The sequence below is a fragment of the Asticcacaulis sp. AC466 genome (genome assembly GCF_000495815.1).
Taxonomy (GTDB): domain Bacteria; phylum Pseudomonadota; class Alphaproteobacteria; order Caulobacterales; family Caulobacteraceae; genus Asticcacaulis.
In genome coordinates this window covers 1-402,458 of sequence record NZ_AWGE01000005.1, presented here as the reverse complement: position 1 = coordinate 402,458, position 402,458 = coordinate 1, and the positions used below count along the sequence as shown (strand labels likewise).

Here is a 402,458-nt window from a genome sequence, read left to right as displayed (position 1 = left end):
GTTTGAGCTAATTTTCCAATCAAGGCGACAGGAAAATTAGCTCAAGAGGCGAGTGCCTATTACCAGATTTTGGCGTGCACCCCGACCCGAATGGTACGACCGAACGCGTCATACAACTGCGGGAAGGTATTAAACCACGCGCCGCTGCCAGCATCGGCATAGCCGACCTTCGGAGGCGTTTTATCCATTAGATTCTGCACGTTGAAACGCAGTTCAACGTCTTTTGTAATCGGATAATTAAGCGCCAGATCGAAGTAGCTGGAGGCCGGCAGCTTCGGTATCAGAGGATAGCTATCCGTATTGTTCCACGACGGCGCGCTTGCCAGGGGGGCATTGGGCGCAAGCTTCGAGTTTGTGGTGGATGAGGCATAACGCCAGGCAAGCGTAAGCCTGCCCTTCCAGGGCATTCCCCAGCTGGCGGAGGCGTAGTGACGATATTTTGGCCATGGCGCATCGCAGTAGAAACCGAAATAGCCCAGGCAGGAATATACCGGCGCACCAGGAGCGAAGGCTTGATCATACCCGGTGAGGAAAGAACCGTTATAGGCGAGACCCAAGGATCCTAAGGCATGATCGCCGACCTTGAGCGCGGGGATATAGTAGTTCATGCTCAGGTCGTATCCCTTATTCCGCACGAATCCGGAATTTTGATACATTGCATTGATCTCGGTCACGGCTCCTGTTGTCGGATCCCGCTTGATGAGCCCGCAATAGAAATCTACGTGCTGATTGTAGCATTGATCCGCGACAATACCTGTCCGCACCCAGTTGAACGCGCCTTTGACGTTAATGTCATAATAGTCGAGCGTCAGGTTGAAATTGGGCAGGAATTTCGGCTGAAATGCCAGTCCAATCGTGGTGCTGTCTGAGGTTTCCGGCTGAAGGTTGGGGTTTCCGCCCGGACGGTACAGTACGGGGCAATATCCGTTGTTATCGCAGGCCTTGTAGTTCGACAACGCGTCATACTGCGCCTGCGTCATGCCAGAGCTCGAACATTGAGTGTAGCTGTATCTCTCCAGATTTGAGCCTGGTCCCGGAGGTGCACAATAGTCCCGGAATGTACCGGAATATGGGCTGGCCTGTTGCAGACGCTCAAGAACCCCTTGCCTGATGGCGCGATTGACGCTGGCGTGGAAGCCGAGACCGGGTACAATTATGTAGTTTACCTCCATCTTCCAGGTTTTCAGAGGGTCCTTGATGGACTTATATTTTGACAGTCGATAGCCACCGCTAATCGATAGCTGCTTGACGTAAGGAACATCCTGAATCAGCGGCACATCCAATTCGCCACCCAGTTCGTTCACACTGTCACTATTGTCGTAGCGCGACCACCAGGAATAAGCGCCGCTACCTTCTTCTGCGGCGCGGTTCCACCGGTGTTCAGCGACGACGGCGTAACCAACGGCGTCCGTGGCCCAAGGTGATTTTATACCGTAGGTTTCCAATGTGCCGTTGATAGCGCCCGTCGCTACAAATTGTTCGGTGATGACGCGGCTTCCGCCCGTTAGCGTAACGTATTTCCAAACATCGGGATTTGGACCTTTGGAACTAAAGACGTCGAACGGCACGCAGTTCGGATCGCTGCCGTCAACGACGGAGCGACAGGTCGGCACGCCATTTACATTTACGACGTCCAGAGCCTTCTTGTATAAATCCTTGGTTGCCCACCAATCAAAGATATCGGTGCCGAGATATTTTTCAGTCCGACGCGACCGTTGAACGCTCAGGTCGAAATTAAGTGCGCTGCTCATACGACCGGACAAATGGGCGGCCGCTCGAACATCGTAGGTCTTAATATTGTACTGGTTTGTGTAATCGGGCCTAAAGATCGCTGCATATAGGGTTCCGGTTTTTCCTGCCACGCCGGCGTCCGGTCCGCACAAAATTTGGGCTTGCTGAGCGCCGAGAAGTGGATTGTCGCAGGCCACATCGGCGCCATCAATATAGAAGTTGACGGCTTGCGCGTTTTGGCCACGCTGCTCGTAGCCAGTGGTCAAGAGGCTGGTGTCGAAGGTAATCTTATCGGTCAGGTTATAGGTGAAGAAGCCGCCTGCATTTAGCGTCTTCGTCTCTCGTTGCAGATAGTCGTTTTGCGGCGTCCGAACGATGTCGTTGACGTCATATGGACGCCACGTCCGCGATCCATCCTTGGCATTTGTATAGCCACCATCACCTGCACCGAACCAGTGGTACGGATTGTACTCACTGAACCCGCAAGACCAGGTATCGTTGGTCTGCATGTCAGGCACAGGTTGCACGTTCATGTACAAAGGACAGGCTGTACGATCAAACATGCTGAATTTCATAGGCTCGGAACGGCGGAAGCCAGCGAACAGACTTATGTTGCCCTTACCCCCGGCAATATTGTGGCCGCCGGCAATGGTCGTATAGGTTTGGGTTCCGCCCCACGCAACCTTCTTTGGCTGCGGATAGCCCCCGTCGGCTAATAGCTTTTCATAAAACGGATCGTCATTTGTACTCTCCTGAGTACTCATTTCCGAATCGATGACCAGCCCGTTAAATCGCTTTTTGACAATGAAGTTGATCACCCCGGCAATAGCGTCAGACCCATACACCGCCGAAGCGCCGCCTGTCAGAATGTCCACCCGTTCCACCAGCGTACCGGGGATGATATAGACATCATTGCTCATTCGCTCGCCGTTCAGGAGGGTGAGGGTGCGGCCAGCCCCCAGACGGCGAAGGTTTATACGTGCTGGCCCAAGGCGCGGGTCATTGCTGCCTTTTTCCCCCAACATGGGCGCAACCTGCGGCAGCGCACTCAAGGTGTCGTCAAGCCGTCCGGCCCCACGCGTTGACAGGAGGTCGCTATTGACGACCGTTACGCCGGGACGGCTACGGCGGATACGAGAGCCAGTGACCACGACTTCAGCGATATCTGAGCCCTGCTCCGCAGACGCATCCTCTTTTTTGTCCACCTTTTTCTTGGCTTTTCCCGCCTTGACCTTTTCGGCTGGCGCAGGCTGCCCCTCGGTGGCGTCCTGCGACGCGCCCGGTGAAAGCGGTTCGCTCGCAAAGGCTCCACCCGCGACACAAACACCCAGACACACAGCTATGGCCGTACTGTACTTCAATAATCTTGACATCGATATTGCCCCTTACCTCTCCACACGATTCAACTGGTGGTGCAACCGATGAAATAATATATATCGTATACTGTAAACTAGCGGTCATAGATTCGCCGCATCTGTGTCAATTCAGTCACAATAAATACCGGTGGACGGAAGGGCGTACTAATGTCGTTAATGCGGATCGACGGGGAATGTGAGTCCCCATTCCAAATTTGATTTGGATTAGATAATTCTCTTCATATTGTTGTTTTTAAATAATTTTTATTCCCGTCAACGCACACGCTTTTCGGGAAGCGTTGTTGAAAACGCTTGTGGCGCGGCTGAAACCGATTTGCTCGCGTGCCAAAAATTATTCGACGTCGATCAGCAAATTCTGGGTAATTGCTCACCGACCAGCATGTCAACGATGCGTGTTCCACCAAACGTCGTTCTCATCTCAACACGCGGCGTCTTGCCGGAATGCGCCTGGCCAATGATGACGCTATCGACGCCTTCCGGCACGCTGCGCATGGCCCCAAGGGCGGCTTCGGCTTCCGATGGCGGGACGAACAGGACCAGACGTCCTTCATTGGCAAGGTATAGGGGATCGAAACCCAGTATTTCGCAAAAACCGCGAATGTCTGCCTTTAGAGGCAAGGCCTGTTCGTCGAGCCTTATGATTAGATTGGATGCCGCGGCTATTTCATTGAGGGCGGAAGCTAAGCCCCCTCTCGTCGCGTCCCGGGCGCAGCGCAGGTTGGGCGCTGCCCTCATGGCCGCTTGCATCAGGGCATTAAGCGGTGCGCAGTCACTGATGATGTCGCTTTCCAACTGCATGTCACCGCGCGCCTGCAAGATGGTGGCGCCATGGTGACCCAAAAATCCGTTGACGATGGCGACGTCACCCGGCTGTACCTTGCTGGCCGCAAGCTCAACACCCGGGGCAATGACACCGACCCCAGCTGTCGTAATGAACACCTTGTCGGCAGCGCCACGCGGGACGACCTTTGTGTCGCCGGTGACAATGGCCACGCCCGCCCTATCGGCCGCATCGCGCATGGATTGAGCGATCGCGCGCAGATGTTCGATGTCCATGCCTTCTTCAATAATGAAGGCGGCGGACAACCATTTGGGAACCGCCCCGCCAACCGCGAGGTCGTTGACGGTGCCCCATACCGCCAGTTTACCGATATCGCCACCCGGGAACTCCAACGGATCGACAACAAAGCCATCCGTAGTGAACGCCAGGCGCCCACCTGCCCGGATCAGGTCGCCGGGGTCCAGCCGCGCCTGATCTTCCATATCGCCGGTTTCAGGATTGCGAAAACGGCTGACAAAGACGTCCTCGATCAGGTCTCGCATGGCCTTGCCACCGCCGCCGTGAGCCATGGTTACGGTCTTAGAGGTGATTTTGTGGATATAGGGCTTGTTCATGCGGCCGGTCGTTCGCCTCCGTACTGGAAATAGGCGGCGCACGCGCCTTCCGATGACACCATCAGCGCCCCCAGCGGATGTTCGGGCCGGCATTCAACGCCGTATTTAGGACAGGCCAGCGGTTTGATCTGCCCCTTGATGACGTCACCGCATCGACAGCCCTCCGGTTCTCGGCCCGAGGCCTCACCCAGGGCATATCCGACACAGAACCGGACTTCGGCGTCGAAGTCGCGAAAGGCATCGCGAATTTTGACGCCTGAGTTTTCGATCTCGCCCAGGCCGCGCCAGTCAAAACTGGCCCGCACCTCAAATACGGTGTCGATGGCTTTCAAGGCGGCAGGATTTCCGTTTTCGGGGACGATGCGTGCATACTGGTTTTCGATTTGTGCCCGCCCGTCGACAATCTGCTGCAAGACCATGGCAACCGCCTGTAGCAGATCTAGTGGCTCGAACCCGGCAACGACGAGCGGCTTGCCAAAGACATCGGCAACGAAATTGTAGGGAGCGTTGCCTATCACCATTGAGACATGCCCCGGTCCGACGAAGCCATCGATACGCATGTCAGGATCGGACAAAAGGGCGCGGATCGGGGGCGGGACGAGGACATGATTGCAGAAAAGTGTGAAGTTACGCACGCCTTCGCCATGGGCGCGCAGAAGCGTCACGGCCGTCGCCGGCATTGTGGTCTCGAAGCCGAGGCCAAAGAAGACCACTTCACGATCGGGATGGCGGCGCGCCAGGGCCAGAGCATCCAAGGGCGAATAGACCATGCGGATATCGCAGCCCTCAGCGCGGGCCTGCATCAGGGATTTACGCGTTCCCGGCACCCGCATGGCATCGCCGAAAGTGCAAAAGATCACACCCTCGCGCTCGGCGATATCGACACAGTCGTCGACCCGGCTCATGGGGAGAACGCAGACCGGGCACCCCGGGCCATGAATGAATTCAAGACCTTCGGGCACCATCCGATCCAGACCATAGCGGAAGATGGCATGGGTGTGCCCCCCGCAGATTTCCATGATGTACAGCGGCTTTTCGCGGGTCCCCCCCGCTTCCGTCACAAGTCGCGAAATCCGGTCAAGTAGCGCACCCGCCAGCTCGGGGTCACGAAATTCGTCGAGATATTTCATTGGCTTGCCTCAAGGGACACCTGGCTATCGCGCATCGCGGCCAGTTCGGCCTCGGCGTCCCCCAGGGCAGCCAGGAGCTCCAGCGTCGTCCGCGCCTCGTCTTCATCGATGATACTCATGGCAAACCCGACATGAACCAGCACCCATGCCCCCACCAGGTCGTCAAGATTGTCGCCCGCAACACAGGTTAGGTCCGCTTCGCGGCGCACGCCGGAGATATCGACCATGCCCATGCAATGGTCAGGATCGGAGATAGCCACTATTTGGGCCGGAATACCTAGGCACATTGTCAGACCTCCCGGCCAAGTTGGCGCGTGGGCAGGGCGACCACGCGATCGTCAACTGCGGAAATACGGCCGTCAGAGATGCCATAACGGTCAAGCTTTGCCCGCAGTCCGACGCGCGACAGCCCCAGTTCTTCAGCGGCCCGCGATTTGTTCCAGCGATGGCGGATGAGGGTTTCGCGCAAAATGCGCGCCTCCATGCGCTCGACCCGGTCCTTAAGATCACCGCCACCGCCCAACATGGCTTCGGCGACTTCATCCGGAACCGCTTCGGGGCCTTCGGCGTGAAGGATATGGGTGTCGATAAGTTCCGCCCCCAACGTGGCCGTTCCACTCAGCATCAACATGCGCGCGATCTGATTTTCTAGCTCGCGGATATTGCCGGGCCAGGCATAGCGACGGAGCACGGCCAGTGCTTCACGCGTGAAACCCGCCACCGGTTTACCGTAGCGCAGCGTCGCCCGCTGGAGCAGTTCGGTCGCAATGGCGGCGATATCTTCCCGGCGATCGCGCAACGGCGGCAAGAGTATGGGGCTGACGGCCAGGCGATAATAGAGGTCTTCACGAAACAGGCCCGCCGCGACATCGGCCTTTAGATCTCGCCGCGTCGCCGCAAGGATACGCACATTGACAGTGCGCGGGATGTTCGAGCCGAAGGGCCGGATTTCGCCCTCTTTCAGGAAGCGCATCAGCTTCATCTGAAATGTCGGACTGATATCGGCGATGTCGTGTAAAAGCACCGTCCCGCCGTGTGCCTGTTCAAACAAACCGACCCGGCTTTCCGTTGCGCCGACAAAGGCGCCTTTGCGGTGTCCGAACAATTCGCTTTCGAGCGCCTCATCGCTGAGGCCCGTACAGGTTGCGGCAAAAAACGGAGCGGCCTGGCGCGGACTGCCATAGTGAATGCCGCGGGCGATCAGAGACTTTCCCGTCCCGGTTTCGCCCTGGATAAGAACTGGAATATCGAAGCCTGCCACCTTTTCGGCCAGCGCACACGCCGCGTTCATGGAGGAATGCGCCCCGCGGATCACCGTCTGGAAGCTGAAGGCGTCCTCGGCCTGAGCCTGCCGGGCCTTGAGGCGATCTTCCACCGCCGGCGCCACCATGCGCAGTTCGAGCATCAGACGCTCGTTGTCGTGCTGCAACCGGTTAAGTGCCAACCCGTTTCGCGCCGCCAGTATCAGTTCGTCCGGGTGCCAGGGCTTGGCGATGAACTGATAGATGCCTGACTCATTCACCGATCTGACAATGTCCTCGACATCCGTATAACCCGTGATCAGGATGCGCACGACATCGGGCCAGCGTTCGCGCACCTGGGTCAGAAAATCGACTCCGGACATGCCAGGCATGCGTTGGTCGGAGATGACAACGCCGATCCATTCATTCTCGAGCAATTCGAGCGCCTGCGCGGCACTGGTCGCCGTCAGTACCCGAAATTCGTCCTCGAGATTGAGCTCTATGGCTTCTACGGAGCGGATTTCATCATCCACGACCAGAACGGCGGGCACAATATCCATGATGGGGCTTCCTAAACGTGGCTGCGCGCTGCGCGCAGGTCGGCAAGCCGGGCTTCGGCATCGGAAATCAGGCGTTCGAGCCCAACAACCTGCTGAGCGCGAATCCAATCTATCCATGCGTCCATCCCCTCACCCGTGCGGGCGGACAGACGTATGACGGCGATGTCAGGATTGACACGCCGGGCATTGGCCTCACAGGCCTCAATATCAAAATCCAGGTGAGGCAAAAGGTCGGTCTTGTTCAGGATCATGAGTTTTGCCGCGGCGAACATATCCGGATATTTCAACGGCTTGTCCTCACCCTCCGTGACCGACAAGATCGCCACCTTGGCGGCCTCGCCCAGATCAAAGGCGGCCGGACAGACGAGATTGCCGACGTTTTCGATGAAGAGAACGGATTGCTCGTCCGGCGCTAGGTGATCTATGGCGTGTCCGACCATATGGGCATCGAGATGGCATCCTTTACCCGTGTTGATCTGAAGCGCACGCACGCCCGTCGCTCTGATACGATCGGCATCATTGGTGGTTTGCTGATCGCCTTCGATAACGGCGACGGGAATCCTGCCCTCCAGCTTTCGGATCGTTTCGACCAGCAGCGTGGTCTTGCCTGAACCTGGGCTGGACACCAGATTGAGCGCCAGTATGGACGCGGCCTCGAGCCTGTGCCGGTTTTCCTGCGCGTAGCCATCATTCTTGGCGAGGATATTGGTTTCGATCTCAATCATCCGGGCCTGCGACAGGCCCGGTGCATGGGCATGGGCGGGACCCGAGCCGTAGTCCAGGTCGCCTGACGCGCCGTGTTGGTGATCGTGGTCGTGATGGGCATGATCGTGACCCTCATCATGTCCGTGGTCGTGATCGTGGTGATGCCCATGATCATGTTGATGTCCATGGTGGAGACCATGACCGTGCGCCTTATGGCCGTCTTCCATCTTAGCGCCCTCACCAGAACACCCGCATACTGTACACATCAGATCACCTCCATATCTTTGATACGCAACTCGTCTCCACCGGTTACCCGGATACGGCCGCTGCCGCATACTGGACAATCGCTAACACGACTGTCGGTATCGAACCCGGTGTCGCAACCGAAACACCACGCCTTGCCGGGCAAGCTGAGTATGTCCAGTTCCGCGCCTTCGGCACAGGTCCCACGTGTCACGACGTCGAAACCAAACCTCAAGGCCTCTATCTCGACGCCACCGAAGCAGCCGATTTCCAGGCGCAGCCGCAAAACCTTGGTGAAGTCATCGCTGCGGGCATGGGCTTCGATGGTCTGAACGAGGCTTTCACAGATCGACATCTCATGCACCAGCGCCTCCCTTTGTCGTGCCGGCAGGCGTCGACGAAATCCTGATCGCGACACAGGGGTTTGCGCAAGCCAAGGCCAGGTCGAAAACAGATTTTCGCACGCTCACCGGAGACCGCCAAGCTGAAACCAAAAGGCCTTTCAGTGAACCGTCCCGTATCATACGCTCAGTTGGCGTATCGATGCTATAGGCTGTGATACGTCCATTTGAGATCACCGCACGGTGTACAAGACGGCCGCGTGCCGCCAGTGCCCATCCTTCACCCGTCGCATCGCTACCGTAACATCCGCCGCACTGGTCAAGCCGCAATTGGTCGCACAACATCAGGGCCGCGGCAAGACGATGCTCCATACGCTCCAAAAGGCTCTGATTGTCCCAATAACCCCAGTTTTCATTCCAGTTTGCGACAACGGATATCGCCCGATTTCCAAATACCTGGAGAGCCTGCGCCAATTGCGGTAACTGGTCGGACCTAAGTAACGACAACCCTCGCAGTGAGTCCGCGTCAGGCACTCCGCGCAGGGCGACTGACCAGTCACGCAAGATAACCAGGGCTTGTTCACGCAGGTCGTCGCGCAGGAGATGTCTTGGCCAGTCCATCTCAATCGGCGCTTCCATGGCCATGGCCGCAGCCAGCCGATGGGCAGACGGACACAGGTTGAAAAGAAGCGGCAGTAACGCCATGGCCTGTACGGTCGTCTTGCCTATGACGGTCACAGCCGGGTTTGCCCCGGCTGGTGCACGCAAGGACAATGGATCCCCCGGGTTGTCATCGTCGATATCTATACGCAACTCGGCCGACATCAGCTCAATCTTTCGCCGCGTCGACCGCCGATGGAGAATCCAAACCGGACGGCGTCGCGGACATAGCGCTTCGGTCGGACATTCCCCCCGTAAACAAAGCCCGTCGCGACGGTGTGACGGTCCATTTTGCGTTTGCGGCCCGGCTCGCATCCTCAATCGCCGCGCCTTCTAAGACAGGTTCTGCAACAGACGTAGGCTCGACGGGATCTGGAGTGGTCATAGCACTCAACTCCAGTTCGCGATGCGCCCGGATATCATCGACATCATAGACCTCGTCGCGGTGCGCGGCATCGAACAAAGAGATCAGGATAGCGCGGGCGACGTCCGTCGCATGAAGCTGATTGGGAAACTCGGTCATGGGTGAAAACAGCGAGCACGCCAGGTAAGGTCCGGTTGTGCTTCGATCGTTGAAAACGAACTCATAGTCACCCGACGGAAAGGACAGAATGCGCTTGTCCCCGATGTGCATTGTCCGCCAATCCTCGTCGGGGGCCGGCATGACGATGAGGTTCATGCACCAGGGAGCAACGAGAACCCCAAGCACGCGTTGGCCAAACGGTCGAAAGCCTACGGCTTCGACGCTGAGCGAAGCGTTGGACATCGGCGTGTCGCGCATCTTGTTGAGGTAGACTTCACGGAACGCCGCTGCCAGGGCTTGGCCTCTGGCCGTCGCCTGACGCGCGACGGTATCCGCCCCCGCCGATACAGCTGTATTTGAAGGGGCGTCTTCTTCCGACAAAACGACCATGAACTGGTCGCGCGCCCCATCGCACTGCGGGCAACACCAATCGCTGGGCAATCGTGAGAACGGCGTGCCCGGCTCGATCTGACGGACGTCATCACCTAAGACCGGGTCGTAGGTATACCAGCAAATCTTGCATTCGAGCACCGCGTCATCCGTCAGACGACTGTCGTCCCCGGCAAAAGAGCCTTCGAAACGATGGGCCAGACTCATGTCAAAGCCTCCGAAACGTTCTTCAGACGAGATGCCGTGTCACGGATATCCTCCACCGCAGCACAGGCGACGTCGGGAATATCGGTAATTTCGATCGTGTCCAGAATGAGTATGTCCTGAGAATTATAGTAACGGACACGCCAGACGTGCGGATGGGCGCAGCGGTCAATGCGGCAATTGCCATAGCCGCGGGACAGAATGGTCACGCCCCCGCGTCCCAGAACCAGATCGAGATAGTCGAGATCCTGAGGCGTATGTGGCAAAAGCGTAAGGTTGATGACGTGACTGTCGCCTTGCGGGTTTTCCACATGGTCGAGAATTTCGGTTATAATCGCCGGCGCATTGACGACGCCTGCTCCGGGTTGCGGCAAATCCGACAGACGCACCTGGGGCGCCATAAGGACGGCATCGGGGATCGCCCCGATCTCGATATGTTCCCGGCCCTCACGCATGATGCGCCAAACGCCGGTGAATACCGATTCCTGGATTTCCACACGCTTGGGGTGATCAATGACGATAGAGACCTCGCCCTCGCCCAAGACCTCGCGCAGAACAGCCTGATTGGCGGCATCGAGATGGTCATAGGTCGCCGCCTGGGCGCCACCGCTCGCCGTCCAGGCCAGTGCCTTGTCAGCCAGTTGGGACAAGAACGCAACAGCGCCATGCGCAACGGCGGGGTCTTCGAGGTAGGGAATATGCGGGCTGAAGGTCTGCATACCTGACGGCATGGCGAGGTAGTTTAATTCCTCCCCGTCTTCCGCGCCCGGCTGAGTGCCAGGACCAAAACCTTGAGGGGGAAACATGAAATTGGCCATTGGGATCTCAATGCGTCAAGGAAGGGGATGGGAGATCGAGCATGCGGTGCATTTCGACAAGATATTCATTCCAGTCGCGTACCTTTGGCAGGGCGACGCGCATGCGTCCCGCTTCGACAAAGATCAGGGCTGGCGTCGCCCAGACGTCGAAGCGGTGCCGAACCTCCTTTTCCAGATCGCGGTCAACCACTCCCGTCCGAAAGGCGCCCGGGAAGGTTTTTATGAGCTCTGGAACAATGACGGCCATGTCGTCGGACTCAAGGTTGGTCGCAGGATCACCCGTCACCACCAAGGCGCCGACACCCGGTGCTAAGATAAACGCGTCCAGGCTCGCGGCATCAAGGCGTGCGCAGCCATGGCGCGTAATCAACTGTTCGATAAGCGGGCTGGACATGGGCTGGTCTCCAAAACTCTATACTGTGGTGCGACCCGAGAGGCGGGCGGCTTCCATATGTGGGGGCAGGCTGGGTGCGCTATTGGTCAGGTCGGGGAAAAAGCGATCGAGGTTTGCGCCCTCGGTCGCGGCTTCGAGGGCCGCAAGCGCATCGCAGATTTCCGCCGCCTTCTCATCGCTCAGAACCTGTCGAGACGCGCCGAGGAACACGAGCACCCACTGATTGACCTGGACGTCGGGGGTCAGACTGATATCCACCTGGGTTTTAACGCCGCGGTCTTCGCAACCGGCCAGGTCAAGGCCGTTGGTGACGTAAACCTTCATCGGACGGCCAATGCACATTAGTCGCCCGCCTGAATATCAATGAAGCGAGGGTCGCCTATGCGACAGGCTTCGGCCGCCGAAGGCCGCTCGGTTTCATAAAGGGCGCGGTCTAAGGCGTCGGGTCCAAGCGCTTCGACCGGGGCTTGGCGGCGCCGGACTGTCGCCCCTAGCGCCTCAAGTTCTGCCAGGGCACTCGCGATCGCGGGCTCAATGGCCGCGTCAACGATTGGGCGTAACGAGCCGCCGTAATCGTCAATCTCAGCCGGTTGAACGCCGATCAGCACGCGTCGCCTGGGCTTCCAGCCGAGAAATTCGGCAGTCGCCAGGACTTCCTGAAACCCGGTCTGGTGCAACGACATTTTCTTGGCGCCCATGAAGGCCGGAACCTCTTCGTCACATATGATCTTAAGCGTGCCAGGCGGCAGGCCGTAATCGATCGCATCGAACAGGATCAGAGCGTCACAAGCCTCGACATGCGGCAAAAGATACAGGCCCTGGGTGCCACCATCCATAACTGACACAGTCTCCGGGCAATCATAGAGCGCGTTGAACGTCTCCACGGCCCTGACACCAAAGCCCTCATCGGCCCAAAGCACGTTGCCAATGCCCATTACCAAGATGCTTACTGTATTGTGGGCGGTCATTCGGGATCATCATCCTTGAAGGTGCGCTCGCCAGAAATCATTGTCGAAACAAGGCTCTGGCGTGACATGATGTCTTCGCGGATAGCCACGTAAACATGGATGATGATGAAGGCGATGATGAACCACATACCCAGATGATGCAGGGTATGGACGTCCTGACTTTGACCGGCGAGCGGGATGACCCAGCCGAAGACCCGGCTCGCCCAGCTTCCGGCTTGCTCGCCCTCGCCGTAAAGGGCAAAGCCCGTAAAAATCATCCAGATCGAACCGAGTACGATAAAGACGAACATGGCGATTTGGGCCAGCGGATTATGCCCGACATATTTCTTCGGCCGCTTTTCGAGAAACAGATACCAGCGCAGCTCGAACAGGACCTCTTTCCACCACGCCGCGCTCTTTACGGGCACAATGAACATTTGGCGGGCATGGCTGTTGCCGACAAAGGCCCAATAAATCCGAAACAGGAAGCCAATGGCAAAAACGTAGGCGGCCGTGAAATGGGCGAAGCGGATATAGCCCATCAGAAAGCTTGAGGAGGGATCGCCGGGCTGGGACGGCAAGGGGGAGCCGATCAGAAAACCGGTGATGGCCAGGACAACAATAGCCGCGGCATTTGTCCAGTGCCATAGGCGCAGGGGCGCTTCGTAGACATAGACCGAAGTCACATGTGACGACTGGACGCCATGCGTCGGACCAAACCCCGACGGCGGATCACTTTTGCGGTTGTCAGACATCCCCTTGCGCTCCTAGCTGGCGAGTAAAACAAGACCGGCGACAGCCACCACGCCGCCGACGAGCGGCGCGGCGTGGCGTAGCCGTCCAGCCCAAACGCCCATCAGACCCCCGGCCAGATGGAGCAGGCTTGTCGTCACCGCAAAACCGATGACAAACGGCAAGGCGCTGCCCCCGGCTTCGCGGGCATGGGCATAACCGTGGAAAAGGCCTGCTGCCGCGCAGACGGCCCCAGCGGCAATGACCGGCAATCTGTCCCGGAAGACCAGGCCTGCGCCAATGGTGCATAGGCTAAGCGCAATGGCGGCCTCAAAACCCGGCAGATTGATGCCGGAGAACCCAAGCAGCGCGCCCACCAGCATACCCATCACGAAACCCGCAGGTAGCCAAAGGCCTTTGCGTTGGCTGTATTGAGCGGCCCAGAAACCAACCGCGACCATGGCGAGCAAATGATCGGCGCCGGTTAAGGGGTGGATCAGGCCATCCAGGGCGGCGGCCACCGGCCCCTCCCCGTTCAAATGCCCAGGGTGCGCCAGGGCGGGCGTTGCGGCTAAGGCCGACAGCGCGGCAACCCAATATATAGGCTTCTTCATGTGCTATATGCCTTTCAGCGAACGGTTACAGTGACCAAATCCGCCCCGTCTTCGCTCATCACGTGCGTAGAACAGGCCAGACAAGGGTCAAAGGAATGCAGGGTGCGCAGGATTTCGACAGGTTCTTCCGGCCGCGCCATGGGGGTTCCGAGAAGCGAGGCTTCGAACGCGCCAATATTCCCTTTGGGGTCGCGCGGTGAACCGTTCCAGGTGGTCGGCACGACGCACTGGTAGTTTTCGATCTTGCCGTCCTTGATGCGGATCCAGTGGCCAAGCGCGCCGCGCGGGGCCGCCACTGTGCCATATCCCTTGGCTTCCTTCGGCCAGGTCTTTGGGTCCCACTTTTCGATATTGGCGGTCGAGGAATCGCCATTCTTGATGCTGGCGATGAGGCCAGCGTAGTCGTCGAGTCCCATCTCTGCGGCGTATTGGCACTCCAGCGCCCGCGCCAGGGTACGACCGATGGTGGACGGCAGGGCTTGCTTGGGTGTCAGGCTGGTGCCCGCCAGTTGGTTGAAGGCGGCCAGCGAGGTATCGACCTGATTTTTCACAAAATCGACGCCCTTGGCATAGGCGATAATGTAGCGCGCCAAAGGCCCGACTTCGACGGCGTGGCCGCGCCAACGGGGCGATTTTATCCAGGAATATTTCGCCTCTTCATCAAGCGCCTGAATATTGGTTTTCGTCCCGACGGACTTGGGCCCAAGTTCATAATGGGGCTCAGTGACGCCGTCCCACGGATGAAGGCCCTTGGCCTCGTCCGGGTACTTGTACCATGAATGCTGTACGAATTCCTGGACCTGTTCCGGGTCGGCAGGATCGATCGGGAAGACCTCGTTCCAATTGCCGTTGAGGATCACGCCGCCCGGCAGCTTGTCCGTTGACTTGTCGCCCTTGACCGTGGCGTAGTCACCGTAATCCATGACGTTCTTGGCAGACAGTCCGCCGCCATAGAGCCAGCCCTTGTAGAAGGAGGCGATGGCGATCACGTCGGGAATATAGACATTGACCGTAAAGGCCAGGGCTTCCTGGAGCCGCGCCTGCACGAAATTGAGGCGCTCCATATTCAAAGGCGCCCCGGCCGCCATGTCACCGTCAATATTGATAGCGCAGGGCACGCCGCCGACCATGTAGTTCGGATGCGGGTTCTTACCGCCAAAGATCGTATGGACCTTCACGATATTCTTCTGGAAGTCGAGCGCTTCCAGATAGTGCGTGACCGCCATCAGATCCGCTTCAGGCGAGAGCTGATAGGCTGGGTTGCTCCAATATCCGTTTTTGAAAATCCCCAGTTGGCCCGACTCGACAAACTGCTTCAAACGGGTCTGAACATCGCGGAAATAGCCTGGCGACGAATTGGGATGGCTGGGCGAGACCATCTGTTGCAAGGCCGATGTTGCCTTGGGGTCTGCCTTGAGGGCGTTGACCGGATTGACCCAGTCGAGCGCATGCAAATGATAAAAGTGGACGATGTGATCGTGAATTTGCAGCACCTTGGCCATGATCTCGCGGATCAGGTAGGCGTTATGCGGAATATCGATGCCGAGCGCATTTTCAACGGCGCGCACCGAGGCCAAGGCGTGGCAGCCCGTGCAGACCCCACAGATGCGTTCCACGAAGGCCCAGGCGTCGCGTGGATCACGGCCCTTTAGGATGACCTCTAGACCGCGCCACATGGTCCCGGTCGAGACGGCGTTGCGAATAATATTGTTGCTGTCAACATTGACTTCGCAACGCATGTGACCTTCGATGCGCGTGACCGGATCGACGACGATGCGGCGGCCGCCATTATCAAGCTGGAACCCATCGGGCGTTTGATGCAGTGACATTTAGTGCGTATCCATTTTTTGGACAGACTTGCTGGCCGATTTCGTTTGAGCGCGTTTGAGCGCCGAGATGGCGGCGTGAACGGCAACCGTGGCGCCAATCGCGCCGGCAACGGTGCCTCCGATCTTGTCGGCATTGGCTTCAACGCCGAAGGCATGGATGTCGGTCAGACGGGCGTACCATGATCCCTTGTCCCAGAAGCCTTCTTCGGAACAACCGATACAGCCGTGACCGGCCTTGATGGGGAAGCTGGTGCCCTCGTTCCACTGCACGGTCGAGCAGGCATTGTAGGTCGTAGGCCCTTTGCACCCCATCTTATAGAGGCAATAGCCGCGCCGGGCGCCCTCGTCGTCGAAATGCTCAACGAACTGACCGGCGTCAAAGTGCGGACGGCGATAGCATTTATCGTGGATGCGCTGAGAATAGAACATTTTCGGCCTTCCGGTGCGGTCGAGCTCCGGCAGACGGTCGAACGTCAGCATGTAGGTAATGACCCCGGTCATAACCTCGGCAATGGGCGGGCAGCCGGGCACCTTGATGATCGGCTTGTCAGTAATGACCTTGTGCACCGGAACGGCTCGGGTCGGATTGGGCCGCGCCGCCTGGACGCAGCCATGACTGGCGCAGGACCCCCAGGAGATGATGGCCTTTGCGTTTTGCGCCGCGTGTTTCAACTGCTCGACGAAGGGCTTGCCGCCAATAATACAGAACATCCCGTCTTCGTTGAGCGGCGGATTACCCTCGACCGCCAGGATATATTGCCCCTTGTACTTTTCGATGGTGTCTTCCAGCGCGGCCTCCGCCTGATGTCCGGCTGCGGCCATCAAGGTGTCGTCATAGTCGAGCGAAATCATCGAAAGGACGACGTCCTTTACGAGCGGGTGGGCCGACCGAATGAAGGATTCGGAACAGCACGTGCATTCAAGCCCATGCAACCAGATCACCGGCGTACGCGGCTTGGTCTCCATCGCGTGCGCAATGCGGGCGGTGTAGAGCGGGCCAAGCCCCAGGGCGGTGGCCGTCAAAGAACAGAATTTCAAGAAGGACCGGCGGGAAATTCCCTGCCGGCGCATTACGTCATAAAAGGTTTCCAGTTGAGCCATGGATATTCCCCTGCCACTATTCGAGATAGTTAGCACGGTGACTTGCCAGCTCTCAATCGCTAATTATTTTACACAACAAGTATTTTAAAATGATAAAAAACAATAACTTAAAATTTCGCTATCGCAGCAATTCGAATACAATTCTTCCGATTGACTGGCCATAAATGGAAGATTATCTTCCACTAATAACGCGAATTATTCGCAATAATGGCCGCCGCCACGGCTACTTGGCCAAAAGCGAGTCCGCCGTCATTGCTGGGCACCTGGCGATGAGTCAAAACGGTCAGGCCCCGGCCCTGCAAAGCTTCGATAAGCAGTGACAACAGGAGGCGGTTTTGCATGACGCCTCCCGACAGGGCGATGGTGCCAACTCCATGTTTTTGCGCCAGAACTGAGGCAAGTGTCGCTGACGACTGGGCAAGGCCCGCATGAAAACGCCAGGATATCTCGCCCGCAGTTGCGCCCTGTACCACATCGGCCTGCAGGACCCGCCACATAGGCGCCGGGTCGAGACAGAGATGCCCTTTATGTTCACGGATAGTGAGCGGATAGGCCGACGACCATTCCCCCGCAATAGCCAGGCTTTCCAGTTGCATGGCCGCCTGCCCCTCGAAGCTGACCGCGTCGAAGCTCAGGTGTAAAGCCGCGGCAACGGCATCGAACAGGCGCCCTGTGGAGCTTGTCATCGGGCTGTTCAGCCCGGACCGGATTTGGGCGCACACAGGTGCGACCGGCTTGTCGCGAAGGGCGTCTTCCAGTCCCAACCGGTTGAGTCGCTCGAGCCCCTCCTCTTCGCCAAACGCCGCGACCATCTGCGCCAGGAGGTTGCGCCACGGCGCCCGCGCCGCCGCCTCTCCTCCCGGTAATGCGACAGGCTTCAAGCAGGCCAGACGTTCGACGGTGAGATAGTCGCATAGCAACCATTCGCCACCCCAAACGGTGCCATCGTCGCCATATCCCGCGCCGTCGAAGGCAAGCCCCAGCACTTTCTGGCCGCCCGACGGCCAGCCGTTTTCAGCCATGCAGGACGCGATATGGGCGTGATGATGCTGAACGCGAATAAGCGGCAGACCCGCGGTCGCTGCCAATGCCTCGGCCTTTTCTGTAGACCTGTATTGAGGATGCAGATCGCAGGCTATGGCCTGCGGCAAATGGCCGAACAACTCGGTATAGTCGTCTATGGCTTTTTCGAATTCGTCATAGGTCAGCGCGTCTTCGAGATCGCCCAGATGGTGGGACAAGATCGCCTCGCCGCCGCCATCGCCATCGCCAAACGTGAGACAGATGGCCGCCTTCAGTTCGCCCCCCAGGGCCAGGATTGGCCCCGCCTTGCGCAATCCGTGGGGCATGTCGAGGGGAGCCGGTGCAAACCCGCGGGCCCTGCGGTGAACGCGCAGTTCACCGGCATCTATCGAGGCAACCGAATCGTCCAGGCGCCGGGCGATCTCGCGATTGTGCATCAGGAAGCTGTCCGCAAATAGGGACAATTTTTCCAAGGCTTCGTCGTCGCCGATGGCCTGTGGCTCGCCACTGACATTGCCACTGGTCATAACCAGCGGCCTGCCAACGCCTTGGCAGATCAGGGCATGGAGCGGTGTGTAGGCAAGCATCCAGCCCACACGCTCAAGCGACGGCGCAACCGACGAAGCAAGACCTCTTTTGCCATCCATGAGCACAATTGGTGCAGCCTGATCCGACAGCAACAAGGCTTCAAACTGGGTCGGACTGGAATAAGCACGCAGCATGGCGAGATCGGCCGCCATCACGGCAAAGGGCTTATGAGGCCTTCGCTTACGCGTCCGCAAGGTTGCGACAGCCTGCTCATTGGTCGCATCGCAGGCGAGATGAAATCCCCCCAGCCCCTTTATAGCAACGATCTTGCCTGCCTTAAGCGCACTTACCGCCTCTTCAAGCGGGCGATCAAGGTGCGGGCCACAGTCCGGGCAAGCGATAGGCTGAGCGTGAAACCGCCGATCGGCAGGATTGCTATATTCACCAGAACACGCCGCGCACATGGTGAAAGACCGCATACGGGTCGCGGCACGGTCATAGGGTATGGAATCAATGATTGAGAACCGCGGGCCACAGTGCGTGCAATTGGTGAACGGGTAGGCAAAACGTCGCGCGGCCGGATCGTCAATCTCTGCGGCACAGGCGCTGCACAGGGCCGCATCCGGTGTAATTCCGGTGCGCCGCGTCCCGCCCTGCGTCTCCACGATCGTAAACCCCGTAGGCGAAAAGGGCGCGATCGGCGCGCGTTCAATAGAGGCGATACGCGAAAGCCGGGGCGCCTCGGCGCTCAGGGCGGCAACGAAACCCTCAAGATCATTACCCGTCGCCCTGATGATGACGCCCTCGCCATCGTTGCTGACCTCGCCCCTTATCCCAAACCGCGCAGCCAACTGCCAGACGAATGGCCTAAAGCCAACGCCTTGCACCGTTCCCCTGACTCGGATTCGTTCAGCGCGCGTCAATGGACTGTGCACACCATACACGGGTCGAAGGATCGCACGATATGCTGCACGCTCAGTGGCGTTTGCTCCCCATCGGTAACACGTGCCCCGACCAGGGCCGCCTCCAGGGCTCCGGGAACGCCCTGGCCGTCTCTAGGCGAAAAATTCCATGTCGTGGGCGCAACGATCTGATAGCCGGCAATGCGGCCATCGCGGATGGTCAGCCAATGGCCCAACGATCCACGCGCGGCTTCACATAGGCCTGTAACTTGCGCAAAATCAGGTATTTGTGCCGGAGAGATAAAGTCCGACGCGACCTCGATATCCTTTATCCACCCCTCGCAAGCCACGACGCTCAAAGCGAGTTCGAGCGCGCGACCCACGACACGCGCTCGTACATTGGCGCACCCGTCGTGCAGAAGCGCCGGCGCCAGCGGGTGACCGTCAATGAGCTGACGGGCGAAGGCCCCCACCTCGACCGTCCGTCCATCATAGCGTGGCGCCTTGCACCAGCTATAAGCTTCATCGCGCATGGCTTCGTCAGGTATCGTGGATCCGTCAAAGGGATGGCTGGTTTCACCCAGCATCCAGCTATGCGACAAATCCTCCACGATACGTCGGGTATCGAGTATGCCCGGCATGCCGTCGAAGTTTAGTCCGGCCTTGAACAGATGTGTCCCCGCGACTTCGTACGCGCCGTAGGACATGAACCTAGGGGCGCCCGGGCCAAGACGGCCCAAGTCCAGATCTTCGGAAATCCGCAAGAAGAGCCCGATGTGGCCTCTGCTCCATGCCTCCAGAGCCTCTCGCGAATTCAAGGCAATAAAGGACTCCAGGCTTGCCCCGACCAGATTCGCCTCCAGCCAGTGACGGAACGCACGCATGATGGCCAGGCATCGTACGCGATCGCGCGCATCGGGCGCCTTGGTGACGCCGCCAGGCTGAATCGATAGGGTATGGGGCCATTTGCCGGCCAACAGCCCCATGATGGTGAGAAGCTGCGCCCTTGCATCGACAGCCTGCCGGACAGCAACCCCGGTTTTTGCTTGAAACAGGCGGCTGATCTCGCCGTGCCAAGCCCAGCCAGAATAGGCCTGGCGGGCGAAGTCGGCCATGAAGAACAGATAGAAATGGGTCAGGTGATCCGCCATATTCTCAACGGCGTGCAGCAGCGATGTCACGCGCTCACCGTTGATCGGGGGCGAAATCCCGGCCGCCGCTCCAAGCGCCCGCGCCGCCGCAACGGATTGGGACACCGAGCAGATTCCGCAAATACGCGGAACGATGGTCAAGGCGTCGCGCGGGTCCTTGCCTTCGAGTATGCGCTCAAAGCCTCGGAAAAGGGGCGAATTGACGTAGGCCGCCCGGACGGCATCCCCTTCGATGTCGAGCCGAATTTCCAGGTCGCCTTCAACGCGGTTGAAAGGTCCGGCAAGGATGCGCCGCGGGGCAGTCGATTCAGTCATTTGAGAGGGGAATCTTTGACGGAGGGCGCCTCGATCAGGCGATGCGACGTCGCGTTGACGCGCAAACGCCGGGGCGTAGCCGCTTTGGACAAGGACGCCAGGGCGATGAACCACGCCTTTGGCATATCGGTTGGCAGTCCGATCGGGATGTTTCCGATTTTCGGGGTTTGGGTGAAAACCCGGTTTGGCTCCTCGAATTCTGGCGCCGTGCAATTTATGCAGGGGTAGCCGCCGCGCGTGCACGAACCTTCGCCATTCCAGGCGCGAGTATTGCAGTCGCCGTGCGCCTGGGTGCCGACGCACCCCAGGTTTTCCATCATGCACCCAAGCTCGGACAGGTGCATCGCACTGGCCTTGAATTCATAATACTCGTTGCGCGAACAGCCGTGGTGAACCAGGTGGTCTGCGTAAAAGCGCGGCCGTCTTAAGGGGTCAAGGTCTTCGGCGCGCAAACTCTCATCCGCCAGCATCATGAAGGTCTCCAGCACCCAATTGGGATGGGTGGGGCAGCCTGCGACATTGATGACAGGTAGTCCCGCCCCGGCGCGAAAAGCATCGCCAAGCGCGCCCCCAGGTTGGTAGCCTTCATATTGCAGACCGCAGGCATCGGTAATGTTGGCGCCGGCGGACGTAATACCGCCGAAAGCCGCACATGTGCCCACCGCCACAACATGCTCTGCCAAGGGCGCCAGATCACGTAACCAGTCGATCATCGGTCGCCCCGTCCCCGCCAGCATGTGGAAACGTCCCGTGTTATTCGGGCCACGCATAACCGAACCTTCGAAACACAAAATATCCAGCTTGCGGCGGCCGGCGCAGATATCTTCCAGCAAACCGATAACCTCGTCGCTGCTTTCCTCGCTGAGCGAGGGATGCCAAAGCATTTCAAGGCCAAAGTCATCCAGTACGCTGAACAGGTTCGGTGTCTGCGCGCACAAAAGCGACATCGTGCACCCGCCGCAGCCCCCCGATTGTAGCCACAGAACCGTTTTCTTACGCATCGGTTCCCGCTCCTTCGATCGGCAGGCAAACTTCGAAGAGCGCGCCGCCGCCCTCGGCATTGCTTGCGCTCAATCGCCCCTCATGATCCGCGACGATCCGGTAGCTGATCGACATGCCCAGCCCCGTCCCCTTACCGACCGGCTTAGTGGTGAAAAACGGTTCAAATAGTTTGTCGCGAACATCATCGCTGAGGCCCGGACCATTATCGGAAATGCGCAATACGGCGTTTGCGCCTTCGCTTCCCAACTGGATTGAGATGCGTGGGTTTTGTACGGTTTCGGTTGCATCCACCGCATTTTGGATAACGTTCATTACGACCTGCTGAATATGGCCTGACCGGCCCGTCACCATAAGGGCATTAGGCATGGCCCAGTCGATGACCAGATCCGGTCTTTGCGTACGCGTCACCCACCCCACGGCGGTCTGAACCGTGGCGACGAGGTCGAAAGGCTCGGGTGGCGCGCGGCCCGTGCCTGAAAATCGCCGTAACTGTTCCACGATATCGCGAACGCGCTCTGCGCCTTCCAAAGCGCCAGACGCCGCGTCGCGGAGGCGCGCGACCGTTTTACCAAGTTTTAGGCTGTGACGGAGTGTTACGAGCTCTTCGCGAGTCGCCCCTTGTTCGACGACATTGAAATAGGTTTCCAATCGATCGACATATCGTTCCAGGGCATGGGCATTGCCATAGACGAAACTGATCGGGTTATTCAGTTCGTGTGCCACGCCAGAGACCAGGCGACCCAGCGACGCCATTTTTTCGGAATTGACCAATTGCGCCTGCGCGTCTTTCAATTGATCGTGCGCCAAATTCAATGCAGAATAGGCTGTGCGAAGCTCGCCGACATGCCGGCCAATAAGGACAACCCCTAGCAATCGCCCCCGTGCGTCGCGTCGGGGCGACGCCGAAACCTCAAATGGCGCCTCGCCATCTGTGGTGTGCAGAACGATTTCCTCGGATACGGCGGGCGCTGCCTGAGACGCACGGCCGAGCATGGCCTTGAGCGCCTCATGACTGAAGCTTGCGACAAGATCGAAGACCGTACCGGTTCCTGTGGAGCCGTCTGGAAGACCCGCCAGACGCGCCGCCGTCTTGTTCAACTGAATGACGAGGCCATTTCGATCACAGACGATCAGAATGTCAGTCATGGATTCAAGAACGGAATCCATGAACTGGCGCATCGCTTCCAGATCGGCGTTCTTCTTTTCGAGCTCGACCTGGTAGTCGATCAGGCCCGAATAGGTCTGGTCCATCTGACGGATCACATCAAGCCAAGCGGCTTCCGACACAGGGATCGTGTCTGAACTGGCATCGGCGTGATGAGCGTTTCGGGTCATTGACGACAACCTAACGCAATCGACGCCAGGTCGCCAGTACTGCTTCAAAACTCAGGTCGCTGTAGCCAATACCGACATGCCGGGACGCCCCTCCAAGATGAGGTGTCCCGGCAGCCAGACCAATTAGGTCGCAGGTGAAAACGCTTTTGCGAACAAGCGCGACAGCCGGTCGGCAAAGGCGCGTGGGTTGGCGGGCTTGTCACCCTCCAGAATGCGCGCTTCGTCCAACAAGAGCCAGGCTGCGTCTTCACGGGCGCTGTCGCTGGTGTTCTGAGCTATGCTCTTCACACGTTCATTATGGGGATTGATCTCAAGAATGGGCTTCGAGACGGTTTGCAAACGCCCGGCACCTTGAAGGATTTTTTCAAGCTGGCGGTCTGGGCCGTGCTCTGGCGCGACCAGGCAAACCGCACTTTCTGTCAGGCGCGTAGAGAGACGAACATCGGCAACGTCGGCTTTTAGGGCTTCGCGCGCATAGTCGATGAAGGCGGCCACATCGCCGGAGGCTTCCGGCTTTTCTGGAGCGTCCGGATCGTCCGCAGCTACAGCGTCCAGGTCAGTAAGCCCCTGGGTGACCGACTTGAACGTCTTACCGTCGAACGACTGATTGGCGGGTGCCCAGAAGCTGTCCACCACATCGGTAAGCAGCAGGACTTCTATGTCCTTGGCGCGGAAACCTTCCAGTTGCGGCGATGCCTTGAGTTGCTCAAGATTGGTGCCAGCGATGTAGTAGATGGCCTCCTGGCCTGGCTTCATGTCCTTCACATAGTCCGCCAGGCTGCGGCGACCGTCCGTCGCAACCGTCGTCTTGAACCGCGACAATTTCAGCAATTGCTCCTTGCGTTCAAAATCGTCGTAGATGCCTTCCTTCAGGATGGCGCCAAACAGATCCCAGACCTTGTCAAAGGTCTCCGTCTCACTTTCGGCGAGGCCTTCCAAGGCCGTCAGCACCCGTCCGGTCACGCCCTTGCGTATAGTCGCCAGAACGGGGCTGTCCTGAATCATCTCTCTGGAAATGTTGAGCGGCAGGTCCGACGTATCGACAACGCCGCGAACGAAGCGCAGATACCGCGGCAATAGCTCGGCGTCGTCGGTGATAAAGACGCGTTTGACATACAGTTTCATGCGCCCGCTGCGGTCGGCATCGAACAGGTCGAAGGGTTGCGTGCCGGGTACGAAGGCCAATGTCGTGTATTCGTAACGCCCTTCCGCACGGAAGTGGACGTTCATCAAAGGCTCATCATATTGCCCGGAAACGCCGCGGTAGAAATCGGTGTATTCAGCGGCGGAAATCTCCGCCTTGGGTTTGGTCCAAAGCGCTGCGCCGTCAGTCACCTCGGACGATTCCGCGCCCTCCTTCTCGATGAGATGGATCGGGACGGGCACATGGCCGGACTGCTCACGGATGATCTTTTCTACCGTCCATTTTCCGGTGTAGGTTTTAGCCTCTTCCATCAGGTGCAGAACGACCCGAGTGCCACGTACAGGCGCCCGATCGATCTCAACCGGACTCAGGTCATAGCTTCCCTTGCCGTCAGACGACCACATCCAGGCCTCATCCTGCCCGGCACGGCGCGACACCACGTCTACGCGCTCAGCCACCATGAAAGAGGAATAGAAGCCAACCCCGAACTGTCCGATCAGTTCGGCCTTATCACCCGCCTTCGCGGCTTCGATTCGCTCCATAAACTGGCGCGTGCCGGAGCGTGCGATCGTGCCCAGTGCATCGATCATCTCCTCCCGGCTCATGCCGATGCCGTTGTCCTCGACAACGAGGGTTCGCTTGTCTTCGTTCAATGAGACCAGTATGCGCGGCGGCGCACCATCGGCGTTAAGCGCTGCATTGGACACGGCTTCGTAGCGCAGCTTTTCGCAGGCATCCGCCGCATTGGAGATCAGTTCCCGCAGGAACACGTCCTTATCCGAATAGACGGAATGGACCATCATATGCAGAAGGCGGCTAACATCGGCTTCAAAGACATGTTGTTCCGGTTTTGGCGCGTCCACTGTCGTTGTCATAGCTTTCCTCATTAGTCTGAAAAATCGAGCCTCACATATTTTCTGTATGACAGAATTTCAAGATACTTGGCGCGTGATTGTCACCATTACAGATTTAGGCCGTCGTGACTGCGCGAAAGCGTGGGCGCTACGAACCGGATCGAAGTCAGCTTTAGTACTACAGCCACATCTCGAATGGCCCCAGCCGCTCCGGCGTAAGCGGTTGCCCCAGATATAGCCGCATCAGCTTGTCGCTCAGGCGGTCGGCGGGACCGGCGCCGAACCGGGGACCGCCGAACCGAGCGATGTTGTCACTCAGGTGCCGCAAGGCGTCGGCATCCTGATCGATGACTCGAAACAGGAACAACCGGATAAGGGCCTCCTTGAGCCAAGCCGGTCCTTTGGATTTCGGCGTGGAAAACCGTGCGAACGGTCGGATCATGCTGTCGTTTTCCGGGACGAACCATATGGTGACGCAAAGGGTCAAACCCTTTGGCCCTTCCCAGCGTCCCTGAAACGCTACGGGCGGGAAGTAGCGGCCGCGACTGCGGGTACGCGGGCCTTCCAAAGCGCGCGACATCCAGCCGTGGTCCGTGTCCTGCACGTAGGTGGCTTCGAACCCGTCCTCAGACACCTCGATGCTCTGCTCGACACGCTGACGGCGATGTTTGACGCGAATATAGCCGTCATGGATAAAATTGGTGTGGAAGGGATCAAGGACATTGTCCAGCGCATCGAAGACGCGGGCCGCTTCAGGCTTCATCGCCCACCAGAAATGATCATATTCAGGGCCTTCCGGCATGGGCGGGACAACAAACGGCGTATTGCCCGCCAGGCAGACAAAAACGACACCGAAAGCTTCACGCACGCCGACTGTTTCGGCTTTCAACCGTGAAGACGCCCCGGCGCACCCCGGTATATCCGCACACGCGCCATCGCCGCGAAATGCCCAGCCGTGATAAGGGCAAACCAGGCGCCCCTGCTCTACGCGGCCTTGCGACAGCGGATAGTTGCGGTGCGGACAGCGGTCGCGAAACGCGCTGAGCCCTTCGGCGCCCCGCCATAAAACGATCGGGATGCCGGCGACCTCACGCTTTAGCGGTGTCTTGCCGACCTGCCCGTCCAGCGCCACGGGCAGCCAGGTCGTGTCGATATGGGCCGGCAGCTTCATGACGCACTCCGCAGCAGTTCCGGCGCCATAAGGCGGAGCACCCGCCCGATGACCGAATAGCCAAACCGTCGCCAGGCGGGCAGATGCCCTTCGATAATCATGACATATTCCATATACGGCTTGGCCCCCCTGTGCCGTTTGAAATGCGGCGCGCCGGCCGACAGATTGAGGCGCATCCCCCGCGTTTGTGCTGCCTGTGCCGCCCGCGTCATGGCGGACCGGTAAAGGCCGTCAGACTGCGGCCGCGACTGATTGTAACCCACCATCGGTACGGACAGGGTGTCGCCGCGACTGTGCAGGGCGCAGAAGGCTTCCACCCGCCCCTTGTCTTCCAAGGTGAGGATTTCCAAGTCGCCCGCCTCCATAAGACGGCGCAGATAACCATAGTCATAGTCGGGGTTAAGTCCCGAATAGGTGCCGAGATACAGGTTGCGGTACAGTTCGAGGCACCGCGCCAGCTTGTCGGGGGGTATGGCGCCGTCATAGGCGCAGCTGTCCAGGTTTGATGTCTCAAGTCGGGCGACATCGCGACGGGCATCGCGGCGCGTCGCCCAATCGGCATCGATATCGTCGATGATCCACACCACGCGAAATGGCCAGCAACGCCTATCAATATAGGCAGCATGATCATGCGCATTCAGCGAGCGCAAAACGATCGCCTTCCCAGGATAGTGCCGCATCAGGCTTTCGCGGCACGCCACCAGATGCGCCAGCATGTCATGGGTGTACAAGGAGGTGCTCAGTAGGCGATGCTCGACAAATACCGCCTCGTCGATGCGCAGCCAGCGGCCAAAGGTTTCAAAGATACGGCTTAAAACCTTGGCCGCCAGACTCTCCGGCACGTCCATCTCGCGGTCGATTTCTTCCCGCGCCATGGGCCCGATGGCTGTCGCCAGCGATGTCACCCAGCAGACATTGGGCCGCCCCGGAATGGCGATCCTGATGGTGCGTCCGCCGATATCCAGGTCCTCGAAAGACACCTTGGCATTGTGAAGGCTCATGTCAGCCACCGATTGCATTCGATATCGGTGGTAAGGTAGGCGGCCAGACCCTGACCCGCGCGCGCCGCGCCGATACTGTGGCGCACACTATCTAGGGCAGCCGCACATCTGACACCCGCCAACACGTCACGGGCACACCGGTTGTCGGTCGCCCATTGCGCCATGCGCCCGTGGGTCAGGGCCGCGGGCCAGCCAAACACAGCCATAGCCAGACCGATGCAGGCGGGCTCCGCTCCGGTCATTACGAGCGGGCGGTCATCCCTACCGCCGACAAAGGCGGCCGCCAGGCCTGCCGGATCGTGCGTCAATAGATGCAGGCCGCTGGTGGCGCGGGGGTTGCATTCTATCAGCCACATCTCACCGTCGGCATCCTGACGCAGGTCGCAGGCCAGTTGGCCAGTCAGATTGAGCGCACGCGCCAGGCGGGCGGCCATCTCGACCAGACGCGGCTCATGGACCGGATCAAAATGATAGCTCGCCCCGCCGCGCGTGCGCCACGACGAACGATAGGCGCTAAAGGCGCGTAGCGTCCCTTGGCGCGCTATGGCGTAGAAGCAGACATCTTCTCCCGCGACGAAGGCCTGACGTACCCATGGGTTTTGCGGATCATCGCTGGCTGGCCCTGCCTCTGGACGGATCAGAACCCGCGTGCCGAAGCGCGAAAACTCTGGCTTGAACACGCAGTCTCGCGCCCAGTCCCGCGTCCGTTCGGTGTGCGGCACTTTCAGGCCGAGATCGGCCGCTAGTCGGGAAAATGTGAGTTTTGAATGAAGCCGCATCAGGGTTGGGCAGTCTGGCCCAAACAAAGGTACATCCAGTTTTGCCCAGTGGAAGATGTCTTCGCACAAGGGGATGATTAGGTCCGGCGCGAGACGGTCAACAAGTGACAGGGCATCTGATCGGAAGCCGGACGGGTCGCGGACGGGCGAGCGATAATGGGCGCTGTCGCCAAACGCGGCACTGCGTAAAACATCGGCGCCGAAAACCGTATGGCCCTGATGGCGCAACACCTTTGCCAAATCGACGGCTACTGGGGCACGAATACCGGTTAGCAGGATGCGGCTCATGCCTGCCACCTGACATGCCGACGTTTGGGAAAGTCCATGTCCGCTCTGTATTCGACATGTTCTACCGGCTGGCCAAAGACGAACAAGGCCTCAGCCAATCTGGGGGCATGTTCGTTGCGGCACGCCAGCCGGATGCCGTTCGGGTGCCCGGTGGCAACCCAGGGATGGTCTGCCGGTATCAGCGGCGCTAGGTGGTCTTCTACCTCACGCGGAAAAACCTGGCGGTCGGACCAGCACCAGATGTCCTGTACCCGTCCTTCAACCGGGCGGACGGCGGCCCGAATCGATCCGCACAGACAGGTCGTCGGCTCCAGAATGTCGTCCAGGCGCAACCGCACGACCGCCTGTGTCCGACGCAAAAGGTCGGTGACGATCGGGCGAAAGCGTCCACCCGGCAAGGGCTCACGCTCGACGATCAGGGTATCTTCGTTGAGGTGCAGTGTTCCCTGCCGACACGGTGCTCCCAGAAATCCCTCCGTCGCTTGATAGATGGGATCGGGCCGCACACCCAACCGGTCGGTGATAAAGGCACGTTCAATATCATTCAGCGTCTCGGCGCCATAATAGAGGTGTTTCAAGTCAGGCAATTTATGCGCCGCAGCCAGGGCCAGCAGAACCTGAGACGGCGCGATAAGCAGGTCCGGGTTGAATTCGGCGACGGCGGCGGCGCTGTCCGGTCCGAGGGGAAAAAAGCGCATGTCCAGGCGCCGGCCGGACCGATACAGTTCATCCGACGCCCGCAAGCACAAGGCCACTTTTCGAACGCGCAGAAGCGCGCTTGGCTTGAGAAGTTTCGCCATGATCTGGCCCGTATAGAGGGTCCGTTCCGCAGTTGAGGTGATGAACACGCCCCGCGCGCCGCCGGACGTGCCTGTAGAGTGGCCAACACTAAACCCCATCGGCACAGATAACAGGTCATTCAGTTGTTGATGAGATAAGTTCAATATATTGTAATATTGAAAGTTTTCTCGATATGTCTCAACGCTTACAACGGGCAAGGCCCGAAAATCGTTGTGTCGATAATCACGCAAAGCAGCATAGCGACCGAAATCTGCCCGAAGTCTATGCCACAGCCGGTTTTGATGACGCGCCAGCCCCGCGCGGCTACGGTTACGCCCATGCCACAGGGCGGACATATAGGTCAGACTATTACTCATGCCCCACCCATTTCGCCGCCGTCACAGGGCAATGCGACGGAATGATCTCGACGTCCGCGTTTTTGGCCACAGCGTTGAGGGCCGTCAGGGTCTGACGGTAGGCGCGCGTCTCGCCCAGCAAGGCCGTCGTCAGGGCTGGCGGCGGCACATTGTCGGTGATCGCGGCCAGCGACCATGCCGCATCGCCAATGAAGAAGGCGTTTGGACCGCCTGCCGGCCGGACAAGAAGCCCCCAGTGCCCCGGACAATGGCCGGGTAATTCCACGGCGATGAGGCTGCCGTCACCGAGAAGATCCGCACCCTCGGTGAAGGGACGGAGATCCAGAGGGGTGACCGGCAAGGTCTCCAGATAGGTCGCGCGGGCGTCGATGTTGTCGGGCGTCAGGGCGCTGAGCAGGCCCTGCCTGACGCGGCTGAAACGGCTTCCCTGGCGCGTACGGTCAAGGCCTGCGCAGGCGCAGAATATACGAGCGGCGCCAAAATCTCTCAGACCCGCGACGTGGTCGCCGTGGAAATGCGAGACGAAAACGCCGCGGATATCGCCGGCAGACAGGTTAAAACGCGCCAATTGCGCCTCAAGGCTGTCGGCATCCGCGTATTGAACAGGCGTAGCGAGACGATAGAGCCACTCCGGAAACGGGTCGGTGGCGGCGAAGAACCGCCGATGATACCCTGTATCGAACAGGATCGGGCCAAAATCGGCGTGCAGGATCAAGCCGACCAGGGCGGGAAAATCAACCGGACACATGTGCCCGCCCCGACGCGCCATCATTTCCGGATGGCGACACGATCCAACCTGCAAAAGGTGCCAGCGCGTCACCGTCATGAATGACGCCCCAGCTCACAGGCCGCTTTAATGGCATCATATTGAGGTGTATAATCAATAAGTTCGCACGCTAGGCTCATGTCAAACGTTTGCGAAAATGCGAGCGCTGACAGGCTATAGAGCGTCAGGGCGGGCTCTGGCCGTCCAGGCAGTAGCCCGCAGACGGCTTCATTTACAGACGCAATAAGACGCAATACGGCATAGGGCGTGGGCAGGAACCGGACCTCACGGCCCATGGCGTCGGCAAGCTCACGGATCAGATCATGGACGCTGACGGCCTTGCCGCCAGAGATATTTATGACCGCCCCGCCAATGTCCGGTGCACATGCATCGGCGGCGATGAGGGCGCGCACGACATCGCGGACATCGGTCAGTTCGATCAGGGCGCGGCCACCATGGACGAGCGGAAAGCGGCCTCTTTTTATCAACCGCAAAAAGCGCGGCAACAGCACGTCGTCGTCGGGACCGATAATGGCGCGCGGCCGAAGCGCCACGCAGGCCATGCCGGCATCCGACGCTGCCCGCACGAGACCTTCTGCCTCGCCCTTTGTCCGCGCATAGGCATTGAGAGGGCGCTCGGCTATGGGGTCGCTTTCCCGGAGCTCAAGCTGGTCGCGCTCGCGGGCATAGACCGATGGCGACGAGACGAAGATAAAACGGCGGCATCCCGCGCGCCGCGCCGCCACCAAAAGGTTCCGCGTGACATCAACATTGATTGCCTGAAAATCAGCGTCACGCCCCCATGGACTGGACAATGCGGCCGCATGAAAAACACCGTCTACGCCGTCCACCAAAGGACCGAGTGAGCCTTTCGTCAGGTCTGCCTGGATATAGTCCGCGCCCATGTCTTTCAGCGCCTGGCCATCTCGCCGTCCGGTCGCGCGCACCGCGTAGCCGGCCATGATCAGCCCCGCGACCAGCGCTTTGCCCAACCCACCGGTCGCGCCTGTAACCAACACCTTCACAGGCGCAGCACCATGGCGCCCAGGCTTACGCCCGCCGACGTACCCACCAGAAGCGCGTGCGACCCCGGCGTCAATCGTCCGTCACTATGGGCGACATAGAGCGCATTGGGCAGCGAGGCGGCGATCTGGTTGCCGCAGCTTGAGAAGATATCGACGACGCGTTCCGGCCGGGTTTTGACCAGATGACGCATATATTCCAGCCCTGGCGCACTGGCCTGATGGCAGATGAACGTGTCGATATCCTCCATCGTCACGCCTGCATCATTGACGGTGTCGGCCATGAGTTGCGGCAGATGGCGACCGGCCGCCTTGAAGATACCGAAAGCATCCATATGAAACCTGGCGGCCTGACTTAAAGAGTCAAAACCGTCAGCGATACGCACCCCGGTCCCACCCGCCCGCAGATGGGCCAGGTCCTTGCCCTGGCTTAAGGTCTTGAAGCGCGCGGCCAGGACGGCGGGACCGTCATCGCAGGCCTCAACGCAGACGGCGGCGGCGCCATCTCCGAAAATGGCCGACATTTCCGGATGGTCGTAGTCAAGACCTGCCGACGCGATGTCACTGGAAAAGACCAGGGCCCGGCGGTATCGCCCCGCCTTCATGGCCAGGCTGACCTGGTCGAGCGCCGCGACGAATGACAGGCAGGTCATGTTGACGTCAAGGCAAGGGATGCCGCTTTTGGCCAGGCCGAGCGCGTTGTGCACCAGGACGGAGGTGCCGGGTATGGGTTGCTCCATAACACCGCAGGCGCCGACCAGCACATCGAATGCCTCCTCCTCCCAACCGGCGTCGGCCAGGGCTTCGCGGCAGGCATGGGCAGCCATGACGGAGCTGGTTTCCGCGCGACTGGCGATTGGCCGGGAGGTAATGCCAAAGCGCGCCTCGGTCCAGCCAGGGGGCTGGCCATACAGGCTATCCAGACTTTGAGAGGGCTGTTGAGACGCAGGCAAATAACGGCCGAAACCGCGCAGGGCGAAACCGATAGGGTATGTCATAACCATTTCCAAAGACACGTAAGTCCGCCGGGTTCGCCCTCCGGCGGCGTCTTTGTAAGCATATTGCCTGCAAAAAGATAATTCAACCCAGATTAGGCTCATCGACAATCGACGCGCTACTGGACCGCCAATTCATATTCCTACCACAAATCCATCATGTCACTGTTGCACGCCGTATCTACCCCCCTGCTGACTTGCTCAGTGAGCGCCTGCGCCGCTTTCGCAAGATGTGTTCATACGTCAGATGCCGGCTCCGTGTTGGATGGCCGCGCCGCTGCCAGGAGGGGTTTATCATGTCCTATTACCGTCGTTCCGCCCTATTCATGTCCTGCGCCCTCGTCTCCCTGACGGCGATGGCTGCCGGCGTCGTCCATGCCCAGGCCGTCAACCCGGACGTCAATACACAGCCGACGCCTGCCGACACGGACACCATGGTCATCGTCACCGGCACCCGCGACAAGACACGCACCAAGTTCACCACCCTGACGCCGGTCGATGTCCTGAGCGCCAAAGACCTGCATGATGGTGCGTCCAGCCAGCTGACCGACAATCTGGCGCAAGTCATTCCGTCGTTTAACGTGCAGAAGCTCCCGACCTCGGACGGGCTTCAATTCATCCGTCCGGCTCACCTGCGCGGCCTGTCCTCAGACCAGACGCTCGTGCTGATTAATGGCAAGCGCTTCCACCGCACCGCCTTTCTTGGCCAACGTGGCGCGCAAGGGCCGGATCTGGCGCAGATCCCGAATTTTGCCATAGGACGGGTGGAAGTCCTGCGTGACGGCGCCTCAGCGCAGTATGGCTCCGATGCCATCGCCGGTGTGATCAACATCAAACTCGATGACCGTCCCGGCATTTCCGCCTATACCCAAGGGTCGCAATATTTCGCCGGTGACGGCGCCAATCTTCAGGCCGGGGTGCGCGCCGGCTTCGCCATCGGGGATGGCGGTCATATCGTCGCAACGGCCGAATGGTCCGACGCAGCGGCCACGTCCCGCACCCACCAACGCGCCGACGCCGCCGCGTTCCAGGCCGCCAACCCCAGCCTCACCATCCCCAATCCCGTTCAGCGCTGGGGCAAGCCGGAGCTGACGACCTACCACTACGCTGTCGATGCGATGTTGCCCATTGTTGGTGTCGGAGAGCTGTATGGCTTCGCAACGGCCTCCACCGGCAATGGAGTCAACGATATCAACTGGCGTATTCCCAGCGCGACAAGCAATGCCGCCGTTTACAAGACCGTTCCCTCCATCTTCCCAGGCTGGGACCTGAGGTCAATCTATCCCAACGGTTTCACACCGCATGAAGCGGTCGATTACACGGATTATCAAACCGTCGGTGGTCTGCGTGGTCATTGGGGCGAAGCGTTCGACTGGGACCTGAGCGCCAGCTACGGCCAGAACGAAACCAAGTTCTACCTGTACAATTCGATCAATGCCTCCATGGGGCCGAACAGCCCGACCGATTTTTACCTCGGCACTCAGACGCAGCAAGAATTCAATCTGAACGCCGACGGCGTCTATCACCTGGACGTGGCAAGCCTGCCTGAGCCGATCAATATTGCCTTTGGCGCCGAAAGCCGCAAGGAAACCTATTCTGTCGCTGCCGGCGACGCGGCCTCCTATGCCGTTGGGCCGGGCGCCAATGCGGGCCTGGCCTCGGGCTCGAACGGCTTTCCGGGTTTCAGCGACCAGCAGGCCGGCAAATGGAATCAGACCAGTTACGCCGCCTATATCGACACCGAAGCCAGACTGACCGAAAAATGGACCCTGGGCGGCGCCCTGCGCTACGAACACTATTCGGAATTCGGCGAGACGACGACCGGCAAGCTGGCAAGCCGTTACGAATTCACGCCGGACGTCGCGATACGCGCCTCCTATTCGACCGGCTTCCGCGCGCCAACCCCGGGTCAGGTCAATTCGCTTAGCACCTCGCAAGGACTGGACACAGTGACCTTGCAACTGTTCACATCCGGGCGTCTGTCGCCGCTCAATCCGCTGGCGGCCGCCTTGGGTGCAAAGCCGCTGCAACCGGAAACCTCTAAAAGCTATAGTGCCGGCTTTGTCTGGAAGACCGGTTTTGGCCTGTCGGGCTCGATCGATGCCTATCAGGTCGATGTCAGCAAACGCTTCTCCAGTTCACCATCCATTACCCTGACCGCCGCCCAGAAAGCCAGCCTGGTGGCCCAGGGCATTCCGGGCGCCGCCAACTATACCTCTGTATTCTGGTTCACGAACGATTTCGACACCCGCACCAAGGGCGTCGATATCGTGACCAGCTATAACCGTCCGCTGTTCTCGGGCCGTCTGGACCTGAAGCTTGCCTATAATCACAATGAAACCAAGGTGACGTCGGGCTCCTTGAATGCTAACCCGACTCAAAAGCTCCTGTACGAAGAAAACCTGCCCAAAGACAATGTCACCCTGGCCGCGACCTTTACCCAGGGCGCTTTCGATTACCAGGTTCGTGGTCGCTATTACGGCAGTTGGACGGACTCCACCGGCAATTCCACTGGCGATATCTACCAGACCTTCGGCGCATTGACTCTGTTCGACGCGTCGGTGACCTATAATTTTACCCCGAAACTGTCGGTACGCGTCGGCGGCGAAAACATATTCAATACCTATCCAGACAAGGCCGTCTTCCAGGCCAGTCGCGGCATCGAATATTCGCGTAACGCGCCTTACGATACCGATGGCGGACAATATTACGTGCGCCTGAACGCGCGCTTTTAACCCTTAACACCGGAGCGCCGATCCATGCAACGCCGTAACTTCCTGGGGGCCGCCCTGTTCGGCGCCATAGGCGCCCCCCTGCCGGGTGGATCGGCCGCCGCCACGCCGATCAACAGTGCCGCCCCAACCGACGAGGCCGCGTGGCGGACCATATCCGCCGCATATCCGCCACGTCCAAACACAGGGATCATCAACCTTGAATTCGGTGCCTTCGGGCAGATGCCGTTGTCGGTATCCGAGGCATTCCAAACCTACAGCACCCGTGTGAATACCGAAGGCGCGTATTTTACCCGGCGCGAATTCGCTCCCTATTATCAGGGTTTGCGTCAACGCATCGCCGCGCATCTCAATGCCGACGCCGATGAAATCGCCTTGACGCGCAACGCGACCGAAGCCCTGCAAAGTCTCATCGGCGGCTATAACCGCCTTAAAGCGGGCGATGCGGTATTGATCAGCGATCATGACTACGACAGCATGCAGACCGCCATGCGCTGGTTGAAGGATCGGCGCGGCGTCGATATCGTCACTATCGACCTGCCGCAACCGGCCACCTATCAGGGCCTCATCGACGCCTATGACCAGGCTCTGTCCCGCCACCAAAAGGTGCGTTTGATGCTGCTGACTCATATCAGCCATCGTAACGGTCTGCGCCTGCCGGTCAGGGACATCATCGCCATGGCACGACACAAAGGCGTGGACACGATCGTCGACAGCGCCCACGCTTGGGGCCAGGGCGGCATCGACGTTAAGGCAGATGGCTTCGATTTCGCCGGATTCAACCTGCATAAATGGATCGGCGCCCCCTTGGGCGTTGGAGCCGTCTACATCAAAAGGGATCGTTTAGCGGACATCAGTCCGTTCATGGGCGAAGAGATAAACGCAAAGGATCCAATATCGGCGCGCGTTCATACGGGGACGCCGAACTACGCCGCTCAAATGGCGGCCATCGACGCCCTGGATTTTCACAAAGCCATCGGATCAGACGCCTGCGGCGCGCGGCTGTCCTATTTGCGCGATCTATGGGCGAGACCCGCTCGCGATCTCAAGGCCATCGAGATTCTGACACCGGACGATGCGCGGCTGCACGCCGGTATTACGTCCTTTAGACTAACGACCGATCCGTCTGTTGCCGCGCACGCGGCGCTGGCGCAACACCTCCTGGATAAAAGCGGTCTGTTCACAGTGGTGCGCACGGGACTGTCCGGCGGGGCCTGCGTTCGGGTAACCCCGGGCTTTACCTCGACGCCCGATGATATGGCCGCGCTTCTGGCGGCATTGAAAAAAACATGACCTGACGCCCAGACCAATAATAAAAGCCAGGGCAACTATAAAAAGACGGGCGGACAGAAAAGTTTGGGAAAGTATCTGTCCGCCCAAAGTTTATCGTTGGAAGGGCCGTTTAGTACTTGTAACGCAGGCCGAGGTAGTACTGACGGCCTGACGTGCCATAGTCGTACAGCAGGTTCTGGGCGGTGTTACCCTGAGCCGTGTTGTAGGAGATGTAGCGGTTATCCGGTTCGTTGCTCAGATTAATGCCTTCCAGAATGAAGGTCAGGTTGTTGTTGACCTTGTAGGTGATCTGGGCATCGACATTCATCGTTTCGTGCTTGCCCCAGAAATCGGCCGACGAACCGGGGGCGAGTTGCGACAGATAGCCATCGCGATAGGACACCGCAACGCGACCGGATAAGGCCTTGCCTTCATAATACAGGGTGGCGTTCCACGCGTCTGGCGACAAGCCAAGCAGATCGGCCTGCGTCGTCGTCGTGGCCGTCGCCGACGTGTAATACTGGATCTTCGACTCGACGTGGGTATAGTTGAAGATACCGCCCGTCCGGCTCAGGAAGCCCGGCAGGAAGGTAAACGGCTTTTGAATGTTGAACTCATAGCCCTTTAGGTTCCCGCCCGCCGTATTGACCGGCGTAGTGACGAGATAGGAAACGTCGCTGGTTTCGCCCAGATCCGCCGGCGTGTAGCCCAACTCGCTCAGTTTGAAGGACTGGGCGCGGGTCTGGATATAGCTGTGCAGCTTTTTATTGAAGAGGCCCAGGGTTACGAGCGTATCCTTGTCCGGATACCATTCGACGGAGAAGTCCATTGTGTCGGCACGGGTCGGTTCCAGATAGGGGTTACCCGTGGTGATCGTCTTGGCCGTGGTATTGATCGATCCGCCGCCCGGCGTCAGGCTGAGAAGAGTCGGGCGCGCCATGGTCTTGGCAGCCGCGAAACGCAGGTAGAGGTTTTCCAGCGGCTCGATCATGACATTCATTGCCGGCAGGGAATCCTTGTAACGGCGCTTGACCGTGGTCAGTATTGATCTGGTACTGCCGCCGACATAGCCTGTCGCGGTCAGGTTCGTTTCGACCTCCCGCGTGCCGATATTGCCGCGGTAAGGCATAGAACCGAGGTCGCCCTTGAAATCCAGCTGAACAAAGGCCGCCTTATCGATCTCCTGGGCGATCCGGTTGCCGCTCCGCGACGAGGAGTTGGTGTTATTGACAGTGAAAGTACCGTAGGAATTGGTACAGCGGCAGTCGTAATTGAACGTGTCGCGAATGACATTCAGGTTCGGGATCAGATAGGTATTGCCGCCGACCGTGACCGATTGCGAGAAGCCGGCGATGTTGCCATTGATCGTGCTGGCCAGAAGCGACGAACCCGCCGTCGTCGCATTTTCGTCGCGGGTCAGGGGTGCCGTGGTGTAACGGCCATATTCGGTCGAATTAAAATCATAGCTCTTGGAGGCGTAACCGCCCTTGAAAGTCAGGTGGTCATTGATCTCGTATTTCAAATCGATCTTCGCCGTCGAGAAGGCATTCGTCACGCTTTGCGGCCGAATGCGTATCAACGACTGATCGCCATTTGCCGTGCTGGTCGAATAGGTCCAGTAGCACGCCTGGTCTGTCGTACAGCCGGACTTCGACTTACCGTAATCGAACACAGGATGCGTCATATCGGTATAGTCGTAGCTATAACCGGCCACATTGTAGGATTCAAACGTGAAGGTCGTCTGTTCGGGATTGTCCTGGCGCGACTTGGAAGAGCCGATCAGCACCTTGGTACTCAGACGATCACTCCAGGTCTGATCCCATGTCAGGTTGAGTTGCGTGAATGTCGTAGTCAGTTCGTCATAGCGATGTTCGGCGCGAATATCGACGTCGTTGAAGCTGCCCTTGACGAGGGTACCTTCGCTGTCGATGCTGTAATTGTATACGTCCGTCTTCGGCAGCCCCTGGTTAGAGCGGCTGAAGGAAATGGCCTCGATTTCCCATTCATCCCGGTTTGCACCAAATTCCGCGAACATGCCATCAAGCGTGACCAGGGTATTTTCATTCGGGCGCATCTGGAACGAGCCCGTAACCCCCAGGCGCTTCTGCGCGGTTTCGAAGTGGTTATAACGGGGAATACGCGGATGTTCGGCACGAACGAGCTTTTGTGCTTCTCCGGTCAGGGTCGGGTTCTGCGCATTCACTTCTGTAGTATTACAGACCCCGCCTGACCCGGTGCATTGAGGAATGTTAATGAAGGTGTTGCCGCCATCGATGCTGTATTTCTCGAAACGGCCCACGTTCGATACGGCATAAGCATTTTCCCACCGCGTCGTGTTGGTTGAGTCTTCAATAACCGTGCGCGTGCCGTAAGCGACCGACAAAAGGGCCCCCAGACGACCGCCTGCCCAGCGGTTTGAAATCATGAAAGTGCCGCGCGGCTCTGTCTTACGGGCCGCATCATTGTAACCGGCCTGCAAAGAGCCGGCCATTGTAAATCCTTTGTAATCGAACGGACGGGCGGTTTGCAGGTCCACCGTCGCCCCCAGCGATCCTTCTTCGATTTCGGCCGACAGCGACTTGCGCACCGTCAGCGAGTTGAAGAGGTCAGCAGCAAAGACATTGAAATCAAAGCCCCGCCCGCGGTTGGTGCCGCCGGATGAATCCTTAGACCCGGTTGTCGCCAGCGCTTCCAGGCCATTGAGGCGGGTACGTGAGAACTCGGAATTCAGGCCGCGGACGGTAATTTGCTTACCTTCGCCACCGTCACGATCAATCGATACGCCCGGAATGCGCTGGAGGCTTTCGGCGAGGTTCAAATCGGGAAATTGGCCAATATCTTCCGACTTGATGACGTCAACCATGTCGGTCGACCGCCTTTTCTCGTTGATGGCGGTTTGGAGCGAACCGCGAAACCCTGTGACAACCACAACGGTTTCCTGGTCTTCGACTGCGGGGCCCGGCGCGGCAGTTTCCTGCGCGAATACAGATGTCCCTGCCAGCAAAGCCGTCATTGCGCCAAGAGAAATACTTTGGCACAGGATTTTAGACATAGCTATACCGTGCGGTTTATTGATTTTCATTTTTTCGTCCCTGATTTATGGCTGTGGATCAGCCTTGGTTCTGGTTTTTGGCAGGTTATCTTGATTTTGACACCGGTGTCATATCGAATTAGGTGTACAAACCTGATCGCCTTCCCCGCATGTTAGCGGTCTCTTTGCAAAATTCGCAATGAAAAAATGTCAAAAAGACGTTTTTTTATATCAAATTTGATACAATGTGGCTTGTCTGCCACTATAGTCTATCTTGAGACTTAATGCGCCAATCTATACTGTAAGAGAGCTTGACGCTTTATTTTAAAAGGGATGACAGCGCTATCAACGGACTTGCCAGGCCGGATTAAAGCCAGACGCCAAAAATCGCAGCGAAAGCCCATCCACGGGCGCAGTTTTACGCGAAAAATCAAGTGCAGATCTAAGCTGATACGTGTTATAATCGACAGCAAGCATAATTTATCATTAACAGTCACGCGAGGCCCGATGCTCAACCGCCGTTTCCTGATGACCATTGGCGCGGCTGCTGCCGCCTTGCCCTCCGTAACCGTGGCGCAATCGTCGAGCTCGACCATTACCGTGCATGACCTCTGGCGGCCGGCCAATCCTCCGGGCGGCGAGGCCGTAACGGCGAAGGAAGAAACCGTTTTACGCAGCGCCGATCCCAACGACACGGCATTTTTGCATGTCCGAAAACCTTGGCTTGCCATCCGTCGCCCGGCCAAACCGAATGGCTCGGCCATGCTGATCGTGCCCGGCGGCGGGTATGTACGTGTCGCGGTCAGCAAGGCGGGCGGGGACATCGATGCCTGGCTGGCCGAGCAAGGGGTAACGACCTTTACCCTATGCTATCGCCTGCCGGCAGATGGCTGGGGCGCCGGCCCCGAGGTTGCACTTCAAGACGCCCAACGCGCCATGCGGTTGATTCGTTCACGCAGCGGCGAACTGGGGCTCGATCCCAACCGAGTCGGCGTTATCGGCTTTTCCGCCGGTGGCCACGTCGCCGGCTTGCTGGCGACACGCGCGGCAAAACAGACCTACGCACCCGTCGACGCCGTGGACAACTTCGACGCGAGGCCTACGGTTGCCGCCATGATGTATCCGGTCGTCACCATGACCGAACCATATGCGCACAAAGGGTCACTGAAACAGGCCCTGGGAGAGGCACCGACACAGGCCGCGCGTGACGCGGCCTCGATTGAATTGCATGTTGCTGCTGACACACCGCCCACCTTTGTCGGCGGCACAACCGACGATCCCGTGGTCCCTATGCAGAACGCTATCTTGATGTATCAAGCTCTGAAAGCCCACAAGATCGCCTCTGAACTGCACCTGTGGGAGGGAGCGACCCACGGCTTCCCGGTGCGCAAGGATGGCTTTGTCCTGCCCTGGGTGCCGACCGTCTTCGATTTTCTACAGCGCCATGGCCTAAAAGGCTGACCGCCTCGGCGCAGCGCCCAAGGCGCGTACGGCGCTGGAGTGTCGCAATCGATCAACTTTGAGCGCTTGTGCTAAAAATATCGCTACCGGATCATTTGTGCGTTCGGCGAGACGGATATTGCCTGTCCTGACGTTCGCTCCTGTAGGTTCCTTTTCTCCGAGACATAGCTTTATGCCGTTCCGCCGATCCGCGCTCCTCATGACCGCCGCCCTTCTGTGGATCGGCACGGCTCATGCCCAACAGGCCACCCCGACATCTGGCGCATCGACGCCCGCTGCACCGGTAACACCCGCCGCCGGCAAGGCTCCGGCCAAGACGGCGACAAACCCCGACACCGCAAGCGCCAGCGACGACACGACCGTTGTCACCATCACCGCTGACAAGCCGATCATTCAGCACAAGATAGACCGCGACGTCTATGATGTGAAACAGGATCCTCAGGCAACAACGGGGTCGGCTGCCGACGTCCTGAACAATGTGCCGGCGGTTACCGTGGATAATGATGGCACGGTGTCTTTACGCGGCAATTCCGGCGTGCAGGTCTATGTGAACGGCAAAAAATCGGCGCAGATGCAGGGCGATAACCGCGCCTTTTCGCTGCAAAGCCTGGCGGCGGACGATATCGATTCGATCGAGGTCATCCCCAATCCCGGCGCCGCATATGGTTCGGACAGTGCCGGCGGCATTATCAATATTGTCATGAAGCGTGGCCGCGCCCTTCGCCCGCAAACCTCCGTGAACGCAAGTGTCGGCGACCAGGGGCGGGCCAGTGTCGGCTTCCGCACTGGCAAGACGATCGGCAAGCTCAAGCTTAATGGTAGCCTCAACCTCAACCATGGCGGCGGAGGCAATGGCCGTGGTGGTGGCGGTCAAGCGTCCGGCGGCCAGGCGCCCAAGGTGAAAAGCCTGAGTGACCGCTATCGCCTCGATCCGGCAACCGGCGATGTCACGCGCGAGGACCTGACCAATACCGTCAGCAAGTCCTCAAATAACAACATCTCCGCCAATATGACGGCGGAATACGACTTTACCGATCGCGACGACCTGACGGCCGATCTCAGCTATAGCCGTCGCGACAGTCGCAGCGTCGGCGCCAGCGAGACCTTGTCCTATGACCGCGACCATACCCTTATCAGCGACATTGCCCGGCTGAGCAATTCTGTCGCGCCGAATGAAAATCTCGATTTTCGCCTGACCTACGACCATCGCGGCCAGGTTGGCTCGACCGAGGATTTCAAGATGCAGCTGTGGCACAGCAGCAGCCTCAATGATGGTGTTACCGTGACCCGAAGCGTCCGCAATCAGCCCGCAGCGGACGACATCTATACGACCTATGCGTCAAAGACTAAAAAAGTCGTCGACGGCTTCAGCGGCGACTGGTCTCATCCGCTTGGCAATTATGACGAGACACAACGGCAGATCCAGCTCGGCTGGGACATAGAACATACGGTCAGCGACTCATACAATTACCGGTCGCTGTCTTTGGCAGAACCGGTTTCGTCACCGGCGTCCCCCTCGCCGTCCGGCGTGCGCCAATTCGACGACGATGAGGTCTTGAGCGCCGCCTATGCCACCTATCAGCAGCAGTTTGGCAAGCTAGGCTTTCAAGCGGGGCTGCGGGTCGAAGACCTTCATCAGAAGCTTTTGTCTGCCAACCCCCTGTTGCCGGCAACGGCAGTAACCGCGACTCGCGATATGATGAACTACAGTCCCAGTGTGTTCTTCACCTACAAGGCAACGGACAAGGACAACCTGAAACTGGCCTATAGTCGCAAAATCCAACGACCGACAGGCTCGCAGCTCGATCCGCTGGTGGTCATCAGCGCAGATGGACTGACCGCACGGTCGGGCAATTCAAACCTGAAGCCATCACAGACTGATAAGTACGACCTGGCTTATACGCACGACGGCAAGACGACAAACCTAAATCTCCAGGCCTTCTATAACGCCACGACGGGCAGTATCGAAACCGTCTCCAGCTTCCTGCCCGGCCAGCCAGACGTGCTATTGACGAGCTATCAGAACAGCGGTTCAAGCCACAATCAGGGCCTCACGGCCTCGCTGTCGTCGCGCCTTTTCGATCGAAAGCTGAACATCAATCTGAACGGCACCTACACCTATACAGATACCCGATACACCGATGTCTTCACCCACCAACCGGTCGAATCCAAGGGGCCGTTTTCAAATCTCAGCCTCAATACAAATTATCGCCCGGATCGTGTAAATACCTACAGCTTCCGTGTTCTTTACCGCGGCGAAACAAATACCGTCGAACGCCGCGTCACGCCCCAAACGACCCTTGGCCTGTCGTGGCAGCACCAGATTGTCCCCAGCAAGCTGATCTTGACGTTCAATGCGTCCAATATCATCGTAGGCCCGGCCAGCAAGACCTACAGTTTCAACAGCGTACAGCGTAGCTACACCGAACGTTACGACCAAGCCGCAACCTTTATGGTCAATCTGCGCTATACGTTCGGCAAGGTCATTAACCGCCAGCGCGGAGACGGGCCGCGCGGACCGCGGCCGCAAGGCGATGATGGCGATCGTGGCGGCGGACGCTGGCGTCAATAGCTGGCGTACTGGCCTATCCGATCTTGTACACCAAACCAACATAGACCCGCCGCGCGACAAAGTGGTTGTAGCCCCGCTGGGTGAAGGTTGAGGTGTCCGTAGTGTAGCTTTGCTTCGATCCGTCGAGGACGTCGCTGGCGCTAAAGGTAAAAGTCAGGCGCGGCGTCAGACGTCTTTTCCAGGTCGCATTGATCGTGTTGGTGGCAGACTCCGTGCCCTGGGGCGTAAGGCTTGGTCCCGTAATATGGGCGTCGAAGGCAAATTGGTTTGCCCCTGAGCTATAGTCCATGGCCAGGTTGGCGTAATAGGAGAGCCCGGATTGGTGTACCGGCACCGTCAGGTCAATCGTGTCTAGTTCGAGGTAATAGATGCTGGCATCGGTGCTTATATGAAGGCCCTTGGGCAGGCGCCAATCGACGGACCCGGTAAGACCCGTCGACAGTCCTTTGCCGGCATTTTGCTTGCTGTTGAGGAGGATATTGTCGTTGGTAAAGGTGCGAACATCGACCACCGTATCTGTGCTTCTGCGGTAAAAAACACCTAAGCTACGGCTCAAATCTTCACGGCTGGCATCATAGGTCAGTTCCAATGACTTGACCGGTTGCGGCTTCAGATTGGGATTGCCGACAAAAAGGTTTTGCGCATCCCAATAGGTCGTATATGGACTGAGATCGCGAGGATCTGGCCTTTGCAAGCTTTGCCGATAGCTGAGCGACAGGCTTTTGTCGCCATCGAGGCTGTATTTCAGATGCAGGCTGGGATTGAGGCTTTGGTATGAGGCAACCCGAATGGCTACGCGCGCCTCGCCTTCCAGACGAGTCGTCACGGCTTCGAGGCGCGCACCGATCAGGGCCTCCCATCGGCTCGCCCAGGTCACCTGGGCAGTGACATAGGCCGATTTCTGGATATCGATTACCTGGTAGCGGTGTGTGGCGTCGAAATCCACAGTTTCCGCGTCGGTTAGGGGATCGACGCTGGCAAAATAATTGCCGATCCGGTTGGCGTCCCTGCGATATTCTATCCCCATGCTCACCTGCCCAATGCCCGTGACCGGACGGGCATAGTCGAACGTGGCCTGATCGAGATTATGACCCGCCTTGTTCAATATGCGTTCGTAACCGGGCGGCGTCTGAGGGTAGACAAATAGGTTCCGAAACGACTTGTCGACCAGATTGACCGTGCCGCTGTGCTGTATCGCCGCCTTTACGATCGTATCGTCATCCTGATGGTTGTACCCTAGGGTGAGGCTGCTGTCGGATTGCTGGTTAGGTCCCTTTGATATGCGGTGATAAGCGTCAGTCAGCGCGCCACCCTCGTAATCCTGGTGGAATTCATCGAAATACGGTCTTGATCGGCGAAAATTATAGGTTCCGGACGCGCTCAAACTGTCCGTTTCGCTCAGGTCATAGTCCAGTCCAACACTGGCGTTTTGCACCCATCTGCGCACAAACACCTTGGAGGATTGCTGATTTTCTCCCGCTTTGCCGGTTAGGGGATCGCGCCAGTTCACGTCGGATTGGCGGTATTTGAGGTTTCCATCCCGTCGCACCCCCAGGCTGCCATGGAGGGAAAGCTTGTTTTTTGTATAGTCGCCCGACAGGTTCACGTTCCACAGGCCTTGATCGGTTGCACTGGTGCGAACGGAGCCGTGGGCACCCGCCTTGCGGTTCTTTTTAAGGACGATATTGATAATCGAACCGCCATTGGCAGCATAGGCGGCGGACGGATTTGTAATCACTTCGACGCTGGCAATGTCCGAGCCCGATAGGGTTTGCAAGGCTACGGCGCGGGTCTCGCCTGACATGACAGCTGAGGGTTTGCCGTTGATGAACACCGTGACATTGGGATTGCCCTTGACCGCTATATTCCCCTCAGCAGACACCGAAACCGTCGGCGTGGATTGCAGAACATCCTGCGCTGTCCCGTTTTCAGCCTTTGGATTATCGGCAGTGCTGTAGACGGTCTTGTCGATTTTCCGTTTGACCGCTTTTTTGCGTCCGGTCACGACCACCTGGGTGTGCGCGTCATCGACGGTCGCCTGGGCAGGTGGTGGACTGGTTTCCTGGGCGGACACCCGGCCCGCCGAAAGGACCGTGACCGCGGTGGTCATCAGAAGCATTTTTAAAAGCACAGCATATCCTCCGCTGTTCGCCACACGACAACGATATTAACTTTTTATTAGGAATTGAAATCTGCCGGCCGATGGTCACGATTGGCAAGGACAGATTGTTCGTTTGAAATAGCAGGCCTTTTTACCGCGCACAAACCATGATAATTGGGTGGAGGTATTAGAAAAATTTGGATCTTACATGCCTAGGCCTCATCTGCCTTTGACCGCACTGCGTGCATTTGAAGCGTCCGCGCGGCACCTGAGCTTCACGCGTGCCGCCATCGAACTGCATGTGACCCAGGCGGCTGTCAGTCATCAGGTCAAGCTGCTGGAAGAGCAACTGAACCTGACCCTGTTCAAACGCTTGCCGAGAGGTCTGCGAGTTACGGCGGAAGGCGAAGCCTTGCTGCCGGTCCTGACGGAGTCCTTCGACCGCATGGCCGATCTACTTGACCGGTTTACCGAAGGTTATGTGCGTGAAATTCTCACCCTGGGCGCAGTCGGCACCTTTGCCGTCGGATGGCTTTTGCCAAGGCTGACCGGTTTACGCGAACGGCACCCGCACATTGACCTACGCCTGTCCACCAACAACAATCGCGTCGATATCGCCTCGGAAGGGCTGGACTACGCTATCCGGTTCGGAAATGGTGCGTGGCACGACACGCACGCCATACGCTTGTTCGAAGCGCCTCTGTCGGTTTTATGCCTCCCCCAGATCGCCGCCGGGCTGCGCAGCCCAAAGGATTTGTTTTCTCAGACCCTTCTACGCTCATACCGCCTGGATGAATGGTCGGGCTGGTTCGAAGCTGCCGGGCTAGGCAGCGGCCCCCCACTGACACGTGCCCTTATGTTCGACTCGTCCCTGGCCATGATGGAGGCGGCGATTCAAGGCGTGGGCGTCGCCCTGGCGCCGCCCCTCATGTTTGAGCGCCTATTGTCATCGGGCCAAATCGTCCAGCCCTTCGATATCTATGTCTCGCGCGGCAGCTACTGGCTGACCCGCCTTCAGTCGAAGTCTGAAACCTCGGCGATGGTACAGTTCCGCGACTGGCTGATGGAGAGCCTGCCGGCGGCCGATGGCCGCTGAGGCGGGCCACGATGTCGTCGGGTTTTGTTATGCCGCTTGCCTCATGATTTCCGTCCTCGGGCGGGCTTGACGGCGGAGGTTGCGAACTGATGCAATAATTTTGTGCAGAATTGAGAAAAACGCGCAAAAACAACACAGGCTTCGCGTATTTCGTCGAAAAATCGACAGCACATCCCGTCCTGCCTATCATAGCCTGATCTTACCGCTCCCCCGGAACTTTGATCATGCTTGCCAATGCCAAATCATGCGCCCTCGCCTTGGGGATGGGCGGCGTTCTTACCATCGACCTGGCCGCCATTGCGGCCAATTACCGACGCATTCAGGCGCAGGCGCCAACCGCAAAAGTCGCCGCCGTGGTTAAGGCCGATGCCTATGGTCTGGGCGTCGAGCCGGTAAGCCATATCCTTTACGATGTGGGCTGCCGGCTGTTTTTTGTCGCTCACGCCAGCGAAGCCCTGGCGCTGCGACCACACCTTCCGCCCGCCGCCGATATTTTCGTTCTGAACGGCCTGCTGCCGGGGGCCGAAGCGGCTTGCGCCGATGCCGATATTATTCCGGTCCTGAACGCGCCAGACCAGATCGAGCGGTGGGCGGCCGAAGGCGTCGCCCGTGGCCGAAAATTGCCCGCCGTACTGCAATTCGACACCGGCATGTCGCGCCTGGGCTTATCGCCTGCTGAAGCCGGCGGCCTGGACCCTGACGACCTCAAGGCGCGCTTCGACGTGCGCTTCCTCATGAGCCACCTCGCCTGTGCCGATGAGCCTGCCAATCCGGCCAATGATCGGCAACGGGACATCATGCACGACATTGCCGTCCGCTTCGGAAATATCCCGGTCAGCTTCGCCAATTCCGGCGGGGCCTTTATGGGTCCGGCATACCAGACCTCCATCATTCGACCAGGCATAGCGCTTTACGGCGGCGCACCCCACGTCGGATTGGCCAATCCCATGGCACCTGTCGTCCGCCTCGACGTCGCGGTTATACAGACGCGCTCCGTGCCTGCGGGGACGCAAATCGGCTACGGCGGCACCTTCACAGCTACGCAGGAGATGCGTCTGGCGACCATTGCGGCGGGCTATGCCGACGGCCTGCCGCGCGGATTGAGCAACCGTGGCGCGGCTTGGCTGGATGGCGTCCGTCTGCCGATCGTCGGCCGCGTCTCTATGGACAGCATCATCATCGACATCAGCGCCCTGCCCGCCGACGCGCTGGCGCCGGGCGATCTGGTCGAACTTATTGGGCCGCACCAATCCATCGACGCTATCGCCGCCGATGCCGGAACCATATCCTATGAAATCCTGACGGCACTCGGCCGCCGGTATTATCGCGACTATCTGAGGGCCTCATGAATATCGTCATTCTCGGCGCCGGCGTCATCGGCGTCACCTCCGCCTGGTATCTTGCCAAGGCCGGTCATGACGTCACCGTCATTGATCGTCAGTCGGGCGCGGCGCTGGAAACCAGCTTTGCCAACGCCGGAGAGATATCCCCGGGCTATTCGTCGCCCTGGGCCGCGCCGGGTATTCCCCAAAAGGCGCTCAAGTGGCTGTTCATGGAACATGCGCCTCTTATCGTTCGGCCAACCCTCGATCCCGCCACGATAGGCTGGATGCTGGCCATGTTACGCAATTGCACCCGTGAGCGCTATGCCCTGAATAAGGGCCGCATGGTCCGCATCGCGGAATATTCGCGCGACTGCCTGATGGACCTGCGCGCAGAGACCGGTATCCAGTACGACCAGCGCATGCAGGGCACGCTGGAAGTCTTCCGCACGCAAAAGCAGATCGACAATATTGGTAAAGATGTCGAGGTTCTAAGAGCCGGGGGCGTACCCTTCGAACTGCTTGATTCCGCCGCTTGCAAGGCCGTCGAGCCGGGTATTGATGCCTCGAAGATCGTCGGTGGCCTGCGGTTGCCCAATGATGAAACAGGGGACTGCCACAAATTCACGACGGAACTGGCCCACCTCGCTGAAGCCCTGGGCGTCAAGTTTTTGTACAATGTCGACATTCGGTCTCTGCGCCATGATGGCGACAGGATAGCGGCGGTTGAAACCGCAACCGGCGACATAAAGGCTGATCTCTTCGTCGGCGCGCTTGGCAGCTATACGCCGAAACTGGTCCGCCCCCTGGGCCTGGATCTACCGGTCTATCCGGTCAAGGGCTATTCGATCACCCTCCCCATTATCAATGAAGCGCGCGCACCGGTATCCACCGTGATGGACGAGACGTACAAGGTCGCCACCACACGTCTGGGCGACCGCATCCGCGTCGGCGGCATGGCGGAAATCGCCCGATTCAACCTCGACCTGCCCGCCGCCCGTCGTGCCACCTTGACCCACTCCGTCGAAGACCTGTTCGGCGGGGCCGGCGATCAGACCGAGGCCAAGTTCTGGTGCGGCCTGCGTCCCATGACACCCGACGGCACGCCAGTGATCGGACGGACGCGATATCGCAACTTTTATCTCAATACCGGCCACGGAACACTGGGCTGGACCATGTCGTGTGGTTCGGCGCGCGTCCTGTCGGATTTGATTTCCGGCATTCGTCCCGCCATAGCCACAGACGATCTGGCGATCAGCCGATACAGATCCGCATAACCTTCAGGAGATCTAAATGACCATTACCCGCATCGATCCCGGCGCCCGCATGAGCCAGGCCGTCATCCACAACGGCACCGTCTATCTGGCCGGTCAGGTCGGAGAACCCGCCACCTCCGTCGCCGAACAGACGGCCTTTGCCCTGAAAGAGGTCGATGACCTGCTCGCCCAGGCTGGCACAAACAAAAGCCGTATATTAAGCGCCACCATATGGCTGGCCGATATGGGCGATTTCGGCACGATGAACGGCGTCTGGGAGGCCTGGATCGACCCGGCCAATCCACCGGCCCGCGCTACAGGTGAGGTCAAGCTGGCCTCACCCGACTATTTGGTGGAAGTCATCGTGGTCGCCGCACTGCCCTGAGCCCTAAGCCGTCCTTTAAGCGTTCAAAGGCGCGGACACGCTTGAGCGATAAAGGGTTTCACCGCGATAATTGCGGAAGGCGAAGGTCAAGGCGTCCTCAGATACGGTGACCGTGGTGAAACCCGACTGCGCCGCGCAGAATTTCGTGCCTTCGACGGCCTTGACCGGACGGACTTCCGAACCCGCTCCGGAACAGATGATGTCGATACCAGAGCGACGGATGTGTTGCAGGTCATGGTCATGGCCATTGATGTAAACCGGCACCTTGTGCGCCTGCAAAATGGGCAAAACCCTTTCGATCATTTCCGGCGTGTCACCGTGTCCGCTGCCGCCGGAATAGAGGGTGTGATGCCCAAAGACGATCTTCCAGCGGGCAGTGGAGGCTCCCAGTTCGCGATCCAGCCACGCCAGTTGCGCGGCGCTGTCCTGACTCTTGACGTTCTCCCCGATCTTGCCCGGCTTGTTGGCGTAGGCATGAACCAAGGGTGACGTATCGATCACGAAGACATCGGCGGCGCCAAAACCGTGGTCCTGGCCGGAGACCTTGTAATAGCGCGACGGCATCTTCCAGCGTGGACTGGTACGGGCGTAATCCAGTTGCGCCTGCGGCACGCCGCGATAATCGTGATTGCCAAGGGCAACATACCACGGAGTTTGCAGATTGGGGCCGGTATAGATGTCTTCGAATGAGGTTTTCCATAGCGGGTCATCAACCGACTGCACCCCGTTGTCGTAGAAATTATCTCCGACGGATACCGTGAAACGGCTGTTTGTTTCACTTGCCGCCCTGTCCATTTGACGCGCGACATCGGCCTGGTGCTCTGTCCCGTTACGCCCCCAGTCGCCAACGACCAGGAAAGACAGGTCGTTGTCTTTCGCCAGGGCCCGACCTGACAGGGTCAAGCCAGCGGCTGCGGTCAAGCCAGCCAGTACATCGCGGCGGTCGGTTTTCATGTCTGTCATTGGAAAGCTCCTTGATAGGTAAGGCATGGCAGAGGAATATGACGGTTTAATATCAGGCGCTTCAGTTTCCCTTCAGGTCGCCCCTTTATCCCAAGGCTCGGAAGTGAGAAAGCGCATGCGCCACTCAACGCCATGCGCTATGACTCAACTAAGATGTCGCGAGAGTCGCGCCGGGATTTAACCGGAAGTCTGGAATGAAAAATCTGAGTCTGACCTGGCCCTTCTGGGCTCTTCTGTCAGCGGCTTTCGCTGCCCTGACCGCCATCTTTGCCAAGATTGGTGTTGAGGCGGTCAATCCGAACCTGGCGACCTTCATTCGCACCATCATAATCGTCGTGGCGGCGGGTATCGTCGTCCTGGCCACCAATAGCTGGCAAGCGCCATCGGCGATATCAGGCCGCAGCTGGCTGTTTCTTGTCTTGTCGGGGCTCGCGACCGGCGCGTCGTGGTTCTGCTATTTTCGGGCGCTTAAGCTCGGACAGGCATCGCGCGTCGCCCCTATCGACAAACTCAGCGTCGTCTTTGTCGCCATCTTCGCCGTCCTGTTCCTGGGTGAAAAGCTCAGTGTGCCGAACTGGCTGGGCGTCGCCATGATCGCCGGTGGCGCTATTCTGGTCGCGTGGCGGACGGCCTGATGCGTGTTCTGCTCGTCGAAGATGATGCAATGCTGGGCAAGGCCCTGTCTACGGGTCTCGTTCAGGCCGGTTATACGCCTGACTGGCTCACAGATGGCGAAAGCGCCGACGACGCGATCAAGGCCAATAGCTATGCGGCGGTCATCCTCGATATAAACCTGCCGGGCATGTCGGGGCTTGAGCTTCTCAAGGCCTTGCGCCGGACCTCCGACCTGCCTGTGATCATAATGACCGCCCGCGACGGGCTGGACGCCCGCATCGAAGGCCTGGACCTCGGCGCCGATGACTATATCGTCAAGCCCTTCGCCCTGTCCGAGCTGCTGGCGCGGCTGCGCGCAGTACACCGGCGCAGTCAGGGGCGCTCCCAGTCTATTATCGTTCTGGGCGACATCGAAATAGACACGGGCGCACGAACGGTGCGCAAGGCGGGCGAATGGTTAAAACTGACCGCGCGTGAATTCCAGATTCTCGAGCTATTGACGGCGCGGACAGGGCGCATTCTGAGTAAAAGCGATATAGAGGCGCAAATTTATAGCTGGGACGGCGACTACGAAAGCAACACCATAGAGGCCGCCATCTACACCTTGCGCAAGAAGATCGGACGCGACCTGATCACCACTATCCGTGGCGTTGGCTACGTGGTCAATCCGTGATGCCGAACACGCGACGCCCCTCCCTCACCCTCCAATTGCTGGTCGGCATCGCCGCACCGTTCCTGATGGTCATCGGACTGATCGGGATCATCGCCTATCTCAGCGCCCAGGACGAAATTTCGGAAGTTTACGACTCGCAACTGATCAGCGCCGCCCAGCAATTGGCAATCATTGCCCGAAATGACGGTTCCGCCGGCGATATGCGCATCCGGCGCTATGATCCCCATCTGGCGACCGGCGACCAGGCAGCGTTGGACGACTATGCGCGTTGGCGTACCTACCGCGTCTGGCGCAAGGGGCAATTGCTGCTGGCCTCGGAAGGCGGTCCTTCGGGACTGACGCCTCATCTGCCGACAGGTTTCAGCCAGTTGAAAACCGCGGCCGGTGGCTGGCGCATCTTTACATTCCGGGCGCCGGAAAGCGATCTTACCGTTGCGGTGACGGAAAGCCTTGCGGCGCGACGCGAAGTCAGCATCCGGGTCGTGTGGGGCCTTTGTCTGCCTTTGCTGCTGGTATTGCCGATCATTCTCCTGATGGTCTGGCTGGGCATTCGCTTCGGACTTAAGGACCTGACGCGCTTTGCTGCTGATGTGCGCCGCCGATCGCCCGACGATTTGTCGCGAGTCGACCACGATACGCTTCCGGCTGAAATCGCGCCCGTCGCCGAATCCGTCAACCAGGTGCTGGACAAGCTGGAACGCTCCCTTGCCCAGGAACGCCTGTTTACCGACAACGCCGCGCATGAATTGCGTACACCGCTGGCTGCCTTGGTCGTGCAGATGGACGTCCTGCGCAACGCCACCAACGACGCTGAACGTGAGCCTATGCTCGATGACCTGAGCCAAGGGGTGAACCGGGCGGCACGCCTTCTTGATCAACTGTTGATTTTAGCCCGGGTGCGGCACACGCCAGTCCAGCCTGTGCCCGTCAATCTCTACCAGGCCGCCGGTGATGTCATCAGGGACCATTACGCCAAAGCCAAGGCCAAAACGATCGAACTGTCATTGAACGGCGACGAAGAGGCAAGCCCGCTATCGAACCGGCCGCTGCTGGCCATCCTGATCGGCAATCTGGTCGACAATGCCATAAAGTACGCGCCCAACGGCAGCAGTATCGAGCTGACCGTGGCCGCCACGCCGGAAGGCGCATCACTCGTCGTATGCGACCAGGGACCGGGCATACCCGAAAACGAACGCACCCAGGTTTTCACCCGCTTCTATCGGCTGAAGGGGCGCACCGAAAGCGGCAGCGGACTGGGACTGGCCATCGTCAAGACGCTGGGGGACTTGCTAGGGGCGAATATAGTCCTGTTTACACCTGCCGGTGGCGTAGGACTCGGTGTAAAGGTCGAGTTTACAATATGAACGGTGCCACCCAAAGGCATTTCAGTTTCGCTTCAGCTTAGCCCGGTAAAGCTTTTTGGCGTTTGAAAGGCCCCTGCATGTTCCCGACTGTTCGTTTCCAGCCGCTTGCTCTGGGTCTTTATCTGGCTATTTCAGGCTCGATCCTGGCGGGATGCGCTTCGTATCAGCCGGCCCCGCTGAACATAAAAACGCTTGGTCAACCGCGCACGGGCCTCAGCGATTTCCCCACCGATGCCGACAGACCTACCCTTTTGCGCTTTGCCTTAAGCCATGATCCGACCCTAGCCGCCGAGCGCGCGGCTTTACATGCGGCGGAACAGGCTCAAAAATCGGCACACAACCTGCCCGCCCTGTCGCTGACCCTCACAGCGGAATATTCCAGGGACGCAGACCCGCAAAAGCCCTGGCTCTATGGCGGTGCCCTCGGCATTCCACTGGACATAGGCGCCCGTCGCCAGACGCGCCTGACCACCGCCGACCTGGCGGTCGTCAAGGCGCGCTATGCCCTTGCCGAGGCGGCGTGGCGCGTCCGGCAGCAGTTCCAAACAGCGGTCGTCAATGTGGACATGGCGGGCCGTGAGGCCGGAATTGCACACTCTTTGCTCGATCAGCGCGCTGCCTATCTGGCCGTGCTTCAGGCACGCGTCAATGCAGGCGAAGACGCTCGCGGCCTGGCCGCCCAGGCGGCCCTGGATGTTTCGGGCGCGCGACAGGCCCTGGCGCAGGCGCAGGCCCGCCACAGTCAGGCGATCGCCGCATTGGCTCACCTTCTCGATACGGACCCGGCAACCGCCGCAAGCTTGCCGGCGATTGCGCCGTCACCGCTGGCTGAGGTCAACGCGTCCGAGGTGACGACGCGGATCGATGCCGCCTTATATGCCCGCGCCGACGTCCTGACCGCCGTCATCGACTACGACCTTGCCGAAAACGATCTGCGTCAGGCGATCGCCGCCCAATATCCCGACATTAACATCCAACCCGGCTATACCTGGGAACGCGGACAGGTCAAATTGCCTCTGGCGCTCAGCCTGACCTTGCCACCCCTAGACGGAAATCGAGCCGCCATAAACGCCGCGCAATCGACTCGGCTGGCGGCGGGAAAAACGTTGGAAGCCGTCGTCCGCAGCACGCGATCAACCGCACGTCAGGCCGCCACGGCCTTTGGCGCAAGCCTCGCCACGGCGCGTACGGTCGCCGACAGCGACCTGCCCGCCGCGCGCGAGATGGCGGCCAGGACTGAACGGATGCGCACAGCCGGGGAATCCGATACGACCGAGGTAAGGCTGGCGCAAATCAACGCTACCCAAGCGCAGTTGAACGCCTTGCAGGCCGAGCGTAGCGCCCGCATGGATCGCCTGGCACTCGAAGACGCCCTGCATCAATCCCTAGACGCCACCGATACCCTTATATTGGCCGATATCCTGGCCGAGACCGCGACGACCGAGGTACACAAGTGAAATTGCTGACCACCGCTGCCCTTACCCTGATGCTCGCCGCCGGCGCCGTCCAGGCGCAAGACACGCCCCTACAATTGGACGGCAAGACCCAGACGCGGCTACAGATCCGTGTCGCCCCCATTCAGCCCGCCCATAGTTCCGATGCGACCAGCGCCTTTGCGTCCGTTGCCGACCCAACCCCGCTTCTGACCCTACTGAGCGATCTGGCAACCACGCAATCGGCCTATACCGCGTCTCAGGCGGAGGCGAGCCGCAGTCAGGCCCTGGCCCGCGACGCCAGCGTGTCAGCGAAGGCGGCCGAAGCCGCCCAGGCCCAGGCACGCGCCGACCAGGCAAAGGTGACCTTGCTCAGACAACGTGTCGGACTGGAATGGGGCACCTATTTCGCGGGCCTGTCGGACACGGCCCTGCGGCAATTAGGTAGCGACCTGTCGAGCGGCAAGGCGGCGCTGGTGCGGATCGACACGCCCTCCGGGCAAGGATTGAAAGGGGCCCGGTCGGCGACGCTTGATCTCGGCGCCATCGGGTCGGTAGAAGCCCGCGTGCTCGGCATTGCCCGGACCGCCGACGCGCGCTTGCAATCGCCGGGCGTGATGACATTGGTCAGCGGCGCGGATGCCGCCTACCTGAGCACGGGCCTGACCATGAAGGCGTCGTTATACGGCGGCGGGGGCACGACTGGCCTTTTGATCCCGAACACAGCGCTGTTGCGCAGCGGCGGCAAGGTCTATGCCTATGTTAAAACAGGTCCGAAAACCTTTGTTCGGCGTATCGTCACCCCGGCACGCGTCACGCCCGAAGGCCTGATCGTCAGCGCGGGCTTCAGCGCCAACGAATCCCTGGTCGTGCAAGGCGCCTCCGCCCTGCTGACCGCTGCCACCTCCCGTCCTGCAGACGAGTAGACCCATGCTGAGTTCGCTTGTCCGGTTGAGCCTCGCCCATGCCCGCCTCGTCGCCCTGGCCGCTTGTTTGCTGCTGGTGGCCGGTGGCTTCACCCTCACCCGTGCCAATTACGACGTCTTTCCCGACTTTGTGCCTGCCCAGGCCGAGGTGCAGACGGAAGCCCCGGGCTTGGCCGCCGATCAGGTCGAACAGCTTGTCACCCGTCCGGTCGAGCAGGCGATCAACGGCGCGGCAGGCGTGCAGAGCGTCCGATCGCAGTCCATCCAGGGACTTAGTCTGGTCAACGTCACCTTCAAGGCGGGCGCAGATCCGTATCGCGCCCGCCAAATCGTCGCCGAGGCATTGAACGAAGCCGCCGCGAGCCTTCCCGCCGGGGCCAATGCGCCAAAGGTGGCGCCTCTGACCTCGTCCACCATGGACCTGCTCAAGGTCGGTTTCGTTAGTGAAAAGCTGGACCCGCAGGCGTTGCGTGATTTCGTGCAGTGGCAATTGCGGCCACGCCTGATGGCCGTGCCGGGCGTTGCCCGCGCCACAGTCTATGGCGGCAGCGTCCGGCGCATCGAGGTGCGCGTCAATCCGGAAGCTTTGTCTGCGCGCGGCCTCAGCCTGGACGATGTGTTCAAGGCTACGCAAACATCGACCGCGCTGAGTGGTGGAGGTTTCATCGACACGTCCGAGCAACGCATACTGGTCGAGCCCAAGGCACAGGCCGCTACCATCGCCGACATCGCGGCAACGCCACTGGCCGCCGCTTCGGGGGCCGCAAACGGTCCGGCTGCCATCGTCCACATAGGTGACGTGGCAGAGGTCGTCGAAGCGCCGGCCCCGGACTTCGGTGACGCTGTCATCGTGGGGCAACCGGGCGTACTGATTTCCCTGTCCAGCCAGTACGGCGCCAATACCCTTAAAGTCACCCGCGACGTCGAGGCCGCCCTGGCCGAAATGGCGCCAGCCCTGAAATCGCAGGGCATCACCATGTCCGCCAACCTCCATCGCCCGGCCAACTTCATCGAGACCGCCCTGTCGGGTATCCTGGACGACCTGCTGATCGGTGCAGTGCTGATTGCGGTCATCCTGTTTGTCTTCATGCGTAACCTGAAGACCGTTCTGATTTCCTTCGTCAGCATCCCCCTGTCGCTTCTGGCGACCGTGATGGTGATGGACCGCATGGGGCTCAGCATCAATACCATGACCCTGGGCGGATTGGCGGTGGCGCTGGGCGTCGTGGTCGATGACGCGGTTATCGATGTCGAAAACATTGTCCATCGCCTGCGGGAACGGCCGGAAGGCGCCAGCGTCAGTGACACCATCCTGCGGGCGTCACTGGAAGTGCGCTCACCGGTTATCTATGCGACCCTCGTCGTCGCCCTGATCCTGGTGCCGGTGTTGATGATGCACGGCTTGCAGGGCGCCTTTTTCGCGCCGCTTGCCCTGGCTTTCATCCTGTCGACCCTGATTTCTCTGGCCGTCGCCATTATCGTGACGCCCGCGCTCAGCCTGCTTTTCCTGCAAAAGACCAAGCTTCCGAAAGAACCGCGCGCACTGGTCCGGCTAAAGGCCTGGCATGCGAGTGTTCTGTATCGTCTTTGTGACCGACCGCGCGTCCTGTTCGCGGCCGCCGGCCTGGTCAGCGCCGCCGCGATTGCCGGCATGTTCTTCTTTTCCGGCGAACTGTTGCCCGCCTTCAAGGAAGGTCATTTCGTGCTGGGCGTATCTGCGCATCCCGGCACCTCATTGTCGGTCATGCGACGCTACGGCGAGTCCATTTCGCAGGATCTATTGGCCATCGACGGCATCGCGTCGGTCGAACAGCAGATCGGCCGTTCAGAAGGCGGCGAAGATACCTGGGGGCCGGAAAAAAGCGAGTTCCACGTCGAATTGAAGCCGCACCTGTCCGGTCGGAAGCAGGATGAGATCGAAGCCAAGATACATACCGTGCTTGACGGCTATCCCGGTCTGGAAACCGAAGTCCTCACCTTTCTGGGTGACCGTATCGGTGAATCCCTGACGGGTGAAACCGCAGCCCTGGCCGTCAATCTATATGGCGGCGACGCCGACACGCTGGCCGCGACCGCCACACAGGTATCCAGCGAATTGTCCAAACTCAAGGCAGCCGGCGACGTCAAGGTCCAGACCCCGCCGTCAACACCCAGCGTGCATATCGATATCGACCGCGCTGCGGCGGCGCAACGCGGTCTGACGCCGGTGGATATCCTGGGGGCGGTGCAAAGCGCCTACGAAGGCGCAACCGCCGCTCAGATTTACCGCAATGACCGGGTGCTCGATGTCGCCGTCACCCTGCCCAACGAATTGCGCCAGAGCCCGGAAGGCGTCGCCCAGTTGCTGGTGCGCGGGCCTGATGGATCGGTCGCCCACCTGGGTGATATTGCCCAGGTCACGCTGGGGGAAAGCCGGACTATCATCTCACACAACGGCGGCCGGCTGGTTGAGACGGTCACGGCCAATCCGGCCCCGGCGGACGTCGCCGCCGTTACCCAGGCTGCTCAGCGCGCGATAGAGGCGCATGTCAAACTACCGCCAGGCGTCTATGTCGAATATGTCAGCGTCGCGGACGACGCAAATGCCGCCCGCAACGAATTGCTGTTGAACACCGCCGTGGCGATCGTAGGGATCATCGCCCTTCTCACCCTGGCGTTCGGCAGCACCCGCGCGGTCGCCCTTATCGTCGCTTCGGCGCCATTCGCCCTGGTCGGCGGCGTGGCCGCCGTCGCCTTGACCGGTGCCAGTCTGTCGCTGGGTTCTCTGGTCGGATTCGTGACCCTCATCGGTGTAGCCGCCCGCAATGCCATCCTGCTTCTGGCCCATGTCCAGCAACTGATTGAGGAGGGTCATGACTGGTCGTTGCAAACGGTCGTGCGTGCGACCCAGGAACGGGTCACGCCCATCTTGATGACCGCACTGGTTACGGCCTTGGGTCTGCTGCCCTTGGCGTTCGGCACCGGTCAGGCAGGCCGGGAAATCCAAGGGCCTATGGCCATTGTGATCCTGGGCGGCCTGATTACCTCGACCCTTATGAGCCTTCTGGTGCTGCCGGCCATGATCTGGAAATTTCGTCAACCACGCAGCGCCACATCCACGCCGAACACATAGCTGCGGGTTCACACCGGCATTGCGGCAAATTACAGCGTCGTGCCGAAGATATGACCGACTCCAGCCGTAACCGCCATCGCTATACCTCCCCAGAAGACAACGCGCACCACGGCCTTTGTCACCTTGGACCCACCGGTTGTCGCCCCTAGAGCGCCAAGTAGACCCAAGAACACAAGCGCAGATGCCGTCACCGTCCATACGGCAAGCGGACGAGGACTTAAAAGCAAGGCGCCCAGCGGCAATATAGCGCCTGAGGCGAACGTCGCAGCCGATGTCAGCGCGGCCTGGACCGGGCGGGCCTGCATATGTTCGGAAATGCCAAGTTCATCGCGCGCGTGGGCCTCCAGCGCATTACTGGCCATTAACTGGGTCGCAACGACTTCGGCCAGTTCCCGCGTCAATCCGCGCCCGACATAGATCTGGGTCAGCTCCTCCAGCTCGGCAGCCGGGAAATCCACCAGTTCCTGACGCTCTCGCTCCAGGTCCGCCCGTTCGGTATCAGCCTGGGAACTGACGGAGACATATTCTCCCGCTGCCATGGACAAGGCGCCGGCCACCAATGCCGCCAGGCCGGTCAGAACGACGGTCCCCTTATCCGACTGCGTTGCCGCAACACCGACAATCAGGCTAGCGACGGAAATAATGCCGTCGTTTGCGCCCAGCACGGCGGCGCGAAGCCAGCCGACCCTGGAAATGAAATGCCGTTCGTGAACGGCATGCTTCGCGGCCATGATCACCTCCAAAATGTGGAGGTCAACTTAGAATGTCTATGACGGCCTGGCAAGCCTCTCTGGCCCTGCGATCGCAAAAAATGTCAATTTGATCAATAAGTTGAGAATGCCTCTGCGTTCAGTTCTCACAAGTGAGTGCCGCGCTTCACATCTCACCTCAGGACGAATATTCGGAGCTATCCAGCAGGGCCAGACGTTTGTCGCTCAATCCGCTCAATGCGTTTGCGATCATGATCACGCACAGGACTGCCGACAGGGCGGTGGCAACGCCAAAGCCATACCACGGGCTGTGAAAAGCATCGCTGACTGCCCCCATGACAAAGGGGGCCACCGCCGCGCTAAGGCAGGTGAAGAACAGGATCACACCGCTGACGGCGCCGTGCTGCTGCTTCGGAAAGCAGCTTATCCCCTTCGAGTTCAAGGTGGGATAGATGACCGACATGAACAGGCCCGATACCGGCAGGCTGACAATGGCCACCGACGCGCCGCCTATCATCGCGGCGCAGAAACAGACGAAGATGGCGGCGGAACAGATGACCAGGACGCTGGTCCATCTGAGTTTGGCGAGCATGGCCGCGCCTAAGAAACGCCCGGCTGCCCGCAGGATGAAGAAGATCGACAAGGCATAGGTCGCCAAAAACAGCCACGATCCGCTATAGGCTTTCAGCAGGGTCGGCATCCAGACATAGATGGCCGCCTCCACGCCGACATAGAGCATGGCGCCGGCGCTGAACGCCAAGGCGAAGGGATCGGACAGCACCTTGAGGGTTACTGCCAGGCTCGGCAGCGCATCCGCATGACGGACGCTGTGCGGATATTTTACAACCTGGGCCACGACGATGAGGAGCAAACACAGGACGCCCGCGATCACGTATAGCCATTTCCATGACAGGCCGGCATGCAGCAGTTGCGTGACAAGGGCGGGTCCGATAATGGCGCCCACGCCGAAAAAACCTTCGACCATATTCATGGTCCGCGTATGACTGGCCGTCGATGAGGATATATCGCCGATCAGGGCCAGGGCGCCGGTTTTGAAAATCCCGATCGCCGCCCCGGAAACAAAGAGGAGCACGAGGAAAAAGCCGAACCGGTCGCCGACCGCGAACAAGAAGGCGTTCAGGGCAAACAAAACCAGGCCCAGCATGATGGTGCCCTTGCGCCCCAGCCGGTCGGCCAGGAAGCCCAAGCCCAGTCCGGCCAAGGCTATGCCGCCCATGGTCGCATACTGAAAGGCGCCGCCCTCGGCCATGGTCAGGTTGAAAGCCTTGATCACTTCGGGGATGATGACGCCGACGCTGTCGGTGGTCATGGCGAACATCATGAACATCAGATAGGTCAATATTCGGATGGCGCGCAATGATGCCTGTTCCGGCCGGGTGTGAGAGGTGGACATGGTAATCGCCTTTGTCTCTTTAAGTATGAAGCCGGATCATGACGGCGCTCTGGGCCGGGACTGTCACCCTGTACTGGCCGGTAAACGCACCCATTTCCTTATGCAGCCACAGATCGCGGACCTGCAAGCTGGCCTGTGATGGATAGCCGATATCGGTCCAGGCGGCGGTGATCGTCTGCGCCGTCTTGCTACGGTTCAAGAGCACGAACGCCCGACCGCCGTCGGCCAGCGGCCTGGCCCAGACCTCCTGGTCGCCGTTCTGGTAGACGCGGCGTCCCTGGACACCCAACACGTCCTGATCGACGGCGATGACATCACGGTTAGTCAGGATATCAAGCGTCGCTGCGTCCATATGCGCCAAATCGTTGCCGGCGATCAGCGGGGCAGCCAGAATGGCCCACAGGCTGAAATGTGCGCGGTACTGTGCGGGTGTCATGCCACCATTGCCAACTTCCAGCATGTCGGGATCGTTCCAGCCGCCGGGTCCGGCATGGCTGTACAAATTGGCCTGGCGGTCGAGAATGTCCAGCACGCCAAACCAATCGCCATGGTTGCCTTGCCCTTCCCAGTTGTCCCAGATATCGCCTGTGGTGCGCCACATATTGCCGCCAACCGCACGCCCCCATTCCCAGGGGTCATGCTTGCCCCACTCACATATACTGAACAGGATCGGCCGACCGGATTTGGCCAGGGCATCCCCCATCAGCATATAGGACGACCGCGCATCCTGCGTCGCCGTGTTGCACCAGTCGTATTTGAGATAATCGACACCCCATCCGGCATAGGTGCGCGCGTCCTGATATTCGTACCCCCGGCTGCCGGGGCGGCCCTGGCAGGTCGCAATTCCGGTATCCGAATAGAGGCCAAACTTCAAACCTTTCGAATGAATATAATCTCCCAGAGCTTTGATTCCGGACGGGAATTTAGCGACATCCGCAACAATATTGCCGTTGGCGTCACGCCCGGTTTGCCAACAATCATCGATGACCACATAGGTGTATCCCGCTGCCTTCATGCCCGACGCCACAAGAGCGTCGGCAACAGCGCGAATCTTGCCTTCGTCGATGTCGCACCCGAACTTGTTCCAGGAATTCCACCCCATAGGCGGCGTGCGGGCCAGGCCGTTATCGGGGACATGGAGCTGGACGCCGTCTTCGGCGCAGGCGGGACCTATGGCCCCCGCGAAAAGGCACGCCACGAACAGCGCCTTCATCAAGAGTTTCAACATGAGAGAGGGTCCTGTTCAGCCTTGCAATAGCGATCAATATAGGCGCCGTGAGTTGGCAGGCCGGCGGCAGCCGCGGCCATGGCCTCGCGCAACTTATCGAGCCAGGGCGCTGCATCCAGCGTCCGATAGGCCATGAGCGGGTCGGTCTTCTGGGGGGTGTTCAATTGCCCGATCTGCACGGCCAGCCATGACGCCGGTCCGAAGAGTTCGAAATCGCGCTGAATCAATCGGCCGTGTTGGCGGAAATGCTCAATTTTTTCCGCCAGCGTGTCGGGGATGCCCATGGCGGCGCAATAACGCCACAGCGCGCTGTCGGTCCTTTGCGTCAAGCGATAGTGGAGAATGATGAAATCGCGGATACGCTCGATCTCGTTAGTCGCCACGCGGTTATACTCATCCCTCGTCATAGGATCGAAACCCAGGTCCGGAAAAAAGGCCAGCAATTTGGCGATGCCTGCCTGTATGAGGTGCAGGCTGGTTGATTCCAGAGGCTCTATGAAACCGCTCGATAAGCCGATAGCGATGACATTGCGATTCCAGAACAACCGACGGCGACCGGTAACAAACCGCAGATAGCGAGGCGCCGCCAAGGTGGGCGCATCCAGATTGGCCATGAGCTCGTCCGCCGCCGCCTCATCGCTGATGTGATCGGCGGCATAGACATAGCCATTGCCGGTCCGGTGCTGGAGCGGGATGCGCCATTGCCAGCCGGCGTCGCGGGCAGTGGCGCGAGTATAGGGGATGGGCTCGGGCGTGGCGGCGCACGGTACGGCCACGGCGCGGTTGCAGGGTAGCCAATCCGTCCACTCGCAATAACCGGTTTTCAGTGCACCTTCGATGAGCAGGCCGCGAAATCCCGAGCAATCGATAAACAACTCGCCCTCAATACAGCGGCCATCTTCCATCTGAACGGAGGTAACATGACCGGACATGGCGTCCATGGCGACGTCCGAGACCTTGCCTTCCATACGTTGAACGCCGCGAGCTTCGGCATATTCGCGCAAGAAGCGCGCATATAGCCCGGCATCGAAATGATAGGCATAATCATAGGTCGACAAGACATTGCGCTGATCGGTGGAGGGCGGCGCGAACCGTCCCCGTGAGGCGGCGGCCCAGGCCATGCAATAGTCATCCAGGCTGGATGCCCTGCCCGCTTCGAACGCCCGTTGCCAAAAGTGGTGGGCGTTGACCGTATCGAACGGCCGGCCATAGGTGCCGAAGGGGTGAAAATAGCTATGGCCGCGGCGGCCCCAATCGACAAACTGTATGCCCAGCTTGAAGGTGCCCTGGGTCCGCTTGAGAAACGCATTCTCGTCCAGCCCCAGGGTCTGATTGAACATCTTGATAGCTGGAATGGTCGCTTCGCCCACACCGACCGTGCCTATCTCTTCGGATTCGATCAGCGTGATGTGGCAGCCGGTCTGTAACGCGTTGCTGAGCGCCGCCGCCGTCATCCAGCCAGCAGAACCACCGCCGACAATAACGATCTTGCGAATGCTGCGGTCTGTCGCGGTCATGGGCGGGCGCCTGGAGAAAAGGAGATACCTGAAAAAGAGGAAAGAACGGACACTGCCTTAGCGGACAGTGTCCGTTCAACCGGAACCCGGCGGGTGAGTGCCGGGATCAGGGTTTGTTAGAACGTGTAGCGTAGCGACGCCGTAACCGTACGCCCCAGCACGGCCGAGTTCGAGAAGATTCCCGACGTTGTGCTGGTTTGCAGGAGATTGCCGCTCCCGCGATAGCCAAGCGTATCGAACAGGTTGTTGGCGTTTAGAGCCAGTTCCAATCCATCGGTTGGGCGGAACTTCACTACGCCGTTGACGAAGGTCTGGCCATCGACATGCTGACCGCTGGAGGCATAGCTTTTGCCCTGACCGTTGACGCTGACACCAACCGATATCTTGCCGACCGAGTAGGACGGGGACAGCAGGAAGGTATAGTCCGGCAAGGCTCCCGGCGCGAGACCGGTGGATTTGACCTTGGCGTCGATGATCGTTCCGTCGCCGTACAGGCTGAAGTGACCATAGTGCATGTTTCCGGACAATTCGAAACCATGGGCGGAATAGTGCTCGCTGATGACCGGGTCCAGACCCAGGGTGATACGGGTAAAGTCGTAATTGTTGTCAGTCAGGTCGGCCGTGAAGTAGGTGGCTTCAAAATCGTAGGCCACATCATGGAACCGCGCCTGACGCTTTACGCCGATTTCCTTTTGTTCGACGAAATTGACCGCAGTGGTCTCGCCCTGTGCGTTTAGACTTCCGTCCGCGTTGAAGTTACCTCCCAAAATCCGCCGATCGGCGTTGAAGCGGCCGCCGCGACTGGCGCGGGCAAACAGGTTGGTGTTCGGCGTCAGCTTATAGAGGGCGCCGATCGACCAGGACGTATATTTCTTGGTGTAGTCCAAAACCTCGGGCGTTCCGCCGGCGATCAGGGATGGCAGGACAGCGCTGCCCAATGCATCGGTCACCGTCGTGTTCGGGCCGGTAACCCCGCCTAAGGCGCTGCCGCTTGCCTTGATCGAATCCTGACGGATGCTGGCGTCAATGTCGAAGGGCCCGGTGACCAAGTCAAGCGACAGATACGGCGCGTCGTCGACATAGGTCAGATCGTAGGCCCGTGAACAGCAGCTGCCCCAGTTATCGTTAAATCCGGCCTGGCCTGCAGCGGTCAATTGTGTACCGGTGCCGTTCGGTCCGGTAAACAGATCGAGTTGGGCCGGATTGTCGCCGCTCAGTTCGGCATAGGACCGGTTGACATGCCAGTCCTCGGCGATGGTTTGGCGCATATAGAACCAGCCAGCCTTGGCCGTCAGGGTACCAAAGCTCAATTCGTGCTTTCCGGTCAGGGTAAGGTCGTTCACGAATGACCCCATATCGCTCATATTGGTATCGATATTGGGATTGTTGTTCAGGTAGGTGCCGGTATAGGCCTTGCCCTGATTGGGACCGTTGGCGTACAGGATGGACCCGACGGTGCGGCCATTCACGGTGGAGCCGATGACACTGGCGGTGGTGGCCACGTTCAGAAACTGCGTGCGGAACGTGCCACTTTGTTCGGTCCAGCGCAGAGCGTCGTGAACGGACAGATTTTCGCTGAAATCGTATTGATATTCACCGCCGATAGCGGTCGACTTGACGTGAATACCTTCCATCGGCACGGTTTCGAGCTGGCCTGAATTGTTCAGGACCTGGAAGGTTTGGTTATAGATCGATTGATTGCCGTCCGTGCGGGCGTCGAAATTGGGCATGGGCTTGAAGCCGGTGATCGTATTGCCCGAAAGCGTCGCAATCGAGGGCATGGTGGTGTAGGTCGGCTCCTTGTCGTCCAGGCGCTTGAACGTCAGGCGGATATAGCCCTTTCCACCGTCCAACTCCTTGGTGATGTTGCCCTTGATCTGATATCCCTGCTCGGCGTTGTAGCCAATATGGGTCGGGCCGCTGCCGTTCTTGACGAATCCGCCGACATGGAAGCGCAGGCTATCGCTGATGTGGCCGCCGTAAGCAAAATCGATCTTGGTTTCATCGAAGCCCAGGCCGCGCGACAGGGCCACCATGCCGCCGTCACGCGTCCCAGTGTCGCTGATATAGTTGATAATGGCGCCGGGTGCCTGAGAGGCGAAGGTAGACGCGCCACCGCCGCGAACCGCTTCGACGCGCTGAACCGTCGCATCATAACGCGTCCAGTAGTCGTTATTGCCAAAATTCATGTCGCCAAACAAAACGGTGGGCAGGCCATCTTCCTGCAATTGTACGAATTCCGACCCGCCGGTGACCACCGGCAAACCACGCACGCCGATATTTGAATTGCCGCCGGGTCCAGCCGTATCCTGAGCCTGGATGCCCGGGATCAGGCGAAAGACTTCGGCTTCCGATCTGGGCGTAAAGTCTTGAATCTGTTGGGCGGAAATTGCCGAGATGGACATCGAGGTCTGCATCTTGGTCTTATTGTTGCGCCCACCCGTAACGATCACGGTGGTGGCGGTATCGTCGACGGGAGCGACCGCCTTGGCAGGCGCCGCAACATCCTGGGCCAGCGCGTGACCACAGGCCAGAGCCGCGCCCAGCACGGCCAGAGAGACGCCCTTAACCAGACGCGCATGGGTATTTTTCGAACTGTTCATCCTGGTGCTTCCTATATGCAGAAACGGATCGCCTTCTATAGGGACATTTTCCGGTGCTGCGTGATGAGCCTGTTGAGAACGGCGATACGCCTTTATGCAATCGTTTGCAATAAAAATGCGGCAACACACACGCATTCACCCCGCAAAGTGGCTAAAATGTCGCGAATAATCCCTCATACGGCGCATTTAAGGGTAAGTACATCGCCAAAATCACATAAATCTTGCAAACGTTTGTACAGGTTGATATAGACGTAACGGGCGGTGAATTTTACGTCGCCGCCCCATAAACAGCCTGTCTTCGCCGTCTCTTCCGCCTCCTTGACGCGTGAGAGACGGTCTTTTTCCGGCCCATTCCACACCAGGAGATTTTGATGGTTGCCGACGTGGCCCACCTTTCTTCGGCACATATCGCCTCCGAAACGCCGCGAGAACACGACCTGCTGAGTCTTGCCAGAACCTGCCTTCGCAATTTGTACGGCGAGCGCGCCGATTTCGCTGCGATCGTCACCGAAATAGAATCCCGGGTCCGCATGGCACAGGCCGAACGCCCGAACGATCTGAAGGCGCTCGATTCGGCGCGACTCAATACGCCAAAATGGTTCGCGCGACCGGGCCGCCCCGGCTATTCCTGCTACATCGACCGTTTTTCAGACACGCTTACCGGCTGCATCGACACAATTCCCTACCTAAATAGCTTGGGCGTAGGTCTTTTTCACCCCTTGCCGCTGCTGAAACCGCGTGAAGGCGACAGCGACGGAGGGTTCGCGGTCGCCGACTACCATGAAGTCGATCCGCGACTGGGGACCTTCGACGATCTGGTCGCCCTGGCTGACAGCTTGCGCGCCAATGACATCTCGCTTGTTCTGGATGTCGTATGCAACCACACCGCCCGCGAACACGCCTGGGCCAAGGCCTGGCTAGCCGGCGACCCAGCCTATGCCGATTTTTACATCAAGGTGGAAACAGACGCGGAGATGCAAGAATGGAATCGGCATTTGTCGGATGTGTTTCCCGATACTGCGCCGGGCAGCTTTAGCTGGGATGACGATGCAAAAGGATTTGTGTGGACAACCTTCTACCCCTTCCAATGGGATCTGAACTACGCCAACCCTAAGGTCTTTTTGGCCATGCTGGACGTGCTGTTGGATCTGGCCAATTCGGGCGTGGAAGGCTTTCGTCTCGATTCAGCGGCCTATCTGTGGAAAATCAAGGGCACCATATGCCGCAACCTACCGCAGGCGCATGACATATTGAAGGCCTTCCGCAGCTATCTGTCTGTCGCCGCGCCCGGCGTTTTCCTGCTGGCCGAAGCCATCGAAGGGCTGGACGAAGTGCTCGGCTATTTCGGGACGGACGAATCGCAAAGCGAATGCGATCTGGCATATGACAATACGCCTATGACCGCGCTTTGGGGCGCCCTGGCGGAAGGAAAAGCCGACGCTATGAGCGAAGCCCTGCGCCTGACCCAACAAAAACCACCTCATGGCACCTGGCTCAACTATGTCAGATGCCATGACGATATCATATGGCAGGCCCTGAAGGGGTGGGTCGATCAGGACCGGCTTTGGCGGTGGTCCAATCTCTATGCGGGAGAAGGCGACAGCTTTGCGGATGGGCTGGCCTTTCAGGCGCCCGCCGGGCAGGCGCCGTCGACATGTGGCATGGCCGCCAGCCTCTGTGGCGTCGGTACAGACGATTTCGGCCTGGATCGGTTGAAGCTGGTCTACGGTATAACCTATGCGCTGGATGGTGTCCCCATGATCTACATGGGCGACGAACTGGCGATGCGAAACGATACGCTTTTCCGCGACGATCCGCAAAAGGCACAGGAACTGCGCTGGCTGCATCGCCCCCAAATGGAATGGACATTGGCGGAAGCGCGCCACAGGTCCGATACGGACGCGGGCGAGATGTTTACTTATCTCTTGAAGCTCAACCATATCGTCGCCAACATAGCGAACTGGTCGTCTAGCGCACCGGCGAAAAGCCGCAGCGTTGGGGATGACCGAATTCTATGCATCGATCGCGCCCTCCCTGAGGGCACATTTTGCTGCCTTGCCAATATGAGCGATATGCCCCTATTTTTGCCTGCCAGCCTGCACGGTCACGACCTGATTACTCAAGCCGCCGTTCAGACATTGCCCCCTTACGGTCTGGTGTGGATGATGAGACCATGAAGACATTTATCGGCATAGAGATGGGCGGCACCAAGGTCGTACTGGCGCACGGCTCCGGCCCTGAGGACCTGAGCGCCCCGGTACGCGTGCCGACGGGACATCCGGATGAAACGCTCTCTGCTGTTATCGACGGCGTGCACGCACTGATCGCTCAGCACGGCCCCGTCGCCGGCATAGGCATAGCCAGCTTCGGCCCCATCCGTGTCAATAAGGCAGATTCGCGCTACGGCTCTTTCGGCCTGACACCGAAAGCCGGTTACAGTCACTACAACCTCCTGGCCCCGATTGCTGCCGCCTTTCCCGATTTACCTATTTCCTTCGATACCGATGTGAATGGCGCTGCCCTTGGCGAAGGCGTCTTTGGTGGCGCGCAGGGGCTGGACAGCTTTGCCTATGTGACGGTTGGCACGGGCATTGGCCTGGGCCTGGTCATGAATGGCCGCCCTGCACACGGCCTGCTCCATCCCGAAGCAGGCCATATCCTGGTCCGGCGCGATCCTATACGAGACCCCTTTACCGGCTGCTGTCCGTTTCATGCCGACTGCCTCGAAGGTCTGGCCTCCGGACCGGCGGTTGAACAGCGTACCGGCAAACGCGGTGAACATTTGGCGGATACTGACCCGGTCTGGGGGCTTGTTGGCGACTACCTGGCCCAGATGTTCCATTCCGTCACCTTGGTGGCTTCCCCTCAGCGCCTCATAATTGGCGGAAGCATTGGGCTCAAGCCCGCCGTTCTCGCCCAAGCACGCACGTCGCTTCATGCCAGCCTCGCCGGCTATATCGAAGCGTTAACCACAGTCGAAGCAATTGATAGCTACGTCATTCCGGCCGCCTTGGGCGATCGTGCGGGCGTTCTCGGCGCCATCGCGCTGGCGGCAGCGCCTAAAGCGCGCCGCTGGAGCCGCGAACAACCAGGCTCGCGGGAATCTGCGCCGACGACGTCATTTCGCCGCCCATGCGCTTGAATAACAGGTCGACCATAAGGCTGGCGGCCAAGGGCAGGTCCTGACGAATCGTCGTCAGCGGCGGGTTCAGCGAACGCGCCATGGCCACGTCATCGAACCCGACAACCGCTATATCGGCGGGAACGGACAGACCGGCTTCAGCGATGGCGGTCATCGCACCATGGGCAATGACGTCGGAGGCCGCGAACAGGGCATCGAACCTGACGCGGCCACGCAGCAGTTTACGCGTGGCTTCATAGGCTGAGTCATAGGTAAAGCGGGCCTCGATGAGGTCGGTCGCGCCGCGCAGAGGCGAGGCGTCCATCGCATCGAGATAGCCGCGATAACGGCTATCGACCTCCGGGACGCGAGGCGGCCCCATGAACCGGATAGTCTTACGCCCCAGACCGATCAAATGCTCGGTCGCCATGCGCCCGGCCGACACATTGTCGACGCCTACGGAACAGTAAAGCTGGTCTGGTAGTCGCTCCCCCCACACCACCATCTCATGATACCGTTGGGCTACATCATTGATTGCGGCGTGCTGATCGCTTTGCCCCAGCATCAGCATACCATCGAACCTATGGGACTGTATGAGAGCTTTCAACCACCCCTCCCCCGGAGCTTTTACCCGGGTCAGGTGGATATCATAATCGCGCTTTATGACTTCTTCGGATAGGAAGCCGATGATTTCCAGCAAAAACGGGTCGGTGAGTTGCTGGCCCGTTTCGTGGCCCATCGGCAGGACCAGACCAATCGTCTGCGTCCGCTGAAGGCGGAGATTACTGGCGGCACGATTGACAACATAGCCGTGCGATTCGGCTATGGCTTCGATCTTCTTGCGCAGGGCGTCAGGGACCCTTGGGCTGCCGGCAAGCGCCCGCGATACCGTCGAAACGGATACGTCTGCCAGCCTGGCAATATCAGCCATTTTCAGTCGGGACATACTACGCAAAGCTTTGAGTTCGCACGGTTTGACCGTACGCGTAGTCACGCGGCCGTGGCAAGTGGTTTTGACACAGGCATCACCCGGCCGCGCCATGACGCAGCAAGTCTGCCGCCGACGCCATGCTTGATACCCTTAATGACATTGGCTCATGAGACTGACACCGTGCCCCCGTCAGCGTCGTAAATCGCCATTTTGACAACACCTTAATGTGACAGCAGGCACCCGGCTAATATATTGATATTTAAATATATTATTAAGCATGCGCGCGCAGAATTTTTCCGTGGGCTGTGCCCAAACGCATCCCGCCGGGACCAGACGAACGGCCCCGATTCAGCGTCGCTATTCCTTATCAGAAAGCCAAGGTCATGACTTCTATCAGCGCCATAAGCGCCTATTCGCCGCCCTCATCGGTACAAAGCGTACCCAAGGTATCAGACCCGGATCACGATGGTGACAATCATGCCGGTGGTTCCGGCGCAGCCCAGGCTTCGCAAGGCGGTCGTGGACCGGCCACACTCGTGACACTGTCGGCCGCCGCCCAAGCGTCTATGAAGTCTTAGCTGCTTCACCCCGGCGAAAGGTCCGGCCTGCCTTACCCGGCCGGAACCTTTCGTCATGAGTCGCCTTTAACGGCATTTGGCGCAAGGGTTTTGACCAAGGCCTCAGCATTTAGCACCTGTGGCAAAATGACGGGCGCGCGGCCCGGCGCATAGTAGACATAGAGCGGCACCCCCGAACGTCCGAATGTATGTAGGTAAGCCGTGATACCGGAATCCTGGCGCGTCCAGTCCCCTACCATATAGACAGTCCTCGACGCTTTAAGCGCCGTTGCGACCTTCCCATCGGACAGAGCCGTACGTTCGTTGACCTTGCAGGTGACACACCAAGCCGCCGTCAGATCAACGAGAACCGGCCGGCCTTGCGCCCGTAAGGCCGTCAGGCGCGAGGCCGAAAAAGACTCATACGGAATGGTAGCGAGCGTTGCCGACACCGTTCCGGCAGCCGGCGCTTGCAGCGCGCCGAAGATTCCCGCCAGGACGCCCAAGCCCATCCCCGCCCCCTTGATCCAGGGAGACGACCGAGAAAATATCAGGCTTGCGCCGACGCTGGTCAGCGCCAAGACCAGCAACCAGACACCGGTCAGGCTGACCTGCTGGGCGAACACCCAGACCATCCACGCCGCTGCGGCATACATGGGTACGGCCAGGGCGTGACGCAGACGGCTCATCCAGGGTCCAGGCTTGGGCAGATATTTCGTCACGGCCGGGATACGGGTCAACAGGTGCGCCATGATAACGAACGGCGCGGCGAATCCCAGGCCGAGCGCGGTAAAAATGGCAAGCGACACGCCTCCTCCCTGCGCCAGGGCCACGCCAACAGCCGTCGCCATGAAAGGAGCGGTGCAAGGGGCCGCAACGACGACCGCCAATACACCTGTCAAAAACGCGTTGGCGGATGGCGATAAGCGCGTCATGCGGCCGGCCGTATTGCCGGCAACGGATTGCAGGCCTTGTCCAATTTCAAACAGGCCTGACATATTCAGCGCGACCAGGAGCAGGATGAGGCTTAAGGTCGCCGTGACCGCCGGGGATTGCATCTGGAACCCCCAGCCCAGCGAATGCCCCAGCTCTCGGGCGATTTCCAGCATGGCAGCCAGCGATAGAAAGCTCAGCATGACGCCCACGCCATACAGAAGCGCCTCGGTTCGCGCGGCGGAGGTTTCGTGACCGGTCCGCGTCAGCGCCAGAAGCTTCATCGACAGGATGGGGAAAACGCATGGCATAAGGTTCAAGACGAGACCACCTAGGAACGCCAGCCCTATGGCCAGGGCGAGCGCGGCCCATGACAGACCTGCCGACCTCGGAGGCGCGGGCGCTGCCGAAGCCTGGATGCGAAAACTTTGCCCATCGCCGAGCACCAACACGCCACTCACGACGGGAGCGGCAACGGCGGGTCCGGACGCGGCCACCGTCACCCTAAATCCTGTGGGCAAGGCGGTAATCGACTGTGTCGCAGCGGGCGCAATCACATCGCTGGATTCGTTGAAGAAATAGGCGCCGCGAATTTGACGGTCGGACGGGTGCAGAGATGAGGTGCCTTCGGGCGCCGTAAAATCAAAAACGGTACGTCCACTCTGCTGTGCCGCCGACACATTAAGCGCCAGAGTCTTCGGCAATTGCGCCATCGCCACCGCCAGCCGGTCATCCTTCGCTACCGTCCGCATAACCGGTACGATGATAGACACATCCCGGCTGACGGGCTCGCATACGTCGCGGCAGACCAGCGTTTCTATATGCGCCTTGATCGTCAAGCGCGTCCCCGGAGCAAGGGTACTGGCCGCGTGCAATCGGGTAATGAGCGTCGACGGTTCATCGTAGCCGTAGGTCACCATGCCGCTGAACTCGAGCCAGCGCGGTGTCGGCCACTGAATCGGTTCGACCGTCACGCCTGCCGGCAATTGCCAGGATATTTCCGCAGGCGCGCCTGTTTCGCCGGGATTGCGCCAATAGGTATGCCAGCCCGGCGCAGGCCTCTGGACCACACCCAGACCCAGTTCACCGCCCGGCGCGATACCGTCATGTGCTGTCACCAGCGTGATCGCAACAGCGTCACCGTCTGCCGCTGCATGTGCCGCCATCGGAAGCATAAGACTTAGTGCGAGGGTGTAAATCACCCCTTTCAGAACAGAACCCATGCTTTTACACCTTCAGATTTCAGGAAAGACCACGCATCCCGCCCATGCAGCATGGCAAGCGTGGACAAAATGCCTGCTTCCACGCAGGTCGGTGCGGCAACAGTCACCGACCGAGGCGCGTCACGAACTGGCCATCCTGTCCGTGGGTCGAGGATATGCCCGTAACGCACCCCATCCTTGAAAAGGTAACGGCGGGCATCGCCGCTGGTCGTGATGGCGCCATCGGACAATTCGATAACCCCTTCCGTGCCGCTGTCGTCTTCGACGGACTCGATGGCCACGCGCCACCGCCCCCCTTTGGCGCGAGGACCGCTGACACGCAGGTCGCCACCGAAATTGACGAGGACAGGTGTATCGCTGATCGCCTGCAACCGCTGAACCGCCAGATCGACGGCATATTCCTTGGCCAGCCCCCCCAGGTCGATTTCCATGTCGAGCGGCAGTGAAATTTCAGGCGGATGCCATCCAACCTTAGACCAGCCCACACGATCACGTAAGCCGTCCACCTCTTCCGGCGAGGGAATATTGGCGGAGCCGTCGAAACGCCAGACCCGACGCAAAACGCCGGAGGTAATGTCAAACTGTCCCGCGCTGAGGGTATAGCATTGGTCGGCGTAAGCGATCAGACCGACCGTTTCGGCGTCCAAGGCGACAGCTTTGCCACCGCTTTGATTGATATGGGATACGCAACTGTCTTTGAGATAGCGACTATATTTATGTTCTATGCGCAGAGCCTCAGCCTCGGCAATCTCGCCGAGGCTGAGCGCAAGACTCGCATCGTGGGTTTCCATGCGGATTTCGCACGGAGACCCCATGGCGCCGAACTGGTAGACGAAACCATTTTCCGCTGCGGCGAGCAGGCCCTGAGGCTGTAAGGTAGCGGTGTAAGACACGCGTCCGCCTATTGGAAGGCGAAAGTGTAGCCGACGATGACGCTGGTGGCCTTTATCCCCGAAAACAGGTTTTCGGTTTTCAGGTCGCCGATGGCCGTCGCCGGATGTGCCGCGCCCGTTTGATTGTAGGAGTCGGCACGCACATAGAGTTCGCCGTTTGTCGTTACTTTCAGCCCTACCTTAAGTCCCACGGTTGTTGCCGTGAACTTGCCAAGGCGGCTGTCCGAAGACGCGTAATCCGGCAGTGTCTGACCGTCGATGAGATAGTCATGGAAGAAATTCGCCTTGGACTGGCTGTAGTACCGCAGGTGTGGCTCGACATACAAAGCGCTGGTAATGGCGACCCGCTCGGCGATTTCTGCCGTTACAGAGTTTATCCCCCAACTGTCATGATACAACCGGCCTGAAATATCCGTGACCGTAGGCCCCAAAGCTATTTTGTTGCCCATATATAGGCTCTGGCGAATACGGGACTTGGGGCGACTTTCATATAGGTATCTTACCGGCGCGCCGGTGGTGCCATCGACGACCGAGATAAGGCGATACGGATCGGTTTGATACCCGTTGGCGCTACCCACGCTGTAATTCACCTGGGCCAGCCAGTTGCGGTTCATAACCTGGGTCACCCCCAGTACGGCATTGACGACCGTTTTCGACTGGTTGGGGCCTTTTTCGAGCGCGCTCATCTCCGTCAGAGGCTGGGGCGTACCGAAATAGGGGTTGGATGTGTCATATTCCAGGTTGACTGCCGCTGATACGGTCGTGTTCTTGTCGAACAGGTCACGCGCCAGGCCGAACGATCCCGACAACGATTTGAAATCCCGCTCGGTCGATAGTCCGCCGCCGAAGGACAGTCGTGTAACAGCGTCTATCGGCGTGGTATATCCAAGATCGACTGCATATCGTGTGTCCCTGAACCCATAGTCCAGCGGCAAGGCGTGCGGATCGGCCGTGTACTGGCTGGCGACAATATCGGTGCCGGGCAGGGTCACCGTCTGGCTATGTCCGGATGCGCTGGTCGTGGTCGTCTGAACGCCCTTACTTTTGCTGGGCGAGATGAAGGTCTGGGTGGCTTTCCAGGGGGCTGCACCGTTAGGCGTAGCACCCGTGAGCGAGTCGGCGGTGAGCTTGACGCTCAGGATTTCGCCGTCAGAGCCATTAAATGTAATGGAAGTGACGGGCTCGGTGGCCTTAACCCGGCCGCCGGCTTCCTGATAAAACAAGATGGCGGTATCGACTCGTGTCAGGCCCAAATCGCTGCTGGTGTCGCTGGTCGGTGTTCGTGCATCAGGCGATGGGCCATAGGCGCTGTGACTGGCTGCTGGCGACACGTCCTGGGCATGAAGGCCGGTGGCGGCGAACAGCGAAGCGGTAAGCAGGCCAAGTGTGCGCGTAAGCGCGGCGGGCGTGGGGCTGATCAATTGCATCCGCAACCTCCCCCTTCAAACCCGCGGCCGCCGGTCGAGCCTTCCTTGCTGAAATAGATGTGATCATCCGCGGCAGTGATATGGGGATGCGTGTTCAGGGCCATGCCCCGGGTGGCGAGCAGGTCACGGTCCCACGGCTTGACACCAAGGGATGAGCAGCCTGTCAGCCCATTCAGACACAACAAGGCGAATACGGCACCGGCGGCGACGGCGCGGCGCGTCGAATGATATCTATTTTTCACGAAGCAGGCTTTCAATTTGAGCGCGGTATTCGGCCGTCTGGGCCGGGAAGAAGCCGTTGTGCACGTAGCGCACCCGACCATCGCGCCCAATAAGCAGCGAGGTGGGCATGTCCTTTATGCGATAGGTGCTGGCGAGCGACCCCTTGGGGTCGTAAACTACGTTCAGATCACTGTTGAGCGACTTGAGAAAGGCATCTGCCTTTTGACGAGAGTGGTCGAGATTGACGGTAATAATGACCAGATCGTCACCGGCATGCGCAGCCTTCAGATTTTCCATGTACGGAAACGAGTTCTTGCACGGGCCGCACCAGGAGGCCCAGAAATCAAGATAGACGACCTTGCCCTTATAGGCGCTGAGATCGATCTGTCCGTCGGCGGCGTGCGACGGGTTGAAACCCAGCATCAGGCTGCCGGCAAACGCCAGGCAGGCCGCCGCAAGGCCGCGTATCTGTTTCACCGTCGGACGTGTTCGCGTCTTCGGCGCCAATGAAATATCCATCCGGGGCATCGTCCATCCTGTGCTGGCCACTTGCCGGATAGACACCGTCCATGGAACGGACTCGTAATGGAATGCGACGATTGTGGGCGGTAGTTAAGCCATGCCTCTATCCGTAGTTTTGAAGCGCCACGTCGTAAAACGTCTTCGCCGACTCGAACGGCGCGGGACGCCCGAACAGATAGCCTTGAAGGCTGTCACATTTTTCCGTCTTCAAAATCTGATATTGATCGTCGGTTTCAACCCCTTCGGCGACGGAACATATACCCAGACTGGTGCAGATACCCGACACAGCCCTTATGATCGCCAGGCTGTCATCAGAATGCCCCAGATCGCGGACGAAGGATTGATCGATCTTGATCTTATCAAACGGGAAGGTGCGAATGTAGTTCAGGCTGGAATAGCCGGTACCAAAATCGTCGAGGGAAATCTTAACCCCTAGCGCCTTCAGCGCGCGTAGGATTTGCAAGGCTTCCTGGGGATCGGCAATCATGATGCCTTCGGTAATTTCCAGTTCGAGGCGATGCGGCGCCAAGCCGGTCTCCCTCAGGATTGATTTTACGGTGTCGATAATGCCGCGGGACCGGAACTGCACCGGCGACAGGTTTACTGCGATGGAGAGATGTTCCGGCATCGTCGCGGCGTCGGCGCAGGCGCGGCGCAGGACCCACGCGCCCAATTCATCGATTAGGCCCGTTTCCTCGCTCAGGCTGATGAATTCCAGCGGAGACACCAGACCCCGTCGGGGTGACTGCCAGCGAACCAGGGCTTCAAAGCCGCTGATAATCCCTTTTTTTACGCACAACTGCGGCTGATACCAGACAACGAATTCATTGCGCTTGAGCGCATTACGCAATTCGAGCTCCAATTGACGGCGCCGGTCCAGGGTTTCGTGCATATGATCTTTGAAGACGCAAGCGCAGCCCCGCCCCTCCGTCTTGGCCTGGCTTAGCGCCAGGTCGGCATTACGCAGGTAATCGTCCGACGAAAGCCTGGCGTCGTCGCTAAATTCGATGCCGATGCTAACGCCGATCACAACCTGGTGCCCATTAATGTGATAAGGCGCACTTAAGCGGCTGATGATGCGATCGGCGAGCCTGTGGACGTCGCCTGAGCGCTTGACATTGGTCACCAGCAAGCTGAACTCATCACCGCCCAGTCGAGAGACCAGATCATCAACGCGCAGGAGCGAGCGCAGACGTCCGGCGACCTGGATCAACAGGGCGTCACCGACCGGGTGGCCAAGCGTATCATTCACCGCCTTGAATCGGTCCAGATCCATGCATAGCAGAGCAAATCGCCTATTGCGGTTCCGCGCATATCTATCAACGGCGGCGTCCAGCCGGTCATGAAACAAGGTTCGGTTCGGCAAGTCGGTCAAGGCGTCGTAGTGGGCCATATGCGCGATGCGGGCCGAGGCTGAATGGCTTTCGGTGATATCGGCCGTTAAATCAATAAATCCACCGTCATCCACGGGGCTACGCGAAATACGAACCACCTGACCCGACGGCCAGGTCTGCTCAATCGTGTCCGAAAGGGTGACTGATATAGCCATATGCGCCGTTATCGCCAGTTGCCATTGCAGCCGCGTAGCGGCGTCGATTGCGCCCGCGTCACCGCTTAGCACGCTGCGCGCCAAAATGTCCCCCAGCCGGCGGCCTTCTGGTTCGAAATCGGCCGGTAGCGCATAGAGTTGCCTGAACATCTTGTTGCACACCACCAGGCAGCCATCCCGGTCAAACAGGCTCAAGGCCTGAGGCATGGCATCGAGGGCGGCTTCAAACCGGATCTTGTGGACATCCGACTTGAGCAGAGCCGCGCGCAAGCTATCTGTCTGAAGTTCGATTTCTTCGGCCATCAGGCGGTTGGCTCGGCTTGTCCGAACGCGCTGGCGATCCGTTTCGGCGTAGGCATCATTTATGGACTGAAGAAACTGTTCCAGGTTTAGACTGCCAGACTCGCTGGCATCAGCGAGTTGTTGGCCAAGGAGACTGTGCAGAGGCTTGTCCATTACGCCACCTCCGCCAGCAAGGTCAGGGTCATGGTTTGATTGTGCAGTCCGCTCACAATGGAATTGGGATAGGGCGCGATTTCGCCGTAAGAATAGAAGCCGATCTGGCTGTCTTGCTTGCCGAGCAAACGGGCTACGGCCCGCACCTCGTCACCGGTCCGTTGTCCCATAAGCAGCCGTCGCCCGACGCAGGAGATCAACACGCTTAACGACGGATGAATGCTATCGTCGCCGCTTTGCAGGTCACAAAGCGCCTGGGCGGCGGCGTCTTCAGCACCGGCCACCAGATGGCTAAGCTCACCCTGCATGAGCCGCGCGTTCCACCCTTGCGGAATATCGCCGGCGAAGGTCAGGCTTCTGGCCTCGCGGTCAACAGCCAGTGTCGTACGTACCAGCTTTTCATCCGGACGCGCCGGATCGCTGATTTCCAGTGGGTAGAACAGGCCCGACGCCGGCAGGTCTGCGGCTTCGTCGCCAAGGTAGGTTTCATAGAGATCCAGGGCGGGCTTGCCGTCTAGTTCGTATAAAACGGTGCCTTCGGATCGGGTTATTTGCCGCCTCGGCCCAAACACGTCCCAGCCACCAGCGGTACCGTAGCCAAGACGAAGCGCGCCGCCGTAAAATCCCAGGGCCGTCACCGCCCCCCCGCTGGGGACGCCGTCATCCAGCACCAGGGTTTGAGCAAACCGTGCGCCGTCCCCGGCCAAACCACCGCTGATACGCACCCGTGGCCCGACGACTTCGGTTAGACCGTGAACGACCGCGCTGCCATTGATATTCAAACCGTTACTCAGGAGAAAGATAGCGCGCAGGTCGCCATCAGCCAGTATTTTGCCGAGCTCTCGTCCTGCGGCCTTACAGTCTTCGGCGTCGTCAAGGCGCACGCTGGTCGAACGCAGACGCGTATGATCGAATCCCACGGCCATAGCGACCATCCCATCGTCACACAACTGGTTACCGACAATGGTTGTGCCCGTGCTGCATCCCATGATGTGGGCGTTCGGATATGCCATTTTGAGAGTCCGAGACGCTGCTTGAGCACTCAAATTGTCTGTCTGGCCGAATATCAGCACCAGGTCAGGTGACCGGCTTAACTGCCTATCTACAAGAAGGTGGCTGGCGTCGGTCGTCAGGTCCAGTTTTTGGGTCCACATATCGCACCTTACTTTCTCGACGTAAGAAGCGGCCCGATGATGCACAGGTACACATGTTACGCGACAATACCGAATATTCATCGATTGAGACAATCGATTGGATAACACTATTACGCGAATAATTTAAAGGCGCATGAATCGACATGCTTAACCGGTCGGCACGTTATGCGTCCGACTGCCGCAGGCAGGTTAGTCTGTAAGGCCTTGGGTTAAACCGGTTTGGCAGCGATGACGGCGCCATGGTAGGTGGCCGCTATAAAATCGCGGACCTTCTGCGACGTGAGCGCATCAGCCAGGGCCCTAACGCGGACGTCGTCCTTATTGTCGGGCCGGGCAACCAGATAGTTGAGATAGGGACTATCGGCCCCTTCGATAATCAAAGCGTCCTTCTGCGGATCGAGCTTCGCATCCAGCGCGTAATTGGTATTGATCAGCGCCAGGTCAACCTCGCCCAAGACACGTGGCAAGGAGGGCGACTCCAGTTCCTTGAACACGAAGCCTTTCGGATTGCCGACGATATCCTTCGGCGTGGCCGCGATATTGGCGGGGTCCTTCAGGGTGATCAGGCCGTTTTTGTGCAAAAGGATCAGCGCGCGACCGGTGTTGGTCGGATCATTGGGCAAGGCGATCACGGCGCCGGGTTTCAGATCGGCGATCGATTTCACCTTGCGCGAATAGGCGCCGAACGGCTCGACATGCACACCGACGACGGGCACGAGATGTGTGCCATGTTCGGCGTTGAAGGCGTTAAGGTAGGGCAAGGTCTGGAAGTAATTGGCGTCGATCAGCTTCTGGTCGACCTGTAGGTTGGGCTGAACATAGTCGTTGAACACCTTTATCTGTAGATCGATGCCCTTGGCCGCGAGGTCCGGCACGACCGCCTTCAGGATTTCGGCGTGCGGCACGGCGGTCGCCGCTACCGTCAGCACATTGGCCTTCGCGGCCGGTTTGGCGCAGGCGGTGACGGCCAGCGCCGACAGGACGAACAAACGACGAGAGATCATGACCGTATTCCTATCTTTTGTGAAAACGCGAAACCAGCGCGTCGCCAAGCATTTGCAGGCCCTGCACCAGCAAGACAATGAGCGCAACCGTGACCACCATGACATCGGTCTGGAAGCGTTGATAGCCGTAGCGCACGGCCAGGTCGCCTAGTCCGCCGGCGCCGACAACGCCGGCCATGGCGGTATATGAGACCAGTGCGATGGCGGTCATGGTCACCGCAGCGATCAGGCCCGGCATGGCTTCCGGCAGGAGGGTGTGGAGGATAATCTGGCGTTTGCTAGCGCCCAAGGCCTGCGTCGCTTCGACTACGCCGTGCTCGACCTCGCGCAGGGCGGTTTCAACGAGGCGCGCGAAAAACGGCGCGGCCCCCAGGACCAGCGGCGGGATCGCGCCCTTGACACCCAGTGAGGTGCCGACCAGGGCCAGGGTCACAGGAATGAGGAGGATGAAGAGGATAACGAACGGGATCGAGCGCATCACATTGACGATCAGGCTAAGCAGCCCGTAGCTGACCTTGTTCGGCGCCAGACCGGTGGGCGACGTCACGGACAACCAGATACCCACCGGCAGCCCGAGTATGACACTAAATATCAGCGCACCGACCAGCATAGCCACGGTTTGCCAACTGGCGAGGGCGACTTCCGTGCCGTCTATATGACTGAAAAACTGACTCAATTCGGTCATGACAGCGCCTCCACGCGAACGCCACTGGCAGTAAGCCGCTCAATCACCCGCTCGCGGTCCGGTCCCGAAATATCGACGATCAGGTGGCCGTAGGGCCCGGTCTTGAGTTCGGACACCTGCCCCGCCAGGATGCTGAAGCGGACATTGACGCCCTGCGTGGCCGCGCTAAGGGCATCGCCGGTCACCACCTCGCCGAAATAGGTTAGACGCAGACGCGTCTCTGTGGCACCGGCCACGACCGGCGCATGTGGCAATAGATGGCGCCCCAGGGCCTTGGCGGCCTCGCTTTGCGGATCGAACAGGACCTGTGCTACCGATCCGACCTCGGCGATCCGGCCGGCGTCCAAAACCGCGACACGATCACAGATTTGCCGCACCACATCCATTTCGTGCGTAACAACAACGATCGTCAGGCCCAGATCGCGATTCAATTCCGCCAGTAAGGTCAACACACCCTGCGTCGATTCGGGATCGAGTGCGCTGGTGGCTTCGTCGCACAGCAGGATATCGGGCGCATTGGCCAATGCGCGGGCGATGGCGACGCGCTGTTTCTGGCCGCCCGACAACTGGGCCGGATATTTATCGGCATGTTCGCTGAGCCCGACCCGCGCCAGCAGGTCGTCGACCCGGCGCTGATCGTCGGCGGTGATGGTCTTTTTGGCCAGTTGCAGGGCGAACAAGACGTTCTGCCGCGCGGTCTTCGAAGACAGCAGACCAAACGACTGAAAGATCATTCCGAGCTTGTGACGCAATACCGACAGTTGCGCCTGGGTCAGCTTGCCAATATCTGCGCCATCGATTTCGACGGTGCCGCGTGTCGGCGTCTCCAGACGGTTGATTAGCCGGATAAGGGTCGATTTGCCAGAGCCTGACGGGCCGATAACGCCGAAAATTTCACCGCGCGCAATGCCGAGGCTGACACCTGCCAAGGCATCCTGGCTACGGCCCTTCAAGGCAAACCGCTTGGCCACATCGCTTAATTGTATCAGGGACACGATCTGATCCTAAGAAGACAAGGGCGGTTTGTAGCGGATGCAGGCGCGCAAGGTAAAGACTGTTCTATAAATCTACACTCTTTTTGTCTTCATTAGTGAAAATGGATTAGCCTCCGTTGGGACTTTTTTCACACACGACAAGCCGCCTAGCCGGGACGAGATGTCTACCGGAGCAGATCCGCCGGTTGCGCCTTATTAAGCACGCCCAGGGAGAAAAAGCCGGACACGGCCGCGATCAGCAGCAGCCCCACGCCGACCGGAAGCGTGACATAGGACGGAAAGGACATGGGGACATTAATCCATCCGGCCAAACACCAGACCAATCCCGTAAACACACCCGCCAGCCCCAACCCCAGAATGCCGACCCACAGGCTCAACTCCATCACGATAAGACGTAGACTCGACATCGGTACGCCCAGCGCGCGCAGGCCGGCAAATTCCTTGATACTCGCCGTAATAGCGCCCTGGAGAATTTGCCAGGTAATCACCACGCCTATGAAGGTCGAAACAACGACGCTGAAGCCCAGAATTATGGAAATGCCCCCTTCCTTGAGCAGGGCAATCTGACTGCGCTCCGATAGTGTTTCACGTGTCCACGCGCGGTATTGTCCGCCCCCCATGGCATTGATTTCCGCCGCCACCTGTCGGGCAAGTTGCGGATCCCTGATCTTGACCATAATGGCGCCGACACGATTACCTTCACGGAAGACCTGGAGCAGTTCAGCCGTGCGCCGTGACATGTATATCGTGCAGTTGAACAGGGCTGGATAGCCTTCGATAATTTCGCTGACCTGAACACGCCGTCCGTTAATCTTCGCTGCGTCCCCTTTCTTGACGCCCAGGCGGGCAAGGGCGGATTTGTCTACCAGAACAGAATAGGGCGCCTTCAACGCGTCGACCGCCTCGGCGCTGAAGTCCGTCGGCAAGGTTACGGATCCTTCGACGAGGTCCACTATCGCAATCAGGACGCCTTCGCTTTTCGAGTGTTGCCCCGCCTTGGGGAAGTTGGCCCAGGACGCCCAGCCCGTATCAAAGGATTGCGCTTCGAGCACCTGGGGGTGGTTATACACCATCGGTATGAGCCGGCGGGGCTGACTGAACCCATTATTATAAAGGCTTTCAGATTGCGGCGACAGGATCATGACCTCAGCCGGCGAATGGTCCACTGTCGCGGTATTGGATTTTCCCATGCCGACAAACATGCCGACCATCGACAAGACAAGCAGACCGGAAACAGCCAGGGCAACAATGGCGGTGACGTAGCGCCGCCATTCATAGAGCAAGGTTAGCAAAGCAAGTGACATATACGGCTTATGACCTTCGAAGGAGAGACAGCAGGTACGTCGACAGCGGTTGACCCTTGCGGCGCCGACCGACAGCATGCTTAAAAAGACGGATAAACACAGGCGCCGCGGTCTCGTTAATTGCGATGACGCAGACGGTTGCAGACAAGGGACGAACGGTTATGAAGATGGCATCGAGACTGTCCGGCGGGTGGCTGGCGGATACTCACGGGCTGCGTCTGACACCATTATTGATCATGGTTGGCGCTGTGACATCGGTTGTCGTCGCGACCAGTATCACCTCGGAATGGATCGACGGCCTGTTGAGAACTGGGGATGTATCACTGTGGCCGGCCGTGAACGGGATCAGCAGCGCCGCCGCTATTGTTGTCCTCTGCCCTCTGATCTTCCGGTTCTATCGGCGCAGCGCACGGAGCGCCTTGCCATGGAACCGGCTGGTAGCCCTGCACGTTTTGGCAGCCTGCGTTTTCTGCCTGCTGCACGTCGGGATCATGGTAGCGCTTCGCAAATTGATCTACTCGGCCGGCGGAACGGCTTACGATTTTTCGACCGGCAACCTGCCGCTGCAACTCATCTACGAGGCGCGTAAGGATGTCCTGACCTATGCCGTGATTGTCGGTATGGTCTGGATTTCCGATCGCTTGATCGCCGCCAACCGAAAGGACACGCCATCAGACCCGACCGGACATATCAGCATCAAGATTGACAACCGTGTGCACTACGTCGCGCAAAACCAGATTCTATGGATTTCCGCCGCTGGCAATTATATCGAACTGTTCGTCAGCGGCCGCGAAACGCCCTGGCTCGTTCGCGACAGTCTCGGTGCCTTTCAGTCGCGATTGCCCGCCGGCACTTTTACACGCATCCACAGGTCCCATACGATCAACCGCCTGTTTCTGAGTGATGTCGCCCTGGCACCATCGGGTGACTTCACCGTGACGCTCAAGACCGGTCACCAGATTCGGGGCAGCCGCCGGTTCAGAAAAAACCTGAACGTCTAGACTTGCTGACCGGCGGTCATTTAAGGCCTGCCCTGCGTCAAACCTTTTGAACACCGGATCAATGCAGGGCGACGACGTTGTTCAGTTGCGTGATCTCCTTGCCTTCGGCCAGCCGCACCCGAACGCTTAGGCCCGACAGGGATGGACGCCCCCCCAACTTGAGTTCGACCTTAGCGGTGTGAGGCTTGAGGTCCGCACACCCCGGCAGGGGCGGCGTCTTCGCCTGCGCCAGCACGCGCCCTTCCGCATCGATTACTTCGACCCAGCCGGCCGGCGCCGCCTGAATGCCGAGACTATGAACCGTAACACTGATGCGTCCGCGCTTCACGTCTATATCGTCCACGCCTATGCCGAGATCGGGCCGGCCTTCCACCGCGTCCGTGGGTGTCATGAGCTTGAACTCATATACCGTGGTCTGGCCAGGCCGGAACGACACATCCACGCCCACGGTTTTTTCGAACGCGATCGTCGCCGTGTCCGTTATGCCGGTCAAGTTGTCGCTGGCATCGCCTGAGCCTGACGTCACCTGCCACTGGCCGGCGGCGACATTCCATCCCGTCAAAGTGGCCCGGACCGGGCGGTCACTGGTATTGTAGGCGATGACCTTGAAATGATCGCGCGCTGCATTGGGCATCAGAATGGCCACCTTCACCGCGTCCTCCGGGTCCGCGAAGGCCCAGCTTACCGTATTGCCAGGGTATATGTTGCCGCGCACCGTAGCGACGCCGCCCAGCCGCGAGCGTTGCAGATACTGGCTGTCTGCCTCGACGCGGTCTGTCCACCAATGCCCCTCGGTCTGCGTATACAGGGTGGTCCCCTGCTTTTTCAGTTCAGCAGCGTACAGGTCTTCCAGGTAAGTCTTGTCACCTGTCATTTCCCAGGCAACGAATTTTTCCAGGTTGCCGCCGCCGGCCTTTGCCTTGCGCACCGCGGCCGCGCCCCAGCTATCCTGCATGTGGAGCACATTGACCAGGTCTTCGTTCAGGCTGGCGATCGGTCGTATGTTGTCAGCCTCAGCCACGATCCGCGCGCCGCCAACAGTGAAGGAATCGGATTTATTGGCTTTTTCGACGGATGACATGATCGGTGCGAGATACGCCTTGTCGCCGCTCCAGCGATAGGCGGTCCAGAATATCTGCATCGGCGCAGACCCCGCCGGCAAGTCACCGCGCGTAGCATCCGTCCGCCAATTGATTTCATCCGGAAACGTCATGATGCCCTTGGCGTCCGGTTTGCCATGGGCCAATATGCCGTCGGCTAAGCCAGTCACAACGGTCTTGCTGGTTGGATCACCGTTGAATTCGCCCATCAATATGCCGGGATGAAGCACCAGATACGAATAGTATTTGCCCCACTCCCACGGCCCTTCGCGGTAACTATCCGTTCCGCTGTACCAATTGGTGTTGAAGTGGCGATGCCCGGCGCCGTTGACTGAAATGATACGGTCATAGGCAGCAACCGTGGTCATCAGGCGTTCGACTACCTTGGGGTTGCCATAGTTCAGGTACATGGCGCCGCTATTGGTGTTGATGCCTTCTTCGTAGACGTGCAATTCGTCCGTCATGATGGTCGACAGTCCGTTTGTCATCATACCGTTACGGTATATAGCCTCGGCCACGCGCATCTGGGAGACGCGGATTTTCTCCCTATCAACGCCCATGAGCGCAAGGCCAGGCCATTGTCCGACCAGGTCGGAATCGTCGGACAATCCGCCACCGAAATCGCCGTAATCTGACTGGCGGTTATCGATCCACCAGTTGACGAAATGGCGCACGCCCTTCAAGTCTTCCAGTTGCCGGAAGGCCCACAAAGGTACACCCGCCGGTGGCGTCGGTTGGGTGAAGGGCAAGGTGCCCTGGCTGCCGAAGGTGATATCGGCCCAATATTCCCGCGCCAACAGATTATCTGGGTCAACGCGCAATAGGTCAGTCGCGTCGGCAACCACCCGTTCATAAAGCCGTTCACGCTTGCTGGCCGTATGTTCCTCGACGAGGAAGCCCCAGTTGTCCTTCACCTGGTTGAAGCGATCGGCAATGTGTTCGGTCAACGCCGCCTTCCGGTCCTTGAACACAAGCCGTATCTTCGTACCGTTCAGCGCGGCGGCGTCGAAGTCCTGATCGAAGCCAGCAAAGGTCAGGTACAGGCTTTTATTGGGCAGGATGCGGTCGCGCAGGTCGAGCCACAGGGTACGCGCCTCGTTTGGCTTAACCGAGACGGTGATATCCAACATATTGCGGTCCGGCCAGATCGGGTCCTTGACTTGGATATTGAGCGGATAGAGACCATCCGGCCCCGGCTTGACGTTCAGCGCCGGCAAATCGATGGCGATACCGTCCAAGCCGTCATGCATGTTCTCCCAACCATATCCCCACGACCGATACAGCATCAGGTTGGCAGGAGACGCGCCGTATTCATAAGGAATGAGAACATGCACCAGTGGAAGCCGGTGGCCTTCGGCCGCTGGCGCGGGCCTTGAAGGGGCCGCATCCGGCAGAGCGACCACCGTCGTTCGCGCGTCCGGCGCGTAACGGCCCGCTATAAAGGCGTTCAGCTCCGTCAAATTGGGAGAATCAGCCAAAGCATTGCTTCGCACGGTATAGGTTTGGGTGACCGTACCCTTTGGCACCGCACCCGGTGTGACATTATAGGCGGCGATCTCCTGAATCGGCGTTTCCTGGGCGATGTTGGTAAAGCGCAGGACGCCACCCGTCATCGGCTCGGCGAACTGGTTGAAAGTCCTCTCTTGATCCTTCGCCCGCGTTGCAATCTGGCGGGGCTTACCGTCCGCGTCGGTAGCATAGGTCAGGCTGCCATAGGCGGCCCCCTGAATCTCAAGGTGGTTCCAGGGCTCGTTCGGCAGGGTGAGCGTCAGCGTCTTGCCTCCCTCGACATAGGTGTTCCAGTCCGGCAATGTAAAATAATCATTGCGGCCCGGCAGACGCGACCGGTTGTAAACGCCGGGCCATGTCGTTTCGCTGATGCCGTCGGTCGCCTTATACATAAAGGCCTTTATGTCCTTCGTGTCGGCAAATTCGACCTTGCGGATGGTTGTCACCGGCGCGCTCAGGGCAACCGGCGTATCACCTGGCCTATTCCAGCCGTACCGCAGGTTCCATTCCGCCCGGGCCGCCGCGTCGCTCAGATTGGTCGCGGGCTGGGCCGGAACCTCAGGCGCCTCATTGCGCGCCAGCGCTGCGATTTGCTGGTCGTCTAGCCCGTGATCGTAGATGCGCAGTTCATCATAGTCGCTGCCGCGCATGAAGTTATAGCGGCTCATGACCTGGTGCGGCGACACCGCGCGCGCCGCCATGCCAAATTGGTCGAGGCCGCTGTCGAGTACGGCCACCTGAGATTTGGCCGCCACGGCCTTGCCGTTGACATACAGTTTTACGCCGGTGTTTTCATCCCATGTGAAGGCCAGATGCGTCCAGGCATCTGGCGCGGGCAACTGGTCGAGCTTGAACGACACACGAATACGCGCCAGATTGTTGTCGGTCACGAACGCATCATAGCCATGACCGTTCCAGTCGATACGCAACCAGACCATGTCCCAACTGGTATGGTCGGCATAACCGACGCGATAGAGGACAAAGGGCGCGCGGCCCACGGGGGTGCGTGAGCGCCAGAAAAAGGACACCGTACCTCGCTGGGCGTAGATATTCCCCGGCGCCTTCCAACTGAGGACATTGTCATCATTGGTTTGGAGCGCGCCGCCGGACAGGCCGGTCGGCACGATCGCCACCTTGTCGGCAAAGTTCGGCACGCCGTCGCCACGGGCAAAATCGGCGATCAGGCTTTTGTCGGCAGACAGATGGAATAACAGGCCACTGGTGTCTGCTCCCGTTCCCGCGGCATCCCCCTGCCCCGCCCAAGCCAAACCGAAAAGGCAAAGTACAATCCGTCCTGTCCGGTGCTGAAACGCCCGCGCGCGCTGTTTCGATGTCATAGCGTTCCCATCCCTTGCCTGCCGGTGGCCCGGCTTTTTTTCAAGTCTGAGCTGATGGGTAATCCCTATTATATAAGGATGTCAACCGGTGTCATTTTTGTCTTTACTCTCACCTTTGCGTGACCTCATAACGCGAACAATAACATCTGATCGAAATAAATCAGAAACGACGGCGTCAATTGCGCATCGCTCCCGGTGAAATAGCCGATGGGAACCGCGCCAGCGTCGTAAAAAATTCACGTGGCGGGGTCTGGGCCGGACTGCGTTTATCCATTAGCGCCATAAAAATTGTGTTCAGAGTTGAAGTCTGCCCGAATGCCGGAACCGGAAAACGTTATTCACCTGCCTGGCCGTCTCGCCGAGGGGCGCGCCAATGCTGCGACCACGCGGGCTCTGGCGGCGGTGATCGAGGCCTATGACAGACGGCTCTGGCGATATCTGGCCCGCCGGCTGGCGCAGGACGATATCGCCGATGCCCGACAAGACGTCTATGGCCGCCTGACCCGCATCCTCAGCGCCGATCCAACCGCGCAGCTTTCGGCCGCCTACATCTTCAAGACTGCCGATTCCATTGTCCGCGACCACTTCCGCCGGCGCCGTGTGCGCCATCACGATTCGCATATTGAACTGGAAGACCATGTCGCCGCCGAAGCCCCTTCGGCTTTTGACACCTTGCACTGGCGGCAAAACCTGAACCGAGTCCGGCAGGCGCTCGACAAACTTCCTCAGGTGCAACGCCGAGTCCTTCTATTGCATCGCCTCGACGGCATGAGCCTGCCGGAGGTCGCCCAGGAACTGGGCGTGCCCCTGCGCACTGTCGAACGTCACCTTAGCCGCGCCCTCGTCGCGTGCCGCATTACCCTGGAGGAGGCCGGATGGCCGAAAAGAACATGAGGGACAAGGACACGCAAAAGCGTCTGAACGCCGCCGCGCTACGCCTTATCTCGTCTAAAGATATGACAGCTTCGGCCAACGAAGACGAAGCGGCGATCGCCGAGACGTGGGAAGCGCTCGAGATGCTGCGCGCCGACGCGGACATCATGGCTGAGTTGCGCACCCCTTATCGCGCGCCCTTCTGGCAGCGCACCGAGGGCATAAAAACCCTGGGTGCGGGCGTGGCCGCCTGCGCGACGATCGCTGCGGTCGCATTGGCCCTCGTCTTGTCACCCCAAACCTATGTCACTCGCGTGGGCGAACAGCGCCTGGTGTCCCTGGCTGATGGTAGCCAGGTCACACTGAACACGGACAGCCGGATGTCGGTCCGCATAGATGGCGGGCAGCGGCGCGTAACGCTGGAACGCGGCGAGGCCTATTTCGACGTCGCCAAGCTGGGCGGTGCCCCTTTCGTCGTCGTCAGCGGCGCGAGTGAAGTCCGCGTCACCGGCACGCATTTCAACGTCAGGCGCGAGGCAAGTTCCGTAAGGGTCGATGTCGAAGAAGGCCGCGTCCTGGCCGGTGCTCATGCCGCAACCAACCCGGCCGGTGCCGCCATACTCACCGCTAACCAGGCTGTGACACTCGATGAGCGCGGCCTGGTGCGCCAACGCAGCGTGGCCGATATCGACCGGGTCAGCAACTGGCGGCGCGGACGTGTCTATTTCAATGAAACCCCCTTGCGTGACGCGGTCGCCGACATGAACCGCTATACCCGCACGCGCCTGGTCATCGCCACGCCCGGCATTGCCGACATGCCGGTCAGCGGCATCTACCGCGTTGGCGCGTCAGACAGCTTTGCCAAGGCGCTCGGTCTTGCCTACCCCGTACAGGTCCAAACCCACGACGATGTCATAGAAATTTCGCAAAAAGGTCACGCCGCCTTCAAGTTTTGACAGCCTGTACCCTGTGTAGCGTGAAGAGTTTGTGACAACTGGCGGCCCCGTCATCAGACCGCGTTACTGAGGGCTTAGAGTGTTGTTACGAACACGGCACGGGCGGACTTAAGTGGCGCAAAGTGGGTTCAGGCGGAACAGACTAAAAGGTGGACCGGGGACGATATCCCTGGTCCTGTATCTGCTGTTTGCCGCTGCGACCTTGCCGGTACAGACGGTCCATGCCGAAGCGATCCAGCCGTTCAACGTGCCTGCCCGTCCATTGGCGGCCGCCCTCGCGCAGCTTGCCGATCAGGCCGGCATCCAGATCATCTTTGTCGGCGCCGAGGTCAGAGGGCGTAACAGCCACCCGGTTTCAGGCGCAATGGCCATTAACGTGGCCCTCCAGCGCGCCGCGGGCAAGGATTATGAAGTCGTTCAGTCCGGCGATACCTACGTGATCCGACGCCGGGCCAAGACCGTTTCACAGCAATCACCCGCTCAACCCGCCCCTAGCCAAACCGACGAGGCGCCCCAAGAGGTCATCGTCACAGCCCGCATGAGTCCGCTGTCGCGTACACCACTTGAGTCCAGCTATGCCGTCACACGCCTCACGGCCAACACGATCCAGATGTCAGGCGCCTTGAGCGCCGCCGATCTGCTGAAGGCCGTGCCCGGCTTGTGGGTGGAATCCTCGGGTGGCGAGGCCTCTAACAATATCCGCGCCCGCGGCATTCCCCGTGATGGCTTTTCATCTCTTGCCGTCCAGGAGGACGGTCTGCCGGTCCAGCATGACCCGGGGCTTGGCTATCTCAATGCCGACCAGTCGTTTCGGATCGACGACACCCTCCGGGCGGTCGAGGTCGTGCGCGGCGGCCCGGCCTCTGTCTTCGCCTCAAATGCTTTGGGCGGCCTGATCAATCTCATTCCGCGCGAGGCGCCGATGCAGCCGGAAATGCGTCTGCGCCTGCAAGCCGGTGACGGCAATTACCACCGCGTCGATCTGTGGACCGGCGGGCCTGTGGGGGAATGGCGCGTCGCCACAGGCGGCTTTTATCGGGCCGACGACGGCCTGCGGCCGACGGGCTATACCGCCGACAAAGGCGGACAATGGCGGATGACGGCTCAACGGCAATGGGAGCACCTGAAACTCTCCCTGGATTACAAACATCTCGACGACCGCGTTGCCTTCTACCTGCCCGTGCCGCTGCAAGTGACGGCCGATGGTCAGATCAAACCCGTGCCCGGCTTTAATGCGCTCTACGGCACGCTGGCCGGTCCGGATACCGCTGCGGCGAAAATGCTTGATGCAAAAGGGCAGCCCTACCCGTTCGATCTTAGTCGCGGCACCGAGGTCAGGCTGGATCAATATACGGTCAAGCTACGTTATGAACTGAGCGATGCCCTGACCTTTAATGAAAGCCTGCGCTGGCGCCGCTCATCGACCTGGCGCAACGGCCTCTTCCCTGGCTATCCCAATACGGCCAGCGAAAAACTGAAGACCTACCTACAGGCGGCGCAGGCCATCTACCCGCAGGCCACACAGCTCGGCCTGAGCTATGCCGACGGTAGGCGTTTCGCCGGAAGCGGACTGGCCATTGACGCTACCCTGTCCTCGGTGCGTATCCCGCTCAGCGAACTGATCAGTGAAACAAAGCTGGAGGGTCAAGCCGGCGGGCATCATTTCACAGCCGGTCTTTATGTGGCCCAAGTCAACATGTCGATGAAGCGCCTGACCGCCACCACTTTACTGGAAGCGCGCAATCAAGCGCGGCGCCTCGACATCGTGGCCTATGACGCCGCCGGAAATGCCTTGGGCGCCATCACCCAGGATGGCTTTACCCGCTACGGCGCCCAGTTTGACACCTATTCCGGCACTGAGCGATCGATCGCGGTATATGGCACCGACGAATGGACCTTCGGCACATGGCGCGCCGACATCGGCATCCGGCTGGAACAACTGAGACTAGCCGCCAATGTCGAACAAAGCCAGGCCTTTCAGGGACCGGATACCCTGCATATCGGTGACGATGCGGTTCTTGGCGGCACCGGGCAATTCAGTCTTATGGCCCGTGAGTTCGACGGCCATACACTATCGCTTGGCCTGACCCGACCCATAGATGACCAAACCCAGATCTATGGCCGCGTCACACGCACCCAGTACCTGCCCAACCTGACCGACCTGACCTCACCGCCCGCCGGTGATATCCACAGCGAGCCCGTGACCTTGTCCGAGTTCGGCTTCAAGCATGCGACCCCGAGTAGCTATCTGCAAATTGTCGCCTTCTCGACCGCCTTTTCCGCTTATCGTGTCACCGATAATGTCTTTGATGCCAAGACCAACGCTTATTCGCAACGCGCCGCCTATGGCGATACTCTGACTGTTGGCCTTGAGGTCGAGGCGCTTTGGCGCGCGCACCGAGACCGCACGGGACCGGATCTGGCCCTCAGCGCGACCTGGCAAAAGCCGCGCTTCGAAAACCTGCGCTATACCGAACTGGTCAATGGCGCGGCGATAATCCGCGACTTTAGCGGCAACCGCCTGCTGCGTGTCCCAGAGATTATGGTGCGCCTGACGCCCGGTTATGGCTTTGCCAAGGGACGTGGCCGCATCGAGATCCCGATTGAATATTATGGTGATCGTTTCGCCGATGCGGCTAACACCGCACGCCTGCCCGCCTATGCCACACTCGGCGTTGCCTTGCGCTATGATCTCGCGCCGCGCCTGACCTTCATCCTTACCGGCGACAATCTCGGTCAGACCCTCGGCCTGACAGAAGGCAATCCACGCGCCGGCCAGATCGTCAGCGGTGACGCCAATGCGACCTATTTCGCCGCCCGGCCGATATTCGGCCGCAGCTTTCGCGCGACCCTGTCCTTTAGACTTTAATTGGAGAGCCATATGTCCCTGAAAATCCTCGGCCTCACCGCCCTCGTCGCCGTGTGCGCCTTAACATCCGCGAAGGCGGCCCTTGCGACCCCCGATGTCGTTTTAAAAGGCCGCCTGAATGGTACTGCGCATCAGACCTATATCGACCTACCGTTCACGGTCCCCGACGGCGTCACCCGCCTTAGCGTCAAGTTCCGATACACCGGCCGTGAACAGAAAAGCACTATCGATCTGGGCCTCAATGACCCCAACGGTTTCCGCGGCTGGAGCGGCGGCAACAAGTCAGAATTCACCCTGTCGGCCACTGACGCCACCCCCTCCTATCTACCCGGCCCGATTATCGCCGGCACCTGGAACCTGGTCATGGGCGTACCCAACATGCGGCCAGATGCCACCTCAGACTACCAGGCCGAGATTACCTTTGGCCATGTCGATGACAAGGCGACAGTTTCGGCTTTCACCGACAAGCCGCTGAACGACAAGGCCGGATGGTATCGCGGTGACTTCCATTCACACAGCGCCCATTCCGACGGCAATTGTCTGTCACTCGGCGGCCAGACCGTGCCCTGCCCTGTGTTTTTGACGCTTGAGGCCGCCAAGGCGCGCGGCCTCGACTTCATTGCGCTCAGCGATCACAATTCGATATCGCAATATGATGCCGAGCGTGAACTACAGCCGTATTTCGATACCTTGCTGCTGATACCGGCGCGTGAAATCACCACCTTCCACGGCCACGCCAATATCTTTGGCACGACCGAATTCGTCCCCTTCCGCCTTGGCACGAAGGACCTGCCCGACGTCAAGACCCTGGCGGGGATCGTCCACGCCAAGGGCGCGCTGATTTCAATCAACCACCCGATGGCGCCGACCGGTGAAGCCTGTATGGGGTGTGGTTGGGACGCCCCAACGGACTATGCCGATATCGACGCCGTGGAAGTGGTCAATGGCGGTTCGGTTTTCGCCCAGCATGGCGTTGAAGGCCCGACAGATGGCATTCCCTTCTGGCAGGCCCGTCTGAATGAAGGCCATCACCTCACAGCCATCGGCGGCAGCGACAATCATGATGCGCCGGATACGCCCGAACACCGCAGTCCAGTCGGCCTGCCAACCACCGTCATCTACGCCGAAAATCTCTCCCAGACCGCCCTGCTCATCGGTCTGAAAAAAGGACGCGCCTTCGTCGATATGGGGGTGGGCGTCGACCGTATTTTGGACCTCAAAGCGAGTGTTGAAGGCCGAGCCGAAAAAAAAGTGGCGGTGATGGGCGAAACCTTGGCGGTCCATGCCAACAGCAACGTTTTAGTAGAGGTCGAAGTTAAAGGCGAAGCCGGAAGTCGCGCCGAGTTAATTTTGAATGGTCAAACCCAGCCGCAGGTTCTGCCTGTGGATTCCGGCCGCGCCAGCATCAGTTTTCACGTCACCCTAAAGGGCCAGTGCGCCCAATGGGTGCGCGTAAATATTCGCGACAAGGATGGGAAAATTAAAATGATATCCAATCCAATCTATTTCAATATTTTTGAAAGATAAGTCAACAATCACAATACTGAAATATAATTGATATATGCTGCCTGCGCAGCCTTTGCGTTAAGCAATGGCGAAGCTTTTACTTAGCACGCAAGGGGATAATCATGTCTTTTCCGTTCAAATTTACTCTACTCACCTCGGCCGCAATGGTCGCGCTGACCTATGGCGGCGCGACCTTCGCCCAGGACGCCCATACACAAGTCGCAGCCGCGGCCACCGACCCTGCCGTTGAAGTCATTGTTACCGGCCGCGCCGGCACCGGCAAACGCACCAAGGCGGAAACCAGCTATTCCGTTACCAATATCAACGAAGAAGCCCTGCGCCTGCAAGCGCCGACCAGTGTCACCGAAGCACTGAAATCGGTCCCCGGCTTCTGGGTTGAGGCTTCCGGCGGTGAGGCTTCAGGTAATGTCCGCGCCCGCGGCGTTCCAGTCGACGGCTACGGGTCCATCACCCTGCTGGAAGACGGCATCGCCGTTGCCCACGACCCGGCCCTGGGCTACCTCAATGTCGATCAGGTTTTCCGCGTCGATGAAACCATAGATCGGATCGAAGTGGTGCGCGGCGGTCCTTCGGCCGTCTTCTACTCGAACGCTCCAGCCGGTGCCGTCAACTTCATCCCGCGCAAGGTCGGTGCCGAAGCCTCGGGCCTCGTCAAGGCCACGGTCGGCCAGGACGGCCTCTTCCGTACCGACTTCTGGTATGGCGCCCCTATTGGCGACTGGAAGGCTTCGATCGGCGACTTTTATCGTAACGAAACCGGCGTCCGCGATCCGGGCTTCACCGGCAACAAGGGCGGCCAGCTCCGCGCCACGCTCAGCCGGGATTTTGACCGCGGCAGCATCTCCTTCGACGTGAAGCGCCTGGACGACACCGTCGTCTTCTATACCGGCATTCCGATGCGTACCTATGCAAACGGTGATATCAAGGCCGTTCCCGGCTTCGACGGCAATTACGGCACCCTGACCGGTCCCGAAACCTCGATGGCCGACATGAAGATGGGCGACGGCTCCACCTACCATTATGACAATACGGTCGGCACCCAGGTAAAGCGCACGCAACTCACCGGCCATTTTGATTTCGAAGTCGCCGACGGCTGGAAGCTGAAATCGACGATGCGCTACAATGACACAGCCACACAACGCAACGGCTTGTACCCCAACACCCTGCTCAGCGCGGCCAAATTCCTGGACCAGAACAAGGCTTTGATCGCCACGGTGCCGGGGGCTGCGGCTCTGCAACTGCGCTACAACTCAACGCCAACCCAAACCTATGACACGCTGATGCAGAACGGCAACGGCCTTGTCACCGTCGCTGGCCTGCGCGGCATTACCATGCCGGTCAAGGAGATCATGAGCGACAACCAGATCTCGCACCGCTTCGATCTCGGCTCACAAACCCATGACGTGACCTTCGGCGCCTATTTTGCCCACATCGATGAAAGCTTCAGCCGTTATTCGTCAAGCTATATCACCGACGTGCAAGACAATGCCCGTCTGCTCAACCTGGTGGCGGTCGATGGCAGCGGCAACCTGATCAAGACGCTTACCGAAAACGGTGTCTGGCGCTATGGCTATGAATGGGAAAACGCGTCCGGCGAACAAACCACCTATGCCGCCTATCTGGCGGACGAGTGGCAGATCACGCCGGACCTGCGCATCGACGGCGGCCTGCGCTGGGAGACCATGACGGCGCGCGGCCGTGTCGAACAAAAGAAGACGGTCAATCTCGGCACCCTGACCACCTCGCAGATCCTGATGGGCAATGGCACCTTCGCCACCTATGACCAGACCTTCAGCCACACCACCTGGACCCTGGGGGCCAACTACCAGTTCGACACGCGCTCTGGCCTTTTCGCCCGCTATACATCGGCGGCGCGTATGCCAAGCCTCGGCAACTACATCACCAGTGCCACGGCCAAGCCGATCATCCAGACCATGGACCTCGGCGAAGCCGGCTACAAGTTCCGCAGCAGCGCATTCGATCTCTACGCCACCCTGTTCTGGACGCAGTACCACAACGTCGCCTTCAGCAATTACAAGTTTGACGTGATCACCGGCGTCTCGACCTCGGAGGCGGCCTTTGCCAATACCGAGACCCTCGGCCTGGAACTGGAAGCCGCCTGGCGCCCCCTCGCGTGGTTCGACGTGACCGCCACGGCGACCCTCGAAGACCCGCAGTACAAGGGCCTGACCTATACGGACAGTTCCAATCACCTGCAGGACTATGACGGCAACCAGCTCATCCGCGTCCCGAAAACATCCTTACGCGTCGTGCCTGGCTTCAACCTGCTGAACGATCATCTGCGCCTGCAGGCCGCTGTTGAGTATGAGGGCGAGCGCTTTGTCGATACCGCCAACTCGGTCAAGCTGCCTGACTACACCGCCATCAACCTGTCGGCACGTTACAAGGTGACGGACGACCTGTCGCTATATGCCTATATCGATAACGCCACCAACTCACTGGGCCTGACCGAAGGCAACCCGCGTGCCGGTGAACTGGCTTCGGCCGATGCCGGCGCCAATACCTTCATCGCGCGTCCGCTCCTCGGCCGCAACTATCGCCTCGCCCTGATGTACAAGTTCTAACCTGATGGGAAACAGCTTCGCAGGCCGTAAGACCTGCGAAGCTGTTTTTTCCGCACAATCTTTGCCAAATGTGCCGAGTTGTTCAATGCGCAAGAAGGCTAACGGTATAGCCGGCATTGCAATCACATGGCCTGGGCTATGGCTGTTTCGGACACCCAAAGCGGGGCAAAACTATGATGGCTGGCCTCGGCTTGAGGACGGGCAAAATAATAGCCCTGAAACTTATCTACGCCAAGCTCATACAGGATCTGCGCCTGCTCAATGGTCTCAACGCCCTCGGCAATGACCTCAAAACCAAACCTTCGCGCGATCATGACAGCGCTTTCAACGATCACACGTCCATCGGCATCGATGTCGTTTATAAAATGCCGATCGACCTTGATCGCCGTTACCGGAAATTTGTGCAGGCGCGACAGCGACGAATACCCCGTGCCAAAATCATCGATGTGGACTTCAACGCCAAGCTCACGGAGGTTTTTGACACAACGAAGGACTTGCTCGAGATGTTCGTCATCGAACAAGGATTCCGTAACCTCAATTTCAAGGCGCGCTGGACTAAGGCCGGTCTGATTTAGAATTTGAACGACCTTCAAATCAAATTGGCTATGAACGAGTTGTTTGATCGACGCATTAACGGCGACCTTGATCTGCGCTCCATCCTTCCCCCAGCCTGTCGCGTCTTTACACGCCTGGTACAAAGCCCATTCGCCCAGCGCCACAATCTTATCGGTGTCCTCAGCGAGTTTTATGAATTCTTCGGGACTTATGGCGCCAAGAGAGGGATGGTTCCACCGGGCCAGGGCTTCATGCGCAACCACTCGGCCGGTGACGGCACTAACGATCGGCTGATAGACTAAAGTCAACTCATCCGTCCCAATCGCCTGAGCAAGAGATCGGCTAAGGTCATATCGGCGACGCTGAACTTCCGCATAGGTCTCGCTGTAGGCGAGCGCACGCCCCCGTTCGGTCCGCTTTACCTCGGTTACGGCAAGATCCGCCGCATGAATAACGTCTGTAAAAGACTTGTCGTCGTCGGGATAAAACGCAAGACCGATGCTCACCCCCAAACGGATGGTTTCACCGTTGAGCACAAACGGATGATTCACGGCGCCAATAATCCTATCGCACAGATATTGTACAATATTCGGCTCAGCCGCAGTCAAGGGCATGGCTACAACAAACTCATCTCCGCCCCAGCGAGCCAGAATTGCCCCAGGCGGCAATTGTTTGTTGATCTGCCCCGATACATTGACGAGAACGCGATCGCCAATATCATGCCCAAGGGCATCATTGATCTGCTTGAAGCGGTCAAGATCCAGAAACATCACCGCCACGGCGAGGTTGCTATGATCTTTCAGCAGGGCCTTGGCCCACTCCATCAGCCCGCGCCGGTTCGGCAGATTGGTCAGCAAGTCATTGTGCGCAATCTCTTTTAGGGCACGGGTCCGATCAAGAATCTTCGACTCCAATGTCCCGTTGAGATCTTTAAGGTCTGCGATGAGGCTTATATTGTCATGCTCAAGATCCAGGCTTTGACGCAAGACATTATGGTTGTTGGCATGGCTCACCAGCATAACGACCAGGAAAATAAGACCCAGCGCCGCGATTATGACGTCGACCGAGCTAAATATTGCCAAGGCCAACGAGGCTGGCAACAACAAGATAGTAATATAGAGACGTCCCTGAGACTTCAACGCCGCGGTAACGCCCGTAGCTCCCCCCGCCAGAGCGGAGATAATGATAACGAGGGTGTATCTGGCAACGCTACCCGAATGCGACGCCTCGCTATCGATGACACTGCACGCTAAAACCGCCCACAGGATGGCCGATGCACACAGTCCAACGCCGTAATTTTGCTGCCAATACGCCAGTCGAGAAGGCCCGATAGCCGCCCTTGACTTGGTACTTGATCTGTATCGCGCCCAGTCGAATAGCCGGATAGCGCTCAAAACGCACATAAGGCAGAGCCAAGTCCAGGCCCATACATGCCCCCCACTCGCAACCGTCCAGGCGGCGCCAAAAGCAGCCGCGACATTGACGAATACCATTGGCGGTAGATTTTTGTAGGCGATATCAATCAATTTTGACTGAAATAGAGCATTGCCCTTAAAAGTGTAATTCATACTTTTTCTCGCCTCCATTGGCGGCGAGAACCTTTCCGGCTCCGATGTGAATTATGCTGTCCATTTGCCGTCTGTCCAACCGTCACACAACTGCTCAAGGTTAGCGCGCTGAAGGGGTTTGCGAGTGTAATCGTCAAGGTGCGGCAGAAGAACCAATTAGAAGAGCGCCATTATATTTTAGGGCGCTTAATTCGGGATTTATCAACTGCTACGTTGCGGTAACAATTCGAGATGTACACGTTAATCCGTTGATTAACATCATTAAATTTATCTCAGATTTGTGCATTCAACATGAAGTGTTTTGCGCAATACGTTCGCTTGGGGCCAAAACTAAATGGGGCGCATTTGCGCCCGAAGCGGAAGATACATTAGCGCTTTCCGAAAAGTGTGCTGCACTTTTCGGATAAAAAAGCGCGTAAAAGCAAGGAAGTAGAGCGCCGATCTGCTTCAATCAGATCGGAGTACGCTAAAACACTGAATGCCACGCATTTCGTTGTTTGATTGACGATTATCACAGCCGAAACTCGCTACCATTTCCACGCGACTCCGTTGTCGAGATGGGCAGTTGCTTGCGCCCCCCCCCTGGCCTTCGAATTAACGCCCGGCCAGTTGGGTGAGGTCCGTGCGGCTCTACCATTGATTGCACCTTTGCCACCGACACGGACCTATGCTGCCGACGCAACTTACGGCGGCGACGGGTTACGCCGCTTCCTGATCGAACGCGGAATCACCAGAAACTTCGCTGCAGCCGTCGCTATCGCTATCTCTATAATCTAGTGGGCTGATTGAGTCTCGAACCTAAGGTGACGGACATGGTGTCTCGGTGTCCGTCGCCCTGGGGACAGTCAGGCCTTAGAACTCAGAGCCCATGCGAATGCCAAGCATACGTGGCGCGTCGTAGCTGGCGCGCAGGTGGCCCTGGTCGAGGAACTGGAAGTTTTTGGTGGCGACATTGCCCAGGTTTTGGCCGTAGAGCTCAACGAAGAATTTTTGGGTTGGCGGCGTAACACGCAGGTTGACGTCCACCTTGCTATAGGCGGCCTGCGATTGCGCCAGGTGCGCACCATCATAGTTGCGCACGTCGAGCCACATCTTGCTTTGCCAGTGGACCAAAACGTAAGGCTGGATCAGATAGCCATTGTTCAGCCGGATATCGTGGCTGTAATTGACCGAGAACGAGAATTCCGGCGCGAACGGCAAACGGTTGCCCTTGATGCTGATCGGCTGATCCGACGGGCCGCATTGCGCCTGGTTGAATATCTGGCGCTCGCCGCAGGCATATTCATCGATCAGTGTACCCTTGACCACCGTCGCATCCAGCCATGAGACATAACCATTCAGGTGACCATTTTTCCATGGCTTGGATTCGAACTCGACTTCCACGCCGTCGATGCGCGCCTTAGGCAGGTTGTCGGTGGTCCAGGCGGTGACCGGGCGTCCAAAGAGCGGGCTGGACGGATCGGTGTTGGTGCCGATCACCTTGTCGCCGGTGTTCTGCATATCATGATAGTCTTCGAAGAAGAGCGCCGTGGACAGTTGCAGCCGGTTATCGAACAGCTTGCCCTTATAGCCAACTTCGTAATTGGTCACATGCTCGGGACGATAGGTCAGAAGCTGGATGCAGCCATTGTTGCAGAAGTCCGCCGTCTCATACATCCCACCCATCTTATAGCCGCTGGCGATCGCGCCATAGAACATATGGTTGGCCGATGGATTATATTGCAGGCCCAGGCGATAGGTGCCGACGTTCCATTTCATGTCGGAATCGGTAACGTCGAACAGTGGCAGCGCCGTCCCGGGAACCGCCCCTGTTCCCATGGTTGGGGTCAGGTTGTTGGATTGGTGAGCGCGCGGGAAACCCGGCGTATATTGGCCATTGTACCAGGACGGATCGCCGCTGAAGAAGCCATATTCCAGGCCGCCGTGGTCCCCCTTGTGGTCCCACGAATAGCGCCCGCCGACGGTCGCCGTCAGAGTGTCGGTGATCTTGTAGTCAAACTGCCCGAATAAGGCCTTCGATTCGGTCGTCCGGTTGCGCTGGTCGTAATAGACTCCCCAGGGCAGGCCGTCCGGCGTCCCGCTGGCGGCGTCATAGGTTTTGTTCTCGTAAGAGTTCTGCTGGTAGTTGATCTGCTTGTGCTCGTAGAGATAGAAGGCCCCCAGCACATAGTTGAGACGGTGATCACCGTTCGACTTCAACTGGATTTCGTGCGTCATCGAGCGGTAGTTGCTGCTGGCGGTGAGGCTGTCGGTATCTTCGACGGGGTAGTATTGAGTCGCCTGCTGCTCCGGCGTGATGGCTTCGCCGATCGACGACCAGGCGGCCGGGGCATAGGCGCCGCCGTCATTGTCGGTCAGCTGATGCCGGCGCTCGTCCTCGAAGCCGCCGCGGTATTCCAGAACCATGTTGTCGTTGACGTTATAGGTCGCCTTGAACTGGTAATCATCCAGCGTCATGCGGACATAACCCGGGACGTTGATCAGCAGATAGCGCAGTTGATGGTCACAAGCCGCTGCCGTGCCGACCGCCGACTTGCAATCGACATAGTCGTGATCGCCAGCCCCGTTGTCGGCAAAACGCGACAAAGTCAGCGACAGCTCCAGCCGGTCATTGACCTGCCAGCGTGTCATGATCCGGGCCGCCCATTCGTTTTGGTTGTTATAATAGTTCTTGGGAGAGACGGCGTGGTTATAGCCCTGATAAACGTCGGGAATGCCGTCCTTGACGATACCGTTGGCCGGTGACGCCAAGTCGGTGAAGTCTTCGACCTGCTGGCCATAGCCGTCGCGCTTGGCCGCCATGTAGTTGACGCGGATGGCGAAATTGTCCGCCAGGCCGAAATTGTAGGTTAGGTGCAGGTCGCGGCCGTTATACGAGCTCAACGAGGCATCCGCTTTACCAAAGTAGCGGCCGAAGACCGGCTTGGCCGGAATGACGTTGATGACTCCGCCGGGCGAATTCATGCCGAACAGCGTGCCCTGCGGCCCACGCAGCACTTCGACCCGTTCGACGTCATACATCAACGCCAGGGCACCTTGCGGGCGAGGTGAATAGAAGCCGTCCTGGTGCATCGAAACGGCGGCTTCGGCAACTTCCGTGGTATCGGTCGATGATACGCCGCGCATGGTGATGGCCGTGCTTGAATCGCCGTTCGACCCCATCTGCAGGTTCGGTACAGACGTCGCCAATCCCTTGATGTCGACAACCCCTTGCTTGGTCAGGGCATCCTGTGTCAGGGCCGACACCGCCAGCGGCGTCTTCAATAGCTTGGTGCTACGCTTAGACGCGGTGATGATCACTTCGGGAATGGCATCTCCCGAGCCGTCAGAAGGAGCGACCGCGGCCGGTGGCGTCGCCTGCGCCCAGGCTATGGCAGGCGCAGATCCAGCAAAGACGCCACCCAGGCCCAAGGCCGTCGTAAGCATCAAAAGGGAACGCTTTTGGCGTGAAATCGCACGTCTCATGAATTGCTCCTACCAGCCCGACTTGGCTTCCGGACAGAAGAGTTGCGACAGGAAACGGCCCTGGTCAATATATACTTCTAGTGGATGTAATTAATCGGAAATGAGTGTGACAATTTGGCGTCAGTTTGTCGCGCCATTGTAAAAAGGTCGGTTCAGTTCAACCCGACGCGACGGGCTTTTTTCTGTTGCACGACGTCGTCGCCATCCGGCCGGCCTTGGACAAGCACATCCATGCGAGGGGTAAGCTTTTCATATATCGGCAGCACTGCCGCGCCGAGAAGCGCACTGTCGCCGGCCTGGCGGGACAACACCACGCGATCGCGATCGTGAACACTCAGGCCGCTTCGGACGGAGTGCAGCCACGGCACCGCGACATCGATCAACATCTCCCAGAGCGCGGGAGGCGCCGATCCGCCCAGCACAATCACTTCGGGATCGAACATGTTCTCGATGGCGCAGATCGCCTGGCGCAGATAAGGCGCGGCATCGCGACACCATTGTATAGTGGCCTCATCGCAATCCTGTAGTCTTCGCGTAACCTGATCAGCGGTGATGATCTCGTCGCAGCCAAGGGCCTCCGACAAGGCGTGAAGCGACAGATAAGTTTCCAGGCACCCCTGGTTGCCACACGAACACAACCGGCCGCCCCGTTCGACGGGAATATGGCCGATTTCGGTGGCGTTTCCGTTGGCGCCCTGGTAGGCCGCGCGGTTCAGCATCAAGGCGCCGCCGAGGCCCGCGCCCATATACAGATAAAAGAAGCGGTTTGCGTCGCGCGCCGCGCCGAACAACGATTCCCCCACCGCCCCCGCCACGCTGTCAACATTGTAGAAGACCGGAAGCCCGACGGCCTCTTCCAGCGCGGTAAAAATCTCCAGCCCACGCCACTTTTCAAAGACAGTTGGCCCTTTGAAGCTTAGGTCCGGGGCATCGAACGGCCCCGGCATGGCGACTCCTACTCCCCAAATGCGGTCGGCGCTTCCGGCCGCGTCACGCAAGGCGTTGACCTGCTTGATCATCGCTACCAGCGCCGTGGTCGGATCGCGCAGATCAATCTCCAGGTCGCGGCGGGCACGCATTTCGCCAACCAGATTGACCCGCGCCGCCGACATCTGGTTCAGTGACAGACTGATACCTATCGCGTCGCCGCCATCTGGATTGAGCTGGAACGCCATCGGCGGCTGACCCCTGCCCTTCTCGCCCGTCAAGCGCTTGGAAACGATCAGGTTCAGGTCTTCGAGGTCTTGGGTAATATTGACAATCGTCTGAGGGCTAAGGCCAACGATGTCCATGATATCCTTGCGCGATGCCTCGCCCTGGCGGCGGATAACGTCCAGCACAATGCGCCGGTTGAACGGCGCGGAGGATTGTTGTGTAGTGCCTCGGCTCACCATCGGCCTTGTCTGCTCCAGATCAATCTAAAGGGGCTGAACGGATAGTACTGTTCCCATAACCGGTACATATACGCAACTCATCATAAGACGCAATTAAACACATCCAGTAGATTTATTAATTGACATTCGCTGTACGCTCGCGCAGTTTCGACACGGGGCGGTTAGGGCGGACCGCGACCACGGGGCAACGCACCCCGCTCCTGGCCCGGGTCTATCACTATGAATATCCTTTCCCCGTCGGCTGCGGCTGATCGCTCCGTACCGGCCGTCACCGTCATCGGCGACATCAATATAGATCTCGTCATGGGGCCGCTCGCCAAGTGGCCGGCTGTGGGCACGGAAACCATACTGCCACGCAGCGAAATGCGCCCTGGTGGCTCCGCCGGTAACGTGGCATTGGCGCTGAAGGCGCTCGGCGCCAGGGTTGACCTGTTTACCTCGGTCGGTAACGATTCTCTGGGGCTGTGGCTACGGGACCAGTTCGACGACTGTACCGCGACCATCGATCTATGCGAAGCGGCGACGTCGGTCACGGTTGCCGTGCTCGATCCCTCCAGCGAGCGTACATTTCTAACAACCATCGGTCATTTGGACCAGCAGGAATGGGAGCCGCTAGCCCGGGCTATTGCGCCGGCTTCCGGCCCCGGCGCCATCGCGCTGCTCACCGGCGTTTTCCTGCTGCCGCGGCTGCGTCGCCGGTATATGGAAATCCTGCGCACCTTACGGAGCACGGGTTACGCCGTCGCGCTGGACACCGGCTGGCCACCAGAAGGCTGGACGCCGGCCGTCGTGGCAGAGGTAAAGGGTTGGCTGGGCTTGGTTGACCATCTTTTGCTGAACGAGGTCGAAATCACGAGCCTGGCTGGCACAAACAATCTAGATGACGCCATGCGGTTGTTGGTGCCGTGCCTCCCGTCGTCGGCAACGCTGGTGGCAAAGCTGGGCGCGCGAGGCGCGGTCGGTATGGAAGCGGACGGATCCGGCCACTATGCACCGGCGGGGCGCCCCGACATTTTCGATACGGTCGGCGCCGGCGATTCCTTCAACGCCGGCTATCTGTCCGCGCGTAATCGCGGCCTGGGCTTGACGGACGCGCTCAAGGCCGGGTGCGACACGGCGACCGAAATCATCGCCCGGTTCCCACGCAACCTGTCGGCGGCAAGCCTGAAGCAAGGCATTTCAAATGGGGAAACAGCATGGCCAACCGGGGTCTGACGGTCGTCTACATCTTGTGCGTATGGTTCGTCATTTCCTTCGTGACGAACATCATCGGCCCACTGATGCCGGTCCTGATCGGCGATTTTCACCTGAACCTCGCCCTGGCGGGCTTCCTCCCCTTTTCCTTCTTTCTCGCCTACGGTCTTGTCTCGATACCGGCCGGTGCCCTGATCGAGACACGCGGCCCATCCTTTTCCCTGCTGACCGCGTTGTCGGTGAACCTGACCGGCGCTCTGCTCTTCGCACTTCACCCCACATACCTGGCTGGCGTGGCGGCGTTATTCATCATCGGTGCGGGGATGGCCATGCTGCAAGTCATCATCAATCCGTTGATGCGGATGGCCGGTGGTGAAACGCATTTTGCCTTCTACTCCGTACTGGGACAACTGGTGTTCGGCCTGGCCTCCTATCTCAGCCCCGCGGTTTTCTCTGTGATCATGACGCGCAATTCATCCTTGCCGGGCGTGCTCACGGCGCTCACCACGATGTTTCATGCGCCACACTGGGCCTTGCTATACTGGCTGTTCGCGCTGTTGTTCTTGCTGACGATCGGCCTGACCTTCGCCATCAACCTCAAATCCTTCAGCCTCAACGCCGACGAACGTGCTGAACCCATTGGCGTCTATCTGAGCCTGATGCGCAACCGCACGGCCCTGCTCTACTTCTTTGGCATTGCCTGTTACGTCGCCATGGAGCAGTCGATCGCCAACTGGATGTCTGCGTTCCTTCAGACCTATCATGGGATCGATCCGACGACCGTCGGCGCGCAAGAGGTCGGCGACTTCTGGGGATTGATGTCCGTAGGCTGCCTCATCGGCCTTGGGCTACTCAAGCTGCTTGATTCGAAGGTAGTGCTATGTGGCGCCGTTATTTGTGCCGCCCTATCGCTGGCAGCCGCCCTGTTCGGGGCCACACAATTCAGCCTGGTCGCGTTTCCGCTGTGCGGCCTATTCCTGTCGGTGATGTTCTCAATCGTCTTTTCGCTGGGCCTGAATTCGCTTCCCAATAACCACGGCGCCTTGTCCGGCATTCTCTGTTCGGGCATCGTCGGAGGCGCGTTCGGCCCCCTGCTCGTCGGCGCTGTTGGCGAACATCTGGGCCTGAGGCTCGCCTATTTGCTGGTCTTCGCGTTCATGGCCTTTTTGTTCGTTATCGGCATTTGCGCCAAACCCCTCGTCAAGAATCAGACCGTCTTTCAGACGTCGCAACACACCTGAGGAAAAGCAGCCTTGACAATCAAAGCCGCTACGCCACCGCTACGCCTTATCTCTCTCGACGTCTTGAGAGGCCTTGCCGTTATCGGCATGATCCTGGCCAATGCCACCGACGGCGTAAAGGAAGGCTTCCATGCCCAGGTCTTCCCCCAGCTTCTGCACGAGCGCTGGGAAGGCCTGCATCTCGCCGATACGGTCTTTCCGGCCTTTCTGATGATGGTCGGCGTTTCGGTGCCGTTGGCGCTAGGCAAGATCAAAGACTCAGGGGCTGTCGATGCAGGCGCGCTGTCCAAGGTCATCTGGCGGGCCCTCAGGCTGATCGCCCTGGGCTTCATCCTGGTCAATATCGACTATTTCGCCCATTTTGCCACGAACACCTGGCGCCTATTCGGTGTGCTGCAACGGACTGGTCTGGTCTACGGCGTCTGCGGCCTTCTCTTCCTGACCTGCGGGCCGAAGACACGCCTGGCGATTGCGGCGGGCCTGCTGGTCCTCTACTGGCCCTTGACCTTGTTGCCACAACTCGATGCCGGCCCGAGCGATATCTGGGTGCGCGGGCATAATTTCGTAGGCTCCATCGACCGGGTGTGGCTGGGTGCCGGCCATCACAACTATGTCAAGGGGCCGGAAGGCTATGACCCAGAAGGGCTACTCGGTACCTTGCCCGCGATTGCCCAGGGGCTCATCGGCATGGCTATCGGCGAATTCATCAGCCGCAACCGCGGGCCGTCTGCCGCCGGCAAGCTCGCTATCGCCGGACTGGCCATGCTATTGGCCGGTATCGGCTGGGGCTTCATCTTTCCGGTCATCAAGGATATTTGGTCGAGCAGTTTCGTGCTGGTGACCTGCGGTCTGACGACCCTGGTGCTGGCGGGCCTGCACTTCGTCCTCGACCGCGGCAAAGCACCCCATTGGGCCGCACTTTTCCCGATGGCGTTCGGTATAAACGCCATCGTCGCCTATGTGCTGGACGAATTATGGTACCAGCTTCCGACCTGGTCTCTGTTCGGCCTGCCCTATTTTGGTCTGCGCGCCTGGGTTTATGAACCGGTCGCCGCCCTGATGCCGGTGATCCTGTTCATTCTGCTTATATGGCTGTGCGTCGAATATCTTCGCAGGCAGAACTGGGTTGTAAAAATATAGCCGTGCTTTGGTCGCCTCTCTTCGGGCGCGTCGTGCCATAGGATTAAGTTGACACTTATAGGCCCATTGACCTCGTCGCTGCCAATCGCTGCTTGTGGAACGGTGAACCTGGAAAAGACACGCCGAAATAGCGGTGAAAATAAAATTCGCCGGAGTCCACGGAAATGCTTGGCTTAATCGTTTATGCTGTGACTAGCGCCTAGTTTTAATCAGGATAAGCCTATTTCACAGAGCCGAAGCGAGATCGTTGCATGGGTGGGGAGTCATATTGTCCCCCACGAGGCACGGCTGCGCCTGTGGCTCCAGGGAATGAGGATACCGGACGACGAGGTCAGCGACATTATACAAGACGCGTATGTAAAGATTGCGCGTTTGCGAAGCGTCGCCCACATCTATGATGGGAAGTCCTATTTTTTCCAGACGGCCAAGTCGGTGCTCATTCAGAAAATCAGACGGTCACGCATCGTGCCCATTGGGCAACTCACCGAAATTGACGCCGCAAGCCTGAGCGATAACGATCCCAACCCCGAACAACGCTTAAGCGCACGCCAGGAATTGGACAATGTAAAGGCGCTTATCGCCGGATTGCCTGACAAGTGTCGCGTTATTTTCGAAATGCGGCGCATCCAAGGACTGCCTCAAAAGGAGATAGCCAGGCAACTCGGGGTCAGCGAAAACGTGGTGGAGATGCAAGCCGTGCGTGGCTTGAAACTCATCATGAAGGGGCTCGAAACCAACGGCAAAGGCGACGGGGGCGCCAGGAGAGCCAAAGCAGCGACCCGATTTGAGGTGAAAAAAAATGGGAAATGAGCGACTCGATAATTCTGCGGAATATTGGGCCATTCGGCTTGAAGGCGAGCCCCTCAGCCCAGCCGAACAGGAGGCGCTTGACACATGGCTAGAAGAAGATGAGCGGCGCGAAGGCGCCTTGCTGCGCGCCCAGGCAATATTATCCTATCTTGATCGCGGGCGGGCCTTATCCCCGTCGGAGGACATAGCTACCAATAAAAGTACCAGGCGCGGCTTCGTAAGTTATGTGGCAGGTGCCGCAGTGGCCGCTGCCGCAGCTGGCCTGATCGTGTTGCTTCCGCGAACGAAAGAGATCGTCACTCAGATAGGCGAAGTTAGACAGGTCCCCCTGACGGACGGCTCCGTCGCTACCGTAAACACGGCGTCCAAGGTTGAGGTCGACTTCGAAAAAGCCGCACGCATTGTAAAACTGGCCGACGGCGAGGCCTGGTTTCGCGTCGCTCACGATAAGACGCGCCCCTTCATCGTCAAGGCAGGAGATGTGCGGGTACGGGCCGTTGGAACCGCGTTTTCGGTACGCCGGCGCAACAGCAGCGCCGATGTCCTCGTAACCGAGGGTGTCGTCGAAACCTGGGTCGTTGGCAAGGAAGCCCAGTCCGTCCGGATTGAGGCCGGCTCCAAGGCCTTTGTTTCCGGTGATGCGGGTAACATCGCTCCCACCCGGGCTTCGCAAGAAATCGACCGTTCACTGGCCTGGCGCACAGGCGAACTGGCACTCGACGGCGAAACGCTTGATTTCGCAGTTGAGGAGATCAATCGCTACAATACAAAGAAATTGGTCATAGATACACCCGACCTCGGACGAGAGCCACTGGTTGGATACTTCCGGACCAATGAGCCGGCGAACTTTAGCCACGCCGTGTCTTTGCTCCTCGGCGCAAAGGTGATCGATGACGGTAACGTCATACGCATAATAAGACCAATTAAGGACCTGCACGAGTCCAATTTATAAAATTTTTATACCAATAATGACGGAACGGTGAAACCAAGCCGTCTACAGTCCTAGAGCCGCAAGGGCTCACATAAAGGAGATAGTTAAATGGGGGCGTGGGGTATGCTGGGTTCAAAGCCATGGCTGTTCGGGTCGACAGCTGCAATCGTTTGCATGATAGGGAATTCACCTGTCTATGCTCAGACAAAAATGTTTGATGTCGCGGCACAACCGGCCGCTCAGAGCATTCCGCTCTTTGGAAAGCAAGCGGGCGTGCAGATCCTGGCTAGCGCCAAGACCTTGGCGGGCAAACGTACCAATGAGGTGAAAGGCGATTATACCGTCACAACCGGCCTGGCAAAATTGCTAAATAACACCGGCCTCGAGGCGGTTGTTGATGCCGCTTCAGGGATCACGACTATTCGTGACACGGCTGCAAGCGCTTCTGCGGAATACAGCACAAGTTCTGATGCCATCACGACGCCCCTACTCATTGAGGAGGCGGCACAAACCGAAACCGGCGCCGACGGCCAAGCCCCCACGACTGAAGTTGTCGTACGGGGCATTAAGCGTAGTCTGCAAAAATCAGCGACCGCCAAGAAGAATGCCGACCAGATCGTCGAGGTGGTTTCGGCCGAGGATGTCGGCAAGCTGCCGGGAACAAGCATAGCCGAATCGCTTGCCCGTCTGCCCGGTGTGGCGGCTCAACGTGTTGATGGCCGAGCTGAATATCTTTCGATCCGTGGCATGGACCCACAGTTCGGCGTCACCCTTCTCAATGGCATGGAAATGGTCAGTACGGGTGATGACCGATCGTTTGAATACGATCAATTTCCCGCAGAATTAGTAAGTTCAGCGACCCTGTACAAAACGCCGGATGCGTCTTTGGGCACAATGGGTTTGTCGGGGACCATCGACATCCGTACTCTAAACCCTCTGGACTTCCACGGGCGAAAAATCGCGCTTAACGGCAGCGTGGAAATGAATTCCTTCGGCAAGCTGGTGCCTGGCACCCAGGGCAATGGCGGACGTTACAGCCTGTCCTACATCGATCAGTTTGACGGCGGAAAGCTGGGAATTGCCATAGGCTATGCACACCTGGACAGTCCAACCCAGCGCAAATATTTCAATCCGTGGGACTACGGTATTGGAAAGGATCTTGGGGTTGAAGGCGCAGGGGACGCTTACACCTTCGACGGGTTTGAAACCGGCGTTCAAACAACACAAAGCGTGCGAGACGGTCTTTTGAGTGTCGTGCAGTACAAGCCCAATGAGGTGTACTCGACAAAGGTAGATATCTTCCATTCGCAATTTGACGAACGCATGAACGGCGTCGAGCTGGACGGCGTGACGGCCAACTGGGCGAGCGGTACTATCGCCTCGACCACGGTGAACGGCAACACCAATAGCGTTTCCAATGCCAGTCCGATCATCACGACGCGCCAGGATGTTCGTCGAGATACGATCAATGCCATCAACTGGACCAATACCCTCTCCCTGGGACAATGGACGGTGCGCGGTGATCTCGGTCTGTCACACGCCCGCCGCAACGAGTGGGTGGGCGAAGGCTATATGATGTCTGAAACGCCTATAGATATGGACTATAGCGTACCGACCAGCCTGACAGGCTTCAGCCACGTAACAACCAATACTGATTTTGCCGATACCTCCCGTGTAATGCTTGCTACGGCTTGGGGAGCAGGCTCCGGTGCGGCCTACGCCTCTCAGGCCTATGTCACGGACAGGATGACCACGGCGCGCCTGTCGGCGAAGCGCTTCATCAATCTCGGTATCTTCAACGGGCTGGAAGCTGGTGTGTTGTATAGTGAACGCGGCAAGGATCTGGAATACAGCGGCGTAATCTATGATCTGTCAGACGGTTCGCAGTGTCTAAACGGTCTGCTATGTCAGCCGATCCAGTCGTCCACCGCCTTCTACACGGTGGATATGGGATTTGTAGGCTTGTCCAACCTTATAGGCTTCGCGGTGCGTGGCGCGCTGGACAGTGGGGCCTATATCGCCAATCCGAATACGGGTAAGGACCCGGCATGGAACTGGGGCGTGACTGAAAAGGTCACGACCGCTTTCGCCAAGCTAAACATCAGCTCCGAACGTGTGCTGCCGATCCACGGAAATCTTGGCTTGCAGTTCATAAATACCGACCAGTCTGCAACCGGTCTTTATATCGACTCCAACGGGGATGCCAGTCCCGTCAGCGGTGGCACCCACTATTCAGACGTGCTGCCCAGCCTCAATCTGACGGGTGATCTAGGCAACACGACATATCTGCGGTTCGGCGCGGCCAAGGCCCTGTCGCGCGCCAATATGACTGACATGCGCGCTGGTATCACCGCGGCGGTTAGTTCAAGCGACCACAAATGGTATGGAAGTGGTGGCAATCCCGCGCTGAAGCCTTGGCAGTCCTACGACTACGACCTGTCACTTGAAAAGTACTTCGGAAAGACGTCTTACGTAGCGCTGGCGGCTTTCTACAAGGACATTACCCGAGGGATTGTCTCAAAGAGCATTGCGTATGATTTCTCCAGCTATACCAATACATCTGGCGTAATTCCGGTCAGTAATACAGGTACCTTGACCACACTGGTCGATACGACGGGCGGTAGGGTCCAGGGCTGGGAATTGAGCTGGACTCTCGATGGAAGCCTGCTTACGCCGAAGCTTGACGGTTTCGGGATCACCGGCTCCTTTGCCAATACACATGTCAAGGCCAATACCGATCCGGATGGTGCGGTCGTTGGCACTCTGATGGAAGGGCTTTCCAAGATTGTGTGGAACGGCAGTGTCTATTATGAAAAGAATGGCTATCAGGTACGCATCGCTGAGCGCTACAGATCCGGTTATTCGGCTAGTCGCCATGATGCCTTCAGATATGTCACCGAGACCATCCGTCCAGAGACCATTATCGACGCTCAACTCGGCTATACATTTCAGAGCGGCCAATTAAAAAATCTAACCATCCTGTTACAAGGGTCCAACCTTACCAACGAACCCTATGTGACGACACAAACGGTCAACGGCCAGACCGCGCTTAACCAGTATCACGAGTTCGGCCGTCAGTTGCTGTTGGGCTTCTCCTATTCGTTCTGAATGAGAAGATCGCGGCCGCGAACGCCTAAGCGTTTGCGGCCCATTTTTTACGCACTCATATTCGAAGGATTGGCTACCGGTGACAAAAATGGGCATCAGGGGGGTTTTCGCTGTCATGGCGATGTCAGCGTTGGCTATGACGGCTGCGTCCCAAACTCAGTCTCAGCCAGCGCTTCAGTCTGTGGCCAATGTTCGGCTCGAATGGAAGCCGCGCGATATCGAAAACGGACATACGCATGTGGATTTGCGCCTGGTTAACACTGGCCAGACGCCGCTAGAAATGCGTGGCTGGTCTCTTTATCTGACGTCGATCTCTGGGACAGAACCTTCCCGACTTGAAGACAGCGCCGCCATTACTGAAGTGATCGGACCATTGTTTCGCCTGCGCCCGCAAAGCGGCTTGCCTCTGTTGGCGCCCGGAGCCAGCACCACCTTCAAACTGGATTATGGCGAGGCCATGATATTGACCGACAAGGCCCCCACCGGCCCCTACATCGTCTATGACGATGCGCCGAGCAAAGCGGTGCCGGTTGCTGACTATCAGGTATATAGTCTCAATGAAACCCTTACTCCGCAAGACATCTACGCTCAAAACGAGGCCATCACCGTCGTAGGCAGCGCCGACTTTCCGCCGGTTTTCCCTTCACCCCTTAGCTATACCTATGCCTCAGGCGCGCTGAGCCTGAGGCACGGCGTACATGTCGAAGCCACTTCCAACCTGGCTCCGGAAGCCGCATTCGCGCGTCATATGTTCGGCACACACGTCTCCCCCCATGGCGTGCCGGTCCGATTAAGCGTCGGCGCAGTAAGAGGACAGACGTCAGCTGAAGCCTACCATTTGGATATAACGCCGAAGGGCGTGCGTATCACTGGCGCGTCGGCGGCAGGGGTTTACTACGGCTTGCAATCGCTACGCGACATTTTGAGCTTGGGCGGCGATACGCTCAAAGCCGTCCAAATCACTGACGCGCCCCGTTTTGGCTATCGTGGTCTAATGATGGACGTGGCTCGCAATTTTCAGACCCGTGAGAAGGTGTTTGAGGTCATTGACCTGATGGCGCGCTACAAGCTCAACACCTTGCATTTGCACCTGACCGATGACGAGGGTTGGCGGCTAGAGATTCCGCAACTGCCGGAGTTGACCTCGGTTGGCGCCCGGCGCGGCGTATGTGAGCCCGGCACCTGCCTACCGCCTGCCTATGGCTCCGGTCCTGATGTAAACAACCCGCACGGTTCGGGCTATTTCACTGTCAGTGACTATATCGAAATATTGAAATATGCTCACGCGCGCCATATCGAGGTCATTCCTGAAATCGAGATGCCTGGGCACGCCCGCGCCGCCATCATGGCCATGGCTGAGCGATCACGCCGCCTGCGTGCCTTAGGCGACCCGCATGCCGACGATTACAGGCTTGACGATCCCGGCGATGCCTCGGTCTATCATTCCGCTCAAGGCTTTTCCGACAACGTAATCAATCCCGCACTGCCCTCGACCTATCGCTTCGTAGACGCGGTGATTGCCGAACTGGTGGCCCTGCATAGGCAGGCTGGCGTACCTTTACAGACACTCCATATCGGTGGCGATGAATTGGCCGATGGCGCATGGGAAGGCTCTCCCCTGGCAAAAGCAGCGATGGCATCTCTGCCACATGCGGACACGGGAGCGCTTTGGGATCACTATTACAGCCAAGTTATCGCAAAGCTCGCCAGCTATGGCGTTAAGGCAGCTGGTTGGGAAGAACTGGGGGAGCGAAAGGCGCGCGGCGCTAATGGTGGGACCCAAATGGCCATTAATCCTCGGTTTAAGGGACAGGTCGGCAATCTGTTCGTCTGGAACAATCTGGGCGGTTCGGAGGATCTAGCCTACCGCCTCGCCAATGCCGGTTACGACATCGTCCTATCGCCGGCCACCAACCTTTATTTCGACATGGCCTATGCGCGTGATTCTCATGAATACGGCCACAACTGGGCGGCCTACACTGATTTGGATGCCGTTTTTGGTTTCAACCCCCTGCACATGGTGGGTACACAATCGGAAGGCATGACCCAACTCGACACGGCCGGAAAGACGCATCTGTCAGGTCTTGAGGCCACCCTTTTCTCCGAAACCGTGCGCGATCCACAGCGTATCGATTACATGCTTATGCCCAGGCTGTTGGCGTTGGCTGAGCGCGCCTGGGCACCAGAACCCGCTTGGGCCCGCACGACAGATCCGGCGAGCGCTGACATCTTAAAAGCAGCTGACTGGTCTTCGTTCGCCAATCGCGTCGGCAAGCAGATCCTGCCAAGCCTGGACGCCGACATGCCCGACCTGGCCTACCGCCTGCCGCCCCCCGGGCTACACCGCGACGGTGACCGGATTCTCGTCAATAGCCAGTTGCCCGGTCTGACGCTGCGCTACACGACAGACGGGCACCTGCCCGATGCGACAAGCCCGCAAGTGACGGGCCCGATCATCGAAAAAGGCCTGATTACGGTGGCGGCCTTCTCCCGCACCGGTCGCAGCGGTAGAGCCTCCAGCCTCACCAACCCCTAGGATGGTATTCATGTTAAAATCGCATCGCTTCGTTCTGGCGCTCGTCCTTGGCCTTATTGCCGCGCCGACGGCTTGGGCCGGAAATGACGACACCGATTGGGCCAACCTGCACGCTTTTCGTCAAAGGGACGCCGATTTGGTCGCCCACGGTCCTGTCCCTCACAGAGTGGTTTTCATGGGGGATTCGATTACCGAATTCTGGGACCAGGACCACCAAAACCAGTTTGCCGAGCCGACGCATATCAATCGTGGCATCAGTGGACAGACAACGCAACAAATGCTGCTCCGCTTCCGTCAGGACGTGATCGCCCTGCAACCTGAAACCGTGATCATACTGGCCGGAACCAATGACATCGCCGGCAATACCGGCACCACGACCAATGCCATGATCGAGGACAATATTGCCTCCATGGCCGAATTGGCGCGGCCCCACGGAATCCGGGTGATACTGGCATCTGTCCTCCCCGCAGACCACTACTGGTGGGCGCCGGACATCAAGCCGGTGGCACGCATTGCCGATCTAAACCAATGGCTGAAAGCCTTCGCCGTGAAACAGGGGGCGGGCTATATCAACTTTTTCACGCCCATGGCCGACCAAGCGGGCGGCTTAAGGCCCGAATATGGCGCCGACGGTGTCCATCCCAATGCTGCCGGCTATGCCGTCATGAACCGGCTGGTCAAAGAAGCCCTGTCAACGCCCTCCTCCGTATCCGAGAGATAGGGTCCCATGGCGCTGCCGAGCAACCGCTTCCTGGCCGTCGATGTATTGCGGGGCTTGACCCTGGCACTCATGATCGTGGTCAATATGTCGATAAGTGACAGCCTGTCCTTTTCCCAACTGCTGCATTCGACCTGGAACGGGTTTACCTTGACGGATGCCGTATTCCCGACCTTCCTTTTCGTTGTCGGCAACGCGCTCGGCTTTACCCTGGAGCGATATGAAACCCAGGGGCGCGGCGTACTCCTTCGTAAGGTTGCCGTACGCACAGGGATCATTTTTCTCTGCGGTGTCGTGGTTTCGAACTTTCCCTTCTTTTCTCTACATGGGGGCGTGGTTCACTGGGAAAGCGTGTCTCAACTCCGGATCATGGGTGTTTTGCAACGTATAGCGCTCACCTACGCCCTCGCCACTCTGATCGTTCATTTCGCGGGCGCCCGCGGGGCGGTCATCTATATCCTCGCAGCCTTGATCGGCAACGTCTGGGTGAACGCAGCCTTCGGTGACAACACCCTGACCGGTAACGCCGCTTTGAAGTTGGACACCTTTCTCCTTGGCGCCTCCCATCTTTACCATGGGGAAGGCGTTCCTTACGATCCCGAAGGACTGCTAGGCACCTTCCCGTCAGTGATCAACGTGCTGGCCGGCTATCTGGTGGTACGCTATGTGCGGGAGCACTCCCAAGGCCGCATGGCACTCCCCCTTCTCTTCGGCGCAGGCCTGTTGCTTCTCGGGCTTTCGCTCGCGCTTAACGGATGGATCCCGATCAACAAGAAGCTATGGACCAGCACCTATGTTCTGTGCACGACGGGTCTCGATCTTATCGTCTTCGCCGCCCTGATCCAGCTTGTCGATGTCTGGAAGGTCGGCTGGCTATCCTCCTATTTTGAAATCTTTGGCAAGAACGCACTGGCTATCTACATCCTTGCCGAATTGTCAATGTCGATTGCCTGGACCCTACAGGTCGGGCCTCACCCCTTGTTCATGTGGATATTTGAGGCCGGGTTTCGTTGGGTCGGCGGCAAATGGGCATCCCTACTGTTCGCCCTAGCCTTTGCGCAGGTCTGCTGGTTGCTGGCGTTTGTCATGGACAGGAAGCGAATCTATGTCCGAATTTGACACGTCAGTTACTCAGGCTTCGATCACTCGCCGAGGTATGCTGGCGATTACGGGCGCGTCGGCGTCGCTGATGGCAGCGCCGGCAGCGGCCGAAGAACGCGCCCGTATTCAATTTGCCCATGGCGTGGCCTCCGGCGATCCTCTCACCGACCGCGTCATCATCTGGACGCGGATTTCCGGAACAAGCGCTGTCGTCGAGGGTGTCTGGGAGGTGGCGGAGGACGACAGTTTTAAAAAATGCGTGCGCCAAGGCGCATTTATTACCGAAAGTGCCCGCGACCATACTGTGAAGATAGACGTGCCCGGCCTTAGACCGGGCAAGCAATATTTTTACCGGTTCCGCGCGGAATCAGCTGTGTCGCCGACGGGCCGGACAAAAACCTTGCCGTCCGAGACCGATCGGCTCGTCCTTGTTGCGGCGTCCTGTGCCATGTATCCCAACGGCTACTTCAACGCGTACCGCGCCATAGCCGATTTGACTGACTTGGATGTTGTCGTTTTTCTTGGCGACTACATCTACGAATATGGCGCCGATCCAGATGCCTTTGGTATGGACAACGGCCTCAGGCTCGGGCGCATACCCGATCCTCCTCACGAAATCATCTCACTAGATGACTACAGGCGCCGTCACGCCCAGTGTCGGGCGGAAAGCGAACTTCAGGCGGCCCATGCGCGAGCGGCCTGGATATGTGTATTTGACGATCATGAAATCGCTAACAACCCCTGGACTGATGGGGCTGAGAACCACAACCCCGACCAGGGCGAAGGGGATTGGATGACACGCAAAACATGCGCGATCCAGGCGTGGCGCGAATGGATGCCGATACGTGACCCCGCACCTGGTCAGCTTCGCGAAGCCATATATCGTAGCTTTCGCTTCGGTCATCTGGCGGAACTGACCATGCTCGAAACCCGGCTACTGGCGCGCTCTCGACAACTCGACTACGCAAGCGATATACCGAAGAAAGACGATGACCGCGATATAGACGCCTTCTGCTCTCGGCTAAATGATCCCCGCCGTGAACTCTTAGGCGCTGAGCAGCGCGGCTGGCTCGATGCCTGCTTGGCCTCGTCTGTGCAGGCCGGTGTGCACTGGCAACTTCTTGGCAGTCAGGTGATCATGGCGCGGATCAATAGTCCCAACTACTATACCGTTTTGGGTGATGATCGCGTAAACGCGACCCTGGCGGCTTTACCTGCCAATGATAGGGCGGGGCTCACCTCACAACTCGATCTGTTCACAAATTCCAGGCGCCTGCCCTACAATCTTGACGCCTGGGATGGATATCCGGCCGAGCGCGAGCGACTCTATGAAATTGCCCACAGGGCGAAGGCCAGGTTGATCGTCGTGTCAGGCGACAGTCACTGTGCCTGGGCCAATAATCTGTCTGACCAAAATGGCCAACCTGTCGGGGTTGAAATCGGCGTCACCGCCATTACCTCCCCCACCCATTGGCCTGATCCCTGGTTCCCGGACTTTGAATTGACGGACGCGTTGGTCGCCCAAAGCGATGAGGTTGTCGCGGCCGATGACCGTCACAATGGCTTCGCACGCCTGACGATAACTCGGAACGAGGTGCGCGCCGAATGGATGGCTGTCAGCACGATTGACTCGCGAGACTTTTCGCTGTCTGTCCGGCGAACGTTCCGCGTCACGGACCTCCCCTATCCCAAACTCACTAAGCACAATGCCGTCTGAACGACGCTCCTGTCCTTGGATTTTTTGCTTATGGATGCACAATCGGAGAGTTCAGGTTTAGACCCTTGGGCGTGGTAACGCGCCTCACCAAAATCCACCCCCGCCTGGACAACCGCCTGAAAGCTCACGGCCGGCCAGGAAAGCTCGGTGAAAACGCGGGCGCTAAACATTCCGGCCGCCGGACGGTTGATCCGGTTTTGCTTTCACGATCCGTTTCGCCACCGGAATTGTCCAGGTTTTGGGTTCGAGAAAGCCGAGGATATGGGCGGGTCCGATGACGAACACGCCCTTTTCGCGCTGCGCATCTAGGATGGTGTCCCGCAACGCCTTCATCCGCGTCCAGTGCTGCTTCGGCCGGAAATGATGTTCGGCGTGATAGCCGTTATTCATGAAGATGAAGTTGTAGACGGGTGCGTAGGTCGATACGCCCCACGCAATCGGTTCATCTGGATTGCCACCCAAATGTTCGTAGTAGCCGGACAGGTTAGACAGGCACTGGCCCAGATAGCTGGCAAAAATACCAAGGAGGGCAAACGGCCAAGCTATAATCAAGAAGAGCATCCAGACAACGACGGTTGACCAAAACTCGCGCATGGCCTGGTCGGCGTCGCGTGACCGTCGGCTGCGTATCTTTTTCGCCAGCGTGAAGGGATCGTCGTCGCGGAAATATTGCAGAAAGACATAGGATAACAAAGGCTCAGCTTTGCGGTCCGCCCCGAACTGATAAATGGACAGAGGATCCACGGTGTGACCCGTCTCATCAGGATAGTCGCCATTGCCGGCATGATGCCACAGATGGACGTAGTGGTACATGGTTTGCGGTGTGACAAGGCTCCAGGAGATCAGGTAGGACACAACACGGTTTGCGGTTTTTGATACGAAAAACGGGTTATGAATAAAGTTGTGCGCGACAGAGTTCAGGTTCCAACCGACACTAAAGGCGTAGACGCATAGGCCCAACACTCGTTCAAGCCAGGTCATGTGCCACCAGCAGAGCGCAAAGGCGACGATCAGCAAGAACTGAACGACGACGAGTGCGCAAGGCACGGCATCCCAGGCGCTGGTCGCGAAAATACGGCGTGTGTTTGATTTTTTGGTCATGATGGCCAATCCTCGCGCGGCGCGCCGAAATGGCGCGTCATTCCCAAGCTGAAGATGAAAATGTTACGTGACTTGAGGATGGGGCTGCGCCATTCTTCCCCATAAATTCGGTCTGCACTAACCTGCGCGAAAACAGTCATTCTATCATCCAGTTTATGACCGAGGGTCAGTTCAGTGCCCGCACTGAAATAATTGTTCTTGAGAACCCGGGGCAGGTTGAACTCATGGGAGTGACGCCCCCTCAAGCCAAAAAACTGGTCGGAGAAGTTGGAATCCGCCCACGAACCCCGCAGCTCTATACCCAATGCCGTCTTTGGGCTTAAACGGACCCCGGCGTCATAGGCGACATCGCCCGACCATCCCTGATAGCTGTTGATGGCGCGCCTTAACCGCATTTCGATGTCACCGACGCCACTACTGTAGACGGCAAAGCCACCCAACTCGAATGCATCCGGCATCCGGTGTGCCCCGCGCGGCAGCTTGTCGGAGAAAGACTGCCGGTATTCCAGAACAGGCCCCAAGCTCCATTTCTTTTGCTTTATGGCCGTCCATTTGATGCCGTCATCCAGGCTCACCTGCAGACGCTCGCCGACCTTAAGCTCAATGACGGGATAGATCTCATCCGTTGTCTTGCCGTCACCGATATGTTGCGGGCGTTTGCGCAGGATCACACCCAAGTCTCCACTGATTCCGGAGGAGACAAGGGTATCGATATTCGCCCAGTTCAGCGTCGGCATGGCCATGCTGGCACCTACGGCGTCGGGCGGCTCTGCGGTGACGAGCGTGATCATGCCGTCTCCTTTTCCGTAGCAAGCAAGGCAATGCCACACAGGATAAGCACCGATCCACCGATGGCGAAGGGGTTGACCGCCTCATGAAAGACGAAGACGCTGATGGCCATGATCAGGCAATAGCTTATGGCGGTCAGCGGAAAGGCTTTGCCCAGGTCAATGCGGCTGAGGATCGACAACCAGAGTATCAGATTGACGATTTCAACGGCGACCATGCCCCAGAAAACCGGCGCGGTGATGACCTGGTCCAATACCGCCCATATTTCGGTGCCGGGCGGTGTCAATTGATCGCCAAGCGATTTGGCGAGATATTGATAGAGAACCAGACACGGCGGCTGGACCACCAGCAAAGCGCCGAGGCTCAATCGGCTGCGCGGTATGGCCGGTTGGGTCATGCGGCTTCGACGACCGGATCAGCCGCAAACAGAGGCGACAGAACCTTAAGTCCGGCCGAAATCGCTGGGTTCCGGTGTCTGAACGCCATATCCGTACGCAATAGCTGTGCCCCCAAGCGGAGTTTATTGGCATAGGCCGCCTGCCCAACCTGAAACAGGCTCAAGCCCTGGTCCAGGCAATAGGCGATATTGTCGAACCAGGAGGTGAAATACAGGTTGTTCGCCCGCCCTTCCGCTCCCATGACAAAGAACTTGTCGATCAATGTCGCGTCGTCGCGCAACAGCAGATTAGCCGCCAGTAGCCTGTCATCCTTGATATAAAGCGCGCAGAAGGCAGCGCCCGGTTTGCGCGCCAGAACGCCCTTGAAATAGTCGAGCGTCAATTCCTCGAGCACCATTTCCGCTCGCGCCCGGGTGTCGTGATAGAGCGCCATAATAGCGTCTTCATACCCATCAATCCGACTGACACGCTCAAGCCGCACTCCCGTGCGGGCCTTCAACTTGCGGCGCATGTCCTTGCGCGTGGCGTGAGACAGACGCGCCAGGTATGCGTCGATCGTTGCAAAATCGATGGGCAACTGGGCCACCGGCAGTCCGGAAACCAACCCGCAACCATGCGCCTCCATCAGCGGCTGCCATAACGCACGATCGTGCTCGGCCAAGTCCTTTACGGCGAGGAGTGCTCCTCCTCTCGCCTTTGCGGTGCAAAAAAAGGTATCGAGCATAAGATTGGCTACCTCGTTCGCCCGACTCCGGTCGCGAATACCGAGCATCGCCACCTCGGTACACGGCGAACCCAGCGCGGCCAGGGAGACCCGCAGAAACCCAGGCGCCCGCTTTTTCCAGCCGGTAATCATCTTACGCAGCCGGGCGTTGTCCAATGTCGTTTCCAGGTCGTAGGGCGTGGTAAAGGCTGGCGCTGCGCCGACCATGTGCTCGCCGTCAAAAATGGTGACATAGAAAAAGCCAAAGCCCGGCAATCCGCTGGCTTCTATAGCCAGATGGTAGGCGTGATCTTCGACAGGCCGTGTAAAGCAAGCGTTCCACTCGGATGCGTCAATCGAGCCTATGCTGTCGAAGATACGGGCTTCAAGCATGACGCGCGGCCTCTTCGCTATAGCCTATCGCCTCAAGGGTCGCCGCCACGACCTTGCTTCTTTCCTGATCGACATGCACCATGTGGTAACTGTCTTCGAGAACGACCAGCCGAACGTCTCCGCCGGCCCGCTTCATCAGCCGTTCGGCGTTGCCGACCGAGCAGATGTCATCTTCAAGCGCGTGGACAAGCGTCAGCGGCGTCCGGTTTGCGGGCGCGGCCTTCAGCACCGCCTGTCCCAGAAGGTAGGTATCGGCGAGGCATTTATATGGCATGCCATCAAGCGCCCCTTCGATCAGCGACTCCTGTGACCCTGCAACCAAAGCCCGCAAGCGCTCATCCTTCAAACCGAAGGGATGGGCTTCTAGCACGACATGGCTTCGCAGGCCCGGCAGATACATGAGCGGGAAGGCAAACGGCAAGAGGTTGTAATGGCGCTTCATCGCCCAACCGTCAAAAGCGAAAAGCGGCGCGTAGACGGTACAACTGGCAAGGGTCCGGCGCTGGGCCAACATGAAACCGAGAAGGCCGCCGACGCAGATGCCTGCTACATGCACGCGCTGATAGTGCGATGCGCGATCGTCATATAGCGCTGTCAGGCTTGCCAGCCAGTTTCGCCAGCCGGTGGCCAGCAGTTCTGGATACCCCTGGCCGTGCCCGGCCAGCAAAGGCGTCGCAACATCATACCCTCTGTCCCTAAGTTTTTTGGCGACAAAGCGCATTTCATCGGGCGCGCCTGTCAAGCCATGGACCAGAATGACCAGCTCGCGGCCAGGCGGAACCGCACGAGCAGCCTCAATAGATACCGCATTCATGCCTGCCTCCCCGCGATCAGCGCCACGCCCATGGCAATCAAGGCCGACGCCCACAGTTTGCGCGCCGACAACCCCTCACGCAGAAGAAGGCGGCAGGCAAGCGGAATGGTCAGGTAGGTCAGACACATGACCGGATAGGCCTGGCTAAGGGGGAGTGTGCGCAAAGCCAGAACCCAGGCGATGCTTTCGACCGCCCAGAGCGCGATGCCGAGCCAAGCCATAGGCTGACGCAAAGCACCTACAACGCCGCCACCGCCGGCGGCCGCGCGATTGCTTGCCACCTTGTAGCACAGTTCAAGGCAGGTTTCGGCCATTACACATACCAGAAGAAGAACCCAAGCCGTCACGAAATCTGGCTCCCCAGATGCGGTGCCAGGCAAGCGTGAAGAGCGCGATTGGCCATGGCATTGATCCACATTGCCTCGGTGTCCAGATCACCTTGACGGGGTTGATCCAGGCAGGATTCAATCCACTTGAGTGTCGTGGCCCACGGTCCTGGACCATAGACCATGTCACTGGCGTCACCGACGATGTCGGCGCCACGCAACCGGCGGCCATCGATCAGGTGGTTCAGCCAGCCGATAAGCCGCGACAAACGCAATTCGCCCTGGTCCCAATTGGTCGCCGCATCGAGCGGAGACAAAACATCCTTGTCTATGGTGACATACAGGTCGTCGGTCCCGATCAGCTGATCGAGTTGCTCAAGGAAGAGTGCGTCGCCCAACGTCTCAATTGTGGGAATGCGACGGCCAGCGACGATGCACTCTTCCTTGGCTTGCGTACGCAAGGGGAACGGAATCAGAAGCCCCTCGCGCACAACACTGAGATCGGCCCCCTTTCGGGCGCTGTCCTGCATGTCCGGACTGCACATGCCGATCGATATGATTTGGCGCACGCCGCTAAACCGCGCGACCCGCGCGGCCCAGCTGCCACAATGCATGCCAGGCGAAAACTTGACCCAGTCGGGATGATTGTCGACATGAAGGACCGTCATCGGACGCTCCGGCGCCTGATCCACTGCCCGACGGATCAACAGGGCGGCGACGTGGTGAAAATCTCCCGAACCCGCATAGACCAGGATTGGCCCCAACCCCTTCGTCGCCTCACGCGTGCGCAAATCCAACGCATCAAGAGATGGCGGGCGTGACCATAGCCGCAGCGCCGGTCCGAGATCGCGCGCAGGCACGCGTGTGGCCTCACCCACTATCTCTTCAAGCATGTGCGCCTGGGCGTCCAACGCCGCATCCAGGTCCAGGATCACGGTGGCCATGGTGTCTATCGATTGACGCAGCGACGCAGGAGGGCGTCGATCAGCTTGATAGCCAAGTCTATTTCGGACTCGGTGATCTCCAAGGATGGCGCGAGCGTGATGACATTCTTGTAGTAGCCGCCGACATCGAGAATAAGGCCGTAGGTTTGCCCGTCGATCTCGATACCGCCCTTCAGGCCCTCCGCCTCCATGTCGTCAAGCAACTCTTTGTTCGGGGTAAACCCGTCCTCCTGACAAATCTCGCAGCGAAGCGCCAGACCCAGACCATCGACATCGCCAATTTGTGGCCAGCGCTTCTGCAGGTCTTTGAGCGCTTCCAGGAAATAGGCCCCCTTACGGGCAACCTTGGCACCGTAATCTTCTTCTGACACCATGCGCAGGGTTTCCAGCGCGACTGACGTGCCCATTGGATTGGCATTGAACGTGGAGTGGGTCGATCCCGGCGGGAAAATTCCCGGATTGATGAGCGCCTCCTTGGCCCACAGGCCCGACAACGGGTTTAGGCCGTTAGTTATCGCCTTACCGAACACCAAGATATCGGGGGTAACGCCGAAATGTTCGATGGCCCACAGTTTGCCGGTGCGGTAGACACCCATCTGAATTTCATCGACGACCATGAGGACGCCGTGCTGGTCCAGTACGTCTTTCAGTTCGGTGAAGAAATTCATGGGCGGAACGACATAGCCGCCGGTCCCCTGGATGGGCTCGATATAAAAGGCGGCATATTCGCACTGGCCGGTCTTGACGTCTAGGACACCGTTATATTCGGTTTCAAATAGGCGTTTGAATTTCTTGACGCATTCATGACCGTATTCTTCCTTGCTCACGCCCTTGGGGCCGCGGAAATGATACGGGAATTCGATAAACTGGGCACGGTCGCCGAAATGGCCGAAACGCCGACGATAGCGATAGGATGAGGTGATCGCAGAGGCGCCCAGGGTACGGCCATGGTATCCGCCTTCAAAGGCGAACATCAAACTCTTGCCATTGCTGGCATTGCGCACCAGTTTGAGCGAATCTTCTACGGCCTGGGCACCGCCAACATTGAAATGCACGCGCCCCTTTTCACCGAACTTCGCTTCCATATCGCGGGCGATCAGCGCGGCTAATTCGATTTTTTCGCGGTGCAGGTACTGGGAGGCGACTTGAGGCAAGGTATCGAGCTGACGATGCGCCGCGGCGTTCAGGCGGGGGTTACGGTAGCCGAAATTGACCGCTGAGTACCACATTTGCAGGTCAAGATAGGCCTGACCGGCTGCGTCGTACATGTAGGAGCCTTCGCATCCCGTAAAGATGCGGGGCTTGTCCATATAGTGAACTGTATCGCCGTGCGAACAATATTGCGCTTCCAGCGCCAAAAGATCGGCTTCGGACAAGGTATGAGGATCGTACATAAATAACTCCCTGAATTCAGGCTATTTGCCGCTGCGCATGGAGGCTGGCCAGGGCAAGGCGTATGTCGTCGAACGTGTCGAACGGCGTAAAAAATTGTTTGCGTTCCCGCGCGTAGCCGGCCAGTCGATCGCGAGCGAACAGGATGTCGGCGCGCCCACTCACGCAGAAGTCAGACCGGCCATCACCGATAAAGACCATGGGGCCGTCGCCAGCCGCTTCCCCCACTACGGCGCACTTGCAGACCCCTGACCCTGCGGCACACCCTGCCCGGGCGAAGGGTTGCTCCAGGCGATAGGCCGCACCTTCCAGCGCGAGGCGGTTCGATATAACCGGCAAATGGGCCAGACCATTGCGAGTAAGGATACGGCGGATGAAACGATCAACGCCGTCGCTGACAATGGTCAGCGTGATCGCTTCGCTGTCACACCAGTTGGCGAATTCAACAAAGCCCGGGCGCAGTTCGCAGGCATCAAGCACGGCATCCAATGCCGCTTCGTCTGTGTCTATGAGGGCAATCTGGCGGCGCATGCACTCGGCGGCCGTGATTTCATCTCTCGACCATTGGGCTTCAATGTCCATCCATTGCGGCGCCGCACGCTGGGTCAGTACCTGATCGGTGGTATCCTGACAGGTTATGGTGCCGTCAAAATCGCAGTAAACGCGCATTCCCATTCATCCTCGTTAGGCCGAAGCGGACGGCTTATGCTGTAGATGAGAAGGCTGACGCGAAACTGATCGAAGGGATCAAAAATTTCAGTTTGGAAATCTTAGGGGTAAGGTTAGTACCGCCACTAGGCCAACAAGACCGTCCTCACGATCGCGCAGGTTGATCCGCCCGCCCAATCGCTGGGCCGCGTCGCGCGCGATGGCCAGCCCCAGACCCGAGCCGTTCGATTTGTTCGTAGGCGCGCGCCAGAAACGGTTAAAAGCTTGCGCCCTGTCCGCAGGCGACATCCCCGGTCCGCGATCGCGCACCTCCACAGTGCCCGCCTGGGTCACGGGATCAACAGCCAGATGGATGACGACCTCCGAACCCGCATCGGTGTAAAATAAGGCGTTTTCGATCAAATTTGACAGCGTCAGACGCAAGGCAGTCTCAGCGGCCTTCACAGTGAAGTTTTCCCCTTCGAGCGCCACGTCTATGCGCCTTTGAGCGATCACGGGGGCGACCTCTGCCAGCAACTGTCCGATCAGACCATGTAGACTGATATCGACATCCCTGTCTTCGACGGCACCCAATCGGGCAAGGACCAGCAACTGATCGGCCAGTTTGGCGATACGCGTAGTCGCGGCATTTAGTGCAGTAAGTCGCGTTTTCAGCTCAGCCGGATCGTCGATGCGCGCACACAACTGCGCTTCGAGGCTCAGCGCCGCCAGCGGCGTGCGCAATTGGTGCGCCGCCATCTCCGTGAAGGTGCGTTCGTGCTGCAAGCTGTCTTCGATTCGGCGGAAGAGGCTATTGATGACGCTGGTCAATTGGTCCAGTTCCGCCGGCCAATCCTCCGAGCGCACCGAGGTGAATGGCGGCCGGCCCCGCTGTTCGGCCAGTCGCGCGCTAAAACCGTCGAGGTCGCGCAGGCCACTTCTGAGGCTGACCCAGATCAGGACAAGGAGGACGATGGCAATGCCGACGAAAGGCGCGGCCAGTTCCAGCGCGATATTGCGCACCAGTTCGCCACGGACCGCCAGCCGCTCTCCGACCTGGACCGTGACATCGCCGCCGATGGCCGCCAGCGTATATATCCGCCACGCCTGACCGTCCCGTTTAACGACATGGAATGTCGATGCGTCTTCCGCTTTTGGCACGGCCAGGCTTGGGCCGGTATCGGACTTCAAGCGCAACTCTCCACGATACCATATCCGGAACATCCGCCAGTCGGCATAGGCATCGAACGCCTGCCGGTCCTCGCTCGACAACACGGGCATGTCATCAACCTCCATTACCGGATTGCCGCCTTCCTTGCGGATATCGGTCAGTTCCTCCCCCATAAGATTGACGAGTAAATTTGCGCCCAGCACCAACTGTTGGTCGAATATCTGGTCGACTTCGGCGCGAACGGCTGTCCTGGCTATACCCAGGATCGCGAGGACGGCGACGAACATGACAAGGGTCATGCGTGCGAACAGGCCGCGAGACAGGGATTTCGGCGTCAGAAGCAGACGCAGAATATTGGAAAAACGCCGGTTCAACGCACCACCATGTAGCCCAGACCGCGGGCGCTGACGATTGATTCCACGCCCAATTTTTTCCTCAAGCCATAGATGGCCGCTTCGACCGTATTGCTCTCAACGCCGGTGTCGTCATCATAGATGCTGCCTTCGATATCCGACTTCGACACCCACCTGCCAGAGCGGGTCACAAGCACCGACAAAACCTTGAATTCGCGCGCCGTGAGGTGAACAGGTTTGCCTTCGCATCGAACAACACGGCCAGCCATATCCAATTCGTAGATCCCGAATCGCAAGGCTCCGTTTACCTCGCCCGTGCTTCGCCGTATCACAGCTTTCACGCGGGCCAGCAATTCATCAAGGTCATAAGGCTTGACTATATAGTCGTCGGCGCCGCCATTGAGCGCCAGTAGCCGGGTCTCGCGCTGGCTTTTAGCCGTGATGACCAGAATAGGCAGGCCATTGCCGCGCTTGCGGACGGTGCGCAAGAAGTTAAGTCCGTCGCCATCCGGCAAACCTAGATCCAGCAAAGCGATGGAAAAATTCGTGTAGTCAAGGACCTGCAAGGCCTCTTCGAGCGTTACCGCCCACACGACACTATATCCCAGGCGCTCCAACGCTGCCTTTAGCCCGGCGCCAAGTCCCAGATCATCTTCGACAAGCAGAAGCTGCATGCAATCATCTTACCCGATTCGAGACAGAATCAGGCTCGCATTGCTCCCGCCGAATCCGAAGGCGTTGCACAGGCTGTGGCGGATATCGACGCCGTCGCGCGCCACGTTCGGCACATAGTCAAGATCCAGTTCAGGATCGGGTGTGCCGAAATTGACCGTCGGCGCCACGAACCCGGTCCGCACCGCCAGTAGGCTCGCCAGCAGGCTGACACCGCCGGCGGCACCCAGGAGATGACCGTGAAAACTCTTGGTCGCCGAAATGGGCAAGGCGGGGGCGTGACTGCCGAATATCGCCTTTATGGCCCGCGTCTCCGAGACATCCCCGGCCAGGGTTGCCGTACCGTGCGCACTGACGTGACCTACCTCCTGCGGCGTCAACTCGGCCCCGGCCAGAGCCTGGCCGATGGTCTGCGCCTGCAGATCCGCGTTGGGGGCGGTCATGTGACTGGCATCGGAACGGGCACCGTAGCCTGCCAACTCCGCCAGCGGTTCAGCCCCGCGCGCCAAAGCTGCCGCTTCGCTTTCCAAGACAAAGAACACGCTTCCTTCGCCCAGCAACAGGCCACCGCGCTCAAAGCAGAACGGCCGCACCCGCGCATCGGCCCCGGACGCCAACAACCGCATCGCGGCCCAGACGCGAAGCATCGTCAAGGTCAAGGGCGCCTCCACCCCTCCGGCAATAACCCGCTCGCAACGGCCCGACCTAATCAAGGTCATGGCTTCGCCAACGGCGTGGCTGGCGGAGGAACAGGCCATGGCATAGGTCAGGGTCGGCCCCTGACACCCGTAGGCTATGGATATCTGGGCGCAAGGCGCATTGGTCATCGACTTGACCAGAGTCTGGCTCTTGACCTCGTTCTTGATATGCAGGTCAAGCACGCTGTCTTCGATCGACGATAGCCCGCCGCCCCCGCACCCGACATAGACACCTGCCGTCTGCAAGGCCGCCCCCGGTTGCAGACCGGCCATGGCGATGGCGTCGCCCGCCGCGGCGAGCGCAAAGACGGAACAGGGATCTCGCTGCTTGTCGCGCAACGCGTCCAAGGACGGATCATCGATCCGACCACCGGCCCAGGCGGATAGGGAAGCTTCCAGAGGAACTGTCGCCGCCTGACCGCTCCGGTAAAGCGAAACCAAGTCCGGCAGAGTGCTCGCGCCCGGAACTCTCAGACCATATCCCGTGATAACCACGCGCGGCGAGCGCATCTCAACCGGCCTTCTTTGGCGACGTCTCGATGAGCGCCAGCAATTGCGGAAGGGATCTCACCTCGCGCAACTGGCGATCGTCAATCGTGATGCCCAGCCTGTCTTCGAGCGTCATCACAATCTCGATCATTTCAAGGGAATCAATGTTGAGTTCTTCCAAGGACTGAGCCTGGCGAACAGTCGCCTCCGGCATGTTCATTTCCTTGGCGACCACCTCGTAGAGGACGTCTTCTGGAGATTGTATGGGCGTCATGAGTATGCTTCCGATCTGGACACGGGGCATTATCGCCGCATCCGCAGTCTTAAAAAAAGCTATCGCATTCCCACGAGAATGGTGTGACGCAAACACGCGAATGAGGCAAGGTGAATTGCCCAATTTTGTACAAATTTATGGTGTCTGAAGGCAAATGGGTCGTGATTGGAGGCGGGTATGTTAAGCTTGGTAGTGCTTATGGCGGAGATCGGTAGCGCATCGCCCGTCGGCAAGTGGATGAATGCGGACAAGGACGCCATCATTCAGATACATCCCTGCCCCGACCGTCCGGCGAACCTGTGCGGTCGAATTACGACGATTCTCGATCCGTCCGAGGCCCGGGCCCGGGATGATCACAATCCAAACCCCTCTCTGCGCGCACGCGCGGTGCTTGGCCTTGAAATTCTCAATGGCTTTGTGCCGACAGCTACGGGATGGTCTAATGGCAGCATCTACGATCCTGAGGAAGGTCGGTTGTATAGCGGCCTGAACCTGCGGATGGATGGCCACAATCGCCTTGTCATCTCCAAGCCGGCGAACCTTCTGCTGTTCAATGGCGAGCTGGGTCGGCAGACCTGGACGCGGGCTGATCCATAAAAACGTAAAATCTATTGAATTTTAAAAATAAAACCAGACCTTCTTCAAGTTAAGGATACACTAGGTTCGTGTCTCACTCTGGTAATGGCTCGGCGGAACACCCAGCCAGCGTTTGAACATGGTGGCAAAGGCCGCCGGGCTGTCATAGCCAAGGTCAAGGGCTACCCCCGTCACCGTCTCGCCACCGGCAAGCCGGGGCAAGGCCGTCAGGACGCAGGCCTGCTGCCGCCAGGCCACGAAGCTCATACCTGTCTGACGTCTGAACAGGCGCGTAAAGGTCCGGCGCTCCAGATTCAGGTCACGGCACCAGTCCTCAATCGTCACGCGCGCATCTGGTCTTGCCAAAAAGGCATGACACTTGGCAGCGAGCCCCGGCGATTTGGGAAACGGCACGGCCAGCAGGATAGTTGGAGCCAGATTCACCTCAGCCATCAGGAGGGCCATGACCAGTCCATCCCGACCGTCGATGTCATATTCGGGTGGGCTTTCCGCCGCCTCTACCAGCAGACTGCGCAAAAGGGCGGAGACCACGATCACTTCGCATTGAGCCGCGCGCGCAAGGCAATAGGCGGGCTCAATCAAAACGCTGCGGGTTTTGACGGCGCCGACCATGCGAACCGAATGCGACACCTCGGCGGGGATCCAGACCGCCCGTTCCGGCGGCACGACCCACGCCCCGTGCTCTGTATCGACCGTGATCACACCTTCGGCGGCATATAGAAGTTGCGCGCGCCGATGACTGTGACGCGCCAGTTCAAATTGCGGCGGATAATCATTGCCGATGGCTACCGCCGGTCGAGGCGTCGCTTCCACGTCGTCCGGATTGACATTGCGCATGATTGTCCCACTCGCAAAACTGAATACCCCATACGCGAATGCAGGACAGGCAGCAATGGCGTATCAGGCAAATCGAAAGGATATTGCCATGACCAGTATCGCAGCCACGCCGAAACCAAAGTCCCAGTCTCCCGACCCCGCCAGGACGATTTTCAGCGTCATCCTGGCTATCAGCTTTTGCCACATGCTCAATGACATGATGCAGTCGCTTCTGCCCGCCATTTATCCCGATCTGAAAACGAAATTCGGTCTGACCTTCGGAGAGGTGGGCGTTATCACCCTGGCATATCAGATCACCGCCTCCCTGCTTCAGCCCCTGATCGGGCTCTATGCCGACAAACGGCCAACACCCCTGGCCCTGCCAGGCGGCACCCTGTTCACCCTGGCGGGCCTGGTGGTCCTGTCCGTCGCCCACGCCTATCCCCTTCTTCTGTTGGGCGCCTGCCTGCTCGGCGTAGGATCGTCGGTGTTTCACCCGGAATCGTCGCGCGTCGCACGTATGGCGGCCGGGCCGCGCCCCGGCTTGGCGCAATCTCTGTTTCAAGTGGGCGGCAACGCCGGTTCAGCGCTCGGCCCTCTGATTGCGGCGCTGGTCGTCATGCGCTGGGGCCAGGGCAGTCTGGCGGCACTCGCCCTGCTGGCCCTGGTATCGTGCGCCATTTTGTGGAACGTCAGCGTGTGGTATAAGCACCATGGCCTAAATCGCCTGATCACGGGCGCCCGGAAAATTTCCAAAGTTCAGTTACCACCGCAAAAAGCGCTCACCGGGATCGTCATCCTGCTTGTGCTGATCTTTTCCAAGTACGTCTATCTGGCCAGCATCACCAACTACTTCACCTTCTACCTGATCGAGCATTTCGGTGTTTCGGTCCAACAGGCCCAGTTGCGCCTGTTCGTTTTCCTGGCCGCTGTCGCGGTTGGCACCATCGCCGGCGGACCACTTGGCGACCGGTTCGGGCGCAAGTACGTGATCTGGTTCTCCATTCTCGGTACGCTGCCGTTCACGCTTCTCCTGCCCCACGTCGATCTGTTCTGGACTGGCCCGCTAACGGTCATCATCGGCCTGACTCTGGCCTCTGCCTTCCCAGCGATCGTGGTATTCGCCCAGGAGCTGGTCCCCGGCAAGATCGGTATGATCTCGGGTCTGTTCTTCGGGTTTTCCTTTGGCATGGGCGGTCTCGGCGCTGCGGCGCTCGGATTTCTGGCCGACCGTACCAGTCTGGAAACCGTTTACGGGTTGTGCGCATTCCTGCCTGCCATCGCCATTGTCGCCGCGTTTCTGCCCAGAACCGTCGACTGACGATATCTTGATGCTGACTAGGCGCGCGCCTTCACGCCCGTATCGGGAAAGTCGGTAAATACGCCGTCCACGCCCATGGCGAAGAGTTGACGGTACTCCGCCACGGCATCGCCGTGATAGAAAGGATCCAGGCGATCATTGCGCATCGTCCAGGTGTGGACCTGAAGACCCAATGCGTGCGCGTCTTCGACCAGTTTATGGTTGAGACGCGGCTTGCCGTCGGAAAAGCTTATCAAATATCGTTTCCATGGCGCGACGATATCAGCATAAGCGGCAATGTCGGCCAGGCCACGCGGCGTTAGCTGGTCCAGGTTATTGCCTGCCCGGCCGGCCATTACCCAGTCATACGGTTTGTCGGACGGCGGCGTCAGCACCATATCGCCTTTGGCGTCGGTATCGGAACCATCGACCAATTGCATCAATCGCACCTGGGTCTTGGTTCGGAGATATTTCAGGTTGGCGGTTTCGAACGACTGGATGATAACCGGCGATGACTTGGCCTCCATGCCGGCCTGTCTCAGCATATCCAGAAGCTTATCCTCTACCGGCAGGCCCAGCTCGCGATGAAAGGTCGAATGCTTGACCTCCGGATAGATGCCGATCACGCGGCCGGTCTGGCGCGTTTTCGCCTGGGCCAGGTCGATCACCTCCTGAAGGGTGACGATGCCATATTGACCGTTGTGGCTCTGATCGCGATCGGCAAACGCCTGTTTGGCGCGCAAGGTTTTGATTTCCGCCAAGGTGAAATCGCAGGTGAAGAAATCGGTCGTCTCGATGCCATCCAGCGTTCGGGTGCGTTTGCGGTCGGCGAATTCGGACCGTTCCGCGACGTCGGTCGTTACGGACAGAAGGGGTTCGTGGCGCACAATCAGATGACCGTCCGAGGTCGCGACCACGTCCGGCTCGATAAAGTCGGCCCCCATCTTTATGGCCAGTTCATAGCCGGGGATCGTATGTTCAGGCAGATAGCCGGCCGCACCCCGATGGCCTACGATCAGGGGCTTTCGTGGCGTAGCGGCGTAGGCAAGTGTGGCGGAAGCCATGGTGGCTGCTGCGGCTCCAATAAGGCGGCGGCGTGTCAGGTGCATGGTAACGGCCTCAGGAAAAAAAGAAAGGCCAGCCGCGTGTGCGGCTGGCCGAAGGTGAGCTTGAGAACTTAAAACGCCTTCTTGACGCTGACGAAGACCTGGCGGGGTGCGCCGGGCAGGATGGTCTGGCTGGTGCCTGAAGCGTCGGAATTTACGAAGCCGTTCGACCCGATGGTCGAGATATAACGTTCGTCAGTCAGGTTGGTGACATTCAGTTGCAGGGTTGTACCGATCGTCTCGAAACGATAGCCAACCGTCAGATCCGTCAAGGTGTTCGAAGGCACTTCACCGCCGACGTTTTCATAGGTGTAGTAGCGCTTGTCGGTGTAGTTGACACCCAAGGTGCCAAACAGCTTGCCGTTGTCGTAGCCGAGTTCGGTCTTCAGCAGGTTTTTCGGCGTATTGACGACCGTCTTGCCCTTGGTATGGGCACGGATCGTATTGTCGGCGGCCACAACGTCGTTTTCATAGGTCGAGTCGTTGTAGCTATAGGCGGCGTACAGGCGCCATTGCGGCGTAAACCGGTAGGTGCCTGCCAGTTCCAGACCGTTGGTTTTCACGCCACCCACGTTAGACAGAACGGGCGCATTGCCCTGGATGCCCGCCCCCTGGGTGACGGCCAGGATGCGGTTATCGAACTTGACGCTATAAATCGCCGCTACGCCCTGGAATTGCGGAAAGCGGAAGCGCAAACCCCCTTCCAGTGTCTTGGAGCTTTCAGGCTTCAGGTTGTTCTTTACATAGTCGACATTCGATTGCGACAAGGAGCTGAACGGCCCGGAGGTCGCCGCCGAGACGTAGGCATTCATATTTTCGGCGTAGGAGCCGAAGAGTTCGTAATGCGAATTCAGCTTGTAGACGGCACCAATCTGCGGCAGGAAGCCGTCATCCGACTTCAGCTTGGCGTTGAGTGCACCAGCGGCGCTGACCAGATAGGCGTTCGCGGCGGGCACGTAACCGTACTTGGCCAACGGATCATGCGTGTTCCTGACCGAGTTTTCGACAGAAAGCGACTTGAACCCGAAATTGACCTTAAGGGCATCCGTTACCTGCCAAGTATCCTCAATATAAGCCTGGCGTGTCTTGGTCGTGAAGGCATAAGACCATTGCGTGAAGAACGGGTCGCTTTGGAAGCCCAGGGAGTCGCGATGCGGCGCGTTGAGGGATTCGCCATAATAGCGGCGTGCCTGCTGGAAGTCGTTGTCTTCTATCCAGAAACCCGCGGCAATTTGATGGGCGCCCAGATCGAGTGTCACGCCCGCCGTGGCGCCGGTCCGATCAATATCATATTCGGTGGTCCGGACCGACACATTGGCATTGTCGGTGCTGGTTGCGCTGTAGGACGGCGACCCAAGACCGGCCAGGATGAGACTGCCCGGCGACGGTGTGTAGGGCGTGACCCACAGGCCCTGCCCCTTGTTGGTATGGTGGTAAACCTGTCCGCTAAACTTGATCTTGTCCGAAACGGGGGTATCGAACTTGATCCCCGAAATGGTGTCGTCACGCACGCCGCCGCCATAATAGTAAGCGTCATCCACCGACGTGATCTTGCCGGGGAAGGCCTTACCCGTCCAATAATCCATCGATACATCGTTGGCCAGCTTCCAATCTGGCTGGAAGTTGTCCCAGTTGTAACCCAGGCGATCGATCATTTCGAACGACATGTCCTGATAGTCCTGCTCGCGGCGCTGCGAATGATTGACGAAGGCCGACAACTCGCCTTCACCGATCGGCAGGACCGCCTTGGCGTCGACCTGCTGAGCGCGTTGTTCGCCAGCGCCCTTCCACTTGTCGGTCTTCTGATCGACCGCCGACACATAAGCACGCAGACCGCCCAGGGCGGTAATGGCGCCAGTTTCAAACCGGCCATACACCCGATGCATCGAATCGGAGCCCACGGTTGCGGCCAGTTCGCCGCCCATGGCTTCAGACGGATTGCGCGAGGTGAATTTCAAGGTGCCGCCCATGTTCGACGAAGTCGCCGAATCGAGTGAACCGGCGCCCTGGGCCATATCGACGCGGGCGATGTCTTCATTGATGATGGCGCGGGAAATGTGCAACCCGTTATAGTTGCCATAGCTCATGTCGCCGAGCGTAATGCCATCAAGCGTGAACCCCATCTGGTTTTGATTGAAACCGCGGACCGAAATGCGGGCTGACCATTCATACGCACCGAACGGGTCGGAGGATTGGAACGAGACGCCCGGCAACTTATCGAGCACTTTCAAAGGGCTGGTGCCGGGCGCGACCTTGGTAATGTCGTCGGCCTTGACGGCCTGCGTCTGGCGGCTTTGGCCCTGACCGTAAACCACCACTTCGGTGACCGTATCGGCCGACGGCGTGGCCGCAGACGCGGTGGTGACGTCTTGCGCGTGGACCAGGCCTGCGCTCAGCAGCGAAACAGCCGCAACGGACGTAAACAGCGTGATTTTCATAATCTATCCCCTTGCGCACCTCGGCCCAGGGAGTGGCCGGCGGCCGGTGCGCGACATGACATGCGGCCGGAATGACCTCATGGGTAAGCGCACCTAGCGGGCTTGGGTGACAGTTTGAAAACCGTTTTTCGTCGGTTGCGTGTCGGCTCGGAAAAGCTTTTAAGACAATAGGCAAGCAACTGTTTATTATAGTTTTTTTATCGACCATCTAGTGTGCTTTGGGAGCAACGCTGAGGCGGGAAGCATATGATATTCATGTTTGCTGGGCGAACCTGTCAATCAGCCATTGGGCTGCCGGTCCCGGCGGCGTGTCCGTACGCCAGATGGCATGCATGTCGTAGAGGTTGACATGCCAGTCCGGCAGATCAAGCGCGACCAAACGGCCACCTTCAAGATCGCCGCGCACCATGAATTCCGGCATAGAGCCCCACCCTACCCCCGCCAGCAATAGGGCGTGTTTAGAACCCAGATCCGCTAAACGCCACGTTTTGAGGCCTATCACACCAAAGTCCTGGCCCGCCGTAATCGGAGATCTATCAGTGAGGACGAGCTGAATATGATTACGGGCATCCCCCGGCGATTTCCGGCCGGTTCGCCCCAAGGGATGAAACGGCGCGGCTACGGGTATCAATCGCACAGTCCCAATATGGCGCCGATCAATGCCTTCGATCCCGGTATTCAACGGTCCGCTGATTCCTATGACCGCGCTTTTTGCCACAACCAACTGGGCGATGGCGCCCAGTGCCTCGACGTGCAGGCGTAAGGGTATAGTCGGAAATGAGGCCTGAAAGGCCTGAAGGGCATCGACCAGACGAGCGGTTGGCAGCATGACATCCACCGCGATAGAGACTTCGGCTTCCAGCCCCTCGCGCAAGCTCTTGACCCGGGCACGCAGGATATCGACACCGTGGGTCACGGTCCGCGCTTCAGACAACACGGCCTTGCCCGCCGCAGTCAATTCGGGCTTTCGCGTACCGATCCGCTCAAACAATGAGACACCGAGTTGTCCCTCAAGATTGTCTATGGCGTAGGTAATGGCGGACGTGGCCCTGTTCAGCCGCCGCGCCGCCGCTGCAAAGCTGCCCGTCTCGACAACGCAAAGCAGGACCTGGAGTTGGTCGAAGGTCGGGATACCTGGGTTTGACATTTCAAATTATCCGAAAAGTTTTTTCAATATTATACGGATTTTCTGAACAATATACTTCGATTAATGTTGCCACATCGTTCAGGAGTTTCCGATGACAACAGTGATCGCTGAAAAAACCGCTCTGACCCGCCGCACCATCACCAGTCGACACGCGGCGTTCCGCACACTGGAAGGCGACGGGTTCGAGGTGCGCCGCGCCATTCCGTCAAAGGCCTACGAGGCCGTCGGCCCGTTCATATTTCTCGACCATTTCGGCCCCATCGAATTTCTGCCCGGAGACGCAAAGGGCGCGTCCGCACATCCGCACGCCGGCATAGAAACCCTGACGCTTCTTCTAGAAGGCCGTAGTGTACATAAAGACAGCCTGGGCAATACCAGCGTCATGCAGCCCGGCGAAGTTCAGTGGATGCGCGCCGGGCGCGGCATCATCCATGATGAAGGTCCCGATGAAGATATTCAACGCACGGGCGGCCGCAATCACGGCATTCAACTGTGGCTCAACATGCCCAAGGGCCATAAGCATGACGAGCCGCTATATCGTCATTTCATAGCCGCAGACATTCCCGTGGTTTATGGCGATAAGGCATCGGCCCGGATCGTTGCCGGTACCGTCAACGCCGTGACAGGGCCATTGAATAGCACTGGCGCTCCGGTCGTCGTTCATGTCTCGGTGAAGGCCGGCGGTTCAATCACGCTTGACATCCCCCCCCGTGAGCTAGCCGCCTACACCATGACCGGCGTAGCTTTTATCGATGACCAAGGTATCGTGCCGGGTGAACTGGTCCGCTTGGCCCCCGGAGACACGCTAACCCTGACGAGCGATCAGGACAGTGAAATCCTGCTGGTCGGTGGCGACCCCCTCGACGCCCCCATCGTCCGCCATGGCCCCTTCGTCATGAACACCATCGATGAACTGGAACAGACAGTCCGCGACTACTATGCGGGCCGGATGGGCCGGATCTGACAGACTTCCCTTTTTCCTCCCCAACCACAAGCGCAACAAAGGATTATGCAAATGGCTAAGGTTCTCGTACTCTACTATTCGTCCTACGGTCACATCGAAACCATGGCGAAAGCCGTCGCCGAAGGTGCGCGCGAAGCCGGCGCTCAGGTTGACATCAAGCGCGTGCCCGAGACCGCGCCGCTTGAGGTTGCCAAGGCGGCCCACTTCAAGCTAGATCAAGAGGCGCCGGTCGCCACCATCGCCGACCTGGAAAACTATGACGCCGTGGTCATCGGTGTCGGTACCCGCTTCGGCCGCCTGGCGTCACAAATGGCAGCCTTCCTCGACCAGGCCGGCGGCCTGTGGGCGCGTGGCGCGCTCCACGGCAAGGTTGGCGGCGCCTTCACCTCGACGGCAACCCAACATGGCGGTCAGGAAACGACGCTGTTTTCCATCATCACCTCTTTGCTGCACTTCGGCATGACGGTTGTCGGTCTCGATTACGGACATGCCGGCCAAATGACGCTGGACGAAGTTACCGGCGGTTCGCCTTATGGCGCCACCACCATCACGGGCGGCGACGGATCGCGTCAGCCGAGCGAGAACGAGCTGATGGGCGCCCGCTACCAGGGCCGCAAGATCGCGGAAACGGCGATCAAGCTGCACGGCTAAAGACCTGACGGGCCACCTGCAAAGGCGGCCCATTTTCTTATTTTCTGGGAGACTGACATGGCCCGCGCAACCGCTCATATCGGCACCGATACATACGCCACCACCCTTCACGTCGCCGGTCGCACCCTCATGTCCGACGAGCCAGTCGCCAATGGCGGCCAGAACGCCGGTTTGGCACCGTACGATTTTTTGTTGTCGGCGCTGGCCTCCTGCACAGCCATCACCCTGCGCATGTATGCCAACCACAAGGGCTGGCCCGTCACATCCATTGACGTGGCCCTGCATTTTTATCGCGATGGCGAAAAAGAAGTTATCGACCGGGTGGTGACCATTGAGGGTGACCTCAGCGCGGATCAGCACGAACGCCTGCTTCAGGTCACAGAACGCACGCCGGTCACAAAAACACTGAAGCAAGGACTTACGATAACAACGACGTTAGAGTCCGCCACTAGGTAAAACACCGCATTGCGACGGGCGCCTTATCGCGATGCAACAATTGTTAATCAATTTTAGCCACCATTTGAAACTATATTTTCAGCACGCGGCATCAGACCGCGATGGGGCTATAGATTCTCATGAGCACACAGGTCTTATTCGTCGATTTCAGTAGCGACAACAGCGTTAGAATAACCATGGCTAGGCCGGGCAATCGTCCACCGCCCGCCAACCTCTATCATTGCGCCTCCTTAGGCGAACTCGATACCGCGCTTCAGGATTTCCTGGGGCGCGCAGAAGCCCCGGACCTGATGGCCGCCGCCTTATCGGTGTGCGGGTGGGAACGTGACGGCGCCTTTGAAATGCCCAATCACAGTTATCGCATCGAACGCTCCTGGCTCAAGGATCGGCTCAATATCAGCCGCCTGCACCTGGTCAATGACTGCGTGGCGACGGCGCTGGCAATTGAACGCCTGGAAGGTCCGGAGCGTCATGTTATCTGTGACGGCAAGGACGATCCGACCCAGATGAAAGCCATGATCGCCATCGGTCGTGGCTTGGGGACCACCTGCATATTCACCGACGAAATGGGCAATCCGGTCGCCATGCCCTGCGCGGGCGGCCACAGCGACTTACCCGCAACCACGGAACGGGAATTCGCCATCGTCAGCCGCATGGCCCAAACATTCGGCCATGTGTCGCGCGTGCGCGCTGTCTCGACCGCAGGCCTGGTCGAAGTGTACAATCTCCTGAACACCATTGACGGTCAGTCGCATCGAGCTTCGGAGGCGACGGATATCGTCGAACGGGCGCGCAATGCCGACGCCCTGGCGCAGGAAGCCATCGCCTTGGTGACAGGCTGGCTGGCCGCCACGGCGTCCGATACGGCCTTGTGTACCGGTGCGCGCGGCGGCGTATTCCTGGCCGGGTCCTTTTTCGACCTGTTGGGCGATATGTTCGATCCGGCCTATTTTGCCAGACGATTCTGCGCCAAAGGTCGCCTGACGAGTTATCTCGAAGACATCCCCGTCTATCTGGTACAGACCCAGGAGCCGGAGATGGTCGGCCTGAGCACCTTGTTCGCCTAGGCCGCGCTCTTGATCAGATGTCCGTCTCGGCCAGAGACAACAGGCCGGCATTGCCACCGGCCGAGGTCGTGTCGATACTGACCGTGCGTTCGGTTACGAAGCGCATCAGGAAGTGCGGACCGCCGGCTTTTGGCCCTGTCCCCGACAGCCCCTCGCCACCGAACGGCTGAGACCCCACCACGGCACCGATCATCGAGCGATTGACGTAAAGGTTGCCGACGCGGGCCGATGCCGCCACGATATCGGCTGTCGCCTTTATGCGGCTGTGCAGGCCCATGGTCAGGCCGTAGCCCTTGGCATTGATGCGCGCCACGACGTCTGGCAGTTCACCCGCCTTCCACGTCGCGACATGCAAAAGCGGCCCAAACCATTCCTGCCCCAGATCATCGAGGCTGCGTAACCGGATCAAGGTAGGCGCGACGAAGGTACCGGCACTGTCGGGCACATTCAGGGTGTGAATCCAATCCGCTCGAACCGACTGGCGGTAAGCTTCCAGCCGGTCGCGCGCCGCGGCATCGATTACGGGACCTACATCTGTACGGACATTCGATGGATCCCCCATGACCAGCGCGTCCACGGCGCCTGCCAACATGGTCAGCACGGTTTCGGCGATGTCTTCCTGAAGCAGCAACAGGCGAAGCGCCGAACACCGTTGTCCGGCACTGCGGAAGGCTGAGGTCACGACGTCGGCGACGACCTGCTCGGGCAAGGCTGAAGAATCCACGATCATCGCGTTCAGACCGCCGGTTTCGGCGATCAGGGGCACGATAGGGCGATTGTCATCCTTGAGCAGGTTGCGCGCAATCGTCCGCGCGGTCGGCATGGACCCGGTAAAGGCCACCCCATTGACCTGAAGGTTTGAAACGAGCGCGTCGCCCACCTCTACGCCCCCCGGGAGGAAGTGCAGGATGTCGGACGGAATGCCGGCTTGATGCGCCAGTTCGACAGCCCGGAACGCGATCAGCGGGGTCTGCGGTGCTGGCTTGGCCACCACGGCGTTGCCCGCGACCAAGGCCGCCGTCACTTGGCCCAGGAAGATGGCCAGCGGGAAGTTCCACGGCGAGATGCAGGCAAAGACGCCACGGCCCACCAGGCGCAGTTCATTGCTTTCACCTGTCGGGCCTGGCAGAAATTCGGACCGGAGGGTAGCGCGCGCCTGCACGGCATAGTACCGGCAAAAATCGACGGCTTCGCGGACTTCAGCCACGGCATCGCCGACCGTCTTGCCCGCTTCGAGCACGGCCAGCCGCATCAGTTCCAGCCGGTGAGTTTCAAGCAAATCCCCCAGCCTGTCGAGGCAGTCGGCGCGCTCAGACACAGGACGGGCGTTCCAGGCCGGGGCTGCCGCCGCAGCCGAGGCGATGGCCCGGCGTACGTCATAAGGCACGGCTTCAATCACAGAGCCCACAACCACATCCGGATCGGCCGGACTGCGCACCGCAACCGCGTCACCGGTCACGCGCTGCCCGGTGACAATGGCCGCCGCCTGGACCGGCAGGCCGTCAATCGAGCGCATCGCGTTCATAACGACGGACAAGGTTTCGGCGTCATTCAGGTCGAGACCCGACGAATTGCACCGACCGGGAAAGAGGTCAGCAGGCGCCGAAATAGCCGGGTGGGAACGGCCCCCGACGTTACGAATATGGGTGGCGGGATCGGCCAAGAGCGTATCCTCCGAAAGGCTGGTGTCGGCAAGTTGATGTACGAATGAGCTATTGGCGCCGTTTTCCAACAGACGCCGCACAAGATAGGCCAGAAGTTCGCGGTGACCGCCGACCGGCGCATAGGTCCGGCAATGGAACCCCTCCTGACGGACCAGACGTTCATGCAGACCTTCGCCCATGCCATGAAGGCGTTGGAATTCGAAATCGCGACGTGGGCCCACCCAATCAATCAAGGTGGCGACGGTCAAAGCGTTGTGACCGGCAAAGGCGGGGAAGATGTGCGAGGCGTCAAGCATATCGCGCGCACAGGCGAGGTAGGAAACGTCGGTCGCGGCCTTGCGGGTAAACACAGGATAGCCGCTCAGGCCTTCGACCTGGGCGCGCTTGATTTCGCTGTCCCAGTAGGCCCCCTTGACTAGCCGGACCATGAGGCGATTGCCGGTGGCCGCCCCTAAAGCTTGAGCCCATGAGATCACGGGCCGCGCCCGTTTGCCATAGGCCTGGACCGCCATGCCGAACCCATCCCATCCGGCCAGTTCCGGATCGCGGGCAACGCCTTCGATGATATCGAGGGACATGATCAGCCGCTCGGTTTCTTCGGCATCGATGGTCAGGCCAACGCCGAGACCTGCCGCCTGGCGGGCCAGTTGGCGGACGATTTCGGTGAGTTCGGGCACGCAAGTCCTGGCATGGGCGACTTCATAGCGCGGGTGGAGCGCCGACAGCTTGACCGAAATATTGTGGCCTTTTCCGCCATCGCCCTTGCCCACGGCGGCGACCGCATTGGCGTAGGACTGGTAGTAGCGGTCGGCGTCGGCGAAGGTGCGGGCCGATTCCCCCAGCATATCGAAGCTGGCGTTGAAGCCTTCGTTTTCCGGGCGAGCGGCGCGGCCCAGCGCCTCTTCTATTGTCCGCCCCATGACGAAGACGGAGCCCATCATGCGCATCGCGGTGGCCACCCCGGCACGAACAAAAGGCTCCCCTGCCCGCGCCAGCAGGCGTTTCAGGACGCCGCCGTCCGTATCGGCCACAAGAGCCCGGGTGAGCACCAGGCCAAAGGTCGCAGCATTGACCAGCGTCGATGACGATTGCCCCGCATGTGCGCGCCAGTCGGCGTCACCCAACTTGTCGCGGATCAGCTGATCGGCGGTGCCGGTGTCCGGCACACGCAGATAGGCTTCGGCGAGGGACAAAAGCGCTATCCCCTCCTGGGTATTGAGGCGGTATTCATGCAGAAAGCGGTTGATCCAGCCGGTGTCCTGCGCCGCGCGCAAATCATTCAGGATCAGGCGCGCCTGGGTCAGGACGCGGTCGCGTCCGTCGGCGTCGAGGGTCGCCGCCGGCAACAGGCCGTCCAGGACCTCGGCCTCATCGGCCCGAAACAGCGCCGCCATCTGCGAGCGGGCGAAGGTGAGCGTGCCTTCCATCTTCATTGACAGTCTCTCCCATAGTTATTTATCCTGTATATGCGCAGATTAACCGAATGTGCTTGGTATTTGCGACGTATTATCCGAATAATATTCGCCAAAAGGCGAAAATTTTTGAGGAATATTTTCATGTTGGACGACACGGACCGGCGCCTGTTGCGCCTGCTTCAGGCCGATGGGCGCATTACCAATCAAGCCTTGGCGGAAGCCTGCCACATCTCCGCTGCTGCCTGCTTCGACCGGGTAAAACGCCTGAGACACAAAGGCTATATACTCGGGACCATGGCGGTTCTGGACCCGGTCAAGCTGGACAGGGCCCTGCTGATTTTCGTCGAGGTACTGCTTGACCGGACGACCGGCGACCTGTTTGAAGAGTTTGCCCGCGCGGTGAACCGGCATCCGGAAATCATGGAGTGCCATATGGTTGCCGGCGGCTTCGACTATCTGATCAAGGCCCGCGTCAAGGACATGGCGGCCTATCGCAACTTCCTAGGCGATACCCTCGTCAGCCTGCCCGGCGTGCGCGAGACGCGGACCTATGCCGTCTTGGAAGAAGTCAAGAATACCTTGTCATTGCCGGTATAGACTATTGCGGCACGGTTGGGCGACGCTTGGCCCGAAAACGGGAGTGTTCGGCCTAATTTCCGGCTGTGCCCGGCAAACTGTAGCGCTAGAACGGGGCATGGACCCGAAACCCGCGAAATATACCCCGAAATCCGAAGACGACGTCATCGACCTCGTCACCCGCTTTCCATTCGCCTGGATCGTTTCCAGCGACGGCGCATTCAACGCCACCCCCTTGCCGATACGGCCGCACCTCGCCGACGGCCGCCTGGTCGCTCTCATCGGGCATTTTGGCCGCAACAACCCGCAAGTCGAACGGCTACGCGCCCATCCCCGCGCCCACCTGCTGTTCACGGGCCCGCACGGTTATATATCGCCCTCTTGGCTAAGCGACCGCACGCAGGCACCGACCTGGAACTATGCCAGCGCGACCTTCGCCTGCGACATTCACCTGATCGAGGATGCCTCCGGCATCGAAACCCTGCTGCGTGATCTCATCGACACTCAGGAAGCCGGGCGCGAGCAGGCCTGGTCGCTGGACGATATGGGCGAGCGCGCAGCGCGCCTGGCGCGCGGCGTTATCGGTTTCCGGGCGGATATTGTCGATAGCCAGGCGTCGTTCAAGCTCGGGCAGGACGAAGTCGACCGCGAATATCGCGAAATCCTGACAGCCCTGGATCGTGACGGCGAAACCGACCTTGCCGACGCCATGCGGCGGCAAAATCCACATCGGTAAGACTCAAGCCGCCGTAATTTTTGCCAAATGGCTGAAATACTGGCTGGGCGGTGTGCCAAAAGCGCGCTGGAACATGGTGCCGAAGGCGCTGGGGCTATTATAGCCCACTTCGTACGCAACCGCGGTCACTGATTTACCTGACGCCAGCATGGATACGGCTTCGGCCAGTCGCACCTGCTGACGCCACTCCGAAAAACTGATGCCGGTTTCCCGCCGGAAGGCGCGCGTAAAGGTGCGACGCCCCATACAGGCCACGTCTGCCCAATGGTCCAGATCATCTTCGCTGGCCGGATCGGCCATAATGGCACGGCAGATCCGCACCAGACGCGGGTCCATGGGCATGGGAATGTTGAGCGCCGATGCGGGATGCTCAACCGCCTCGGCGATCTCATCCAAAATCAACGCCATGATGCGCGCTTCGCGGCCATTGAGGCTGTATTCTATGGGCAGGTTGCCCGCTTCGATAATCAGCTCGCGCAGCAGCGGCGATATTTTCAGACTTTGGCACTGTTTGGGCAAGCGTGCGTCGGCGTCCGGTTCGACATAGAGCGTCCGCAACGAGACATGGCCCCGGCAATGGGCTTCATGGCGCACACCCGCCGGCATCCACACGCCACGTTGCGGCGGAATGGTGAAGCTGACCTCGTCGGTTATGACCGACATCACGCCCGCCGTGGCATACAGCAACTGTGCCCGCTCGTGACTGTGCGGCGGATCAACGTAGTCCGGGGCATACTCGTCGATCAGCACCCCGATGGGGCGGTTGACCCGTTGATAGTCCTCACCATGCGTGCTGCGTATCACCATGTGGCCCGTTATAGAGGATTTAGGCTCCATTCGCTGTAGCGCGCCAGTCACAGCGTCGATAAAAATGATCGAGAAGGTGGTCCGAGAAGACTGGGCCGGGGAAGACGGGGGACCGGGAAGATGGAGCAACGTTCCATCGGATCCTTGTAGCGGTGCAGCATTACAGTCCCTGCGGATCGTTTCGTGACCTTTCGCCCCGTCCGGCCTTCGCTGAATATCACCAGGAGCCACCCGATGCGCGCCAGACTGTTTGCCAGAAAATCGATCGAATCCCTTCAGGCGGAAGAGCATCCATTGCACAAGACCCTAGGCGGGTTTCAGCTGATGCTTCTGGGCATCGGCTGCATCGTCGGCGCCGGCGTCTATGTCATGACGGGCACGGCGGCAGCGCATTTCGCGGGACCCGCCGTCATGCTGTCCTTTTTACTGGCTGCTGCGGCCTGCGGCTTGACGGGACTGTGCTATGCGGAGTTGGCCTCGACCATTCCCGTATCCGGATCGTCCTACACCTATGCCTATGCTACCTTGGGCCAGGTCGCGGCCTGGGCGCTGAGCTGGCTTCTCATGCTCGAATATGGCTTGGCCGGCTCTGCCCTGGCCGTCGGCTTTTCCAGCTATCTGGTAAGTCTGCTCAATGACTTTGGCGTGCACGTGCCGATGTGGCTATCGACACCGTCTGTGCTATCCAGCGTGGTGGCCGGACGCACCCGCTTTTTCTTGAGCGGCGGCGTCAACGCCATCGCGGTCGTAGCCCTTCTCGTCAGCGCGGTCATTCTGTCGTTGGGGGTGTCGAAATCAACGCTTGCCACGGCGGTGCTGGTCTTCATCAAGGTCTCCGTTCTCGTCGCCTTTGTCGTGGTAGGCTGCGGCGCGGTAAATCCCGCCAACTGGCACCCATTCATTCCGGCCAATGAAGGCGGCTTCGCCTTCGGTTGGCCCGGTATTCTTCGCGGCGCCTCGATCCTGTTTTTCGCCTATCTCGGCTTTGAAACCGTCTCCACCGCCGCCAGCGAAACCCGCAACCCGCAAAAAAACATGCCCATAGGTATATTGGGGGCTCTTGTGGTCTGCACGGGCCTGTATATCAGCGTAGCCGCAGTCCTGACCGGTATCGTGCCCTACAAAGCTTTGGGCGTGGCCGATCCCATCGCCGTGGCCGTCGACCGTATAGGCCAGCCCGCCTTTGCGTTGATTATCAAGATCGGCGCCCTGACCGGCCTCGCCTCGGTTCTGCTCGTCAACGGTTATGGCCACTCGCGCATATGCTATGCCATGGGCCGCGACGGCCTTATTCCCCCGATGTTCGCCAAGGTGCACCCGGGCCTCAAGACCCCCATCTGGGGCACAGTGACCGTAAGTGTGATTTCCGCCATCATCGCCGCGTTCCTGCCCATATCGGTTCTGGGCGACATGGTGAGCTTCGGCACCGCCCTCGCCTTTTCGATTGTCGCCTTCAGTCTGATCTGGCTGCGCAATCATCGGCCCGACCTGCCGCGTCCGTTCCGCGTGCCGTTCGGTGGCTTCTGGGTTGGCAAGACCTGGATTGGCTACGTACCCTTGCTGGCCATCATACTTTGTCTCGGCATGGTCGTGCCCGTAGGCATGGACATCATAGCCCAGGCATCGCGCGGTGACGTTCTGCCTGCCATCTTCATTGGCTTGTATCTATTGGCCGGCGTTCTGATCTACGCCGTCTATGGCTATCACCATGCGCACCAGACAGATGCCTGAAAATGCGCGTTCCGTCTATGGCAAGGATTTCTCAATGAGCTTAGCGAAACCGATCCTGCTTGTTGGCGCCGGAGCGCTGGGATCATCGATTCTGAAGGGGTTCCGCATCGCCGGTCATGTGGCGCCATCCGATATGATGATCCTTGACCTCAAGCCGGGTGACGAAGCGCAGGCCTATGCGGCCGATGGTGCGCGGCTCAATCCGCAGCCGGACGTATGGATCGAGGCGAAAACCATCATCCTGGCGGTCAAGCCGCAAGGGTGGCATGCGGTGGCCCAGATCCTCAACGGAAATATCGCCGATGACGCGGCCCTGATTTCGGTCATGGCCGGGGTGACGACGGCGCAACTGGGCCAGGCCTTTGCCGGTCATCCGATCGCACGGGTCATGCCGACGACCGGCGTAGCAACAGGCAAGGGCGTAGCCAGCCTGTATGGTGCCTCCGATGCGGCCCTGGAAGCGGCGCGCGGTGTTTTCGCCCCCATGGCCCAGACGGTGGAATTCAGCGACGAAGGCCAGATCAATTCGGCAACCGCAGTGTCCGGATCGGGCCCGGCCTATGTCTACGCCTTTGTGCGGGCGCTGGAAAAGGCGGGCAAGGCGGCGGGGCTGTCGACCAGCCACGCCCGCGACCTGGCGCGCGGCACCCTGATTTCGGCGGCGCGACTGCTTGATGAAACCGGCGAGGAACCGGATGCCCTGATCAAAAAGGTCGCCTCACCCGGCGGCACGACCGAGGCGGCGCTCAATGTCCTGTGCAAACCCGGCGAAGGGCTGGATGAACTCATCGTCGCCTCCGTCGAAGCGGCGAGATCGCGGTCAGAAAGTCTGGGTTAGCCCCTTGATGCCAGATGTCCCTGGACAAGCGCTAGTTGACCCGAAAAAGACAGACGCCCTTGCATTATCGTCGCACAGTGGATGACATGCAGATCAAGATCATTCACCGCTATATAAGCCTTATATTCGCAGCCCTGTGGGCCTTTCAGGCCCTCACCGGATGCCTGATCGTGTTTCGCTGGGAGCTGGATGACGCCGGTGTCCCGGGTAAACACGTGACATTCGACCGCCACGCATTGGGCGTGCGCTTGGACGCACTGGTCTCAGAACCGGACCCTCAGGTATCATCCGTCTGGGCGGCGACAGGCCGGGCCGACCGCTTCGACATCTTTTATTCACGGGCGAAACAGGACCGGACGTTACGCGTTGATGGCCATGGCAACACCTTGCGTGACCGGGACAACGCCACCTTGTCGGACGGCAATATCTACGATCGGCTGAGCGGTCTGCATATGGCGCTTATGCTGGGCGATGCCGGCCGCGCTTTTCTGGGTCTCAGCGGACTACTGCTCTTAAGTAATCTGGCGCTTGGCCTGAAACTGGCCTGGCCGCGCGCCGGCCAGTGGCTGAAGGCGCTTCGCGCGCCGAAGGGCAAAACCGCCATGCCATTCCTGTATGGCTGGCACCGTACCCTAGGCCTGTCGCTATGTGTGCCGGCTATCTTTACGGTGACGGCGGGCGTTCTTCTGGCCTTCGATGATAGTCTTACTGACCTGTTGAAAGCGGACCTACCGCAACCGCAAACACCAAAGACAGCGTCAGAACATAGGCTCGTGCAGGCAATTGCGCCGTCCCAAGCCTTGAACACCGCCCTCGATACCTATCCGGGTGCAACACTTTCTGGATTTTCCACGCCCAAGGATGACGCGCCCTGGTACCGCGTGCGTTTACGGGCCGCCGGGGAAATGCCGCGCATTTGGGGCATGACAACCGTATATATAAGCGCTCGGAACGGCCACGTCCTCACTGCCTATGACGCCCGTCAGGCCCACAAACCGGCCAGAAAGATGCTGGACACCCTATACCCCTTGCATACGGGCCAAATCGGCGGTGTCGCGGGCCGGATTGTGCAATTGCTCATTGGGTTATGGCTTATCGCCATGATCGGTTTGGGTGTCAGCCTGTGGTGGACGCGCAAACGCCTTATGAAAAAACCGATTGCGCGATAGTTACCCACACCGGGAACAAAATGCTGCGCCGCACAAAAACATTTTACGTCCCGACCCGATTTGACACGGCTAACGGGGTAAACTGCAGCACTTTGGCCACATGCGCATAGCCATCCACTTTACGCGGCCTGATCGCAATACAAACTGTCCTCCGCAAAACATCGGGCGGAAAAAAAAGAGAGTTACAGTTTCATTACGTTAACGCGACAGTTTCTTTTCATGGGCAATTCAATAAGGAGCGGAATTGAAATGCTGACCCAACGGACTTCACTGAAGACAACTCTCACCCGGGCCATGCTGCTGGCCAGCGCGGCCTCATGTCTGGCGGGCATTGCCGTCGCCCAGGAGGACAGCGGCGTCCAGACGACCCGCGAAACCGTCGGCGGTTCCACGCTCGTCATCGTCAAATCCAAGCGCTTTGTGCCACAAGGCGCCATCTCGGCCAGCAAGACGGCTATACCCCTGATTCAGACGCCGCAATCGGTCTCGGTCATTACTCGCGACCAGATCGATCTGCTCGGCTTCACGGACCTGCAGCAGGCGGTCAGGTACACGTCCGGTGCGTTCGGTGAAAACTACGGCCCCGACCTGCGCTTTGACTTTGTCACCGTACGCGGCTTTACGCCCAAACAATATATAGACGGCTTGGCGGCGCCAATTACGACAACCATTTCCAGCGTCGGCGTCGATCTTTACGCCTTCGAGTCCGCCGATATTCTTAAAGGGCCGTCTTCGGTCCTCTACGGCAACACACCGCCGGGCGGCCTCTATAATGAAACCAGCCGACGCGCTTCCAGCAACTTTGGCGGAGAAATTCAGGCCAAGCTTGGGTCGTACGACTACAAATCGCTGGCGGGTACGGTGACGGGGGCGCTCAGCGATTCCGTTTCGGGTCGCCTGACGGCCCTCTATCTGGATCGCGGTGCCGAACGCAATGGCGTCTCGGCCAAGCGGTCGCTTTTAGCGCCGACCGCGACCTGGAAAATCAGCAGCGACACCCACCTGACCGGGCTGGCCTACTACCAATATGACGAGGTGCTGGGCGACACCAACGGCTTCCTTCCGGTCAAGGGCACGCTGGAAAGCAACCCGAACGGCGAAGTGCCGGAAAACGCCAATCTGGGCGAACCCGGATATAACAGCTACAAGCGCCGCCAGTTCGGCGTCGGCTACGACTATTCTCACAAGATCGCGGACGGATTAACCTTCTCGTCCAACGCCAAGATCAGCGATTACTACGAACACAGCCTGGTCATCTACGGCGGCTGGCTTGACGGGGATAACCGCACGGTTCACCGCTATAACTTCCCCTACGAGGAAAAAGTGGAAAGCCTGGCCATCGATAACCGGCTGGAATGGAACGCCAATATCGGCGCGGTCACGCACAAGGTTCTGGCCGGCGTCGACTATCGCAATGTCAAGAATTTCGCCCAGTACGGCTTCGCCTCGGCCAGCGATATCGACCTGTTCGCGCCGGTCTACAGCACCAACCCTTCGGCCATCGTAACCCCAGCCTGGGTGCCCTACGCCAATCAACGCCTGAAGCAGACCGGACTTTACGTCCAGGACCATATCGGTTTCGGCAAGCTGTTCCTCACAGCCGCCGGGCGCTACGATACCGATGAGATCGAACAACTGTCGAGCGGCAGCAAAACCAAGGATGATGCCTTTACCTATCGTCTCGGCGCCAACTATGTGATGGATTCAGGCTTTGCGCCTTACGTGTCCTATTCGACATCGTTCGAGCCCGTAGTGGGCACCGACACGGCGACCGGAAATGCCTTCAAGCCCTCTGAAGGCAAGCAATGGGAAGGCGGCGTGAAATACGACGGCCGCACCCTGGACAATGGCGTAAAGATCTTCGCCACGGCGGCGGTCTACGATATCAAACAGACCAATATCGTCTCCACGGTCTATTCACCGGCTTTTGCCAGCACCCAGGTCGGCGAAGCCGAGGTTAAGGGTTTCGAAGCCGAGTTCGTGGCCCGTATCAACGAACAGCTGTCGATCAACGGGTCCTATACCTACACCGACAGCAAGGTCCTCAAGAGCAACAGCCCGGCTGAAGTGGGCGGTCCTTTGCCGACCACCCCAAAGGACAAGGCATCGATCTTCGCCGACTACACGCTGAAATCCGGCAGTCTTGGCGGTCTGGGCTTCGGCCTGGGGGTCCGTTATACGTCTAAGAGCGCCGGCTCTTTTGGCGGCGGCTATTATGGCCAGCAATCCCTGCTGGTGGATACGGCCGTTCACTACGACACACCGGACTGGCGCCTGGCGCTGAATGGCAGCAATATAACCGACGTCAAATATGTGGCCCGCTGCTCCGGCGCGGTTGGCTGCACCTACGGCGCGGGCCAGAGCTGGACAGCTACGCTGACGCGTAAATTCTAACCCCATCGCCGGCGCCTCCTCCCCGAGGCGCCGGCACTTTCAAGTGCAGGACCGGCGAATGAAGAGCCTTCAAATCGTGATGTGCGGCCTCCTACTCGCAGCCTGTATGGTGCTGCCCGTGTCGACGGGCGCCCAGCCGCAAGCAGCCGGCCGCCACGGCCCACCGGGCCGCAAACCTGCCCCCTCGGCAAACACGGCCCCCATCATCCCGGACGATGGGCCGCCACCTACCGTTTCCTTCATGACGGACCGCGACCCCAGCACATATAAACCTTTGCCGCGGCAGGACTTTCTAATTGTTCACGCCACGGTTCTGGACGGCGCCGGGCATCGCTTCGACGATGCGGACGTCCTGGTACGAGACGGCAAGATTGTCGCGGTTGGATCCGGGCTTGACGGCGGCAGTGCTCGCGTCATCGACGCCCGCAACCGTTGGGTCACGCCTGGCATTGTCGATCCGCACAGTCACAACGGCACCTATTCGATGCCTTTGACGTCGATCGACAACGAATCGTCGGACGTCTCTGAGATGAGCAGCCCGATCGCCGCCGATACCTGGATCGAACACGCCATAAACAGCCAGGATGCGAGCTTCCTCTATGCCCTCAAAGGTGGCGTGACCACGCTTCAGGTCCTGCCCGGTTCGACACCCCAGATCGGCGGACGGGCGGTAACGTTACATACCATTCCCGCCCCGACCGTCGCCGCGATGAAATTTCCCGGCGCGCCTCAGGGGCTAAAAATGTCCTGCGGTGAGAACGCCAAAGGCTATTTTGGCGGCAAGGGCCAAAAGCCAACCAGCCGCCAGGGTGAAATGTCCAATCTGCGCGACATATTCTACCAGGCCGACGCCTACCGTCAGCGCTGGCGGCACTATCAGCGCGATCCGAAGGGCCCGCCGCCTGCGCGCGACCTAAAACTGGAGACCCTGGCGGCGGTTCTGGACGGTGACCTTCTCGTCAACATCCACTGCTACCGCGCCGATGACATGGCCGAGATGCAGGCGCTGGCATCCGAGTTCAAATTCAAGATTACCGCCTTTCACCATGCCGTCGAAGGGTACAAGGACCCGGACCTGTTTCGCAAAACGGGAACCTGCGCTGTTGTCTGGCCCGACTGGTGGGGCTTCAAGATGGAAGCCAATGACGGCATCCGCGAAAACGCCGCTATCCTGGATGCCGCCGGGGTCTGCGTTACCCTACACTCGGACTCGCCGGTTATCGGCCAGCACCTCAATATCGAAGCGGCCAAGGCGGCCGGGGCAGGTCGCCACATGGGGCTGGCAGAGCCGCCCGAGCATGTGATTACCTGGATCACCAGCAATCCGGCCCGGGTATTGGGCCTGCAGGACCGCATCGGCACCCTGGCGCCGGGTTACGATGCCGACATCGTCATCTGGTCAGGCAATCCGTTCAGCGTCTACGCCCAGGCCGATCTGGTCACCATCGACGGGGCCGTCGCCTATGATCGCGCCGACCCCGCCCACCAGCCCGTAAGCGACTTCCAGTTAGGCCGCAAGGCCGGAGGGACCGGCCAATGATACGCGCGTTCATATTCTGCCTGTGCCTTCTACCCGTCACCGCGTCGGCACAGGACTTCGCCATCCAACATGCCGACGCCTGGCCAATGACCGGCGTGGGCAAGGTCGCCGACGCCACCATCGTGGTAAAGGATGGACGGATCGTTTCGCTCACGGCCGGCGGTCCTGTGCCGGCGGGGCTCGCCGTTATCGACGCGCAGGGCCGAACCGTCACACCCGGCCTGATGAACGCCGCCACCCAGCTAGGGCTGGTCGAAACGGGTGCCGCATCGGAAACCAACGACCAATCGGTAAGCAATACCTCCCTTGGCGCTTCGTTCGACATTCAGTACGCCCTCAACCGCAATAGCGTCCTGTTGCCGGTGGCGCGCGCCGACGGCCTGACGCGGGCGGTCAGCTATCCGAGCTCGGCCGGTACGGCCCCCTTCATGGGCCAGGCCGCGGTGATCCACCTGAAGGAAAACGATGACATCCTGGAACGCGCCGGAGCGGCGCTCTATGTCCAGATCGGCAGCGCCTCATTGGCGGCGGCGGGCGGTTCGCGCAGCGCCCAATGGCAATTGCTGCGCAACGCGCTGACCGACGCGAGGCTCTATCGTCCCGGCAAGCCGGATCAGCCCCTGAACCGGGGCGATGCCGAAGCCTTGCAAAAGGTGTTAAACGGGCAGCGGCTAGTCATTCTCACCCAGAGGGAATCCGATATTCGTCAGGCGATCGCCCTGGCCAAGGACTTCCATCTGCGCATCGCCATAATGGGCGGGGACGAGGCTTGGCGCTGCGCGCCGGAACTGGCCGCCGCGCGTATTCCCGTGATTCTGGACCCCATGGACAACCTGCCCGTCAGCTTCGATCAAATCGGGGCGCGCCTCGACAATGCCGCGATCCTGGCCCGCGCCGGTGTGGAAATCGCGATCTATGCCTCAGGCAATACCATCTATCTCAGCTATGATGCGGGCGAGTCTATGCGGCAAGCGGCAGGCATGGCGGTCGGCAACGGCCTGCCCTACGAAGCTGCCCTGCGGGCGATTACAGCCGGTCCTGCGCGTATATTTGGCATAGATGACCACTACGGCACGCTAAGCGCCACCCAGGACGCCGACATCGTGATCTGGGATGGCGACCCGCTGGAACCGGCGACCTATCCCTGGAAGGTCTTCGTCCAAGGCCGCGAAGCCTCGCTGGAAACACGCCAGACCCTGTTGCGTGACCGGTATGCCAAACCATCGCCACTACCGAAGGTCTACACCAAATGAAGACCTTGCCGCTTTTAGCCCTCATGACGCTGTGCCTGGCCCCAGTCGCCCGTGCCCACGACGACGATCTGCCCTTACCGATGGGCAATGCGGTGGGCTGGATCGCCGACGGCAAGGGTGCGGTCGACACGGTTCGCCCCCGGCAGGCGCCGGGACAGACGCTGCCGATGAAAGCGGCCCGCCAAATTGCCTTCACGACCGACGAAGGCACATGGATGTCGCTGTCGGTCGCCCCAGATGGCCGCCATCTGGTCTTCGACATTCTGGGCGATATCTACCAACTCGACACCTCGGGCGGGACGGCCAAGCCCCTGCGCACCGGTCTGCCGTTCGAGTCGCAGCCGGTCTATTCGCCAGACGGCCAGATGATCGCCTTTATCAGCGATGCGTCGGGCGCGGACAATCTGTGGGTGATGAAGGCCGACGGCACCGCGGCCCGTCAGGTGAGCCTGGGCGAGGACGACACTGTCCTGCTGTCGCCGGAGTGGTCCCACGACGGGCAAAGCCTATATCTGGAGCGCTACCGGCCTAGCTACAATGCCTATGAACTGTGGCAATATGGGCTGGATGGCAAGGAAACGCTGATCATTCCGGTCAAGGCAAGCGCCGATCAAAGCCGTGACGCCTGGCTCAGTACGCTGGGGGCGGTGCCATCGCCGGACGGCAAATATCTCTATCTGGCGCGTCATGTCGGCAGCACCGATCCAGATCAGCGCGATGAATGGACCATTGTCAGGCGCGAGGTTGCGACGGGGGCGGAAACGACGCTGGTCGCCGAGCCCGCGGGATCCGGTCATGCGCGCAATCCGGGCGCCTCCTTCCGTCCCGTGATTTCACCGGACGGCCGATACCTCGCCTACGCAACACGGTATGATAATCAGACGGGCCTGCGCCTACGCGACCTGAGCACCGGTGTGGACCGATGGCTGGCGTTTGCGGTCACCCATGACCAAATCCAGGCCAATAGCTGGCTTGACCTTCTGCCGCGCTACGCGTTTGCGCCGGACAGCCAGTCGATCTTTATCACCGTCGGCGGCAAGATCGAGCGGATCGCGCTCGATGGCAAGGTCACACCCATTCCCTTCAGTGCCCACGTACAACTAGCCCTGGGCGCCCTGAGCCGGCAGGTTATTACCGAAGACACCGGCCCTGTTCGTGCCCATATTCTCCAGGCACCGATGGTATCGCCCGACGGGTCGCGCCTCGCGTTTTCAGCACTCGGCAAGATCTACGTCATGCCGATGTCCGGCGGCAAGCCATGCGCCCTGGCCGATGGCTGGCAGCCGTCTTGGTCGCCGGACGGTAAGACGCTGACCTTCGTAACCTGGTCGGCGCGCGCGAGCGGTGACGTCTGGACCATTCCCGCCGCCGGAGGCGCCGCAACGAAGATAAGCCCGACGACGGACTACTATACCTATCCGGTGTTCACGCCGGACGGCGCGCACATCCTTGCCCAGAGGTCGCCGCAGCGCGACCGGCTGCATCTTTATATGGAATATGGCACCCTCAGGGCGTCCACCTTGGTCAGTTTCGCCGCGACGGGCGGCGACGGTCACGATATCGCCAGCTTGGCCATGGGTCAGCGACCGACGTTTACGTCCGAAGATGGCGTCGCCTATCTGCAAACCGGCGGGGGCGTGTCCCGCATCGACCTGGCCAATGGCGCGCAAACCGATATTTTGTCGGTCACCGGTCCCGGCTGGTATTTTCAAGACGGCCCCGTCCCCGTCGATGTCGTGCGCCTCAGCCCCGATGGCAAATGGGTTGCGGCCCTTGTCGGGCAGCAGTTGCATATCGCCGCCGTGCCAACGGATGGTCGCAAGCACATAGACCTGTCCGACCCGGGAGTAAAACATCGCCGCATCACCGACGTCGGCGCAGACTTCGTCGAATGGTCGGCCGACGGCCAGTCCGTCTTTTACGCCCTGGGCAGCACCGTATATCACCGCCGCCTGAAGGATATCGCCTTCACTGAGGCCCCCGACTGGTCCGCCGATCCAGGCCATCCGGCGGCTGTGACCGCGGTCGTAACGGTTCCACGGGATGAACCCTCAAGTAAGATACTGCTGCGTGGTGGGCTGGCCCTACCCATGGATGCGCCCGCGATCCCCAATTCGGACATTCTCATTGCCGGCAATCGGATCGCCCGGATCGGACCGAGCGGCAGCTTCGACGTGCCCGCCGGAACGACCATCCGTGACGTGACCGGCAAGACGATCATGCCGGGCTTCATCGACACCCACGACCATATCGGTACGGTGCGGCGCGAGGTTCTGGATCTAGAAGACTGGGCATTGCGCGAACGCCTGGCCTATGGCGTCACGACCAGTTTCGATCCTTCGACCCTCACCATAGATGAAATCGCATATAAGGACATGCTCGATGCCGGCCTGATGACCGGACCGCGCCTGCCATCGACCGGGACGGCTATCTTTTCCTTCAACCGCTTTGCCTCCCTGGCAGAGACACGCAAGGTGCTAAGCCGCTATCGCGACGCCTATGGCCTGCACAACATCAAATCCTATCGTGCCGGCGACCGTAAGGTCCGCCAATGGATAAACATGGCGGCGATCGATCTGGGCCTCCAGCCGACCACCGAAGGAGCCCTGTCGTTCAAGCTGGATATGACCCAGGTCATGGACGGCTATTCCGGACACGAACATGCCCTGGTCACCCTGCCCGTCTACAACGATGTCATTCAGCTGATGGCGAGAAGTGGGACAAGCTATACCTCGACGCTTCAGATAACCAATGGCGGTGCGACCGGGCAAAACTACTTCATCGCGCGGGACAACCCGGCCGCTGACGGCAAGTATCGCCACTTCACGCCGCATTTCGCCCTGGCACAGATGACCACGCGGCTGGATCAATGGTTGCCCCTATCCGAATACGCCTTCCCCATCGTTGCCAGTGGTTCGGCGGCGATCCAGCGCGCGGGTGGGCTTATCGGGATTGGCGCCCATGGCAATACGCCCGGCCTCGGCTTCCACTGGGAACTGGAGGCCCATGTCATGGGCGGCATGACACCCGAAGAAGCGCTTCACGCCGGCACCTTGGGATCTGCGGAAACCATCGGGCGGCGCGGAGAGTTGGGTAGCCTGACGCCCGGCAAGTTCGCCGATCTGCTTATCCTCAACGCCGATCCGCGCACCGACATCACTCATGCGCTGGACATCAATCAGGTGATGAAGAACGGCCATCTATACGATGCGGCTGACCTTAGTCAGACCTGGCCGAACGCCGAAAAGGCCGCCACACCCTGGTTCAACGACGATATTCCACCCACGGGAGACACAAAATGAAAGCCATCCTGATCGCCGCAGGCCTGCTTATGTCCGCCACCTCGGTTATGGCGGCACCAAAGTCCGTCACCGCGCCCGCCCCGGTAAGCTCACCCGCACCAGTGCCCCGTACCCAGGTGGAAATTTACCGCATCGCGCCTGGGCAACATCAGGCGTTTCTGGAATTCATCGCCAAATGCGACAAAGCAAACGAGATGGCCGGTTTGCCCCCACGCCAGCTCTATGTCCACAGCGACGGTGCGGATTGGGATTTCATGCTGATACAACCGGCCAATGTGCCGGAAGACAAGACGGCCGCGCTCGACAAGGCCTGGGACGAACTCGGGCTGCCTTCGGGATCCAACTTCTTCTTTGAAATCCGAAAATACATTACCGAACATACCGACACGGTGACGAAAGGACCGACGACGGCGGCGGCCTATCTGGCGACGGCGGCGAAGTAGACGGATGTTTTGGCCCGTTCAAGACACTATTCGATCCGCGTGTCGTAGTCCGGCACCGGGCCTTGCCGCTAAAACCCCAACCTAAATGCGTTACAGGATAGCCATCGGTGCTTAACCCCACTTCGACACAAGCCGGCGCGGACCTCGATCCAGGTGTGCGCGACTTTATCCGCATCACCGGCGAAGCCTATGTCACGCACGGCAACGGGCTTGAGCGCACCACGGTCAACGCGCGCCACATCGCCGAAAAGGTGCGGGCCCCCTGGATCGCCGGCGGCCCGGTCATGCATGCCATAACCGAACACACAGTACCGACGCCGCATGGCGGGGTCCGTATCCGGGTATATGATCCCGACGGTACCGCCGTCAAACCCGCCCTGATCTATATCCATGGCGGCGGTTGGGTCATGTTCAGTCTGGATACCCACGACCGTATCATGCGGGAATATGCAAGCCGCGCCGGCGTCTGCGTCGTAGGCGTCGACTATGCCCTGTCTCCGGAAGCCCGCTTTCCGGTTGCCCTTGAACAAATCATCGCGGTCGTTCAGCACCTGCGAACCCACGCCGGCGAAATGAACATCGATGCCGAACGGCTTGTGATCGGGGGCGATTCCGCCGGGGCGAATCTATCGCTCAGCACGGCGATCGCCTTGCGCGATGCCGGCGAAGGGAGCGTATTGAGCGGCCTGATCCTCAATTACGGCGCCTTCGGAATCGATCTTTCGGTAGACAATGTCCGCGACTTTGGCGGTCCTGACTATATGCTGACGGCGGACGAAATGGCCTATTTCTGGTCGCAATATCTCGCCCGGCCCGAAGACCAGTCCGACCCCAGGGCGGTGCCCCTGCTGGCTGATCTGCGCGATCTGCCGCCTGTGTTCCTGTGTGTGCCCCAATGCGATGTCCTGACCGGACAAAGTATGGCTCTGGACGCGCGCCTGCAAGCCGCTGGCGTCGAGACACGCGCTATCGTCTACGCCGGGGCTTCGCACAGCTTCCTCGAAGCTGTGTCAATCTCCCGGATTGCTGAGACCGCGTTCAACGATGCGGCAAGCTGGATACGCAGCCGGCTGTCGGCGGGATAGCCTCCTGCCCTCTTGCTTTCGACCCGCCCTGCCCCATCTTCCATCCAAAGACCGCGGCAGATGGGAGATGCACGAAATGGCCGTATTCATCGATGACATGTATCGGCACGCCATCGGCCATTTTCGCGGCATGCAGATGTCTCATCTTATCGCCGATACGGAGGTCGAACTCCATGCCCTGGCGCAGGTTATAGGCATGAAACGGGAATGGCATCAGGGCGATCACTACGACATTCCCCTTCACAAACGCACGCTAGCGATAGAGGCCGGCGCCATTGCGATCACCTACCGTCAATGCGGCATGATGCGGCGACGCCATCGCATCGAAGGGCGTTGCGGCCTCCCCGAGGAGGCGCTCGACTGGTACCGCGCCTGGCGCAGCCAAAGCCGTCGCGCCCCACAACCCTAAAAATCGCGGCTGACGGTTAACCACGCGGTGCGGGGCCGCAGCGGGGTGACCTGGTTGCCAGCCGCTATCTTGAAGGGATTCCCGTACGCAAAACTGTTGCCGCGCGCCGCCGTCAGGTTGGTGATGCGCAACCCGTACGTCATTGCCCCCACGTGATAGGCCGCGTCTAGATCCATCAAGCCATAGCCACCCATCCTGACGGTTTGCAAAGACCCGAAATTCAAATGCGACTCTCCCCGGTAAGCAAAAGTCGTCATGATATCAAGCGGGTGGGCATAAACTTGTGCTTGCCAGTTCGCGGATATACTATAGATCTGCCGAGGAATATACGGCATGCCACGATCATCATCGATGCTATATAACGGGTTTGCGTGTTTGAGTTCCGGCGCGGCGAACAAGGCGGCCGCATGAAAGTCGAGGGCGTCAAGCGGGCGCCAGTCCGCTTCGAACTCCAGGCCATGGACAAGGCCGTCGCCGATATTGACCGTCACCGGCAGACCTGTGGCCTGCAACTGATCGCTTTGAAGCTTATTCCACCTTATGGCATACCCGTCGACGGTCAGCCTGAGCCTGTGGTCCAGCAAGGTCAGTTTGGCGCCCAGTTCATAGCTATCCAGGCGATCGCCGTCGTAACGCGCGACAGGCGCCGGCCCTTCGAAAAGCGCCGTCGTGTTGAAACCACCGCTGCGGTATCCGTTCGAGGCCTGGAGATAAAACAGCACTCTCGAGTCTGGCACGTAGGTCAAAACCAGCTTGTGCGCTACGTGCATGTCATGTTTTCGGCCACGAAACGACGAAAGGCTGTCTTGCGGATTACCTGTTTCACGGCTGTCACTGACAACCGTATGTTCGCTCTGGGCCAGTCGCAGACCGGCGGTTAATATCCATTTTGCCGACAGGTCAAAAGAGAGCTCGCCAAATGCCGCCAGGTTGGTGATGTGATCCTTACGGTCTTCCTGAAAGATTGCGGCCCTCGTCTTGTAATCAATGAGGCGAGGGTTGAAATTTTCGGTCCCGTCGGAGGCAAAAACACCTGCCAGCCAGCGCAGAGGCCGCTCGGTCGGCGAGGTCACAAGGCCTTCCATCGTGGTCAATTCAACATTCTGAATCTCGTCGTAGACAAGCTGTCCGGAATTGGGTGCCGCAACCACGGCGCTCAACGGATCGGCGTCGTACCGGCTCGATATATCGTGATGCAGATGATTGAGCGTTAGCTTCACAGCGCCTACAGCGGTTTCCCCGGTGAGACGCACAGCCGTTTCGCTGAAATCATTGTCGTGGGGCTCGGCTATGCCCGGCGCCCGAATGTAGTCCTTTTGCCCGCCGTATATATACTGGCTGTCCTTGGTTTCGATGTCCTGTCGCGCCAAATTGCCCGTCAGGCTCCAGTTATCATTAATTTTCCAGGAGATGGCGACACGCGCACCGTCGCGAACCGTACCGTTGCCCTTGTATTCCGGGTCATTCGTATAGTGGAGGTAGCCGCCGCTCTGGTCGCGGTAGGCGACAAGACGCAAGCCCACCTTGTCCGTAATGATGGGCAGGTTGACCACGGCGGATATACGCGAGGACGACTCTCCGCCTTCGGTAAGAGCAAGTCCGGCGCTCAGATTACCGTTCGCACGCGACAGGTCAGGCAGGTTGGTGATCAGGTGGACGACGCCGGAAATTGACCCTTCGCCATAAAGCGCTCCCTGCGGCCCTTTGAGCACCTCCACACGCGCCATATCTAGAAGCAGCAGATCAGGATCGGGGGCGTTGTAGGTGATCGGTGCATCGTCCAGGTAGAGACCGACCGTTGACTGCGTACGGCCGGTAAATACACCATCCGATACACCGCGCAGCAAAATCTTGTCCCGTCCCGGCCCCAGATTGGTCATCATCATGCCAGGCACGCCTGCCGCCACATCCGTCAGGCTTCCATCGCTAGCCCCCAGCCTGCCTGCCGAAATCACGCTGACGGATGTGGGTGCCCGGCCAAGCAATTGCGGGCGCCGGTTCGCCGTGACGACGACCTCCATGGGCGCCGAGACATCAACGACGGACGAAGAGAAGGCGCGCGGCGCGATACGGCGGATCTGAAGCCGATAACTGGCCGTATCGACCCGTACGGCTTCGCACGCGCTATTCTTGAGAAGCGCCTTCAATCCGGCGTCAACCGTATAGACGCCATGAAGCGCTCGCGCCTGAACGCCGCAGGACTTGGGATTTACTCCGCCAACCGATATATTGGTGGCCACCGCGAACTGAATAAGCGCGTTGCCCATCGGCTGGGCGGGTATATCGACCGCATAGCGGCTTTCCGCCGCTATGGCCGCGCCCGCAGCAAGACTAAGGACGGCGATGCAGATAGACAGCGGTAGACGTCGTGGTGGCTTGCACGGGAAGAAATTCTTCCAGCCGTTTAACAACCGAAGCCTCCGAATCAACAACAATGACCGCCGTCACCCTTAGTTGCCCTGTCGCGGCGTCCGTCACAAGGGGTGTCCTCATATAACGGTTGAGATCCTTTATGACAAACGCCAAGGTCTGGTCCTGATAAATGACGCGGCCTTGCTGCCAGGCAAACGCCACCGAAGGATCCGCCTTGAAAACCCTGACCTGCGGACTACCTTCTACCTGCACGGCTTCGTCGCCCGATTTGAGGACCGCCCTTACGTCAGCGGGCCGGCCGGTGGGGGCCACCGCCACCTCGCCTTCCCGCACATTGATCCGGATGACGCCGTCCAGGCGGGCGACATTGAATTCGGTTCCGACATCGCTGACTGTCTGCTCACCCATCTGGATAGAAAACGGCCTTGACGCGTTGTGAACGACTGTCACCGCCAATTCACCCTTGTCGAGCTGAATCTGGCGGGCGTTTCGGGTCAGGCGGACAGACAGGTGCGTATCGGTATTCAAGTGCAGCCGGGTCCCGTCTTCGAGGACAACCTCTTTCGTTTCAGCCTTGCGTGTTTCGTAGATTACCGGTTTGGCGGCCTGAACCATGATCATCGACGAAACAACCGCCGCCGCCAGGCCCGCAGCGATCCCCGCAGTAACACCCCAGGTCAATAGAGCGCCGGCAGGGCGCCGCGATTTGCGCGCATAAAACGGGATGACGACCGGTTCGACCTGCGGATCTTCCGTCGCCGGCTCAGGCGGGGTGCTCCCGGCCATGGGCGGGTCACAAGGCGCAGCTTCTTGACCGAACTGTTCGAACCACGCCCGTTCCGCCTCGTCGAATGCCGAAAGATGCTGTTCTGATTGGTTTAACCAGTCCGTCAGCCCCTCAATGTCCGCATCGGTAACATCAGGCGCGTGGACGCGCACAAGCCAGTCTCTGGCTTGTTGCGCGATCATCGCTATATCCTGATTTCCAGTCGGCATCTCGTGCATTTGTCCTTTGATAGGGTGACACCACACGGGCGTCAGAGTCGCAAATCTTGTTTTCTTTGTGTCTGGGTGTCTGACCTCACGGGCCGCCTGCCCCTTTGAGGCGATCTGACAGATGCCGCAGCGCGGTGTATTGATGCTTTTCAACCGAACTTTTCGAGATATGAAGATGCGCGGCCACCTGGGCCTGGGTCATGCCCTCGAACTTGCCAAGACGGAAGATTTCCTGCGTCTTTTCAGGAAGCTCTTGTAGGGCCGCCGTGATGAGCGCCAACTGCTCACGCGCCATGACTTCGTTTTCGGCAGAGGGGATGTCGGCAATCATTTCGCCGGCCAGGTCCATGTGGTTGGCGGACAGCCACTGACCGTCACGACTGCGTTGGCGCCCCTGCCCCCGTATCCGATTTAGCCAGATATGGCTGCCGGTCGTAAACAGGAAGGCGGTCGGATTTTCGACGCTATAATGGGGGCCCAAAGCCGCAATCTTGAGATAGATTTCCTGCACGACATCTTCCGCCGTCGCGGCGTCACGCGCACGCGCCGTAAAATAGCGCACGAGCATCGCGCGCTTTTCCAGATAGGCTTGCAGCAAGGCGTCTGGCACGGTCGGGGGACTAGCTAGGATAGGTGTGATTGGGGCGATATCCGTGCCGCCAAAAAAAGTTCAAATTGAGGCATGACCTATCCACTGGAAAGACTATGAATAAAGGGCTTGCGAGTTTATATCGCTGGCGGTGTCATTATGTTGAGCGTCGTATACGCGCCACGGACTGTTTAGCCAGACAAGTGATATGCCGCCCCATTCAATGCGCGTTTTGAACATAATGCTGGCCAAGGCCAGGGGCGGCGTCGAATCGATGGCGGCCTACTATCACGAGGCCCTCTCGGCTGAAGGCATCGAGGTCTTAAGTCTCGGCCATCCGCGCGGCGTCCTGGCGCGCGAGGTGCCCGCCAAAGGCTTTTCACCCCTGGCGGCACGAACCGATTTCGATCCCTTCGCCGCCGTCCGACTGAAGATGCATTGCCGCCGTTTTTGTCCAGACCTTATTCTCGCCCACGGCAACAGGGCCGCACGACTGTGCACATCGCCTTACATGGGCCTGCGCGACAAAACAGTTCAAGTGATGCACAATGCCTTTTCAAAACCACATCTGAAGCAGGTGCGCGCCGCCCTGTGCGTTAGCGAAAGCGTGTTGTCGCATGTCCGGAGCGCCTATCCGGAAACGTTGGCGCTCGAGGTCGGCAATTTTGCGCCGCTTGAGGTCTACCCCGTCAAGACATCACGCAGCACTGTTCCGGTTATAGGCGCCCTGGGTCGCCTGCATGACCAGAAAGGATTCGATATTCTGCTGGAGGCCGCCAGCCAATTGCGTGACGCAGGTGTAGCGTTTCACCTGCGTATCGCGGGGGATGGCCCGGAAGCGGTTTCCCTCGCCAATCAGGCGCGCCAGCTCAACCTGCATTCCCAGGTGATCTTCTGTGGCTGGCAGGCGCCGGCCGCCCATTTCCTGAAGGAACTCGACCTGTTCGTCGTGCCGTCTCGCTACGAACCGTTCGGATTGGTGGTCATAGAGGCCATGGCGGCAGGCGTACCTGTTTTGGCGGCCGATTTAGAGGGACCGCAGCAGATTCTGGCCAAAGGCCGATTCGGCCGCCTGTTCGAGCCACAAAACGCCAAAGCCTTAGCCGACGCCCTGCGACAGGCCCTCGCCGAACCCCACGCTATGCGGCGAACGGCGGACGCAGCGCAGACGCAGGCCGTGGACACCTATGGTTTCGACACCGGTCGCGCCCGCCTGGTACAAGCCCTGCAGACCGTCATCAAGACAACTGGCTAGCGCCCCCGACCCGCCACATCTTGATAAGACGGCTAAATCGCGACTCCGCGGCGAGGTGAGAACTGACGATACCATCCCAGCCACCCGTGAAATGGCGTCGCGCCAGATAGTAGCGTAGGAAGACAAACATATATTCGAAAGGCAACCGCACAGCTATGACCCAACGCCGCTTGTGAAGCGTACGCGATTGCAGGTCCGTGTAGGCGGCCAGTTTTTGCCGGATATGTTCATAGGACCGCGCTGAAAAATGCAGGACCTGGCCGGTGAGTTGCCCTACCGGATAGGGACCGGTATCTACCGTGTCATGGACGGGACTATTGGCGAACCTAACGCGACGCCGGTCATACAGGCGAACATAGTTGTTAAAATCCGCCCACAGCCGCGGCCGCTCCTTGCCTGGGTAGATGGTCATTATCTTGACGCGATAGGCCGGAAGCGCGGGATCCGACTGCATCAGCGCCCTGATTTCATCGCGTAGGCTTGGAGTGATTACTTCATCGGCATCGAGATTCAAAATCCAGTCATAACGCGCCTGATCCTCGCTAAAGCGTTTTTGCGGGCCGTATCCGGACCACGGATTGAAAAAAACGCGCCCCCCCCAGGCCTCCGCCTTTTGCACCGTGTCGTCCGTCGAGCCACTGTCCACCACCACCACGTCGTCAGACAGTCCTGCGACGGCATTCAGGCAGGCGACAATACGGTCCGCTTCATTCTTGCAAATAATGCAAATACTTAAACTTGTGTGGTTCGTCATGGGCATCTCAGTCGCATATGGCGAATTGCCAGTATTTAGTCATGACACCTCCAACGCATCATGATCGCATAGCTACCGGAACTTTTTTTCACAAAAGCGCACTTTTTTGGTTGGAGAGGTACGACTTCGCCCCACGCGTGGGGTCTCACATTTGGGATTTTGCGGAAAGCGGGAAGATCTATGTGCGGCATAGCAGGCATCATGATGCGGGACAACCAAGCCGTCGACCCGACGGTGCTTGCAAAACTAGCCCACGCCCTAAACCATCGCGGGCCCGACGAAACGGGTATCGAGATCAGGCGGTCCGTCGGCCTTGTCAATACCCGCCTGGCCATAGTGGACATTGAAGGCGGGCAGCAGCCCTTTCGCGCTCTGGACGGCAGCCTTCTGGTTGGCAATGGCGAGATCTATAATGACCTCGACCTGCGTAACACCCTGACGCACATCGATTTTCAATCCGGTTCCGATTGCGAAACCCCACTACATATGTATGGCCGACACGGCCTCAGGTTCACGCACCATTTGCGCGGCATGTATGGGCTGGCAATCTACGATGCGTCAGGCGAGTGCCTGGTTCTGAGCCGCGATCCCTATGGCATCAAACAGCTCTATTATGTCATCACGCCGGCCTATTTCGCTTTTGCCTCCGAGGCACAGGCCCTTATCGCCGCAGGACTGGCAGACAACACCGTAACGCCACGCGTGCGCGCTGAAATGCTTCAGTTGCAGTTCACGACCGGCGCAGACACCATTTTCAGCGACATTAAACGCGTACTGCCCGGGCAAACCCTGGTCGTCAAAAACGCTGAGATTGCCGAAAGCGCGCGTCAACGACCCCATGATACGGTGCGCCCCCGCGCCCCTGTCGCGAACTACGAAGCCGCTTCGCGTGAACTGGCCAGGCGTTTGCGCGATAGTGTCGAAGCCCATTTGCGCTCGGACGCGCCGACCGGCCTGTTCCTGTCTGGCGGCATCGATTCGTCTGCTCTGCTAACCCTCATGTCCGAGCGTTCGACACAGCCGGTTGTCGCGCTCACCGCGGCCTTTCCGGGCGCCGCCAAGGATGAAAGCGGCAAGGCAAAAGCCGTCGCACGCGCTGCGAACGCCGATCACCAGCTTGTAAATATCACGGCGCCAGACTTTTTCCGCTGCGCCCCGAAGCTGGCCGCCGCCCTGGACGATCCGTCGGCCGACAGCTCGGCCCTGCCGTTATTCATGCTGGCCGAAGCCGCCAAAGCCCGCGGCCTCAAGGTCGTGCTGAGCGGCGAAGGCGCCGATGAGCTGTTCGGTGGCTACAAGCGATATCGGCGCGCCGCCTGGTTCTTCGGTCTCTGGCGTCAGAAGACCCGCACGCGAGGCGTCTTCTCTTCTCTGCTTCCCGCCTCAGCCTTGCAGGCATGGCGAGAAGGACTGGCACGGACGGAGCAACTGGAGTCCCTCCCCCGGATTTCCGCCATGCAGACGCTCCAGGCGATAGATTGCGCCGAATGGCTGCCGAATAATCTCTTGCTAAAGTTGGATCGCTGCCTGATGGCCCATGGCGTTGAAGGACGCACGCCCTTCCTGGACCCCGTCCTGTCGCCGTTCGCCTACGACCTGCCGGAGGCCTTCAAGGTCCGCAATGGGCTCGGCAAATGGCTTTTGCGCGACTGGGTATCGCGTAACACGCCCGGCGTCGACGCCTGGTCGAAAAAGCAGGGGTTCGTGCCACCCGTCGGGCAATGGATCGAACCTTACAAGCACCGCATAAAACCGCTTCTGCTGGCGCATCCGGCCATGCGCGAACTCTCGCTCCAGCCAACGATCGAACGTGTCTATGAGGATCCTGCGCGGCACCCGCAGGCCGCCTGGAGCCTCTTGTTCTATGCGCTTTGGCATACGCGCCATGTCTTGGGGCTTGATGCCGAAGGCCGGGTCGATGACGTACTAGACCTCGGACGCCGGGCCGCCTGATCTCCGGCTATACCTCACCCAACAGGCTGCGGCGCAAGGCGGGTTGAGTGGTCTTCGGGCTTAAGCAGATGGCGAAGAAGCTGGCGCTGAAAGCCGGTTCGGCGATCTGGCCGATGAACCGGTTCCGGTGGTAAAATGCCGTAGCCCCGCTCGCCGTGCGGACCAAGGTACTGGTATCGCCCGTTTTTATGTCAGGCAAGATCGCCATCAACTGGTGTTGCCAGGCGGCGAGCCGCGCCTTGTCGTGAACCCCCAGGGCGCGTATTTCGCTAATTATGCGCCGCGATGTCCCCTGGCTGTCAAGATGGCGCAGGTGTTCAACATGCAAGGCAAACGGCCGCTCATCGGACCATGTGCCGCCTGGCCCGTAAAGAGTGAGGTCCAGAACCGGTACCATAAGCACGGACAAACGGCCGGCTCCCACCTTGCCAATATTGGGCACCAGCCGCGGCAAATCTTGCGGCTCAGCCTTGGCGAGACGGGGAATCAGGGTGATGGCAAGGCTGGAAAGCAGAATATGTCGGCGCAGCATGATCAGTCTCCCCGGATCGCGAGCTGGTAAAAAGTGCTGTCCCGCTTGGCTGTCTGCGGGAGTCTCATCTAAGACACCGCACGCCGGTCATTGTCGCATGATCGGGAGCACCGGCTATGAGGAATTAACCATAGCCGGTGCCCCTTTTCAGTCTCGACGATGGATCACTTCATCTTGGCCGCTTTGAGGATAACCTGCATGATCGCGGGCAGAACCAGAAGGGTCAGACAGGTCGCTCCGACCAAGCCACCTATCACCACAATGGCGAGCGGCTTTTGGACCTCCGCCCCCGTGCCGTGCGCCAGGGCCATGGGAATGAAGCCGATGGCCGGGACCAGCCCGGTCATTATAACCGGGCGAATCCGCATCAAGGTGCCTTCGATAATCGCCTTGGATACGGCCATGCCGGCATCCAGACGCTCGCGGATGCTTGTCATCAGGATCAGACCGTTCAGAACGGCGACACCGGACAGGCAGATGAAGCCTACCGCCGCAGACACCGAAAAGGCGATGCCGGTCATCCACAGGGTGAAGACACCCCCTGCCACACCCAACGGAATGGCGGCGAAAACCGCCAGTGCCCGGCGAAAGCCACCGAGCGCTAGATAAAGCAGGCCAAAAATAGCGGCGAAACAGATGGGAACGACGATCGCCAAACGGTCGGACGCCGCCTTTAAATTTTGAAACTGACCGCCCCATTGAAGATGCGCGCCCGCCGGCAAGGGTACGGCGTCTATTTTCGGCAAGGCTTCGCGAACGAAGGAACCGACGTCGCGGCCCCGCACATTGGCTTGGATGACCACGCGGCGGCTGCCGTTTTCCCGGCTGATCTGGTTCAGCCCCTCACCGAACTGGAAAGAGGCGACCTGCGACAGGGGGACGGACCGGCGGGTGTGCCCACCCTCCTCGGGCAACATGACGGGCAAGGCGCCGAGGGCATCCAGGTCTTCGCGCGCGCCGGCTGCGGTACGGACCATGATCGGGAAACGCCGATCACCATCGAACACCAGACCCGCTTCCCGCCCGCCCATAGCGACGGCGACTGTATCGGCCACCTCTTCGACGGTCAGGCCGTAACGCGCGATGGCCAGGCGGTCGAACTGGATATCGAGCGTGGGGGAGCCATCGGTCTGTTCGGCCTTGACGTCGGCCGCCCCGGGGATGGCCTGCAAAACGCTGACCATTCGCGCCGCCGTCGCGCCGAGCTTATTGAGATCGTCGCCGTAAAGCTTGATCGCGACATCCCCGCGCACGCCGGCGATTAGTTCGTTGAACCTGAGTTCGATAGGCTGGCTGAGCTCGTAGGCCTGACCCAGTTCCTTGGCGGACGCGGCTTCTACACGTCCAACGACATCGGCTTTCTTCGTTACATCCTTCGGCCAGTCCGCCTTGTCCTTCAAGATGATAAAGCCATCCGAAATGCTGGGCGGCATTGGGTCGGTCGCCACCTCGGCGGTGCCGGTCTTAGAGTACATGAAGGCGACTTCCGGCAAGGCGGACACCGCCTTTTCGACCCCCTTCTGCATGATCAGGGACTGTTCAAGCGATACCGACGGAACCCGTGATGAGGCCATGGCCAGGTTTTTTTCGTCGAGTTGCGGGATGAACTCCTGCCCGAGCAGGCTGAATACCAATCCGGACACGGCGACAATACCCACACCAGCGGCAATGAACGGCCACGGCCGCGCCACCAGTCGGTGGAGCAGCGGTTCATAGGCGGTGCGAATTCGCGCTATGAGCCAGACCTCCTTTTCCACCACCTTCCCCCGGACCAGGAGCGCGACCATGGCGGGTACGAAGGTCAAGGACAGCACGAAGGCTGCCGCCAGCGCTAGCATAAGCGTCGTTGCCATGGGTGCGAATGTCTTGCCTTCGACGCCGCTGAAGGTGAACAAAGGCACGAAGACCAGGAAGATGATCGCCTGACCGAATACGGTTGGCTTGATCATTTCCCGTGCCGCCAGTCCGGTTTCAGCCAAACGTTCCGACAGGGTCAGAAGCCGCCCTTCGGCCTGTTGACGATGGCCCAGCCGCCGAAGACTGTTCTCGATGATGATGACGCTGCCATCGACAACAAGGCCGAAGTCGAGCGCACCCAGGCTCATCAGATTTCCCGGCACCTTCAGACCATTCATGCCGATCGCCATCATGAGGAAGGAAACGGGAATGACCAGGACGGCAATGATGGCCGCGCGGACATTACCCAAAAGCAGAAACAGCGTCGCGGCAACCAAAAGTGCGCCCTCGGCAAGGTTGCGTTCCACGGTCGCGACCGTGGCATTGACCAGTTGCGAACGATCCAGCAACGGGGTCACGACAATGCCAGGCGGCAGGGATTTACGTATCCCCTCCAGCCGCGCGCCGGCGGCCTTGGCGACCGTGCGGCTGTTTTCGCCTATGAGCATGAGGGCCGTGCCGATGACGACCTCATGGCCGTTCAGGCTGGCCGCACCGGTGCGCAGGTCGCCGCCGACACGGACCTGGGCCAGATCACGGACCGAAACGCCGATCCCGCCCCGTGTGGCGACCACGGTTTCGCCGATCTCTCCGATACCGCGTATGCGTGCATCCGCGCGTATCAGAAAGGCTTCGCCGCCCCGGTTGAGGTAGTTGGCGCCTGCCGACAGATTGGCTTTTTCCAGCGCCTGCGCCAGTTCGGCGTAGGAAACGCCATAAGCGGCCATGCGCGCGGGATCGGGCTCGACGACATACTGTTTCTGGTAGCCGCCGATGGAATCGACGCCAGCGACACCTTTGACCGGCAGCAGTTGCGGTTTGATCATCCAGTCCTGCACAGTGCGCAGATAAGCGGCTCGGGCGACGTCGGTATCCAACCGTTCACCGTCCGGCGTCAGGTAGCTGCCGTCAGATTGCCAGCCGGGCTGGCCCGATGTGACCGGCCGTTTTGGACCATAGTCAACCGCATACATATAGACTTCGCCCAGTCCTGTGGTAACGGGACCGATCTGCGGCCGCACGCCTTCCGGCAGGGCGTCGCGGGTCTGGGCGATGCGTTCATTGACCTGCTGGCGCGCGAAATAAAGGTCCGTCTTTTCGGAAAAGATCGCGGTGACTTGTGAAAAGCCATTGCGTGACAATGACCTCGTCGTCTCCAGCCCAGGTATTCCCGACAGGGCCGTTTCGAGCGGGAAGGTGACGCGCTTTTCCATTTCCAGCGGCGACAGGCCCGGATCAACGGTGTTGATTTGCACCTGATTGTTGGTGATGTCCGGCACGGCATCGATGGGCAGACGCGTCAATTGCCACAGCCCGACGGCCGAAATGAGCACAACCAGTGTGACGACGATCCAGCGCAGCCGGATCGATTGCGTAATAAGATGGGCGATCATCAATGCTCTCCGTGTTCGCTCTTGGCCATTTCGGCCTTGAGAAGGAAAGCATTGTGGACGGCCACGACCTCGCCGGCCTTGAGCCCCGAGACGATTTCAACCCGTCCGGCGCTGCGTTGTCCCAAGGTGACAGGTGCGGGCGTAAAGCCCGACGGCGTTTTGACAAACACGACCGCCTTGCCCGCCAAGGTCTGCACCGCCTGATCCGCCACGACGATGACGGTGGATGACGATGTGGCTTGCGGGAACAGTCTGACGCGGACGGACTGCCCGGGTTGCAAGCCATTACCCGCTAAGTCGAGTATCGCCGTCGCTGAGCGGGTTTCCCCGTCCAGAGCAGGCGTAATCGAGCGGACACGTCCCTCAATCGTGCGTCCGTCGCCAGCCAGTAGTGTGGCGCGATCTCCGGCCTTCACACGACCGCTATCGACGGCCGCGACCGCCACCTCGGCCTGGAGACGGTCCGAATTGGTCACGCGGAACACTTCGTTTTCCGGAGTGACGAAGGCCCCCAGACTCGCCGCCGAGGCGCTGATGCGACCCGCAATGGGACTGGTGACGATAACGCTGCGCCCGTCCCCACTGACCTGGGTATTGGTGGCGACCGTGCGCGATCGCCGGGCCTCGGCTTCCGCGGCAGCCGCTTCGGTTTCCGCCCGTTCGTAATCGACGCGGGGAGAAATGCCCTGGTCGAACAGACGGCGTTCGCGTTGAACGGTCTTTCGTGCCAGATCAGCCCGCGCCTCGGCCGACTGACGGTCGGCCAGAATCTGCGCCGCTTCCCGGCTCTCGACCAGTGCAACCGTCTCTCCGGCCTTAACCGGATCCCCCAGACGTTTGTACAGGCGCGTCACCGTACCGCCGGCACGTGCCGTGAGGACGGCCTCTCCTTGCGGACCAGCGGTTATGGTGCCTTGGGCCAGAATTTCACCGGCCAGGCCGCCGGGCTGAACGGTTTCCAGACCAATGCCTGCCTTTTGGGCATCGGCATCGCTCAGGGCTATCGTTTCGGGGGCGTGATCGTCGTCCGGCTGGACCACCGGTGACACGGCAGATTTGGGCGCCGTCCACTTGGCGACGCCATAACCCAGACCGCCAGCGGCCAGAACAGCGGCGGAGACATAAAGTATAGTGCGGTTCATAATTATTCTCCGTGATCAGCGAAAGGCACTGCACCGGTCAGGCGGGCGATGAGGGCTTCGGCCATCAGGCGGTCAATACGGGCGTCCAGACTCTGACGTCGGGCTTCGATCAGGTCGCGACGGGCGCTGACCAGTTCGGACAAGGGCAGTTTTCCACCTTCGTAGCCCAACCGGGTCAGTCTGTAGGTTTCCTCGGCGGTCCGTTCTGTGTCGCGCGCCGCCAGCAAACGGCTTGATGCCGCCCGCGCCTGATATACGGCGGCTATGGACTGCGCCTCAGCATCGCGGCGCGCGGCCGTCAAACGCGCCTGTGAGGCCGTTAAATCGGCCTCTGCCGCTGAAATGTTGCCGCGGCTTTTGTCGAATAACGGCAAGGACAGCGATACGCCACCAATAAAGGCCGTGCGATCATCGCCATTCAACCGGCGCACGCCCAGGGACAGCGCGACATCTGGCGCGGCACGGGTGCGTTCAACACGCACCTGCTTTGATAGTGTTTCCCGCTCCGCCTCGGCACTCAGATAGGCCGGGCTTTGCAGAGGATCCGGCGCTATGACCGCCTCCCCCAGATCGGCATGGGGGAGCAGGTCGGCAGGTATGGCGGTATAGGGTATTTCTTCGCCGACTATGGCGCTTAGAGTGGTCAAGGCGGTGATCCGGGCGGCGCGCGCCTCATCAAGCCCGGCGCGGGCGGCCTGTACGCCGCTTTGCGCCTGAAGGCGGCGCAGATCGGCTTCCTTGCCGGCGTCAACCAGCGCCCGGGCGACGCGTTCATCGTCCAGAGCCAGGCTCAACGCCTCCTCGGCCAGCCGCAGGCGTCGGTCCGCCGCTTCGGCATCGACATAGGCACGGGCGAGATCGAAGGTGAAGTCACCACGCGTTTGTGTCGCACGCACCGTGCTGGATTGCAGGGCGGCGTCGCCGGCCGCGATGCGCGCCTGACGCTTGCCGCCCAGTTCAAGCGGTTGTTCGACGCTAAGCGTTGTTTCCGCAGCGCCAAAACCGTTGAACGGTGCGCGGCCACCGAAATTTTCGCTTTCAAGGGACACGGTGGGATTGGACCAGGCACGCGATTGCGTCGCGAGGCCGCGCGCCTGATCGACACGGGCGCGGGCTTCGGCCAATCGCGGGGCCTGGGTTTGCGCCCGGGCCAGCACGCCGGCGAAGGGCGGTGCCAGGTTTTCGTCCTGGGTGGAGACGGGCTGTGCGAATGCGGGTACGGCGCCAAGACACAGCGCCGCTATGAGCGCCGATATAGCGGGCGCGGAAGATCGTATATGTAAATGGGGCATGAGCCGTCCAAAATGACATGAGGATAGACATGGCCAGGCAGACCATGTGCTCACGCATCACGGACGCCGGGCCGTTAAACGGTACGGATGTCTATGAACGGTTTTGGGGGCTGGTCGGGCGATGCGCCGGGGTCGTCGCGTCGCCGGGCGTCGATCAAGGCAAAGCGCGTGGCCGTCAACGTCAAGAGGGGCGTCGCGGCCGGTCCACCGTCCGGCGATGCCGTCGCGGAACTGTGGGTATGGCAGGCGCAATTGTGCAGGACGTGATAAATATCCAGAAGACCGCCGCCATCACGGCCATTATCGACCCGCGCCGTGTCATCATGACTATAGGCCGCGCCGTCCTGGCCTTGCAGTTCGTGGACGCAAAATCCGGCTGACTGGCTGCTCAATACACCGACGACAAGAAGCGTACAGAGCAATACACGCCCCCCCGCCGCCAGCCGTTCGAAAAGCATCGCCATCAGAGTCATAGGCATCTTATATCGGTTTCGTTCGACAAAAACAAACACCGACTTGCGCCGTATTCCAATCCCTCAACGCCCGCGTCAGGTTATGCCGTCTGAATAGACCGTGCCGGTCGACGTGAACGCCGCCGTCAGGGTCTGCATACGCAGGCGCGGATCGAACGAGATGTGGACCCAGCTCCCCTCATATATCAGTTGATCGTACTGGATATCGCTGGCGATGATTTTCTTGCAGATGTCGCGCGGCGTGCCGAAGGCCGATGACACGAAATCCACCGCATAGCCGAGGCAGTGCGCGCTGTTTGGCGACCCGCCGATCGCCTTGTTCAGCGCCGGCGACCGATAACCGCTATTGACCCGTATCGGCTTGCCCAGACATAGGCGCACACGATCCATCTGGGCGGCTGTCTGTTTGAGCGCGGCGACAATATTGGCTGGCGGCGTATTGTCGATGGTCCGGTTATCGGTATGGGTCAGTTCGTCCAGGGTGAAATACTGGCTGAAGCCATCCGCAGCGGTCGCTGCGGGCGCCGGCGGTAACGGCGGGAAGGTCGCCTTGGCGCGATCAAGCCACGCTTGACGGTCCGCTAGGCCGATGGTGCCACCATTGACCAGTCGCGTCACCCCTTCGATATCGTCGAGATCGGCCTTGGCGTTGATGTTGTTGACCTTCCAGAAGGCCGCAGCAGCCTGGGCGGCGTAAACCGGGTTTTCCAGCAATTCGGGCTGTTCTATCAGGGGCTGGCCAATCATGGCGGCATAGCGTTCGTAGTTGGCCCGCCCGGTAATCATCATAAAGCCCCGGCCAATATATTTATAACCGTCGCCCGGATTGACGTTCCCAAGGCTCGGCCGGTCGCCATAGACGAAATTGGCGATCGCTTCCTTACCCGCAGCCACCAGTTCCTTGGCCTTATCCAGCGTCTGGACACGGCTGCGGAAGACCGTCAGCAGGCCTTGGGCGCTGTAGTTCAGGTTTTCAACCAGCGCTTTAAACCCACCGCTTTCATGCCCCATCTGCGCCATAAAATGAACCAGCCGCAGGCGGGTCGTAATATCACCCAACGGCAGGGCGGCTTCAAGCGCGGGCGCATAGGCCATGGCACGGTCGTCCCGGATGGTGGGCGCCAAGGTCTTTAGTCGCTCTGGAGTAATGATTGCCACGACCGCCCCCCGTCCGTCGTCAGTTGTCGCGCGGACGCATGGTCGGGTCCAAACCGGCCAGAAAGGCCATGTCCGCATCATCATGAGGCGTGGCGCCCGCGGCCGAAGAGGCCACCAGACTGGGTTGATAGGTCAATTGTGGTGTCTTTTCCGTCACCTGAGGCGCGGTGAAGGCCGTAGCGATTGCACCCAACCCATCGAAGCCGCTGACACCGCCGCCACCGTCCTTGGGCTTGAGCGTGGAGCGCACAGTCATCAGCTTCGACAGAACGTCAAACCAGAAGGGCGCACCCAGCGTGACGGCGAATGCCGTCATCAACCAGCCCATGATCAGGGAGATGAGCGGCAAGATGTTGAACAGGGTATGATCGCCAAGCGATGGGTTACCCTGGTAGAGGCTGGTTGCGTGTTCCGAAATATTTTTCACGCTTTGACCAAGATATGCCATCCATTGGTCCGGGCGGGCGTGAGCCCAATCCGGCATAGGCGTTTCGACAGGTGTGACAGGTGGGCATTTTTTGGTATTTTTCTCACCACAAAACTGGAAGAGGTGATTCATCGTGTTCAGCGTGGTGTCGTTCCAACCGAGCGGCAGGTCCAACGCCGCCAGTGGATTGGTGCCGTTTGCCGGCATCAGGTTCGACGGATCGGCATTGACGTGCTGGCTGTAATATTCCTGCGACGACGCTTCGACAGCCTTGCGCAAGGACGGGCTGAGATAAAGGCTTTGAGCGATGACGACGGTATTGACGTTCAAGATGACGCAGATAATCAGGGACAACCAGAAAATGATGGTCTGGGTTTCGCGGCGATACCAGCCGGACACCCGGTCCATGGTGGCATTATACCAAGTTTCCATGAACAGCCGCGCCTTGTCGAGGTCGCCCCCGGAGTTGTTGATGGCAAAGGAAACCATCTTGGCCAGCCGGGTATTGGGCAGGTTTGTGGTCGCCGCAAGAATGGCACTGGTGTCAAGGCTGCCATTCTCCGACTGGCCACCGCGCTCGGCCAGCATGTCGAACACGACGAAGGCGAAATGGCCGCTGGGGATATAGGACGGTAAATTCCCTGCGCTCATAAAGCTCCGCTTGTCCGGCGTCTGATAGCGGCCGCGGTATAGGGTCATAGTTAGAGGGTGATCGTAAAATGTCTTCAGCATGTCGTAGCCGGAGGCCTTCGCCGATCCCTTGGTTGATGTACTGGCGGCTGCGGTCTTGACGGCGTGTTCCGGCGGATGATCACACAGAAGCTCGATCAAACCCTTTTCCAGGTTCGTGGCGCGGCTTTTACAAAAGCCTTCGATGGCTTCGCGCACAACCGTGGTGAGCAGGCTCATCAGTAGATAGACGAAGACAATCCCCGCCGCCACATCGACTGAGTCAGGTAACAGCGAGCCCAAGACCTACCCCCGTAGAAGCGAACCGCCGGTTTGGCGTTCGACGGCTTAGAGTTAACAAATATTAACCAAAGCGCAACGCCAAATCCATCCGGCACGTAGTAGGGATAACGTCGGTACGTATTTTTGCCACAGTGGCTTTTTTGCCTACCGAAGGCATTTTTCGCCCCTAGTAGCCGCTGGGTCGCCCGCCTGGTCCACCAGGGCCACCCTGCCCCGTCATTCGCGACTGCCCTTGTTGGGCACTGGACGCGCCACCGAAATTATATGTCAGGCCCAGATAGATGACCTGACCTTGCTGCCCGCGTGTCGACACCGAATGAACCAAGTCCGTGTCGGTTACCATTTTGACTTTGCTGGAACGGAACGGATCGTTCAGCACAAATACTGAGGCAAGCTTTGGTGTGAAATTATGCTTCCAAGAGAAATTACCCATCGAGAAAGGCGTTACATAGCCTTGCCCCGTCAGTTGCTTACCCGACGTGAAATAGGTGAACTGCATCCCATCCTTCGGCGTCGCCTTGTACATCAACATGACGCGGCCGCTAAGAGTGGTTGCCGACTGCGTGCCGCCAAGGGTCGAGGTGTCCAGCTCCTTATAGGCCAGATTACCATTGGCACTCAGGATCAGCTTTTTACTCAGCGGCCCCTGATAATTGAACTCCAGCCCCCCCGCCTTGCCGCTGCCGAAATTACGTTTGGTCGTCAGAATAACGGCCTGACCACCCGGCGTGCTGACAGGTAAGAAGGTGCTGTAGCTTGTAATGGTGTGGGCATCTTGTTGGTAATACCCACGCAGGACATAGCTGATGTACCCGGCTGTGACCTCATATCCCAGATCCATCTTGTCGGTCTCCTGCGGCTTCAGGTTCGGATTACCGGCAATGACGTTCTGGGCGTCCTGATATGTCACGAAGGGGTTGAGGTCGCTCGGCTGGGGACGCTGCAATCTATGTGAATAGCTGAAACGCAGTTTGGATTTTGCATCTATGGCGTAGGTTGCAAAGAAGCTGGGCGACAGCTTGGTGTAGTCAACCTGACCAACGGTGCCTGAACTGATCAAGTCCGTGCTGAGGTTGAGGTATTCGGCTCGCAAGCCTCCCAGAACGGTCCACTTTTCACCAATCTGGTGCTGAAGCGTCGCATAGGCCGCGCTGATGGTCTGGACGTAAGCAAAATCAGACGTCAGTTGCGGATTAACGGCGCCATTGACGATCGAGTTGTTTATGGTTTGGCTGTCGTCACGCGTGATCTGTAGGCCGGTCGATAACTGGTCGCTGCCCAATTGACGGTTATAATCGACGCTTAGGACTTGGTTATGCAGATCGGTGCTTTTATGCTGCATGTCAGTAAGCGTCAGCGCCGCAGGAAAGCTATAGGTCGTCGTATTTTCAGTCACGCCTGTGCCGGTAGAACGGCTGATGCGATAATCGACCTTCAGAGTCTCGCCGGCCGTATCGCCGGTATGGCTCCAGGTAAACGCGCCAGAGCTGTTTTCATTCGGCTGCTGAACATAGGTATGACGGCCATACAATGCCGTCGGGGCGTTGGCCGCATTGTAAGCTGCGTTGTTAGAGTCGCCGCGAATGTTGAACTGGCGGCTGGCATAAGCGAGACTCGCCGTCACGGTATCGGTAGCGGTCGCATTATAATCGACCGAAAAATTGCTGGATAGGTTGCGAACCGTGCCAATGCCGGTGCCGTCCGTATCTGTGGTGCTTGTGACGTTCCCATTGCTGTCGAGACGTTGCAGACGCGTGCCCACGCTGCCGCCCCGGATGTCGTTACGATAGCTTAAACCGCCATTCACCGTCAGCTTGTTCTTATGATAGGAGCCCGACAGGTTGGTGTTGTAGCGACCGTCCGTTCCAACCGACGTGGTAATCGACCCATAGCCCCCCGGTTTGCGGTTCTTGTTCATGACAAGATTTATGATACCACCGCTGCCTTCCGAGCTGTACTGAGCGCCCGGGTTGGTCATGACCTCCACTGACGAAATATCGCCGGACGACATGGCCTGAAGGGCGGCCGCGCGGTTGTCGGCGCTCATCATTGTCGACGGCTTGCCATCAACATAGATTTGCACGTTCGAATTGCCGCGCAAGGTGACATTGCCCTGGGGATCAACATTGACAGAAGGCACCTTGTTCAGCGCATCTGCGGCATTGCCTGTCGCGGCATCTATATTTTTCGTATTGTCGTAAGTTTGCCGGTCGATGCGATTGACCGGCTTTTGCCCGGTGACAGTGACCGTTGTTGTTTGGCCGTCCTTCGCGTCAGTTTGTTGTGCGGGGGGCTGACTGGTCTCCGCTTGAGCGGCTGGCGCCGTAGCCGTCTGCCCGTGAGCGGTGCCGGCGACGGCGCCCAACAGGACTAGGCTGGAGAGGCCGGTCATAAGCCGGTTGTTCGTAGTGCGCATGGTAATACCCCCGTCAAATTATTGCACCGCAATACATCTGATACAGATATGCCACCATACTTTATTGTGTAAAGTACTTTTAGGTTAAATTTATTTAATCCACTTCAATGGCATCCAACTTAGCCGGATGGGAAACTTCTTCGGCGATAAACCCAAGCATCTGCAATGGCCCACAGTTCGAACCCAATAGCTGGAGCATCAAGGCGCCTTACGGAAATATCGACAGTAGCGCCGATACAGGCGGCCTCCATGAGACCAATTCGCTGGGCAATAGCTTTTTTGACGGCGGCACCGACGTGCCCGCGACGTCGCTGAACGCACCTTGCGCGCGCCAAAGGTCGCGTTGATCACCATCTATTGCGGCTTCTATCTATTGGGCCAGTTACAGTTCCCGCGTGCCGGAAGTCCTGACGCTCGCCGAGAAATAAATACGTCACCCCACATTGACAGCGCTGTCCGATTTATTTAGTTATCTAACTAATTAAATGGACCCTGCCCCATGTTGTCGCCGCATACGCTCAATCAACGCTCCCTTACGGCCTTGTTGCCGCCGTTGACGCGCGCCTACCGCAAACAGATCGACCGGGCCTTTCTCAGCCTCGGCGTGTCGCATACGCTGGGCCTGCCGGTCATGCTGCTCGGACGACTAGGGGACGGCGTACGCCAGGGCGCGCTTGTCGAGGCGCTAGGCATTGAGCCGCCCTCCCTCGTGCCGCTGCTCGATCAGCTTGAACGCGCCGGCCTGGTTGAACGCCACGCCTGCGCCGAGGACAAGCGCGCGAAGACCCTGCACTTGACGCTCACAGGCCGCGACCTGGCGGCGCGTGCCGAAGCCGCCGCTGAGCGCGTGCGCTCAGCCCTTCTCGAAGGCATCAGTCCGCAAGACCTGGATATCGCCGTGCGCGTGCTCGGCCGGTTTCGGGACAGTATGGAAAGCGCGAGTTAGGCCCATGATGCGCCTGCGAGAATGGGTGTTTTCCGTCAACAGCTTCGTGGCGGCGATGCTGGCCCTCTATATCTCCCTGGTCATCGGTCTTGAACGGCCGTTCTGGGCCATGGCGACCGTCTACATCGTCAGTCAGCCTATTACCGGCACGGTTCGTTCCAAGGCGGCCTATCGTTTCGGCGGTACGCTTATCGGCGCGGCCGCTTCGGTCTGGCTGGTGCCGTCATTATCCAACGCACCTGTTCTATTATCGATCGCGCTGGCGCTCTGGGTTTGCGCCTGCCAATTCCTGTCCTTGCTCGACCGCACACCACGCAGCTATCTCTTCATGCTGGCCGGGTACACCGCCGCCTTAATCGGCTTCCCCAGCGTCGATCATCCGGACCAGATTTTTTCGGTGGCGCTGTTGCGAACACAGGAAATAGGCCTCGGCGTATTGTGCGCGTCCTTGGTCCATACCGTCTTCTTTCCGCGCAGTGTCGCCACCGTGCTGACGGCCAAGCTTGAGGCCATATCCGCCGACGCCCAGGCCTGGATCATCAACGCGCTGTCAGGTCAGGTTCTGCCCATTACCGCGCCACAACGGCGCACCATCGCCGCCGATATAACCGAATTGCACATGCTGGCCACCCATGTGCCCTACGACACGGACGCCCAGCGTCCGACGCGAGCGGCCCTGGCCGCTATGCAGGATCGCCTCATGCTGCTGGTGCCCCTGATTTCGGCGCTGGAGGACCGCATCCAAAGCCTGAAGCAGGTAGAGGGCCTGACACCGGCGCTGACTGCCCTGCTGGATGGCCTGCGCGCCTGGGTGGCCGCTGACAGACGCGAGGATCCAGCAGCATTGCGCGCCGTGATCGACCAGCTGAGCGAGCAAACACCGCCGCAAGGCTGGTCGAACCTGCTGACCCATAATTTGCTCGCCCGGCTGACCGAGCTGATCAACCTGTTGCGACTGTCTCGCGAACTGAGCGACGCGCTAAGCAAGCCCGCCGTTGCGCTTAGCCCGGAAGCCCAGGCGCTTGTGGGGCAGCGCATCGCCCGGCCGCTGCACGTTGATTACGGCATGGCTCTGTTGTCGACCTTGGCGACCTTCGCCGCCATTATCGGTTGCTGCCTGTTATGGATCAAGACCGGCTGGCCCGAAGGGGCCATTGCCCCGATGATCGCCGCCGTCATGTGCTGTTTTTTCGCCACCATGGACGACCCAACGACCGCCCAGCGCGGCTTCCTGACCTGGACGGTCGCCTCCCTGCCGCTGATCGCCCTCTATCAGTTCGCGCTGCTGCCCGCCGTGCATGGCTTTGTCATGCTGACTGTCGTGCTGGCACCGCCCTTGCTGATCATGGGCGCCTTGTTGCCCTCGCCCAAATGGTACATGCGCATGATGCCGATGGTCATGGGCTTCACCACGGGTCTGGCGCTGACCAATACCTTCTCCGCCGATTTCGCGGCCTTTCTTAACGCCAACTTCGCTCAGGTCACCGGCGTCGCCGCGGCGATATTTGCCACACGCCTGTTGCGCGTGGTCGGGCCGCGCACCGTGGCCCGGCGCGTTTTGCGGGCGGGTTGGCGTGAGCTGGCGGCCATCGCCGCCGCACGTTATCAGATAAGTGCCGGGGAATGGACCGGCTTGATGCTGGATCGTATTCAGCTTCTGGCGCCCCGTCTCTCCGGCGCCTCGGCCGACGACCGGCTGGCTGCAGCGGACGCGTTGCGTGATCTGCGGATTGGATTGAACCTGCTGGTCCTCAAAGATATGCATGGCTCGGAAGATAGCCCTATCAACGCGGTTCTGGCCGACGTTTCCCGTCATTTCGCCGCCCTTGAGCGTGACGAAGGCGTGAAACCGGACAGCGACCTGCGTCTGCGGATCGACCGCGCATTGACCGAGCCGCGCCCCCTGTCCGCCCTCGTTGCGCTGACCGGCCTGCGCCGCAATCTGTTTCCCAATGCCACACCGCCCGTGCCCGAGATGACCGCATGACCGAAGAACTGCATATCGCCGGTGTCTATATTCACCCTCTGCTTGCCGCAGCCATCATGGCCTTTATCGCGGCCCGTCTGCTGGAATGGGGCCTACAGGTGCTTGGCGTCTACCGCTGGGTCTGGCACCGCGGCCTGTTCGATATCGCCCTGACTGTCATTCTGTGGGGCGGCTTTGCCTATCTTTTGACCTTGACCTGATGTGTGTGTGCTATGCCAAACGTCGATAAATCCCTGCTGATCCGCCTGGTTCCGACCGTCATCGCGGTTGTCGCGGCCTGCTTCGCGGCGCGCGCCCTGTGGCATCATTTTGAAGATGAACCCTGGACACGCGACGGCCGTGTCCGCGCCGATATCGTGCGTATCGCGCCGGATGTCTCCGGTCTGGTAACCGCTATCGCCGTACGCGACAACCAGCCGGTCAAGACGGGCGACCTGCTGTTCACCATTGACCGTCCACGCTACCAGCTGGCTGTCGATCAGGCCCAGGCCGCCCTGACCGCCCAGATGCCGGCGATTGCGGAGGCCCGCCGCGAGGCCGCACGCAACCATGCACTGGGCGACCTAGTTGCCACGGAGGTCACTCAGGCGGGTGACGCCAAGGTCGCCCAGTTGACGGCCGTCCTGGCGCAATCGCGTGTCGGCCTTGAGACGGCGCAGCTCAACCTGGCCCGGACGGAGGTCCGCGCACCCATAGACGGCGTCGTCACCAATCTGACCCTGCGTGCCGGCAACTATGTTACGGCGGGACATCCCGAATTCGCGATTATCGACAGCCGATCCCTCTATGTCGTTGGTTACTTCGAAGAAACCAAGCTGAAACATATCGCGCTTGGCGATCCAGTGTGCGTCCGGCTGATGGGCGATCACGCCGTGATCCGGGGCCATGTCGACAGCATTGCGGGCGGGATCGATGAACGGGACGGCGGCGCGGGGCAAACCCTGCTGGCCAATGTCAATCCGACCTTTTCCTGGGTACGGCTGGCCCAGCGCATCCCGGTCCGCGTGCATATAGACACCTTGCCTCCCTCCGTCACCCTCGTTGCCGGTCGCACGGCCACGGTAGAGGTTCTGCGCAAGGGAGGCCACTGATGCGCCGCCTTGCCCTCAGCCTGTTGAGCCTGACGCTCGCCGGTTGTGCCAGTGCGCCGGTGTATAGGCGCGCGGATGACGCCGCCATCAACCGGCCGTCCGCCAGCGCCGCCTTCGTCAACGGCGAAAATCCGGCCTTCGCCGCCCATGCCGTTCCGGGGGAGTGGTGGAAGCTGTATGATGATGCCCGCCTGAACGGCCTTATCCAGGATGCGCTCAAGGCCAATACCGATCTGCGCGCCGCCGGGACGCATATCGAGCGTGCGCGTATCGGCCTCGATGTCGCCAAGGATGACGCTGGGGTGAAGACGGAACTGTCGGCCGGCCTTGAATACGGTCAACCCGCGGCGCAGGAATATCTGCTGCTGGGCGAACATTTGCCAAGCGATTTTCTCTATACGGCATCTGCCGGTGTGTCCTATCAGGTCGATCTGGCCGGACAGGTCAAATCGGCGATGGACGCCGCGCGGTCCCACGTCTTTGCTGCCCAGGCCGCCTATGACGCCGTGCGCATCAGCATCGTCGCCGACACGACGCGCGCCTGGCTGGACGCCTGCGCTACCGGCCACCAGATCGACATCGCCCATCAAGCCCTGGCCCTGCAACAGGATAGCAGTGCACTGGCCCGTCGTCTGGTGGCGGCCGGCCGGGGCGGCGCCAGCGATGTCACCCGATCCAGCGGCCAGGAGGCGCAGGTGCGTGCCGCCCTGCCCGTCCTAATGGCAGCGCATCAGGCGGCCCTCTACCGCTTGGCCGCCCTGACGGGCCGGACCCCGGCAGAGTTGCCAGCCGATATCGGTAATTGCAACACCCTGCCCCATCTTTCCCAACCCATACCCGTCGGCGATGGCGCCGCCTTGCTTCAGCGCCGCCCCGACGTCCGCGCCCGGGAAGCCGAGCTGAAAGCGGCGACCTCGCGCGCCGGTATCGCCAATGCGGCGCTTTATCCGCATGTCGCGTTGGGTGCCTCGGTCGGATCGGTCGGTCTGGCTAGCGATTTCCTGCGCTACGACACGATGAAATACGGCCTGGGCCCGTTGATCAGCTGGGAATTCCCCAATCGTAAACGGGCCAAGGCCGCCGTTGCCACGGCCGATACCCATATCGAGGAGGCATCCGCCCGCTTTGACGGCGCGGTGCTGGCGGCCCTACGCGAAACCGAAACCGCGCTCAATACCTATGCCCGCGACCTTGATCAGCGCGCCGAACTACAGGCAGCACATGACCACGCCGTGGAAAACCTGAATGAAACGCAACGCCTGCAAAACGCCGGGCGCGTTAGTGTCGTACCCGTCCTCGACGCGCGCCGGGCGGTAGTTCAGGCCGACCAGACCTTGGCCGGCGCCGACGCCCGGCTGGCCGCCGATCAGGTCCAGCTCTTTCTGGCGCTGGGCGGCGGCTGGCAACGCTAGAGACGCTCAGCTGTCCCCGTAAAGCAGGGCATAGAGATCGTTATGGCCACTTAAGAGGTCGGCGCAGGGAACCTGCTCGTGACCGACGCCGACGCCCAGCGATTGAGTCCACGCATCGACCAGATTGTCGCGCAGATCGGACGCGCCGCGCGCTAGCAGGCCGGTCAGATAGGCCGGACCGCGCGGGTCCGCGCCTTTGAACCCGCCCGCCTTTTCGAGCCGATACAGTGGCTGCAACTGCGCGAAATTACGCATCAGGCGTCGGGCGAGACAGATTGTTTGGGCGGCGTCGCACGGAGCGTAGGCCGACATCTGCGACTGAACGGCCTGTGCCGTAACATGATCGCGGGTATAGACGCCTTCGATCGGCCAATGGATAGGCGCGGTCGTGAAGCCTGCCGGGTTGGGGTAGTCGCCCCACCCATTGCTGTGAAGCGACAGATGCATGGGCTGAGCGGCATCCCCGACATAATGCGACAGGAGGCCGATATCGCGCAGCATCAGGTTTTCCCGGCGCAGACGCATGGCCGTCAGCCAGGCCCGTCGGGCCGCATCGGTTTCTCGGCTTTCCGCCAAGGAGATAACGCGCCAATAGGCCATGTCTTTGGCGATCTGCTGCCAGGCGTCAAGCGTACTATAGGGCAAGTAGCCCGCCTTGGCCGGAACAATGCCACGGGCGCGCAGGGCCCCTTCATAGTCCGACCGCGTCGCCGGTAAATTTTCAAGCGTAACGCCCGCCAGGGTCAGACCGTCATCCGTCAGCGTGATGAAATGGGCTGGATCGCGTTCGGCGTCATGGACGACGCCAGACCCGCGCCACAGATCTGGTTCACGCGAATATTCACCGACATCCAAAATAGCCGCCGGCGAGCGCAAAAAGGCCGGCAGGTTAGCCGGCAAGGCACGCATCGCCGCCTCACCGACTATCCGGTGACCGCTATCGCCCCAGGCGAAGACAGAGGCAGGCGTGCCGATCAATGCCAGAACCGCGAGTCCGGCAGCCGTCAGGGTTTTGCGCATAGACATCGGATCATCCTTTTTGAAAAAATGCCGCCGCAGGGTCTCCCCGCGGCGGCCAGTTGGGCACAGGCAACGCTATCGCCTGCTGCCGACGCTCTAGAACTCGTAGGTCGCCCCCACGGTGAAGGTGCGGCCGCTTTTGGTGTAAGATGTCGAACGCTGCGAATACCGATCGGTATACTGGTCGATCGGCTCGTTGGTGAGGTTCAGGCCTTCGACAACGATCTTCAGCGCCGGGGTGACGTTGTAATGGGCGGCAAAATCGACATTGTTGGTGGCCTGGAAGCCGGAACCGATATTGCCGTTACCGCCGATACCGTCGAGGTAGCCACTGCGGTACGCGCTGGAAATACGCGCCCCCCATGTCGCCGTTTCATAATAGATCGTGGCGTTCGACGACCATTTCGACAGGTTGGACAAGTCGAAGGTATAGGTCACACCGTCGACCTTCGCATCGGTCTCGCCCGTGGCATAGGTGACATTGCCGGTGAAGCCCAGCTTGTCGAATGGTGCAGGCAGGAAGTCGAAATCGCGCTGGATGGCCAGTTCCGCGCCCTGGATGGTCGCGCCCGCACCGTTTACCGGCCGCGAGAAGCTATAGATGGTGTTGGCATCCTGGCCCGGACCGACCAACGACAGCGGATAACCGGTAGAACCATAAGGCACCGACGCGGTTTCCGACGTGATGAAGGAATCCATCTTCTTGTGGAAGACGCCCAGCGAGACATAGCCCTTGCGGCCCATGTAATATTCCCACGAGGCTTCGATCGAATCCGCCAGGAAGGGGTGCAGGTTGGGATTGCCTGCGCTGACCGAGCCACCGAACGGGGTGAAGCTGACCGAACCGGCGGCCTTCAGGTCGCCCAGGGACGGACGGCTGATGTTGCGATTGGCCCCCAGACGCACGATCATGTCGGGCGTGAGGCTGAGCGCTATATTCAGCGCCGGCAAGATGCCGTCATAATGGCTTTTGATGACGGCGGGCACCAGACCATTATTGGTCGCCAGCGTGCCGGCCGATGTCAGGTCGGTCGAATAGTAACGGACACCGGCATTGGCGCGCAGCGCCATGCCTGACACGGTGGTGTCGAGATCATACTGAGCATAGGCAGACGTCGTCTTTTCGCTGAGCTGGAAGTTGGTGCCGGCCTGATCATTGGCACCGGTGAGATCGCGCAATTGACCGGTGACGGCGAAGGTGGCGTCCACATCGGCAACCACGTAAGGCGCCAGGGTTTTGTAATCGAATACCTTTGTGACCGCATTCGGCACAACCGGCTTGTTGTACCAATCGACGCGTTGGTAACGCTGCCAGCCTTCATTTCCGAAGTCTTTGTATTCAATGCCGAATTTCACAGTATGGGCAGGACTGAAATCATAGCGGCCGTCGATCTTGGCGGTCTTATACTCGCTCATGATGTAGTCTTCACGGGCGTCGGCGCGCATCAAACCCCAATTGGCGGCGTTGGTGATGTCGAAGTCATAGGTATTCTTGCCCGGATTGCCGCTGCGGAAATCGTAGGACACACCGCGATTGACCGATTGCAGGAAGACCTTGTCAAAGATCGGCTCGACGAACTCGGACTTGGAATAGCCCAGCAAGCCCTTGAAGCTCAGCGCATCCGTCACCTGATAACTGGCCGTATAGACCGCTTGGGTGAAGGCGGTTTCATCGTAAGAATGCTTGGCTTCCGACCGCGTATCGACGCCGGTCCATTTCGCGTAGACCAGGGTGTCACCCTGAATCACGGCTTCCTGTAGCTTCTGCGTACCCTTGACATCGCCGGTCAAGGCGTTGACGCCGGCATTGGTCATCGAATATTCGTTACGATCGTTGCTGAGCTTGCCATACAGGAGGTCAAGGCTCATTTCGACGCGGTCGTTGGGGCGATATTGCAAGGCGCCGGTGATGCCCAGGCGCTTACGGTGGTCGTACCAGGTTGAATAGGTAGCGGCTTGCGGTGCGGAAATGCGGTCCATGCCGGTGGCCGTGGACAGGCGCAGGGCATCCGCCGCAGAAACCCCTGGACCGATATTGGCGGCGTTGACGTTGATCTTGGTCCAGTTCCAGTTGCGATAGCCGTATTCGTTGACGTCGTTTTCAGAGCTGGCGACCGACAACAGCGCGCCGAGCTCCCCCGCCGAGGTAGACCAGCGGTTGGAAATCAGCCCGACGATACGCGGGGTGACGGTGTCGGTATTCGAATTGGATTGCGCCTTGGCGCTGACAACGGCCTTGAAGCCCTTGTAATCGAAGGGACGTGCGGTGCGCAGGCCGATGGTGCCACCGATGCCGCCCTCGTCCTGTTCTGCGGCATAGGACTTCTCAACAGTCACGCGATTGAACAGTTCAGAGGCGAATAGGCTATAGTCGAAGCTACGGGTCCGGCTGACGGAGCCGCGATTGTCAAAGCCGGAAGACGTATTGCCCAGCACTTCCATGCCGTTCAGTTGGGTGCGGGTAAAGTCAGGCCCGAGACCGCGCAAGGAAATCTGGCGGCCTTCGCCGGCATCGCGGGTAATGGCCACGCCAGCCACGCGTTGCAGCGACTCCGCCAGGTTCAGGTCGGGAAAGGCCGCGATATCGTCGGCAACGATGCTGTCTTGCGTACCAACGGCACGGCGCTTGATGTCTTGAGCGCGCCCCAGAGAGGATCGGAACCCGGTGACCACGACTTCCGTCGCCACGTCATCAACCGGGTCGGCTGCCGGTACGGACGCGGGCGCCACCTTGGCAGGCGCCGGGGCGACGTCACCGACCTTCAGGACGACGGTATGGCCGTCATCGGACGCCACGACCAGGCGGGTTCCCTTCAGGAGTTGTTTTAGTGCCTGCTGGCGTTCCAGACTGCCTTTCAAGGCCGGCGTGCGGATACCCGCCAGCGCGTCCGCCGGAGCCATGATCTGGATGCCGGCCTGCTGAGCAAATTGCGGAATGGACTTCACCGCCGATTGGGCGGGCAGATCGAAGGTCCGGTTTTGCGCGAAAGCGGGCGCAGCGAGGCCAAGGCCCGCGACGGCAACACCGCACATGAGTAGACGTCGTAACAGCTTGGTTGTCATCATAATATCCCCATATGATCTCTAAGCGAAAGTCTTTCGGCCGCGCTACGAATATCGCCGCCTGCATGTGTTAGAGAAGAATGGGATGCGTGCTCCCCCATATGTCAAAAAAATTTCATATAAACTGAATTTGCAGCGTCAATTTTTCAAAATTACTCATCTATACAGAATAAGTTCGTCACCATTTGTTTTTATATTAGCGCCGAGACTGACCGCGGCAGCGCGGGCAAAACCTTCGACATCCTTGACCGCAAACAGTCCAGAAATGCGTTCGCGTTCCAACGCCTTGTCTCGAATGACAATCCGCCGGGGTGAATACCGGGCGAATTCGGCAACCGCATCTGCCAGACGGTCGCCTGCGAATGACAATTGACCTTCCCGCCACAGCAGGGCCTGTTGAATGGCCTCCGACGGCAGGGTGCTGATATTGATTAGTACCTGGCCGCCATCGCCTTTGGCATCCGCCAGCCGGATGATCGCCTCCTGGTCGGGATCGACAAACACGCCGCTTTTCTCGCTGGCCCTGGATTCGGACGCGCCAAAACCGCCCCAGGCATCGGTCAAGGCCATGAGTGACTGCGCCAGCCGGGACGGCGGGCTTTCGAGCGCGACCCGCCCTGACGTGACGCGAACCTTCATTTCGGCGGGATCGACCAAACGAACGGTATAGGCCGTGCCGACGGTTCGCACCTGCGCCATTGGCCCCGTGACGACGAAAGGCCGATCCGGCGCCTTGGCGACTTCGAAATAGGCCTCACCCCGCATCAGGTGAATGCGCCGGGCTGTCTTGCTGTATTCGACCGTCAAGGCGGTGTCGGTATTGAGCGTGATGCGTGACCCGTCTTCAAGGGGGATGACCCGGACCTCACCAAGAACGGAGTCGTATAGTCGTACCGGCGCGGGTTTAGCGCGCGGCCACAAAAAGAACAGCCCCCCGATCACACTTGCGGCAATGGCGGCCATGGCACTTCGCCGGGTCAGTTCGCCTGCTTGTGGCAGACGCTGCGCCTGCAAGGCGTCGCCGACCTGCGGGCTGAGATAGATGGCGCGCGCACGGGCATAGGCGCCAAAACAGCGCGGATCGCTGGCCAGCCAGGCCTGGAATGCGTCCGTATCGTCCGGATTGGCGTCCAGCCGCGCCACCCACTCGGCCGCCTGGTCATCAATGGCGTTAGCGATGGGGTGTGGTGGCGTCACGCGCATCCGTTTCCTTGTCCTGGCTGGTGGTGCGGCTGATTGACACTGTCTTTCGGGCCAGGCTTTGCGGCGGTCCGCCGCGCCCAAACTGCGCGAGCAAGAGCTTGATGCCCCGCGAGATATGTTTTTCGACCGTGTGTTCGGACAGCTTCATCCGGCGGGCAATGTCCTGCTGCGACAAGCCCTCGACGCGACGCAGGATAAAGGCCTGGCGGGTCTGGCGCGGCAAGGCGTCTATGGCGGTGCGGATCATCGCCAATTCATCACGCGCCAGCACCGTATCTTCAGGTGACGGATCGTCATGCGCGGCTTCCAGCATGCCGACATCGGCGACGGCCGTTATGGGAACAACCCGCGACTGGCGTAATTGCTGAAGAACGACCGAATAGGCCACCTGGAAACTATAGGTCTTGGGGTTTCGTACGGCGTCCACACTGTCCTTTGCCGCAAGGATCGCATAGGTTTCCTGTACAATATCGTCGATGTCGACGCCCAGGGATTTACCCCTCAGCCACGACCGCAGGGCCGGCTCATGCGGCACCACATGGCGTGCCAGCCACAGGGCGCGTCCGTCGCTGAGCGGCTGCATGGGATTACACTTCGCAATGACTTCAAAATTGGGCATCTAAAGGTTAGATGCGACGTGCGCGTGACACCCCCACCTGTCATAAAAATTTGATATAACCCGATCCTGGACTGAGGCGTTGGGCGACGTGTGTCAGTTCGCATACCTTACTCTTGGCAGCTGCCTTAGGCGTCAGATTATCGAGATTGGACCATTTAAGCCGACTCACGTAAGTTCATGCGGATCGCGCCGCCCGGCGTGCTGAACCATAGGATATTTTCATGAACACTACCGATCTCGTTGAAAAGCTCGCCGCCGCGCACAGCCTCACCAAGGCAAACGCGAAAACCATCGTTGACGACGTTTTGAAGGCCATCACCGACGCCGCCGTCGCAGGCGAAGAAGTCAACTTCCCCGGCTTCGGCAAATTCAAGACAAAGGACGTGCCGGCGCGCGAAGCCCGTAACCCGGCGACCGGCGCCACCATTCAGGTCGCCGCCTCCAAGAAGGTGAGCTTCCAGGCTGCCAAGGCGTTGAAAGACAAGCTTAACGGCTAATCGACGCGACGGTTCGCGCATCCCATGAGGATGCTGCCTCCAGGCATTCAAAGCAGTCGGCGCCCGTTGCGCCGGCTGCTTTTTTGTACGCCGGCGCACACGTCGAAGGCCGGCTTTCCGGCGTAGGGGCCAGCACGCAGTAAGCCGCACCGGGCGACCAATAAAGCCGTATGTCCTGCGGCGCCGTTGGCGCATCGTTTTCCATACCCTTCGCCGCGCAAAAGCGGTAAGACCCCCTCCAATCGGTATATGAACGGGAAGATTTGGCATGGCGACACGTGTATATGGCTGGCTGCAAGGCGTCTTGCGTGCGTTGGTGCGCGACAAATTGCTTCTGGCCTTGCTGGTTGTCCTTGGCGTTTTGCGGTGCGTGCTCCCCTCAGGTTTGCCGCAGATTCCATCCCTCATCGACTGGCCAACAATGGCGGCCCTTTGCGGCCTGCTTATGCTCACCAAGGCATTGGATATGTCGGGCGCGCTGCATTGGCTTGCCGAAATCGTCGCCACGCGGATGCCTGATCAGCGACGGCTGGCTCTGGCCCTTGTCCTCATGGCAGCTCTTCTGTCGATGGTGCTGACGAATGACGTGGCCCTTTTCGTCGTTGTTCCTGTAACCCTGGCGTTGGCACGGTCGACCGGAATGCCCGCGACGCGCCTTATTGTGTTCGAAGCCCTTGCCGTCAATGCGGGCTCAGCGCTAACCCCGATCGGCAATCCGCAGAACCTCTACCTGTGGCAAATCTCCAAAGTCTCCTTTGCGGACTTCATGATACATATGCTGCCGCTCGTTCTAGTCCTGAGCATCGTTTTGCTGGGTCTGACGGCGTTGACGTACTCAGGCCAAGCGATCACAATCAAAACGTCACCGGACGCACCTTCGGCAGGCATTGACCGCCCATTGTGCGGTCTGGCGCTGGCCCTGTTTCTGCCCTTCCTGGTGGCCACCAATTTCGGCGAAGCCATGTGGGCTTTGGCGATAATGGCCGCTCTGTTCCTATGGTTTCGACGATCCGTCCTCATCCGGTTGGATTGGGGCCTGCTGGTAACCTTCCTGTTGATGTTCGTCGATCTCGGCCTGGTGTCAAAGCTTCCTGCGGTGGAGAGCATTTTGCAGGCCTGGCACCTGGAGGTCGCAACGCACCTGTATTGGGCCGGGATAGGCGCTTCGCAGGTTATCAGCAATGTGCCGGCAACGATTGCGCTTATGGGCTACGCCAAGGACTGGCGCGCGCTTGCCTACGGAGTCAATATCGGAGGCTTCGGTATATTAATCGGGTCGCTGGCGAACCTGATCGCGCTCAGGATGGCGAATGATCGTAAGGCATACGTGGTGTTTCACCTCTACAGCCTGCCCTTTTTAGCCGCGGGCGCGGGCGTCGGATATCTGATCCTGTTCGCATAAACGGAGGGCTTCGACGCAGCCGCCTAGAAAAAAATTGTTGGATGCATAAGATAGGTTACGCTTAAGGTGGCCGTGTCTATAAACGTCAAGCGGAGAGACGCAATGTCGACGGAAAAGGTCAAAGGGCCTGCATCCTATTTTCCTTCCATTGAGCAAAAATACGGCAAGCCGATCAGTGAATGGCTCGAGGTTCTGGCCGGCCTGAAAGATATGAAGCATGGCGAAATGGTCACCTTCCTGAAAGAGGCGCATGCCATGGGTCACGGCCACGCCAATGCGCTGGTGGCCTATCATCGCGCCAGCATGGGACAAGGTTGATAGAGATTTCAGACCTCGATTAAAGATCGCACGAAAGAGTGATTTGCTACCGCTTGAACGCCGCTCTGGCTTTAGCCGCCGACTCTCGAATTATGCACCCGTCGGCATGATCATTGATAAGCCCCGTCGCCTGCATGAAGGCGTAAACCGTCGTCGGGCCGACAAACGACCAGCCTCGCTTTTTCAAGTCTTTCGACAGGGCAATAGACACGGCCAATATGGACGCGGTTTGCGGTTCGGTCCGTTCGTGCGCCTTCGGTTCAAAGCGCCACACATAGGTGGAGAGCGATCCTTCCTGTCTCACCAAATCCTGCGCCCGCTTGGCATTGTTGATGACGGCAGAGATCTTGCCGCGATGACGAACAATGCCTTTGTCCATCAGCAACCGCTCGACATCCGTATCGGTAAACGTGGCGATCCGATCAAAATCGAACCCGTGAAATGCCGCGCGAAAGTTGTCCCGCTTGGCCAGGATTGTCCGCCAGCTCAGCCCCGACTGAAAGCCTTCGAGACAGAGCTTCTCAAATAGGCGACGATCATCATCGACCGGAAACCCCCATTCGGTGTCGTGATAGACGAGAAACTCTGGCGCCGCCGCGCACCAGCGGCAACGGGCGCGACCGTCAGGGCCAGGCAGTGTCGCATTCATGGCTCAGACCTTGAGAAAGGCGAAGCGCTCGTCTGTGCGCCCTGGGGTTATGCTAAGAACTTCAGCACTCACAACACCTTCGACTACGAACGGATCGGCCTGAACGCGCGCTTCGATCTCGGCGAGCTCAGCATTGTGGGCCAAAATTACACCGCCCGCATTCGGCTGTAGGCTGCCAACCAACAAGAACACCCCGTCGTCGAAGCCCTTTTTGATCCAGGCATTGTGCCCATCCATCCGTTGCGGAGCTTTGGTCTTGTCGGCAAACCGAAGAGTAATAACGAACATAGCTGCTCCTCAAACAGGCTGGTGATCGACGCTGGAGACGGCGGGGTGTTGGGAAAGCAACCATGCCTCCATTTCCGCCACTTCGCGGCGGATGAAATCTTCGTCACGAAAAGCGGTGGCAAGGGTCGCCACGCCTTGGCTGCGCATCAGTATGTGCAGAGCCAGCGCGTCGGCCTCAGCCGCCCGGCCAAGGGCGACGAATTGTCGTGCCAACCAATGGCGGAACAAGACGAACAGGCCGGCGGCATCGCCCTTGGCAGCGTGATCTAGCTTTGCCAATTCGTTACAGAGCGTGCCCACAGGGCAGCCATGCGCCATGATCTTCGACCGGTTTGCAATAAGGATATGGATAAAGCGGCGAATGCGTTCCGTCGGCGACTGCCCGTCCGCCTCCCAGGCATCCAGCATCGCCACCGTATCCCTCACACGCTGCGCGATGACCGCATCCAGAATTTCGTCCTTGGTTTTGAAATGGTAGTAGAAATTGCCGCGCGAGAGACCGACATCGCTTGCGATATCGGCAAAGGAGGTCGCCTCGAAGCCGCGTTCATAAAAAAGCCTGTTAGCCGCATTGACAATCTGCTGTCGCGTTGCGCTCGCACCCATCTCCACCCCCCAAGGTCATAGCAACGCCCCAAGTTTCTCTTCAAGATTTAGGACGATTGTCCTAGAAGGTCAAGAGCGATAGAGCCCCCGCCGCCTGCTTGGTACTCAAGCATTTCGGTAGGCGGGGATGCTCAGCATTACGACATGCTTCCGTCGGCGGCCGAGCGTCTGAAAAACCGGCTCACCGCCAAGAGGCCCTTTTAAAATATAAAACACCCGACAGATGCAAATCTGCCGGGTGTTACACTTTGTCTGGAGACGTCTAGTTTTTATAGCTCAAACGGATATATCCGAACTGACCTTGCAGATCGTAAGCCGCATCGTAACCACCACAGGCCAGACAGATAGGCGCCGTCTTGCCGAAGAGGTTGTTGACGCCGATGGCGAACTCGTACTTGCCACCCAGCTTTTCCGGCGTCCAGCCGAACTGTATATCGGTATAGGTGGTGGCCTTCATAGTGTTGTTGTAGTTTGGCTCGTCCAGTTCGCTGATATAGCGACCCGTCAGGGAGCCGAACATATTGCCCTTCTGCCAGGTCAAGGTCACGTTCGAGCGGTTCTCCGGATAGGCCTGGCCGTTGTTTTCGACGCCTTTGTAGTCCAGGACGGTCACGCCCGTCGCCGATGGAAGCGACGTTTGATACTTGTCGAGGAAGGTCGCCTGCCAGATCAGGCCGAAGCGGCCAAGCGCCGTTTGCGGCGCCCGGTAATTCAGCGTCAGGTCGACGCCGGCACTTTCCAGCGTACCGACATTTTGCAGTATACCGCGGATCTGGGTAATTGATCCGGTCGCACTGCGGGTAATAGCGGCACAACTCGTGGCATCGAGTGAGGTGACACAATTGTTAAGCAGGACGTCAGCGCTGATCGACGTGATAGAGTTGTCGACCTTAATGTCGTAGTAGTCGGCTTCCAGCGACAGGGCATCCGCAAACGGCAGGCTCTTGGCCCAGCTTGGGCTGTAGGCAAAGCCCACAACCGTGCTTTCCGAGGTTTCCGGCTTCAGAGCTTTGTTGCCGCCGGTGATGATCGGCAACTGACCGTTAAGCTGAACATAGCTGCCATCGGCGGGAACACCGAGCGTGATACAGTTGGCCTTGATGGTCGCCGAAACGCCCGAGGTGTTGAAGCCAGAGCACGGATCGGCGACACCGCCGTCAAAGCGCGAAGGGGCGCCATAGAGTTCGCCTATGCTGGGCGCGCGGAAACCTTCGGACCATGTGGCGCGCAGACGCAGGTCATTGACCGGCTTCCAGCTCAAGCCGGCCTTGGTGGTCGAATCCGAGCCACTGGTGCTGTAATCAAAATAGCGAATGGCGAAGGTTGCCTCCAGCAAACGCACACCGGGCAGGTCTTTGAGGAGCGGTACGTCGGCTTCGGCATAGATTTCCTTGACATTGTAGCTGCCGCGCGTCGGCAGGGCGGGAATGTCAGAGCCAAGGCCAGCCGCCACGACCGGGTCCGGATCGAACGAGCCCGCCAGACGACGGAACTCTACGCCAGCGGCGACACCCAATGGACCGGCCGGCAGTTCAAACAACGATCCCGTAATATTCGCCGAGAAATCGACCATGCTTTGCTGCGATGCATCGTTTTGCTGGAACAGGACGTAATTGAGCATATCCTTCGTCACGGCGCCTTCACCGCCGAAGATGTTGAACGGCACACATTCGCCCGTGCAATCCGCCAATGGACCCAGGGCCTTGGCGAGTTTGGCGGCATTAATATTGCCGGACATGGTTTGTGTGGCCTTGTTCGTCGCGTAGATCCCGCTGACGTCCCAGTACCAGGTCTTGCCAAAACTGTCGAAATTGCCATCGAAGCCGGCATTGAAGTAAGCAGTATTGACTTTCTGTTCGAAGTGACGCGGCCCCGCTTCGACAAGGCGCTTGCCTATGAACGCATAGTTCGCGCCAGCCCCGCCCACGCCGCCGGCGCTTAAGCTGAATCCAAACGGATTATAGGGATTAGTCTTATCAATCGAGATCGTGTCGAGCAGATTGCCATTGCCGGCGTCCGGACCGACGAATAACGGCAGGGGCGCCGCCTGGTTAGCCGATGAGCGCTCGTTATAGGTCGCTTTGAACTTGAAATTTGCCCGATCGCCCAAAGGCTGCACATAGCTGACAAAGGTGCCGACACGCTTGTTGGGCGTCAGAATGTAATTGTAGGGGCTGAAGTTGAAGCGGTCAGCGACGGTGAAAGCTTTGTAATCGCTATTGGGACCGGTCGGGTCGGTCAGATCGATGAAGGGCTTTCCGGTCAGTACGGGCGCCTTCAAGGTGATGTTCATGCTTTCGCCGGTCAGCGGATTGGTGACGATGACACGGGCGTTGGGCGTGCCGGAAGAACAGTTGGAATCGCATTGGGTCGCACCGGGCGTCGGGAACCTGTAGAGCGCGCGGTCGCCCTTGAAGATTGATCCCTGACGGGCATAGTTGCCGCCTATGATCAGGCTTCCGCCAGTTGAGTCAAAGGTGTGGCCGTAGCTGTAATTGTAAAGCTCGGTGACACCATCACCTTTGTCATAGGCGCCGGTCTGGCCGCTGAAGGCCCAACCCTCCTGCTTCGTCTTGGTAATGATATTCACGACGCCGGAAATGGCGTCAGACCCATAAACCGCCGAGGCTCCGTCACGCAGTATTTCGACGCGCTCGATCAGGCTTTCGGGGATAGCGTTAAGGTCGACGGCGGCTGGCACGCCACTGGCAGCCGTACCATTGATGAAGCGTTGGCCATCGACGAGAACAAGCGCGCGCCTCGAACCTAAATAGCGGATATCGACTTCGGCGGAGCCGGCGCCAACGCCGCCGCCATCGGGTGGATTGCCATTGTTGCCGGAAGAGTTAGAGCGCGAATTGATGCCGCCGGTCGTACCCGGGAGACGCTGGAGGATGTCGGTCAGGGAGGTCAGGCCCGTTCGTTTTATATCTGCCTGATCAAGGTGGGTGATGGGAGCTGCCTGGCGGACGGGGTCACGACGGATGCGCGAACCGGTGACAACGATTTCGACCGCATTATCGTCCGCAGCCGGCGCCGGATCGGCAGTTTGAGCATAGGTAGCAGCCGGCATAACACTCGCGATAACGAGTAGACTCGCTGCCAGTTTCAGACTCGAATTTCCGTATCGATACTTCATTCCGCACCTCCAAAAATGAACTCAGACGGAAAACGTATACGAAATACGGTTGCGGACAACGTCAACTTTCACAAATCCGACACATATGTTGCAATGCGACAATTGTGTCACAATTTTACCGTTTTTTTGCCTACTTTTGAGAATTTTAGAGAAAAAAATGGTGCGGCGCACAAATTAATCAGGCCGTTCTCTCTATGGATTTCTCGAGGGGGAGAATCCAGTTTGAGAGTTCATTTTTGCGTCGCAACACAAAAAGGGGCGCGCTTTTACACACCCCTTTTCCAGTACGCAAAATGTTGGCGCCGCAAATTGTCTAGTAGGTTCCGAGTGTTACACGGAGCAGCTTTTGCTCTTTGCGAAAGTTAATGCCGTAATCGGTTTCATCGCCATTGAGCCAGCGCGTCGGTTTCCATACGCCATTATCGTAAGCCCCCTCCTCCACGCGTGCCAACCGGCCATAAAGACCATCCTTCGCCACGCGCTTGAATTCGAAGCGTACATCGACACCGCTGATCAAATAGGTGGTGGCGTCAAGCTGGATGACAAGCGCGCGACCAAGTCCATCTTTGGAATTGGGCACGATGGCAGGCAACTCTCCCCAAGGCGGCGGACCATAGGACAGATCGACCCGCCAATCCCCGAAATCGAGTGCCTGGCGGCCGCGACCGGGTTCTTCCACCGATGCTTTCACGCGCTTGTCCAGCAAGGCCTGCCCGAGCAAATCCTGAATCGGCGCCAATAGTTTATAGTTGTCGCCGTGCGCTTTCGCTGCCGCCAGATGAGCCTCTGACGCGGGATCATTGTCGACGCCAAAGGTCGAGAACCCGACACCGCCGCGATCGAGCACATAATAGAGAAACGAAGCTGTATTGGCGTCGAAGCCGGTCTCCGATACCCACGATGGATTATCAGGACGCGCGTACTGATCGAGGACTTTACGATATTCGCCGGCATCGCTGGTATAGATATCGGTGCCGATAAAATCGACCGCCGGACTGACTGAACGCCAGATATCGAAAACATTAAACGTCGCACCGCCGCTGGGATAGTCGATACCAGGATACTTCTTGTCCTTGTAACGCAGCCAGGTGTTGACATAGAGCGGCAAGGGATAGACCGCCTTGCCGGCCGCCGCCACCTCATTGATATAGTGCGCCGTCGACCAGGCGCCGAAGGCTTCGTCGGCGTCCGGGCCAAAAACCTCACGCCAGGTGCCGGGTTTCAGGGAAAGTTTATCGAGGACAGCCTGTGGTACGGCACCGTTGAATTGGCTTTGCGCCTCCGCTCCGAAATCGCGTACCGAACCGATAGCGCCCGGTTCATTCTCGACCTGCACCACAATGACGGTGTGCTGGTCGCCATCCACCTTTTTGAGGTGGCGCATCAGGGCGGTAAAAGCGCGCTTGTCGGCCTCGACATTGGTGCGCACATTCGGAGACAAGACGCTGACCGGCTCGCCGCGCTCATTCAACATACGCGGATACGTCTTGCGATCGGACTGCATCCATTCCGGTACATAGTGCATCTCGCCGTTCTTCCAGGTGCCGAACCAGAGAAGAGTCAAGCGGACATGGGTGGCGCGCGCCTTGGCTATAAGCGCGTCGACATTGGTCGTGTCGTAAACGCCAGACCTGGGCTCAAACTGCTCCCAGTAGACGGGCGCCTGAACGACATTGGGCGACAAGGCCAGCGCCGCCGGCCACGCCTTGTCGAGCTGTGCCGGCCAGGCGCTGGAATTATGCAACTGGGCCGCCATCATAAAGAAGGGCTTGCCATCGACCATCAGGGCGAAACGATCGCCTTGCTTGACAAAGGTCGGCATATCTTCGGCAAACGCCGGAGAGACCAGGGCGAAAACGGCGGCAACGGCAAGCCACAGACGCCGCATCATTGTGCAGACGCCTTGGTCTCGACGCGCAAGGGCGTTCTGATCATATCGGCCTCAATAAGCGGGAACGGAATAACCCCCGACGCGTTCATTTTCGTAAAAAAGTCCGGGAGACTGAACGGTTTGCCCTGCTTTTCCATCTCGAAGCTATATTCGCTGATCAGGCGATCGAGTTCGAGTTTGCCGGTAACATAGCTGGTGCCATAACCGGGCTGACGCAGATATAACAACTGCTCGAAGCCAACCAGATCGCTATCCGGATCGGACCATTTACGCGGCGTCCAGCGGGCATGAAATTCGCCGGCCTCTCTCAAGGTCATATCGTTCGATTGGACATAGAGTGAGGCCAGCCCACGCGCGGCGCGATTGGCCAGCATGATCCAGACGATTTCACGGCCACGCGGCGTGTCATCGTAAAGTCCGGCATGAAGCAAAAGCTCTTCAACCGCCGTAGCCATACCTTCGGAACGGCTGTCGTACATGTCGTAGAGCGGCACATTGGCGCGAATCTGACTGGCATTCGGTTCATGTTTGCGGCGTGCCAGTTCGATCCAGTGATAGTCGTGCGAAAACAGGCCAGACGGATCGAGCGCCATGCCGTGCGAGAAGAAGTTGCGCTTTTCCGGCGGCGTGTATGCCCCGACCTGGTTCGCCATGGCCTCTCGATAATAGGGCCGGTCATCGACCAGACCGCCCTTGATCAGGAAGTCGGTCAAGGTCTGCATCTTGGCCTTAGCCATGGCCATATAGGAGTCCGGATCATTGACCGGATCAAGCTGCGGCAGGTTACGGTTACGATATTCTTCCAGCGCAAGCGAGGCGCGCGACCGCTCCAGTTCGCGCTTTAACAGGGTTTCCTGCTCGGCCCAGGTGTAGGGCACGAGGTGGACGTTTTTCATATACCAGTCGTAATTGTCCTTACCGACACCGGAAGGGCCCGTCTTCGATGGCGCTTCTGCATCGAGCCACTGCTGGAAAGCGTCGGTAGCGGCCTTTGCTTTCGCCACGGCGGTAATCAGGGCCTTGTCGGCCCCCTTAAGCGAGCCGTGTACCCGGCCTTCGAGCGTTCGCATATCCAGCGTACCCGCCTGCAGCGCCGCCAGGGTGGCGCTTTGCTCTCGGAAAGCCCGCGTGCCGTAAACCCACAGGTCGCGGGCATTGGAATCCTTCAGATTGATCTTCGCCTGCTCCAGGAGCGCCGGAATGGCGCCAATCTGACAGGTCAGGGTTTTCTGATCAGCTTTGGAAAGGGGATAAGTATAAGATTGCAGATCGATGATCGGAAAGATTGATGGCCCTTCATGTTCGGGCACATCGCTGTCCTCACCCCAAACGCTCGCGTAAAAGCTTGGATCACGCGCCCACGGCTTGAGGACGCGCAAATCGAAATCCATGCCATTCATTTCGGCGGCGACGAGCTTTGCGTCACCGATCTGCGCGGTCGTCCAGCCTGTAGTATCGATGGCGGTAAGCCTTCGCTGGAAGTCGGCTAAACCCTTGGCCTTTTCCGCCGTGGCGCTTGCGCTGTAATCCGGGGCGCACGCCTTGACCGCAGGCGGCTCAAATGTGCGCCACTTCGCGGACAGTTCCGTCAGTTGCCGGTAATCCGAGGCAGCGAAGGTTACCGTCGCAGCACCGCTCAGCAGCAGGCTGGATATGATCAACGGCAAGCGCCAGGTTCGTCCACAAAAAGCCATAGCCATCTCCGAACCAAATTATGCGAATAATTTATACGATATTTTGGAAGCCGGAATCTGTCAAGTCGGGAGCACAGCATCGCGAATAGAGTGAGCGATCGGCGTACACGCGACGCGGTCATTTGCGATCGGGCAGCGCGTCCAGATCAACGCTGCGAATGCGCAGGCTGTTGCCGATAACGGATACGGAGCTGAACGCCATCGCAGCAGAGGCCAATATCGGAGACAGAAGCAAACCAAACGCCGGATAGAGGACGCCTGCGGCGATCGGTACACCGATGAGGTTGTAGGCGAAGGCAAAGATGAGGTTCTGTTTGATATTGCGCATGACGGCGCGGCTTAAAACGCGCGCCCGAACAATGCCGCCAAGATCGCCCTTGACCAAGGTGATGCCGGCACTTTCCATGGCGATATCGGTCCCGTTTCCCATGGCGATGCCCACTGTAGCGGAGGCAAGTGCCGGGGCATCATTCACGCCGTCGCCGGCCATCGCCACCTTGCGCCCGGCCGTGATCAGGCGCTCGATGACGTCGGCCTTGCCCTCCGGCAAAACATCCGCCTCTACCTCATCAATGCCCAAATCTTTCGCGACCGCCTTCGCGGTGATCCCATTGTCTCCGGTCAGCATAACCAGGCGCAGGTGCTCGCCCTTCAACGCCGTCAGGGCGGCCAGGGTCGATGACTTAATAGGATCGGCCACGACGATGATACCGACGGGCTTGCCATTGACCGACGCATAGATGGCGGTCTGCCCGTTATCGCGATAGGGCTGGGCAAGTGCAGCCAGCCGGCCGTCCTCACTTATAAGCGCGGCATTGCCAAGGGCGATGTCAGCACCATCGACCTGTCCGGTCACCCCCTTGCCAGATGGGGCCGTGAAGCCGGAAACCGAAAAAAGTCTAGCCTCCTTCTCCTTGGCGCCCTTGACGATAGCGTCGGCGATCGGATGCTCGCTGACGGCTTCGAGGGATGCCGCCAAGGACAGCAGCCTGCCGGCATCGAAACCGTCGATAGTTTTGACGTCTATCAGCTTTGGCCGCCCCTCCGTCAGTGTGCCGGTCTTGTCGAAGACGAGCGTGTCAATACTCTCAAACGCTTCAAGGACAGCCGCATCGCGGACAAGAATGCCGGCCTTCGCGGCGCGACCGGTACCAGCCATAATGGACATGGGGGTAGCGAGCCCGAGCGCACAGGGACAGGCAATGATCAAGACCGCGATAGCGTTCAGAATGGCGTAGCCAAGTTTAGGTTCCGGCCCGAAAACCATCCAGACAAAAAACGTGGCTAAGGACACAGCGATGACAGCCGGCACAAAATAGCCGGATACGATATCGGCGATGCGCTGAATGGGGGCGCGCGAGCGTTGGGCCTGACCGACCCGGGCGACGATCTGCGCCAACAGGGTATCGCGGCCAACCCGCGTGGCCTTCATGACGAATCCGCCCGATTGGTTGAGCGTGGCGCCCGTAACCTTATCGCCGGGACCTTTGCTTGCGGGCATGGCCTCGCCGGTAAGCATGGATTCATCAACGTGACTTGTCCCTTCGGTGACCTCACCGTCCGTCGGGATTTTTTCGCCGGGGCGCACGCGCAGGAGATCGCCGACCACCACCTGGTCAAGGTCGACGGTTTCTTCGTCTTCGCCCGTCAGGCGGTGCGCCGTGGCAGGCGCCAGCTTGAGCAGGGCTCGTATTGCGTTGCCGGTTTGAGCACGCGCCTTTAATTCTAACACCTGACCGACAAGGACCAGTGTCGTGATAACCGCCGTAGCCTCGAAATAAACCTCCGGCCCCATACCCATGGGATGAGGAAAGGCACCCGGCACCAGAACCGCCACGACCGAGTAGACCCAGGCGACCAGCACACCCAAGGCGATAAGGGTAAACATGTTGAAATGCCGTGTTTTCAGCGACTCCCAGCCGCGAACCAGAAACGGCCAGCCGCAGCCGATGGCGACCGGCGTCGCCAGGATCATCTGGGTCCACACCGATATCCCGTCGGGTATGTATTTCGACAAGCCAAAGTGCGCGCCCATGGCGAGAACAGCAACCGGTAGGCTCAAGGCCGTCGCAACCCACAGGCGGCGCGACATATCTTTCAGCTCATGATTTTCCGGCGTCTCAAGCGTAATGAGCTCAGGCTCCAACGCCATGCCGCAGATGGGGCAGGAACCGGGACCGGCTTGACGGACCTGGGGGTGCATGGGGCATGTGTAAACGACGGTGTCACCTCCCCCGCGTACGGACGGTATGTTTGGCTTAATCGACTTATCGTCGCCATTCTGGCCGGAATGACAACAGGATGCGGCACGAACCGCCTCCATCTCGCGTCCGTTCGCCTCACGCTCTGCCGGCATGAGGGTCATATGGCAAATCGGGCATGAGCCCGAACCGTCCTGGCTTATCTGTGGGTGCATAGGACAGGTGTAAAGGCCGGTGACTTCGGTCGCATCGTCACTCTGAGACTTTAGCTCCACCTCCGAAGCACCATCGTGACAAGAGGAACTTTTGTGGGCGTCAGCCTCAGAGCCGGTCGAGCGTTCGTGCGACATTGTCGCCTCCTATTCGTACTTCTTGAGAAGCCCCATTATCTCGGCAAGCTGCTTGTCGCGACTAGAGTCATCGCCGCATTGGCAGGACCTGACGAGGCAGGATTTCATGTGGGTTTCCAGAACGCTCAGCTCTATCGTCTTGATGGCGCTGCGCACGGCGCGAAGCTGGGTAAGGATATCGACGCAGTACTGACCTTCCCTCACCATACGCTTGATGCCCTCAATCTGACCCGCTGCGCGATTTAGGCGCGGTATTTGTTCAAGGTGGGAAGGATGTTGCGACATGATGACACCTATGGATATAGACCGCGACCTATATACCCCCATGGGGTATGTGGCAAGTTACTAAACTAGGATTCCCTTGCGACGGTCCAGCGGCATGCGGTAACTTTGTAAATGACGCGCCATCACGGTGTGTCCGGTGACGGCGTATCGCTAATGTGCCATGCAGATGCGGAAATGGTTGTCATCCGCCGGTTGCGAGCGTTAGGGATAGATCAACGCAAGGAATCACCTCGCTTCGGCGCCGGTTTTGACTTTCCCGCACGCGGCGTCCGCCATGGCTGATGTGGCCGAGTCTTTCATCGCACTGATCCGTCATCCTCGGCACGCGTTCAGTCGTTTCAAATCTATGTCTATACACAAAAGGGGTTCTTCTCTTTGGAGACCATTTCCATAATCCTGATCCTGCTGTTCGCGGTTGTCGTCAGCGGACTCATCAATCGCGTACTGCCGTTCAACCTGCCCCTTCCGCTTGTTCAGATAGGGCTTGGCGCGTTGATGGCAACCGTTCTGACGGTGGGCGTGGAACTGGATCCGGAAATTTTCTTTCTGCTTTTTCTCCCGCCGCTTCTCTTTCTCGATGGATGGCGCATACCGAAGGAAGGTGTCTTCAGAGACATCAGCACCATTCTAGAACTGGCGCTCGGACTGGTGATCTTTACCGTTATCGGGATCGGCGTTTTCATCTTCTGGCTGATACCGGACATGCCGTTGCCCGTTGCGTTCGCCCTAGCTGCCGTGCTCGCACCAACCGACCCCATTGCCGTGTCAGCTATCGCCGCGCGCGTTCCCATCCCTAAGCGGCTGATGCATATACTGGAAGGTGAAGCGCTTTTGAACGACGCTTCAGGCCTTGTCTGCCTTCGCCTAGCGATCGCCGCCGCCTTGACGGGCACCTTCTCCTTCGTCGGCGCGGTGACGACGTTTGCCTGGCTGGCGATCGGCGGGCTCAGCATCGGTTTTGCCGTGTCGTGGTGCGCCGGGCGCGGCAAGCGTTGGATTTCGAAGCGATTTGGCAGCGATCCGGGCTCGTTCATCCTTATCAGCCTGCTCATTCCTTTTGCCGCCTACCTGCTGGCCGAGCATTTTCATTGTTCGGGCATCCTGGCGGCAGTTGCGGCCGGGTTCACTATGAGCTTTGTTGAAAACCCCGCCAGTTCGCCGGCAATCGGTCGCATTCGGCGCGACGTTGTCTGGGACATGGTGCAATTCGTCGCAAATGGCGTCATCTTCATTCTCCTTGGGGAGCAACTTCCCAAGATCCTCGCCGGCGCGATGGTTACGGCGCGCCAAATCGGACATCCTGAGCCTTGGTGGCTGCCGCTCGACGTCGTCATTATCACGACGGTGCTCATATCCGCGCGTTTCCTGTGGGTGTGGATATCCCTGCGTTTTACAATGTTTCGCGCCAGAAAACGGGGTGAAACACCACAGAGGCCGCATCTGCGCCTTGTCGCGGCCACGTCGCTGGCCGGCGTCAAGGGGGCGATCACTCTTGCGGGCATACTGACACTGCCACTGGCGCTGACGGACGGAACAGCCTTTCCCACCCGAGACCTGGCGATCTTCCTCGCAGCAGGCGTCATCGTCCTATCACTGATCATTGCCAGCATCGGCTTGCCTTTGGTGCTGAAAAACCTGTCCGTGCCGGCGGAGACCTCCGAATCCGAAGAGGATATCGCCCGGGTCGCAGCCGCCGAAGCCGCGATCAAGGCTATCGAAGAAGCCCAACATACATTGGCGGTCGGTCGAGCCGACGCGGACATCTATGCTCAGGCGGGCTTACGTGTAATGGCACGTTATCGTCACCGGATAGATGCGGTCATCGTTACCCTCGACAACCCTGAGAGTTCGCGTCATCTGCGTCAAGTCGAGCGCGAACTCCTGAAGGTCGGTTTGGTCGCGGAGCGCCGCGAAATCATGCGCCTGGGTAACGAAGGTCATGTCGGTTCTGAAGCCGTCAAAACGCTCATTCGCGAGGCGGATCTGTCGGAAGCCCGCATGATAAGTTGACTGGCAATATCAGTTGACCGGAGATCGGCCTCGGTCGTTACCCATCGATGACCTTGGCAACCAGCTCCCCGGTCAAAGGCTTGGCGATATCCATGTGGTCTTCGATAAAGGTATCGGCCAACACGTTCTGAATCTTGCCATTGCTCGGCGCGAATGTCTCGACGGTGATCGCCACGGCACCTGAATGTTGCGCGCCGTTGGCGCCCATGGCACCAAACGGGCTGGTGGCACCGCCGCCGAATATATTGTCCGGCGCCCCGACGGCGGCAGCCTGGACACCACTGACCATTGAGGCGTAAAAATAGGCGTAATAGTTCGCCTTGTCCTTATGCGTGTGGGTGATCACAAAGGGCCCGTCGACATTGTTCGGCGCCTTAACATAAACACCGCCCCTTTCCTTGGAAAGGCCGTGCTGTGAATAAGCCGCCTGCAAAAGGGTGACGCTCTTAAGCGGCAGTTTCGTATTACCCGTGTAGCTGTTGGCGAACGACGTCACTAGCCGTCCACCGAAGCTGTGACCTATCAGGTGGAGATCATATGTTTTGGGCCATGTCGCTGCGGCGAAGGTCGCAGCCAGTTGGGCGCCAACAATGCCCGCCCGCTTCTTCATCTCAAAATAGGTCGCCTGGTTCAATACCCAGGCCACCGCCATACGCGGCCCCTTCACAATGGCCTTGACCACATCGTCGACGCTGGCGGCCTGAGCGTCGTCGGGGACCGGGGGCGGCTCCTGCAACGCCAGAAAGGCCGCGTCGAAATCGCCGTCGACCAGATCAGTATCAGGCAGGCCTGCGACGACTTCCGCGTCGGCGCCGGGCGCCACCTTGTCCCTGAGGATCAGGAACAGGTCCTGGGCCGCGCCCTCCTCAATCGCCTTGTTGACCGCGTCGGCCAGCTTTTTGCTGCTGACACCTAAAAGGGTGGCCGTTTCCGTCCGTAGGTCGTTAAGCCGCTTTTGGGGGAGATCGCCCGCCTCTTCAGGCGCATCCGCGCTGAGGGCGTTTATCTGCGCCTGGTCGAGGTGGTCGACAAAATAGGGATCATAGGTTTTTGATGGCCAGTTCAGGCAAACAAGCAAGGTATCCGTCTGGGTCTGTGGCCGATGAGCCAGGACCTGTTGCCACAGAGGGCCGTACTGATGGCTTGCGTCATCTATATTGGTCTTCCATCCGTGCGACAGGACCACGATCCGTGTGATGGCGTCAGTAAAGGCGGCGGTGACCATATCCAGACTATCTCCGTCCGTGAACAGGCCCTTTTCATCAACGCGCAGCCAGACATGGGGTGTGTTCAGTTCGTTGAGTGACGTCATCGCTGAGGTTTCCTTTTAAACCTGAAGGAAGGCACGCATGAGATCGATCATGCCCTTGCCCTGAAAGGCCGGTACGCGTTTCAGATCGGTGGCGGTGTCCATGAACAGGGACTTCACCGCATCCGGATTGTTACGATATTCGCTGCGCCACGACATCAAGGCCGCCGCAGCACCCGACACATGCGCCGTGGCCTGGCTGGTGCCCGACTGTTCACAAAACCAGGCCGTCCCATCGGTAGCGCCGGCCTGCTGTTTGGCGTCACAAGAAATGATCCGCTCACCTGGCGCGACGAGGTCGGGTTTCATGCGGCCGTCAAGCGTGGGCCCCTTGCTGGAAAAAAACGAAATGCCGTACTGATAGGGCTTTTCGCGATGGGTCGAGCCAACGGTTATAGCGCGGTCCGCATTGCCGGGATCGGCGATCGAGCAGATATAGGCCACCGTGCTGGATTTCGACCGGACCGCCACGGTTCCACCGCCGCTATTGCCCGCGGCCGCCACCACGCAGACACCCGCCTGGACCAGGCTATTGACTTCACGGCACAATGGACTTTGCCCTGCGCCATACCAGTCCAGGTCGAATATGTACCCCAGGCTCATATTGACGCCATGAATTCGGTTTTCCTGGCTATTGGTGTTCAGCTTGCGGATGTAGGCAATGGCGGCGATGAGGAAGGACGCGCGGCCCTTTCCCGCATCATTCAGCACCTTGAGGCTGAGCAGCTTTGTCTTTGGCGCAATACCTGTCACGGACTCAAATCTTTGCGTTTCCTGGATCACCGTAGGCATACGGCTATCGCCGCCGCCTACGGCGTCGTCCTTCGCAAGGGCGTCCTCATCGATAGCGCGACTGGAAACCCGGATATCGCCGACACCGTGATCTACCGCACCGAAAAGCGTTTCGCCGGCAATGATACCGGCGATGTGCGTGCCATGGCCGAATTTGTCCTCCAGCGCTCGCGCCGCCGAATCGTCGTCGGCGGCTGCCACATCGGGAAGGGTGAAGTCGCGATGGGTCATACCGGCGGTGAGACCCAGAGTGTCGTGCGTCACAAAATGCGGATGGCGCCCATATATGCCGGAATCGGCCACAGCCCAGACAATGCCCGCGCCGGTCGTTGAAAAGGTCAGCCGGGCCGCATCTGCCTTTATAGTGCAGGCGGATTGATAGACCTGGCTGTCAAGCGGATGGTCTGGCCAAATACGGTATAGCGGTGCGCGCTTGAGCGACGAAACCGTCCGTTTTTCGCCTCTTGGCCTGTAGGCCTCTCCCCCGCTGCTTTGCTGGTTGTCCAGAGCGATACGCTGTAAGGTGGCTTGGGTGAGGATGGCGAATGCGTACTTTTTCGTCGCCAGTGAATTGCGCAGGTACACCTCGTCTGCCGACGTGGTCTCGAAATAGAAGGGTTGAGCGACCCTATCCCCCGCCGTTTCTGGAGTCTCGATTCTGTAGCCGTATTCCTCGTAGCAGCGATTGAGCAGGTCCCACCCTATGGAGACGAAACGCTCGAAGAAACGTCGCCGCGCGGTGTTTACGCCATCCTCGTAATTTTCGTTGAATTCGATGATCACGGGATAGCGTTCCTGGGCCGCCGTCTCGCCGCCCGACCGACGCGCTTGAACACGAAACGCCCTGACCAGATCCTTGGAGAACAGCCCCCCAGCCAGAATGGTGTCCAGATTTGAAGTTCTGCCCTCCGTCATAGCCACCTCCATGAATGCAGAAGGGTTAACGCAAAAGCCGCAATCGTCAATCCTATGGTTGATTTTTTTCAATCAAAAGTAGGTTTTTCTTTATTGTCTCAATAAGGCCGCGACGAACGGTTATGCCACGGATACGAATGCGGCCTCATATTTTCGAAATAGAGATGGTCCTCGTCGGCGTCGGGATCGGGTCGGTAAAACGTTCATAGGGCTTCATCAGTCAGATCTCCCAAATAGCTTTCCACACGGCGCCGAGATTTCGTCGATCCTTTCCGACTGAGAGTCTGGGCAATATACGTTCGCCAATGCCTCCTTCAGACGCGACCAGGCTATCTTGAAAAGAAGGCGGAAAATCAAATTGAAAACGCTAGGACACCGCCGCTTGCAATATCAGAAAACGGCGGCGTAGTATCACCCAAGACTGAGGCCAAATCCTCCGCTATTTTGCGAAGCCAATCGTCCCAATTTCCTTGGCGACGGACACTCCGAAGCCGGCACTGGAATACTCATGACCCTAATGCCCAAGTTTTGCGCGGCCATCACCATATGCATCATGGCCCTGTCCGTTCCCGCCGATGCGCAGCCGGGACGCATGCCGCTCAATGTCACAGATAGCGATGTGGTGCCTACGGGCAATGAGTGGATTGCCCTGCCGGAAATCAAGGCTGACGACGGCGGGATTGGCAGCTTCAACGTGCTGTCGATGCGCTATCGCGGTCTCCTCCAGGTTTCAGATCCCACAAGCGGGTCCGTCGTGCGGCCCACCCTGGCGATTGACGGTAAAGCCATTCCCATCCAGCAACTGCACTGGTCGGTTATCGCCTACTGGATACCGGTTGCACGTATGACCGTCGACGGCGTCGAATTCGAACTGACCTATTGTGCGCCGAAAGATACCCGCGCCGCCTTCATTCATATGCGCGCCCGTAATGCCGGCGCGAAACCGGTCGACGTGCAACTCGGCGCCGATATCGGTTGGGGGGCTTTCGAAAGGGTAACCTATCAGCCGGTCGCTCTGACGGGGAGGCGCACGATGCAGCCCGCCCCCTGGGTAGACGACGCCGAGGTGTTTTCATATCTGACGGACGACACACAATTCAGTTGGGCAGCCCTGCACCCCCAGATGAAACCCGCTGCATCGACGCATCGGTCAGTATCGGTGCGGTCATCAGTAACGACAGTGGCTCCCGGACAGGCGTTCGAGCGGGATATCATATTGGCCCCAGGGCTGGAGGAGTTCAGCGCACCGCATAATGCTAAGGCCTTACGCGAACGTATAGACCGCGCGGGCGCGGAAGCGGTTATCGCTGAAACGGCGAACTGGTTGGAGTCCAAGGCGCGCCAGACGGGTCGCGCCGACCTCGATCTTCTGATGAACCGCAATGCTTTCTTCACGCGCTTCTATGCCTGGGGGCGGACGATTGATACCGAAACGCTTGTGGGCGTAACGTCCCGCAGCCCGCGCTACTACGTGTCGGCGGCTTACTGGGACCGGGATGCGATGCTGTGGAGCTTTCCGGCCCTGCTGCGATTTGACCCCGCCATGGCGCGACAAGCCCTGGAATACGCTTTGACGGTCCAGTTGAAGAACACCGGCACTCACAGCCGCTTTATCGATGGTACCGTCCTTGAAGATGGCTTCCAACTCGATGAGGCCGCAGCGCCATTGAATGCCTTGGCGGATTACGTCGCCACAACGGGCGATATGGCCTTTCTACGGGCACACCGAACCGAACTCAAAAACCTCGCGGCAGCGCTCTTGAGTCATCGGGATGAAAACGGCCTTTTCAACTCCTGGCAGGATTCTCAAGACGAGTATCGCAGGCAGGCCTACCTCACCTATGATAACGTACTGACCTGGAAAGTTTTGACACAACTTTCCGCCCTTTACGCGCGTCTTGGCGAGCGCAGTGAAGCCGCCCGTTGGCGCAAGTCGGCGGACGGGCTCCGGTTGGCCATTATGCAGCGATTGGTTGTGGAAAAGGAGGGTAGTCGTATGTTCGTGGCTGGCTCGGACGGCAAAACCGACACCCTCATGGAAGATATCCCGCCTGGCTCATTAGTCAAGATCGCGGCTTTAGGCTTCGTATCAACCTCCGATCCGACTTTCCAGGCGACGATGCGCTGGCTGCATTCGCCGGCATATAAGTTCAGTTTTTCGGACAAGACCTATGGCCTGCCAGGCTCATATCGCCTGCCCTTCACCACGTCTTGGGCGCTAGCGGACCACTTGCGTCTCCCGGCCGAAAATGCCAAGGCGCTGAAAATTTTGCTCAGCACGAGCTGGGATGGCGGCATCATTACAGAGGGTGTGGACCCCGAGACGGGACAGATGGATCGCGCCGGTCGAGCTTTCGCAACTGCGGCCGGATATGTCAGCGCGACGATTTGCGACCTTTACTGTTTGCCGACCAAATAGACTCTTGTCGGTAGATGGCGGACGCCTGTCGGCAACGTCCGATGAACAGTCTACCTGCTTCACGCTCACCCTGCCCGACCGGAAAATTCAGAGCGTCGCGCCCAAGGGCCGGTGACGGATGTGACGCCTGCCCAGGGACCTATGGCGCCGAAGCGTCCAGAGTATGGGCGTTGGCGAACCCCTCCATCACACGATTGGCCTCTACAGACAGATTTATCTTGTACATGGCAAATATTGTTACGGCCAACATCACCAAGGCGGCGACGGAAATTAGGCGCGTCTGGACGGTAAATGCGGTTTGCGGCTGGGTTTTGGAGAGGTCATTTTTCATTGCCGCCAATTTAGCGCACTAGATGTAAGAAAGCACCGCTTAACATCCGCCCGACCTCCGCATTGCAACTTTATACCTTCCTGCGCAAAACCAGACAGGTCAGCTGTTCGTTGCCCGACAGACCTGACCAGCCATTATTTTTCATATGGGCACGCTTCTAGGAGACAGACATGGTAGACGCCGCAGATATCAAAGAACACGCTGAAGTCATCGGCGCAGATGGTGTCCATGTGGGCACAGTCGATCGCGTGGAAGGCAACCGCATCAAGCTCAAGAAGCTCGACAGCGGCATGGGGTCGCATAAAACCCACCATCATTTTATCAGCCTGGGTCTGGTTGCCGATATTGAAGGCGATAAAGTGCGCCTGTCGGCCAATGCCGATGTCGCCGTAACGCTCGAAGAAGAAAGCAGCGGCACCAGCGTCTGAACGTCTGGCGTCTGAACATAAAGGGGCGACGGGGTCGCGATTCCCTGCGACTGGCGTTGATATGATGCTATATCAATGCTGGTCGGGCGCGCATCATGCCCCGCCACCTCCCCTCACAGATCGCCGGAGTCCGCCAATGCTGACCGTTTTACCGCCTTGCCTGTAGTCGACCAAGCGATTTCATATTCTGAACAATTGGCACATCTGGGGTGGACCGCATTTTTTGCGAACCAAGTCGCGGACGACGAAACGGCGCTGGCGGCGCATCGTATCATAGAGGTTCACCGTACCCGCCTTGTCTCTATGTCGGTGACCGGCACCCAGCCTCTCGTCTTGCCGCACGAGCTTAAAACCGCCGATTACGCCGTCGGGGACTGGGTTTTGGTGGAAGCGGCCTCGGATCGCCTAATCCGGCGCCTTGACCGCAACACGCTGTTACAACGGCGCATTGAAGGCCGCTCGGACCCGCAACTCGCCGCGGCAAATGTCGATACCTTGTTCATTGTCACCTCCTGCAATGCCGATTTCAATCCGGCCCGGCTGGAACGCTACCTGGCGATGGCCAATGAAGCGGGCACGACGCCCGTCATTATCCTGACCAAGGCCGATATAGCCGAGGCACCGGATGCTTTTGTCGATGAAGCGCAAACCTTGCAGCGGAACCTACCGGTTATAGCCCTCAACGCCCTGGCGCAGGACGCGCCCGCCATTCTGGCGCCGTGGTGCGTCGACGGAAAGACAATTGCGTTGACCGGATCCTCAGGTGTCGGCAAATCGACCCTGGTCAACGCCCTGGGCGGACCGTCCAGGCAGACGTCGCAGGAAACAGGCGATATTCGCGAAAACGACGCCAAGGGGCGTCACACCACTACCTCGCGTTCGATGCACCTGATTCAGGGCGGTGGCTGGATCATCGATAATCCCGGCATGCGCAATCTGCATGTCAGCGGGGTCTCGGACGGCATCGACACCCTGTTCGCGGAGATTGTCGAACTGGCGGGCGCATGCAAGTTCCGCGACTGCACCCACGCCCATGAACCCGGATGCGCGGTGCGCAGCGCGATCGCTACGGGCAGCGTTTCGGCTGCCCGAGTCGAACGGTGGCGCAAACTGTTCGATGAAAACCGCGAGAGCACGCCGCAACAGACCGGACCGCGCGGCAATCGAACCATCCAGAAAAAATTCCGCTAGCCCGTGCGGCCTTTCAGTCCGGCGGCAAGATAAGCCCTTGCCGCCGGATTATTTAGGCAATCACTCAGGCAGGTGCGCGCAACCTTTCGGCAGCCGCCACCATGTTCTCCAGCGCCGGCCGGACCTCATCCCATTTACGGGTTTTCAGACCGCAATCGGGGTTGATCCAAAGCTGGGCATCGTCCAGGCGCTGACGGGCCAGCGACATCAGCTCGACCATTTCCCCGACGTCGGGAACGCGCGGACTATGGATGTCGTAAACGCCCGGCCCGATCTCATTCGGATACTTGCTCGATTTGAAGACGTCGAGAAGTTCCATTTTCGAGCGCGAGGTCTCGATGGAAATGACATCGGCGTCCATGGCGGCAATGGCGTCCATAATGTCGTTGAATTCGGAGTAGCACATATGAGTGTGGATCTGGGTTTCGTCGGCGACACCCGACGAACATAACCGGAAACTATCAACCGCCCAGTCGAGATAGGTCTGCCAGTCCCGTTTGCGCAGAGGCAGGCCTTCGCGCAGGGCGGCCTCATCAATCTGAATCATCTGAGCGCCGGCCGCTTCCAGATCACTGACTTCGTCACGGATGGCGAGCGCGATTTGCTTGCAGGCCAGTGAGCGCGGTACATCGTCACGAACAAACGACCAGTTGAGAATGGTGACGGGGCCGGTCAGCATGCCCTTCATCGGCTTGGCGGTGAGCGACTGGGCATATTGCCACCAGGCGACGGTCATCGCGTTCGGACGCGAGACATCGCCGAACAGGACCGGTGGGCGGACGTAGCGCGAACCATAGGATTGCACCCAGCCGTGCTTGGTGAAGGCGAAGCCCGACAGTTGCTCACCGAAGTACTGCACCATATCGTTGCGTTCGAACTCGCCGTGGACCAGAACGTCGAGGCCGACCTCTTCCTGCCATTTGATGGCCTGCGCCGTTTCTGCCTGAAGGAAGGTTTCGTATTGCGCATCGGAGAGATTACCCTTGGCGTGGGCCGAACGGGCCTGGCGGACGTCCGAAGTCTGTGGGAACGAACCGATGGTGGTCGTCGGGAAGGCCGGCAGGTTGAAGCGTGCGCGTTGCAGGGCGGCGCGCGAGCTGAACGCGCTCTTGCGGCGGCTGTCGGCGGCGGTCACACCTTCGATGCGTTGGCCCACGGCGAAGCTGTGCACCTTGCCGGAATTCTTGCGCGTCGCGGCGGCGGAGCTTGCCTGGTCCAGGGCGGTCTTGACCGAGCCGCGGCCATCCCGCAAGGCGCCGGCGATAGCCGAGAGCTCACTCATTTTCTGGACCGAAAAGGCCAACCACGACTTGACGTCGCCATCGAGCGCGTCTTCCAGATCAAGGTCGATCGGGGTGTGCAGCAACGAGCAGGATGGAGCGATCTGGATGAGGTCCTTGCCGCGGGCGGCAATAGCGGGTTCCAACCGGTCGACAATGCGAGCGAGGTCAGCGCGCCAGATGTTACGCCCATCAATCACACCGAGTGACAGGACCAAACCTTTGGGGGCTTCAGCCAGAACGGCTTCGAGTTGTTCAGGCGCGCGGACCAGGTCGATGTGCAGGCCGGCGACCGGCAGCGAGGTCGCGACATCGAGGTTTTCTTCCAGACCGCCGAAATAGCTGGCAACAAGGATTTTAAGGCCCGGGACCTGCGCATTGAAGGCAGCATAGGCGGTTTTTAGCGCCTTGCGGGTTTCGGCGTTGCCATCGAGGACGAGGGCGGGCTCGTCGATCTGAACCCAATCGGCGCCCGCATCGCGCAGACGAACCAGAATGTCGACATAGACCGGGATCAGCCGATCGATCAGCGACAGCGGATTAACGCCGTCGTCGCGGCTCTTGCCGAGGCGCAGGAAAGTCACAGGTCCAACCAGAACCGGACGGGTGTGATAGCCAAGCGCCTGAGCTTCAAGGAATTCATCCACAGGCTTTGTCGAGGTCAGTTTAAACGCCTGATCCTTTGCAAATTCGGGCACCATATAATGGTAGTTGGTGTCGAACCATTTGGTCATCTCCTGAGCGGGAACGCCGTGGACATGGTGGGCATGACCATGTTCACACACATCGAGTTCGACGTAGGTCTGGGAACCACGGGCCATGGCAAAATAGGTATCGAGATCGGCCTGCTCGCCATAGACCGCGGGGATGGCGCCAACCATGAAACTGGCGTCAAGCACCTGATCATAAAGCGAGAAGTCGTTGGACGGGATGATATCGACGCCCCGCGCTTCCTGACGCGCCCAATTGACGGCGCGCAGGTGCCTGGCCGTCTGCAATAGGTCGGCCTGACTGGACTTACCCGACCAGTAGCTTTCAAGGGCAAATTTCAGCTCGCGTTTCAAGCCGATGCGCGGCGTGCCTAGGGTGGCTATGGGAATTTGAGCGTTTGACATGATTTCCTCTTGGATGTGAGCCGGAAAACCAGGTGCACGCCACCGTCCCCGCAGACAGTCGTCGGCAAGGCGGCAACGCATCACCGAGGCACCCCGCCCGAGATGGATATGAGGTCTATGGCAGGTCTCCTGGCTCACGGGTCACGACCCTTGTCCGCCTTCTCGGAGTTACCCCCAATGGCAAATGGACAAAAGCTCACCGTTTACAGTTGCGGGGGCAGCTCCGGCATTGCCTTAACGGCGCACCGGCTTCCCTCTTAGCCATACGCCCAAAAGCGCATGGAACCACGACAAGATGACCATAGGTCACCAGCATTCCACAGTCAATAATGATATAAAGATATCTTTATGTCTTTATATTTAACCTAAGCATACACTCACGCCGTGTCAGGGAGATCAGAACGAGTGGTCCTCACGCAGTGGGAAAATGCTGCATCGCCTCAAGCGGAAACGGCCGCCCCAACAGCCGGGCAGCATAGAGGACCGCACCGATACTGGGCGCATAGCGGGGGCTTACAAACCGGTAGCGAGGGTGGGCCGCCTCGAGATGACGTTGCAGGGGATCGAGTATAAGACTTCCACAGCGAAAAACACCGCCGGAATAGGACAGGTCGACCGGCGCATCGGGCGCATAGTTCAATTTGAGGCGAATGGCATCGACGATCATCGCCAGTTCAAAGCCCGCGGACTCGAAAATGCGCAAGGCCGCCCGGTCGCCCTGCCCGGCCGCCTCGGCGACCCATTTCGACAGAGCCGCTATACGATCGCGCGACGGCGCTTCGCGGCCGAAGACGTAGCCGCAAATATCCAGATCGGTTTTGAGCGCCATTTCCTGCATGAATATGTCGTAGAGCGGCCCCTTGGCCAGGCGTCCGTCTGCCATGCGGGAAAAGGCATTCAGGCCGGAAATGGCGATCCAGTAGGCGGAGCCTTCGTCGGAAAACACCTCACCCCACCCACCGCCGCGGGCCGACGCCCCTTGGTGCTCACCATAACCGATCGAGCCCGTCCCAGCCACGATATTGATGCCATCCTCGCCGCCCAGCGAGCCGGCCCAGCCGCAAATCATATCGTTCCCGCACGCATATCGCCTATGGCCAAGCACCGCCTCAGGCAGAACGTCGAGCATGGCTTCGGCGGCGGAGTCTTCGCCATAGGCCGGCAGCCCGAAAAAGGCATAGGCAATGTCGGCGGGGGTTGCGCCGACTTGATCAAGCACGGAGTGAACACCAAACGACAGACAGTCGCGCAACCCGTCAAAGCCAATCTGGATATGGTAGCTCGTACCCGACTGACAGGTCGCACACACCTGGCCTGCCTCATCGACCAGCACAAACTCGGTTTTGGTTCCGCCACCGTCGACGCCGAGCAGATAGCCCATCGCAGTCTTCTCCGTCCAAGCCTATCCCAGTTCGTGAATCCGTACACCCTGCACCACACGGTTGACCGTGCCCGACGTGTTAGGCTTATCCGGCGTCAGGTTGTGGTTCAAGGCTTCCTGGAAGGCGAAGATTTGCGGACCGACTATGTATGGGAACAAAAGGTCGGTATCGTCGGCTGTTTCCAGCCCGCGAATACGCACGGTATCCTTAGGCTCGACACCCACCCCGTCCTGGGCGGTGATGGCTATCACGCGCGCCGCGTCATTATCCCGGCGCAATTCATCGAGCAGGTCTGAGTCGTAACAGCGTGTGTAGGCGTTGTTGGAGAAAAAGACGACCACCAGGGTCTTGGCATTGACGATGGTCTTCGGCCCATGGCGAAATCCCAGCGGGGAGTCAAACAGGGTGACGCGGGCACCATTTGTGAGTTCGAGCAGCTTGAGCCCAGATTCGCGCGCCAGACCCTGGAAAATATGGCTACCGAGATAGACGATACGCTCATAGCCTTCGGAGGCCAGCGCCGTCATCATGGCCGAATAGTCTTCAAGCGCACTCTGCGTGGCGTCGGCTATGGCACCAATGCGGGCCTGCATGGCGGGGATGCCCGAAAACACGGCCAGGGCTGCATACATCATGCATGAAAAACTCGACGTCATGGCAAAGCTTCGGTCATGCGTCGCTTCGGGCAACAACAGTGTCAGACCCTTTGGCGCCTTGCCGTAAGCGGCCAAGGCACCATCGGCGTTGCAGGTGACCACCAGATGATGCAAGTCCGTGACGAAACGGTCAGCCAGTTCGACTGCCGCGACGCTTTCCGGGCTGTTGCCCGACCGACCGAAGGACACCAGAAGCGTCGGCGTGTCGCTCTCGAAATAGAGCTGCGGCGCGCATGACAGATCGGTTGTCGGAATGGATTCGACGCGCTGCTTCAACCGGGCCGACAGCGCGGGCGCCAAACATTCACCGATAAAGGCCGAAGTGCCCGCACCGGTCAGAATGATACGGACCTTGCGCGCCAGAAGGGGCTGAAGAAAGGCGTCAATTGCGTCCGTCATGCCCATCAACAGAGCTTGCGTCTCGCGCAGCATCCGCGGCTGTTGTTCGATTTCACGCGCGGTCCATAACCCGCCCAGCTTTTCCAGGGTGGTCTCGTCTAGGCCCAAACGGGCTACGGTCTCAGGCATCAATCAACTCCAGGGCGGGGGTACAGGCAGCGTGGTAGGCGTCGAGGGTCGCGCCAACATGGGCAATGACCAGATTTTCAGGTGTCAGCTCAAGCCCGCCGTCGCGTATGATAGCATAGGCGTCAGGCAGATATTGGCTGATCAAAGCCAGTGGCGGAACCTGTTCCGCCAGATTGTCGAACAAGGCGCGCTGGGCAAGCGTGATTTCGCCGTCCGGCCAATAGTAGCGTATGCGATCGGACAGGCTGTATTGCAGATCGAATTTCAAATCGGCGCCGGTGGCGTGGTAGTATTTGGCCCAGTTTCTGGGGTCGGCGGTCATGCGTTCGACCACGACATCGCGAAAATGCGACTGACGATCCGGCGCTATCCATTCTCGCTCGATGGCATCAAGCGCCCAAAGGGCCTCACGTAAGGCGAAGGTCACGCCCGGCCCCACCTTCAGAATAGCGAAGTGGTCTTCAACCAGTTCCTTAAGCGCTCTGGGTGTCTGGTAATCGGTCGAATGCGCCTCAAAAACAAGGGTCGCCTGCCCGTCCAGCGCGCGGCTGAGCCTGGCGGCCTTGGCGCGATCATAGTCAATGACCTTGTGATGGTCGAATTCCACACCCGGCTGGACGACAGTAGCGATGACGCGCGGCCAGGCCGTACTCAGACCCAGTTCGCTGAAGATGGCTTTGTGCGTGCCAATCGTCGCCAAAGCCGCGGCGGGCGTCGTGACTTCCAGTTCGGGCAAATCCTCGTGCGCCCCCCCGGGCACGGGCACCTCCGTGCCAATCACATAGACCGGCGCCTCCCCGCCCACCTCCCGATGGGTGTTTTCGGCGATGGCGATTAATTGGGCTGCGCGACGCGCAATCACCGCCTCGGGTAACGGCACCGGATCATCTGCGCAGGACATCGAGCAGTCGGCATGAATTTTGCGAAAACCGGCGGCAACATACTGGGCGACTAAAACCTCGGCCTTTGCCATGGCCGCGTCAGCCGCCAAATGTGTCCAGGGATTGGGTCCGAGATGATCGCCTCCCAGCACGATGCGATCGCGTGCCAGTCCGACCTTATCGGCAATGGCATAGACAAACGCAACGAAATCGGCCGGCGTCATGCCCGTGTAGCCGCCATCCTGATTGACCTGATTGCAGGTCGCCTCGATCAGCGTGATCTCAGATCCCACCTTGAGCGCATGCGCAAAGGTCGCTTCGACGACCAAGGGATGAGCCGAGCATACCGACGTGATGCCGACGGCCCCGCCCGCCTTATGGCGGGCAACCAGATCGAGCATGGCCTTCATGAGATTTCCTTCCATAGGGATGGTGTTCATCCAACCCTAGCGCTTCATCGCCAAGAACGCAATCAAAACAATGAAAACGAAACATATAAAACGGTACTTTTAACAATTCTCGTCGAAAGAAGTGCATTGCGAACATAAAACCGCTGCCGAAACGTTATAAAAAGAAATTCGATAGGCAATATGCGATCCGGCAAGGCGGCCGCAACGTTCAGAAATTCAGCCTGTGATATCCCCATTGCCTGTGAAATAGTCTCCCGTGATTCCACAGCCATAGACGTCGCCGCTGTTGGCCCCGCAGGTCGTGATTATATCCATTCTCCTTATTGGCACCTTTTCTGGGAGACGACGCCTTGTCTGTGAATGTGACGATTAAGGAGATCGCCAAACACGCCGGTGTGTCGGTGGGCTCGGTCTCTCATGTCATAAATGGCAGCGCCGGCGTCGGCCCGGATATTAAGGCGCGCGTCGAACGCGCCATTGCCGATCTTGGCTATACGCCAAACCCGGTGGCTCGCGGTTTACGGCAACAGCGGACGCGCATGATCGCAATGATCATTCCGGACATCACGAACCCCTATTTTCCGTCGGTTGTGCGCGGCGCGGAAGATCTCGCCTTCGAACACGGCCTCCAGATCGTGCTTTGCAACACAGATAATGACCCCGTCAAAGAAGCCGCTTACCTTCGCACCATGGTGTCGTATTCGCTGAGCGGGCTCCTGATTATCCCATCGGTCGGTGACGAACAGAACCACCCTTTGCATGACGGGCGGCCAAGCGGTATTCCGACCCTGTGCCTCGACCGCAAGCCTATGCACTGGGGCGGCGATGTCATCGTGTCCGACAATGCGGAAGGCGGACGGCTGGTCGCCAGGCATTTCCTACAATCGCGCCACACCCGAATTGCCATCATCAGAGGACCCGACCAATTCAGCAATGCCTTTGACCGGCAACAGGGCTTCTTGTCCGAACTGACATCCAGCGGCCTTCACACGCCTGACGACTATATAGAGCAAGGCGCCTTTGACATTGACGGCGGGCGAAGGGCGGCGCAACGCCTGCTGTCGTTATCCACGCCGCCAACCGCGATATTTGCCAGCAACGATCTTATGGCGCTGGACGTGCTTACCGCGCTAGAGGCACGCGGCCTGTCGTGTCCCAACGACGTTTCGGTCGTAGGCTTTGACAACCTGGATGTTGCCGCCATCACGCGGCCGGGACTCACGACCGTGGACCAGTCGGGTTATACGCTCGGAAGAGCGGGATTGAGCCGCCTGCTCGCCCGCATGGATGCCCCGGACCTGGCGCCGGAGACCCTGCAACTGCCTGTGCGCCTGGTGCATCGCGGATCGGTCTGTCCCCCACAGCCTTGACAGCTCAGTTGGAAAATGTAAGCAGTTACCCAATTTGAAACGTTTCAAAGAGGCAAACGGGGGTTAAGTTAAATCTATTGAGGTGCAATGCATTTATCGAAGCTGATCTTGAGCTGAGGCAATAAGGCCAACCATGACGAGGGCATAAGCGTCGCGGCAGACCCCAAAACGCGTAAATGCCGCAAGGCGCATCCAACTAAGAAAATCCGGTAGCCTTGCGTCTTAGGTGCGGTGCGGACCGGATAATGAACAAAAAATATCAGGGAATAGACATGAAATTTCGCGCACTTATCGGTTTGAGTCTGCTTGGCATCTGGAGCGCGCCTACGCACGCTCAGGATGTGGCCGCAAAAATCTGGCCGCAGCAGATATCCGGTCCGGCGTGTAATACGCCGCCTGCCTGGAATGAGGATCGCCGATACGCCTGCTCCGAAGCCGAGCGGGCGGCATGGCTCGCCGACATCCGCCACTGGCGGGACGAGCGCCGGGCGCGGACCGGCCTGTCTTCGGCGGAATACTTGCGACCGGAACTGGCCTGGACACAGTCGAGTTTCGTCCAGACCCAAACCATGGTCCACGACAGATTTTTTTACGACCCGGTGTCGCGCACATATACGGTTGGAAAATACCTCGCCGATCTGAAAACCCGTTACGGCGGCGTCGATAGCGTCCTTCTGTGGCATACCTATCCTAACCTGGGCGTGGACAGCCGCAACGCCTATGACCTGTTCAACGACCTGCCGGGCGGCCGGGAGGCGGTGAAGGCTATGATTGCCGATTTTCATAAGGCCGGCGTCAAGGTCCTGTTCCCCGTTATGGTCTGGGACCGCGGTACACGCGATCAGGGCGCACCTGATACCGAAGCCTTGACGCGCGACCTGGCGGCGGTCGGGGCGGACGGGATCAATGGCGACACCCTCGACGGATTGCCCTATGCCTATCGCAAGGCCTCCGACACGGTGGGCCACCCCTTGGCCCTGGAGCCCGAAATCGGTTTGGGCTCGGACGAGATGATCAATTACAACCACATGACCTGGGGATACTGGCGGTTCGACTTCGTGCCCTCGGTCAGCCGGTATAAATGGCTCGAACCCCGTCATATGGTTCACGTCAATGACCGCTGGGCCCACACCCATGGCGATCTCCTACAATCGGCTTTTTTCAACGGTACGGGCTATGAAAGCTGGGAAAACGTCTGGGGCATCTGGAACCAGCTGCCCGATCGCGACGCCGAGGCCCTGCGCCGGATTTCGCTCATAGAGCGGCAATATGCCCATCTTCTGGTCAGCCGCGACTGGGAGCCTCACGCGCCGATGGAGACGTTCGGCGTCTTTGCCAGCAAATGGCCGTCCGACACCGCTACCGAAACGCTTTGGACTATCGTCAACCGCAACGCCTATGCCGTCTCCGGCCGTCAGATGGTTGTGCCAACCAAACCGGGCATGCGCTATTACAATCTTTGGACAGGCGACGCGCTTACTGCGCGCACAGACGGCAAGCAGACCGTCTTGACCTTCGATATGGAACCCAAGGGCTACGCCGCCATCCTTGAAACCGCTCAGTCCGCTTCCGAGCTGGCGCCCTTTCTGTCGGTTATGAAAACCGCCAGCAGCCGCCCACTGGCCAGCTACTCCGACCAATGGGTCACCGCGACCCAGTCGCTGGTGGAGATACCCAAGACAGCTCCGGCAAAAGCCGCCCCCACCGGCATGGTCCTCATTCCGGCCGGTGATTACACCTTCAAGGTCGGCGGCATCATGATCGAGGGTGTCAATGACGAAGGTGTCGACGTCCAGTACCCGTGGGAAGCGTCCGCGCGGCGCTACCACACGCAAGACATGCGCATCGATGCCTTCTACATGGATCGCTATCCGGTCAGCAATGCCCAGTTCAAGCAGTTCATGGACGCCACGCACTATACGCCCGCCGATGCGCATAACTTCCTCAAGGACTGGGTAAACGGCACCTACCCTTCCGGATGGGCCAATAAGCCCGTGACCTGGGTCTCCATTGAAGACGCGCGCGCCTATGCGGCCTGGGCCGGCAAGCGGCTGCCTCACGAATGGGAATGGCAATATGCCGGCCAGGGTCAGGATGACAGAACCTATCCGTGGGGGAACGACTGGATCGCCGGGCATGTGCCTACGCCGGATACGGGTCGCGACATGGCCGCCGCCGCGGATGTGACCGCCCATCCCACGGGCGAAAGTCCGTTCGGTGTCCGCGACATGGTCGGCAATGTCTGGCAATGGACCGACGAATATCGCGACGCGCATACCCGCGCCGCCATCGTCAAGGGCGGCAGCCATTACAAGCCGCAAGGCTCGCGCTGGTATTTTCCTCAGGCTTACAAATTGACCGAACACGGCAAGTACCTGTTGATGGCGCCCAGCATCGACCGGTCAGGCGCCATTGGCTTCCGCTGCGTGAAAGACAAAATGTGAGGTTTCGAACCGTCGCCTCAGGCGGTTAGCGCCAGCAGCGCTGAGGCGATGACCGCCAATATCAGGCCGACGATTTTCAGTTCGCCGGGAATAACATTGGCGACAACAAGCGAGATCACGGCCGTAACCAGCGGACCGCCGGCATTGGTTAGCGGCGCGACGACAATGGCCTTGCCATATCGAAAGGCGAAAACGAGGCAGAGCGCGCCGATGGCGTTGAGAATCTGAATACCAGCGGCCAACCACGGACCCTCCAGGCCCAGATTGATTGGCTTGGAAAAGTCCGTCATGGTCAGCGCGACAGGCACCAGCATAAGCCCCGTCACCATCATGTAGAAGAAGATGCTTTCGCCTGTCATCGTATGGTTGGCAAGCTTCATGAAATAGGCCTGAATGCCCCAGCAGGCCATGATCACGAGCGCCAGCGGAAACCACACGCCGCCATTCATGAAGGAAAAGCCTTTTTCCGGTGAGAAGTCGAACAACGGCAAGGCAATCAAGGCCAGAACGACGCCTAACAGCCCCAGCCGCGTGGTCCGCTCCTTCAGGAAGATCGCTGACATCAGAATCGTCACCAATGGCGACAAGGAGATGATGGGGAAGATGAGATAGGCCGGGCCGGTGTTCACCGCGTAGAACAGCACCATCTGACCGCCCGCGCCCAGGAGGCCAATAATCAGGCCATACAGGATGGCGCGTGGACTATGATCTAGCGTCCATCCGGCCTTTGCCAACACATATATGGCTGGCAAGATCATGGTGACCGCCCAGACGCAATAGGTCAGGGTTTCCGGAAACCCCTTCTGGGCAGAGATGCCGGTAAAGGCGCCCCACACGCCCCACAGACCTACGACGCCCAAGGCATAGACAAGCCAACGTTTGCCCGCCACAGCGGTATGTACGGACGGTTCAGGCACGGATTCGTTCATAGCGCGGCCCTAAACAGGTATGGCTTCGATAAGAAGAAAACGGTCGAACCTGACCGCCAGACGGTTCTTAGCGGGGGTGACCTCGCCCAGCCCGATATCGTTATAGTAATCGACCAACCTATAGCGCCCCTTGGTCAGGCCACGCAGTTCCACCGGACCTTCCCATTTCGGCGCGTAGAAGGCGTAATAGAGTTTACCGTCCTTTTCGACGGCATGGGCTTCGGGTTTGTCGAAGCCGATATCGTAGAGTTCGCCGCGATATTGGCCCTGAGCGAGTTGCTTGGTGTTATAAATGGCTATCCACTTGCGCCATAAAGCCTCGCGTTCCGGCGTGAGTTGGTAGTTTTCTCCCTTTTCGTGACCGGGTCCCGGCCAGGCGAACTTTGTCGACACGATGCCGCCGATCCCTACGGTGGAGGCGAAATCATCCCCGCCGTCGGACAGCTCAACATGGTCGCCGGCATAGGCGGCGGCCCCGCCCATCAGCGCCTTCAATGATTTGCCCTTCAGCCGCACCTGCCACGAGCTTAGCGGATCAGAGGCCGGAACATGGTTGGTATAGGGCAGGTTATGGAAGGCGTACGACGTGCCACACGGACAGAATTCTACGACCGCGTCAGGATTGACTTCGCGGGCCGCGTCGTAAATCAGCTTCCAGAAGGTCTGGAGTTGCTCAACCGACTCCTCCGGATGCGCATGGTTGTGCGCCGGATTATAGCACGGGGCGACGCCATTCATGTGCTGGCCGTCAAGCTTGAGCCCTTCGAAGCCCCACTCGCCAATGATTTTACGAACAAGCTGGCGGTAATAGTCCTGGGTCGGCCGATAGGCGGGACATAGGTAAAAGGCGTTCCACCAGGTGACGTTCTGCACCGCGCCGTTTTGATCGAGCAAGAGCATATCGGTATGATCATGCAGGAGATCCGTGCCTGGATCGACCGCCAGCGGCGCCAGCCACAGACGCGGCTTCAGTCCCGCCTTCTTGATCGATTGCACGAAGGCCACCATGTCGGCATCCTTGCGCGGAAACTTCTTTGTATCGAGATACCAGTCGCCTTCCGAGGTCTGCCAGCCATCGTCGAGCACGGCCCAACTCAGGCCGACCGCCTTGGCCTTGGCCAGAGTGCCCTCGATTTCCTCAACCGTGAAATTGCGCTGATAGCCCCAGGCGCACCATACCGGCTCATAGGACGCAGCCGGCGGCTTTGGCGCGGCCAGCCCACGATCGGCCATGACCCGGCGATAGGTGTCGAGTGTCGCAAAATGATCGCGCCTGTGAACCGATATGAAGGTATCGAGCGTCGCCAGTTCGTCACCTTGCGCTAAGGTCACGGGGCAATCCCGGCAGATGGCAACGCCCGCCCCGGCCGGCGTTGCGACCAGCGGCAGGGAAATCAGTTTGGGTGTCAACTCTATGTGGCCCACTGCCAGCCCGGCGTCGGGCCGCCACACATCGACAATCGGCGTGCCGCCGCCATAATCGGACGCATTCATACCCATGAAATTCGGTTGGTCGAATCCGGCCTTTACCGGTTGGACCCAATCTCTTCGATCATCGTGGGAAGAGCCGGAAAAGGACCAGAAGGCAGCACCTTTCAGGGTATGGGCGTGACTGGTCCAGCGCGTGATCGCCACAGGGGTCGCTTGTGTGTTACGATAAGTCACGCGCGTGAGGGCAAAACCCGGAAAACGGTCGTACAGCCTGATCTTCACGACCTTTTCCAGACCCTCCGCCGACGTTCCCCGTATAACGAAGACGGTCCCATCCCCATGTTCGTCCCGGATTTTCCTTTGCGTTTTTTCCGAGAAGGAAAAACGATCAATAACCCGGCCGTCGGAGCGTGTAACGGTTTCGGACGGCGCGAACTCGGTTAATCCTAACCGATTGCCAGTCGGATCGATGCTTACGCGGCTATTGAGACCCAGGTCGAAATCTATCGAGAGTACATCGTCGCTGACGGTGGCGATGGATGCGGACTGGGCAAAGACGGGTAATGGCATCAAACCGGAGGCGATCATTGTGCCCGAGAACAGTTTAAGCAAACCCCGGCGATGCAGGGCCGTTGCCGGTTTCAAGGAGGTTGATGATTGGCTTGTCATGGTCCGGCCCTCCGCACTTGCCGCCGCTAGCGACATGTTCGTTTTAATCTTGCAGAAGTCAAATTAAAAAGGCAAACAAAAAGACGCAAAAACGAAACTTTAAATTTCGTTTTCGTTGCATTTTTGGAATGGCACTCTGTCAGAGACCGAATCCGCCATGAAACTGCTGATCGCTACCGCGCGCATTTCAACCGTTATTTTCACCGCGACTGACACTCTGCATAATCGAGGTCAGAGACAAAATGAGCACCGGTAATGGATCGGGATGCGTATCGGCGCCTAGCGGTTAAATCCATTGGAAACAGGTACGGCTCAATATAGGCTTGTCCACGGTTGGGAGGGCAAATGCCAAAGCGAGTAATTAAAGTGGCCGTCGGAGCAGCTGTAGCCGTTTCGTTGGCAATGGCTTTTTGGTTCGAGCCCGAAAACCTTACTGTGACACGGCTAGACGTGCAGACACCGGACTGGCCTTCAACCACGGCACCAATTCGGGTGGTCCTGCTTTCGGACTTCCATATCGGCGGACTTCATATGCCAATTGGGCGCGTTCGCAAAATTGCCGACCAGGTCAAACGGCTACATCCCGATTTAGTTCTGCTCGGTGGCGACTACATCGGAGCCGACGCCCTGCGGCGCGGCGACGAGAGGCTTCGTCGGAATCGATCCGACGATGCCCTCGAGCTAGACGGTATAAAAGCTCTGGGCGCGCTTGAAGCGCCCCTTGGCGTGGTGGCAGTAATGGGCAATCACGACTGTTATTGGGACTGTCAGGGCGTCAAAGATGCGCTTTCAAAGACGCACATCCGATTACTGCAAAATGACAGTTTGCAACTGAAACGAAAAGGTGGCGACATATGGATCGAGGGTATTGAAGACGGTCAGACCCAACACCCTGACTTTCCACGCGCTGCAGCCAAGGTGCCTGCCAACGTGGCGGCACTCACTTTGGTTCATAATCCTGGATTATTTGATTGGTCATCCAATACATCTGACCTGCAGCTGTCAGGACATACCCACGCGGGACAAGTGCGCTTACCATTAATTGGCGCGCCTGTCCGCATGTCTCGCCACACTGAAGACACCGCCAAAGGATGGACCATTATCAATCAGCGGATTTTGATAGTTACACGAGGGCTCGGAGAAAGCGGCTTACCGGTTCGACTGAACGCTCCGCCTCAGATCATGGTCCTGACCATTCATCCGGGTTCCGTGGCGGCAGTTGCAGGCCGCCCCGACGAATGGATCCATTGAGAAAGGCTCACCAAAGTTCTAGCTTTTTGAATGAGCATTTTGGCCCCCCAGCTTCGCCTGGCGCCTGCCGAAAACGGATATAAGCGATCTGCAGCGCTCGACCATACCGAAATTCGTAGCAAAAGTTAGATCAAATGCGTTTCCAGCAAGGTGATATCTAAGCTATTTCAGCAAGGTTAGTGGGCGGGTTTCCAGGAGCTATAGCTTTGACGCCGCCCACATCCTTATTGCGCCAGATCACCATCCTTGTTGATTTTTTTGCCTGGTAGCCACAATTCGGGTGTCCGCGGCTTCAGCTCGATACGCGTCTTTTTACCAGCGGCATCCTTTTGTAAGGCAAACGCATCGTAAAGCACACCGTTGGCCGTATAGGCCTTGTACTCCAACCTGTCGCCCTCGACTGTGAGGACCTGGAACAGCTGAGTTTGTGATGCCTTGCGGTCGGCCCAGGCCAGATCGGAAACCGCGTACATTTTCGGTCCCGCGACCGAAACGATATAAATGGTCGCATTGTCATCAGGACGGCTTTCCCCAATAGGTGTCGGGGCGGCGCCACGGGCATAGCCGTGGTCGTGACCTTGTAAAAGCAGATCGACCTTGTACTTGTCGATGAGAGGCTTGAGCGCTTCGCGCACATCCGGATTGTCGCGATCGGGCTCTGACGAGTAGAGCGGGAAGTGCAGACTGATCACTGTCCAACGGTTAGGATTATTGGCCAGAATATCGTCCAACCATTTCACCTGTGCAGCACGTTCTTCCGGATCGCCATGCAGAAGGAGGGCGTTGACGGAAATAATACGCACGCCTTGATAATCGACATAAAATGCCGTTTCCTTCAGCTTTTCACGACCGGCGGGGCCGTTTTCCGGTAGGGTATATTGCGCACGCCATTGCGGCGATAGGCGTGCACCCGTCTCGTCAATGGGGCGACCATATTCGTGATTGCCCGGCGTCATGATCGACGGTGTCTGCGCGTGTATGAAGCCGCCGGCAGAGAACCATTCTGCCCACTCGTGATCGGCATTGTGGCGATTGATCAAGTCGCCGGCATGCAGCATGAAGGCCGCCTTACCGTCCTCGCGCTGGGCTTCGCGCAGAACACGCGACCAGTGTGAAAGAATATCGTTCTGAGCATCGCCGAGGTAGATGAAGCTAAAACGCTCACCCGGCTTTCCGGCGGTTGAAAACTGGAACCATTCCGACCACAGGGCCCCATCGCCAACACGGTAGACATAGCGTGTCGAAGGCTCCAGTCCGGTCAGGACAGCGGAATTATAGGTCGCCTGAAACCCCGCTTTCTCTTCGACATCCAGGGTCAGCAACTCTGATTTTGCAGTGATTTCCGCAGCATGTCTGACGAAATTCGGCCCGGCTTCGGCAATGGCAAACTGCACCCGGCCCTGCGGCGCACCAATTCCGCTACGCCAGGTCACAGCCATCTCATGCTGAGTGTCATTGGTCAGGTTAAGAATGATGCGTTCAGGCTGAGCTGTCGCTGGCGCTAGAACCGAAGTGGCGACAGCAGACAGCTTGGCGGGGGCAGCGACTGGCGACACAGCCGGCGCAGCGCCTTCAGCCGACAGGGCTGCAAATAACAGGGCGGTGCCAGCGGCGGCACACATAAGAGACTTGTACAAAGGGGAACTCCAAAGAAGACGGCGGAGCCCCGACAAGGAGGCTCCGCCTGTTTTGCGCAGGTAGACACTTAGTAGATGTAGTTGAAGCTCAACGAGATCGTGCGGCCATTCTTAGTATATGCACGGCTGGACGCGGTTGTCGGACCATAGGACAACCAATAGGTATGGCTATCGAACATATTCTGGACGTTGAAGCTCACCGTAGCTTTCGGCGTCAGCTTCTTGCGCAGATTCAGGTCGACGAACGTGTAATCCTGCTCATACGGATTATTGCCGAAATCCTGAATGCTCGAGAGCATTTCCGACTGGTAGTTCGCGGCCAGATAGGCTTCCCAACCGTATTTTTCGTAGAACAATTCGAGGTTCAGAACCTTTTCCGGCGTTTCCATCAGTGGCAACTCGTAGCCTTCCGGATGCCAGCTCATGCCCGTCACAGCGCTGGAGGTCTGGAACGTGCCATTGAAGGACATGCCGAAACCATTATATGGCGACGGCAGCCAGTCGAAAATCTGCCGAGCGCTAATTTCCATGCCCTGGACATGGGCTTTCTTGCCGTTATTGGCCATGGTGATGAGTACGCCATTCGGGTCCTCGTTTTCACTGGCCGTGCCGTTGCGGATGTTCGACGACGACGAACGGAACAGGAAGTTCTTGATATTCTTGTCGTATAACGCGATCGAATAGGCGCCGGTCTTGCCGCGATACCATTCCAGCGACAGGTCCATGTTGACAGCCCGCATGGGCTTCAGGTTCGGGTTGCCTTTTTCGATAGCCAGCAGCAGCCAGTCGGCGGTGGGATTTTCTTTGCCGTCGCCGTCCGGGTCGGTGTTGTAGGTATATTCGTTGGCCGAACTCATACGCGCGATGTCCGGGCGGGCAAAGCTGGTCCAGACCGCGCCGCGCAGGTAGAGATCGGGACGGAACTTGTAAGTGGCATGTATCGACGGCAGGACGTTGGTGAATTCGCTCTTGCTGACGCTGTATTCGTTGCCGACCTTGCGATCCATCGTCCAGGCAGTGATGGTGTTTTCAGTTTTTTCGACACGGGCGCCGGCGATGAGATTCACCTTGCCGAAAACCGCCTCACCCATGGCATAGGCCGCGGTCACTTTTTCGCTGAACTTGAACGTATCTTCGTCCGAAATAATCGGGTCATCCGCATTCATAGCCGTACCGGTGAAAAACGTGCTTTTCCCGGCGTTCGCCAGATTCAGTTCGGCAAGCATCTTGTCGTCATCCAGAACGATGCCCAGGCGGTGGTCTCCTGTATATTGACCATCAAACAGGCTGGTCACCGGCGTGCCATAGAATTGCGAAAAATCGGCCAGAGTTCCGGAACGCGACAGGTTCAGGAAGCTGCCTTCAAACTTGCGCCGGTCCGATTTGTAAAACTTGGCACCCGCCTTAATGTTGCGCAGCCAGTCGTGATCGAACTCATAATTGGCGTTGAACTGAACCTGCTTCAGCTTTTCAGTCGAAGACGAAACTTCGGCTTCCATGCTGGCAAACTTGAAGTTCTTCGGGTCTTGTGCGCCTTCGAGCCCCGCCTGATTTAGCACCCACTGCGGGTAGCGGCTATCGCCGGATGAATCGACTCCGACACCTTTGTTGCCCAGCCAGTGGTACATGTCGGTGCGGAATTCCATCTTGTAATCGCCGTCCGACTCGTCCCGCGATTCCGAAACCGATACGTCGTAGTCGATGGTCAGCTTACCGAAATGACTTACGCCACCGCCATTGAGTGAGCTGAGAAGCCCTGTTGAATAGCTGCCTTCCCAGAACCGGCGCATACGGAAGCCCTGCGGGTCCCAGACGCCAGAACCACCGTCCAGAGAATAGAGCGACTTGGTCGACTTGTCCTTGTCAGTGATCACCCCATCCTTGTCGCGATCAACGATCTGGCTCGTAGTATAGCCATAGATATTGCCGCGCCTATCATTACCGATGATCATCTGGTCAGGTGTTTTCAAGGACTTGTCAGTCTTGTCGACCTGCGACAGCCGCGTAGAGAACTGGCCTGTATCATTGCGGAAGTTCAAGCGTGTGGAGAACTCTTTCTTATTGTACTCGTTATAGGTGCCGCGCAGGTGGAACTGATGGTCTTCACCATGCCAGTCAAGCGACGAATTCAGCCCCTTTCGCTCAACCTCGGCATGACCGGTCGCCAGTTGCATGCCGCGAAAGACGAAGTCGTTCAGATCCGCGTCCAGAGTTTCTGAATTGGAATACCAAGTCCGCGGCTGACTATCGCCGTCGCCACCATTTTCCTCGAACTGCGTCTGGCGCTTGGCATAGGAAGCCGTAACAAACACACCGAGGCGGTCACCGAACTTCTTGGCGAAGGAGAGAGCGGCTTTAGAAGAGGTTGGATTTTCGAACTTATCCATCACGCTGCCCTGAACAGACAGGCCAAGATGGGTTTTCTTGTAGTTGAAAGCAGTAGGCGTATCGATTTCGACCGTACCGCCCAGCGCGTCGCCATCCATGTTCGGCATGATCGTCTTGTGAACCGTGATGCCGGCAATCCCTTCCGGTGGCAGGAAACTCAGCCTCACGCCACGATAAAACTGTTCATCACGAGACCCGGCGCCCGACATCTTTACGCCGTTCATCGTGTAGTTGTTCAATTCGGTAGACAGGCCGCGAATGGTGATGCGGTCGCCTTCACCGGTGCGGGAATCACGGACCGCATTGACGCCTGGCACCTTGGCCAGGGCTTCAGCAACGTTTTCAACCGGCAGCTTGCCCATGTCGTCGGCGTTGACGCGATCTGATATGTTCTTCTGGCGGCGCTTGTCTTCGACCGAATCCGTCATAGCCTTGGCGTACCCGGTAACGATAACCTGAATGGGTTCACCTTCGGTGATCGTAGCTGCCTGTTGCGCTACGGGCGTCGAGTTGACGCGAACGATGACCGAACCATCGACGATATCGGCGCTAAGGCCAGTGCCGGCCAGCAGTTGTGTCAGCGCGGCGCGCGCTGTCATAGTGCCCGAAACGGCGGTCGAACGTTTACCACGCACCAGGTTCGGCGCGGCAATGATCTGCAGGTCGGTCGCCCGTGAGAAATCCTTCAGGGCGGCAGACACATCTTTTTGCGCCAGATGAAAAGGCATCGTCTGGGTTGCGGGCGCTTGCGCATTTGCAACGACGGGCGCCGTCATTCCGGCCGCCATCAGCGCCAGTACCGACAAGCCACGCGCAAGTTTTAATCTGGTATTCACGTTCAACACTCCGATAAACGCGGCCCCCTTGGCCTCGCCTATGGGAGATGCTGAAAAACATCTCTTCCCGACAAAAATTAATATGAATTATTTATGAAATACAACTATTTAGTCAGAACAAGGACGTTATTTCTAACACTTGAACGCAGTCCGTAACCCGTTTTGAGGCTTCGGATCACACGCTCTGGATCGGAAATCTTAAAGCGCCCGGAAATGGTTATATGGCTGAGGGCCGCACCTTCCAGGCGGATCGGCCGCGTCGCGTAACGATTTAGTTCATCGACCAGACGCGTCAGGCTTGTCTCTTCGGCATCGAACCATCCCGACCGCCAATCCGGCCCCTCACCGGCTTCAAAAGAGACTGGGGTCAGACCGCTCTCGCCGGTCATGACCTTTTGCCCGACGGTGAGGTCACGCTTCTTACCATCCGCCGCCACGCGGACACGGCCGCGATAGACAGAAACCTCGCTTTGGTCGCCCGACAACAGGTCGATATTGAAAGCCGTACCCAGGACACGCACCTCCGTCTTGTGTACCGTTACAACGAAAGGACGGTGCTCATCATGCGCCACGTCGAAATATGCTTCGCCACGCGTCAGATCGACATGGCGCGCACCTGACGTATAGCTGACGCGCATAGCTGAGGCACCACTCAAAGCAATGCGCGTGCCGTCGGGCAGAGGAATATCGAGCGTTTCTCCCGGTCCTGTCGTCAAGGTCGCGGTATGTTGTGGCACCGGCGACTGAGCGGGCAATCCACGCGACACAACAAGTCCCAGAACCAGACAGGCAGCCACTGCAGCGCCAAGGCCGTACCACGGCGCCAGGGTCTGGCCGGATTTGCGCGGGCCCTCCGCGGCGATTTCCCCGGCAATGTCATAGGTTGCCAGTATATCGGCATAGGCCATTGCATGTCGTTCATCTGCCGAAATCCACAGTTCGAACTGACGCTCGACATGCGCTTCGATGATAGGCCCCTGCATGCGGATGAGCCAACCGGCGGCTTGCTCTTCAGGTGTTTCCAGTCGTTGCTGGTCAATGGCTCGGATCATCGTCTTGCCTCCCCGACCTCTTCTTTAATTGTATCTGATACCTGTGCCTCGTCGCTCATGTGCCAACGTCGGCGGGCGGCATTTAAATCCAGCAGTGCCCGGGTTATATGCTTTTCGATGGCTTTGACGTTGAGCCCAAGCGCGCGGCCGATATCCTGGCAACTCTCGCCGTCCAGACGGCGCCGCATAAACACATTCCGGCGTAAAGGCGGCATGCTCGCCAGCGCAGCAAGCACCGCCTGTGTCTCGGCGCGATCTTCGGCCACACGATCGGGCAAGGGCTGCGCGCAGGCAAAATCATCCGCAGCGTCCAGCGCATCGGTTGGTTTGAGTTTGCGGAAATATTCGCGGATCTGGTTATCGGCTATGCGAAAAGACAAGGCGTAGAGACTGACAACAATATTGTCCTGCTGATACTCAATGATCCGCAAGACCGTATTTTGCGCAATATCATCCGCCAAATCAGGCTGACGCAAGCGATTCAGGACGTAACGCCGAACAACCGCAAGCAAGGTTGCCCAATCCTGATCCTGTCGCTCCGTCATTACGCTTACTCGTCTTCGGGAAAAGTCCACATCATCTCCCTGCCCATATCGGGCAAATATGACAGCGGCATGTAGATCGCCTTGATGAAGATGCATGAGGGGTCTAGAACCCGACAGTGGAGGCGCAATTTTTTAAGTAAGACTGGTTGAGAGTTCGGGGCCGAGCAACCAGACGACCGTCATCCGTAGCGCGCACGTACTTACTGCAACCCCGTCAATCAAACTTCTATGGCTTCGATAGATGCAGGTGTCTTGACAGCTAAGGCCAACTCAGGCTGATTTTACCTCTCAGTATAGGGGCACCGCATGAAAGAGCACGACACACCGGAAAAGAATTACGATCTCGAACGCCTACTATTCTTTTCCGACGGCGTATTCGCTATCGCCATTACGCTGCTTGTCATCGAGATGCGTCCACCCGAACACTGGGATGGAACATGGAATGGACTTTTGACCCCCATCCTCGCCAAGCTGATCTTTTATATTATCAGCTTCTTCTCGCTGGGCCTCTTCTGGATGGCGCACCGTTTCATCTTCCGTTACACGCAGAAATTCGACGAGGTTACAGCCTTTCTGAATTTGATCTTCCTGTGCCTCATCGGCCTGATGCCCTTCGTCAACGCCATGGCCAGCGAACATGGCATGCCGTCGGTCGTGTTGCAGATGTATCTGGGCGAAATGGCCGCAGTCTCGCTGACCGGCGGCTTGATATGGTTTTACATCGCCTTCGTCGGCAGACTGGCCGATCCGCGCCTAACCAACGGCTTCAAATGGTATGCGACCGCGCGGCTTACCCTGACTCCCCTGCTGATCGCCGGCGGTTCGCTATGGATCGGCTTACAATCTGGCATTTTACCGTCTATCGCCTTCCTGATTGTCGCCTTCTTCGTCACCAACCGACTGCACTTGCAACCGTTTAAACCCGAAAAAGCCAACCCGGCGGTATAAGGATTGCTTTGCTTTTGGCCAGAGTAACATCTAGGGGCGCCGTCGTCCCTTCAAGCCGTTGCAGAACATCCGGAATTACAGCCGACTGCTGTCCACCATGTCTTGCTGGAGGTCAGGATACGGACGAGGCGAATGCCCAAAGGGGGCTCGGCCTGGCGTTCGTGCTCAACGCTTAGATCGGCCTTTGCTGTTACGTGCTCCAAAGGCATACAGTTCGTTTTATGTTTCGGATATATTTTCTGTCAGACAGAAATCTATGGCATTACAACAATGTCAGACGCCACAAACTCGCGTAATGGAAGGATTGGCGTTCACGCTCCAATTTGGTGGGTTTAATGGTTGCTAGGTGAGGTTACAATGAAGAATGAAGACATAGGGCTGATAAGCCGTTGGAGCGCCGCGATGGGCTACGTATGCATCATTGCCGCTGTAACATTTATAGGTGGTTCGATCTGGCAGTGGCACGCCATGTCCCCGTCAGAACTGGCTTCATGGCTGAACGTACCGTCGATACGTCTCGATCATGGGCGAGACCTGGCGGTACTACTGCTGATGGGCCTGCCAGCGCTCATCAACGCATATGGTCTGATGCAAATCAGATCTTCATTTTTGTCTTTCGCGTCCGGCGAGATGTTTTCTTCGAAAGTCATCCTTGGCTTGCAGCGATTTGGAAGTGCGGGGATGAGTGCCGTTCTGCTATCGGCGATCTTGACGCCTTTGGTCGGCTTCTTTCTGACCTACGACAGTGCAGCGGGCGCCGACTTCCCAATTAGGATAGGAACAGGTAGCCTGACGATCCTTGTCATTTCCGGTTTTACCTGGACGTTCGCCCGCATACTTAGCGTCGTTGCCGCCATAGAACGCAGAAATAAGGAATTGGCCGAAGAAAATGCAGCGTTCGTTTAATGGGTAATCCTGATAACCGCCCTCTTAGAATCGTCGTGACACTTGACGTCATGATGGCGCGTCGCAAGGTTAAAGGGAAAGACTTGGCCGAATATGTCGGCATCACAGAAGCCAACCTCTCCCTGTTGAAGCAAGGACACGTCAAGGGCATACGTTTTGAGACACTCGCCAAGATTTGCGAATTTTTGAATTGTTCGCCGGGCGACATACTGATTTCTGAACAGGTTCCCCGGCCGTGATCAGTACGATGCCCGGCGGCACATCGGCCAATATTTGATCGTTAGCACCAACAAAACATGCGCACTCACACGACCATCACGAAGGTCGCTTGTCCCGTTCCTTGCTGCCTAATTATTTCTGTTTTACAATAATATATTTCTGCTATAAGGTCATATAATCGTCGCGCAGCCCAACATGTTGCCAACCGAACAGTCTTTGTCGTTCTCTCTTCTGCCGTATCTCTTCGAGGTATTAAGCCTCCATGTCAGCAACAAGTAAGACCATGAAATTCGTAAGCTGGATTGGCATTGCACTGATAGCGTGCGCGCCTGGCGCTCAGGCGGCGGCTCCGCCGGCCCCGGCCGTGGCGCCCGTCGGCCAGCCGGTTATCCAGGCCGGCGATATCGATCGGTTCTGGGTGGCTTATGACGCGGTGCGATCGCAGACGGACCGCCAGGCCAAACTCGCCCAGTTCCAACATCTATATCTCGATCCGGCCACGCCCGGCCTGCGCGCCTTGATGGCGGCGCGGGGCTATACGCCGGACCAATATATTGATGCCATTGAAAACTGGCCCAAATTCTGGGCCTCGATCCGGCCGTTGACGGGCCGTGCCCGCGAAGCCGCAGCGCCACTCGCCAAAGATCTTGCGACCTTTCGGGCGATCTATCCGGACATTAAGCCTGCGAGTATAACCTATGCGATCGGCGTCCTGCGCACCGGCGGTACGACCCAGGGCAATATGGTCCTGATAGGGGCCGAGATCGCGCTTGCCGACGAGACGGTCGACGTCTCCGAATTACCCGAACGGATGCGCACCCGCCTTGGCACGTTCTTCGCCACTCGCCCTTTTACAAATAACGGCCAAAACAACATTCACGAATATGTCCATACTCAGCAGGAAGAGTCGGGGGAAAGCCTTGCCGCACGCGTCGTCTATGAGGGCGTCGCGGAGTTTGTAGCCGAACAGGTGACAGGCCATCGCCCGCCGCTGCAACTCTACGTCTATGGGCCTGCTCACCGCGATGCGGTGCGCGACCAATTCCGCGCCGATATGGCGAAGACGGATTGGAATGACTGGCTTTACAACAACGATCACAACATTTTCGGGGTGCCGGATATGGGTTATTTCGTTGGTTATGAAATCGCCCGGAACTTCTATGAGCGCGCGCCTGACAAACGTGCCGCCATCCGCACGATGATCCAGTTGCACTATGGCGACGACGAAGCGGTGCGCGCCTATATCGCGCAATCCGGCTATCTAACCGACGATCATGTCCCGGCAGCTAAATGAACCGCCACCTGGCACGCCGGATTATCCGTCCCAACGCGCTTTCGGGCGGTTCTGAGGTTTTGCCATGATATCTAGATTCGCTCTTTTCGGTCTCATCGTTCTGCCTGCCGGGCTTGTGCTGGCAATTGTCGTATCGGTCATCGCCGTAGTTGGCATATCCTTTCTGGTGAACGCCCCTGCCGTCTTTCTGTTCGCCGGACTGGTTGCCTTTGCTCTTACCGTGTGGGGCAGTGCAGGCTTGGGCTTAAGGTGGCTAACCGGCAACCCCCGTCCCCTCGGCAGTCTCGCGTTCAGCGCTGTCGCATCGATGGGGCTTGTCGCGATAAGTATCCCTGTCCTTCAGCCATTCCCAGTCCAGCCCGAAAGACCAATCCCAGCCGACGTCGCCTACTGGGATATCGGCAATACCGAGCGTCTGGCCTATGTGCATGCGCCCAGTAGAGTTGTGGGCGCGCATCATCGCCCGGTGGTCGTCCTGCATGGAGGCCCCGGCACGCCCAATGAAGGCTTGCCTGATCTGACGAACGCCCTCAACGCACTCGGCTACGATGTATATTCATACGATCAGATCGGTGCAGGCCGCTCAACCCGTCTGGCCGATGTTACGCGATACACGGTTGCCCGCAACGTCGAAGACCTTGAAAAAGTGCGGCTGGCGATAGGTGCGGACCGCATGGTTTTGCTGGGTACATCGTGGGGTGCGACGCTTGCCGCCCATTATACCCTCGCCCATCCAGACCACGTTGCAAAGGTGGTGTTCGCCTCGCCTGGCCCCCTTTGGCCGCCCGCCCGCGCGGGTGACGGCGCGTCTCCGTTCGAGAGCCTCACAGGCGCCGCTGGCCAGCGTTATCGCGAATTGACTGAAGCCCCGCGGGTAGTGGCCCAAGCCCTTCTAGCGGCCGCCAATCCAAACGCCGCGCACAGGCTTGTCGGCGACGCTGAGGCCGATTCATGGATGCATGAAGTCGCCGTTGCCGGCGTTAGCGTGGGCGCGTGTCCGGGAACCAAGGTCGAATCGCACATTCATCACAACCTGCAAGGCTTCTATACCAACCTCATGACCAACCGCGATCTGAAGCGGGTGCCTGATCCCCGCCCGGGACTTCGGGCCATCAAGGTACCCGTGCTCGTGGTACGCGGCGCCTGCGACTTCATAGCCCCCGCTTACGCCAACGACTATGCGGAGACGTTTGGCACCGCAGTTCATACCATCTCCGGTGTTGGCCATGCCATCGATGTCGGAAAATCCACCGAATTCGATAGCTTGGTTCTCGGGCTCCTCCGCTAGGCTTATTAGGAGCCATCAACGTTGTTGCGCCTTACACCGTGTGTGGACGGCCCTTAGAGTTCAAGGGGTCAAGCACGTTTTGGCTATGGTTCGGGTGCGCTCATGTGTCCCGCATTTGACGCGGAGTGTTTCCGCTGGCCCAGATGGGTTCCGCAAGCGAGATCCAAACAACCTGGCGAGATGAGTGCTTTGCTTTTGCTGAGCGAGGCACAGATGGTTCACCCTGTTAATAGACCGGGGTGCCGTAATCATAGGGGCAACCAGCAGCGCCCTCCATCTCTGCGGCTGCCTCCACGCCCTACCTAGCCTAGCTTTTTTGCCAGCGTGCTGATCAGTCTCTTGTCATGATCAATTATCAATCCATGACGAAAGCGGTCTTCGCAGAGTCTTGCGTGCCGTTTCGCAGAAGACTCAAACCGTCCCTCATGGATCTGGCTCAAGGAGAGGAATGCCTTTTGCAGGCGCACGCCTACCTCAACCGCCGTCGCGCCGTCGCGGGCGATCGGCCTGAATATATCCGTGAAAAGGTCATCATCCTCTATCGGCGCCATGTAAACGTCTGGAAAAATGATCTCGTCGGCGGACTGTGCCTCAGCTTCCCCCCAAAGGGCAAGGAGCCGCACCGCCCGCCCAATGACATCGATCGCTGTGCCCACGTCGTTCATCGCAGGCGACAGGGCGCGCGAAGCAATTTCCGCGAGTACGGTCATGCCAAAGCGCGGGTCTTGGTCGAACGATCGCGTCTCTCCTATCGTGAAGCAGCGACACACGGCGTCGTCATCCGGCGCGCCTTCAGAAAGGGCCACCCAGGCAATCGGCATGGATGGATCAACGAAACAACCGGGTTGCGCCGTTATGAAGACCGAGGTTGATGCGGCTTTTGCCGTCTTGGCAATGGCCGCCAGATCGATATGCCTGACATACCCTATCTGGTTGGCATACAGAGGCTTTTGGTGGACATCTGCCGTCGAGGGCGTTACCTGATGGCAGCCTCTGTTCGTGTGCTTTTTATACGCGCGTATGGCCTCTGCCGTCACCTCCTCGACCTTTTGCGTGGTCTCGGTGACATGGCCCAAGTGCGAGAGATGATCTATCCACCGCAAAAGGGTCACAACGACAAGCGTGATGACCACCAAGGTGACGCCGAACAGGATCACGCGTCCCCGAATGCCATAAGCCCCGGTACTCAGGGCTACAATACTGACCAGACTGAACAGAAACGATCCGACAAATGTCGACAGGACGGTCTGGGTGGTCGTGTCCTCTGAAATAAGTCTCGACGCTCTGGGCGTCACATTATTGGCGGCAGCAGCATAGGCCGCCACCATGGTGCCCAGGGAAAAGGTTGTCACGGACAGCATACTGGCGGCCATGATGCCGAGAATATGGTCCACCGCGTCTGCCCCGATGCGCCCCGGTAGGTCGCGCGGAATGTAGGGACCGAAGATCACACCCGTCAGGGCCGTAACGACCGCAAGCAACGAGAACAGACTGGCCCTCACCCAAATGCGTCTCGTCACCTGGATGACCAGCCACACCCATCTCGATGTTATCATAACCGCTCCTGGGTTGGCGCTGTGCAGTGGGTGCACAGCGGAGGGGGGGCCAAGCCCAATAGACGGCCATGACGCGCGGTTTATGCACCTTTTTCGCGGCAGTCACCTAGGCCATGGCACGGCTTAAACCAGGGCACCGCGCAGGTATATCAGGTTTATGGAACAGGCTCCAGGTCCGGATATTTGGCCAGGAGAGCCCGTGTGACGCCGTTGGTCCAGCCGAACCCGTCCTGAAGGGGATACTCCCCGCCACCCCCCGGTCGGCGGGCCTCCACGTCATATTTTTCCAGCATTTTACCGGTCTCCCGATAGGTTTTGTCCACGGTCAATATAAATCGCCGCGCCAGTTCGTGTGCCTGCGCGCGATAGCCATAGCGTGCGAGGCCCTCAACCGTGATCCACTGTAGAGGTGGCCAGCCGTTAGGGCTGTCCCACTGCTGGCCTGTCGGGATTTGCGTTGTTCGGACGCCTCCCTGTGCTGTTAGTTGCAGGCGCGTCAGTCTGGCGACGGCGGCCGCTTGTTTTTCATCCGCCAGACCAACGAAGAGCGGGTAAACCATCGCCGTCGACGTCACGAGGGTCGGACGGCCGGTCACGGTGTCGTAGTCGGCATACCTGTCCTGGGTGGCCCGCCACAGATAACGGTTGATCGACTGCTTCCGGTCTCGCGCCAACCGGCCGTAGCGATCAGCGCAAACCAGATCCTGAAGCGCCTCGCATCGTGCAGCAATGATGGTCTCCTGCTTCCACAGCAGGCTGTTCAAATCGATCGGCACGATATCAATCGTGCGGATTGTCGAGAGGTCTGATGGCGATTTCAGCCATCGAGAACTAAAATCCCAACCGCTTTCGGCAGCGGCGCGTAGATTGCGATAAACGATTTCAGGCGGCCTTTTGCTCTTCGCTGCCGTGGCCACATCCTCAGCATAGGATTCCTCGCGTGGCGTGTCACGATCGTCCCAGTATCGGTTCAGCCGGCTGCCGTCAGGCATGACCACAACGCGTTGGCAGGGCTTGTATTTCACGGCGCAGGTCGTCCCAGCCATCCAGTAGTCGTGCTCCCGCCGCAAAGCCGCGACCTCACGCGACAATTCAGACGGCTTCGTGGACGGCTTCAGGTCGAGCATAAGGGCAAACACCGGAGGCTGAGACCGACTTAAATAATAGGTCCGCGTCCCATTGGGCACATGGCCATAGCGTTCGATCAGACTTTCAAAATCGACGAGCATGGATTTAGCGAGATCATCATAGCCATCTTCGTAGAGGCCCAGCATGGTGAAATAGCTGTCCCAATAGTACATTTCCCGAAATCGGCCACCGGGGACGACGTAAGAGGCCGGAAGAGACAGAGCCGAAGATCCCGTTGCACTCGTCGCCGCAGGCCGCTGTAATTGAGGCCAAAGCGTCATGATATGCGCCTTGAGGGAAAGCCGCGACGCTTCAGGCAGCGGCGGTGGCCCCGGCACCGGCACGTCAAAATTGGCATCCACGAAAGCGCGCAGGTCGTCTGGCCTCGCCGGCGCTGAGGCCTCGAAGTCCCTGAGGATTGCGGCCGCCGGACGTTTAGCGACCGCATCTACAAAAGTTTTGCTGTCGGGAAAAATCTGTTTCGACTGCACCTCAACGAAAAGACGACCGTACAGATCAGCCGGTGTAGCTGTTTGCGCAGCAACGGGGGGCGACGCCAGAAGAACCAGCGCGCTGATTAAGCCGTAATCTGTCATTGTTGCCTTCCCGTTCCCCGACTAGACCCGCCTGATGCGCACAGCTTCACGGTCTCCGGCGGCTGCTTTATAAGGTGCATTTATCAGACGTTTTCCCGTCGATGGCCGTCACAATGGTAACACCGTCCGACACGATCGTGCTTTTCCCTTCCACGGCTCGGTCCCCTCGCGAAAAGGTCCATTGCCCCTGGCCTTTTGCGGCATCGCAATCAACCGACCAACTCAGAACGTCACGCTCGCGGGTGAAGGTCTGATCGGGACACTGCGCGCCTGTAAGGACGGCAGGCGGATTAGCCCACCCTGAATCTGCCATGCAGCGCCAGTTGTCTGAAACCACAGGTTCGCTCTCACCAGCCGTTTTGCTGACTTTAATCTCCCACAGATGCGCATCCTCCTTAGCTGACGCACTATATGTGGAAACCGCCATGCTTACTGCCGCCACCATCGCCATACGCGATGCAAAAATACGAATATTCATTTGCCATCTCCTGAATCATTTTTTAACGCCCCCGCTTCTGTCGCACCACACTAGAGTAATAATAAGACAACTCGGCCCAAAATGCAAATTAACGAGAATTTGAATTACAGCAAAAAAGACTTTATGAACATCTCTCTATGTAGTATTTTCAAATACATATGTATAATATTCAATATATTAAACATTACAATTGGCATTAAAACTTGCGTATACATATTGTTCAGCCAATCAAATAGGATCACAAACCAAACACATTTTTATGATGACTTAAATGTACAATCTCAATTGCTTTCTACCACACCTAAATGAATGGCAGAAGGCTGCTCAATGACCGCCCTTCGCCTTGGCAGCGATTGCGGGTAATGGGCGTCAATGAAGGCCGGGATATTTTTACGGACATAGCGGCGCAAATCGAAAACGGTCTGCGAGTCGAACGCACTTACGAAAATGCGAACCTGCATGCCCGAGTCGCTGTCGGTCACCTGAACCACCTGGGCTTCACCAGCCAGAGCCTTATTCCCATCAATAATCGCTCGCGCTCGTTACGGGCGGCCGCCCCTCGCAAGGTCGCTTTTGTTGAGCGATTTGTTATGAGGAAACCGTTTCAACCTTGGCGCTTACTTCAGGCGCAATGTCGAGTTTGATAGCGCGCAGGCAATTGACGAAATTGTCCCGCCATCGGTCCACATCATTCGTCTTCACATTATCAAATAGGGCTTCCCACCGAGCTTTGCGCTCCTTGAGGGGCATGGCCAAGCCTCGGCGGATCGCTTCCGATACGTCTTCGCGACTCAGGGGATTAACGATCAAGGCTTCCGTCATGGTTTCCGCCGCGCCGGCAAATTGCGACAGAATGAGGACGCCGGGATTTGATGGATCCTGCGCGGCGACATACTCCTTGGCGACCAGGTTCATCCCGTCCCGTAGCGGGGTTACGAGGCCAATATGCGCCGCGCGATAAATGCCCGCAAGTTCATCACGGCGGTAGGGCCGGTTCACATAGCGTAACGGCACCCAATCAACCGTGGCGTAGGCGCCATTGATCTGGCCAGATACCGCGTCGAGGCGCCCGCGCAGATGTTGGTAACTATCAACATCATCCCTGGAGCGTGTGGCAATCTGAAGCATGAAGACTTTTGCCAACTGGTCGGGATTATCGGCAAGGAAGGTTTCATAAGCCGCGAAACGCTCTTCGATTCCCTTGGAATAATCGAGGCGATCGACGCCCAGTATCATTTTTCGACCAGCCTCGCTCTTGACCATCAGCTTGCGGTAGGTCTCGGCGGTGTCGCTCTTCACGGCGCCGGAGAAATCGACGGCGTCAATACCGATAGGAAAGGCTTTGACCCGAACGGATTTCCCAAAGGCTTTCAGTACGCCGGTCCTTAACACCTCTGCCCGACTGTCTTCAGCCGCAGAATCGATAAACGCAGCACAGTCGTCTTCGGTTTGAAAGCCCAGCAAATCGTAACTGAACAGAGCCTCTACAAGCTCATTTTGGCGCGGCAGTGTTGCCAGCAAGCGTCGAGCCGGCCATGGAATATGCAGGAAGAAACCGATACGATTCTTGACGCCGCGCGCTCTCAACTCCCTGGCCAGGGGTATCAGATGATAGTCCTGCACCCAGATGATATCATCTGGGTCGATCAGGGGGACAAGCGTTTCGGCAAAACGCATGTTCACACGGGTATACCCCTCATCGAAACTGCGTTCGTAGGCCACCAGATCCGGCCGATAATGAAACAACGGCCATAGGGTCCTGTTGGCGTATCCGTTATAGTATTCGCTTTCGTCCTGGGCTTCCAAATCCATCAGGGCCACGGTGACGCCGTTGACTTTTTGCATGGACATCTGGCCGGTATACTGCTCGACGGTGTTGCCACTCCATCCGAACCAAAGGCCCTTGTCCTCGCGCAATGCCGCGGCCAGCGCCATCGCGAGGCCGCCGGCGGTGCCGACACCGGAATCGGCAGGCGGGTTGACGCGATTAGATACGACTATAAGACGGCTCAACTTCGGCCTCCAAACTGAAATAGTTATTTTGCAAGCCTTGCCGGAGCCATGCATGAACCGCAGAAACACTTTCAAGTTGAAACTGTGCATGGGTATCACGTACGGCCCCGACGCATACACCGAAACCGCCCAAGGCCTGAACCGCCTGAAAGCCATTTTCGTCTGTGAGATCATCACCGACAAAGATCGGCGTGGTGCCCAAAAATGGCGGTTCAACCATAAAGGCGCGTACTGCCCTGCCCTTGTCCATGCCCGGTGTCAGAAACTCCTCGACCATGGCGCCGCGTTGCCATTTCAGACCGGTACGTTGCGCCAGATCTTCGCAGAATACGCGCGCCACTGTCTCCACCGATGGGTTTTGGCGATAATGAAACGCGACACTGAGCGGCTTTTCCTCAATCACGACATCCGGAAACTTCAGGGCAAAATTCTTGATTTCCCGTATGGCGTCTGCCAGGCCCGAGTGCGGCGAGGCGGTGACCAGATCGAGCCGGGCGTCACGCCTTTGTAGTCCGTGGCTTCCGGCCATCGCGACAATCGTACCTTCAAGTATCCGATCTAAGTCAGCGATGGATCGTCCGCTGACGACCGCCATTCGCCCGTTCAGCCGCATGCCCATCTCGCGTAGCAGAGCATTGCGCTTTACATCGGGCCCCACAACATCGGGAGTGAGTTGAAACGGCGCAAGTGTACCATCCAAATCTATGAATAGGGAAATCTGATCGAGGTGAAAGTGGCGGGCTTTTTGAGTCATTGTCATGCCAATGCCTCCTCTTTCGAGTGCCGATCCGTTTTTGGCATGACGACGCGCATGTGAGGATAAGGAATGTCAATGCCGGCGGCATCGAAGGCTAATTTGATACGACGATTGAACTCTCTTCCGATGCGCCATTGCTGGATAGGCAGGGTTTTAATACGTGCCTTTAGGACCACTCCGCTGTCACCGAGGTTATCGACCCCGACGACTTCGAGGGGCTCGAGAATGGCGTCCCCGAACTCGGCTTCTCGTTGCAGCGCGGCACCGGTTTCACGCATGACGTCCATGGCGCGGTCGAGGTTGGATTCGTAAGAGACCTGCAAATCGAAAACGTAGTAAGAAAAGGTCTTTGTCAGATTGTGAATGATCTGGGCTTCACTATAGGGAAAGACGTGCAGGGTTCCGTCAAAGTCGCGCAAACGGATGGTCCTCAGCGTCATTTCTTCGACCTGACCGCCACTATCGCCGACTCTGACGATGTCACCGACCGCGACAATGTCCTCGATTATAAGGAAAAAACCGGTCAGGAAATCCTTGACCAGGGTCTGTGCGCCAAACCCTATGGCCACACCAGCGACACCCGCGCCCGCAATAAGCGGGCCGATCTGTACACCGAGTTGCCCGAACATCGTCAGAAACACGACTATGCCAATGGCAATTTGGACGCCGCTTCGCACGATAGGCCCAAGTGTGTCGAGTTGTTTGGCGCGGCGTGGCGCGGCTTGCGCTCTTAGTCTGCCCATGGCGTGGTTAATCAGCAGGGCGGAGATTTCAAGCGCGACGACGGCGCCAATCAGAAGCAGGGAAAGACCGGCGATCACTTGTACAGCCTGCTGACCTAACCCGCCCGCAAACCACGGCGTCAAATCCAAACCCCAAATGCCTGGCAGCAAGAACAGAAGGCCGGCGCCGAGAACGACCTTAAGCACCTGGTTACTGAAGCGCATCGCGCGGCTAGTTCTGACTTTTTTCTCTGCCGATGGCGGTCCGGGAACCCGATGGACCGCAAACCGTAAACCGGCGGTAATCAGACGCGTCCCCACCCAGAACAAGAGAGGCAAGGCGACCGTCAAACAGATATTCATTGCGAACGCCAACGGACTAAGGCCGGCGAGATAGATCCAGACCGAATGGCCAAATGTCAGCAGTTTTTCACTGGCTGTCATGGTTTCGTCTCCAATTTTAGTAGTTTGCCCCAAGTAAATCTGCGCAGCACACAGACAATAAAACTGATTGCACAGTTTATTATTTCGAGATTTCACGAGCAGCAAGAACAGCGCTCAAAGTAATGATTTGCAGTCACATAATCATTCCCAGAACACACGCTCTAAACGTTCGCAGGCGACCTGTCCACCCCCGAAGACACAATTCGGCCACACCTCTCGCTTCTGTGATATGTTGTGATCGCTCCACAGATCACTCTATGTGAAGACAGGTCGACTATTTGATTGCTCAATAGACCATGGGCGGTGGCTTAAATATATTGAACGGACCAGACTCACACCAATCCAGCTCTCGCGGTGCAAAACACGGGATTTCGCGCGAGATCACCGGTCGAGTTAGCCGTGGGACGGTGTGTCTGCCCGCGTCCATTTCAGAATAAGCTTACCGATGGTGCCCCCCTGGAAGATGACGGCGAACAGCACGACCACATAGGTGGCTGCCAGAATGACAGTCCTGTGGCCTGGAAGTGAAAGCGCCAGCGCAATCGAGATGCCGCCACGCAGCCCGCCCCAGACCAGGGTAGGCATGGCAATTTTTCCTAGGAATTGGAACGGGCGCAAGACAGTCAGGGGCACCGCAACCGAGATGCCGCGAGCCAATAGCACCAGCGGTATCGCCGCCAATCCCACGACCATCAAACGCCAGTCCGCGGCAATGGCGATAACTTCCAGGCCAATGAGCAAGAACAATACGGCGTTTAGTATTTCGTCGATGAGTGCCCAAAATTTGAGCAGATAGTCGCGCGTCGTGTCACTCATAGCGTCGGCGACTGCGGCATTGCCGATGATCAGACCGGCGACGGCCATGGCAACGGGTCCGCTGACGCCCAACCCGTTCGCCAGACTGTATCCGCCCATGACTACAGCCAAGCTGATCATAACTTCGACATTATATTCATCGATGCTGCGCATTGCGAAGTAGGCCACGCCGCCGGTCAGCAGACCTAGCGCGATCCCACCTCCGGCTTCTTTCAGGAACTCTACGCTGGCGTGCGGCAGGGAAAAATCACCCCCACCTGTCGCAGCCACCAGCAATATCCCAAACACAACGACGCCTACGCCATCGTTAAAGAGACTCTCCCCGGCAACCGTAGCCTGGAGTGTGGGCGGCACGCAGGCGTGCTTCATGACCGCCATTACGGCAACCGGGTCCGTGGGGCTGATCAGAGCTCCGAATACCAGACACCACAACAAGGGCACGGATAGTCCCAGGAGCGAGGTTATGGCAAAAAAGCCCGCGCCGACGATGGCTGTTGAAACGAGGACGCCAATCGTCGATAGGAGCAGTATGGGCCAAAAGCCCGCCTTCATATATGTCCAGTTAACATGGAGCGCGCCAGCAAACAGCAGGAATGAAATCATGCCGTTCATAAGGGTTTGGTGGAAATCGATATCATCCAGGAAGCCAAGCACTAAAGGTGTCAGATGACTTCCCGGCAATATTTTATCGACCGCAAGCACGCACAGAGACGCTACGGCCCCCATGAACGTCAAGCCCACAGACGCGGGCAGCTTGAAGAGACGGTGATTGACGTACCCCAGGCAAGCGGCCAACACTATGAGAATGGCTGCGGCATCGAATGGGCTCAAGGCATAGGGCATGATACGGTCTCCAGAGGCTTTTATTGCCGCAGTCACGCCCCCGGGTCCAGCTTTATCGGTCGTCTTTGATACGCCAGTCGCCGACCCAATGTCGTTCAATGGGTTACAAAGACCCGCAATATCTGTCCGGAGCTTCGCCCGACTGGGACTTTTAATTTGGGTCTGACCTGTTAGGGATCGATCCGAAGTGATAATTCGGAGAGGGCCACGGCCAAACCGACACCACCCCATCGCAAAATGCCGTCGCCTTACTCTGGCATAGTTTGCTCGGCCGGTTCAGCCTGCTAGATGACAAGGGCGACGACACTATCATCGATGAAAACCTCCACAATGGCATCGACTTACGCGGTGCCACGAATTGGCGTTCTGATATTCGCCACTGTCATCGCGTCAGTCGGGCTGAACGTGAATTCGACGGCGGTTATTGTCGGCGCCCCAGTCTATCAGCGTTTGAACCAATACATCTCCAGCGGTCGCGCTCATGGCGACGCTCCTTCAGACCTGTGGGGGATGGCCAAGCCATAGATGTGAAGGTGTAAAATTTCGACAGGCAGTTGACGGACTTACTAAATCCTTATGACCCGGGGCGTGAAGGAGGCCTCATCATTACACGCACTGTTTTAGAAGGACCTTTCGTATACCGGCGCTTACCCAGCAGGAACGTCAGCTCAGATACGTAAGGAAAACCCCATGGCCGAGACAACAAGTCCGCAAAAGGCTCCGATAACGCCTGATACCCCCTCAACCCGAGCCAAGCGACGTGAAACAACAAACAAGGTGACGGAGAAACCCAACCAAACTCCGGAATTGACGCCGGAATTGCAGGAATGCTGTGACAGGGCAACGGATTAGCGGGCGGGTAGGTCAGCCTGAGGTCAAGTCCGCCTGAGAAGGGCCCGGCTCAATCGCCTATCCTCAAGCGAGTAATAGAGCCATATCTGGCCGTCATCGACGATGACCGAGGCGGCAAAGGCGATGTCAGTATCGGTACGGTCGGCGACGGGCGGCGGTGTCAGCAGCGGCTGCACGCAGCGGTCAGCCACGCTCAGGCAGTCTCTTTGGAAAGCCACCCAGCCGATCCGCCACCGGGCATCCACCGTCGCGCCATTATAAAACATGACGGGACAGTCCGGATCATCCATCAGCATCGGACCGGTTGAAAGATGCCAGTTGTCCCAACCGTCTTCACGCGGCATGAACGGTGTCGGTTGTTCTGTCCAGGGTCCATCGATATTCGTGCCGATCGCCAGCCCGATACGCGAGGCGCCATCGGCGGCATATTCGTAGAACAGCCGCCAATGACCGTCCGCCGTTTGGCCAATCGTCGCTTCCTTGGTATTGCCCATAGATTTCGTCGAAGCCAGAGCCACACCTGTCTTTTGCAACCGGTCGAGCGAAGCCCCAACAGCGTAGAACATCTCACCATGGGTCATATCCGATGATACTCCGGTGAAATAGACGACGTAGGACCCGTCCTCACGTTGGACGACCGTCGGATCTTCCACGCCTCCGGCATCCTGCGCGTCCGGCCCGGCTACGATCGCGGGTCGGTCAAGCATCTTGAATGACACGCCGTCATCGCTCCAGCCGGCCCAGATTTCTCCCGTATCCGTTTTCTCCTGATCGTGGCTCGGCACGGCACGCACCATGATGCCGTAACGTTTTCCCGCCTTCCACACGAAGGGACTCATCAGGTCGCGGCTCGTAAACCGGGGCGGTCCGTCCAGCACAATGTCTTGAAGCTCTTCCACATTAAAATCGACGATCTGGCGGGTCGGCTCGACTCGTTCCTTTTCATCGCCCGTGACAGAATCCGGCGAGATTGATTTGCCTTCCGACAAGTTCATGCCCCAACCCCCAGCAAGAGTGACAGGCCGCCATCGATTGTAATTGTGGCCCCGGTAATGTAGCTGGCCTCGTCGGAGCTTAGCCATACCGCGAGGTCGGCGACCTCCTCCGGCTTACCTGCCCGCTGCATCGGAATATTCTTTTCGAGCGCTTTTCGGTAGTCGTCGTCATCGAGCGCTCTCTGATTCATTGGCGTCAGTATCATTCCAGGCTCGATGGCATTGACTCGAATGCCTTGCCCCGCCTCCTCCACCGCGAGTGTCTGTACGAGTTTCGTAAGTCCGCCTTTCGCGGCACAATAGGCCGCACCTCCGGCACGCACGACTTCGGCATGGATAGACGAGATATGGACAAGTGAGGCTGAATCCGTGGAATCTCTACGTCCCGAAAGGAACCGGCGCGACATTAGAAACGCCCCGGTCAAATCCGTTGCAATGCGGTCGTTCCATGTCTCGATACGCATGTCCCGGACATTGACATTCGCCATGTTGATGCCCGCGGAATTGACAAGAACGTTCACCGATCCAAATTGCGCCTCCGCCTCGCTGTAGGCCGCTTCCACCGACTCTGCTTCATCGACGGAGCATTGCAGGACCAGCGCCTTACCGCCCGCATTCTTCACGTCTGCCGCGGTCGTTTCCGCGCCGTCGACATCCGTGTGATAAAGAACAACGACCTTGTCACCCTTTCTGCCGAAAGCTCTCGCACATGCGGCGCCAATACCGGAGTCCGCACCGGAAATCATCACTACTCTGTCTGCCATCGCCTTCTCCTTTGCCGCACCTAAAGCCCTCCCGTGCTTTATTTTCGATAGGCTTCTGAGCTGGAAAAATAAGACAATGATGAAAGTGTGACGACGTATATTCGGCCGCACCCTTATAGGATTCGAATCGAACAAATTTGCCGAGCGGTCAGTGCGTCGCCAGCTTGCTCAGGCGAGATGCAAGGTGAAGCCAAGGCGATCGGCGGCATCGCGGATATAGTCCGGCGCATCTGAATCGGTAATCAACGCGTTTATCTCACTGATATCGATGATCCGGTGCAGACAGACCTTGCCGAACTTAGACGAGTCGGTGATCGCGATGACCTGACGCGCCGTCTCAACCATTTTGCGGTTCAACTGCGCTTCAGGCTCATGATGCGTCGTGATGCCGCGTTCGACATCGAACCCATCGACGCCAAGAAACAGCTTGTCGAGCAACAGTTCATCTAGCGCCGCCACCGTCTGGGCACCATAGAAGGCCATGTTCTTGCGGCGAAGCTCGCCTCCAAGCATAATGATCTTTATCTTTCGTTTTTGCGTCAACGCGGACAGCACGCCGAAGTCATTTGTAACGACGGTAATGTCTTCTTCATCCGGTAAAAAGCGTGCGATCTGCAGGGCCGTCGTGCCTGAATCCAACATGATGGAATCACCTGGTTCGACCATAGCCGCCGCCAATTGACCGATACGTTCTTTCTCTTCGGTGTGAATGACACGTTTGGTTTCAATGGGAGGCTCGGCATTTACCGTCACCACGTCGGACGAAATTGCGCCCCCATAGGCCCGGGTGGCGATACCGTGCTCTTCGAGATAATGCAGGTCCTTGCGGATAGTCTGCATCGAAACGCCGAACTGTTCGGACAACGCCACGACCTGCACGCTGCCGCGCGACTTGAGCATGGATGTAATCTCGCGGCGACGCTCGGAGGTGTCGCGCGTCAGTTTTACGGTGTCTTCCGCCATAGTCTTAGCCCTAGCCGCAGGCATCCCGCCCGCCTTAGGTTTCGCTTATCCCCCAAACGGGGCACAAATTCAACCTTGCAGCCTCAACGGCGGAAAGGGAAACCAGATGAGAAAGGGAATTGCGCCAAATTCGTCGTCTTTTGTTTCGCTTCAGACACAATGCAAAGCGAGTGCGGAAAACCGGAAACAGATATGCCTATCGAAACACAACCCAAGCGTTTCGTATCCGCGCACAGGCCCGTTTCACACAGCGGCGGCGGTCTTGACGTCCATGCCGGTGGCAACGACCGAGACACGGATCAGGTCGCCCATGTCGCGATCGAGCGCCGCGCCGAAGATGATATTCGCTTCAGGATCCACCCATTGCGAAATGGCATTCGCCGCTTCATCTATTTCGTGCAGGCTGAGATTGAGCCCGCCGGTCACATTGACCAGGATGGCCTTGGCACCGTGCAGGGAGGCTTCGTCCAGCAGGGGATTCTGAATAGCATTCTGCGCCGCCTGCAACGCCCTGCCCTCACCCGTCGCTTCGCCGGTTCCCATCATCGCCATGCCCATATTGGCCATCACGGCCCGCACATCGGCAAAGTCGAGATTGATCAATCCGGGCAGGACGATCAGGTCGGTGATGGATTGCACGCCGGCGCGCAGAACATCATCGGCCATGCCGAACGCCTGTGCGAAGGTTGTTTTCTCCGTGGCAACGCGAAACAGATTCTGGTTCGGAATAACGATCAGAGTGTCGACATAGCGCGCCAGTTCGCCGATGGCGGCATCCGCCAGACGCATCCGGTGCCGACCTTCGAATGTGAAAGGCTTTGTGACGACGCCCACGGTCAGAATACCGCGCTCACGCGCGATCCTGGCGATGACAGGCGCCGCACCACTGCCCGTGCCGCCCCCCATGCCCGCGGTGATAAAGACCATGTGCGCGCCGGTAAGGAATTCGGCGACTTCGGCTTCCGAAAGTTCGGCCGCTCTCTGGCCGACTTCGGGATTGGCGCCTGCACCAAGGCCCTGTGTGACCGTCGCACCCAACTGGATCCGGTTTTTCGTCCCAGACCGTTCCAGGTGCTGGGCGTCGGTATTCGCTACGACAAATTCAACCCCAACAAGCCCGCACTCGATCATATTGTTCACGGCATTGCCACCGGCGCCTCCGACACCGAAAACGACGATACGCGGAGACAGGTCGGAAAAAGGTACTGACGTGGCGTGAGTAGACATTCGGATTGGCCTTAGCAGGTTCGAAATATGGGCGACAAGATGTGACCGGGCGCAGAGCCCTGATAATTGGCGCTCATGGCATGATTCTGTCCACCGTGTCGGTTTGGCTGCAATTTGCTTTTTCAGAGTCCACGCCGCAAGCGCAGTAAATCCGGCGAAACTGAACGGCGCGGCCATAGACCGAGAGCGGGATATAGGAGCGCATCCGAAAAATGTGTCAAATTTACTACCTTTTTCTTTCGTTTTGCATATATAACGAAAGTTTATGTAGACATGAAAATGAAGATGTACATAAATCGCAAGATAAGGGAACCGACACCTCATTCATTCGCGATTTAAGGAGACAGACTCATGCCGACGACATCCCGATATCAAAAATGGCTCACCTCGGGCGTCGCGCTCGTGACGCTCAGTTTCGCCGCGTCGTTGGCCTATGCCCAAGAGACACCGCCGACACCGGATGTGAACGACCAACCCACGCAGGAAGTCGTCGTCGTGGGCGTACGCGGCAGTGTCGCACGTGCAGTCAAGCTGAAACGGGATGCCACAACTGTCCAGGACTCGATAAGCGCCCTCGAACTGGGCATGTTCCCTGATGACAATGTCGCCGATTCTTTGAGCCACATCACCGGCGTGTCGATATCCCGCACGGCCGGCGGCGAAGGGCAAAAGGTCAGTGTGCGCGGGCTTGGCCCCGAATACACCCTGTCTACCTTCAACGGGCGCATCCTTGCCACCGATGGCGCGGGCCGCGATTTTGCCTATGATGTTTTGCCGTCCGATGTCATCAGCGGTGCGGATGTGATCAAGGGGGCTGAGGCGTCGCTGACGGAAGGCGCCATTGGCGGACTGATCAATCTGCGCTCGGCCAGTCCGTTCGACAAACGGGGGCAGCATGGGATTGTACGCCTGGAGGGCGACAAAAATCTGATGTCCAAGCTGGACGGCAAGAAGTTTTCGGGCGTCTACAGCAATACATTTGCCGACGATAAGCTGGGCGTTCTTTTCGGTATTGTGCTGGAAAACCGCAATGATCGTACGGATGAGGCTGGAAACGATGGCGGCTGGACGCGCAATCCGGACCCGAATGACCCAAGCTGGCTCTATGGCAATGCGTGGGGCGGCAATATCGACCCGAATAACAATGGCGTACTTGACCCGGACGAATATGGCTTGATAGCCCCGGGCCAGTTCCGCGTGGGCTCTATCCTGGAAAAGAAAAAACGGTCTGCCTTTACGGCCAAGGTCGAATGGCGCCCGACCGATAACTTCCGCCTGGTTATCGATGGATTGACGACGAAGCTCGATTCTCCCCAAGTCGGTTACCAGCAGTCCTTTTATCCGCTCTATGCACCGGGACGCTGGTCCAACATGGTGATCCAAAACGGCATCGTCACCAGTTTCGACATGACTAATCCCGATCCGGAACTGCGCCTCAATCCGGAACTGCTCAATCAAACCACATATCGCGTCGTTGAGACGAAGCTCTATGGCGCCAATGCCGAGTGGCGCGTGTCGGATACGCTTACCCTGACCGGTGATATATATCGCTCGACGTCGTCCCGGCATTCTGGCGGGCAGGACAGCTATGTTGTGCTTCGCATGAACCAGCCCAACTCGGCCCACATCTCCCTCACCGGCGCGGCCGTGCCGAACGTGACCGTCAACTTCGACGATGGGCGCGAATTGGCCAGCGGCCTGGCGAACGGGCAGTTTACAGACGCCGATTTTAATACGCACTACTTCTCACTTTCCGGCGACAATATTGACGACGCCATCAACGGGGCAACGGTTTCGGGTAAGTGGGCGGTTGGCCGGTTTTGGGTCGATAACCTGCAGTTTGGCGTCAGTTACACCGACCGCAGCAAGTCACGCGATCTGATCAATAACTCACTGACGGGCGGCGCCGACTACTACTCGGGCGACCACGCTATCAATGTCGGCGATTTGGCGGGCAACGTTGTTTCGCACAGCTTTACGCTGCCTAACTTCATGAGCGGCGTGAACGCTGACTTCCCGCACACCTTCCTGGCCTTCGATGTCGCAAATTATCAGAAAGCTCTCGCGGCCTATGACGGACATCCCCGGGCGGGTGGAGACCCGGGCGAGGTCTACACATATGCCTCTGCCGCTCCCGTATGGAACCCGCTTCAGAGCTATCGCGTCACTGAAAAGACCTGGGCCGGCTATGTGCAAGCCAATCTCGCCGGCGAACGCTGGACCGGCAATGCCGGCCTGCGTGTGGTTCGGACGAACACCACCGCCCAGGCCTGGGATGCGAAGATTCTGAACATCATCGAAAATGGCGCGTTCAACTATACGGCCGTCTACGCCGCCCCCACACCGGTCAGTCAGGACAATGAATATACCTACGTCCTGCCGTCCGCGAACTTCAACTACCGCATTACGGAAGAACTGCGCCTGCGCCTGGGCGCGGCCAGGACCATGGCCCGACCTTCGGTAGAAACGCTGGCCCCCACAAGCACCACCGAGAGCGTGTCATGGGGTGATTTTACGCAAGTCTACGGCGGCAACGCTACGCTTAAGCCCTATTCTGCCGATCAGTTCGATGCGTCGCTTGAGTGGTATTTCGGCAAGAATTCGATATTCAACTTCGCGGTGTTCGATAAGCAGATCAAGGACCAGATCACAACCAGCTGGGAGCCGGGTCAGGACATCGGCGTGCCCGGTCATTTGTTCAATATCAGCCGCCCTATCAACGGGGATCATGCGAAGGTCAGAGGTATCGAAATCGGCCTGCAACATTTCCTCGAAAATGGCCTTGGCATGCGCGCGCAATATACGCGCAACTGGGCCAAAAGCTGGGTCGGAGATGAGGAGCGTCCGCTCGAAGGCATTGCGCCATCGGTCTACTCACTCGGCCTATTCTATGAGCACGGCCGCGTCTCGCTCAGTCTTACCGGCGACCATACCGATGGCTTCGTGACGGCGATCAACGTATTGGGCGAAGGCTACAACGAGCAAGCCGATCCGATCACCTGGGTAACGGCGCACGCGTCCTACAAGATCAATGACCGGACCGACATCACGCTTGAAGGCCAAAACCTGCTCAATGAAGCCAATACCTATAGCATAAACGGCAATCGCATGCTGCCTCAGGGGTACTATCGCTACGGCGCCTCGGTCAAACTGGGGGTCAGCTACAGATTTTAGCTTAGCGAATCCGCGCCCATACACCAATAAGGTTTGAGAAAATCGCCAAGCCAGAATAGGTCAAATCATGACTCTTGCGACAACGAATATGCGGCGTTCTCTACGCGGTTCAGCTCCTCTGACCGCCCTTTTGATCCTCTTGACGAGCGGTCCTTTTCACGCCCGGGCGGAAACGTCGGATCGCGACCGAACCGCCATCGCCCAGGTGACTTTCACAGCCACAGATGCCGAGTTGGCAAATCCGGAGCGCGGTTTCTACCGGGCTGCCTCTACCGATCTTGACGCACTGAGCGCCGTTGAGGTGGCAAACGCCTACACCGACGGCTATCGGCTGATCTATGCCAGGATTAATCTTGCCGCCTATCGTAACGCAGACCTTCCCCAGTCCTATCTCAAAAAAATTGAGACGGGATTTGCGACGGCCCGTCGCGGCGGCATCAAGCTGATTGTCCGCGCGACCTACAACTACCCAAACGGCGAAACCGAATATCATGACGCGCAGGACGCGCCCATCGCGCGCGTGAAGGACCATCTGGCCCAACTCAAGCCCGTTCTGCGCCGAAATGCAGACGTCATAGCCTTCGTACAAGCCGGTTTTATTGGCGCATGGGGCGAGTGGCATACCTCGTCTAACGATCTCACATCGCCGGAAAACCGTGACCAGATCAAGGCGGCATTGCTCGACGCGGTTCCTGACACACGGTTCATTCAGTTTCGTTATCCTCCCTATATCCGCGACTGGTCGCCACGCCTGCCCCCCTTGACCGCAGCCCTAAATGGCACGTTTCGGTTCGGCTTCCACAACGATTGCTTCCTGGCGAGCCAGACGGACGTCGGCACATATGACGAAGCGCCCGCCTCGCGCGCGGAGCAGCAGACATTCACCGACGAACTTGGCGATCTGGGCCCGTTTGGTGGCGAGACCTGTAACCCCGCGGATGACCCAAACGCCAAGCCGCGCACAACATGCAACGATATCTTAAGCGAGGGCGCACGATACAATCTCACCTATCTTAACGACGGTTACTATCGCCGGCTATTCCACGACAATTGGATCAAGGAAGGCTGCATGACCGATGTCCGCCGTCGTATGGGCTACCGGATCGCCTTGGTCAGTGCGACGCATCCGACAACCGCCTCACGGGGGGGAGCGTTTTCGATATCGATTGTCGTGCGAAATTCCGGCTGGGCGCGGATCTACAATCCCCGGGCCGTGGAGATTGTGCTAAGAGATCCGATATCCGGCGCTGTACACCGGATCACGTCACACAGCGTGGACCCACGCCAATGGCTGCCGAATGTCGATAGCGCCGCAACGCTGGATATCACGCTTCCAGACGACTTGCCGACGGGTGCACAAGAAATCTGGCTGGCGCTGCCCGACGCCGATACCAGTCTTGCGAAAGATGCGCGCTTTGCGATCCGTTTCGCCAATGCTGACGACGCGGTGAAGAAGCAACAGTGGAACTCCTCGCTGGGCGCCTTCAGCTTGGGAACAAAGGTTGAAATTCGGTGAGCAAATAGGAAGGAACCCTCAGCCAACCCTCCGGTCTTGGCTTTGATCAGCGAAACGACTGCACCTGGCGGACAAGGCCCTGGACGAATGTCTTGAAGGCATTTTCATGCCCCGTTTTAGTCAATCTTGCCATCATGCCCAGATCATCCGGCTGTAGATGGGCGCCCGGTTCACCGTGGGTGCCGAAAACAAAGTGATCGAACATTGTTTTCCAGACATCGCGTTGGCGCTCAGGCATGTCGCGCACCATCAACATCGCATGTAACAAAGCACCGTAAGGCGCCTGTAGGTGCGACGGGCTGTCGGTCCACCAGTAGTTCACCAGGACATTGAAAGTGGATAGACTCCGAACATGATGCCTCCAGCCATAGGGAATGAAGAGAGCATCGCCCGGCCCAAGCTCAGCCAGCTGCCCGGTGTCAAGTGCATCTCGCAAACGCGGGAACCTGACAAAGTCGGGGTTTTCAATGTCGGCCAGACTGACGGGCGAGCCGGCGAGCGTCTGTTCGAAAGGCCCCATATACAGGTTCGGCAACTGATTGGGAGGAAATAGGGTGAACCGCCTTTTCCCCGCCACGACCACGGCGATATTGTCCGACAGGTCATAATGGGTCTGAATACGAACGGCATTGCCGATCCAGATGCGCGGACTTACGGAATCGGGCAGCAGGGGCATCCGGTTCCCGGTCCTGAAGGCGGGCAGGCAGTCATCTACGGGCGTTGACTGAATGTAGATGGCAGGTGGCGTGGCCTCTGCCGCCAAGGCCAGCAACCGGTCGAGCACGTCGCCAAATGCGGCGCGCGACTTTTGGAAATTGCGCGTTTGCAGCGTATCTCCGTAAAAGAATTCGCCCTTGATAGTCGGTGGCGCCGTCAGGAATTCAATGGATCCGCCCCCCGCCCTGGCTTTAAGATAAGCGGCGATCTGGCAATCCGCCTCACGCGCCGCCTTTACAGATGGCCAGTCGGCACACAGCCCGCGCAACACCACCGGCTCATTAACCGGTGCAATGTCGCGCGTGAAAGCCGCAACGGTTACGTCGCAAACGCTTTTACAGGGCTGCATTGTCTATTTCAGCAGCCTGGCTGAGCCCCAGGTCACGACGACAGGCTGTTCGTTTACCGCTGTTGCACTGCTTGAAACCAGTTCGATGACGTGGCGGCCGGTGATGTCGGCGGTAATCTCGCGAGCCTTGTCACCGAATTTCATGGGCGGCGTCTGGGTGATGAGCTTGCCATCTGCATAGACGTAAAAGGTCACGGCCCGGCCTGGGTTCGGCGTTGAATCATCCACACCGACCTGTGTGCGCAATGTCCGGTAAGCGCCGTCGGTCTTGACCTGCAGCAGTGAGTTGCTCAGCACGCCAATGCCGCTGTGAAAGCCCTCCCCGGCGATTTGCAAGCCCTGGCCGTAAGGGGTCGCGTCGGCTTGGGCCCCGCCCCACCCCGCATATTGTGGATGGACGCTGCCGGATGTGGTGCCGGCCCAAGGATCGATCATGCGGTGAATGGTTGGGTCCGGGACAGGTGTTTTCACGCCGTCATCCGCCACATTGATCGCGCCTGGAATTTCGGACAGATAGACGCCATCGGCCAATTCACGTTCGCCGCTCACTGAAAAGACCTGGGTTTCGTGGGGCGCCAGAGTGATGCTCAATTGTCCCTTGAATTCGCTCTTCGTCTTCGACCAAAGATCCACAAGTTCGACCGACACATCATCGCGCAACTTCAATTGGCTGGCCAGAAGGGCGACCGTCAGCGGCGACGCTGTGCGGTTGAACACGGCCACGGTCTTTTTATGATCCGCCATGGTCTTCACCAACACCTGGACGTCATCAGAATCGTAGGCAATGATTGCCTGATTGCCGGCGGGGTCCTGGTCGACCTTGATGAGGTCGGCATTGCTCCAGATATTTAAAAGCGATGGCGGGGCCCGCCTGAGATCATAGCTGATCAATAGCGGGGCGCTCATCATGGCCCAAAGCGTAAAGTGCGTCCTGGCCTCGGTCAGATGATCCGCGTCAAAATCCCCCTGGCCGATGTAAAGAATATCAGGATCGTTCCAGTGGCCGGGACCTGCGTAGAGCGCGCGCTTGGCCACGGCGTCATAGTTGTGGAGCATGCTGCTCCAGTTGGGCGTAATGTCGCTGCTGGCGCGCCACATGCTGCCGACGTCCTTGCCCCAGGACCGGACATCGGCCATGCCCCAGTCACAGATGGAGAAGACATAGTCCTGGTCCGGGTTTGCCGCTTTCAAAGCCGCCGCGACCCGCGCATAGCGCTTTTTTACCGCCGCATCATCGGTCCTGTTGATAGCATCGCGGTAGATTTCCGGCGTCAACCCGACATAGCCATTGTCCTTGACCAGAGCCGATCCTGGCGCATAGTCCGCCAATCCACACGCATCGACCTTAATGTAGTCGAAGCCCCATTCACCAAAATAGAGGCCGATATCCTGCTCGACATGCCCGTCAAGCCCGACCTCGCGCTCAGCGGCAGACCCTTCCGGCAAATTCGGTGAATGCAGATCAAAGGCCTGGGAGCAGGCATTGCGCCCTATGTCCGTATAAATGCCGGCCTTCAGGCCCATGGCGTGCAGACGGTCCGTAAACGGACGAAAACTGGTATTGCCGTCAGGCGTCGTCGCAGAGGGGAAGATACTGGTCCTCACGATCATGCGGCCGTCGGACAGACGCCGCTTGCGCCACCAGCCGTCGTCGAGATTTACATAGACATATCCGAGCTTTGACAGTCCCTCATCCACCAGGGCCTTCGCCGCACCCATGACCTTGTCTTCGTCAACCTCGGTACGAAACGCATTCCAGCTATTCCATCCCATCGGCGGCGTTTTTGCTGCGCCCACGGGTGCGCCAAGCAACTGGCCGTGGCCCACCAGAGACGGAGAAGGTGTCGGTGCGCGATGCCTGGGCGGCTTGGCCTGGGCCAGGCCCGGCATCGCCGTGGCGAAGGCCATCACGGCAACCAGTGGTAAGAAACATGTCCTCATCTGTAATGCTTTCTTTGAGTGGCGAAGGTGCTCATTGCGTCCCCTTGATTTGCGCTATGTATTGAGCGTGGGGCGGCAGAGTGGGCAGTCGCTTCAGAACCATCGATCGCACCTGCGTCATACGACGTAAAAACGCGTCGCGCGGCAAGGCGTCGGCCAATGGATGATATGACTTTGGGAAAAGGCCCTGCCCTACCAGGACGGCAAACCAGCTGGTTTCCTTGAATAGGTCGAAGGGATATTCGAGAAGTATTCCTTCCTTTTCGAAGGCGTCCAGCCGTGCCGTCAAGCTGTCTGGCACGTCCATCGTGCGGCACTGATTCCAGAACGGGCTGTCGTCGCGTTTGGTCAACTTGTAATGGGCGATCAGGAAGTCGCGGATGCGCTCATATTCGCTATTCATGTCGTCATTGAACTTGGCGCGGATATTCGGATTGACATCGCCGGCCGGGAACAGCGCCATAAGGCGGGCAAGCGCACTCTGGACCAGGTAGATAGACGTCGATTCCAACGGCTCCAGAAATCCGGATGCGAGTCCTAAGGAGACGACATTCTTTTCCCACATGCGCGACCGGTGACCGGTGGTAAATTTAAGCAGGCGCGGTTCGGCGATGGGCGCCCCGTCCAGATGCGAAAGCAGATGTTCCGCCGCCCTGTCTTCCTGCAGAAAGGCGTCGCAGAAGACGTAGCCATTGCCCGTACGGTGTTGTAACGGGATTCGCCATTGCCACCCCGCTTCCCGCGCGGTCGAACGGGTATAGGGCACAGGCGGCTCAACGGCTTCACAGGCTACAGCCACCGCACGGTTGCATGGCAGCCAATGGCTCCAGTCCACGTAGGGTACGCCGAGGGCCTTGCCAATGAGCAAACCCGAAAAGCCGGAGCAGTCGATAAACAGATCGCCCGTTATGACGCAATTGTCTTCGAGCACGAGATGACGCACGTGCCCGTATTCGGAATCCAGTTCAACTTGGCAAACCTTGCCTTCGATACGATGGACGCCGCGGGCTTCGCTATATTTTCGTAAGAACAACGCATAGAGCCGGGCATCGAAATGATAAGCCTTGTTGAGTTTCAGCTGTGGCGTGTCGTCGGCGGTTGCCCCGCATCGCCCCTGACTGGCCGCCAGGGTTTCCAGATTGAATTGCCCATACTCGCGCGCGCCCTCGTGCTTGGCCAGGCGCAACCAGTAATGAAAGAAATTGATGCCCTCCATATTGACCCCGTAATTACCGAACGGGTGAAAATAACGTTGGCCGAGCTGCGCCCAGTCGACAAATTCGATGCCGAGTTTGAACGTCGCCTCAGTTTCCTTAACCAGATCAATCTCATCGATACCGAGGATCATGTTGAACATATTGATCATTGGTATCGTGGCTTCGCCGACGCCGACGGTCCCGATTTCCGCCGACTCAACGAGAGTCACGGTCAGGTTTTGAGGTCCGAACACTTTCGACAAGCAGGCAGCGGCCATCCATCCGGCTGTCCCGCCACCGACGATAATGACCCGTCTTGATGTCTTGTCAGACTCGCTCATCGGCAGTGTCCCTGGAGCGTTGTGAAGAAAAGGGGCGCGCAGCACATTCGCTGCGCGCCTTGAGTTAGGTCATGCCGTGAAAAGGGAGGCGGCATAGACCAGGAGAAGGTTTCCCCCACCGACGCAGGTGGGAGCTAGTACTTGAGGCGTATGCTGACCTGGATGCGACGGTCGAACGCAAACGTCCCCGCCGGCAGGAACAGAGGCGCCTGGTTTGGGTTTGCGGCCGTTGGTCCCAGAACCTCCTGATAAATTTTCGGCCGGGTATCGAGAAGGTTGGTGCCCTGCAGATCAATTTCTGTATGGGTGTTGAGGGCATAGCGCAGTGACCCGTCCAGGAACCCTTCAGCTGCATTCCAAACCGGGAAACCGATGCAGCAGTCATTGACCGAATTGACATATTTCGACCGCCAGTTATAGGCGAGCCGGGCGCCGAACGGTCCCTTATCGTACATCAGGATCAGATTGTAGGAATCATCTGAAAGCTGCTCCAGGCGCCCGGGATTGATCATGCCTTCCTGGGCTGAACGCGTAATGGTGGAACCATCCGCCGTGTCGAGCGTCAGGTTGGCGTTCTTGACGCCTTCATTGTGCAGGTGCGTGTAGTTGGCCTGGATGCCTAGGCCGTCGAACGGCTTGGGCAGGAAGGTGAAGTAGCGCTGATAAGCCACTTCAAAGCCCTTTACACTCGCACCATCGCCGTTCACCGGACCATTGACAGCCACGTTGCGCGTGACGCCATTATTGGTCATGGGGACCACAAACGTACCGTTTTGAATGTAATCGTAGAACTTTTTGCTAAAGATATCGAAGCTGAACGACCCGACTTCAGCGAAGTAGCGTTCGACCGACAGATCGAACTGATCCGCCTGGATTGCCCGCAAGCGCGGATTACCCGTGCTTCCGGAGTAGCCATAAATATAGCTCACTGGCTGGCCGGCACTATTGAGAACAAGGCTGGGATTGCCGACGGCGATGGCCGACTGCGGCACGTAGCTACGCTGCAATGTCGTATAGTTCTTGAGCAGACCTATGTCTGGCATATACATGCCGCGCGAAGCGGCGAACCGTACAATCCAGCCATCCGGCAGCGAGAACCTCAGATTGAGGCTTGGAAGGGTATAGGTGTGCTTGGTCTTGACCGTCGAACTGGTATAACCACCGTTCGAGAAAGACTGATCCGCCAGGGAGTTTTGTGCCAGGCACCCCGGCGAGACTGCGTATTGATTGGGGCCAAGGGCCGCGATCTGTTCGGGGCTCAGCGGCAGGCAGGTCAATTCCTCGCCGGTGAACGGAACAGCGAAATTGACAGCCCCGACACTGGTCAGGTTCGTCTCAACCAGGCGAACACCTACATTCCCCGACAGGGTAATGTCTCCGAATACGACGGCGTCCGGACCGCCGAACTTGGCCATGACATAGGCTGAATCCTGCTTCAGCTTTACATTCAGGATTTCACCCGGCTGGAAACAGGTGCCGGAGATATTGGCGGCGCGCATGCAGATCGGATCCCAGTTGGACGATGGGGTCTTTCCGTTCGCCGATTGGGCCGTCATCCCGAAGGTCGATTCCATCAAGTTGATGTCCTTGAGGTAATCCGGCTTGATGGTCACAAACGTGTTCTGCCCGATCAGGCCTTTCAGCAGGCCGTCTGTGCCGAACGCGGTCGTCTGCCAGTACGTGCCGGGGTAGCCGGCGAAGTTCGCCGTCGCCGGGGCGTCAAGGTGGAAGGAATCGGCTGGATTGGCCCCCCAGTTGCTGGAGATTGATTGCCAATTATAGGCCGACCATTTGTTGAGCTGGTCACGTTCGGACATACGAACACCGGCTCTGATTTCGCTGAACCAGGGATTGTCGAAGGCATAGGCGGCATCGATCCGAACGGCATTCATGGAGGCCTTGCTGTCTTCAAGGTGATCCATGATCGATTCATTGAAATAGTTGCGATAGTCGGACAAGGGATTCGTGCCGACCACATTGTACCCGGACGGCAGTTCAAAGTTCAGCCTTGGCAAATCACCCGTCAGATCGACCGCCAGATTGGCGTAGGTGCCGTTACGATAGGTGATGTCGTAATGGGTATTGACCGACAGGACATGCTGGGCGTCGAAGGTCAGTTTTAGCCGGTCGGTGGGTGTCCAGATAAAATTAAGCGCGGTGTCTTCGACCGTCCGGGTTTCCGTGCTGTAGCGCGTGGCCAGATTGACAGACGGCGCCAATCGGCACGGCTGGTTGGCGTGCGTAACCCCTGAGTTTAGGCACGGTTGATAGACCGGTTTGTCGATACCATACTGGCTATAGGTGCCGTACTGGTCGGTCGATCCCGCCGCATAGGACACCGGGTCCGCACCCCAGTCAGCGATTGCGCCATACCCCCAGCCCCCTGCGGAAGCGGTTATAACGCCCTTCTGGAATAAGCCATCGGCGCCGAAAGTGAACGGCGTGCCGCCGCCCGCCTGATTGATGCCAAGGCCGGGTGCATCGGGTGGTGCGATCAGCGATCCGTCCGTCCAGACCGTCGACTCGTTCGTCGTAGCGGGATCAACCCAAGCCCAGTAGCTAAGCAACTGATTTTCATTCCAGGTGTTTTCATAAGTCGACTTGTTGTATTGAAGCGTCGCCTTGAAATGGTTGTCCGTGCTGGCCCATTGGCCCGCCAGCGAGACGCCTTTGCGCGTACGGTCATAGACCGTGTCGTTGTAACTGATCCCCGATGGGATAAAGTTCATGTTACTGGTATAGGTGCCAGCCGCAAACGGCATCATCCGCGGCAGTATCGCGCCCTGGCTGGTGGTTTCGATTTTTGAATAGGCGATATCTGCCAGGAAGCCGAAGTCCCCCAACTCCGTATGCCAGCGGTTGGAATATAGCGCAGACCCGTTCGGCGTCCATTTCTTGCTAAGATCACCATAGTCGGCCTCCAAAGTCGCCGAGATCAACTGGCCTTTCTGATCGAAGGGGAGCCGCGTTTTCAGATTGACCGTCCCCGCAACCCCACCTTCCAGCATATCCGCGGTGAGGTTCTTATACGTGTCGACTCCCGACAGCATTTCAGGTGAGATATCCTCCCAGCTCAGACCCGAGGCCGACCCCGCGCTGAAGATGTCGCGACCATTGAATTCCGATTTAACCTGCTGAAGACCGCGAATAATGACACCCGTCGGTTCGGCCGGAAAGTGCATCACGTCACCGCCCGCGACCGACCGCATGACGGTCACACCCGGCACCCGTTGCAGCGCCTCGGCAACCGATTTGTCTGGAAAGGCGCCAATATCTGTAGCGGTGATCGAGTCGACGACCGTGTCAGCTGACTTCTTGGTTTGTTGGGCCGTTTTGAGGGCTTGTCGTGAGCCGACAACGACGACGGTCGTGTCTAGCGTCTTATCGGCCTCGTCTGCCTTGGCATCTGCGGTAACTTTGGAATCCTGAGGACCGGCAAGCGCCTGCCCCGCCGTCCCTGAAAATCCGCAAAGCAGCGCGAACGCAAGTGCAGCTCGCGATATACCGCATTGTTTCTTAGAGATATTCATCCTTTTTCACCCCTTCTTCTTGTTGTTGCCATGGCTACATAGACTACATTAATAATGCTACATTCACTACAGATGTCAAACCCCTGTTAAATTTTGGTTATAATTATATTACAATTTGACCAGGTGTGTTGCAGATCGGCAACTTGGGGCGGGGCGGTATGCAGAACGCCGACTCGACGACCAACCGGCACGGACCAAGCTGCGATATGCCGCATTTAGGAATTGACATTACCCGAAAACTGTAGCGCATATTATGTAGCAACGCTACATATACGGAGACTTGCATGTCAGTGCGAAACGTCTGTGCCTCTGTCTTGGCAATCCTTTCGGCGGCCACCTTAATAAGAGCCGCCGCTGCTGAAGAACCTGTACAATCCCTTGGCAATGCCACCAGCGGCCTGACATGGGCGATCCGTGACAATCGCGTCTCAGATGTTCGGTTTATCGACAAGCTGACCGGGAGAACCTTAAGCGTCGCCTCCCCATTTTCGCTCTCGCTAAGCGACGGTTCGACGGTGACATTATCCGATCTTCAGTTGGACGGCCCTCTGCGGGCGGTAACCGTACCGGGCAATTCAAAAGCGTCGCGGCTGTCAGAGACGCGGCCTCAGCAACAGGTCCAGGGGACATTCACCACTCAGGGCGGCCGGTTGCGTATCGATTGGCGATTGGTGCAGCCTGAAAATGCCAAATATCTGCGTGAAGTCGTAACCATCACCGCCCTGACCCAGGACGAGCTGATTCCCAAGGTGAGTCTGCTGGAAACAATTGCGCCAGGTGCCGAGGTTTCGGGCAAGGTGGCGGGCTCCCCGATCGTTGCCGGCAATGACTATATCATGTTCGAAAACCCGCTGGCCAACAGTCGGGCCATAGTCGAAGAAGATAAGGTTTCCGTCTGGCTCGATAGCGCTCTGCCATTGCGTAAGGGCCAGAGCCTGACAATTTCCGCGGTGATGGGTGTAAGTGCGCCCGGCCAATTGCGCCGGGACTTTCTCGGCTATATCGAAGCCGAACGCGCCCATCCCTATCGCACCTTCCTGCATTATAATTCCTGGTACGATATCGGGTATGATTCTGCCTACACCGAGTCCGACGCGCTGGACCGTATCCATGCCTTCGGAAACGAACTGGCCGTCAAACGCGGCGTGAAACTGGACTCCTTCCTGTTTGATGATGGATGGGACGACCTGTCGGGCAGTTGGAACTTCAGCAAAGCCTTCCCGGGTGGCTTCATCCCCTTGCGCGATGCCGCCGCCAAGTATGGCGCAGCACCCGGTGTGTGGCTATCGCCGTGGGGCGGCTATAATACGGGCAAGGCGGCGCGTGTCGCTCAGGGCAAAACCACCGGCTACGAGATCGTCGAGGGCGGCTTTGCCCTTTCAGGACCGAAATACTACGACAATTTCCGCAAAGCGACCTTAGACCTGGTGACGCGGCAAGGTGTCAACCAGTTCAAATTGGACGGTACCGGCAATGCAGACAAGGTGTTTCCCGGCAGCCGGTTCAATAGTGATTTCGACGCCGCGATTCACCTGATCGATGATTTGCGTGCCGCGCAACCGGATCTTTTCATCAATGTCACGACCGGTACATACCCCTCGCCAGCCTGGTTGCGCTATGCCGATTCGATCTGGCGCGGCGGTCAGGATCACGCCTTTACCGGCGTTGGCACGCCACGTCAGCGCTGGATGACCTATCGCGATCGCGAAGAATACGAAAATATTGTAATCGGCGGTCCCCTGTTTCCATTGAACTCCGTCATGCTGCACGGCATTATTTACGCGCAGCACGCGTCGGGCCTGGATACGGACCCAAAACACGAATTTGGCGACGAGGTGCGTTCCTATTTCGGCAGCGGTACGGCCTTGCAGGAAATGTATATTACACCGTCTTTACTATCCGCGTCTGACTGGGATGTTCTTGCGGAAGGTGCGAAATGGTCCCGGGCGAATGCCGAGGTTCTAAAGGACACCCACTGGATTGGCGGCGACCCGGGTCGCCTAGAGGTCTATGGTTGGGCCGCCTGGGCACCGCACAAGGGCATCATCACCCTGCGCAATCCTTCTGACAAGAGCCAGGACTTTGCTCTCGACATCGGCCTTGCGCTGGAATTGCCTGCGGATGCGGCCAAGGTCTACACCGCTCACGCACCGTGGCAAGGCGCCAAGGCGCCGAATATAACCCTATCTGCAGGACAGCCCGTCACGCTTCATCTTAAGCCATTTGAGGTGAAAACGCTCGAACTGACGCCGGTTAATCACCCGTAGGCAGATAGTGTTGCTGAAGCGAGACGGCAGAAGAGACGCGCCGGAGCGTCTCACTTGCCGGCTTGCCGATCATGAGCGCTACACGGTCGGCGATGCAGTCGAGCATAAACAATTGTGCAAACCTGACCGGATTGGGTTGGTGGTACGGAATATCGGTCGCCAGTTCTATGGGGATGAGGATATCGACGACGCCAGCCAACGGACTGTTCAGCGGCGCCATGGCAATGCAGGTTGCACCATAGCTGCGGGCAATTCGGGCGCTTTCCGCAAGGGTTTCAGGTTGCCCTGTTGACGATATAATAAGAACGCAGTCCCCTTTTTTGAGGGTCGCGGCGGTCATCCGCTGCATATAGCTGTCCACGTGGGCGACCGCGCGAAGTCCCAATCGGAAAAAGCGATTTTGCGCTTCCATTGCCAGGACGGCCGAACTGCCGCCGACGCCAAAGGCGGCGATCATGGATGAGGCCATCACCACTTTCGCGGCAGCGTCGATTTGCTCAAAATGCTCGGTTTCACTTACCGATCTTAAGGCGATCGCGACACTGGTGCTGAGGCGGTCAAACCGCTCATCGCCGCCTTGCGATCCCGCGTCGCCGCCCGCTTCTGCCGCCGTCGCCTTGGAGAATTTTTGTTCCAGAACGAGAGATTGAGCGAGATACTTTTTAAACTCCTTGAAGCCCTCGCAGCCTATTGACCGGCAATAGCGTATGACCGACGGCTCACTGACCCCAATGCGGTTCGCAAAGCTTTTTATACTGACATCAACGACCGCCGCCGGATCGCGCAGGATCTCTTCGCCTATTTTCAGATTTACGCCATCTTCATGCGGGGCGCGATCACGAATGGTCGTGAGGATGTCATTCAATACGGTCATGCTGTTTGTTGTAGCAAAATTACATTCTTTTACAACAGACTGTTAGCCCCGCTTGGCCAGCCGTGCCGCAAACAAACCGAAGAGGAAAATGTATAGGTAGGCCGGGACCATCAGACAAAGAAAGACGAGCTGGAAACCGTACTGGTCCTTGAAATGGGCAAACAGTTGCGGAATCACGGCGCCGCCAATGATACCCATCACGAGAAAGGCCGCCCCGAACTCGGTCAGCTTGCCCAGACCGCGGATACCCAGCGGGAAAATAGCCGGCCACATCATGGCATTGGCAAAGCCAAGCGCCCAGACAAAGGCCACCGAGGTATAGCCCTTGGTGAGAAAAGCGCCGACACTAAACAGAATACCGAGCACGGCCGAGAAGGTGAGATATTTTTCCTGGCTGGTAAACCGCGGAATGGCCACCAGGCCGCAGAGGTATCCGATCAGCATCGTCACCATGGTGAAGCTGGTGAAGAACTTGGTCTGGTCAAGCGGCAGATTGAAGCCATTGCCATAGGTGCCGACGGCGTCACCGGCCATGACCTCGACGCCCACATAGAAAAAGATGGCCAGGAAGCCGAAAAACATCTGCGGAATGGCGGCGACAAAGCTCTTGCCCGATCCGGGGTTGGCGTCATCACTGATATTGGGCAAGGGCGATTTATAGACCAAGACAGCAATGACGGCCAGGAACGCGCCCATCAAAAGGTACGGCAGATGGATACGAGCGGCAAAAGCGTCGAGCAAGAGATCGCGCGCGGCTGTGGTCGGGGCAGCATCGACCTGGGCCTGCATATGACCGATACCATTGAGAATAAATGTGCCGATAAGTACCGGGGCGGCCGCTCCTGCCAGCTTGTTGAAGATGCCGAGCAGGGCGATGCGTTGCGCCCCGGATTCGATCGGCCCCAGGACGGAAATATAGGGGTTGGAAGCTGTTTGCAGCAGGGACAGGCCGGCACCAATAACAAACAGCGAAACGAGCGTCGGCGGGAATAGACGCATGGAAGCGAACTGGCCAAAGCCGGCGGCGCCGATGGCCATGGCCAATAGGCCTAGCGCCATGCCGGTCTTCATGCCGGTTTTCCGCAGGATAAAGGCCGAAGGCAGGGCGAGGAAGAAATAGGAGAGATAAAAAACAGACGGCACCAGGAAGGCTTCGACGTCACTTAACGAAAAGGCCAGTTTGGAGAAGGTGATCAGCGGCCCGTTGAGCCAGGTCACAAAGCCAAAGATGGCGAAAAGACCGCAAAACATGAAAACAGAGCCCCAGGGCGTGGTCTCAAGCGCCGTCCCTGCGGAAGATTGTCCAGACGATTGTCCCGGTGTCGGCATGCTCTGCTTCCCTGTATTTTGTTGTTATTCACCAGCGACGGCGGCAGCCTCGGCCGGAATTGTCCTGTGCGACAGGAAACCGCCGGCACGCGCCAGCCCCTCCCCGTGCGACCAACTGTGCACGCCGTTGACGAAGACCTCGTCGATACCGGCTGAAATCTGGATCGGTTTTTCAAAAGTCGCGCGATCAGCCACGGTATCCATGTCAAAGACAGTGATATCGGCGGCCATGCCTACGGCCAGACGGCCCCGGTCATGAAAACCGAAGCGGCGGGCGGGCAGCGCCGTCATCTTGGCGACGGCTTCGGCCAGCGAAAACAATTTTTGGTCGCGGGCATAGTGCCCAAGCACGCGCGGGAAGGTGCCCCACAGTCGCGGGTGCGGATTCTGGTCATTGGGAAGACCATCCGAGCCCACCATGCACAACGGGTGCGCCAGGATGCGGCGCATATCGTCTTCATGGATCTGGAAATAACAGGCATAGCCGGGGAGCAGGCGTTTCGCCGCTTCACGCTCATCTATGCCCCAATCGGCAGCAATGTCACTCAGGTAACGCCCCGCCTGATCCGGGTGGCTTTCGGACGAATTGATCAGAACCTTGATCTCCCCATCACACAGATCAGGATTAAGCACCGAAGAGCCTGCCGTATAAGGGTAGGTGTCCATGGCCACCGGCTGCCTTTTGGCCGCGGCGTCGATCAAGCCCAGGGTTTCGGCCGAACGTCCCCAATTGCGGACGCCTGCGCATTTGTGGTGCGATATGATCAACGGCGTCTGCGCCGGGCTTGAGGTCGTAAACGCCTCCTGCAACGCCTCGGCAATGCCGTCATATTCGCTGCGAATGTGGGTCGCGTAGACACCGCCATGGTCGCTGACTGTACGTGCCAGGGCGGTAAGCTCATCGAGATCGGCAGCCGCAGCCGGGGCGTAATAGACGCCGGAGCTCAGGCCCGTGGCCCCTGCTTGCAAGGCTTCGGCCAACAGGATTTGCATATGTCTGCGCTCATCTGGCCCGGCGGCCTTGCCCAGGTCGGCCAGGCAGATCTTGCGCAGGGTTGTATGGCCGACCAATGCCGCCACATTCACCGCCGGACGGGCCTCATCGATAGCCGCCGCGTAGTCGGCAAAGCTGGCATACGAGAAGGCTTTGTCATCCCCCAGCAGGTTGAAGGGTTCTTCAGGTGCGCCCGGAAAGCGCAAGGGAGCAATCGACAGACCGCAGTTGCCGACCACGACCGTTGTCACGCCCTGACTGATCTTGGCCGTCATTTCCGGCTGGCGGATGCAGGCATAATCGTCGTGAGAATGCACGTCGATAAATCCGGGCACCACCGCCTTACCGGCAAGATCAAAATGCTGGCGCGAGGGTAACTCGCCCAGTTGGCCTATGGCCGCGACGACACCGTCGCGGATTGCGATGTCCGCAACGTAAGGGGCATCACCGCCGCCGTCGAAGACGAGGCCATTCAGCAGGAGAATATCGGCGGGAACTGGAGACATGGAATAACGACTCTTTAGAAAAATGTCTTGAGGGCGCCGGTCACGGCGTAGGCGTCGTCAACTTCAAGGAGGACGGGCCAACGGTCGAACGTGGTGCAGGGGTGAGAGATACCGAGGCCGACATAGTCGCCAATGCACGCCGAGGCGCCGGTAGGCAGCCGGATATAGCCGTGTTGATCGTTCATACGGAAAAACGCCCAGCCTTCGACAGGCTGTGCAGACGCGCGCGGGCCAGGGGTTGCGTGATATTCGACCTTTGGCAATCCCGCGTCGTCGGACAGATCGCGACGCCCGGCATTGACGATGATTAGATCCGGTTCGGGATGGGAGACAATCTGTGCCCATACTTCGAGCGCAGGCTTCAGAGCTGGCGCCGGGCCCAGTACGCCGCGTTCGCCGACATGGGCAAGCAGTCGATTGTAAAAGCCGGTATCGTGGGTCAGGTAGCAGCCACTGCGCAACAGAGGCGTGAGACCATCGGTCTTCAAGCCGCGCGCGACCAGGTCGAAATAGGCCGATCCGCCCGCACTCAGAATGGGCTCACCAGTGAAGAGGCCTTCCCCCCGGCAGATGTTGAAGACACCCAACAGATCATCGAGGAAGGCATTGACCTTTTTGGCATCCTCCACCGCATCGCCGGTAACGATGAGGCCCTCATACCCCTCCACGCCGCGCAGGGCGAGCACAGGCGACGACGCCACCCGGCGCGCAACGGCCAGAGCAATGTCGCGCGTACGCGCACCCGTCCGGCCGCCGGGAATACCCAGTTCAACCAGCACCTCGAACGGCCTGGTGGCCCCGGCGGACGCTAAAATGGCTTCAAGCCGGTCGACACCGGCCAGACTATCGACCAGGCTTATTATCAAGCTATCTGGGGCAGCGTCCTGACGAGCCGCAAGCGCCCGGATCTCCGCCTCCCCCACCAGCTCATTGGCGATCAGCAGCCGTTTGACACCATACGTCAACGCAGTCATTGCCTGGGAAAAGGTCGCCACCGTCATCCCCCAGGCACCAGCGGCCAGTTGCCGATCAAACAATTGCGGACACATGCTTGTCTTGCCGTGCGGCGCCAGTTTGGCGCCCGCCTGATCGATATAGGCCTGAAAGGCATGGAGATTGGCCGCCAGTACACTGCTGCGCACGATCGCCGCCGGTAGCGGAATCGAACCATCAAGGAGGTTCCACCCCTGCGCCCCGACCTCTCCCAGCCTCAGTCCGTCCGCTGATGCCGGCAGCCCCTTTATCCCTGCGCTGAGACGTAAATCGAGGATTGGCTCAAGATCAATTGCCATCAGAACCGCTCCAAGGTGAGCTCGGCAGCCAATACGGGATTGCCAGCTGTTAGCCCCGCATCGACCGGCAGAACCACGCCCGTAATCATGCGGGCGAGGTCACTCGACAAGAAGGCAACAGCATTTGCGATGTCCTTCGGATCGGCGAAATCACGCAGCGGATACCATTTTTTGAGATCGTCGAAGACTTCCGGCTTTTTCGCCGCGCGATCCGCCCAGGCCTGGGTCTTGACCGTGCCCGGGGCCACGAGATTGGCGCGTATGCCCAGCGGGCCGTATTCCACCGCCAAGGCCTTGGTATAGCTTATCAAGCCGGCCTTGGCCGCGCTATAGGCAGGGTGACCTATGGCAAGCCCCGCATTGACCGTGCCGATATTGATAATCACGCCGGCCTTGCGCGCGAACATCGCCGCCTTCACGGCCTCGACGCAGTGATAGGCGGCGCTCAGATTGATGGCCAGATCGTGCGTCCAGTCTTCCGGCTTCAGCGTCGCCAGCGCCGTTGCTGCGGCGGCGCCGGCATTGTTGACCAGAATGTCCACCGGACCGCTGCGGGCTACCAAGCCGTCTATCGCCGCCTTCGTCGCCGCCAAATCGGTCAGATCGACCGCCGCCGTCTTAAGGCGCGCATCCATATGGGCCAGGGCGTCGCCGTCCCGGTCGAGCGCGAGCACAGTGGCGTTCCAGCCCAGGAAGGCTTCGCACAAACCCTGGCCAATCCCGCCGGCCGCGCCGGTGATCAGGACGACTTTTCCGCTGAAATCAAACATAATGGACCTTTTTTGTCAGTGCGCGTTTGAGCCAATCCAGGTTCATCTCACGCAACATGCCGAAGTTGTAGAAGGCAAAATCTGACAACCCCAGACCTTCCAGGCCGTGAAGCGTTTCAGTCAGATCGCTTTCCTGCATCATATCCGGATAGCCCGGCCGCAGGATGACGCTGGTGCGGGAGGGCGGCACGAGCCCCAGAACATAACGCCCGTCCGCCAACACAGCCTCAGGCGAAGACTGGTATAGCGGCAGCTCAAGACCATCGCTCACCGCATCGAGTGAAGCCAGGTCGTGACCTTCGAGATAGGCCGTGGCGTGCGGGCGCTGGCACGTGGCGATCACCTTGACGCGCACGGCCGGAGTAACCGCAGCACGAATGTCGGCCACCAAAGAGGTGACAACCTGACAACGGAAGCGATGATAGGCCGCCAGATCCGGATCGATTTCGTTCCAGTGGTCAAGCGACGGGGACTCTGCCCCCGCCAGCCAGCCGTCCACCGCCACGCATACACGATGGGCGAGGCCAGAGGCATCAATCCCGGCCCGCTCGGCACCAGCACGGCATGACTCGCAAAAGCACAGGCCGAGCATGGCGTCGAGCCAGGCATTGGGTTCGACCTGCGCGAACTCGTGATGAAAACCGTGACCATATGTCAGGAAACCGGGCGTTTCCAACAGCAGGCTTTTCAACCGATAATTTTCGGCCATGTCGCTGCACAGGCTCACCGCATAGGCGCGCACCTCGGCTTGCGACGGGCACAGACTATAGGGATAAGCATCGCCAAAGGCATTGCGCACCGTAAGCTCCGGATGGAGCGTGCCCAGCCGCGTGTTGTGGTTGAGGACAACCCAGGCATTTACGGCAATATCGTCGCACGCACACAGGTCTGCCAATATATCGCGCTCTGTCGTCAGGACAGAAACCTTCGGCTGGACCACTCCATAGGCCTTGCGCGGGCGAAAATAGATCGTTCCGTCTTCGGGAAAATAGACCCGAGCCTTGACATCCCTCGGCTGCAAAAACTTGCCAGCGTGATAGCTGGCCGCCAGCGTTATTTCATCGGCGCCGATCGCCCGGATACGGGAAACCGCACCATCGAGATCGTGAAAATTCCAAGGATAGGCATAGACAGCCGCCGCCATTTACTTGGCCTTGTAGGCGATAACGTCGATCTCGACCTTGGCATCGATCATGATCTGCGACCGGACACAAGAGCGTGCAGGCAACTGCTGGCCATCGAAATAGCTGGCATAGACGCGGTTGAAAGCCTGGAAATCGCGCGTGTCATCAAGCCACACATTGGCCTTCACGACGTCGGCCAAGGTGCAGCCTGCCTTTGCCAGAATAGCGACAATATTGTCCATGGTCTGCTTTGTCTGCGCGACAATGCCACCCTGTACGATCTCACCGCTGGCGTCAAAACCGACCTGACCGGAGACAAAGACAAAGCCACCCGCTTCTGTCGCCTGCGAAAAGGGAAGCATTTGCCCCCCGCTGCCGGATCTTGGATCGCCAATGCGGGTGATGGTCATAGTGTCTCCAATTCCAGGCGGCACCAAAGTACCTGCCCATTTATGCAAAAGTAGTTATACTACACAATATAAACTACAAACAAAATCGGTGTCAATAGTCCGACATTCCAATTGGCCAGTTTGGGTAGTCTGTCACCGGCCCGGACAGAATCGTCTGTGCGTTGGAAACGACAATCCTGGAGTCTATGAAAAAATGATGCGCCAGCAGCACTGGCGCATCACACGCAAGTATAAAAAGGCCGCCGCCCTCCGGGATCAAGCCCGAAGGGCTTTCGTTTGCATTACTGGAATTTATAACGCACGCCGAAATTAATACGCCGGCCATCCTGTTCCAGCAGAAGGAAATGCGTCGTATCCACTTCATACTCTTTAACAAGACTATCGGTCAGATTGACCCCATCGAGATAGAGTTGAATACGATCATTGATATTGTAGCGAAGGCTAGCGTCCACCTGGCCGTAGGCCGCGCGATTTCGTGGCAGGACGCCAGAGCCAAAACAGTTCACGAGAAACGCGGATCGCCAATTATAGGCGATACGAGTCTGAAGAGTTCCGTTGTCGTAGAAACCGGCCAAATTATAGGAATCGGGAGACAGGCCGTCATAGCCGCATTTGTCTGCCGCATCGGATCGAACCGCCGTCGCGTCAACGTGGGTATAGTTGGCCGACACGCCAAAACCCGAAGCCCAACCGGCGGTCTCATTAAGCGCGTACTGAGCGGAGACTTCATACCCGTTGATGGTTCCCTTGGCGCCATTGCGCGGACGCGTATCATAAACCTTCTCCGGAATGACAGGTTCCGTTTGCAGAACCGTTGTTGTCTCGATGAAGTCGGTCACGTCCTTATGGAACGCGGCTACCGCTAGATAGTTGATCTTCGACAGATACCATTCCCAAGACACATCGTAATTGTTCGAGTGCATGGACAACAGGTCGGGATTGCCGCCGGATGAGGTCGGGGCGCCATAGTAGCCGCCATAGGTATTGCTGATACCCAGATCCGTAAGCGTGGGCCGCGTCAGTGTGCGAGACGCACCAAACCGGAGAAGCATATCCTCGGTCAGACTGATCTTCAGGTTGGCGGATGGCAACAGGTCCGAATAGCTATTGGAACTCGTCAGGCGGGTGGGTGTGCCGTAGGTATATTGGTAATTTGAATCAGCCGGATAGTTGGTTATGGCTGTGAGCAAGGGCGTGCCGTACCCTATCGATTGCGATTTTACACTGACATAGCGCAGGCCGACATTGCCCGACCAGTTGTCACCCGACCAGTTGCTATCGACATAGGCCGATGTCACCTTTTCAGTGACGTCGATGGTGCCGGAGGGCTGGGGCACGGGGGTAAGCGGGCCGCCCGCGAACGACAGGGCTGTCGCCGGATCATTGGAGTGCGCCAGATTGGACGGATCCTGCAGCCAGGCTACGACCGCATTGGGATCGTAGGTGAAGTGGGCCGCCACGGGCACCTGGACACCGCTTATGAAGTTGTTGAACGACTGTACCTGCAGTAAGGCCGGATTGGCGGGGTAATGGTAGCCGCAGTAGGCGCATCCATAGGGCGAAGACGAATAGGCGTCGGTTTTTTCGCGGTCGGAGTAGTCGATGCCGACGGTCAACCCGTTGAAAAATCCTTTGTGATGGGTCCATTTGGCCTCAAGACGCCCATCCAGGATGTTATCATTGACACTGCTGCCACTGATACCCGACCAGTGCGAGCGCATCAGGCTGGGGTCGGTGACCGTATCAGGGATAGTCAGGATTGGCGTTTTGCCGCCCGCGTTCAGAGCGAAGGTCTGGCCGTTAACCGATTGCTCGCCGATGACGATATAGGGATTCACCCCGGTCCCCGTCGCCCGTGAAAAAGACAGATCCCCCTCGACCTTTAGCGTATCGGATACCGTCCACTTTGAATTGACACCAAAGACATAGGTGTTGGCCAGGCGATTATTGGTCGTGACAATGTTGTCGTTTTGAGACGCGCCCACTTGCGACGCCAGGGCCGGGTTATTGGCAACAAAGGTCGTTCCTGGACGTGTAAAGCTCTGGACGGTGCCGTCCGACGCGATCACAGGATTTATGAAGGCGGGGTTGAAGTAGGCGCTGTAAATCGAATCCGTCATCTTCTGATCAAGGCGCGAATACAGGCTGTCGATCGTGATCAGCCAGTCGTCGTTCGGCTTGAACTGGAGGGTAAGATTACCCACGACTCGCTTTCGCGAAGCGTCCTGCTGGTGAAAGCCCAGATTGCTCGGCATAAGGAAGGTTTGCGTCGTTGCGGCGCTGGCTGGCAGACCGACCGAAGATTCCGAACCGGTAATGACCGTAGCTGGACGGGACACCCAGACGTCTGTCTGAACGGAATTTTGCTTGGATTCCCGGTCGGTGTAGGACAAGGACGCGACGACGCCGAAATTGTGGCTCGGATTGGCGTAGGAGAAGATGCCGCTCATGTTCGGCGAATAGTCTTTAGTCAGCGAGTCATATGAGCCAAAGACATTCACGCTTGCATGAGTGCCGCGTGTATCCAGCGGCCTGGCGGTCTGGATGTTAATGGTTGCCCCGATGCCGCCTTCTGGTAACTCCGGCAACGACGTCTTATAGACGTCAGCGCGCGAGATAAGATCAGCAGACAAGACATCGAAGGAAAACTCGCGGCCCTGGTTGTCGGTCGGGATGGTGCGACCATTGACGAGGACATTATTAAATTCAGGCCCCAAACCGCGTACGGAGACGAATTGCCCTTCCCCGGCATTCCGCTGTATGGCTACGCCGGGTACGCGTTGCAGAGATTCAGAAATATTTGTGTCCGGGAATTTGCCGGCGTCTTCCGCGGTGACGGAATCGACGACCGCCTCAGCCGTGCGCTTAGCTTGAAGAGAATTACGTAAACTGGCGCGAATCCCGGTTACAATGACTTCTGTCGCCGGCTCGGCTGCATCTGTTGATGTCGCATCGGGTGCGGCCGTTTGGGCCATCGCGGCCATAGGTGTCAGCGCAGCCATTGCTGCCCCAGCTAGCAAAATCCTCTTCATCGCATTTATCTTCCTATGAGTGAGCTTACGTCATGTAGCGCAACTACATTAGTAGAGTTACGCAAACTACAAACTGTCAATGACCTCGGCGTCCAATTCGGTTACGATCTCAAGGAATTTCATAAATGTTGTAAAAATACACCGCAAAAACTACACAATTCAATCTCGAGGCGCGTCCAGGCGCGCGCCGATACAATTAGGGATTTAAACGGCTCTTATCGTCACCTTTCGATCCGCAATTTTATAAAAACTGTCGATGTCGCCGACCCGTTAGGCATTGTATGCCGGCAAAAACGGAACTCTATGCCGACCTCGACACAAAGGGTGGGACCGCGTAATTTTATTTACCGGCGTCGGATATTCCCAGGCCGTTCACTTCAAACCCTTTCAGGAAACATGACATGTCAGACCGGGTAGCTCTAGACGACGCCGATGTTCGCATTCTGAGCGCCTTGCAGGAGGATGGCACACTGTCGGTCGCAGCCGTGTCCGAGATCGTCAACCTGTCTCAGAATGCCTGCTGGCGCCGCATGAAGCGCCTGGAAGAAGACGGGGTCATAAGCCGCCGGGTGACGCTTCTGAACCCGGCGCGGCTCGGGATCGATCTGATTGTCTTCGTCAGCATCAAGACCAGCGAGCACAGCGAGGAATGGCTCAGCCACTTTGCCGAGGTCGTACACAATATGCCGGAAGTCGTCGAGTTTTATCGCATGACCGGTGAAGTGGATTATCTGCTCAAGCTTAAGGTGGAGAACATGGCGGCCTACGACCGGGCCTATAAGCGCCTCATCTCCCAGGTTCGGATTACTGACGTAAGCTCCGCATTCGCCATGGAAGAGATAAAGCATACGACCGCCCTGCCCCTTAAGGCGACGCCCTGATCGCAAAAATGTACCAAATGGAACAGAGATAAAAATGCACTATAGTCATTTATTTTTGCAATTTTGACTAATTTTTAGATTATTTGTCCCACATTTTTGGTAAAATTAGCTGAAAAATGGTGGAGATTTTTTTCAACAGTCCGTGTTAGGGTTCTCTCACACCCACCTAAAACCCGGTCCTGCGTATGTCGTCCTCACCTAACCTGTCACTTAGCACTCGTCTGATCACCAGTCATGGCGACAGCCGCAAGGCACGCCAGACAGCCGCGCCCATGATTCAACGGGGCTCGACCCTCCTGCTGTCTTCCGCCAGCGAGATTTATGACAAATCGCAACAGACCTACGGACGTGGCGGCCTGACGACGCATACCCTGTTGCGAGACATGTTGGCGAAGCTGGAAAATGCCGAGGACGTTACCCTTTATCCCTCCGGCCTGGCCGCTATCACGGGCGCTTTGCTGGCCCTGACCTGTGCCGGTGACGAGGTTCTGGCCGTTGACACGGTATATGGCCCGACGCGCCGGTTTCTCGATGGCATGTTGACGCGTCTGGGCGTTACGACACGGTATTACGCACCCACCGCCAGCATCAATGATCTCGCCGGGCTGGTCACGCCGAAGACCCGCCTGATATTCATGGAGTCGCCCGGTTCACTGACCTTTGAAATACAGGATGTCGCCGCCATTGCCGCGCTGGCACGTGAGGCGGGCGTGTTTACGGTCATAGACAACAGCTATGCCGCCGGTCTTCTGTTCAAACCCCTGGATCACGGCGTCGACGTCAGCGTGCAGGCCCTCACCAAATATGTCTGCGGTCATTCCGATACTTTCATGGGGTGCGCGGCCGCGACCGGCCTTGCGGCGGCCCGCCTCAAGACCGCTTATCGCGAAGTCGGATGGATGGTGTCACCGGATGACGCCTATACGGCGATCCGCGGTCTGCGCACCCTGCACACACGGATGACACATCATGCCGCCTCTGCCTTGGCCGTCGCCAAATGGCTTAAAGAGCAGCCACAGGTGCGTAGCGTTTTGTGCCCTGCCCTGCCGGACGATACGAACCATGCCCTTTGGGCACGCGATTTCAGCGGCATAAACGGGCTGATAGGCGTAGAACTCCAGCCCCGGTTCGCTCCGCAGGTCGAGGCCTTCCTCGATCGGCTGTCGGTGTTTGGGCTGGGCTACTCATGGGGCGGTTTCGAAAGCCTGGCCATCAATGCCAACCCGCAATTGGTCCAGCGTGTTTGCCGCTCAAAATCGGAGCCCGGACCGCTGATACGACTACATATTGGTCTGGAAAATGTTGACGACCTTATTGCCGATCTTGACCAGGCCCTGGGAAGCCTGAACTTGGGAAGCCTGGCTACAGACCGGGATGCTACCGCCGCCTAACGCCTAAACCCTCATGTCAATAAATCTAAATTGATATGGTAGGGATTTGCTATATGGTCAGTGTACCATTTGGAACACTGACGCTACTGAATAATAAAAATGTGTCTGCACGTAACACAAAAATGGCCATAGGGTGCGCTCCCACGCCCCTGTGTTCATTACATCTTCGGTTAAATCTAAGGGGATAACATGTCTTTACGCACCACCTTGCTGACCGCGTCAGCCCTCACCGCCCTTATCGCCGCACCGGTCATGGCCCAATCGGCGGCCACTTCCGACACCACGACCGAGGTCATTGTCACCGGTTCGCGCGGCAAGCCCCGCACGGTCACCTCCAGCCCGGCGCCCATCGACATTATCGGCGCAGATCAGATCGGCAAACTGGCCGGCAGCATGCCGCTGCGTGACGTGCTGACCCAACTGGTGCCGTCTTATCAAGCCATGGCGGTCGGTAGTTCGTCGCAGGACAGCATTGTCCGCCCGGCCGGTTTGCGTGGCATGTCCGGCGTGCACGTCCTCGTTCTGGTCAACGGGCAACGCCGCCACAACAGCTCGTTGATCAATCTGAATTCCGGCAATGTGTCCGCCGGCGCCAATCCGGTCGATATCGACCTGATCCCGGCCAGCGCCATCGACCACATTGAAATCCTGCGCGATGGCGCCGCCGCTCAGTACGGTTCGGACGCCATCGCCGGCGTCATCAACATTATCCTCAAGTCAAACAAGTCTGGCAGTTCCGGCAGCGTCGAAGCCGGCCAGCGCTTCGAAGGCGACGGCACCACGGTTTCCGTGCAGGCCTCGCAAGGGTTCGCCTTGCCGCACGATGGCTCGACAACCGTGTCCCTGGCACTCAAGTCGGCCGACAAGGTGGTGCGCAATTCAGACGCCACCGGCACATTCTATGACACGATCGGCGGCAAGCCCGACCCACGCGAAGCCTCTGCCAATCGCCGCACGTACCAGGGCGGTCTGCCCGAGGTGCACAGCCTGGATCTGGTCACCAACACCGTTCTTCCGCTGAACGAAAATGCGCAGCTCTACGCTGTCACCACGTTTACGACGCGCGACGGCCGCGCGGGCCAGGCCGGGCGCAAGCCGAACGCCAACAGCAATATCACCGCCATCTATCCCAACGGCTTCACGCCCTACTATACGATGAAGGAATACGACTTCCAGCTCTCGACCGGCGTCAAGGGCACATTCAAGGGCTGGGATAGCAATCTGGGGACCACGTTCGGCCGCGACCACGTCATCAACGGCGCCGACAGTTCGATCAATGCGTCCCTGGGCGCAGCCAGTCCCACCCGCTTTGAGACCTACAGCTCCCAGTTCGATCAGTGGACGACCAATCTCGACCTGACGCGGCATTTTGACGTGTTCGGCGGCAAGGCGCTCCAGGTGTCGACCGGCGCGGAATTCCGTCACGAGAACTACCAGACCCATGCGCTTGACAAGGCGGCCTATGTCAACGGCGGTTACTATTACACCAGCGGCACCAATGCCGGAAAGCCGGCCCTGACGGGCGCCCAGGGCGCCATCATCGTCCTGCCCAGCGACGAAGCCGACATTTCGCGCAACGTCACAGGCGCCTATGTCGATTTGGCGCTCGATGTAACGCCGAAATGGCTGGTCACCGCCGCCACCCGTTTCGAAACCTATGACGACAGCGCAGGCGATGTCGTCAGCGGCAAGATCTCGACCCGCTACAAGGTCACCGACTGGCTGACGGTCCGTGGCGCTGCCAGCACCGGGTTCCGCGCGCCGTCCCTGGCCCAGATGGGGTATGCGCAGACCGGCACCCAGTTCAACCTGATCGGCACGACCTACCAGTTAATCGAGTCCAAGATCGTCAAAACCGACTCCCCCGTCGGCGTTGCGCTCGGCGCTCAGCCACTCAAGCCTGAAAAATCGCGCAACTACAGCGGCGGCTTCGCGTTGACGCCCGGCCATGGCTTTACCCTGACCCTCGATGCCTATCAGATAGAGCTCGATGACCGCATACAGCTCACCGGCCTTCTGTCCAGCGCCGGCGTAAAGAACATATTGATCGCCAACGGCTTCTCCGGCAATCAATATGTCCGATACTTCGCTAACGCCATCGATACGACGACAAAGGGCGTCGATCTCGTCGCCACCTACACGCTCGCCACCGCGCGCTTTGGCACCCTTCGCACAACCCTTGGCTATAACCACAACGAAACCGAAATCCGCCATATCGCGGATACGCCGGCCGCCTTGGCCGGCCTGGGCCTGACCCTGTTCGATCGCCAGACCCAAGGCTATATCACCGAACTGCAACCCAAGGACAAGGTCATCCTCGGTGCGGATTGGACCGCCGGACCTTACGCCGTCAGTGTCAAGGAAACCCGGTATGGTGAGTTCAACCTGCTGGGGGCGACCAGCGCCACCGACCAGAAGTTCGGCGCCAAGTACATCACCGACCTGGAACTGTCCCGCAAGTTCGGCGACGGCTACCGCTTTGCTGTCGGCGCCTACAATCTGTTCGACGTCTATCCGGACAAGAACACGATCGCCAATACCATCGGCAGTTCACCCTATGCGGCCTACTCCCCCTTCGGCGGCTATGGCGGCTACTACTATGCCCGCCTGTCGTGGAAGAGGTAGCCTTCGGCTACGCGTGTAAAGCCTACCTGTAAAGCGTATAGGACAGTGATCAACCGGGGTCACTGTCCCCCTTCCTCCCAAGAGGCCTAGCCATGTCCCTGTCCGACTTCGTAAACCCGTCACGCCGCTTGGCATTAGGCATTGCAGCCACCAGCCTTTTGGTGCTGACGGCCCTGAGCACCACGGCCCAGGCGCAGGTCACGCTCCAGGACCGCAGGCCTGTTCTGAAAGGGATCGAAACGGTAGATGATCCGCGCCGGATTCCCAAAAAGCCCGCCGCCGAAAAGGGCCGGATCACCGTTTTGCGGGGCGGCCGGGTTTTTGACGCGGTCAGTGCGTCAGCACGTTCCGCGACCGTCGTGATCGAAGACACCCATATTCGCGCCATTCTGCCGGCCGGCGCGACGGATTGGCCGGCCGACGCCCGGATCATCGACGTGACCGGCGAAACGGTCATGCCCGGCCTGATCGACATGCATGTCCACCTGACCTATCCCGACTCTGACGCCAATATCGACCAACAGGGCAGCGCCGTCGATGGCGCCCTGCGCGGCAGCCGCAACCTGCGCTGGATGATCGAATCCGGCTTTACCGCCGTGCGCGATCTCAACGGCATCGGTGAGGCGCCCTATGTACTGGCGCAATGGAGTGCCAAGGACGCCATACCCGCCCCGCGCGTCTTCACCGCCGGCCATATCATCACCGGGACAGGCGGCCACGCCACTGAACGCCCCCTTACCCCGACGCACGGCCACGATTATGCGATTGAGGTTGACGGCGCCGATGCCTGGCGTGGGGCGGTCCGCCGGGTTTTCAAGGACGGCGCCAGCGTCATAAAGATCGCCAGCCATTTCGCACCCGACGAAGTTCAGGCCGCGGTCGATGAAGCCCATCGGCTGGGCCTGAAAGTCACCTGCGACTGCGAGGGCATCTATACCGAAATGGCAGTCAAGGCCGGCATCGACATGATCGAGCACCCCCTGCCACGAACAGACGCCACCATTGCCCTCATGGCCAAGAACCATACGGCCTCGGTGCCGACCCTTCAGGTCTATCAAAACGTCATCGACCGCAATGGCGGGTTCTATGGCTCGACGTCGCGCCGCTTCGCCATGACCAGCCAGGATGATTTCGACCTGTTCAAGAAGATGAAGGCGGCGGGCATTGTTATGGGCGTCGGCACGGATACCATCGGCGACGCCAACAAGATGATCCCGAACGTCTATCTCGCCGAATTGAAATGGTTCGTCAAAGGCGGCTACAGCCTGGCCGATACCCTGAAGGCCGCCACCATCGTCAATGCGCGCCTGCTAGACATGGACGACAAGATCGGCAGCCTGGAAGCGGGCAAGCTGGCGGATATCCTCGTCGTGCGTGGCAACCCGGACCAGTCGCTGGAGGATCTGCAAAAGGTCGACCTGGTATTTAAGGATGGCATCCTGTTTGTCGAAAACGGCCAGGTGGTGACGCCCAGACATGTCGTCCAACCCTTGCTTAAGCCGTCACCGCCCGAATCCACCAAGTAATCTTTTTCTCATGCCGACCGGAGTTGCGTTGTGACATCTGCTGTGCCGACCTCTGAAAGTCCGTCCATCGACAAGCCCCCCCCTTCTAAGGCGGCCGTGGCAAAGGCCCTCGGGTCGGCGATGATCGGCAACTGGTTCGAGCTGTTCGATTTCATCATCTACGGATACTTTGCCGCCCAGATTGGCCGGGCCATGTTTCCGGCGGCCGATGCCCTGACCTCGATCCTCTCCAGCTTCGCCACCTATGGCGTCGGCTTCGTCATGCGCCCGGTCGGCTCCATCGTTCTGGGTAGCCTGGGCGATCGCCTCGGCCGTAAGGTCTCGCTCATCATCACCATGTTCCTGATGGCCGTATCGACCGGCGTCACGGGACTGATCCCGTCCTACGCCCATATCGGCTATGCCGCCCCGATCATCCTGGTGATCTGCCGGCTCTTGCAAGGCTTCGCGGCGGGCGGTGAATGGGGTGGTGCGACCACCTTCATCGTCGAATATGCCCCACCCAACCGTCGCGGTCTGTTCGGCGCATTGCAACAGCTCAGCACCTCGCTGGCCGTCGTTTCGGCGGTATTGACGGCTCTCCTGCTCAATCTGATCCTGCCGGCGGCGTCGGTCGATGCATGGGGCTGGCGTATCCCCTTCCTGCTTGGCTTCCTCGTCGCGCCGGTAGGCTTTTATCTGCGCGCCCACGTCGAGGACACCCCGCACTACACGGCCGAAGGCGGCGATGCGCCAGTCCGGCCGCTGCGCGAAGCCCTGAGGCATCACGGCGCGGCGGTCGCCACCATCTTCGGCAGCGTGATCATCTGGACCGTGGCCGGCTACACGTTCGGCGCCTTTCTGGTCAGCTTCGCCATCCGCATCCTCAAGGTGGCGCCGAGCATCGCCTATACCGGCACACTTGTCGGCGCACTGGCCAACATCCTCGTCATTCCGCTGGCCGGTTTTCTGTCAGACAAGATCGGCCGCAAGCCCTTCCTGATGACGAGCGCGGGCGGCTTTCTGATCCTGGCCTATCCTCTCTTCGCCTATATGGACCATACCCGCACCGGCGCGTCGGTCATACTGACCACTGCGGTGGCGGGCGTTTTCAGCGGCCTGTTCAGCGGTGTCGGCCCGACCTTCCTGTGTGAGCAACTGCCCACCCGCGTACGCTACACGGCCCTGTCGATCGGCTATAACGGCGCAGTCATGCTCTTTGGCGGTTTCGCGCCCTTCATCGCCACCCTGCTTGTGCAACAGACAGGCTCCAATATCGCGCCGGCCCTCTACGTCATGGCGGCAGCCCTTACCTCCTTCATCGTCATCGCCTTCACGCCCGATCGTTTCCGGAACCCGTCCCTATGACCCCCATCCCCGCCGTAACCGCTGCGTTTGTCGCCCTGCTCATGGCCACTACGGCGCTTGGCGCCCCGGTGAGCCCCCCCGAGGCGGTTCTGGGTCACGTCATGGGCGAAAACCGCTACGTGCCCAATTATAGCGACACGATAAAATACTGGCAGGTCCTGGCGTCCCAGAGCGACCGAATCCGGCTGGTCGATATCGGCCCGACTACGGAAAAACGGCGCCAGATCATGGCCATTGTCTCTTCGCCGGAAAACCTGGCCCTGCTTGACCAGTACAAGGATATTTCCGTCCGTCTCGGCCGAGCCGAAGGCCTGAGCGACGATGCGGCCCGCGATCTGGCCGCCATGGGCAAATCGATCGTCTGGGTCGATGGTGGCATCCACGCCAGCGAGGTCGAGACCGATCATGCCCTCATTCAGGAGGTTTACGATATTGTATCGAGCGACGACGCCGAAGCGCGGAACATCCGCGACAACGTCATCGTCCTCTTTGCCGCCGACAATCCCGACGGCCAGGAATATGTCGCCGACTGGTACATGCGTTTCAAGAACCCGGCCGACCGCGAGACCAATTTCGACAGTCTGCCCAAGCTCTACCACCCCTATATCGGCCACGATAACAACCGCGACTTCTACATGGCGGAAATGGCCGAGACGCAGAACATCACGCGTGTCCTGTATCATGACTGGCGGCCACAGATCATCCTGAACCAGCATCAGGTCGGCCCAGCCGGCACGGTGGTCTTCATCCCGCCGTTCCGCGATCCGTTCAACTATAACTACCACCCATTGGCCATCACCAGCCTGGAGGAGGTCGGCGCAGCGCTCAACAGCCGCCTGCTCTCCGAAGGCAAGGTCGGCGCCGTCACGCGCTCGGACGCCCACTACGACACCTGGACCAACGGCAATCTGCGCACCTCAACCTATTTCCACAACGCCATCGGCCTGCTCGTCGAAATCATCGGCGGTGTAACGCCCGAACCCATCCAGCTGGTGCCCGAACGGCAGTTGCCGAAAAACGACCAGCCCGCCCCTGTCGCGCCGCAAATGTGGACCATGGCGCAATCGGTGGCCTATAGCGTGGCGATCAACCGCGCCACCTTGACCTATGCGGCTACCAATCGCGAAAAGGTGCTCTACAACATCTACCGCATGGGCAAGGACAGCATCGACGCCGGCAATCGCGACAGCTGGACCGTCACGCCCGACCGGATCGCCGCCATGCATGCCGCTTCACTGGCTGCCGGGCAGAAACCCGTCCCGACGCGGACCACCGGGTCGAGTTCCATCGACTCGCGTTTCTACAACGACGTCCTGCACGACCCGGCTTACCGCGACGCGCGCGCCTATATCATTAGCCCCGACCAGCACGATTTTCCGACAGCCGTGCGTTTCCTCAACGCCCTGATCAAGATGGGCGTCACGGTCGAACGCGCCCGCACCGCCTTCACGCAAGAGAGCAAGGCATACCCGGCCGGCAGTTATATCGTCAAGGCGGCGCAGGCCTATCGTCCGCATCTGCGCGACATGTTCGAACCCCAGGACTATGCCGAGAATTTCGAATATCCCGGTGGCCCGCCCATCCCCCCGGCCGATGCTTCCGGCTATACCCTCGCCTATCAGATGGGTGTCCATTACGACAGGGCGCTCGAGGCCGTAAGCGTGGCCACAGAAACGGTCGACGGCGTACTGAAGCCCTATCCGGGTCGGGTCGTGGGCACGGGCAAGGCCGGCTTCCTGATCAGCCACGCCACCAATAACAGCTTTATCCTGACCAACCGGCTTATGAAGGCGCGGCAGCAGGCCTTCTGGTTGAGCGCCCCCACGGCGGTGGGCGACGGCGAACCGGAATCGGGCGCCATCTGGGTGCCCAATACGCCCCAGGCCAGCGCCATCGTCCGGTCGGCCAGTGCCGAACTGGGCATTGACACCTATGCACTCGACACTATTCCAAAATCGCCCAAGACGGCGCTGAAAGCACCACGTATCGCCCTGGTCGATGTCTATGGCGGCGTCATGCCGTCGGGCTGGACTCGCTGGATCTTCGAGCAGTTCGAATTTCCCTATACGGTGGTTCATCCCCAGGCGCTTGATCGCGGCCATCTGAATGCGAAATACGATATCGTCCTGATGTCCGACAGTCTCCTGCCGAACCGTTTCACCAGCAAGGGCGGCGGCATGTTCCGCGGCCGTTTCGAGAACAAACAACCTGATCCGTCACGAATTCCCGCCGAATATCGCGACTGGCTGGGTACGATCACGACGGAAAAAACCATTCCCGCCCTCCAGGATTTTGTGAAAAAGGGCGGCGCGCTCGTAGCGATCGGCAGCACCTCGCAAGGCATTATCGATGCCTTCGGCCTGCCGGTACAGAACGGTACGACCCGGATCGTGGACGGTCAGGAACAGGTCTTGCCGCGCACCCAATTCTACGTGCCCGGTGCGCTTTTGACTGCCACGACCGACCCGACCACCCCGCTTGGCTATGGCCTGGAGCCCAAGGTCGATCTCTTCTTTGATTCCAGCCCGGTCTTTCGCTTGAAGCCCGAAGCGACGGACGCGCACACGCCGATCCGCTTCGAAGGCAAGGATATCGTCCATAGCGGCTGGGCGCTCGGCACCGACTATCTTCAGGGCACGGCTGCCGTGGTTGACCTGTCCTATGGCAACGGGCGCGTCTTCCTGTTTGGGCCGGAAGTGGCCCTGCGCGCCCAGACCCAGGGCGCTTTCAAACTGATGTTCAATGCGCTCTACGATGGCGCGCTTTCGCGTAAGAAGTAACAGATATGCTTAAAACCAGCGTCATTCAGATGAACAGCCGTAACGACAAGGCGGCCAATCTGCGGCAAATCCGCGATCTGGTCACCGCCGCCGTCGAGGCCGATCAGCCTGATTGGATATTGTTGCCCGAACACTGTGAATGGCTGGGCGGCGCTTCGGGTGCGGCCGCCGTGGCGGAACCTTCGAGTGGCGGCGAAACCTATCGTCTGCTACAGGATCTGGCCCGTACCCATAAGGTCTGGATCCACGGCGGCTCCTTCTACGAACAGTCCGATATTCCCGGCAAGGCCTACAACACCACGGTCGTTTTCGACCGCACCGGCAGCGAAGTGGCGCGCTATCGCAAGATCCACCTATTCGACGTCACCACCGCCGACGGCGTGCAATATCATGAATCCGCCACCGTACTGCGTGGCGACGATATCGTCACCTACGTTTGCGAAGGCGTGCGGGTCGGATGCGCCATCTGCTACGATCTAAGGTTCCCGGAACTGTTCCAGGCGCTGATGAAACGTGGCGCCGATCTGATTGCCCTGCCCGCCGCATTCACGCAGTTGACCGGCCAGGACCATTGGGAGCCGCTGATCCGCGCCCGCGCTATCGAGACCGAAACCTGGTTCCTAGCGGCGGCGCAATGGGGTGGCTATGACACGCCGGCAGGTCCGCGCCAATCGTTCGGCCAATCGATGATTGTCGATCCGTGGGGTCGTGTCGTCGCCCGCGCCGCCGAAGGCACCGGTTTTGTCAGCGCGCCGATCGACATGGCTCTGTCCGACCGCGTGCGCCAACAGATCCCGGTGGGGCAAAACAAGATATTGCATACGGCGGACACCCTATGACCAAACGCCGCCATGCCCTGCAAGACTTGACCTGGGTCGAGTTCGCCGAGCGCCTTAAAACCGACCGCCCGGTTATCCTTCTTCCCCTTGGCTCACAGGAAGAACAGGGGCCGCACGCCCCCATGGGCGACTATGTCGTCGCCGAGCACATCGCCCTGGCCGCTGCCGAACGGGCGGATGCCATCTGCGCGCCGGTCTTGCCCTTCGGCTACGCCGAATTCTTCCGCGGCATGGCGGGAGGCATTCAGTTGAGAGCCGACACGTTCAGCCGCGTGCTAGAAGACATGCTGACCGCCTTTCTGGATCATGATATCGTCCATATCGTCATCTGTAACGGCCACTCGACCAATGCGCCGCTGATCGCCGACGTGACGCACAAAATCCGCCGGCAATGGGGCGTTGTCGTGCCCAACCTCAACCTTTGGCGGCTGATGCCGGATGCCGTCTGGCAGGATATTCACGGCGCTAACGCCGCCAAGGCGCGTGGCCATGGCGCCGATCCGCTGACTTCGGTCGCCATGCACCTGACGCCCGACCTGATGCGTCCGGACCTGTTGGGCACCGCCGACCGTAAGACCGCATTCGGTCTTCCAATCACCGGCCAGTTCAGCAACCTGCTGTTTCAGGGCAGTCAGATCGATGTGCCGCTCGACGTCACGCAGGTGGCGCCGGATGGCGTCGGCGGCGGCGATGCCCGGCTCAGCACAGCCGCCGCCGGTGCCGCCATGACCGAGTGGCTGACCGCCTACGTGGCGGAGTTCCTGACGCATTTCAAAAGCTGCGATCCGAAGACGCCCAATGGATAGATATCAGATCCACCCGATGCCGACACAGGCGCCTGCCGATCTGGTGACGCGCCTGTCGCGTCTGCACACCTCGACCTTCGGTCACACGCACCTGTGGGGGTTTTGCCGGCGTGATATCCGTCCCCTGGCCGCTGCAAGTACCGCTGCCGGTACGGCAGTCACCCTGGCCCTGCCCGGCCCCGACTCCACTCTGCTGCATCAGGTGCTGGCACAGGTGCGACCCGGCGACGTGGTAATGATCGACCGTCTGCACGACGACCTTTACGCCTGCATTGGCGGAATCGTCGCTCTGGCCATGAAGCGGGCCGGTGCCGCCGCTGTCGTTGTCGACGGTCCCATCACGGACACAGCCGAGATCCTGGCCGTCGGGCTGCCGGTATGGAGCCGGGGCGTCAGTGCGATTACGACGCGCCGCCTGGACCTCGGTGGCCGCCTTAACACGGCCGTCAGCATTGGCGGTGCCGTTGTTACACCGGGCGACCTCGTCCTGTGCGACGATGACGGGGTTTTCGTGCTGCCCGCCGCCGACGCCAAAGCGGCCATAGATCAGGCCGAGGCGCGCGAAGCCTGGGAATCACGGATCGTCGCCGAAGTGGCCAGTGGCCACGATCTGGCCGACGCCCTTAAGGCCTGCCCGCCACGCTGACCTTTTTTTGTCTTCCATGTACAGGACACACCCATGGACAAGTCTTATCCCGACATTACCCGCAATCTCTCCGCCAACCTTAAGCACCTGCGTAAGGAAATACCCGAGGTCACGCAGGCCTTTTCAGGCCTTGCGGGTGCCGCCCTGCGTGACGGGGCGCTTGACAAGAAGACGAAGGAGCTGATTGCACTCGGTATCGGCATCAGCACGCGCTGCGACGGCTGCATCGGTTTCCACACCGAGGCCCTGATCAAGCTGGGCGTCACGCGCGATGAGTTTCGCGACGTGGTCGGCATGGCCATCTATATGGGCGGCGGGCCGTCCTTGATGTATGCGGCCGATGCCATGGCGGCATTCGAACAATATTCCGCCATCCCCGATTGATCGGGCGTACGCTTTTTTGTTGACCGCAGGCCCGGCGCAATGACAGCCTGATACCGCTTCGAATACAGGATTCCTGAAACGCGCCGATGAAAACGCCTGCCGTAACCCCCCGCAAAAAGTCCACAACGGCCAGCAATGCGCGGATCAATGATCCGGAACGCACAAAAGAAGACATTCTGGAGATTGCGACCCACGCCTTCGCCCGCGATGGCCTGAGCGGCAGCCGTATCAACGACATCGGCGGACTGACGGCAGCCAGCAAACGCATGATCTACTACTACTTCGAGAACAAGGAAGGCCTTTACCGGGCCGTTCTCGAGCGATGCTACGCCGATATCCGCTCGCGCGAAGAAGCCATCGGTGTCGAGGACTTGCCGCCGGAGGAGGCATTGGCCCAGTTGGTGCGCCTGAAGTTCACCTACCATATGGACCATCCGGAATTCGTTCGCCTGGTCATGGTCGAAAACATTCACCAGGGCGAGCACATGGGGTATCTGAAAGAAGCCAAGACCCGGGGTCTGTTTGCCCTTCAGCAGCTCACCCGCATTTTGCAACGCGGGGCGGACGCCGGCGTGTTTCGCAACGACGTGCGTCCCATCGACGTGCATACCTCGATCAGCGCTCTGTGTTTCTATAACGTGTCGAACCGGTGGACCGTCGCACACCTACTTGAGCACGACATGGGAGATATCCATCACGCCGCCAGCCGCCGAGAAGCGGTGGTCGACGAAATCCTGCGTTTGTGCCGCCTCTAACCGCCAGTAAGGTCGGATTGTGTGCCGGTTCCAATGGGCAACCTGTAGACACGGTGTAATTAGGCTTAGGTCGCGTCACCCGTTGCGAACCGTTAGCCGGCGGCTAAAGATGGGCGGTCAATATCGGAGGCCACATCTGAATTCAGAGCATCGCTTGCCCGGCGCATAGGGCCGGCATAGGCCTCGTACGCCCGTCTGCGCCGATCAGGCCCCGTATAGGTCGCGACATCTATCCATTGCCGCTTGCTTCTCATTACGGTTTTAAGGTGGTCGATCAGAACCTGCGCCGTGAAGGGCTTGGCAATGATCTCGTTTATGCCGGCGTCGCGCGCCTTGACGACATTGCTGCGAACCGTGTGGCCCGTAATCATTATGATGGGCAAGGTTTTATTGGGGCTGTCAGAGCCGCGACGCAGAAGTTTTGCCGTCTCGATACCGTCGAGTTGGTCCATCACCAGATCCAGGATCATGAGGTCAATGGACGCGACCTTAAGAACTTCAAAGGCCTCTATTCCGCTCGCCGCTTCCTTTATAGTCTTGAACCCGTTGCTGCGCAGGATCTCGCAGACGATTTTACGGATATTGTGACTGTCATCGACGATCAAAACCGCGAGTCTGGACAGGTCTGCGCTGTCTTGCAGCGTCATATCTGTGACTTTCATGGTAAGGCTCCAGATCACCGAAAAGCAGAGACGGACTTAAGACCGCAGCCTGTCGACCAGCTTAAAAGCGACGTAAGGCCTAAACTGAAAGACTTCGAATTCGACAGGTCTAAATGACAATGGGCACCGATGACGATCAACAAGGATCGTCATCGGCCGGAGACATTTACGCTTACCAACTGAGACACTACTGGAACGCTACTAAAACTCTGCAATCACGCTACTGAGATGCTACGCTTACTGTTTACACTACGCGTCGGACGGGCTGCCCATACCGCCCTCCTCTCCGTTTCCTGCAATCGCTGCATCGATACGCTCAGCAAGTTTCAGGAAATTCTCCGTGAATATCTTAAGCCCCTCCATCATCATCTGGACATCCTCGGGCTGCGTGACCTCCATGACACGACCCAGGTCGAGACATTCCTGACGCAACTCTTCAAACTTAAGTTGTGTCACTTTTACCAAGGTCAATCGCTCGTCTCGCAGGCGTTCCGCTGAGAGATGTGAGGCCAGGCGGGTGATGCCCGCCTTAGTCAGGGCAGACGGATGAACCGTAATCTGCCCCAACGTAATGGCCCGCTCCATCAGGCCGCCCTCACGTTCGCCAGGAACTTGTCCATCTCATGATGCAGACGCTCGGCCTGTTGCGCCAGTTCGCTGGATGAGCTGAGGACCTGGGCGGCCGCACTGCCGGTCTGTTCTGCCGCATCGGCGACACCGCCGATGTTAGAGCTCACTTCGGTCGTGCCCATGGCGGCCTGGTTGACGGCGTGCACGATCTCCTGGGTCGCCGAATTTTGCTGCTCAACAGCCGACGCGATAGCCGTCGAGGCGGTATTGATGTGGTTGATCGTGCCGCCGATGTTTTGCATGGCCTTGAAGGCACGGCTCGTCGATTCCTGAATTTGAGCGATTTTTTCGGAAATCTCGGTCGTCGCCTTGGCCGTTTGGCCGGCCAGCGCCTTGACTTCGGAGGCCACCACGGCGAAGCCCTTACCGGCATCTCCAGCTCTCGCCGATTCTATGGTGGCATTCAGAGCCAGAAGATTAGTCTGACTGGCCAGTCCCGAAATCATATCGACAAACCCACCGATGCTGGCTGCCGCTTCGTTGAGTTCTTCGACGATCCGCCCGGCTTCGGTGGCTTCCGTCATGGCGGTTGCCGAAATCTGAGCCGAGTTTTCCACCTGACGGCCGATTTCCGACACCGACGCACCCAGTTCTTCAGTGGCAGCCGCAACCGACGCCACATTTGAACCCGCCTCTTCCGCCGCCGAGGAGACCGCCAGCGACTGCGCCGAGGCTTCGTGAGCCGTGGCGCTCAGTTGTTGGGCGGCGGCTTGAAGCTCCGTGGCGGCACCTGACACGGTCGTGACAATCCCACCGACTGATTTTTCGAACTCATTGGCCAAATCCAGCATGCCCTGGCGACGTTCAGCCTCGGCCTTTTGTTTAAGCTCAGCCGCAGAGGCTTCCAGTTCGCGGGTCTTCAGCGCATTCTCCTTGAAGATGGCCAACCCCTTGGCGATGTCACCGCATTCATCGTGTCGTTCCGCACCCGTCACAACCGTCTCCAGCCGGCCATCGGCCAGACCGCGCAGTTGCTCAACTGAACGCGCAATCGGCTTGGCAATACCGAAGGTCGCCATCAGCCAGCCGACCAAGAGACCCGACAGTACACCGCCTACGGCTACGACGACCATTATCATGCTTATCTTCTGGCTATCGGCCACCGCTTTCTCAGCCGTTGCCGTGCCGCGTTTATCGATCGCTTGGCCGTAGGTCTTCACAGCCTCAGTCAGTTTGTTTGCCAATACGCGGTTTTGAGTTACGGCTTGGTAGAGACGCTGTTGTTCAGCGTCAAGGTGGGCTTTTGCCTTGACGTCATGGGCGACAGCATAAACGTTTTCCAAACCGTCTGAATAGTCTTTATAGGCCTGCTTCGCCGTCGCCAGCATGGCCTTTTCATCGTCATTGGCCACCTTGGAGGTTTGCTCAATGCGCTCAAGAAAGCGATTTCTGGCGTCGTCATTGACGGCCTTGGCTTCTCTGATGTTTTCTTCTGTTGGACTGGCGGCAATCCGGTATTCTGAACGGTTAGCCGTAATCACGTCCTGCGTCATGCGCGCGCCGATCGTCGCGGCGGTATCCACACGGTCAACTTCCGTCAGCGTTGCCGCCAGATGATTAAAATTGGTGACGCCGAAATAGGCTATAAATGCCGTGATCGCGCTGATGGCTCCCACAAGCATCAGCAACTTCATCTGAATCTTAATGTTGTTGAAGTTCATAAACACTCTCCAGAATTCGAACAGACCGAACCCGGCCGCCGTGCCGGTGCACGACCCCCAGGCCCCGCCCGATCATGGTGAATGAACTTGGTGAGATGAAATTTAATTATACGGGCTCATACTACCAGCAGACGCCCCGCAAATTGACACTTTTAGAGCCAATTTCGGCTCGAATTCGCGATTATCGCACAAAAGTGTGCCCAATGTTCCAATTTCTATAATGGCCCCCATTTAAGAGAAATTTAAATCTGTCGCCCAACTTGACAAGTTGAATGCGTCGAAATCACATCTGCAAACATCCTTCATTAGTTTATAGATGTATTTTGATGCATCATTTTCGATCTTTTCTATGTGAGAAGGCAAGCACACCTTCCGGATCCACGAAAAATCGAATTCCGTGCTGCGTAAATATTTGAATGACCGCTTCAACTGTCTTATATTTGAATTGACCGGACAGCGGTTCATCAGACGAGAACATGCGATGAATAGTTGTGCGCGAAATGCCCGTGTGGCGCGCCAGTTCGTCGTGTGTATAACCGACAACGCCGCACAGCGCTCTCAGGGTCGCTCCCGTGGCAAGCTTGACGGCGCGGTCCAGTTCCGCAGGTAGCAAGGCCGACAGGGCTCGGTCTTCAATTATGACGCCCCACCATTCCAGTGGGCGCCCCTCTTCACGGATGACCATACCCCTCTTGTGGTATTTTCGAGGCACGCCGTCCGCACCGAATATCCGCATGCTGACCGAAAAACCCTCCCCGGCCGACATGGCGCGAGCTATGGCCGACAGCGCTATCTCACGGTCACCTGGATGAATGGCGTCGGCCGTCAGAGGATCGAAGTTCGGCACCACCCCTTCGAGATTGCCTGCCGTAAAATGTTCAAATAAACGACCGCCAGCGTCTGCGCTCCAGATGCATTCAACGCCGAAATATGCCATCAGGGCGTCAACGCGACGGGCGTTGTGGGTTTTCGAACGCAGCAGCGTTTCTTCGGCACTTACATCCTGGGCGAGCGCCACAATCTTCTGAACGCACCCATCCCCGCCGAGCAAAGCCTGGTACTTCAGAGATATATAGCGTGCCTGCGCGATTGCCCCGCCCAGGCGATATGTTCTTGGCGGCGGCTCATGCCCCCGACGAATGACCGTCATGTCCTCAATAAACGAGGCTCGATCCGACGCGTGAATGGCACGCGACACCATATCAAGCGTTATCGGGGCCTCAACACTTAACCCTAAAAGGCGATTCAGTCCGTTTGAAAAAACAATCGGCTCTTCTGGACAGGCGATTGAAATTTCAATCCGCCCCAGCCTTGCCACCTGCTCCATGATCGAAATGACATGCAGTGAGGTCAGTTTGCGGCTATAGGGCATGTCACATCTCCGCGAGAGGTTCAAGGGCATAGCCTTCAAGGCGAAGAGGCCGCCAGCCACCCATGCCGAGAATAAAAAAGACAGCTTCAGTCAAGGTCGTCAGGACTCAACCATGCCAAGGCCTCGTCGATGGCGGAAAAGGTTCTCATGGTATTGGCGGGGTACAGTTCCGCCAGGATACCCCCGAGGGCTCGGGCATCGACGGCGGGGCTGATCACCGCTAACTTGCGGGCAGGTGACGTCTGGGTGAGCAGATGTGAACATCTACGCGCCAGAAACCGGTAGCCCCGGTAGTCGGCGGCTGTATCGAGCCTGCGCGTATCGACGAGCATATTGTATAGTCCCGACCCATTCAGTTTCTGTGACGCTTCGAGAAAATGACGGGCAAACGCCCAGCCGGGGACCTTTCCCATAAGGCGGAAACGCACGAGTCTATCGGCATCGCTAATATCTATTTTTACGCGATAAGGCGCAGGTGCTCTATCGCCGGCAGCTATCCGAGGAATGACCATAAGATTGCTAAACGCCCCCCGAGGCTTGGAAGTTAAACCTCACCACGCAAAGGCGTTAAGCACACGGAAGGCCGTGCGGAACCGCGTGCGCCCAAAATGCGCTTTGGTGAGAGATGTGGCCTGACCGCTCGGCGGTAGCGTCAGGTCGGCCAAGGACACAATCGTCACGCGAAAAAGACGTATGGCCTACCGCCTAATTCGATAATCGAATTAAAGCGGGCGCCGGTTAACGCTAGGTTAACGGCCGGTATTTTACAGTTGAAAGATATGTTGGGTGATTTACGAGATCGAATTTGGCCTCCCCTCCGATGGCACGGATGTGGGGACTGACGCATGTACCGATTATCTCAATCAACGACTCGGCAAAGATATGTGGGCCGCATTCGAAGCCGTTCTGGTGAGCGAAGCGATTGAAAATCGCTCGATGACGTTCAGGTTCATTTGCAGGGCTCCGGCCCTGCTGACGCTGAAGTGGGCCGATATTCGCGACGGCAAACGCCGCGTCATCGCAGAGAGGCCACTTACGGGGGCAGAACGGCGGCGCTACCGCGCTATTTTAGGTGGACGTTTCCCTTGGGAGTAGCCGTAGCCGCCGGCAAAACCGACTGGTCAAGCTTAATCTGCTTATGAATCTGGGCGACCAAAGGCACCGGATCTATATCCAGAAGGGTACATAGATTGAGGAATTCGATCAGTTCCAGGTTGCGTTGATAGGTTTCAACCTTGGCGACTATACTCTGATGGCGTCTCCATACCTTCGCCAGGTCGTACTGACTCCATGACTTGGCTATGCGCGCTTCAATCAATCGATCAACCGCAATCTTGTAGAACGGACTTGTGGGATGTCTTGGTGCGCTGCTCACTGGAATCGCCTAAAGAGAGAGGTTTTCCCTCTATAGGGTTTTTTTTGGATATACAATATCAATGTGTTAACCAAAAACGATGCCTCGATGACCTCCCAAAGGTCAAGTTATCCGTTCGCTTCGGGGCAAATCCATAAAATATCCTGTTACCGCAGACATATTATGTCGCCACGCGCCGCTTACCGCCCGCTAGGCCCGCACCTCCTTCGACTGCTTCGACAGATTTCGGCTGTCTCACCACGAACGCAGATTATCTATGGTGGTGCTGGGGCGGTGGCGCTGTCGGAGCCAGATTTGCAGACAATCGTTTTTATAATCGGCGGGAGGCAATTATTTTTCCTCGTCCGGGTAGGGCCCGACACCGCCATTGGCGATAAAGGCATCGATATGTGCCGCCAGAACAGGCAAGGGGACCGAGCCGAGTTCCAGGACAGCATCGTGAAAGGCGCGAATATTGAACCGGTCGCCCAGGGCCTGTTCTGCCTTTGCGCGGGCGTCCCGGATCGCCATTTCGCCGAGATAGTAGCTTAGGGCCTGGCCCGGCCAGGAAATATAGCGGTCGACCTCGGTTTCGATCTCATGCTCGGACAAGGCGGTATTTTCGCGCAGATAGGCCTGGGCCTGGGCGCGCGTCCACCCCTGGGCATGGATGCCAGTATCAACGACCAGTCGGGCCGCCCGCCAGGCCTGGTAGCTGAGATAACCGAACCGGTCATAGGGTGTTTCATACATACCCATCTCAACGCCCAGATATTCGGAATAAAGCGCCCATCCTTCGCCATAGGCCGAGATGTAGGTTTTCTGACGGAATTCCGGCAGGGTTTTGTTTTCGAGCGCCAACGGCATCTGGAAAGCATGACCCGGCGCCGATTCATGCAAGGTCAGGGCGGTCAGCTGGAACAGGGGCCGCGATTTCAGATCATAGGTATTGACGTAGTAGGTGCCCGGCCCGCCGCGCCCGGAGGTGTAAAAAGGGGCGATTTCCGGGGCAACGGGCACAATGCCGAACCGTTGGCGCGGTAGGCGGCCGAACCACTTGCCGGCGACACCGTCGAACCGTTTAGCCGTCCAGGCGGCGCGATCGAGCAGATCCTGAGGCGTCTTGGCATAGAATTGCGGATCGGTGCGTAAGAAGGCCAGAAACGCCGGCAGGTCGCCATCGAAATGCACGGCCTTCATCACGTCCAGCATCTGCGCACGGATAAGCGCCATCTGCTCAAGGCCGATCTGGTGTATTTGCGCGGGCGGCAGATCGAGCGTGGTGTATTCACGAATCTTGGACTGATAATAGGCCGCACCGTCCGGCAATTGGCTGGCGCCGAGCGCCGTTTGCGCGTGCGGGATATAGTCGGTGGTCAGAAAGGCGTAGAGGGTCTTATGCGCCGGCACGACCGACGCGGTGATGGCCTTGACCGCCTGGGCGCGCAGGTCGGCCTGAATGTCAGCCGGAATGGTCGCCGGCATGGTGAGGAACGGTTTGTAGAAGACGCCGTCTTGCGGTTTAGCCTCGATGACGGTCCGCACGGAGACCTCGCGGCCAGTCAAGGTGACTTGCGGAGGAGTGAAATGGCGCTTAAGCCCGGCCCGCATATTGACGATCTGCTGGTCGAAATACCGCGGCATGTCGTTCAACTGGCTCAGATAGTTCCTGTAATCCTGAACCGTATGAAAATTGGCCTCGGTGACATAGGCCAGATCGCTCCAGAAGCTGCTGTCGGAATTGACGGGTTTCTCATACTCGCGAAACCGCCCTTCGGCGACATATGCGTCGATCTGGCCCTTATAGATCTGGAAATTGATCCGGTTTTCGCGCGACAACGCGGTCTGGTCGATGGCGGCCAGCTTGCTCTCTATACCCTGCCAATAGGCCAGCCGTTCGCCTTGCGACTTGGCGCTGACATCCGGCAGATGGGGCGCAATCCCAGTATCGACATTGTCTTCGCCACTAGCGAGCAGGGATTGGCGCCAGGTCCATTCCGCCGTGTAGATAGCCTTGAACTGGTCGTCGGGCGTTTGCGCGGTGACCTGAGCCGCCACCGGTAACGCCAGCACAAGTGCCAGGGGCGTGGTCAGGAGGTACAGGGCAAGACGGGGTGCAGGGTTAAGCATGGCGGCCTCATTTCATATGAAACGGCACCATGGCACGGCACTAAAGCCCGATCAATCGGGTGGGAACAGACCGAAATGATCGAGAATGGCGCCGTGGTCCTCGAAGAAGTGGCCGCGCAAGCCCGACAGTTCGACGAGCGGTAACCATTTCGCGATTTCAGCATCATCCGCGCCCGCAATAACGGGTAGATCACCGTCCAAACGGAAGACGAACGCATGGGTGATCACGCGTCCACGGGAGGACCTTTTTGGGTCATCGAACACTTCACGCGCCACCAGTTCGAACGCAACCTCCGTCAGGTCCAGGCCTGTTTCTTCCTGAAGCTCGCGCATGGCCGATTCGATGAGGGTTTCGTCAACGTCGATGAAGCCGCCAGGCAAGGCCCATTGCCCCCTACCCGGCATCGCACCGCGTTTGACCAGCAATAGCCGGTCGGAGGCTATGATGATGACATCCACGGTGACGAGCGTAGCCGGATAGGGCGCAGCTTCCCAGCTCTCGCGATAGGCCTCGACATAGACCTGTTCCTCGTAGAGCGCGAGGTAGGCAGGCGTAGCATCAAAAGACATCAGTATGTCCGCCATGGCGTCGGGCACTTCGCCTTCGAAGGCTTCAGGGCCTTCATTGAAAAAAGCCCCGCGCATGTCTTCCGCATCGGCGGAGAAGTCGGGCGCCTCACTATAATCCCAATCTTCGATGTCGACACCACCGACCTTGAGGATCCGGCTTTGCGGCCCGGCAATCGCCTCGACCGCCGACCGCAAGGCGGCGGCGGCCAGGTCCGGGCGATAGCGATGATCACGAACCGAGGTAATCAAGACGCCGCTACCCGCCTCCCCCAGGCCGGCGCGCAGCAGGCTTTCACGCTCCTCTGCCGTCCATGGCATCTGCACCGACGGTGCAATATCCGCCCCTTCGATAACCAGTATGATTGCACCAGCTCGTGTCCCGACAGTTTCGATCAGGGTCAGCTCGCCCGGTGTCACCGGTGCGAACGGGCTGGCGATCACGGCAAAATCATACTTGGACATGGGGCCTCCTACCGGGGTGTCACACACCGCGCACGGTGTCGGCCAGATCCTGCCAGGCCTGTTGATTCCAGAAGATACGGGCCTGACCTGACGGCGAAGGCAAGACATAAATGCGGGTATCCCCGACTTTTTCCGGTTGAAAGCCGAGTGTGATGTCACCGGTCGCTCGCCCGAGGTACACACTGGCGCCCGTCTTGCTGGTAAAGGCCAGGATGGCCGGCCGATAGCGCAGAATTTTCTGGCGGAGAGCTTCGGCATCGAGCGCACCGGCGGGCAATTGGTTGTCATTGCCATAGTGCGCCTTGCACAGGTCGGTCAGGCCGATGCCGTAATCGAGTACCTGCGCATAGTCCTGAGGCCTGACTTGGCCCGGCGTCAGTCCGGTATTGTGCAGGGTTCGCCAGAAGAAGTTGCCGGGATTGGCGTAATAGGCGCAACGCTCTGCCGAAACGCGCCCCAGAGCCGTGCCACAGAAAACAAGCTTCAACCCTGGCGCCAGCAGGTCGGGCACGTGTTCGTCTGGCAAGGCGCCAAATTTATCGAGTTTGGACATGGTGTGCATGTGGGAGGTCAGATGGCCGATGCAAGGCGGCTTGCACCCCGCGCGAAATCCGATACCCTGAAAAAAAGACGGGGAACACGCCGACATGCCTTTGATCCAAAACCTGAGCTGGCTCGATCTGGGAGTGTTCGGTCTTTACGTCGGCGGCCTGATCCTGATGGGCCTGTTGGATCGTCGGCGCCAGATGAAGGCGCGCGAACACTTCCTTGGCGGCAATTCGGCATCCTGGCCGCGCATCGGTTTTGCGCTCTACGCCTCGACCATTTCGGCGACGTCCCTGGTCGGCCTGACCGGGGCCGCCTATTCGCACGGCATTTCGGTCTATAATTACGAATGGATGGCGGCGGTCGTGCTGACCATCTTCTGCGCCTTCGTGCTCCCGACCTATATCAAATCCCAGGTCTTCACCGTGCCGGAGTTCCTGGAGCTGCGTTACGGCAAGTTCGTGCGCACCTATGTTTCGGCCCTGTCTGTCGTTCTGGGTATTTTCCTCGATGCCGCAGGTGGATTGTTCGCCGGGGCCGTCCTGTTCCAAATCCTTTTCCCCGACTGGGTGCTGTGGCAGGTCTGCGCCCTGCTCGCCCTACTGGCCGGCGCCTTCCTCATCTCCGGGGGCTTGCGTGCGGTCATCATGGTCGAAAGTGTTCAGGGACTGGTCATGGTCGTTGCCGCGTCCGGTATCGCCTTCTTCACCTTTCAGGCCGCCGGGGGCTGGACACACGTTATGTCGCAACTGGACCCCGCGCATCTGAAGCTGGTCATGCCGGCCTCAGACAAGGACATGCCCTGGACGGGTCTTCTGACGGGCGTGCCCCTCATCGGCTTTTATTTCTGGTGCACAAACCAGATCATGGTCCAGCGCGTTCTGGCCGCTAAGTCTCTGGACCACGGTCGCTGGGGCTCTTTGATGGGCGGTGCGCTGAAACTGACCAACCTGTTCCTGGTCATCCTGCCGGGCGCCGCAGCGGTCTTGCTCTTTCCTCACCTCGCCCAGCCCGATCAGGTGTTTTCGCACATCGTTTTCGAAGTCATGCCGCACGGCCTCATCGGACTAATCCTGGCGGCGTGCCTGATTTCAATCCTGGCGAACCTGTCTGCCGTCTACAATTCGACCTCTACCCTGCTGACCATGGACTTCATCCGCAAACTGCGGCCCGGCATGACAGACGTGCAACTGGTGCGCACCGGCAAGATCGTCATTGTAGCGCTGATGGTCATTTCCGTTCTATGGACGCCTCAGATTATCCATTTCCAAGACACGCTCTGGAAATATCTCCAGGCGGTCCTGTGCTACTTCGTCCCCCCAATCGCCGCCGTCTTCCTGGCGGGCCTGTTCATTAAGCGCGTCAATACGACCGGCGCGGCCGCCGGCCTAATCGTAGGGACCACCGCCAGCCTCGTTCTCTTCGTTGACGCCTTTCAGTTTCACGTCTTTCCGTTGCATTTCCTGGTCGCCGCCGTGGTCATTTTCGTCATCGCCGGCGCCGCCCTGCTGATAGGTAGCCTGTTCCGCCCCGCTCCGGACCCCGCGACCGTCAGCCAACTGATGTTCGCCAAAGATGTCTGGAAAACCGAAACCGCCCATCTCAGGACAGTGAAATGGTATCAGAACTACCGCATCCTGTCTGTCGCCCTGCTTATCTTAACCGGCGCCATCGTTGTCTGGTTTGCCTAGGCCGGACCAGTCTGCTAGCCTCACACCATAAGCCGCAAAGGCGCCCGCGAAACGATTGGAAACGCTTTTTAAGGAGCCCGCCCCGTGCTGTCCCATGCCCGTATATCCTGTCTGGCCGTCACGGCTCTTATCCTGCCTCTGACCGCGAGCGCAGACCCATCCGCGGCGCCCGCGAAGGATTCCCTAGCCATAGATGAACCCGGCGGCGTGCCGGCCGGCTACACACTGAAATGGTCCGATGAGTTCGATACCCCGGGCCTGCCCAATCCCGCCCTGTGGCGATACGACACCAAGGCCAACAAGACCGGCTGGGCGAACCACGAACGGCAATATTACGCCAATGCCCGCCTGGAAAATTCACGCGTCGAGGATGGCGCCCTCATCATCGAGGCGCGTAAGGAAGACCTTAAGAACAGATCAGATTGGGGCGGCCAGCACTATACGTCTGCGCGCCTGCTATCGAAAAAGACCTACAAATACGGCTATGTCGAGGTGCGTGCCCAGTTACCGTGCGGTTTGGGTGTCTGGCCGGCAATCTGGCAACTGCCGGCAACCGATCGGTTGAAATGGCCCGACGACGGCGAAATCGACATCATGGAATATGTCGGCTGGGACAAGGATGTTATCTACCACACCATCCATACCGGACAGTACAACCACGTAAAGGGTACCCAAAAAGGGGTTCTGAAGGCTATGCCCGCCGTATGCGGTCAGTGGCATACCTACAGCCTTTTGTGGACACCCGATGAGATCAAGGAAGGCATCGACGGTCGGTACTATTTCCATTTCCGCAATGACGGCAAGGGCAACACCGGCACCTGGCCCTTCGACCGCGCGCACAACCTTATCCTGAACCTGGCGGTGGGCGGCGATTTCGGTGGCAAGACAGGCGTGGACGATTCAAGCCTGCCCTGGCAGTTCAAGATCGACTATGTGAGAGTTTATCAGAAATAACAAAATGGCCCTCCAAGTCTCGGGAACCGGGAGGGCCGTAATTGTCCTGCGAGAACTGATTGCAACAGGGAGACGTTACATTCACAGCCGTTCGTCGCCGGATGCGTGACGCTGTCTTCGTACGCGCAAGCCAACCGCATGTAAACACAAACTGACAAGGTTGTCAGATTGTCAATCCGCAACCATTGCAATATAACTTGTTGATATAAAATATATTTTTCTTAAAATTATCGCGGAAAAAATTTTTATCCGTCGATAAATCAGTCTCACACCCTGTCTCGAAATACTGACAACGGGCGCAAGGCCTGGGCCTTCACTCGCCCCGGATATTACACAAATACAAAAATATCAATAAAATCATATCCCTGCGTCCTGCCCTCCCGCCCAAGGCAGGCTTGCCGTGTTGCCACCCGCGTGTTAGCGTTCCCCAAAGCCTCCCGTCACGAGACCCGTCTGCATGCCCACACCGCCGCGCCCCTACAACTTTGCCATGCCGCACGCCGATAGATTCACGCCGGTAAAGCACTGATGCCGCCAAGCGATATACGTAAGCCGACCATTATAGACGTGGCCAGCCGCGCCGGCGTTTCGATCAAGACGGTCTCCCGCGTCATCAATAATGAACGCCACGTCTCCAACGAAATGCGTGCCAAGGTTCGCGCCGCCGTCGCCGAACTCGGCTTCGAGGTCAACGAATCGGCACGCGGGATGAGATCCCAAACACCTGACAAATCGTATGTTGTGGCCCAGCTCTACGGCGATCCCGGTGGCGCTTACACCAGCGACATCCAGATCGGCCTGCTCAGCCGCTGCCACTATTTCGGCTATCACCTGGTCGTCGAGGAGTTGGACTACCAAAGCCCGGACATCGAACGGCGTACCAAGGATCTGGTGCGCCGCCTGAAGCTTGACGGTGCGGTTCTGACCGCGCCCCTGACCGACAATGAGATAGTCCTGGGCGTACTCGACGAGGCAGGCGTCCCCTATGTCCGGATTGCCCCGGTAACCGAGGCCCGCCACCTGCCGTCGGTACGCATCGACGAAAAACGCGCGGCCTATCAGTTGACTCAGCACCTCATCGCATTCGGGCATAAGCGGATTGGCTTCATTCGGGGCCTGCCCGGGCATTCCGCCACGCTGTTGCGGTGGGAAGGATTCGCGCAGGCCATGAGCGAAGCGGGCCTGTCGATCGACGATAGCCTGATCGAAGAGGGCGGCTTCCGATATTTTTCGGCCATACCTTGCGCGCATAACCTGCTTGAACGAGCAGACCGACCGACCGCCATCTTTGCGTCGAATGACGAAATGGCCGCGGCGGTGATCAGCGTGGCCCATGAATTGGGCCTCACCCTGCCGGACGACTGCTCGGTTGTGGGCTTCGACGACATTCCGACCTCGGAAATGCTGTGGCCGTCACTCACCACTGTGCGCCAGCCAGTCACGCGTCTGGGGGCAGCGGCGGGCGATCTGCTGTTTACCCGCCTGTCGCCACTCACCAGCGGCCCTGACAGTGTCGAATGGCCAACCCCGGCGCCCCATGTCGTTCTGCAGCACGATGTTGTCCTGCGGGCCTCTACAGCACCATTGCGCAAGACAAAATAGGTCTTGGCAGAACCCATATACGGTCATAGGCTAAACCGACACGCTAAAACAGGATCGCCATGCCCTTCTCTTTCGGTTCGGCCTACAGCCGTTTCTTCCGGTTGATCAGCGACAATTTCGCCCTATTTCTCATCCTGGGGTTGATTTTGACCGTGCTACCGACGCTGGCGATCAATTACGGCCTGTATGCGGGCCTAGAGGTGCAACCCGGCAGTTGGTGGGAAAAATGGGACCGCGTGTCCGGATCGCCCCAGATCTGGTTGGTAGGAAGCGGTCTGGTCAGTCTCTTACTTTATATGATCAATCTGTCAGCCATCACCGAAATCGCTATCCTGCGCGCCGTGGGCAAATCCGTATCGCTGCCTACGGTGTTGGGGCACGCAGCTTTTAACGCCCTTCCGCTGGTCTTGATTCTGCTTATGACCGGTGTTGTCGCCGGATTCGCCTTTCTGCTGCTGGTCTTTCCCTGCTTCATGTTCCTGATGGCGGCATACGTCGCTATACCTGCCTATGTCAGCGAACAGGGACTGGGTCTGTGGGGAAGCGTCAAACGCTCGTTCGTCCTGACGCGCGGCCATCGCTGGACACTGTTCGGCCTGACTCTCGTCAACGGCATCGCCTCAAACCTGTTCGACAAGCTGCTTGAGGTGCTGGGCGCAAACCTTGGCAGCGCTTTGCCGATGCCCGGCGGCCTCACCGACACCTTGATCACGAGCCTTGGCGATAGCCTGTCGTCCCTGACCGGAATGATCTTTACGGCTGCCGTCTATGTTGGCCTGCGTATCAGCCGCGACAAGATGCGCCCCGACGATGCCGCGCAGGTCTTCGACTGACGACAGATTTGGAAGCGGCTTAAAGTCGGCAAGAGGAAGTCGAAGGCGCCGAAAAAAAATAGAACGGCGGCTACAGGCTCAAGACAGGAGCTTATTCGGCGAAGCCCTTTTTTGAAAAAAGGATTACAGGTCGACCCAGTCTTTTCAATGTTGTGGCATTCAATAGGGCACCTTGCCCATATATCGTGTCGTGCTCAGGGGCTGCTGGTGCAATTCCGCCAAATGCGCGGCGATGCGTTCGACCGCAATGCCCACAACATAGGGCGCCACCATTGGGCGGATGACCGGATCGATACCCGGCATGGCCAGATCACGCGAATCGTATACGATCGTTCGAGGCGTGTATCTCTGGCAAAATGCCAGTGCCCGTTCGATGATCGGCCGGCTTACGTCCTCTCCCAGCATGAGAACAACCGGAACGGTTTCATCTATGGCCTCGAAAGGTCCGTGGAATAGTTCAGCGGCTTCCACTGGAATACAGTGCATCCACTGACTTTCCTGAAGGATGCAGACCCCGACATAATAGGTCATTGTAAACACGGGACCTGCCCCCAGAAGGTACAAAAGCCTGTCATCCTTATAGGCTTCCGCCTCCTTGGCGGCGCGGGCGTCTTGCTGGGCGACCGTATCGGCAAGCACGGTCGGCAACGCTTTCAAGGACCTGAGCAGCGCAGGCAAGTGTGGCCAGGCGTCCTTGCCGGCCAAGATGCCCCCGATAAGCGCCTGCAAGATCATGAACACGCCATAGAAGGGTTCATGCGTCTCACCGAGCAGAAATTGCGTGTCGATATATTGCGCGATGGGGCGGTCGGCGGCCTGGGTAATCACCAGCTTGCGACACGGCCTGTCTTGCAAAAATTTGGCCGCCGCTACGGATTCCATCGTCTTTCCAGACTTCGAAGCCATAATGACAAGCGTGCGTTCGTCCAGGCGCGGCGGGTTCATCGCCATAAACTCCGCTGGGTAGTAGCAGCGGACCTCAATGTTCGCACTCAGGCTTTCGATCCAATAGCGCAGGCCTTGCATGATGCGGTTCGGGGCGCCCGGCGCCACAAAGTAAATGCGGTCGATCTCTGTAGCGACAGCCAAACCGTAGGCGGCAGCGCGGTCCAGTTCAGCAACGGCGCCGTTCAGCGATTGGGCGAACCGTGCGGCATCAAAGGGGATAGTCAACTCTAATTTCCTTTATCAGACGATTTCAAATGCGAGCGCGGCGCCTTGGAAGTCCCCTCTCAAGGGGATGCGAACACCGTGGTTCATCCAATAAGATCCGCTCGCCACCTTGGGCGTATCAGCCTCCGCCGTACCGACGATGCTGCGCACGGCATAGCGGCCCTGGGGATCCAGGCCTTGCAACTGGATCAGAGGCGTCGCGTCGAAGGTTGAACTGGAATGCAGGAACGAAAACAGGACGGCCTGGCGTTTCGTTTCGGCGACGGACAGGGTCGCTGAGCGTTCGGAGCCGCCCTGCGGAGAAATGAGACGATACAGATCGCCCCGCTGCACGGTTTGGCGAATGGACTTATATTCCGCGACCAGACGTTTCGCCGTTGCAAAGTCATCCGCCGTCCAGTGATTGAGATTGTCGCCAATACCCAGGCACCCCTGCATGGCCGACAGGAACCTGTACTCAAGGGAGGTCGAACGCTTGTTGACCCAGTTCGGCGACGCCGTCACCCACGCCATCATCACCCCCGGCATATAGGCGTGCGAGAAGCCGTCCTGGATTTTCAAGCGGTCAAACGGATCGGTGTTGTCCGTCGGCCAGATCTGGTCGGTCAAATGCATGATCCCCAGATCGACCCGACCGCCCCCACCGGCGCACGACTCGATTTCCAGCTTCGGATGACGGCTGCGCAGTTCAGCCAGTATCCAATAGAGGTTTTTGGTATAGTCGACGTAAAGCTTTTGCTGATCCTCGGGCGCGCGTTCCGGCCAGCCGGGCTCCGACCAGCTTCGATTATGATCCCATTTCAAAAATGCGATATCATTGTCTCGCAAAAGCAGATCAAGCGATTTCAGCACATAGTCCCGCACGTCGCTGCGCGCCAGGTTGAGAACCAGTTGATTGCGGCCTTCTGTACGCGGACGCCCTTTGAAATTGATCACCCAGTCCGGATGAGCGCGGTATAGCTGGCTGTCCGGATTGACCATTTCGGGTTCCACCCAAAGGCCGAACTCCATACCCAATGCGCGAACACGGCTGATCAGGGGCGACAAACCATTGGGAAATTTGTCCCGGTTGACGGTCCAGTCGCCGAGACCCGCATGATCATTATTTCGCTGGCCGAACCAGCCGTCATCCATGACGAAACGTTCGACCCCCAGGGTCGCGGCCTTCTCGGCCAAGGCGATTTGACCCGCCTCATTGACGGCAAATTCCGTTGCCTCCCAGGAATTATAAAGTACAGGGCGCAATTTGGGTTCGGGCGCGCCCGGCAGGATAACCGTCCGTTGAAAGCGGTGCATGCGGCGCGACGCCCCCCCCATGCCGCCATTGCTGAAGCCGGCGTAGAAGACAGGTGTTTCGAGGCGTTCGCCGGGTTTCAGGCGGTAGGCAAAATCGAACGGATTGTACCCCGCCGTAATTCGGGGATGCCCGACAATGTCCTTTTCGACCGTGATGCGCCATGAACCGCTCCAGGCCAGCGCACCAAACCATACGGGCCCGCTGTCTTCATCCGTCAGCCCCTGACGGGTGACGGCCAGCCAGGGGTTATTCTGTGAGCCGGTCATGCCCAACCGGCTTTCCAGCACAGTCGTGCCAGCTTCGAGCGGGCGCTTTTGCAAGCTCCATTCCGCCGCCCAGCGACCCGTGAGGTAATTGAGTTCGTAGTCTTCGCCGAACGGCAGGTTGAGCGTGGCGGCCGCCATCTGGTCAACCCGTATCCAATCCTTGGTCTTGTTTTCCACGACAGCGGATCGCGACAAAATACCCGTGGCCTTATCCATACCGTATCTAAGCTGGACATAGACCTCAGCCGTTATGTCCTTCATCCGCAGCGTGATCCCGTCGGACGTTATGCTATGATCCAGGTATTTCAGGACCAGATCGCGCACCCCGTTGGGGAACGCGACCTTAAGCGACGGCTCGACCACCAGACCGCCGCCGAAAGCGACGAACTCAAGAGGCGTGATGGAGTTGGCACGATCAAATCCCGAATAGTCCGAAGGCTTGGGCGCAGCGCCGATCTGGTCGTCCAGAGCCAGCGCCCCACCCCAGTGCAGGGATTGCACCTGACCGGCGCTATCGATTCCGAACGCATAGGTTACGCCATCGCCATCCAGGCGGAACACCCGGCTGACGGAGTCAAAGCCGGCGCTGGCCGTTGAACGCATAGGCAAGGTCGCAACCGCCAGCCCTCCCATGAGCCCGAGGCATGTGGCTCGCCTGCTTATAACCGAAACACCCATAGCATCCTCCCATTTATATTACATATACCTATTGCAGAGGTGAAATGACGGGTCAATAGCTGTCGGCGCGGAAAATGAAGGTCTTTCATTCACAATGGAAATCACAATAGATTGTGATCCGGTTTCGCAGCCTTGCCTTAAACGGCGCGCGCGGCAACAGCTATATATGTATTATATATTGACGTTACAGCGCATCGACCCTAAGGTGGATGGCGCAGGCCGCATCATACCACTGACGGCGGCCACTTATAAATAACTTCTGCAGGGATTACAGCGCATATGCACATAGTGTCCAAGGACGATCGCGCCGTTGGCGCAACATCGCCTTATAAGTTCAATCTGGGCTACGTCTGGATGATCTCTTCGATTGCAGCACTCGGCGGCCTCTTGTTTGGTTACGACTGGGTAGTTATCGGCGGCGCTAAGCCCTTTTATGAACCCTATTTCGGCCTGACGTCCGAGGCGCAAATTGGATGGGCCAACAGCTGCGCTCTGTTGGGCTGCCTGATCGGCTCCATCTGCTCTGGCATCTTTAGCGACGGCCTGGGCCGCAAGAAGCTTCTGATCGCTGCGGCCTCCCTGTTCGGCGTGTCATCCGTGGCGACAGGCTGGGCGCATTCATTTGATACTTTCATTCTCTGGCGCATTCTGGGGGGCGTCGCCATCGGCATCGCATCCAATGTGTCTCCCACCTACATCGCCGAGATCGCGCCTGCGCAGTGGCGCGGACGGCTGGTCACGCTCAATCAGCTCACCGTGGTCGTGGGCATACTGGCCGCCCAGGTCGTCAATCTGTTGATTGCCGGTCATATTGCCGATGGCGCGACAGCGGATACGATCCGCGACTCCTGGCAAGGACAATACGGCTGGCGCTGGATGTTCACGGCGGTTGCCGTCCCCTCCCTGACCTTTTTCTTTTGCGCCTTCCTGGTGCCGGAAAGCCCGCGCTGGCTGGTAAAAAAGGGCCAGACTGAGAAAGCCAAGGCTGTTCTGACGCGTATCGGCGGTGCGGCCTATGCCGAGGACGAAATACGCGATGTGGACAACATGCTTGCGCGTGAGCGATCGGAAAAAGGCGCCTGGCGAGACCTTTTCAAGCCACTGGTCTTCGGTCTGGTTTTGATGGGGATTGGCCTGGCGGTGTTACAGCAGTGGAGCGGCACCAATGTCATCTTCAACTATGCTGAAGAGATTTATCGCGGTGCCGGCTACGACCTCAGCGGCGTGATGTTCAACATCGTGATTACCGGCGCTATCAATCTGCTGTTCACCCTGGTCGCGACCTTTACGGTGGACCGGCTCGGACGCCGGGCGCTCATGCTATGGGGCACGGCAATCATTACCGTGATACACGGCCTGCTCGGTGTCGCCTTCTTCCTGGGGATAAAGGGGCCGCTCATCCTGGGGCTCACCCTTGCGGTGATCGCCGCCTATGCGACCTCTCTCGCCCCCATCACTTGGGTGCTGCTGTCGGAAATTTTCCCCAACCGCATCCGGGGTCTGGCGATGTCGATTGCCGTATCCGCGCTTTGGATTGCCTGCTTTGCGGTCACCTACACCTTCCCCATCCTGAACAAGCTGCTCGGTGCGGCGGGAACCTTCTGGTGTTACGGTGCCTTCTGTCTGCTGGGCGTGATCTTTATCGCCCTGTTCGTTCCGGAAACCAAGGGCAGGACCCTGGAAGAGATTGAAGCCAGTCTCACCGGAAAGCGGTAGCTCACAAAAGCGGACGCCCTCCAACACCAAATGTGGAGGGCGGTCCGCCGACGTGTTCAGTGCCCGTCAAGCCTAAGCGCGATGTTGAAATCTATATTGGCTGGTGCGGTGATAGATTTGGCCGGGTGCGAGCCAGGAGCTCGGAAATGCCGGCTGGTTTACCGCATCGATAAAGCCTTGTGGTTCGAGCGCGATCGCCCCGTGCGCAGCGACATCGCGCGGCAGTCCCGTATAGGCTTGCAGACAGGGCTGGTCGGTGTGAAGTGCCAGTTCGAGATCCGTTTTCGGCCCGTACAGGGTGGCGGCGGGCGCGCCGCCCCCTTTCAAAACCCAGCTCTGGTTCAGGCCGATATGTGTCAATTGCGGGTGCTGCTGCGCCAGCACAGCCGATAGGGCTGTCGGTTGACGAAGATCAAAGAGCGTGTCCCCGACCGGCAACCGCAAGCCGGTCGCCAGACACGCGTCATCGACCTCAAGAACCTCATCACCCCCGATACCCAGAAGGTGGTTCGAAATGTCGCCACCCTTGGCCTGGTCGAGATTAAAATAGAGATGATGGGTCAAATCGATGGGACATGGCGCATCGACCACGGCCCTGTAGTCGATCTGCAAGGTCATTGGCGATGGCAGAGATAAGGTCACCTCGACAGCCAGGTTGCCCGGATACCCCTCTTCCCCCGCCGGCGACACGTATCGCAATACCACGGGTGCCTCTTCTGAAGACCGGGCGTCTGCCTGCCAGATTCGGCGGCTAAGACCACACGCGCCACCATGCAGATGGTTCGGCCCTTCGTTGGGCGTGACCTGCCACACCCGGCCCTCTTGCCTGAAGGCAGCATTTCGCAGGCGGTTCACCGTCCGTCCGACGATGCAGGCCTGGTAGGTCTTGTCAGACTCGTAATCCGCCAGGTCTTCAAAGCCGATTAGGGTCTCGACGGCCCCCATGGGCGAAGGGGTTTTAAGGCTGCGTATCGTCGCACCATAGGTCATGACGTCCAGATGCAATCCGCCGGGCGCCGCCAAGGTCAGACTGTGGACTGCCTGACCATCGGCCAGACGCCCGAAAAGGACAGAGGGTGTCACAGCTTCGCCAATCGACCGCCGTCTACATTCAGGCTGGCCCCGGTGATAAAGGCCGCCTCGTCGCTCGCCAGAAAGGCGGCGGCATGAGCAATATCGTGAGGGTTGCCGACATCGCCCTCCTCCAACACTTCCGCGCCGGATTTGAGATTTGGACTCGCCCACAACATAGGCGTATCGATGGCCCCCGGTAGTATGGCATTGACGCGGAGGCCCAGCGATGCGCCTTCAATGGAACTGGATCGCGTCAAAGACGCAAGCGCCGCCTTCGCTGCCGCATAGGGCGCCACGAGCGGCGAGGTCTGGACGGCGTGGATGCTCGACACATTCACAATAGCCCCACCCGGCGACATCAGGCGGAACGCCTCGCGCGTGAAAAGGGCGGCACCCACCAGGTTTACACCCAATAGCTCATGCCAATCCGCCGCTGTCAGTTCCGCGATCGACTTATAGATCATCATGCCGGCGACATTGATCAGGACGTCAAGACGCCCGGTCTGGTCAACGGCCAGTTTGCATGCCGCCACCACATCGTCCTCCACCGCAACATCGCAGCGCGTGAAAACGACTTTGGGCGCCCCCAGGGTGCGCAATTCCTCAGCGATGGTCTCCGCGCCCTCACCCAGCCTGTCGACCAGAATTAGGCTGGCGCCTTCGGCCGATAAACGCTGCGCGCACGCCAGTCCGATGCCGCCAAGCGCACCCGTCACAATGGCCGTCTTATCTGCAAATCGCATAATCTTCACCATTCCCGCACATAGCCATCGGGGCCTCGCCAGGCAGGATTGCGCCAGGGCGGACAGTCTCGGCTAAGCTCACGGACCTTCTCTTCATCAACAACAACGCCAAGCCCTGGGCCCGAAATCGCTTCGACCATACCGTCCTTGATATCGAAAATCTCAGGATTTTTCAGATACGCCAAAAGGTCGTGGCCATCGGTATTGTAGTGAATACCAAGCGACATTTCCTGGATGGCGAAATTGGGCGTCGCCAGGCCAATTTGCATGCAGGCCGCCAACGCGATTGGCCCCAGCGGGCAGTGAGGGGCCAGAGCCACATCATAGGCCTCAGCCATGGCGGCCATGCGCCTGACCTCGGAAATACCTCCGGCATGGCTGACATCGGGTTGAAGAATATCGATGCTTGCCGCTTCCAAAAAGGGTTTGATATCCCAGCGCGAATAGAGCCGTTCGCCCATGGCGATGGGGATACGCGTCAGGGCCGACAATTGCCGAATCGCCTCCGGATGCTCGCTCAACAGCGGCTCTTCGATGAACAGGGGGCGCAGGGGCTCCAGGATCATCGCCAATTGCTTGGCCATGGGCTTATGGAGCCGTCCGTGGAAATCCAGACCCGCGTCCAGACCCAAGGACTGGACGTCAGCGAGTCGTTTCGCAACCCCGTCAAGAGAGCGCGGACTGTCGAGCCACGCGGCATCTTCGGTTGCATTCATCTTGACCGATTTAAATCCCTGCTCCATGCGCACGCGTGCCGCATCAAGGACGTCTGACGGACGGTCACCACCGACCCAGGCGTAGACCGCGACCCGGTCGCGCACCTGCCCACCAAGGAGCTGATGCACGGGCACGCCCAGCCGCTTTCCCTTTATATCCCAAAGGGCCTGATCCAGGCCCGACAGGGCCGACATCAACACCGGACCCCCGCGATAAAAGCCGAGACGGTAGGCCGTCTGCCACACATCCTCAATACGGTCGGCATCGAAGCCCAGAAAGCGGTCCTGCAAGGCCGCATAGGCCCCGACGACGGCCTCGGTATGCCCCTCCAGGCTGGCCTCTCCCCATCCGACGAGACCGTCATCCGTTTCAACCCGCACAAACATCCAGCGCGGGGGCACCGGAAAGGTTTCGATCCGGAAGATTTTTGTCCGGTGTGTGGCCTGTAATCGCTCCATGTCAGCCTCCGCCGCAACAGCACTTCGCTTATAGTTCAGCATAAAAAACTCGCATTTTATTCCACCCGTTGTTCACGGTCCGGCCCATCAACAAATATTATGCGGCGGGTCAAACGTCAATATATGTATTATAAATGAAGCCTTGCGTTCATAAGGCCACGGCAATTTTTAAAATCCGAAACGATATAGTAAAATTTAAAAAAGTAACTGAAAATAAATATGAAATCGCACTAATGACAAAAAATCACGGTTCAATTTCAAATATATAAATCATAAATATATTAATCCACAAGACACTTACAGCATTAAGAGCTCCTATAAATTATAGGATTTCACCTTCTGGAAACTATGAACCGCAAATTTATATAATTTCAGACGCTCGCTCGGTAAATAATTTAAAATATATACTATATTACATTGTCCGCTTTTTCCGCCCAATACGCCCCGCACCGACATTATTTATATTATTTATGGCCACAACTAGCCTACTTCGCCTATGGCGAATAGACTTTCTCCACATGCCCTTTAAGCTCATCCGCATAAAAATAGATCGGACGCAGGTTACCCGCCACATACCGCTCAACCTGATCGGAGAAATGAACAGAGTCGGGATGCCCGCTTTCACCGCCGATGCTGATCGCGTAGGCGCGGATATGGGGCCCAAATTCCACGACTGCGACAAAGCTATTCCCCGACGTGCCGTAGTAACGGCGGGTACCGGGATAAGCCTTGGCGCCGAAGGAGGCGAGCGCCCCCCACTGGTTAGAGGTAAACGGCACCGGATAGCTCGGCTTGGTATCATCAAAAGTTTGTTCGATCTCACCGTCATTGCGCTGGAAGCGGTTGATATCGCCCCAAGCGACACGCCACGTGCCAAAATCCGTTTCCAGCTTGGCAACAGCGTCCGATAGGGCGTCCAGCCGGTCTTCGGGTGAACTGCGCTGCTCCATGTAATCCCAAACGCTGATGCGGGACGTAGCCGCCGGCGCGGCTGCCCGGCGCCATAGCGCCTCGCCCCAAAAAACAGCCAGGGAGGTGGCCTGCGAGCCGCTACTCCACCGCCGTTCCCAATCGGAGAGCAACTTTATGGGCGCCGCCAGCCGGGCACGGCGCGGGTCGGTCGTCGCCAAAGCGTCAAAAGCGCTATCGAGACTGGGCAACAGCCTGTCAAAGGTTGGCAACCACGAATCGTAGGCCATATCCCGTAACCCCTCAAGTGGCACCTTATCCGCGTTTTGAAGCAATTTCACCACATGTAGACCTCGAGGATTTTCGCCCGCCTGGTCCATATATCGCGGATAGTCTTTGGCGCGCGGGCTGTCGCTACCGGCCGCCGTCCACGGCCAGTTATTCGTGTTGAACACGTAGCCACTTTTCGGGCTATAGACATGCGGCAGGGTCTCAATGGCATGAAGGCCTTTCCAGTGCGTCGCCGCGTCGCTCCCGTCAACGGGCCTCGTGTAATCAAAGCGATCGTCTCGGACGGGTACAAACTGAGGGTGTAGGTAGGCGATTTCGCCCTTCCGGTCAGCAAAGATGGTGTCGTTGGACGAGTTGGCTCGAAGTTTGGCGACGTCTAAAAAGCCGTCAAGATCGGTTGCCTTGGTACGCAAAAAGGACTGCTGGAGCGCTTCAAGGGGACGATTCATGAGCCCCACCGCTATCCACTTGCCGTCCATGGCCCCCATAATGGGACCATTCACGGTCTTATAGACGGTAAAGGCGCGATCCGCCTGCTTGCCGGACGCAAGACGGTATTTGATCGTAATCTGGCACCGCTCCATGGGACGCCAGCGCTTTCCATCCAGATACGCCCAGCGCCCACTCGGCAAAGCCTTGACGGTTTCGGCAAACTCATCAATCGCATCAACACCACTTGAGGTGTGCATCCATCCCGCCGATGCATTGAACCCCTGATAGATAAAAAACTGCCCCCAGGTCGCCGCGCCATAGACGTTCAGCCCCTCATCGCTGGTCACCTGCTGTTCCGCGCGGAAGAAGAAGCTTGTATGAGGGTTTATCAGCAAAAGCGCATGACCGTCGCGTGTCCGCGATGGGGCCAGCGCGATACCATTCGATCCGGTAGGCTCATGATAGGCAATGCCGCGCTCCATATCCGATAAGGCCAGTTGCGTTCCCTCGTAGAAGCTTTGCAGCCGGCTCAGCGGAATCTGTTCGATATCGCCGCCAATGCTGCCCTCGGAGAAACTGAGGGCCATCCAGGGCTCGAAATGCGTCAGGACTTTCGGGTGGACCTCCGGATGCTTAGCCAGATAGGTGTTTAGGCCATCGGCCCAGGCCTCCATAAGCGCGCGCAGCCAGGCGGGGCTGCGCTTATATTCAGCCTGTAGCGCCACCGGGTCTATGAACATGCGCTGACGTAGATCGGTCCAGATTCCGGCCTCTCCGTCCACTTCGGCGGTGCGCCCCAGCGCCTGAAGGTAATTTCGCTCGATGCGTCCGAAATCGTCCTCGGCCTGCGCGTACATCATGCCAAAGACAGCATCGGCATCGGTCTTGCCATGGATGTGCGCAATACCCCAGTCATCCCGGGTAATTGTCACATCGCGGGTGGCGGCCTGGCTAACCTCCGGCAGCCAGAGCCAGGTCAAGACCGAGCACAGCAGACCGACGACAAGGTCTTTCGGTTGAATACGCGCGCCCACAGCCCCTCCCCTATGCATTCACCAGCAGATGTCCGGATTTTAGCCAGAACGGCGGCAGGCATCCGGGCGTCGAGCCAAGGGGGAGAATAGCCGGGCTTAAGTCTATGCCGAGAGCCTGGGCCATGAAGGCCCGCCGGGCATCTATACGGCTCATAACCTCGGGATGGCGGGCGCCGATGTCGGCCCGAAGGCCAGCATCTGCCAGAACGACCGGATCTTCACAGTTCAAAGCCCACCCCAACGGCATTGGTGTCGGGATGATATCGACCTGAAAAACCATTCCAGACCTCAGACGGTAATCCCCCGTCGGTCGAATAGGGGTATTGATCCATTCCTCGTGACCACACAGGTGGCCCGGATTAAGCATGGAGGCCAAGCCCCCCTGCGCCAGGGTGTCGCTGACCTTTGAAAATACGTCGCGTCCGGCGACGCCGACATCCACCGCCGCATACCATGCGACCAATCCCTTGAAATAGGCTGAGGCTGTCTTCAGGAACGCATCGTCCCCCTCGCTGATCAAGCCGGCGCGGGCAGACAAGCCGCCCCAATAGCCGACGGCCGTGGTCACCCCATCCCCTCGCGATAGCCGACGCGCCGTGGGACTACGCAACCCAACCACCGGCCCGGACGCGTTGTTCGAAGCCAGCATGACATGGGCGCTGAGCGGCTCACCCGCATAGGCCATGCGTGCGGCGGCCTCTAATTCGCTATCGCCCTCCCTGACATTCGTCACTATTCGCCAAACCGCCGCCGTCGCCCGGGAGGCCGCCCACTCGAAGGCGGCGATCTGGTCGGCGTCTACGGTCGCCCGCAGCCCCCGTTCCGGATGCATCAGGACATCGGTTCGGTCAATAACAGCCGAGGCGTCCCCCGCTATGTGGCGCAAGGCATCGACATAGACGGACGGGAAGAAAAAGCCCGCATCTTCCCCGGCCTCAGTGGCAGGCGGCTTCCACCCGACAAGCCCTATACTGTGTCCGGGCCGGACACCGATGTCTTGCAACACGGCCGTCAGACTTGGCGCTTGGCTTCGGTCCTGGCCCGGCAGGCTCATCGCCTGGCAAAGCTTCACGTCAAAAGTCGAAAGGCGCGTAACGGCTTGCGCGAACGAAACACATTCGTTGCCGGTGATGATCACGCGACAATCATTTGGCCCCAAGATTAGAAGCGCTTCTTCAAACCGCGGTTCGAAATCGCACAGATAGGCAATATTGGAAAAGTGTTCGCGGTCCGCGTAGACCGCGACCCAGTCGCACGCCGCCCGAGCATAGGCATCCCGACACCGAGAATCGTACGTCTCTACCGGAACGGACGGTCTAGCGAGCGGCAGCCCGAAATCAGGAACAGACACGGGAGCAAGTTCAACGGTCATTTTTTACGCCTTGTAGAGACGGGTTTGGTGGAATTGGACGCATGGCACCACGCGGCTTAAGCGGGCCGCCATCGCGACACATATCGAACATAATTGGTCATAGGGCGGCAATCAAATACTAATACTTATATTACATATATATGTGCCGACGTCTCCACGCCTTGTCAATCACAAATGCGACACGGGCGTCAGAGAAGGACCGGATCGGGACGGATAAGATGAAGGCATGACGGTATAATCGGTGCCGGTCTGCGCGTGGCGCGCACCTGAACTGAAGGCACAGTTAAGCACCGCTCGATGCGGGCGTTATCGGCTTAGTGAAAGCGATTTAGCCTGGCCATGGCTCGTATCGGGCGCGCGGCTTTATGAGGCAATGTTACCTAGCGCTGAGGATTTTGATCGGCTTGGACCTTATTCATCAAGTCCAGGGCGCCTTGAATTAGATCCCGCATCCGGGTTTCGGCCTCGGCGCTGTCGCCGGCCAGGATGGCGTCGGCGACGCGTTTGTGGTCGACGACACTGGCAAGGCGCACGCCTTTAAAATCATTGGTTTTTCTGATGCTGAAACGCAAAGCGGTTTCGATCATTTCGCGCATCTGACGGTAGAAGCGATTGCCGCTGGCCTGGAGGACGGCGACATGGAAGTCGATATCCGACGTCAGGGCATCATCTTCGCCCCGCTCCGCCGCGAACATTCGGCCGATGGCGCTATTGATCGCCGCCCGTTGCTCGCCCGTTGCCACCTTGGCCGCCAGGGCCGCAGCACCGGGTTCGACGCTTAACCGAATCTGCGTAAACTCTATCAGCAGGCCCAAAGAAAAATTCCGTTCGAGAAGCCAGCGCAAAACTTCCGGGTCGAGAAGATTCCAGTGGTCTTCTGGTTCGACACGGGTGCCCTGACGCGGGCGCGCCGATAGGAGCCCTTTCGACGTCAGCATCTTGACCGCTTCGCGCGTTACCGTCCGTGCCGCGTTATATCGCTGCGAAAGTTCAACCTCTTTCGGGAAGACCTGGTCGCGGTATTTCCCGGTGACAATCTCCACACCCAGGTCTTGAACAATAGACTGTGTCAGATTTGTTGGGGTCAGCCTTGCTCGCATATGTCGTGCCTATAAATCCTGCAATCTCCAGCATACAGCCGGACCGTGACTCGTAACAGACCTAGCTTATGATAGAAATGCCAAACTCAGAAATTTCGCGAAATCAAGCGGCTTAGATGGCCTTCCCTCAAAAAAAGCGCGGCACCCTTTGGAGGGGCACCGCGCGTACAGTCGTCACTGGGAGGAGAAGTAGATGAACGACATTAGAAGGTCATGCGGACACCAACATTGTAGAAGGCGCCATCCAGGTTGTCGCCCAGAAGCTCCGCATCATAATATCCCTTCTGGATAAGGTGCTCTTTGGTCAGGTTCGTGCCTTCGACAAAGACGTCGACGCGGTCGTTGATCTGGTAGGAAGCGCGCATGTCAAATTGCTCGTACCCCTGGGTGAAGACCGGCCCGCCCGAGCCATCGCCGCTCAGGCTGGACAGGAAGCGATCCCGTTTGTTATAGGCCAGCCGCACCGAGATCGGGCCTTTCTCGTAGAAACCGATCAGGTTATACGAATTACCCAGGCCCGGCAGGGCAAAGGTACGCCCGGCGACTTGTGACGCGCTCGATACCTTGGCGTTGCTGTCAACCAAGGTCGCGTTCGCGGTCACACCAAAGCCGCTCCACCAACCTGGCAAGAAGTCGAACGTGTAGGTCCCCGCCAATTCCACACCTTCGGCGCGAGTATTGGCCAGGTTACGCGGCCGGCGTGTCAGGAAGCTGGCGGTCGTTGCCGTAAAGGCCGGGTCGGCGAGGTGGGTATTGCCATTAATGACGCTCGTCGTATCCAGGCGCTGGGCATTGGTGATGGTGAAGGCTTCCAACGCGACGCCGTAATCGATAAAGTCGGTGACATCCTTGCTGAAGAGTGCCACGGCCATATTGAAGTTTTTCTTCGGGTACCATTCAAGCGACAAATCCAGATTCTTGGACAGGTATGGCTTCAGCGCCGGATTGCCACCGCTGGCGAGCATGTTTCCCTGACGGGCATCGTCGATCGAGGTGTTCGGACGCATGTCGCTGGGGCTTGGGCGCGTGAGGGTTTCCGAAGCGCCGAAACGGGCCAGCAGATGCGACGTTATGTTGAGTTTGAAATTGAGGCTCGGCAGGAATTTGCTGTAATTGGCCTCAACCGTGCGCTCAACGGGCGTAGCACTGGCGTAGACAGGTGTCTGGTTGCCTAATGATATCCAATTGATATCGACAAGCTGCCGATCCGATCCCGCCGCGCGCACCTTCGTGCTGATATAGCGACCACCCACATTGAGGGACCAGGGCATATCCGCTGCCTCACCGGCAAAGTTGGCCTCGATATAGGCTGAAGAGGTATTCTCCTCGACCCAGTAGGAACTGGGCTGACGCTTAAGCGTGTAGCCACCGTTCGCCTGAAGCTGAGCCGCCACCGAGCCCGGCGCGCGACCGTAGTAGGTGTCCAGCTGCGCCAAGGCTTCCGGCGAACCCAGATAGTCCAGCAACTTCAAACCATCGAAGGAGAAGAATTTCAAAGGCGCATTGGCGCCAAGGCCACCGCCGAGGAAATCGCTGCCTAGGTCGAGAGGGGTGAGGAAACGTCCCGGCAAGACAACCGGATAGCCACAATAGGTACAATAGGCGTCACCGATGCCGTAGGACTCGTTGTCCTTGCGCGTATTGTTGAACGCCACGCCAAACAGGACGGAACTGAACACACCGCGGTCAACGACGTAGGTTGCATCAAGCCGCCCTTCGTCAACTGAGGTCGAGGTGTTGCTGCCGCCGCGCGTGGCGTAGTGCGCACGGGCATTGCTTGGGTCCGAGATGCTGGCGCCCAGAACCTCAAGTTGCGGCAGGCTGCCGTCCGCCGGCTGCTTCCAGCTAACATTGGTCGGGATGCCGACGACAACATAGTAGGAGCCGGACCCGCCCGTGTTGCTCGCCTTGGAGGTCGATAGATCACCAACAACAGTCAACTTGTCGTTGGGTCGCCAATCCAGGTTTACACCAAAGGCCGTTGTGTCGGATTTACGGGGGTAGGCCTGCATGACCATGTCCCACTGGCCGTTCTCGGTCTGCTCGACCACATCACGATTAGCGTCAATAGCGGCTGTGCGAACCTGGTCTTCAAGGAAGAAGAAGGCGCCCGTGGCAACCGTCCGCTTGATGTTGTAGCGGCTGAAAAGGGCATCTGCGGTGAAGGTGAGATCCTCACTGGGGCGGTACTGATAGGTGGCCGTAAAACCCGTCCGCTCTTGGCGCTGTTCACTCAGATTGAGGTTATAGTTGCGGGGAAAGCGAACATTGGTGAATAGGCGAACGTTCGGATCGAGGTTGGGACCATAACCGTTGGTTTGCCCCGCCTGGGTTCCGATCGAGTCATTGGGAACATATCCGCTGACATTGAACGAATCTTCGCGTGCGTCGCGCAACTGGTAGGAGGCGGACACCATCAAGCCCATCTTGCCGTCATCAAAGGTGGTGCTGTAGAGCGCAAAGGCGCTGGGCGTCGTCTTGCCGCTGAGGCTTTCGTTGTGCGCCTTAAGACTGACGACACCCTTCGTAACGCCGATATCGAGCGGGCGCGGCGTCTTCAGATTGATGGTTGAACCGATACCGCCTTCAGGGATAGACGCCCGCGAGGTCTTGTAAACATCGGCGCCGCTGATCAATTCGGCGGCTATATTGTCAAAGCCAAAGCCGCGACCACCGCCGTCGTTTGCAATGCTGCGACCGTTCAGGAGGACATTATTAAATTGCGGACCGAAACCGCGGACAGTTACACTCGAGCCCTCGCCCAGGCTGCGGTCGATGGACACGCCCGGGATACGCTGCAAGGATTCCGCTACGTTACCGTCCGGAAACTTGCCCAAATCTTCAGATGTAATAGAATCAAGACTGACCACGGCCTGGCGCTTGTTACGGGCGGCAGCGGAGAGACTTCCGCGAATACCTGTAACGACGACCTCTACCGGTTGATCGTCTCCGGCCGGCGCCTGCGACTGTGCCTGTGCCTGTGCCTGCGCCTGCGCCTGTGCCTGTGCCTGTGCCTGCGCCTGCGCCTGCGCCTGCGCCTGCGCCTGCGCCTGCGCGCTGGCAATGCCTGGAAAAACCACCGATGACAACGCACCGGCAACCGCCAGGATGCTCGTCCCCTTTAGAAATTTATTCCGCATATCTCTCCCTCTCTCTGATTTACAATTATTGGTTTGAAGTTGACAAAGCGGCGCCAGACCTCGAACACCCGCCGTACATATGTAATATATATATCATCTTTTGGTGTCAAGTTCGACACGATCGGAATTTAAGGGTTTCGAAGAGCTCGGTTGCCACAATATCGATTTTCATCTGAATACCCTGCTGCGACGCAGGCGACGCACATCGCGAACCGGTACTGGCGCGCATTGCGAGATTGCGCGTATCAGGCCTTGGATTCAGGTGGTAATCGCCCAGGGTTCAGGGGAGCTGTCGCCGGCGCCTGGCCTTCCAACACTTTGATATAGAGGTCAAATAAGATACTGCTGCGTGACGCGAAACCGCGTGCTTAACCGTCTGAGTCTGACAGAGACGGCTTGTAAAATTCACCTACAATCATAATTGCCATATATGGAATGAGCGTCTACAAATGTCCGACTAATACTGATGGCGGCGTTTGGCGCTAAATGCGCCTTGGCAGTTCTCAAAAAATTGACCAAATATGGCAGGGACGTGATGATCACCAGACGGAATTTTGCAGCCGTTGCAGCCGGCGTCGGCGGGGCACTGCTCTCCAGCGGACCTACAGAGGCCGCCGAGTCCTTTTCAGCCATCGCTGCCGGGCCGTTTCAGCCGACCTGGGAGTCACTGAAGGCCCGATATCAGGCGCCAGACTGGTTCAGGGACGCAAAATTCGGTCTATGGGCGCATTGGTCGGCGCAATGCGTGCCGGAGGCGGGGGATTGGTACGCCCGCAACATGTACATGCAAGGTGACCGGCAATATAAGCACCATCAAGCGACCTACGGTCATCCGGCCGATACAGGGTTCATGGAGATCGAGAACCTCTGGAAAGCTGAGAACTGGAACCCAGAGGACTTACTCGACCTCTATAAATCGGCTGGCGCCCGTTACTTCGTCGCGCTGGCCAACCACCACGACAATTTCGATACCTACGCCTCGAAGTTCCACGATTGGAATTCACTAAAGGTTGGTCCGAAAAAAGATATCATCGGCATCTGGGCAAAAGCCGCGCGAGCACGTGGTTTAAAGTTTGGCGTATCCAACCATTCCGCGCATGCCTGGCATTGGTTCCAGACCGCTTACGGCTATGACCCGGAAGGACCGCGCGCCGGCGAACGATACGACGCCTGGAAACTGACCAAGTACGACGGTCGCGGCACCTGGTGGGAGGGGCTCGACCCGCAGGAGTTATATGCCGGCGCAGTGATGCCCATGCCTGACGGCATAAAATCGACCGCCGAGGCGGTGGCCTGGCACGAAGCCCACGATCGCGTGTGGACCGAAGACCCGCCCCTGGCAAACCCAGCATTCGTCCGCCAATGGTATCTACGCTGCAAGGATCTCATCGATTCTTACAAACCCGACCTGCTTTACTTCGATAATTTTGACCTGCCGCTAGGACAGGCGGGGTTGGATATCGCGGCCCACTACTACAATGCATCCTTGGCCTGGCACGGCAAGTTAGACGTTGTCATCAATACAAAAAATCTGCCTGAAGACCGTCGCGCCGCGGTAATCGAAGACGTCGAGCGCGGGTTCCGGGCGGACATTGAGCCTCACCCATGGCAGACGGATACCTGTATCGGCGATTGGCACTACAACCGCGACAGATTTGAAAACAAGTCGTACATGAATGCGCAGGCGGTGATCCACCGACTGTGCGATGTCGTCGCCAAAAACGGAAACCTGCTTTTAAGCATCCCCGTTCGCGGCGACGGCACAATCGACGCGGAAGAACGGCGTATTGTCGAAGACATTGCCTCCTGGACTAGTCGCTTCGGGGAAGCCATCTTCGGGACTCGACCCTGGCGAATTGCCGGGGAAGGCCCCACTCAGGTCGCGTCAGGTCAGTTTGGTGAGGGAAACGCCAAACCCTTCACCGCCGACGATATTCGCTTCACCACGCGCAAAGACGCGCTTTACGCCATGACGCTCGGCAAACCCACAGATCCAGACCTCAGCATCATGACCCTTGCCAAGGCGAAAGTTGAGCGTGTTGAGGTTGTCGGCAGCAACGCCCCACTGAAATTCAGGCAAGACCAGCGCGGCCTGCATGTCACTGTGCCTGAAAACGCAAGCCATGCCTTCGGCATAGCCCTGAAAATTCGCGGGCGCGGGATAACCTAAGGGCCAGTCCTTATGCCCAAAATTTGTCCATCACCCTTGTACTATTTGGATAATTTGGCGGCCAATTTCAGACCGGACGAATAGTTCAGCGCGGAAGAAAACATACATATATTCAATATGTAATTGTTTTCTTCCGCGCTGAAGCGTTTGACGCTGGACATATCTACACGGCAGACGCGCTTCTACAGGCATCGTTTTTATATTGCCTGCCGCTTAATTGTCTTACAATATGCTCTGGAAAGCCGCACGCCGTCCTCGTGATCGCCGGGCAGCGCCTACCCTATTATGGAATATATAAATGGACAGCCGACGCTCGTTTTTGAAATCTTCAGCCACTCTTATCACCGCCGGCATCCTGACGCCCTTGGCACCGGCCCTTGCCGCCACGGCGCGGTTCGAAGCGGACGAGTCCCAGTTCCTGCTCGATGGCAAACCATTTCAGATCCTGGCGGGAGAAATGCACTACCCCCGGATTCCACGCGCGTGCTGGCGCGACCGGATGCGGAAGCTGAAGGCCATGGGGCTCAATACCCTGACGACCTATGTCTTCTGGAATGCGCACGAACCGACCCCTGGTCATTATAATTTTTCAGATAATCTCGACATCGCCGCCTATATCCGCATGGCGCAGGAAGAAGGCTTGTGGGTCAATCTGCGCCCTGGTCCCTATGTCTGCGCCGAATGGGATGGCGGCGGTTTCCCCGCGTGGCTGCTCCCGACGCCCGATATTCAGCCGCGCTCCACCGACCCCCGCTATTTCAAACCCGTCCAGACCTGGCTGAAGCGGCTTGGCCAGGAACTCACCCCTCTATTGATCGACAAGGGCGGTCCCATCATCCTGACGCAGGTCGAAAATGAGTATGGCGCCTTCGGCAAGGACCAAAACTATCTGGCCCAGCAGATGAAGGCACTCCGCGCGGCAGGCTTTACCGGTATGCTCTATACGGCCGATCCCGCGGAATATTTTGCCAATGGCTCAATCCCTGGCCTGGTGGGCGGCATCAATTTCGGCACCATGGCCAAGGCGGAAAAAGAATTCGCCGATCGCGCCAAGGTCCGGCCGACCGGCCCCTATTTCTGTTCGGAGCTGTGGGGCGGGTGGTTTGACTCCTTCGGCCGTATCCATGAAACCATGCCCACTCAGCCCCTGATCGACAGCCTGAAATGGATGCTGGAACATAAGTACTCTATCAGCTTCTACATGCTGCATGGGGGCACGTCATTTGGGTTTACGGCCGGCGCCAATTGGAACAAGGACGGATATCAGCCGCAGATTTCCAGTTATGATTATGACGCGCTTCTGGACGAGGCGGGCCGGCCGACACCCAAATATCTGGCGGTCCAGGCCCTGTTCAAAGCCTATCTGCCTGCCGACACGTTCGCGCCTATGCCGGAGCCCGAGAAGGCCATCAGCCTGCCCCGGTTCCGCCTGACGCAGAGCGCCGCTCTGGATCAGCTTTTGCCCGCCCCCGAAACGTCGGAGTCACCGAAGACGCTGGAGGCCCTCGGACAAAACAACGGCATGGTTCTATATCGCCATACGCCCAAAGCCGCCGCGGAAGGCAAGCTACGCTTTGGCGATGTGCGTGATTACGCCATCGTTGGGGTAAACGGCCGGGCGCTGGGAGCGCTTGACCGCCGCTACGGGGAAACCGGCCTGGAGGTTTCGGTCAAGGCGGGCGATCGGCTCGACATTCTTGTCGATACGATGGGCCATTGCAATTACGGCGCCAATATCGGCAAGGACCAAAAGGGGTTGATTGGCGACGCGAAGCTCGGTGACGCAACGCTCACGGGGTGGGACCATTTTTCTCTGCCGCTCGACAATATCTCGAAGCTGGCCTTTTCGACCGGCCCCAGCACCGGCCCCGCCTTTTATCGCGCTACCTTCAGCCTGGCAGAAACCGGCTACACCTTCCTTGACATGCGCGGTTGGGGTAAGGGCCACGTTTGGATAAACGGCCACAATCTGGGGCGCTATTGGTCGGTCGGGCCGCAGCAGGCTCTGTTCGTGCCCGCAAGCTGGCTCAAGATTGGCGAGAATGAAGTGATTGTTCTCGATCTGCACCCGGGCGCGGACCGCAGCCTGGCTGCCAGCCCCAAGCAGATCTGGGACTTGCCTGGATCAGGCCTTTAGGTGCCTGCCGGCCAGCCTATTGGCCTAGCCAATGCCCTGGTCGCACACCAAGTGTCAGGTCCAACCGGCCGCCCCTCATGATATCCGCCTGCGATATCCAGGGGGCGGATACGGGTCTGCCATTCAACAGCGCCGCCTGAATATAGATCGCTTCCGGTCCTGCATTGCGCGCGATAATCGTAAAGGTTTTGCCGTTTTCCAGATGAATAACCGTCTGCGGCTGGTGAGGACCGTGCAGATAGAACAGGTCGGTTCCCAGTTTCGGGAACAAACCGATGCGGTTGAAGACGTAGTGTGAGCTCATGGCGCCGTTATCCTCGTCTCCGGGATAGGCATCGGCTGTGAATGTCTTGAAAACCTGATCGGCCCAATAGGCGCTCAAATCCGGCCGCCCCACATTGCTAAAGAGCCAGGGCGTGGCGAACGAGGGTTCATTGGTAATATCGATCAAGCCGGACGACAGGGCATGGTCCAGGCGCTTGACGAACATCTCGCGACCGCCCATAGCGGCAACCATTCCCGAAATATCGTGCAGCATGTCGTAAGAATAGATCCACGATGTGCCTTCGTAAAACCCGACATTATTATAGGTTTTGCCATCCCAGCCCAGCTTCGGGTCATTCGGCTGGAAGCTGCCATCCGGATATTTGGGTTGGATGAAGCCTTGAAATCCGTCACTTTCCGCCTTTGGGTTCCAGACCTGACGCCACGCTTTAGACCGCGATAGCAGCACATCCGCCTCGGTTTTATGTCCGGTGGCCGCGGCCAGCTTGGCGGCATAGTAATCATTCAAGGCAAATCCGATGGTGGATGAACCGGAGCGTGCGCGCTGGTTATCCGGTTCCGGACTTCTGTCGCCAACCGCGAAATATTGCTGGCTTTGATAGCGCGGGCTGCGACGTTGGAAGGCATTGAAATGCGTAACGCGGTAGGCCTCACGCCAATTGACGCCCGGCACACCGCGGATCAGGCCTTCGCCAATGATATTGTCGACCTCGTCACCGCCTTGGCCGACGTGATAGGGATGACCAGCGATAAAAGCCGTGTCGAACGCACCGTATTGATCAAATGCCCGCACGATAGAGGCGATATTGCCGGCATAGTCACGGGGCCGGATCAACGACATCAATGGAAACTCAGTGCGATATGTATCCCATAGCGTATAATAGTCATCCCAGTGTGGGATGCCGAGATTGGCGCTTGACTGGTCACGCGAGCGGTCACGCGGTTGGATGGCGGTATGATAAAGCGCGGTATAGAATCGCGTAAGGTCAGGGTCTGGCACGCCCGAAATTTCGATTTGGCCAAGCGTTTTATCCCATGCCTTTTGCGCATCCTCGCGCACCGTCTCAAAATCCCATCCCGGAATGTCCTCGTCCAACAAGGCCTGGGCCTTGGCGGCCGAGGTAAAGGAGACGGCAATCTTCATCAGGACGGGTGTCTCCCCCTGTGTGTCAAACGTCCACCATGCGCCCAGTCGCTGGTCTGCGGTCGATTGGGCTGTCGTCTGCCCAGCCACACTCTGACCGTTTTGGAAGATACCCCATGCCTTGGGTGGCTGGTTCACCTTGGCGCAGAACCAAATGTCGACCAGGGCCGGATTCCAATACCCTTTCGCCTTCACGTGGCCAATGATCTTGCCTTCGGACGGATAGAGGATGATGTCGGCTATATCAGAGGCGGTAAGCCCCTTAATCTTGCGGGTGATATCGAACACGAGTTGCGCCTGGTCGCTCTGCGGAAAGGAGAAACGATAGATGGCGGCATAGTGGGCTGGGGTTACCGCCACATGTGTCCGATAGCGCGTGAGCGTGACTTCGTACATATCGGCGGCCGCGCGCTCGTCCTGCTTATCGGATAGGTGATCGGCTTCATCGAACGCCGGCATACCGATCTGCGGCGAAACCAGAAATGTGCCATAAGTCGTCACCCCGCCCGCCCCTTGAGTATGCAACTGGGCAAAGCCACTGATCGGGGCTGTCGGATCGTAACCGGCATTGCTGCCGGTCAGGGTTTCGGGGCTCGGATGTATGGAGCCTGAGGGCAAGGCCGGACCGGGCACGGTGTCGCCCTGATTGTCGTTACCCACACCCACCATCGGATTCACGTATTTATAAAGCGGCTGCCCGGCCCCGGCAGACGGAGGCGCCAGCAGCAAAAGGCACACCAGGAGGCGACATCCCAAGATCTTCATTTCCATCTCCTGATATGGCCCCGTCTTGAGGTCATGGTAATCGCCCCAGGCGACGAAGGGTCTAAGGCGTAGGCGAGCCAGGGGATTTCGCCGGATAAACCTGGTTGATGGTCCCGTCCGGATTATAGGTCATAGGTTCTATGGCGATGGAACGCTTGAAATCCCCGCCACCGGGCAGCAGGTTGTCATGATAGAAGAGCCAGGACTTGCCCTCGCGCTCGATAATCGCCTGATGGTTGGTTGAGATCGGCAGGTAGTCGAGGATCACGCCACGGTAGGTATAAGGTCCCATCGGCGATCGTGACGTCGCATAGACGATCTGGCCGGGCCAACCTGTCGAAAAGCTGAAATAATAGAGCCCGTTGTGTTTATGCAGGAACGGCGCCTCACCATATTTTTTCTTGGCATCCTCGGCCGGGAAGCCCGTAATGACGAGGTCTTCGATTGGCCCCTCAGTGTGGACCATGTCCTTTTTCAGCCGAACGATTTTCGGCACGCGCGTCCCGAAAAGAAGGTAGGCCTGCCCGTCATCATCAATCAGCACGGCCGGATCAATGGGTTCGGCGCCGGCATTAGCATCCCTGGCCTTATCAATCAGTGCGTCGCCGCGGGCATCGACAAATGGCCCCTCGGGGTTCTGACTCACCGCGACGCCGATCTTGTCCCCACCGACGGGGGCGTAATAGTAGTATTTACCATTACGCTTGGCCGCCTCTGGCGCCCAGGCCTTGGCATCGGGACGCGCCCATTTGAACGCGGACACAGACAAAAAGGAGCCGTCATCTTTCCAGTGCGCCAGGTCCGTCGAGCTGAAAACACGCCAATCCGTGGAATCCCAGTATTTTCCGGAGTTGTCCTGGTCATTGGTGGCATACAGATAATACCGGCCATTGAAATAGTGTGGCGACGGATCGGCTGTGAAACGTTGCGATATCGGCGTACCTGCAGAGCCGGGGACGGAGACAGCGGCCCCGACAGCGACCATTGCAAAAGCGAAGAGCGTCTTCCCTATCCGTTGACTGACCAATCCCACATCATCCTCCACGACATTAATTGTATGATTTAATTTATATTCGAAATAGAAATTGGCAAACGAATTTTTATCAATGTGACGAGTCTACAGTGAATATTGGCCTGCCAATATCGTGTTTTTTGTCCGCCAAGGCGGCTGCTTTAACTGCAAAGTGCGCCGTCATCACCGTTTCTGCAACCCTTCATGCGTTTTTTCGCTATTCATTCGCAAAAAGCCATGTAGTCTAACCCACATTGGCAAACCAATTATCCGCCAGCCTCACGAGCGCGCCTGCCTGAGCACAAGGATCCGAAAATGGAAACGTCTATGAAAAATCCAGACCGGCGGGCGGTCATATCCGCTGCCACCGCATTGACCGCTCTGCCTCTTCCCGTCTTCGCGACACAAAGCAAAGCCGGCAGCCGCCCAGTCATTCAGACGCCAACCCAGCTGGCGCCGCGGGAGCGGATCCTCTTCGACTTCGACTGGCGCTTCGCCCTTGGGCACGCCGCCGACGTCAACAGGGATTTCGGTTTCGGTCGCGACCAGAAGACGTACGCCAAGCAGGGCAAAGATGATGTCGCCGAGCCCGCAAGCGCCGACTTTGATGCGCACCTCTGGCAAGCCGTGGACCTGCCGCACGACTGGGCCGTGGCTCTGCCCTTCGCACGCAACGACTATTTCATACCGCCGGAAAACCCGGAAGACGGCGACCCTGGCGCGGGTCATGGCTATAAGGCGATTGGCCGAAGGTTTCCCGAAAACAGTATCGGCTGGTACCGCAAGGTCTTCGACCTGACGGCAGCAGACGCCGATAAAACCCTGACGCTTGAATTTGACGGCGTCTTCCGGGACGCCCTGGTTATTCTCAACGGCTATATCCTGACCCGCCATGAGAGCGGCTACACGCCGTTCAATGTCGATATCACCAACTACATCAATACGAACGGGCCGAATATCCTGCTGGTCCGGGCCGACGCCAGCCTGGGCGAAGGCTGGTTCTACGAGGGCGCGGGCATCTATCGCCACGTCTGGCTCGTCAAGACACATAAGGTCCATATTCCCCAATGGGGAGTCTGCGTCCGGGGGGAAACATCCGGCGCCATCGCTTTGGAGACGGCGATCAAAAATGCCTCCGGAACCGCCCGCACCCTGGACATTGTCAGCCAGATATATGATGGCGCCGGACGCACTGTGGCCGAGGTCAGTTCGTCGCTGGAGGTGCCGGCATTCGGCGAAAGACAGGTCTCCCAATCCAGTAAGGTGCCCGATCCGAAGCTGTGGACTTTAGAGGATCCGCACCTGTACACAGCGCGCTGCGAGGTCCGGGAAAAGGGCGAATGTCTGGATGTCTATACCGCTCGCTTCGGCCTTCGCGATATTCGCTTCGACGCCAGGGAGGGCTTCTTCCTCAATGGTCAAGGCTTGAAAATTTGCGGCACGAATAACCATGAGGATCATGCCGGATTGGGTACGGGCCTGCCCGATGCTCTGCATTTCTGGCGTGTCAAACAACTGAAGGACATGGGCGCCAATGCGTGGCGTTGCGCACACAACATGCCTTCCGAAGCCATTTTGAACGCCTGCGATGAACTGGGTGTGCTGGTCATTGACGAAACCCGGCTTATGACGGCGACGCCGGAAGGCCTGAGCCAACTGGAAGCGCTCATTCGCCGCGACCGCAATCATCCCAGCGTCATACTCTGGTCGATCGGCAACGAGGAAACCGCTCAGCAGGGCACCGAACGCGGGCTAAAGATCGCCATGGACATGCGCCGGCTTATCAAATCACTCGACCCTACCAGGCCGATTACCGCCGCCATGAATCATTACCAGGGTCAAGGGATTACGCCGGCCCTGGATGTCATGGGCTTCAACTATCATGAATCGAGTATCGAACCCTTCCGGAAGCTCTATCCGGACATGCCTATCATCGGGACGGAAACCGCCAGTGCCGTATCCACGCGCGGAGAATATGTCCGCGATGAGGTGAAAGGCTATGTCAGGGCGTATGACCTGGACGCGCCGTCCTACGCCCTGACCGCCAGTGCGTGGTGGTCGCTCTACAACGCCAAACCTTACTTATCCGGCGGACTCGTATGGACCGGATTCGACTATCGCGGCGAGCCGACGCCTTTTAATCGCTGGCCGGAAATATCGTCGCATTTTGGTATCCTCGATACCTGCGGCTTCCCGAAAGATATCTACTACTACTATAAGGCCTGGTGGCAGTCCGCACCCGTGCTCCATCTTCTGCCTCATTGGACCTGGTCAGGCCGCGAGGGTCAGCCAATCGACGTCTGGGCTTACAGCAACCTCGACCGTGTCGAACTCTTCCTCAATAAACGCTCACTTGGCGTCCAGACCGTGCCTAAGGACGGGCACGTGCAATGGACGGTGCCTTATGCACCGGGCGAGCTGGTGGCTTACGGTTTCAAGGGCGACAAGGTGGTCATGAAGGCGTCACGCCGGACGGCGGGCCCGGCGACCCGACTGTCGATCACATCGGACAGGACAGAGTTGCGAGCCGATGGACAGGACGTCGTGTTGATACGTGCAGAGCTTTTCGACCAACAGGGTACGCCGCTGCCCACCGCTGACAACCTTATACAGTTCGGTGTGTCCGGCCCGGCACGGATCGCCGGTGTTGGCAATGGCAACCCGACCAGTCTGGAAGCCGACCAGGCATCGTCCCGCCACCTCTTCAACGGTCTTGCCCAAGCTGTTGTGCGTGCTCGACGTGCTGCCTCTCCAATGCCTGTCATCGTAACAGCTTATACGGACGGTCTGGCCACCGCCCGCCTGACCTTGACGTCGCACGCCGACTGACCGCGTTAATTATCATACTTTTTTGGAGAATGTCATGCAGGTTTCAAGGCGTTCGGTAATCGCGGCGGCAACCGCCAGCAGCGTCATCGCCCCCCATGCCCGCTCGAAAAGCCGGCGGTTTACGGGCGCCTGGCCGTCGCTGGCGGCCGGGTATCAGACGCCGGATTGGTTTCGCGACGCCAAGCTTGGCTTTTGGGCGCACTGGGGACCGCAATGCATTCCGGAATTCGGCGACTGGTATGCGCGAAACATGTACCAGCAGGGTGACAAAGCCTACGATCATCACGTCAGGACATACGGTCATCCGGCGCAGTTCGGTTTCATGGAATTCCTCAAAGACTGGAAGATCAACGCCTGGGACCCTGACCGACTGGTTGGTCTCTATAAAAAGGCCGGCGCCAAATATTTCGTCGCCATGGCCGGTCACCACGACAACTTCGATATGTTCGATTCAAAGTATCAGGCCTGGAACATCGCCAAGGTCGGCCCCAAGCGCGACACGATGGCGGGATGGGCAAAGGCCGCCCGGGACCACGGCCTGCGCTTTGGCATGTCCAACCATCTCTCTCATGCCTGGCACTGGTTGCAGACCGCCTATGGCTACGATCCCGAAGGGCCGGTTCGCGGATTACGTTATGACGCCTACCGTCTGAAAAAGGCTGACGGCAAGGGACTGTGGTGGGATGGGCTGGATCCGCAGGAACTCTATACCGGTCCTCAAGGCGATATGGTGCCGCCGGAAGGCATAGACACAATCAAGGCGATGAGCGCCTATCATGAGGCCCATTCCGGCCAGTGGCTTGAAACCGTCCCGCCCCACGACCCCTATTTTGTCAAAAAGTGGCTGGCGCGGACCCAGGACATGATCGACACCTACAAGCCGGACCTTGTGTATTTTGACGACTATGGCCTGCCACTGGAACAAGCGGGCCTGGACGCTGCGGCCTATTTCTATAATCGCAGCCTCGACTGGCACGGTAAGGTGGATGTCGTCATCAACGGCAAGAAGCTCGACGACCTGCAACGCCGCGCCATTGTCGAGGATGTCGAGCGCGGCTTTTCAGACCACTTACGCCCCTTGCCCTGGCAAACCGACACCTGCATCGGCAATTGGCACTATGATCGCCCTTTGTATGAACGGAACGGCTATAAGACCTCCAAAGAAGTGATACAGCGCCTGTGCGATGTCGTCGCCAAAAATGGCAATCTCCTGCTGAATATTCCGGTTCGCGCCGACGGCTCCATCGATGAAAAGGAGGAGAAGATCGTCGCGGGTGTCGGAGAGTGGTTGGCCGTCAACGGAGACGCGATCTTCGCCACCCGTCCGTGGGACATCTATGGCGAAGGCCCTTTTCTGCCGGTCGAAGGCATGATGAATGAAGGCGACGCCAAACCGTTTACCTACGAAGATATCCGCTATACCACCAAGGCTGGCGCGCTTTACGCCATCGCCCAGGAATGGCCCGACAGCGGCTTCCTCGTCCTGACCTGCATGGCGGCGGGCAGGCCGCAGCGCAAGGGCCGGATCGACCGGGTCGAACTTCTGGGTCATGGGCAGGCGCTCGACTTCGAGCTCGGCATAGGCGGCCTGACGATAAAGCTGCCGGGCGCCCGCCCCTCTTTCACACCGGCGTTGAAGATTATGGGAGAGGGCTTGACGGCGTAGAGCATTCGTCGGCTCAGTTGAGCCGCCTCATGGCTCTCATTTTTTGTAACGCCTCATGTTTTTCCGAAAAGTGGGGTCCACTTTTCCGCATGAGGCTCTAACCGCACCGCAAAAAAATGGGCGCTCACCTAGCGACGATGTGAGCGCCCAAGGTCTGTCTTCCAAAGTTCGGGGAGGAACTCAACGCTTAATTGGGAAGACCGACTGAGTAATTTGCCACGAGTTCAGGCCGCGCGTAGCGAACCCTCCGACACGTATCTGGATCCGTTTCGCCAAACCCCACGGACGGAAAACTCACGATCCAGCCAGACCATATCCGCCCGCAGTCCTGGCTTCAGACAGCCCGTCATATCCGACACGCCCATGAAGGCCGCCGGCGCCGACGCCGCCATGAAGACGGCATCCTCAAGCCCAATGTGAAGATCGCGCATCGCATTGCGAACGGCCGAGATCATGTCCAGGGCCGAGCCAGCCAAGGTTCCATTATTGTCCACGCACTTGCCGTCCACGGCGGTAATGAGCTTGTCGCCAAGGAGAAACCGATCCGTATCCGCACCGACCGTCGGCATGGCATCCGTCACGAGCATGAGGCGCTGAGGCCCCTTGCAGCGCAAAGCGACGCGTGCCGCCGCGGGATGCAGGTGATATCCGTCCAGGATGAGCCCGCAATAGCTGGCCTCATCTTCCAAGGCCGCTCCCACCGCGCCGGGGCTGCGATGCTGAAGCGGGGACATGGCGTTATAGAGATGCGTAAATCCGGTTAGCCCGGCACCGAGGGCGGCGCGGACTTGCTCATAGCTGGCGTCCGTGTGACCGGCGGCCACGGTGACCCCCATGGCCGCGAGGTCCGCAATATCTTCAGGGGTGCAGGTCTCCGGCGCCAGCGTAACCAAGGTGCGCCCGGACTTCAGGCTGCCAAGCAGGGCTTTTGTCTCGGCATCCAGTTTTCTAAACATGGCCGGATCGTGAATCCCTTTGCGCGCCTCGGCAATAAACGGCCCTTCGATATGAATACCCAGCACACCCGCAACACCTGCCGCAATGGCGGCCTCAACGGCGCGCATGGCCCGGTCGATAACCTCAGGCCGGTCGCTGATAAGAGTCGGTAGAAAACCGGTCGTACCGTACCGCGCATGCGCTTCCCCGATCGCCGCGATTGTCTGCACGTCGGGCGAGTCGTTGAACAGAACCCCGCCGCCGCCATTGACCTGCGTGTCCAGAAAACCGGGCACCAGAAAGCCATCCTCCAAATCAATGGTTTCGGTGGCCGGCGCCGGGACGTAGGACGTAATATACCCGTCGGCGACATAGAGGGAGTGCTCACGACCGTGCGGCGTAAGAATGTGTCCGTTGGTAAAGCAAAGGCTTTTTGTCATGGCTGTTTTGGAACTCACAGGGTCTCGGTGACCTTTAGCGGGTGGGATGGCGCGTCTGTAGAGATCGGTTTGGGCATAAATCGATCCTGGAAACGGGCTTATCGGCCGGCGATCTGGTTAATTTCCGCAACGACGTCATAGGCGTCGCAGCGATAGTAGGAGTGATTGATTTCGCAGGTCCGCCCATCGGCCAAAAAGCCGCGACGCTCGATAAACAAGCCCGGATCCCCCGGAGCGACACCCAGTTTTTCCGCCTGGCGAGCATCAAGCGCCAGGGCGCGCAGTCTTTGCAGAGCGCGCGCTGGGCGATGCCCTGTGCTTTCCAACGCAGCGTAAAGTGACTCCCGCACCAGGCTCAAAGACGGCAGGCAAAAGCTCGGGACCGTCGTGTACTCAAGGGCCATCACCGCGCCATCTGCGAAGCGCAGACGCTGAAACCGAAACACCTGGGCGCCAGGGGACAAGCCCAGGGCCAGCGCCTCTTCAGGGTTGACCACGCCTTCGCTTTTGCTGAGCCAGCGCGATTCCGGCCGACGTCCCCTCGAAATCATGTCCTCGGAAAAGGACGACAAGGCCGAAAAGCTCTTTTCCAGGCGATGGGCAACGAATGTTCCGGACCCGCGCCGCCGCGTTACCAGCCCCTCCAGCATCAGACCCTCCAGAGCTTTTCTGACGGTAATGCGCGAGACGTCGAAGCCTTCAGCCAGGTGCCTTTCGGTTGGCAGGGCCATATCCGGCAAAACCGCCTTGCTGGTAATTGCCTCGCGCAGTCTGGCCTGAATCTGCATATATAACGGCGTTGTGTCCGTCGAGCTCAGCGTGCCGATCATGGCCATAAAACCGGCCTTATGTTCCGCCGGGGTCTCTGTAGACAGCGGTTTCATACAGATTCGCTCATAGAGTTGAAGCCACTTCCCAACCCCTGCGCCAACAGAATAGCGCCTTCCACCGCGTCCTGTTCGGGCGCTGTCAAAAGACACCGCACAGCCGGGTTGAGCCACGGCAGTATGGGATCAGCCAGACCGCCGACCAGCGCAATGCGCACAGCACCGATGTCACGCAACCTGGCGATATAACGGCCCACTTCGTCCGCTACATTCTGTACCAGTTGTAAAGCCACCGCATCTCGATTCATGGCGTGACGCATGATCATGGGCGCTATGGCGCCAAAATCACTCGGGGTCGCCGTCGTGACAAAGGCGATGACATCGGCCGTCTGACCGCCGAGCTCCGCGATTATCTCCCGCGTCATATCGGAGACAGGCGCAATCTGGTCGTGACTGCGCAAGGCTGCCCGCAAGGCTGATCGCCCCAGACCCGCCGCAGACCCATCGTCACCGACTTCGAAACCCCATCCGCCGATGGATTGGCCCACGCCGTCGGCAAAAATATAGCCTGCGCTGCCGGTTCCCGTAATGAGGATGGCGCCGTCGTCTCCTGAAAAGGCACCAAGGCATGCCGCATGCGCATCGCTGGATGCGTAAATGGCGCCAAATCCCGGACCGGAATCAATGGTCACCTGGGCGCTGGTCGAGGACGTGATTCCCGCCAGGCCTAAGCCCAGATGAATATCTTCCAGGTCCGCATGGGTGAGACCGGCGACGGATAAGGCTTCGTCAACCGACATCATGATGTTGTGCCAAACTTCGCCCAACCCAAGCCGGATATTGGATGGACCACCGAGGCCTTCTCCCAGAAGCTGGCCGGCGCGGTTTCTCAGGCGGGCGCGGCACTTGGTGCCACCACCGTCGATACCGATATAATAGAGGGGCTTATTGGCCTGTAACATGGATATGAACTCTGAAGATTAGGCGGCAGGCTTGGTCTGGCGACCGGCGAAAAGGGCGAAGAGAAGAATATACAGGTAGGCGGGCGCCATAATGAGCAGAAAGACAAGCTGGAAATCGTAATGCGCCTTGAAATAGGCGAACAACTGGGGCAGCACCGCACCGCCGGCGATCCCCATCACCAGGATCGCGGCGCCGGTTTCTGTAAATCGTCCCAGCCCGCGGATACCGAGAGGAAAAATGGCCGGCCACATCATGGCATTGGCAAAACCAAGGGCGGCGACACAGCCGACTGACACATAGCCCTTTGTCAGATAGGCGCAGGCGGTGAGGATCACGCCGAGTATGGCCGAGAGAGCCAGATAGCGCTCCTGAGACATCACGCGCGGAATGACAATGAAGCCCAGAATATAGCCCACAAGCATGGCAACCATGGTGGCGGTGCCCAGGAACTTGGTTTCGTCGAGCGGAAGGCCGAAGGCGTGTCCATAGGTGCCGATAGCGTCACCGGCCATGACTTCAACCCCGACATAGAAGAAAATGCAGACAAAACCGAGCCACAGATTGGGAAAGCTGAACAGGCTGCGCTTGTCCGCCTCGCCGGTCATGGGAACGTTGACGGTGTCGCTGATTTCCGGCAGGGGCGACTTCAGGAGACCGTAGGCCAGCACCGCCAGAAGGACGGCCATGGCCATATAGGGTCCATAAACCTTGTGCGCGAACGCATCCAGAAGCGCTTCGCGCGCCGCCGGATCGGTCAGGGCCTGAACCTTGGCGTCCAACTCGCCGACCCCTTGCATGACCAGAAGTCCGAAGACGACCGGCGCAAGCGCGCCAGCGATCTTATTGCAGATGCCGAGAATGGCGATGCGCTGCGCGGCGCGTTCGATGGGCCCGGCAATGGAAATGTAGGGGTTGGAGGCGGTTTGTAGCAGCGATAGCCCGGCCCCGATGATGAACAGGCCGGTCAGCGCGCCGGGAAAGATCCGCAAGGTGGTGAACTGACCGAAAACGGCCGCCCCAATCGCCATCACAAACAAGCCGATCGCCATGCCCTTTTTCATGCCGGTTTTCCTCAGTATGGCCGCAGACGGCAAGGCGAGGAAGAAATAGGACATGTAGAACGCCATCGGCACGAGGAAGGCGGAGACGTCGTCGAGCGTGAAGGCGAGCTTGACGAAGGTGATCAGCGGGCTGTTCAGCCAGGTGACAAAGCCGAAGATGAAGAACAGGCCGCTTATGATCGTCACCGCCAGGCGCGACGACTGAGCATCGAGTGGGGTGTATTGAGACGGAATGGGCGAACTGGCCATGAGACGCTTTCAGATCTTGATGATGATGTTCTTGCGGTCGAGCCCGTAACCCACGAGCCAGCAGACGAGCATGTAGGCGATGGCGCAAGCGAGCGAGCCTATGGCGCCGGGAATGACCTGCTGGAAGACATGGATACCCACCCAGTCATAAAGCCCCTCCCCATTTACCTTTATGAGTTGCAGAACTGTGACGAACAGTTCTGAGAACAGGTAGATGGCCAGCGGATTGCGACCGAAGACCTCAAGGAACCGAGTGCCACGCGTCTGGCCGGCGATCTCAATATAGGTGATGAGCCCGGCCAGAATGACCAGATCGATGCCGATGGTCAGCAGGACAAAGGAACTGGTCCAGAGACGCTTAGCAAGCGGGAAGTCGAGGCTCCACAGCAGGCCGGCGACCATAAGGATCGCGCCGCCAATCAGCAGGTGGCGCATCAGGACTGGCTTGCTGTCACTGCGGGCGATATAGCGGCCTGTCAGGAAGCCGGCGATGACATTGACAATAGCTGGCAGCGTGCTGAGCAGACCTTCCGGGTCGTAGCCGTGTCCCTTCTTGTACATGTGTTGGATGCCAAGAACTGCTTGGTCGAGCAAGGCGCCGGCATTACCCATCGGCGTCAGTTGCTGACCGGGCACGCCAAACGCTATCAGGATGGCCCAGTAGCCCGCCAATAGCCCCACGCACAAGGCGATCAGATACTTGACCGACAGATAGCGACACGCGATAGCGGCCACCCCAAAGCACAGAGCGATCCGTTGCAGTACCCCCATGATGCGGGTGTCCCCGATCGGGTTTGGCGCCCAGCTGCCGTCAGCCGTCTGATGTACGAAGGGAAACCAGTACATGAGGTAGCCGAGCAGGAAGATGATAGCGGTGCGCTTAAGCACTTTCAGCAGATAGTCCTTGTGGCTCACGCCCGGCTTCATGGCGAAGCTCATGGCGTTACCGACCGCGAACAGGAAGGCCGGAAACACGGCATCGGCGAGGGTAAAGCCAAACCACTTGGCGTGTTGCAGCGTCGCGAAGGGCTCGGCCCCGGCGCCGGCCGTATTGACAACGATCATGACGCAAACGGTCAGACCGCGAAAGACATCCAGGGACTTGTAACGCGCGGGCTTCATTGGCAGGCCTCCAGCAGAGCTTTAGCGTCCGCCAACGGATCAGCGGGTACGTGGCGGGTAAACGCCTGGTCCGCCCTCACCCACTCATGTTCCCAGTCGGTTATGGTCATCGTAAAGCGGGCTTGATCGAAGGGAGTCTTATCAATTATCGATTGACGCAGGGCTGCGAAGAAACGCGTCCAGCGCGGCAGGTAGAAGCTGGCATAGAGGCCCTGCCACGCCTTGGAGGCATAGTCGTTGAGGTTGCCCTTGCCGCCCCAGACCGTGACCTGCGCCTTGGCGTTTTCGACATAGTAGGCCTGCTCCGCGGCCGTATCGCCATAGGCGCGCGCGTCGTCAATCCAACTCGACAGGGTTTCCTGTTGCGCACCCAGAAGCGAATCCAGGCGCAAAACCAGGTCGGTCAGGCGTTTGACATAAGCGTCGCCCTTGGCCAGATCGCCAGACTGATAGGCGGTGATTGCTGCCTGAATGCAGGCATCGAGTTCAAAGGCGACATATTGACGGGTCGCGTCTACAACATCGTTGCGGAACAGCTTTGATGCGCCATAGGTTGGCGCCAGCGCCAACAAGGCGCCCACGGCCGTTTTTAAACCGTCCCGATCTCCCGGCAGGGCGGGAAATTCGGTCGCATCGAGCGTGGGGCGCTTAAAGAGAAGATAGGCCCCGGCCCGGCTTTTCCACCAGCGCGGCGTCCAATAACGCGTCCGGTACACCGCCTCTTGCAGATCGCTCCACGCCGATAACAACGCTGGGGACGTCTGGCCATATCGCGCACGGGTATAGGTTTTAAGCCAATCGGAAACCGGCACGTCGCCCCAGGCGAGGTCATAGGCATATTCATAGACGACGCTGTTGCTGTGCAGACCTTCGGGGAACAGCCCGAAGCCCTTGAGATTGCGCTTCGCGTCGCTTTGCGTGATCGCCTTGAGGTCGCTGCGATAAAAGTCGAGATCACCATAAACCGGGTTGGAGCCGCCGTAATTATGGACATAGCCATAGATCCACGCCTTGCCCTTGAAAGCGTCGGACCGCGTCCAGACATCGGGATACCGGTCATTGCCGATATCGAGCACCATCAGCTTCTCGTCGGGCACCTTGCTTAGGAATGCACCGATGGCGTCGCTGGACCAAAAGGCCTTGTCAGCGCCAAATAGCCATCCTTGCATGACCCAAACAGCGTCCGGGCGCGTTTGGCGGATCGAGTCGTATATTGCCTGGCCGTAAGCCGCCAGACGCGCCGCCTTCACGGCCGGATCGACCTCGACCGCCGCCTTGGTATTGGCGGTGGCATCGCCATAGGTCGCCTTGGCCGCATCTGAGCCGTCGGGGGCGATCGGCGGCAGCATCTCATTGAATGAATCGGCGAGATAATACTGCCCTTCGCCATAGGTCTCAGTATAGAGCGCGATAAATCGGCCGGCCAATTTGGCGAACAATGGATCGGCCGGGTCAAGCCAGTAGGTTTCGTGGAACCCTTCCCAGGCGCGCATCTTGTAAATACGGGCTTCCGGGTGCTTCTCGGCGAAGGCCTTGGGGACGTAGCCACCGAAGGCCGGCAGGATCGGCGTCATGCCCAGCGCGCGCAATCGGCCCAGAATGCGCCGTTGTAGGTCGCGCTTCTTGACAATCCAGGCCTGAGGCAAGGGCGCGTCATAGCCCTCTATATTGCCCATGCGCTGCCAGGGCGTGAAGGCCGGCCCGGAGAAATAGGCCTGGAGTTCGCTCTCGTTCAGGCCGTTTTCGCGCCATAAGGCCTGCCAGACAAATTCCTGGCCCTCCATGGCAAGCGGCATGTCGATGCCGTGCAGAGCCATCCAGTCGATCTCGCGCTCCCAGCGCGCCCAGTTCCACCATGGCGTCGTGTAGCCGAAGGTGCAGGTGTTCATATAAACGCGATGCCTGAACGGGCTTTCGACACGCGCACCGGCGGCACTGGGCCAGTGGCGCGGAGAAGCTACGCGATCGCCTTCCCAACTGACATCGGCCAGTCCGTTGTCTTTCAGATAGCTATAGAGGCCGCGCGTCAAGGCGACCGGGCTATTTGCCGTCACCTTCAACCGGCCCCGCTCCGCTTTAACGGCGTACCAAGGCGCGTCATCCGGCGATGACATCAGGTGAAAGGCAACCGAATTCGCGCGCTTACCCAGAAGCCGGGCGGCGACGGCGTGTGCACCGCCAGACGGATCAGACTGAACGACTGTCGACCGGGCCGAAGCGGGCCCAAGGCCAAGGGCAGCGACGGAGAGGCTCGTTGAAAGGAAATGGCGGCGGCTCAGGTGCGGCAACATGTGACTCCAGAGTAAATATAAGGCGCCCAACCCAACAGGGGGCAACCTCAGATTCAAGGCGTAAACTCTTTTGCAAATCCACATCCGCACTATGTGGATATCATATAAGGCGATAGAACCAATTTTACATTGGTGTACCAATTGCCTTGATATGGACTATAACAGCTAAAATTGGCCTGTCAATTTCGTATCAGACCTATCTGCGCCTACTAAACCGGACCGCCCAGATCGCACCTATAAGATTGGTGTGCCAAAAATTGGCGCGCTTACCCCTGACCCGAGTCGGGCTCGTCCCCACTCTGTTCGACCACCTCCGGCGTAGCGGCATTGGCATGCGTCAGGAAGGTCCCGATCTCTTCTATATACTGCCACATCGCCACAAACGCGGCGTCCCCATCGCGGCGGCGGAACGCCGCGACCAGTTTGTCACGCGCGGCCGTCCACTTATCCCCCTTCAACTCCGTCGCTGGACCATTGAAGTTATGCCATAAAGGACTGTTGTCACGTCTTTGCCAGAGATGGTGCGCGAGGCTGATCAATTCCGGATTCTGCGTCGCGCGGGCAATTCGCAAGTGGAAACGCATTTCCGTATAGGCGCGAGACCCCGCGTGGGGCGCCGTTCGACACTCTTCGCTCAGGCGCTCCAACTCAAGCAGGTCATCCTCGCTTGCCGAAAGCGCCGCGAGACGAGACAAATGGCTTTCAAACCATTGCTGAGCCTGCAGGAATTCGGCCGGGCCGGAAGGCGCCAGGCTCTCCCAGGGGCGCGCCTTCACTGCCTCGCCGGCGTCTGCGGTTTCAAGTTCGTACGCGCGTCGCGTAATATATATGCCCGACCCCTGGCGCGATTGCACCAGGCCCTTGACTTCCAGCATGACCAAGGCGTCACGGATGACCGCACGCCCGACATTGTACATTTCAGCCAATTCACGTTCCGTCGGCAACTTCCCCAGCATCCGGAACTCACCCTTACGTATACGCTCAAGCAGAGAGTCTCCCACAGTGCGATAGGCGCGAACATCTTTGTCTGAATCGGTCCGGTTACCCAGGGCTGGCGAAGATGATGCCATGCGGTTGATTTTCCTATCTGGAGCCACGCGTCAGTTGGCCACTATCATTTCGAGATGAAGATTAAAATTGACATTCACATGAACGCAAGCGGTCCCCGCGCCGCCGACGGGTTAAGACTAACGACTCCGCGCGCCGCACGCAAGCAACCACGCCAAGCGGACCTGTATGCACGATTAGGTAGACCTGCGCGAGGCTCCAGATTCGCCGTCAACGCGCGGCCAAAAAACGACTTTCGCCGAAAAACAATTCGCCTATGGCCGTTGGCGAGGGGAAGGAGGCTGCCTGGGGTGTGATTCAATTGTCACAGCCGCACTCAGAACTGGTCCACCACTTCGCCGACGCATTCTTGATTTGTCTACTAATTATACCTTTGAAATAGCTCATGTTTTATATACGGCTGTAACTTTCCAGGCGGTAAAATCAATGCACCGCAAAATAAAATCGCAATCGAAATGAAACGGAAACATCATCAAATCGTCGAATTGTCGTTGACTTCTGGCTTCATCGTTTCATAGTACGGACACAGTTGAGACACCTTTAGACGTAATCCGCCACATTATATCTAAAGAAAATTCAACTATAACGGGGTATCTGCTAGGATTATGTCGGGGACTTAAAGAATTCATCAGATATATCCCTCCTGAATACGATTGACCTAAACTATTGTTGTGAGGAAAATCAGAATTCTGCGAGGGGTTAACCACACCGGTTGATGGTGTTATTTTTTTGAGATAATTGGTTGGCCAATCAAACTCTCAAACCCTAATAGGTCAAGCGCTCAATAGCTAGATCCACGTTGATAAGTGGGAAAGACAATGACCCCGGCGGCACAGCCTACTGGAGGTCTCAGAGGAGAAACTATATGACGATGCCTACAACCGGGCGACGCGGGCTGAAAAAGGCTTTGCTTTGCGCCACCATATTAATGAGCGGTGCAACCGGAGCCGCATGGGCTCAGGACGCAGCTACAGCAGCGCCGGCGGCCAGCCCAGACGGCGCCGCCACCGAAGTCATCGTTACCGGCTTCAAGAAAAGCTATGCGGACGCGGTGCGTTCGAAACGAACCAATATCGAAATCACCGACGGCATCTCCTCCGATGGTCTGGGGCGCTTCCCCGACCTCAATGTGGGGGAAGCACTTCAGCGCGTTCCCGGCGTACAGATCAATCGGGAAGCCGAGGGACGTAACGCCACCATCAATTTGCGCGGCATGCCCGGGTCCTATGCCCGCACGACCCTGAACGGTCAGGCTTTCGCCGACCCTCCCTCGCTGTCCGACGATTCGTCCGGGCCGCTGGGCGCCTTCAACTCCGATATCTTCAGCGCCTTCATGATCGAAAAGTCGCCGATGGCCAACGCCCAGTCGGGCGGCCTGTCGGGCAATATCGACATGCAGATCGCGCCGGCCCTCTCCCGCAAGGATGGCGGCTTCGCCAAGGCGTCATACGAATATAATACCCTGGGCGATCTGTCGTCTCCCGCCTTTACGCTCGGCTACAATAAGCACATAAGCCCCACCCTCGCGGTTTTCGGCACCATCGCCTACAAACACGAAAACTTCCGCCGCGATACGCTGCGCTTCAATACCTACAGCGTTCTCGACGCCACAAATACCGGTATGTCGGCAGCCAACTTTGCGTCTAAGTACGGCGCATTCTACTCGCCAACAGCCTGCACGAGCTCCGGAACCGCCTTCTGTCAGTCTCTGTCGAGCGCGCTGGGCTTGACTGATGCCCAAGCGGCCCCCTACATCAACAGTGCGACGGGCTCGAAAGGCACTGCCGGCGCCTGGTACGACAGTGCCCTGCGCCAATATACACGCATGAACGTCGGCAACCTCTGGACAGGGTCGGCGGGCGTTGAGTGGAAGCCCAATGACAATACCAAACTGGGCGTTGTCGGCTTCTACACCGATCGTAACCTGCCCAAGACGACTCAGTACTTCCTTATCAACTCCATGTGGGATGGTGCAGGCACGGTTGCGACAAATGGCGATCCCGTCGCGACCTCTGACGGTCGCTATCTGTATCCCAATATTTCGATGACCAACTTCCCGGCAAAGTCGTCGACGCGCCTGTATTCGCAGCACCAGCAGTCCAAAGGCCTTGTCGCCAACGCCGACTGGCATAACGACAAGTGGCGCGCCGCCGCCGTCCTATCGATCTCGAACGGCATGAGTTCGTCGCTTGAAACCGAAATCGACTTGCAGACCAATCCAGCATCGACTGGCACGAATGGGATTACGGCCAATTTCAACACTGGCCTCGGCAAGCTTGGCGATTTTGCCTACAATGTCACACCGTCTCCCCAGAACGCGATCTTCAACTATCCGTTTTATGACGCGTCCGCTTCGACGGGTGGCTGTCAGACCTCGCCAACCTACGTGACGAATTCCTGGAACTGGACGTCTTGCGATCCGGAAAACCTATACACGGCTGATGGCGTTTACAACCTGAACGCCTCCGGCTCGGAAAGCTATGCTTACAATCAGGTCAACTCAGCCCAATTCGACCTTGAACGCTATATTGACTTCGGCCCAATCACCAGCATTCAAGGTGGCGTTCGACTGGAGCAAAATCGCTTCAAGTCAAGAGGCTTCCGCAACATGGCCTATGGCCTGAATACGACCAAGATCACGCAGGACATGCTGATCGCGGCGCCGTCCATCAACGATTTCATGGGTGGTAACGCGGCCATTTCCAAGAACTGGCAGGTTATTGACGTCGAAAAGTTCCTGGGTGCTGTGACACCGGTCAATCTGTACAATAACGGCGGGTTGTCGAGCGTCGGCCTGAACATCCTTTACGCTGACGGGGCTTTTGCCAACTATAACTACACCAACAGCAACGACCTGACCGAAGCCTACATCCAGGCCAAGTACGACACCCAGTTAATCGGACACCGCGTACGGGGTAATTTCGGGGTGCGGTATGAGTCGACCGACAACAAGATCCAGACGCTCGACCAAACCAGTGCCTTCGCGGACGGCGTTGGCGCGCTCTCAAACTATTCGCAACATGAGATAGACAACAAGTATCATTACTGGCTGCCGTCTGCCATCTTCGCAGCCGACATCCGTGATGACCTGGTTCTGCGTGGCGCTTACTACAAGACCTACGTACGGCCGCAGGCGCGTCAGTACTCACCGGTGTCGATCTTCGGCCAGCCTATGCTGGACGGAAGCACCTCAACCCCGTCAATGCAAGTCTACAATGCATCGGTCACAATCGGGAACAACAAGCTCCATCCGTATCTGGCGGATTCGTATGACCTGTCCTTGGAATGGTACAACCGCCCCAACAGCCTTATGTCGATTGCCTACTTCGACAAGAAGATCACGGGACGCATCGCCGGCACCAGCGACCCGGCCATCCTGTGTCCATCTGATGGCTCTAACTGGGGCTATGGCGCTCTGACCTGGAATGGCACGAACTGTATCGCCACCAGCTTGGGATCCAGCACGAAAACCGTGTACGTCAATGCGTCCGGCAGCTACAATCTCGACAAACCGACCTATGTGCATGGCCTGGAGTTCAACATCCAACAGAATCTGGACTTCCTGCCCGGCTTCTGGAAGAACTTTGGCGGTAACTTCAACTACGCCTTCACTCAGGCCAAGAGCCCATCCCTTGCGCCGTTCCCCGGCATCTCAAAGTATACCTATAACTATATCGGATACTATGAGACTACAAAGTGGGGTATCCGCGCCACCTATAACTGGCGTTCGGATTATCCGCTCAACGCGAACGGCACCTATAGCGGCGGCGCCCGTTCGGTTCAGGCGCGCGGTCAGCTGGATATGTCTGCGTCGTATAATATCAACGACCAGGTCACTATCGCTTTCGATGCCTACAATATGACCAACTCCAAGCGTTTCGAATATGAAAACGATACGAAGCTGGTCCGCTGGATCGACTACGACGGCAGCACCTATACGGTCACTGTCAAGGCGACCTTCTAACACGGTCGAACCCTCAGAGGCGCGTCCTGTCCCCTTCGGGCCGCGCCTCCCTTTTTTCGGCAGACGGATCTTCATCCGTCACAAAGTTCCCTGTGCGCGAGTCCTGGCCTGGCGGTTGAACCGCCAGGCTTTTTTTTGGCGCAAACCCACCACCCCTCCATCAACGACGGAGGCAGGCAACCCTGTAACGGTGAAACTACGCTATTTTGAACTCTGCGGCCTCAGGCCACCTCAAGCCCTTCGGCCTGACAATACCGGGCAATAAAGTCCTGGTGCATGGGCATACGACTGAGGCAGTTGCCAATGACGCTGCGAAGATCGGACAGCCAGGTCTCAACGCGATCTGACGGTATACTCAGGCTAAGCGGATCGGGCGCCGCCGGACACAGGCCCTGCCCCACCATGACCGCCAGCCAACTGGGCGTGCGGAACTGCTCGCCACGTTCTTCGGGGATGCGGCCCCGACTCGAAAACAGATCGATGCGGTGTTGGAGGCCGTCAGGTATATCCATCTGCTGACAATAACGCCAAAATTCCGAATCCTGGCGCACGCCAACCTTGTAGTGCAGTATGAGGAAATCGCGGATATCCTCGTACTCGCGCACCATCGCGGCGTTATAGGCCGCCGTATCCGCCGCGGCAAATCCCTTATCCGGAAACAGATATTGCAGGCGCAGAATCGCGTTCTGAATGAGCATGATCGAGGTGGATTCCAACGGCTCAAGGAAGCCTGCGGATAAGCCGACCGCTATGCAGTTCTTTTTCCAGAATGTTTCCCGGCGTCCCGTCGTAAACCGGATAGGCCGTGGGTCACCGATAGGGGCTGAACCCAGATTGGCAAACAAATCATCCATGGCCTTGGTTTCGTCCATAAAGGCGCTTGAGAAGACATGACCATTCCCGTCCCTGTGCTGCAACGGAATGCGCCATTGCCAGCCGGCGCTCAACGCCGTGGATCGTGTGAAAGGCGCCGGTGCGCCTTCGCGTCGCGTCGGTACAGCTATGGCGCGGTCACAAGGCAGGTATTTGGACCAGTCGATATAGCCCACTCCCAAGGCCTCGCCGAGCAGAAGCGCCCTAAAGCCCGTACAGTCGATAAAGAGGTCGCCGTCCACAATACGGCCGTCCGTCAGGCATAGACTTTCGATTGCGCCTTCGGCGTCAAGCTTAACCGTCTGGATCTTCCCTTCGATGCGCCGGGCGCCCGCCGCTTCTGAAATCGAACGCAGAAAGCGCGCGTACAGGGAAGCATCGAACTGATAGGCGTAGGCGATCTCCGCCAAAGGCGAATTGGCGCCCGTTGGCCGCATAAACCGGCCGTTTAAGGAGGCGACGGATTGTAAGCTGTAATTTTCCAGTCGGTCCTGAGGATTTTCGAGATAATGCCGCAGCCAGATCGCATGAAACGGCAAGGCGCCGTATTCACGGCCATAGGGGCCGAAGGAATGGTGATAGGCGTGACCCTGGCGGCCCCAGTTCACAAACTCAATCCCGAGCTTGAAGGTGCCCTTGGTAAACCTGACAAAGGCGTCTTCGTCTATGCCGAGGCAACGATTGAAGACGTGGATATAGGGCGTTGTCGCTTCGCCTACGCCGACCGTGCCGATTTCCTCGCTTTCAACCAGGACAATCTCGTCAAAGTCATCGCGCAATATCTTGGAAAACCAGGCGGCCGTCATCCACCCTGCCGTGCCCCCGCCCGCGATGACAACTTTCTTGATGGCCTCTTGCGACATTGGTGTACTCCCCGGTCCTCACGCGACGCCATTTTGCTATGTTCAGCAGTGTCGCGAAGTCACATCAAAGATACAAGACTGTAGAAATTTGTCTATAAATTTCAACATGATCCGAAATATAATCAACCATTAGACGCAGCATAATTTGATCCGTTAACCGATCGTTCCAAGTGTCAGCTGTGTAACCTATTGAGATTTATTGTTGTATTTGTCCGCAACATCGCATTTAAATCCACAAATGGTTGACCAAATTTGATCGGCATGGAAACCGTGGTTTTGAGCCCGGCGGATATTTTTTCTACAGACAAGGATAACGAACCGTGGCGTCCTTAGGAAGTCGGCTTTTAGCGGCCGCCCTGTCATTAACCAGCTTTGTGTACGCGTGGCACGCCCGCGCCGACGTCTCCATCTTCGACGGCAAGACGATCGCTGAAATCCATCGCGACGACACGGGTGCAGGCAAGACGTTGGAGCTTGCCTCCGCGATGCTGGCCAATGATTTAAAGGATCTGTCGGGCCAGACGCCGATCGTCGCGGTAAAGTCCGAAGCGTGTCGGACAACCTGTATCCTGCTGGGCCTGGCAAGCGCGCCGAAGATCCGAAATTTGGCCGCACAGGCTGGCGTCAAACTGGACGATCTGTCGGGACAATGGGAAGTCTATCGTCGCTTTGTCGCACATGAGGGAAAAGCGACCTATATTGTTATTGCCGGGTCGGATGTCCGCGGGACCGTCTACGGCGTCGTAGACCTCACTCGGAGCCTAGGCGTCTCCCCCTGGTCTTGGTGGGCGGATGTCTCCCCCAGACGTCAACCGCGATTGGCGGTGTCAGAGGACCTGTTCACGTCGACGACGCCATCCGTCAAATATCGCGGCATATTTCTCAATGATGAGGACTGGGGCCTGGAGCCCTGGGCGGCGAAGACACTCGATGCGTCCAAGGGCAATATAGGCCCCAAAACCTATACCCGCGTGTTCGAACTCATGTGGCGCCTGAAAGCCAACACGCTTTGGCCCGCCATGCATGCGGTGTCGGCCCCCTTTTACAGTGATCCGGCCAGCCCCGCCCTGGCGCATGATTATGCGATCGTCATCGGCACCTCTCATGCCGAGCCGATGATGCGCAACAACCTGCGTGAATGGGATGAGAGCCGGCGGGGGCCGTTTGATTTCACGCGGAACAGTGATGAAATCGCCCGCTACTGGACTGAGCGTATCCAACAAAGCCGGCGCTATGAAAGCATATACACCGTCGGTCTGCGCGGCATCCATGACGGGCCGATGCAGGGTGCCGATACGACCCAGGCTCGCCGCCAGGTGCTGGAAAACGTCATTAGCCTGCAACAGCGCCTGCTGACAAAAAGCCTGAAGCGCCCCGTAACCACGATACCCCAGGTCTATGTCGCCTATCACGAGCTCCAAGAAGCTTATGATGCCGGCCTTTCGGTCCCCGACGATGTGACACTCATGTGGGCCGACGACAATTATGGATATCTCAGGCATCTTTCAGGGCCGGCGGAGCAAAAGAGAGCTGGCGGGGCGGGCATCTACTACCATCTGTCCTATTGGGGACGCCCTCATGACTATCTCTGGCTTGGCACGACGCACCCGGGCCTGATCCGCGAAGAAATGGGACGCGCGTACGACGCCAATGCGCGCCAGATGTGGATCGTCAATGTCGGCGACATAAAGCCTATAGAATATCTGACCGAGTATTTCCTCGATCTGGCCTTTGACGCCAATCGCCTTCATCAGCCGGCTGACGACCATCTGCAAGCGTTCATGAGCGAACAATTCGGCTCAGACTACGCTCTGCCGCTGACGACTCTGATGCGGCGTTATTATGACCTGTCATTCGAGCGCAAGCCTGAGTTCATGGGATTTGGGCAAACGGAATGGGTAACGCCAAACCGCCCGACGCGCTACGTCACGTCGAATGACCAGGAAGCGCTCGACCGTATAGCGGCCTATCGGGAGATAACGGCACAGGCCGAGGCCATTGGAGCAAAATTGCCCGAAGACCGACAGGCCGCCTTTTATGAGCTTGTCCTCTACCCCGTCCGCGCAAGTGCCGAACTTAACATCCGGATACTCAGCCTCGATCTGGCAGAGTTTTATGCCCGCGAACAAAGGGCGAGCGCGAACAGCTATGTCGGTCAGGCCAAGGCCGCCCATATAGCGCTGGTGGAAGACACCAAGCGCTATGACGCGCTTCTTAACGGCAAATGGCAGGGCATGATGGATATGGCGCCCCGACGCCTGCCGGTGTTTGATGAGCCGGCCTGGCCTCAGTGGTCGACCTCTCAAAAAAGTGGATGCGACCTGTCGGTGTCCGGACAATGGATCAATGATCACAACACGCTTACCTTCGTAGCCGGGCGCGCCCAAACACGACCGGTGACCCTCTTCGCTCATCAACCGGCCACACAGGACTGGTCCACTCAAAGCCAAAACCCAGAGTCAGGCCTTACTTTAAGCCAAACGGCAGGCACCCTGGATGCAAGTAACAACTACGAGGCCAAGCTCACCTTGCGCTATGACGGCCTGTCGCCCCCTGCGGACAAGTACATTGTTCTGAGATGTGGTAACGCCGAACATCATCTCTATGTCCGCATTCTTCCGCCCTTGCCCTCATCGCTTACGGGCGAAGACAACAAGCGTCTAACGCTTCGGCCGGACCTGGCTGATATGGGGAAGGATTGGGACACCGTCAGTGGACTGGGCAGTTTCGGAAGCGTTTTGCGGTCCCGCCTCACGCTTTCGTCCGTCTCGACACAAGAGGCAATGCAGCGCACGCCTCTCACCTACCGTTTCGCGACATCCTCCACTTCCGGCGGCAAGGTGAAGATAGTGGCCCTGCCAACCCATCCAGCGACCCCCGCCCAAGGCCTGTCCGGCGTGGCGAGTCTCGATGGCGGCCCTGTTCAGCCCCTTGACTTTTCGACCACCGGTCGCAGCGACCAGTGGCGTGACAACGTCTTGTCCAATACCTCAATACAGGGCTTCAGCTTCAAAACCCTGCCCGCCGGGGAGCATATCCTGAGGCTCTATCCCGCCGATCCGGGTCTGGTGATCGATCGGATAGAGATAGACCTGGACGGTGCTCAACCCCATTACGGGGCCATTCGAACCGATCCATCAGGCCCCTGATCTATGGGACGCACCAAAGCCTGATATCGTCCCTTCATCATATTCGAATAGAAACTAAAATGGATAAACTTGTCCCGAGCGCAAATGAGCCGGCACCGGAAGCCGGGCCAGCCCTTAAGGAGCGCCGCGCTTACCAGGATATTGGAAACGATCTGGTTCACAGAATAAGAGCTGGAGAATTTCACTCGACCGGCAGATTGCCGCCGGAGCGAGATCTAGCCGCGTGGTACGACGTGGGTCGAACCGTCATTCGCGATGCTCTGGTCATGCTGGATGTGAAGGGGCTCATCGACCCGCGACAAGGCTCCGGGATCTACATTACCCGAACGGCCTACCAATCCGTCGCACCAGACGACGGACTATATGAGACCTCAAGCGCTCTGGAGAGCAAGCCTCCGGCAGCCCCGTTCGAGCTCCTCGAAGCTCGCCAAATGTTTGAAAGTCACATTGCCAAACTGGCGGCCGAAAACGCTACCGACCGCGACCTCGCCGTCATTGAACAGGCCTGGGCCAACCATCGTAGCGCTCCCTATGGGGAGCCGAAGGAAGCCCTGGACATACAATTCCACATGGCCATCGCCCAAGCCACGCAGAACAAGGAACTCGCTCTTCTCGTCAACCAGTTGTGGCATAGACGCGATGATAGCCCTATGTGGCGTAGTCTTCATGAACGCGTGAAGGACGCAAATTACCGCGACAACTGGGGCGCAGACCACGAGGCGATTCTCAAAGCTTTACGCCGCCGTGATGGCGACGCAGCCTACGTGGCGATGTGGCAGCACATTGAGAACGTCAAAACCTTCCTTGCTGAAGGCGGCGCCTTCGCCGACACCTGAGAGCAAGAGCTGGCAATAGGATTGAACGATCCGATACCACTACAAAGGTGCGGTCAGCCTCTAATAGGCTCACTACATGTGATAAGCACGTACCATGAAAGCTATCTGACACCCGGTATAGACAAGAGCATGCGGTCAATAGTCCGGGCGATTGTAAAAACCGGCTTTGCAGCCACCGTGTTTTGAAGCGGGATGCATCCGATTATTGCAAGCCCAAAATATTTCACTTCGACTTTTGCAAAGTACTTACGCATTATTCGAAAGTCTTTTGGCATCAAGGGATGCTCGTCCTGGGTGCGGGCATTGGGTGTGAGGGCTCGCCGAAAATAAGAATCACACGCACAATATGTATGATTTATAAAAGCGTGACCTATTTGCGGTTTTGAAAAGAGGGTGAGACGCTGCGCCCGACTTAACGGTCCGCGCCCTATCCGTTGCCGCGACACCTGGGGCATGAGTAAGATCAACCACGCTTATTTCTTACACGCATATTTTTGGAGAGATGCGTCACGCGATGGTGGGCCAATCCGAGCAACGGCTCGCCCAGCCCGCTCATTTAATCGCATTAGAAAGTTCCCCACGGGCACCCACAGCACATCCCAGACCGATAATCCGCGTTAATGCCCGGCAAGATAGCCAACCATGGCAACGGACGATTATCAGGCGAAAGGAAGGCCCAAAGCCGGAACCGTGCCCCAACCGGAGAAGGCGACCACTGCGCGTCCCGCAGCCGCACACATCCACGTCACGCGCTTCGTGAAATTCATTTATGTGTGATTATAAATTCTCAAATCAATATCCACCCCTTGTCAGACGCAACGCAATAGGTCGTCACATTTCACAAACCTTCCAAGCCGCCGCCACTCGCGCACCCTTACGGGAATGTGTGCAATCGGCAACACTCAGACAAAATGACGGCGAGTTTGAATTATAATACATTTGGCGTGTTGCCAAAATAATAAGTGCGATTTATACGGACTGCCAGGCTCTACTACCACCGCTCAAGCGGACGGGCCAATAAGTGGGAAAAAAGCCCACGCCACAACAGGAGGACAATTTATGCCTAAATTCAGAGCCTACAGGACACTCTTAATGGGGACTGCCGGGGCCGCTGCGCTGCTGCTGCCGGTCATCGCTCAGGCGCAAAGCGCCGAGCCGCAACCCTCTCCAGACAAAGCCGATGCGACGGTCGTGGTCGTTACCGGTGTGAAAGCTTCGCTTAGGTCAGCCACCGCAATCAAGAAGAACTCGAACCAAATCGTCGATTCGGTTCAGGCGACGGATATCGGCAAACTGCCCGACGCCAACACTACCGAGGCCTTGCAGCGTATCACAGGCATACAGATCCAACGCCGCTACGGCGAAGGCGCCACGGATTTCGACCATCGCACGCAGCCGGCCGTTACGATCCGAGGATTGACCCAGACTCTAAACCTTCTCGATGGCCGCGCGGTGTTCTCCGCTGCCGGCAGTCGTGCGCTGGACCTTGAGGGCATTCCGCCCGAATTGCTCGCCGGCATCGATGTTTATAAGAACCCCCCTGCCAACATCGTCGAAGGCGGCGTCGGCGGTGCGATCAACCTGCGCACCCGTCTGCCCTTCGATGCTCCGGGCCAAGTCATCAGCACCACGGTGAAGGGCAATTATTACGACCGCGCGGATAAATACGGCGGCGCGATATCTGGCTTGTACAGCAACCGGTTCAACACGAACCTGGGCGAAATGGGCGTGCTCATTAACGCCGTTTACGGAAAAAGCGATTACCGCCAGGATGCTATCCTCGTTGGCCAGCAGGTCGCCCCAACGGCGGGCACGGTTTCCGGTCTTCCTGCTAACGGCAAAATTCCGCTCGGCTTCCAGATTTACGATGACAATGGCGACCGTCGCAGACTGGGCCTTGCCGCTGCCTTCCAATGGCGGCCGTCGGACACGCTGCTTATTACGGCTCAAGCGCAGTATACCGACTACAAGTTCGACCGGACCGGCGCTTACTTCTACCCCATCGACAACTACCTGATGGATCCGACAACGAATGAGGCCATTCCCACGCCTCAGGCGGGGGCAACTTGGACCTTTAACAACGAGGGCTATGCAACAAGCGGCGCGATTGCCAAGCAAACGTATGAATCGGGCCGGTTTGACCAAGAGCTGAGAACCCACACCGGCAACTATACATTGAATGCCAAGTGGCAGGTCAGTTCTCGCCTGAAAATGCAGTTCGATCTTCAATACCTGCAGTCGGTCTATGATGCTGATCGCAACGGTCTTGTCTTATCGCAGCACAAGGTGGCCGGCGAGAACCCCAACACGGCAACCAACCAAGAGGTCGTTACTTTCGATCTGCGCGGAAAGAACCCGGTGTGGAACGTCAGCGATCCGGCGGCGTTTACGGATGTCTCGAAATATACTGTGACGTACATCGCCGACTCGCTGACGAGAAATACGGCCGATCAGACCGCCGTCGCTTACGATGTCGAATACGAAATGGAAGGCAGCTTCCTGAAAAAGCTCCACGGCGGCCTTCGCGCGACCGATAGCGATATCGATCTGCGCGGCACCTGGCATGGCGTCTGTCTCTACGCGAACGGGGCGGACCCGAGTTGCTCTCAGCCCAACGGCACGGCGCTGCCTGCGCTTAGCCAGTGGCCGCAACTCTACAAGTTCGGGCCGTCGCCCGACTTCTTCGACAAGAAAACCCTGCCAGGCGGTGTCCTTTATCCGGAGTTCGTCGCTGGCTCCGGCCTGTGGAATAGCCTGGGTGCGACCTACGCGCTCGTCGGCGCTCAACGCCAAATTTCCTTCAACCCGGCAGATATAACGACCCTTAACGAAAAGACTTTTGGTGGCTTTGCTTCGGCCGACTACGGTTTCCAGGTCGGAGAGTTCCCGGTCGACGGCAATATGGGTGTCCGTGTTGTCCAAACCAAGCTGGCCTCGGTCGGCACTCAGTTTAACGCTGACGGCACCACAGAGCAGATTCAGACAACCAACAAATACACCTCCGTCCTGCCATCCTTCAACGTTCGTGTGAAGGCAAGCGATACCCTGCAATTCCGTGGCGCCTATTCGCGCGCTATCAGCCGGCCGAATTTCGATCAGCTCTCGACCAATTTGTCGCTCGGCGCCGCCAACCAGATCAACCCCAAAACAGGTCATGCCAGCGCAAGCCAAGGCAACCCCTATCTCAAGCCGATCACCTCCGATAATTACGACCTGACGGCGGAATGGTATTTCGCGCAGAATGGCTCTCTAACCGGTGGCGTCTTCCTGAAAAAGACCGACGGCTTCATCTATGGCGATAACGTGCCCCGGACATTCGGTGGACGGACTTATGATACGGCGACGTCTACCAACGCCGGCAATGGCACCATCAAAGGCTTTGAGGTTGCGTACCAGCAGTTCTTCGATTTCCTACCCTCACCGTTTAACGGTCTCGGTGTCCAGGCGAACTACACCTACGCCAACAGCGATACGTCCTTCACAACGACGGTCAATGGCGCTCCGGTTACGACGTCTTTGCCGCTCGAAAAGCTGTCCCGCGACAGCTATAACCTCGTAGCCCTATATGAAAAGGGACCGGTTTCAGGTCGTTTGGCGTGGAACTGGCGCGGCAAGTATTTCGATACAACGACGGGTAGCGGCGCCAATGGAACCATGCAATATCAGGCCCCCTATGCGACCCTGGACGCCTCGATCTCCGTCAATATCAACTCGCACATCTCCGTGTCGGTTGACGGCGTCAATCTGCTGAACCGATTGGGCGTGACCTATATCGACACACCGGGCCAACCTCTCCAATACACGATGAACGATCGTCGGTTCGGCATATCTGTACGGGCGACCTACTAACTCCCTTTGGTTGTTCCTCACCTGCCGGCGCCGCCTTTTAGACGGCGCCGGCTTTTTTCTTCGACTTGACACGGCGATGACAACGCCGAAATCTGGTCACCGCGACGCATTCTTTGTTTTGAACGGAATCGAAATGACCACGACGGGTCCCCTGAGAAAAATCGTCATAGTGGGCGGGGGAACGGCCGGATGGATGGTGGCAAATGCACTTTCCAAGGTCTTGGGAAAGTCCGGGCCCGCCATCACCCTTATTGAATCCGAGGAAATCGGCACGGTCGGGGTCGGCGAAGCGACAATACCGCCCATTCTGGCTTTCAACGCCTTGCTCGGCATCAATGAAGTCGAGTTCATGAAAGAGACGCAGGCGACCTTCAAACTTGGCATTGAGTTTGTCGATTGGTTGCGCATTGGACATCGGTATTTTCACCCGTTCGGAATTTATGGTGTCGATGCCGGAGCCGTACCTTTTGAAGCTCTGTGGCAGCGCAGCCGCCACTTGGGTACGCCGCGTCCGTTAAACGACTTCTCCGTCTGCGCCAGAGCCGCCGCTATGGGGCGTTTCATGCGACCGGCCGGGGCCGGCGGTCCCTTAGCGCACCTGGCCTATGCCTATCACTTCGACGCCACGCTCTATGCCCGGTTCTTGCGTAAATACGCTGAGGCGGCCGGCGTGACGCGGATAGAAGGTCGTATTGCCCATACCTCACAACGACCAGACGACGGGTTCATTGAAGCGGTTACCACCCAGGATGGCCGTCGCATCGAAGCGGATTTCTTCATCGACTGTTCCGGGTTTCACGCCCTGCTCATTGGCGGGGTTATGGGCGCGAAATTTGAGGACTGGAACCATTGGCTACCCAATGATCGGGCGGTTGCGGCCCCTTCAGCAAACATGGCGCCGCCGACGCCCTTTACCACATCGACATCGCGTACGGCCGGTTGGCAATGGCGCATACCGCTGCAACATCGCACGGGAAATGGATATGTCTATTCCAGCGCACACAGCTCCGACCAGGCCGCCCAGGATCTTCTCACCACAAATATAGCCGGCGATCTTCTTGCGGAGCCCCGCGTGATCAAATTTCGCACCGGCCGTCAACGTGCATTTTGGATTAAAAACTGCCTGGCGCTCGGCCTGGCGAGCGGCTTTATGGAACCGTTGGAATCCACCAGCATCCATCTTGTGCAAGCCGGTATTGCGCGCCTGTTGGAGATGCTACCCAATCGAAGCTGCGACCCCGCGGACATTCGGCGCTACAACCGCCTGATGACCACCGAATATGACAGCATTCGCGACTTCATCATTCTGCATTTTCACGCCACGGAAAGACGTGACACCCAGTACTGGCGATCCCTTGCGAATATGTCGATTCCGGATACGCTCGCTGAACGGATAGACATTTACCGCCATTCCGGACGTGTCTTTCGCGAATCCGATGACCTGTTCTCCAAAACCAGTTGGCTTGCGGTCATGGACGGGCAAGGTTTGGTGCCGCAGGCTTACGACCCGCTCGCTGAGGGTGTATCCCCAGAACAAGCGCAAAAGCACATGGAGCACATCGCATCGGTGCAAGCCGCGGCCGTTAAGACGATGCCGAGTCACCATAACTATATCGCGAAATATTGCTCCACGGCCCAATAGGTCTCCTACTCTTCTTACCAACGCGCGTGCCAACGGCTAGCCTCAATAGATCTCGACCACAGCTCAGTACTTTTGCGAAACCGTTAGGAAAAGACTGTCGCCATACTTGTCGCCAAGCGCGCCACGATCCGTGTTTGTGAAGGTCAGCGATACACTTTGTTTGTGCTTGGTCGTGTAGGTCGCACCGAACAGGACGGTGCTGTAATCGACGCTGCCCGAATTATGCCGAAAGCCCGTGCCGGCTTGCAAACTAAAGTTGGGCAAAACCTTTTGCTCAAGCGCAACTTCGGCGTAAGTGGCTTCCTTGGCCTTACCGTAATTGTCGGGGCTATAAGCCAGGTTTAGGCGCGCCGTCGTGTTGGGCGCCAATTTTCGCGCTATATTGACGTCATATTCCATGAAGGCGTTGTCGATGCCGGGCTTGGTACCATTATATTGCTTGTACATGGCACGCGCCGTAACGTCATATCCCTTGAAAGCGGTCTTGTAGCCGATCAGGGCCTGGGTCTGGTTGTCGACGCCGGTCGTGCGATCGCGCATGGATTTAAACAGGGTGCCGACGAAGATCTTGCCGTAGGCGAGCTGCAAACCGGCAATATATTGCGGCTGTCCGTCCGTCTGGCTGACACCGCGATAAATGCCGTCGGACAGAAGGGTGATTTGGCCGGACAGCTTAGGTTCGACCGCTTCGGCATAGGCCGGAGCCGACGCTGCGCAGAGGGTGACGGCCAGAATTCCGGCCAAGCGAAGGGGTTCGGTGTACGACATGTCGTCTCCGTGGGCTGTGTGTTTTGTTTTCAGGTAAGAAAGCCCCGCCGAGTTATGTGGCGAAATCGGCGGGGCTTGGTCGTCAGAGGCTTGCCGGTCTAGTCGGCGCTCTGCTCACCGGCCTGGAGGCCGGGCGTGAGAGTGGTGACCTGGGTAACCGGCTGAATGGTGCGCGGCTTGCCATTGAGCGCGGCTTTGAAGACATCCATGTCGATGGCCTTTTCCCAGCGGCTGACGACGACGGTCGCCACGGCATTACCGATGAAGTTGGTGATCGATCGGCATTCCGACATGAAGCGATCGACGCCGAGGATGATCGCCATGCCCGCCACCGGAACGGTGGGCACCACCGACAAAGTGGCGGCCAGGGTGATGAAGCCGGCGCCGGTAACACCGGCCGCGCCCTTAGAGGACAACATGGCGACAGACAGAAGCAGAAGCTGTTGTTCAAGGGTCAGGTGGATATTGGTGGCCTGAGCGATGAACAGGGCCGCCAATGTCATGTAGATATTGGTGCCATCGAGGTTGAAGGAATAGCCGGTCGGCACGACCAGGCCGACGACCGGCCGGGCGCAGCCCGCTTTTTCCATCTTCTCCATCAGGCTGGGCAGGGCCGATTCCGACGACGACGTGCCCAGCACCAGCAGCAGTTCGGCCTTGAGATAGGCGATCAGCTTGAAGATCGAAAAGCCGTTGAAGGCGGCGACGGCGCCTAGCACCACGATGATGAACAGAGCCGAGGTAAAATAAAACGTGCCGACCAGCGCCGCCAGGTTCACGACCGAGGCAATACCATATTTGCCGATGGTGAAGGCGAAGGCGCCAAAGGCACCAATGGGGGCCGCCTTCATCAGGATGTTCACCATGCGAAAGATTGCGTGGCTGACCGATTCCAGAAGGCTAACCACCGGCTTGGCCGTATCGCCGATCAGGATCAGTGAGATGCCGAAGAGAATGGCGACGAAGAGCACCTGCAGGATATTGCCCTGGGTGAACGCCGACACGAAAGTGTCCGGAATGATCCCCATCAGAAAGCCCGTAATCGTGCTCTCATGCGCCTTGGCAGCATATTCGGCCACCTTCTCGTTGTGCAGAGTGTTGGGGTCGATATTCATGCCGTGGCCCGGCTGGACCACATTGGCGACAATCAGGCCGACAATCAGGGCCAGGGTCGAAAAAGTGAAGAAATAGGTGAACGCTTTCCAGGTCACATTGCCCACGCCCTTGAGGCTGCCCATGCCGGCTATGCCCGTTACTATGGTCAGGAAGATCACCGGGGAGATGATCATTTTGACGAGCTTGATGAAGCCGTCCCCCAGCGGCTTCAGCGCCTCACCGGTCTGCGGATAAAAATGGCCAATCAGGGCGCCGGCTGTGATGGCTACGATGACCTGTAGATAAAGATGGCTGTACCACTTGCCCTTCTTGGCCGCCTCACCGGGCGCCGATACGGATGAACTATAGGCCATGCCTGTCTCCTGTTGCTGAGCTGTAAGTCCCGATGGGGTGTTACCGCGTTTCCTCGCCTGGCGCCTTTTTGACTGCGCCTCTGAAATGAGTATTTGCGGCAAAGGAATATAAACACAAAGGAATTTTTGAAAGACATAATATGTTGATTTTATATAGATAATTTCGACGCCCTTAAAAGGGTCGCGCATATTTGTATTGATATCCACACAGCCACATGCCTTAATTGTGCGGATTTTCACACAGGCCGAGTTGCTGGCATGATCGAGTCTCCATTTGTCTTCGCAGCGTTCGCGCGTCTGTCGCGACGGGCCATGATGCTTTCGGCGCTCGCTGTTGTGGTGGGCTTAAGCCTTGTCGTCGCCACCTTCTATCTCGTTTATAATCAGGCGCTGGATGGTCTGAAGCAGGACGTACATACATCGGCGCAGCTCAGAGCGTCAGCGTTGCAAAGTGAGATTGACAAACAGCGGGCCGTCCCCGCCGTCCTTGCCGCCGACAGTGACGTTCAGGCGGCCCTTGTGTCCTCGGATCCGACGCGGCTTAACAACATCTCAGCCAAGCTTGAAAACCTGCGTCACGAAACGCATGGCGCCGTCATCTATCTGCTCGACAAGAACGGAGTGGCGGTCGCCGCCAGCAACTGGACCCAGCCCGAAAGTTTTGTCGGCTCATCCTACGGCTTTCGTCGCTATTTCACCGACGCCATCCGGCAGACAGAAGCGGCCGAATTTGCGTTGGGTACGGTCAGCCATCGTCCGGGTCTGTTCCTGTCGCACAGCGTTGTGGCGGACCGCCGTGTCATCGGTGTCGTTGTGGTCAAGCTTGAGTTTGATCCTCTTGAGGCTGACTGGAGCCGTCTGAAAGATACGGCCTTCGTGACCGATAGCGACCACAAGGTCATCGTCACGGCGCATGACGTTTGGCGTTTCAAAAGCCCGCCGGTCGCGGGGCGTGACCAAGTCAGTCAAGCCCTGGACATCAAAGGTATGGGCGGGTGGCAACTTCATGTGTACCGATCTGCAGAGGCGGCCCGCACGGCCGGTCTGGCGGCATCGGCCATTCTGCTGCTTCTGGAAGTTTTACTCGCCGGTGCGATCCTGTGGACCCTGCGGCGGCGTGAGAACCTGCGGCTAAAGGCACAGTCGGATCAGGCCTATCTCACACGCCTGGAGCGCGATGTCGGCGAGCGCACCCATGCCCTGCGCTACGCCAATGACAAACTGTCCGAGGAGATAGAGGAGCGGCGCAACGCCCAGGCGCGGCTCAACGCCTTGCAGGCCGATCTGGTCCAGGCCAACAAGCTGGCGCAACTCGGCCAGATCACCGCCGGCGTGGCGCATGAAATCAATCAGCCACTGGCGACGATTCGTGTTCTTGCCGATAACGCCCTGAGCGGTCTGAAACCCGCCGGGATCAAGGCGAACCTTGAAACCATCGTGCGCATGAGCGATCGCATCGGTCATATCACCGGTGAGTTACGCGCCTTCTCCCGGAAGGCGACGGGCGAAAGCCAGCCGACCTCGCTCAGTGAGGCGGTCGAGGGCTCGATCCTTCTGACGCACAGCCGCCTTAAGTCTCACAAGGTTCGTTTTCAGCGGCCGAGGATCGATGCGGGCCTTAGAGTATGGGGGGAGCGCGTCCGGCTCGAGCAGGTCCTCGTCAACCTGTTGCAAAACGCCTTTGAAGCGGTCGAGACCGCCGCTAACCCCACCGTGACCCTGCGTCTGGAGGATGAGGCGGATGTCGTGCGCCTTATCGTCGAAGATAATGGTCAGGGGCTGCCGGACGCCATAAAAACGGCGCTGTTCATTCCTTTTAAGACCACCAAGCCCAAGGGATTGGGGCTGGGCCTCGTCATTGCACGTGACATCGTGTCCGATTTCGGTGGGGAACTGATGGCGGATATCGATGTCGCGAACGGCGCGCGCTTTATCGTCTCGCTGCGGAAGGCGGCCATATGAACGCCCCCTCGCCCGCAACCATCGTATTCATCGACGACGACGACGATCTGCGCGCCGCCCATGTGCAGGGTCTCGAACTGGCCGGGTTTGCCACGCGCGCCTTTGCGGGGGGACACGACGCCCTGAAGATGCTCACCCCGGAGTTCACTGGCGTCGTCGTTACGGATGTGCGCATGCCCGGCATGGACGGGTTTGAGGTCTTCAAACGTATCAAGGCGATAGACGAGGCCATTCCCGTCCTTCTCATGACCGGTCATGGCGATGTGCCCATGGCGGTCAAGGCGTTGAAGGACGGCGCCTACGACTTTCTCACCAAACCCTTCGCGATGGATACCCTGACCGCCGCCCTGCGCCGGGCGCTTGACGCGCGTCGCCTCACCCTTGAAAATCGGCAGCTCCGCGCGCTTTACGCCGCCGCCCAAGACGACGAAGACCGGCTCCTGGGCGAAAGCCCCGCCATGCAGCACCTGCGCCAGACGATCGCGCAAATAGCGGAGGCCGATGTCGATATCCTGATTGCCGGCGAAACCGGTGTCGGCAAGGAACGGGTGGCGCGCACCATCCATCGCCAAAGCGACCGAAGAGGCAAGCCGTTCGTACATGTCAATTGCGCGGTGCTTCCCGATGCGATCTTCGCCGCCGAACTGTTTGGCGTCGAATCCGGCGCGCGGCTGGACGCCGGGGCGGCGCTGTCACGAAAAAGCATGGGCAAAATCGAAAAGGCCCAGAAGGGCACCCTGTTCCTGGATGATATCGAAGGTCTGAGCCTGCCACTTCAGGCCAAGCTTTTGCGTGTGGTCGAAGCACGCGAACTATGGGTTCTGGGCTCCGATGAGCCGCGCCCCATCGAGCTACGCATCATCGCCTCCAGCCGAAGTGATCTCAGCCAGGCGGTAGACACCGGCACATTCCGGGCGGACCTGTATTATCGCCTGAGCGGTGTGACGCTCAAAGTGCCGCCGCTCAGAAACCGAAAAGAAGATATCCTCTTATTATTCCAGCATTTTCTCGTTGCCGCCGCCTCTCGCCTTAAGCGCCCTGTCCCCTCGCTTACCGCGCACGTGGCGCGGTACCTGCAAGCGCACGATTGGTACGGCAATGTGCGCGAACTGGAACAATATGCCGAACGATACGCCTTGGGTCTTGATGTGGCGACAGCCTCAGAACCCGGTTTGGTCGATGCAGATCAGGGCCTGCCCGAGCGCGTTGCCGCCTTCGAAGCGGCCCTGCTTCGTGAAACCTTGTCGAGTTGCCGGGGCAGCGCAGCGGAGGCGATGAAGCGCCTCAAGCTTCCGCGCAAAACGTTTTACGACAAGGTCAACCGCTACAAGATTAATATTCGTGATTTTCGCTTGAAATAGTCAGGGTTCGATGGCTGCGCTCTATGCAAAAACATCCGAGATATATCGGCCTCTCTCGTGCTCAATCCTGTCGGCCCACTTGCGCGCCCCTTCTTCGTCCGCATGTGTGGCGTCTCGATAGATATCGATCAGTGTTTCGCGAACAGCGGGCGCCATGCGTCGTCCGTCTCCACAGACATAGACAATGGCGCCCTGACGAAACAAATCGGCAACCTCAGCCCGGTCGGACCATAGGCGATGTTGCACATATTGCGCCTCAGGTCGCGTCTTTGGCCCCGTCTCTGGCATGTCCGAGCAGGCCAGACGCACACTGACGACACCGGCCTGTTGCCAGGCCTCCAGTTGGTCGCGGTAGAGGTAATCAACATCGGGCGAACCGATGCCAAAGAAGAGAAGAGCGGGTCCGACAGCTTGACCGGCCGCCTTCTGCAGGGCCCGTTCCTGAAGAAAGCCGCGGAAAGGGGCAAGGCCCGAACCGGCACAAATCATAATAATGGGCGTCGCGGGGTTTTCAGGCGGATGGAAGCGCGTATTCGATGGACGAACAGCGACGGACACGCGATCGCCGGGCTTGAGTTTGGCCAGATAGGTCGACGCGATACCCAGATGACGCCCCTGACCTGACAAGGACGGCCTATCGACGACGGCGAGCGTAAGCGTGACATGGTCGGGTTTCCAAAGCGGCGAAGAGGAAATGGAATATTGCCGCGCCCGCATGGGCGGACACATGGCGAGATATTCGGCAAACTCCAAACCCGCGGACTGAAACCGTTCAAGCAGATCAAGCATGGTGACGCGCCGATCCAGGACCTCGACGCCGTAGGCGTCGCCGCACAGACGTAGCAACTCGGCCTTTTCCGGCGGACAGGCCGTGACGGCGGCCAACCGAGCGACTTGAGTTTGCGTCGCGGGACTGCTCAGTTCAACATAATGCGCCAACAGGTCACCACAGCTTACCGGTATGTCCGTAGGCAGGGTGTTCGATGCCGAGCCACCATTGCGGACGACCAGATGTGTGTCCGCCGCCAGACCAAACCGGCGTAAGGCGCGCTCGACATTTGATTGGGGATTTCGTGCCAGAACCGCCAGATAGTCGCCGCTGCGATATGACATCCCATCAGGCAGGCGAATTTCAATATGGCGTTTTGACCTGGCACCGGCCGCCGTCATATCGACCAGTTCGCTATTATCCACGATCACGCCGGGCTTAAGGTCGCCCAGACGCAGGATGTTTTCACGGCCTGACGTGACGAACTCGATCGCCAGAGGCACAAGGCCGCCCGTTTCGATGGCGGGCTTGCCAAGCGCCTTGGACATATCTTGCCACAGTGTCGCGTACCAGGCGTCAAAGGCGCCAAAAAAGTCACCACCGGAGTCGGCTTCCCCTCTTTCCTTGATAGGTTCGGCACCCGCCGCCGCCAATGCCGTGTCCACCCGCTTGGGTATGGCCTGGTAGGTGCGCGCCCATTGGCGATTGCCACATCCAAACACAGCGAAGCGCAAACCTGTCAGAGCACCGGGCGAGAGGCTTTCGGCGTAGGCGACAAACTGGCGGGCATTGTCGGGCGGCTGGCCTTCGTATGAGGCGGTGACAACGATTACGACGCCCTGGTCTGGCAGTCGGCCGGCATAGTCATCCATGGCCGCCACCTGTGGCACATAGCCTTGGGCGGGAGCATCGCCTGCGATGCGACGAGCGAAAGCCTCTGACGAGCCCGTATTGCTGCCATACAGGATCAGCAGCGGCGTGGCCTTTTCGCCCGGAGCCACCTGGGCCGTTGGCCGCGTAAGCGGTTTTTGCGGCGCACGCGGAATGTTCGTACGAACAGGGGGGCTACGATCACCGCGGGCGCGGGCACGGATGGTCAGTCCCTGCGGCTTCAGGGTCAGGGTTTCATGGACCTCCAGCGCATATGCAGGATTGTCGAGCACAAAATCGAAGCGTTGCAGCATCATCGACAGAACGAGCAGAGCCTCCTGCATGGCGAAGGGACGCCCGATGCAGGCGCGCATGCCATTGCCGAACGGCTTCCAGGCATTGGGGGGCAGCTTTTCGGCATTCTCCGGAGAGAAGCGTTCAGGGCGGAAAGCGTCAGGCGCCTCCCACACGGCCGGGTCGCGATGCAGGATCGGCGCCAGGATCATGACAGTATCCCGCTTTGAAAGGGCATATTGCCCGGCCAAAAGGGTGTCTTCGCGGGGACGCACACCAAAGGCAGGCGCCGTCGGCCACAGGCGCAGCGTTTCCATCAGTATCTGCTCGATATAGCGCAACTGCCCCAGATGATCGACGCGCGGCGTGTCGGTGCCGAGCACATCGTCCACGACCGCTCGCGCCTTTTGCAACACGTGCGGGTTTTTAAGCAGCAGATAGGTGGCAAAGGACAGGAGGCCGCTGGTCGTCTCATGCCCGGCGACCAGGAAGGTGACCATCTGATAGCCGATATTTTCATCACTGAGCGTCTCGCCGGATACCGGATCAACCCCGTTCAGCATTATGTTCAGAAGGTCGTCTTTTTCAGCCCCGAGCGGGTCTTTGCGACGTTCCGCGATCAATTGCCGGGAGACGTCCCGCAATATGGCTTGATCCGCTTCATATTGGCGATTTTTCGACCAGAGCAGGGAGTTGATCATGTCTGGACGACGGGCGCGGCGACCGCCTTCCGACAGCGTGCCGACCATGGCCGCAACGAAGGGATGCATCTCGTTTTGATAGAAGCTGTTAAATCTATAGTCGAAACCGCACAGAGCGATGGTGTCGAGGGTCAGGCGCGTCATATTGTCTGCGACGTCGATAGCGGCGTTGGGGCCAAAACGCTCCCAGCGCACGAACATCTGTTCGGCGATATCCAGCATCTTATCGAACATGCCCCGCACGCCGATCGGGCCAAAGGCCGGCATGAGCAGGCGGTGCGCCTTCCCCCAATTCGGCTCATCGTCGTGAGCAGTGAAAAGGGCGTCTCCGCCGGCTGAGCGTAATTCCGCCAGCGGCGGATGAATGGCTTTGTGGAAACGGCCTTCGTCGCACAGCTCATTCACGATCGCCTGTGAACCGGCCACATAGATATCCTGGCCGAAGATCGTCAATTTAAAGAACGGCCCATAGGTTTTGGCCAACGCCATCAGGCTTTGGACAGGGGCATCGACGTCGAGTTCGGTCAGGTTGCCGATAATCGGCTTTAAAGGGGGACGGGGGACGACGGATGATATTGCCATGACAAACACCTTACTTGCGCGCGCCCTTGCGACAGGCCAAAGCTATGTTAACGATAAAACATCTATTTAACAAACGTAAAATAAATAAGCGATGCGAGTTGAGAGGCAAGCCATTGGCAGAAAATACAGACGACCCCCGCTTTTTGCGCTCGTTTGAGGCTTTGATCGGGGCCATTTCGGACTTGCTGGATGAACGGGCACTAAGCGAGATTTCAATCACGGATGTGGTCAGACGCGCCGGCGTAAGCCGCCCCACCTTCTACCAGCACTTCCCGGACTTGCAGACTGCGGCAAAGGCGGCGGCCCTCAAGCGCCTGAGTACAGCCTTTCCACCCGTCGAACCGATGGCCCTCGCAGCCCTCGGATCAGAGGGGATAAGAGATGACATAATCGCCCGGGCGTTGCCGATCTTTGAGCATCTGAAGGCGCACAAAGACTTTTATCTTCGCGTGCGTGCCGGGGTGGGTTCACTGGACGTCTTTGAAGATCTGTTACCGTTCGTCGCCCACCGAACCCTCCGTGCATCCGACGGCGACGCGGAAGAAACCGACGCCACCGTTTTTCTGATAAGCGGCATTGTCGGCATGGTGGTTCACTGGATGACCTCCGATTTTCAGGGACGAAACCGCCCGGATCAAATGGCCACGCGTCTTGCCAACGTTATCGACTGGAGCCGTCGTGTACCGGTATAGCGAGCCTTAAATCTGACGCGAAAGAGGCGGAAGCCCTATGTCGACCAGCTGACAATATCGGGCGCCTTGCGCGAGGTCTCAGACCGGGCGCCTGCGGCTACGCCGACAATAATCGGTGCAACCGCAAACAGATGCGGCGGCACCTTCATTCGCCGCCGCCATTCCGGCGAATTCAACGCCTCAATCGCTTCAACGACAATACGCGTGCCATAGCCCATGCCGCAGGCGGCCAGAATGAGATTACCCGCTGCCAGCCAGACATCGGGCAAGCTCAGCGTGCTGGCACACGATCCATAGAAGATGATCAGCGTGCTGGCATTGAAGAAAATGTTGCGATCATCCGCCGCCAAGTATCCCAGACCCGGCGGTGAAGGCGTTTCAAGTGTCTGATCCTCAAGCGCGCTAAACGATCGCGCCGACCAGTCCGACAGCTCCGCCAAGGCCTTCCGGCCCTGGACAATCGCAAAAGAATACTGTTCGCAGGACTGGACCATCGGCGCCTGAATAGCCGCATAGAGGAGCGCATGTATCGACGCAGCGGGAACCGGTTGCGGCTGGAAATCATGCACCGTCTGTTGATTGTAGATGGCGTCCGTAACGCTTAGACGCGGTTTTGGGCGCAGATTTTCGTCGCCCAGGCACACGGACACATGTAATCCCAATTCGTCTGAGCGAAGACCCGTCATAACCAAGGGGCCTCAGTGGGCTAAGAACAGCGGCAGTCGTGAATGCTTCAGGAGGTGGTTGCTCACCCCGCCTAAGATCATCTCGCCAATGTGACCGCGACCATAAGCCCCCATGACCAGAAGGTCCGCTTTCAGATCATATGCCTTTTCAAGGAGGATATGCCCAATGCCGTGCGCGACGCGTTCACAGTGGATGAACTGGGCAGAAATGCCGTGAACTGCCAGGTAGCTCATAATGTCGCGGTTACCGACCGTATCGACCGGGTCATTCATGCCTTCGACGCTGACCAGGTATACGGTTTCTGCCCGCACAAGATAAGGCATGGCCGCTCGAAGCGCGCGGGATGCCGTCAGGCTGCCATCCCAGGCAACCGCAACCGTACGGGCATACCCCGTCTCAGACAGAACAACATCCGACAGTCTGGGAATGGCTAATACAGGGCTGCCGGTCTTGAACAGCGTCGTCAATATCGTCTCGAAATTGCCACCATAACTATTGTCATAGCCTGCGACGACGAGATCGACGGAACGCCCTTCGGCCGGCAGGCACTCGCTTACGGTTCCAATCAAGGCGCGGAAGCTTGCCTGTGCTCGGCCGGCTGTTGCCTGAACACCCTCTTCGACCAAGGTCACCATGCGACTATTTGAGAGGCGGATGACGGCCTTAAGCGCCGTCTCGGTCAATTCACGGGCATCTTTTTCCAGAATGTCCGCCAGGTCGCCGTTCGGGTACGGCCCGGACGCATAGGCCGCTCCGATCGCGGCGCCATAAAGGATGGGCGGCGCAGCTATATGCAGAACCCGCAGACTGCCCTTTGCCGTGTACGCCAGATTGAAGGCTGTACTCAGCGCCGTCTCTTCATCGGCATTGCCGCTAAAGACGCACATAATGGACTTTATACACATCATCTTCATCCCATTTGACCCATTGCAGCATAGGCCAACGGGGCAGGCTGGGTTTGTCTATGATCAAATCCAGCCAAATAAAGCGCCTCGGGGGAAAGGGATGCACATTGCATACAGGGCCGCTTGGAGGCCCTGAGGCTTAACTCAGGCCGATAGCCACCTGCGCCACAGCGGCTTCAACACTTCCAATACGATGAGGGCTGCAATGCCCGCTCCCAGACTCAAGCAAAGGTCGTCCCAATGCAATGGACCGAAGCGAAACAGGTCACGTGCAAAGGGCCATAACAGGGTAAGCGCGAGCATGGCAGCCACCGCGACGAGCACATAGGCCAATACGGGATTGGGCCGTTTCAGAGCCGTCATGAGTGAGGCGCTATAAGACCGATTGACGAAGATCAGCGCAACAATCGTCAAGATCAGTGAGAAGAAGGCCAGGGCTCGCACTTCGTTTTCAACCATTCCGAGGCTCAAGCCGATCACGAAGATCGTCGCCACGAGCGTGAGTGCAAGGGCACCCTGCAAGACGCTCCAGACGATGAGTTCTTTGGAGAATAAGGGCTCGTCAGGCGCGCGCGGTGGCCTCTGCATGACGTTGTCTTCTTCACTTTCTGCTTCGAAGACCAGTGAGCACACCGGATCGATCACCATTTCCAGAAACGCGATATGCATGGGACCGAACAGTATGGGAAGGCCAAAGATCAGAGGAAGTAGCGCCAATCCGGCAATGGGGACGTGCACGGCAAAAATGAATGCCATGGCCTTGCGTAGATTGTCATAGATGCGTCGCCCCAACCGAATGGCGATCACAATCGAACCAAAGTCGTCGTCGAGGAGGATCAAAGACGAGGCTTCGCGGGCAACGTCCGTGCCTCGTCCTCCCATCGCAATGCCGATATGCGCCGCCTTGAGAGAGGGCGCATCGTTGACACCGTCCCCCGTCATGGCGACAATCTCGCCATTGGCTTTCAGCGCCTGAACGAGGCGCAATTTCTGATCGGGTTGAATGCGGGCGAAAACCGTCGCCACCTTGATCCGTTGCGCAAGGTCCTTATCGCTCATCTTGGCAAGCTCGTCGCCGGCGATGACCTCTTCGAAACCGTCCCCTTCGAACAGGCCCGCCTCTCGGGCAATGACCTGTGCGGTCAGTGGATAGTCGCCGGTAATCATGACGACGCGGATGCCCGCCGCCCGGCAGTCCTTTATCGCGGCAGGGACGCCCGCACGCAGCGGGTCGGCAAGGCCAACCAGTCCCAGGCATTCAAACATGAACTCGCGCTGAGTCGCAGGCAGGTTCGCGCCGTTATGTAGCGCCCGCGCAATGCCCAGAACCCTCAGCCCATGAGCGGCCATTGCGCTTGCCGAAGCTTCCAGCGCCGACACCTCATCAAGCGTCAGGCGGCAAAGCTCGGCTATGGCTTCCGGTGCCCCTTTTGCCGCAATAACCACCTGTGCTCCAGAGACACCTGTGCCCCAAACCTGCGACATGGCGAGAAAATCCGGTCGCAATCCATAAGACTTCAAAAGTGTATGTTCGCCCGAAAGCCGGGTATGACTTTCCGCCCTGAACGCATGAAAAGCTTTTTCCATGGGATCAAAGGGCTCGGGATCACTAGCCAGCCGACCGTATTCGGCAAGTTCGAGGAAAGCGGCCGGTAACTCATCTTTGGCGGTAAGACTCTGACCGTCCTTCAGATGAAACTCAGCCAGCGACATCTTGTTTTCAGTCAAGGTGCCAGTCTTGTCGGTGCACAGTACGGTGGCAGATCCAAGGGTTTCAATGGCAGAGGCCCGTCGGGTCAAAACATGTGCCTTGGAAATCCGCCATGCCCCCATGGCCATGAACACCGTAAGCACCACCGGGAACTCCTCCGGCAGCATTGACATGCCCAGGGCGATACCTGCCAAAATGGCCTGAAGCCATCCGCCGCGAAGCAGGCCGTAGAGCACAACAACCAGCCCGCAGACAACCGCCGCGACCATGGCAAAAATCATCACCAGCTTGCGGGTCTCTGTCTGGAGTCGCGGCACCTCCGTTTTGAGGCTGTTTAGCGAGTGTCCAATTTGACCGATCTTGCTTTTGATTCCCGTGGCGACGACCTCGGCGATCGCCGTCCCGCGGACGATGAGCGCGCCGGAAAAGACAAGGTTAGCGCCATCTTCTTTTCCGTCCGGGGATTTTGAAACCGGTAAAGATTCACCCGTCAACAATGATTCATCGACCTGGAGATCGTGGCTTTCCACCAGTCTGGCATCGGCGGGAACCCTGTCCCCTTCGGCCAGCACAATCAGATCGCCACGCACAACGTCGCGCCCGGGGATTTTGAGGCGCGCGCCGTCGCGGATAACCAGCGCCTGAGGACTGGTCAGGTCGCGCAGCGCCTCAAGCACACGCTCCGTGCGCGCCTCCTGAAAGACCGTGATCATCACGGACAAGATGGCGAAGATCAAAAGGATCAAGGCTTCCTTCAGGTCCCCGATCAGAAGGTAGATAAGCCCACCGACCAGAAGCAAGGCGAGCATGGGCTCACGCATAACTTCCAAAATGATCCGAAGGGGCGTCCGCTTGTCCGGTGACGGCAGTTCATTGAAACCTTCGGCTTGCAAACGCGCCTGTGCCTCAACTCCGGTTAGGCCCGAAGATGTCCGTTTATTGTCCATTCACGTGCCAATCCTTAATCGCCCTCGCGGGCATGGAGGTGATAGCTTTGAGTCCCATCCGCGAGAGGTCCGCCCGCAGCGAGCGAGAGTGGCTCATCCTTGGATGACAATATCGGTGACAGACCGGCGCAGAGACTTCGGCAAGCCTTGGTTCAGTTTGGCGTAGCCAAATCGCAGCACGAAATCCGGACGCGCCTTGCCCATGCCCAACCACCCGGCGAAGGCGCTGCGCACAGACGGTACCTCTATTGGCTGATTGACGACAGCATATGTCATACCCAGCGCCGCGATTTGCAAAGCGAACCTCTGGACAGAACGCCCGACCTTGATCCAATGCGCATGGTCGGCTCTATCCCCGACAAATACGGCCACACCCGACGAGGACGCCATCTGCCTGGCATATGTGTCGTTTTCAGATTTTTCCGTAAAGACAAACGGGAAGATCGCATCGCCCGCCCAGGTGGGAAGCTGAGGGTTGCCGGATGCGGCCGTGAACAAGCCGTCCCGCTTTGCGATAGCATCCGTGTCGTTAAAGCGTATCCATCGCTTCAACTCGGCGCGAAACGCCGCGTCTTCCATCTGCCGGCTATTCCCTTGAACAACAAAATCCCTGACGGTGTCTATCTTCGAGCGGTCCGTCAGAATGAATACCGAAACGCCATCAGCCGCCGCGGCGGTTTCCAGGCGTTTGATATCGGCCAGCGGTACCGATGAGCCGGAATATTCCGACCGCGTACATTGGCGCAGCGGGATGGCCTGAAACAGATTGGCAGGACGCAATCGCGACGATCCAAGATCGATATCGAGCCTTCCCTCCCCTTCCCCGACAAAGACGACTTTCGCCGGGCGACCTGTGCCTTCGGCAGCCTGGACAAAATTTTCGGCGGCGCAGCCGAGGCTGACATACAGGTGGTGGTCGTCTGGGTCCACAACCGGCGTCCGCCGGCTGAAATCAGGCAGGATGCTGACCCGTGACGGGGCGACGGCAAAGCGCCAGGCCTGGGTATTGTGACCATTGCCAGCCAGAGCCGCAAAGCGGACCAGCTCAAGCACATCGGGCTGAGGGCCTAACGGCTTACGGATGCTTTCCGCCAATCGCTCATAGGCAGATGGACGCCTTTGAGAGGGGGCACAGGCCGACAAGGCCGTTGCCGCCCCCAAAGCCATCAGTTCGCGACGATTAGACATCTTGTCTCTTTCTGGCTGGGCATTAGCAATAGCGACGCCAGTGAGGCCAATCGCGCCGAAGCCGAGTCATGGCTGTCCCGCTAATTTCGGCCTCGTTTCCGCACACCCGATACTAAATGCGATATCCGCCCATCCCTTTGACCTCGGTCAAATTTCTGAAAAGATGATGGATATTACGGATGAGGCGCATGACCATGCCGAACTGTGGTATGCATCACCGCGATAGGCACCGCCGTAAATTGATTCACAGATAGGGTGCTGAGTACTTTCCGAGCCTTGGCGTAGGCGATTTTGCCACTTACAGGTCTCAGGCGCATGCCTTGGCTACTTCGGTTGTCTTATCTCCAAAGGACTCGGCCTGACGTTAGGAAACGGCAATATGCTCATCGACCCGATGGCGACCCTGCCTCTCTTCGGCGACATAGGCGCAGTTGAAAGCCGACTGTTGTCCGCCAACAGTCGCGTCAGAGCCTACTCGAAAGGCGCCTATATTTTCAGGCAAGGCGATCATATCCAGAATTTTTACGTCGTCTGCAAGGGCACGGCTCAAGTCTATCGCGGCACACCCGATGGTCATGAGATAACCAGCGACATCCTGATTGCTGGAGATTGCGTCAATGCCGAGGAAATCGTATCCGCAGATACCGCGCACGCGGCGAATGCCCGCATCGTCGAAGAGTCCACTATCCTGGAATTACCCATCCACTGGATGCGCGATCATATGGGCGACTTTGCCAGACTGGCCCCGCGTCTTTTGGTCAGTCTTGCAGATCGTTTGCGTGGCGCGCGCAAAGACGCCGAACACCTCTCCACTCTATCGGCACCACAGATGATCGCCTGCTACCTGCAAAGTCTATGCGTGCCCTATGGCTTCGACCCGCGAAGCTTCGACCTGCCCTACTCCAAAACCCTGATTGCCTCCCGTCTGCATATGGAGTTGGCAACCTTTTCTCGCTCACTCAAAAAACTCAAACCCTTCGGCATCATCGTTACGGGCAATCATGTGGCGATTACCAACTTGAAAAAGGCCGAACACTTTGTGTGCGACCGCTGCACCATCACGGAGACATGCCGAACGCGCGCACTGTTGGATCAACCGCCAATCGTCGGCCCGCGCGTATCGGGTGCGAATGGCGAGCGTCATATAGGTTTACGAGTCCCGCAGGCGGCCGGTGTCTAGCTAACAACTGCCGGACGCGGCGGGACGCTGACGGCACAACTTAAAAACAGGTGCCGTCCAGGGCCATTCAAGCGCATCGAATTCGCGCGGCCCGTGCCTGTTCCTACATACGACCCTATCCCTGGATTCTTCATGCCTGTTTCAAATTCCGCCTATACGGGCGGAGTAAGGGAAGACTTTTCCCTGGTCGCACACCTGCGCCCCGTTCCGTTCCTAAGAGCGCTGTCACGCGGCGAGACCATTGTCTGGGTGTTGGTTCTGTCCTTCGCCATACGCCTCATTCTGGCTAATCTAATGCCGTTGACGGCAGACGAGGCCTATGCGGTTGTTGTCTCGCGTAGCCACGCCCTGTCCTATTACGATCACCCGCCGCTGGCCTTCGCTTTGGCCCGTTTCATGGCCGATCTGTTCGGCTCCGAAAGCCCTGGACTATTGCGCCTGCCCTTTGTGCTTATGGGTGTGGGATCGACCATCTTTCTCTATGACATCACGCGCCGCGCCTATGGTGGCGATGCCGCGCTTTGGGCGGGCACGGCCTTCAGTTGCTCACCCTTTTTCTTCACCTTTGCCGGCGGTCTGATCGTTCCCGATGGCCCCCTCGATTTTTTCCTGCTTGTCTGCTTCTGGTCTATTCAGCCCGTACTGATGGGCGCAAGAAACACCTGGTCTAGCTGGATTTTAACCGGCGGCGCGCTGGGTCTGGCCGTGCTTAGCAAATACCATGCGGTTCTGTTTGGGGTCGACGCCCTTATCGCCCTCGCGTTAAATCCGAACTGGCGTCCTCTTTTGAAAACACCGAAAGCGTGGACGGCGTTTGCGATTGCCGCACTTGGCGGCATTCCGATTTTGATCTGGAACGCCACGCATGGATGGGCGTCGTTCGCCTTTCAGGCCGGTCGAGCCTATGAAGACAATGGCTTTGGCGGGCACGCGGCCAATTTTATGACCGTTGTCGCCGGACAGGCCCTATATCTGATGCCTGTAACCTGGTTCGTCGCCCAGCGCGAAATATGGCGGGCGATCACAAGGCCAGATGCCGGAATGTCGCGCCTCCTCGCCGGTGTAGCCGTGGCCCCGATCTTGATTTTCGATGCGATCGCCACGGTCGGTCATCACTCGTTACCGCATTGGGCGATGAGCGGATTTTTGTTCGCCCTCCCTTTGGTCGGCAAAGCGCGCGCCGTCGCATCTCCCGAAGCCGGCAAGCGGATACGCACCCTTATTGCGGGCGGACTCGTTATGCTTGTCTGTGTCTTGATCGCCTTGCAAGCCCAGTTCGGTCTTTTGACGCGATGGGCGCCTGAGCCCTTTCGTCATTTCGACCTGAGTTGGCACGACCTCGACTGGACCGCCATTGAGGGTAATCTGGGTGAACCCGGTGCATACATCATTGCATCGGACTGGGTCTCCGCCGGACATATTGGCCTGGTCGCCGGGCGGGCGCACCCGATAGATATTCTCGATGATCCGCACCAGTTTCAGTTCATCGACCGTTGTAAGTTGGATGCACAAACGGCCGGTCTGTACATCACCCATCTGCCCGCAGACTACGTCGCAGGACAAGACATTCCAGGCGCAGACCATCTCGCTCCACGATTTCAAGTCGTCGGCCAACCCACGATCCTGACCCAGACACGCATGGGCGCGCCCGCCTTTGATATTGCCGTGGTGCCTATCCAACGCGTAGACCGGTTGAAGACAAGGCAAGACTGCGCGGCCTAAACAGGTGAGAGGTCAGCCGATCAAAATCTCGATATTGGCCATGGCGCGCAGCAGGTCCAGTCCGGGTTGCGCGTCGGTGACAAACCAGTCGATCTGGTCGAAATCGAGTGTTTTTACTATGCCCTGACGCTCGAATTTAGACGAGTCCGCCATGACGACCACCTTAGAGGCCAGGGGCGCGAGCTTGGCCTTCAGGGTCGCTTCCGGATAGTGAACGTCAAGCAGGCCGCGCTGGGAATCGACGGCGGAAATCGAGAAAAACGCGATCTCCGGCGTAAAGCCGCTCATAAAGGCTTCGGTTTCCTGGCCGAAACACGATTGGTAATCGTGGTTGATCTCACCACCGCCAAAGAAGACGCGGCAATTGTTCTTGCCGGCCAGTTCGCGCGCGACTTCCAATGCATTGGTGATGATGGTCAGGTTTCGCCGTTTGGCCAATGACCGGCTCAGCCAGTAGGCGGTCGAGCCGGAATCGATGAGCACCGTCATACCGTCTTCAACCAGGGTCGCTGCCTTGAGCGCAATGGCACGCTTTTGTGAGGCGTTCTCGTTACGACGCACCATGTACGGCGCCTCAAACGCCGTCTCCTTCAGCTTTACGCCCCCGCGCACACGGTGGGCATGCCCCTCGTCTTCGAGATGCCGGACGTCCCGACGAACCGTCTCTTCCGATACGTCGAAATGCTTTGCCAGTTCAGATATCTGGCGGCTGCGGTGCACTTGCAAAAGGTTGAGAATTTCCGCCTGTCGCGTTTCTTGTAGCATGCGTATAAAAAACCTATTGGGTAGACCGCCCGAGCCGAGTGCGGCGGCCATGCTTCACTTAGTCAGTCGAGAAGTCAATATGCCCGCACGCGTAGGTCCGGACAGCGAATGTGTTCAAGCGCGCGACAGGATCATGGTCTTTGTTTCGCGGTTCAGCAGAGCCGGACCGAAAGCGGCGGGGTCGCTGAGCCCCTCCCCGCCCGTCTCGACATACCCTGCCAGTCGGACGACCTGACCGTCACACAGCACTTCCAGGTCGTACCAGTTGTGGCTTTGGGACAGGTCTAGCGGAAGCGTAACGGCCGTGCTGTCCAGTGCGACGGAGCGGCCCGGCTGGCCGTAGCTGAGGTCGAGAACCTGGACGGTAAGTGGCGCCGACGCTAGATTCGTCAGGTGCAAATAAATCCCGCCCGCGTCGCGCAAGACGGACGCCGTAAAGCGGAGGGCGGTCGCTGTGAAGCGGCGATGAAATCCGCCCGGCCCCAGAATGAACAGGTCGGCGGCCGATTTCAGATCGGGCAAATCTGCGTCCAACGACCGGCCCGCACCGACGGTATAGCGTCGCGGGTCAGCGCTTAGGTTGTCGAGGTCATAGACGTGGAAAACGGCGGCACGATCGTGACTATCATTGCGCAGCGTCAGGTGCCCATTTTCGACCGTCATGTCGAGACGGTAGGGTGTGGCCCGCCGGCGCCGCGGACCGGCTTCCTGGACCGGCGCTGTCAGGGTTTCCGGGGGGAACGGACGGGTGCGTGGGAGGGCGCCGGCGCGATCGGACAGGGCGCGTGTTTCGGGAAGCCGGTCGCGGAAGGCCGTATCGTTCGGCGTCCGGAAATTGAAGCAGCTTGTCAGATCGCCGCAAACCGCGCGGCGCCATTGGCTGATATTGGGTTCGGCAACGCCAAACCGTAGCTCCAGGAAGCGCAGGATGCTGGTATGGTCGAACACTTCCGAGGAGACATAGCCGCCCCGGCTCCACGGCGAGACGACGTACATCGGCACGCGCGGCCCCAGGCCATAAGGCCGGTTGAGGTACACCGCGTCTGCGGCATTCTGGCTTTTGACATGGTATTCGCCATCGACAGGTACGGTTGACCCGCCGATATAGCGCTCCGGTGCCTTCGGATCACGCGCCGGCGGTGCCGGTGGCGGCACATGGTCGAACAGGCCATCATTTTCGTCAAAATTGACGATCAGCGCTGTTTTGGCCCAGACGGCCGGATTGGCGGTCAGCGCGTCCAGGACCTGCGCGGTATATTCCGCTCCCTGAAAGGGCGATGACGGATCGGGATGTTCGGAATAGGCGGCCGGGGCGACGATCCACGACACCTGCGGCAGGTGGCCGTCCATGACATCCGACTTCAATCGGTCAAGGCCGCGCGTGGTCAGCGTGCGGTCTACCAGGGCCGTTTGAGCGGGCGACGGAGAGCGGCTTGCCACGGCATCACGGAAAACCTTGAAGCCTACGAGCGGGTTGTCGGTGAAATTGTCTTCCATCAGCTGATAGATCTGGAAGCTGATCCCGGCGGCCAGAAGGCGTTCGGGATAGGTGGTCCAGGTGTAGCCGCCGTGGCCATAACCGTCGGCGCCCAGGCTGTCGTAAGCATTGTCGATCGCCGGGCCATGGTGCTGGCCCAAGGGGTCGTGCGTCCCCGTCCAGATGTACAGCCGGTTGGGATTGGTGCATAGGTGCATGGCGCTGTGATAGGCGTCGCACAGGGTAAAGGCCTCGGCCAGGGCGTACTGGAACGGAATGTCCTCACGCGTAAAATGGCCCATGGCATGGTTATGCTTGCTGCGCGTCCACTGACCCATCCGGCCGTTGTCCCAGGCGGCCTGACCGTCGGTGAAGCCGTGCGGCGTACCGTCGTGACGACCGACGGCGAAATTTTGTCGCGTGTTCAGCCGGAACGGCGCGATCAGGTGAGGTTCGGTATCGTGTTCGTTGGGTTGGACAAAGACAGTCCGGCCGACCTGATGGCCAGCGTCAGGCGCGGGGATGACGAACCGATCGCCAAAGCCGCGTACGCCGTTCAGCGCACCGAAATAGTGGTCGAAAGCGCGGTTTTCCTGGGTCAGAATAACGACATGTTCCACGTCCCGGAGAGTGCCGGTGGCCGTATGAGCGGGAATTTCAAACGCACGGGCCAATGAGGGGTACAGCGCGGCGGCGCCACCACCACTCAGCAGGGCCTTTATAAAATCTCGGCGGTCACGTCCTGGCATTGCTGTATCCTCATTCAGTCGCTTAATACTTGCGCCATTGGCTCTGTCGGACAGTCAGATTGACCGGACAAGATCACAGAGGCGCTTCGAAATATGAATTGAGAGGCCTTATGATTGCCACAGGAAGTGCCAAAGACGCCCAGTCCACTCGACGGACGGTTAACCTCAGCCTGTGACAAATTTGTGTAAAATTGGGCAGTCGATGTGGCATTTTCTGCGTTTTTTTCATGTAGGCGTTGGATTTTGTGGAATTTTCGCAACAACTGGCCTTAAGCCTCACAGTCAACGGAGGGCGCGCAGCCTGTGCCATGTCGCATCCAGGCCTGGCAAGACGCGTAAAATGGCGTCCTCGTTGCGACGCCATTTGTCGGGCGCCGGCGGCGTATGGGTGTGACGCGATGCTGGCAATTGTCCCGCCGTGCGCGCCTGAAGCGCCGCATCAAACGGTATCCCGGCAAACCGGCACAGGCGACGCACCTCTGCGGCCGGATCGGCAAGGAAATCGTGATAATTGACACTGGTCCAGTCTTCGGGCGGGAGTTGCCGCAGATCATCGAGCGCGGTGTCATTGGCGCACCGCCATTGCCACGCCGCGACGGCTTCCAAAGGCGCCTGTCGCAGGAACTGCCAGCCAGGCGGCAACAACAGCGACCACGGACCTTCCCAGCCGGGCAAGGCGCGGTAAGTGACCCATCCGCCGGCGCGCCAGGCCTCCATAATGCTGCTCAGGTTCTCGCGCGGGTCGCGCCACAGGAAGATGAACCGGGCGTCCGGGAACACCTGCTTGATCAAAGGTATGCGCAGGGAATTCTTGGGTGTCTTCTCAAGCAGAGGCGCGCCCTCTGCCGGCGGACACCCCTGCGGCCCTTGGAGCCTGGACATGGCGGACTGGCGGATCGCAGCACATATCTCGACCGTCGCGTCCGAGGCGGTCAAACGGTTGGAATCCACGCCGGGCGCGCCGGGGCGCAAGGCGGGGTGGTCTTCGATCAGCCAGTGCGCTTCGCCACCGAAAGTGTTAAAGCCGGGTGTGCAGGCCAATGTTTCATATAGCAGCGTGCTGCCCGATCGCGGCGCCGCGATGATGAAGACCGGCTTTTCCAGTGCGCGGGCAACGCCACTCGATACGCGCGCGCGCGGCGGTGGCGCCACGTCATCTGCCACCAGGTACTGCAAGATGCGTTTTTCGAGGACAAGCAAAGCGCTGGCATTATTGGTCCGCATGACCAGACCCTCGGCGAGAGGCGCGGCCGCTTCGCGCACAGCGCCGGCCAGACGCAGAAAGTCCGGTCGCGCCCGCCCATCCGTCCCATGCAGCGCACACAATTGGCGCCAGTCCTGCACGAAGCTTTCCATCAACAGTTTGAACCGTGCGATGCGGTGCTGACCGTCTGCGCTCCGGGCGCCGCCAGCCGCCTCCGCAACCACCAATTCCGCGCGCAGATCATCGACAAGCAGTTGCACTTCGGCCGGTGGCATCACCGGCGTGCGCTGGTCACCTTCGGTGAGCAGTTGCGAACGCGCCTCTGGCTCCCACCCGACCGTACGCCAATGCGCGCGCGGCGGGGCTTCACCGCAGGCGAACTGCCAGAACGACGCGGTGCCCGACGTATCCGCGACCAGATGGATGCGCTCGACATCGGACCCGTTCTCCACATGATGGCGCCGCCAGTTGTCGAAGATCCAGGCTTCACCGGCAGCCATGTGCACGGATTGCCCATCGCAGTGGAAGCGCACCTCTGGTCGCGTGATTATCGGTATGTGCAGCCGCACCCGGTTATGCCAATGGTAATTGATATCCGCATGCTCAGGAACGCCTGTGCCCGGGGCCAGGCGCATCAGCCGTGAACGGCTCCAGACGACGCCGAAGCCGGCGAGAACCTGGCGCAGGTAAGGCATGGCCGCAAGCCAGCGCGTCGGCAACATCTGTCCTTGGTGCGCATCCGTCTCTTCACCACCGGCGCTAATCAGCCGCGCGGCGCTGTTGCCGGGCACCTGGTCCGGGTGCGCCACCCATGCCTCGGCCGGCAAGGCGGCGACCTCAGCCTGCAAACGGGCTATGTCGAAAAGGACGGGGAGTTGAAAAAAGGGACGCGACAGCCGCATGGATCAGTACCTGTAACCCGTCAATGAATCGCCCAGCGCCTCTTGCAAGGGGCCAAGCCAAGAGGCGTAGTTTTGCCAGTGTAACAACCCTTCCCGGCCTATCGGCTGACGCACCTGCTCGGAACTTGGGGTGCGGATGCTGCGCCGGGTTTCGTGGAAACGCAGGCATGCCGGCTCGAATGCCAATCCGCAGTGCGCCAAAAGCCGCCTGACGCCGCCTTCGAGATCCTCAACCATGTCCTCGTAGGACACACGTAGCACCCGGCCAGGAAGCACATCGTCCCAATGCCGCATGAGACCCAGATAGGTTCGGTAATAGCGCGCGATATCATCGACACCGTAAGAAAATTCCTGATTTGTCGTCCCGAACAGTTGCTTGAAGTTGCTGAAACCGCAGGCCATCGGCTCGCGGCGCACATCGATAAGCTTCGCATGCGGCAAAATCAGATGGATGAGGCCGATGTGCCAGAAATTATTCGGCATCTTATCGATGAAGAACGGCCGACCCAGACGACGATAAATACGGGTTTCAGCCAGAAAACGCTCGCCCAGTTGGCGCGCGTCACGGGCGGTCAGCCGTGTCACAGCCCGGGGGTCTAGCGGCAGGCCGCAGTCTGGGTCTCGGCCACAGAGTTCAGCGGCATAGCGGCTAATTTCGGTCAGCTCCTGGGTGCCCTCGACGCTGGAATGGGAGGCCAGTATCTGCTCGATCAATGTCGAGCCCGAACGCGGCAGACCAAGGATAAAGATAGGCGCGGGATCGGCTGCACCCCAGCCTTCGCGCGCAGCGAAGAATTCTTCGGTGAAGGCCTGCTGTATGCGATCTGCACAGGCGTCGGCGACGTCCGGACGATAACGGCCGGTGACACGACGAACCGAATTCCCCCGCGCGTAATATTGCCATGAGGCAGCATAATCGCCGCGGTCTTCAAAGGCCTTGCCAAGCGCGAAGCACAGATAGACGCGGTCAATGTCCTGAATATCCGGCCGGGCTTCGGCAGCGCCCATGCGTGCGATGTCATCATCGCTGAACCGATAGGTCTTGAGGTTGGCGAGACCGAACCAGGCCACGCCATAGTCCGGACGCGCCGCCAGGGCGATCCGGTAGTCGGCAATCGCTTCGGGTTGTCGGCCCGTAATCTTCAGGGCGTTCGCGCGCCATACGCGCAGGTCGGCGATCTCCGACGCGGCCTCCCCTCCCCCCGGCCGACCCTCGCTGCCCAAGAGGCGCTCGTAGAGATCGATCACCGGCTCATGGTCACCCAAGGCCACACAAGCGGCTCCATATTGCTTGAGGTAGTCCCGGCTATCAGGATCATGCGCAAGCAGGCGTTCGGCCTCCTGCCGCGCTTGCAGGGGCTTCTGCTGCTGCAATAGCGCCATGGCGTAGTCAAGGCGTGCCGCATGGTAGTCTGGCGCGCGGTCGAGTACCGACTTCAGCAGCGCTTCTGCCTGCTCTGGCGCGCCTGTGTCCGTGCCTATGCGCGCCAACAGGCGCAGCGCGCCGACATTACCGCCATCTTTTTTGAGATAGTCCCTCAAGCCCGCCTCCGCCGGCAAAAGGTCGCCATCGGCGTACAGACTGTTCGCTACCACCACCTCAGGGGGCAACTGTCTCAGAACCGCCAGGGTCTGCGCCGCCACAGCCGCTTGGTCGAGATCGCCCAGCATACGGTAAAGCTGCTCAAGCATATCCCAGCTCGCCGGCAAGGTCGGGTTTAGGCGGACCGCCTCCCGCAACGCGTCGATCGCAGCCGGTGCATCCCCCAGATGGACATAACAATGACCCCGCTCCTGGTACAGCCGGCTGAATTGGGGATAGTGCGCCTGCAACCGGTCAAGTACGCTCAAGGCCTCCCGCACGCGCTGAGCCAAACGCAGGTCTCGGGCGGACTGCAACCGGGCGTCTCGATCCTTGGAATCGGCGCCTGCCGTCATTTTGCCGCTCCAGCAAGCATGAACGGTTCCAGCCAGCTCGGGTCCGGCTGGTCGGCGTCATAATATTCGAAGATCAGATGCACGCGATCGCTGTCGCCGTCATTGCGCACCCAATGCGGACCCAGATTGTTGACCTCAACCGCCTCGCCCGCCGGGAAGTGGTGTTCACTGCCGCCGAAAAAGGACACCACGCCGGGATTGGTCGATACAGGCACATGAATCTTGTGCGGCCACTTCGCCGCCGGGTTGGCGTCGATATGCGGGTGGATGACCCCACCCGCCGGCAGCCTGGCCAGCATCACCCGGGGGAACACCCCGCGGGCATAGCCGTAATCACGGACAGCCTGGGCCAAAACCGGCTCCAGCACACTGCGCCACTGGGGCCATGCCGCGCGGTCGTGCGACCGGCGCCAATCGCGGGGGCTGTCGATGAAGCGGAAGACGATGTGGCGAGTGCCGCCCAGCACTTCGAACTTGTTCGGTTTGCTGGCGTTCTCCGTATTCCAGATGTCCTCCGGTATCGCCAGAACGGCCGCGCGCAACGCGGTGACATCGACGGGGCCAAGCTGGCGAACGGTCGAGGTCTTGCGCGGATTGGCGGCGGGCGCAGGTGAGATGGGGGTCATCGCAGGCCTTCAAAGGTGTAGCCGAACACCTCCATATCCTGGGCGTAGCGGGCACTCACGCCATCGATCAGAGGCTGGTCGTAATAGTGACGATAGTCGCCGTGCCGGCTGCCGTTCACGCGGTCCAGGGGACGAGACGGAATACCGATACGGGCGCAGATCGCATCATAGGAGGCCTGCATATCCTCGACCCGGCCGACCGTGTCCGTCAAGAGGGTCTTGCCATCGTCGCTGGCCAGCAATGATGCCTGGGGCTGAAACAAAATATGGTGCTCTGGCGGCGCCTCGAAAAGAAAATGGTGCATGACCTCGCGCGGTCGCTGCTGGAAGGTGTCGCTGTCACGCAGCATGAAGGCGCAGTAGGACACGAAGCGATCGAAGGGATTGCGCACGAAGGCGAACTTGAAATAGCCGTTGAAGGCTTCGTCGCCCAAGTATGGGCGCAGTTGTAGCAAAGACAGGTGGCCGTGGCGGATAGCCGCAAGCCCCTCCCACGGGAAGCGTTTGTTGACGAACAGCCCGACCTGCTCCGCATCCTCATCGCCCAGGTGTTCGCGCAGGGCCTGCCTGACGGAATGGGTGCCCGTCTTGGGGACGGCGGCGAAGATGAACCGGTGGCGATGGGAAACGATCACGGCTGTGGCGCGGCTTTCGGCATTGTCGTGAATAGACGGGAAAAGCGCTCCCCTGCCCTTTCGGGAGTGGGAGCGCTCAGTCGGTTACGGGTCGCTATCAGAACTTGTAGCTTAGCCCAACCATATAGGTCGTGCCGCTCTGGTTCTGGTTATAGAGGTACTCGCTCTGCCCCCAGAACTGCGTATCCTTCTGGTTGGTCAGGTTGATGGCGTCCAGGGTAAGCTGGAGGCGGGGTGTGATGTTGTAGAAAGCCGCGGCATCCACATAGGTGGAGCCCTGGAAACCGCGGGTATCGGCACTCATGACAGAGCTGTTGTGGCCCGTGTACCAAATGCTGCGGTGGCTCATGGACGCGCGGGCGCCCCAGGTTTTGGTTTCATAGTAGACCGTGGCGTTATAGCTGGTCTTTGATATGCCAGTAAGCGCTGGGGGAGTGTCAACATAGGTGTAGTTCGCCACCACGCCCAGCTTGTCGAACGGCGCCGGCAGGAATGACAGCTGGCTTTGCGCCGCCAGTTCCACACCCGTCAGGGTCCGGGTGCCCGAAACGTTGATCGGCATCGAGAAGTCTGTGACGAGCGTGTTCGCGTCCGCGCCTGGAATAGTTCCGGCCGGAACCCCTGTCTGGCTGAAGGGGATATCGTGGAGCGTCAGGCTATCGATGAAGTTGGTGATTTTCTTCTGGAACACGCCGGCCGACACCAAGCCCACCTTGCCGAAGTAATACTCCACGGCGAGATCGAGTGTGTCGTCCTTATAGGGCTTAAGGTCCGCGTTGCCGCGAGAAGCCGAGATATTGCAGTTATCCTTGCTGCCTGGTTGAGTGAAATCACACTTTTCATTGTTCTGGAAAGCGCTGCCCTGGGCCGCCATAGAGCTCAGCCCCGGACGGTTCAGGTTCTGGGTCGCCGAGAAGCGCACCAGCACCTCCGGGGTCATTTCCAGCACGGTGTTCAGGGCAGGCAGGACACCGGAATAGCTGCCCTTCACGTCGCTCGTGCCCAGATAGGCGTAGCTGTCGCCCTGGATCCAGCCGGTGCTGCGGGTGTCGGTGCTGTAGCTGCGCAGGCCGACATTCCCGCGGAAGCGTTTGCCGAACAGTTCACTGTCCCAATCCGCCTGAACATAGGCTGAGGTCGTCGCTTCCGTGACTTCGTAGACGTTCTCGATATCTTTAATGACCCCGCCCGTCCCGTCGGTGTTGGGCACCAGGCGGTGATATTCCTTGTACTTGGCAAATGCCTTATCGTAGTCGCCGATCAGCCATGACCCGAAGCTGTTGCTGAACACGGAGGTGATATCGGCAACAGACGTGCCGCGCGTTTTGCCCGTCGTCCCGTTATCGCCGCCATCATAGTAATAGCTGGCGCCATCTTGCGAAAACTTATGGTAGGCGGCGCCGGCGCGCAGGGTCCAAACATCGTTAGCCTTATAGGACAGGTTCAGCACGGCCTCTTGCAGTGTCGAGCCGTTATGGAAGGAACGATAGTAGAAGTTATCCATCGCGTAATTGGCTGGGTTCGTCAGATCGGTGTTCGGATACTGGAACGATGCCGACTGGCCGTCGGTGCCGTAGTCAGCGATCAGGTTGCCCTTGGCGCGCATATAGAGCTTGTCGTCGTAGGGGGTCTTGTAGGTCGACTTCTCGTAACCGACATGGCCATCGATAAGCAGGCGATCGGAAACGTCCCACTTCATGCTCAGCGCCGCCTGGTTGAAGCGGTTTTCGTTCAATTCGCGGCGATGCTCACTGCCAAAGGTCGCATTGCTGACATTGGTCATCGTGACGTAGTTGTTGCTGTCTACCCGGAAGTCGTTAAGGACAGAGCCCGTCTGGAACTGAGCAGGCCAAACCCCGCCCGCCTTGGTATCGAGCGTCGTAGAGCCTAGGCCGCCGATCGGTCGCGTGGCCAGGTGTAACTCGTCGCGATGGGTGGTGACCTCACCGTGCAACACATCCAGCGTCAACAGGAGATTTTCCGTTGGTCGCCACTGCAACGCGCCCGTCAACCCAAGACGCTCCAGCTTCGCGTCCCACGAGGAAATACGGTTGCCATCAGCGAAATATAGATCACCAGCCAGGAACCTGGTCTGCTGGGCAGCACTCAGATGGGAGATATCCAGCCCGGCGGCCACCAGATCATAGGCCTTACCCTTTGGACGGGTTGGATCGGTAGTAAAATCGGTCTTGCCTATCTGGCTATAGTTATAGGTATTGTGGCCCTGTTCGGTTGTCTCGCGCTTGGTATAGGCAATGGAGAAGGTCGCGCCGAACTTGTTATCCCAGTTATAGCTGTACAGAGCAGCGATACGCGGCTGCGCGTCCTTGGTATATTGGTTAGTGCCAAGCTTTACCACCACGGCGGCTTTCGGGCCGGGGCCGTAGTCGAAGGGTTTGCCCGTGAAGAGCCCGACCGTACCGGCCATGCCGCCCTCGTTCTGGGCCGCCTGGAAGGTTTTTTCGACTTCTACCTTCGAGAACAGTTCCGACGCGAAGATGTTGAAGTCGAAGGCCCGGTCGCGTGAGCGCTGACCGCGGCTGTCCTGAGCGGAGTCGACATTGCCCAGCACTTCCATACCGTTGAGTTGCACCCGGGCGAAATCCGGACCGAGGCCGCGCAGCGAGATACGCCGGCCCTCGCCCGCTTCACGCGTGATCTGCACGCCCGGCAGACGCTGCAAGGATTCAGCCAGGTTCAGTTCCGGGAACTTCGCCATATCTTCGGCGACGATCACGTCTTTCTGGATTACGGAGCGCTTCTTTATATCGCGTGCGGCGCTAAGCGATTTGCGGAACCCAGTGACGACAACCTCAGTCGCTTGATCCTCTTTAGCGACCTGGCCGTCTTGGGCCTCTGTCGAGGTGGCAGTCTGCGCGTAAGATGACGCGGCGAGAAAGAAAAGCGCGCCTGCGGCCGCGCCCGTCATGAGCATTTTCTTCATAAAAACTCTCCGTGGAAAAAGATCGTTGGGGCGATCGCGATGCACGGAAGATGCCCCCCGCGGCCGGCCACAGAGGGGTGTTTACTGGTGGTTTGTGACAGATGTGTATTTTTGAGGCGGAAATGTGAGATTATGTGAGATGTTTTTGTTTTGGTGTGGCAAATTTGTGGTTCTTGGCCTTGGACATGGCTAAAACAAGCCCCCATTAGGATTGTCTGCGCCTTAAAAAGCCTCATTACGGCCGGCGCGAAAAGCAGGAATACAGGTGAGAATTGAGGCTTTACCTAGTTTTATCAATTACTTAGCATATATTTCCTACGTCGGGATCACAGACAGTCGCTTATCGTCAAGACAAACCCCGCATAGAAGGCGCTTTCGGCATAGGCTGTTGTGTTGCCGCTGATCGCTGACGACTTTGAAAAGTCCTATTCCTGCCTTCGCGTTAGAGGCTGTCATCGTTGTTATTTACGGAAGGTGCATCCACCACGTTTCAGCTTATGGGGTTCCAAGGCAGAGGTGATATATTGAGTCATCGGATAAGCGTCTCCTTCGACTCTAGCACCGTGCATAGAACTTTAGTGTAAATCGCCCGTCTGCGAATTTTGCGGGCGTCGTGCGGTGAACCCAGCAAGCGTTTCTTTCAGGTGGGCCGACTTTATGGTCCTTGTGCCTAAGGGGCGATCCGGGTGGAACGTGCCTAAACCTGTCCTTCAAAAAAAATCTTTAAATATCAAAACCCTGTTTAGAGGGTTAAATAAGACTCTTTAGAAGGTTAAGCAGGGCCAGACCCTCAAATTTCCCTTTGCTACAAAGGGTTTGCGAGGCCACGCTGTTCTTGATGTATCAGGGGATTGTTCCCGATGGATCAATTGGCCCGTTCCTGATGTATCAGGGGATTGTCCCTGATGGATCAAAGCTCGTTCCTGATGTGTCGAAGCCTTGTGGATAAGGTGGAACTATTGAATCTATTTCGGGGCATTCCGCTGGAAACTCGTTCAAAACGATTCATCTTTCCTCAGTAATTCACGAATCACAGCTTTGCGCCGATTCAGTGCTGTCATTTCGGGAACGCTTCGGCCGGTCAGGCTCTCAGCTGATGTCGGTTCTTTTCGTGATAGCGTTTCACAAAACCGATAAAAGCACTTTGATACCGTTCCGGGCTACGGTCGGCACTTTCGGCCAACCATCCCCGGAACTCGGCATGAAGGGCATGGAAGTCCCAGCCGTGGTAGTGCTTGCGCAGGTATGACAAGGTGTCGTCTGTCAGGTAGTTCCTTGGCTCGCCGGTATGGCTGGCTGGAGCTGTCTTTGAAACAGGGGCCGTTGACTTGGCCGTATCGAAGCTCACCGGCGCGGTAGTGTGCGCCCCCTCCCCGTCGCTCATCGCTACGTCTTGACGGCGGGTCATGACCAACAGAGGTTCACGGGTCGTGACTGCATCGGCCAGGCGTAGCTCAAACCCGGGCAAATCATTACGGCGGACGATCGCAGCGATTTCAAATTTGAAGCGACGATACTGCCCTTCCGCGCCAGACTTGTCGAACAGGGTTGGCAGGGCGATAGCAAAGCCTTCGGGGCCGGCGCCGCCGGCGTGTTTGCGGGCCACCTTGTAGAGCCAGCGTTCCCGGCCCCCGGTGATGTCGAAGTAGGCGCGGTCGATGGACAGCACTCCGCCATTCATCAGAACGCCGTCGTAAAACCAGCTGGAGAGCGAGATGCTAAGCCCCCGCGACCTTTCGGTCTTGGCGTCAACGAGCTGGCTCCAGTTATCCAGCCAGGAAAAGGTCGCTTCAAACCGTTTCTCGGCGCGTATGTTGGTCTTGACGGTGGTCGACTGCAGCCGGTCAAGGGCGGCGCCCAGCAGGTCGTATGATCGTCCGGATATGGGCCTGCCAATGGAACGGAGCAGATCATAGGGCATGATCTTGAGCGTGCGCGGAATGTCATTCACGCGGCGCTGTTTGAGGTCGTTCAAGACGCTGGCACAGTAGATGAGGATATCGGCGTCCCATATGGTGGCCATACCATAGTCCGGGTTTGCCGAGACATGGACAAAGGTCTTGCCGTCCGGAGAGGTATAATCGATGGGCTTGAGACGCTTGGACTTGGCCAGGCTGAAAAACGGGCGTTCCATTACCTCCCGCTGATCTCGCAGATTGAGGTCAGCAAGATACGGCAAGAACAGGTCGATCTGGTCGTTTTTCTCTGAGGGCTCCATTAAACCGTCTTTCTTCTACACGGTGAAATTAACCAGTTTCCCCGGGGAAAGATGACCGTACAACGATTCTGGCTAAAGCGAAGTCGAGCGTCCCTTGGCCATACGGACTAACCGGGTCATCCATAGCTTGTTAACCAGTTTCCCCAGGGAAAGATGACTGGTGTTGCTTGCGATACCAACCCATGAATCTCAGGCTTGGTATCGCTTGGGCGTAAAGGAACCAAAAGCTTAAGCCGCGTTAACCAGTTTCCCCGGGGAAAGATCAACCACGTTGACCCCTGCCCTGCTTTTCCACCGCGTGAAGCGCCGAGCGAAACATAGCGACAAGCTCGGCCTCAGTAGCGCCAGAACCTGCATGCACCCGAACCGACACACCATTCCGGTTGGACGACAAAACGCTGAGAGCCGTTCTGCCGCTCGGCGCATCGAACTTGATAAACGGCTCAGTCGTGTCGACGTCCACACCCGCATCCATCAACTGCTTGACAACGTCGATCGCCAGAACCGCGGTCTTCCCGTTTGCGCGCGCCTGGGTCTGATCACCGGACAACTTGGCTGCAACGGCTTTCATGGCTTTCACTAATTCAGGTTCGGCGATCAGGGCCGTCTGTACCTTCTTTGCCAGCGGATAAACGGTCTTCAACTGGATGTCGGCCGGGCTGGCAAACGCATTGACACACCAGTCGGGCAGGGCGCCGACGCTCAGCATTTTGGATAGCCAGCCTTCAGACAGCTTCAGGCGTTCCGCCATGCGGACCTGCTTGCCGTTATAGTGCATCCGTAGAGCCTCGACATAGGTCTTGGCCCGCTCGAAGTCGGATACGTCCTTACGGGCCCGGTTCTCGATATCCGACAACCGGAACGCAGCCTCATCATCGAGGCTGTGAACCTGGGCGAGGAACATCATGTCGGGATAATTGTTAGCGCGAAGCCAGCTTATTGCCCAGTGACGGCGTGAGCCGGCAATGACTTCGTAGTCGTATTTCGGGTCATCCTGAACGCGCCGGATAATGGCTGGGACCTTCTGTCCGCCTTCCGAGAGGATGGCGTCTATAAGATCGCGAACCGTGTCCTCGGTCAGCGAGGCCTGATGCCGCGCATTTCCGTGCCAGATGCGCACGCGCGACGGGTCAAGAAGCAGCTGTGTAACCTGACGGACTTCGCCACTCGCCACGCGGGACAGGGCCGAGTCCCGCGCCAAAAGATTCATGGCCGCCGGGCGCGCGCCGGCTTCCGCGGGCGCGGAAGGTCGGGGTGCCGAAGGCATAGGTGCCGGGGCCGGGGCCGGAGTAGGGGAGGGGGGCGTCGCGTCTGAGCCGAGCAACGAGGACAGATAATCAGACTGCTTTTTTGACATCGTGCGCTCCTCAGCCCGCCGCCATCATCAGAGCGGACGGTTCGCTCTCAACCCGGCCCCACCGGCGGCGGATCAGTTGTTCGATCTGCCCCATAGCTTCGTCGATATTGTTTCGGCAACGCTTGTGGGTCTTCGGCGTACCAACCGGCTTTTCGAGCTCGTAAATGGTCATCATGCGCAGGGCGGCATGGCTGATTTCTGCGGACTCCAGCATAGGCACCGGCAGCAGCGCGCCGCCGAACGTCTTTTCCATCAGGCTCTGGATCAAGGCATGGGAGGGATCGTTGGTGGCGAATTTCGAGCAGATCAGGCGGCAGAAGTCATACTCGACGCGAATGCCGGCCTCTTTCAGCTGACTGATTACCTGGTTCAGCATCGACAGGAACTGCACAGTCGAACAGAAGTCCGGCGTCGTGGCGGCCAGCGGCACCAAAAGCGCATTGGCAGCCTGCATAACCGCGAGCGAAATCGTGCCCAGGGCGGGCGGTGGATCAAGGAGGACAACATCGTAGTTCTGCGCGAGTTCGGCGAGGCCCTGACGCAGTTTGCGGAACCGAGAGGCCAGAACATTGCCGCCGCCTGTGCCTGTGGCCGCCAATTCGTACTCGACATCGAACATTTGCAGGTTCGACGGAATAAGATCGACATTGGGCCATGCCGTGTGCTTAACCGCATAGCTCAGATCGTCCTGGGTCGGCTCGATCGACAGGTATGGGTAAAGGGTCTCTTCGCGTGTAATCGCGAAATGCGGGTTGAAGCCGAAAAGCGTCGTGGTGGTGGCCTGACTGTCGCAGTCCACCACCAGCACCCGATAGCCCTGAACGGCGAGATAGTGCGCGAGGTGCGTGGTGACGGTTGATTTGCCGACGCCGCCCTTGAAGTTCTGAACTGTAATGATCGCGGGGGGATCTTCCGGCGCGCGCTGCGGAGAGGCGCCCAGAACTTTTCGCATATTCAGAAGGGCAGGGATATCGTAGCCTAGTCTGCGGCCGGTTTCGCTTTCGGGCGGCGCAGGCAAACGTCCATCATCTTCCGCCATGCGAATGCGGTTTGTTGAGCACCCGAGCAACTGCGCGGCTTCCGCGACGCCGAGACGGACATTTAGTCCTTTGATCTCGCCGGGAAGGAAGGCTGTTTTGCGTAGCCGTTCGACCATAAGTTCGCCGGCTTCGGCGAGTTGACCTATGCGTTCCGCCTCGGCAAATTGCGTTGCACCAATTTCACCATCGTTCCGTTGATTTGAACTCAATTTCGCCTCCGGCACTGATATTGAAGCTTTTGTCATTAAAAGCCGCATATAATCGTTCAATCGAACAATAAGGTTAATTCATCGTTAACGTGGTTAAAGTCAATGATTCGGGCAGGCATCAGCAAATAGGTTACGAGATGGTGTGATTGTGGCACCATGAAATGTATTAACACACTGAATATAAACACATATTTTTAAAATCTAGCAAGTTGTTCGACGATTGTAAGGCCAAGTCGGACGCCCGCGACTGCCTGTTCGGCGATTTTGGCGGGCATGTGAAAAATAGCTGTCGCCAAGCAAGCCCCACCATTGTTCGGTTTCAAACAATGTATGGCCGGTCTCGATTAGTGGTCTTCCGCTAACCGGCTATTTATCTCACTTAGGACAGAAGCGGCCCATTGTTCTCGTCCGTGACGACCAGCACTGCGCTTGGCTACAACTCCGCCAGCCTTGCCATCATCTCGACTATGTGAAGAGTCTGACGAACCGAGTCACTATTTGTCAGGCGCTTTGGCAGGAAACCTGCGCGCAGTCAGTGACGGTTCGCCGCATCCGAAGCGATTGTTTCCAGCATACGCTCAGCCCGTTGACGATCATCTTCCCCCTCGGTCGGCAGGATGGGCAGGTCAGGACTTATCCCCGCTACCTCATCGCGCCCGTCGGCTCGTATGCGCATGCAGTTGGGTATGCGCAGGCGCAGGCGCGAATGTGTGAGTGTCACAGGCTCTGCTTCGACCATGAAGCCGCAACCATCACCGCCTGTTTTTTGGCCGACCGTCTTGCCGATATGGTTATCCTGTACGACCGCAGTAAACATTTCGGCGGACGAATAGGATTTTCCGTCGGTCAGGACATATACAGGACCCGTCCACGCCCCCCAGCGATCCTCGATTTCCGACGGGAGAGACAGCCACGCCGATTTGTCACCGTAAATGCCTTTCGGCAAACCCGCAGAATAGCCACCGGCATAGCCCGCCGCGACGGTCCGGGTACAGGCTATGGCCGGATAATGGCGGCGTTCGCGCCACACCCACGACATGTCGCACGCACTGGCCGCGACCTGGTCTTCGGCATGTGCATAATAGGCGCGCGCTTCGACAAACGCATCGTGTGCAGCCGGCGAAAGCTTGTCGGCCAGCGCTTCGTCGATATCGCGGATCGACTCGTTGAGATATTGGACACCGGTAGGGGAGGCGACCACCCGCAGCGATGCCGATTTCACGGCCTTATCCGTCAACATACGCGGAAAGTAATCGCCGGTATCGTCGCCACCGCTATTATTGCCGACATCGACCAGGATCACCGATGCGCCATCCGCACGCAAGACGTCCATTTCGTCGCGGAAGGCGTCAAACCAGAGCTTATAGGCCGCATCGCGTACGCTTTCGGAGGTGATCGGCTTTTGATCGCGCGCCAGATTGGCCCAGGCCAGTGTGCAGGCGCCAGGAAAAGCGCGCATTCGGAAATTCTGGATGCGGATCACCCCGATTTTGACGCCTGCCGTGGTCGTGGCGATGCCGGCGCGATAGACGGAGGTCATGCCATCAAAGCGCAATTTGAAGCCAGGCAAGCCTTCCAACGGCATGGAGAAGGCGATGGCACTGGAGGGGAGGAAACCCAGGCCCGCGCAGGTACTCACCGGGTCATTTGGATTGAAAGCTTGTCGGCTCACCGTCAACGGCGGGGTTGTGGCGGGGGTCAGGGTCGGCAGGACCGAAAAGTGACCGTCATGAAATCCGCTCACAAACTGTGTGAGCGCCAGGCGCGCCTCGTCATCTGTGCGCGCGGTTGCAAGTGCTGCCTGGGTGCGTCGGTCGAGCCCAGGCAAGTCAGAGCCGCCTTCGACAGAGCCGAACCAGGCCAGGTTGGCATATTCCTTTTCGAGGACGCTTTTAAGCTGCGCGTAGTCGGCTTTCCAGGCTGCGGGATCGTAGGTCGTTGTCGTGGCGGCCTGCCCTGAGCCCGATGCGAGCAGAACCATTCCCAGGCCGGAAACCAAAATCTGCTTTAAAAAATGGCGCGTGCGCATGCCTGATCCCTCTCGCGGCGAATAGGGTGCCTATTAAGCTCACGATCTGTGGGCTGTCTTGAACAGATTGCGGATTTTGAACATATTAGGACTGGCTGCGCCGATAGGCCGCCGGTGAGGTTCCGATCTGAGCCTTGAAGGCTCGGCTCAAATGCGGCTGATCGCTGAAACCACACATCAACGCAATTTCGCTGATCGGCAAACGCCCGGTCGCCAAAAGAACGGCCGCCCGTTCGATGCGCATGCGCCGTTGATATTCCCCCAGTGTACAACCCACGTGACGCCGAAAGGTATCCGACAGCTTGGTTGCGTCACAACCGACGGCCAGCGCCACATCTGCCAGTCTAAGCGACGCGGTGTCCGTATCGCGCATATAGTCCATTGCTGCCTTAAGGTATCTGGGGGCGGCGCCACCGCCTGCGGCATGACCGCGTGCGAAGTGACCGATGAGTTCAAGCGATAGCCCCTCAATCACCAGGGGGGAAAATGTATCGTCGCGCTGCAATTCGCTGAGGATGCGACGTCCGACGTCGGCCACGGCCAACGAGCGCAGGATGGGTGCATTGGCCAGTCTGGTCATATCGTCCACGCGCCCGATGGTTTCGGGCGTCGGATCAAAGACAAGCTTATAAAGCCCGGCGCGTCCAAACCGCTGTCCATGCGGTTCGTCATTGGGGCAAACCAACAGTGTTCCCGCTACATGGCTTTCGCTGCGGCCACGTATCGTTTCCTCGTAACTACCTGCCAGAACAAGTGAAAAGCTAACCTCGTCATGGACGTGCGTATCCATGATCACGTTTGGCCCATACCGTCCAATCCGTATAGAGGAGAAAACTGTGTTCACCCTTTCATGCTTATCCCTTGTCGCGAATACCGTCTACACTCTTCGCCGGGAAAGCACGGCGGTCAAAGCCGGACAGTAAAGACCCATAGGAAGGAAGGGAAGGTTCGAATATGCATCGGATTCGTGATCTCGTATCGGGCCGTTTGGTATCGCGCGCCAATACTCTTAACCTGCCTCAGCATGGTCACTGTATAACACCCAATCTAAGGCCGTCAGCTACCGCCTGGCTGCGATTTTTCGACCCCAGTTTCCGAATGGCGAGTTTGATATAGGTGTTTATAGTTTCTGTCGGAAATCCCATCTCCAGGCCAATTTCCTCACTCGTCATACCATGGGACGCTAATTGCAGACATCGGGTTTCATTTGCGTTCAGGCCGACCTGAGCGTTGAAGGCTTTGAGTATCGGTTTTGACATGTCGTCATGAAGGCGTTTGCCCACCCATTGCAGGAGGCCGCGCTCGCTTTCGTCAAATCGGGAGGATCGCGTGAAAATGGCGCATCCATACAGCTGGTTCTTGTCATTCCACAATGACACGACTGTGCGCGGCGCAATGGCGTGCAGGTCGAGCAGGGTCGTCAGGGGGATTACTGTGGCGGCTTCGGTGGCAGCCTTTGGAATATCGAACCAGGACAGGGTGGGGCGGTCCGCTGACAGGCCTGTCATCAATGGATCTATATCGAACAGCCGCTGCTGGCGATAACTGTCGGTAATCGCCGCCGGCATATCCGTTTCCAAAACAAACCCTTTTCCAGCTTCGCAGCCCTGAAGGTCTATGCCGGCGAAAAGATAGTGTTGAAATTTCATAACACTGCGCAGGTCTTCGATCACGGTAGACCTGAAAACCGGTTCGTTCTGTTTCAGATGGAACAGTTCAGCTCGTGTAAAATCACGCGCATTGAGCAAACGAGAGCGGACGTAGGAAGGCATATTGATGAGTCTGTGATAAAAAAACATAGCGTAGACAAGTTAATGATCATGATCCAATACTATTTGTGAGTATTTTTTCAATACTTACTAACCAGATACCGTAAAATTTGTCCGAAGATCGCTTTTTGTATTATATGACTGCGGAATTATAACATTAATCAAATTTTCTAGTGCTGCTACTGTATCTATATTCTGTCAGACTGGTGTCTTGAGGTATTAAAGGTCTCTGTAATGGAGGTCCAGCAAGGGCCTGCGAACGGTTCAGACAGCTTGATGCAAATTTGCACACTATTTCGCATTCGCGACGTCAGGCGCGGCGTAGACAGGAATGGAGAACGACAGGCGCGTGCCTATGTTGAGTTCGCTTTCGACGTCAATCGTTCCGCCCATGAGGTCAATCAGTTGTTTGCTTATAAGAAGGCCCAACCCTGTGCCGCCGCGCGGCCGACCGGCGGCGCTGTCAACCTGCGAAAACCTTTGGAAAAGTTGCGACTTGCCTTCAGGGCTGATGCCTTGCCCTGTATCCTCGACGGAGACGTTCAGGTGCTCGCCGTCCAGTTTGCGGACTGAGCTTGCAATGATCTGCACATATCCCTTGTCGGTAAATTTAATCGCGTTCCCGATCAGATTGTGAAGAACCTGCCTGAAGCGGGTATCATCAAGCATCATAGACCTGGGTGGAGGGCCGATAAACTCGACACTCAGGTTAATGTGTTTTGCCTCAGCCTGGATAGCCAGAAGATCTTTGACATCGTAGATTATGGCGGCCGGGTCACAAGGGGCGAGATCCAGGCGTAAGCGGCTTTCCTCCAGTTTGGCATGGTCCAAAATATCATCAACCAGGGCCAGGAGGTGCTGGCCGGCCGTTTGAATCTTGCGGCTGAAGCGTCCATCTTCGCTGTTAGACGGATTGTTCTCGGACAAAAGCCCGGAGAAACCGATGATACTGGTCAGCGGGGTGCGAATTTCATGGCTCATCGTGGCCAGAAAGCGTGCTTTGGCGTCGGCGGCAACCTCAGCTCTCTCACGTGCGGCGACGAGTTCGGTGTTCAGCGTTTCCAGCGCAAATTCTTTAAGCTTCAGGGGAGTTACATCTGTCACCAGCACATAGAAGCCTCGGACAGCGCCGGCGGCAGTAACGTCAGGCAGATACTGGGCCCAAGTGTAGCGGGTCTCGCCGTAGGATGTGGTAAGGGTTCGCTCAAAAGCCTGCTTTTCTCCCTTTAAGGCCCCCGCAATGAATGGCTCGTTGCGCGCAAACAACTCAGGTCCCATAAGGTCTTGAATAGTCAGGCCAATCATCTCGTCGTTGGAGCGGCCGAACCATTCTTCATAGGCTTTGTTGGCAAATCGACAGATAAGGTCGGCATCCCAGTATGCGACCAAACCGGGCATGTTATTGGCCAGAAGGCGTATGCGGGCTTCATTCGCCGCCAAATTTTCGTAAGCCTCGACCGTTTCCGTGACGTCACGGAATACCCCGAAGAGTGCGACCGGGTTTCCCGACGCGTCAAATTCACCGACACCAACGGCATCGACTATGCGGATATCCCCTTGTTTCCGGCGGATCAATCGTTTGCGATACCCAAAAGGTTCGCCGGTTTGGAGCGCTTCGGTAATTTCCAAAACCACAGAGTCTCGGTCGTCGGGATGGTAAAAGTTGATCGCCTCGTCAAGTTGGGGTTTGCCTGTAGCTGGGTCGCACCCATGTATGGCATATACCTCCGGCGACCAATGGGTTTCTCTAGTTTTGAGATCAACATGCCAATGGCCGACGTGCGCGAGTTTTTCGACCAGAGCCAGATAGCCCTCTGAGCGCTCCCGGCGTTCGCGCCTGATAACATCGTCTGCAGACGGTGGAGTGCGAATAGGGGCCGCAACTACGGAAAATAAGTCTCTGGCTTCGCCGTCGGATGTTTGCCTTCGTCTGGCGCTCAAAATGACGGGGATCACGACTTCATCTGCGCCGCACAGGTCGAGCCAAAACCCGCTGGCTTGGTCTTGCGCCGCCAAGGCCGGCCACAGGGCACATTCCAGTTGAACGGCTGAGCCTGGGGTTAGCAAAGCTTTGAAGGTACGGCCGGCGATCTGCTCGGCTGAGTATCCGATCAAGGTTCTAAAAGCGGCATTACCGCGTAGCATATGTCCGGAAGTGTCGCAGGCGACGAGTCCGCAAGGGGCGAATTCGAAGTCGTCCCCATCCGAATTGGCTGTCGAACTGCGCGCTAAGGTCTCCATGCCTGCCTTTGAAGCGCCTTGCGAAAGGAGAGACGCACGTTTCGGACTATCATTTGGCGATGGTACTTTCAGGCCTGAACATATAGCCCTTCCCATAGACTGTGTGGATCAGGTCTTCGCAATCGTCCCCATCCGGATAAGCGTTTCTCAGTTTGCGGCGCAATCGCGAGATCAGCGTATCTATGGCCTGTTCCGTGGTGCTTTCATGAAGCTCAGACATCTTGGTTACGAGTTGCTCTCGTTGTAAGGCGCGGTCAGGATATCTCAGAAATACGGACATCAGAGCGTATTCAGCTTCCGAGAGGACCAGATCACTGCCAGACGGGCTTTTCAACCGCCGAGACAGGTTGTCCAGGGACCAGCCAAAGAAATGTAATGTTGCCGTATTTGTGTAAGGGGTGCCAAAAACAGCCTGTCGGCCCAGTACAATCCGGATGCGCGCTGCCAGTTCATCGGCGTTGAAGGGCTTGGCGACGTAATCCTGGGCGCCTAATTCGAGCCCCTCCAACCGGTCCACATCCTGCCCGCGCGCGCTCAGCATGATTATCGGCGGGCCCTTGGCCTGGGTCAGTCGTTTACATATCGACAACCCGTCCTCGCCCGGCATCATGGAGTCGAGGATAATCAGGTCAATTCTGCGATTATGCAGGATTGTGTCCATCTGGGCGGCGCTATCGGCGGTCAGCACACGAAATCCGCGTCGCGACAGGGCGGCGTCCAGCAAATCGCGAATATCTTGCGTATCGTCAACAGCGAGGAGGGTGACTTTGTCCAGTGGTTGAACGGGGGTGATCATTCGGAATGCCGATCTTCAGTTGCAGATACACCTAAAACCAAATTTATCACCGTCGATAAGATCTATTAAGGAATAGGCTGCGCAAACCGTCGACAGCTATGCCGTACAGATCATCCAAGACGCGGAAAAACGATACTGACGTGCCAAACAAACTGTGAGCCTAGGTTCCAATTGTTACGATTCTGTAACGTTCTTTAAACGTCGAGTTAAAGCCATTGTAATAGAGTTTCGTAAAGAAACGGTGAGCTGTCGGCCCTGACGTTGGAAAGACGATCTTTGGGCTTGAGGGTGACCGCAGGCGTAAGGTCGGGCGGCAAGAGATGAAGGTAAGACGATGCTTTGCAGGCTGATATATACAAGTCGCTACGTACCCGGAAATCGAGGGCCGCTCAGTGATTTTCGTGGGATTGTCGAGAGCTCACGTGCCAACAATTATGTCCATCACGTCACCGGCTTTCTGTTCTTCGACAAGCACAATTTTCTTCAAGTCCTTGAAGGAAACGGTCTGGCCATCGATACAATCTTCGAACGCCTCCAGCGCGATATCCGCCATACGGACATTGCGGTTATAGCGCGTTCGAGAATTGCCAAACGTCGCTTTTCCGTGTGGGCCATGGGGGGCGCGGTCCGCTCGCCCAAGCAGGATCGTGTCTTTGCCGAATACGGGATCTTTGATGATTTTCCGGACATTTTGCCTGAGGAGGCAATCGTCGATTTCTGCGAGGACATTCTGAAACTGGAAGAAGTGCGGTCGCGGTCCCGCGTCATCAACCTCATGGGCGATGCCGAAATAATGGGTTTAAGAACAATGGCTTATCGTCAAAATGTGGAACTGAGTAAATGAATTATAGGAATTGGCCGATACTGGCAAAATCGCTATCCCTATTGGCGGCCTTGGGCCTGGTTTGCATCGCGGCAACCGTGTTTGCGACAAACACCATGCGCGACATAGACGCCCGCTACAGAGGCGTGCTGACCGGGCCTGAAATAGCCGTCTTGAATGCCGCCAGAGCCAATCGGGGCGTAGTCTCCATCTCCCGGGACATTTTCCGTCTGGCCCTGCTGACGGACTCACGGGCCATTGCCGAAGCGGACAAGACCTTTGCCGCGTCTCGTGACCTGACGCTAGCTAAGCTGGACGTGGCTGCCAAGGCGGCGCCGGAGCAAGCTGGGCAGGTTGCAGCCATAAAGCATGATTTTGAAACGACGTTGTCCGGCTCTTGCGCGAAAACGCTGCGTCTCGCGCATTCGACCGACCCGAATGATTCCGCAATCGCGGCAAAGGACATGCTAGATACCTGCGAGCCTGCGTTAGCGAGTATCTCTGCCAAAATTACGGCCTTTAATGATCGGCTTACAGCCGATCTGGGCAAGCTGGCCGCCGACACAACGGCAAAGACCCATTCCACGATTCTGGTGACCTATGCCTCCGTCATAGGTGGTTTGTTTGTCGTCATGGGCATAGCCTTCTGGTTGACGCTTTCAGGCATTGTTCGGCCTGTACGTGGGTTGACGGATATGATGACCGGCATGTCGCGGGGACAGCTTTCGGTGGCTATTCCGGGACAAGATCGCAAGGACGAGCTGGGCGAAATGTCGCGTACAGTGGAAATATTCCGCAAGGGCCTTACAGAAGCCGAGACTCTGCGTGGGCAGGCGGCTGAACAAAAGGAGCGGGCCGAGTCTGAGCGAAAAGCTGCCACGCTGAAGCTGGCTGATGATTTTGAGAAGTCGGTCGGCGGGATTGTCACCCTGGTGTCGTCTGCGGCGACGGAGATGCAGGCGGCGGCGGCGCAGCTTACCGCGACGGCGCAAGAATCGTCGGCTCAGTCGGTTGCCGTGTCCGCCGCCGCTGAAGAAGCGGGCGCTAATGTGACGTCGGTGGCTTCGTCAGCCGAGGAGCTAGGCGCTTCGGTGGCCGAAATTGGACGGCAGGTCGAAACCTCGGCGTCCATCTCCTCGGAAGCCGTGCGCGAAGCCGATGAGGCCGTGCGCATCGTCGCTGAGCTCGACGAGGTTGCCTCGTCTATCGGTGGTGTCGTTGACCTGATTGCCGGCCTGGCGGGGCAAACCAATCTGCTGGCCCTCAATGCCACTATTGAATCGGCGCGCGCCGGCGAGGCCGGAAAGGGCTTTGCGGTCGTCGCTTCCGAGGTCAAGGCTCTTGCAGCGCAAACCGCCAAGGCGACGACGGACATATCGGACAAGATCACCCAAATACAGACTGCGACCTCCAAGGCATCGTCCGCAATTCAAAACATCACAGGCACGATCCAGAATATCAGCCGTACATCCTCCATGATTGCCTCTGCGGTCGAGCAGCAATCCGCGGCCACGCGGGAAATCGTCCAGGCCGTCAATCAGGCCTCGATCGGTACTCAGGAGGTGACCTCCAATATCACAGGTGTAGCCCAGTCGTCTGAGCAGACCGGGGAGGCGGCCTCTCAGGTTTTGAGCTCTTCCGCCGAATTGGCCACCCAAGCGGAGCGATTACACGTCGAGATGGACAAGTTTCTGGCAACCGTTAGGGCGGCGTAAAGAGCGACCGTTGTACACTGGTGGCGCGAGCATGCGGTTTACAGCGTATTTTTTTAGTGAGTAGTGACATGACAAAGAA

General features: G+C 58.6%; 293 protein-coding genes, 1 pseudogene and 1 riboswitch. Of the genes and pseudogenes, 111 read left to right on the top strand and 183 right to left on the bottom strand.

The features are described 5' to 3' along the window. Window positions 1–59: 59 nt before the first annotated feature. The 29 genes from AEAC466_RS28890 to AEAC466_RS28755 all read right to left on the bottom strand — a co-directional run bounded on the left by AEAC466_RS28890 (window position 60) and on the right by AEAC466_RS28755 (window position 32,370). On the bottom strand, window positions 60–3,104 hold the full coding sequence (locus AEAC466_RS28890) for a TonB-dependent receptor domain-containing protein (RefSeq protein WP_081714563.1): 3,045 nt from the start codon (window positions 3,102–3,104) through the stop codon (window positions 60–62). A 348-nt stretch (window positions 3,105–3,452) separates the two neighbouring features. Next, the gene (gene hypE / locus AEAC466_RS28885; protein ID WP_023457262.1) at window positions 3,453–4,502 is read right to left on the bottom strand and encodes a hydrogenase expression/formation protein HypE; all 1,050 of its coding nucleotides are present in this window, start codon (window positions 4,500–4,502) and stop codon (window positions 3,453–3,455) included. Continuing rightward, entirely contained in the window at window positions 4,499–5,632 is a 1,134-nt protein-coding gene (gene hypD, locus AEAC466_RS28880) for a hydrogenase formation protein HypD (RefSeq protein WP_023457261.1), read from the bottom strand. The genes hypE and hypD overlap by 4 nt, the downstream gene beginning before the upstream one ends. Further along, window positions 5,629–5,919 carry a HypC/HybG/HupF family hydrogenase formation chaperone gene (locus tag AEAC466_RS28875; protein ID WP_031238390.1) on the bottom strand — a complete coding sequence of 97 codons (291 nt, stop codon included), beginning with the start codon at window positions 5,917–5,919 and terminating at the stop codon, window positions 5,629–5,631. Before AEAC466_RS28875 ends, hypD begins: the two co-directional genes overlap by 4 nt. 2 nt (window positions 5,920–5,921) lie before the next feature. After that, a complete protein-coding gene (locus AEAC466_RS28870) occupies window positions 5,922–7,433 on the bottom strand; it encodes a sigma-54-dependent transcriptional regulator (RefSeq protein WP_023457259.1) in 1,512 nt (503 codons plus the stop codon). Window positions 7,434–7,444: 11 nt separating this feature from the next. Beyond that, entirely contained in the window at window positions 7,445–8,404 is a 960-nt protein-coding gene (gene hypB, locus AEAC466_RS28865) for a hydrogenase nickel incorporation protein HypB (RefSeq protein WP_031238388.1), read from the bottom strand. After that, window positions 8,404–8,736, bottom strand: coding sequence for a hydrogenase maturation nickel metallochaperone HypA (hypA, locus tag AEAC466_RS28860; protein WP_035429283.1), 333 nt, complete (start codon window positions 8,734–8,736; stop codon window positions 8,404–8,406). Before hypA ends, hypB begins: the two co-directional genes overlap by 1 nt. Before the next feature lies 1 nt (window position 8,737). Beyond that, complete coding sequence (locus tag AEAC466_RS28855; RefSeq protein WP_023457256.1) at window positions 8,738–9,547, bottom strand: hypothetical protein; 810 nt, start codon at window positions 9,545–9,547, stop codon at window positions 8,738–8,740. A gap of 4 nt (window positions 9,548–9,551) precedes the next feature. Continuing rightward, window positions 9,552–10,502, bottom strand: a complete 951-nt coding sequence (locus AEAC466_RS28850; protein WP_023457255.1) for a [NiFe]-hydrogenase assembly chaperone HybE — start codon at window positions 10,500–10,502, stop codon at window positions 9,552–9,554. Continuing rightward, a complete protein-coding gene (locus tag AEAC466_RS28845) occupies window positions 10,499–11,317 on the bottom strand; it encodes a hydrogenase expression/formation protein (protein ID WP_023457254.1) in 819 nt (272 codons plus the stop codon). The genes AEAC466_RS28850 and AEAC466_RS28845 overlap by 4 nt, the downstream gene beginning before the upstream one ends. A 7-nt stretch (window positions 11,318–11,324) precedes the next feature. After that, complete coding sequence (locus tag AEAC466_RS28840) at window positions 11,325–11,711, bottom strand: hypothetical protein (protein WP_023457253.1); 387 nt, start codon at window positions 11,709–11,711, stop codon at window positions 11,325–11,327. Window positions 11,712–11,729: 18 nt separating this feature from the next. Continuing rightward, window positions 11,730–12,053: a HypC/HybG/HupF family hydrogenase formation chaperone gene (locus tag AEAC466_RS28835; protein ID WP_023457252.1), complete on the bottom strand. Its 324-nt coding sequence runs from the start codon at window positions 12,051–12,053 to the stop codon at window positions 11,730–11,732. Continuing rightward, on the bottom strand, window positions 12,053–12,679 hold the full coding sequence (locus AEAC466_RS28830; RefSeq protein WP_023457251.1) for a HyaD/HybD family hydrogenase maturation endopeptidase: 627 nt from the start codon (window positions 12,677–12,679) through the stop codon (window positions 12,053–12,055). Before AEAC466_RS28830 ends, AEAC466_RS28835 begins: the two co-directional genes overlap by 1 nt. Then, window positions 12,676–13,413 carry a Ni/Fe-hydrogenase, b-type cytochrome subunit gene (cybH, locus tag AEAC466_RS28825; RefSeq protein WP_023457250.1) on the bottom strand — a complete coding sequence of 246 codons (738 nt, stop codon included), beginning with the start codon at window positions 13,411–13,413 and terminating at the stop codon, window positions 12,676–12,678. Before cybH ends, AEAC466_RS28830 begins: the two co-directional genes overlap by 4 nt. Before the next feature lie 12 nt (window positions 13,414–13,425). Next, entirely contained in the window at window positions 13,426–14,004 is a 579-nt protein-coding gene (locus AEAC466_RS28820) for a HupE/UreJ family protein (RefSeq protein WP_023457249.1), read from the bottom strand. 14 nt (window positions 14,005–14,018) lie between these two features. Continuing rightward, entirely contained in the window at window positions 14,019–15,833 is a 1,815-nt protein-coding gene (locus tag AEAC466_RS28815; protein ID WP_023457248.1) for a nickel-dependent hydrogenase large subunit, read from the bottom strand. Then, complete coding sequence (locus AEAC466_RS28810; RefSeq protein ID WP_023457247.1) at window positions 15,834–16,934, bottom strand: hydrogenase small subunit; 1,101 nt, start codon at window positions 16,932–16,934, stop codon at window positions 15,834–15,836. 182 nt (window positions 16,935–17,116) lie between these two features. Beyond that, a complete protein-coding gene (hypF, locus tag AEAC466_RS28805) occupies window positions 17,117–19,420 on the bottom strand; it encodes a carbamoyltransferase HypF (RefSeq protein ID WP_052025070.1) in 2,304 nt (767 codons plus the stop codon). Then, window positions 19,405–20,853 carry a nickel-dependent hydrogenase large subunit gene (locus tag AEAC466_RS28800; RefSeq protein WP_023457245.1) on the bottom strand — a complete coding sequence of 483 codons (1,449 nt, stop codon included), beginning with the start codon at window positions 20,851–20,853 and terminating at the stop codon, window positions 19,405–19,407. The genes hypF and AEAC466_RS28800 overlap by 16 nt, the downstream gene beginning before the upstream one ends. Continuing rightward, the gene (locus tag AEAC466_RS28795) at window positions 20,850–21,854 is read right to left on the bottom strand and encodes a HupU protein (protein WP_031238383.1); all 1,005 of its coding nucleotides are present in this window, start codon (window positions 21,852–21,854) and stop codon (window positions 20,850–20,852) included. The genes AEAC466_RS28800 and AEAC466_RS28795 overlap by 4 nt, the downstream gene beginning before the upstream one ends. Then, on the bottom strand, window positions 21,847–23,190 hold the full coding sequence (locus AEAC466_RS28790) for a sensor histidine kinase (RefSeq protein ID WP_031238382.1): 1,344 nt from the start codon (window positions 23,188–23,190) through the stop codon (window positions 21,847–21,849). Before AEAC466_RS28790 ends, AEAC466_RS28795 begins: the two co-directional genes overlap by 8 nt. A 123-nt stretch (window positions 23,191–23,313) precedes the next feature. After that, window positions 23,314–25,209, bottom strand: coding sequence for a molecular chaperone HtpG (gene htpG / locus AEAC466_RS28785; protein ID WP_023457242.1), 1,896 nt, complete (start codon window positions 25,207–25,209; stop codon window positions 23,314–23,316). Window positions 25,210–25,366: 157 nt separating this feature from the next. Further along, window positions 25,367–26,359, bottom strand: coding sequence for a Rieske 2Fe-2S domain-containing protein (locus tag AEAC466_RS28780; protein WP_023457241.1), 993 nt, complete (start codon window positions 26,357–26,359; stop codon window positions 25,367–25,369). Beyond that, a complete protein-coding gene (locus AEAC466_RS28775) occupies window positions 26,356–27,360 on the bottom strand; it encodes a GNAT family N-acetyltransferase (protein WP_023457240.1) in 1,005 nt (334 codons plus the stop codon). The genes AEAC466_RS28780 and AEAC466_RS28775 overlap by 4 nt, the downstream gene beginning before the upstream one ends. Next, complete coding sequence (locus AEAC466_RS28770) at window positions 27,357–28,427, bottom strand: ATP-grasp domain-containing protein (protein ID WP_023457239.1); 1,071 nt, start codon at window positions 28,425–28,427, stop codon at window positions 27,357–27,359. The genes AEAC466_RS28775 and AEAC466_RS28770 overlap by 4 nt, the downstream gene beginning before the upstream one ends. Next, window positions 28,424–29,584 carry a cell division protein FtsA gene (locus AEAC466_RS0122210; protein ID WP_031238379.1) on the bottom strand — a complete coding sequence of 387 codons (1,161 nt, stop codon included), beginning with the start codon at window positions 29,582–29,584 and terminating at the stop codon, window positions 28,424–28,426. Before AEAC466_RS0122210 ends, AEAC466_RS28770 begins: the two co-directional genes overlap by 4 nt. Further along, entirely contained in the window at window positions 29,577–30,410 is an 834-nt protein-coding gene (locus AEAC466_RS28765; protein ID WP_023457237.1) for an MBL fold metallo-hydrolase, read from the bottom strand. Before AEAC466_RS28765 ends, AEAC466_RS0122210 begins: the two co-directional genes overlap by 8 nt. Further along, the gene (locus tag AEAC466_RS28760; protein WP_035429277.1) at window positions 30,407–31,375 is read right to left on the bottom strand and encodes an NAD-dependent epimerase/dehydratase family protein; all 969 of its coding nucleotides are present in this window, start codon (window positions 31,373–31,375) and stop codon (window positions 30,407–30,409) included. Before AEAC466_RS28760 ends, AEAC466_RS28765 begins: the two co-directional genes overlap by 4 nt. Next, window positions 31,372–32,370 carry a 3-oxoacyl-[acyl-carrier-protein] synthase III C-terminal domain-containing protein gene (locus AEAC466_RS28755; protein WP_031238375.1) on the bottom strand — a complete coding sequence of 333 codons (999 nt, stop codon included), beginning with the start codon at window positions 32,368–32,370 and terminating at the stop codon, window positions 31,372–31,374. The genes AEAC466_RS28760 and AEAC466_RS28755 overlap by 4 nt, the downstream gene beginning before the upstream one ends. Window positions 32,371–32,663: 293 nt before the next feature. On the opposite strand from AEAC466_RS28755, the gene AEAC466_RS28750 reads away from it, so the two are divergent. Next, window positions 32,664–35,102: a TonB-dependent receptor plug domain-containing protein gene (locus AEAC466_RS28750; RefSeq protein WP_023457234.1), complete on the top strand. Its 2,439-nt coding sequence runs from the start codon at window positions 32,664–32,666 to the stop codon at window positions 35,100–35,102. A gap of 24 nt (window positions 35,103–35,126) precedes the next feature. After that, window positions 35,127–36,392, top strand: coding sequence for an aminotransferase class V-fold PLP-dependent enzyme (locus AEAC466_RS28745; protein WP_023457233.1), 1,266 nt, complete (start codon window positions 35,127–35,129; stop codon window positions 36,390–36,392). A 109-nt stretch (window positions 36,393–36,501) separates the two neighbouring features. On the opposite strand, the gene AEAC466_RS28740 is transcribed toward AEAC466_RS28745, so the two are convergent. Beyond that, window positions 36,502–39,453: a TonB-dependent receptor gene (locus tag AEAC466_RS28740; protein WP_023457232.1), complete on the bottom strand. Its 2,952-nt coding sequence runs from the start codon at window positions 39,451–39,453 to the stop codon at window positions 36,502–36,504. Window positions 39,454–39,909: 456 nt separating this feature from the next. Here AEAC466_RS28740 and AEAC466_RS28735 point away from each other — a divergent pair, with 456 nt between their 5' ends. Then, window positions 39,910–40,863 (top strand): alpha/beta hydrolase, encoded by a 954-nt coding sequence (locus AEAC466_RS28735; RefSeq protein WP_023457231.1) that lies wholly within the window; start codon window positions 39,910–39,912, stop codon window positions 40,861–40,863. 172 nt (window positions 40,864–41,035) lie between these two features. Next, on the top strand, window positions 41,036–43,435 hold the full coding sequence (locus AEAC466_RS28730; RefSeq protein ID WP_023457230.1) for a TonB-dependent receptor: 2,400 nt from the start codon (window positions 41,036–41,038) through the stop codon (window positions 43,433–43,435). Between the two features lie 13 nt (window positions 43,436–43,448). On the opposite strand, the gene AEAC466_RS28725 is transcribed toward AEAC466_RS28730, so the two are convergent. Beyond that, on the bottom strand, window positions 43,449–45,545 hold the full coding sequence (locus AEAC466_RS28725; RefSeq protein ID WP_023457229.1) for a TonB-dependent receptor: 2,097 nt from the start codon (window positions 45,543–45,545) through the stop codon (window positions 43,449–43,451). 199 nt (window positions 45,546–45,744) lie between these two features. On the opposite strand from AEAC466_RS28725, the gene AEAC466_RS28720 reads away from it, so the two are divergent. From AEAC466_RS28720 to AEAC466_RS28705, 4 genes are all read left to right on the top strand, one after another. Further along, window positions 45,745–46,632: a LysR family transcriptional regulator gene (locus AEAC466_RS28720; RefSeq protein ID WP_031238371.1), complete on the top strand. Its 888-nt coding sequence runs from the start codon at window positions 45,745–45,747 to the stop codon at window positions 46,630–46,632. Between the two features lie 224 nt (window positions 46,633–46,856). Further along, window positions 46,857–47,981, top strand: a complete 1,125-nt coding sequence (alr, locus tag AEAC466_RS28715; RefSeq protein WP_023457227.1) for an alanine racemase — start codon at window positions 46,857–46,859, stop codon at window positions 47,979–47,981. Next, window positions 47,978–49,231, top strand: a complete 1,254-nt coding sequence (locus tag AEAC466_RS28710; RefSeq protein ID WP_023457226.1) for a D-amino acid dehydrogenase — start codon at window positions 47,978–47,980, stop codon at window positions 49,229–49,231. Before alr ends, AEAC466_RS28710 begins: the two co-directional genes overlap by 4 nt. Window positions 49,232–49,247: 16 nt before the next feature. Beyond that, complete coding sequence (locus AEAC466_RS28705) at window positions 49,248–49,595, top strand: RidA family protein (RefSeq protein ID WP_023457225.1); 348 nt, start codon at window positions 49,248–49,250, stop codon at window positions 49,593–49,595. 15 nt (window positions 49,596–49,610) lie between these two features. On the opposite strand, the gene AEAC466_RS28700 is transcribed toward AEAC466_RS28705, so the two are convergent. Beyond that, window positions 49,611–50,558: a purple acid phosphatase family protein gene (locus AEAC466_RS28700; RefSeq protein WP_023457224.1), complete on the bottom strand. Its 948-nt coding sequence runs from the start codon at window positions 50,556–50,558 to the stop codon at window positions 49,611–49,613. Window positions 50,559–50,752: 194 nt separating this feature from the next. On the opposite strand from AEAC466_RS28700, the gene AEAC466_RS28695 reads away from it, so the two are divergent. From AEAC466_RS28695 to AEAC466_RS28670, 6 genes are all read left to right on the top strand, one after another. Continuing rightward, window positions 50,753–51,193, top strand: a complete 441-nt coding sequence (locus tag AEAC466_RS28695; protein WP_023457223.1) for an EamA family transporter — start codon at window positions 50,753–50,755, stop codon at window positions 51,191–51,193. Continuing rightward, complete coding sequence (locus AEAC466_RS28690) at window positions 51,193–51,846, top strand: response regulator transcription factor (RefSeq protein WP_023457222.1); 654 nt, start codon at window positions 51,193–51,195, stop codon at window positions 51,844–51,846. The genes AEAC466_RS28695 and AEAC466_RS28690 overlap by 1 nt, the downstream gene beginning before the upstream one ends. Then, window positions 51,846–53,210: an ATP-binding protein gene (locus AEAC466_RS28685; RefSeq protein ID WP_081714558.1), complete on the top strand. Its 1,365-nt coding sequence runs from the start codon at window positions 51,846–51,848 to the stop codon at window positions 53,208–53,210. The genes AEAC466_RS28690 and AEAC466_RS28685 overlap by 1 nt, the downstream gene beginning before the upstream one ends. Before the next feature lie 77 nt (window positions 53,211–53,287). Further along, window positions 53,288–54,667, top strand: coding sequence for a TolC family protein (locus AEAC466_RS28680; protein WP_023457220.1), 1,380 nt, complete (start codon window positions 53,288–53,290; stop codon window positions 54,665–54,667). Further along, window positions 54,664–55,569, top strand: a complete 906-nt coding sequence (locus AEAC466_RS28675) for a hypothetical protein (protein ID WP_023457219.1) — start codon at window positions 54,664–54,666, stop codon at window positions 55,567–55,569. The genes AEAC466_RS28680 and AEAC466_RS28675 overlap by 4 nt, the downstream gene beginning before the upstream one ends. Window positions 55,570–55,573: 4 nt before the next feature. Further along, entirely contained in the window at window positions 55,574–58,681 is a 3,108-nt protein-coding gene (locus tag AEAC466_RS28670) for an efflux RND transporter permease subunit (protein WP_023457218.1), read from the top strand. A 29-nt stretch (window positions 58,682–58,710) separates the two neighbouring features. Here the strand turns inward: AEAC466_RS28670 and AEAC466_RS28665 are convergent, their stop codons facing one another. The 5 genes from AEAC466_RS28665 to AEAC466_RS28645 form a co-directional block, all read right to left on the bottom strand. Beyond that, window positions 58,711–59,412, bottom strand: a complete 702-nt coding sequence (locus AEAC466_RS28665) for a VIT1/CCC1 transporter family protein (RefSeq protein WP_023457217.1) — start codon at window positions 59,410–59,412, stop codon at window positions 58,711–58,713. Between the two features lie 157 nt (window positions 59,413–59,569). After that, window positions 59,570–60,805, bottom strand: coding sequence for an MFS transporter (locus AEAC466_RS28660; protein ID WP_023457216.1), 1,236 nt, complete (start codon window positions 60,803–60,805; stop codon window positions 59,570–59,572). Window positions 60,806–60,824: 19 nt separating this feature from the next. Further along, on the bottom strand, window positions 60,825–62,033 hold the full coding sequence (locus AEAC466_RS28655) for an alpha-galactosidase (RefSeq protein WP_023457215.1): 1,209 nt from the start codon (window positions 62,031–62,033) through the stop codon (window positions 60,825–60,827). Further along, window positions 62,027–63,550, bottom strand: coding sequence for a tryptophan halogenase family protein (locus AEAC466_RS28650; protein WP_023457214.1), 1,524 nt, complete (start codon window positions 63,548–63,550; stop codon window positions 62,027–62,029). The genes AEAC466_RS28655 and AEAC466_RS28650 overlap by 7 nt, the downstream gene beginning before the upstream one ends. A 116-nt stretch (window positions 63,551–63,666) precedes the next feature. Continuing rightward, on the bottom strand, window positions 63,667–66,153 hold the full coding sequence (locus tag AEAC466_RS28645; protein ID WP_023457213.1) for a TonB-dependent receptor domain-containing protein: 2,487 nt from the start codon (window positions 66,151–66,153) through the stop codon (window positions 63,667–63,669). Window positions 66,154–66,524: 371 nt separating this feature from the next. Here AEAC466_RS28645 and AEAC466_RS28635 point away from each other — a divergent pair, with 371 nt between their 5' ends. Further along, window positions 66,525–68,330, top strand: coding sequence for an alpha-amylase family glycosyl hydrolase (locus AEAC466_RS28635; RefSeq protein WP_023457211.1), 1,806 nt, complete (start codon window positions 66,525–66,527; stop codon window positions 68,328–68,330). Further along, window positions 68,327–69,295 carry an ROK family protein gene (locus tag AEAC466_RS28630; RefSeq protein ID WP_023457210.1) on the top strand — a complete coding sequence of 323 codons (969 nt, stop codon included), beginning with the start codon at window positions 68,327–68,329 and terminating at the stop codon, window positions 69,293–69,295. The genes AEAC466_RS28635 and AEAC466_RS28630 overlap by 4 nt, the downstream gene beginning before the upstream one ends. On the opposite strand, the gene AEAC466_RS28625 is transcribed toward AEAC466_RS28630, so the two are convergent. Further along, window positions 69,213–70,220, bottom strand: coding sequence for a LacI family DNA-binding transcriptional regulator (locus tag AEAC466_RS28625; RefSeq protein ID WP_235074177.1), 1,008 nt, complete (start codon window positions 70,218–70,220; stop codon window positions 69,213–69,215). The genes AEAC466_RS28630 and AEAC466_RS28625 overlap by 83 nt on opposite strands. Window positions 70,221–70,588: 368 nt before the next feature. Between AEAC466_RS28625 and AEAC466_RS28620 the strand changes: the two genes are divergently transcribed. Next, window positions 70,589–70,783, top strand: coding sequence for a hypothetical protein (locus AEAC466_RS28620; protein WP_023457208.1), 195 nt, complete (start codon window positions 70,589–70,591; stop codon window positions 70,781–70,783). Window positions 70,784–70,836: 53 nt separating this feature from the next. On the opposite strand, the gene AEAC466_RS28615 is transcribed toward AEAC466_RS28620, so the two are convergent. The 11 genes from AEAC466_RS28615 to AEAC466_RS28570 form a co-directional block, all read right to left on the bottom strand. Beyond that, window positions 70,837–72,918 carry a protein-disulfide reductase DsbD family protein gene (locus tag AEAC466_RS28615; protein WP_035429273.1) on the bottom strand — a complete coding sequence of 694 codons (2,082 nt, stop codon included), beginning with the start codon at window positions 72,916–72,918 and terminating at the stop codon, window positions 70,837–70,839. Beyond that, entirely contained in the window at window positions 72,903–73,811 is a 909-nt protein-coding gene (locus AEAC466_RS28610; protein ID WP_023457206.1) for an FAD:protein FMN transferase, read from the bottom strand. Before AEAC466_RS28610 ends, AEAC466_RS28615 begins: the two co-directional genes overlap by 16 nt. Before the next feature lie 8 nt (window positions 73,812–73,819). Then, on the bottom strand, window positions 73,820–75,238 hold the full coding sequence (locus AEAC466_RS28605; protein WP_023457205.1) for a DUF3570 domain-containing protein: 1,419 nt from the start codon (window positions 75,236–75,238) through the stop codon (window positions 73,820–73,822). After that, window positions 75,229–75,480: a DUF4266 domain-containing protein gene (locus AEAC466_RS44400; RefSeq protein WP_023457204.1), complete on the bottom strand. Its 252-nt coding sequence runs from the start codon at window positions 75,478–75,480 to the stop codon at window positions 75,229–75,231. The genes AEAC466_RS28605 and AEAC466_RS44400 overlap by 10 nt, the downstream gene beginning before the upstream one ends. Next, window positions 75,470–75,979, bottom strand: coding sequence for a TlpA disulfide reductase family protein (locus AEAC466_RS28600; protein WP_023457203.1), 510 nt, complete (start codon window positions 75,977–75,979; stop codon window positions 75,470–75,472). The genes AEAC466_RS44400 and AEAC466_RS28600 overlap by 11 nt, the downstream gene beginning before the upstream one ends. Before the next feature lie 106 nt (window positions 75,980–76,085). Further along, the gene (locus tag AEAC466_RS28595; protein ID WP_023457202.1) at window positions 76,086–77,987 is read right to left on the bottom strand and encodes a putative bifunctional diguanylate cyclase/phosphodiesterase; all 1,902 of its coding nucleotides are present in this window, start codon (window positions 77,985–77,987) and stop codon (window positions 76,086–76,088) included. Continuing rightward, window positions 77,987–79,141 carry an FIST signal transduction protein gene (locus AEAC466_RS28590; RefSeq protein ID WP_023457201.1) on the bottom strand — a complete coding sequence of 385 codons (1,155 nt, stop codon included), beginning with the start codon at window positions 79,139–79,141 and terminating at the stop codon, window positions 77,987–77,989. Before AEAC466_RS28590 ends, AEAC466_RS28595 begins: the two co-directional genes overlap by 1 nt. Before the next feature lie 209 nt (window positions 79,142–79,350). Beyond that, the gene (locus AEAC466_RS28585) at window positions 79,351–80,145 is read right to left on the bottom strand and encodes a MetQ/NlpA family ABC transporter substrate-binding protein (RefSeq protein ID WP_023457200.1); all 795 of its coding nucleotides are present in this window, start codon (window positions 80,143–80,145) and stop codon (window positions 79,351–79,353) included. 10 nt (window positions 80,146–80,155) lie between these two features. Next, window positions 80,156–80,830, bottom strand: coding sequence for a methionine ABC transporter permease (locus AEAC466_RS28580; protein WP_023457199.1), 675 nt, complete (start codon window positions 80,828–80,830; stop codon window positions 80,156–80,158). After that, window positions 80,827–81,819 carry a methionine ABC transporter ATP-binding protein gene (locus tag AEAC466_RS28575; RefSeq protein WP_031238354.1) on the bottom strand — a complete coding sequence of 331 codons (993 nt, stop codon included), beginning with the start codon at window positions 81,817–81,819 and terminating at the stop codon, window positions 80,827–80,829. Before AEAC466_RS28575 ends, AEAC466_RS28580 begins: the two co-directional genes overlap by 4 nt. 170 nt (window positions 81,820–81,989) lie before the next feature. Then, on the bottom strand, window positions 81,990–83,129 hold the full coding sequence (locus AEAC466_RS28570; protein ID WP_023457197.1) for an ABC transporter permease: 1,140 nt from the start codon (window positions 83,127–83,129) through the stop codon (window positions 81,990–81,992). Between the two features lie 167 nt (window positions 83,130–83,296). Here AEAC466_RS28570 and AEAC466_RS28565 point away from each other — a divergent pair, with 167 nt between their 5' ends. After that, window positions 83,297–84,130: a LytR/AlgR family response regulator transcription factor gene (locus tag AEAC466_RS28565; protein ID WP_162148931.1), complete on the top strand. Its 834-nt coding sequence runs from the start codon at window positions 83,297–83,299 to the stop codon at window positions 84,128–84,130. 58 nt (window positions 84,131–84,188) lie between these two features. On the opposite strand, the gene AEAC466_RS28560 is transcribed toward AEAC466_RS28565, so the two are convergent. Continuing rightward, window positions 84,189–88,076: a LamG-like jellyroll fold domain-containing protein gene (locus AEAC466_RS28560; protein ID WP_081714554.1), complete on the bottom strand. Its 3,888-nt coding sequence runs from the start codon at window positions 88,074–88,076 to the stop codon at window positions 84,189–84,191. 315 nt (window positions 88,077–88,391) lie between these two features. Here AEAC466_RS28560 and AEAC466_RS28555 point away from each other — a divergent pair, with 315 nt between their 5' ends. The 5 genes from AEAC466_RS28555 to AEAC466_RS28535 all read left to right on the top strand — a co-directional run bounded on the left by AEAC466_RS28555 (window position 88,392) and on the right by AEAC466_RS28535 (window position 96,886). Beyond that, on the top strand, window positions 88,392–88,970 hold the full coding sequence (locus tag AEAC466_RS28555) for an RNA polymerase sigma factor (protein WP_023457194.1): 579 nt from the start codon (window positions 88,392–88,394) through the stop codon (window positions 88,968–88,970). After that, window positions 88,952–89,905, top strand: coding sequence for a FecR family protein (locus AEAC466_RS0122200; protein ID WP_023457193.1), 954 nt, complete (start codon window positions 88,952–88,954; stop codon window positions 89,903–89,905). Before AEAC466_RS28555 ends, AEAC466_RS0122200 begins: the two co-directional genes overlap by 19 nt. 112 nt (window positions 89,906–90,017) lie before the next feature. Further along, the gene (locus AEAC466_RS28545; protein ID WP_155913521.1) at window positions 90,018–92,774 is read left to right on the top strand and encodes a TonB-dependent receptor domain-containing protein; all 2,757 of its coding nucleotides are present in this window, start codon (window positions 90,018–90,020) and stop codon (window positions 92,772–92,774) included. Between the two features lie 12 nt (window positions 92,775–92,786). Further along, the gene (locus AEAC466_RS28540) at window positions 92,787–94,301 is read left to right on the top strand and encodes a CehA/McbA family metallohydrolase (protein WP_023457190.1); all 1,515 of its coding nucleotides are present in this window, start codon (window positions 92,787–92,789) and stop codon (window positions 94,299–94,301) included. Between the two features lie 101 nt (window positions 94,302–94,402). After that, the gene (locus AEAC466_RS28535; RefSeq protein ID WP_031238347.1) at window positions 94,403–96,886 is read left to right on the top strand and encodes a TonB-dependent receptor; all 2,484 of its coding nucleotides are present in this window, start codon (window positions 94,403–94,405) and stop codon (window positions 96,884–96,886) included. A gap of 122 nt (window positions 96,887–97,008) precedes the next feature. Here AEAC466_RS28535 and AEAC466_RS28530 read toward each other — a convergent pair whose 3' ends face one another. The 3 genes from AEAC466_RS28530 to AEAC466_RS28520 form a co-directional block, all read right to left on the bottom strand. Continuing rightward, the gene (locus tag AEAC466_RS28530) at window positions 97,009–99,009 is read right to left on the bottom strand and encodes a putative bifunctional diguanylate cyclase/phosphodiesterase (protein WP_162148930.1); all 2,001 of its coding nucleotides are present in this window, start codon (window positions 99,007–99,009) and stop codon (window positions 97,009–97,011) included. An 852-nt stretch (window positions 99,010–99,861) separates the two neighbouring features. After that, window positions 99,862–102,474 carry a TonB-dependent receptor gene (locus tag AEAC466_RS28525; RefSeq protein ID WP_235074174.1) on the bottom strand — a complete coding sequence of 871 codons (2,613 nt, stop codon included), beginning with the start codon at window positions 102,472–102,474 and terminating at the stop codon, window positions 99,862–99,864. 152 nt (window positions 102,475–102,626) lie between these two features. Then, entirely contained in the window at window positions 102,627–103,868 is a 1,242-nt protein-coding gene (locus tag AEAC466_RS28520) for an ROK family transcriptional regulator (protein WP_023457186.1), read from the bottom strand. Between the two features lie 219 nt (window positions 103,869–104,087). On the opposite strand from AEAC466_RS28520, the gene AEAC466_RS28515 reads away from it, so the two are divergent. From AEAC466_RS28515 to AEAC466_RS28470, 10 genes are all read left to right on the top strand, one after another. Beyond that, window positions 104,088–105,083 carry a carbohydrate kinase family protein gene (locus tag AEAC466_RS28515; protein WP_023457185.1) on the top strand — a complete coding sequence of 332 codons (996 nt, stop codon included), beginning with the start codon at window positions 104,088–104,090 and terminating at the stop codon, window positions 105,081–105,083. Beyond that, the gene (locus AEAC466_RS28510; protein WP_023457184.1) at window positions 105,065–106,303 is read left to right on the top strand and encodes an MFS transporter; all 1,239 of its coding nucleotides are present in this window, start codon (window positions 105,065–105,067) and stop codon (window positions 106,301–106,303) included. The genes AEAC466_RS28515 and AEAC466_RS28510 overlap by 19 nt, the downstream gene beginning before the upstream one ends. A gap of 12 nt (window positions 106,304–106,315) precedes the next feature. After that, window positions 106,316–107,443, top strand: coding sequence for an acyltransferase family protein (locus AEAC466_RS28505; protein ID WP_235074172.1), 1,128 nt, complete (start codon window positions 106,316–106,318; stop codon window positions 107,441–107,443). Window positions 107,444–107,752: 309 nt separating this feature from the next. Beyond that, window positions 107,753–108,253 carry an RNA polymerase sigma factor gene (locus AEAC466_RS28500; RefSeq protein WP_023457182.1) on the top strand — a complete coding sequence of 167 codons (501 nt, stop codon included), beginning with the start codon at window positions 107,753–107,755 and terminating at the stop codon, window positions 108,251–108,253. Then, window positions 108,243–109,205: a FecR family protein gene (locus AEAC466_RS28495; RefSeq protein ID WP_023457181.1), complete on the top strand. Its 963-nt coding sequence runs from the start codon at window positions 108,243–108,245 to the stop codon at window positions 109,203–109,205. The genes AEAC466_RS28500 and AEAC466_RS28495 overlap by 11 nt, the downstream gene beginning before the upstream one ends. A gap of 252 nt (window positions 109,206–109,457) precedes the next feature. Beyond that, window positions 109,458–112,292, top strand: coding sequence for a TonB-dependent receptor (locus tag AEAC466_RS28490; RefSeq protein WP_162148929.1), 2,835 nt, complete (start codon window positions 109,458–109,460; stop codon window positions 112,290–112,292). 136 nt (window positions 112,293–112,428) lie between these two features. Continuing rightward, complete coding sequence (locus tag AEAC466_RS28485; protein ID WP_162148928.1) at window positions 112,429–114,828, top strand: family 20 glycosylhydrolase; 2,400 nt, start codon at window positions 112,429–112,431, stop codon at window positions 114,826–114,828. Between the two features lie 10 nt (window positions 114,829–114,838). Beyond that, a complete protein-coding gene (locus tag AEAC466_RS28480) occupies window positions 114,839–115,549 on the top strand; it encodes an SGNH/GDSL hydrolase family protein (protein ID WP_155913519.1) in 711 nt (236 codons plus the stop codon). Window positions 115,550–115,555: 6 nt separating this feature from the next. After that, window positions 115,556–116,665, top strand: a complete 1,110-nt coding sequence (locus AEAC466_RS28475) for an acyltransferase family protein (protein WP_023457177.1) — start codon at window positions 115,556–115,558, stop codon at window positions 116,663–116,665. Continuing rightward, window positions 116,652–118,364 (top strand): alkaline phosphatase D family protein, encoded by a 1,713-nt coding sequence (locus AEAC466_RS28470; RefSeq protein WP_052025068.1) that lies wholly within the window; start codon window positions 116,652–116,654, stop codon window positions 118,362–118,364. Before AEAC466_RS28475 ends, AEAC466_RS28470 begins: the two co-directional genes overlap by 14 nt. A 162-nt stretch (window positions 118,365–118,526) precedes the next feature. On the opposite strand, the gene AEAC466_RS28465 is transcribed toward AEAC466_RS28470, so the two are convergent. The 13 genes from AEAC466_RS28465 to AEAC466_RS28405 all read right to left on the bottom strand — a co-directional run bounded on the left by AEAC466_RS28465 (window position 118,527) and on the right by AEAC466_RS28405 (window position 129,529). After that, window positions 118,527–119,465, bottom strand: a complete 939-nt coding sequence (locus tag AEAC466_RS28465) for a fatty acid desaturase family protein (RefSeq protein ID WP_023457175.1) — start codon at window positions 119,463–119,465, stop codon at window positions 118,527–118,529. Next, the gene (locus AEAC466_RS28460) at window positions 119,462–120,256 is read right to left on the bottom strand and encodes a MipA/OmpV family protein (protein ID WP_023457174.1); all 795 of its coding nucleotides are present in this window, start codon (window positions 120,254–120,256) and stop codon (window positions 119,462–119,464) included. The genes AEAC466_RS28465 and AEAC466_RS28460 overlap by 4 nt, the downstream gene beginning before the upstream one ends. Beyond that, window positions 120,253–120,651, bottom strand: a complete 399-nt coding sequence (locus tag AEAC466_RS43665; RefSeq protein WP_023457173.1) for a hypothetical protein — start codon at window positions 120,649–120,651, stop codon at window positions 120,253–120,255. Before AEAC466_RS43665 ends, AEAC466_RS28460 begins: the two co-directional genes overlap by 4 nt. Next, window positions 120,648–121,748, bottom strand: coding sequence for a peptidogalycan biosysnthesis protein (locus AEAC466_RS28450; RefSeq protein WP_023457172.1), 1,101 nt, complete (start codon window positions 121,746–121,748; stop codon window positions 120,648–120,650). The genes AEAC466_RS43665 and AEAC466_RS28450 overlap by 4 nt, the downstream gene beginning before the upstream one ends. Next, complete coding sequence (locus AEAC466_RS28445; RefSeq protein ID WP_023457171.1) at window positions 121,741–122,562, bottom strand: alpha/beta hydrolase; 822 nt, start codon at window positions 122,560–122,562, stop codon at window positions 121,741–121,743. Before AEAC466_RS28445 ends, AEAC466_RS28450 begins: the two co-directional genes overlap by 8 nt. Beyond that, on the bottom strand, window positions 122,559–122,876 hold the full coding sequence (locus tag AEAC466_RS28440) for a hypothetical protein (protein ID WP_023457170.1): 318 nt from the start codon (window positions 122,874–122,876) through the stop codon (window positions 122,559–122,561). The genes AEAC466_RS28445 and AEAC466_RS28440 overlap by 4 nt, the downstream gene beginning before the upstream one ends. Before the next feature lie 29 nt (window positions 122,877–122,905). Continuing rightward, window positions 122,906–123,832, bottom strand: coding sequence for an arginase family protein (locus AEAC466_RS28435; protein WP_023457169.1), 927 nt, complete (start codon window positions 123,830–123,832; stop codon window positions 122,906–122,908). 5 nt (window positions 123,833–123,837) lie between these two features. After that, a complete protein-coding gene (locus AEAC466_RS28430) occupies window positions 123,838–125,226 on the bottom strand; it encodes an aspartate aminotransferase family protein (RefSeq protein ID WP_023457168.1) in 1,389 nt (462 codons plus the stop codon). A 16-nt stretch (window positions 125,227–125,242) separates the two neighbouring features. Next, window positions 125,243–125,893 carry an MtnX-like HAD-IB family phosphatase gene (locus AEAC466_RS28425; RefSeq protein ID WP_023457167.1) on the bottom strand — a complete coding sequence of 217 codons (651 nt, stop codon included), beginning with the start codon at window positions 125,891–125,893 and terminating at the stop codon, window positions 125,243–125,245. A gap of 87 nt (window positions 125,894–125,980) precedes the next feature. After that, complete coding sequence (locus tag AEAC466_RS28420; protein WP_023457166.1) at window positions 125,981–127,417, bottom strand: sensor histidine kinase; 1,437 nt, start codon at window positions 127,415–127,417, stop codon at window positions 125,981–125,983. Continuing rightward, window positions 127,414–128,070 (bottom strand): response regulator transcription factor, encoded by a 657-nt coding sequence (locus AEAC466_RS28415; protein ID WP_023457165.1) that lies wholly within the window; start codon window positions 128,068–128,070, stop codon window positions 127,414–127,416. The genes AEAC466_RS28420 and AEAC466_RS28415 overlap by 4 nt, the downstream gene beginning before the upstream one ends. Window positions 128,071–128,079: 9 nt before the next feature. Further along, the gene (locus AEAC466_RS28410; RefSeq protein ID WP_023457164.1) at window positions 128,080–129,276 is read right to left on the bottom strand and encodes a beta-ketoacyl-[acyl-carrier-protein] synthase family protein; all 1,197 of its coding nucleotides are present in this window, start codon (window positions 129,274–129,276) and stop codon (window positions 128,080–128,082) included. Between the two features lies 1 nt (window position 129,277). Then, window positions 129,278–129,529: an acyl carrier protein gene (locus AEAC466_RS28405; protein WP_162148927.1), complete on the bottom strand. Its 252-nt coding sequence runs from the start codon at window positions 129,527–129,529 to the stop codon at window positions 129,278–129,280. Between the two features lie 177 nt (window positions 129,530–129,706). Here AEAC466_RS28405 and AEAC466_RS28400 point away from each other — a divergent pair, with 177 nt between their 5' ends. Further along, window positions 129,707–130,126, top strand: a complete 420-nt coding sequence (locus AEAC466_RS28400) for a DUF2147 domain-containing protein (RefSeq protein WP_081714551.1) — start codon at window positions 129,707–129,709, stop codon at window positions 130,124–130,126. Between the two features lie 60 nt (window positions 130,127–130,186). Here the strand turns inward: AEAC466_RS28400 and AEAC466_RS28395 are convergent, their stop codons facing one another. After that, complete coding sequence (locus AEAC466_RS28395) at window positions 130,187–130,963, bottom strand: AraC family transcriptional regulator (RefSeq protein WP_023457161.1); 777 nt, start codon at window positions 130,961–130,963, stop codon at window positions 130,187–130,189. 88 nt (window positions 130,964–131,051) lie between these two features. On the opposite strand from AEAC466_RS28395, the gene AEAC466_RS28390 reads away from it, so the two are divergent. Further along, on the top strand, window positions 131,052–132,263 hold the full coding sequence (locus AEAC466_RS28390; RefSeq protein ID WP_031238328.1) for an MFS transporter: 1,212 nt from the start codon (window positions 131,052–131,054) through the stop codon (window positions 132,261–132,263). A 17-nt stretch (window positions 132,264–132,280) separates the two neighbouring features. Here AEAC466_RS28390 and AEAC466_RS28385 read toward each other — a convergent pair whose 3' ends face one another. The 3 genes from AEAC466_RS28385 to AEAC466_RS28375 form a co-directional block, all read right to left on the bottom strand. After that, on the bottom strand, window positions 132,281–133,351 hold the full coding sequence (locus AEAC466_RS28385) for a glycerophosphodiester phosphodiesterase (protein ID WP_023457159.1): 1,071 nt from the start codon (window positions 133,349–133,351) through the stop codon (window positions 132,281–132,283). A 68-nt stretch (window positions 133,352–133,419) separates the two neighbouring features. After that, on the bottom strand, window positions 133,420–135,786 hold the full coding sequence (locus tag AEAC466_RS28380) for a TonB-dependent receptor (RefSeq protein WP_023457158.1): 2,367 nt from the start codon (window positions 135,784–135,786) through the stop codon (window positions 133,420–133,422). 253 nt (window positions 135,787–136,039) lie between these two features. Beyond that, complete coding sequence (locus AEAC466_RS28375) at window positions 136,040–136,933, bottom strand: LysR family transcriptional regulator (RefSeq protein ID WP_023457157.1); 894 nt, start codon at window positions 136,931–136,933, stop codon at window positions 136,040–136,042. Window positions 136,934–137,024: 91 nt separating this feature from the next. Between AEAC466_RS28375 and AEAC466_RS28370 the strand changes: the two genes are divergently transcribed. The 4 genes from AEAC466_RS28370 (at window position 137,025) to AEAC466_RS28355 (ending at window position 140,071) form a co-directional block, all read left to right on the top strand. Further along, on the top strand, window positions 137,025–137,897 hold the full coding sequence (locus AEAC466_RS28370; RefSeq protein WP_023457156.1) for a pirin family protein: 873 nt from the start codon (window positions 137,025–137,027) through the stop codon (window positions 137,895–137,897). A gap of 51 nt (window positions 137,898–137,948) precedes the next feature. Continuing rightward, window positions 137,949–138,548, top strand: a complete 600-nt coding sequence (gene wrbA, locus AEAC466_RS28365; protein ID WP_023457155.1) for an NAD(P)H:quinone oxidoreductase — start codon at window positions 137,949–137,951, stop codon at window positions 138,546–138,548. 57 nt (window positions 138,549–138,605) lie between these two features. Then, on the top strand, window positions 138,606–139,004 hold the full coding sequence (locus AEAC466_RS28360) for an OsmC family protein (RefSeq protein ID WP_023457154.1): 399 nt from the start codon (window positions 138,606–138,608) through the stop codon (window positions 139,002–139,004). Between the two features lie 119 nt (window positions 139,005–139,123). Then, a complete protein-coding gene (locus AEAC466_RS28355; protein WP_023457153.1) occupies window positions 139,124–140,071 on the top strand; it encodes a glucokinase in 948 nt (315 codons plus the stop codon). 13 nt (window positions 140,072–140,084) lie between these two features. On the opposite strand, the gene putA is transcribed toward AEAC466_RS28355, so the two are convergent. Next, a complete protein-coding gene (gene putA, locus AEAC466_RS28350; protein ID WP_023457152.1) occupies window positions 140,085–143,168 on the bottom strand; it encodes a bifunctional proline dehydrogenase/L-glutamate gamma-semialdehyde dehydrogenase PutA in 3,084 nt (1,027 codons plus the stop codon). A gap of 123 nt (window positions 143,169–143,291) precedes the next feature. On the opposite strand from putA, the gene AEAC466_RS28345 reads away from it, so the two are divergent. Together AEAC466_RS28345 and AEAC466_RS28340 are read left to right on the top strand one after the other, a co-directional pair. Further along, window positions 143,292–143,747, top strand: a complete 456-nt coding sequence (locus AEAC466_RS28345) for an Lrp/AsnC ligand binding domain-containing protein (RefSeq protein WP_023457151.1) — start codon at window positions 143,292–143,294, stop codon at window positions 143,745–143,747. 97 nt (window positions 143,748–143,844) lie between these two features. Further along, a complete protein-coding gene (locus AEAC466_RS28340; protein ID WP_023457150.1) occupies window positions 143,845–144,462 on the top strand; it encodes an FMN-binding negative transcriptional regulator in 618 nt (205 codons plus the stop codon). A 3-nt stretch (window positions 144,463–144,465) separates the two neighbouring features. Here the strand turns inward: AEAC466_RS28340 and AEAC466_RS28335 are convergent, their stop codons facing one another. Next, window positions 144,466–145,269 (bottom strand): AraC family transcriptional regulator, encoded by an 804-nt coding sequence (locus AEAC466_RS28335; protein ID WP_023457149.1) that lies wholly within the window; start codon window positions 145,267–145,269, stop codon window positions 144,466–144,468. Window positions 145,270–145,503: 234 nt separating this feature from the next. Here AEAC466_RS28335 and AEAC466_RS28330 point away from each other — a divergent pair, with 234 nt between their 5' ends. The 10 genes from AEAC466_RS28330 (at window position 145,504) to AEAC466_RS28285 (ending at window position 159,433) form a co-directional block, all read left to right on the top strand. Continuing rightward, window positions 145,504–147,000 (top strand): amino acid permease, encoded by a 1,497-nt coding sequence (locus AEAC466_RS28330; RefSeq protein WP_023457148.1) that lies wholly within the window; start codon window positions 145,504–145,506, stop codon window positions 146,998–147,000. Window positions 147,001–147,034: 34 nt separating this feature from the next. Next, window positions 147,035–147,838 (top strand): pyrroline-5-carboxylate reductase, encoded by an 804-nt coding sequence (proC, locus tag AEAC466_RS28325; protein ID WP_031238325.1) that lies wholly within the window; start codon window positions 147,035–147,037, stop codon window positions 147,836–147,838. 35 nt (window positions 147,839–147,873) lie between these two features. Continuing rightward, on the top strand, window positions 147,874–149,007 hold the full coding sequence (locus AEAC466_RS28320) for a PepSY-associated TM helix domain-containing protein (RefSeq protein ID WP_162148926.1): 1,134 nt from the start codon (window positions 147,874–147,876) through the stop codon (window positions 149,005–149,007). Window positions 149,008–149,256: 249 nt separating this feature from the next. Then, a complete protein-coding gene (locus AEAC466_RS28315; RefSeq protein ID WP_023457145.1) occupies window positions 149,257–151,401 on the top strand; it encodes a TonB-dependent siderophore receptor in 2,145 nt (714 codons plus the stop codon). Between the two features lie 58 nt (window positions 151,402–151,459). Then, complete coding sequence (locus AEAC466_RS28310) at window positions 151,460–152,941, top strand: amidohydrolase (RefSeq protein ID WP_023457144.1); 1,482 nt, start codon at window positions 151,460–151,462, stop codon at window positions 152,939–152,941. Continuing rightward, window positions 152,938–154,194: an amidohydrolase family protein gene (locus AEAC466_RS28305; RefSeq protein ID WP_023457143.1), complete on the top strand. Its 1,257-nt coding sequence runs from the start codon at window positions 152,938–152,940 to the stop codon at window positions 154,192–154,194. Before AEAC466_RS28310 ends, AEAC466_RS28305 begins: the two co-directional genes overlap by 4 nt. Continuing rightward, complete coding sequence (locus AEAC466_RS28300; RefSeq protein WP_023457142.1) at window positions 154,191–157,496, top strand: amidohydrolase family protein; 3,306 nt, start codon at window positions 154,191–154,193, stop codon at window positions 157,494–157,496. Before AEAC466_RS28305 ends, AEAC466_RS28300 begins: the two co-directional genes overlap by 4 nt. Further along, window positions 157,493–157,939 (top strand): hypothetical protein, encoded by a 447-nt coding sequence (locus AEAC466_RS28295; protein ID WP_023457141.1) that lies wholly within the window; start codon window positions 157,493–157,495, stop codon window positions 157,937–157,939. Before AEAC466_RS28300 ends, AEAC466_RS28295 begins: the two co-directional genes overlap by 4 nt. Before the next feature lie 107 nt (window positions 157,940–158,046). Beyond that, entirely contained in the window at window positions 158,047–159,024 is a 978-nt protein-coding gene (locus AEAC466_RS28290; RefSeq protein WP_023457140.1) for an alpha/beta hydrolase fold domain-containing protein, read from the top strand. A gap of 76 nt (window positions 159,025–159,100) precedes the next feature. After that, the gene (locus AEAC466_RS28285) at window positions 159,101–159,433 is read left to right on the top strand and encodes a DUF4031 domain-containing protein (protein WP_035429343.1); all 333 of its coding nucleotides are present in this window, start codon (window positions 159,101–159,103) and stop codon (window positions 159,431–159,433) included. Here AEAC466_RS28285 and AEAC466_RS28280 read toward each other — a convergent pair. From AEAC466_RS28280 to AEAC466_RS28270, 3 genes are all read right to left on the bottom strand, one after another. Beyond that, a complete protein-coding gene (locus tag AEAC466_RS28280) occupies window positions 159,430–161,844 on the bottom strand; it encodes a TonB-dependent receptor (protein WP_155913515.1) in 2,415 nt (804 codons plus the stop codon). The genes AEAC466_RS28285 and AEAC466_RS28280 overlap by 4 nt on opposite strands. Continuing rightward, a complete protein-coding gene (locus tag AEAC466_RS28275) occupies window positions 161,765–162,775 on the bottom strand; it encodes a FecR family protein (RefSeq protein WP_023457137.1) in 1,011 nt (336 codons plus the stop codon). Before AEAC466_RS28275 ends, AEAC466_RS28280 begins: the two co-directional genes overlap by 80 nt. 112 nt (window positions 162,776–162,887) lie before the next feature. After that, the gene (locus tag AEAC466_RS28270) at window positions 162,888–163,412 is read right to left on the bottom strand and encodes an RNA polymerase sigma factor (RefSeq protein ID WP_155913513.1); all 525 of its coding nucleotides are present in this window, start codon (window positions 163,410–163,412) and stop codon (window positions 162,888–162,890) included. 187 nt (window positions 163,413–163,599) lie between these two features. Between AEAC466_RS28270 and AEAC466_RS28265 the strand changes: the two genes are divergently transcribed. Then, on the top strand, window positions 163,600–164,646 hold the full coding sequence (locus AEAC466_RS28265; protein WP_081714548.1) for a glycosyltransferase: 1,047 nt from the start codon (window positions 163,600–163,602) through the stop codon (window positions 164,644–164,646). Here AEAC466_RS28265 and AEAC466_RS28260 read toward each other — a convergent pair. Continuing rightward, window positions 164,630–165,400, bottom strand: coding sequence for a glycosyltransferase family 2 protein (locus AEAC466_RS28260; protein WP_023457134.1), 771 nt, complete (start codon window positions 165,398–165,400; stop codon window positions 164,630–164,632). The two genes, AEAC466_RS28265 and AEAC466_RS28260, sit on opposite strands and share 17 nt — an antisense overlap. 180 nt (window positions 165,401–165,580) lie before the next feature. On the opposite strand from AEAC466_RS28260, the gene asnB reads away from it, so the two are divergent. After that, on the top strand, window positions 165,581–167,353 hold the full coding sequence (gene asnB / locus AEAC466_RS28255) for an asparagine synthase (glutamine-hydrolyzing) (RefSeq protein ID WP_023457133.1): 1,773 nt from the start codon (window positions 165,581–165,583) through the stop codon (window positions 167,351–167,353). Window positions 167,354–167,360: 7 nt separating this feature from the next. Here asnB and AEAC466_RS28250 read toward each other — a convergent pair whose 3' ends face one another. The 8 genes from AEAC466_RS28250 to AEAC466_RS28220 all read right to left on the bottom strand — a co-directional run bounded on the left by AEAC466_RS28250 (window position 167,361) and on the right by AEAC466_RS28220 (window position 179,115). Continuing rightward, on the bottom strand, window positions 167,361–167,885 hold the full coding sequence (locus tag AEAC466_RS28250; RefSeq protein WP_023457132.1) for a chalcone isomerase family protein: 525 nt from the start codon (window positions 167,883–167,885) through the stop codon (window positions 167,361–167,363). A gap of 164 nt (window positions 167,886–168,049) precedes the next feature. Beyond that, entirely contained in the window at window positions 168,050–171,235 is a 3,186-nt protein-coding gene (locus AEAC466_RS28245; RefSeq protein WP_023457131.1) for an efflux RND transporter permease subunit, read from the bottom strand. Continuing rightward, window positions 171,235–172,377, bottom strand: a complete 1,143-nt coding sequence (locus AEAC466_RS28240; protein ID WP_023457130.1) for an efflux RND transporter periplasmic adaptor subunit — start codon at window positions 172,375–172,377, stop codon at window positions 171,235–171,237. The genes AEAC466_RS28245 and AEAC466_RS28240 overlap by 1 nt, the downstream gene beginning before the upstream one ends. Window positions 172,378–172,379: 2 nt before the next feature. Next, on the bottom strand, window positions 172,380–173,669 hold the full coding sequence (locus tag AEAC466_RS28235; RefSeq protein WP_023457129.1) for a TolC family protein: 1,290 nt from the start codon (window positions 173,667–173,669) through the stop codon (window positions 172,380–172,382). Window positions 173,670–173,743: 74 nt separating this feature from the next. Continuing rightward, window positions 173,744–174,142, bottom strand: a complete 399-nt coding sequence (locus AEAC466_RS28230; RefSeq protein WP_023457128.1) for a hypothetical protein — start codon at window positions 174,140–174,142, stop codon at window positions 173,744–173,746. 75 nt (window positions 174,143–174,217) lie between these two features. Next, window positions 174,218–175,300, bottom strand: a complete 1,083-nt coding sequence (locus AEAC466_RS44850) for a D-Ala-D-Ala carboxypeptidase family metallohydrolase (RefSeq protein ID WP_200863945.1) — start codon at window positions 175,298–175,300, stop codon at window positions 174,218–174,220. Between the two features lie 19 nt (window positions 175,301–175,319). Further along, complete coding sequence (locus AEAC466_RS28225) at window positions 175,320–176,699, bottom strand: hypothetical protein (protein ID WP_023457127.1); 1,380 nt, start codon at window positions 176,697–176,699, stop codon at window positions 175,320–175,322. 166 nt (window positions 176,700–176,865) lie between these two features. Then, window positions 176,866–179,115 (bottom strand): TonB-dependent receptor domain-containing protein, encoded by a 2,250-nt coding sequence (locus tag AEAC466_RS28220; protein ID WP_031238316.1) that lies wholly within the window; start codon window positions 179,113–179,115, stop codon window positions 176,866–176,868. A gap of 107 nt (window positions 179,116–179,222) precedes the next feature. Between AEAC466_RS28220 and AEAC466_RS28215 the strand changes: the two genes are divergently transcribed. The 6 genes from AEAC466_RS28215 to AEAC466_RS28190 all read left to right on the top strand — a co-directional run bounded on the left by AEAC466_RS28215 (window position 179,223) and on the right by AEAC466_RS28190 (window position 184,551). Continuing rightward, the gene (locus AEAC466_RS28215; RefSeq protein ID WP_023457125.1) at window positions 179,223–179,462 is read left to right on the top strand and encodes a hypothetical protein; all 240 of its coding nucleotides are present in this window, start codon (window positions 179,223–179,225) and stop codon (window positions 179,460–179,462) included. Between the two features lie 152 nt (window positions 179,463–179,614). Continuing rightward, complete coding sequence (locus AEAC466_RS28210; protein WP_023457124.1) at window positions 179,615–180,061, top strand: MarR family winged helix-turn-helix transcriptional regulator; 447 nt, start codon at window positions 179,615–179,617, stop codon at window positions 180,059–180,061. 4 nt (window positions 180,062–180,065) lie between these two features. Next, a complete protein-coding gene (locus AEAC466_RS28205; RefSeq protein WP_023457123.1) occupies window positions 180,066–182,048 on the top strand; it encodes an FUSC family protein in 1,983 nt (660 codons plus the stop codon). After that, window positions 182,045–182,248, top strand: a complete 204-nt coding sequence (locus AEAC466_RS28200; RefSeq protein WP_023457122.1) for a DUF1656 domain-containing protein — start codon at window positions 182,045–182,047, stop codon at window positions 182,246–182,248. Before AEAC466_RS28205 ends, AEAC466_RS28200 begins: the two co-directional genes overlap by 4 nt. Window positions 182,249–182,260: 12 nt before the next feature. Next, on the top strand, window positions 182,261–183,139 hold the full coding sequence (locus tag AEAC466_RS28195; protein WP_023457121.1) for an efflux RND transporter periplasmic adaptor subunit: 879 nt from the start codon (window positions 182,261–182,263) through the stop codon (window positions 183,137–183,139). Beyond that, the gene (locus AEAC466_RS28190) at window positions 183,139–184,551 is read left to right on the top strand and encodes an efflux transporter outer membrane subunit (RefSeq protein ID WP_023457120.1); all 1,413 of its coding nucleotides are present in this window, start codon (window positions 183,139–183,141) and stop codon (window positions 184,549–184,551) included. The genes AEAC466_RS28195 and AEAC466_RS28190 overlap by 1 nt, the downstream gene beginning before the upstream one ends. Before the next feature lie 6 nt (window positions 184,552–184,557). Here AEAC466_RS28190 and AEAC466_RS28185 read toward each other — a convergent pair whose 3' ends face one another. The 4 genes from AEAC466_RS28185 to AEAC466_RS28170 all read right to left on the bottom strand — a co-directional run bounded on the left by AEAC466_RS28185 (window position 184,558) and on the right by AEAC466_RS28170 (window position 190,420). Beyond that, a complete protein-coding gene (locus AEAC466_RS28185) occupies window positions 184,558–185,577 on the bottom strand; it encodes a hypothetical protein (protein ID WP_023457119.1) in 1,020 nt (339 codons plus the stop codon). Window positions 185,578–185,667: 90 nt separating this feature from the next. Further along, window positions 185,668–188,637 (bottom strand): TonB-dependent receptor, encoded by a 2,970-nt coding sequence (locus AEAC466_RS28180; protein WP_235074170.1) that lies wholly within the window; start codon window positions 188,635–188,637, stop codon window positions 185,668–185,670. A gap of 153 nt (window positions 188,638–188,790) precedes the next feature. Next, entirely contained in the window at window positions 188,791–189,831 is a 1,041-nt protein-coding gene (locus AEAC466_RS28175) for a FecR family protein (protein ID WP_162148925.1), read from the bottom strand. Continuing rightward, window positions 189,806–190,420 (bottom strand): RNA polymerase sigma factor, encoded by a 615-nt coding sequence (locus AEAC466_RS28170; RefSeq protein ID WP_023457116.1) that lies wholly within the window; start codon window positions 190,418–190,420, stop codon window positions 189,806–189,808. The genes AEAC466_RS28175 and AEAC466_RS28170 overlap by 26 nt, the downstream gene beginning before the upstream one ends. Before the next feature lie 257 nt (window positions 190,421–190,677). Here AEAC466_RS28170 and AEAC466_RS28165 point away from each other — a divergent pair, with 257 nt between their 5' ends. From AEAC466_RS28165 to AEAC466_RS28155, 3 genes are all read left to right on the top strand, one after another. Next, window positions 190,678–190,953 (top strand): HU family DNA-binding protein, encoded by a 276-nt coding sequence (locus tag AEAC466_RS28165; RefSeq protein WP_023457115.1) that lies wholly within the window; start codon window positions 190,678–190,680, stop codon window positions 190,951–190,953. Between the two features lie 268 nt (window positions 190,954–191,221). Beyond that, window positions 191,222–192,355, top strand: coding sequence for an SLC13 family permease (locus tag AEAC466_RS28160; protein WP_023457114.1), 1,134 nt, complete (start codon window positions 191,222–191,224; stop codon window positions 192,353–192,355). Window positions 192,356–192,457: 102 nt separating this feature from the next. Further along, window positions 192,458–192,673 carry a DUF4287 domain-containing protein gene (locus AEAC466_RS28155; RefSeq protein ID WP_023457113.1) on the top strand — a complete coding sequence of 72 codons (216 nt, stop codon included), beginning with the start codon at window positions 192,458–192,460 and terminating at the stop codon, window positions 192,671–192,673. Window positions 192,674–192,719: 46 nt separating this feature from the next. On the opposite strand, the gene AEAC466_RS28150 is transcribed toward AEAC466_RS28155, so the two are convergent. From AEAC466_RS28150 to AEAC466_RS0122170, 8 genes are all read right to left on the bottom strand, one after another. Next, window positions 192,720–193,322: a DNA-3-methyladenine glycosylase I gene (locus AEAC466_RS28150; protein ID WP_023457112.1), complete on the bottom strand. Its 603-nt coding sequence runs from the start codon at window positions 193,320–193,322 to the stop codon at window positions 192,720–192,722. 3 nt (window positions 193,323–193,325) lie between these two features. Then, window positions 193,326–193,610, bottom strand: coding sequence for a YciI family protein (locus AEAC466_RS28145; RefSeq protein WP_023457111.1), 285 nt, complete (start codon window positions 193,608–193,610; stop codon window positions 193,326–193,328). Between the two features lie 9 nt (window positions 193,611–193,619). Further along, entirely contained in the window at window positions 193,620–194,216 is a 597-nt protein-coding gene (locus AEAC466_RS28140; protein ID WP_023457110.1) for a TetR/AcrR family transcriptional regulator, read from the bottom strand. 262 nt (window positions 194,217–194,478) lie between these two features. After that, entirely contained in the window at window positions 194,479–197,355 is a 2,877-nt protein-coding gene (locus AEAC466_RS28135) for a TonB-dependent receptor domain-containing protein (RefSeq protein ID WP_031238312.1), read from the bottom strand. A gap of 313 nt (window positions 197,356–197,668) precedes the next feature. Further along, window positions 197,669–199,246, bottom strand: coding sequence for a DUF5597 domain-containing protein (locus tag AEAC466_RS28130; protein WP_023457108.1), 1,578 nt, complete (start codon window positions 199,244–199,246; stop codon window positions 197,669–197,671). Next, on the bottom strand, window positions 199,243–200,940 hold the full coding sequence (locus tag AEAC466_RS28125) for a DUF885 family protein (protein WP_235074169.1): 1,698 nt from the start codon (window positions 200,938–200,940) through the stop codon (window positions 199,243–199,245). The genes AEAC466_RS28130 and AEAC466_RS28125 overlap by 4 nt, the downstream gene beginning before the upstream one ends. Before the next feature lie 118 nt (window positions 200,941–201,058). Further along, complete coding sequence (locus tag AEAC466_RS28120; RefSeq protein WP_031238309.1) at window positions 201,059–203,491, bottom strand: copper-transporting P-type ATPase; 2,433 nt, start codon at window positions 203,489–203,491, stop codon at window positions 201,059–201,061. A gap of 9 nt (window positions 203,492–203,500) precedes the next feature. Further along, complete coding sequence (locus tag AEAC466_RS0122170; protein WP_031238308.1) at window positions 203,501–203,776, bottom strand: metal-sensitive transcriptional regulator; 276 nt, start codon at window positions 203,774–203,776, stop codon at window positions 203,501–203,503. Between the two features lie 375 nt (window positions 203,777–204,151). Between AEAC466_RS0122170 and AEAC466_RS28115 the strand changes: the two genes are divergently transcribed. Continuing rightward, window positions 204,152–205,786: a Na+/H+ antiporter gene (locus tag AEAC466_RS28115; protein WP_023457104.1), complete on the top strand. Its 1,635-nt coding sequence runs from the start codon at window positions 204,152–204,154 to the stop codon at window positions 205,784–205,786. 37 nt (window positions 205,787–205,823) lie between these two features. Here the strand turns inward: AEAC466_RS28115 and AEAC466_RS28110 are convergent, their stop codons facing one another. Both AEAC466_RS28110 and AEAC466_RS28105 read right to left on the bottom strand, forming a co-directional pair. Beyond that, window positions 205,824–207,098 (bottom strand): hypothetical protein, encoded by a 1,275-nt coding sequence (locus AEAC466_RS28110; protein WP_023457103.1) that lies wholly within the window; start codon window positions 207,096–207,098, stop codon window positions 205,824–205,826. Window positions 207,099–207,113: 15 nt separating this feature from the next. Then, entirely contained in the window at window positions 207,114–208,802 is a 1,689-nt protein-coding gene (locus AEAC466_RS28105; protein ID WP_162148924.1) for a S8 family peptidase, read from the bottom strand. A 508-nt stretch (window positions 208,803–209,310) separates the two neighbouring features. On the opposite strand from AEAC466_RS28105, the gene AEAC466_RS28100 reads away from it, so the two are divergent. Continuing rightward, the gene (locus tag AEAC466_RS28100; RefSeq protein WP_081714546.1) at window positions 209,311–211,221 is read left to right on the top strand and encodes a glycoside hydrolase family 125 protein; all 1,911 of its coding nucleotides are present in this window, start codon (window positions 209,311–209,313) and stop codon (window positions 211,219–211,221) included. 139 nt (window positions 211,222–211,360) lie between these two features. On the opposite strand, the gene AEAC466_RS28095 is transcribed toward AEAC466_RS28100, so the two are convergent. Next, on the bottom strand, window positions 211,361–211,552 hold the full coding sequence (locus tag AEAC466_RS28095) for a hypothetical protein (protein WP_023457100.1): 192 nt from the start codon (window positions 211,550–211,552) through the stop codon (window positions 211,361–211,363). A gap of 170 nt (window positions 211,553–211,722) precedes the next feature. Here AEAC466_RS28095 and AEAC466_RS28090 point away from each other — a divergent pair, with 170 nt between their 5' ends. Together AEAC466_RS28090 and rsgA are read left to right on the top strand one after the other, a co-directional pair. Beyond that, a complete protein-coding gene (locus AEAC466_RS28090; RefSeq protein WP_023457099.1) occupies window positions 211,723–211,980 on the top strand; it encodes a DUF2171 domain-containing protein in 258 nt (85 codons plus the stop codon). Window positions 211,981–212,175: 195 nt separating this feature from the next. After that, window positions 212,176–213,171, top strand: coding sequence for a ribosome small subunit-dependent GTPase A (rsgA, locus tag AEAC466_RS28085; RefSeq protein WP_235074166.1), 996 nt, complete (start codon window positions 212,176–212,178; stop codon window positions 213,169–213,171). Window positions 213,172–213,235: 64 nt separating this feature from the next. Here rsgA and metE read toward each other — a convergent pair whose 3' ends face one another. From metE to AEAC466_RS28065, 4 genes are all read right to left on the bottom strand, one after another. Continuing rightward, entirely contained in the window at window positions 213,236–215,566 is a 2,331-nt protein-coding gene (gene metE, locus AEAC466_RS28080) for a 5-methyltetrahydropteroyltriglutamate--homocysteine S-methyltransferase (protein WP_023457097.1), read from the bottom strand. 101 nt (window positions 215,567–215,667) lie between these two features. Continuing rightward, window positions 215,668–215,871: riboswitch (cobalamin riboswitch) on the bottom strand. A gap of 107 nt (window positions 215,872–215,978) precedes the next feature. After that, the gene (locus AEAC466_RS28075; protein ID WP_023457096.1) at window positions 215,979–216,947 is read right to left on the bottom strand and encodes an N-acetylglucosamine kinase; all 969 of its coding nucleotides are present in this window, start codon (window positions 216,945–216,947) and stop codon (window positions 215,979–215,981) included. Between the two features lie 21 nt (window positions 216,948–216,968). Next, entirely contained in the window at window positions 216,969–218,132 is a 1,164-nt protein-coding gene (locus AEAC466_RS28070; protein WP_031238305.1) for an SIS domain-containing protein, read from the bottom strand. Beyond that, entirely contained in the window at window positions 218,125–219,423 is a 1,299-nt protein-coding gene (locus AEAC466_RS28065; protein WP_031238304.1) for a D-tagatose-bisphosphate aldolase, class II, non-catalytic subunit, read from the bottom strand. Before AEAC466_RS28065 ends, AEAC466_RS28070 begins: the two co-directional genes overlap by 8 nt. 356 nt (window positions 219,424–219,779) lie before the next feature. Here AEAC466_RS28065 and AEAC466_RS28060 point away from each other — a divergent pair, with 356 nt between their 5' ends. Then, a complete protein-coding gene (locus AEAC466_RS28060; protein WP_023457092.1) occupies window positions 219,780–220,793 on the top strand; it encodes a LacI family DNA-binding transcriptional regulator in 1,014 nt (337 codons plus the stop codon). 272 nt (window positions 220,794–221,065) lie between these two features. Beyond that, window positions 221,066–223,237, top strand: coding sequence for a formylglycine-generating enzyme family protein (locus tag AEAC466_RS28055; protein WP_031238302.1), 2,172 nt, complete (start codon window positions 221,066–221,068; stop codon window positions 223,235–223,237). Window positions 223,238–223,254: 17 nt separating this feature from the next. On the opposite strand, the gene AEAC466_RS28050 is transcribed toward AEAC466_RS28055, so the two are convergent. Further along, complete coding sequence (locus AEAC466_RS28050) at window positions 223,255–224,166, bottom strand: EamA family transporter (RefSeq protein WP_023457090.1); 912 nt, start codon at window positions 224,164–224,166, stop codon at window positions 223,255–223,257. A 9-nt stretch (window positions 224,167–224,175) separates the two neighbouring features. Then, window positions 224,176–226,266, bottom strand: a complete 2,091-nt coding sequence (locus AEAC466_RS28045) for a glycoside hydrolase family 36 protein (RefSeq protein WP_023457089.1) — start codon at window positions 226,264–226,266, stop codon at window positions 224,176–224,178. Between the two features lie 345 nt (window positions 226,267–226,611). On the opposite strand from AEAC466_RS28045, the gene AEAC466_RS28040 reads away from it, so the two are divergent. After that, complete coding sequence (locus AEAC466_RS28040) at window positions 226,612–227,517, top strand: metallophosphoesterase (RefSeq protein WP_023457088.1); 906 nt, start codon at window positions 226,612–226,614, stop codon at window positions 227,515–227,517. A 224-nt stretch (window positions 227,518–227,741) separates the two neighbouring features. Here AEAC466_RS28040 and AEAC466_RS28035 read toward each other — a convergent pair whose 3' ends face one another. The 4 genes from AEAC466_RS28035 to AEAC466_RS28020 form a co-directional block, all read right to left on the bottom strand. Continuing rightward, complete coding sequence (locus AEAC466_RS28035; RefSeq protein ID WP_235074164.1) at window positions 227,742–229,154, bottom strand: purple acid phosphatase family protein; 1,413 nt, start codon at window positions 229,152–229,154, stop codon at window positions 227,742–227,744. A gap of 68 nt (window positions 229,155–229,222) precedes the next feature. Then, on the bottom strand, window positions 229,223–232,378 hold the full coding sequence (locus AEAC466_RS28030) for a TonB-dependent receptor (protein WP_235074162.1): 3,156 nt from the start codon (window positions 232,376–232,378) through the stop codon (window positions 229,223–229,225). A gap of 104 nt (window positions 232,379–232,482) precedes the next feature. Continuing rightward, window positions 232,483–233,430: a FecR family protein gene (locus tag AEAC466_RS28025; protein WP_023457085.1), complete on the bottom strand. Its 948-nt coding sequence runs from the start codon at window positions 233,428–233,430 to the stop codon at window positions 232,483–232,485. Continuing rightward, window positions 233,427–233,975 carry an RNA polymerase sigma factor gene (locus AEAC466_RS28020; protein WP_023457084.1) on the bottom strand — a complete coding sequence of 183 codons (549 nt, stop codon included), beginning with the start codon at window positions 233,973–233,975 and terminating at the stop codon, window positions 233,427–233,429. The genes AEAC466_RS28025 and AEAC466_RS28020 overlap by 4 nt, the downstream gene beginning before the upstream one ends. Window positions 233,976–234,281: 306 nt before the next feature. Here AEAC466_RS28020 and AEAC466_RS43660 point away from each other — a divergent pair, with 306 nt between their 5' ends. From AEAC466_RS43660 to AEAC466_RS43655, 5 genes are all read left to right on the top strand, one after another. After that, window positions 234,282–234,923, top strand: a complete 642-nt coding sequence (locus AEAC466_RS43660) for a TMEM175 family protein (protein ID WP_023457083.1) — start codon at window positions 234,282–234,284, stop codon at window positions 234,921–234,923. A gap of 357 nt (window positions 234,924–235,280) precedes the next feature. Further along, window positions 235,281–235,829 carry a DUF2975 domain-containing protein gene (locus AEAC466_RS28010; RefSeq protein WP_023457082.1) on the top strand — a complete coding sequence of 183 codons (549 nt, stop codon included), beginning with the start codon at window positions 235,281–235,283 and terminating at the stop codon, window positions 235,827–235,829. Next, window positions 235,829–236,068 (top strand): helix-turn-helix domain-containing protein, encoded by a 240-nt coding sequence (locus AEAC466_RS28005; protein ID WP_023457081.1) that lies wholly within the window; start codon window positions 235,829–235,831, stop codon window positions 236,066–236,068. The genes AEAC466_RS28010 and AEAC466_RS28005 overlap by 1 nt, the downstream gene beginning before the upstream one ends. 263 nt (window positions 236,069–236,331) lie before the next feature. Next, window positions 236,332–237,342 carry a hypothetical protein gene (locus AEAC466_RS28000; protein WP_023457080.1) on the top strand — a complete coding sequence of 337 codons (1,011 nt, stop codon included), beginning with the start codon at window positions 236,332–236,334 and terminating at the stop codon, window positions 237,340–237,342. 64 nt (window positions 237,343–237,406) lie between these two features. After that, window positions 237,407–238,630 (top strand): alpha/beta hydrolase, encoded by a 1,224-nt coding sequence (locus tag AEAC466_RS43655; RefSeq protein ID WP_023457079.1) that lies wholly within the window; start codon window positions 237,407–237,409, stop codon window positions 238,628–238,630. A 302-nt stretch (window positions 238,631–238,932) separates the two neighbouring features. Here the strand turns inward: AEAC466_RS43655 and AEAC466_RS27990 are convergent, their stop codons facing one another. The 8 genes from AEAC466_RS27990 to AEAC466_RS27960 form a co-directional block, all read right to left on the bottom strand. Further along, a complete protein-coding gene (locus AEAC466_RS27990; protein WP_031238294.1) occupies window positions 238,933–240,186 on the bottom strand; it encodes a DUF2254 domain-containing protein in 1,254 nt (417 codons plus the stop codon). Window positions 240,187–240,341: 155 nt separating this feature from the next. Next, window positions 240,342–241,910 (bottom strand): alpha,alpha-trehalase TreF, encoded by a 1,569-nt coding sequence (gene treF, locus AEAC466_RS27985; RefSeq protein WP_023457077.1) that lies wholly within the window; start codon window positions 241,908–241,910, stop codon window positions 240,342–240,344. 67 nt (window positions 241,911–241,977) lie between these two features. After that, entirely contained in the window at window positions 241,978–242,388 is a 411-nt protein-coding gene (locus tag AEAC466_RS27980; protein WP_023457076.1) for a hypothetical protein, read from the bottom strand. Window positions 242,389–242,669: 281 nt separating this feature from the next. Beyond that, complete coding sequence (locus AEAC466_RS27975; protein WP_155913506.1) at window positions 242,670–242,870, bottom strand: hypothetical protein; 201 nt, start codon at window positions 242,868–242,870, stop codon at window positions 242,670–242,672. 106 nt (window positions 242,871–242,976) lie between these two features. After that, a complete protein-coding gene (locus AEAC466_RS27970; protein WP_023457074.1) occupies window positions 242,977–244,401 on the bottom strand; it encodes an alpha,alpha-trehalose-phosphate synthase (UDP-forming) in 1,425 nt (474 codons plus the stop codon). Further along, a complete protein-coding gene (gene otsB, locus AEAC466_RS27965) occupies window positions 244,376–245,161 on the bottom strand; it encodes a trehalose-phosphatase (RefSeq protein WP_023457073.1) in 786 nt (261 codons plus the stop codon). The genes AEAC466_RS27970 and otsB overlap by 26 nt, the downstream gene beginning before the upstream one ends. Then, complete coding sequence (locus AEAC466_RS0122145; protein WP_235074182.1) at window positions 245,158–246,420, bottom strand: mechanosensitive ion channel family protein; 1,263 nt, start codon at window positions 246,418–246,420, stop codon at window positions 245,158–245,160. The genes otsB and AEAC466_RS0122145 overlap by 4 nt, the downstream gene beginning before the upstream one ends. Before the next feature lie 297 nt (window positions 246,421–246,717). Continuing rightward, complete coding sequence (locus AEAC466_RS27960; protein WP_023457071.1) at window positions 246,718–247,983, bottom strand: cation:proton antiporter; 1,266 nt, start codon at window positions 247,981–247,983, stop codon at window positions 246,718–246,720. 315 nt (window positions 247,984–248,298) lie between these two features. On the opposite strand from AEAC466_RS27960, the gene AEAC466_RS44740 reads away from it, so the two are divergent. Then, a complete protein-coding gene (locus AEAC466_RS44740; protein WP_162148921.1) occupies window positions 248,299–248,508 on the top strand; it encodes a hypothetical protein in 210 nt (69 codons plus the stop codon). 350 nt (window positions 248,509–248,858) lie between these two features. On the opposite strand, the gene AEAC466_RS27950 is transcribed toward AEAC466_RS44740, so the two are convergent. The 4 genes and pseudogenes from AEAC466_RS27950 to ftsZ all read right to left on the bottom strand — a co-directional run. Further along, a complete protein-coding gene (locus tag AEAC466_RS27950) occupies window positions 248,859–249,830 on the bottom strand; it encodes a hypothetical protein (RefSeq protein WP_023457069.1) in 972 nt (323 codons plus the stop codon). Beyond that, the gene (locus AEAC466_RS27945; RefSeq protein WP_023457068.1) at window positions 249,827–250,594 is read right to left on the bottom strand and encodes an SDR family NAD(P)-dependent oxidoreductase; all 768 of its coding nucleotides are present in this window, start codon (window positions 250,592–250,594) and stop codon (window positions 249,827–249,829) included. The genes AEAC466_RS27950 and AEAC466_RS27945 overlap by 4 nt, the downstream gene beginning before the upstream one ends. Before the next feature lie 168 nt (window positions 250,595–250,762). Beyond that, on the bottom strand, window positions 250,763–251,557 hold the full coding sequence (gene agaR, locus AEAC466_RS27940) for a transcriptional repressor AgaR (protein WP_023457067.1): 795 nt from the start codon (window positions 251,555–251,557) through the stop codon (window positions 250,763–250,765). 246 nt (window positions 251,558–251,803) lie between these two features. Next, a pseudogene (gene ftsZ / locus AEAC466_RS27935) lies at window positions 251,804–252,784 on the bottom strand (cell division protein FtsZ); the annotation flags it as partial. Window positions 252,785–253,135: 351 nt separating this feature from the next. Between ftsZ and AEAC466_RS27930 the strand changes: the two are divergent. Together AEAC466_RS27930 and AEAC466_RS27925 are read left to right on the top strand one after the other, a co-directional pair. Beyond that, on the top strand, window positions 253,136–255,958 hold the full coding sequence (locus AEAC466_RS27930) for a TonB-dependent receptor (protein WP_023457065.1): 2,823 nt from the start codon (window positions 253,136–253,138) through the stop codon (window positions 255,956–255,958). 67 nt (window positions 255,959–256,025) lie between these two features. Further along, entirely contained in the window at window positions 256,026–257,474 is a 1,449-nt protein-coding gene (locus tag AEAC466_RS27925) for a DUF4832 domain-containing protein (protein WP_023457064.1), read from the top strand. Between the two features lie 46 nt (window positions 257,475–257,520). Here AEAC466_RS27925 and AEAC466_RS27920 read toward each other — a convergent pair whose 3' ends face one another. From AEAC466_RS27920 to AEAC466_RS27905, 4 genes are all read right to left on the bottom strand, one after another. Beyond that, window positions 257,521–258,540 (bottom strand): cupin-like domain-containing protein, encoded by a 1,020-nt coding sequence (locus tag AEAC466_RS27920; protein ID WP_023457063.1) that lies wholly within the window; start codon window positions 258,538–258,540, stop codon window positions 257,521–257,523. A 3-nt stretch (window positions 258,541–258,543) separates the two neighbouring features. Beyond that, window positions 258,544–260,481 (bottom strand): NPCBM/NEW2 domain-containing protein, encoded by a 1,938-nt coding sequence (locus tag AEAC466_RS27915; protein WP_031238288.1) that lies wholly within the window; start codon window positions 260,479–260,481, stop codon window positions 258,544–258,546. A gap of 31 nt (window positions 260,482–260,512) precedes the next feature. Further along, window positions 260,513–262,018 carry a tryptophan halogenase family protein gene (locus tag AEAC466_RS27910; protein ID WP_023457061.1) on the bottom strand — a complete coding sequence of 502 codons (1,506 nt, stop codon included), beginning with the start codon at window positions 262,016–262,018 and terminating at the stop codon, window positions 260,513–260,515. A gap of 134 nt (window positions 262,019–262,152) precedes the next feature. Further along, window positions 262,153–265,548, bottom strand: a complete 3,396-nt coding sequence (locus tag AEAC466_RS27905) for a TonB-dependent receptor (protein WP_023457060.1) — start codon at window positions 265,546–265,548, stop codon at window positions 262,153–262,155. Window positions 265,549–265,832: 284 nt separating this feature from the next. Here AEAC466_RS27905 and AEAC466_RS27900 point away from each other — a divergent pair, with 284 nt between their 5' ends. Further along, the gene (locus AEAC466_RS27900) at window positions 265,833–267,815 is read left to right on the top strand and encodes a hypothetical protein (RefSeq protein WP_023457059.1); all 1,983 of its coding nucleotides are present in this window, start codon (window positions 265,833–265,835) and stop codon (window positions 267,813–267,815) included. Here AEAC466_RS27900 and AEAC466_RS0122140 read toward each other — a convergent pair. The 8 genes from AEAC466_RS0122140 to AEAC466_RS27865 form a co-directional block, all read right to left on the bottom strand. Continuing rightward, window positions 267,802–268,689 (bottom strand): MurR/RpiR family transcriptional regulator, encoded by an 888-nt coding sequence (locus tag AEAC466_RS0122140; RefSeq protein ID WP_023457058.1) that lies wholly within the window; start codon window positions 268,687–268,689, stop codon window positions 267,802–267,804. The genes AEAC466_RS27900 and AEAC466_RS0122140 overlap by 14 nt on opposite strands. A gap of 42 nt (window positions 268,690–268,731) precedes the next feature. Continuing rightward, on the bottom strand, window positions 268,732–270,018 hold the full coding sequence (locus AEAC466_RS27895; RefSeq protein ID WP_031238285.1) for a sugar MFS transporter: 1,287 nt from the start codon (window positions 270,016–270,018) through the stop codon (window positions 268,732–268,734). Window positions 270,019–270,042: 24 nt separating this feature from the next. Beyond that, a complete protein-coding gene (locus AEAC466_RS27890; protein ID WP_023457056.1) occupies window positions 270,043–271,518 on the bottom strand; it encodes an N-acyl-D-amino-acid deacylase family protein in 1,476 nt (491 codons plus the stop codon). A 14-nt stretch (window positions 271,519–271,532) separates the two neighbouring features. Further along, window positions 271,533–272,810, bottom strand: coding sequence for an alanine racemase (locus tag AEAC466_RS27885; protein ID WP_023457055.1), 1,278 nt, complete (start codon window positions 272,808–272,810; stop codon window positions 271,533–271,535). Continuing rightward, a complete protein-coding gene (locus tag AEAC466_RS27880) occupies window positions 272,810–273,580 on the bottom strand; it encodes an SDR family oxidoreductase (protein WP_023457054.1) in 771 nt (256 codons plus the stop codon). Before AEAC466_RS27880 ends, AEAC466_RS27885 begins: the two co-directional genes overlap by 1 nt. Continuing rightward, complete coding sequence (locus AEAC466_RS27875) at window positions 273,573–274,724, bottom strand: hypothetical protein (RefSeq protein ID WP_023457053.1); 1,152 nt, start codon at window positions 274,722–274,724, stop codon at window positions 273,573–273,575. Before AEAC466_RS27875 ends, AEAC466_RS27880 begins: the two co-directional genes overlap by 8 nt. After that, window positions 274,725–275,114 carry a RidA family protein gene (locus AEAC466_RS27870; protein WP_031238284.1) on the bottom strand — a complete coding sequence of 130 codons (390 nt, stop codon included), beginning with the start codon at window positions 275,112–275,114 and terminating at the stop codon, window positions 274,725–274,727. Window positions 275,115–275,395: 281 nt separating this feature from the next. Continuing rightward, window positions 275,396–278,116 (bottom strand): TonB-dependent receptor, encoded by a 2,721-nt coding sequence (locus AEAC466_RS27865; RefSeq protein WP_023457051.1) that lies wholly within the window; start codon window positions 278,114–278,116, stop codon window positions 275,396–275,398. A 431-nt stretch (window positions 278,117–278,547) separates the two neighbouring features. Here AEAC466_RS27865 and AEAC466_RS27860 point away from each other — a divergent pair, with 431 nt between their 5' ends. The 11 genes from AEAC466_RS27860 to AEAC466_RS27810 all read left to right on the top strand — a co-directional run bounded on the left by AEAC466_RS27860 (window position 278,548) and on the right by AEAC466_RS27810 (window position 292,126). Beyond that, entirely contained in the window at window positions 278,548–279,027 is a 480-nt protein-coding gene (locus AEAC466_RS27860; protein WP_023457050.1) for an Lrp/AsnC family transcriptional regulator, read from the top strand. 185 nt (window positions 279,028–279,212) lie between these two features. Next, window positions 279,213–280,418, top strand: a complete 1,206-nt coding sequence (metC, locus tag AEAC466_RS27855; RefSeq protein WP_023457049.1) for a cystathionine beta-lyase — start codon at window positions 279,213–279,215, stop codon at window positions 280,416–280,418. 189 nt (window positions 280,419–280,607) lie between these two features. Next, entirely contained in the window at window positions 280,608–283,043 is a 2,436-nt protein-coding gene (locus AEAC466_RS27850; protein WP_023457048.1) for a TonB-dependent receptor plug domain-containing protein, read from the top strand. Window positions 283,044–283,135: 92 nt separating this feature from the next. After that, the gene (locus tag AEAC466_RS27845) at window positions 283,136–284,569 is read left to right on the top strand and encodes an amidohydrolase family protein (RefSeq protein ID WP_023457047.1); all 1,434 of its coding nucleotides are present in this window, start codon (window positions 283,136–283,138) and stop codon (window positions 284,567–284,569) included. Between the two features lie 30 nt (window positions 284,570–284,599). Beyond that, on the top strand, window positions 284,600–285,916 hold the full coding sequence (locus tag AEAC466_RS27840; RefSeq protein ID WP_031238281.1) for an MFS transporter: 1,317 nt from the start codon (window positions 284,600–284,602) through the stop codon (window positions 285,914–285,916). Continuing rightward, window positions 285,913–288,696: a M14 family metallopeptidase gene (locus tag AEAC466_RS27835; RefSeq protein ID WP_023457045.1), complete on the top strand. Its 2,784-nt coding sequence runs from the start codon at window positions 285,913–285,915 to the stop codon at window positions 288,694–288,696. The genes AEAC466_RS27840 and AEAC466_RS27835 overlap by 4 nt, the downstream gene beginning before the upstream one ends. A gap of 5 nt (window positions 288,697–288,701) precedes the next feature. Continuing rightward, entirely contained in the window at window positions 288,702–289,535 is an 834-nt protein-coding gene (locus AEAC466_RS27830; RefSeq protein ID WP_023457044.1) for a carbon-nitrogen hydrolase family protein, read from the top strand. Further along, window positions 289,532–290,341: a creatininase family protein gene (locus AEAC466_RS27825; protein WP_023457043.1), complete on the top strand. Its 810-nt coding sequence runs from the start codon at window positions 289,532–289,534 to the stop codon at window positions 290,339–290,341. The genes AEAC466_RS27830 and AEAC466_RS27825 overlap by 4 nt, the downstream gene beginning before the upstream one ends. Next, entirely contained in the window at window positions 290,334–290,987 is a 654-nt protein-coding gene (locus AEAC466_RS27820; RefSeq protein ID WP_023457042.1) for an RraA family protein, read from the top strand. Before AEAC466_RS27825 ends, AEAC466_RS27820 begins: the two co-directional genes overlap by 8 nt. Window positions 290,988–291,020: 33 nt before the next feature. Beyond that, window positions 291,021–291,371, top strand: coding sequence for a carboxymuconolactone decarboxylase family protein (locus AEAC466_RS27815; RefSeq protein ID WP_023457041.1), 351 nt, complete (start codon window positions 291,021–291,023; stop codon window positions 291,369–291,371). An 86-nt stretch (window positions 291,372–291,457) separates the two neighbouring features. Then, window positions 291,458–292,126 (top strand): TetR family transcriptional regulator, encoded by a 669-nt coding sequence (locus AEAC466_RS27810; protein ID WP_023457040.1) that lies wholly within the window; start codon window positions 291,458–291,460, stop codon window positions 292,124–292,126. Window positions 292,127–292,218: 92 nt separating this feature from the next. Here the strand turns inward: AEAC466_RS27810 and AEAC466_RS27805 are convergent, their stop codons facing one another. From AEAC466_RS27805 to AEAC466_RS27785, 5 genes are all read right to left on the bottom strand, one after another. Beyond that, window positions 292,219–292,788 carry a response regulator gene (locus tag AEAC466_RS27805; RefSeq protein WP_235074160.1) on the bottom strand — a complete coding sequence of 190 codons (570 nt, stop codon included), beginning with the start codon at window positions 292,786–292,788 and terminating at the stop codon, window positions 292,219–292,221. A gap of 249 nt (window positions 292,789–293,037) precedes the next feature. Beyond that, complete coding sequence (locus AEAC466_RS27800; RefSeq protein WP_023457038.1) at window positions 293,038–293,373, bottom strand: hypothetical protein; 336 nt, start codon at window positions 293,371–293,373, stop codon at window positions 293,038–293,040. Beyond that, window positions 293,373–295,079, bottom strand: a complete 1,707-nt coding sequence (locus tag AEAC466_RS27795; protein WP_023457037.1) for a methyl-accepting chemotaxis protein — start codon at window positions 295,077–295,079, stop codon at window positions 293,373–293,375. Before AEAC466_RS27795 ends, AEAC466_RS27800 begins: the two co-directional genes overlap by 1 nt. Before the next feature lie 331 nt (window positions 295,080–295,410). Then, complete coding sequence (locus AEAC466_RS27790) at window positions 295,411–296,451, bottom strand: PAS domain-containing protein (protein WP_023457036.1); 1,041 nt, start codon at window positions 296,449–296,451, stop codon at window positions 295,411–295,413. 86 nt (window positions 296,452–296,537) lie between these two features. Next, a complete protein-coding gene (locus AEAC466_RS27785; RefSeq protein WP_155913500.1) occupies window positions 296,538–296,879 on the bottom strand; it encodes a hypothetical protein in 342 nt (113 codons plus the stop codon). A 358-nt stretch (window positions 296,880–297,237) separates the two neighbouring features. On the opposite strand from AEAC466_RS27785, the gene AEAC466_RS44395 reads away from it, so the two are divergent. Continuing rightward, the gene (locus AEAC466_RS44395; protein ID WP_155913498.1) at window positions 297,238–297,546 is read left to right on the top strand and encodes a hypothetical protein; all 309 of its coding nucleotides are present in this window, start codon (window positions 297,238–297,240) and stop codon (window positions 297,544–297,546) included. Here the strand turns inward: AEAC466_RS44395 and AEAC466_RS0122135 are convergent. The 4 genes from AEAC466_RS0122135 to AEAC466_RS27770 form a co-directional block, all read right to left on the bottom strand. Beyond that, complete coding sequence (locus tag AEAC466_RS0122135; protein ID WP_155913496.1) at window positions 297,515–297,826, bottom strand: helix-turn-helix domain-containing protein; 312 nt, start codon at window positions 297,824–297,826, stop codon at window positions 297,515–297,517. The two genes, AEAC466_RS44395 and AEAC466_RS0122135, sit on opposite strands and share 32 nt — an antisense overlap. A 330-nt stretch (window positions 297,827–298,156) precedes the next feature. After that, the gene (locus AEAC466_RS27780; protein ID WP_023457033.1) at window positions 298,157–299,935 is read right to left on the bottom strand and encodes a DUF885 domain-containing protein; all 1,779 of its coding nucleotides are present in this window, start codon (window positions 299,933–299,935) and stop codon (window positions 298,157–298,159) included. Between the two features lie 51 nt (window positions 299,936–299,986). Then, window positions 299,987–300,967 carry an NUDIX domain-containing protein gene (locus AEAC466_RS43650; protein WP_023457032.1) on the bottom strand — a complete coding sequence of 327 codons (981 nt, stop codon included), beginning with the start codon at window positions 300,965–300,967 and terminating at the stop codon, window positions 299,987–299,989. A 19-nt stretch (window positions 300,968–300,986) separates the two neighbouring features. Next, on the bottom strand, window positions 300,987–301,529 hold the full coding sequence (locus AEAC466_RS27770; RefSeq protein WP_235074158.1) for a mismatch-specific DNA-glycosylase: 543 nt from the start codon (window positions 301,527–301,529) through the stop codon (window positions 300,987–300,989). Window positions 301,530–301,614: 85 nt separating this feature from the next. On the opposite strand from AEAC466_RS27770, the gene AEAC466_RS27765 reads away from it, so the two are divergent. The 4 genes from AEAC466_RS27765 to AEAC466_RS43645 all read left to right on the top strand — a co-directional run bounded on the left by AEAC466_RS27765 (window position 301,615) and on the right by AEAC466_RS43645 (window position 306,593). Continuing rightward, the gene (locus tag AEAC466_RS27765; protein WP_023457030.1) at window positions 301,615–303,204 is read left to right on the top strand and encodes a sodium:solute symporter family transporter; all 1,590 of its coding nucleotides are present in this window, start codon (window positions 301,615–301,617) and stop codon (window positions 303,202–303,204) included. A gap of 84 nt (window positions 303,205–303,288) precedes the next feature. Next, window positions 303,289–304,158, top strand: coding sequence for a glycoside hydrolase family 16 protein (locus AEAC466_RS27760; RefSeq protein WP_023457029.1), 870 nt, complete (start codon window positions 303,289–303,291; stop codon window positions 304,156–304,158). A gap of 528 nt (window positions 304,159–304,686) precedes the next feature. Further along, window positions 304,687–305,760 carry a LacI family DNA-binding transcriptional regulator gene (locus AEAC466_RS27755; RefSeq protein WP_023457028.1) on the top strand — a complete coding sequence of 358 codons (1,074 nt, stop codon included), beginning with the start codon at window positions 304,687–304,689 and terminating at the stop codon, window positions 305,758–305,760. 59 nt (window positions 305,761–305,819) lie between these two features. Then, a complete protein-coding gene (locus AEAC466_RS43645) occupies window positions 305,820–306,593 on the top strand; it encodes a hypothetical protein (RefSeq protein WP_023457027.1) in 774 nt (257 codons plus the stop codon). A 159-nt stretch (window positions 306,594–306,752) separates the two neighbouring features. On the opposite strand, the gene AEAC466_RS27745 is transcribed toward AEAC466_RS43645, so the two are convergent. Together AEAC466_RS27745 and AEAC466_RS27740 are read right to left on the bottom strand one after the other, a co-directional pair. Next, window positions 306,753–307,766, bottom strand: coding sequence for an SIS domain-containing protein (locus tag AEAC466_RS27745; protein WP_023457026.1), 1,014 nt, complete (start codon window positions 307,764–307,766; stop codon window positions 306,753–306,755). Window positions 307,767–307,781: 15 nt separating this feature from the next. Further along, a complete protein-coding gene (locus AEAC466_RS27740) occupies window positions 307,782–309,932 on the bottom strand; it encodes an alpha-galactosidase (protein ID WP_023457025.1) in 2,151 nt (716 codons plus the stop codon). 354 nt (window positions 309,933–310,286) lie between these two features. Here AEAC466_RS27740 and AEAC466_RS27735 point away from each other — a divergent pair, with 354 nt between their 5' ends. Beyond that, a complete protein-coding gene (locus AEAC466_RS27735) occupies window positions 310,287–311,723 on the top strand; it encodes a sugar porter family MFS transporter (RefSeq protein WP_023457024.1) in 1,437 nt (478 codons plus the stop codon). A gap of 72 nt (window positions 311,724–311,795) precedes the next feature. On the opposite strand, the gene AEAC466_RS27730 is transcribed toward AEAC466_RS27735, so the two are convergent. The 7 genes from AEAC466_RS27730 to AEAC466_RS27700 all read right to left on the bottom strand — a co-directional run bounded on the left by AEAC466_RS27730 (window position 311,796) and on the right by AEAC466_RS27700 (window position 322,993). Continuing rightward, window positions 311,796–312,806 carry an aldose epimerase family protein gene (locus tag AEAC466_RS27730; protein WP_023457023.1) on the bottom strand — a complete coding sequence of 337 codons (1,011 nt, stop codon included), beginning with the start codon at window positions 312,804–312,806 and terminating at the stop codon, window positions 311,796–311,798. Further along, the gene (locus AEAC466_RS27725) at window positions 312,803–313,540 is read right to left on the bottom strand and encodes an SDR family NAD(P)-dependent oxidoreductase (protein WP_031238272.1); all 738 of its coding nucleotides are present in this window, start codon (window positions 313,538–313,540) and stop codon (window positions 312,803–312,805) included. The genes AEAC466_RS27730 and AEAC466_RS27725 overlap by 4 nt, the downstream gene beginning before the upstream one ends. Window positions 313,541–313,545: 5 nt before the next feature. Further along, a complete protein-coding gene (dgoD, locus tag AEAC466_RS27720) occupies window positions 313,546–314,715 on the bottom strand; it encodes a galactonate dehydratase (RefSeq protein ID WP_031238271.1) in 1,170 nt (389 codons plus the stop codon). Between the two features lie 494 nt (window positions 314,716–315,209). Then, on the bottom strand, window positions 315,210–317,381 hold the full coding sequence (locus AEAC466_RS27715; protein WP_023457020.1) for a penicillin acylase family protein: 2,172 nt from the start codon (window positions 317,379–317,381) through the stop codon (window positions 315,210–315,212). Window positions 317,382–317,391: 10 nt separating this feature from the next. After that, window positions 317,392–318,753 (bottom strand): M24 family metallopeptidase, encoded by a 1,362-nt coding sequence (locus AEAC466_RS27710; RefSeq protein WP_023457019.1) that lies wholly within the window; start codon window positions 318,751–318,753, stop codon window positions 317,392–317,394. Window positions 318,754–319,133: 380 nt separating this feature from the next. Continuing rightward, a complete protein-coding gene (locus AEAC466_RS27705; protein WP_035429252.1) occupies window positions 319,134–319,853 on the bottom strand; it encodes a FadR/GntR family transcriptional regulator in 720 nt (239 codons plus the stop codon). Between the two features lie 203 nt (window positions 319,854–320,056). Beyond that, window positions 320,057–322,993 (bottom strand): TonB-dependent receptor, encoded by a 2,937-nt coding sequence (locus tag AEAC466_RS27700; RefSeq protein WP_023457017.1) that lies wholly within the window; start codon window positions 322,991–322,993, stop codon window positions 320,057–320,059. Between the two features lie 535 nt (window positions 322,994–323,528). On the opposite strand from AEAC466_RS27700, the gene AEAC466_RS27690 reads away from it, so the two are divergent. Together AEAC466_RS27690 and AEAC466_RS27685 are read left to right on the top strand one after the other, a co-directional pair. After that, on the top strand, window positions 323,529–325,163 hold the full coding sequence (locus AEAC466_RS27690; protein WP_081714565.1) for an alpha-L-fucosidase: 1,635 nt from the start codon (window positions 323,529–323,531) through the stop codon (window positions 325,161–325,163). A 298-nt stretch (window positions 325,164–325,461) separates the two neighbouring features. Continuing rightward, complete coding sequence (locus tag AEAC466_RS27685) at window positions 325,462–327,300, top strand: glycoside hydrolase family 35 protein (protein ID WP_023457014.1); 1,839 nt, start codon at window positions 325,462–325,464, stop codon at window positions 327,298–327,300. Window positions 327,301–327,316: 16 nt separating this feature from the next. Here the strand turns inward: AEAC466_RS27685 and AEAC466_RS27680 are convergent, their stop codons facing one another. After that, window positions 327,317–329,494: a GH92 family glycosyl hydrolase gene (locus AEAC466_RS27680; protein WP_023457013.1), complete on the bottom strand. Its 2,178-nt coding sequence runs from the start codon at window positions 329,492–329,494 to the stop codon at window positions 327,317–327,319. A 61-nt stretch (window positions 329,495–329,555) separates the two neighbouring features. Continuing rightward, window positions 329,556–330,527 (bottom strand): family 43 glycosylhydrolase, encoded by a 972-nt coding sequence (locus AEAC466_RS27675; RefSeq protein ID WP_235074154.1) that lies wholly within the window; start codon window positions 330,525–330,527, stop codon window positions 329,556–329,558. A gap of 306 nt (window positions 330,528–330,833) precedes the next feature. On the opposite strand from AEAC466_RS27675, the gene galA reads away from it, so the two are divergent. Further along, complete coding sequence (gene galA / locus AEAC466_RS27670; RefSeq protein WP_035429299.1) at window positions 330,834–333,335, top strand: beta-galactosidase GalA; 2,502 nt, start codon at window positions 330,834–330,836, stop codon at window positions 333,333–333,335. 34 nt (window positions 333,336–333,369) lie between these two features. Then, window positions 333,370–335,001, top strand: a complete 1,632-nt coding sequence (locus AEAC466_RS27665; protein WP_023457010.1) for an alpha-L-fucosidase — start codon at window positions 333,370–333,372, stop codon at window positions 334,999–335,001. Window positions 335,002–335,225: 224 nt separating this feature from the next. Here the strand turns inward: AEAC466_RS27665 and nagA are convergent, their stop codons facing one another. From nagA to AEAC466_RS0122130, 7 genes are all read right to left on the bottom strand, one after another. After that, entirely contained in the window at window positions 335,226–336,377 is a 1,152-nt protein-coding gene (gene nagA, locus AEAC466_RS27660; protein ID WP_023457009.1) for an N-acetylglucosamine-6-phosphate deacetylase, read from the bottom strand. Between the two features lie 98 nt (window positions 336,378–336,475). Then, the gene (locus AEAC466_RS27655) at window positions 336,476–337,261 is read right to left on the bottom strand and encodes a GntR family transcriptional regulator (protein WP_023457008.1); all 786 of its coding nucleotides are present in this window, start codon (window positions 337,259–337,261) and stop codon (window positions 336,476–336,478) included. Next, complete coding sequence (locus AEAC466_RS27650) at window positions 337,258–338,166, bottom strand: BadF/BadG/BcrA/BcrD ATPase family protein (protein ID WP_023457007.1); 909 nt, start codon at window positions 338,164–338,166, stop codon at window positions 337,258–337,260. Before AEAC466_RS27650 ends, AEAC466_RS27655 begins: the two co-directional genes overlap by 4 nt. An 18-nt stretch (window positions 338,167–338,184) precedes the next feature. Next, window positions 338,185–339,477, bottom strand: a complete 1,293-nt coding sequence (locus AEAC466_RS27645; protein ID WP_023457006.1) for a sugar MFS transporter — start codon at window positions 339,475–339,477, stop codon at window positions 338,185–338,187. A gap of 9 nt (window positions 339,478–339,486) precedes the next feature. Beyond that, window positions 339,487–340,599 (bottom strand): acyltransferase family protein, encoded by a 1,113-nt coding sequence (locus AEAC466_RS27640; RefSeq protein WP_023457005.1) that lies wholly within the window; start codon window positions 340,597–340,599, stop codon window positions 339,487–339,489. Then, window positions 340,596–342,890 (bottom strand): alpha-N-acetylglucosaminidase, encoded by a 2,295-nt coding sequence (locus tag AEAC466_RS27635; RefSeq protein WP_023457004.1) that lies wholly within the window; start codon window positions 342,888–342,890, stop codon window positions 340,596–340,598. Before AEAC466_RS27635 ends, AEAC466_RS27640 begins: the two co-directional genes overlap by 4 nt. A gap of 266 nt (window positions 342,891–343,156) precedes the next feature. After that, window positions 343,157–343,960, bottom strand: a complete 804-nt coding sequence (locus AEAC466_RS0122130) for a GntR family transcriptional regulator (protein ID WP_052025064.1) — start codon at window positions 343,958–343,960, stop codon at window positions 343,157–343,159. A gap of 863 nt (window positions 343,961–344,823) precedes the next feature. Between AEAC466_RS0122130 and AEAC466_RS27630 the strand changes: the two genes are divergently transcribed. After that, window positions 344,824–347,922: a TonB-dependent receptor gene (locus AEAC466_RS27630; RefSeq protein WP_031238263.1), complete on the top strand. Its 3,099-nt coding sequence runs from the start codon at window positions 344,824–344,826 to the stop codon at window positions 347,920–347,922. Between the two features lie 221 nt (window positions 347,923–348,143). Here the strand turns inward: AEAC466_RS27630 and AEAC466_RS27625 are convergent, their stop codons facing one another. Continuing rightward, a complete protein-coding gene (locus AEAC466_RS27625) occupies window positions 348,144–349,658 on the bottom strand; it encodes a tryptophan halogenase family protein (RefSeq protein WP_023457000.1) in 1,515 nt (504 codons plus the stop codon). 320 nt (window positions 349,659–349,978) lie between these two features. Between AEAC466_RS27625 and AEAC466_RS27620 the strand changes: the two genes are divergently transcribed. The 4 genes from AEAC466_RS27620 to AEAC466_RS27605 all read left to right on the top strand — a co-directional run bounded on the left by AEAC466_RS27620 (window position 349,979) and on the right by AEAC466_RS27605 (window position 359,134). Beyond that, complete coding sequence (locus AEAC466_RS27620; protein ID WP_035429247.1) at window positions 349,979–352,807, top strand: glycosyl hydrolase 115 family protein; 2,829 nt, start codon at window positions 349,979–349,981, stop codon at window positions 352,805–352,807. A 59-nt stretch (window positions 352,808–352,866) separates the two neighbouring features. Then, the gene (locus AEAC466_RS27615) at window positions 352,867–353,643 is read left to right on the top strand and encodes an FCD domain-containing protein (protein WP_023456998.1); all 777 of its coding nucleotides are present in this window, start codon (window positions 352,867–352,869) and stop codon (window positions 353,641–353,643) included. 1,092 nt (window positions 353,644–354,735) lie between these two features. After that, on the top strand, window positions 354,736–357,492 hold the full coding sequence (locus AEAC466_RS27610; RefSeq protein WP_023456997.1) for a TonB-dependent receptor: 2,757 nt from the start codon (window positions 354,736–354,738) through the stop codon (window positions 357,490–357,492). 76 nt (window positions 357,493–357,568) lie between these two features. Next, entirely contained in the window at window positions 357,569–359,134 is a 1,566-nt protein-coding gene (locus AEAC466_RS27605) for a tryptophan halogenase family protein (RefSeq protein ID WP_235074152.1), read from the top strand. 63 nt (window positions 359,135–359,197) lie between these two features. On the opposite strand, the gene AEAC466_RS27600 is transcribed toward AEAC466_RS27605, so the two are convergent. Together AEAC466_RS27600 and AEAC466_RS27595 are read right to left on the bottom strand one after the other, a co-directional pair. Continuing rightward, window positions 359,198–359,902: a TorF family putative porin gene (locus AEAC466_RS27600; RefSeq protein ID WP_023456995.1), complete on the bottom strand. Its 705-nt coding sequence runs from the start codon at window positions 359,900–359,902 to the stop codon at window positions 359,198–359,200. Window positions 359,903–360,000: 98 nt separating this feature from the next. Then, window positions 360,001–361,371 carry a dicarboxylate/amino acid:cation symporter gene (locus AEAC466_RS27595; protein WP_031238259.1) on the bottom strand — a complete coding sequence of 457 codons (1,371 nt, stop codon included), beginning with the start codon at window positions 361,369–361,371 and terminating at the stop codon, window positions 360,001–360,003. 258 nt (window positions 361,372–361,629) lie between these two features. Here AEAC466_RS27595 and AEAC466_RS27590 point away from each other — a divergent pair, with 258 nt between their 5' ends. Beyond that, window positions 361,630–363,333, top strand: coding sequence for a sensor histidine kinase (locus AEAC466_RS27590; protein ID WP_023456993.1), 1,704 nt, complete (start codon window positions 361,630–361,632; stop codon window positions 363,331–363,333). Then, window positions 363,330–364,694, top strand: coding sequence for a sigma-54-dependent transcriptional regulator (locus AEAC466_RS27585; RefSeq protein WP_023456992.1), 1,365 nt, complete (start codon window positions 363,330–363,332; stop codon window positions 364,692–364,694). The genes AEAC466_RS27590 and AEAC466_RS27585 overlap by 4 nt, the downstream gene beginning before the upstream one ends. Before the next feature lie 21 nt (window positions 364,695–364,715). On the opposite strand, the gene AEAC466_RS27580 is transcribed toward AEAC466_RS27585, so the two are convergent. Beyond that, the gene (locus AEAC466_RS27580) at window positions 364,716–367,910 is read right to left on the bottom strand and encodes a bifunctional cytochrome P450/NADPH--P450 reductase (RefSeq protein ID WP_023456991.1); all 3,195 of its coding nucleotides are present in this window, start codon (window positions 367,908–367,910) and stop codon (window positions 364,716–364,718) included. A gap of 44 nt (window positions 367,911–367,954) precedes the next feature. Here AEAC466_RS27580 and AEAC466_RS43640 point away from each other — a divergent pair, with 44 nt between their 5' ends. Continuing rightward, a complete protein-coding gene (locus AEAC466_RS43640) occupies window positions 367,955–368,602 on the top strand; it encodes a TetR/AcrR family transcriptional regulator (protein WP_081714539.1) in 648 nt (215 codons plus the stop codon). Between the two features lie 35 nt (window positions 368,603–368,637). Here AEAC466_RS43640 and AEAC466_RS27570 read toward each other — a convergent pair whose 3' ends face one another. The 4 genes from AEAC466_RS27570 to AEAC466_RS27555 form a co-directional block, all read right to left on the bottom strand. Then, complete coding sequence (locus AEAC466_RS27570; RefSeq protein WP_023456989.1) at window positions 368,638–369,288, bottom strand: nitroreductase family protein; 651 nt, start codon at window positions 369,286–369,288, stop codon at window positions 368,638–368,640. Window positions 369,289–369,300: 12 nt separating this feature from the next. Continuing rightward, a complete protein-coding gene (locus tag AEAC466_RS27565; protein WP_023456988.1) occupies window positions 369,301–370,176 on the bottom strand; it encodes a universal stress protein in 876 nt (291 codons plus the stop codon). Between the two features lie 162 nt (window positions 370,177–370,338). Beyond that, on the bottom strand, window positions 370,339–372,852 hold the full coding sequence (locus AEAC466_RS27560; protein ID WP_023456986.1) for a cation-translocating P-type ATPase: 2,514 nt from the start codon (window positions 372,850–372,852) through the stop codon (window positions 370,339–370,341). Window positions 372,853–372,945: 93 nt separating this feature from the next. Beyond that, complete coding sequence (locus AEAC466_RS27555; RefSeq protein WP_031238256.1) at window positions 372,946–374,040, bottom strand: Acg family FMN-binding oxidoreductase; 1,095 nt, start codon at window positions 374,038–374,040, stop codon at window positions 372,946–372,948. A 379-nt stretch (window positions 374,041–374,419) separates the two neighbouring features. Here AEAC466_RS27555 and AEAC466_RS27550 point away from each other — a divergent pair, with 379 nt between their 5' ends. Both AEAC466_RS27550 and AEAC466_RS27545 read left to right on the top strand, forming a co-directional pair. Further along, window positions 374,420–375,220 (top strand): Crp/Fnr family transcriptional regulator, encoded by an 801-nt coding sequence (locus AEAC466_RS27550; RefSeq protein ID WP_023456984.1) that lies wholly within the window; start codon window positions 374,420–374,422, stop codon window positions 375,218–375,220. 132 nt (window positions 375,221–375,352) lie between these two features. Continuing rightward, entirely contained in the window at window positions 375,353–376,942 is a 1,590-nt protein-coding gene (locus AEAC466_RS27545) for an ArnT family glycosyltransferase (protein WP_023456983.1), read from the top strand. 12 nt (window positions 376,943–376,954) lie between these two features. Here the strand turns inward: AEAC466_RS27545 and AEAC466_RS27540 are convergent, their stop codons facing one another. The 15 genes from AEAC466_RS27540 to AEAC466_RS27485 all read right to left on the bottom strand — a co-directional run bounded on the left by AEAC466_RS27540 (window position 376,955) and on the right by AEAC466_RS27485 (window position 399,841). Further along, window positions 376,955–377,707 (bottom strand): DeoR/GlpR family DNA-binding transcription regulator, encoded by a 753-nt coding sequence (locus AEAC466_RS27540; RefSeq protein WP_031238255.1) that lies wholly within the window; start codon window positions 377,705–377,707, stop codon window positions 376,955–376,957. Between the two features lie 114 nt (window positions 377,708–377,821). Continuing rightward, complete coding sequence (locus AEAC466_RS27535; RefSeq protein ID WP_023456981.1) at window positions 377,822–379,933, bottom strand: phosphocholine-specific phospholipase C; 2,112 nt, start codon at window positions 379,931–379,933, stop codon at window positions 377,822–377,824. A gap of 282 nt (window positions 379,934–380,215) precedes the next feature. After that, entirely contained in the window at window positions 380,216–382,039 is a 1,824-nt protein-coding gene (locus tag AEAC466_RS45190) for a sulfotransferase (RefSeq protein WP_023456980.1), read from the bottom strand. A gap of 3 nt (window positions 382,040–382,042) precedes the next feature. Next, entirely contained in the window at window positions 382,043–383,977 is a 1,935-nt protein-coding gene (locus AEAC466_RS27530) for a tetratricopeptide repeat-containing sulfotransferase family protein (RefSeq protein WP_023456979.1), read from the bottom strand. After that, window positions 383,974–384,603 carry an aspartyl/asparaginyl beta-hydroxylase domain-containing protein gene (locus AEAC466_RS27525; RefSeq protein WP_023456978.1) on the bottom strand — a complete coding sequence of 210 codons (630 nt, stop codon included), beginning with the start codon at window positions 384,601–384,603 and terminating at the stop codon, window positions 383,974–383,976. The genes AEAC466_RS27530 and AEAC466_RS27525 overlap by 4 nt, the downstream gene beginning before the upstream one ends. Beyond that, entirely contained in the window at window positions 384,600–385,238 is a 639-nt protein-coding gene (locus AEAC466_RS27520; protein WP_023456977.1) for a sulfotransferase family 2 domain-containing protein, read from the bottom strand. The genes AEAC466_RS27525 and AEAC466_RS27520 overlap by 4 nt, the downstream gene beginning before the upstream one ends. Window positions 385,239–385,335: 97 nt before the next feature. Next, window positions 385,336–388,182, bottom strand: a complete 2,847-nt coding sequence (locus AEAC466_RS27515) for a TonB-dependent receptor (protein WP_031238252.1) — start codon at window positions 388,180–388,182, stop codon at window positions 385,336–385,338. 1,081 nt (window positions 388,183–389,263) lie between these two features. Continuing rightward, the gene (locus AEAC466_RS27510; protein ID WP_023456975.1) at window positions 389,264–390,400 is read right to left on the bottom strand and encodes a replication initiator protein A; all 1,137 of its coding nucleotides are present in this window, start codon (window positions 390,398–390,400) and stop codon (window positions 389,264–389,266) included. Window positions 390,401–390,662: 262 nt separating this feature from the next. After that, window positions 390,663–391,757, bottom strand: a complete 1,095-nt coding sequence (locus AEAC466_RS27505) for a ParB/RepB/Spo0J family partition protein (RefSeq protein ID WP_031238251.1) — start codon at window positions 391,755–391,757, stop codon at window positions 390,663–390,665. A 10-nt stretch (window positions 391,758–391,767) separates the two neighbouring features. Continuing rightward, entirely contained in the window at window positions 391,768–393,006 is a 1,239-nt protein-coding gene (locus tag AEAC466_RS27500; RefSeq protein WP_235074149.1) for an AAA family ATPase, read from the bottom strand. A 532-nt stretch (window positions 393,007–393,538) separates the two neighbouring features. Next, the gene (locus AEAC466_RS27495; protein ID WP_023456972.1) at window positions 393,539–395,035 is read right to left on the bottom strand and encodes a S41 family peptidase; all 1,497 of its coding nucleotides are present in this window, start codon (window positions 395,033–395,035) and stop codon (window positions 393,539–393,541) included. Window positions 395,036–395,120: 85 nt separating this feature from the next. Then, window positions 395,121–395,825, bottom strand: coding sequence for a helix-turn-helix transcriptional regulator (locus tag AEAC466_RS43635; RefSeq protein ID WP_023456971.1), 705 nt, complete (start codon window positions 395,823–395,825; stop codon window positions 395,121–395,123). A 238-nt stretch (window positions 395,826–396,063) separates the two neighbouring features. Further along, window positions 396,064–396,807, bottom strand: coding sequence for a helix-turn-helix transcriptional regulator (locus AEAC466_RS27490; RefSeq protein ID WP_162148922.1), 744 nt, complete (start codon window positions 396,805–396,807; stop codon window positions 396,064–396,066). Window positions 396,808–397,095: 288 nt separating this feature from the next. Beyond that, complete coding sequence (locus AEAC466_RS43630) at window positions 397,096–399,045, bottom strand: PAS domain-containing sensor histidine kinase (RefSeq protein ID WP_023456969.1); 1,950 nt, start codon at window positions 399,043–399,045, stop codon at window positions 397,096–397,098. Between the two features lie 49 nt (window positions 399,046–399,094). Beyond that, the gene (locus AEAC466_RS27485) at window positions 399,095–399,841 is read right to left on the bottom strand and encodes a response regulator (protein WP_023456968.1); all 747 of its coding nucleotides are present in this window, start codon (window positions 399,839–399,841) and stop codon (window positions 399,095–399,097) included. Window positions 399,842–400,175: 334 nt separating this feature from the next. Between AEAC466_RS27485 and AEAC466_RS0122100 the strand changes: the two genes are divergently transcribed. Then, window positions 400,176–400,685, top strand: a complete 510-nt coding sequence (locus AEAC466_RS0122100) for a BLUF domain-containing protein (RefSeq protein ID WP_023456967.1) — start codon at window positions 400,176–400,178, stop codon at window positions 400,683–400,685. Next, window positions 400,682–402,379: a methyl-accepting chemotaxis protein gene (locus AEAC466_RS27480; protein WP_023456966.1), complete on the top strand. Its 1,698-nt coding sequence runs from the start codon at window positions 400,682–400,684 to the stop codon at window positions 402,377–402,379. Before AEAC466_RS0122100 ends, AEAC466_RS27480 begins: the two co-directional genes overlap by 4 nt. The last annotated feature ends 79 nt before the right edge of the window (window positions 402,380–402,458 follow it).

What these genes read in the sequence shown, in the direction of transcription:
- AEAC466_RS28890 (WP_081714563.1), bottom strand. Translation starts at nt 3,104, where the DNA reads ATGTCAAGATTATTGAAGTACAGTACGGCCATAGCTGTGTGTCTGGGT.
- hypE (WP_023457262.1), bottom strand. Translation starts at nt 4,502, where the DNA reads ATGAACAAGCCCTATATCCACAAAATCACCTCTAAGACCGTAACCATG.
- hypD (WP_023457261.1), bottom strand. Translation starts at nt 5,632, where the DNA reads ATGAAATATCTCGACGAATTTCGTGACCCCGAGCTGGCGGGTGCGCTA.
- AEAC466_RS28875 (WP_031238390.1), bottom strand. Translation starts at nt 5,919, where the DNA reads ATGTGCCTAGGTATTCCGGCCCAAATAGTGGCTATCTCCGATCCTGAC.
- AEAC466_RS28870 (WP_023457259.1), bottom strand. Translation starts at nt 7,433, where the DNA reads ATGGATATTGTGCCCGCCGTTCTGGTCGTGGATGATGAAATCCGCTCC.
- hypB (WP_031238388.1), bottom strand. Translation starts at nt 8,404, where the DNA reads ATGTGTACAGTATGCGGGTGTTCTGGTGAGGGCGCTAAGATGGAAGAC.
- hypA (WP_035429283.1), bottom strand. Translation starts at nt 8,736, where the DNA reads ATGTCGATCTGTGAAAGCCTCGTTCAGACCATCGAAGCCCATGCCCGC.
- AEAC466_RS28855 (WP_023457256.1), bottom strand. Translation starts at nt 9,547, where the DNA reads ATGTCGGCCGAGTTGCGTATAGATATCGACGATGACAACCCGGGGGAT.
- AEAC466_RS28850 (WP_023457255.1), bottom strand. Translation starts at nt 10,502, where the DNA reads ATGAGTCTGGCCCATCGTTTCGAAGGCTCTTTTGCCGGGGACGACAGT.
- AEAC466_RS28845 (WP_023457254.1), bottom strand. Translation starts at nt 11,317, where the DNA reads ATGGCCAATTTCATGTTTCCCCCTCAAGGTTTTGGTCCTGGCACTCAG.
- AEAC466_RS28840 (WP_023457253.1), bottom strand. Translation starts at nt 11,711, where the DNA reads ATGTCCAGCCCGCTTATCGAACAGTTGATTACGCGCCATGGCTGCGCA.
- AEAC466_RS28835 (WP_023457252.1), bottom strand. Translation starts at nt 12,053, where the DNA reads ATGTGCATTGGCCGTCCGATGAAGGTTTACGTCACCAACGGCCTTGAC.
- AEAC466_RS28830 (WP_023457251.1), bottom strand. Translation starts at nt 12,679, where the DNA reads ATGACCGCCCACAATACAGTAAGCATCTTGGTAATGGGCATTGGCAAC.
- cybH (WP_023457250.1), bottom strand. Translation starts at nt 13,413, where the DNA reads ATGTCTGACAACCGCAAAAGTGATCCGCCGTCGGGGTTTGGTCCGACG.
- AEAC466_RS28820 (WP_023457249.1), bottom strand. Translation starts at nt 14,004, where the DNA reads ATGAAGAAGCCTATATATTGGGTTGCCGCGCTGTCGGCCTTAGCCGCA.
- AEAC466_RS28815 (WP_023457248.1), bottom strand. Translation starts at nt 15,833, where the DNA reads ATGTCACTGCATCAAACGCCCGATGGGTTCCAGCTTGATAATGGCGGC.
- AEAC466_RS28810 (WP_023457247.1), bottom strand. Translation starts at nt 16,934, where the DNA reads ATGGCTCAACTGGAAACCTTTTATGACGTAATGCGCCGGCAGGGAATT.
- AEAC466_RS28800 (WP_023457245.1), bottom strand. Translation starts at nt 20,853, where the DNA reads ATGACTGAATCGACTGCCCCGCGGCGCATCCTTGCCGGACCTTTCAAC.
- AEAC466_RS28795 (WP_031238383.1), bottom strand. Translation starts at nt 21,854, where the DNA reads ATGCGTAAGAAAACGGTTCTGTGGCTACAATCGGGGGGCTGCGGCGGG.
- AEAC466_RS28790 (WP_031238382.1), bottom strand. Translation starts at nt 23,190, where the DNA reads ATGACCCGAAACGCTCATCACGCCGATGCCAGTTCAGACACGATCCCT.
- htpG (WP_023457242.1), bottom strand. Translation starts at nt 25,209, where the DNA reads ATGACAACGACAGTGGACGCGCCAAAACCGGAACAACATGTCTTTGAA.
- AEAC466_RS28780 (WP_023457241.1), bottom strand. Translation starts at nt 26,359, where the DNA reads ATGAAGCTGCCGGCCCATATCGACACGACCTGGCTGCCCGTGGCGCTG.
- AEAC466_RS28775 (WP_023457240.1), bottom strand. Translation starts at nt 27,360, where the DNA reads ATGAGCCTTCACAATGCCAAGGTGTCTTTCGAGGACCTGGATATCGGC.
- AEAC466_RS28770 (WP_023457239.1), bottom strand. Translation starts at nt 28,427, where the DNA reads ATGAGCCGCATCCTGCTAACCGGTATTCGTGCCCCAGTAGCCGTCGAT.
- AEAC466_RS0122210 (WP_031238379.1), bottom strand. Translation starts at nt 29,584, where the DNA reads ATGAGTAATAGTCTGACCTATATGTCCGCCCTGTGGCATGGGCGTAAC.
- AEAC466_RS28765 (WP_023457237.1), bottom strand. Translation starts at nt 30,410, where the DNA reads ATGACGGTGACGCGCTGGCACCTTTTGCAGGTTGGATCGTGTCGCCAT.
- AEAC466_RS28755 (WP_031238375.1), bottom strand. Translation starts at nt 32,370, where the DNA reads ATGACATACCCTATCGGTTTCGCCCTGCGCGGTTTCGGCCGTTATTTG.
- AEAC466_RS28750 (WP_023457234.1), top strand. Translation starts at nt 32,664, where the DNA reads ATGTCCTATTACCGTCGTTCCGCCCTATTCATGTCCTGCGCCCTCGTC.
- AEAC466_RS28745 (WP_023457233.1), top strand. Translation starts at nt 35,127, where the DNA reads ATGCAACGCCGTAACTTCCTGGGGGCCGCCCTGTTCGGCGCCATAGGC.
- AEAC466_RS28740 (WP_023457232.1), bottom strand. Translation starts at nt 39,453, where the DNA reads ATGAAAATCAATAAACCGCACGGTATAGCTATGTCTAAAATCCTGTGC.
- AEAC466_RS28735 (WP_023457231.1), top strand. Translation starts at nt 39,910, where the DNA reads ATGCTCAACCGCCGTTTCCTGATGACCATTGGCGCGGCTGCTGCCGCC.
- AEAC466_RS28730 (WP_023457230.1), top strand. Translation starts at nt 41,036, where the DNA reads ATGCCGTTCCGCCGATCCGCGCTCCTCATGACCGCCGCCCTTCTGTGG.
- AEAC466_RS28725 (WP_023457229.1), bottom strand. Translation starts at nt 45,545, where the DNA reads ATGACCACCGCGGTCACGGTCCTTTCGGCGGGCCGGGTGTCCGCCCAG.
- AEAC466_RS28720 (WP_031238371.1), top strand. Translation starts at nt 45,745, where the DNA reads ATGCCTAGGCCTCATCTGCCTTTGACCGCACTGCGTGCATTTGAAGCG.
- alr (WP_023457227.1), top strand. Translation starts at nt 46,857, where the DNA reads ATGCTTGCCAATGCCAAATCATGCGCCCTCGCCTTGGGGATGGGCGGC.
- AEAC466_RS28710 (WP_023457226.1), top strand. Translation starts at nt 47,978, where the DNA reads ATGAATATCGTCATTCTCGGCGCCGGCGTCATCGGCGTCACCTCCGCC.
- AEAC466_RS28705 (WP_023457225.1), top strand. Translation starts at nt 49,248, where the DNA reads ATGACCATTACCCGCATCGATCCCGGCGCCCGCATGAGCCAGGCCGTC.
- AEAC466_RS28700 (WP_023457224.1), bottom strand. Translation starts at nt 50,558, where the DNA reads ATGACAGACATGAAAACCGACCGCCGCGATGTACTGGCTGGCTTGACC.
- AEAC466_RS28695 (WP_023457223.1), top strand. Translation starts at nt 50,753, where the DNA reads ATGAAAAATCTGAGTCTGACCTGGCCCTTCTGGGCTCTTCTGTCAGCG.
- AEAC466_RS28690 (WP_023457222.1), top strand. Translation starts at nt 51,193, where the DNA reads ATGCGTGTTCTGCTCGTCGAAGATGATGCAATGCTGGGCAAGGCCCTG.
- AEAC466_RS28685 (WP_081714558.1), top strand. Translation starts at nt 51,846, where the DNA reads ATGCCGAACACGCGACGCCCCTCCCTCACCCTCCAATTGCTGGTCGGC.
- AEAC466_RS28680 (WP_023457220.1), top strand. Translation starts at nt 53,288, where the DNA reads ATGTTCCCGACTGTTCGTTTCCAGCCGCTTGCTCTGGGTCTTTATCTG.
- AEAC466_RS28670 (WP_023457218.1), top strand. Translation starts at nt 55,574, where the DNA reads ATGCTGAGTTCGCTTGTCCGGTTGAGCCTCGCCCATGCCCGCCTCGTC.
- AEAC466_RS28665 (WP_023457217.1), bottom strand. Translation starts at nt 59,412, where the DNA reads ATGGCCGCGAAGCATGCCGTTCACGAACGGCATTTCATTTCCAGGGTC.
- AEAC466_RS28660 (WP_023457216.1), bottom strand. Translation starts at nt 60,805, where the DNA reads ATGTCCACCTCTCACACCCGGCCGGAACAGGCATCATTGCGCGCCATC.
- AEAC466_RS28655 (WP_023457215.1), bottom strand. Translation starts at nt 62,033, where the DNA reads ATGTTGAAACTCTTGATGAAGGCGCTGTTCGTGGCGTGCCTTTTCGCG.
- AEAC466_RS28650 (WP_023457214.1), bottom strand. Translation starts at nt 63,550, where the DNA reads ATGACCGCGACAGACCGCAGCATTCGCAAGATCGTTATTGTCGGCGGT.
- AEAC466_RS28645 (WP_023457213.1), bottom strand. Translation starts at nt 66,153, where the DNA reads ATGAACAGTTCGAAAAATACCCATGCGCGTCTGGTTAAGGGCGTCTCT.
- AEAC466_RS28635 (WP_023457211.1), top strand. Translation starts at nt 66,525, where the DNA reads ATGGTTGCCGACGTGGCCCACCTTTCTTCGGCACATATCGCCTCCGAA.
- AEAC466_RS28630 (WP_023457210.1), top strand. Translation starts at nt 68,327, where the DNA reads ATGAAGACATTTATCGGCATAGAGATGGGCGGCACCAAGGTCGTACTG.
- AEAC466_RS28625 (WP_235074177.1), bottom strand. Translation starts at nt 70,220, where the DNA reads ATGTCCCGACTGAAAATGGCTGATATTGCCAGGCTGGCAGACGTATCC.
- AEAC466_RS28620 (WP_023457208.1), top strand. Translation starts at nt 70,589, where the DNA reads ATGACTTCTATCAGCGCCATAAGCGCCTATTCGCCGCCCTCATCGGTA.
- AEAC466_RS28615 (WP_035429273.1), bottom strand. Translation starts at nt 72,918, where the DNA reads ATGGGTTCTGTTCTGAAAGGGGTGATTTACACCCTCGCACTAAGTCTT.
- AEAC466_RS28605 (WP_023457205.1), bottom strand. Translation starts at nt 75,238, where the DNA reads ATGCAATTGATCAGCCCCACGCCCGCCGCGCTTACGCGCACACTTGGC.
- AEAC466_RS28600 (WP_023457203.1), bottom strand. Translation starts at nt 75,979, where the DNA reads ATGGATATTTCATTGGCGCCGAAGACGCGAACACGTCCGACGGTGAAA.
- AEAC466_RS28595 (WP_023457202.1), bottom strand. Translation starts at nt 77,987, where the DNA reads ATGGACAAGCCTCTGCACAGTCTCCTTGGCCAACAACTCGCTGATGCC.
- AEAC466_RS28590 (WP_023457201.1), bottom strand. Translation starts at nt 79,141, where the DNA reads ATGTGGACCCAAAAACTGGACCTGACGACCGACGCCAGCCACCTTCTT.
- AEAC466_RS28585 (WP_023457200.1), bottom strand. Translation starts at nt 80,145, where the DNA reads ATGATCTCTCGTCGTTTGTTCGTCCTGTCGGCGCTGGCCGTCACCGCC.
- AEAC466_RS28580 (WP_023457199.1), bottom strand. Translation starts at nt 80,830, where the DNA reads ATGACCGAATTGAGTCAGTTTTTCAGTCATATAGACGGCACGGAAGTC.
- AEAC466_RS28570 (WP_023457197.1), bottom strand. Translation starts at nt 83,129, where the DNA reads ATGTCACTTGCTTTGCTAACCTTGCTCTATGAATGGCGGCGCTACGTC.
- AEAC466_RS28565 (WP_162148931.1), top strand. Translation starts at nt 83,297, where the DNA reads ATGGCATCGAGACTGTCCGGCGGGTGGCTGGCGGATACTCACGGGCTG.
- AEAC466_RS28560 (WP_081714554.1), bottom strand. Translation starts at nt 88,076, where the DNA reads ATGACATCGAAACAGCGCGCGCGGGCGTTTCAGCACCGGACAGGACGG.
- AEAC466_RS28555 (WP_023457194.1), top strand. Translation starts at nt 88,392, where the DNA reads ATGCCGGAACCGGAAAACGTTATTCACCTGCCTGGCCGTCTCGCCGAG.
- AEAC466_RS0122200 (WP_023457193.1), top strand. Translation starts at nt 88,952, where the DNA reads ATGGCCGAAAAGAACATGAGGGACAAGGACACGCAAAAGCGTCTGAAC.
- AEAC466_RS28540 (WP_023457190.1), top strand. Translation starts at nt 92,787, where the DNA reads ATGTCCCTGAAAATCCTCGGCCTCACCGCCCTCGTCGCCGTGTGCGCC.
- AEAC466_RS28535 (WP_031238347.1), top strand. Translation starts at nt 94,403, where the DNA reads ATGTCTTTTCCGTTCAAATTTACTCTACTCACCTCGGCCGCAATGGTC.
- AEAC466_RS28530 (WP_162148930.1), bottom strand. Translation starts at nt 99,009, where the DNA reads ATGAATTACACTTTTAAGGGCAATGCTCTATTTCAGTCAAAATTGATT.
- AEAC466_RS28525 (WP_235074174.1), bottom strand. Translation starts at nt 102,474, where the DNA reads ATGAGACGTGCGATTTCACGCCAAAAGCGTTCCCTTTTGATGCTTACG.
- AEAC466_RS28520 (WP_023457186.1), bottom strand. Translation starts at nt 103,868, where the DNA reads ATGGTGAGCCGAGGCACTACACAACAATCCTCCGCGCCGTTCAACCGG.
- AEAC466_RS28515 (WP_023457185.1), top strand. Translation starts at nt 104,088, where the DNA reads ATGAATATCCTTTCCCCGTCGGCTGCGGCTGATCGCTCCGTACCGGCC.
- AEAC466_RS28510 (WP_023457184.1), top strand. Translation starts at nt 105,065, where the DNA reads ATGGCCAACCGGGGTCTGACGGTCGTCTACATCTTGTGCGTATGGTTC.
- AEAC466_RS28500 (WP_023457182.1), top strand. Translation starts at nt 107,753, where the DNA reads ATGAGGATACCGGACGACGAGGTCAGCGACATTATACAAGACGCGTAT.
- AEAC466_RS28495 (WP_023457181.1), top strand. Translation starts at nt 108,243, where the DNA reads ATGGGAAATGAGCGACTCGATAATTCTGCGGAATATTGGGCCATTCGG.
- AEAC466_RS28485 (WP_162148928.1), top strand. Translation starts at nt 112,429, where the DNA reads ATGACGGCTGCGTCCCAAACTCAGTCTCAGCCAGCGCTTCAGTCTGTG.
- AEAC466_RS28480 (WP_155913519.1), top strand. Translation starts at nt 114,839, where the DNA reads ATGTTAAAATCGCATCGCTTCGTTCTGGCGCTCGTCCTTGGCCTTATT.
- AEAC466_RS28475 (WP_023457177.1), top strand. Translation starts at nt 115,556, where the DNA reads ATGGCGCTGCCGAGCAACCGCTTCCTGGCCGTCGATGTATTGCGGGGC.
- AEAC466_RS28470 (WP_052025068.1), top strand. Translation starts at nt 116,652, where the DNA reads ATGTCCGAATTTGACACGTCAGTTACTCAGGCTTCGATCACTCGCCGA.
- AEAC466_RS28465 (WP_023457175.1), bottom strand. Translation starts at nt 119,465, where the DNA reads ATGACCAAAAAATCAAACACACGCCGTATTTTCGCGACCAGCGCCTGG.
- AEAC466_RS28460 (WP_023457174.1), bottom strand. Translation starts at nt 120,256, where the DNA reads ATGATCACGCTCGTCACCGCAGAGCCGCCCGACGCCGTAGGTGCCAGC.
- AEAC466_RS43665 (WP_023457173.1), bottom strand. Translation starts at nt 120,651, where the DNA reads ATGACCCAACCGGCCATACCGCGCAGCCGATTGAGCCTCGGCGCTTTG.
- AEAC466_RS28450 (WP_023457172.1), bottom strand. Translation starts at nt 121,748, where the DNA reads ATGCTTGAAGCCCGTATCTTCGACAGCATAGGCTCGATTGACGCATCC.
- AEAC466_RS28445 (WP_023457171.1), bottom strand. Translation starts at nt 122,562, where the DNA reads ATGAATGCGGTATCTATTGAGGCTGCTCGTGCGGTTCCGCCTGGCCGC.
- AEAC466_RS28440 (WP_023457170.1), bottom strand. Translation starts at nt 122,876, where the DNA reads ATGGCCGAAACCTGCCTTGAACTGTGCTACAAGGTGGCAAGCAATCGC.
- AEAC466_RS28435 (WP_023457169.1), bottom strand. Translation starts at nt 123,832, where the DNA reads ATGGCCACCGTGATCCTGGACCTGGATGCGGCGTTGGACGCCCAGGCG.
- AEAC466_RS28430 (WP_023457168.1), bottom strand. Translation starts at nt 125,226, where the DNA reads ATGTACGATCCTCATACCTTGTCCGAAGCCGATCTTTTGGCGCTGGAA.
- AEAC466_RS28425 (WP_023457167.1), bottom strand. Translation starts at nt 125,893, where the DNA reads ATGCGCGTTTACTGCGATTTTGACGGCACCATAACCTGTCAGGATACC.
- AEAC466_RS28415 (WP_023457165.1), bottom strand. Translation starts at nt 128,070, where the DNA reads ATGCAGCTTCTGCTTGTCGAAGATGATCTGGGACTTGGCGCCGGGCTA.
- AEAC466_RS28410 (WP_023457164.1), bottom strand. Translation starts at nt 129,276, where the DNA reads ATGCGCTCGCCGCGCGTGGTTATCACGGGATATGGTCTGAGAGTTCCG.
- AEAC466_RS28405 (WP_162148927.1), bottom strand. Translation starts at nt 129,529, where the DNA reads ATGACGCCCATACAATCTCCAGAAGACGTCCTCTACGAGGTGGTCGCC.
- AEAC466_RS28400 (WP_081714551.1), top strand. Translation starts at nt 129,707, where the DNA reads ATGTTAAGCTTGGTAGTGCTTATGGCGGAGATCGGTAGCGCATCGCCC.
- AEAC466_RS28395 (WP_023457161.1), bottom strand. Translation starts at nt 130,963, where the DNA reads ATGCGCAATGTCAATCCGGACGACGTGGAAGCGACGCCTCGACCGGCG.
- AEAC466_RS28390 (WP_031238328.1), top strand. Translation starts at nt 131,052, where the DNA reads ATGACCAGTATCGCAGCCACGCCGAAACCAAAGTCCCAGTCTCCCGAC.
- AEAC466_RS28385 (WP_023457159.1), bottom strand. Translation starts at nt 133,351, where the DNA reads ATGCACCTGACACGCCGCCGCCTTATTGGAGCCGCAGCAGCCACCATG.
- AEAC466_RS28380 (WP_023457158.1), bottom strand. Translation starts at nt 135,786, where the DNA reads ATGAAAATCACGCTGTTTACGTCCGTTGCGGCTGTTTCGCTGCTGAGC.
- AEAC466_RS28375 (WP_023457157.1), bottom strand. Translation starts at nt 136,933, where the DNA reads ATGTCAAACCCAGGTATCCCGACCTTCGACCAACTCCAGGTCCTGCTT.
- AEAC466_RS28370 (WP_023457156.1), top strand. Translation starts at nt 137,025, where the DNA reads ATGACAACAGTGATCGCTGAAAAAACCGCTCTGACCCGCCGCACCATC.
- wrbA (WP_023457155.1), top strand. Translation starts at nt 137,949, where the DNA reads ATGGCTAAGGTTCTCGTACTCTACTATTCGTCCTACGGTCACATCGAA.
- AEAC466_RS28360 (WP_023457154.1), top strand. Translation starts at nt 138,606, where the DNA reads ATGGCCCGCGCAACCGCTCATATCGGCACCGATACATACGCCACCACC.
- AEAC466_RS28355 (WP_023457153.1), top strand. Translation starts at nt 139,124, where the DNA reads ATGAGCACACAGGTCTTATTCGTCGATTTCAGTAGCGACAACAGCGTT.
- putA (WP_023457152.1), bottom strand. Translation starts at nt 143,168, where the DNA reads ATGAAGATGGAAGGCACGCTCACCTTCGCCCGCTCGCAGATGGCGGCG.
- AEAC466_RS28345 (WP_023457151.1), top strand. Translation starts at nt 143,292, where the DNA reads ATGTTGGACGACACGGACCGGCGCCTGTTGCGCCTGCTTCAGGCCGAT.
- AEAC466_RS28340 (WP_023457150.1), top strand. Translation starts at nt 143,845, where the DNA reads ATGGACCCGAAACCCGCGAAATATACCCCGAAATCCGAAGACGACGTC.
- AEAC466_RS28335 (WP_023457149.1), bottom strand. Translation starts at nt 145,269, where the DNA reads ATGGTGATACGCAGCACGCATGGTGAGGACTATCAACGGGTCAACCGC.
- AEAC466_RS28330 (WP_023457148.1), top strand. Translation starts at nt 145,504, where the DNA reads ATGCGCGCCAGACTGTTTGCCAGAAAATCGATCGAATCCCTTCAGGCG.
- proC (WP_031238325.1), top strand. Translation starts at nt 147,035, where the DNA reads ATGAGCTTAGCGAAACCGATCCTGCTTGTTGGCGCCGGAGCGCTGGGA.
- AEAC466_RS28315 (WP_023457145.1), top strand. Translation starts at nt 149,257, where the DNA reads ATGCTGACCCAACGGACTTCACTGAAGACAACTCTCACCCGGGCCATG.
- AEAC466_RS28310 (WP_023457144.1), top strand. Translation starts at nt 151,460, where the DNA reads ATGAAGAGCCTTCAAATCGTGATGTGCGGCCTCCTACTCGCAGCCTGT.
- AEAC466_RS28305 (WP_023457143.1), top strand. Translation starts at nt 152,938, where the DNA reads ATGATACGCGCGTTCATATTCTGCCTGTGCCTTCTACCCGTCACCGCG.
- AEAC466_RS28300 (WP_023457142.1), top strand. Translation starts at nt 154,191, where the DNA reads ATGAAGACCTTGCCGCTTTTAGCCCTCATGACGCTGTGCCTGGCCCCA.
- AEAC466_RS28295 (WP_023457141.1), top strand. Translation starts at nt 157,493, where the DNA reads ATGAAAGCCATCCTGATCGCCGCAGGCCTGCTTATGTCCGCCACCTCG.
- AEAC466_RS28285 (WP_035429343.1), top strand. Translation starts at nt 159,101, where the DNA reads ATGGCCGTATTCATCGATGACATGTATCGGCACGCCATCGGCCATTTT.
- AEAC466_RS28275 (WP_023457137.1), bottom strand. Translation starts at nt 162,775, where the DNA reads ATGATCGCGCAACAAGCCAGAGACTGGCTTGTGCGCGTCCACGCGCCT.
- AEAC466_RS28265 (WP_081714548.1), top strand. Translation starts at nt 163,600, where the DNA reads ATGCCGCCCCATTCAATGCGCGTTTTGAACATAATGCTGGCCAAGGCC.
- AEAC466_RS28260 (WP_023457134.1), bottom strand. Translation starts at nt 165,400, where the DNA reads ATGACGAACCACACAAGTTTAAGTATTTGCATTATTTGCAAGAATGAA.
- asnB (WP_023457133.1), top strand. Translation starts at nt 165,581, where the DNA reads ATGTGCGGCATAGCAGGCATCATGATGCGGGACAACCAAGCCGTCGAC.
- AEAC466_RS28250 (WP_023457132.1), bottom strand. Translation starts at nt 167,885, where the DNA reads ATGCTGCGCCGACATATTCTGCTTTCCAGCCTTGCCATCACCCTGATT.
- AEAC466_RS28245 (WP_023457131.1), bottom strand. Translation starts at nt 171,235, where the DNA reads ATGATCGCCCATCTTATTACGCAATCGATCCGGCTGCGCTGGATCGTC.
- AEAC466_RS28240 (WP_023457130.1), bottom strand. Translation starts at nt 172,377, where the DNA reads ATGAACCGCACTATACTTTATGTCTCCGCCGCTGTTCTGGCCGCTGGC.
- AEAC466_RS28235 (WP_023457129.1), bottom strand. Translation starts at nt 173,669, where the DNA reads ATGCCCCATTTACATATACGATCTTCCGCGCCCGCTATATCGGCGCTC.
- AEAC466_RS28230 (WP_023457128.1), bottom strand. Translation starts at nt 174,142, where the DNA reads ATGACTCTGATGGCGATGCTTTTCGAACGGCTGGCGGCGGGGGGGCGT.
- AEAC466_RS28220 (WP_031238316.1), bottom strand. Translation starts at nt 179,115, where the DNA reads ATGCGCACTACGAACAACCGGCTTATGACCGGCCTCTCCAGCCTAGTC.
- AEAC466_RS28215 (WP_023457125.1), top strand. Translation starts at nt 179,223, where the DNA reads ATGGCATCCAACTTAGCCGGATGGGAAACTTCTTCGGCGATAAACCCA.
- AEAC466_RS28210 (WP_023457124.1), top strand. Translation starts at nt 179,615, where the DNA reads ATGTTGTCGCCGCATACGCTCAATCAACGCTCCCTTACGGCCTTGTTG.
- AEAC466_RS28205 (WP_023457123.1), top strand. Translation starts at nt 180,066, where the DNA reads ATGATGCGCCTGCGAGAATGGGTGTTTTCCGTCAACAGCTTCGTGGCG.
- AEAC466_RS28200 (WP_023457122.1), top strand. Translation starts at nt 182,045, where the DNA reads ATGACCGAAGAACTGCATATCGCCGGTGTCTATATTCACCCTCTGCTT.
- AEAC466_RS28195 (WP_023457121.1), top strand. Translation starts at nt 182,261, where the DNA reads ATGCCAAACGTCGATAAATCCCTGCTGATCCGCCTGGTTCCGACCGTC.
- AEAC466_RS28190 (WP_023457120.1), top strand. Translation starts at nt 183,139, where the DNA reads ATGCGCCGCCTTGCCCTCAGCCTGTTGAGCCTGACGCTCGCCGGTTGT.
- AEAC466_RS28185 (WP_023457119.1), bottom strand. Translation starts at nt 185,577, where the DNA reads ATGTCTATGCGCAAAACCCTGACGGCTGCCGGACTCGCGGTTCTGGCA.
- AEAC466_RS28180 (WP_235074170.1), bottom strand. Translation starts at nt 188,637, where the DNA reads ATGATGACAACCAAGCTGTTACGACGTCTACTCATGTGCGGTGTTGCC.
- AEAC466_RS28170 (WP_023457116.1), bottom strand. Translation starts at nt 190,420, where the DNA reads ATGCAGCCGCTCAGCGACGGACGCGCCCTGTGGCTGGCACGCCATGTG.
- AEAC466_RS28165 (WP_023457115.1), top strand. Translation starts at nt 190,678, where the DNA reads ATGAACACTACCGATCTCGTTGAAAAGCTCGCCGCCGCGCACAGCCTC.
- AEAC466_RS28160 (WP_023457114.1), top strand. Translation starts at nt 191,222, where the DNA reads ATGGCGACACGTGTATATGGCTGGCTGCAAGGCGTCTTGCGTGCGTTG.
- AEAC466_RS28155 (WP_023457113.1), top strand. Translation starts at nt 192,458, where the DNA reads ATGTCGACGGAAAAGGTCAAAGGGCCTGCATCCTATTTTCCTTCCATT.
- AEAC466_RS28150 (WP_023457112.1), bottom strand. Translation starts at nt 193,322, where the DNA reads ATGAATGCGACACTGCCTGGCCCTGACGGTCGCGCCCGTTGCCGCTGG.
- AEAC466_RS28145 (WP_023457111.1), bottom strand. Translation starts at nt 193,610, where the DNA reads ATGTTCGTTATTACTCTTCGGTTTGCCGACAAGACCAAAGCTCCGCAA.
- AEAC466_RS28140 (WP_023457110.1), bottom strand. Translation starts at nt 194,216, where the DNA reads ATGGGTGCGAGCGCAACGCGACAGCAGATTGTCAATGCGGCTAACAGG.
- AEAC466_RS28135 (WP_031238312.1), bottom strand. Translation starts at nt 197,355, where the DNA reads ATGAAGTATCGATACGGAAATTCGAGTCTGAAACTGGCAGCGAGTCTA.
- AEAC466_RS28130 (WP_023457108.1), bottom strand. Translation starts at nt 199,246, where the DNA reads ATGATGCGGCGTCTGTGGCTTGCCGTTGCCGCCGTTTTCGCCCTGGTC.
- AEAC466_RS28125 (WP_235074169.1), bottom strand. Translation starts at nt 200,940, where the DNA reads ATGGCTTTTTGTGGACGAACCTGGCGCTTGCCGTTGATCATATCCAGC.
- AEAC466_RS28120 (WP_031238309.1), bottom strand. Translation starts at nt 203,491, where the DNA reads ATGTCGCACGAACGCTCGACCGGCTCTGAGGCTGACGCCCACAAAAGT.
- AEAC466_RS0122170 (WP_031238308.1), bottom strand. Translation starts at nt 203,776, where the DNA reads ATGTCGCAACATCCTTCCCACCTTGAACAAATACCGCGCCTAAATCGC.
- AEAC466_RS28110 (WP_023457103.1), bottom strand. Translation starts at nt 207,098, where the DNA reads ATGACGTCACTCAACGAACTGAACACACCCCATGTCTGGCTGCGCGTT.
- AEAC466_RS28105 (WP_162148924.1), bottom strand. Translation starts at nt 208,802, where the DNA reads ATGACGGAGGGCAGAACTTCAAATCTGGACACCATTCTGGCTGGGGGG.
- AEAC466_RS28100 (WP_081714546.1), top strand. Translation starts at nt 209,311, where the DNA reads ATGACCCTAATGCCCAAGTTTTGCGCGGCCATCACCATATGCATCATG.
- AEAC466_RS28095 (WP_023457100.1), bottom strand. Translation starts at nt 211,552, where the DNA reads ATGAAAAATGACCTCTCCAAAACCCAGCCGCAAACCGCATTTACCGTC.
- AEAC466_RS28090 (WP_023457099.1), top strand. Translation starts at nt 211,723, where the DNA reads ATGGTAGACGCCGCAGATATCAAAGAACACGCTGAAGTCATCGGCGCA.
- metE (WP_023457097.1), bottom strand. Translation starts at nt 215,566, where the DNA reads ATGTCAAACGCTCAAATTCCCATAGCCACCCTAGGCACGCCGCGCATC.
- AEAC466_RS28075 (WP_023457096.1), bottom strand. Translation starts at nt 216,947, where the DNA reads ATGGGCTATCTGCTCGGCGTCGACGGTGGCGGAACCAAAACCGAGTTT.
- AEAC466_RS28070 (WP_031238305.1), bottom strand. Translation starts at nt 218,132, where the DNA reads ATGCCTGAGACCGTAGCCCGTTTGGGCCTAGACGAGACCACCCTGGAA.
- AEAC466_RS28065 (WP_031238304.1), bottom strand. Translation starts at nt 219,423, where the DNA reads ATGAAGGCCATGCTCGATCTGGTTGCCCGCCATAAGGCGGGCGGGGCC.
- AEAC466_RS28055 (WP_031238302.1), top strand. Translation starts at nt 221,066, where the DNA reads ATGAAATTTCGCGCACTTATCGGTTTGAGTCTGCTTGGCATCTGGAGC.
- AEAC466_RS28050 (WP_023457090.1), bottom strand. Translation starts at nt 224,166, where the DNA reads ATGAACGAATCCGTGCCTGAACCGTCCGTACATACCGCTGTGGCGGGC.
- AEAC466_RS28045 (WP_023457089.1), bottom strand. Translation starts at nt 226,266, where the DNA reads ATGACAAGCCAATCATCAACCTCCTTGAAACCGGCAACGGCCCTGCAT.
- AEAC466_RS28040 (WP_023457088.1), top strand. Translation starts at nt 226,612, where the DNA reads ATGCCAAAGCGAGTAATTAAAGTGGCCGTCGGAGCAGCTGTAGCCGTT.
- AEAC466_RS28025 (WP_023457085.1), bottom strand. Translation starts at nt 233,430, where the DNA reads ATGATCCGAGCCATTGACCAGCAACGACTGGAAACACCTGAAGAGCAA.
- AEAC466_RS28020 (WP_023457084.1), bottom strand. Translation starts at nt 233,975, where the DNA reads ATGACGGAGCGACAGGATCAGGATTGGGCAACCTTGCTTGCGGTTGTT.
- AEAC466_RS43660 (WP_023457083.1), top strand. Translation starts at nt 234,282, where the DNA reads ATGAAAGAGCACGACACACCGGAAAAGAATTACGATCTCGAACGCCTA.
- AEAC466_RS28010 (WP_023457082.1), top strand. Translation starts at nt 235,281, where the DNA reads ATGAAGAATGAAGACATAGGGCTGATAAGCCGTTGGAGCGCCGCGATG.
- AEAC466_RS28005 (WP_023457081.1), top strand. Translation starts at nt 235,829, where the DNA reads ATGGGTAATCCTGATAACCGCCCTCTTAGAATCGTCGTGACACTTGAC.
- AEAC466_RS28000 (WP_023457080.1), top strand. Translation starts at nt 236,332, where the DNA reads ATGAAATTCGTAAGCTGGATTGGCATTGCACTGATAGCGTGCGCGCCT.
- AEAC466_RS43655 (WP_023457079.1), top strand. Translation starts at nt 237,407, where the DNA reads ATGATATCTAGATTCGCTCTTTTCGGTCTCATCGTTCTGCCTGCCGGG.
- AEAC466_RS27990 (WP_031238294.1), bottom strand. Translation starts at nt 240,186, where the DNA reads ATGATAACATCGAGATGGGTGTGGCTGGTCATCCAGGTGACGAGACGC.
- treF (WP_023457077.1), bottom strand. Translation starts at nt 241,910, where the DNA reads ATGACAGATTACGGCTTAATCAGCGCGCTGGTTCTTCTGGCGTCGCCC.
- AEAC466_RS27980 (WP_023457076.1), bottom strand. Translation starts at nt 242,388, where the DNA reads ATGAATATTCGTATTTTTGCATCGCGTATGGCGATGGTGGCGGCAGTA.
- otsB (WP_023457073.1), bottom strand. Translation starts at nt 245,161, where the DNA reads ATGACAATGACTCAAAAAGCCCGCCACTTTCACCTCGATCAGATTTCC.
- AEAC466_RS27960 (WP_023457071.1), bottom strand. Translation starts at nt 247,983, where the DNA reads ATGCCCTATGCCTTGAGCCCATTCGATGCCGCAGCCATTCTCATAGTG.
- AEAC466_RS44740 (WP_162148921.1), top strand. Translation starts at nt 248,299, where the DNA reads ATGAAAACCTCCACAATGGCATCGACTTACGCGGTGCCACGAATTGGC.
- AEAC466_RS27950 (WP_023457069.1), bottom strand. Translation starts at nt 249,830, where the DNA reads ATGAACTTGTCGGAAGGCAAATCAATCTCGCCGGATTCTGTCACGGGC.
- AEAC466_RS27945 (WP_023457068.1), bottom strand. Translation starts at nt 250,594, where the DNA reads ATGGCAGACAGAGTAGTGATGATTTCCGGTGCGGACTCCGGTATTGGC.
- agaR (WP_023457067.1), bottom strand. Translation starts at nt 251,557, where the DNA reads ATGGCGGAAGACACCGTAAAACTGACGCGCGACACCTCCGAGCGTCGC.
- AEAC466_RS27930 (WP_023457065.1), top strand. Translation starts at nt 253,136, where the DNA reads ATGCCGACGACATCCCGATATCAAAAATGGCTCACCTCGGGCGTCGCG.
- AEAC466_RS27925 (WP_023457064.1), top strand. Translation starts at nt 256,026, where the DNA reads ATGACTCTTGCGACAACGAATATGCGGCGTTCTCTACGCGGTTCAGCT.
- AEAC466_RS27920 (WP_023457063.1), bottom strand. Translation starts at nt 258,540, where the DNA reads ATGCAGCCCTGTAAAAGCGTTTGCGACGTAACCGTTGCGGCTTTCACG.
- AEAC466_RS27915 (WP_031238288.1), bottom strand. Translation starts at nt 260,481, where the DNA reads ATGAGGACATGTTTCTTACCACTGGTTGCCGTGATGGCCTTCGCCACG.
- AEAC466_RS27910 (WP_023457061.1), bottom strand. Translation starts at nt 262,018, where the DNA reads ATGAGCGAGTCTGACAAGACATCAAGACGGGTCATTATCGTCGGTGGC.
- AEAC466_RS27905 (WP_023457060.1), bottom strand. Translation starts at nt 265,548, where the DNA reads ATGAATATCTCTAAGAAACAATGCGGTATATCGCGAGCTGCACTTGCG.
- AEAC466_RS27900 (WP_023457059.1), top strand. Translation starts at nt 265,833, where the DNA reads ATGTCAGTGCGAAACGTCTGTGCCTCTGTCTTGGCAATCCTTTCGGCG.
- AEAC466_RS0122140 (WP_023457058.1), bottom strand. Translation starts at nt 268,689, where the DNA reads ATGACCGTATTGAATGACATCCTCACGACCATTCGTGATCGCGCCCCG.
- AEAC466_RS27895 (WP_031238285.1), bottom strand. Translation starts at nt 270,018, where the DNA reads ATGCCGACACCGGGACAATCGTCTGGACAATCTTCCGCAGGGACGGCG.
- AEAC466_RS27890 (WP_023457056.1), bottom strand. Translation starts at nt 271,518, where the DNA reads ATGTCTCCAGTTCCCGCCGATATTCTCCTGCTGAATGGCCTCGTCTTC.
- AEAC466_RS27885 (WP_023457055.1), bottom strand. Translation starts at nt 272,810, where the DNA reads ATGGCAATTGATCTTGAGCCAATCCTCGATTTACGTCTCAGCGCAGGG.
- AEAC466_RS27880 (WP_023457054.1), bottom strand. Translation starts at nt 273,580, where the DNA reads ATGTTTGATTTCAGCGGAAAAGTCGTCCTGATCACCGGCGCGGCCGGC.
- AEAC466_RS27875 (WP_023457053.1), bottom strand. Translation starts at nt 274,724, where the DNA reads ATGGCGGCGGCTGTCTATGCCTATCCTTGGAATTTTCACGATCTCGAT.
- AEAC466_RS27870 (WP_031238284.1), bottom strand. Translation starts at nt 275,114, where the DNA reads ATGACCATCACCCGCATTGGCGATCCAAGATCCGGCAGCGGGGGGCAA.
- AEAC466_RS27865 (WP_023457051.1), bottom strand. Translation starts at nt 278,116, where the DNA reads ATGGCTGCGCTGACACCTATGGCCGCGATGGCCCAAACGGCCGCACCC.
- AEAC466_RS27860 (WP_023457050.1), top strand. Translation starts at nt 278,548, where the DNA reads ATGTCAGACCGGGTAGCTCTAGACGACGCCGATGTTCGCATTCTGAGC.
- metC (WP_023457049.1), top strand. Translation starts at nt 279,213, where the DNA reads ATGTCGTCCTCACCTAACCTGTCACTTAGCACTCGTCTGATCACCAGT.
- AEAC466_RS27850 (WP_023457048.1), top strand. Translation starts at nt 280,608, where the DNA reads ATGTCTTTACGCACCACCTTGCTGACCGCGTCAGCCCTCACCGCCCTT.
- AEAC466_RS27845 (WP_023457047.1), top strand. Translation starts at nt 283,136, where the DNA reads ATGTCCCTGTCCGACTTCGTAAACCCGTCACGCCGCTTGGCATTAGGC.
- AEAC466_RS27835 (WP_023457045.1), top strand. Translation starts at nt 285,913, where the DNA reads ATGACCCCCATCCCCGCCGTAACCGCTGCGTTTGTCGCCCTGCTCATG.
- AEAC466_RS27830 (WP_023457044.1), top strand. Translation starts at nt 288,702, where the DNA reads ATGCTTAAAACCAGCGTCATTCAGATGAACAGCCGTAACGACAAGGCG.
- AEAC466_RS27825 (WP_023457043.1), top strand. Translation starts at nt 289,532, where the DNA reads ATGACCAAACGCCGCCATGCCCTGCAAGACTTGACCTGGGTCGAGTTC.
- AEAC466_RS27820 (WP_023457042.1), top strand. Translation starts at nt 290,334, where the DNA reads ATGGATAGATATCAGATCCACCCGATGCCGACACAGGCGCCTGCCGAT.
- AEAC466_RS27815 (WP_023457041.1), top strand. Translation starts at nt 291,021, where the DNA reads ATGGACAAGTCTTATCCCGACATTACCCGCAATCTCTCCGCCAACCTT.
- AEAC466_RS27810 (WP_023457040.1), top strand. Translation starts at nt 291,458, where the DNA reads ATGAAAACGCCTGCCGTAACCCCCCGCAAAAAGTCCACAACGGCCAGC.
- AEAC466_RS27805 (WP_235074160.1), bottom strand. Translation starts at nt 292,788, where the DNA reads ATGAAAGTCACAGATATGACGCTGCAAGACAGCGCAGACCTGTCCAGA.
- AEAC466_RS27800 (WP_023457038.1), bottom strand. Translation starts at nt 293,373, where the DNA reads ATGGAGCGGGCCATTACGTTGGGGCAGATTACGGTTCATCCGTCTGCC.
- AEAC466_RS27795 (WP_023457037.1), bottom strand. Translation starts at nt 295,079, where the DNA reads ATGAACTTCAACAACATTAAGATTCAGATGAAGTTGCTGATGCTTGTG.
- AEAC466_RS27790 (WP_023457036.1), bottom strand. Translation starts at nt 296,451, where the DNA reads ATGCCCTATAGCCGCAAACTGACCTCACTGCATGTCATTTCGATCATG.
- AEAC466_RS27780 (WP_023457033.1), bottom strand. Translation starts at nt 299,935, where the DNA reads ATGCTTAACCCTGCACCCCGTCTTGCCCTGTACCTCCTGACCACGCCC.
- AEAC466_RS43650 (WP_023457032.1), bottom strand. Translation starts at nt 300,967, where the DNA reads ATGTCCAAGTATGATTTTGCCGTGATCGCCAGCCCGTTCGCACCGGTG.
- AEAC466_RS27770 (WP_235074158.1), bottom strand. Translation starts at nt 301,529, where the DNA reads ATGCACACCATGTCCAAACTCGATAAATTTGGCGCCTTGCCAGACGAA.
- AEAC466_RS27765 (WP_023457030.1), top strand. Translation starts at nt 301,615, where the DNA reads ATGCCTTTGATCCAAAACCTGAGCTGGCTCGATCTGGGAGTGTTCGGT.
- AEAC466_RS27755 (WP_023457028.1), top strand. Translation starts at nt 304,687, where the DNA reads ATGCCGCCAAGCGATATACGTAAGCCGACCATTATAGACGTGGCCAGC.
- AEAC466_RS43645 (WP_023457027.1), top strand. Translation starts at nt 305,820, where the DNA reads ATGCCCTTCTCTTTCGGTTCGGCCTACAGCCGTTTCTTCCGGTTGATC.
- AEAC466_RS27740 (WP_023457025.1), bottom strand. Translation starts at nt 309,932, where the DNA reads ATGCGTTCAACGGCCAGCGCCGGCTTTGACTCCGTCAGCCGGGTGTTC.
- AEAC466_RS27735 (WP_023457024.1), top strand. Translation starts at nt 310,287, where the DNA reads ATGCACATAGTGTCCAAGGACGATCGCGCCGTTGGCGCAACATCGCCT.
- AEAC466_RS27725 (WP_031238272.1), bottom strand. Translation starts at nt 313,540, where the DNA reads ATGCGATTTGCAGATAAGACGGCCATTGTGACGGGTGCGCTTGGCGGC.
- dgoD (WP_031238271.1), bottom strand. Translation starts at nt 314,715, where the DNA reads ATGGAGCGATTACAGGCCACACACCGGACAAAAATCTTCCGGATCGAA.
- AEAC466_RS27710 (WP_023457019.1), bottom strand. Translation starts at nt 318,753, where the DNA reads ATGACCGTTGAACTTGCTCCCGTGTCTGTTCCTGATTTCGGGCTGCCG.
- AEAC466_RS27705 (WP_035429252.1), bottom strand. Translation starts at nt 319,853, where the DNA reads ATGCGAGCAAGGCTGACCCCAACAAATCTGACACAGTCTATTGTTCAA.
- AEAC466_RS27700 (WP_023457017.1), bottom strand. Translation starts at nt 322,993, where the DNA reads ATGCGGAATAAATTTCTAAAGGGGACGAGCATCCTGGCGGTTGCCGGT.
- AEAC466_RS27690 (WP_081714565.1), top strand. Translation starts at nt 323,529, where the DNA reads ATGATCACCAGACGGAATTTTGCAGCCGTTGCAGCCGGCGTCGGCGGG.
- AEAC466_RS27685 (WP_023457014.1), top strand. Translation starts at nt 325,462, where the DNA reads ATGGACAGCCGACGCTCGTTTTTGAAATCTTCAGCCACTCTTATCACC.
- AEAC466_RS27680 (WP_023457013.1), bottom strand. Translation starts at nt 329,494, where the DNA reads ATGAAGATCTTGGGATGTCGCCTCCTGGTGTGCCTTTTGCTGCTGGCG.
- galA (WP_035429299.1), top strand. Translation starts at nt 330,834, where the DNA reads ATGAAAAATCCAGACCGGCGGGCGGTCATATCCGCTGCCACCGCATTG.
- AEAC466_RS27665 (WP_023457010.1), top strand. Translation starts at nt 333,370, where the DNA reads ATGCAGGTTTCAAGGCGTTCGGTAATCGCGGCGGCAACCGCCAGCAGC.
- nagA (WP_023457009.1), bottom strand. Translation starts at nt 336,377, where the DNA reads ATGACAAAAAGCCTTTGCTTTACCAACGGACACATTCTTACGCCGCAC.
- AEAC466_RS27655 (WP_023457008.1), bottom strand. Translation starts at nt 337,261, where the DNA reads ATGAAACCGCTGTCTACAGAGACCCCGGCGGAACATAAGGCCGGTTTT.
- AEAC466_RS27650 (WP_023457007.1), bottom strand. Translation starts at nt 338,166, where the DNA reads ATGTTACAGGCCAATAAGCCCCTCTATTATATCGGTATCGACGGTGGT.
- AEAC466_RS27645 (WP_023457006.1), bottom strand. Translation starts at nt 339,477, where the DNA reads ATGGCCAGTTCGCCCATTCCGTCTCAATACACCCCACTCGATGCTCAG.
- AEAC466_RS27640 (WP_023457005.1), bottom strand. Translation starts at nt 340,599, where the DNA reads ATGAAGCCCGCGCGTTACAAGTCCCTGGATGTCTTTCGCGGTCTGACC.
- AEAC466_RS27635 (WP_023457004.1), bottom strand. Translation starts at nt 342,890, where the DNA reads ATGTTGCCGCACCTGAGCCGCCGCCATTTCCTTTCAACGAGCCTCTCC.
- AEAC466_RS0122130 (WP_052025064.1), bottom strand. Translation starts at nt 343,960, where the DNA reads ATGGCATCATCTTCGCCAGCCCTGGGTAACCGGACCGATTCAGACAAA.
- AEAC466_RS27630 (WP_031238263.1), top strand. Translation starts at nt 344,824, where the DNA reads ATGACGATGCCTACAACCGGGCGACGCGGGCTGAAAAAGGCTTTGCTT.
- AEAC466_RS27625 (WP_023457000.1), bottom strand. Translation starts at nt 349,658, where the DNA reads ATGTCGCAAGAGGCCATCAAGAAAGTTGTCATCGCGGGCGGGGGCACG.
- AEAC466_RS27615 (WP_023456998.1), top strand. Translation starts at nt 352,867, where the DNA reads ATGGATAAACTTGTCCCGAGCGCAAATGAGCCGGCACCGGAAGCCGGG.
- AEAC466_RS27610 (WP_023456997.1), top strand. Translation starts at nt 354,736, where the DNA reads ATGGGGACTGCCGGGGCCGCTGCGCTGCTGCTGCCGGTCATCGCTCAG.
- AEAC466_RS27605 (WP_235074152.1), top strand. Translation starts at nt 357,569, where the DNA reads ATGACAACGCCGAAATCTGGTCACCGCGACGCATTCTTTGTTTTGAAC.
- AEAC466_RS27600 (WP_023456995.1), bottom strand. Translation starts at nt 359,902, where the DNA reads ATGTCGTACACCGAACCCCTTCGCTTGGCCGGAATTCTGGCCGTCACC.
- AEAC466_RS27595 (WP_031238259.1), bottom strand. Translation starts at nt 361,371, where the DNA reads ATGGCCTATAGTTCATCCGTATCGGCGCCCGGTGAGGCGGCCAAGAAG.
- AEAC466_RS27590 (WP_023456993.1), top strand. Translation starts at nt 361,630, where the DNA reads ATGATCGAGTCTCCATTTGTCTTCGCAGCGTTCGCGCGTCTGTCGCGA.
- AEAC466_RS27585 (WP_023456992.1), top strand. Translation starts at nt 363,330, where the DNA reads ATGAACGCCCCCTCGCCCGCAACCATCGTATTCATCGACGACGACGAC.
- AEAC466_RS27580 (WP_023456991.1), bottom strand. Translation starts at nt 367,910, where the DNA reads ATGGCAATATCATCCGTCGTCCCCCGTCCCCCTTTAAAGCCGATTATC.
- AEAC466_RS43640 (WP_081714539.1), top strand. Translation starts at nt 367,955, where the DNA reads ATGTTAACGATAAAACATCTATTTAACAAACGTAAAATAAATAAGCGA.
- AEAC466_RS27570 (WP_023456989.1), bottom strand. Translation starts at nt 369,288, where the DNA reads ATGACGGGTCTTCGCTCAGACGAATTGGGATTACATGTGTCCGTGTGC.
- AEAC466_RS27565 (WP_023456988.1), bottom strand. Translation starts at nt 370,176, where the DNA reads ATGTGCGTCTTTAGCGGCAATGCCGATGAAGAGACGGCGCTGAGTACA.
- AEAC466_RS27560 (WP_023456986.1), bottom strand. Translation starts at nt 372,852, where the DNA reads ATGGACAATAAACGGACATCTTCGGGCCTAACCGGAGTTGAGGCACAG.
- AEAC466_RS27555 (WP_031238256.1), bottom strand. Translation starts at nt 374,040, where the DNA reads ATGTCTAATCGTCGCGAACTGATGGCTTTGGGGGCGGCAACGGCCTTG.
- AEAC466_RS27550 (WP_023456984.1), top strand. Translation starts at nt 374,420, where the DNA reads ATGCTCATCGACCCGATGGCGACCCTGCCTCTCTTCGGCGACATAGGC.
- AEAC466_RS27545 (WP_023456983.1), top strand. Translation starts at nt 375,353, where the DNA reads ATGCCTGTTTCAAATTCCGCCTATACGGGCGGAGTAAGGGAAGACTTT.
- AEAC466_RS27540 (WP_031238255.1), bottom strand. Translation starts at nt 377,707, where the DNA reads ATGCTACAAGAAACGCGACAGGCGGAAATTCTCAACCTTTTGCAAGTG.
- AEAC466_RS27535 (WP_023456981.1), bottom strand. Translation starts at nt 379,933, where the DNA reads ATGCCAGGACGTGACCGCCGAGATTTTATAAAGGCCCTGCTGAGTGGT.
- AEAC466_RS45190 (WP_023456980.1), bottom strand. Translation starts at nt 382,039, where the DNA reads ATGCGGCTGTCGCGTCCCTTTTTTCAACTCCCCGTCCTTTTCGACATA.
- AEAC466_RS27530 (WP_023456979.1), bottom strand. Translation starts at nt 383,977, where the DNA reads ATGACGGCAGGCGCCGATTCCAAGGATCGAGACGCCCGGTTGCAGTCC.
- AEAC466_RS27525 (WP_023456978.1), bottom strand. Translation starts at nt 384,603, where the DNA reads ATGACCCCCATCTCACCTGCGCCCGCCGCCAATCCGCGCAAGACCTCG.
- AEAC466_RS27515 (WP_031238252.1), bottom strand. Translation starts at nt 388,182, where the DNA reads ATGAAGAAAATGCTCATGACGGGCGCGGCCGCAGGCGCGCTTTTCTTT.
- AEAC466_RS27510 (WP_023456975.1), bottom strand. Translation starts at nt 390,400, where the DNA reads ATGGAGCCCTCAGAGAAAAACGACCAGATCGACCTGTTCTTGCCGTAT.
- AEAC466_RS27505 (WP_031238251.1), bottom strand. Translation starts at nt 391,757, where the DNA reads ATGTCAAAAAAGCAGTCTGATTATCTGTCCTCGTTGCTCGGCTCAGAC.
- AEAC466_RS27495 (WP_023456972.1), bottom strand. Translation starts at nt 395,035, where the DNA reads ATGCGCACGCGCCATTTTTTAAAGCAGATTTTGGTTTCCGGCCTGGGA.
- AEAC466_RS43635 (WP_023456971.1), bottom strand. Translation starts at nt 395,825, where the DNA reads ATGGATACGCACGTCCATGACGAGGTTAGCTTTTCACTTGTTCTGGCA.
- AEAC466_RS27490 (WP_162148922.1), bottom strand. Translation starts at nt 396,807, where the DNA reads ATGCCTTCCTACGTCCGCTCTCGTTTGCTCAATGCGCGTGATTTTACA.
- AEAC466_RS43630 (WP_023456969.1), bottom strand. Translation starts at nt 399,045, where the DNA reads ATGGAGACCTTAGCGCGCAGTTCGACAGCCAATTCGGATGGGGACGAC.
- AEAC466_RS27485 (WP_023456968.1), bottom strand. Translation starts at nt 399,841, where the DNA reads ATGATCACCCCCGTTCAACCACTGGACAAAGTCACCCTCCTCGCTGTT.
- AEAC466_RS0122100 (WP_023456967.1), top strand. Translation starts at nt 400,176, where the DNA reads ATGCTTTGCAGGCTGATATATACAAGTCGCTACGTACCCGGAAATCGA.
- AEAC466_RS27480 (WP_023456966.1), top strand. Translation starts at nt 400,682, where the DNA reads ATGAATTATAGGAATTGGCCGATACTGGCAAAATCGCTATCCCTATTG.